General features: G+C 60.3%; 361 protein-coding genes and 5 tRNA genes (2 of these 366 running past the window's edge). 193 read left to right on the top strand and 173 right to left on the bottom strand.

Going from position 1 to position 461,373, the window contains the following annotated elements:
• From SH292x_RS18700 to SH292x_RS18680, 5 genes are all read right to left on the bottom strand, one after another.
• On the bottom strand, nt 1–668 hold the 5' end (the start) of the coding sequence (locus tag SH292x_RS18700; protein WP_442482541.1) for a hypothetical protein. The gene continues 823 nt to the left of window position 1, outside the view; only the first 668 of its 1,491 coding nucleotides appear in the window; it begins with the start codon at nt 666–668; the stop codon falls past the left edge of the window.
• 47 nt (nt 669–715) lie between these two features.
• Entirely contained in the window at nt 716–2,314 is a 1,599-nt protein-coding gene (locus SH292x_RS18695) for a dockerin type I domain-containing protein (RefSeq protein WP_442482540.1), read from the bottom strand.
• A gap of 21 nt (nt 2,315–2,335) precedes the next feature.
• Entirely contained in the window at nt 2,336–2,509 is a 174-nt protein-coding gene (locus SH292x_RS18690; RefSeq protein WP_442482539.1) for a hypothetical protein, read from the bottom strand.
• Between the two features lie 181 nt (nt 2,510–2,690).
• Complete coding sequence (locus SH292x_RS18685) at nt 2,691–3,779, bottom strand: substrate-binding domain-containing protein (protein ID WP_442482538.1); 1,089 nt, start codon at nt 3,777–3,779, stop codon at nt 2,691–2,693.
• 246 nt (nt 3,780–4,025) lie between these two features.
• Nucleotides 4,026–4,100: transfer RNA gene (locus SH292x_RS18680), tRNA-Pro, on the bottom strand.
• 264 nt (nt 4,101–4,364) lie between these two features.
• Between SH292x_RS18680 and SH292x_RS18675 the strand changes: the two genes are divergently transcribed.
• Nucleotides 4,365–4,438 (top strand) — tRNA-Pro (locus SH292x_RS18675).
• Between the two features lie 78 nt (nt 4,439–4,516).
• Here the strand turns inward: SH292x_RS18675 and SH292x_RS18670 are convergent.
• Entirely contained in the window at nt 4,517–6,238 is a 1,722-nt protein-coding gene (locus SH292x_RS18670) for a glycoside hydrolase family 172 protein (RefSeq protein ID WP_442482537.1), read from the bottom strand.
• 170 nt (nt 6,239–6,408) lie between these two features.
• On the opposite strand from SH292x_RS18670, the gene SH292x_RS18665 reads away from it, so the two are divergent.
• Nucleotides 6,409–7,290, top strand: a complete 882-nt coding sequence (locus tag SH292x_RS18665; RefSeq protein WP_442482536.1) for a glycerophosphodiester phosphodiesterase — start codon at nt 6,409–6,411, stop codon at nt 7,288–7,290.
• Here SH292x_RS18665 and SH292x_RS18660 read toward each other — a convergent pair.
• The 7 genes from SH292x_RS18660 to SH292x_RS18630 all read right to left on the bottom strand — a co-directional run bounded on the left by SH292x_RS18660 (nt 7,273) and on the right by SH292x_RS18630 (nt 20,491).
• A complete protein-coding gene (locus SH292x_RS18660) occupies nt 7,273–10,461 on the bottom strand; it encodes a GH116 family glycosyl hydrolase (protein WP_442482535.1) in 3,189 nt (1,062 codons plus the stop codon). The two genes, SH292x_RS18665 and SH292x_RS18660, sit on opposite strands and share 18 nt — an antisense overlap.
• A gap of 104 nt (nt 10,462–10,565) precedes the next feature.
• Entirely contained in the window at nt 10,566–13,379 is a 2,814-nt protein-coding gene (locus SH292x_RS18655; RefSeq protein WP_442482534.1) for an alpha/beta hydrolase-fold protein, read from the bottom strand.
• Nucleotide 13,380: 1 nt separating this feature from the next.
• Entirely contained in the window at nt 13,381–15,183 is a 1,803-nt protein-coding gene (locus SH292x_RS18650) for a M14 family metallopeptidase (protein ID WP_442482533.1), read from the bottom strand.
• Entirely contained in the window at nt 15,173–17,143 is a 1,971-nt protein-coding gene (locus SH292x_RS18645; protein WP_442482532.1) for a M14 family metallopeptidase, read from the bottom strand. The genes SH292x_RS18650 and SH292x_RS18645 overlap by 11 nt, the downstream gene beginning before the upstream one ends.
• Nucleotides 17,144–17,228: 85 nt before the next feature.
• Nucleotides 17,229–18,077 carry a sugar phosphate isomerase/epimerase family protein gene (locus tag SH292x_RS18640; protein ID WP_442482531.1) on the bottom strand — a complete coding sequence of 283 codons (849 nt, stop codon included), beginning with the start codon at nt 18,075–18,077 and terminating at the stop codon, nt 17,229–17,231.
• Between the two features lie 202 nt (nt 18,078–18,279).
• On the bottom strand, nt 18,280–19,971 hold the full coding sequence (locus SH292x_RS18635; RefSeq protein ID WP_442482530.1) for a DEAD/DEAH box helicase: 1,692 nt from the start codon (nt 19,969–19,971) through the stop codon (nt 18,280–18,282).
• On the bottom strand, nt 19,955–20,491 hold the full coding sequence (locus SH292x_RS18630) for a hypothetical protein (protein ID WP_442482529.1): 537 nt from the start codon (nt 20,489–20,491) through the stop codon (nt 19,955–19,957). The genes SH292x_RS18635 and SH292x_RS18630 overlap by 17 nt, the downstream gene beginning before the upstream one ends.
• Nucleotides 20,492–20,893: 402 nt before the next feature.
• On the opposite strand from SH292x_RS18630, the gene SH292x_RS18625 reads away from it, so the two are divergent.
• From SH292x_RS18625 to SH292x_RS18600, 6 genes are all read left to right on the top strand, one after another.
• The gene (locus SH292x_RS18625; RefSeq protein WP_442482528.1) at nt 20,894–21,364 is read left to right on the top strand and encodes a hypothetical protein; all 471 of its coding nucleotides are present in this window, start codon (nt 20,894–20,896) and stop codon (nt 21,362–21,364) included.
• A gap of 848 nt (nt 21,365–22,212) precedes the next feature.
• Nucleotides 22,213–23,325, top strand: coding sequence for a hypothetical protein (locus SH292x_RS18620; protein ID WP_442482527.1), 1,113 nt, complete (start codon nt 22,213–22,215; stop codon nt 23,323–23,325).
• 475 nt (nt 23,326–23,800) lie between these two features.
• Entirely contained in the window at nt 23,801–25,219 is a 1,419-nt protein-coding gene (locus tag SH292x_RS18615) for an aldehyde dehydrogenase family protein (RefSeq protein ID WP_442482526.1), read from the top strand.
• Between the two features lie 92 nt (nt 25,220–25,311).
• Complete coding sequence (locus SH292x_RS18610) at nt 25,312–26,427, top strand: iron-containing alcohol dehydrogenase (protein ID WP_442482525.1); 1,116 nt, start codon at nt 25,312–25,314, stop codon at nt 26,425–26,427.
• Nucleotides 26,420–27,541, top strand: a complete 1,122-nt coding sequence (locus SH292x_RS18605; RefSeq protein ID WP_442482524.1) for an outer membrane protein assembly factor BamB family protein — start codon at nt 26,420–26,422, stop codon at nt 27,539–27,541. The genes SH292x_RS18610 and SH292x_RS18605 overlap by 8 nt, the downstream gene beginning before the upstream one ends.
• Nucleotides 27,542–27,711: 170 nt before the next feature.
• The gene (locus tag SH292x_RS18600; RefSeq protein WP_442482523.1) at nt 27,712–29,019 is read left to right on the top strand and encodes a coproporphyrinogen-III oxidase family protein; all 1,308 of its coding nucleotides are present in this window, start codon (nt 27,712–27,714) and stop codon (nt 29,017–29,019) included.
• Nucleotides 29,020–29,108: 89 nt separating this feature from the next.
• Here SH292x_RS18600 and SH292x_RS18595 read toward each other — a convergent pair whose 3' ends face one another.
• Both SH292x_RS18595 and SH292x_RS18590 read right to left on the bottom strand, forming a co-directional pair.
• Nucleotides 29,109–30,674: an amidophosphoribosyltransferase gene (locus SH292x_RS18595; protein WP_442482522.1), complete on the bottom strand. Its 1,566-nt coding sequence runs from the start codon at nt 30,672–30,674 to the stop codon at nt 29,109–29,111.
• 223 nt (nt 30,675–30,897) lie between these two features.
• Complete coding sequence (locus tag SH292x_RS18590) at nt 30,898–31,266, bottom strand: hypothetical protein (RefSeq protein WP_442482521.1); 369 nt, start codon at nt 31,264–31,266, stop codon at nt 30,898–30,900.
• Between the two features lie 193 nt (nt 31,267–31,459).
• On the opposite strand from SH292x_RS18590, the gene SH292x_RS18585 reads away from it, so the two are divergent.
• On the top strand, nt 31,460–32,002 hold the full coding sequence (locus SH292x_RS18585) for a GNAT family N-acetyltransferase (protein ID WP_442482520.1): 543 nt from the start codon (nt 31,460–31,462) through the stop codon (nt 32,000–32,002).
• Nucleotides 32,003–32,197: 195 nt separating this feature from the next.
• Here SH292x_RS18585 and SH292x_RS18580 read toward each other — a convergent pair whose 3' ends face one another.
• Nucleotides 32,198–32,455, bottom strand: a complete 258-nt coding sequence (locus SH292x_RS18580; RefSeq protein ID WP_442482519.1) for a hypothetical protein — start codon at nt 32,453–32,455, stop codon at nt 32,198–32,200.
• Between the two features lie 144 nt (nt 32,456–32,599).
• Entirely contained in the window at nt 32,600–33,427 is an 828-nt protein-coding gene (locus SH292x_RS18575) for a tetratricopeptide repeat protein (protein WP_442482518.1), read from the bottom strand.
• 248 nt (nt 33,428–33,675) lie between these two features.
• Between SH292x_RS18575 and ilvN the strand changes: the two genes are divergently transcribed.
• The 6 genes from ilvN (at nt 33,676) to rph (ending at nt 39,674) form a co-directional block, all read left to right on the top strand.
• Nucleotides 33,676–34,209, top strand: coding sequence for an acetolactate synthase small subunit (ilvN, locus tag SH292x_RS18570; protein ID WP_442482517.1), 534 nt, complete (start codon nt 33,676–33,678; stop codon nt 34,207–34,209).
• 127 nt (nt 34,210–34,336) lie between these two features.
• On the top strand, nt 34,337–35,374 hold the full coding sequence (gene ilvC, locus SH292x_RS18565) for a ketol-acid reductoisomerase (RefSeq protein WP_442485869.1): 1,038 nt from the start codon (nt 34,337–34,339) through the stop codon (nt 35,372–35,374).
• 133 nt (nt 35,375–35,507) lie between these two features.
• On the top strand, nt 35,508–36,398 hold the full coding sequence (gene argB, locus SH292x_RS18560; RefSeq protein WP_442482516.1) for an acetylglutamate kinase: 891 nt from the start codon (nt 35,508–35,510) through the stop codon (nt 36,396–36,398).
• 138 nt (nt 36,399–36,536) lie between these two features.
• Nucleotides 36,537–37,736: an aspartate aminotransferase family protein gene (locus SH292x_RS18555; protein WP_442482515.1), complete on the top strand. Its 1,200-nt coding sequence runs from the start codon at nt 36,537–36,539 to the stop codon at nt 37,734–37,736.
• A gap of 173 nt (nt 37,737–37,909) precedes the next feature.
• Nucleotides 37,910–38,827, top strand: a complete 918-nt coding sequence (gene argF / locus SH292x_RS18550) for an ornithine carbamoyltransferase (protein WP_442482514.1) — start codon at nt 37,910–37,912, stop codon at nt 38,825–38,827.
• 127 nt (nt 38,828–38,954) lie between these two features.
• Nucleotides 38,955–39,674: a ribonuclease PH gene (gene rph, locus SH292x_RS18545; RefSeq protein ID WP_442482513.1), complete on the top strand. Its 720-nt coding sequence runs from the start codon at nt 38,955–38,957 to the stop codon at nt 39,672–39,674.
• Between the two features lie 78 nt (nt 39,675–39,752).
• On the opposite strand, the gene SH292x_RS18540 is transcribed toward rph, so the two are convergent.
• Both SH292x_RS18540 and SH292x_RS18535 read right to left on the bottom strand, forming a co-directional pair.
• Complete coding sequence (locus tag SH292x_RS18540; RefSeq protein ID WP_442482512.1) at nt 39,753–43,862, bottom strand: VWA domain-containing protein; 4,110 nt, start codon at nt 43,860–43,862, stop codon at nt 39,753–39,755.
• An 827-nt stretch (nt 43,863–44,689) separates the two neighbouring features.
• On the bottom strand, nt 44,690–45,628 hold the full coding sequence (locus tag SH292x_RS18535) for a PEP-CTERM sorting domain-containing protein (RefSeq protein ID WP_442482511.1): 939 nt from the start codon (nt 45,626–45,628) through the stop codon (nt 44,690–44,692).
• Nucleotides 45,629–45,899: 271 nt separating this feature from the next.
• On the opposite strand from SH292x_RS18535, the gene SH292x_RS18530 reads away from it, so the two are divergent.
• Entirely contained in the window at nt 45,900–47,264 is a 1,365-nt protein-coding gene (locus tag SH292x_RS18530) for a GDSL-type esterase/lipase family protein (protein WP_442482510.1), read from the top strand.
• A 159-nt stretch (nt 47,265–47,423) separates the two neighbouring features.
• On the opposite strand, the gene serS is transcribed toward SH292x_RS18530, so the two are convergent.
• Complete coding sequence (gene serS, locus SH292x_RS18525) at nt 47,424–48,725, bottom strand: serine--tRNA ligase (RefSeq protein ID WP_442482509.1); 1,302 nt, start codon at nt 48,723–48,725, stop codon at nt 47,424–47,426.
• A gap of 176 nt (nt 48,726–48,901) precedes the next feature.
• Between serS and SH292x_RS18520 the strand changes: the two genes are divergently transcribed.
• From SH292x_RS18520 to mtaB, 3 genes are all read left to right on the top strand, one after another.
• A complete protein-coding gene (locus SH292x_RS18520) occupies nt 48,902–49,270 on the top strand; it encodes an ATP-dependent Clp protease adaptor ClpS (RefSeq protein WP_442482508.1) in 369 nt (122 codons plus the stop codon).
• Nucleotides 49,243–49,662: a four helix bundle protein gene (locus SH292x_RS18515; RefSeq protein WP_442482507.1), complete on the top strand. Its 420-nt coding sequence runs from the start codon at nt 49,243–49,245 to the stop codon at nt 49,660–49,662. Before SH292x_RS18520 ends, SH292x_RS18515 begins: the two co-directional genes overlap by 28 nt.
• A gap of 74 nt (nt 49,663–49,736) precedes the next feature.
• Nucleotides 49,737–50,999: a tRNA (N(6)-L-threonylcarbamoyladenosine(37)-C(2))-methylthiotransferase MtaB gene (gene mtaB / locus SH292x_RS18510; RefSeq protein ID WP_442482506.1), complete on the top strand. Its 1,263-nt coding sequence runs from the start codon at nt 49,737–49,739 to the stop codon at nt 50,997–50,999.
• Nucleotides 51,000–51,107: 108 nt separating this feature from the next.
• Here the strand turns inward: mtaB and SH292x_RS18505 are convergent, their stop codons facing one another.
• Nucleotides 51,108–51,968 (bottom strand): DUF4349 domain-containing protein, encoded by an 861-nt coding sequence (locus SH292x_RS18505; RefSeq protein WP_442482505.1) that lies wholly within the window; start codon nt 51,966–51,968, stop codon nt 51,108–51,110.
• Between the two features lie 126 nt (nt 51,969–52,094).
• Entirely contained in the window at nt 52,095–52,595 is a 501-nt protein-coding gene (locus tag SH292x_RS18500) for a TrmH family RNA methyltransferase (protein WP_442482504.1), read from the bottom strand.
• Nucleotides 52,596–52,727: 132 nt separating this feature from the next.
• Between SH292x_RS18500 and SH292x_RS18495 the strand changes: the two genes are divergently transcribed.
• The 4 genes from SH292x_RS18495 to SH292x_RS18480 all read left to right on the top strand — a co-directional run bounded on the left by SH292x_RS18495 (nt 52,728) and on the right by SH292x_RS18480 (nt 57,408).
• Entirely contained in the window at nt 52,728–54,644 is a 1,917-nt protein-coding gene (locus SH292x_RS18495) for a peptide ABC transporter substrate-binding protein (RefSeq protein ID WP_442482503.1), read from the top strand.
• On the top strand, nt 54,641–55,564 hold the full coding sequence (locus SH292x_RS18490) for an ABC transporter permease (protein WP_442482502.1): 924 nt from the start codon (nt 54,641–54,643) through the stop codon (nt 55,562–55,564). The genes SH292x_RS18495 and SH292x_RS18490 overlap by 4 nt, the downstream gene beginning before the upstream one ends.
• 57 nt (nt 55,565–55,621) lie before the next feature.
• Nucleotides 55,622–56,809, top strand: coding sequence for an ABC transporter permease (locus SH292x_RS18485; protein WP_442482501.1), 1,188 nt, complete (start codon nt 55,622–55,624; stop codon nt 56,807–56,809).
• Between the two features lie 95 nt (nt 56,810–56,904).
• Entirely contained in the window at nt 56,905–57,408 is a 504-nt protein-coding gene (locus SH292x_RS18480) for a hypothetical protein (RefSeq protein ID WP_442482500.1), read from the top strand.
• Between the two features lie 142 nt (nt 57,409–57,550).
• Here the strand turns inward: SH292x_RS18480 and SH292x_RS18475 are convergent, their stop codons facing one another.
• The 3 genes from SH292x_RS18475 to SH292x_RS18465 form a co-directional block, all read right to left on the bottom strand.
• Nucleotides 57,551–58,867 (bottom strand): M20 metallopeptidase family protein, encoded by a 1,317-nt coding sequence (locus SH292x_RS18475; protein ID WP_442482499.1) that lies wholly within the window; start codon nt 58,865–58,867, stop codon nt 57,551–57,553.
• Between the two features lie 157 nt (nt 58,868–59,024).
• Complete coding sequence (locus SH292x_RS18470; RefSeq protein ID WP_442482498.1) at nt 59,025–59,630, bottom strand: non-canonical purine NTP pyrophosphatase; 606 nt, start codon at nt 59,628–59,630, stop codon at nt 59,025–59,027.
• Between the two features lie 46 nt (nt 59,631–59,676).
• Nucleotides 59,677–60,909 (bottom strand): hypothetical protein, encoded by a 1,233-nt coding sequence (locus SH292x_RS18465; protein WP_442482497.1) that lies wholly within the window; start codon nt 60,907–60,909, stop codon nt 59,677–59,679.
• 273 nt (nt 60,910–61,182) lie between these two features.
• Between SH292x_RS18465 and sppA the strand changes: the two genes are divergently transcribed.
• From sppA to SH292x_RS18435, 6 genes are all read left to right on the top strand, one after another.
• On the top strand, nt 61,183–63,129 hold the full coding sequence (gene sppA / locus SH292x_RS18460) for a signal peptide peptidase SppA (RefSeq protein WP_442482496.1): 1,947 nt from the start codon (nt 61,183–61,185) through the stop codon (nt 63,127–63,129).
• Nucleotides 63,130–63,152: 23 nt separating this feature from the next.
• The gene (locus SH292x_RS18455) at nt 63,153–63,413 is read left to right on the top strand and encodes a hypothetical protein (protein ID WP_442482495.1); all 261 of its coding nucleotides are present in this window, start codon (nt 63,153–63,155) and stop codon (nt 63,411–63,413) included.
• Nucleotides 63,414–63,418: 5 nt separating this feature from the next.
• Nucleotides 63,419–63,826 carry an HNH endonuclease gene (locus tag SH292x_RS18450; RefSeq protein WP_442482494.1) on the top strand — a complete coding sequence of 136 codons (408 nt, stop codon included), beginning with the start codon at nt 63,419–63,421 and terminating at the stop codon, nt 63,824–63,826.
• A gap of 92 nt (nt 63,827–63,918) precedes the next feature.
• Nucleotides 63,919–65,226 carry an adenylosuccinate synthase gene (locus SH292x_RS18445; protein WP_442482493.1) on the top strand — a complete coding sequence of 436 codons (1,308 nt, stop codon included), beginning with the start codon at nt 63,919–63,921 and terminating at the stop codon, nt 65,224–65,226.
• Between the two features lie 18 nt (nt 65,227–65,244).
• Nucleotides 65,245–66,000, top strand: a complete 756-nt coding sequence (locus SH292x_RS18440) for an isoprenyl transferase (protein ID WP_442482492.1) — start codon at nt 65,245–65,247, stop codon at nt 65,998–66,000.
• A 46-nt stretch (nt 66,001–66,046) separates the two neighbouring features.
• The gene (locus tag SH292x_RS18435; RefSeq protein WP_442482491.1) at nt 66,047–67,030 is read left to right on the top strand and encodes a phosphatidate cytidylyltransferase; all 984 of its coding nucleotides are present in this window, start codon (nt 66,047–66,049) and stop codon (nt 67,028–67,030) included.
• A 4-nt stretch (nt 67,031–67,034) separates the two neighbouring features.
• On the opposite strand, the gene SH292x_RS18430 is transcribed toward SH292x_RS18435, so the two are convergent.
• From SH292x_RS18430 to SH292x_RS18405, 6 genes are read right to left on the bottom strand one after another with little or no spacing between them, the layout of a single operon-like run.
• Nucleotides 67,035–67,250: a hypothetical protein gene (locus tag SH292x_RS18430; RefSeq protein ID WP_442482490.1), complete on the bottom strand. Its 216-nt coding sequence runs from the start codon at nt 67,248–67,250 to the stop codon at nt 67,035–67,037.
• A 50-nt stretch (nt 67,251–67,300) separates the two neighbouring features.
• Nucleotides 67,301–67,744 carry a phage holin family protein gene (locus SH292x_RS18425; RefSeq protein WP_442482489.1) on the bottom strand — a complete coding sequence of 148 codons (444 nt, stop codon included), beginning with the start codon at nt 67,742–67,744 and terminating at the stop codon, nt 67,301–67,303.
• Nucleotides 67,745–67,767: 23 nt separating this feature from the next.
• Nucleotides 67,768–67,983 carry a hypothetical protein gene (locus SH292x_RS18420; protein ID WP_442482488.1) on the bottom strand — a complete coding sequence of 72 codons (216 nt, stop codon included), beginning with the start codon at nt 67,981–67,983 and terminating at the stop codon, nt 67,768–67,770.
• Between the two features lie 13 nt (nt 67,984–67,996).
• Nucleotides 67,997–68,473, bottom strand: coding sequence for a hypothetical protein (locus SH292x_RS18415; RefSeq protein WP_442482487.1), 477 nt, complete (start codon nt 68,471–68,473; stop codon nt 67,997–67,999).
• Between the two features lie 5 nt (nt 68,474–68,478).
• A complete protein-coding gene (locus tag SH292x_RS18410) occupies nt 68,479–68,757 on the bottom strand; it encodes a hypothetical protein (RefSeq protein ID WP_442482486.1) in 279 nt (92 codons plus the stop codon).
• Nucleotides 68,758–68,804: 47 nt separating this feature from the next.
• Nucleotides 68,805–69,227 (bottom strand): CsbD family protein, encoded by a 423-nt coding sequence (locus SH292x_RS18405; protein ID WP_442482485.1) that lies wholly within the window; start codon nt 69,225–69,227, stop codon nt 68,805–68,807.
• A 328-nt stretch (nt 69,228–69,555) separates the two neighbouring features.
• Here SH292x_RS18405 and SH292x_RS18400 point away from each other — a divergent pair, with 328 nt between their 5' ends.
• On the top strand, nt 69,556–70,719 hold the full coding sequence (locus SH292x_RS18400; RefSeq protein WP_442482484.1) for an AI-2E family transporter: 1,164 nt from the start codon (nt 69,556–69,558) through the stop codon (nt 70,717–70,719).
• A gap of 48 nt (nt 70,720–70,767) precedes the next feature.
• Nucleotides 70,768–71,646 (top strand): YihY/virulence factor BrkB family protein, encoded by an 879-nt coding sequence (locus SH292x_RS18395; RefSeq protein WP_442482483.1) that lies wholly within the window; start codon nt 70,768–70,770, stop codon nt 71,644–71,646.
• 54 nt (nt 71,647–71,700) lie between these two features.
• On the opposite strand, the gene SH292x_RS18390 is transcribed toward SH292x_RS18395, so the two are convergent.
• From SH292x_RS18390 to SH292x_RS18380, 3 genes are all read right to left on the bottom strand, one after another.
• Nucleotides 71,701–72,183, bottom strand: a complete 483-nt coding sequence (locus SH292x_RS18390; protein WP_442482482.1) for a PA2169 family four-helix-bundle protein — start codon at nt 72,181–72,183, stop codon at nt 71,701–71,703.
• 158 nt (nt 72,184–72,341) lie between these two features.
• A complete protein-coding gene (locus SH292x_RS18385; RefSeq protein WP_442482481.1) occupies nt 72,342–72,512 on the bottom strand; it encodes a DUF1328 domain-containing protein in 171 nt (56 codons plus the stop codon).
• Between the two features lie 226 nt (nt 72,513–72,738).
• Nucleotides 72,739–72,921 carry a hypothetical protein gene (locus SH292x_RS18380; protein WP_442482480.1) on the bottom strand — a complete coding sequence of 61 codons (183 nt, stop codon included), beginning with the start codon at nt 72,919–72,921 and terminating at the stop codon, nt 72,739–72,741.
• Between the two features lie 325 nt (nt 72,922–73,246).
• Between SH292x_RS18380 and SH292x_RS18375 the strand changes: the two genes are divergently transcribed.
• Complete coding sequence (locus tag SH292x_RS18375) at nt 73,247–74,758, top strand: sigma-54-dependent transcriptional regulator (RefSeq protein ID WP_442482479.1); 1,512 nt, start codon at nt 73,247–73,249, stop codon at nt 74,756–74,758.
• A gap of 394 nt (nt 74,759–75,152) precedes the next feature.
• Here SH292x_RS18375 and SH292x_RS18370 read toward each other — a convergent pair whose 3' ends face one another.
• Together SH292x_RS18370 and SH292x_RS18365 are read right to left on the bottom strand one after the other, a co-directional pair.
• A complete protein-coding gene (locus SH292x_RS18370) occupies nt 75,153–77,996 on the bottom strand; it encodes a response regulator (RefSeq protein WP_442482478.1) in 2,844 nt (947 codons plus the stop codon).
• A gap of 11 nt (nt 77,997–78,007) precedes the next feature.
• Entirely contained in the window at nt 78,008–79,408 is a 1,401-nt protein-coding gene (locus SH292x_RS18365; protein ID WP_442482477.1) for a DUF2254 domain-containing protein, read from the bottom strand.
• Between the two features lie 329 nt (nt 79,409–79,737).
• Between SH292x_RS18365 and SH292x_RS18360 the strand changes: the two genes are divergently transcribed.
• The 11 genes from SH292x_RS18360 (at nt 79,738) to lptE (ending at nt 94,631) form a co-directional block, all read left to right on the top strand.
• Nucleotides 79,738–79,995 carry a BON domain-containing protein gene (locus SH292x_RS18360; RefSeq protein WP_442482476.1) on the top strand — a complete coding sequence of 86 codons (258 nt, stop codon included), beginning with the start codon at nt 79,738–79,740 and terminating at the stop codon, nt 79,993–79,995.
• 82 nt (nt 79,996–80,077) lie between these two features.
• On the top strand, nt 80,078–80,284 hold the full coding sequence (locus SH292x_RS18355) for a CsbD family protein (RefSeq protein WP_442482475.1): 207 nt from the start codon (nt 80,078–80,080) through the stop codon (nt 80,282–80,284).
• Between the two features lie 70 nt (nt 80,285–80,354).
• Nucleotides 80,355–80,933, top strand: a complete 579-nt coding sequence (locus SH292x_RS18350) for a PRC-barrel domain-containing protein (RefSeq protein ID WP_442482474.1) — start codon at nt 80,355–80,357, stop codon at nt 80,931–80,933.
• Between the two features lie 228 nt (nt 80,934–81,161).
• Nucleotides 81,162–86,378 carry a PAS domain S-box protein gene (locus SH292x_RS18345; protein ID WP_442482473.1) on the top strand — a complete coding sequence of 1,739 codons (5,217 nt, stop codon included), beginning with the start codon at nt 81,162–81,164 and terminating at the stop codon, nt 86,376–86,378.
• 248 nt (nt 86,379–86,626) lie between these two features.
• Entirely contained in the window at nt 86,627–87,565 is a 939-nt protein-coding gene (locus tag SH292x_RS18340) for a PhoH family protein (RefSeq protein ID WP_442482472.1), read from the top strand.
• A gap of 24 nt (nt 87,566–87,589) precedes the next feature.
• Nucleotides 87,590–89,860: an HD family phosphohydrolase gene (locus tag SH292x_RS18335; protein WP_442482471.1), complete on the top strand. Its 2,271-nt coding sequence runs from the start codon at nt 87,590–87,592 to the stop codon at nt 89,858–89,860.
• Nucleotides 89,861–89,975: 115 nt separating this feature from the next.
• A complete protein-coding gene (gene ybeY, locus SH292x_RS18330) occupies nt 89,976–90,467 on the top strand; it encodes an rRNA maturation RNase YbeY (RefSeq protein WP_442482470.1) in 492 nt (163 codons plus the stop codon).
• Entirely contained in the window at nt 90,464–91,762 is a 1,299-nt protein-coding gene (locus SH292x_RS18325; RefSeq protein ID WP_442482469.1) for a hemolysin family protein, read from the top strand. Before ybeY ends, SH292x_RS18325 begins: the two co-directional genes overlap by 4 nt.
• Nucleotides 91,763–91,951: 189 nt before the next feature.
• Nucleotides 91,952–92,554, top strand: a complete 603-nt coding sequence (locus SH292x_RS18320; protein ID WP_442482468.1) for a DUF456 domain-containing protein — start codon at nt 91,952–91,954, stop codon at nt 92,552–92,554.
• 122 nt (nt 92,555–92,676) lie between these two features.
• Nucleotides 92,677–94,062, top strand: coding sequence for an outer membrane protein assembly factor BamD (gene bamD, locus SH292x_RS18315; protein WP_442482467.1), 1,386 nt, complete (start codon nt 92,677–92,679; stop codon nt 94,060–94,062).
• A 47-nt stretch (nt 94,063–94,109) separates the two neighbouring features.
• Nucleotides 94,110–94,631, top strand: coding sequence for an LPS assembly lipoprotein LptE (gene lptE / locus SH292x_RS18310; RefSeq protein WP_442482466.1), 522 nt, complete (start codon nt 94,110–94,112; stop codon nt 94,629–94,631).
• A gap of 80 nt (nt 94,632–94,711) precedes the next feature.
• Here lptE and SH292x_RS18305 read toward each other — a convergent pair whose 3' ends face one another.
• Entirely contained in the window at nt 94,712–95,026 is a 315-nt protein-coding gene (locus SH292x_RS18305) for a hypothetical protein (protein WP_442482465.1), read from the bottom strand.
• Nucleotides 95,027–95,179: 153 nt separating this feature from the next.
• Here SH292x_RS18305 and folP point away from each other — a divergent pair, with 153 nt between their 5' ends.
• From folP to SH292x_RS18265, 8 genes are all read left to right on the top strand, one after another.
• A complete protein-coding gene (gene folP / locus SH292x_RS18300; protein WP_442482464.1) occupies nt 95,180–96,073 on the top strand; it encodes a dihydropteroate synthase in 894 nt (297 codons plus the stop codon).
• A gap of 105 nt (nt 96,074–96,178) precedes the next feature.
• The gene (locus SH292x_RS18295) at nt 96,179–97,453 is read left to right on the top strand and encodes a glutamate-5-semialdehyde dehydrogenase (protein ID WP_442482463.1); all 1,275 of its coding nucleotides are present in this window, start codon (nt 96,179–96,181) and stop codon (nt 97,451–97,453) included.
• Nucleotides 97,454–97,493: 40 nt separating this feature from the next.
• Entirely contained in the window at nt 97,494–98,558 is a 1,065-nt protein-coding gene (gene fliM / locus SH292x_RS18290) for a flagellar motor switch protein FliM (protein WP_442482462.1), read from the top strand.
• 267 nt (nt 98,559–98,825) lie between these two features.
• Nucleotides 98,826–99,875 carry an NAD(P)/FAD-dependent oxidoreductase gene (locus tag SH292x_RS18285; RefSeq protein ID WP_442482461.1) on the top strand — a complete coding sequence of 350 codons (1,050 nt, stop codon included), beginning with the start codon at nt 98,826–98,828 and terminating at the stop codon, nt 99,873–99,875.
• 39 nt (nt 99,876–99,914) lie between these two features.
• The gene (locus SH292x_RS18280; RefSeq protein ID WP_442482460.1) at nt 99,915–100,856 is read left to right on the top strand and encodes a sugar phosphate isomerase/epimerase family protein; all 942 of its coding nucleotides are present in this window, start codon (nt 99,915–99,917) and stop codon (nt 100,854–100,856) included.
• Between the two features lie 67 nt (nt 100,857–100,923).
• A complete protein-coding gene (locus SH292x_RS18275) occupies nt 100,924–102,432 on the top strand; it encodes a divalent metal cation transporter (protein WP_442482459.1) in 1,509 nt (502 codons plus the stop codon).
• A 29-nt stretch (nt 102,433–102,461) separates the two neighbouring features.
• Nucleotides 102,462–103,868: an asparagine--tRNA ligase gene (asnS, locus tag SH292x_RS18270; protein WP_442482458.1), complete on the top strand. Its 1,407-nt coding sequence runs from the start codon at nt 102,462–102,464 to the stop codon at nt 103,866–103,868.
• A 90-nt stretch (nt 103,869–103,958) separates the two neighbouring features.
• Nucleotides 103,959–104,621: a 3-keto-disaccharide hydrolase gene (locus SH292x_RS18265; protein ID WP_442482457.1), complete on the top strand. Its 663-nt coding sequence runs from the start codon at nt 103,959–103,961 to the stop codon at nt 104,619–104,621.
• 2 nt (nt 104,622–104,623) lie between these two features.
• Here SH292x_RS18265 and SH292x_RS18260 read toward each other — a convergent pair whose 3' ends face one another.
• The 4 genes from SH292x_RS18260 to SH292x_RS18245 form a co-directional block, all read right to left on the bottom strand.
• Complete coding sequence (locus SH292x_RS18260; RefSeq protein WP_442482456.1) at nt 104,624–105,781, bottom strand: S1C family serine protease; 1,158 nt, start codon at nt 105,779–105,781, stop codon at nt 104,624–104,626.
• Between the two features lie 868 nt (nt 105,782–106,649).
• Nucleotides 106,650–107,297, bottom strand: coding sequence for a lysophospholipid acyltransferase family protein (locus tag SH292x_RS18255; RefSeq protein WP_442482455.1), 648 nt, complete (start codon nt 107,295–107,297; stop codon nt 106,650–106,652).
• Between the two features lie 76 nt (nt 107,298–107,373).
• Nucleotides 107,374–108,021, bottom strand: a complete 648-nt coding sequence (cmk, locus tag SH292x_RS18250) for a (d)CMP kinase (RefSeq protein WP_442482454.1) — start codon at nt 108,019–108,021, stop codon at nt 107,374–107,376.
• Nucleotides 108,022–108,146: 125 nt separating this feature from the next.
• Nucleotides 108,147–110,696 (bottom strand): hypothetical protein, encoded by a 2,550-nt coding sequence (locus SH292x_RS18245; RefSeq protein WP_442482453.1) that lies wholly within the window; start codon nt 110,694–110,696, stop codon nt 108,147–108,149.
• Nucleotides 110,697–111,004: 308 nt separating this feature from the next.
• Here SH292x_RS18245 and pilM point away from each other — a divergent pair, with 308 nt between their 5' ends.
• From pilM to SH292x_RS18230, 3 genes are all read left to right on the top strand, one after another.
• Nucleotides 111,005–113,356, top strand: a complete 2,352-nt coding sequence (gene pilM, locus SH292x_RS18240; protein WP_442482452.1) for a pilus assembly protein PilM — start codon at nt 111,005–111,007, stop codon at nt 113,354–113,356.
• Between the two features lie 76 nt (nt 113,357–113,432).
• Nucleotides 113,433–114,956 (top strand): hypothetical protein, encoded by a 1,524-nt coding sequence (locus SH292x_RS18235; RefSeq protein ID WP_442482451.1) that lies wholly within the window; start codon nt 113,433–113,435, stop codon nt 114,954–114,956.
• A 74-nt stretch (nt 114,957–115,030) separates the two neighbouring features.
• A complete protein-coding gene (locus SH292x_RS18230) occupies nt 115,031–117,085 on the top strand; it encodes a hypothetical protein (protein ID WP_442482450.1) in 2,055 nt (684 codons plus the stop codon).
• 250 nt (nt 117,086–117,335) lie between these two features.
• Here the strand turns inward: SH292x_RS18230 and uvrA are convergent, their stop codons facing one another.
• Nucleotides 117,336–120,131: an excinuclease ABC subunit UvrA gene (gene uvrA, locus SH292x_RS18225; protein WP_442482449.1), complete on the bottom strand. Its 2,796-nt coding sequence runs from the start codon at nt 120,129–120,131 to the stop codon at nt 117,336–117,338.
• A gap of 422 nt (nt 120,132–120,553) precedes the next feature.
• Between uvrA and SH292x_RS18220 the strand changes: the two genes are divergently transcribed.
• From SH292x_RS18220 to SH292x_RS18175, 10 genes are all read left to right on the top strand, one after another.
• Nucleotides 120,554–122,251, top strand: coding sequence for a GspE/PulE family protein (locus tag SH292x_RS18220; RefSeq protein ID WP_442482448.1), 1,698 nt, complete (start codon nt 120,554–120,556; stop codon nt 122,249–122,251).
• Nucleotides 122,252–122,728: 477 nt separating this feature from the next.
• On the top strand, nt 122,729–123,838 hold the full coding sequence (locus SH292x_RS18215; RefSeq protein WP_442482447.1) for a type IV pilus twitching motility protein PilT: 1,110 nt from the start codon (nt 122,729–122,731) through the stop codon (nt 123,836–123,838).
• Nucleotides 123,839–124,028: 190 nt separating this feature from the next.
• The gene (locus SH292x_RS18210; protein ID WP_442482446.1) at nt 124,029–125,741 is read left to right on the top strand and encodes a GspE/PulE family protein; all 1,713 of its coding nucleotides are present in this window, start codon (nt 124,029–124,031) and stop codon (nt 125,739–125,741) included.
• A 263-nt stretch (nt 125,742–126,004) separates the two neighbouring features.
• On the top strand, nt 126,005–127,327 hold the full coding sequence (locus SH292x_RS18205; RefSeq protein WP_442482445.1) for a type II secretion system F family protein: 1,323 nt from the start codon (nt 126,005–126,007) through the stop codon (nt 127,325–127,327).
• Nucleotides 127,328–127,405: 78 nt separating this feature from the next.
• Nucleotides 127,406–128,413 carry a type II secretion system protein gene (locus SH292x_RS18200; protein ID WP_442482444.1) on the top strand — a complete coding sequence of 336 codons (1,008 nt, stop codon included), beginning with the start codon at nt 127,406–127,408 and terminating at the stop codon, nt 128,411–128,413.
• The gene (locus SH292x_RS18195; protein ID WP_442482443.1) at nt 128,410–129,513 is read left to right on the top strand and encodes a type II secretion system protein; all 1,104 of its coding nucleotides are present in this window, start codon (nt 128,410–128,412) and stop codon (nt 129,511–129,513) included. The genes SH292x_RS18200 and SH292x_RS18195 overlap by 4 nt, the downstream gene beginning before the upstream one ends.
• A 113-nt stretch (nt 129,514–129,626) precedes the next feature.
• Nucleotides 129,627–130,904, top strand: coding sequence for a pilus assembly FimT family protein (locus SH292x_RS18190; protein WP_442482442.1), 1,278 nt, complete (start codon nt 129,627–129,629; stop codon nt 130,902–130,904).
• 164 nt (nt 130,905–131,068) lie between these two features.
• A complete protein-coding gene (locus SH292x_RS18185) occupies nt 131,069–132,316 on the top strand; it encodes a type IV pilus modification PilV family protein (RefSeq protein ID WP_442482441.1) in 1,248 nt (415 codons plus the stop codon).
• A 142-nt stretch (nt 132,317–132,458) separates the two neighbouring features.
• A complete protein-coding gene (locus SH292x_RS18180; RefSeq protein ID WP_442482440.1) occupies nt 132,459–140,495 on the top strand; it encodes a hypothetical protein in 8,037 nt (2,678 codons plus the stop codon).
• A 32-nt stretch (nt 140,496–140,527) separates the two neighbouring features.
• A complete protein-coding gene (locus SH292x_RS18175) occupies nt 140,528–141,064 on the top strand; it encodes a TlpA family protein disulfide reductase (RefSeq protein ID WP_442482439.1) in 537 nt (178 codons plus the stop codon).
• A 72-nt stretch (nt 141,065–141,136) separates the two neighbouring features.
• Here SH292x_RS18175 and SH292x_RS18170 read toward each other — a convergent pair whose 3' ends face one another.
• Entirely contained in the window at nt 141,137–142,123 is a 987-nt protein-coding gene (locus tag SH292x_RS18170) for a transglutaminase-like domain-containing protein (RefSeq protein WP_442482438.1), read from the bottom strand.
• Nucleotides 142,124–142,391: 268 nt separating this feature from the next.
• The gene (locus SH292x_RS18165; RefSeq protein WP_442482437.1) at nt 142,392–142,949 is read right to left on the bottom strand and encodes a hypothetical protein; all 558 of its coding nucleotides are present in this window, start codon (nt 142,947–142,949) and stop codon (nt 142,392–142,394) included.
• 459 nt (nt 142,950–143,408) lie between these two features.
• Here SH292x_RS18165 and SH292x_RS18160 point away from each other — a divergent pair, with 459 nt between their 5' ends.
• The 4 genes from SH292x_RS18160 (at nt 143,409) to SH292x_RS18145 (ending at nt 147,092) form a co-directional block, all read left to right on the top strand.
• The gene (locus SH292x_RS18160; protein WP_442482436.1) at nt 143,409–144,377 is read left to right on the top strand and encodes a hypothetical protein; all 969 of its coding nucleotides are present in this window, start codon (nt 143,409–143,411) and stop codon (nt 144,375–144,377) included.
• A 122-nt stretch (nt 144,378–144,499) separates the two neighbouring features.
• Nucleotides 144,500–145,387: an aminotransferase class IV gene (locus SH292x_RS18155; RefSeq protein ID WP_442482435.1), complete on the top strand. Its 888-nt coding sequence runs from the start codon at nt 144,500–144,502 to the stop codon at nt 145,385–145,387.
• Nucleotides 145,384–146,280: an ABC transporter ATP-binding protein gene (locus tag SH292x_RS18150; RefSeq protein ID WP_442482434.1), complete on the top strand. Its 897-nt coding sequence runs from the start codon at nt 145,384–145,386 to the stop codon at nt 146,278–146,280. Before SH292x_RS18155 ends, SH292x_RS18150 begins: the two co-directional genes overlap by 4 nt.
• Before the next feature lie 11 nt (nt 146,281–146,291).
• The gene (locus SH292x_RS18145) at nt 146,292–147,092 is read left to right on the top strand and encodes an ABC transporter permease subunit (protein ID WP_442482433.1); all 801 of its coding nucleotides are present in this window, start codon (nt 146,292–146,294) and stop codon (nt 147,090–147,092) included.
• Between the two features lie 8 nt (nt 147,093–147,100).
• On the opposite strand, the gene SH292x_RS18140 is transcribed toward SH292x_RS18145, so the two are convergent.
• Together SH292x_RS18140 and SH292x_RS18135 are read right to left on the bottom strand one after the other, a co-directional pair.
• A complete protein-coding gene (locus SH292x_RS18140) occupies nt 147,101–148,441 on the bottom strand; it encodes an AAA family ATPase (protein WP_442482432.1) in 1,341 nt (446 codons plus the stop codon).
• Nucleotides 148,442–148,669: 228 nt separating this feature from the next.
• Nucleotides 148,670–149,536 carry a metallophosphoesterase gene (locus tag SH292x_RS18135; protein WP_442482431.1) on the bottom strand — a complete coding sequence of 289 codons (867 nt, stop codon included), beginning with the start codon at nt 149,534–149,536 and terminating at the stop codon, nt 148,670–148,672.
• Nucleotides 149,537–149,704: 168 nt separating this feature from the next.
• Between SH292x_RS18135 and SH292x_RS18130 the strand changes: the two genes are divergently transcribed.
• The 3 genes from SH292x_RS18130 (at nt 149,705) to SH292x_RS18120 (ending at nt 154,509) form a co-directional block, all read left to right on the top strand.
• Nucleotides 149,705–150,976: a hypothetical protein gene (locus SH292x_RS18130; protein ID WP_442482430.1), complete on the top strand. Its 1,272-nt coding sequence runs from the start codon at nt 149,705–149,707 to the stop codon at nt 150,974–150,976.
• A gap of 30 nt (nt 150,977–151,006) precedes the next feature.
• On the top strand, nt 151,007–152,647 hold the full coding sequence (gene lnt, locus SH292x_RS18125) for an apolipoprotein N-acyltransferase (RefSeq protein ID WP_442482429.1): 1,641 nt from the start codon (nt 151,007–151,009) through the stop codon (nt 152,645–152,647).
• 89 nt (nt 152,648–152,736) lie between these two features.
• Nucleotides 152,737–154,509 carry an ABC-F family ATP-binding cassette domain-containing protein gene (locus SH292x_RS18120; protein WP_442482428.1) on the top strand — a complete coding sequence of 591 codons (1,773 nt, stop codon included), beginning with the start codon at nt 152,737–152,739 and terminating at the stop codon, nt 154,507–154,509.
• A gap of 28 nt (nt 154,510–154,537) precedes the next feature.
• On the opposite strand, the gene SH292x_RS18115 is transcribed toward SH292x_RS18120, so the two are convergent.
• Nucleotides 154,538–154,610: transfer RNA gene (locus tag SH292x_RS18115), tRNA-Arg, on the bottom strand.
• A gap of 404 nt (nt 154,611–155,014) precedes the next feature.
• Here SH292x_RS18115 and SH292x_RS18110 point away from each other — a divergent pair.
• The 5 genes from SH292x_RS18110 to SH292x_RS18090 all read left to right on the top strand — a co-directional run bounded on the left by SH292x_RS18110 (nt 155,015) and on the right by SH292x_RS18090 (nt 162,023).
• Nucleotides 155,015–156,058: a DUF1559 family PulG-like putative transporter gene (locus SH292x_RS18110; RefSeq protein ID WP_442482427.1), complete on the top strand. Its 1,044-nt coding sequence runs from the start codon at nt 155,015–155,017 to the stop codon at nt 156,056–156,058.
• 56 nt (nt 156,059–156,114) lie between these two features.
• Nucleotides 156,115–156,549 (top strand): hypothetical protein, encoded by a 435-nt coding sequence (locus SH292x_RS18105; protein WP_442482426.1) that lies wholly within the window; start codon nt 156,115–156,117, stop codon nt 156,547–156,549.
• A 77-nt stretch (nt 156,550–156,626) separates the two neighbouring features.
• Nucleotides 156,627–157,676 carry a hypothetical protein gene (locus SH292x_RS18100; protein WP_442482425.1) on the top strand — a complete coding sequence of 350 codons (1,050 nt, stop codon included), beginning with the start codon at nt 156,627–156,629 and terminating at the stop codon, nt 157,674–157,676.
• 114 nt (nt 157,677–157,790) lie between these two features.
• A complete protein-coding gene (locus SH292x_RS18095) occupies nt 157,791–160,694 on the top strand; it encodes a LamG-like jellyroll fold domain-containing protein (RefSeq protein WP_442482424.1) in 2,904 nt (967 codons plus the stop codon).
• Nucleotides 160,695–160,943: 249 nt separating this feature from the next.
• On the top strand, nt 160,944–162,023 hold the full coding sequence (locus tag SH292x_RS18090) for a substrate-binding domain-containing protein (RefSeq protein WP_442482423.1): 1,080 nt from the start codon (nt 160,944–160,946) through the stop codon (nt 162,021–162,023).
• Between the two features lie 80 nt (nt 162,024–162,103).
• Here SH292x_RS18090 and SH292x_RS18085 read toward each other — a convergent pair whose 3' ends face one another.
• The 6 genes from SH292x_RS18085 to SH292x_RS18060 all read right to left on the bottom strand — a co-directional run bounded on the left by SH292x_RS18085 (nt 162,104) and on the right by SH292x_RS18060 (nt 166,009).
• A complete protein-coding gene (locus SH292x_RS18085) occupies nt 162,104–162,460 on the bottom strand; it encodes a YciI family protein (protein WP_442482422.1) in 357 nt (118 codons plus the stop codon).
• 48 nt (nt 162,461–162,508) lie between these two features.
• Entirely contained in the window at nt 162,509–163,006 is a 498-nt protein-coding gene (locus SH292x_RS18080) for a VOC family protein (protein WP_442482421.1), read from the bottom strand.
• Between the two features lie 119 nt (nt 163,007–163,125).
• Nucleotides 163,126–163,554, bottom strand: a complete 429-nt coding sequence (locus tag SH292x_RS18075) for a YciI family protein (RefSeq protein ID WP_442482420.1) — start codon at nt 163,552–163,554, stop codon at nt 163,126–163,128.
• A gap of 38 nt (nt 163,555–163,592) precedes the next feature.
• Nucleotides 163,593–163,982 carry a YciI family protein gene (locus tag SH292x_RS18070; RefSeq protein WP_442482419.1) on the bottom strand — a complete coding sequence of 130 codons (390 nt, stop codon included), beginning with the start codon at nt 163,980–163,982 and terminating at the stop codon, nt 163,593–163,595.
• A gap of 92 nt (nt 163,983–164,074) precedes the next feature.
• Nucleotides 164,075–164,566 carry a VOC family protein gene (locus SH292x_RS18065; RefSeq protein ID WP_442482418.1) on the bottom strand — a complete coding sequence of 164 codons (492 nt, stop codon included), beginning with the start codon at nt 164,564–164,566 and terminating at the stop codon, nt 164,075–164,077.
• A gap of 162 nt (nt 164,567–164,728) precedes the next feature.
• Nucleotides 164,729–166,009, bottom strand: coding sequence for an RNA polymerase sigma factor (locus SH292x_RS18060; protein WP_442482417.1), 1,281 nt, complete (start codon nt 166,007–166,009; stop codon nt 164,729–164,731).
• Between the two features lie 309 nt (nt 166,010–166,318).
• On the opposite strand from SH292x_RS18060, the gene SH292x_RS18055 reads away from it, so the two are divergent.
• From SH292x_RS18055 to SH292x_RS18020, 8 genes are all read left to right on the top strand, one after another.
• Nucleotides 166,319–168,766, top strand: a complete 2,448-nt coding sequence (locus tag SH292x_RS18055) for a PSD1 and planctomycete cytochrome C domain-containing protein (protein WP_442482416.1) — start codon at nt 166,319–166,321, stop codon at nt 168,764–168,766.
• 23 nt (nt 168,767–168,789) lie between these two features.
• Nucleotides 168,790–170,250, top strand: a complete 1,461-nt coding sequence (locus SH292x_RS18050; RefSeq protein ID WP_442482415.1) for a DUF1501 domain-containing protein — start codon at nt 168,790–168,792, stop codon at nt 170,248–170,250.
• Between the two features lie 57 nt (nt 170,251–170,307).
• Entirely contained in the window at nt 170,308–171,063 is a 756-nt protein-coding gene (locus SH292x_RS18045; protein ID WP_442482414.1) for an SDR family NAD(P)-dependent oxidoreductase, read from the top strand.
• Nucleotides 171,064–171,127: 64 nt separating this feature from the next.
• Complete coding sequence (locus SH292x_RS18040) at nt 171,128–171,862, top strand: hypothetical protein (RefSeq protein WP_442482413.1); 735 nt, start codon at nt 171,128–171,130, stop codon at nt 171,860–171,862.
• 179 nt (nt 171,863–172,041) lie between these two features.
• Nucleotides 172,042–172,659, top strand: a complete 618-nt coding sequence (locus SH292x_RS18035) for a DUF2513 domain-containing protein (RefSeq protein ID WP_442482412.1) — start codon at nt 172,042–172,044, stop codon at nt 172,657–172,659.
• Nucleotides 172,660–172,852: 193 nt separating this feature from the next.
• A complete protein-coding gene (locus SH292x_RS18030) occupies nt 172,853–173,965 on the top strand; it encodes an ATP-dependent Clp protease proteolytic subunit (protein ID WP_442482411.1) in 1,113 nt (370 codons plus the stop codon).
• Nucleotides 173,966–174,082: 117 nt separating this feature from the next.
• Entirely contained in the window at nt 174,083–174,862 is a 780-nt protein-coding gene (locus SH292x_RS18025) for a 3-keto-disaccharide hydrolase (RefSeq protein ID WP_442482410.1), read from the top strand.
• An 814-nt stretch (nt 174,863–175,676) separates the two neighbouring features.
• The gene (locus SH292x_RS18020; RefSeq protein WP_442482409.1) at nt 175,677–176,237 is read left to right on the top strand and encodes a dihydrofolate reductase family protein; all 561 of its coding nucleotides are present in this window, start codon (nt 175,677–175,679) and stop codon (nt 176,235–176,237) included.
• 27 nt (nt 176,238–176,264) lie between these two features.
• Here the strand turns inward: SH292x_RS18020 and SH292x_RS18015 are convergent, their stop codons facing one another.
• The 7 genes from SH292x_RS18015 to ppdK form a co-directional block, all read right to left on the bottom strand.
• The gene (locus SH292x_RS18015) at nt 176,265–176,723 is read right to left on the bottom strand and encodes a hypothetical protein (protein ID WP_442482408.1); all 459 of its coding nucleotides are present in this window, start codon (nt 176,721–176,723) and stop codon (nt 176,265–176,267) included.
• A gap of 38 nt (nt 176,724–176,761) precedes the next feature.
• Complete coding sequence (locus SH292x_RS18010; protein ID WP_442482407.1) at nt 176,762–177,187, bottom strand: hypothetical protein; 426 nt, start codon at nt 177,185–177,187, stop codon at nt 176,762–176,764.
• 92 nt (nt 177,188–177,279) lie between these two features.
• Nucleotides 177,280–177,564 carry a hypothetical protein gene (locus SH292x_RS18005; RefSeq protein WP_442482406.1) on the bottom strand — a complete coding sequence of 95 codons (285 nt, stop codon included), beginning with the start codon at nt 177,562–177,564 and terminating at the stop codon, nt 177,280–177,282.
• Nucleotides 177,565–178,537: 973 nt separating this feature from the next.
• The gene (locus SH292x_RS18000) at nt 178,538–179,710 is read right to left on the bottom strand and encodes a PEP-CTERM sorting domain-containing protein (protein ID WP_442482405.1); all 1,173 of its coding nucleotides are present in this window, start codon (nt 179,708–179,710) and stop codon (nt 178,538–178,540) included.
• Between the two features lie 322 nt (nt 179,711–180,032).
• Complete coding sequence (locus SH292x_RS17995; protein WP_442482404.1) at nt 180,033–180,707, bottom strand: response regulator; 675 nt, start codon at nt 180,705–180,707, stop codon at nt 180,033–180,035.
• On the bottom strand, nt 180,704–181,597 hold the full coding sequence (locus SH292x_RS17990) for a sensor histidine kinase (RefSeq protein WP_442482403.1): 894 nt from the start codon (nt 181,595–181,597) through the stop codon (nt 180,704–180,706). The genes SH292x_RS17995 and SH292x_RS17990 overlap by 4 nt, the downstream gene beginning before the upstream one ends.
• Before the next feature lie 227 nt (nt 181,598–181,824).
• Nucleotides 181,825–184,509: a pyruvate, phosphate dikinase gene (gene ppdK, locus SH292x_RS17985; RefSeq protein ID WP_442482402.1), complete on the bottom strand. Its 2,685-nt coding sequence runs from the start codon at nt 184,507–184,509 to the stop codon at nt 181,825–181,827.
• A gap of 201 nt (nt 184,510–184,710) precedes the next feature.
• Between ppdK and SH292x_RS17980 the strand changes: the two genes are divergently transcribed.
• A complete protein-coding gene (locus tag SH292x_RS17980) occupies nt 184,711–185,370 on the top strand; it encodes a CPBP family intramembrane glutamic endopeptidase (protein ID WP_442482401.1) in 660 nt (219 codons plus the stop codon).
• Here SH292x_RS17980 and SH292x_RS17975 read toward each other — a convergent pair.
• From SH292x_RS17975 to SH292x_RS17960, 4 genes are all read right to left on the bottom strand, one after another.
• Entirely contained in the window at nt 185,307–186,185 is an 879-nt protein-coding gene (locus SH292x_RS17975) for a glycoside hydrolase family 16 protein (RefSeq protein ID WP_442482400.1), read from the bottom strand. The genes SH292x_RS17980 and SH292x_RS17975 overlap by 64 nt on opposite strands.
• Nucleotides 186,186–186,323: 138 nt before the next feature.
• Complete coding sequence (locus SH292x_RS17970) at nt 186,324–187,034, bottom strand: DUF2461 domain-containing protein (RefSeq protein WP_442482399.1); 711 nt, start codon at nt 187,032–187,034, stop codon at nt 186,324–186,326.
• Between the two features lie 171 nt (nt 187,035–187,205).
• Nucleotides 187,206–191,726: a beta strand repeat-containing protein gene (locus SH292x_RS17965; protein WP_442482398.1), complete on the bottom strand. Its 4,521-nt coding sequence runs from the start codon at nt 191,724–191,726 to the stop codon at nt 187,206–187,208.
• A gap of 258 nt (nt 191,727–191,984) precedes the next feature.
• The gene (locus SH292x_RS17960; RefSeq protein WP_442482397.1) at nt 191,985–192,881 is read right to left on the bottom strand and encodes a DUF4394 domain-containing protein; all 897 of its coding nucleotides are present in this window, start codon (nt 192,879–192,881) and stop codon (nt 191,985–191,987) included.
• Between the two features lie 278 nt (nt 192,882–193,159).
• Here SH292x_RS17960 and SH292x_RS17955 point away from each other — a divergent pair, with 278 nt between their 5' ends.
• The 5 genes from SH292x_RS17955 to SH292x_RS17935 all read left to right on the top strand — a co-directional run bounded on the left by SH292x_RS17955 (nt 193,160) and on the right by SH292x_RS17935 (nt 197,081).
• Nucleotides 193,160–193,711, top strand: a complete 552-nt coding sequence (locus SH292x_RS17955; protein ID WP_442482396.1) for a hypothetical protein — start codon at nt 193,160–193,162, stop codon at nt 193,709–193,711.
• Nucleotides 193,712–193,727: 16 nt separating this feature from the next.
• Nucleotides 193,728–194,345, top strand: a complete 618-nt coding sequence (locus tag SH292x_RS17950) for a sigma-70 family RNA polymerase sigma factor (protein WP_442482395.1) — start codon at nt 193,728–193,730, stop codon at nt 194,343–194,345.
• Nucleotides 194,345–195,124 (top strand): anti-sigma factor domain-containing protein, encoded by a 780-nt coding sequence (locus SH292x_RS17945; RefSeq protein ID WP_442482394.1) that lies wholly within the window; start codon nt 194,345–194,347, stop codon nt 195,122–195,124. Before SH292x_RS17950 ends, SH292x_RS17945 begins: the two co-directional genes overlap by 1 nt.
• A 205-nt stretch (nt 195,125–195,329) precedes the next feature.
• Nucleotides 195,330–196,316, top strand: a complete 987-nt coding sequence (locus tag SH292x_RS17940) for a cupin-like domain-containing protein (RefSeq protein ID WP_442482393.1) — start codon at nt 195,330–195,332, stop codon at nt 196,314–196,316.
• Nucleotides 196,317–196,652: 336 nt separating this feature from the next.
• The gene (locus tag SH292x_RS17935) at nt 196,653–197,081 is read left to right on the top strand and encodes a TA system VapC family ribonuclease toxin (RefSeq protein ID WP_442482392.1); all 429 of its coding nucleotides are present in this window, start codon (nt 196,653–196,655) and stop codon (nt 197,079–197,081) included.
• Nucleotides 197,082–197,131: 50 nt separating this feature from the next.
• Here SH292x_RS17935 and SH292x_RS17930 read toward each other — a convergent pair whose 3' ends face one another.
• A complete protein-coding gene (locus tag SH292x_RS17930) occupies nt 197,132–197,818 on the bottom strand; it encodes a hypothetical protein (protein ID WP_442482391.1) in 687 nt (228 codons plus the stop codon).
• Nucleotides 197,819–198,270: 452 nt separating this feature from the next.
• Here SH292x_RS17930 and rpsB point away from each other — a divergent pair, with 452 nt between their 5' ends.
• The 8 genes from rpsB to SH292x_RS17890 all read left to right on the top strand — a co-directional run bounded on the left by rpsB (nt 198,271) and on the right by SH292x_RS17890 (nt 206,714).
• On the top strand, nt 198,271–199,026 hold the full coding sequence (gene rpsB / locus SH292x_RS17925; RefSeq protein WP_442482390.1) for a 30S ribosomal protein S2: 756 nt from the start codon (nt 198,271–198,273) through the stop codon (nt 199,024–199,026).
• 148 nt (nt 199,027–199,174) lie between these two features.
• Nucleotides 199,175–200,038 carry a translation elongation factor Ts gene (gene tsf / locus SH292x_RS17920; RefSeq protein WP_442482389.1) on the top strand — a complete coding sequence of 288 codons (864 nt, stop codon included), beginning with the start codon at nt 199,175–199,177 and terminating at the stop codon, nt 200,036–200,038.
• Nucleotides 200,039–200,119: 81 nt separating this feature from the next.
• Complete coding sequence (gene pyrH / locus SH292x_RS17915) at nt 200,120–200,842, top strand: UMP kinase (RefSeq protein WP_442482388.1); 723 nt, start codon at nt 200,120–200,122, stop codon at nt 200,840–200,842.
• A gap of 176 nt (nt 200,843–201,018) precedes the next feature.
• On the top strand, nt 201,019–201,576 hold the full coding sequence (gene frr, locus SH292x_RS17910) for a ribosome recycling factor (protein ID WP_442482387.1): 558 nt from the start codon (nt 201,019–201,021) through the stop codon (nt 201,574–201,576).
• 37 nt (nt 201,577–201,613) lie between these two features.
• Nucleotides 201,614–202,336, top strand: a complete 723-nt coding sequence (locus tag SH292x_RS17905; protein WP_442482386.1) for a hypothetical protein — start codon at nt 201,614–201,616, stop codon at nt 202,334–202,336.
• A 158-nt stretch (nt 202,337–202,494) separates the two neighbouring features.
• Nucleotides 202,495–204,414, top strand: a complete 1,920-nt coding sequence (locus SH292x_RS17900) for a peptidylprolyl isomerase (RefSeq protein WP_442482385.1) — start codon at nt 202,495–202,497, stop codon at nt 204,412–204,414.
• 215 nt (nt 204,415–204,629) lie between these two features.
• The gene (pgk, locus tag SH292x_RS17895) at nt 204,630–206,015 is read left to right on the top strand and encodes a phosphoglycerate kinase (protein ID WP_442482384.1); all 1,386 of its coding nucleotides are present in this window, start codon (nt 204,630–204,632) and stop codon (nt 206,013–206,015) included.
• 66 nt (nt 206,016–206,081) lie between these two features.
• Nucleotides 206,082–206,714 carry an exopolysaccharide biosynthesis protein gene (locus SH292x_RS17890; protein ID WP_442482383.1) on the top strand — a complete coding sequence of 211 codons (633 nt, stop codon included), beginning with the start codon at nt 206,082–206,084 and terminating at the stop codon, nt 206,712–206,714.
• A gap of 88 nt (nt 206,715–206,802) precedes the next feature.
• On the opposite strand, the gene glmM is transcribed toward SH292x_RS17890, so the two are convergent.
• A complete protein-coding gene (gene glmM, locus SH292x_RS17885; protein WP_442482382.1) occupies nt 206,803–208,143 on the bottom strand; it encodes a phosphoglucosamine mutase in 1,341 nt (446 codons plus the stop codon).
• 55 nt (nt 208,144–208,198) lie between these two features.
• On the opposite strand from glmM, the gene SH292x_RS17880 reads away from it, so the two are divergent.
• Nucleotides 208,199–209,305, top strand: coding sequence for an FAD:protein FMN transferase (locus SH292x_RS17880; protein ID WP_442482381.1), 1,107 nt, complete (start codon nt 208,199–208,201; stop codon nt 209,303–209,305).
• A gap of 81 nt (nt 209,306–209,386) precedes the next feature.
• Here SH292x_RS17880 and SH292x_RS17875 read toward each other — a convergent pair whose 3' ends face one another.
• Both SH292x_RS17875 and SH292x_RS17870 read right to left on the bottom strand, forming a co-directional pair.
• Entirely contained in the window at nt 209,387–209,794 is a 408-nt protein-coding gene (locus SH292x_RS17875; RefSeq protein ID WP_442482380.1) for a hypothetical protein, read from the bottom strand.
• A gap of 63 nt (nt 209,795–209,857) precedes the next feature.
• A complete protein-coding gene (locus tag SH292x_RS17870) occupies nt 209,858–211,453 on the bottom strand; it encodes a DUF1598 domain-containing protein (protein ID WP_442482379.1) in 1,596 nt (531 codons plus the stop codon).
• A 159-nt stretch (nt 211,454–211,612) separates the two neighbouring features.
• Here SH292x_RS17870 and msrB point away from each other — a divergent pair, with 159 nt between their 5' ends.
• From msrB to SH292x_RS17855, 3 genes are all read left to right on the top strand, one after another.
• Entirely contained in the window at nt 211,613–212,311 is a 699-nt protein-coding gene (gene msrB, locus SH292x_RS17865; RefSeq protein ID WP_442482378.1) for a peptide-methionine (R)-S-oxide reductase MsrB, read from the top strand.
• A 129-nt stretch (nt 212,312–212,440) separates the two neighbouring features.
• Nucleotides 212,441–213,637 (top strand): redoxin domain-containing protein, encoded by a 1,197-nt coding sequence (locus tag SH292x_RS17860; protein WP_442482377.1) that lies wholly within the window; start codon nt 212,441–212,443, stop codon nt 213,635–213,637.
• Nucleotides 213,638–214,863: 1,226 nt separating this feature from the next.
• Nucleotides 214,864–215,169 carry an Hpt domain-containing protein gene (locus tag SH292x_RS17855; protein ID WP_442482376.1) on the top strand — a complete coding sequence of 102 codons (306 nt, stop codon included), beginning with the start codon at nt 214,864–214,866 and terminating at the stop codon, nt 215,167–215,169.
• A 1,579-nt stretch (nt 215,170–216,748) separates the two neighbouring features.
• On the opposite strand, the gene SH292x_RS17850 is transcribed toward SH292x_RS17855, so the two are convergent.
• Together SH292x_RS17850 and SH292x_RS17845 are read right to left on the bottom strand one after the other, a co-directional pair.
• Nucleotides 216,749–219,919, bottom strand: a complete 3,171-nt coding sequence (locus SH292x_RS17850) for a hypothetical protein (RefSeq protein ID WP_442482375.1) — start codon at nt 219,917–219,919, stop codon at nt 216,749–216,751.
• Nucleotides 219,920–220,632: 713 nt separating this feature from the next.
• Nucleotides 220,633–221,514, bottom strand: a complete 882-nt coding sequence (locus SH292x_RS17845) for a ribonuclease H-like domain-containing protein (protein ID WP_442482374.1) — start codon at nt 221,512–221,514, stop codon at nt 220,633–220,635.
• A 99-nt stretch (nt 221,515–221,613) separates the two neighbouring features.
• Here SH292x_RS17845 and SH292x_RS17840 point away from each other — a divergent pair, with 99 nt between their 5' ends.
• A complete protein-coding gene (locus tag SH292x_RS17840; protein ID WP_442482373.1) occupies nt 221,614–222,270 on the top strand; it encodes a YcxB family protein in 657 nt (218 codons plus the stop codon).
• On the opposite strand, the gene SH292x_RS17835 is transcribed toward SH292x_RS17840, so the two are convergent.
• Complete coding sequence (locus SH292x_RS17835) at nt 222,260–222,718, bottom strand: hypothetical protein (RefSeq protein ID WP_442482372.1); 459 nt, start codon at nt 222,716–222,718, stop codon at nt 222,260–222,262. The two genes, SH292x_RS17840 and SH292x_RS17835, sit on opposite strands and share 11 nt — an antisense overlap.
• Nucleotides 222,719–222,776: 58 nt before the next feature.
• Nucleotides 222,777–225,203, bottom strand: a complete 2,427-nt coding sequence (locus SH292x_RS17830) for a DEAD/DEAH box helicase (RefSeq protein WP_442482371.1) — start codon at nt 225,201–225,203, stop codon at nt 222,777–222,779.
• A gap of 175 nt (nt 225,204–225,378) precedes the next feature.
• Here SH292x_RS17830 and SH292x_RS17825 point away from each other — a divergent pair, with 175 nt between their 5' ends.
• Nucleotides 225,379–225,777, top strand: a complete 399-nt coding sequence (locus SH292x_RS17825; RefSeq protein ID WP_442482370.1) for a GlsB/YeaQ/YmgE family stress response membrane protein — start codon at nt 225,379–225,381, stop codon at nt 225,775–225,777.
• Between the two features lie 188 nt (nt 225,778–225,965).
• Nucleotides 225,966–226,556, top strand: a complete 591-nt coding sequence (locus SH292x_RS17820) for a hypothetical protein (RefSeq protein WP_442482369.1) — start codon at nt 225,966–225,968, stop codon at nt 226,554–226,556.
• A 20-nt stretch (nt 226,557–226,576) separates the two neighbouring features.
• Here the strand turns inward: SH292x_RS17820 and SH292x_RS17815 are convergent, their stop codons facing one another.
• Complete coding sequence (locus SH292x_RS17815; RefSeq protein WP_442482368.1) at nt 226,577–227,311, bottom strand: FKBP-type peptidyl-prolyl cis-trans isomerase; 735 nt, start codon at nt 227,309–227,311, stop codon at nt 226,577–226,579.
• Between the two features lie 140 nt (nt 227,312–227,451).
• Nucleotides 227,452–228,051 (bottom strand): peroxiredoxin, encoded by a 600-nt coding sequence (locus SH292x_RS17810; RefSeq protein WP_442482367.1) that lies wholly within the window; start codon nt 228,049–228,051, stop codon nt 227,452–227,454.
• Between the two features lie 289 nt (nt 228,052–228,340).
• On the opposite strand from SH292x_RS17810, the gene ffh reads away from it, so the two are divergent.
• Nucleotides 228,341–229,804 (top strand): signal recognition particle protein, encoded by a 1,464-nt coding sequence (gene ffh / locus SH292x_RS17805; RefSeq protein WP_442482366.1) that lies wholly within the window; start codon nt 228,341–228,343, stop codon nt 229,802–229,804.
• Between the two features lie 20 nt (nt 229,805–229,824).
• Here the strand turns inward: ffh and SH292x_RS17800 are convergent, their stop codons facing one another.
• The 4 genes from SH292x_RS17800 to SH292x_RS17785 form a co-directional block, all read right to left on the bottom strand.
• The gene (locus SH292x_RS17800) at nt 229,825–231,180 is read right to left on the bottom strand and encodes a sulfatase family protein (RefSeq protein WP_442482365.1); all 1,356 of its coding nucleotides are present in this window, start codon (nt 231,178–231,180) and stop codon (nt 229,825–229,827) included.
• 88 nt (nt 231,181–231,268) lie between these two features.
• Nucleotides 231,269–232,258, bottom strand: a complete 990-nt coding sequence (locus SH292x_RS17795) for a 3'(2'),5'-bisphosphate nucleotidase (RefSeq protein ID WP_442482364.1) — start codon at nt 232,256–232,258, stop codon at nt 231,269–231,271.
• Between the two features lie 111 nt (nt 232,259–232,369).
• A tRNA-Gln gene (locus tag SH292x_RS17790) sits at nt 232,370–232,440 on the bottom strand.
• A 188-nt stretch (nt 232,441–232,628) separates the two neighbouring features.
• Nucleotides 232,629–233,309 (bottom strand): redox-sensing transcriptional repressor Rex, encoded by a 681-nt coding sequence (locus SH292x_RS17785; protein ID WP_442482363.1) that lies wholly within the window; start codon nt 233,307–233,309, stop codon nt 232,629–232,631.
• 427 nt (nt 233,310–233,736) lie between these two features.
• On the opposite strand from SH292x_RS17785, the gene SH292x_RS17780 reads away from it, so the two are divergent.
• From SH292x_RS17780 to SH292x_RS17765, 4 genes are all read left to right on the top strand, one after another.
• The gene (locus SH292x_RS17780; RefSeq protein WP_442482362.1) at nt 233,737–235,335 is read left to right on the top strand and encodes a hypothetical protein; all 1,599 of its coding nucleotides are present in this window, start codon (nt 233,737–233,739) and stop codon (nt 235,333–235,335) included.
• Between the two features lie 293 nt (nt 235,336–235,628).
• On the top strand, nt 235,629–236,363 hold the full coding sequence (locus SH292x_RS17775) for a hypothetical protein (RefSeq protein ID WP_442482361.1): 735 nt from the start codon (nt 235,629–235,631) through the stop codon (nt 236,361–236,363).
• A gap of 195 nt (nt 236,364–236,558) precedes the next feature.
• A complete protein-coding gene (locus SH292x_RS17770; protein WP_442482360.1) occupies nt 236,559–237,959 on the top strand; it encodes an excinuclease ABC subunit UvrC in 1,401 nt (466 codons plus the stop codon).
• A gap of 345 nt (nt 237,960–238,304) precedes the next feature.
• Nucleotides 238,305–238,799, top strand: a complete 495-nt coding sequence (locus tag SH292x_RS17765) for a division/cell wall cluster transcriptional repressor MraZ (protein WP_442482359.1) — start codon at nt 238,305–238,307, stop codon at nt 238,797–238,799.
• A gap of 344 nt (nt 238,800–239,143) precedes the next feature.
• Here SH292x_RS17765 and SH292x_RS17760 read toward each other — a convergent pair whose 3' ends face one another.
• From SH292x_RS17760 to SH292x_RS17750, 3 genes are read right to left on the bottom strand one after another with little or no spacing between them, the layout of a single operon-like run.
• Nucleotides 239,144–239,521 carry a DUF1844 domain-containing protein gene (locus SH292x_RS17760; RefSeq protein ID WP_442482358.1) on the bottom strand — a complete coding sequence of 126 codons (378 nt, stop codon included), beginning with the start codon at nt 239,519–239,521 and terminating at the stop codon, nt 239,144–239,146.
• Between the two features lie 11 nt (nt 239,522–239,532).
• Nucleotides 239,533–240,543 (bottom strand): alcohol dehydrogenase, encoded by a 1,011-nt coding sequence (locus SH292x_RS17755; RefSeq protein WP_442482357.1) that lies wholly within the window; start codon nt 240,541–240,543, stop codon nt 239,533–239,535.
• Nucleotides 240,544–240,576: 33 nt separating this feature from the next.
• The gene (locus tag SH292x_RS17750) at nt 240,577–242,265 is read right to left on the bottom strand and encodes a CTP synthase (protein WP_442482356.1); all 1,689 of its coding nucleotides are present in this window, start codon (nt 242,263–242,265) and stop codon (nt 240,577–240,579) included.
• Between the two features lie 186 nt (nt 242,266–242,451).
• On the opposite strand from SH292x_RS17750, the gene SH292x_RS17745 reads away from it, so the two are divergent.
• On the top strand, nt 242,452–243,330 hold the full coding sequence (locus tag SH292x_RS17745; protein ID WP_442482355.1) for a DUF3472 domain-containing protein: 879 nt from the start codon (nt 242,452–242,454) through the stop codon (nt 243,328–243,330).
• 87 nt (nt 243,331–243,417) lie between these two features.
• On the opposite strand, the gene SH292x_RS17740 is transcribed toward SH292x_RS17745, so the two are convergent.
• From SH292x_RS17740 to rpsP, 6 genes are all read right to left on the bottom strand, one after another.
• Entirely contained in the window at nt 243,418–244,641 is a 1,224-nt protein-coding gene (locus SH292x_RS17740) for a DUF1444 family protein (protein WP_442482354.1), read from the bottom strand.
• Between the two features lie 85 nt (nt 244,642–244,726).
• The gene (locus tag SH292x_RS17735) at nt 244,727–245,155 is read right to left on the bottom strand and encodes a YraN family protein (RefSeq protein WP_442482353.1); all 429 of its coding nucleotides are present in this window, start codon (nt 245,153–245,155) and stop codon (nt 244,727–244,729) included.
• 17 nt (nt 245,156–245,172) lie between these two features.
• Nucleotides 245,173–246,639, bottom strand: coding sequence for a Gfo/Idh/MocA family protein (locus tag SH292x_RS17730; protein WP_442482352.1), 1,467 nt, complete (start codon nt 246,637–246,639; stop codon nt 245,173–245,175).
• A 197-nt stretch (nt 246,640–246,836) separates the two neighbouring features.
• Nucleotides 246,837–247,199 (bottom strand): 50S ribosomal protein L19, encoded by a 363-nt coding sequence (gene rplS, locus SH292x_RS17725; protein WP_442482351.1) that lies wholly within the window; start codon nt 247,197–247,199, stop codon nt 246,837–246,839.
• A 21-nt stretch (nt 247,200–247,220) separates the two neighbouring features.
• Complete coding sequence (trmD, locus tag SH292x_RS17720; RefSeq protein ID WP_442482350.1) at nt 247,221–247,961, bottom strand: tRNA (guanosine(37)-N1)-methyltransferase TrmD; 741 nt, start codon at nt 247,959–247,961, stop codon at nt 247,221–247,223.
• A 48-nt stretch (nt 247,962–248,009) separates the two neighbouring features.
• Complete coding sequence (rpsP, locus tag SH292x_RS17715) at nt 248,010–248,456, bottom strand: 30S ribosomal protein S16 (protein ID WP_442482349.1); 447 nt, start codon at nt 248,454–248,456, stop codon at nt 248,010–248,012.
• Between the two features lie 494 nt (nt 248,457–248,950).
• On the opposite strand from rpsP, the gene SH292x_RS17710 reads away from it, so the two are divergent.
• Nucleotides 248,951–249,607 (top strand): PilZ domain-containing protein, encoded by a 657-nt coding sequence (locus SH292x_RS17710; RefSeq protein WP_442482348.1) that lies wholly within the window; start codon nt 248,951–248,953, stop codon nt 249,605–249,607.
• A gap of 54 nt (nt 249,608–249,661) precedes the next feature.
• Here SH292x_RS17710 and SH292x_RS17705 read toward each other — a convergent pair whose 3' ends face one another.
• The 7 genes from SH292x_RS17705 to SH292x_RS17675 form a co-directional block, all read right to left on the bottom strand.
• Nucleotides 249,662–250,021 (bottom strand): hypothetical protein, encoded by a 360-nt coding sequence (locus SH292x_RS17705; RefSeq protein ID WP_442482347.1) that lies wholly within the window; start codon nt 250,019–250,021, stop codon nt 249,662–249,664.
• 105 nt (nt 250,022–250,126) lie between these two features.
• Nucleotides 250,127–251,047 (bottom strand): TRAFAC clade GTPase domain-containing protein, encoded by a 921-nt coding sequence (locus SH292x_RS17700; protein ID WP_442482346.1) that lies wholly within the window; start codon nt 251,045–251,047, stop codon nt 250,127–250,129.
• Nucleotides 251,048–251,119: 72 nt separating this feature from the next.
• A complete protein-coding gene (locus SH292x_RS17695; RefSeq protein WP_442482345.1) occupies nt 251,120–252,454 on the bottom strand; it encodes a formylglycine-generating enzyme family protein in 1,335 nt (444 codons plus the stop codon).
• A 42-nt stretch (nt 252,455–252,496) separates the two neighbouring features.
• A complete protein-coding gene (locus tag SH292x_RS17690; RefSeq protein ID WP_442482344.1) occupies nt 252,497–253,036 on the bottom strand; it encodes a hypothetical protein in 540 nt (179 codons plus the stop codon).
• A gap of 249 nt (nt 253,037–253,285) precedes the next feature.
• A complete protein-coding gene (carA, locus tag SH292x_RS17685; RefSeq protein WP_442482343.1) occupies nt 253,286–254,407 on the bottom strand; it encodes a glutamine-hydrolyzing carbamoyl-phosphate synthase small subunit in 1,122 nt (373 codons plus the stop codon).
• A gap of 106 nt (nt 254,408–254,513) precedes the next feature.
• Nucleotides 254,514–255,104: a nucleotidyltransferase family protein gene (locus SH292x_RS17680; RefSeq protein WP_442482342.1), complete on the bottom strand. Its 591-nt coding sequence runs from the start codon at nt 255,102–255,104 to the stop codon at nt 254,514–254,516.
• Nucleotides 255,105–255,123: 19 nt separating this feature from the next.
• Nucleotides 255,124–256,356, bottom strand: a complete 1,233-nt coding sequence (locus tag SH292x_RS17675; protein WP_442482341.1) for an aminotransferase class I/II-fold pyridoxal phosphate-dependent enzyme — start codon at nt 256,354–256,356, stop codon at nt 255,124–255,126.
• Between the two features lie 473 nt (nt 256,357–256,829).
• Between SH292x_RS17675 and SH292x_RS17670 the strand changes: the two genes are divergently transcribed.
• Entirely contained in the window at nt 256,830–257,444 is a 615-nt protein-coding gene (locus SH292x_RS17670) for a Uma2 family endonuclease (protein WP_442482340.1), read from the top strand.
• A 50-nt stretch (nt 257,445–257,494) separates the two neighbouring features.
• Here SH292x_RS17670 and SH292x_RS17665 read toward each other — a convergent pair whose 3' ends face one another.
• The 15 genes from SH292x_RS17665 to SH292x_RS17595 all read right to left on the bottom strand — a co-directional run bounded on the left by SH292x_RS17665 (nt 257,495) and on the right by SH292x_RS17595 (nt 273,937).
• The gene (locus SH292x_RS17665) at nt 257,495–258,940 is read right to left on the bottom strand and encodes a DUF805 domain-containing protein (RefSeq protein WP_442482339.1); all 1,446 of its coding nucleotides are present in this window, start codon (nt 258,938–258,940) and stop codon (nt 257,495–257,497) included.
• A 17-nt stretch (nt 258,941–258,957) separates the two neighbouring features.
• Complete coding sequence (locus SH292x_RS17660; RefSeq protein WP_442482338.1) at nt 258,958–259,353, bottom strand: type II toxin-antitoxin system VapC family toxin; 396 nt, start codon at nt 259,351–259,353, stop codon at nt 258,958–258,960.
• Nucleotides 259,350–259,610 carry an antitoxin family protein gene (locus SH292x_RS17655; protein ID WP_442482337.1) on the bottom strand — a complete coding sequence of 87 codons (261 nt, stop codon included), beginning with the start codon at nt 259,608–259,610 and terminating at the stop codon, nt 259,350–259,352. The genes SH292x_RS17660 and SH292x_RS17655 overlap by 4 nt, the downstream gene beginning before the upstream one ends.
• A 39-nt stretch (nt 259,611–259,649) precedes the next feature.
• Nucleotides 259,650–261,422, bottom strand: a complete 1,773-nt coding sequence (gene aspS, locus SH292x_RS17650) for an aspartate--tRNA ligase (RefSeq protein WP_442482336.1) — start codon at nt 261,420–261,422, stop codon at nt 259,650–259,652.
• Nucleotides 261,423–261,536: 114 nt separating this feature from the next.
• Nucleotides 261,537–262,565: an NAD-dependent epimerase/dehydratase family protein gene (locus SH292x_RS17645; RefSeq protein ID WP_442482335.1), complete on the bottom strand. Its 1,029-nt coding sequence runs from the start codon at nt 262,563–262,565 to the stop codon at nt 261,537–261,539.
• Between the two features lie 167 nt (nt 262,566–262,732).
• Nucleotides 262,733–263,269: an REP-associated tyrosine transposase gene (locus tag SH292x_RS17640; RefSeq protein WP_442482334.1), complete on the bottom strand. Its 537-nt coding sequence runs from the start codon at nt 263,267–263,269 to the stop codon at nt 262,733–262,735.
• 152 nt (nt 263,270–263,421) lie between these two features.
• Complete coding sequence (locus SH292x_RS17635) at nt 263,422–265,179, bottom strand: fatty acid CoA ligase family protein (RefSeq protein WP_442482333.1); 1,758 nt, start codon at nt 265,177–265,179, stop codon at nt 263,422–263,424.
• 212 nt (nt 265,180–265,391) lie between these two features.
• The gene (locus SH292x_RS17630; RefSeq protein WP_442482332.1) at nt 265,392–267,158 is read right to left on the bottom strand and encodes a flotillin family protein; all 1,767 of its coding nucleotides are present in this window, start codon (nt 267,156–267,158) and stop codon (nt 265,392–265,394) included.
• 60 nt (nt 267,159–267,218) lie between these two features.
• A complete protein-coding gene (locus SH292x_RS17625; RefSeq protein WP_442482331.1) occupies nt 267,219–267,779 on the bottom strand; it encodes a hypothetical protein in 561 nt (186 codons plus the stop codon).
• Between the two features lie 221 nt (nt 267,780–268,000).
• On the bottom strand, nt 268,001–268,933 hold the full coding sequence (locus tag SH292x_RS17620; protein ID WP_442482330.1) for an ATP-grasp domain-containing protein: 933 nt from the start codon (nt 268,931–268,933) through the stop codon (nt 268,001–268,003).
• A gap of 9 nt (nt 268,934–268,942) precedes the next feature.
• Nucleotides 268,943–270,403, bottom strand: a complete 1,461-nt coding sequence (locus SH292x_RS17615; RefSeq protein ID WP_442482329.1) for a sulfatase family protein — start codon at nt 270,401–270,403, stop codon at nt 268,943–268,945.
• 79 nt (nt 270,404–270,482) lie between these two features.
• Nucleotides 270,483–271,034 (bottom strand): hypothetical protein, encoded by a 552-nt coding sequence (locus SH292x_RS17610; protein ID WP_442482328.1) that lies wholly within the window; start codon nt 271,032–271,034, stop codon nt 270,483–270,485.
• Nucleotides 271,035–271,151: 117 nt separating this feature from the next.
• Nucleotides 271,152–272,069: a hydroxymethylbilane synthase gene (hemC, locus tag SH292x_RS17605; protein WP_442482327.1), complete on the bottom strand. Its 918-nt coding sequence runs from the start codon at nt 272,067–272,069 to the stop codon at nt 271,152–271,154.
• 11 nt (nt 272,070–272,080) lie between these two features.
• A complete protein-coding gene (locus tag SH292x_RS17600; RefSeq protein WP_442482326.1) occupies nt 272,081–273,040 on the bottom strand; it encodes a DUF502 domain-containing protein in 960 nt (319 codons plus the stop codon).
• A gap of 81 nt (nt 273,041–273,121) precedes the next feature.
• Nucleotides 273,122–273,937, bottom strand: coding sequence for a ComF family protein (locus tag SH292x_RS17595; RefSeq protein ID WP_442482325.1), 816 nt, complete (start codon nt 273,935–273,937; stop codon nt 273,122–273,124).
• Between the two features lie 184 nt (nt 273,938–274,121).
• Here SH292x_RS17595 and SH292x_RS17590 point away from each other — a divergent pair, with 184 nt between their 5' ends.
• The 6 genes from SH292x_RS17590 to SH292x_RS17565 all read left to right on the top strand — a co-directional run bounded on the left by SH292x_RS17590 (nt 274,122) and on the right by SH292x_RS17565 (nt 282,702).
• On the top strand, nt 274,122–275,261 hold the full coding sequence (locus SH292x_RS17590) for an LptF/LptG family permease (protein WP_442482324.1): 1,140 nt from the start codon (nt 274,122–274,124) through the stop codon (nt 275,259–275,261).
• Between the two features lie 115 nt (nt 275,262–275,376).
• Entirely contained in the window at nt 275,377–276,573 is a 1,197-nt protein-coding gene (locus tag SH292x_RS17585; RefSeq protein ID WP_442482323.1) for a M20 metallopeptidase family protein, read from the top strand.
• Between the two features lie 29 nt (nt 276,574–276,602).
• Entirely contained in the window at nt 276,603–277,736 is a 1,134-nt protein-coding gene (locus tag SH292x_RS17580; protein WP_442482322.1) for a carboxylate-amine ligase, read from the top strand.
• Between the two features lie 71 nt (nt 277,737–277,807).
• Nucleotides 277,808–278,269 (top strand): MarR family winged helix-turn-helix transcriptional regulator, encoded by a 462-nt coding sequence (locus tag SH292x_RS17575; protein WP_442482321.1) that lies wholly within the window; start codon nt 277,808–277,810, stop codon nt 278,267–278,269.
• 22 nt (nt 278,270–278,291) lie between these two features.
• Nucleotides 278,292–278,687, top strand: coding sequence for a DUF1398 domain-containing protein (locus tag SH292x_RS17570; RefSeq protein WP_442482320.1), 396 nt, complete (start codon nt 278,292–278,294; stop codon nt 278,685–278,687).
• 868 nt (nt 278,688–279,555) lie between these two features.
• Nucleotides 279,556–282,702 (top strand): glycoside hydrolase family 2 TIM barrel-domain containing protein, encoded by a 3,147-nt coding sequence (locus tag SH292x_RS17565; RefSeq protein WP_442482319.1) that lies wholly within the window; start codon nt 279,556–279,558, stop codon nt 282,700–282,702.
• A 3-nt stretch (nt 282,703–282,705) separates the two neighbouring features.
• On the opposite strand, the gene SH292x_RS17560 is transcribed toward SH292x_RS17565, so the two are convergent.
• The gene (locus tag SH292x_RS17560; protein ID WP_442482318.1) at nt 282,706–283,377 is read right to left on the bottom strand and encodes a hypothetical protein; all 672 of its coding nucleotides are present in this window, start codon (nt 283,375–283,377) and stop codon (nt 282,706–282,708) included.
• A 41-nt stretch (nt 283,378–283,418) separates the two neighbouring features.
• Nucleotides 283,419–284,975 carry an OprO/OprP family phosphate-selective porin gene (locus SH292x_RS17555; RefSeq protein WP_442482317.1) on the bottom strand — a complete coding sequence of 519 codons (1,557 nt, stop codon included), beginning with the start codon at nt 284,973–284,975 and terminating at the stop codon, nt 283,419–283,421.
• Between the two features lie 517 nt (nt 284,976–285,492).
• On the opposite strand from SH292x_RS17555, the gene SH292x_RS17550 reads away from it, so the two are divergent.
• The 12 genes from SH292x_RS17550 (at nt 285,493) to SH292x_RS17495 (ending at nt 301,463) form a co-directional block, all read left to right on the top strand.
• On the top strand, nt 285,493–286,437 hold the full coding sequence (locus SH292x_RS17550) for a LysR family transcriptional regulator (RefSeq protein WP_442482316.1): 945 nt from the start codon (nt 285,493–285,495) through the stop codon (nt 286,435–286,437).
• Nucleotides 286,438–286,547: 110 nt separating this feature from the next.
• The gene (locus SH292x_RS17545; RefSeq protein ID WP_442482315.1) at nt 286,548–291,227 is read left to right on the top strand and encodes a glutamate synthase-related protein; all 4,680 of its coding nucleotides are present in this window, start codon (nt 286,548–286,550) and stop codon (nt 291,225–291,227) included.
• A 76-nt stretch (nt 291,228–291,303) separates the two neighbouring features.
• A complete protein-coding gene (locus SH292x_RS17540; protein WP_442482314.1) occupies nt 291,304–291,687 on the top strand; it encodes a GxxExxY protein in 384 nt (127 codons plus the stop codon).
• 66 nt (nt 291,688–291,753) lie between these two features.
• On the top strand, nt 291,754–293,325 hold the full coding sequence (locus tag SH292x_RS17535; protein ID WP_442482313.1) for a glutamate synthase subunit beta: 1,572 nt from the start codon (nt 291,754–291,756) through the stop codon (nt 293,323–293,325).
• A 53-nt stretch (nt 293,326–293,378) separates the two neighbouring features.
• Nucleotides 293,379–293,612: a hypothetical protein gene (locus tag SH292x_RS17530; RefSeq protein WP_442482312.1), complete on the top strand. Its 234-nt coding sequence runs from the start codon at nt 293,379–293,381 to the stop codon at nt 293,610–293,612.
• A gap of 253 nt (nt 293,613–293,865) precedes the next feature.
• Complete coding sequence (locus tag SH292x_RS17525; protein WP_442482311.1) at nt 293,866–294,081, top strand: SlyX family protein; 216 nt, start codon at nt 293,866–293,868, stop codon at nt 294,079–294,081.
• Nucleotides 294,082–294,276: 195 nt separating this feature from the next.
• Nucleotides 294,277–296,385: a DCC1-like thiol-disulfide oxidoreductase family protein gene (locus tag SH292x_RS17520; RefSeq protein WP_442482310.1), complete on the top strand. Its 2,109-nt coding sequence runs from the start codon at nt 294,277–294,279 to the stop codon at nt 296,383–296,385.
• 33 nt (nt 296,386–296,418) lie between these two features.
• Complete coding sequence (locus SH292x_RS17515) at nt 296,419–297,171, top strand: (Fe-S)-binding protein (RefSeq protein WP_442482309.1); 753 nt, start codon at nt 296,419–296,421, stop codon at nt 297,169–297,171.
• A gap of 106 nt (nt 297,172–297,277) precedes the next feature.
• Nucleotides 297,278–298,666 carry a lactate utilization protein B gene (locus SH292x_RS17510; protein WP_442482308.1) on the top strand — a complete coding sequence of 463 codons (1,389 nt, stop codon included), beginning with the start codon at nt 297,278–297,280 and terminating at the stop codon, nt 298,664–298,666.
• A 45-nt stretch (nt 298,667–298,711) separates the two neighbouring features.
• Nucleotides 298,712–299,320 carry a LutC/YkgG family protein gene (locus SH292x_RS17505; RefSeq protein WP_442482307.1) on the top strand — a complete coding sequence of 203 codons (609 nt, stop codon included), beginning with the start codon at nt 298,712–298,714 and terminating at the stop codon, nt 299,318–299,320.
• Nucleotides 299,321–299,444: 124 nt separating this feature from the next.
• Nucleotides 299,445–300,251: a DUF1338 domain-containing protein gene (locus SH292x_RS17500; protein ID WP_442482306.1), complete on the top strand. Its 807-nt coding sequence runs from the start codon at nt 299,445–299,447 to the stop codon at nt 300,249–300,251.
• 66 nt (nt 300,252–300,317) lie between these two features.
• Nucleotides 300,318–301,463 (top strand): saccharopine dehydrogenase C-terminal domain-containing protein, encoded by a 1,146-nt coding sequence (locus tag SH292x_RS17495; protein ID WP_442482305.1) that lies wholly within the window; start codon nt 300,318–300,320, stop codon nt 301,461–301,463.
• Between the two features lie 16 nt (nt 301,464–301,479).
• Here the strand turns inward: SH292x_RS17495 and hemP are convergent, their stop codons facing one another.
• The gene (gene hemP, locus SH292x_RS17490; RefSeq protein WP_442482304.1) at nt 301,480–301,611 is read right to left on the bottom strand and encodes a hemin uptake protein HemP; all 132 of its coding nucleotides are present in this window, start codon (nt 301,609–301,611) and stop codon (nt 301,480–301,482) included.
• A gap of 431 nt (nt 301,612–302,042) precedes the next feature.
• Here hemP and rpsD point away from each other — a divergent pair, with 431 nt between their 5' ends.
• The 17 genes from rpsD (at nt 302,043) to SH292x_RS17405 (ending at nt 322,309) form a co-directional block, all read left to right on the top strand.
• A complete protein-coding gene (gene rpsD, locus SH292x_RS17485; RefSeq protein WP_442482303.1) occupies nt 302,043–302,651 on the top strand; it encodes a 30S ribosomal protein S4 in 609 nt (202 codons plus the stop codon).
• An 81-nt stretch (nt 302,652–302,732) separates the two neighbouring features.
• The gene (locus SH292x_RS17480; protein WP_442482302.1) at nt 302,733–303,491 is read left to right on the top strand and encodes a PEP-CTERM sorting domain-containing protein; all 759 of its coding nucleotides are present in this window, start codon (nt 302,733–302,735) and stop codon (nt 303,489–303,491) included.
• Nucleotides 303,492–303,659: 168 nt separating this feature from the next.
• Nucleotides 303,660–304,991 carry a PEP-CTERM sorting domain-containing protein gene (locus SH292x_RS17475; RefSeq protein ID WP_442482301.1) on the top strand — a complete coding sequence of 444 codons (1,332 nt, stop codon included), beginning with the start codon at nt 303,660–303,662 and terminating at the stop codon, nt 304,989–304,991.
• Between the two features lie 2 nt (nt 304,992–304,993).
• On the top strand, nt 304,994–305,947 hold the full coding sequence (locus SH292x_RS17470) for a DUF1559 family PulG-like putative transporter (RefSeq protein ID WP_442482300.1): 954 nt from the start codon (nt 304,994–304,996) through the stop codon (nt 305,945–305,947).
• Between the two features lie 128 nt (nt 305,948–306,075).
• Complete coding sequence (locus tag SH292x_RS17465; protein ID WP_442482299.1) at nt 306,076–306,528, top strand: Fur family transcriptional regulator; 453 nt, start codon at nt 306,076–306,078, stop codon at nt 306,526–306,528.
• Between the two features lie 102 nt (nt 306,529–306,630).
• On the top strand, nt 306,631–307,032 hold the full coding sequence (locus tag SH292x_RS17460) for a hypothetical protein (protein WP_442482298.1): 402 nt from the start codon (nt 306,631–306,633) through the stop codon (nt 307,030–307,032).
• Between the two features lie 91 nt (nt 307,033–307,123).
• The gene (locus SH292x_RS17455; protein WP_442482297.1) at nt 307,124–308,203 is read left to right on the top strand and encodes a DUF1559 family PulG-like putative transporter; all 1,080 of its coding nucleotides are present in this window, start codon (nt 307,124–307,126) and stop codon (nt 308,201–308,203) included.
• On the top strand, nt 308,200–309,138 hold the full coding sequence (locus SH292x_RS17450; RefSeq protein WP_442482296.1) for a hypothetical protein: 939 nt from the start codon (nt 308,200–308,202) through the stop codon (nt 309,136–309,138). Before SH292x_RS17455 ends, SH292x_RS17450 begins: the two co-directional genes overlap by 4 nt.
• A gap of 64 nt (nt 309,139–309,202) precedes the next feature.
• Nucleotides 309,203–309,907 (top strand): PEP-CTERM sorting domain-containing protein, encoded by a 705-nt coding sequence (locus SH292x_RS17445; protein ID WP_442482295.1) that lies wholly within the window; start codon nt 309,203–309,205, stop codon nt 309,905–309,907.
• Between the two features lie 993 nt (nt 309,908–310,900).
• Nucleotides 310,901–311,713, top strand: coding sequence for an all3515 family Zur-repressed PEP-CTERM protein (locus tag SH292x_RS17440; protein WP_442482294.1), 813 nt, complete (start codon nt 310,901–310,903; stop codon nt 311,711–311,713).
• A gap of 80 nt (nt 311,714–311,793) precedes the next feature.
• Nucleotides 311,794–313,062 (top strand): GTP-binding protein, encoded by a 1,269-nt coding sequence (locus tag SH292x_RS17435; RefSeq protein ID WP_442482293.1) that lies wholly within the window; start codon nt 311,794–311,796, stop codon nt 313,060–313,062.
• A gap of 300 nt (nt 313,063–313,362) precedes the next feature.
• Nucleotides 313,363–313,914, top strand: coding sequence for a sigma-70 family RNA polymerase sigma factor (locus SH292x_RS17430; protein WP_442482292.1), 552 nt, complete (start codon nt 313,363–313,365; stop codon nt 313,912–313,914).
• Nucleotides 313,911–315,326, top strand: coding sequence for a FecR domain-containing protein (locus SH292x_RS17425; protein WP_442482291.1), 1,416 nt, complete (start codon nt 313,911–313,913; stop codon nt 315,324–315,326). Before SH292x_RS17430 ends, SH292x_RS17425 begins: the two co-directional genes overlap by 4 nt.
• A gap of 137 nt (nt 315,327–315,463) precedes the next feature.
• Nucleotides 315,464–319,579 (top strand): dockerin type I domain-containing protein, encoded by a 4,116-nt coding sequence (locus SH292x_RS17420; RefSeq protein ID WP_442482290.1) that lies wholly within the window; start codon nt 315,464–315,466, stop codon nt 319,577–319,579.
• 88 nt (nt 319,580–319,667) lie between these two features.
• Entirely contained in the window at nt 319,668–320,489 is an 822-nt protein-coding gene (locus SH292x_RS17415; RefSeq protein WP_442482289.1) for a hypothetical protein, read from the top strand.
• A 264-nt stretch (nt 320,490–320,753) separates the two neighbouring features.
• Nucleotides 320,754–321,776 carry a DUF1559 domain-containing protein gene (locus SH292x_RS17410; RefSeq protein ID WP_442482288.1) on the top strand — a complete coding sequence of 341 codons (1,023 nt, stop codon included), beginning with the start codon at nt 320,754–320,756 and terminating at the stop codon, nt 321,774–321,776.
• Between the two features lie 56 nt (nt 321,777–321,832).
• Entirely contained in the window at nt 321,833–322,309 is a 477-nt protein-coding gene (locus tag SH292x_RS17405; RefSeq protein ID WP_442482287.1) for a hypothetical protein, read from the top strand.
• On the opposite strand, the gene SH292x_RS17400 is transcribed toward SH292x_RS17405, so the two are convergent.
• On the bottom strand, nt 322,296–325,484 hold the full coding sequence (locus SH292x_RS17400) for an efflux RND transporter permease subunit (protein WP_442482286.1): 3,189 nt from the start codon (nt 325,482–325,484) through the stop codon (nt 322,296–322,298). The genes SH292x_RS17405 and SH292x_RS17400 overlap by 14 nt on opposite strands.
• 9 nt (nt 325,485–325,493) lie before the next feature.
• Nucleotides 325,494–326,738 carry an efflux RND transporter periplasmic adaptor subunit gene (locus SH292x_RS17395; RefSeq protein WP_442482285.1) on the bottom strand — a complete coding sequence of 415 codons (1,245 nt, stop codon included), beginning with the start codon at nt 326,736–326,738 and terminating at the stop codon, nt 325,494–325,496.
• A 325-nt stretch (nt 326,739–327,063) separates the two neighbouring features.
• On the opposite strand from SH292x_RS17395, the gene SH292x_RS17390 reads away from it, so the two are divergent.
• Nucleotides 327,064–328,665 carry an efflux transporter outer membrane subunit gene (locus SH292x_RS17390; RefSeq protein WP_442482284.1) on the top strand — a complete coding sequence of 534 codons (1,602 nt, stop codon included), beginning with the start codon at nt 327,064–327,066 and terminating at the stop codon, nt 328,663–328,665.
• A gap of 6 nt (nt 328,666–328,671) precedes the next feature.
• On the opposite strand, the gene SH292x_RS17385 is transcribed toward SH292x_RS17390, so the two are convergent.
• Complete coding sequence (locus SH292x_RS17385) at nt 328,672–329,094, bottom strand: RrF2 family transcriptional regulator (RefSeq protein ID WP_442482283.1); 423 nt, start codon at nt 329,092–329,094, stop codon at nt 328,672–328,674.
• Between the two features lie 157 nt (nt 329,095–329,251).
• On the opposite strand from SH292x_RS17385, the gene hmpA reads away from it, so the two are divergent.
• Nucleotides 329,252–330,499, top strand: a complete 1,248-nt coding sequence (gene hmpA, locus SH292x_RS17380; protein WP_442482282.1) for an NO-inducible flavohemoprotein — start codon at nt 329,252–329,254, stop codon at nt 330,497–330,499.
• A gap of 15 nt (nt 330,500–330,514) precedes the next feature.
• Here hmpA and SH292x_RS17375 read toward each other — a convergent pair whose 3' ends face one another.
• Entirely contained in the window at nt 330,515–332,095 is a 1,581-nt protein-coding gene (locus SH292x_RS17375; RefSeq protein WP_442482281.1) for an alkaline phosphatase D family protein, read from the bottom strand.
• Nucleotides 332,096–332,363: 268 nt separating this feature from the next.
• On the opposite strand from SH292x_RS17375, the gene SH292x_RS17370 reads away from it, so the two are divergent.
• The gene (locus SH292x_RS17370; protein WP_442482280.1) at nt 332,364–332,606 is read left to right on the top strand and encodes a hypothetical protein; all 243 of its coding nucleotides are present in this window, start codon (nt 332,364–332,366) and stop codon (nt 332,604–332,606) included.
• 3 nt (nt 332,607–332,609) lie between these two features.
• Here SH292x_RS17370 and SH292x_RS17365 read toward each other — a convergent pair whose 3' ends face one another.
• From SH292x_RS17365 to SH292x_RS17320, 10 genes are all read right to left on the bottom strand, one after another.
• Entirely contained in the window at nt 332,610–333,185 is a 576-nt protein-coding gene (locus tag SH292x_RS17365) for a methyltransferase family protein (protein ID WP_442482279.1), read from the bottom strand.
• 65 nt (nt 333,186–333,250) lie between these two features.
• Nucleotides 333,251–333,700: a hypothetical protein gene (locus SH292x_RS17360; RefSeq protein WP_442482278.1), complete on the bottom strand. Its 450-nt coding sequence runs from the start codon at nt 333,698–333,700 to the stop codon at nt 333,251–333,253.
• 83 nt (nt 333,701–333,783) lie between these two features.
• Nucleotides 333,784–333,865 (bottom strand) — tRNA-Leu (locus SH292x_RS17355).
• Nucleotides 333,866–333,961: 96 nt separating this feature from the next.
• Nucleotides 333,962–335,296: a Gfo/Idh/MocA family protein gene (locus SH292x_RS17350; RefSeq protein ID WP_442482277.1), complete on the bottom strand. Its 1,335-nt coding sequence runs from the start codon at nt 335,294–335,296 to the stop codon at nt 333,962–333,964.
• A gap of 235 nt (nt 335,297–335,531) precedes the next feature.
• Nucleotides 335,532–337,679: a vWA domain-containing protein gene (locus SH292x_RS17345; RefSeq protein ID WP_442482276.1), complete on the bottom strand. Its 2,148-nt coding sequence runs from the start codon at nt 337,677–337,679 to the stop codon at nt 335,532–335,534.
• Nucleotides 337,680–337,802: 123 nt separating this feature from the next.
• Entirely contained in the window at nt 337,803–338,696 is an 894-nt protein-coding gene (locus tag SH292x_RS17340; protein WP_442482275.1) for a DUF58 domain-containing protein, read from the bottom strand.
• 83 nt (nt 338,697–338,779) lie between these two features.
• Entirely contained in the window at nt 338,780–338,950 is a 171-nt protein-coding gene (locus tag SH292x_RS17335; RefSeq protein WP_442482274.1) for a hypothetical protein, read from the bottom strand.
• Between the two features lie 10 nt (nt 338,951–338,960).
• Nucleotides 338,961–339,440 (bottom strand): GYF domain-containing protein, encoded by a 480-nt coding sequence (locus SH292x_RS17330; RefSeq protein ID WP_442482273.1) that lies wholly within the window; start codon nt 339,438–339,440, stop codon nt 338,961–338,963.
• Between the two features lie 155 nt (nt 339,441–339,595).
• Nucleotides 339,596–339,748 (bottom strand): hypothetical protein, encoded by a 153-nt coding sequence (locus SH292x_RS17325; RefSeq protein WP_442482272.1) that lies wholly within the window; start codon nt 339,746–339,748, stop codon nt 339,596–339,598.
• Between the two features lie 290 nt (nt 339,749–340,038).
• Nucleotides 340,039–341,055 carry an AAA family ATPase gene (locus SH292x_RS17320; protein ID WP_442482271.1) on the bottom strand — a complete coding sequence of 339 codons (1,017 nt, stop codon included), beginning with the start codon at nt 341,053–341,055 and terminating at the stop codon, nt 340,039–340,041.
• A gap of 304 nt (nt 341,056–341,359) precedes the next feature.
• Here SH292x_RS17320 and SH292x_RS17315 point away from each other — a divergent pair, with 304 nt between their 5' ends.
• The 3 genes from SH292x_RS17315 to SH292x_RS17305 all read left to right on the top strand — a co-directional run bounded on the left by SH292x_RS17315 (nt 341,360) and on the right by SH292x_RS17305 (nt 344,539).
• Nucleotides 341,360–342,511 carry an L-threonylcarbamoyladenylate synthase gene (locus SH292x_RS17315; RefSeq protein WP_442482270.1) on the top strand — a complete coding sequence of 384 codons (1,152 nt, stop codon included), beginning with the start codon at nt 341,360–341,362 and terminating at the stop codon, nt 342,509–342,511.
• Nucleotides 342,512–342,690: 179 nt separating this feature from the next.
• Complete coding sequence (rpiB, locus tag SH292x_RS17310; protein WP_442482269.1) at nt 342,691–343,146, top strand: ribose 5-phosphate isomerase B; 456 nt, start codon at nt 342,691–342,693, stop codon at nt 343,144–343,146.
• A 28-nt stretch (nt 343,147–343,174) separates the two neighbouring features.
• Nucleotides 343,175–344,539 carry a glycerate kinase type-2 family protein gene (locus SH292x_RS17305; protein ID WP_442482268.1) on the top strand — a complete coding sequence of 455 codons (1,365 nt, stop codon included), beginning with the start codon at nt 343,175–343,177 and terminating at the stop codon, nt 344,537–344,539.
• A 221-nt stretch (nt 344,540–344,760) separates the two neighbouring features.
• Here SH292x_RS17305 and SH292x_RS17300 read toward each other — a convergent pair whose 3' ends face one another.
• The 3 genes from SH292x_RS17300 to SH292x_RS17290 form a co-directional block, all read right to left on the bottom strand.
• Complete coding sequence (locus SH292x_RS17300) at nt 344,761–345,555, bottom strand: hypothetical protein (protein ID WP_442482267.1); 795 nt, start codon at nt 345,553–345,555, stop codon at nt 344,761–344,763.
• On the bottom strand, nt 345,515–346,666 hold the full coding sequence (locus tag SH292x_RS17295) for a prenyltransferase/squalene oxidase repeat-containing protein (protein WP_442482266.1): 1,152 nt from the start codon (nt 346,664–346,666) through the stop codon (nt 345,515–345,517). The genes SH292x_RS17300 and SH292x_RS17295 overlap by 41 nt, the downstream gene beginning before the upstream one ends.
• Before the next feature lie 221 nt (nt 346,667–346,887).
• Entirely contained in the window at nt 346,888–347,259 is a 372-nt protein-coding gene (locus SH292x_RS17290) for a hypothetical protein (protein ID WP_442482265.1), read from the bottom strand.
• A gap of 175 nt (nt 347,260–347,434) precedes the next feature.
• Between SH292x_RS17290 and SH292x_RS17285 the strand changes: the two genes are divergently transcribed.
• Nucleotides 347,435–348,355 (top strand): cation diffusion facilitator family transporter, encoded by a 921-nt coding sequence (locus SH292x_RS17285; RefSeq protein WP_442482264.1) that lies wholly within the window; start codon nt 347,435–347,437, stop codon nt 348,353–348,355.
• A 322-nt stretch (nt 348,356–348,677) separates the two neighbouring features.
• Here SH292x_RS17285 and SH292x_RS17280 read toward each other — a convergent pair whose 3' ends face one another.
• Nucleotides 348,678–350,153 (bottom strand): DUF1598 domain-containing protein, encoded by a 1,476-nt coding sequence (locus SH292x_RS17280; RefSeq protein ID WP_442482263.1) that lies wholly within the window; start codon nt 350,151–350,153, stop codon nt 348,678–348,680.
• 383 nt (nt 350,154–350,536) lie between these two features.
• Between SH292x_RS17280 and SH292x_RS17275 the strand changes: the two genes are divergently transcribed.
• Both SH292x_RS17275 and SH292x_RS17270 read left to right on the top strand, forming a co-directional pair.
• A complete protein-coding gene (locus SH292x_RS17275; protein ID WP_442482262.1) occupies nt 350,537–353,032 on the top strand; it encodes a DUF7507 domain-containing protein in 2,496 nt (831 codons plus the stop codon).
• Nucleotides 353,033–353,042: 10 nt separating this feature from the next.
• Nucleotides 353,043–353,420, top strand: a complete 378-nt coding sequence (locus SH292x_RS17270) for a DNA polymerase ligase N-terminal domain-containing protein (protein WP_442482261.1) — start codon at nt 353,043–353,045, stop codon at nt 353,418–353,420.
• A gap of 8 nt (nt 353,421–353,428) precedes the next feature.
• On the opposite strand, the gene SH292x_RS17265 is transcribed toward SH292x_RS17270, so the two are convergent.
• Complete coding sequence (locus SH292x_RS17265; RefSeq protein ID WP_442482260.1) at nt 353,429–354,133, bottom strand: hypothetical protein; 705 nt, start codon at nt 354,131–354,133, stop codon at nt 353,429–353,431.
• Between the two features lie 291 nt (nt 354,134–354,424).
• Here SH292x_RS17265 and lysS point away from each other — a divergent pair, with 291 nt between their 5' ends.
• The 7 genes from lysS to SH292x_RS17230 all read left to right on the top strand — a co-directional run bounded on the left by lysS (nt 354,425) and on the right by SH292x_RS17230 (nt 361,624).
• A complete protein-coding gene (lysS, locus tag SH292x_RS17260; RefSeq protein WP_442482259.1) occupies nt 354,425–356,053 on the top strand; it encodes a lysine--tRNA ligase in 1,629 nt (542 codons plus the stop codon).
• A gap of 3 nt (nt 356,054–356,056) precedes the next feature.
• Nucleotides 356,057–356,392: a hypothetical protein gene (locus tag SH292x_RS17255; RefSeq protein ID WP_442482258.1), complete on the top strand. Its 336-nt coding sequence runs from the start codon at nt 356,057–356,059 to the stop codon at nt 356,390–356,392.
• A gap of 222 nt (nt 356,393–356,614) precedes the next feature.
• Nucleotides 356,615–357,013 (top strand): DoxX family protein, encoded by a 399-nt coding sequence (locus tag SH292x_RS17250; RefSeq protein ID WP_442482257.1) that lies wholly within the window; start codon nt 356,615–356,617, stop codon nt 357,011–357,013.
• Nucleotides 357,014–357,444: 431 nt separating this feature from the next.
• The gene (locus SH292x_RS17245; RefSeq protein WP_442482256.1) at nt 357,445–358,962 is read left to right on the top strand and encodes an ABC transporter permease; all 1,518 of its coding nucleotides are present in this window, start codon (nt 357,445–357,447) and stop codon (nt 358,960–358,962) included.
• Between the two features lie 25 nt (nt 358,963–358,987).
• Entirely contained in the window at nt 358,988–359,713 is a 726-nt protein-coding gene (locus tag SH292x_RS17240) for an ABC transporter ATP-binding protein (protein ID WP_442482255.1), read from the top strand.
• A 396-nt stretch (nt 359,714–360,109) separates the two neighbouring features.
• Nucleotides 360,110–360,967: a branched-chain-amino-acid transaminase gene (gene ilvE / locus SH292x_RS17235; protein ID WP_442482254.1), complete on the top strand. Its 858-nt coding sequence runs from the start codon at nt 360,110–360,112 to the stop codon at nt 360,965–360,967.
• A 132-nt stretch (nt 360,968–361,099) separates the two neighbouring features.
• Nucleotides 361,100–361,624: a hypothetical protein gene (locus SH292x_RS17230; RefSeq protein ID WP_442482253.1), complete on the top strand. Its 525-nt coding sequence runs from the start codon at nt 361,100–361,102 to the stop codon at nt 361,622–361,624.
• A gap of 65 nt (nt 361,625–361,689) precedes the next feature.
• On the opposite strand, the gene SH292x_RS17225 is transcribed toward SH292x_RS17230, so the two are convergent.
• Nucleotides 361,690–362,439 carry a hypothetical protein gene (locus tag SH292x_RS17225; protein ID WP_442482252.1) on the bottom strand — a complete coding sequence of 250 codons (750 nt, stop codon included), beginning with the start codon at nt 362,437–362,439 and terminating at the stop codon, nt 361,690–361,692.
• A gap of 161 nt (nt 362,440–362,600) precedes the next feature.
• Nucleotides 362,601–363,179 (bottom strand): thioredoxin family protein, encoded by a 579-nt coding sequence (locus SH292x_RS17220; RefSeq protein WP_442482251.1) that lies wholly within the window; start codon nt 363,177–363,179, stop codon nt 362,601–362,603.
• Nucleotides 363,180–363,427: 248 nt separating this feature from the next.
• Here SH292x_RS17220 and trxA point away from each other — a divergent pair, with 248 nt between their 5' ends.
• Together trxA and SH292x_RS17210 are read left to right on the top strand one after the other, a co-directional pair.
• A complete protein-coding gene (trxA, locus tag SH292x_RS17215) occupies nt 363,428–363,751 on the top strand; it encodes a thioredoxin (protein ID WP_442482250.1) in 324 nt (107 codons plus the stop codon).
• A gap of 188 nt (nt 363,752–363,939) precedes the next feature.
• Nucleotides 363,940–365,448 (top strand): hypothetical protein, encoded by a 1,509-nt coding sequence (locus SH292x_RS17210; RefSeq protein WP_442482249.1) that lies wholly within the window; start codon nt 363,940–363,942, stop codon nt 365,446–365,448.
• Between the two features lie 153 nt (nt 365,449–365,601).
• On the opposite strand, the gene SH292x_RS17205 is transcribed toward SH292x_RS17210, so the two are convergent.
• A complete protein-coding gene (locus SH292x_RS17205; RefSeq protein ID WP_442482248.1) occupies nt 365,602–366,513 on the bottom strand; it encodes a hypothetical protein in 912 nt (303 codons plus the stop codon).
• Between the two features lie 1,430 nt (nt 366,514–367,943).
• Between SH292x_RS17205 and SH292x_RS17200 the strand changes: the two genes are divergently transcribed.
• From SH292x_RS17200 to SH292x_RS17180, 5 genes are all read left to right on the top strand, one after another.
• Nucleotides 367,944–368,465, top strand: a complete 522-nt coding sequence (locus tag SH292x_RS17200) for a sigma-70 family RNA polymerase sigma factor (protein ID WP_442482247.1) — start codon at nt 367,944–367,946, stop codon at nt 368,463–368,465.
• The gene (locus tag SH292x_RS17195; protein ID WP_442482246.1) at nt 368,462–370,207 is read left to right on the top strand and encodes a LamG domain-containing protein; all 1,746 of its coding nucleotides are present in this window, start codon (nt 368,462–368,464) and stop codon (nt 370,205–370,207) included. The genes SH292x_RS17200 and SH292x_RS17195 overlap by 4 nt, the downstream gene beginning before the upstream one ends.
• An 89-nt stretch (nt 370,208–370,296) precedes the next feature.
• On the top strand, nt 370,297–371,415 hold the full coding sequence (locus tag SH292x_RS17190; protein ID WP_442482245.1) for a DUF1559 family PulG-like putative transporter: 1,119 nt from the start codon (nt 370,297–370,299) through the stop codon (nt 371,413–371,415).
• 71 nt (nt 371,416–371,486) lie between these two features.
• On the top strand, nt 371,487–371,957 hold the full coding sequence (locus SH292x_RS17185; RefSeq protein WP_442482244.1) for a hypothetical protein: 471 nt from the start codon (nt 371,487–371,489) through the stop codon (nt 371,955–371,957).
• Between the two features lie 83 nt (nt 371,958–372,040).
• Complete coding sequence (locus SH292x_RS17180; RefSeq protein WP_442482243.1) at nt 372,041–376,222, top strand: PEP-CTERM sorting domain-containing protein; 4,182 nt, start codon at nt 372,041–372,043, stop codon at nt 376,220–376,222.
• Nucleotides 376,223–376,323: 101 nt separating this feature from the next.
• On the opposite strand, the gene SH292x_RS17175 is transcribed toward SH292x_RS17180, so the two are convergent.
• Nucleotides 376,324–376,755 (bottom strand): OsmC family protein, encoded by a 432-nt coding sequence (locus SH292x_RS17175; RefSeq protein ID WP_442482242.1) that lies wholly within the window; start codon nt 376,753–376,755, stop codon nt 376,324–376,326.
• Nucleotides 376,756–376,954: 199 nt separating this feature from the next.
• Between SH292x_RS17175 and SH292x_RS17170 the strand changes: the two genes are divergently transcribed.
• Nucleotides 376,955–378,016 carry an SDR family NAD(P)-dependent oxidoreductase gene (locus tag SH292x_RS17170; RefSeq protein WP_442482241.1) on the top strand — a complete coding sequence of 354 codons (1,062 nt, stop codon included), beginning with the start codon at nt 376,955–376,957 and terminating at the stop codon, nt 378,014–378,016.
• Between the two features lie 4 nt (nt 378,017–378,020).
• On the opposite strand, the gene SH292x_RS17165 is transcribed toward SH292x_RS17170, so the two are convergent.
• From SH292x_RS17165 to SH292x_RS17155, 3 genes are all read right to left on the bottom strand, one after another.
• Entirely contained in the window at nt 378,021–379,385 is a 1,365-nt protein-coding gene (locus SH292x_RS17165; RefSeq protein ID WP_442482240.1) for a Gfo/Idh/MocA family protein, read from the bottom strand.
• A 102-nt stretch (nt 379,386–379,487) separates the two neighbouring features.
• Complete coding sequence (locus tag SH292x_RS17160) at nt 379,488–380,207, bottom strand: 4'-phosphopantetheinyl transferase family protein (protein WP_442482239.1); 720 nt, start codon at nt 380,205–380,207, stop codon at nt 379,488–379,490.
• A complete protein-coding gene (locus tag SH292x_RS17155; protein ID WP_442482238.1) occupies nt 380,204–380,989 on the bottom strand; it encodes a thioesterase II family protein in 786 nt (261 codons plus the stop codon). Before SH292x_RS17155 ends, SH292x_RS17160 begins: the two co-directional genes overlap by 4 nt.
• 573 nt (nt 380,990–381,562) lie before the next feature.
• Here SH292x_RS17155 and SH292x_RS17150 point away from each other — a divergent pair.
• Nucleotides 381,563–383,752 (top strand): AMP-binding protein, encoded by a 2,190-nt coding sequence (locus SH292x_RS17150; protein WP_442482237.1) that lies wholly within the window; start codon nt 381,563–381,565, stop codon nt 383,750–383,752.
• Between the two features lies 1 nt (nt 383,753).
• Here SH292x_RS17150 and SH292x_RS17145 read toward each other — a convergent pair whose 3' ends face one another.
• On the bottom strand, nt 383,754–384,224 hold the full coding sequence (locus tag SH292x_RS17145; protein ID WP_442482236.1) for a flagellar basal body L-ring protein FlgH: 471 nt from the start codon (nt 384,222–384,224) through the stop codon (nt 383,754–383,756).
• Between the two features lie 280 nt (nt 384,225–384,504).
• Here SH292x_RS17145 and SH292x_RS17140 point away from each other — a divergent pair, with 280 nt between their 5' ends.
• Both SH292x_RS17140 and SH292x_RS17135 read left to right on the top strand, forming a co-directional pair.
• A complete protein-coding gene (locus SH292x_RS17140) occupies nt 384,505–385,455 on the top strand; it encodes a ribose-phosphate diphosphokinase (RefSeq protein ID WP_442482235.1) in 951 nt (316 codons plus the stop codon).
• A gap of 214 nt (nt 385,456–385,669) precedes the next feature.
• The gene (locus SH292x_RS17135) at nt 385,670–387,034 is read left to right on the top strand and encodes a hemolysin family protein (protein ID WP_442482234.1); all 1,365 of its coding nucleotides are present in this window, start codon (nt 385,670–385,672) and stop codon (nt 387,032–387,034) included.
• Here SH292x_RS17135 and SH292x_RS17130 read toward each other — a convergent pair.
• From SH292x_RS17130 to SH292x_RS17035, 20 genes are all read right to left on the bottom strand, one after another.
• Nucleotides 386,958–388,304, bottom strand: coding sequence for a hypothetical protein (locus SH292x_RS17130; protein WP_442482233.1), 1,347 nt, complete (start codon nt 388,302–388,304; stop codon nt 386,958–386,960). The two genes, SH292x_RS17135 and SH292x_RS17130, sit on opposite strands and share 77 nt — an antisense overlap.
• Nucleotides 388,305–388,430: 126 nt before the next feature.
• Nucleotides 388,431–389,501, bottom strand: coding sequence for a hypothetical protein (locus tag SH292x_RS17125; RefSeq protein ID WP_442482232.1), 1,071 nt, complete (start codon nt 389,499–389,501; stop codon nt 388,431–388,433).
• Nucleotides 389,494–390,270 carry an NTP transferase domain-containing protein gene (locus SH292x_RS17120; RefSeq protein WP_442482231.1) on the bottom strand — a complete coding sequence of 259 codons (777 nt, stop codon included), beginning with the start codon at nt 390,268–390,270 and terminating at the stop codon, nt 389,494–389,496. The genes SH292x_RS17125 and SH292x_RS17120 overlap by 8 nt, the downstream gene beginning before the upstream one ends.
• A gap of 97 nt (nt 390,271–390,367) precedes the next feature.
• The gene (locus SH292x_RS17115) at nt 390,368–391,633 is read right to left on the bottom strand and encodes an MFS transporter (RefSeq protein WP_442482230.1); all 1,266 of its coding nucleotides are present in this window, start codon (nt 391,631–391,633) and stop codon (nt 390,368–390,370) included.
• 145 nt (nt 391,634–391,778) lie between these two features.
• Nucleotides 391,779–394,157 (bottom strand): metallophosphoesterase, encoded by a 2,379-nt coding sequence (locus tag SH292x_RS17110; RefSeq protein WP_442482229.1) that lies wholly within the window; start codon nt 394,155–394,157, stop codon nt 391,779–391,781.
• Nucleotides 394,158–394,250: 93 nt separating this feature from the next.
• Nucleotides 394,251–397,862: a PEP-CTERM sorting domain-containing protein gene (locus SH292x_RS17105; protein ID WP_442482228.1), complete on the bottom strand. Its 3,612-nt coding sequence runs from the start codon at nt 397,860–397,862 to the stop codon at nt 394,251–394,253.
• A gap of 65 nt (nt 397,863–397,927) precedes the next feature.
• Nucleotides 397,928–399,460 (bottom strand): PEP-CTERM sorting domain-containing protein, encoded by a 1,533-nt coding sequence (locus SH292x_RS17100; RefSeq protein WP_442482227.1) that lies wholly within the window; start codon nt 399,458–399,460, stop codon nt 397,928–397,930.
• 79 nt (nt 399,461–399,539) lie between these two features.
• Nucleotides 399,540–399,932 (bottom strand): hypothetical protein, encoded by a 393-nt coding sequence (locus tag SH292x_RS17095; RefSeq protein ID WP_442482226.1) that lies wholly within the window; start codon nt 399,930–399,932, stop codon nt 399,540–399,542.
• 81 nt (nt 399,933–400,013) lie between these two features.
• The gene (locus SH292x_RS17090) at nt 400,014–400,859 is read right to left on the bottom strand and encodes a DUF1559 domain-containing protein (protein ID WP_442485868.1); all 846 of its coding nucleotides are present in this window, start codon (nt 400,857–400,859) and stop codon (nt 400,014–400,016) included.
• A gap of 494 nt (nt 400,860–401,353) precedes the next feature.
• Entirely contained in the window at nt 401,354–402,226 is an 873-nt protein-coding gene (locus tag SH292x_RS17085) for a MurR/RpiR family transcriptional regulator (protein WP_442482225.1), read from the bottom strand.
• 524 nt (nt 402,227–402,750) lie between these two features.
• Nucleotides 402,751–403,353 carry a sigma-70 family RNA polymerase sigma factor gene (locus tag SH292x_RS17080; protein WP_442482224.1) on the bottom strand — a complete coding sequence of 201 codons (603 nt, stop codon included), beginning with the start codon at nt 403,351–403,353 and terminating at the stop codon, nt 402,751–402,753.
• A 22-nt stretch (nt 403,354–403,375) separates the two neighbouring features.
• Nucleotides 403,376–408,940 carry a protein kinase domain-containing protein gene (locus SH292x_RS17075; RefSeq protein WP_442482223.1) on the bottom strand — a complete coding sequence of 1,855 codons (5,565 nt, stop codon included), beginning with the start codon at nt 408,938–408,940 and terminating at the stop codon, nt 403,376–403,378.
• A 610-nt stretch (nt 408,941–409,550) separates the two neighbouring features.
• Nucleotides 409,551–410,336, bottom strand: a complete 786-nt coding sequence (gene eutC, locus SH292x_RS17070; RefSeq protein WP_442482222.1) for an ethanolamine ammonia-lyase subunit EutC — start codon at nt 410,334–410,336, stop codon at nt 409,551–409,553.
• A 21-nt stretch (nt 410,337–410,357) separates the two neighbouring features.
• On the bottom strand, nt 410,358–411,755 hold the full coding sequence (locus SH292x_RS17065; RefSeq protein WP_442482221.1) for an ethanolamine ammonia-lyase subunit EutB: 1,398 nt from the start codon (nt 411,753–411,755) through the stop codon (nt 410,358–410,360).
• Between the two features lie 7 nt (nt 411,756–411,762).
• Nucleotides 411,763–413,196, bottom strand: a complete 1,434-nt coding sequence (gene eat / locus SH292x_RS17060; RefSeq protein ID WP_442482220.1) for an ethanolamine permease — start codon at nt 413,194–413,196, stop codon at nt 411,763–411,765.
• Complete coding sequence (locus SH292x_RS17055; RefSeq protein WP_442482219.1) at nt 413,193–415,022, bottom strand: hypothetical protein; 1,830 nt, start codon at nt 415,020–415,022, stop codon at nt 413,193–413,195. The genes eat and SH292x_RS17055 overlap by 4 nt, the downstream gene beginning before the upstream one ends.
• 296 nt (nt 415,023–415,318) lie before the next feature.
• Entirely contained in the window at nt 415,319–415,951 is a 633-nt protein-coding gene (locus SH292x_RS17050; RefSeq protein WP_442482218.1) for a hypothetical protein, read from the bottom strand.
• A gap of 62 nt (nt 415,952–416,013) precedes the next feature.
• Complete coding sequence (locus tag SH292x_RS17045; protein WP_442482217.1) at nt 416,014–417,021, bottom strand: alpha/beta hydrolase family protein; 1,008 nt, start codon at nt 417,019–417,021, stop codon at nt 416,014–416,016.
• A 186-nt stretch (nt 417,022–417,207) separates the two neighbouring features.
• Nucleotides 417,208–419,499 (bottom strand): DUF1559 family PulG-like putative transporter, encoded by a 2,292-nt coding sequence (locus tag SH292x_RS17040; protein WP_442482216.1) that lies wholly within the window; start codon nt 419,497–419,499, stop codon nt 417,208–417,210.
• A gap of 96 nt (nt 419,500–419,595) precedes the next feature.
• Entirely contained in the window at nt 419,596–420,471 is an 876-nt protein-coding gene (locus tag SH292x_RS17035) for a hypothetical protein (protein ID WP_442482215.1), read from the bottom strand.
• A 332-nt stretch (nt 420,472–420,803) separates the two neighbouring features.
• Between SH292x_RS17035 and SH292x_RS17030 the strand changes: the two genes are divergently transcribed.
• Nucleotides 420,804–421,325 (top strand): sigma-70 family RNA polymerase sigma factor, encoded by a 522-nt coding sequence (locus SH292x_RS17030; RefSeq protein ID WP_442482214.1) that lies wholly within the window; start codon nt 420,804–420,806, stop codon nt 421,323–421,325.
• 18 nt (nt 421,326–421,343) lie between these two features.
• Nucleotides 421,344–422,789, top strand: coding sequence for a FecR domain-containing protein (locus tag SH292x_RS17025; protein ID WP_442482213.1), 1,446 nt, complete (start codon nt 421,344–421,346; stop codon nt 422,787–422,789).
• Between the two features lie 622 nt (nt 422,790–423,411).
• On the opposite strand, the gene SH292x_RS17020 is transcribed toward SH292x_RS17025, so the two are convergent.
• The 9 genes from SH292x_RS17020 to SH292x_RS16980 form a co-directional block, all read right to left on the bottom strand.
• Entirely contained in the window at nt 423,412–425,580 is a 2,169-nt protein-coding gene (locus SH292x_RS17020; protein ID WP_442482212.1) for an alpha-L-rhamnosidase-related protein, read from the bottom strand.
• Nucleotides 425,580–429,560 carry a BNR-4 repeat-containing protein gene (locus tag SH292x_RS17015; protein WP_442482211.1) on the bottom strand — a complete coding sequence of 1,327 codons (3,981 nt, stop codon included), beginning with the start codon at nt 429,558–429,560 and terminating at the stop codon, nt 425,580–425,582. The genes SH292x_RS17020 and SH292x_RS17015 overlap by 1 nt, the downstream gene beginning before the upstream one ends.
• A gap of 102 nt (nt 429,561–429,662) precedes the next feature.
• Nucleotides 429,663–430,103, bottom strand: coding sequence for a hypothetical protein (locus tag SH292x_RS17010; protein WP_442482210.1), 441 nt, complete (start codon nt 430,101–430,103; stop codon nt 429,663–429,665).
• Between the two features lie 35 nt (nt 430,104–430,138).
• Nucleotides 430,139–431,197, bottom strand: a complete 1,059-nt coding sequence (locus SH292x_RS17005) for a DUF1559 family PulG-like putative transporter (RefSeq protein WP_442482209.1) — start codon at nt 431,195–431,197, stop codon at nt 430,139–430,141.
• A 137-nt stretch (nt 431,198–431,334) separates the two neighbouring features.
• On the bottom strand, nt 431,335–432,225 hold the full coding sequence (locus SH292x_RS17000) for a hypothetical protein (RefSeq protein WP_442482208.1): 891 nt from the start codon (nt 432,223–432,225) through the stop codon (nt 431,335–431,337).
• A 69-nt stretch (nt 432,226–432,294) separates the two neighbouring features.
• Nucleotides 432,295–436,410 carry a beta strand repeat-containing protein gene (locus tag SH292x_RS16995; protein ID WP_442482207.1) on the bottom strand — a complete coding sequence of 1,372 codons (4,116 nt, stop codon included), beginning with the start codon at nt 436,408–436,410 and terminating at the stop codon, nt 432,295–432,297.
• A 139-nt stretch (nt 436,411–436,549) separates the two neighbouring features.
• Nucleotides 436,550–438,193, bottom strand: a complete 1,644-nt coding sequence (locus SH292x_RS16990; protein ID WP_442482206.1) for a hypothetical protein — start codon at nt 438,191–438,193, stop codon at nt 436,550–436,552.
• Complete coding sequence (locus SH292x_RS16985) at nt 438,186–438,707, bottom strand: sigma-70 family RNA polymerase sigma factor (RefSeq protein ID WP_442482205.1); 522 nt, start codon at nt 438,705–438,707, stop codon at nt 438,186–438,188. Before SH292x_RS16985 ends, SH292x_RS16990 begins: the two co-directional genes overlap by 8 nt.
• 290 nt (nt 438,708–438,997) lie before the next feature.
• On the bottom strand, nt 438,998–439,207 hold the full coding sequence (locus SH292x_RS16980) for a hypothetical protein (RefSeq protein WP_442482204.1): 210 nt from the start codon (nt 439,205–439,207) through the stop codon (nt 438,998–439,000).
• 198 nt (nt 439,208–439,405) lie between these two features.
• Here SH292x_RS16980 and SH292x_RS16975 point away from each other — a divergent pair, with 198 nt between their 5' ends.
• From SH292x_RS16975 to SH292x_RS16960, 4 genes are all read left to right on the top strand, one after another.
• Nucleotides 439,406–439,570, top strand: a complete 165-nt coding sequence (locus tag SH292x_RS16975) for a GTP-binding protein (protein WP_442482203.1) — start codon at nt 439,406–439,408, stop codon at nt 439,568–439,570.
• A gap of 161 nt (nt 439,571–439,731) precedes the next feature.
• Nucleotides 439,732–439,947, top strand: coding sequence for a hypothetical protein (locus SH292x_RS16970; RefSeq protein WP_442482202.1), 216 nt, complete (start codon nt 439,732–439,734; stop codon nt 439,945–439,947).
• A 63-nt stretch (nt 439,948–440,010) separates the two neighbouring features.
• On the top strand, nt 440,011–440,472 hold the full coding sequence (locus SH292x_RS16965; protein WP_442482201.1) for a hypothetical protein: 462 nt from the start codon (nt 440,011–440,013) through the stop codon (nt 440,470–440,472).
• A 41-nt stretch (nt 440,473–440,513) separates the two neighbouring features.
• On the top strand, nt 440,514–440,894 hold the full coding sequence (locus tag SH292x_RS16960) for an ImmA/IrrE family metallo-endopeptidase (RefSeq protein WP_442482200.1): 381 nt from the start codon (nt 440,514–440,516) through the stop codon (nt 440,892–440,894).
• Nucleotides 440,895–441,003: 109 nt separating this feature from the next.
• On the opposite strand, the gene SH292x_RS16955 is transcribed toward SH292x_RS16960, so the two are convergent.
• The 5 genes from SH292x_RS16955 to SH292x_RS16935 form a co-directional block, all read right to left on the bottom strand.
• Nucleotides 441,004–441,483 carry a YaiI/YqxD family protein gene (locus SH292x_RS16955; protein WP_442482199.1) on the bottom strand — a complete coding sequence of 160 codons (480 nt, stop codon included), beginning with the start codon at nt 441,481–441,483 and terminating at the stop codon, nt 441,004–441,006.
• Nucleotides 441,484–441,588: 105 nt separating this feature from the next.
• Nucleotides 441,589–441,849 carry a hypothetical protein gene (locus SH292x_RS16950; RefSeq protein WP_442482198.1) on the bottom strand — a complete coding sequence of 87 codons (261 nt, stop codon included), beginning with the start codon at nt 441,847–441,849 and terminating at the stop codon, nt 441,589–441,591.
• 6 nt (nt 441,850–441,855) lie between these two features.
• Nucleotides 441,856–442,350: a hypothetical protein gene (locus SH292x_RS16945; protein ID WP_442482197.1), complete on the bottom strand. Its 495-nt coding sequence runs from the start codon at nt 442,348–442,350 to the stop codon at nt 441,856–441,858.
• Nucleotides 442,347–444,092, bottom strand: a complete 1,746-nt coding sequence (locus SH292x_RS16940) for a hypothetical protein (protein ID WP_442482196.1) — start codon at nt 444,090–444,092, stop codon at nt 442,347–442,349. The genes SH292x_RS16945 and SH292x_RS16940 overlap by 4 nt, the downstream gene beginning before the upstream one ends.
• Nucleotides 444,093–444,282: 190 nt before the next feature.
• The gene (locus SH292x_RS16935; RefSeq protein WP_442482195.1) at nt 444,283–444,516 is read right to left on the bottom strand and encodes a hypothetical protein; all 234 of its coding nucleotides are present in this window, start codon (nt 444,514–444,516) and stop codon (nt 444,283–444,285) included.
• Nucleotides 444,517–445,267: 751 nt separating this feature from the next.
• On the opposite strand from SH292x_RS16935, the gene SH292x_RS16930 reads away from it, so the two are divergent.
• The 12 genes from SH292x_RS16930 to SH292x_RS16875 form a co-directional block, all read left to right on the top strand.
• Nucleotides 445,268–446,116, top strand: coding sequence for an integrase core domain-containing protein (locus tag SH292x_RS16930; RefSeq protein WP_442482194.1), 849 nt, complete (start codon nt 445,268–445,270; stop codon nt 446,114–446,116).
• A 423-nt stretch (nt 446,117–446,539) separates the two neighbouring features.
• Nucleotides 446,540–447,328: a GntR family transcriptional regulator gene (locus SH292x_RS16925; protein WP_442482193.1), complete on the top strand. Its 789-nt coding sequence runs from the start codon at nt 446,540–446,542 to the stop codon at nt 447,326–447,328.
• A 207-nt stretch (nt 447,329–447,535) separates the two neighbouring features.
• Entirely contained in the window at nt 447,536–448,369 is an 834-nt protein-coding gene (locus SH292x_RS16920; protein WP_442482192.1) for a LamG-like jellyroll fold domain-containing protein, read from the top strand.
• Between the two features lie 275 nt (nt 448,370–448,644).
• Nucleotides 448,645–450,201, top strand: a complete 1,557-nt coding sequence (locus SH292x_RS16915) for a hypothetical protein (RefSeq protein ID WP_442482191.1) — start codon at nt 448,645–448,647, stop codon at nt 450,199–450,201.
• 91 nt (nt 450,202–450,292) lie between these two features.
• Nucleotides 450,293–452,134 carry a LamG-like jellyroll fold domain-containing protein gene (locus SH292x_RS16910; protein ID WP_442482190.1) on the top strand — a complete coding sequence of 614 codons (1,842 nt, stop codon included), beginning with the start codon at nt 450,293–450,295 and terminating at the stop codon, nt 452,132–452,134.
• A 4-nt stretch (nt 452,135–452,138) separates the two neighbouring features.
• The gene (locus tag SH292x_RS16905; protein ID WP_442482189.1) at nt 452,139–455,090 is read left to right on the top strand and encodes a hypothetical protein; all 2,952 of its coding nucleotides are present in this window, start codon (nt 452,139–452,141) and stop codon (nt 455,088–455,090) included.
• Complete coding sequence (locus SH292x_RS16900; protein WP_442482188.1) at nt 455,087–456,073, top strand: DUF1559 family PulG-like putative transporter; 987 nt, start codon at nt 455,087–455,089, stop codon at nt 456,071–456,073. The genes SH292x_RS16905 and SH292x_RS16900 overlap by 4 nt, the downstream gene beginning before the upstream one ends.
• An 88-nt stretch (nt 456,074–456,161) precedes the next feature.
• Nucleotides 456,162–456,560 carry a hypothetical protein gene (locus tag SH292x_RS16895; RefSeq protein ID WP_442482187.1) on the top strand — a complete coding sequence of 133 codons (399 nt, stop codon included), beginning with the start codon at nt 456,162–456,164 and terminating at the stop codon, nt 456,558–456,560.
• Nucleotides 456,561–456,678: 118 nt separating this feature from the next.
• A complete protein-coding gene (locus tag SH292x_RS16890) occupies nt 456,679–457,593 on the top strand; it encodes a phytanoyl-CoA dioxygenase family protein (protein WP_442482186.1) in 915 nt (304 codons plus the stop codon).
• A 155-nt stretch (nt 457,594–457,748) separates the two neighbouring features.
• Complete coding sequence (locus SH292x_RS16885; RefSeq protein WP_442482185.1) at nt 457,749–459,077, top strand: DUF3748 domain-containing protein; 1,329 nt, start codon at nt 457,749–457,751, stop codon at nt 459,075–459,077.
• A 99-nt stretch (nt 459,078–459,176) separates the two neighbouring features.
• Nucleotides 459,177–460,706, top strand: a complete 1,530-nt coding sequence (locus SH292x_RS16880; protein WP_442482184.1) for a sodium:solute symporter — start codon at nt 459,177–459,179, stop codon at nt 460,704–460,706.
• A gap of 5 nt (nt 460,707–460,711) precedes the next feature.
• Nucleotides 460,712–461,373: the 5' portion of a dihydrodipicolinate synthase family protein gene (locus tag SH292x_RS16875; protein ID WP_442482183.1), read on the top strand. Its footprint extends 358 nt past the window's final position; only the first 662 of its 1,020 coding nucleotides appear in the window; it begins with the start codon at nt 460,712–460,714; its stop codon lies beyond the right edge, outside the window.

Here is a 461,373-nt window from a genome sequence, read left to right as displayed (position 1 = left end):
GCCGTATTGCTCACGGTTCCCGATTGGGTTTGTACGGAGAGGCTGGCGGTGCTGGCAGCTCCGTTCCACGCGTAGGTGGCCACGAACCACTCGTCGACCGGTAGATTCACCGCCGCATTGGTCGATTGATTGGCGAAGCCGAGCAACTGATTGGTGTCGTAGCTGTACTGGAGGCCGTACGCAAAATCGGCGAAGTCCGATACCATGTCGAAGAGGAACCGAGTCCCCGTGGCACCTGGTTGGATTCGTCCCGCCACAATGGTGGTGAGCGTATTCGTATCCAGCGCCCCTCCGAAGCCATCTTGGTTGCCAATCAAGGTGACGACGGTATCGTCGCGCCGGGCAATCAGGCGTTGCGACGTGCCATTGAAATTCCAAACGGCACCCTGCGTCGGGTGAGGAAGGATCACAGGGCTGTCGGCGTTGCCTTCGGCATCCACAAAGTCGTCGAAAGCCAAGCCACCCGGAGTTGTCGAGCGAACGTCGGTAATCCATCGACTGTTCTCGTACAGCGCGGCCGGCTCTTGCCCGAGCGGGCCATACTGCGAAGGGAGAATGTTGGGATCGAAGTGAATGGCGAGGTCAGCATTCGCACTGCTGCTCAGAAGCAACAGTGCTGCCAGGGTTAGGTATGCCGTTGCGGTATGAATGAGTCGGAGAGTAAACATTGGGTAGCTCCAAGTGTGCAGTCAGGAAGAGAGGAAACGAGATGTCGCTAGCGTGCCACTTGCGGACGCATTAGCCTTCGACTGCCAACCACGCCCACAGCTACGGCAAGGGCGAGTAGAGAAAACGACCCAGGCTCAGGCACCTGGTGTCCGTGGAACGTTAGGAGTGACACGTCTTCGGGGGTCGCCGCGATGATCGCGTTCTTGAGGCGGAAAAAGTCGGAGTACGTAATGGCTCCGTCTTCGTTCATGTCGCCGAGGACGTACCGTTCGGGGCCGAATTCGAGCGAAGACGTGTCGGCCCCGTAGTTCGTGCGAAAGACGTCCAGGAAATCCTGCGCGTTGACCAGCCCGTCAAAGTTCAAGTCGCCGTACTGGAAGGCCTGCCCGTTGTTCCCTTCGAATATCGCCTTCACGGTTCGCGAGCTACCGTTGTCGAACTGCAGTTCGATGGTGACATCTTCCTGGTAGTACGAAGTCCAAATGGTGCCGAAGTCGGTAGGGTCGTCGACAACGAACGTTGCGCCATTGGCCGCGCCGCCAAGGCTGGTGCTTGCTTCTTCCGAGAGTTCGGTGCGGCTGGTTGGGGCGGAAGTTGTCAGCCACACGTTGTTGGGATCCAACTGATCCGGGCCGGGGCTTTGAGAATCGTAGTTGTTGGCGATCGAGAGCCAACCGGTGGGGGTCAGAGTTCCTGATGGGGAATGGATGGTATAGCCAACCACGTTCGTCAGATCGCCGCCCGAGGGCCGCACGAACGACGCTGTGCCGGTATCGCGATTGATGACGAGCTGTGGGCCATGGATGTACTGCTCGGCGAGCTCAGTAGCAACGGCGGTGTGGTCGACCGCGTCGTTGTAGATCATCAAGTCGCCCAAGTTGCCGAGGAACCGCGTGGCGGTGGAGCCCGATAGGGTGCGGGTGCCTAATCGCATCTCGCTGACGGTAGCGAGTGCGGCGCTGCTCGCCGCGTTGTTGGTAACCGTATTGATGCCGGCCGCCGTGTCGACCGTCAGCGTAGCGGTGCTCGCGGCGCCGTTCCACACGTACCTAGCCACGAACCACTCGTTGACAGGCAGATCGATCGAGGTGTTCTCTGTCTGGTCGGCGTAACCTTGAAGCGTAAGGGTGTCGTGGTTGTAGCGCAGGCCGTACCCGTTGTTGAAGCCACCTTCCGCCATGTCGAATAGATAGTCGACGCCGGTTCCTCCGGTACCAATGCGCCCCACCACGATGGTAGTCAGCGTGTTCGTATCGTAAGCCGCACCAAAACCATCTTGCCGACCCTGGCTGCTCAGCAGGGTATCGTCGCGGCGCATCAGCATCCGCTGGGCTGAACCGTCGAGACTCCAGACGCTGCCCTGTGTTGGGTGGGCAACGAGAATCGGATTGTCGGCGTTTGCTTCCGCATCGATCCAGTCGTCGTACGCAAGTCCGCCCGGCGTGGTGGATCGCGCGTCGGTGATCCAGCGAACGCCCGATCCAATGCCGGCCACCGGCGTCTGTCCCAACGCACCGTATTGCGTAGAGAGCACGTTCGGATCGAGGTGGAGTACGAGATCGGCCGACGCCTCGCGGGTCACACCCGCGGTAGCTAGGAGGCCAAGTAGCGCCGCCGCTATCCTGCTAGTTCGTTGAGTTAACATGATTCTTCTCCAGAAGAGTTTTCAAGAAGAGTACCGCCACAAGCTGTATTCGTTGGTTGGTCGCTCGGATTCGCCTTCTTTGGAGTAGGGCGATTTTCGAGCGATGGCCGGGTTGCGGATCGTCAACACGTTCATGGCTCCAAACGTCCCGTGGATGGTTTGCAGCAGGCATTCGCGAGCTGCAACGGAGACCATCGTTGGCGATCTGCGTTTCGCCGAGTCACTACCGCAATGGACCGCCCTCCCACGCAGGTTGCGAGAGAAGAAACCGACATTTCAGACACACAAGCCGAGCATCGCTATTCCCCCGAGCGTCCGTATCCGCCGGGGACACATGCCGCGTCGACCCGCGCTCTGCGCGGGGGACACGGGAACGCTATCTGCAACCTTGTTGGGCCGCCCGTTCGTCCAGCTCAACGGGGATGATCTCGCTTTCGCAGTTCACTCCCATCGCCGCTCTCACCAACAGTCGGGCGATCCGCCTACCTTGTTCTTCCAGCGAAAATAAGGGGCGGGGGTAAACGTAGTCCGCCACTTGGGCGGCACCGAGGTAGTAGTCGCAAACGACGACATCCACATCCCGATAAATCCGCATCCCCCGTTTCGCGAGCGAGCGAACGACACCATCGGCCATCCGCTTCGCACGGCATACGATTGCCGTTGGTGGGTTATCGGAGTCGAGCAGCCGATCGACCACCGCTTCGCCGGCGGCATCCGCCGCTGGTACCAATCGTTCGCACAATGCATTCGCGAGCAGGCCTCGCTCGCTAAGTTTGGTTTGAATAGCGTCCAGGGTGTCGTGGTCGCCGGGCAGCGCCGACTGTCGCCCGAGCAGAACGAATCGCTCGTGGCCGCGTTTCAGCAGGAAGTCGGCAGCCAACTCGCCCACCGCTGCCATATCGCGATCGATCTTCAGCAGTCGTTCGATACCCGGGTAAATGCCACCGTACACAACGGCCGGCACACCACGATGGCTGGCCAATTCCTGCACTTCGTACGGCGCACGAACCAGGATGAACCCATCGGACGAGATCGCTGATGACGCTTGGTCGAACAACCCTTCGACGTACCGAACGACGTTCTCGCCCGGCAGAAAACTAATTTGGACGCGCACGCCTGGTAGCTCTTCCTGCATCCCCAGTAGCACAAGGTCGCTGCCAACTCCCTCGGCGGTGAGGTACATCGGATGAACTAGAAAATGCACTCGCTCTAGCGGCGGCGAAGGTGTGTCGCTTGGCAGGTTGGCGATGAACGCACCAAGTCGTTGTTGCCGGACGACAATGCTACGACGCTCCAGCAACTGCAGCGCGCGATTGGCAACCCCACTTCCCACCCCTAGCAGCTTCGAGGCCGCGGCGGTGGTGAGGTAGGGATCCCCCGGCTGAAGCTGTTTCGACTCAATGTCGGAAATCAGCCGATCTGCCAGATCGACAATCCTTAGCGTCTTGCTCTTTAAAGCGGGCATGCAAGAGAGCTCCACTGCAACGGAACCAGCAAGCCGAAAGGACATTCGGGCTACTTCGAAACATGCTAACTCTATTTAGTTCCGAAGTAAAGAGAATAATATTGTTAATAGGAGATTTTTATAAAGTGTCTGAAAATGAAGGGGTTTCGCACTGCCGAGGCAGGGAGGGGCAGGGCGTCGGGGCGCTTTCGCCCACGAAGCGGGCACAAAAAAAGGACACTCTACCAACGGTAGAATGTCCTTAAGTCGGGGCGACATGATTCGAACATGCGACCTCAGCGTCCCAAACGCCGCGCTCTAGCCAGGCTGAGCTACGCCCCGCAATCAGAATTCGTCATGGTAACCGCCCTCGGCGGAATCGGCAATTGGGAATGCCGCTATACAGCCTGAGGCCCGGTTAGCGAGTATGAAGGTGAAGACCGGCGAGCCCGTACCGAGGTTCGGCAAGCATGCAGAAATCACTCGAAACACCCTGTTTTCTGCGGCCAACTCCCGATTGCCACGCAGCAGCGAATATGCGATATTTAGGGGCTCGGCAGAGGGTGCCGCCACTTGGTTGGCGCGTCCCCGCTGCCCTCTCACCATCGGGCCGTGGCGCAGTCTGGTAGCGCGTTTGACTGGGGGTCAAAAGGTCGCAGGTTCGAATCCTGTCGGCCCGACTTGCTTGAGAAACTCAAAAACCCCGCGAAGCAATGCTCCGCGGGGTTTTGTTATTTCCAGGGCTCGGGCGTATCGAACTACTCGTAAAGCTTCGGCTCAGCCCGCCAGTCTTTGTCCTTGTCGTGCGCCCAGTCCACCACACGCGGGCGTCTCTCACGTAGACGAATCGATTCGATGCCGGCCCAGTAGTTGGACGACTTTGGATTCTTGCCGGTGCAGTCGAGACGCAGGACGTAGTCGCCCGGCTCGAGCCACGCGTCGAGCAGGTGGTATTCCCACTCGTCGGTGCCATCGTGGTAGAAGTCGAGCTTGCCGGGGAGCTCGACTCCGTTCAGCGACGCCTGGTAGGTGCCGAAGTCGTACGACCGGGTGGCGTTGAGCACCAGACGCACAGGTTCGTGCTTCTCGACCTTAAACGGAATCTCGATCCACGAGTTCTCGTCCGAATCCGCACGGTACAGCACGTGTCCCTTCGGGTAGTTGTTTACGTTCTGCTTGTCCGCCATCCCCTCGCCATGCTTGAGCTTATCGAGGGTGTCGGTCGCGTAGAACGTTTGGTCGAGGCTCGCCAGCTTTCGCTCGCGGGCGTGGGGCGCGCGGGCTTTGAACGTGGGAGTTCCGGTTTGGTACCAGAACGCGACGCTCGAGTAATCGTCTTGGCGTTCGTTCCAACTATCGCTTTTGTAGTTGGGGTTCTCGTCGGGCGAAATCCAGCCAAAGTGCTCGATGGTGAACTTGATCGACTTGTTGAACACGATGGGGTCCTGCACGTGCCAGCGGTAGGCGCTGGTGTGGCCACCAACGATGCCCCACTGGTCGAAGTACGCGGTACCAAAGTAGGGAGTATTGACGGTCTGCAGCCCCCAGGCAGAGAGGAAGTAATCTTCGGTGCCGGTGCCCCAGATCGAGGGCTTTGCCTCGCCATCGATGTAGATCTTCTCGTCCCCTTCGCCAAACCAGGACGGGCTTCGCGTGCGGACGCTCAGCACGGTGCCGATGTAGTGGCCCTTCCCCTCGGTTTCGAGGATCACGTAGTCCTCGCCTTGCTTGACCGGATACTCCTGCTTGTACTGGGCGTAGAAGTAGGGCATGTCCTCGGCGATCTTGTCCTTCTTGATCCAGTCGATGTTGTAGTACAGCAGCCCGACGGGCTTCTCGCTTTCGTTGACGATCTCGACGCGAATCGACTTGCGGAACGGCATGTGCCAGAAGCAGTTGTACGAGTCGGCATCCTCGACAACGACCGGAATGCTCACTACTTCCGATCGCTTGCCAAACGCATTGGCAAAGAAGTCGCCGACCGGTGCTTCGACAGCGGGGCGATCGCTGCCATCGTAGTAAATGCGGAGCAGCATTTCCTGGTGATTTGCCGCACCGTCCTTCGCCCACTGGTGGGGCTCGGGGCCGAGGAACGTCATCCAGATATGCGTAACCACCCCCGGCCCAGCGGCTTCGAGTAGCACCCGCGTCTCGCCCGGCGCGAGGTTCTTGTTGTCGTAGTTGCTGTTGGGGTCGAACTCACCGTTGGGATCAAATTCGCCCTTGTCGTTCACGCGGTGCGCCGATGTCGCCCGCATGCTTCGACCTTCCTGAGGCAACGCAAGCTGCCCCAGGGACTGGGCGTACGTCGTGGGTGCGTGAATCGCAATGAGTGCAAGTAGCACCCCATGGTAGAAACTGCGGGCGAGGCGAATCGGCATGTTGAGAACTTGGGGCAGGGGGGCAGAGATACGCCACTGGTCGGCGAGGCTCGACGACGGGCGAGGCCCCATCTTGCCACCGCGACGCAGGCCACTCAATACGGCGAGTTCGGTAATTTAGGCAGCGAAGTCCGTTTTTTCCCCATTCGACATGCGAGCAACCACGCGGCTACGAACGTCCACTCTTTTACAATCGAGCGCAGCAGAACTAGGCTATGGGGCACGAACCGCGGGCGGCAGTGGTTCCCCTTTCGAGACAAGGACTAGAAATGCCCATTCGCTTGACGTACGAAACCGTGGCTTTAGCAATCGCGCTGGGAGTGATTTCGATGAGCGCCTCTGGACAGATGATCGTGGCTCATCGCGGTGCTTCGTTCGATGCACCGGAAAATACCTTGGCGGCGTTTGACCTTGCTTGGCAGCAAGGTGCCGACGGCGCGGAGGGGGACTTTCATCTGTCGTCCGATGGCCACATCGTCTGCATTCACGACCACGACACGAAGCGTACCGCGGGCGAGAAGCTCGTGGTCGCCGAGACACCGCTCGCCGAGTTGCAGAAGCTCGACGTCGGTAGCTGGAAGGATCCCAAATACGCGGACGAGCGAATCGCGACGCTCGACCAAGTGCTCAAGTCGGTGCCTGAAGGTAAGCGATTCTTCATCGAGCTCAAGACTGGCCCCGAGATCGTCGCGCCGCTGAAGAAAGCCCTCGAAGACAGCCCGGTACCGCTCGATAACCTAGTGATCATTGCGTTCGACGAAGAAGCAGTCGCCGAGTGCAAACGCGAGATTCCCGATGTGAAAGTGCACTGGCTCACGGGTTACAAAGAATCGAAGGTGAAAATGCCCCGCTGGTCGCCCGTGCCCGCGAAGATCGCCAGCACGCTGAAGGCCACTAGTGCCGATGGACTTGGTAGCCAAGCGAATCGCCGGGCGTTCGATGCCGTGGCGATTGAGAAACTTCGCGAAGCGGGCCTCAAGGAGTTTCACGTCTGGACGGTCGACGATCCCGCGCTCGCCAAGTTCTACATCGAGCAAGGTGTGTGGTCGATTACCACCAACCGCCCCGCGTGGCTCCGCGAACAACTCGCCGGCGCGCTAGGCGATGCTTCCAAACCGGCAAGCGACGGCAACTCAACTGGTGGCAATTGAGGCCTTGCCGGCGACCACGAACTTCTTGACCGGAATCGTGCCGTGCTTGACCGTCAGCGAAACCTTGCCGTCCTTTAGCTCTACGGTGCCATAGCCAGTGGCGGTGGAGAGGAAGCTGCGGAAGTCGCCGATCTGTGAGTTGACGTAGAGCGTCTGGTCGACCGCGTCGTACCACACGCCGGTGAGTCCTTGTAGCAGAGCGTAGCTAGACATCGCGCGGGCGTACCAGTGGCCGCACTCGAACTCGTTGAATGGGTTGCGAACGCGACCGTCGTACCGATCGCGGCAGGCACGCACAATGTCGAGCCCTTCGTCGACCATCCCCTCGAGCATCATGTGCGAAGCCGCCTGGTACTCAATGCCGGTCCACACTTCGTCGCTGTAGACGAACGGGATGCTAAGCTGGCCACCCTTAGGCCAACTGCATAAGAGCAGACCACCTTCGGTGCCGAAGGCGTACGTGGGGCGCTGGGGGTTCGCGTGGTCGACCAGGCTCGGCTTGAAGTTGTACTTGTGGATCGCCTTGAGATTGCTGCGAACCTTCCCGCGATCTGCCACTTGGTCCACGCCGCACACCTGGGCCATCCAGAACCCGAGCACGCCGTCCGACAAACAGCCGGTGCCGTACTGGTATTTGGGACCTTGCTGGTTGAGATCCTCGATCAGCTCGGCGTAGCCCTCGCCATTGCCAGCGGTGGAAAGCGGCTCGAACTTCGCATTGAGCCCATCGACCTGAATACGGTGGAAAAAGTACTCGCCGTCGTACAGCTCGTCTTCTAGGTACCGAGTTCCCTTTTCGAGGAGCTCCTCGTACCGCGAGACGTCTTCATCTAAGTGCGTGCCCATCGCCGAAGCAGCCGCCAGCGCGCTCAGGTAGAAGCTCGTGCAATGGCCGTCGGGTCCCCAGTATTCGATGTCGTACGTGTTGTGGTGCGGCTCGTCGAGCACGCCTTGATGACGCGGGTCCCACGTTTCGATGCAGTAGTCGAGGCTCTGCTTCACCTTGGGCCACAGCTCGCGCATCCACTCGGTGTCGCCCGAGATCCGCCAGTCGCGATGGACCTTCAGGATGCCACCGAGTTGACCATCGGCCGCCGCGTGGAAGCCGTGGTCGACCGGGCGAATCGGAAGCGCCGACCGGAACGTCTGGTGCCCCTCCGGCGACTGGCTGTCGTTGAACTCGGTTTGACGCAGCGAGCGCTCCAGTTCAGGGAACAAATGGCACAGCGCCTGGGCGTAGTTCCAAACGTGTGTGCACGAACCAGCGCAGCAGCCGACGTTGTCGTTGCAGCCTTCCCAGCACCATAGCCGCCCATCGGTCTGACGTAGCACCGTGGGGCTCTTGAGAATCGTAAGGTTCGCCGCCGCCGCTTCGATCACTTCAGGAGGAAGCGTCGAGTCGTAAAACGCGTCGCTGAACGCCTTGCTTTCCGAGCGAAGTGTGTCGTAGTTGTCGTTCCAATGCTTGGCGACGGCGTCCACGCTATCGAACTTTCCGGCGTACCACGGCACGTGGTACTTGGCGACCGGTTTCGTTTCGGACTTCTTGGGGCCGGTAGCGACCCAATCGCCAAAGTCTTTCTGTTCGAAGTCGGCGATCACGATGGCATCGGCGAGTCCGTCTATGCTGTCCGCCACTTTGTCGGTTTGGACAATGTGATCAACGTTGATGTGCCCCCACCCGCTGGTGGCCTGGTCGACGATCTGAAGTTGTGCTTTCTTTCCCTTGAATTCCGACACGTCCCACGATTGCCAAGTGAGTTCTTCATTGTCCTTGCCCGTGCCGTTGCGGACCACCTTGCCATCGACCAGCAGGTTCAAACTCGCCAGGCGAGGATTTCGGCCGCCCCCGAGCAGGAACTGCAGATGCTTCCGCTCGATGGTGAACTCAGGCGAGGTCAGCGTACCAATCGCGCCATCGCCGTCGGGATCGAACGTGTTGATGAGCCCGTTGCCTTCGAACCCCGATACCCGTTGCTGCCCATCCGCCGTCCCCTGAGAAGGTCCCGCGGCGAACGCGGGCGAGGTTCCGGCAGCCGAATTGCCGGACTGCAGGTTGGTCGTCGGTACGTACCAGGCAAACTTCACCCGCACCGTTTCCGTCGCCCCGGGGGCGATCTTTAGTGGCACGGCGAGCGTCGCCCCGCGAGCCGCGCCGTCGACTACTGGATTGTCGATGATGCGGCCGCTCTTGATGTTCTCCCACACGATGGTCAGCGAATCGAACCACGCCCCTTTGAACCAGCCATGGTCCACTACCGTGTTGTCGTGGTCGGTGTAGATGGCACATGCCCCCTCGCGCTCGGGGTTCTCGTTCGTACCCGCTTGGGTCAGCAAGAATCCATTGTCGAATTCGTTGATCGCAGTACCTTTATCGCCGCGGGCCATGAAGTTCGGTGTGTTGTACGTAAACACCGCCTCCACCGCCGCGCTGGACGTATTGTGGAACGAGTACTCCAGCCCACCCACGGGGAGCGACGAACTATCGGCGTCGCCCGGCGCGAAAGGACTCCAGCCGGTGATCGTCACGTCGAGTGGCATCTCGGAGTCGGCAAGTTCGATCTCGGCGAATGGAAAACGGGTTGTGAACGCCGCCTCTTCGAACCGCGGGAAGCCATACGTGGTGCCGCCGCTTCCATTGCCATTGCCACCGCGTCCGAACACTTTCCACTCGGGCACCTGGCCTTCGAGCACCTTCGCGACGTTGCCCTCCTTGCCCTTCACGCAGATGGCCGCGAACGCGGCAGGGGCGTGGAACACTTCCATCGTGTTGCGCATCGAGACATGCGAGATGGCCCCCGTCGCTTCTAGGCAGAACATGCCCGCCCCGATGCCACCGATCGGAAACGCCACGCGGTCGAGGTACTTGCCCGTGTAGGGACCGTTGTACTCGCGCTCCTGCCGCTTCTGGTAACGTCCGTTCCCTTTCACCGCGACAGGCGTTGACGTTGGAGCCGAGATCGCCAGCCCGGCCGGTGCGAACGCCGCGGCACCGAGACCCAGCACCTGCACGAACTCTCGCCGCGCGAGCGGACCACATCCACAGGAAGAACTATCGCAGGTGCCAGTGTCCGCTTGCTTTGCCTTGTCGCCTGTCATGGTCTCTCCGTGGTCGAGCTTGGTGGTCGCCAGCCCGTCGGCGAATGCTCGCCGCCGCGCTGAACCAGCCATTATCCGCCGCTAGAGACCACGTTTGTCAACCAAAGTGGCATCGCCCCAAGGCCGACTTCGCAAAAGTCGGAACTGCCGTGCGCGTTCTTTGGGAACCAATCGCCTTACAGCGCCAAATCTCGCCACGCCATCTCGGCGTTGTCGACGTTCCAGTCGTCGCCGAAGTAACCTGCCGCACGAATCCCGCCATCGCCCGAGTTGAGGGCGTCGGGGCCGATCAAGAGCAGATCGGGGTAAGGCGTTCCCGCCCAGAAGTATCGCAGGCGATTGGTCAGCCGCATCCCCTCGATACCCGTGCCACCCACAGCGGCCACCAAGTAACGCGTGGTCCCCGTGCGCGGACGCACTACGACGTAACCAAGATCGTCGCCTGTCTCGGGACGCGTATCCACGCGGAATCGCCCACGCCCGGCTTGCACCGGCGACGACGACATCAGCTTGGCCCAAGCCTTGTTCGTGTCGACGCTGCCATAGAACACCACGTTGCGATCGCGTGGCAGGTTCTCGACGAACTCCGTGTCCGACAGCACTTCAATCGCCCCGCTTGCGCGGTAAGCAAACGTCTGCGCGTCGAAGTGAGCCTTGGCCCGCGACCAGGCGTTCTCTTCCTTGTTGCCCACCGTGCCATACACAAGTAGCACGTCGTGGTCGAACACCGCCTTCATGCCACCATAACGATGGGGGCCCTTATCGCTTCGCGGCGGCGTCGGCCGCTGCACCCATTGCTTGTTCACTTTCTCGAGCCACAAACCACTGCTCGGAATCCGCGGCACCACTACCGATGGCCCCCCATCCAGGCGAATCACAAACGGCTTCGCTTCGTCGAACACCGACCGGTCGATGCGCATCCGCTTGACGTTCTTCGTCGTGCCAACGATCGACAGCGGCGACTCTTTGATCTCGAGGTCCACTTCGCTGATTGCAAACTGCTCATTCTGTGCGCCGATGGTGAGCCACTGACTCGTCGCCAGTGTCCCCAGGTCCGACGTAGCGAGTCGCACTCGCTTAGCGGCCACCTCGGGATTGCGGCGGCGTGCGGAGAGGAACTGCATCAGCTCGTCCGAGTCCACCGTCTCCGCACCCCACCAGTTGCCCGCCTCGGGTTTCAGGTAGAGCGCGAAGTCGTTGTGCCACGCGGCGAGCTGCTCGGCGATTTGCCGGCTGAGCTTCGCGGGGATTTGCTCGTCGTCCACGCCATGCGTCAGGTACACACCCACGCTCGCCAGGTTCACCAGCTGCGCCACGGTGTCGCTGGGCCGCGCGGCGCGGATTAGGATCGATTCGAGTTTCGTCGGTTTGTCGTACTCCGGCATACCGCCGCCGTAGGTCCATAGGCTCGGCCACGCCGCAGCGGTGGCCACCGCCGCGAACCGGTCGGGAAGCGACGTCGCCAGCACAAGTGCTCCGTGCCCACCCATGCCGTGGCCGGTCACATAAATGCGATCGGCGTCGATCTCGAAATGGTCCTCGGCATCGGACAGTGCCTCTTGGGCATCCATCCGCGACCACTCCTCCCAGTCGAGCGGAAACTCGCCCCGTCCGCCCGGCACAATCAAGTGGGCCCAGGTTTTGGCTTTGTACTGCGCGGCGAAATCTCGCGGCGTCATCCCATCGGTGTGCAACGCGACAATCGCGCCGATCGTCGCGTCTTCTTCTTCGTCCGACTTCGCGACCAGATGCGTCGCCTCGCCACTCGCTTCCTTCGCCGCAGGCAGCACTACGTAAGGCTGCACGCTCCGATCAACTCGGCTCACGAACGTCCGCGTCTGTAGCGCCGACGCATCGACCGCTTCGAGTTCCAGTTCCAGCTCGCCGAGCACCTTGTCGTCTTGCACTAGCCGCAACGCGAGCTTCGCGACGTCACCCTTCAGTTCGTCGGGTACCTTGAACTCTACCGGGCAGCTTCGCACCGTGGCGGCGTCGAGCCACTCGACCGGCGTGCTGAGGGATTCGCCCCCTTCGAGTTCGGCTTCGATGGCAAGCTTCGCGAGTGGCTTCTCCGAGTAGTTCGCGACGGTTACCGACGCCCATCGCTCGCCGGCCTTCTCGCCACGCACCAGCGATGGCACAACCGCACGATCGGCCGACAGCAACACTTCGGCCGATGGCTTCACCAGCCGCGCGGTGAGTTCGCTCTGCGCGACGTGAAACACCAGCACGTTCTCGCCCTTCTCGACTCGCACTGGGAGCGCGTAGTTGCCATAGGCGTACGGATCGCCCGCGTAGGGCAAGCCGTTAACGTAGGCCATCGCGTGGCCAGTGGCTTCGAGCAGCAGGATGCCCGCCGCCGGCGAGTCGAACGACGCCACCGCGTAGCCACCGCGAATCGAGCGAGTCGACAGCACTCCTTCGTCGTTCACCTTCGCCGCACGCCACGCAACTTCGCGGCCGGCCCCGGTGTCGAACTTGTCGCCGGCCTTCGGCATCGCGAATTTCCCCGATGCCATCGCCGCGTCAATCGGATCGATATGCACACTCGCCCGGCCATAAATGCCGACGAGTGGAATCGTCACGAACTCTTTGAACACGACTTCTTTAGGAAGCTCGCCGACCTCTTCGTTCTCTGCATCGGCGTCCTCTTCCTTCGCCGTCTCGTCCTCACCTTCCTCATCCGCTGGCGTTTTCGCAGAGTCTTCGGAGTCGTCCTGCTCTTCAGAATCAGACTCTGCGTCGGATTCGTCGTCATCTTCGGGAGTTGCTGACTCTTCCGACCCTTCGTCTTCGGACTTCTCGTCCCCCGACTCCTCGCTCGAACCTTCCTCAGGGGTCTCCTGTTTCGGCGCGCTTTCGCCCTCGTCAGCAGATTCCTCCGTCGCGGGAGGCTCTTGTCCTTGCGCAAGCTTAGGCGCAGCGACAAAGTACCCTGCCATCGCCAGCACGGCGCACGCGATCAACCAGCGAAAACGTTCGAGCGACATCTTACTCCTTGCCTTCCTCAACTTGCTTGGCTTCATCGTCCTTCGCTGGCGTGGCTTCGAGCTTCACTTCCTTCGTCGCGTTGCCACCCTTCACGGTGTCGAGCGAAACCTTCGCATCCCCCGCGCCGGCTACTAACCACCGAACGTACTTCGGTCGCCACGAACCAATCGCGTCGAGCTGAACGTTCGCCGGGTCGCGCTCCACTTCGCGGGGCGAATCGAACAATAGGTCGTCCGACACCAGCGCTGTCACCACGCGAACATCGTCGCCTGTGAGCGACGCCACATCGGGTGCGGTTACCTTGTGCTCGACGTTGAACGCCGAACGCGTGGGCGTCAGCTTGCGGTTCATCAGCGTCGCGGTCACTTCGAGCAGTCCGCCATCCAGTTCGCGGACCGTCACGTCGTCGATTGCGACCTGCGGCATCTGGTCGGCGTGCCACAGCGTGAACGCCATGTTGCGATGGCATTCTTCTTCGAGCATGAACGATGGCGGCTGACGCCCCCAGTTCTTCTTCACGCCACCGACTTCTACTTTGCCGTAGGTCGGATGGTCGACCTCTTTCCACTCGGCAAAGCCATCGCTGAGCAGCAGCCACTCGTCGAACTTCCGCTGATCTTCCTCGCTTGGGAAGAAGCCTCCACCCTTCGACTCGCGGAACATGTTGAATGGCGTATTGAGCTCGTTCACGAACACGAACGCACCGATCATCGTGTGGAACCAATCGGTCTCGCCACCCCACACTTCGTACAGATCGTCTGCCGTGTTGATGTAGCGATAGCCGGGCAGCATCGCCTGGCCGCGCTGGCCGATGTGGTCGTAGACCTCGATGTCAGCACGCGGCCAGCGATCGTCCTTAGCACCGGGACCACGCAGCAGCATGCCACCCGTGTTGTGGTACGACTGGGCACCCGCGATGTTCGGATGGGCCATCACAAACTCGGCAACCATCCGGTTCTCGGCGATCGACAGAGGGTAGTTGTGGGCACCGTTCTGCACGTACTGCGGCTGCCAGAACCAGGGCCAGTCGCGGTTGGGGTCGTAGTACCCATCGCCGTCCTCGTTCACGCTGCCATCGTCGTCGTTGTCGATTCCTTCCGAGCCCAGCAGCGTGTAGGTGCCGGTCTCGTTGTGCTCGGCGCGAATCATCATGCCGGGATACTTGTCGTGTGGCTTGAATCGTCCGTGCGGATCGCGAACGCGCATCTGCGTGATGCTGCCGTCGCCATCGATGTCCTCGGCCGGGTCTTCGTCCACCAGGCCATCGCGATCGTCGTCCACCGGCCGCTGACCACCACGTGGCGAATGCGTCGTGTTCGGCTCGTGCAAATGAGCATCCCGCGAGTCGGGGCTCATAATCGGCATCAGGTAGAACACTCGCTCGTCGAGCAGCCGGGTGACCATCGGATTCCGGCCGTACATTTCGGTCAGGTACCACGCCGTGTAGAGCACCACTTCGGTCGCCTGGATTTCGTTGGCGTGAATGCTGCCATCGATCCAGAACGCGGGCTTCGCGAGCTCGGCCTTCTTGTCTTCGCCAATGTTGGCGGTGATGGTCATCACCCACATCTCGCGACCCTCGTGCGACTTGCCGAGGCTCTCGAGCCGAACCAAGTTCGGATGCGCCGCTGCAATCTCTTTCAGCAGCTTGGTGGTCTCTTCGTAGTCGCGGTAGTAGTTCCACCGCACCGAAACCTTCGGATCGGCCGGCGCACCCAGCGGCTGGTAAATAGGTTTCTCCTCAGCACGCACAACCGCAGCGGAAAGGAACAGCGCGAGGGCAATAGCAAGTTTAGTTTTCATCAGAGGCCTCCTCAGTGTTTGCTTCCTGCACGCTTGCGTTATCGCGAGCTGTCGCGTCGAGCGTCAACGTATATTCCGTAAATCCAATCGATGGTTCGCCCGCTCGCAGTTCGAGGGTCTTTGTCCCCTCGGGCAAGCGTACCAGCCACGTCACTTCTTTGTTGCCGCCACTCCCCGCGAGCACGCCCGCGTTGACGCGGCGATCGCCTACGAGCAGCTTCGAGCCTTCGGGCAGGTTCAGTTCGATGTCGAGCCGCTGCAGCTTGCGAGCCGTCCGGCCCATCGAACTCTGCGTTGGCAGGTAACCCAGATTGGCGAGCGTCGCCGAGACGCGATAAACGCCCTCGCCAAGAGGTTCGGACTTCACCGCAACAAACTCAGGCTTGGCACCGAGCTTGGAAAGTTCAATTAAGAACTCGCGGTGCTTAGCGGCAATGTCGTTCAGATCTTTCGCAGGCGGATGCTGCCGAACCAGTGGCTTGAACCCACCGACCTCGACCTTCTTGCCAGGGAAGTCGGGATGATCGACCTCCACCCAATCGACGAAGCCATCAATGTCGTTCGCCGCGAACCAGGCCAGCGCGTTCCGCTCCTCGGCGTTACGGCCGTCTTCTTTCTTCTCGTCCTTCTTCTCTTCCTTGCCTTCGGACTTGTCGTCGCTCTTTTTCGCGTCGTCCGTTTTCTCTTCGGCCTCGCCCTTTTCAGAGTCCTCCGCTTCGGAGTCTTCCTTTTTACCGTCCTCGTTGTCTTCCCCGTCGTTGTCCTTGGCTTCAGACTCTACGTTTTCGGTGTCTTCCTGCTTCGCCTCGTCCGTCTTGGCGTCGTCGTTCTTGGCGTCGTCTTTCTTTTCGCCTTCTTCCTTCTTCGCTTCTACCTTAGGAATCCACCACCCCGGCGTGGCGATCGACCACCGGCCGTAGTGGTAGTAGGCCCAAGGTGCGAAAGTGCCTTCCGGACCCGCGGCACCAGGGGCGTTCTCCTTGCCGACCTTTTCGCCGTAGAGATTCGACAGGAACTCGTAGCTCGGCCCGTCTTCCGGCAATACCTGCTTCTTGATGCGGGCGTTGTTATCGCGAGCCACGCCCCACGGCTTGGTCAGATTGTCCTGCGGGGCGAACGAAAACACCATGTAGATGTTCGGCCGCGTGAACATCCAGTCGGCGATGGCCCGTGTCTCGGGCTCCGACACCTGGTGCGGCCCCGCGTCGCCTGCGAAGTAGGGATACTCGAAGGTCCAGTTGCGATTGAAGTCGACGCCACCAGCGCCATCTTCGTTCCACAACTCGTCGTGATCATTGTCCACGCCCTCGGTGTAGAGCTGATACTGGCCGAGCTCTTTCTTGTTCGCTTCGGCTCGCACCAACAGGCGCGGGTCGCTCGGGTGTTCCATCCAGGGACCGGTCGGATCGGCGACACGCATCATCGTGATCACGCCGTCGCCATTCAGGTCCTCGTTCGGATCTTCGTCGAACTCGAAATCGCGATCGGCATCGGTGCTGCGCGAGTTGGTCGCGCGGCCGGTGGTCGGCGCATCGAATACATGGGCCGACGCATCGGGGCTGGGACGCGGGATGACATAAAGAGTCAGGTTGTCGAGCAGCTCCTTGACCGACTCGTCTCCCTTCGCGTGCGCGTCCGTCAGTTGCTGGACGATCCGCACCGCGACTTCCGAACCCACCAAGTTCGCGGCATCGACGCTCCCTACCAATAGAATGGCGGGCTTCGAATCGACGTCGCCCGTGCCGATGGTCAGTAGGTCGACCTTGCGACCCTCGGCCGTCTCGCCGAGCGTGGTCTTGGTCACCAGCTCACTGTCGGCGAGCACTTCGAGCATCGCCTCGAAGACTTCAGGCGACTGATAGCCGGGGAGTTTTACGGGGTCGGCCATGCCGCGCGAGGCGGCGAGGGCCAGGACAATGGCGAGACAGGCCTGCTTCCAGGTGCAAGGCGGTAGGGGCATGCGGGGTATCCGAGGCGGGTAGGATGGTGAAGGCGGGTAAACTGTAAGTCTACTACCCTCCCGGCCATTCCGCCACGCAGGCCGCCTATAACCCGTATGCCGATTTCAGCGACTTTAACAGGTCGAGCGCCCCGCCGATCTCCGCCTTCTGCCTAGCAGGTTCCTGGGGGATTTCTCGCTCAATCGTCAGCGGCCCCGTGTACCCAATGCGGTCGAGAACCGCCAGGAACTTCGCGAAATCGACATCTCCTTTGCCCAGGGCTGTCTCCGCCCCCCAGGTCACGCCCGGCTGGTCCGACCACGTGGCGTCCTTGCAGTGGACGCTGCGAACCCACTTGCCCAGGTACTCGACCGCCGGCAGGGGCTCGCCGCACCCGTAGAGGATCATGTTCGCGGGGTCGAAATTGATGAACAGATTCGGCCGGTCCACGGCGGTCAGGAACGCGTCCAGCACGTCCGCCGGCTCTTGGCCCGTCTCCAGGTGAACGTACTGCCCATCCGCCGCGCAGGCGTCGCACACACGCCGCGTGATTTCGAGGAGCTCTGTATAGTCGGGATCCGCCGGGTCGTGCGGCACAAACCCCAGGTGCAGCCCCACCGTGTCGACGCCCAGCGCCTTGGCGAACTTGGCGATCTCCATCAGCTCGGCAGTGCGGGCCGCCCGCACGTCCTTCGGCACGATACCCACCGTGCGCTCGACCGTGGGAATGTCGGCGTAGCTCTCCCCTTCAAAGCCCGCGAACACACAAGTCACGCGAATGCCCAGGTCGTCGAGCCGCTTGCGAAACTCGGCGATCCGCTCGGGCGTGCGGGACTCAGCATGCGGCGTATGCAAATGCACGGTCGTGACGCCAAGCTCCCGCGCGACGTCCAAATCGACGCCAAGCCCAGCGTCGATACTCGCAAAAACACCTAGAGGCCACTTCTCGCTCATCGAAAACTCCGCAGTCTGAATCTGGAACGCAATTACCTGTGTCGAAGGTAACCGCGTCCAGCATGAAGAGCAACTGCGTGGCCAGTTCCCTCGCTCTGCGTGGGAACACAATGGGCGACCGCTCCGCGGTCATGGTGCGAACGGCCGCGGAGCGGCTAGGCATGCGTTACCACGCGGAGCGTGGGAACGAGGTGATACTCTACTACGCAGCTCGCATGCGCCCTTCGGGCGTCGAGATGTTGAACAGCGAGAAGAGTTCCTCGCGCGACAGGCTCAGGTTCCTCGGCGAGCGGCCTTCGCTGAATACCGAGTCGAACAGCTCTCGTTTCTCGTTCAAGATCTGGTCGATGCGTTGTTCGATCGTGTTGGCGGCCAGGAATCGTGTTACCGTCACGGGGCCCGCGCAGCCGATGCGGTGAGCGCGGTTGATCGCTTGGTCTTCGATCGCCGGGTTCCACCAACGATCGAACAGGAACACGTAGCTCGCAAATTGCAGGTTCAGTCCCACGCTCCCCGCGCCGTAGCTCATCAGGATGACGCTACACTTCGGATCGTCCTTGAACTGCGCGAGCACGCCATCGCGTTTAGCGTGCGGGATTTTGCCGTGGTACTCGACGGGGTTGAACGCGGCGAGCGACGTCGAGAGTTTCTCGATGGTGTTAACCCACTGGCTGAAAACAATCGCCTTGCGACCACTCGCCGCGCACTCTTCGAGCTCGGCCATCAGTTGATCGCGCTTGGCGCTTGCGCCGGTGATGGGATCGAAATTGCAAATCTGCTTGAGCCGAAGCACCAACTGGAACACGTGCTGCAGCGTGATCGCTTCGCCCAGGTCGTCGAGATGGACGATGCCTTCGTTCTCGGCGAGCTGATAGGTTTCCCACTGCTCGGGCGTTAGTTCGATGTCGGTGTCGCGGATCAGCTTGGGCGGCATGTCCTGCATCACCATGTCCTTGGTGCGGCGGAGTACCGAGTCGGAGACAGCCCGTCCCATCTCGCGGGGTTTCATTCCAGGACGCAGGCTGCCTGGTGCTACGAAGTCGAAGATGCCAACCAAATCGTCGATGCTGTTCTCGATCGGCGTGCCGGTGAGCGCCCAGCTTCGTTCGCGCGTCAGGTTCTTCACCACGCGATTGGTTGCGCCCGTACGGTTCTTGATCCGCTGCGATTCGTCGAGCACCACCAAGTCGAAGTCGAGACCAAGCGATTCGATGATCGACTCGTCACGCACGAGCGTCTCGTAATTGACGAGCGACAACACGCACTGTTGCTGCCACAGGAACTCGCGACGAGCACTCGGCCCCGAGATCACGGTCACCGGAATCTCTGGCGCCCACAGCGCAAACTCCCGCTGCCAGTTGGTCACCAACGGCTTGGGGCACACCAGCAGCACCTTGCGGACCTGCTCGCTGCGAATCAGCAGCCGCACGGTGGTCACCGCCTGCATGGTCTTACCAAGACCCATCTCGTCGGCGAGCACCGCGTGTTGGCGTGGGAACAGAAACGCGATGCCATCGAGTTGATAGTCGAACGGCTTAAACGGCAGCTCGACCATTTCGTCCGCCAGCAGCGTTTCGAGCGGTGGCTGAAGGGCGTAGCTCAACCGGTCTTCGAGCCGCACCACATCGCGCGGCGCGCGAATGCGAGTGTGCGTGTTCGACTTGCGCTTGGTCTGCGGGCGACTGGGTCTGTCGCCCGCAGAGGGCGCATCACGTGGCGTGAATCGAAAACTCTTGACCGCGATCTTTTCCATCGCGAGCGGCAGTGACAGCGCGTCGAGTCCCTCGGCGGTGAATCGCTGCGAGCGAACCTCGGGGCGCACCATCGCACCCAAGTTCACCGCCGACAGCGCCACCGGCGCACGGGGAGTTTCGTCTTCACGCGGCCTCAGCATGTCCCGCCTCGCTAGAGTCCTCGATTGGCCCCGATCCGACGAGGCCCGCTTCGCGTACCGCGTCCACGATTCGCTCGAATGGCTCGGCGAGGTCGACGTATCGCGTCAGCTCGGCGAGCAGTTGCTCGACGTTCGCGCGCTCGGCTTCGTCGACGTGGTCGAGCAGCGGCGTGGCGTTCGTCTCCTCGCTGGTAGCGGCTTCTACCAGCACCACGGGCACCGATGTCTCCTCGGCCACCCCCCAGGCGTCGCGCTGGTGGACGAACACCACGGCCATCGCTGCCGACGCTTTGGCCAAGAGGGCTGCGCCGATCCGCTCGCTGAAGAAGTGCGGGCGGAGCGTGGGGCCGAACAGGATCTCTTCGGCCCGGCTGGGTGCGACCGGTGCGGTGCAGTGGAATTCGAGGGGACGCCCTCGGCGGTTGACGATGAGCAGGCCTCCGAGCATTCCCGCGGAGGCATCCTGAATGACGGTCAGGAACCCAAACACGGGTTCGGCTGGCGAGGGGTCGTGTTTCATGGGGGTCGGTCGACGGGGTCGATCCGCACAATGCGATTGCTTGCGATCGGGAGCGGCGGGGAAGGCTCCCACAACAGCAGAATCGGGAGAGTGCCCTGTAGCACTTGAATTCTCCAGAATCATTACAGTCCCCGCCACCTGCCAGCTTTGCCACGATAGCGGTCGATGGAGCCCCTATGGGGCCTAGAAATACGGTTCCAGATTCTGGATTACGTCGTGGCGAGTCGGTATACTGAGGGACTAGTGTGAGGGGCAAGGAAGCAGCATGCCCCTGCGCCGTGCTGGTGTTGCTAGCACGCGTGTATCTCCCAGGGAGGCGTCAGGTATCGGGAGGCACTGCCATCGCTGCATACCCAGCATGGTTCGAAACCCTTCAGAGGGTCCCCGAGGATAAAGGGCAATATGAGTAATCCGCATTCGTCGTTCCCGTTGATGTTCTCCCAGGTCGATGTGACCGCCGCATCGCAGCCCCGCTCCGTCTTGTCGCAAGGCGAAGAGCAGGTCGAGCTGCTTCGCGAAGTGCTCGCCGCGCAAGATCGCACCAACGAGCTGCTCGAAGAACTGGTCAGCACCATGGCCACCCGTGAGCGCCAGCGCAACCAGGAACTCCACCAGTGGAAGAAGGCCAACCCCGACCTGGCCGACGACTGCCGCACCGCGGCTGAGTTGTTGAGCAAGGTTCAGGTGGAATACCTCGACCGACTGACCGAAGAGATCAACGACACGCAAGACGACCTGGTCGACGGCGAGTTCATGCTCAACGAGTTCATCGACCGTTACGGACCACGCCTCGCGCACCTCAACGGCGTGATCCAAGTGCTCGCGCAACTCGGCACCAACCCGACCGCGAGCACCACCGAGTCGCAAGCCTAGTTGTCGCGCTCTACAAAACGATTTCACGTAGCCCCGAGCAAGCGTTTGCTCGGGGCTACTTTTGTTTAGGGAGAGTTTGTCGAATGTGTGGGGGCCTGGGCTGAGAAATCGACAAACCAATCGTCTTGAACTGTAGGAGGGCTCAGCCATCCCGAGGAGGCCGACCTGTGGGAGGGCTCTCCGAGCCCGATACGAAAACTGCGAAAATTGTTTCACGTGAAACAATTGGAAACGGCTACTGCAGATGGATGACTTGCAGACCAGGCAATCGGGCTCAGAGAGCCCTCCCACAAAAAGACTCGGACCTCGAAGTGTCGCGTGTGGACACACGTTCCCGTACCCCGATTGGAGCAGGGTGGTGAGTACTTTCAAGTCACTTTTTTGGAGAAAGTCGGGATTGTCGAACACCTTCTGGTAGCCGGACTCGCATGAGTTCGGGATGCGCAGAGCACGACTACCCAGGGCTACGCTATGGCTCGTACCTCGCCTCTGCTTCCCCTGGGCTGACATGTGCAACCCCTTCGGGGAAAGAACGGAGTACGGTGTCTTCCGTTCTTGCTCATCTCTGTTCCCTCCGTTTCCTCCTGTTCTTTTCCCCCGCTTTGTTCTCTTCGTTCCCTTCTGTTCCAACCTGTTGTCCAGGGCCCGAATTCTGGCGAATTCGGCTACGACGACGTTGCTGAGGAAGCCCGCAAACTTGCCTGTCGGTGCTCGGTTCGCTACAAACAGTGTGTTGGGAATGACCAATGACGAATTAACAAGGACCGATGCAACTGGCTTGGTCATTGGACATTCGTCATTGGTCATTTATCCCGTTTCCTTTCCAACCGACCAAGCGGTCCCCCAATATGTCCGATGCTCTGCAAGCGGCGGTTCAAAAGGCCCAGGACGAACTCGATGCCCACACCGTCGAGATGGTGCATTGGCATTTCAACGACGACACCGGGTGTCCCTTCTGGCTCGAAAAGAAATCGGAGTTGTCGTTCGATCCGCTGAAGGACATCCAGTGCTTTGCGGACCTCGATAAGTTTCCCGACTTCGAAGACGAGTGGCTGCGTGGTGGTCCTGTGCGGCGGTGGGTGCCGAAGGGTCTGGCGCATAAGCCGGTCTACGTGTTCGAGACCGGTGGCACGACGGGCATTCCGAAGAGCCGGATTGCGATGGAAGACTTTCGCACCGACTACTCGCTGTTCAGTGCAACGCTGCCCGACAAGTATTTTCCACCGGGCTCGAACTGGCTGATGCTGGGTCCCAGCGGTCCACGTCGGTTGCGGCTCGCGGTGGAGCACCTTGCCCAGTTTCGCGGCGGCATTTGCTTCTGCGTCGACCTCGATCCGCGGTGGGTCATCAAGCTCATCAAAAAAGGCTGGATGGATCATCTCGAAGAGTACAAGAAGCACTGCATCGATCAAGCGATCACCATCCTGACTTCGGGTCACGACGTGAAGTGCATGTTCGCCACGCCCAAGCTGATCGAGGCGCTCTGCATCGAACTGGAGAATCGCGGCACGTCGCTCGCCGAGACCGGCATCACCGGCATCTTCTCCGGCGGCACTGAGTTCACGCCGCAGTGGACGAAGTTCTGCGTCGAGGAGTTCTTCGGCGGCCCGCCCGAGGTGAGCGGCATCTACATGACCCCCACCTATGGCAACACGCTGATGGGCCTGGCGTGCAGCGAACCGGTCACGGCCGCCAACAAGTACAAGATCACCTACCATGCCCCGCAGCCCCGCGCCGTGGTGCAAGTGGTCGACTTCGACGACACCGACCGCTTGGTGGGCTACGGCGAAACGGGCCGCACGAAACTCACGACGTTAACCCAAGAATTCTTCGTCCCCGGCTTCCTGGAACGCGACGAAGGCGAACGCGAACCCCCCCACGAAATGTACCCCTGGGACGGCGTAAGCGGCGTGAGGCCGTACAGCCGACTCGAAGGAGGCACGACCGTTGGCGTTTATTAACCACAGAGAGCACGGAGGACGCAGAGACTTCTTTGTGTCATCCTGAAGGAGCCTCAGCGACTGAAGGATCTCGTCCCTGGTGCTGCGTTGATTACTTAGCCACGGATGGACACGGATTTCCACGGATGAAGCAAGGCATGCCCAGGCTTGCCTTAGCCCCGAAGGGGCGCAATAAGATAGCCCAGGGTAAGCTGAGGCGAGGAACGAGCCGATGCGCCACCCTGGGTTCGTTCGCCAACAAAATTCGCGGTCGAGGAGTAAGCTTGCCACCAGCCGGAGTGTGACCGAGACCGCAACCAAGCCGCGTGATGACATGTAGAGAAGCTGCGACGAGTCATTGGACATCTCTGGCACCGCGAAGAGGCAAGCCGTTGGATTGTTGTTACAAGAGTTCAGTTTATCCATGAAAATCCGTGCCCATCCGTGGCTAAACTACACCCGCCCACCAATCCCACCCCTCACCCCCGCCTGAAACATGATTGAACTCCAAGCTATTCGTTGGGGCGAGCCGTACGAGTCGCTCGAAGTCGATGAAGTGAAGCACTTCTATACGGGCGAGCCGGTGGCGAAGGTGCATACCGTCGGCGCGGGGATCGTGCAGCGCGATGCCAAGAAGGCGAAGTTCGCGCGGCGGTCGCTGCAGGCGATGTCGCCAGCCGATTTGATTGCGGCGTGCAAGAAGGCGGGGGAGCTGTTCGAGACGGGAACGCTCACCGTCGGCGATCAAAAGCAGACGCCCGAAGATTTTATTCAGCAGCAGTCCGCGACCACCGGCATGCCGATCGCCATGTGCCAGGCGAACGTCACGAAGAACGCGTTCGTGCTGAAGAACATGGAGCAGATTCTCGACGCTCTCACCCGCGGGCTCGATCTGAATATCTTGGCTCGCGGTTATGGCGAAGAGGGGCGTGGCGTGATCGTCAGCTACCAGGCGCAGTGCGACGCGCTGGGTGCTGTGCTGCCATCGAACTCGCCCGGCGTGCACACGTTGTGGCTACCGGTGATCGCGCTGCAAATGGGGCTGGTCCTGAAGCCAGGTTCGAGCGAGCCTTGGACACCGTATCGCGTTTACTCGGCGATGGTCGAGGCGGGGATTCCCAAGGAAACGTTCTGCATCTATCCGGGTGCCGGCGCGGACATTGGCGGGGCGATCCTGTCGAGTTGCCGGCGTGCGATGATCTTTGGCGGACCGCAAACGGTTCAGCAGTACTCGGGCAATCCGAAGGTGCAGGTGCACGGGCCGGGCTTCTCGAAGATCCTCTTGGGCGACGACTGCGTCGACGACTGGGAGCAGTACATCGACATGATGGCCGACAGCGTCTACCGCAACGGCGGGCGAAGTTGCCTGAACGCGTCGAGCATCTACGCCTCGCGTCACACCAAGGAAATCGCCGAGGCGCTGGCCGCCAAGCTCGGTCCGATTGAAGTGCTGCCACCCGACAATCCCCAGGCGGGTCTCGCCGCGTTTACGATTCCCGGTGCCGCCAAGTCGATCTGGGGCGCGATTGAAAACGACGCCAAGGCTTCGCTGGTAACCGACATGACGAGTAAGTACGGCGAGCGGCTCGTAGAGCGCGACCCCGTGGCGTACCTCCGTCCCGTGGTGCTGCACCACGCTTCGATCGAGAGCGACTCGCGGAATAAAGAATACATGTTCCCGATGGTCAATGTCGTCGAGTGCCCACAGGCGAAGATGCTCGACGCGATTGATTACTCGCTGATCTGCACCGGCGTGACAAACGACGAAGAATTCCGCCGCGACCTGATCGCGTGTACCGACATCGACCGCCTCAACCTCGGCCCCATCCCCACCAGCCAAGTCGACTGGCTCCAACCCCACGAAGGCAACTTGATCGAGTTCTTGTTTAAGAACAGGGCTTTGCAGGTTGCTTAGGTTTTTTGTTAGCCACTGATGAACACGGATGGGCACGGATAAGACCGAAGGCCCATCCGTGTTTATCAGTGTTCATCCGTGGCTAAAAGCTTATGTCCTTTGATTTCCACTGCCCGACGCAGATTATCTTTGGCCCTGGCCGGGTTAGGGAGCTGGGTGCGCTCGTCGCGGGGTTAGGGGCTTCGCGGGTGCTGGTGGTTTCGGATCCGGGGATTGAGAAGGCGGGGCATACGGGGCGGGGGGTCGATTCACTGCATGCTGCGGGGATGGCGACGCGGGTGTTCGATGGCTTCGAAGAGAATCCTTCGACCGATCATGTCGATGCGGGGCTCGCCGTGGCGCGGGAGTTCTTGCCCGATGCGATTGTTGCCATCGGTGGTGGCAGCAGCATGGACTGTGCGAAGGGGATCAACTTCGTCTATTCGTGCGGCGGGCAGATGCGGGACTATTGGGGCGTGGGCAAAGCGACGGCCGACATGCTGCCGATGGTGGCGGTGCCGACTACTTCGGGGACCGGGAGTGAGACGCAGTCGTTCGCGCTGATCTCCGACGCCGTGACGCACGTGAAAATGGCGTGTGGCGACAAGCGGGCCGCGTTTCGTGTGGCGCTGCTCGATCCCGAACTCACGGTGACGCAGCCACCACGCGTGACGGCGCTCACCGGTATCGATGCCCTCGCGCACACGCTCGAGACGTTTGTCACCAGACGTCGCAACGCGATGTCTTTGGCGTTCAGTCGCGAGGCGTGGTCGCTACTCTCCGAGGCGTTCCCACGAGTGCTGTCGGAGCCCGAGAATCTTGAGGCTCGCAGCGACATGCAGCTGGGGGCGATGTTTGCGGGGCTGGCGATTGAGAATTCGATGCTCGGTTCGGCGCACGCTTCGGCAAACCCGCTCACCGCCGAGTTTGGTGTGGTGCATGGCGAGGCAGTGGGGCTGATGTTGCCGCACGTGATTCGGCACAACGGCCAAAGTGTCGGGGCTTGGTACGAAGAACTTTCGTCGCGCCCGGCCGCAGAGTTGGCCGATTTGGTGTCGGAGCTCGCCCACCGCGCGGGCCTAGCTGGTACACTGAAGGAGTGCGGCGTCGAGCGCGATCGGCTCCCCCACCTGGCCGCCGCCGCGATGCAGCAGTGGACCGGCACGTTCAATCCGGTGGAGATGACCCAGGATGATTACTTGCGGATGTACGAGACAGCGTATGAATAAGGGCAAGCTCGTCGTCGCTCTTGCTCTACTCTCGCTCTGCGCTTCGAGTTGTTACGCCGACGACTGGCTTCTTGCGCGGGGCGATCTTGAGTCGTCCGGCGTCGCGACCAGCGAGCTGCCCGCTTCGCCAACCGAGCTGTGGCGTTACTCTACGGGCTCGGCGGGGTTGGAAGGTAGCGTTGTGGTGAAGGACGCCATTGCGTACGTCGGCGATGTCGAAGGAACCATCCACGCCATCGACCTCAAGACGGGCAAAGCGGTTTGGACCAAGAAGTACGGCGACGCGGGCTTTTTGTCGTCCGCGGCGATTGATGGCGACCGGCTGTTCATTGGCGACTTCGACGGGGCGCTGCGATGCGTCGCCTTGGCGGATGGCGACGAGCGCTGGAACGTGCCGATCGAAGCCGAGGCGATGGCGGGCCCGATGATTTACGAAGGCAAAGTGCTCGTAACCACCGAGGCGGGAACCTTTACTATCCACAGCGCCGATACGGGCGAGGAAGTGGGCAAGTTCGTGATCGACGCACCGCTCCGATGCACGCCCACAATCATTAATGGCCGGGCGATGCTCGCGGGTTGCGACAGCAAGCTGCACGCCATTGACGTCAGCACGGCGAAGGAGGTCGACAGCGTGGCGATTGACGGCCCCACCGGCAGCACGCCAGCCGCGCGGGGCAAGATGATTTACTTCGGCACCGAGCAAGGAACGTTTTACGCCATTGATACCTCAACATCGCCACCGACGATCGTGTGGAACTACGCCGACCGCCGGCGCAAGCAAGGCATTCGCACCGCGGCGGCCGTGAACGACAAACTGGCCGTGTACGGCAGCCAGGGCAAAGCGGTGTTCGGCGTGGACATTGAAACGGGCGAATCCAAGTGGACCTTCCCAACGCGGACGCGGGTGGAGAGCTCGCCCTTGATCGCGGGAAACGTCGCGATCGCCGCCACGCAGCGCGGAACCTTGCACGCGATTGACCTCGAGTCGGGCGAAGAGACGTGGAGCTTCGACGCGGGTGGCAACTTCGTAGCATCGCCCGTGGTGGTCGATGGCATGCTGCTGATTGGCAACACCGACGGGACGTTGTACGCGTTTGGAGAGAAAGAGAAGTAATACGGACAACGACTCATGTCATTCTGAGGGGAGTGGAGCGACCCGAAGAATCTCAAGTACCAAGAACTGTCAAGCAAATAGAGAGTTTGCTCCTCCGCAAGATCCTTCGGTCGCTTAGGCTCCCTCAGGATGACAAGTTCGACTAACATCTAACACCTAACTACTTCCTTATGGCCGAATCGACGAAAACCGAAGTTGGCTCGTACTTCATCAGCAACTATCCGCCGTTCTCGCAGTGGTCGCGGGACAACGTGGGGGATGCGATTGAAGCGCTGAATTCGCCTCCGGCGGAAGTGCCTTTGGGGCTGTACCTGCACATTCCGTTTTGCCGGAAGCGGTGCAAGTTCTGCTATTTCAAGGTGTTCACCGACAAGAACGGTGGCGAGGTCGAAGAGTACCTGGCCGCGCTGTCGCGCGAGATCGAGCTAGTGAGCAAGTTGCCGGCGATGGGTGGGCGGCCCTTCCGCTTCGTGTACTTCGGCGGCGGGACCCCTTCGTTCCTATCGAGCCGTCAGTTGCACCGCTTGGTCGATCGGCTGCGCGAGAACATCGACTGGAGCCTCGCCGAGGAAGTGACCTTCGAATGCGAGCCCGGCACGCTCAGTGAGGCGAAGGTCGCGACGCTCAAGGAGATAGGCGTCACGCGATTGAGCCTGGGCGTCGAGCATTTCGACGACGCCATTCTCGAAGCCAACGGCCGCGCGCATCAGTCGCCCGAGATTTTGAAGGCGTGGCCATGGATCGAAGCCGCGGGGTTCGACAGCGTGAACATCGACCTGATCAGCGGCATGGTTGGCGATACCACCGAGAAGTGGCAGGACGCCGTGCGGCGAGTGATCGACATGGACCCCGACAGCGTGACGATTTACCAGATGGAGCTGCCCTTCAACACGGTCTACTCGAAGGACATTCTCGGCGGCGTGATCGAAACGCCGGTCGCCGACTGGGAGACCAAACGCGAGTGGCTCACGTGGGCGTTCGATCAACTGCTGGACGCTGGCTACGTGACATCGAGCGCTTACACGATGGTCAAGCCCGGCGTGAACTTCAGCTACCGCGACAACTTGTGGCAGGGGAGCGATTTGCTCGCCACTGGCATCGCGAGCTTCGGCCATATCTCCGGCGTTCATTATCAGAACGAACCGGAATGGAGCCAGTACATCGGCCGGCTCGACGCCGCGGGCGACAACAGCGAACTACCGATCAGCCGCGCTCTCAAGATCACGCCGCATCAAGCTTTAGTGCGCGAGATGGTGCTGCAACTCAAAAAGGGTTGGCTGGATCCCGCGTACTTCGAGCGAAAGTTCGGCGTCGACATCGTGGACCACTGGAACGAAGTGTGGCAGGGTTACGTCAGCGAGGGCTACGCGATCTTGGACGACGACCGCATTCGGCTCACCCGCGACGGACTGATGCGAGCGGATAGCCTGCTGCCGGCGTTCTTTGAGGAGGAGCATCAGGGGGTTCGGTATACTTGAGGGCGGGAGTCTTGAAGTGCCCTAACGGGCTAAGCCGCAAGCGGCCGCTCGTGACTTAGCCTATCGGAGAGAGCTTCATTCAACGTACCCTACACACTCTCATACGCCCGCACATTCATCCCGCTCGCGTCGTTCGCTAGCGCGATGTCGTACAGCTTCTGGCCAGCGGGGGTGGGGTAGTCGCCGGTGATGCAGGCTTGGCAGAGGTCTTCTTGCGGGCGGGCGACCGCGCGGGCGATCGACTCTACCGGTAGGAAACGCAGCGAGTCGGCACCAAGTTCGCGAGCCATCTCGGCGAACGTTTCCTCTGATTCGCGGCCTGGCATCATGAATTCCGGCGCGAACAGCTCGCTGATGCTCGACATGTCGATGCCGTAGAAGCACGGCGCGATGATCGGCGGGCAGGCGACGCGGACGTGGATCTCTTTCGCCCGGCCCACTTCGCGGATCTTGTCGAGGAGCACCCGCATGGTGGTCGAGCGGACGATTGAGTCTTCGACCAATAGCACCCGCTTGCCCTCGAGCACTTCGCGGAGCGGCGTGTACTTAGTGGCCGCTTTGTCCTTGCGACCGGCACCACTTTCGATGAACGTCCGGCCCGTGTAGCGATTGCGGATCAGGCCTTCGACGCTTGGCACGCCAAGCTGATAGGCCATCGCGTCGGCGGCACCTTTGCTGGTGTCGGGAACGGGGACGACGATCGTATCCTTGTCGATTGGCAGCGTCTCGAGCCGCGCGAGTTCTTCCCCCAGAGTCTTTCGCGATAGGTACACGCTGCGGTCGTCGATGTTGCTCGCGACGTTGGCGAAGTAGATCCATTCGAAAAAGCAGTGCGCCCGGCGGGGGCTCTCGGCGAAACGCTCGACTTTGATCTCGTTGTCGACGATGGTGACCATCGTGCCGGGTTCGAGCGACTTGATGTTCTCGGGCTCGAAGCCAAGGTTCAGCAGCGCCACACTCTCGCTCGCCGCGGCGAAGAGCGGGCCCTGGATGGCGTAGCTCACCGGCTTGATGCCCATGGGGTCGCGAGCGACGAACATCTCTCCTAGGGCATTCACGAGCGCGACGCTATACGCCCCGTCAAACTTCTTCGCCACGTTGTGCATGATCTCGACCAGCGACGGATGTCGGTCGCCCGACATCTCGCGGCTGATCTCGTGCATCATGATTTCGGTGTCGGTGGTCCGCGCCAGGTGATGATCGTCGTCGGCGAGCAGGGCCTCGCGGAGTTCGTTGTAGTTGGCGAGCTGGCCGTTGAAGCCAAAGCTGAACCACTTGCGCTTCTGCAAGTGATGCCGTTCGAAAGGCTGGGCGTAGCTGCGATCCTCGGCACCGCACGTGGCGTAGCGGACGTGGCCAATCGCGGCGCGTCCTTCGTACTGACGCATGAGGGCGTCGGCCTTCGCGCGGTGGCTCAAGCGAAACACCTCGGCGACGCTACCGAGTTCGCGGTAGGTATCGATGATCTGCGCACGGTCGGGCGAGTAGCTGGTCATGCCCGCCGACAACTGCCCGCGGTTCTGGATGTCGAGCAGCATCCGCGGCATGAGTCGCGAGATGGCATCGGGACCCTGCACCGGGCAAAGCGGGCTGGGTTCGGATGAGGGAAGGTGATAGATCGCGGCAATGCCGCATTCGTGGTGCAGTTCGCTCATCGCGTGCCGTTGCGTTCCGTTCGGGAGGGGGGCGAAGCGCGGGGCCCGACGTGGCCACCTAATCGGCGACGGTCGCCCCGCCCTGGCAACCTCGGCGTCTTCGCAGTTCCTTCATTGTAGGAGTCGCCGGGCAACCACTCAACCGACTAGTTCTCGGCCGTATTATCCGAACGCCGCCGGTGCCTGCACCTTTCCGCTTAAAAGCGTAGAGATTCGCCAGACGCTACCAACCGCGGCCGCGGGCATGCACCAGGTCGAAACGTTCTTGCTCCAGGCACTGGAGGTCCAGCTTGGCTTCGAGAATCTGAAACCTCGCCCGCTCGACATCGAGCATCACGGGCCGGCCGGTGCGGAATTGATCGAGCGGTCGCCACTCGGCGAGCTGGCGTTCGAGCATTTTGATCTCGGCCTTGCGAAGCATCACCAGGTTGTCGAGCCGCTGAATCTCTCGGTGATAGCCAACATCTTGGTGCCAGTAATAAGCCGCCGGCGAAGGACCGGCAACGTAAGGGGGATACGCCAAAGTGGTGGACGGGGCGAGTGTCAACGCGAACAGAGTCGCGGCGAACGAGCAGAGAAGGAGGCGGGACATGGCGAGGACCGTAGTGGCGAAAAGGCATTGCGGCGAGGAGGGTAGGGGAGGAGCGCTTGGCTCAAGTTCCATCCTAATTACGCCCCTCGAAACCTCCAAATTGCGAACCAGCCTCGCGGGAAACCGGTCCCTGCGGGCGTCACTATTCACAGGGAACCCATTCACCCGAATGGAATGCCCAGGGAGGGAAACGATGTTCCCCAGTCCGCTAGAAACCCCAAGGCTCACGCTCCGCCGCCCCACACTGGGTGATGCTGAGGCGATGTACGCCAATTACGCGCGCAATCCTCGCGTCACGCGATACCTTTGTTGGCCTGCGCACCGGTCGGCGAGCGACGCCGCGTCGTTCCTGCGTGAACTCGAACAGCGAACCGAACGCGAAGAAGAGTTCGCCTGGGTCATCGTGCTCCGCGAGCGCAACTGGCTGTGCGGCTCGATCGGCATTCGCCTCAAGGGTGCGGTGGCCGAGTTCGGCTATTGCCTGGCGGAAGAAGCCTGGGGACAAGGGATCGCCACCGAAGCAGCGAGGGCGATTGTGCCACTCGCGTGGTCACGACCCGAAGTCACTCGGCTCGAAGCCTTCGTGCACGTCCAGCACATGCGCTCGACGCGAGTGCTGGAAAAAGCAGGGCTCCGCTACGCGCGACTCGACCGAGCCCATACCGTGCTACCAGCCCTCGGCCGGCAGAAACAGGACATGCTGCGGTACGAACTCGCACGTCCAAGAGGGATCTGAGAAGGAATCAGTCGCGGATGAACGCGGATTTTGGCGGATAATCGCGGATGTTTTCACCGTCGATAGCGATAGTGCCCGGCGCGGTTCACTACGCTTCCGTTGGAGACGAAATGCATCCGCGAAGATCTGCTGAATCCGCGCCCATCCGCGACGAATTCTTCGAAGCGTAAGGACGCTCACAAACGCGAGCGAATGCTACTTCGAATACCCCAAACCCTTCACGATCTCCAGCACTTCTTCGTAATTGATGAAGCGGCGGCGATGGCGGGCTTTGTACTCGTCGATGGCGCGGGCCAACTCGCCGGCGTCGTCCGAGAGTTCCGAGTGGCTGTTGGTAAACTGCCGACGCTCGCGGATGGGAGCATCGCCACGCGGGGCACTGCTGCGGCGATCGACGAACGGGGCCGGATTCTCTTGCTCAATGTCGGGAGCGGGGATGGTCGAGCTGTTCATGGTCGCGCGCGGTGTTCGGGTTCGTGGACGGGGGCAGTTCTCAAAACCACTGAACTCTACATCACGGCTTAACCGCGGACGGGCTAACCGCAGACCCGGCGTGGCAAATCATCCTCGCCATGCCGGTCGTAACAATAGTAGCGGTTAACGCAGCGTGGTATCGTCAGCCACGGGCTGCTGGGCGACATTGAGCCCCAACTGCCGATCCGATTGAGCCTTGAGGGCTACCAGCGTGGGCGTCGATCCCGACAGGGCGATTGCCTCGTTGATTCGCTCGGAAGCGAGCTGAGGCCGGTTGAGTGCCAAGTACGTCTCGGCTTCGAGCTGCAGGATGGCCGGCAGCTTCTCCTGCGGCGGCGCGGCGTCACGCAAGCGGTGGAGCGTCGCCAGGCAGCGCTGCTCCTGCTTCCGCTCGTGGTAAAGCTGGGCCGACTCCATCAGCACGTCGGCGTCGTTCGGCGACAGCCACAGTGCCCGCTGCAAGTCGGCCAGTCCGCGATCGAGGTCCCCTTGCGCGGCGTAAGCCCGTCCGCGAAGGGTCCAAGCCGCAGCCAAAGATTTGTCGAGCCGCACCGCACGGTCGGCCTGCGAGATCGCCGAACGGGCGTCGCCCGTGGCCAGCAGCATTTCGCCCGCCCGCACCGCCGTGGTCGCGTCGTGCCGGTCGAACTTCGAGGCGATCGCCATATGCTGCATCGCTTCGGACTGCATGCCCCGCCGCCACAGGGCTTCGGCCAGGTATTTTTGGGCTTCGGGGTCCTCGGGCGACTTCTCCACCGCTTCGCGAAGCAGCTCCTCCGCCTCGTCCCAGCGGTCGACTTCCATGGCCGCCACGCCCTGCCGGGTGAGCCGCCGACCGGCCGCCACCGAGGGGGGGACCGGCTGCAGCGAACGCCAACTGACGCACCCCGTCGCGAGCACCGCGGCGAGCAGGCCGGTTACGAGCAGGAGTTGGGTGGGTCGATTTCGCATATACGGCTGGAAAAGCCACGGGGAAAAGGGTGGTGGAGGGTAGCAGGCGGGCTCCCGCCGGGCAACGTCGCCCCCCGCATTCTTAGGTCGGCACGGCGAACCTCGGCGGGTGAGCCGCGTCATGCCAGCATTCCAAGACGAATGGCCCCCACTATCGGGGCCCCGCCGGCTGGCGGTTGCGGGCCGCCCGGGGGGCGGCTAAACTCGTAGATTCGCTAGTTTTTTCCCTAGAAAGCATAGAGACTTCCATGCGTCACGTCCTGTCCGCCGTGGTCCAAAACGTGCCCGGAGTGCTGTCCAATGTGGCCGGCATGCTGGCATCGCGGGGCTACAACATCGACAGCCTCGCGGTGGGTGAAACCGAAGACCCCCAGCTCTCGCGGATGACCTTCGTCGTCGTCGGCGACGATAGCGTCCTGGAACAGGTACGGAAGCAACTCGAAAAAATCGTAACCGTGGTCCGTGTGACCGACGTCAGCGCCAAGGACTTCGTCGAGCGCGACCTGATGCTCATCAAGGTCCAGGCCAAGGGGAACGACCGGACCGAAATCCGCGAACTCACCAACATTTTCCGCGGCCGCATCGTCGACATTTCGCCCGACGAAATGATCGTCGAAGTCTCGGGCCAGGAACGCAAAGTCGAGGCCTTCATCGACCTCATGCGTCCTTTCGGCATCGTCGAACTTGTCCGCACCGGCCGGATCGCGATGGTCCGCTCGATCGATCGCCCCGTACGCGGTGGCAACATCACCCCCGCCGTCGGCGCGATGAAGAAGAGCTAGCGCGGAAGACGGGTAGGTTAGTAAAGTGAGTAGGTAATCGCCTGCACCACGCTAACCAACCACCCCGCCGATCCCGTTACCTAACAACATAACTTACTCACCTACTAACCTACTCACCCCCAATTCCATCATGGCAAAAGTTTACTACGACGCCGACGCCGATCTCGCGAACCTCAAAGGCAAGACCGTGGCGATTATCGGCTATGGCTCGCAAGGCCACGCCCACGCTCAAAATCTTCGTGACAGCGGGGTGAAAGTCGTCGTAGGCCAGCGTCCTGGTGGTGCCAACTACGACCTCGCCAAGTCGCACGGTTTCGAGCCCGTCTCGGCCGCCGAAGCCGCCAAGCAGGGCGACGTCGTCAACATGCTGCTCCCCGACGAAGTGCAGGCCGACATCTACAAGGCCGAGGTTCGCGACAACCTGAAGCCGGGCAATATCCTGATGTGCTCGCACGGGTTCAACATCCACTTCGGCCTGATCGAACCCCCCAAGGGTGTCGATCTGTTGCTGGTTGCCCCCAAGGGCCCAGGCCACTTGGTGCGTAGCGAATTCGTCGCCGGCGGCGGTGTCCCGTCGCTCATCGCCACTCGAGTTGCCGGCAGCACCGCCAGCGACGACGACATGTCCGACGAATCCTCGACCGTGTTCAAGGTCGGCATGGCCTACGCCAAGGCCAACGGCGGTACTCGCGGCGGTGTTATTCGTACCACGTTCGCCGAAGAGACCGAGACCGACCTGTTCGGCGAGCAAGCCGTGTTGTGCGGGGGCCTCAGCGCACTGATCAAGGCTGGTTTCGAAACGCTGGTCGAAGCGGGTTACCAGCCCGAAATGGCCTACTTCGAGTGCATGCACGAAGTGAAGCTGATCGTCGACCTGTTCTACCAGGGCGGTCTGAATTACATGCGTTACAGCGTGAGCAACACCGCCGAGTATGGCGATTACTCCACCGGCCCGCGGATCGTGACCGAAGAGACCAAGAAGGAAATGAAGAAGGTCCTCGAGGAAATCCAGAACGGCACCTTTGCCCGCAACTGGATGCTCGAGAACAAAGCAGGCGCCCCTGGCTTCAAGGCGACCCGTCGCCGCGAACGCAACCATCCCGTCGAGCAAGTCGGCCGCGAACTCCGCCGCATGATGAGCTGGATCGACGAGAAGGAAGTTTGATGTAAAGGCGAAAGACGAAAGGGGAAAGCGGTAATGCTTAGCCGGCTATCTCCCCATTCCCCTTTCCCCATTCCCCTTTTTGAGCGAGGGCGAGCAATCCATTCGCTGCCCGGCTCGTGTGCGGAGCAGCGCTGTGCAAGAAGCGATTGAGAAAGCCGATACGCTCATCGAAGCGATGGGGTGGATTCGTCGCTTCCGCGACAGCATCACCGTCATCAAACTCGGTGGCAGTGTGATGGAAGACCCCGATGCCCTCCGGCATCTGCTGGTCGACATTGTCTTCATGGAAACGGTCGGCATGCGGCCGATCGTTGTCCATGGCGGCGGCGCGGCCATCTCGCGGGCCATGGCCGAGGCCAATCTCGAACCACGCTTCATTCAAGGCCGTCGGTACACGGACGAAGCCACGCTCGACATTGTCCGTCGGATCCTCGCCGGTGAAGTGAATGAGATGATCGCCCAGCTCATCGAAGATTTCGGCGGCCGGGCCATGCCGCTCAATCCCAACGGCGAGACCGACAACAACGTCCTCTACGGCGAGAAGCTCACCCTCCCCGGTGAGAATGGCGAAGAGATCGACCTCGGCCTCGTGGGGCACGTGACCCGCGTCGACCGCGACGCCCTCGACAACCTTTGCTACGCCGGCCAAGTCCCTGTGATTCCATCCGTCTGCAAGACGGCCGACGGGCAGCTCTTAAACGTCAACGCCGACACCGCGGCGATGGCGGTCGCCCAGGCGATGGGTGCCGAGAAGCTGATTTTCTTGAGCGACGTCAACGGCGTGCGACTGAACAAGGACGACCCCGAGTCGCTCATTCATACGCTGACCGCCGAAGCCGCCCGCGAACTCATTCGCCAGGGCGTGATCGAAGCCGGCATGATCCCGAAGGTCGAAGCCTGTCTCGATACGCTCACCAAGGGCGTCAAGAAGGTTCACATCATCGACGGTCGCGTCCGCCATTCCCTGCTCCTCGAAATCTACACCAACAGCGGCATCGGCACCGAGATCGTCAACGAGATTTAAGAGTATTAACCAAGCTAACAGAAGTGTTCTCTAACTTAGCCGTTTTGGCGCTAGCCACGGTTTTCTTAGAACCAACCGTGGCTAGCGCCAAAACGGCTAATCCAATTGGTTAGCAGCCCTGCAAAAGGAGTTCCTCACGTGTCCACCACTTCCACCACCATGTCCCCTGCGACCGCTGAGTTGTTCGACCGCTACGTGGTGCCGAACTACCGCCGTTTTCCGGTGTCGCTGGAGCGTGGCGAGGGTTCGTGGGTGTGGGACGATCAGGGCAAGCGTTACCTCGACTTCTTCCCCGGCTGGGGCTGTAATCTCTTGGGGCACTGTCCGCCGTCGGTCGTCGAAGCGGTGCAGGACCAAGTCGCCAAGCTGATTCACGTCCCCAACACCTGGCACTTCGAGTCGCAGGGCGAGTGGGCCAAGCTGCTGAGCGAGCGAAGCTTTGGCGGCAAGGCCTTCTTCTGTAACTCGGGTGCCGAGGCGAACGAAGCCGCGATCAAGCTCGTGCGGCTCCACTCCGATCCGCACCGCTACAAGATCATCACGTTCGACGGTGGCTTTCACGGCCGGACGTTCGGCGCGGTGACCGCCACCGCCCAGCCCAAGTACCACGAAGGCCTGGGACCGATGTTGCCGGGCTTCGTGTACGCCCCGTTTGGCGACCTTGATGCGGTTCGCGATTTGATCGACGAGGAGACCGCCGGCATCTTAATCGAGCCGATTCAGGGCGAAGGAGGCATCCGGATCCCGCCGCCCGAATTCCTCCAAGGCCTGCGAGCGCTCGCCGACGAGTTTGGACTATTGCTCGTGTTCGACGAAGTCCAAGCGGGTTGCGGCCGCACCGGCGAGTGGTTCGCCTACCAGCACTACGGCGTCACCCCCGACATCATGACGCTCGCCAAGAGCCTGTGCGGCGGCATTGCGGGTGCCGCGATGCTCACCACCGCCGAAATTGCTCCGAGCCTCCGTCCCGGCATGCACGCCGCAACGTTCGGCGGCAACCCCATCGCCGCCCGGGCTGGTATCGCGACGATCGAAACCATCGAGCGCGATGGTTTGCTCGCCCGTGCGAAAGAGCTTGGCGAAAGATTCCGCACGCGACTTGCTCCACTGGTCGACGAACTCGAAGTGGCGAAGGAGCTTCGTGTTCAAGGCTTGATGATTGGCCTCGAACTCACCGTCGATGGTACCCCAGTCGTAGGCGACTGCATGGAGAAGGGCCTGCTGGTGAACTGCACCCAAGGCAACGTCATCCGCTTGCTACCCGCCATGACCCTGACCGACGACCAAGTCGACGAAGGCTGCGACATCCTCGCCGACGTAGTGCGAAAGCTGTCCTAACTCCGAGGTTTTATTCTTGGCCACGGATGGACACGGATGAAACACGGATTGTTAACGGAGGCGATGGAGCCATCCGGCAAAATCTTCGTTTACTTTGTTTCCTCCCGTTCCGAATCGGTGTTTCATCCGTGTCGATCCGTGGCTAAAGAAGACTCGCTTAGCGAAAGAATACCATGCGTCACCTGATTACCCTCGAAGACGTCAGCTCCGCTGAGATCGAACGGATCTACGCGATCACCGAAGACCTGAAGACCAAGTTTCAGGCGGGCATTCGCGAGCCGCTGCTCCCGGGCCGAATGATGGCGCTATTGTTCGAGAAGCAGTCGCTGCGTACCCGCGTGAGCTTCGAGGCGTGCATGACGCACCTCGGTGGCGGGAGCATCCTGCTGGGCGAGGACGCTGGCTTTGGTAAGCGCGAAAGCATCGCCGACTTCACCCGCGTGCTGAGCGAGATGGTCGATGTGATCGTCGTTCGGTCCAAGAAGCATTCAACGGTGGAGGAAGTCGCCAAGTATTCGAAGGCCGCGGTCGTGAACGGCCTGACCGACGAGTCGCACCCCTGCCAGGCGCTCGCCGATCTCTACACGCTTCGCGAACACTTCGGCAGCCTCAAAGGCTTGAAGCTCGCGTGGGTGGGCGATGGCAACAACGTGGCGGTGAGCCTCGCTCGCGGATGTGCCAAGGTCGGCATGTCGATGAGCGTCTGTGCTCCCGAGGGTTACCAGTTGCCGAAGAGTTTTGTCGACAAGCTGAAGCAGCAAGTCCCGGGCGCCGACATCACCCTGACGGACGATACCACCGAAGCCGTTGCCGGAGCCGATGCCATCTACACCGATGTCTGGACCAGCATGGGACAAGAGGCCGAGCGTGACCAGCGGCTCAAGGACTTCGCCAATTATCAGGTAAATGGAAAGCTAATGGCCGCCGCGCCGAAGACCGCCGTCTTCATGCACTGCCTGCCTGCAAAACGCGGCGAAGAAGTGACCGACGAAGTGATGGACAGCCCCCAAAGCATCATCGTCCCTCAAGCAGGCAATCGCATGCACGTCCAAAAGGGTATCCTGGTGTGGCTGCTCGGCAGCCAGGCTTAGGGAGTCGAATACGATCCCACCACCGGATGCTCCTTCGTCTCCCAGGCGAGCCGGGCCCGTCAGGGCCAGGGTTTCGTAGCGGAAGAACAAGTCACCCCACGTCCAACACCTGAACCCTCTACACACTATGCCCACTCGTAACGATGGCCGCTCGGCCGACCAGCTGCGTCCCGTCACCTTCACGCGAGGATTCGCCTCGAATGCCGCGGGCAGCGTGCTCATCAGCGCGGGGAACACCATCGTGCTATGCACCGCGAGCGTCTCGCCGGACGTTCCGCCATGGATGGTCGGCCGCGGCAAAGGTTGGGTGACCGCCGAGTACAACATGCTGCCCGGCAGCACTTCCCCTCGCAAGCAGCGCGATCGACAGAAGGTCGATGGTCGGACCACCGAGATTCAAAGGCTCATCGGTCGCAGCCTCCGCGCCGTGATCGATCCCGTGCTGCTCGGCGAGCGAACCGTTTCGGTAGACTGCGATGTTTTAAAGGCCGACGGTGGCACCCGGACCGCCAGCATCACGGGGGCGTACGTCGCGCTCTACGAAGCGCTATTGTCGTGCGACGATCTCTCGCCTAGCGCACGCTGGCCGCTCCGCGAGAGCGTGGCAGCCGTGAGCGCCGGAATCGTTGGCGGCGAGGTGCTCTTGGATCTCGATTACTCCGAAGACTCTACTGCCGAAGTCGACATGAACGTCATCATGACCGGCAGCGGGCAGTTCATCGAAGTGCAGGGCACCGGCGAAGGCCACACGTTTACTGCCACCCAGTTGCAGCAACTGCTTGCTGTGGGACAGCAGGGTATCGAGCAACTCACCAAGCTCCAGCAGTCGGCGCTTGGTCTCGGGTAATTTGGGGATCGCGCAAAAAAGAACCTCCGCCAAACTGACGGAGGTTCTGGATGTAGTCAGCTAATCGCCGAGCGAAAGCTAGTTGGCAGCGCCGTTGTCTCCACCATTGTCACCATTGTCACCATTATCTCCATCGTCCACATCTTGGCTTGCACCGGCGAAGGTGAACGTCGCCACTTCGCCAATGGTCGAGAAGAACGGAACCGACGTGATGCGGACATAGCGGCGGTCGGCCGAAACCACGCCCGTCGCCATGAAGTTAGTACCTTCGGGCAATGCAATAACGACTGGCTGGAAACCAACCGCACCGCCACCTCCATTTAGAAGTTGGCGACGAAGCCGGGCTTCGCGAGGATCGAGCATGCGATTCGGAATCGATCCCGGATCGGACACGCCGGCGAGTTGCTGGGCGAGCACCGCACGGCTTACAGCAGCCTGACGCTCGATGGCGCGGGCGACGTGCTGCATTTCGAGCGGCTCGGTGCGGCGTCCTTCGGCTAACTGGAACTCAACCTGAGCACCGTCTTCCTTGAGATCCAGCACTTGAGACTGCTGCTCGACCTTGTCGCTATTGAGGTGCTGGAATACTTCGACCTTTACCTTGTTCGCAGTAACCTTGCCCCATTGCGGGGTGACCTTCAAGCGATAGGTGCCGGCAAAGCCTCGGGGGCAGACGTACGTTTCGCTCATGACGCCGTTCTCTTGGCCCTTCACGCCCGTGAAAACATCGCCCATGTTCACACCGCCGCCAGCGGCACGGGGATCCATGGCCGAGCAGACCGAACCACCGGGCTCTTCTACGGTGAGGTCGACGTCGGCGTCGCCGGTCCACGAAACGCGGACCACGCAGTCACGTTCGATCGCCTTTTGAATTTCTTCCTTGTAGGCCTTGGCTTCTTCGGTGTTACCCGCTTTGACCAATTCTTCGATCTTTGCCTTCGCCACGCGCCACGCGGTCTCGGCGACCACTTCCTGGTTAGCGGGCCAGGCTTGTTCGAGCACACCGACGGTCGCCCAGCGGATGCCAGCGGCATCGTTCGCACGCTCGGCAGCACGCAGGCCCAGGGCATAGGCTTCGCTTCGCAGCGGGTCGACCTTCACCACTTGCTGGTAAAGCTGGAGCGCCCGAGCATCGTGTCCGAGACGCGACAGGTACTGAGCAATGTAGGTCAGCTCGTCGGGCGTGCGACTGAAATCGGCCGCCGACATGATGACTCGCTCGATGTCGGCCTTGTCGCGACCGTCCATCTGCATGGCAATGCCAAGGGCTTCGTACATCCACGGTTGAGGCTGGCCATGACGCAGGGCTGCTTGGATCAACGCGGTGACGTGATCGTAACGACCTTCGTTCATCAGCTTGCGAACCATGCCGCGAACTTCCGCGGTGTCGCGAATCGAACCACCGAAGTGACCGTCCCAAAACACCTCGGGCGAAACGCTCTCGTCGATGGTGAACTTGGGCGAGGCCTTCGCGGGCTCGGTTGCTGCAGGCTCGGTTGCGGGGGCAGCTTCGACAGCAGGTGCAGCAGGCTTGTCGGCGGGTTCGGCGACGGGTGTTTCGGTGTCGGGCACGCTAAACATGCCGCCACCGCCACCCATGCCACCCATACCGCCACCCATTCCACCGCCCATGCCGCCGCCCATACCACCACCCATACCGCCACCGCCACCCATCATGCCGCCACCGCCACCCATGCCGCCCATGCCACCCATCATGCCGCCACCTGCGGGGGTCTCGATGGGGAGGACGAGGTCGGCGACCGGGTAGACTTTGACTTGCAGGCGCGTCAGGGCTTCTTCTTCGGAGGTAATCAGCAGCACTTCGTCGCTGATGACGTAGGTCAGGTCGAGCTGCTTGAGCATGATGCGAAGCGCCGAACGCAGCGAGATGTTGCGCAAGTTCACCGAAATCGGGTCGTCAGGCGACAAGCCGAGATCGTCGAGAGCCTTGAGGTCGAGTTGGACTTCGATGTTGTAATCGGTCCGCAGGAAGTCAACGACTTCCGACAGCGGGGTGTCCTGGAATTCGAGGCCCAGGTTGTTCAGCGGATCGGAAAGCGCCTTGTTGATACGCTGCTCGGCACCATCCTGACCAGCGAGGTCGACCGCCTTGTACTTCTCGCGGCGGTTGGTGAGCTCTTCCCACACCTCGGCCGAAGGATAAACAATCGGTGGCTCGTCCGGCTGAGGAACGCCCGACAGTTCGACCTGGAACCAAGTTTCCCACGAGGCACGGTGACGACGCTCGCGGGTGATTTCTTGCATGTAGTGAGCATTCTCCATGCGGCTATGCAGTTCGGCGACCACGGGCGTAACACCGTTGGGGTCGACTTCGTAAATAATCTGAGCCAGCTCCTGAGCTTCCTGGTAGCGATGTTCGTCCATCAGAGCGTTCATGCGGGCGACCAACTGCTTCTCCTGCTCCACCTTGCGGGCGAGGCGATCGTTGAGCAGTTGTAGCTCGCGGGCCGCGGCGGCGCGCTCTTCGGCCTCGAGACGAAGCTCGGCGTCGACGGTTGCTGCACGGGCTGTTTCTTGCAGTACGGTTTGCAGGCGGTCGAGCAACTGGGCACGCACTTCAGGAATCAGTTGAGGAGCACGACGAACGTTCTCCATCATCAACTTGAGGTCTTGCGAAGCGCGATCGGGGTTCGATCGCATGTTGTCGCGGGCTTGCGACAATGCGACTTCGACTTCCTTCTCCAGCATCTCGGAGAAGACGCGATTCTGACGTTCGACTTCGGTGAGGAACGAACCATCCACCACTGCATCGCGGGCCGGAGCGCCCTCGATGAAGTCGCCCGACTCAGGGCCGACGACCCGTACGCCAGGAGCAGCGGGTGCCGGAACCGCTTCGCCAGCTTGGGCGACGCGGACCAAGTTCAAATCGCCCTCGGCTGCCGGAGCAGCAGGGGCAGCGTTGGATTCGGCAGCGGCTGCTTCATCAGCAGCAGCAGGGGCGGGCATGTCGCCGCGCTCCACCAAGGTCTGCACGGTCTTCGCACGCAGGTTACCCGGGTCACGGCGAAGCACGGCTTCGACGATACGCCCAGCACCTTCGCGATCGCCAATCGAAACCGCACGCTCGGCAAGGTCAGTGAGTTCGTCGACGCTCGCGAGCATCATGCGGCCGGTTTCTTGCAGGCCACGCGTGCCGAGGGTCGTCAGGGCAACCCCGTTATCCTTTTGAGAGACTTTGACCAACTCGGGCAGGAACGAAAGATCGGATTGCGGCTCGGCGGCAACCACGGTCCAGGTCATCGGCTTGCCGGCCACGGTGGCGGTCATGTTGGCGTTGGCGACTTCGGCATCGCCAGCAAGTTCGCCGATTACCACCGATTCGCGATCGCTGCGCATCGGCAGCAACTGCCCGGGGTAAGCAACGGCGATCTCAGCGGGGAACTCGGTGTCGCTTGGCTGTACAACGTCAGCGTGGACCCATTCGGCGAGCGACTTGCCCACCGATGCGCCGCGGCGTTGATTCTCTTCCATCGCACGAGCGGCAGTGATCCCTTCTTCTTCGTTGGGCCAAGTCATCTCTGTGTCGACGTAAAGATTGCCACCGGTTTGATTCGAGAGGGCAATCAGCAGTTCGAGATCTCGCTGCGGACCCACTGCAAAGCTATTCACCGAAACGCCAGCCGCACGGAGGTCGGCGACGAGCTTGCTGAAAGCCTTGGTTTGCATCAGGTTCGCTGGGCTCATGCCATCGCCGATGTAGACGATGGTTCGCTCGCGGTCCGAGTTAGTGTCGAACATCTTGGTCGCGCTGGTGAGCGCGAGCTCCATGTCGGTCGAACCCAATGGTGGTTCGCGACGCACGGCAGTCACGGCATCGGCGACCGACTTGTCTTTCGGCGAGGCGAGCGACTCGTTCATTGCACGCGCTTCGAGGTCGACGGCAACCACTTGCACGCGATCGTCCGCGCTCAAGCCGGCGATGCACGCTTCTACGGCGGCGATAGCCGTGTCGCGGAAGTAACCCGCCTGGCTGGCCGAGGTGTCGACGAGCACCACCACGTCGCGAGGACCTTGGTTCTGCGCTTCGACCGGCGGCACGGTCATGGCAAAGTACGACCGGCCATCTTCGGCCTTGTAAGTCTCCAGCCGTGCCTCGTCGGCTAGCGCGGAGAGCGAGGTCATGGAGGTGACCAGCGCCGCTGCGAGTAGAAATTTTTGAGTGTGCATCGACATCGTCATCAGGGGTACTCCGAGTAGGTACCTATTCCGGGCGCGGCCGCCTGTTCCGGCTCCCAAGCACGGGAGGAAACGGCCACGCAGATTGCGTAAGTTGTTGCGGCTCCTGCACAAGGTGCGCGGGAGCGGCGTTCTCTTTCAGTTTATTCGCCCGACTCCCCGACTGCTACAAGTTTCGGGGTAAAAAGGATGGGCAGCCGGGGCCGATTCTGCCGGTAAGGGGGGCAAACGACCTGGGGTTGTCGCTCCAAGGAATCGCTCGCGGGCCTCCGTTTTATTGCCAGCCGGGGTTTCGAGGTCCGCCCCAATCGAGGGCGTGTAAAGTCGCGGTTTCGCCAAAATCTTCATGGGTGCGACTTTATTCTCACGGCCGTTGAGGTTCGGTGTGTTGTAAGTGACGGTGTGGTAATGGTTTAGGTCGTTTGCGCGGCGGCCTGGATCGGGAGTAATGTCGCAGGGGTTAACCGCAGGTGCGACTTTACTCCGAGTGCGGCACCGTAGGCCGGATCAAGCGGAGCGCCGACCCGGCACTTTCCGCCTCACCCCAGCACCACACTCCGCCGCCCCCGACGAGGCTCCAAAGGCTCCTCCTCATAAAAAGTTTTCCAGATGCCCCTCCTCACTTCCATCCCGTTGATGAAGTCTGTTCATTGGAACACGGGCGCGAGTACTTTCTAGTCACATTCTGAAAGAAAGTGGAAATAGTTTGGGGGCCGGAATCCCGCTTCGGAGCGCTTTGCGCAAGAAAAGGCCCCACTAGCTCGGGACGGAGGTCACGGACTAGTGGGGCGTGCAATGGTAGGTTGTCCGCACGATGGCTAGCCGCGAACTCGACGAAGCGCCGCGACGGCCACGAGGCCACCGAGAAGCAGCAAGCTACTGGGCTCAGGAATGGGGGTAATGAATCCCGATGCGTAGACGATGCGATTCCCGCCGCCGAACGTACTGAAGTAAAAATCGCCGGTCACGGGATCGATGGCCGCCCCTTCGGCTCCACTGAGGCCAGTGATGAACGCGCGGCCCGTGGAAATGATGGGGTCGCCCTCGGCGTCAATCTCGTACGCAACTACGCGGCCGAGTGAGTATTCGCTGATCAGCACCGAATCGACCCCAAAGGCGGCGTTTGCACCGTCGATGTAGACGATGCCTTCCGGGCCTCCGCTAACGGGGAGCGCGGCAGACAGGCCAGCGATATCGTACGTTCCCAACCCATCAGGTGAGAGCGTTGCCGTATACCACGTGTTCGCATTGTAGCTGGCGAGCTTTAGCTGACCCGCTCCCGGGAAACCCGATGGGACGAAGGCTAGGGCCCCAACGCTGCTCGCTACACCTTCTGCGGTCAGTCCAACGGTTTTGGCGGGGTCTGTTTCGCCAGGCAGGATTTGGGCCAAGCCATTGACGGGATACGCTGTGTAAAAGAGTACTCCTCCAGGGCCAAATTGCAGGCCGCCGTCGATGTTCGGTGCGTTTGCATAGAGGGTTGCGGGGCCAGCGAATCCGGTCACCGAGTTGCTCACCGGATCTCGTAATACATCAACGGCGTAGATAGCGCCGGCAGCTCCGTTGGCAGCACCGCCGACGAGTATCGTGTCGGCGTCAAGAAAGGTAATTCCGCCGAGGTTGGCGGGTACGTCTGGCGGTCCTCCCAGGTCAACCACGGAATAGTCGGCCGCGAAATCGACCCCAAGGGTCTGGGCCACGACCTGGGGACAGCTAGCCACAGCGATGGCTACGACCAGTAGGATGATGAGTCTCATGAGCGGTGTCCTTCTGCAAGTTTAAGCGGCAAATCTAGCGTCGCGGTTATCCGTATTCGCCCCATAGTGTCGCGCGGAGTCCTCCCCTTGTCAACCAGACTGTTGATCATCAACCAGAGATCTCGCCCGTGGCGAAGGAGGGCCGCTCAGCGATTGCTATGTCGATTCTGCTGCGTTTTTCCATAATCCGTCATTGCTTCTGACGTTGCTCTAAAGAGGACGTGGGCCACAGGCGGCTCTAATCTGGGTTCTGGTGATCGAGGTTCATGCGATGTGGTTTCGGGCGAATGGGTTCGTTGCGCTGGCGGTAGCCGGGCTCCTGGTGGGGTCGGGCGGGCCGGCGGTGGGGCAGGGGGGATCGCTGATTGCGAACCTCGAACGAGGCGAGAACCAGACCGTCGTGATCTACGGGACCAGCCTCACGGCGGGCGGGGCGTGGGGGTCGCAGGTCCGATCGTTTCTCGACACCCAGTACCCAGGCAAGGTCACTTGGGTGAACTCGGGAATGAGTGGCCGAGCTTCGAACAGTGGAGTGGCGAATCTCAACGACCGCGTGCTCGCCCACCAGCCGGACGCCGTGTTCATCGAGTTCGGCATGAACGACGCCTTCACCGACTACGCGGTGGGGGACATCGATAAGGATATTTCGCTCACCGAGGCGCGGACGAATCTGGAGTCGATGATCGCGAGCATCCAATCGCAAAACGAGAATGCCCAAATCGTGCTGCAGACGATGAACCCTGCTTGGAACGCGCCGAATGGCAATGGCTCGGCGACCAAGCGGCCACAGCTCGCCGACTACTACCAAGTCTATCGCGACGTGGCAGGCGAGCAGTCCCTCGCGCTGGTGGATAACAACCGCGTGTGGCTGAAGGTTCAGAGCAACGACTCCGCGGAGTTCCAGGCCCGCGTGTCCGATGGTACGCATCCCGATGCGACCGGTTACAAACGCTACGTTAGCTCGGCCGTGCTGTACGAACTCGGTGCGCCCACGGGTCCGACGCTGGTGGTCGACCTCGAATCGGGCGAGACTTATTTACACAACCAGTCGAAGGCGAGCGTCGAGTTGATCTCGTACAGCATCACGTCGACCACAGGTGCGCTGCTCGATGATTGGAGTGGTCTCGCCGCGCTCGAGGCGGGGACTTGGGAGAAGGCCAACCCGACGAGCAATGCTCTCAGCGAACTCGCAGGAAGTTCGTCGATGACCATCGCGGCTGGCCAGGTACTCGACTTGGGCGTGGCGTGGGACGCCGCGAAGAGTCCGAACCTTGCGTTTCGCTACCAGACGGTCAATGGCGTGCTCCGCGACGGGCACTTGGTATTTCTCGAAGACACGAGCCGATTGACCGCGGTCGCCGGCGACTTCAATGGCGATGGCGTGGTGAACCTGGCCGACTACACGGTGTGGCGCGACAACCTCGGCACGGCCAGCGAGTCGGCGATCAACCACGCCGGCGACGGTGTGGCGGGAGTCGACGCGAGCGATTATCAGATTTGGAAGTCGAACTTCGGCGCGGGAGGTGCGGCGACAGTGAGTTCGGTGAACGTTCCGGAACCGACGAGCGCGGTGCTGATGGTCGGACTACTCGGAATGGTGCTGCATTTCATGCACTCGACGAAGAGTGTCGAATAGCCCATGACGGGAGTCTTGGGTTTTTGTGCACCTTCGAGGGTATGAAAAAACCCACGACTTCTGTCGTGGGCTATTGGGTGTGCAAGTATTGCACTTTGCAACGCGGTCTCTTTGGTCTTTCGGGCTCGGAGAGCCCTCCCACAGTTACATCTCACAACTCTATTCGTCGTCGCTGTCCGAGTCGCTGGCGCCGATGCGGTCTTTGCCGACCCATTTGCGGAGCACTTCGGGGACCAGGATCGAGCCATCGGGTTGTTGGCAGTTTTCGAGAATCGCGATCATCGCGCGGCTCACGGCGATGGCGGTGCCGTTGAGGGTGTGGACGAAGTGGGTCCCCTTTTCGCCCTTTTTCTTGTAGCGAATGTCGAGGCGGCGGGCTTGGTAGTCGGTGCAGTTCGACGTGCTGGTCACTTCGCCATACTCGCCGCCGTTGCCGCGGCCGGGCATCCAGGCTTCGAGGTCGAACTTGCGATACGCGGGGCCACCGAGGTCGCCCGACGCGATGTCGATCACCTTGTAAGGAATGCCGAGCTCGTCGAACAACCCGCACTCGAGGTCGAGGAAGTAGTTGTGCATGTCTTCACTTTGCTCGGGCGTGGTGAAGGCAAACATCTCGATCTTCGTGAACTGGTGCACGCGATAAAGACCGCGCGACGCACGACCGGCAGCACCCGCTTCGGTGCGGTAGCAATGGCTGATGCCACAGAGCTTGATGGGGAGCTGCTCTTCTTCGATGGTCTGCCCGGCGTACAGACCACCCAGCGTGATCTCGGCAGTGGCCACGAGGTTCAGGTCGAAGTTCTCGATGCTGTAGATCTGGGTCTCGGGGCCACGGGGCACGAAGCCAACGCCTTGGACGATTTCGCCGCGGGCCAGGTCGGGAGTGATGGTCGGGATGAAGCCTTCCTTCATCAGGTACTCAACCGCGAACTGCTGCAGGGCGAGTTCGAGGAGCACCGCTTCGTTCTGCAGGAAGTAGAAGCCGTGGCCGGCGATGCGGGCTCCGCCTTCGAGATCGATCAGCTTGTGCTGCTCGCCAAGCTGGACGTGGTCGAGGATCGGGAACCGCATGGGCCGCACCTCGACTTCGCCGCGGCGCAGCTCGCGGCCATCCGCTTCGCCGCCGCGGGGGGTGTCGGGGTGGGTCAGGTTCGGGATGTGGCTGTAGATACCGTTGGCTTCCGCGGCAATCCGCTCGATCTCGTTTTGCTTGGCGTCCTTCTGTTCTCGGAGGAGCCGGCCTTCTTCCTTACGGGCTTCGCGCTCGGCGTCGTCCTTGGCTTTGCCGATCGACTTGCTAACTTCGTTCGCCTGGCGCGAGAGTTCTTCCACCTCTTGCTGGAGCGCACGCCGCTGGTTTTCGAGGACTGCGAACCGCGCGACGTCGGCTTTGACGCCACGAATGTTGCAGTTCTCCTGAACCAGTTCTACGTTTTCGATAATGAACCGACGGTCTAGCATGGCAGCTTGCTATCAACAGGAGGCGTTGGGACTTCGAGGCTTGGCTACGCACCACGGGCGGATGGCCGCCGGGCGAGCGAACTAATATACTCGGGGTTTCGGTATTTCACCACTGCGGGTAGGCACCCGCTGGCGGCTTAAAACGGACAGCCCACCAGGCACCAGGCAGACAAAACATGGACGAAATGCACTTCGATGGCCCCGACGATCCTGACGACGGCGGCACGTCGACCGTCGTTGCCCCTAAGAAGCAGCAAAAGGCAGAGTCGACCGGCCGCGAGGTGCCCAAGTACCACGTGATCCTGTGGGATTCCGACGACCACACGTTCGATTACGTCGAGAAGATGCTCCGCGAGCTGTTCGGCCACACGAAGAAGGACTGCGAAGAGATCGCCAAGAACGTCGACAAAGACGGCCGCGCGATCGTGCTGACCACCACCAAGGAGCACGCCGAGCTCAAGCGAGACCAAATTCACGCCTACGGCAAGGACAACCTCGAGGCGAGCAAAGGGAGTATGTGGGCCACGATCGAGAGTGCGGACTAATTTCAAAGGGGGAAGGAGGAGGGGGGAAGGTGGAATTCAAGAATCAAGAATTAAGAGATCGGACCAAGGCGTTTGCCCTCCGGATAATTCGACTTACGGGTAAGTTACCCAGAACGCGTGAACCTGATGTGATCGCGAGGCAGCTACTTCGGTCCGGAACTTCCGTTGCAGCGAACTATCGCGAGGCAAGTCGTGCTCGAAGTGACGCCGAGTTGATTTCGAAGCTCGGGATTGTCGAGCAAGAGCTGGATGAGTCGCTGCTGTGGATGGAGCTGCTAGTGGAAGCGGAGTTCGTGAAGCAGGTACTGCTCGCCGACCTTATGGATGAAGCGGATCAACTGCTGAGGATTACAGTGGCATCCATCGTGAAAGTGAAGAAACGCAAAGCGTAAGAACATCCCCTTCCGCCTTCCGCCTTCCCCTTTCGGCCTTTGCGCATAGCGATACCCCCATTCCGTTGTACGACATGAAGCTCAAAACCCACACGCTTGGTTGCAAAGTCAATCAGTACGAGACCGAGTACCTGCGCGAGGGTTTGGCTTCGATTGGTTATTCGGACGCCGTCGATGGCGAAGGTGCCGACCTGTGCATCGTTAACACTTGCACCGTAACGGGCGAAGGGGATGCCAAGAGTCGGCAGGTGATTCGGCGGATGGCGCGGGAGAATCCCGCGGCGAAGATCGTCGTGATGGGTTGCTACGCCACGCGGGCGCCGGAGGAAGTGAAGCTGCTGCCGGGCGTCACCGAGGTGCTGACCGACAAACGCGAGCTGCCCGATTTGCTCGGGCGGTTTGGCGTGACCGACGTACCGACGGGGATTAGCGGGTTTGGCTCTCGCCATCGCGCGTACGTGAAGGTGCAGGATGGTTGCCTGCTGCGGTGCAGCTTCTGCATCATTCCTCACGTCCGCCCCGACCTCGCCAGCCGGCCGATGCAGCACGTGATCGACGAAGTCGCGCGGCTGGTCGATCGAGGCTATCGCGAGGTGGTGCTCACCGGCATTCACTTGGGGCACTACGGGGTGGACTTCAATCGCCTGAAGCCGAAGAGCGAGTGGACGCGGCTGGCACACTTGGTCGAAGCCCTCGCCAACTTGCCGGGCGACTTTCGCATTCGGCTGTCGAGCATCGAGGCCACCGAAGTTACTCGCGAGCTGATGGACGTGATGGCCGCGCATCCCGAGAAGGTCTGCCCCCATCTGCACATCAGCATGCAATCGGGGAGCGATGGCGTGCTGCGTAGAATGCGTCGCCGCTGGGGCGCGCAGCGGTTTGTCGATCGATGTGCGATGCTCAAGGAGCGCCTCGACCGCCCCGCGATCACGACCGACATCATCGTCGGCTTCCCCGGCGAGACCGAAGAGGAGTTTCTGGAGACGGTCGAGGTTTCGCGAGCCGTCGGGTTCTCGAAGATCCATATTTTCCCGTTCAGTGCCCGCCGCGGAACGCCCGCCGCGTCGTTCGACGATCAGTTGCCGAAGCCCTTGAAGCAAGAACGCGTGCATCGCCTGGCCGAGGTCGAAGCCGAACTGCGGGACGAGTATTTCCGATCGCTGGAAGGCATGCAGCTGAGAGTGCTGGTAGAGAGCAAGCTCGACAACGGCCGGTACATTGGCACCGCGTGTCGTTACGCGCCGGTGGAAGTGGAAGTGCCGGCGGAGCTTGAGGGGAAGTTCGTCGACGTGGTGGCGGGAGGCCTAGTGGACGGCAAGATTCAGGGCGTCCAATAGTACAACCCTACTCCGTATGGTTAAGCCATTGGGAACGGAATCTCATTGGTGAAACGTCACCGTTTGGCCCAGCGTTGCCCCCCGCTTCTCCATACGGGTATGGAGGTACTATTCCGACCGCTTACGCCAGGCCCATACCGGCCCAACGACAACTCCGACGAGCAGTAGCCAAGGAAGCGCGGCGACCGCGACGAGCACGATGCCCTTGCCGAGCGACCAGATGCCGGTGGTGGAGTTGTTCCACGTGGCGGCGATTTGGCTGCCGAGGCCGGGGGCTTGGGGTGGTTGGTATTCCTTCTCTTCGCGAACCATCAGGGTGACGGTGGTCAGCTCGGTACGGTCGGCCAGGTAACGAAGGCGGCCTTCCATTTGTTCGATCTCGGTCCGCACGCGGGAGAGCTCGCGCTCGACTTCGATCACGTCCTTGATCTCGCCTTTGTTGTCGGCAAGCAGTTCGAGGATCCGCTCTTCGAGTTGTTTCTTGCTGCGAATGCGGGCTTCGAGGTCGACGTACTCTTCGGTCACGTCCTGACCGTTCTGTTCGCGACGTTCGGGGACGCCCAGGTTCCCAGAGGCGTTGAGGAAGTCTTCGAAAGTTGCCACCGGCACGCGAAGTACCCAAGTGCCGGAACGCTCGCTTCCTTGATTCAGCGAGACGTTCGCACTGGCGACGAACCCACCGTACTTTTTGACGAGCTCGTTGATGGACTGCTCGACGCCACTGAAGTCCTCGACCACCACCGCCAGCGAGGCGGTGTAGATGATCTTTCGGTTATCGGCCACCGGGGGCGTCTCGGACGCGGCTTGGCCTGCGGAGTTCTCACTCTTGAGGGCATAGACATAGTTCATGTCACTGGCAGGCGATGCTGGGGCAGGAGCTGGCATGACTGTGGCGGCCTCGTACTCGGATTCGACGCCGCAGCCGACGACGAGTAGGAGAGCCAGGAGAAGAGAGAGCGCGCGATTCATTGGAGATCCTGGAGTTGGTTGAGCATCATTGGTTCGCGGCCCGCGTGGCGGGCCCGCTATGGATTTCCTATTGAGACGAGGTTGGATGGGGGAAAGTTCCATCACTTTTTACCCTGGGAGATATTGCTAACCCTCCGGATACTGCCGGCAGTATTCGTACATGGCCATCACCGTCGCCGTGGCGACGTTGTAGCTGTAGGGCATGCCCCAGACGGGGATTTCGATCACGGCGTCGAGCTCCGCCAGCAGATCTTCGGTCAGGCCTTGGCGTTCGTTGCCGATGACCAGCACCGTGCGGCGGTCGAATTGGTAGTGGTGCAGGTCGGACGAGTTGGTGGTTTGTTCGAGCCCCACCAGCGTGTAGCCCTCGGCCTTGAGTTTCTTCAGCACGGGGGCGAGCGACCGGTGCGATTCGAGCTGGATGCTCTCGCAGGCGTCGCGCGCGATCTTGGGGTCAAGCTTTGCCTTGCCCGCACAAACGATCCGCTCCACCCCACAGCACCCGGCGGCCCTTGCGATGCGCGACAGATTGACGTTCGACCGCAGCGGTGCGCAGGCCAGCAGCAGACCGCGTGGTTGGGTGAGCTGGCGGGGGGCTTTGTGACGCAGGTGTTCGAACTTGGGCATCGCGGTTGTTGCGGACCACAGCAGTTGTCGTGAAAATGGGCAGGGCTTCCTGCGAAACCGGTTGGAATCGGCGGAGCAACCGCTTAAGCTATCAGGTACAGGTGCCATCCGCCATTCATCCCGCGCGTGTCGATGAGCTTTCGTAGAATCCTTCCCGCCGCCGTAGTCCTCTTGCTACTGGTGGGTGGCGTGGTGTGGTCGATGTCCGCGGGGCGACTCCCCCCGGCCGACTTCACGTTCAACAACCAGACCGAAATCAAAACGGTCGACCCTGCGCTGGTGAGCGGCCAGCCCGAGGGACGGGTGATCAACTCGCTGTTCGAAGGGCTCGTCTCGCTCTCGGCGGACGATCGCATGCCGATCACCGGTGGACCCGAAGCGTGGCCTGGCGCGGCGGAAAGCTGGGACATCTCGGACGACGAGAAGACCTACACGTTCCACATCCGCAAAGACGCCAAGTGGTCGAATGGCGATCCGGTGACCGCTGAAGACTACCACTACTCGATGCGGCGATTCTTGAGCCCCATCACCGCGGCCGAGTACGCCAAGCAGGGGTGGTACCTGGTGAATGGTAAGAAGTTCAATGCCGCGGGGACGTACTTGGAGCCGGGCGACTCGGTGGAGGTCGAGCTGAATCTCGAACCGGGCGAGCACGAGACGAAGATCGGCAAGCTGATCAAGGGCAAACTGATCCGCAAGGATCCCGAGAAGATGCCCAAGGATCCAAAAGAGCGCGACAAGATCACGCAGCGGTACTACGTCGACGTGGATGGTAAGGAAGAATGCTACGTCGTCGGCCGGCCGGGGATCGACAAGATTCCTGAGGGGACCAAACCATGCCGGCTCGTGACGTTTGACTTCGACGAAGTCGGCATCCGCGTGGTGGACGATCACACGCTGGAGATGGAACTCGAAAACCCCACGCCGTTTTGGTTGCAACTGATGGGGTTCTACCCGTTGTTCCCGGTGCATCGCGGTTGCCTCGAAAAGTACGGGGCACCCGATTGGACCCGGCCCGAGAACATCGTGACCAACGGCCCGTACCGTATTGGCTTCCGCCGGCCCCGCGATCGCGTGCGGCTGGTGAAGAACGAAAACTACTGGAACAAAGACAACATCGCGCTCGAGACGATCGACGCCCTGTGCGTTGAGAAGGGTACCACGTCGCTCAACATGTACATGCTGGGGGATGTGGATTGGATTCCCGAGCCGCCGACGAATCTAATCCGCGAGCTGATGGAGAGCGATCCGCCACGCGACGATTTCATGCCCGCCCCGCAGCTTGGTACCTATTACTACAAGCTGAACGTCAAGCGAGGACCGCTGGCGGACAATCGGGTACGGCAAGCCTTGTCACTCGCGCTGGACCGCGACGAGATCATTCGCACGGCGGTTCGCGGACCACAGGAGCCCGCGAACAGCTTGGTCCCGCCGGGCGTGATTGGCTACACTCCGGCGACGCAGCCGCCCGCCGATCCGGAGAAAGCTCGAAAGCTGCTGGCCGAGGCGGGCTATCCGGGGGGGAGTGGATTTCCGTCGCTGGAGATTCTGTACAACACCCACGAGGCACACACCGCGGTTGCTGAACTCGTTCGCAAGCAGTGGCAGCGCGAGCTGGGCATTGCGGTAACGCTGCGAAACGAAGCGTGGCCCGCCTATCAGGATCGCTTGCGGATGTCGAAGTACGACGTCGGCCGGCAAGCGTGGATTGCCGACTACAACGACGCCAACACGTTTCTCGATCTCTACGTCAGCGATAACGAGAACAACCAAACCAACTGGGCGAACGCCGAGTACGACAAGCTGATCAAGGAAGCCGAGAGCGAAGCCGACGAGCAGAAACGCTCGGAACTGCTCCATCGTGCCGAGGTGATTCTGATGGCCGAGGGGCCGATTGTGCCAATCTATTACTACTACTCTCGCAACATGGTGAAGCCACACGTCCGCGGGTTCTACAACAACCTGCAAGACATCCATCCGCTGCACATGTTGTCGATCGATCGCGACTCCGACTCGCCGAATGAGTTCATGCAGGAGGCGACCCCGTGATCGCCTATTTTGCGAAGCGATTTCTCTGGCTGATTTTCACCGTGTGGCTGGTGTTCACCGTCACGTGGATCCTGGCGAACGCATCGCCTGGCTCGCCCTTCACGCGCGAACGGAGCTTGCCCCCTGAGATCGAGGCGAACCTTCGCCGCCACTACAACCTCGATAAGCCGGCGTACGTGCGGTATTGGCTCGATCTGTCGAACCTACTACGCGGCGACCTGGGCGTGTCGACCAAGCAGGTGGACTTCACGGTCAACGAGCTGGTATCGCTGTGCTGGCCTGTGTCAGCGGCGCTCGGACTTGCGGCGCTCGCTTGGGCGTCGGTCGTCGGTTTATTGGCGGGCGTGGTATCGGCGGCACGGCGTGGTTCGGTGGCCGACTTCGGTTTGATGTCGCTGGCGACGGTCGGCATTGCGCTGCCGAACTTCGTGATCGCGGGCTTTGCGATTCTGTTGTTCTCGTTCCTCATACCGCTCTTGCCGCCGGCGGGTTGGGGGAGTCCGAAGTACCTGATTCTGCCCGCGTTTTGCCTGGGGGCGCCGTATGCCGGCTACATCGCCCGCATCGCCCGTACCGGCATGCTGGACGTGTTGTCGCAGGACTACATTCGCACCGCGCGAGCCAAGGGACTTTCGCGCGTCGCCGTGATCATGAAGCACGCCCTGCCGACGGCGATCATCCCCGTGGTGTCGTTCCTCGGCCCCGCGGTCGCCGGCATCATCACCGGTTCGCTGGTGATCGAGAAAGTCTTCGCCATTCCCGGTATCGGCTACTCGTTCGTCCAATCGGCAATCGATAACGATACCCCGATGGCGATGGGCATCGTTGTCCTCTACACCATCTTGCTCTTCACCATGAACACCCTGGTCGACGCGGCGTACACGTGGCTCGATCCGCGGGTGAGCTGGAAAGACGTTTGATGGGAGCTATGAGCTATGAGCTGTGAAGATTGAACCTTGACCATTGATAATTGAACCTTGATCCCATCCACCGGTCCTAAACCTGAAACCCCCCGCATTGGAAAGTCGCTGTGGAGCGATGCGTGGGACAAGCTGCGCCGGAATCGATTGGCGGTGACTTGCCTGTCGGTGCTGGTGCTGGTGGCCTTGGGGGCGTTTCTGACGCCGCTGTTGCCATTGCAGCCATCCGACAAAACGGTAACGACTCGCGACTTCGCGCCGCCACAATTCACGCACGATCCGACCGACGATTTGACCCTGACGCTCGACCAAATTCGCGAGGCGAACGAGAAAGCCGCCTCGCTCGCCGCCACGCGGAAGGATATCCCCGCCGAAGACGCCGACGCGCTCAAGCAACTGAACGACTCGATCCACGACGTCCGTCAGCGTCCGTATCGTGCGGCGGGCTTCACCGACATGGGTCCCTTGAGTCGCTGGATGACCCGCGTGCGGATTAGCCTGTTTGGCGAATGGTCGATCCCCTCCATTTGTGGCCGCGATAGTTTGGGGCGGGACGTGCTCGCTCGCATTTTCTGGGGGGCGCGGGTTTCGATCATCGTCAGCATCGTCGCGACGCTCGTGTCATTGGTGATTGGTGTGAGCTACGGTGCGATCTCGGGCTACTTTGGCGGCACCGTTGACGCGGTGATGATGCGATTCGTCGACGTGCTGTACTCGGTTCCGTTTATCTTTGTCGTGATCTTCCTGCTGACGATCCTCGGCGAGGAGCAAACCAAAAAGCAGCTCGCCGAGTACGGCATCGATCGCATCACCATTTTCTATCTGGTCGTGGGAGCCATCTACTGGCTCACCATGGCCCGCGTGGTGCGGGGGCAGGTGCTGTCGCTCAAGAAAGAACTGTTCGTCGAGGCGGCCCGCGCCCAAGGGGCCAGCCAGTGGCGGATCATCAAATGGCACGTGGTTCCCAACGTGATGAGCGTGGTGATCGTGTACCTGACGCTGACGATCCCCCGCGTGATGCTGTTCGAAGCGTTCCTGTCGTTCCTGGGGCTTGGCGTCGAGTCGCCCGACGTTTCGTGGGGTATGCTGGCGAGCGAGGGACTCGACGTGATCAACCCCGTGCGAACCTACTGGTGGCTGGTGGTGTTTCCGAGCATCGCGATTGGCATGACGCTCTTTGCCCTCAACTTCTTCGGCGATAGCCTCCGCGACGCCCTCGACCCGAAGCTCCGCGAAGGCCGGTAAACCGCTTGCCTTGGCGACTCTGGCGGACGACAATCGAGCGATACCGATCGCCCGCGTTCTCATCGTTCGCTCCATTCCCGTCGCCGAGGTGTTCCATGCGTTCCCTGTTTGCCGCCGCAGCAATAGCCACCCTCGTCCCGCTGGTGGGTTGCCAGACCGAACAGTCGGGCCCGTCGTACGCCGACCTCGTGGTGATCTACAACGCCGAGGCCGAATCGCTGGACCGATTGCAGCGTAAGCGAGCCGAACGCGTGGCGGAGTACGAAGGGACCCTCGCCCCTAGTGGCGACGCAGCCGTTGCGGCGCTCGGCCAGTTGCTTGGTGACGTGAAAGCGAACCCACCCGCCGACTTGAACACGGCCGACCCCGATGAGTTGCTCGACAACGCCATCGCCAACGCCGAGAACCTCGACGCCAAGGCAGAAGAAATGCTCGCCGCCGCCTCTCAAAGTGCCGGCAAGCCGATGGATCGCAGTGCGATCGAGGCGATGTATAGCGACGAGTTCAAAGCCGAGCTAGCCACGCTCGATGCGGAGATCGCTAAGCAACAAGCCCGCGTCGACAAAGCGCTAGCGGATCGCGACGCGGCGGAGAAGTAAGGGGCCCTCTACTTCCGGAGCGAGCCGGGTCGTCCCCGACCCCGGATGTTTGAACTGCTCGAAATCCTTCCACTGCTCGAAGGTCAGAACGTCCGGGGTCGGGGACGACCCGGCTCACATGCCCTCTTGAAGGATAGGTGCTTCACGGCTTACTGAGTAGCTCCAGCGCCACTGCCCCCGTCGTGCTTAGCGATGTCTCCAGCGTCTTCTCGGGTTCCGGGTAGAACAAGGGTGAGTGGAGTGACGGGGCTGGGGTGTTTGCGTCTTTGAACTCCTTCATCCGTTCCGCGCTCACGGTGCCGACTTTGAACATCGAGATCGGCAGGCCGACGAGGCCGTAGCGGCTGAAGTCCTCGCCACCCATCGTGGGGTCGGTTTTTTCGACTCGCTCGGCCCCAACCACGCGCGTAGCGATCGCGGCCACTCGCTGGGTGAGCTCAGGATCGTTGTACATCGAGGGGGTTCCCTCGGAGATATCGATCTCGGGCTCGGGGGCACCGGCGCTCATCGCGGCTGCCTTCGCCTTGCGAATGATCGCTTCGGCGAGCTTCGCCCGCACTTCGGGCGAGTAGCTGCGGACGGTGAGTTGCAGCTTGCACTCGTCGCCGATCACGTTGTGCTTAGTGCCACCTTGGATGGCGCCCACCGTGATCACGGCGGGGTCGTTGGGCCGAATCTCGCGGCTCACGATGGTTTGCAAGTCGAGCACCAACTTGGCGGCGATCACCACGGGGTCGACGGTCGTCTCGGGATACGCCCCGTGCCCGCCGCGGCCTTTGACCAGGATGTCCACGCTATCGACGTTGGCACACGCGTAGCCGGGGCAGTAGCCGACCTTGCCCGCTTCGAGGTCGGCCGCCACGTGAACGGCCACCGCGTAGTCGGGACGGGGAAACATGGTGAGCAGCCCGTCGTCGAGCATCGCCTTGGCTCCGGCCCCGCGTTCCTCGGCGGGCTGCATCAGGAAGATCGCGGTGCCTTGCCAGGCATCCTTGTTCTCGGCAAGCATCCGCGCGACGCCAACCATGTTCGACATGTGAATGTCGTGCCCACAGGCGTGCATCACGCCGACCGATTGGCCACGCTCGTTGGTGGTGACGACCTTTGACGCGTACGGCACCCCGGTTTCCTCGGCGACGGGCAGGGCGTCCATGTCGGCTCGGAGCATCAAGGTGTTCCCCTCGCCATTGCGCAAGATGCCAATCACGCCATGCCCGCCAATGTCGGTTCGCACCTCGGCCCCCAGCGCGCGAAGTTCCTTGGCCATCCGCGCGGCGGTTTCCTTTTCTTCGAATGAGAGTTCTGGAGCTTGGTGCAATTCTTTGTAGAGTTCGACGATCTCAGCCGTGTGCTGCGCGGCCCAAGCCTTCGCGATTTCGTCGCCCCGCTTGGTGGAGTCGTCGGCCATCGCGGTGGCAACACAGAAGAGTAGCGGAGCACAGCAGGCGAGCAGCTTCATGATGGTTCTCGATGGCGGGGACAGTGGAAGCTCACGCCACCATTCTAGCGCACGGGCGGGCGCTTCGCGAGATATCGAATCAGCCGTTTTGGCGCTCGCCACGGTTCTTTTGATGCAACCGTGGCTAGCGCCAAAACGGCTAAAGCATGAGGAGACTCTAGCTTGAGACCAGCGCCACGAGTTGCGGGACAATCGCTCGCATCGCCCTCGAGCGATGGCTCAAGGCTCGCTTCACCGCGGGACCGAGTTCGCCGAAGGTTCGGTGGTACTCGCGGACTTCGAACAACGGGTCGTAGCCAAAGCCGTTTGAACCCGACGGAGCCCGGCGGATCACTCCGCGGCAAGTCGCGTGGCTTTCGGCTCGAATCTCGCCCGTTGGATCGGCGAGCGTCACGTGGCAGTAGTAGCCGGCTCCGCGGCGCTCGGGGGGCAGATCGCCTAGCTTCGCGAGCAACAGGCGATTGTTGTCCTCGTCCGTGGCGTTCTCGCCCGCGAAGCGTGCCGAATAGATGCCCGGCTCGCCATCGAGGGCGTCGATCTCGATGCCGCTGTCGTCCGCCAGCACCCATTCGCCGAGGTGCAGCGCCTGCTGCGTGGCTTTGAGCCTCGCGTTGGCGGCGAAGCTGTCGCCATCCTCTACCACTTCGATGGCCGTGGGGAAGTCGGCGAGCGTCGCGACCAGCACGTCGTAAGGCGCGAGCATCTCGGCTAGCTCGATGCCCTTCTTCTTGTTGTGCGTACCAATAACGACTCGCTTGCTCATGCTCGAAGTTTAAGCGAGCCGCAGGCGTTCGTTAAGCGGGCACGAGTTACCGGCCCCACACGTAGGCGGTGGTCACCGACTTCTTGGGGGCTTCGATCACTTCGGGGTTGATGTCGAGCGGCACGAATTTGCCTTGGTCGTACTCGATGTACTTCGGCTCGAGGCCCGTCGCGATCTGGCCGTGGTCGTTCGAGAACAGGTTGTTGAACTTCTGCTTGACCTCTTCGGCTCGCATGCGATCTTCCATCGGCACGTTCATGCCGACGTTCAGGGCGGCAGGCGTTTTGTAGGCAGCACCAAACGTTTGCAGGATGATGCCAACGTCGCGTGTCGGCCGGAGTTCGCCGGAGGCGGTTTGGTCGGCTACCTTGTCGAACGATCCGACCGTCACGTAGCTTTCGGTGCGATCGTGGAACTCGTAGGCTTCCCAGCCCTTGGCACGCAGGAACACCGCGATGCCATGGGCGTTTTCCGCCGCTTGGACCAGCGGGTCGACTTCTTCCTTCTTCTTACGCATCTTCGTCTTCGACGAGCTTTGGAACGCCCCTTGAAGCACCGCCTCGCCTTCGAACGTCGCGATCTTCACGGTGTAACGCTTGGGGCAGGTGAGCAGCGAGTACTCGGCACCGCTGTTCATCTTGGCGACAAACGGATCCACGCCCTTCGGCTTGAAGTACTCTTCGGGAAGCATCGGGTTGCGGGTGAGAAATGCCTTGCTCATCGGCGGGGCGTCGCGCTTGCCGCGGAGTCGCGTGAGGTACTCGCGTTCGATGGCCAGGTTCTGAGCGGTTTCGTCGTAGTCGCGTTCGAGCGCCTTGGGTTCGAGAGCCTTGACGTTGTCGAGCAGCTTTTGGGCCCCCGGGTCGTCGATGGTGGGGAAGCCGCCGACCAGCACGGCGTACTCGTGATTCTGGTCGCCGCTTTGGTACCGCATCCGAATGGGGGCACCGTAGCGATCGAGCCCACGCCCGAGCCGCTCGTCGGTTGCGTGGTTGAACGTCATCGAGTGGTGATAGGCTTCGAGGTTGTATTCTTTGCGGAGTTCGAGCACGAGCTCGCGAGCTTGGTCCTCGGCACCCTCGCCGCTAAACGTCGCGGCCATCACCATCCAGGGGCCATTCTCCTCGCGGAGGGTGTAGTCGTTATCGACTCGCGCCTCGACGCGGTTCACCGGGGCAAACATTCGCCACGCGGGGTCGGCCTGAGCGACGCTGGTTGCCGTGACCACGCCGATCGCCATGAAGACGGGCAGCAGTGCACTGGAAACGCGAATACGCATAGGGATTCCTCAAGCTTGGTACGAGCAGTACGCCGGGGCCCGGCGAGCGCGATAGACGCGCGGCTGCCACGGGCTTTGGCAGACAAGGTGGGGGAAAGTACCAAAGCCCCGGCGGCCCGACCAGACGAAATTGGGCCCGAAAACCACCGCATTCCGCCAAAAACCAGGTGCTGGCACGCAATTCGGCTGGTAAACCTGAAACCAACCGGCGAAAATTGCGGTAGTCTTAGTAGTACCCCTCCTCCCAACCGCTAGAACACCACAGGGAAGACGATGAAGTCGCTCGATCTTAAGCCTTGGACCAACTTGCTCGCTCTCGCCCTGGTTGCCGTCCTGGCAACCTCCACCGCCACGTTCGCCGACGACACGAAGGGCGCTGACAAAGACGCCAAGGCCAAAGAGCCCGCTAGCGCCTCGGACGACAAAGAAAAGGAGTCGGAGAAGCAAGAGAAAGAAAAGGCCAAAGACGCCAAGTTGGCTAAGGAGAAAGTCGAAGCCAAGGCCGACAAGCCCGCCAAGAAGGCAGCCAAGGTCCGCCTCGCCCAGCTCAACATCACCAGCAGCCTGCCCGAGGGCCCTGGCGGGGCGGGACTGTTTGGCGAGTTGCAGGTCGACCTCCGCAGCCTGCTCGACCGTATTGAGCGTGCGTCGAAGGACGACACGATCCAAGGCCTGGTGCTCAAAATCGAAAATCCCTCGATCGGCCGAGGCACGATGAACGAAGTCCGCGAGGCGATCAAGCGTTTCCGCGCCGGTGGTAAGAAGGTGTACGCCGAACTCGACATGGCGATGCCGACCGACTACCTGATCGCCACCGCGTGCGACGAAATCGTGATGCCCGAATCCGGCACGCTGGTTCTTCCAGGCGTGAGCATGGAGGGCATGTTCTACAAGGGCTTGCTCGACAAGCTCGGCGTTGAGGCCGACTTCGTCCACATGGGCGAAGCCAAGGGTGCCGCGGAGCCGTACACTCGCGAGAGCTTCAGCAAGGCGGTGAAGGCGAACCTGTCGGCGATGACCGACGACATGTACGAGCAGATGGTCGAGACGGTCGCCTTCGAGCGGCCCATCACGCGCAAAGAAGCTATCGCCGCGATCGACGAAGGCCTGATGACCGCGACCAAGGCCAAGGAGTTGGGCCTGATCGACCGCGTTGCCTATTCGACCGAGCTCAAGCAGACGCTCGGAAAGGCGTACAACACCGACAAGCTGGTGTACGTGCAGAACTACGGCAAGAAAGCAATCGACACCGATTTCTCGGGTCCGACGGGCCTGTTGAAGTTCATCAAGCTGATGTCGACCGGCAGCAAGACCAGCACCGCCAGCGGCAAGAAAATCGCCGTGGTCTACGCCGTGGGAGCCATTACCACTGGCAAGAGCGAGCCCGATCTGTTCGGCGAAACGAGCGTCATGGGCTCCACGACCATCATCGAGGCCCTGCGTGACGCGGCGGCCGACGACGACGTGGCCGCCATCGTGCTGCGGATCAATAGCCCCGGTGGTTCGGCGATCGCCAGCGACCTGATGTGGAACGAGATCGAAGCGATCGACAAGCCCATTGTCGCCAGCATGGGCGACGTGGCCGCCAGCGGTGGTTACTACATCGCGATGGGTACCGACAAGATCTTCGCCGAACCCACCACCATCACCGGCTCCATCGGCGTCGTCGGTGGCAAGATGGCCCTTCGCGGTTTGTACGACAAGCTGGGCATCTCCATCGACACCATCAGCCGCGGGGCGAACGCCGGAGTGTTCAGCTCCACCAACAAGTTCACGGCTGGCGAGCGCAAGGTAATCCAGGGCACTATGGAAGAGACTTACGAGCAGTTTACTTCCAAGGCCGCCGAAGGTCGCGACATGCCGGTCGAGCAGCTCAAGAAGCTAGCCGGAGGCAAGGTCTACTCGGGCCGTCAAGCGAAGGCCAACGGTCTGATTGACGAGCTCGGCACGCTGGACGACGCGATTGCCGAAGCCAAGAAACTCGCCGGCATCGATGCCGACGCCGACGTGAAGCTCAAGACGCTCCCCAAAACCCCCGACCTGATGGAGTCGCTGTTCGGCGACAACAGCTCGGAGCAGGAAGTGGAAGTGAAGGTCGACCTCGGCCTCGGCAACCTGCACCCCGAGCTCAAGAAGCTGATGAGCCGCGCCCAAATCCTCCAGCGGGTGTTCCAGGAGCCCGTGGTGCTGATGATGCCGTTCCATTTGGAAGTGAAATAAGGTCCCGCGAAGGCGAGAATCCGATGAACGATGGCGATAGTTTTCTGAATCGCTACTTCGACCCGTTGGCGAATACGCTGACTGCGGAAAGTGCTCGGTCCATCCTTGCGCTCGAAGCAGATGAATCGGTTCGCCAGCGGGTGGCCGAGCTGGGCGAGAAAAGTAACGCCGGGCAATTAAGCGAGGATGAGCGAGAAGAATACCGGGCACTAGCTAGCGCGGGTACTCTAATCTCCATCCTCAAGGCGAAGGCCCGGCGGATACTGGCGAATCGACCTGCGTAATGGCCATGGACGCTACCAAAAGGCAACTCGTTCGCGAGCGAGCGGGAGATCGGTGCGAGTATTGCCACCTACCGGCGTTTGCTGACGAGTGGCCCTTTCACGTGGACCACATCGTCTCGCAAGTTCACGGTGGCGAGAGCGAGCTGGCCAACTTGGCATGGTGCTGTACCCAGTGCAACCTTCACAAAGGGCCGAATTTGGTTTCGATCGATCCCGTGACCAAAGAGCAGGTCAATCTCTTCTCGCCTCGAAGTGATGCATGGCGGGAACATTTCTCGCTCGACTCCACCGGCATTCTGCTGGGAAAGACGGCTAAAGGTCGGGCGACGGTCCGCCTGCTCGACATGAACGGAAGCCCGCAGCTCGATTTGCGCCGCGAATTATTGGACCAAGGCACGTTTCCCTACACCTAGGCGTCCGCGCCGCAGCTTGACCACTCCGCCCCGTAGGGCCTAGAATCCGGGGTTTGTACGGATTCTGTGCATTTCTAACGAGGGCGACCAGCGTGCCGGGTACTTGTGTTATTGGCCTCCAGTGGGGCGACGAAGCCAAAGGGAAAATCGTCGATTTGCTGACGGCGGGGCGGCGGTACGTGGTTCGCTATCAAGGTGGGGCCAACGCTGGCCACACCGTGAAGGTGGGCAACGAAGTCTACAAACTATCGCTGCTCCCCAGCGGTGTGCTCACGCCCGGCGTCACCTGCCTGATCACCGGCGGCGTTGTGCTCAATCCCGCCAAGGCCCTCGAAGAAGTCGACGAACTGGCGGGCCGCGGCATTCAGCTCGATGGCGATAGCCTGAAGATCAGCGACCGCGTGCACGTGATCCTGCCTTGGCATTTTGCCGAGGACAAGGTGCTCGACTCCAGCACCGGCGGCGAGAACATTGGCACCACGCAGCGCGGCATCGGTCCCTGCTATCGCGACAAAGTGGCCCGCAGCCACGCCATCCGCCTGGGCGACATGTACCGCCCCGACTTTGCCGAGCGTATCAAGCACATCACCGAAGCGAAGAACCGCGTGCTCGCCGCGATGGTCACGGACGGCGACTTCGAACCGCTCGACGCCGATGCCATCTACAAGCAATACAGCGACTACGCCGAGCGGCTGAAGCCCTACGTCGATGACACGACCGAGATCCTGCTCTCCTCGCTGGAGAAAGGCGAGCACGTCATCTTCGAGGGTGCCCAAGGTTCGCTATTGGACGTTGATCATGGCACCTACCCCTACGTTACGAGCAGCAACAGCTCGGGCGTCGGCATTTCGAACGGTTCGGGCGTTCCCGGCAAGTACCTCGATCGCGTGCTGGGTGTTGTGAAGGCGTACTCCACGCGCGTCGGCGGTGGGCCGTTCCCGACCGAACTCGACAACGAAACCGGACAGTACCTCCGCGACCGTGGCAACGAGTACGGCACCGTCACTCGCCGTCCGCGACGTTGCGGATGGCTCGATGCGGTGGCGATTCGCTACACCGCGCGGCTTGGCGGCGTCGATGGCTTGTGCGTCATGCTGATGGACGTGCTCAGCGGCCTCGACGAAATCAAGATCTGCACGGCCTACGAAATCGATGGCAAGCGGACCACCGTCTACCCCAGCCACGTCGACGACCTCCGCCGCGTGACGCCCGTGTACGAGTCGGTGCCGGGCTGGAAGGAAGAGATCGACCAGGTGAAGTCGTACGACGAACTTCCCGCCGCCGCCCACGCCTACCTCGACCGCATCGCCGAGCTCATTGGCTGCCCGGTCGACGTGGTTTCGGTCGGCCCCGGTCGCGAGCAGACCATTGTGATCAACGAGTCGCTCACCCGTTGCTAAGCGAAGCGCGAGGCTAGCATGTCGAACGCCGAAGCCCCTGCGCCGCTTGCCGATGTTCCACCCGAACGCCGGCCCGCCCACATCGCCATGATCATGGATGGCAACGGCCGCTGGGCGCAGCGGCAGGGTTTGCCCCGTGTCGAAGGACATCGCCGCGGTGCCGCGGTGGTTCGGGAGATTACGGAACTCTGCTCGGACCTTGGCATCGGCCAGCTCACGCTCTATTGCCTGAGCAGCGAGAACTGGAAACGCCCCGCCGACGAGATTGCGTTTCTGATGCTCCTGTTGAAGGAGTACATTATCGAAGAGCGCGGGCCGATCATGCGGAACAATCTCCGCGTCCGCATGCTGGGCCGACGCGAGGCGATCCCCGATCACGTGCTCGAAGAGCTCGACAGGACCATCGAGATGAGCCGCGGCAATACCGGCATGTGGCTCAACCTGGCGATCAACTACGGCGGCCGCGGCGAGATCGTCGATGCCGTGCGAGCACTCGCCCGGCGGGTTCGCGAAGGTTCGCTCGAACCCGAAGACATCACCGAAGACTCGGTGTCGGGCCACCTCTACACGGCTGGCCTTGCGGATCCCGATCTGCTAGTTCGCACCGCGGGGGAAATGCGGGTGAGCAATTTCCTGCTGTGGCAAATCAGTTATGCTGAGATCTGGGTGACCGACCGCTGCTGGCCCGAGTTCGACGAGCAGCAGTTGCACCAAGCGATTCGGGCATACGCGGCTCGCGATCGCCGATTTGGTGGTTTACCCGACTTAGCCTAGTCCCTACCCACGCCCGCAGACACCACTCACCCCGAGCCCACCGCCCATGCTTTACTGGCGACTCATTCTGGCGGCGGTCGCGATTTCGCTGGTGCTCGGCCTCGCGTGGCTCGATCAATTTGGCCCCCGCCCCGGCATCTTCATGCTGCCGCTGGCACTCGTCTGTGCCTGGATGTGCGCGGGCGAGATCATGGGGCTCTACGAAAAGGCCGCGGCGAAGCGGCTTAACCTCACCGTGCGTGAAGTCCGTCTCGAACGCACCGAAAGCCTCCCTTGGCGGCCACTTGTTTACGCGGGCACGATGCTGACAGTGCTACTCGCCACGGCACCGATGACGCTCTACTACCCCGATGGCGGAGTGAGCGGTCGAACGGGCTGGATCGCGTGGGGCCTCATCGCCGGACTGATTCTCGCGCTCATCTACGAGATGTGTACCTACGATGGCCCCGATCAGCCGCCAGGCACCATTGCCACCCGCATCGCACGGTCGCTGCTAGCCATCACTTACGCGGGCGGGCTCACTGGGTTTCTCGTGCAGCTTCGCATTATTTCCGGGGGCGTTTGGGAGAGCGCCGAGCATTGCAGTTGGGGAATGCTCGCGCTGCTAACAACCATCGCTACCGTAAAGATGAACGACAGTGGAGCTTACTTCGCCGGCCACGCGTTCGGAAGGCACAAGATGGTGCCCAAGCTCAGCCCCGGAAAAACCTGGGAGGGCATCATCGGCGGGTTCATCGGCTCCATCGCCGGAGCGATGTTCTTTCTAGGGCCCGTGGCCCACTGGCTGGGCTGCGAGTACGAGCAGCCCATGCGCCAGTGGATCACGAGCGTTGTCATCTACGCCATCATCGTCGGCATCGCCGGCGTGCTGGGCGATCTAGCGATCAGCCTGCTGAAGCGCGACGCCGGGGTGAAAGACTCCAGCACATGGATGCCAGGTTTTGGAGGTTTTCTCGACCTCCTCGACTCCATCCTGCTGGCGGCCCCGGTGAGCTACGCCCTCTGGATGGGCCACGTGGTTGGACCGTGAGGCACTACCAAGGCTTCAGCTTCCAACCGACAACAAACCCGATGCCGAAGCACCACATCGCCGCGACCTCGGGCTTCTGCCGAGCGTACTCGCGGACGTAATCAATCAAGTCGGGCATCGGCTGCATTGACTGCGCTTGAGCATTCCCTCTGCTGGCTGACGACATTGTTGCCGTGGTGGCGGGCTTCGGGGGTGTTTTCGCAGCTGCGTTATTGGCCATGATCAGATCCTTCGTTGCGGAGACTGAGTTATGGAAATGTAGAAAACAATCTAACGTGGGTAGTTGGGGCGAGCTTCGTGACTCTCGGTCTCCGAGTCCGTGCTCAACGTGGTTTTGAACCACTCGAGGTTGCGAAGAAACTCTTCGCGAGATCGGTTGAGATAGCAGGTGGCGTGTTTGCAAGTGCTATAGGCGACCGACAGCAGCACGCCCGCAATGACAACGGTTACCGCGCCGACCACCGCTAGGCTCGCCGCGTGAGGCAACTCGAACGCCATCACAATCCATTCGGCGAACGCCAATAGCAGCACCGGCGTCGCCGCGAGCAACAAGCACGCGGACACGAGGCCGATCACAATGCCGCGGCCACTCGTCTTGGCCGCACCACGCATGTCGGTTCGCAATAGCTCCACTTGCAACTCGGCGAGCTGCAGCGTATCGACCGCGAACTGACGGGCCGGACTGCGCGACCCTGTCTTGGGAGAAACTTTCATCGGGGCGGCTCCTGGCCGGCGGTTTAGGTCTTTCGTTTCAATAACCATCCAACAATGCCTCCAAGTAGCAGTCCCGAGCACAAGAGCAATCGAGGATGCTCACCGGCCCAGCTACTCGCCTTTTCGCCGAGTTGCTTGAGCTGGTCCATCGCCGCTTGCGCCTGTTCGCTTGGGACTTCGCCGCTATAGGTTTGTGTCTCTGTTCTCATGCCGTTCATCACCGCACCTTGGTGTTTCATAGGTCGAGCCTTCTCATTCGTCGGGCACGGGTTGGCCCTGATCGGTGGACATGAGCTCGCCCACTCGCTTGCCGGCGTAGGCCATTAGCGCGCGGGCCGCCACCGTACCAACCGCCAGTACCGCCTGTTTGGCCATCGAAGGCCTTCCGGGTGGCGTAGGTCCCGCGTTAATATTCAGCTTGCCTTCTCTAGCAAGTTGCTTCACCACTTCGGGCGAGGCGACGTACTGACGCTCGCGTCGAGGTGGCACTAGGCAATACCCCACCACCGCCGCGATGCCGATCGCGGCGACCGGAAACTTCTTCACGTAGGACTCCCAGTTCGTCGCTTGATGCGCTTGCCGCGAAATACCTCGCACGTCGCGGTCAAGGTCACGCCGAAGCTGCGCCATAGCGGCGGTAATGTCTTCGGCGTGCTTGCCGTTAGTCGACGTGCCATTCGCGGAGCGATCGGCGAGATCGTTGAGGCGGTTGTGGGGTTGATGTGCCATGGAGCTTACCGGCTAAAGACTTTCGACAAAGCATCGGGGACCAACGAATCGGCGAGGTTCGACATCTGACGGCCGAGCTTGGCCATCTCGTCCGACATCCGATCGCCCATTCCGCGGCTGGCCGACTTCGGCTCGTAAAGCGACGTGGCGAGCGTCGCACCAATCGCAAGCCCGATCACTGCGCCCGTAACGAACGCCGCTACCATCGTCTCCTTGGGATGGTCTTGCACCATCTCGCGCGCTCGATCGGAAGTGGTTTCGCAACATTCCATCGTGGCAGACATGACTCTTCTCCTTAGCTAAAAGTTAGCGGGGCGAGAGCGAACGCACTCTAACGCGAGCGTCCACTCAACAGGCCAATCACTAGACCTGCGAGCAAGCCTGCACCAAGGGCCACGACAACCGATTCGACCGGACGACGACGGACCATTTCTTCGGCTTGTTCTTGACGATCGGCGAGTTGCTGACGAATCCGCTCGGCCGCCTCGGTGGTGGCGTCCACAGCGGTGTCGTAGTACTCGCGAGCCGTGCCCGCTACTTGCTGCATCATGGGCTGGAAGTTGGCGTCGAGTTCGCCCAGCTTCTGTTCGATCTTCGCCCGAGCTTCGCCGGTCGATCGTTGAATGATGCCAACCAGTTGTTGGAAGTCCCCTTCGAACTGGCGGAGTTCGTCGCCGCTGACCTGGCCCCAAGCTTCTTTGACTTTACCCTTGAGCTCGTTCCAGCCCCCTTCAATATGCGATTGCGTAACCATCGTAGTCTCCTTAAACGACTAGCAGGTGTGGTTCGTTGTCGAGGCACCACCAAAACGGGGTGGTTGCCGTCGGGCTAAGGAGAATGCAACTGGCGCGCCATGTTTCACTTAAGCGAAAACTTGCTGTTTTCGACGAGGCCTGCGGGGCACCATGCGCTTCGAGAGCTCACGATGGTTGCCCGGCGACCAGATTTTGGCGTTGGCGGCCGCCTCAAGCCCCCTTTTAGCGCAGGCACACCATTCGCTCTAGCGCCGCCAACGCTTTTCGCACCCACTCCATTTACCCAAAGCCTCCATGGCAACTCCATCGCAGCCCTTTTCGTCTTCCATGTCCGCAGGCAGCGCCGTGGAGCACCTGCGAATTGATGTGCACCCCGCCCAAGTGGTGGCCAATTCGGCACAGTCGGACGAGAGTGCAGTGCTTCCGCCGCTCGTCCCTTCTCGCAACGTGGAGAAGGCATGCCTGGTGATCCTGGCCGCCCTGGGTATTTTCTACACGCTCTACTTCGCCCGCTCGATCTTGCTGCCGATCACGATGGCATTCGTGATTAGCCTCGTCCTCAAGCCGATCACCAAGCGGCTGAGCCGACTCGGAATACCCAACGTCCTCAGCACGATCCTCGTGATGCTGCTATTCTCGGTCTTGGTCGTACTGGGGATTCGTATGGTGTGGGAGCCCGCCAATCGTTGGATTGAGCAAACTCCCAGAAGCATTCAGAAGGTCCGCGCGCAGCTTGCATCGACCCCTGGGCCCTGGGCACACTTGATGAAGGCGAAGTCGGAGGTCGAGAAGCTGACTTCGCTGCCGGAGGGAGAGGGCGTGGAAAAGGAGCCCGTCTCGGTACAAGTCGAACAACCTCCGCTCACCAATCGCCTGCTCAGCTCCACCGGCAGTTTTGCCACTTCGGCGAGTATCACGCTGACGCTGCTGTTCTTCGTGCTGGCCGCCGGCGATCGCTTTCTCGAAAAGGCCGTGCAGATCAAAAAGACATGGCGCGAGAAACGCGACATTGTGCTGCTGGTCAAAGAGGTCGAGCATAAAATGTCCACCTACTTGGGTGCCATTACCATCATCAACATTGGACTCGGCGCCGCGATTGGTACCGGCCTGTGGCTCATCGGCATGCCCAACCCCCTGCTATGGGGCGTGCTGGCGGCGCTGCTGAATTACATCCCGTTCGCCGGTCTGGTGATTGGCAGCCTGATCGTGTCGATCGTCGCGATTGGCGAGTTTTCTACGATGGGCCACGCCATGCTGGCACCCGCGATTTACCTGCTCTGCAACGGTATCGAGGCCAACGTCGTCACGCCCACCGTGCTGGGTCGCTCCATTAGCTTGAACCCGGTGGTGATCCTGCTCGCCGTGTTCTTAGGGGGCTGGATCTGGGGGATGGGTGGCATCTTTCTCGCTGTCCCCTTACTGTTACTAGCGAAGATTGCCTGTGACAGCAACGAGTCGCTGCAGCCCATCGGTGTGTTCCTTGCCGAGTAGCGTTCGCGGGGCTGTTGCGTGTGAACGCGACCCCAAGCCGCCCCCCGTATGTTTGCTATCCTCCGCTCGACCGTCGTCAATTTCATGACGCATCAATGCAGCCAGCTGGCCGCTGCGATTGCGTATTACATGATCTTCTCGCTACCGGGACTAATCCTGATCTCCACAAACTTCGTCGCCCAAGTCGCCCGCATCAGTGCGTTTGGTGGGACCGATGAAGTCGAGGAGCGGATGATCAACGAGATCGAAGACGTTGTCGGCCCGATCAGTTCCAAGCAGATCGCCGATCTAATCGAACATGCCCAGCGGATACCCACCTCCGGTTGGGGCATGATCGCGGGCATCGTGCTGGTGCTGTTGAGCGCCTCGGGCGTTGTGAGTCAGGTCCAGGCGTCGCTCAACACTATCTGGCACGCCGAGGAAGAGTCGACCCGACTGCGGAATCGCAACTTCCTGGTAAAGCGACTGTTGTCCATCGCGTCGGTGGTAGTGATCGCGATCGTGCTGCTGCTTTCGTTAATCCTGGGGATGGCGTTCGCGAGCCTCGGAGAACTCGCCGCCCCCATGGTCCCCGCTTCGATTGCCCCTTTTACCGGCTACCTGACCAGCGCCACGACGAACCTGCTCGTCAGTTGGCTGCTGTTCACGATAGTCTACAAGTACCTGCCCGACGTCCGCGTGACTTGGCGGGACGCTTGGCGTGGCGGACTGCTAACGGCCGTACTGTTTTGGGTGGGAAAGACCGTGCTAACTGGCTTCATTTCGCAGTTAGGCATTGGTTCGGCGTACGGCGCGGCGGGATCGCTCGCCGTACTTCTGGCGTGGCTCTACTACAGCGCACTGGTCTTTTTGTTCGGGGCGGAACTCACTCAGAGTCTCGAGGCCCACTTCCTCAGGGTCCGCGCAAAAAGAAGGCACGCCGACTGACTAGCAGTCGGCGTGCCTGGGCTTCTTTGGGGGGGAAAAGAAGCCGCTTAGGGGTCACTTACGACTCTTGCGGGCGTCGCGAAGGTCGCGAACCCGGTCGTGAACGCCTTTGACGTGGCTGTACTGGTGTTGAATGACTTCGGTCACCGCCGAGCCAGCAACGTCCTTCAGCACGTCTTCGTATTTCTCTTTGATCACATCCTCGCCACGTTCGGCTTCAGCGAGCACCGTGTAGGCGTCGCCATCGCTAATCGCTGCGCGGAACTTCAACCACGTTTGATGCAGAGCGGCCGACCAGCTTCGGTCGTCCGTCGGGTCGCCTTCGTTCATCTCGACAATTGCGTCGAGTTCGTCGGCCTGTCGTGTGCGATCCACCGCCCATACCCGAAACTCGGAGGCCAGCGTTTTGTCCTCAATGGCGTCCGCGGCTTCTTGAAAGCCCGAGGCGCTATCGCGATTCACCTGCGCGAGTTGTGAGACTTTGGTCACAACTTCTTCCGGTAGGTGAAGGGTGGTTTCTTGGGACAGAATACTCATTGCAGAAGCTCCTTCCCGCACCGTTTCCAAATTGTAGTGATAAGTCAAAAGGTGCACCGAGGACCGAAGGTTTGGCCTCGCCCCGAGAGGTCCGACCAAACCCTCGACCTTGGTGCATTGCTACCAAGCACAGGCCGAAGCCTGAGTTGGGAGTACGGTTACACCGTCGGACGGATCCGGGGGAAGATCAGGCTGATCACGAAGACCACCAAGAACACGAAGAAGCAGATCTTCGCAGCGGTCATCGCAACGCCCGTCACGGCACCTCCGAAGCCAAGTACGCCAGCGATCAAAGCAATAATCAGAAATGTGATAGCCCAACCTAACATCGGATGCCTTCCTTTCGCGAAGGGTGTCTGTCGCCAATGTCGTTGTTGCATTGGCGACTTGATTTGTTGTTGAAGGGAGTGAATTGCAATCGCTATGCCAAAGTTCAAATAGTTCGAAAAGCAGTGGTAATGATTGAGTTTTGCTGTCACTTTTCGCAAAATTTGGCGTCGCGCGGACCAGAGTGAAAGCCCGACGAGCAGATGGCCGGTCCCTCCAACGTGGCGTTTAAGGGTTCTCCGAGACATCCACTTCGACGTCACCATTGTCGACGTCACGCAGAACCTCGACTTCGCCCGCGGGGGTTTCGATGTCGACGACCTTCTCCTTCCGCTCGCAGCCGGTCGAGGCTAGACCGAGGACGGCAATCAGGCTGAGCGAGGCGAGAGGGCAGTAGTGAGAGCGGAGCATAGTTGAGTTCCTACAAAGGATGTTGGCGGAGTTCCTGGAGCGGTCTCCTACGACGACGGCCAAATGCACGTGGCATGCCGGGGGTGGTGGGAAGGATGGCAGCAGTTTCGCCGCCCAAAGTTAGGGTGAAACCACGCTCAGCCTGGCTGCTCGTCTGCCGAGCTGGTCGCCGGGCGACCAGATTTTGACCCACCGCGGCTTCCGACTCGGCCCCAAGACGCCTAGGATAGAAATGTTGGTAGGGAAATGTCCCTAAATTGCATTTGCTGGCGGTGTTGGTCGGAACTCGCGCGACTGGCCCCGCTTTTGCTACACAGGGCGTCCTATGGCAAAACTACTCTTAATCGACGACGATCGCTCGGTTCATCTGCTGGTGAAGCGAGCGCTGGAAAACACCGACCTCGAAGTTCTCACCGCGACCAACAGCAAGGACGCGTTCGAGATGATGCGGGCTTCGCATCCCGACGCCGTGCTGCTCGACATCGTGCTGCCGGACTGCTCGGGCCTCGAAGCTTATGCCCAGATACGGGAGTTCGATCAGCACCTGCCAGTGATCTTCATCACCGGCAGCGGCACCAGCGATACCGCGATCGAAGCGATGAAGCTGGGGGCGTTTGACTACGTTCACAAACCGATCGACCTCGACAAGCTCGAACCGCTGGTTGAGCGTGCCGTCGCCTCGCGACGGATGGCAAGCGTGCCGGTCGGCATGCGGAATATCCTCGAGCCCGACGAAAAAGGGGACGCCTTCGTTGGTCGTTGCTCGGCGATGCAAGAGGTATTCAAGGCTATCGGTCGCGTCGCCCCGCAAAACATCCCCGTGTTGGTACGTGGCGAGAGTGGTACCGGTAAAGAACTAGTCGCCCGCGCGGTGTTCCAACATGGCTCCCGATCCAAAGGCCCGTTCCTCGCCGTGAACTGCGCGGCACTTTCCGAAACTTTGCTCGAAAGCGAACTGTTCGGTCACGAGAAGGGCTCGTTCACCGGGGCCCACGAACGCCGCATAGGTAAGTTCGAACAATGCTCGGGCGGGACGATCTTCCTCGACGAAGTCGGCGACATGACGCCCCTGGTGCAAAGCAAAGTGCTACGTCTGCTCCAGGAACAAAAGTTCGAGCGTGTCGGCGGCAACGAAACGATCAGCACCGACGTTCGCATCATCTCCGCGACAAATCGCGACCTCGAAAAGATGTGCGAAGAGGGCGAGTTCCGCTCCGACCTGTTCTATCGCCTCAACGGTTTCACCATCAACATCCCGCCGCTCCGCGAACGGGCCGACGATCGCGTGATGCTGTTCCAGCACTTCCTCGCCCGGCTCAACCGCGAGCTCAATCGCGAGGTCGAGGGCATCGCCCCCGACGCGCTCCAAATTTTCATGGAGTACGAGTGGCCCGGTAACGTCCGCGAACTGCAAAGCGTCCTAAAGCAAGCGATGCTCCAAGCGTCCGGATCGGTGCTGATGGCCCTGCACATCCCTGACTACATTCACGACTCGCTCAACGGCAAGTCGCGTGGTGGTTCGGCGTCCGGCGAACAGAGCGGCGGCAAGGGTTGGTCGATCACCAAGCTCATCGACGAGCGCCTGGCGGCGAACCCCGACAACCTGTACGCCGACATGTTGAACTGGATGGAGACGAACCTGCTGAGCCGCGTCCTGCAAAAGACCGACGGCAATCAATCCGAGGCCGCCCGCCTACTCGGCATCACCCGCGGCAGTCTGCGTAACAAGATTCGTACACACAACATCTCCATCTCGCAGGTCGTCACGCTCGACGAAAACGACGACATGGACGCGGAGAGCGACGAAGCCACCGAGCCCGTCGCCGCCGCCCAGTAGTAAAAACTGTGCGGCAAATCAGACTCTGGTGCAACTCAGACGGTGCTGCATATCAGACTGTGGGAGGGCTCTCCGAGCCCGATGCGCTGGGTGAGAACTCCGAGTGGGGCGTAACAAAATTGGCGTCCCGAACTCTTGCGAGTTCGGCCACCAACCCTCGTTGCTTATTACGACTTTCTCAAAAAAAGTGACTTGAAAGTACTCGCGCCCATGTTCCAATGAGGGTGCGGGAACGTCTGTTCACAATGCGGAAGGGGCGTAAAAACGGATCGAATTGTTTCACGTGAAACAATTTCTCAGTTTCAAAACCGGACTGTCAGAGCCTTCCTACAACCAATCACGAAATGCCAGCCGAATTCTCCGCCCGGGGCTCGGCTAGATCGACAAGCCCACACTATTCCAGCGGCCCGTCTACCACCGTATACGGCTTCAGCAAATCGGCGAGCACCTCGCACGCCTGTTCCAGTTCGGGGACACGCGCCGCGACTGCAGGCAGGTTGTTATCCCGCGCGTCCTGCTCCATCGCCGCGGCAATCTGGGCGGTGAGGCGTGCGTCGAAATTCAGTGCCAAGCCTTTGATGCTGTGCGAGTTGCGACGTGCTTCGGAGTAGTTGCCCGCTTCGAGGGCCTGCTTCAAAGCTTCTAACAGGTCCGGATAGTCTTCGATGTAGCACTGCGCAAGATCGGCCAGCAGCCCACGATCGCCCCGCAGACGCGCCATGACGGACCCTAGATCGAAGCTCTCCGTTTGAGGGCGAAATGCACGCGCCGTAGCGCTCGAAGAATCGGAACTGGCGGGCGAATCGCCGCTCCCCACGCTGTACGCTCCGTGCCGCTCGATGACTTGGGCGAGCTCGAGAATGTCGAGCGGTTTGGCGATGTAGTCGGTCATGCCGGCGGCGAGGCAACGGTCGCGGTCGCCCTGCATGGCGTGGGCCGTGATGGCAATGATGGGAGTAGGAAGCACGCCCGATTTCGCTTCCCAAGCGCGGATCGCCGCGGTAGCCTGGAAGCCGTCCATGATGGGCATCTGCACGTCCATCAAGATGACGTCGTACTTCTCGTTGCGAACGAGTTCAAACGCCTCGCGGCCGTTATCGGCGAGCGTGCACGCGTGCCCTCGCTTCTCTAAAACTCGCTGTACCACTTTGCGATTGGCCTGAGTGTCCTCGACCACCAGCACCGACAACGACTTGCCTGACACCGCCAGATCTCCCAACGTGTTCGACTCGTGCTCCACAATCTCCCCGGCGGTCACGATGCCGGCGATGGCGTTGAACAGGCTCGACTGGCTAACTGGCTTTTCCAGGTAGGCGTCGGAGTGTGCTTGTTCGCACCGCTCGCGCAGGATCATTCGATCGCTCGAGGAAATCATTAGGATACACGCGGGACGCTCGCCGCCAAGCTCTTGAATGTCCGCCAGCAGCGAGAAACCGTCTTTTTCGGGCATCAGAGCATCGACAATCGCCAGCTCGTACGGCTCGCCCGATTCCATTGCGCGCTTGATTTCGGATAGGGCTTCACGGGCCGTCGCAAACGACCGGGAGCGGATGCCCCAATTGTTGAGCAGTTCGCGAACGATTTCGCGATTGGTGTCGTGATCGTCGACCACCACGGCACGCAGCTGCTGCATCAGCCGTGCCGGCCCTGTCGGTGCGTGAGGTGCCGAGGGATCGCCGGCTATGCGGAAGTGACCCACGAAACTAAACACGCTGCCGTCGCCCAGTTTGCTGTCGACCACCAGGTTACCGCCAAGGCAGGCGACGAGGTGCGACGCGATCGACAGCCCCAGCCCCGTGCCGCCGAACTGCCGGGTGGACGAGGCGTCGGCTTGCGCGAAGGGTGCGAAGATGCGTTCTTTATCGCTATCGGCGATGCCGATGCCAGTGTCGCTGACGCGGAAGGCAATGGCACACTCCTCAGCCTCGGCGTCGACCAGGCCAACTTCCACCAGCACCTCGCCTTGCTCGGTGAACTTCACGGCGTTGCTCACTAGGTTGTTCAGGATTTGCTGCAACCGTAAGGCGTCACCGATCAGCGCGTCCGGCACATCGTTATCGATGTGGCAGGCGATTTCGATCCCTTTTTGGTATGCCCGCAAGCTTGCCTGGCGCATGGTATCTTCCAGGGAACGCCGCAGACTGAAGGGGCCGTCTTCGAGCGTGAACTTGCCCGCTTCGAGCTTCGACACGTCGAGCAAATCGTCGACCAATTGATTGAGTTGCGTCACCGCTTCGCGGGCCGTCAGCAAACTATCGCGAACTCCAGGCGTGAGCTCTTCGTCGAGCGCCAGCGAGGTCATACCGAGGATCGCATTCATCGGCGAGCGAAGCTCGTGGCTAACGTTGGCCAGGAACTGGTTCTTGGTTCGGCTGGCCGCTTCGGCCGCTTCGAGGGCACGCTTGAGCGCGTCGGCGGCGCGGACGCGATCGGAGATATCGTGAGCTATCGACGAACAACCCACCACGTCGCCGGCGCGATTGCGAATGGGGGAAGCCGAAACAGCGAGCGCCACCCGCTCGCCCTTCTTGGTGACCCGCTCGGTGTCGGTGGATTGGATAGAACCTCCCTCGCGGATCGTCTCGAGCAGCGTGTCGAACTCGTGCCTAAGGTCTGGCGGGTAAACGATGCTGCCGGACTGACCGATCGCTTCCTCGACCGAATAGCCGTAAATCTTCTCAGCGGCATGGTTCCAGCTTTGAATCGTGCCGTCGACGTTCATGCTGATGATGGCATCGGCCGACGACGAGATGATCGCAGCGAACTCCGACGCCGTGCGGTACGAGGCGTTCTCGACGTTCTCTTGGAATTCGACAAAGCTCCGTACCGAGTCGACGATCGACTCGTCAATGAGACTGGCAATACGAGCCTGAATTGCCGGGGTCATATCGATGTCGGCGTTCGACAGCAGGTACTCCATAATGACGGGCCGGAGGGTTTGGTAGTCGCGGACGACGTCTTGCAGGCTCCAGCCGAGTTGCCACCGCTGCCGGCCGTGCTTTTCGGCCATTTCCTCCGAGGCTTCGCTGGTCACCGTCTGACCCTGCATGAGGTCGGTACCGATGCGATCGAGCAACTGGGGCAGATGGTCGCGCAAGTGATGCCGATGGTCGCTCGCCCCCAATGGCGTACGCTCCACGCGGTCGAGCCATCGTTCGACGATGGCGTACGAGTGGTCGCGAATCGCGCGGCCGGCAACGACGAGTGCCGGATCGTTCTGTTCCGCGGGGTCGGGCATGGTGTCACTTGTTAGAGGGTTAGAGTGGCAGAATGGTTGGTGTCGGATCTCTCTAAAGGTGTTCTTGGGGGCTCGTTACTCGCGAGTTGCGTCGCATCGACAACTCGCAGGTACCGTTCGCGGATGTCATCGAGGTCGGCTTGGCAACTGACCTGTTTTTCACAACCTTCCACGATCATTTCGGCGTGATGACGAATCGCTCGTAAAGTCTCTTCATCGGGGCCAGCCTTTGCGATTCGTGCGAGCGATTCCAAAAGTCGGATGGAAACGGCAACGCTTCCCGCCCCGTATTGTCGTATCTGGTCAAATCCCGCGTGAAGCAGGCTGTCGAACGACGTCGAAGGGCCAGCGATTCTCAGTTGTTCTTGTTCGCCTTTGATAAGCGGAATGGCACAGCTCACATCCCGATCGGCCAAGCGGCAATACGCAGCCGTCAGGCGGTCGACGCTGGCCATTGCGGTGAACGGATCGTTAATGCCCGGCGATAGTGCTCGCACGGCAAGTTCCGCGAGTTCGTTGATGGCGCATTCCACGTCCTGGCGTGGGGTGCGGATGTTACCAATCAGAAACAGCGTGGAGAGCCGTTTGGCAAAGTCGTCGTCGTGTTTCGCATCGCCCTCACCGCTTTTAACGAACTTGGCAAGCGGCAGACCGCGTACCACGAAGTCGCCAGGACGCGCGACGAGCAGGACATAGAGCCCATGTTGTTCGGCAATCTCTGAGAGAGGCTGAATGCTAACGGCCTGGAGGTAGCCGTCCTTCGTAGCGGGGATCGAGTCACACTCGAGGTTCTCGAATCGGTTGCGAATCGATTCCAATTCCTCCGGCCCGATCGCGCAGGCCGCATCCTCTTTTGCTGGAAAGATGCGTTCGATGGCAGAGTCGAGGTCTTTGGCCACGTCGGTTACCACGTTCATGGATTGTACGGAGTGGGCAACACGGTGGATGAAGTAGACCACCGCAAAAAGGGTAGTCATCGCAAACACAGTCGCCAACAGCACGCCGATGTGAGGGACCACCGTTTCGCCGTCGACTTCCGCCACTTGCCACAGCAAAAGCAAGCAGTAAAGGCTCGCTGCGAGGCAAACACCCAGGGTGACTTGCGTTACGCTTTGCTCCAAAAAATTTCGCAGCAGGCGGGGACCGAACTGCGAAGAGGTGAGCGAGAACGTGACGACCGTCACCGAGAACACAACTCCAGCTACGGTGAACATGGCACTGGCGAGCGACGCCAAAGTGCTGCGTGCCGAGGTGCCCGTCGATTTCATCCAATCGGGAATCGAGTCCGACAGATGCTGGTCGGCAATGGGAACCATCACTGCCAACATGACCGCAGCCAGGATCAATAGGGAAGGAAAGAACCAGAATCCGGTTCGGAACGTGTCCCAAAGGGTGACTAGCCGGGTGCGCATTGGTGGATGGGCGGTTTTCCTGAGGCGGGTACAGGGGAATCAATAGCAGGATGCAACTTGTGTGCCGCCCCTAGTTCGGCCGTAGAGCTCCCCTCGTTGGCGGGACCTTCGCGTCTGGTTGCACGGCGGACATCCGAGATGGTTCCTAAACTACCACAGTTGCCCGGACGCCCGAGGTTGTTTCTCCGGTTTACGTAGCTTCTACGCCACAAATTGCTAGTCAGCGATTGTCGGCACGCTGTTTGCAATTCCCATTCTCTCGGTGCAACAGGGAACTCCGCCCCGCTGCTCCCTGCCGATGTGTAACCCCTCGCTGAATTGCATATTCCATGTCTCGCCAAACGATGATCGAATCGCTCGTCAGGTCGGCCTACCGACGTTATGGCTACACGCAACTCGACAAAGTCGATTGTCATGTGGACCGTAGTACGTTGGTGCTAACCGGCGAATTGCCAACGTATCATCTGAAGCAAGTGGCGCAGACCATTGCAATGTCGTTGCCGCAGGTTGCCTACGTCGACAATCGGATCACGGTGCCGGCACCCATGTCGAATAGCGCTGTCCAAGCGCTGCCCCAAGGTGGCTGAACGAACTCGCCACCCCACAACTTTTCTTATCGCCCCGCAGAGGAATGTAAGGCTGAGAATTAAACGGAAGGATGTTGATGCCATGAACTGGGATCAAATCGAAGGCAAATGGAAGCAATTTCGCGGCAAGGCCCAACAGCAGTGGGGCAAGCTGACTGACGACGACCTCGACGTGATCGATGGTCACCGCGAACAACTCGCCGGCAAGCTCCAGGAGCGTTACGGCTACGCGAAGGAAGAGGCGGAGAAGGAAGTCGAGAAGTTCGCCGGTAGCTGCAGCAGTTGCTGACGCCGCCGTTTAATTTCCTTCGCACAACACGCCGTTTCTCACAACTCATTCCATAGGTAGGAACCCAATCATGTTACGATCCAAATTCACCACTTTCGTTTGTGCTACTGTTGCCGCTGGACTATTCAGTGTCGCGAGCGCGCAAGTCAATCCTGTGCTTCCGCCCGCCGGTCCGGTAGAGCGTGAAGTCCAGAAGCCGAATACCGGTAACCTGGGTCAGATCGACTCGGTGACCTCGGGTGCAACCGTCCGTGCCAGCCAAATGATTGGCATGGCGGTGCATGACGCTCAGGGCGAATCGGTCGCCGAGATCAATGATCTGGTGCTCGATCCTCGCACTGGCAAGATTCGCTATGCTGCTGTGACCTACGGTGGTTTCCTGGGTATGGGCGACAAGCTGTTCGCCGTTCCGTTCGAAGCCTTCACTACCCAGTCGGACCCGGACGATGCCGATGAGGTCATCTTGGTGCTGAACGTCAACGAGCAGACGCTCGAGAACGCCCAGGGCTTCGACGAGGACAACTGGCCCAACTTCGGCGACAAGTCGTTTACCGACCAGCTCGATAAGCGTTATGGAGTCGACCGCCAGTCGCGGATGAACAACCCTGAGGGTCGTCCGCGAGTGAACGTAAACATCAACCGCCAATAAGGGGTTGGTTCTTGGTGCACACAATTTGGTAAAGCCCGCCGTCGCGAACCCACCCTGCGTGTTCGCGGCGGCTGCTTTTTTAAACGTCCGACGTAGCGGATCGCCCGGGGCTATCGATGCCCCTGTAATGAGGAAATCCGTCGCCGCAGCACGGGTAGCTGGCTACAATATCGGGCGGTGCACCAGTTGAAAAACAAGTCCTATTGCTTTTCCCGTCGTTGAACTTCAATGGCCGATACTGCGACACCAACTTCTGAAAATTCCGCCGATGCCGCGCCCCCGCGCGAGTTGCATGTGGTCGCTGTGGGCGCATCCGCTGGGGGTCTCGAGGCGCTGGAGGAGTTCTTCGGTGCATTGCCTAGCGACACCGGCATGGCCTTCGTGGTCATCCAGCACCTGTCGCCGGACTTCAAGAGCCACATGGAAGAGCTTCTCGCCCGCCACACACGGATGGCGATTCACCGTGTTGAGAACGACATGGTGGTGGCTCCGAACTCGGTCTATTTGATCCCACCGAAGATGGAAATGGTGATGGCCGATGGGCGATTGCTCATTACCGAGAAAGGGAAAGATCGCGCCTTCTTCCATCCGATCGACCAGTTCTTCCGTTCGCTAGCCGATGATGCTGGTCCGCGAGCGGTCGGTGTGGTGCTGTCGGGGACGGGGAGCGATGGTTCGCGCGGCGTGCGAGCGATTCACGAGGCAGGAGGTTTGGTACTGGTGCAGGACGACCGAAGCGCCAAGTTCGATGGCATGCCGCTCAACGCGCAGGCCACCGGCGTAGCGAGTGCCGTGCTGCCTCCCAAGGCGATCGCCGAGTCGCTGGTGAACTGCGCACGCCAAGGTTTCAACGCGAGTTCGCTGGAAAAGCAATTTGTGCCGGCCGCCGAGGTGGGGCTCGAGCGTATCTTTCAGCTCCTCCACCAGCAGCATGGAATCGATTTCTCGCACTACAAGTCGACCACCGTTGGGCGGCGGCTTCAGCGGCGCATCGACTTGCTGAAGCTTCCCAGCATGGAAGCGTACCTGGAACTCGTCGAAACTGACTCGGCTGAGCTCAACGATCTGTATAAGGACCTGTTGATTGGCGTGACGAAGTTCTTCCGCGATCCCGAGGCGTTCGAGGTCCTGGAGCGGCAGGTGATTCCCGCGTTGCTCGAAAAGCACGACATCAAGCAGCCTATACGGGTGTGGGTTGCCGGATGCGCGTCGGGGGAGGAGGCCTACTCGCTCGCCATCTTGATGGACGAAGCCGTTCGCAAGCGAGGTGTCCAGCGGGAATTCAAGATCTTCGCGACCGACGCCCACCATGTGTCGCTGCACGCCGCGGCCCGTGGCGTGTTTCCTGAGGAGACGCTCAACGAACTATCGGACGAGCGTCGCGAACGATATTTCCGCAAACAGCGCGATGGTTACCATGTGACCCGCGAGCTACGGCAAATGATCGTGTTTGCGCCGCACAACGTTATTAGCGACGCCCCGTTCACGCAAATGGACTTGGTGACTTGTCGCAATCTGCTCATCTACTTGCAGCCCAGCGCTCAGAAGAAGGCGCTGGCACTGTTTCACTTTGCCCTAAAACCTGGTGCGACGTTGTTTTTGGGTCCCAGCGAGTCGCCTGGCGATTGGAGCGACGAGTTCGACACGCTCGATAAGCGGTGGCGAGTGTACCGCAAGCGACGTGATGTTCGTTTGCCGATCGATGTCCGCATGCCGCTGCTTGGCTCGACGGAAACGTTGCCCCGTGCTTCGATCAATCCGGCGCTCGCGCGGACGCCACGCATCGATGCATCGTTGCTGGGGACCTACGACCGGCTGCTCGACCGGAAGATGCCTCCGAGCTTCTTGGTGAGCAGCGAGTTTGAAATCCTGCACATTTTCGGCGGAGCCGAGCGATTCATGCAGCTTCGCGGAGGCCGGCCAAGCACTCAACTGTTGCAGTCGGTGGTCGAACCGTTGAAGCTTGCCCTCACGGGGGCGCTACAGCACGCTTTGCAGAAGCACGACGTCGTGAAGTACACGGGCTTGCAGATACCCAACGACGACGGGGTCGAAAAGTTCAACATTAGCATCGAGCCCATTACCGACCCGGCGACCAAGGCCGTAAGTTTATTGGTGGAGCTAGAATCCGTCGGGCAAGCGAAGCCGCACACTGCCGAAGTGTCCGAAGTCAGCGTCGATCCCTCGTCCCGCGAGCGCGTTTCGACCCTGGAGTCGGAACTGCGATACACCCAGGAGAATTTGCAGGCGACCATCGAGGAGATGGAAACCTCGAACGAAGAACTACACGCCACGAACGAGGAGCTCGTAGCTTCGAACGAAGAACTCCAAAGCACCAATGAAGAGCTGCATTCGGTCAACGAGGAACTCTACACCGTCAACGCCGAGCATCAGCGTCGAGTCGAAGAGCTCGCCGAGGCGAACGACGACATGGACAACCTGCTCGCGACGACGCGTGTGGGTGTGGTGTTTCTCGACGACGAGATGTTCATTCGCCGCTACACGCCGGAGGTAGCGAAGATTTTCCACCTGGGTCCGCAAGACGTGGGAAGGTCGATCGAGGGCTTCCTGCATTATCTTGCCGATGAGGGTGTGATTGACGTACTGCGGACGGTGCTCCAAGAGCAGGAGGAGCGCGAGCTGAACGTCGAAGATCGGACGGGTACGCCGTTCTTGCTGCGTGTGCTTCCCTACCGATCGGGGAGCAACGTGCATGGCGTCGTGATGACGTTGATCGACATCAGCTCGTTGATGAAGGCACAGTCGGAACTCGAACGCTTTCGCTTCATGGCCGAAGAGGCGTTTGATGCCCAGGCGCTGGTCGACCCGACGGGCCGGCTGGCGTACGTGAACCCTTCGATGTGCAAATGGCTTGGCTACTCAAGCCGCGACCTCAAGGGCAAACCGGTTGCCGACATCGAGGCGGGTGGCGACGGCGGCGTGCTTCAGTACTTCGCACGTACCGATACACCGCTCCGCCAGCCGCTGTTCGAGTCGGAGTGGCGGCGAGCCGATGGCACGCTGCTGCCGGTGGAGATCAGCGCGTCGGTCGTGAAGTTCCGTGGCTCGCGGTTCGTCTATCTCAATGCCCGCGACGTTACCTCGCGCCGCGATGCCGAGCAGGAGATGCGAGTGCAGCAGCTGGCCATCGAGTCGGCGCAGAACGGCATTCTCATCTCGGATGCAACCCAGGAAGATAACCCCGTTACGTTCGTAAATCCGGGCTTCGAAACGCTGTCGGGTTACACAGCCGACGAGATCATGGGGAAGAACTGCCGGATGCTGCAGGGCCCGAGTACGGACGAGGCATGCATTCGCCGGATCCGCGAGGCGATCGCCGGGGGTAAGCCCATTCGCGAGACCATCTTGAACTATCGCAAGGATGGCACGCCGTTCTGGAACGACCTGCAGATCACGCCGGTGCAGGACCGGCAAGGCCGGTTGATTGCGTTCGTGGGTATCCAGCACGACGTGACCAATCGTGTCGAATCCGAGGCGAACGCACGGTACGATTCGGAGCGGACGCAGGCGATCCTCAATACCGCAGCCGAAGGCATTTTTGGCATCGACCACGAAGGCAACTGCACGTTCTGCAACGCCTCGGCTGCCAAACTGTTGGGCTACGGTTCCACCGAAGGCCTGGTGGGTCGCAACATGCACGAAGTGATCCACTATGCGAATGGCGTGCGGATGTGTGGCGACGACTGCGACCTTTCCAGCGCAGCCAATCGTCATCAAGCCACGTTCGATGCGAGTGAAACATTCTGGCGGAAAGATGGCAAGCCGGTCCGCGTCGAGTACTGGAGCAGCCCGCTGGTGAATCGCGGGCAGTTCGAAGGAGCCGTGATTTCGTTCCAGGACATTACGGAGCGAATCGCGCTTACCAGCCGGCTCGAACACATGGGGCAGATGATCAATGCCTCGCACGACGCGATCATCGTGTGGGAGCTCGATGGCGACATCGTGTCGTGGAACGCCGGGGCGACGAAGCTCTATGGGTTCTCGGCCGAGGAGGCGATTGGGCAGCCGGTGAATACCTTGCTCTCGACCATCCACCTGACTGAGTGGGACGAGATTGCCAAGGCATTGTCGGAGCGGGGGGAGTGGATCGGCAACCTGGAGCACACCACGCGAGCGGGCAAGCACGTGGTAGTCTCGTCGCGGCATCAATTGTTGAGGCTGCCCGACGGACGCCGGCACGTCTTGGAGATTAACCGCGATGTCACCGCACAGATCGAAGGCCGCAAGCAACTAGAACAGGCCAATCGCATCGCCGAGCAGGCGAGTGAGGCAAAGTCGGCGTTCCTGGCGAATATGAGCCACGAGCTCCGCACGCCGATCACCGCCATGCTGGGCTTCGCGGATATTTTGCAGCTCGAACTCGAAGACCCCAAGATCCTAGAGAAAGTCGCCACGATCAAACGCAATGGCGAGTTCTTGCTCGCTTTGCTGAGCGATATTCTCGACCTGTCGAAGATCGAGGCTGGCAAGCTTCGTGTTGAGCGCGAGCAAGTGGACGTGGTCGAACTGCTTGGCGACATCAAGACGCTGATGGGCATGCGAGCGCGGGCCGAGGGCATTCCGCTTTATTTTCACTACCCCAGTGAGCTCCCGCGTCAGATCACGGGCGACAAGATTCGGATTCGCCAAGTGCTGGTGAACCTGATCAGCAACGCGATCAAGTTCACCGATCACGGCGAAGTGCGTGTGACCACTTCGGTCGTTCGCCACGACAATGGAACTGGTCCTCGACTCGAGTTCGCCGTGTCGGACACGGGTATCGGTATGACGGAAGAGCAACAGTCGAAGCTGTTCGAGCCGTTTACACAAGCCTCGCAGAACACGTCCAATCGCTATGGTGGCACAGGCCTGGGCCTGAGCATCAGCAAACGGCTTGCCGACTCCATGGGAGGAGAGATCCGTGTCGAGAGTACGGAGGGCAAGGGAAGTTGCTTTACGCTGTCGCTTCCGATCGAAGACCGTCAGCTTCGCACATTAACGCATCCGAAGTCGGGCGCGACGAATGGCGAAGTGACTAACGGCAACAAGTCGCTACCGCAACTCGATGGCAATATTCTGCTGGCCGACGACCGCCGGGATGTGTGGCGGTTTGTGAAGTACTTCCTGGAGTCGGCGGGTGCGAAAGTGACCATTGCCGAAGATGGTCGCCAAGCGGTGGACGCCGCGATGCGGCGTCGGCAGGAGGGCGAGACGTTCGACCTGATTCTAATGGACATGCAAATGCCCATCATGACCGGGCACGAAGCCGTGAGGGCACTCCGCCAGGAAGGCTTCCAAACGCCGATCATCGCCCTCACGGCCGACGCGATGGAGGGCGAGCGGCAGGCGTGCCTGAGTTCGGGCTGCAACGAGTACGTCACCAAACCAATCGACGGCGAGGACTTAGTGCAGTTGGTGGCCCGGTTCCTGGACGGCGAAGGTTAGCCTCAGGTGCCTCGTTTGCCCAGTCTGCCATTTTTCGCCGTCGTCGCCATACTAACTCTCCAGTTCCGGCTCTACCGTTATATTCGTCCTAATCCGCTGCCCATAAACAACTTGCGCCCTGGGAATTGCCCGCGACTAGCTGCGACGCCCTGCGATTAGGTATAGTTGTGCGATGAGCCTCTGCGTTGTGCGGGGGCTCGAATGATTTCAGACCCACGCGCGGCAGCCAGTGTGCTGACGCGATCTAGATGATAGAAGCATCCATCCCGGTCGGCAGCCCCGAGCAGCTCATCCTCCTATTCGGAACGTCGGACCAGCATCTCCGCCGCATTCGCGAGTCGACCGAGGCTAAGATTTCCACGCGCGGTGGCAAAATCCACCTCAGCGGTCCCGAGAGCGCTGTATTGCACGCCACGGCCATCTTCGAGCAGATGCGCTCGGCGATTGCGAGCGAGGGCGCGCTGATGCCCCACCGCGTCGACGAGATCATCGGCAACGTCGTGGGCAAGTCGCACAAACTCAACTCCCGCCCCGTCGACGTGAAGCACGCCGGCCGAACCGTCCGTCCAAGGACGCCGGGCCAGGAAGCGTACGTCGAGGCGATTCGCAACCACGACCTCGTGTTCTGCATCGGCCCGGCCGGTACCGGTAAGACGTATCTCGCTGTCGCCACGGCGATCGAAGCGTTCAAGGCGCAGCAGATTCGCAAGATCGTGCTGGTCCGCCCCGCGGTTGAAGCCGGCGAGAGCCTGGGCTTCTTGCCCGGTGACTTGCTGTCGAAGATCAACCCGTACCTTCGCCCGCTGCTCGATGCGCTGGGCGAGATGATCGACTACGATCAAGTGAAGCGGTACATGGCCGACGACATCATCGAAGTGGTGCCGCTTGCCTACATGCGTGGTCGTACGCTGAATAATGCCTTCATCATTATGGATGAGGCTCAGAACACGACCGTCTCGCAGATGAAGATGTTCCTCACCCGCATGGGTCAGAACAGCAAAGTCGTGGTGTCGGGCGATACGTCGCAAGTCGACTTGCCGTCGCATACTCGCAGCGGTCTGACCGACGCCATCGCGCGGCTCAAGCACATTTCGGGCTGCGCTCAAGTGATCCTCTCGCGAGAAGACATCGTGCGGCATCGGCTGGTTGCGGAGATTGTCCGCGCGTACGAGGAAGGAACCGGTTAACGGCGACGAACGCCAGGCTAGTCCATGTCATCCCCCACACCCAGAAAAACACGTAGCGAACGCGTCGCCGCGGTGGAATTACCGCCGGGCCGATTGGCTGCGCTGTTACACAATCTGCGGCGTGGGCCGGTGCTGTTGCGATTGGCGATCTGCGCGCTGGTGGCCGTGTTCTTGTGGGTCATTACCGCGAGCTGGGCCCCGCCACTCGACTATCACCTGGGCGAGATTCCCCACCGCAACGTGGTCGCCCGGACTAACTTCTCGGTAGTCAACGAGGAAGAGACCGCCCGCGCCGTACAGCGAGCCGCCGACACCGCGACGGCCGTCTACACACAGAATCCCAAGCCGATCATCGAGCTGAAGAATCGCGTGCTGAACGAGCTCGCTCAGCTAGCGGGTGCGGCATCGCTCGACGCGGCGGACGCCGCGATTTGGAAGAGTTACCAACCGGTGCTCGCCGAAGGAACGCCTGCCCCCACCGAGGCCGAGCAGGTCGAGCAGTTCGTGGCGTTCAAGAAGCAACTGAACGACGACACGGGCAAAAAGATCGACGCGGCGCTCAACACGGTGTTCAAGCCACTCGAGCAATGGGGAATTCTCAAGGAGCTGCCGCGCGAGGACCTGGCGACCAGCACCAACATCCTGATCCAGCAGCCCGATAGCAAGGAGTTCCCCGATCAAAAGCAGATCAACGACGTGCTGCTGGTCAACGTGCGGGACCAGTTGCAGCGGCGGTTGCAGCAGGAGCTGCCTTCGCTGGACCTTGCGACCAAGGTGTTTGCGCGACTTTCGGACCTCCCCGCGACGCTGACGCTCAACGAAGAGGCCACTCGCATTGAACGCGAGAAGGCAGCGCAAGAGGTGCTCGCCAGCCCCGTGATGCGCGAGATCGTAGCGGGGGACACGCTGGCCAGGGCCGGCCGACCGATTTCGGATGCCGACTTCGCGCTCATCGAAGCCGGGTACAAGCAGGAGATGAACAACCTGACGTGGCAGACGCGGGTATCGCACTCGGCCGCTACGTTCGGCATGTACCTCGCGCTCTATACGTTGTGCGGCTTCTATATTTACAAGCTGGACCCTCGCATTCTTCGTGAACTCGGTCGATTTGTGGGCGTCCTGGCGACGGTGGCAATGGCCGTCGCGCTGATGACGCTGACGTTCCGCTATCACCGCCAGGCGGAGGTCATTCCGCTGTTGCTCTTTGGCATGACGATGGCCGTGGCGTATTCGCAGCCACTCGCACTGCTACTTTCGAGCGCGGTGACGCTGATCGCCGTGATGTCCACGGGCACCGATCTGCACGAGGCGCTCGTGCTGATCGCGACCACTGCGGGCGCGATCATCGTGCTCGACTCGGTGCGGACGCGGAGCAAGCTGTTGAGCGTTGGTTTCGTCGCCGCCGGGGTGGCGTTCTTTACGAACATTGGCGTTGGTACGCTCGCCGGCGATCCGTTCCTGCCGACGCTGCATGTCGCGCTATGGCTCGCGCTGTGGGCAGTGATTGCCGGCTCGCTGATGACGTGCATCCTGCCGCTCGTCGAGAAGCTGTACAACGTCCAAACCGATCTCAGTTTGCTGGAGCTTGGCGACCCCGCTCACCCGCTGCTGCAAGAACTCGTTCGCCGGGCGCCGGGCACCTACAACCATTCGATCAACGTCGCCTCGCTCGCCGAAGCGGCGGCCGAGTCCATTGGCGCACGCGGCCTGTTGGTTCGCGTCGGTGCGTACTTCCACGACATCGGCAAGATGCTCAAGCCGGGGTATTTCATCGAGAACCAAAGCTCGGGCGGCAACCGCCACGACTCGCTGGTTCCCGCGATGAGCACGCTGGTGATCATTGCGCACGTGAAAGACGGTGCCGACCTTGCCCGGCAGAATCGTCTGCCCGAGCCAATCATCGATTTCATCCAGCAGCACCACGGCACCACGCTGGTGGAGTACTTCTACCGTCAGGCGACCGATCGCCGCGAGAACAATCCCGACGCGGGCGAAGTGGACGAAAGTTCGTTCCGCTATCCGGGCCCCAAGCCGCAAACGAAAGAAGCCGGCGTGTTGATGCTGGCCGACGCGGTGGAAAGCGCTAGCCGGGTGCTGGTGGAACCGACGCCGTCACGCATCGAGAACCTGGTGGAAGAACTCACTCGCAAGCGTCTGCTGGATGGGCAGTTCGACGAGTGTGGACTAACGCTCGAAGAAGTGCGTAAAATAGGCGACAGCTTGGTCAAATCGCTCACCGCCGTCTACCACGGCCGCGTTCGCTACCCTGCGGAGAAGAGCGCGAAGACAGGTTGAGAAGACAACTCCAAACCCTCGACCAGGCTTGGTCGGGGCTATGTGAGAATCGCCAATTATTCGACAGCTGCCTCCTAGCCACTGCGATAAACTGTAACGTTAACAACACGGAACGATGATCGACATCGCGATCACCAGTCGCCAAGACCTCTTAGAAATCGACACCGACCTCGTCACCGAGGCGTGTCGCAAGATCGCCGAAGGCGCGGGGCACACGGCGGCGGCCATCAGCATCACGCTAGTGGACGACGACGAGATGCAGGTGCTCAATCGCGAGCATCTCGACCATGATTACCCAACGGACGTGCTCAGCTTTCCGCTTTCGGCTCCGGGGGGAATGCTCGAAGGCGAGATCATCGTCAGCACAGCCACGGCGATCGCCAACGCCCAGGAGTATGGCAATCGGGCCGTCGACGAACTGCTGTTGTACGTGGTGCACGGCATGCTCCATCTCGTCGGACTCGACGACAAGACCGAAGCTAAAGCCCAAAAGATGCGACAGGCCGAGGCCTACTGGCTCGCCGAGCTCGAAATAGATCACGCCCGAATTGAGTCGCTGGTCTATCCCACCGAGCTTCCCCCCTGTGAAGGAGAACCCACGCGGTGACGCTCGATCCGCTACTGACGGTGGCCATCGTCAGTGCCGCCCTGGTGTGTTTCCTTTCCATCGGCACCCGCGTGCTGCGCGGCTTCTCACGCCACGAACTCCGCGAACTGTGCGAAAAGCACAACGACGTCGATCTGTTTGGCGAAGTGCTTCGCTCGCACGACCGCGTGGCCCTGGCGCTCGACGTGCTGGTGGTGCTCGCGACTACGACTTTTACGGTCGGGTCCGTGGCGTGGGCATGGGCGAAGGAGGGACTCGAGCTGCCACTCGCGTGGACCACCGTGGTCGGACACGCGCTGGTGCTGGGGCTGATCCTGATGTTCATCCGCGTCGCGGTGCCATGGACCACGTCGCGGTTGTTCTCGGCCCACGTGCTGTATTACTGCTGGCCGCTGTTCTCGGTGCTGTCGGTCCTGGCGAGCCCCATCGTTGGTTTCGCCCAGCTGCTGGACACGGTGTTGCACCGCGTGATTGGCCGCGACGCCCCGCAGCTCGACGAAGAATCGCTGGAAGAAGAAATTCGCACCGTGATCACCGAGGGCCAGCGCGAAGGCCTGCTGGAAATCGAAGCCCGCGAGATGATCGAGGGGGTGATCGAACTCGCCGACGCCGACGTGGTCGAAATCATGACACCGCGAACCGACATGCACACGGTGCACGTCGAGATGTCGTGGGACGAACTGATGGCCGACGTGATCGAGGCGGGGCACACGCGCATCCCCGTGTACGATACCAACCGCGACGACATCATCGGCGTGCTGTACATCAAGGACCTGATCCCAGAGTTGATTCGCGACCCCAGCGAACCCCGCACGCCGATCCGCGACTTGGTTCGCAAGCCACTGTTCGTGCCGAAGACCAAGGCGGTGGACGATCTGCTGTCGATGTTCCAGCAAGAACGAACCCACATCGCCATCGTGCTCGACGAGTACGGCGGCGTGACGGGCCTCGTGACCATCGAAGACGTGCTCGAAGAAATTGTAGGCGAGATTGTCGACGAGTACGACGAGGACGTCGAAGAGGTCATCGAGCAGAAGGAACCGGACGTGTTCGAAGCCGCCGGCCGGGCACCGGTGGACGAAGTCAATGCGGCGATGAACATCGAACTGCCCGACGATGGCGACTTCGACACCATTGGTGGGTTCGTCTTCAGTGAGTTCGGCCGCGTCCCGGCGGTGGGCGAGTCGCTCGTGTGGAACGATCTTCTGAAGATCACCGTCATCGAAGCCACCCGCCGCCGCATCGACCGAGTGCGCCTGGAGCGCCTCTCCGCCGGCACGCGTGAAAGTGCGTAGGACAAATCACCAACGCAGCTCAGGCCTTCGTTTGGCGAGCCGGGAGCGTAAGCGACCGGAGGAAAGTCCCGTCACTCGCCTAACTCCGGTCGCTTACGCTCCCGGCTCGCCTTATTCCGTGGTGAGCTCTCGCGTGGTATGAAGCTCTCTATCCGATTCCCATCTTCCAACTGAAGTTACCCGTCTCCTATGTACTGGCTCATCCTGTTCTACTACCTGCTGCTCATCGTCATCGCCGCAGCGGGGCTGGTGATCAGCGTGTTTGGCTTGCCGGGGCTCTGGCTCATGGTCGCGGCTGCGGTCGGCTACACGCTGGCGGCGGGCGACGCGGTGCTTGGTTGGCAGGTGGTTGCCGTGCTAGCGGTCCTTGCGCTCGCTTCGGAGATATTCGAGTTTCTAGCCGGTGCGGCGGGTAGCTCGAGCGCGGGAGGTAGTTGGCGGGGAATCGTCGGTGCCGCCGTGGGTGGCATTGCGGGTGGCATCGTCGGAGTTCCTATTCCTGTCGTTGGTCCCATTCTGGGGGCGATCCTCGGCGCGGCGATCGGGGCTGGCGTGCTGGAGCTCACCAGCGGTAAGACCTCGATGGAGCAGGCCGGCCACATCGCCGTTGGTGCCGCGAAGGGACGCTTCTGGGGGGCGCTCAGCAAGCTGGTATTTGGTACCATCATGCTGGTGGTGCTCGTGATTTATGCGTTCCCCGTTCCAAGCGATTTGGAAGCCGTTCCGGCAATCGAAAGTGCGCCTGCGAACCCCGACCAGGCTTGGTCGGGGCTATTCGAGAACCAAGTATGATAGCACTCGCGACGGTTTGCACTTGACGCTCCTGCGACCTGTGGCCTACCCTCCGCCGCCTCGTCTTGTGGCCGGCGGTGTCGGCCGCGCTTCGGTCCTTCAACCGATGGTTCGCAGAATACATGACTCGCCTCGAAAAAATCTTCCTCAGTGTCCTTGGGTGCGTACTAGCCACGACGATCGGCTGCGCATCGCTTCCTGCGCAGATGCCGAGCATGCCAAGCATGCCGTCGTTCGCGAGCACCGCGGAGCCGGGCACCGCGGAATGGTGGAAGAAGAACCAGAAAAAAGCGACCTACGTGCAGGGCATGGGCTATCAGGTCGAAGGCGTGCCGGGCTACTTCGATAAGCGTGGCCAGCCAATGGACGCGCCGATGGCCGAAGAGGCGCTGGTGCACAACGAGGACGACAAGGCACCCGAAGGCCTGCTGCCGGGCCTCGATCCCAAGCTCCAGTACGAGAAGGCGAAGTCCGTTGTGGGCCTGGGCCCCAACCAGCAGAAGGCCCGCGACGCCTACACCGAAGCCGACAAGCTGTACGCCGAGGGCAAGTACTCTCGCGCGGCGAAGAAGTACAAGGAAGCCGCAGAGCGGTGGCCCAACTCGACCGTCGAGCAGCAGGCCATGTACCAGGAGGCCAACTGCTACTTCTACGACGACCGCTACATCGACGCCCGCGACAAGTACGTCGAGCTGATGGAGAAACATCCCAACTCGGGCCAAGTCGACAACATCATCGAGCGGATGTGGGCGATGGGGCAGTACTGGGAAAACTACGAAACCAAGCACCCCGACACGCCGATGACCCCCAATGGCATCGACAAGACCCGGCCTTGGTTCGACACGCTCGGTCACTCGATCAAGACCTACGAGAACATCCAGCTCTACGACCCCACGGGTCCACGAGCGGACGATGCGATCATGGCGATCGCGGGGATCTACTTCCGCACGAATCGCTACAACGACGCCGACCACTACTACGAACTCCTGCGTCAGCAATACCCACGCAGCGACTTCCAGTTCGAGGCCCATCTGCTCGGCTTGCAAGCGAAACTTCGCAAGTACCAGGGTCCCGAATACGATGGCAAGCCGCTCGAGGAAGCCAAGAAGCTCGCCTCGCAGCTAGGCTCGCAGTTCGGCCGCCGCCTGAGCGCCGAGGAACGCGAGCGACTGCAAGAAACCCAGAACCAAGTCGCCCGCGCTATCGTCGATCGCGACATGACCATGGCGAGTCACTACGAGAACACGGGCCACTATGGTGCCGCGAAGATTCACCTGGCCGAAGTGATCAAAAAGAATCCGGACACAGAGCTCGCCGCCGAGGCTCGTGAAAAGCTCACCGCCATCGCCGAAGAACCGAACGTGCCGACCGAACCCGCGAAGTGGCTGATCGACATGTTCCCCGAGAACCCCGAACGGACCCGTGTCGCCCGCGTCCCCGAACTCCGCGATTCGCGTGGCGACAACGACGCGCCGAAGGAAGAGGGCGAAGGGACAATCCTTCGCTAATCGATTCTCCAATGTGGGAGGGGTCTCCGAACCCGATTCGTTATTCCATGCTACGTGCGACGGCATTCCTGATCCTGGCAATCGCCGTGCAATCGGCGGGCTGCTCCGCTTATCGCATGGGGAGCGAGTCGCTCTACGCGCCGGACGTGCAGACCGTGTACGTGCCGATGATCGAGTCGGATAGCTACCGCCGCGATTTGGGCGAACGTCTGACCGAAGCGGTGGTCAACGAGATCGAGACGAAGACGCCTTATAAGGTGATCGCCTCGCCGGCGGCCGACGCGGTGCTCACCGTTCGGCTGCACGACGACATCCGCCGCGTGGTGGCCGAGGATCCGTTCGACGCGGTCCGCGCCAGCCAGAACCAGTTGACGGCCGAAGTGGTGTACGTCAACCACCGCCGCTCGGGCTTCGCGGCCGCCCCCCAGTTCATCGAGATCCCGCCCGAGTTTCTAAGCCAGACCTCGATCATGGTCCCCGCGGTGGGCCAGACTGTCTCGTCGAGCCAACAAATCGCCATCGAACGCATGGCCCAGCAGATCGTGGGCTCGATGGAAGAAGCTTGGTGAGAGGCGAGCCGGAAGCGCCTCTTCCAGGAAAGCAGCGCCCGGAGCTTGATCCTGCTCGGTCTTCGTGGCTCACGCAGGCCTTACTCGTCTGCGACGACAATGTACGCTTCGTACTTCTTGAACAGCTCTTCCGTCTCCCGTATAAGCTCACCCGCCCCGCTATCGTCACCGTCTTGCAAGAACTTAAAGGCGGTGTGCAGGTTGCGAATGCACTCCTCTAGCTTCCCCTTGCCAACTTCCGACGGCGTCAGCTCGATAAAGTGTTCGAGCGCATCGTAGGCCTCGGCAAACGCACTCTCGGTTGTTGTGCCAAACTCGTCCTTGAAGTCGGCGTCGATCATGCCGAGGAACAACAGGTGGTTGGCGAGTTCGCTGGGTTTGGTGTAATTCGACATGGATTGTGCTCTGCGATTCGGTCCGATCTCAAGCGAATTCACGCATATCTGAGTGGTGCTCACGTGCCGACATTTTACCGCGAGTGTCGTTGAAACGACAGGAAGTGCCCCGAACGTTGCCATCTTCGCCCGTCGCGCGATATCCTAAACCCCATGCAAAACCCCTTCGCCCCCTCGTCGTTTCCCATCCGCCCCGTCGCGCCCCGCGCGAACGAGTGGCGGCTGCGTACGCGGACGCTTGCGCTTCCGCCGCTGCCGTTGTGGATGGGCATTGTGAACGTCACGCCCGATAGTTTTTCGGATGGCGGGCGGTACTTTGAGCCGGGGCCGGCGATTGAACAGGCCCTCGCGCTCGTCGAAGGAGGTGCCGACATCCTCGACATTGGGGGCGAGAGCACTCGGCCTTACTCCGACGAGGTCGATGCAGAAGAAGAGCTTCGCCGTGTGCTGCCGGTGATCGAGCACCTGGCGCGCGAGGTCTCGATTCCCATTTCCATCGACACCCGCAAAGCCTCGGTGGCCCGCGCGGCGATCGATGCGGGGGCGGAGATCGTCAACGATGTCACCGGCCTGGAAGGCGACCCGGCGATGCTGCCGCTGGTCGTGGCGACCGGCGTTGGTGTCTGTGCGATGCACATGCAGGGCACCCCGCAGACCATGCAGGACAACCCGCAATACGACGACATCGTGGGCGAGATCCACCACTACCTGCGAATCCGCCGCGACGTGCTGATGGCTGCGGACGTTGATTTGTCGCGGATTTGTCTCGATCCCGGCATCGGGTTCGGGAAGACGCACGAGCACAATCTGACGCTGATGACCGAGTGCCGGCAGTTTCACGATTTGGGCTGTCCGCTCCTGGTGGGGCACTCGCGGAAGGGATTTCTGAGTAAAATCGTAGGAGACGCCGAGTCCAACCGCGACGCCGCGACGATCGGAGCGGCCCTGTCGCTCGCTCGCCAGGGCGTGCAGGTCATCCGCGTCCACGATGTCTGCCCGGCCCGCGAGGCGGTGCTAGCGTTTGCCGCGACCGGCGGGCTGGCGTGAACCTCGCCCGCCGCGAGGGGCACTATTGCTAGCACAAGTTCGGTTGACCGGCCGCCGGAAACTCACGATACTCCCCGCCCCTCTCTCTATCGATTGAAAAGTCGAATGCCGACCACCCAAGAACCCGACCTCGCCACCTACACCCTCACCGTCGCCGAACAGGCGCGGGATGCGTCGCGCGCGATGGCGTCGCTCGATGGTGCCACGAAGATCGCTTGGCTACGCGGTGCCGCGGCTTTACTGCGCGAGAACGCCCAACAAGTGATCGACGCCAATGCCGAGGACATCGCCGCCGCGCCGGGCTACGGACTCTCCGCCGCCGCGATTGATCGCCTGCGACTAACGCCCGATCGCATCGAGGACATCGCCAGCGCGCTCGAAGACGTAGCCGCGCTCCCCGATCCCATTGGCAGCGTGATCCATTCCACCGTGCGGCCGAACGGCCTGAAGATCGACAAGGTTCGCTGCCCGCTCGGCGTGGTGTTCTTCATTTACGAGTCGCGCCCGAACGTCACGGCCGACGCCGCCGCGATTTGTGCGAAGGCCGGCAACGCGGTGATCCTTCGCGGTGGCAAAGAAGCCATGCATTCGAGCCGCGCGATCGTTGATCTCTTGGCTCAAGCTGCCACCGAACATGGCGTACCCGAACACGCCGTGCAGCTCGTCAGCACCACCGACCGCGAAGCCGTTGGTCACTTCCTGAAGATGAACGACCTGATCGACGTCGCGATTCCCCGCGGCGGCGAGGGACTCATCCGCCGGGTCGTAGCCGAAGCGACAATGCCGGTGATCAAGCACTTCGATGGCAACTGCCACGTGTACGTCGACGCGGACGCCGACCACGACATGGCCGAGGCGATCATCGTCAACAGCAAGTGCCAGCGGATGGGCGTGTGCAACGCGTGCGAGTCGCTGCTGGTGCACGCCGACATCGCGAGCGAATTCCTCCCCCGCATTGGCAAAGCACTCACCGAGCACGGCATCGAGATGCGAGCCTGTCCCAAGTCTCGCGCGCTGATCGCCGGGGCGCAACCAGCGACCGAGGCCGACTACGCCGCGGAGTTTCTCGGCCCGCTGATTTCGGTGAAGGTCGTCGGCTCGCTCGACGAAGCCATCGCCCACATCAACAAATATGGCTCGCACCACACCGACGCCATCGTCACCCGCAGTCTCGAATCGGCTCGGCGGTTCACTGGCGAAGTCGACAGCGCGGCGGTGATGGTCAACGCCAGCACGCGGTTCAACGATGGTGGCGAGTTTGGCCTGGGTGCCGAGATTGGCATCAGCACCGACAAGTTCCACGCCCGCGGTCCCTGCGGCATCGAAGAGCTGACCACTTACAAATACATTGTCCAAGGCACCGGACAGGTCCGCGGATAACCAAGTTCCAGTTTTCCCCTAGCGCTAATGGATTAGCAACATGGGCGACATGCTGAGTCAAGAAGAAGTCGAAAGCCTGCTGAGCGAGGCGAAGGTCACCGCTGCCGCCACGGCTACCGCCACCGCCACGGCACCAGCCCCGCGTGCTGCTGCGCCCGCACCGATGCGGCCTCGCGAAAAGATTACTCCGTACGACTTCAAACGCCCCGAGCGCGTCGGCAAGGAGCAGATGCGGGCGTTGCAAACCATGCACGAGGGTTTCGGCCGTAACTTCGGCGCGGGTCTATCGGCGCTATTGCGTTCGATCGTCGAAGTGAAGCTTACCAGCGTCGACCAGTTGACCTACAGCGAGTTCGTGTTCAGCCTCGAGAACCCGACCTGCTTCAACTTGATCACGGCCAATCCGCTCGAAGGCCAGTTGATTCTCGACATCAACCCGTCGTTGTTGTTTCCAATCATCGATCGGCTGTTGGGAGGTGGCAACACTCCCACACCAGCCGCCCGCCGTCCGCTGACGGAAATCGAACTCCGCTTGGTCCGCCGCATCACCGACCTGTTTCTCAAGGAGATGCACCGGGCTTGGGAGAACGTCCTGGAGCTCGAACTGAGCGTCGACCGCGTGGAGAGCAACCCGCAGCTCGTGCAGATCGTCCCGCCGAACGAAGTGGTGGTGCTCATCAGCTTCGAGCTGACCGTCGGCAGCGTCCGCGGCATGATGAATCTGTGCATTCCATTCAACTCCATCGAACGCATCGGCAACAAGCTGAGTGCCAATAGCTGGGTTGCCATCAGCAAACGCCCGGCCACACGCGAATCGATCCAGCAACTATCCGACCAGATTGGCCAAGCCGTGGTCGAGCTGGTGGTCGACCTCGCCGACACGAACATCTCGACCGCCGACCTGTTGAACCTCCGCGTCGGCGACATCGTTACCACCGAGAAGGACGTCCACACGCCGCTCGTGCTCCGGGTCGAAGGCCAACCAAAGTTCACTACCACGGTCGGAGCGTTCAAAGGCCGCAAGGCGATCCGCGTGATGGACGAGATCGAAGAGTACCACGTCGCGATCGGAGACGATTACCCGGCGGTGGCGAAGGGGAAGTAGGCCACATACTTCAATAGCCGGAGGCACACCTGCCACCGCGAAGCATTGGGGCAAGCGGCACCCTCAGCGAGTGTGTGGACGGTTGACGGAATCCGCGATTCTCCAGATCAACCCATCTTTGCGGTCTCCGCACCCCAAATTCCCCGACCGCCGATTCCGCAAACTCTGACAGGCGGTCGATCGATGCGCCCATTGTTTACCCCGCGACTTTCCGCTCCTATAATACGGGCTTATCTATCCCGCCGCCTCCCGTAGAGGATTGTTATAGTGCCTGAGAAAGTTGTGATCGTGGGCAGTGGCCCTGCTGGTTGGGCTGCCGCCATTTACACCGCTCGTGCGAGCCTCGAGCCGTTGGTGTTCGAAGGGGCCATCACCGAATCGAACCGCATTGATGGCACGTTGCCGCTGGGACAGCTCAACCTGACCACCGAGGTCGAGAACTATCCGGGCTTCCCCGCCGGCGACATGAGCCACTACCTGCGCGACGCCCTCGACGAGGACAACGCCTGGCTCGCCGACATGCATCAGAAAGAAGGGTGCAGCGGGCCCGAGCTCATGAACCTGATGCGCAAGCAGGCGAAGAACTTCGGCACTCGCATCGTGACCGACGACATCGTCGAGGTCGACTTCTCGAAGCGTCCATTCCGCCTCAAGCCCTCCGAGGGCGACTGGATCGAAACCCAAGCCGTGATCATTGCGACCGGTGCTCGGGCGAATTACCTGGGTCTCGAATCCGAGAACAAGTACAAGAACCACGGTGTCAGTGCGTGTGCCGTGTGCGATGGCGCACTCCCCCGGTTCCGCAACAAGCCGCTCGTCGTAGTGGGTGGTGGTGACACCGCCGTCGAAGAAGCCGATTACCTGTCGAAGTTCGCGAGCACCGTCTACTTGGTCCATCGCCGCGATGAGCTTCGCGCCTCGCAGATCATGGCCGAGCGTGCGAAGAACAATCCCAAGATCGACATCCTCTGGAACACCGAAGTCGGCGAAGTGCTCGGCGACGACACCGCCGGCGTTACCGGCGTGCGACTCAAGTCCACGGTTGGCGAGCCCGACCGCGAGGTCGAAGTCGGAGGCATGTTCGTCGCGATTGGTCATACGCCGAACACCCGGTTCCTCGAGGGCAAACTCGAGATGACCGACAAGAAGTACCTAAAGTGGACGGTGCCGTTCCGCACCAATACTAGCGTCGAAGGCGTATTCGCCGCGGGCGACGTGGCCGACGACTACTACCGTCAAGCGATTACCGCCGCGGGCACGGGCTGCATGTCGGCACTCGACGCCGAGCGTTGGCTCGCGGCACTGGGGCTCCACTAAGCACGGGGCGTGAGGGCAATTTTTCACAGGGGGTTCGAGATGGTTCCAGCAACGCGACGCGATTTCTTGAAGGGTGCCGCGGCTTTGGCGGCGGCAACGGTAACGCTGCCTCGATCGGCACCGGCGGAACAGGCCAAGGGGGGGAGCGCGATGAAGTTCGCCATTTGCAACGAGACCTTCTTCGACCTCAAGTGGCCGCAAGAGAAGATTTTCGATTTCGCCGCCGAATGCGGTTACCAGGGTGTCGAGGTCGCGCCGTTTACGCTCAACACGGACGTGACCAAGATCCCTGCGGCTGAGCGGACACGACTCCGCAAAGCGGCAGACGCCGCGGGCATCGAGGTGTGTGGCCTGCACTGGATCCTGTCGAAGACCGAGGGGTTCAATCTGACGACGGACGATAAGGACGTGCGAAAGAAAACGTCGGTGTACCTTGGCGAGCTGGCACGACTGTGCCGCGAACTTGGTGGCGGCGTCATGATCTTCGGCTCGCCCATGCAGCGAAGTCGGCCTCAGTCGATGAGTCTGGTCCAGGCGTACGAAAACGCCGCGGCCACGCTGACGGATGCCATTCCGGTGCTCGAAGAGACGAAGGTGAAGATCTTGATGGAGCCGCTCTCCCCATGGGAAACAAACTTCCTGCTCGATGCGCACAGTGGAGTTCACCTAGCCAAGATGGTCGACTCGCCGCAGGTCGGCATGATGATCGACTGCAAGGCGATGTGGGCGATGGAGCCCGAGCCGATTCCCGACGTGATCCGTCGCTATAAAGATTGGTTCGGCCACTTCCATGCCAACGACCCGAATCTTCAGGGCCCCGGCTTCGGCGAACTCGACTTCGTGCCGATCTTCGAGGCGCTTCGCGAGGTGAACTACGACAAGTGGGTGTCGGTCGAAGTGTTCGACTACACACCGGGACCGGAGAAGCTGGCGATCGACAGCATCAATTACATGAAAGAGTGCTTGGCAAAGGTCAGCTAGCCTGCCAAGCCTAACATTCGCGACGCAATCAACTTCTCACCAACACGTTACAGAGGGAATATCGGCCATGGCGGACGAATCCAAAGGCTTGCCGATGACGGCAAAGTGGGACCCAGCGCGAGTCCAAGCCGAAATCGCCGAACTCGACGCCCTCGATCGACGCCCTTTCTTCTCCCGGGTTGGAGGCTACATCAAGCGTACCGGCCCGGGCTTGCTGCAAAGCGCGATGACCCTGGGCGCGGGTAGTGCTGCGGCGAGTGTCGTGGCTGGTGCCTCATTTGGTTACAAGCTGCTGTGGATACAACCGGTCGCCATGTTTCTCGGCGTCTGCATGATGGCGGCCCTAAGCAACGTCGTGCTGACAACTCAAGAACGTCCCTATGGGGCATTTGGCCGCGAGACAAGCCGGATACTTGTCTTCTTGTGGGCGCTCGGAACGATTGTCGCCTCGGTGGTCTGGCACTTTCCACAGTATGGTCTGGTCGCGGGCGCTGCGCGCGACCTCGCCGATCTTGCGGGCGTGCAGTCGTACGCCGCCGAAGGCACAGCGAGTTGGCTTAGTTTGGGCTACACAAATGCGGGACTCCTTGTCGGCTTGGTCGCTGGTATTACGATCCTGCTGGTGAATATGGCCACCACTTTTAGCTACGGCGGGAGCGCGTGGGGCGTGAAACTTTACGAATGGTTTCTTCGCTGCATGATTGGGTTGGTAATCCTGGCCTTTGGTGTTGTTGTGGTCGCCAACTTCAACAAGATTGAATGGCTGGAAGTCTTTCGCGGATTCACCGGCTACTATGGCATTCCCGAAGCGGAGGGGTCCACAACACTGGTACTGGGCATGCTGGGTGCCGCCGTCGGTATCAATATGACGTTCCTCTACCCCTACTCACTGCTTGCCAAGGGCTGGGGACCGCACCATAAGAAGCTCGCGCGCTGGGACCTCGGGATGTCCATGTTCCTGCCGTTCGTGCTGGTGACTTCGCTGATCATGCTCGCCATGACCGTCAGCGGCGTTCACATCCCTGGAAGCGAGTTGGTTCGTTCCGATCTAAAGCCTCTGGATGCAGCTGCCTCGTTGCAAGGAGTAATGGGCGAACGCATGGGGCGTATCGTGTTCGACCTAGGTCTCATCGGAATGGCTTGTGGTGCCATTAGCGCTCACATGGTGGTGTGCGGTTTCACTTGGTGCGAGATGCTCGGTCTCGAGTACACCAAATGGCGTTTCCGGCTGTCCGCGATGACCCCGGCTATTGGCATTATCGGTGTTTTCACGGCCTTGCCGATTTGGTTCCCCATTTTCGCCTCGGCGATTTGCTTTAGCATGCTCCCGGTCGCGTACTTGCTGTTCTTGATCATGAACAACAAGCGGAGTTACATTGGCGATGCGGTGGGGCATGGCGTTGGACGGCTGGTGTTCAACTTGATCCTCGTGGCCGCCCTGACCATGGCGACGATCGGAGCGGTGATCCAAGTGAAGTCCCGCGTCATCGATCCACTGATGAAGGACACTAGCGCCGCACCAACGGCTCCCGTCGAACCCGAGCCTTCCGCCGTCGACGAAGACGCAACTGAGTAAACCCACCTGACCCGATGGAACCCCCACTGATGGACCGACTTTCTGTTAACGATGCTCGCAAGCCGGACACCATTGGTAAGCAGGTGCGACTGTCGGGGTGGATTCGAACGCGGCGGGATTCGAAGGGTGGGTTTAGCTTCCTGGAGCTGAACGATGGCTCGTCGCTCGGCAACATTCAGGTGATCGCCGATGGCTCGCTCGCCAATTACGAGAACGAGATCAAGCACCTGTCGGCGGGGTCGAGTGTCACCGTCGAAGGCGAAGTGAAAGCCTCGGGAGGGCAAGGGCAAGCGACCGAGATCCACGCCGCGAGCGTCGTGGTCCACGGACTCGCCGACCCCGAGAAGTACCCGCTTCAGAAGAAGCGGCACACCATGGAGAAGCTCCGCGAGTGGGCGCACCTTCGCCCGCGGACCAACACGTTCGGCGCGGTAATGCGAGTTCGCAATCGCATCTGCCGCTCGATTCACGAGTTCTTCCAGGGGGAAGGCTTTCTCTGGATCCACACTCCCATCATCACCGCGAGCGACTGCGAAGGGGCGGGCGAGATGTTCCGCGTCTCTACGCTCGATCCTGATAAGCCTCCGCGCACGCCGGCGGGCGGTGTGGACCACGCGAAAGACTTCTTCGGACGCGCCGCGTATCTCACCGTTTCGGGACAGCTCGAGGGAGAGATCTACGCCACAGCGCTGGGAAAAATCTATACGTTTGGCCCCACCTTCCGTGCCGAGAATAGCAACACCTCGCGGCACCTCGCCGAGTTCTGGATGGTGGAACCCGAGGTCGCATTCTACGAACTCACCGACAACATGGACCTGGCCGAGCGATTCCTTAAGCGGATCGTCTCCGACGTGCTCGCCGATTGTGGCGAAGACATGGAGTTCTTCCAGGAGCGAATCGACAACACCACGCTCGCCCGGCTTGAGAAGGTCACGGCGGGCGAGTTCCACCGTGTTACTTATACCGAAGCAATCGAGCTGCTCACTACGTCGGGGCAGAAGTTCGAGTTCCCCGTCCAGTGGGGCAGCGACCTCCAAGCCGAACACGAACGATGGCTTACCGAACAGCACTTCGGCGCGCCGGTGATTCTGTACAACTACCCGGCAGCGATTAAGCCGTTCTACATGAAGGTCAACGACGACTGCGAGCCCGGTCGGCAGACGGTGCGGGCGATGGATGTCCTGACGCCGGGCGTCGGCGAGATCATCGGCGGAAGCCAGCGCGAAGATCGACTCGACGTTCTCGAAGCCCGTATGCGTGACCAGGACCTCAACCTCGACGACTATTGGTGGTATCGCGAACTCCGCGAGTTTGGCACGGTGCCCCACGCTGGTTTTGGTTTGGGGCTGGAGCGAATGGTACAGTTCGTCACCGGCATGGCGAACATCCGCGACGTAATTCCATTCCCCCGAACTCCCGGAAACGCGGAGTTCTAGCACCTGCCGATACCATTTTTTCGGACAGTCGCTCGCGAAACGTCGGACGCTCCACCGCGAGGAAGCAATCCGCTTGCGCGTCGTGTTACAATGTCCGCGACGATCTTGCCACAAGCCGTGACGAGTTCTTCGCAAGACTTTCTGCTCTCGGGAGAAACACGAATGAATCTGCGTGGTACCTTGCTGCTGTCCCTTGTTTGCGTTTCGGCTCTTGCCCCGGCGGAAGAACTTCCGCTTGCTTTCAACGGCAAGGACTTCACGGGTTGGGTAGTGCCGGAGAACAACGAGTGGTGGGCGGTTAGAGACGGCTTGCTCGAAGTTCGCAGCGATCCTGGGCGCAAGGGTTCCAACCTGTTCACGGATAGAGAGTATGGCAACTTCGTCATGCAGTTCGAGTTCAAGATGGGCGAAGGGACCGTCGACTCGGGCATCTTCATGCGGGGTAAGCACGATCAGATTCAGATCGGCGAGTCGGGGTCGCTCAAGCGTGATCTAACGGGTTCTCCTTACATTCCGGGAAAAGGCTACCCGAAGGAAGCCGAGGGAGTCGCCGAGCTGTTGAAGCTCGACGACTGGAACTCGATGACCATCGTCGCGATGGGCCCTACGTACACCGTTTGGCTCAATGGCAAATTGGTCCTCAACTACACTTCCAAGACCGCCAAACAGCGCGGGCCTATTGGCATCCAGCTCCACCCCGATCGCGACATGGCGATGGAGTACCGCGATATTCGGATCGCGGAGCTGGACTAACCTCAGCTCGCGCCAAGCGTTAGGGGCACGCGGAGCTCCTCGCCCGCGCGGACGATGGTCAGCGTGATCTGGTCGCCCGGTTTGTAGCCGTCCATCGTTGCGAGGAAGTCGCTGGCGGTTTTGATCCGTTGGTCGTCAACGGCTACGATCCAGTCGCCTCGCGAGACGTCGGAGGTTCGGGTTTGGTAGGCGATGCCACCCTTGCGTCGGACTTCGACCTGGACGATCGCTTGCAATCCAGCTTTCTCGGCGGGACCGTCGGGTTGCATGATTTCGATCTTCACGCCGCGGCCCGCAAACTCGCGTAAACGCAGGATGCCGTGGTCGGGGCGGACGATGCGGCCGTGGGCGATCAGCTCGGGGACGATCGCGGCGATGCGGTTCACGGGAATCGCAAAGCCAACGCCCGCGCTCTGACCGGTGCGTGTGGCGATGGCGACGTTCATGCCAACCATTCGCGCTGCCGAATCGAGCAGCGGTCCGCCTGAGTTACCAGGATTCATCGCGGCGTCGGTCTGAACGAGCGACTTCATCTCGCCACCCGTACGTCCTTCGATCGAGCGGTTGAGGCTCGAGATGATTCCTTTGGTCAGCGAACCTTCAAGACCAAACGGATTACCAAGCGCGTAGACGTGTTGGCCCACGCGCAGCCCATCGCTGCGGCCCAGTTCGAGCGGGTAGAGTTCGTCGCTAGGGGCGTCGATCTTTAGCACCGCGATGTCGTGCTCGCGATCCTGCCCGATGAGCTCGGCGTGGTAGCTCTCGCCGGTTGCCAGGGTCACTTCGATGGCCTTGGCGTTCTCAATGACGTGGGCGTTGGTCAGGATGTGACCTTCCTTATCGAGTACCGAGCCCGAGCCCGAACCCGCTCCGGGGACACGTCGCATGAAGAAGGGGTCGATCTGTTCGGTTTGCGTATCGATGTTCACGACGCTGCGGTTGGCGATTTCGTAAACGTGGATGTTCGACTGCTCTTCGGGCGTGTACTCGGCGGGAGCCTGTTCGCCGGTGTTCGACGGAAACTCCACCGCGGCGGGCATGACCAGCGAGGCGGCTTGCGGAAGCACGGCAGGTGAGCCTTGGTGCTGCTGGAAGTAAAGCGTGGTGGCGAGGACTCCCGTGAGAATCCAGCCGGCGGGCATCAGAATATGGCGGGACATGGCAGTGTGGATGGGTTGGTGGAACGAATGAATCTAGGCAGCCTCCTGGCTGCGGAATGCTAATAATACGTCGCCATCGGAAAAATCGTTCGCGCGGGCGAGCGGGGCCCGTTAGGGCCGTGGCGATTTCCCAAGTGGGTTAAAGTCGCACATCACGATTATTTCAATGGGTGCGACTTTACTCAGGCAGTCGGGGCCTGGGTGTGCGTTGTAAGTGGTTGTGTGTGAATGGTTTATGGCAAGTCGTCTGAGAGTTTGTTTCAGGATAATGTCGCAGGGGTAACCCGCAGGTGCGACTTTACTGGGGGGCATGTAGGCCGGATCGAGCGGAGCGCCGATCGGGCGCTTGGCGTGTTGGATTTGTGGTCGTCCACCAAGTCGCTCACGCGAAGCGCGTAGCATGTCCGCCCTCGGCCGTGTGATGGGATCGAGTACCACGTGAGACACGGCCGGGGCGGCCATGCTACGGGGCTCACTCAGGGGCGAGATTCTTCGGTCGCCTAAGGTTCCCTCTGAATGACAAGTGCTGCTTGGTCTATGGAGGCGAGTTTTTCCTTTGTTTTCAGCGTTCATTGCCGGATCGGCGCTCCGCTTGATCCGGCCTACATGGTCTCAACCTACCATGGGCGCGAGTACTTTCTAGTCCCTTTTTGGAACATTTGTACATTTTGTTGGAAATAGCTTTCGGACCGAGGATTCTGAGGAAAATGGGGGGAAAGTTGCCCCGTGTCTACACTCGTTCCCACGCTCTGCGTGGGAACACATGGGCGACCGCTCCGCGGTCCTTCCTCGCAACGGCCGCAGAGCGGCCAAGCATGCATTCCCACGCAGAGCGTGGGAACGAGGCTGAGTAGAACTCCACGCACAACTACGCCAGGCTGTAGCCCGCGACGCGGCGGGCGTCGGCTAGGCAGGTGGCTAGGCGTTCGGAGACGAGGTCCAGAAGGGCGTCGTCGTCGAGGTTCTCGAGTTCGGCGGGCGTGAGAGCTTTGCCGCAGACCAGGCCGATCGGTTTGGGGGAGGGGAGGCTCTTGCCGCGGGGCATCGCCTCGTAGCTACCCGCGATGCCGATAGGGACCACGGTCGCGTGGCCACGGCGGACGAGGGCGATGAAGCCTGGTTTCAGGGGTTGAAGCTGTCCGTCTTCGCTCCGGGTCCCTTCGGGGAATAGGAGAATGGCATCGCCTTGCTTCAGACGTTTGAGCGTCGCGCGCAAGCCTGCGAGGCCGCTGCCGTCGCGGTCGATCGGAATCGCATCGATCGCCCGAATCAGGGGGCCGAGCACGCCGGTGAACAGGGTGTCGCGGGCCAGGTAGCCGATGGGTCGGGGGAGAAAGCTCCCTACGATCACGGGGTCGAGATGGCTTTGGTGGTTGGCGAGCAGCACGACCGGGCCGGTGGCGGGGACGTGCTCGACGCCGCGAACTTTGACGCGGAAGTACAAACGCGAGAAGCCTCCCAGGGCCCATTGGGCCGCTCGGTAGTACAGGAGCTTGGGAAGCGAGCGTTTATACATGCGATGCGAATGACCAATTACGAATTAACAATGACCAATGAAAAGCACTGATAAGAAGCACTGCCGAGGCGATGGATCACTTATGCTGCTGGACGATCTCGTAGAGGCGGTCGACCACTTCGTCGGGCGACATGCCATCGGTGTTGAGCACCACGGCGTCGGGGGCTTGGATGAGGGCGCCGATGGGGCGGGTGGCGTCGCGCTCGTCGCGCTCGTGCTGTTTCTCCAAAACTTCTTCGAGGGTCACCGTTTCGCCGCGAGCCATCAGGTCGTGGTACCGCCGCTCGGCACGGACTCGCTCGCTGGCGGTGAGGAAGATCTTGCACTCGGCGTCGGGGAACACGATGGAACCTTGATCGCGTCCCTCGGTCACGAAGTCCTGGCCCTCGGCCGCCGCGCGCTGGAGTTCAACGAGCCGAGCGCGAATGTTCGGATGGTCGGCCGCGTAGCGAGTGGCAGAGGTGATGGCGACGGTTCGAATCGCGCGGGTAACATCGCGGCCATCGACCAGCACGGCGTCATCACTCAACTCGATGTCGAGTCCCGCAGCGACGCGTTCGAGGGCGTCGGAGTCGTCGAGCTCCACGCCTTGCTCCAAAGCCATGAACACCACGGCACGGTACATCGCGCCGGTATCCAGGAAGTGAAACCCCAATCGCCTCGCGAGCGCGCGGGCAGCGCTACTCTTACCAGCTCCGGCAGGTCCATCGATGGTGACGATCATGGGGGAGGGGGGAGGGAACCGGGGGGCTGAGGGGCTGGGGACTAGAGGCTGGGGGTTCTACTTACTCACTTACTCACTTACTCACTTACTCACTTACTCACGAACCGTGGCTAGCGCCAAAACGGCTAATTGCTCACTAGTAACATCACTTCTAGGAACTCGTAGGGGGCCATGGCGACTCGTGCGTCTCCAGATTCGATGGCCAGTTGTTGGTCGGGTTCGCCTCGGAAATTTACAAGTTGTGCTTCGACGATCGGTCGCCACGCGGCAAGCAAGGTCGAGACGGGTCGACCGGCGGTTTCCAACAGTCTCACGCGCAGGACTTGGCCGACCTCGGTTTGTTCGGTGGCCAAGTGCGTTGCCGTGACGTTGGCGGCCCCGATGCGAAGCCACCAGCCCGTGGTTTGGGTGGGAGCGGCTGCGGGCAAACTTGCCAAAAGGGCCGGGTTTTGCCACGCCGCGAACGCCTCGGCCGGGTACCGGCAATCGACCTCGTAGCTTAGGCGAGCGCGGGTGTTTTCGCCAGCGGCCTCGACGAGCGTCGTGTCGAGCATCCGGTCGCTATGCCAACGGTGCGACCGCACGCGATCGCACAGCACGGCGACCGGCGAGCGAGCACTCAGGATGCCAACCCACTCGGCACGAGGACGTGTCCGCTGGGTCTCGAGATCGACTCCGCCAAGCCCGCGTGTGAGGAGCGAGTCTTTGTCGGGCACCGCGATGCGACTAGCGACGGCGCAATGCCTTGCGCGGTCGGAGGTCGGTTCGAAGTCGACTTCGATACTCAGAGTGTGCGACTCGCGGGCGAGGGTGGTCCGCTGTTCGACTTTCGCGAGTGTCTTGCCATCGCGATCGACCACGCGGTAAGTGCTGGCGAGGGTTCCACGCTCGTCGCCCGACTCGACCACCCGCCAGCCATCCACGGCGAGTTGCAGGCCCGCGGCGATTCCTTGCGGACCGATCGGCGCGACAGCCAAGTACTGCGACATGCGATTGCCGCGCTTGGCGTGCAGTCGCGTTGCCGAGATGCCGCCAGTGCTTGGATCGAACACCACGTCCATCACTTCGTTGTGCAGGGCACCGTCTTCGCAGCGGGGCAATGCCGCCACCATGCGTGGGAGCCACAACCAACCGAATGCTGGGAGCTCGCCACCGGAAAGCACGCGAGGCACGGATGAGGCGTTGAGCCACAGCGCGCCGGCGGCCGGCTCGTCGGATGAATTCGAGACATCGCTCGTGCCAAGCAGGTTGGCGAGAGATTCGAACGTGGTTCCGTCCGCGCCGGCGAACTGGGCGAGGGGGGCGACGAAGTCCGTTGCGTCTGGCGTTTGGGGCAGAGTTTCCGGCTGGCCCTTCGCAGCCGCCGGGGCAGGGTAGTCGTCGGCGGGCATCGTGCCGGCGTAGTCGTGCGACGAGGTAATTTCGAAATAATCTTCGAGCGTGATCGGCCGGCCGAGGAGCGGGCTTCGCTTGGTGACTTGGCGGAGGTCGTCGTACCACTCGGTGCGATGACCGGGCCAACCGACCACTAATAAGGACGCCGCGAGGTCGTAATTCATCGACTGCTGCATCACCTGCGACAGTCCGAGCATGGCCGAGTCGCTGCCGGCGTCGATCGGCTGGGCGGCGAGGCCTTCGATGGTCTGGTTGTCGAGCGCGGTCCAGGTGGTGCGGCAACTGGAGCCCGGCGGCATCGGTCCCCCCGCGAAGTTGCTCAGCACCGCCGCGTGGTAGCCAAGCCGATAAAGCATGCCCGGCGCGAGCGGGGCGAAGGGACCGGAATGGCTCGCGAACACACGCATTGGCTCGCCCAGGTGTTCCTTGGCGTTGTCTTGGGCGCCGCGGAGTTCGGCGAGGAGCTGTTCGGGCAAGAGTTCGGCGAGCGAGCCGCCCGCCGTGGTTCCGCCGCATAGGCCGACCCGCCCCTCGTCGATCGCCTCGCGAAGGGCTTGGAGCGAGTCCGGGTGCTGGTTCCCCAGGGTGTCGAGCACCTCGGCGGTCACCAGGACATTCAGCTTGTCGGCCGTGCGGCACTCTTGGGCGAACGCCTCGCCCAGCGTCGACGGGGCGGTGAGCGAGAGGTCGATCAGGTGGAAATCGATGGGGTAGTAGTGATTGCGGTTCTGCATCAACTGGTCGTACGCCGCGACCAGCCGGTCGGTGGCGGTGGCTTCGTCCCCAGCCAGGCGGGCGTCGGCCGCCTCCACGACGGCGGTCCGGAGCGAGTCGAGCGAGGTCATCCGGTCGTAGCGCATCGACCGGGTGAGGAGTTCCATCTGCAGGTAGGCGAAACCCAGGGCGTAGAAGTCGGCGGTGACCGCGGGATCGGTCGGGAGGTCGATTTCCACGGCCTCGGCGATGCGGGAAATAACCTCGCTCCGCCGGCCGAACTGTTGGAGGCGAGGTATCCACGGGTCGTCGGGCTCCCAGGGATCGGTGAGGTGCGACTGGGCGACCGCGGGGACCAGCAACAATTGGTCGGGCTCGCGGCCCACGTCGACCAGGGTGTCCACCGCCGCGGTACCCGGTAATTGGCGGGTTTCAACGAGCAGCCTGGGGTGCCAGAGCGAGGTCCACAGGGCCAATAAATTGGCGGCCTGCGGGCCGGCGAGCTGGGGCGACAGGTCGGCCAGCGACTCGCCGGGAAGGGCTAGGGTGGTTTGAACGAGGGGCATGGCACTCGGAAGGGTGGAAAACTCGTCAAAGTCGGAACCGTTCGGGCCAACCGGCAGGTGGGTGCCCTGAACCCCCAAATTAACTGGTACACACTTCGTAACGAACGATTACAATGGAAGTTACAGCCTAGGGGCAATTTGGCGACCACGGTCGCACCGGCCTCGTCGTGCGCCATGGACGCACGGCGGTCGGCACTTATCCCCCGTTGTACCCGCGTAGACTACGGAACGTCGACCGCCCACCCTGCGTACAAAGTAAGTAGGCTGGTGTGTGGGGTTCGAAAATCGGAATAGAGGAACGAGATAGCATGGCCAAGAGTGGTGCTGTTTGGGGTATCGATATCGGCAACTGCGCGCTCAAAGCGCTGCGGTGTCGCCGTCATGAGAAAGATACCAATCGCATCGTCGTCGAGGCATTCGACTTCGTCGAATACTCGAAGATCCTGACGCAGCCCGAAGCCGATCGCGAGGCGCTGATCTCCGAGGCGGTGGCGACGTTCGTCTCGCGCAACGACCTCAAAGGCGACCGCGTTGCCGTGTCGGTGCCGGGTCAGAGCGGTTTGTCGCGGTTCATCAAGCTGCCGCCGGTCGAGGCGAAGAAGATCCCCGACATCGTCAAGTACGAGGCGAAGCAGCAGATTCCCTTCGCGCTCGAAGACGTGGTGTGGGACTACCAGCAACTCGCGAGCGCCGGCCAGGAAGAAGGCTACGCTCTGGATCCCGAAGTCGGTCTGTTCGCGATGAAGCGCGATCAAGTGCACCGCGCGATCCGTCCGCTGACCGAGGCGGGCATCGAGGTCGACTACATCCAGCTCGCGCCGCTGGCGATTTACAACTACTCGGTGTTCGACCGGATGAACAATCTGGAAGACGCCCCGCCCTACGATCCCGAGCACCCCCCGAAGAGCCTGCTGGTGCTGTCGTTCGGCACCGAGACCACCGACCTAGTGGTGACCAATGGCTTCCGCGTGTGGCAGCGTAACATCCCAATCGGTGGCAGCCACTTCACGCGTGCCCTGACCAAGGAGATGCAGCTCACCTTCACGAAGGCCGAGCACCTGAAGCGCAACGCGACGAAGGCCGAGGACCCGAAGGCGCTGTTCCAGGCGATGCGGCCCGTGTTCAGCGATCTGGTGGCCGAAATCCAGCGGTCGATCGGGTTCTTCATGAACAACAACAAGAACGCCGAGATTGGCGATATTGTTGCCTTGGGTAACCCCATGCGACTGCCGGGCCTTCAGCGCTATTTGTCGCAGAATCTCGAGCAGAAAGTGGTGATGCTCGAAGAGTATCCCGGCCTGATCGGTGGCAGCGTCACGGCTGCCCCGCAGTTCCAGGCCAACCACCTGAGCTTCGCCGAGGCGTATGGCCTGTGCGTGCAAGGTTTGGGGCTGGGCAAGCTCAACACGAACTTGCTGCCGCAAGAAATCGTCACCCAGCGGCTGGTGCTCGGCAAGAAGCCGTGGACGGTGGCCGCCGCGGCGGTGCTGATGCTGGGGCTCACCGTGAACTACGTCAGCCACGCCAGCAGCTACCGCAGTACCGAAGTGGTCGGCAGCGAAATGGAAGTGGCGCTCAAGCAGGCCGCGAGCACCAAGAGCCAAGCGGATGGGTACGCCTCGACCCATTCGGCGCTCACCGCGAAGTTCGACGAGCTGCTGACTATTCGCAAGAACCTGCGGAGCAACGACGACGGTCGGCTGTTGTGGCTTGAGCTGGTGAAGGCGATCGACACGGCACTGCCGAAGGATCCTCGCCCGATTGCCGAGCGCGAGATGACGGCCGAAGACGTGCGGAACCGGACAGAGCTGCACATCGATTCGATCGACTGCGAGTACTTCCCCGAAGTTTCCACTTGGTACACCGAAGTGGGTACGGCGCTGAAGGAAGCGGCGAATATCAAGACTGCTGACGCCTCGGCCCCGGCTGCCGAAGCCGACGCTGCCGCTACTGCGGAGGGCGATGCCGCCGCGGAAGACGAAGGCGAAGCCGAAGCTCCTGTCGATGCGGCCGCGCAGGCGGGTAGCGAAGAGCTGGCCGAATCGGACGCCGCGGCTGCCGACCAATTGGCCGAGCAAGCGCTGGCCGAGGACCTCGGTGCCGAAGCGGGTGTGGATGGCGAGATGGTCGAGGCCGGTCCCTCGGGCCCGGGCTGGGTCGTTCAGCTCACCGGCTACCACTATCACAACAGCGATATCGAAAACCCCGGCGAGTTCAACCTCGAAGACGAAGCGGGGCAGTTTGTCCGCCGGACGTTGATCAAGAACCTTCGCGAAGGGACGGTCACGCTTCCCGACAGTAAGGGCCAGCCCAAAGAGTACGCGATGAAGGATTTGGGGATCGTCTACCCGGTGATGATAAGCAGCTATCGCCCTGTCGCCGTGTTGTACGACCCCAACGCGTCGACCCCCGAAGAGGCTTCGAAAGCGTGGAGCGACTGGGTGGCGTCGCAGGACCCCGCGAACGCAGCAGGTGGACCCCGGCCAGGCTTCGGCGCGCAGCCCGCACGGAACGCCCCCGTTGCCGAGGTGCCCAAGCCCGAGCACTGGAAGCTGCGGCGTTACCCGTTCAAGGTGCAGTTCGTCTGGCAACCCAAGCCGCGGACCGAGCGCGACAATCCGACCAACGTGGCAGCGGATGGTGCAGAGTCGTTCGAGTAACCGGATCGTTTAAGCAACGGGCTTCACGCAATACTTTCAATAGCAACCCGCGTAACGTGGTTGGAGAGATAATCGGATGGAACAAGTAAGAGTAATCCTGGCCTGGATGACCAAGCACCACTTCTGGTTGCTTTCGGGTCTTGCCGTGCTCATCAGCTCGGTGGTTTGGTTCCTGGCCGCCGGAGATTTGGCCAAGCGGAAGCAAACGAACCTCGGCACCATCAACACGGCCTTCTCGGCACAGGACACGATCGCGAACCGCGCGCTGCATCCCAACGACACGGTGAACCAGCAGCAGCAAGCCGAGATCGCCGAGCTGTCGGAAGAGACCAAGAAGATTTGGCAGGAGCTGTACGACCGCCAGCGAAAGGAGGTGCTGAAGTGGCCGCCGCAGTTGCCGCAGTCGTTCCGTAGCTTCGTCGAAGGTAAGCAGTTCGGCGACGACATCGATCAGCTCCGCCGCGAACAGTACACCGACTACATCCGCGGTCGCTTTAAGGACCTGCCGAAACTGATCGACGCGAACGAATTGGTCGAAGAAGGCCCCGCGGCACTCAACCGCGGTACCGGCACCGGGTTTGGCGGCGGCGCTGGCCGCAGTGGATTTGGTGGCGGTGCGGGTGGGGGTGGATTCAGCAACACCTCGGAGGTGCAGTACGACGAGAACGGTAACCCCATCGAAGTCGAGTACACGGTCTACTGGTCGCCCGAGGATCAGGAGCGGATTCGCAAGGACCTGGACTGGGCCACCACGCAGTCGCACTGGCGCATCTGGGTGACGCAGGAAGACCTGTGGGTCTACGAGACGATGCTTCGCGCCGTCGCTGCGACCAACGAATCGGTGAACGCCGATCGTCAGAGCAACGCCTTGATCACCGACATCGCCGCGATGCAAGTCGGCCGCGAAGCCGCTAAAGAAAGCCGCACAAAGGGCCGCATCGAGCGGCTGCAGAGCACGACCGCCGGAACGGGTGAAGAAGGCGGGGACATGCTGACGGAAGATCCCATGGCCGCCGAAGGTGGCATGGAAGAGGGAATGGACGGCGAGATGCTGGGCCGGGGCGACACGGGCTCGGCTGGTGGCGATGCCCCGCTGAGCAACGCCGAAGAGAAAGCGGTGCGGTTGTCGCGTCGTTACATCGACGCCGAGGGCGCGCCGATCTCGGTCATGGCCGAAGACGCCCCGCTCGACCCCGCGACGTTTGGCCAGGAACTGAAGCGTCTGCCGGTTCGCATGGTGCTAAGGATGGACATCACGGCCATTCCCAAGCTGATGAGCGAACTGGCGAACGCCGACCTGCAAATCCAAGTGACCGAGGTTCGCGTCGGAGTCGACCCCGCCAACGCCTCGGGTGGCAGTAGCGGAGGTGGAGGTCGCGGCGGTGAATTTGGCGGCGGCGGTGGCGCATTCGGCGGTGGTGGTGCCTTTGGTGGCGGCATAGCTGCCGAGCAAATCAACGTGTTCGACCGCAAGGCCAACATGAAGCCCGTGATCATCCAGGGCGTGGTGTTGATCTTTAACCCGCCCAATCCGGCGGTGCTCGAAAGTGGCGATGGGGGCGAGGGAGAAGCCGACGCCAGCATGTCCGTTTCGCTTTAGTCGCAGCACAATATCCAGAAGTATTACACGGTTAGCATTTAAGTCGAACAAGCGTTCGCAAGGGAGAAGAGAACATGAAAGGCAAAGGACTCGATGCCGTTAAAGGTCTGGCACTGCGTCATGGCGAAAAAGTCGTGATGGCGCTGGTCGTCGCAATTGCCGCTTGGCTCGTGTATGGCACGATGAGCCACGAGGCCCTCCCCGAGAACCGAAGCGCGCAGAACCTCAAGACCAAGTCGCAGCAGGTCAGCAGCACGGTCAGCCAGTTCACGTGGCCCGAAGCTCTGGAAAGCGCGCCCGAGGAAGTTCGCGAGTTCGAGCCGGTGAAGTCGGTAGCGTCTGTCGAAATCCCCAGCGATCCTTATCTGCTAAGTGAGAACCTTGACGCGCCCGTTGTTCCGAAGTTGGAGCTGCGGAAGGATCCAAAGCTGCTGGCCGTGACGGAGTTCGAAGGGAGCGCGGTGACGGGATTGTTTGCGTTTCTCGATGCGGAGACAGCCGCAAAAAAAGAACGGGAACGTCAGCGGGAGGCTGCTGAGTTAGAGCGAGATCGAGCGCTTCAGGCAGAAGAACAGCGGCGTGAAGAAGAACGTCGTGCGGGCCGCCCGGGACAGCCCGGTGCAATGGATCGCGGTTTCGAAGATCCGTTAGCCAATCCGAACCAACGCCCCGTGGCCACCACGCTTCCGCGAGCTGGCGTCGACGTGACTGAAGACGATCTTATCCGCAAGTTGTCTTGTGCCGTGGTGATGGCGAAGGTGCCGCTGCCCGAGCAGCTCAAGGAGTACAAGAAGGTGCTCAAGGAGACGCGGTTCTACGATCCCGGTAAGGATTTTCCGCAGTACCTTGGCTACTTAGTCGAACGGGCGGAAGTGACGGGCGATGGTGAGCTCAAGTGGACGAAGCTGGCATTCCCCAACGGGCACTACAACATCGAAGGCGACACGGCGCGGAGCCTGCCGGCGGTGACCTCGGCCAACGACATGATCAATCGCATGACCTTCAACTGGGCGCAAGGCATGGAGGACGAATTCGACCCACGCTACGCCCATGAGTCGCTCACGGTACCACTGGCTCCGCTGGTCGCCCGCAATTGGGGCGAGATGGCCTACATGTCTGCCGTTCCGCTGGCCATCGATGTCGAGCGGGAGATGATGAACGAACAGCCCGTCGAGGCCGAAGGTGCGGCACCCGGCGGCGAAGAGGATCTCGACTTCGGCAACGCGTTCGGTGGCGCTGCGGGTGGAGCCGGTCCGGCGGGCCGTGGTGGCGCTGGCTTCGCCGGCGGCGGTCGCGGTCGCCCCATGGGGGGCGGCGCTGAGTTTGGCGGCCGTGGCGGTGGTCGCCCCATGGGTGGAGGCGGACGCGCGATGGGTGGGGGTGGTCGTGGCGCAGCGATGGGCGCGGGTAGCGCGCAGTTCGATGAGAATGGCGAAATGATCGTCGATGTCCCCTTCCTGATGCTTCGGTTCTTCGACCTCACCGTGCAGCCCGGCAAACGATATAAGTACCGCGTGAAGATGATTCTGAGTGATCCCAACTACCAGGTACCGCTCGACCAGCTCGACCAAACCGTACAGAGCCGCAAACGCGGCCCTGCGATCTACACCGAGTGGAGCGAGCCGAGCATGACGATTGCCGTGCCGCAGGCCGGTATCGTTCGCGTCGCCGAGTCGAAGCCACCACGTACGGGCTACTACACCGAGCCCGAGGCGACGATGCTCGTCGAGTCGTTTAGCGTCGACCCCAAGGGCAATGCCATGCAGGGTTCGATCGAAATGCCTGCGACGCGCCGCGGCGCGGTGATGAACTACCAAGGCCCCGTCGAAGTGCTCGTCCAGCAGGGGCGAATGATTGAGAAGGTCGAGAACTTCCCGATCGACACCGGCGTCGTGGTGCTCGACCTCGATGGTGGCGACAGCTACACCCGCGAACTCAAAGAGCCGACGCATGCCCTGCTAATGGACGCGTCGGGCCGAATGTTCCTTCGCGACGAACTCGATGACGAGATCGACGTCGCCATCCACCGCGCGGTGTTCGCCGAGACGGAACCTGGCGAGGCGGGAGCCGGCGGATTCGACCCCGGACGTGGTGGTGGTCGTGGCGGCGGTGGTGAGTTTGATTTCTAAGGGCGATGAATATTCGTCCCTATCCGAGCCTCCGCGCGTGTCATTTCGAAGCAAGTAGGCCGGATCAAGCTCCGCGCCGATCCGGCTATTGGCAGTTTGCCGGCGGTTTCGCTTTGCTAGTGTCATTCGAAAGCGCGAATCCCGGCATCAGGTCGCTGGACACGATTGATGTCGTCTCCAGCACCTGAACGTGAAGCGCCGGATCGGCGCGGAGCTTGATCCGGCCTACTGGCCTACGACTACGTGCTCCCTACCCGTTATCGCGTAGCCACTGGCCCGTGTGACTTGCCGTGCAGTCGACGATCTCACAGGGGGGGCCCGCGAAGACGACTTCGCCACCGCCTGAGCCTCCTTCAGGACCAAGATCGATCAGCCAGTCGGCGGATCGCATGACCGAGGTCTGGTGTTCGATCACGACGACCGTGTTCCCTGCGTCGACCAGTTGGTGGAGCACCCCCAGAAGTTGCTCGACGTTGTGCGGATGCAGTCCCGTGGTGGGTTCGTCGAGAATGTAGAGCGTATGTCCGGCAACTGGCCGGCCCAGCTCGGTGGCGAGCTTGATGCGCTGCGCTTCCCCTCCGGAGAGCGTGGTCGAAGGTTGACCCAGCGGTAAGTAGTCGAGTCCCACGTCGACGAGCGCTTGGAGTAAACGTTTGACGCTGCCGAAGTTTTCGAAGAACTCAACCGCTTCGCCAATCGAGAGGTCCAGCACCTCGGCGATCGACTTGCCGCGGTAGGTGACACGCAGAGTCTCGCGATTGAACCGCGCACCGTGGCAGGTGGGGCACTCAATGAATAGGTCGGGCAGGAAGTTCATCTCGATTTTCTTGAGCCCCTGTCCCTGACAGTCGTCGCATCGCCCGCCACTGACGTTGAAGCTGAACCGGCCGATCTGCCAGCCACGCTGCCGGGCGAGTTTGGTGCCGGCGAAGATTTTGCGAATGTCGTCGAAGATGCCGGTGTACGTCGCCGCGTTGCTGCGGGGCGTCCGGCCGATAGGGGATTGGTCGACCAGCACCGCCCGATCGATGGCCGACGTGCCGCGAAGCGAACGGAACGGCCCCGGCTTGGCGATCGCGCCGTGAAGCTGCCTTGCGAGTTGGCGGGCAAGCGTCTCGATCACCAGCGAGCTCTTCCCACTTCCGCTCACGCCCGTTACGCAGGTCATGAGGCCCAGCGGGATGTCGAGCGTGGCGTCCTTGAGGTTATGGAGCGTTGCCCCTTCGAGCACTAATCGTTTGGTCTTGAGTGCCTTGCGGGCCGGACGGAAATGGCCGTTCTCGTCGTGGGCGAGGTACTTACCGGTGAGCGACTCGGGATGCTGGGCCACTTCGTTCGGGGTGCCGGTAGCCACGACATGCCCACCATCACGCCCCGCACCAGGACCACAGTCGATCAGGTAATCGGCGGCCCGCATGAAGGCCTCTTCGTGCTCGACCACGATCACCGAGTTCCCCTGCTGCTGCAGTTCGCGGAGCGTCTCGATCAATCGGCCATTGTCTCGCGGATGCAGCCCAATCGAGGGTTCGTCGAGCAGGTACATCACGCCCACGAGACCCGAGCCGATGGCCGTTGCTAGCCGGACGCGCTGTAGCTCGCCTCCGCTGAGCGTGTCCGCGCGGCGATTGAGTGCGAGGTAACCAACGCCGGCTTTTTCGAGATACGCCAGTCGATGCTGGATCTCGCGCACTAGTGGCTTCGCGATGGGCTGGCGGTCGGCATCGAAGGCGACTTCGTCGAAGAACTTCTTGGTGGCGGAGATGGTGAGGGCGGTGAGTTCGTCGATGGTGAGCCCACCCACACGGCTCGTCCGCGCGGCACGACCGAGTCGAGTTCCGCGGCAGTCGGCACAGGTGACTTCGCCACGGAAGGTGCCGAGATGCTCGCGAAGTTTGTCGCTCTTCGCGCCCGCCCATTCGATTTCTAGTTCAAGTAGCAACCCGCGGAACTTCTTGCCATCGCCGGTCAGTAGTTCTTGCAGTCGCTTCTCGGTCCAGGTCTCGAGCTTTGCGTCTTGGTCGAACCCAGCGAGCAGGGTGGCGTGCTTGTCGGCCCGCGACTTGGCTTCGCCCCGCCAGGGTGCAATCGCCCCGCCCGCTAGCGATCGTGTGAGATCGGGGAGCACCAGTTCGGGATCGAAACCCTCGCTAACGCCAAGCCCACTGCACTCGGGGCACGCGCCGTAGGGACTGTTGAAGCTGAACGTGCGTGGTTCGACTTCGGCGACGCTGGTGCCGCAGCGGGGGCAGGCGAACTGCGTGCTGAACACTCGCTCGTGCCACTCGTCCTCGCGCTCGCCGTTTTCGCGAAGCTGATAGACAATCTCCAGCACCCCATCGCCATGCTTCAGCGCAAGCCGCACCGACTCGGCGAGTCGCTTCTCGATTCCTTCGCGGATGACAATCCGATCGACCACGGCGGAGATGTCGTGCGTCTTTCGCGCGCCGAGTTCGGGGATCTCGTCGATGGGATAGGTGGCCCCGTCGATGCGCACCCTCGCGAAGCCAGCCTTTCGCGCGGCGTCGAGCACCTCACTGTGCATGCCCTTGCGACCCCGGACCAGCGGCGCGACGATCATCACCCGCGAGTCGGTCGGCATCGCGGCGATGGACGCCTCGATCTCGGCGGGCGATTGCTGCTCGATCACCGTGTTGCACTCGGGGCAGGCGAGCGACCCCGCGCGGCTGAACAGCACTCGCAGGTGGTCGTAGACCTCGGTTACGGTGCCCACCGTGCTGCGAGCGTTGTGGCTCCCGGCGCTCTGGTCCACCGCGACTGCCGGCTGAAGACCCTCGATCGAGTCGACGTCGGGCCTTTCCAGCTGGTCGAAGAATTGCCGGGTGTAGACGCTCAGCGAGTCGATGTACTGCCGCTGCCCCTCGGCCAACAGGGTGTCAAACGCCAGGGAGCTCTTACCGCTGCCCGAAACGCCGGTGATGACCACCAGCTGGTTACGGGGGATGTCGACGTCGACGTTGGCCAGGTTGTGCGTCCGCGCCCCGCGAATGCGGATGTGACCGTTCGAGCTGGTAGCCGACTCGGGCATAAGGAATTGCTGTCACACGGTGGACGATGGGAGCCTGTGGCGCAATCCGGCAGTATAACCCAACCCCGTGGCGGCTATAAGGGTTAAAGCATGCCCGAGCCCCGGCTGCCGCCGAATGCGAGCCGGTCCGACACCAGCCTCGGAGCCCTGTAATGCGCCTACCCCCGCCCCCCAAATCCCCCATTAGTTGACACCGGCTCCAATCGACATTAGTCTATATAGGATAGGGAGTTAGCGTCGATTCCGGAACGTCGTCGCTACCAGGCTTCTCGCTCCCTCGGACCTATAGGCGGCGAATGCAGGCGGCTGGCAATAGGTAGCGCCCCGGCTACCGAACACGCCTTAGGCGAAACCTGTTACATTATCCTCGCTGCCCACGCTCGTTTCTCGCTCCCGACACCTTCGAACCCCGATAGCAATACATGGACCTGGGCCAATACCTCGTCAAGCAGGGACTTATCAGCGGCGAACAGTGGGCTGAAGCGAAGAGCCACTCGATTTCGCAGCGCATCAAGCCTCAGGATGCCCTGGTGCAGTTGGGCTACGCCTCGAGCGAGCAGATCATGCAGGCCCTGGCGGCCCGCGATGGCTACGACTACTACGACCTCCGCGACGTGGCGATCCCGCCGGCAGTGGTGGAACTGGTCCCGGAGTCGGTCGCCCGCGAAAACGCGGTGATTCCGCTGTCGGAAGAGAACGGCGTGCTGCGGGTGCTGGTGAGCGACCCGCAGGATTTCGACACCATCGACAAGCTGCAGTTCATCCTGAACCGCAAAATCGAAATCGCGCTGGCGACCCGCGAAAGCATCCTCGAGGCCATTAACCGCAACTACGGCCAGATTGGCGACGAGTCGGCGGACTCGATGCTGCAGGAGTTCACCGATACGGCCATCGACTTCACCGAGACCGAAGAGGGGGACGGCGGAGACGACGACGACACCGTGGACGAGGCAAGCGCCCCGATCGTCCGTTTGGTACAGCTCATGATCGGCGAGGCGGTGCAGCTCCGGGCAAGCGACATCCACGTCGAACCGTTCGAAGACCGGGTCCGCATCCGTTACCGCATCGACGGCGTGCTGGTCGAACGCGACAGCCCGCCCCGCCGGTTGTTGGGGGCACTGCTCTCCCGCATCAAGATTTTGGCCCGGATGGATATTGCGGAACGCCGCAGGACCCAGGACGGCCGCATTAAGATCACCGCCGGCGGCAAGGAGCTCGACCTCCGCGTCAGCATGCTCCCGACCAACCACGGGCAGTCGTGCGTGATGCGGCTGTTGGACAAGGACAACATCAAGGTCGGTGTCCGCCAGCTTGGATTGTCGGAGCGAGACTTCAAGGTATTCCGCAACCTGATCCGCCGGCCGAACGGTATCCTTTTGGTGACAGGTCCGACGGGCTCCGGAAAGACGACCACGCTGTACGCGGCGCTCAACGAACTCAACCGGCCCGACCGCAAAATCATCACGGCCGAGGATCCGGTGGAGTACTACCTGCCTGGCATCAATCAGGTGGAGGTCAGGCACTCGATCGGGCTCGACTTCGCCCTGATCATTCGGGCAATGCTACGTCAGGCACCGAACGTGATCCTGGTGGGCGAGATGCGGGATTACGAGACTGCCAGCATGGGAATTCAGGCGTCTTTAACTGGACACCTTGTATTCAGTACGCTACACACGAACGATGCGCCCGGTGCCATTACACGTATGGTCGATATGGGTGTCCCCTCCTACCTGGTCGCGGGAAGTGTCGTGGGCATTTTGGCCCAGCGTCTGGTACGCGTGATTTGCGCAAAATGTAAGCAACCTCACACCTATCGCGACGCTGAACTGCAGGCCGCTGGATTCACTCCCGAGCTGCTCGAAGGGGCCACGTTCATGAAGGGCAGGGGGTGTAGTCACTGTGGCGGAAGCGGCTACCGGGGACGGCTTGGTGTGTTCGAATTGATGACAATGAGTTCCCGCATTCGCGAGCTCACCTTCCAGGGGGCATCGACTCAGGAACTCCGCAAAGAAGCCATAAAGCTGGGGATGACAACGCTTTACGACGACGCCCTGCTGAAGGTTTCCAAAGGCATCACGACCATCGACGAAGTGTTCCGCGTCGCCAAGAAGACCACCTAGCCGCGGCGGATCCCCGCCGACGGAGTCCAAGCTTCGCCCCGCCAGGGCAAACGACACACCTCCGCCGATGCCGGCTGGGTCCCTCTCGACCGGGGCAAGCTGGAGCCCCCATCGGCGAGCCAACTGGTGACCAGGATAGCGCGAAACGCATTAACTTGAAGTAAAATCGAGACTTGAGTCGCCTCGCGAGGAGGCGAATAATCCATTACCGGCCGCTCGTCACAGGCGCGTGGTCGGCTGCCAGGCGCCGACTGCTACTCGCCCAAGCCAGGGGTGAACAGCGGGGTGAACGTGCCCTCGGCAGTCGACGTCGTCAGGTCGGCTTTCATCGCCATCGTCTTTCCGCGCAGGGGTGCAGGAGAGCGCTGGGGCTGAGAGAGAAACGGAACAGGAAACTTCCTCGCAGTAGCCGGCTCGCTCGACGACCGCCGTGGTCGTGGTACGTCTTTTGTTCGCACGCCGAGGAAGCTATCGGATATGGGCACCATTCTAATCGACAAACTGCTCTCCGCTGCTATCAAGCAGGGGGCCAGCGACTTGCACATCACGGTGGGCCAGCCGCCGGTGGTGCGTTTGCATGGTCGGATGCAGAAACTCAAGACCAAGGTGCTCGAACCCGAGGACACCATGGGCCTGATGAAAAGCATCACGCCCGAACGCTGCCAGCAGGAGTTCCAGGAAACCGGTAGTACCGACTTCGGTTTTGCCTTCGGCGACCAAGCCCGCTTCCGCGTGTCGATCTTTCGGCAGCGCGGCAAAGTGGCGATGGTGCTGCGGCAGATTCCCGTCGACCTGTGGACGATGGATCAGCTGAAGATCCCCGAAGTGTTCAAGAAGATGATCACGCGGCCGCGTGGACTGGTGCTGGTCACCGGGCCGACGGGCTCGGGTAAATCGACGTCGCTGGCGGCGATGGTCGACTACCTGAACGAGAACGTCGACCACCACATCATCACGATCGAAGACCCGATCGAGTTTCAGCACAACCACAAGAAGTCGACCATCAATCAGCGCGAAGTGGGCGTGGACGTCACGAGCTTTGCCGAGGCGATTCGCCGGGCACTGCGTCAGGACCCTGACGTGATCCTGGTGGGCGAAATGCGCGACCTCGAGACCATCGAGGCGGCCATCACGGCGGCCGAAACGGGCCACATCGTGTTTGGCACGCTCCACACTTCGAGCGCCGCCGGCACGATCAACCGCATCATCGACGTGTTCCCAACGCACCAGCAGGATCAGATTCGGACGCAGCTCGCGAGCTCGATCATTGGCATCTTGTCGCAGCAACTGCTCAAGAAGATCGGTGGTGGCCGTGTCGCCGCGCACGAGGTGCTGGTGGTGACGCCCGGTATCGCCAACCTGATTCGCGAGAACAAGATTTTCCGCATCACGTCGCAGATTCAAACGGGTGCGAAGTTCGGCATGAAGCTGCTGGACGATCACATCTTCCAGTTGTGGAAAGACGGCATCGTCAGCAAAGAAGACTGCATCGCCAAATGCAACAACCCCGAAGAACTGGCCGCACGGTTCGCAGCCGCCGAGCGCGGAATGTTCGACGACATGCCAACCGAAGAGATGGCGCAGTAACAAACAAAGTAACCGGTACCTGTCATTCTGAAGGAGTTTCAACGACGGAAGAATCTCGCCGAAGGCAAAGTAGATCCTTCAGTCGCTTAGGCTCGCTCAGGATGACACGAGGGGCTGCTCCCTCAGAGTGACACAGTTCGCAGGCTTTACAAACTACATAGAACTCATCGCGTAAGACTCGACTATGGCAATGCGGCGTATTGGACAGATTCTGGTCGACATGGGCTACTTGTCCGACGAGCAGCTTGAACTGCTGATCGACGAGCAAAAGCAGCAGCCTGGGCAGTTGTTCGGCCGCGTCGCGATGGACATGGGTCTGGTGAACGACGAGCAGGTCGCTCAGGCGCTCGGCGAGCAGATGGGCCTTCGCGTCGTCACGGTCTCGGACCTGACGATCGACAAGAAGGTGCTGGCCATGGTCACCGAGCCAATGGCCCAGATGTACCGCATCATTCCGACCGAGTTCGACGGCAACACGCTCACCGTCGCCATGAGCAATCCGCAGAATTTGGCGGTGCAGGACGAGTTGCGGACGTTCCTGGGTTACAACATCCGCGTCGCGGTGACGACCGACGCCAGCTTGAACGCCGCGCTCGAGCGCTACTACGGCGAGAACACCGAGAGCGTCGAGAGCCTGGTGGGTGACCTCGAAGCCGATACAGACTTGGCTCGCGCGGCGGCCGAGATCAACAAAGACGGGCCGATCGACCTGACGAGCGTCGAAGCCCTCGCCGATAGCGCGCCGGTTCGCAAGCTGCTGAACATGGTGCTGCTGCTGGCGATTAAGGATCACGCGAGCGACTTGCACTTCGAGCCGTTCGAAGACGAGTTCCGCATCCGCATCAAGGCCGATGGCGTGCTTTACGAAATGGTGCCGCCCCCGCGTCACCTGGCGTTCGCGATTACGACGCGTATCAAAGTGATGGCGAACCTCGACATCGCCGAGCGACGCATGCCGCAGGACGGACGCATCGAGTTGACCGTCGGTGGCCACCCGGTCGACTTGCGTGTGAGCGTGCTGCCGACGATGTTCGGCGAGAGCGTGGTTATGCGGGTGCTTGATCGTTCGGTGGTGTCGCTCGACCTGGCGAAGGTCGGCCTCAACGCCGATACGATGGCCAAGTTCCGCGACGCCATCAAGAAACCCAACGGCATCGTGCTGGTCACCGGGCCGACCGGTTCGGGCAAGACCACCACGCTCTATTCGGCGCTCAACGAACTGAACAGCATCGAGGACAAGCTGATCACCACCGAGGACCCGGTGGAGTACGACATGGATGGCATCATCCAGGTGCCGATCGATGCGTCGATTGGCAATACGTTCGCACAGTGCCTGCGTGCCATCCTGCGGCAAGACCCCGACAAGATCCTGGTGGGTGAGATTCGCGATCTGGAGACGGCGGAAATCGCCGTGCAGGCGTCGCTCACCGGCCACTTGGTGTTCAGCACGCTGCACACGAACGACGCCCCCAGCACCATTACGCGACTCAAAGATATGGGCGTCCCAACGTTCCTTATCACGGCGACGGTCGAGGCCATTTTGGCCCAGCGACTGGTCCGCCGGGTCTGCAAGAACTGCCGCGAAGAGTACCACCCTTCGCAAGAAGTGCTCGACGACATGGAGATCACCCCCGAGCAGATGAAGGGCAAGAAGTTCTATCGTGGTAGCGGCTGCGAAGTCTGCAACAACACGGGCTACAAAGGCCGCGTTGGTTTGTTCGAGCTGATGATCATGAACAACGATCTCCGCGACATGATCATGGAGAACTGCCAAACGGAAGAACTTCGTAAGGCAGCCGAGAAACATGGAATGGTCACCCTCCGCACCGCCGGCCTGCAAGCCGCGCTCGAAGGAACCACCACGCCGGAAGAAGTGATTCGCGAGACGATTTTGGAGGCGTAACGTACAACGGCAAGCGGTTGTGTCATCCTGAGGGAGTCTCGGCATCCTATGTCATCCTGATGGAGCCTAAGCGACTGAAGGATCTCCGCTGCCATTAAGAACGCGTGAACGAGATCGAGCAGTAGTAAGCGAGATTAACTGCGACGCGACCACGGCCCTTACGGTCCCCGCTCGCCTTAGGAATGCTCGCCTGAGAGAGTTTGAGATAGAGAGCGACCTGTAACACTTAACCCCCGAACGGAATGAGTTCCGTTCTACGAGCCATGCCTACTTTCCAATTCGAAGCGATGGACGCCACGGGTGCCGAGATCAAAGACGTGATCGAGGCGGGGACCGAGGAAGAAGCGCAGGCGACTATTCGCCAAATGGGCTACTTCGTGACGAAGATTTCCGTCAAGAAGAGCCGCAAGAAGGAAGACACCGGCCCGGCGAAGAAGAAGCGGGGCTTCGTGTTCGGCAGCGTGAAGAGCAAAGACCTCACCACGTTCACCCGCCAGCTCTCGATTCTCCAGGACGCCGGCCTGCCGATTCTGCGCTCGCTCCGCATTTTGGCCACGCAGGCCAAGCCAGGCCGACTGAAGTACTCGCTCGAAGACACCTGCGACGAAATCGAAGCCGGTTCGACGCTGTCCGAAGCGATGGCGAAGAGCCCCAAGTGCTTCAATCGGTTGTACGTCAACATGATCAAAGCCGGCGAGGCCGGCGGTGCGCTCGAACTCATCCTTCAGCGTCTAGCCGACTTCCAGGAACGGGCCGAGTCGCTTAAGCGGAAGGTCAAAGGCGCGATGATCTACCCGGTGTTCGTGGTGGGCATCGCCGTGTTGATCTTGACGATGATCTTGATCTTCATCGTGCCGAGCTTCGAGCAGATCTTCACCGAGTTCGACCTCGAACTCCCCGACATGACCAAGCTGCTGGTGAACATGTCGAAGTGGACCGTGCAGTTCTGGTACTTGATCCCGTTGATTCCGACCAGCATCTGGTTGTTCATCAAACTGGTCCGCAAGTTCAAGCAGGGCCGCATGGGTTGGGACCAGTACATCATCAAGGTGCCGATCTTCGGCGGCCTGTTCGAGAAGAACACGATGGCCCGCACCGCGCGAACGCTCGGCACGCTGGTCGCCTCGGGCGTGCCGATTCTCGAAGCCCTGAACATCACCCGCGACACGGCGGGCAACGCCGTGTTCGAGCGAATGTATACCCGCATCAGCGAGGCGATTCGCGAGGGCGAGTCGATCGCCAAGCCCATGAAGGAGAACAGCACGCCCGGCTTCCATCCGGTGGCGCTATTCTTCTGGATCACGTCGATTCCGGTGCTTGGCGCGCTGATTTACCTGATGAAGTACAAGCAGCGCATCGTCGACGACATCGTGGTGAACATGGTGGACGTCGGTGAGGAAACGGGCGAGCTCGACACGATGCTTTACAAGGTGGCCGACGTGTACGACGAAGAAGTCGCCGTGCTGACGGACAGCCTGACGAAGCTGATGGAACCGATCCTGATCATCATCCTGGGCGGCATGGTCGGCTTCATCGTCATCGCCCTGTTCATCCCGCTAGTGAAGCTGATCGAAGGTTTGAGCTAGTCGTTCAACCCCCATGCCGACTGCCGTCGGACCCAATATAACCACCAGAACCCATCCTGCTCATTGAGGGGCGCTAACATGAAACGATCTCCATCCGGCTTCACCCTGGTCGAACTCTTGGTAGTGATCGGCATCATCGCGGCGCTCGCCTCGCTGCTGCTGGTGGCAGGTAGCGCGGCGATGCGTGCATCGCGCGAGGCGGCGATTAAGGTCGAAGCTGGGCAGATCGCTGATGCGTTCACCGCCTACACAAACGATGTTTCGGCGGGATCGTATCCACCCAATCTGACGTACTTACCACAGAATAACACGACCAATGCTGAGGCCTTCAACAGCTTCAAGCGACACTTCAACAAAGCGTTTCCGCAGCATAGGGAGTCCCCGAAGTTAATCGAGTTGCTCGCTACTGGCATCGCGGACGGTGACTACCGGCTTGGTCAGGCTAGTGGCACACCCGAGGCGATCGGCCTCACCCCTTTCGAGGCGATTCCCTTCTGGTTGGGGGGATTCAGTTCTGACCCCAAGTATCCGATTAGCGGGCCGGGCGGACCTTCGTTTAATAAGTTGCAAGGCGAGGATCTGGCCTCTCGGAAGGGCATTGGCTTGTTCGACGTTACTAGAATGGGCCCACGTGATTCCGGTGGTAATGCTTATGGTGGCCGCTACATCGAGTATCCCGATCCTGCCGACAGCAGTATTACGAGACAAATTAATCTCTGGGTCTACTTTCCTCGGAATCTCACCCAGCCCTACGCGTACTTCGATGCGTCGAGCAAACCAAAGTACAAGGTCGCCTACGGCAGCCAGGAGCTTTCGCCGCTGGCCATTTTGAAGGCCAATGCCACGGGTGGCACCACCATCGGAAACCTTCGCCTAGCCAACGACGGAAAGTGCCAGATTCTGTCGTGCGGACTAGACGACGCATGGGGTAACTTCGCGGCCGAGGGCCTTCCCGTCGATTGGACCCAAGCTGGCACCACTTCCTACGGCGGCATCCTCTACCCCGATGGTCCTTGGACGGGCGAGCTTGCCGACACGATTACGAACTTCTCCACCGGTCGTACCCTCGAGGATTCGCAGCCATGATCTGGAATTTGGAAGGCGGAAGGCGGAAGGCGGAAAGACGCGCAAGCGTTGGGATGAAGGTGCGCGCTTCGAATTCCCCCTTCACCCTTCCTCATTCCCCCTTGGCCCGAGGACCTGCTGCCAACTCGCGATCCGGCTTCACCCTCGTGGAACTGCTCATCGTCATCTCCATCATCGCCATCCTGTCGGCGATGCTCTTGGGCGTGGCGGCCACGTCGGCCGAGCAGGCCCGCGGCTCGCGGAGCAAGAGCATGGTCGCCAAGATCAACAGCTTGGTGATGCAGCAGTACGACACGTATAAAGATCGACGGGCGCCGGTGAAGTCCTCGTTGCAAGGCAAGCGCAGCATCGACCAAGCCAAGTACCGCCTTTCGGCACTTCGGGAGTTGATGAAAATGGAGATGCCAGATCGTTGGAGCGATGTGTTGCTCGGCCAAGTCCCAAGTGATCCTAAGAATGCAACTTTCCGCGACCCAGATTTTTTGGCTCCCAATGAGGGATCCACTTTCAAGGGTCCAACACCAATAATTGAGACGTACCGCCGGCAGTATTTTGCGATGGCAAATGCCAATGTCTCTAGAGACGACATTCTGGCGAACGAAAGCGCCGAGTGCCTGTACTTATTCGTCATGCATGCCACTTCGGACGGCGAAGCACGCGGCTTATTCAATGAGAGCAGCATCGGCGACACCGATGGCGATGGGGCGTACGAGTTTCTCGATGGTTGGGGAAACCCCATCAGTTTCATCCGGTGGCCGGCTGGATTCGATTCGAGCAAGCAAAACAATGTTCCCGCATTGAACAAATTGGTAAGTGCCGGCGAAACCAACAAAGTAGTTGAGGCCATTGCCGTCGATCACGACCCATTTGATATGTTTCGAGTGGATAGTTATCCCAATCCGAGCAACACAGGTCCGCGCGGATTTCGATTGATGCCGCTGATCTACTCTCTTGGATCGGATGAGGCTTCTGGCCTGCAAGAGGCACCCAATTATGTAGCCATCGCGGATCCTTACGCCTCACCAAGTGGCTACCTCGGTGAATCGATCAGCGACGAATCCGTCGACAACATCACCAATCACAACTTGACGGGCGAATGATCATGAATTCGGAACGGCGAAAGGTGAACGCGGAACGAAGCCAAGGCGAGCTCCATGGTCGCTCTGCGCTTGTTCCTCCTTCCCCCTTCCGCATTCCCCATTCGAGTCATCCAATGCCGCAGCTATTCCGCCGTGGCATGACCTTGATCGAACTCCTGATCGTCATCGTCATCCTCGCCACGCTCACGGCGGCGGCGCTGCCGCTCTTAACGCCGTCGACCATGGAGCGGCGGCTCCGCGAAGCATCGCGGGGGCTCAACATGTACATCGCCCAGGCCCAGGCCAAGGCGGTTAGCACGCAAAGGCCCTATGGTGTGGCGCTCAAGCGTCTGTCGGCCGAAACGGGCAACGCTGGCGACGCGGGCGTGTGTCTCGAAGTGATCTCGGTCGAACAGCCAGTGCCGTACGCGGGGTTCGATGAGAACTCGCGAGTTCGCGTGGCGATCAATTCGAGTACCTTCGGGACCTACGCTGCCTACCAGACAGTGCGAATCGAGTTCGTTGCTCGTGATTCGACCGCCGCTAATAGTAGCGTCCTCCCGCCGGGATGGCGGGCCGACCTTCTGCCCAATTTGCTACTTCGCGAAGGCGACGTCGTAGAAGTGATGGGGACCCGGTATCAGCTTTCGGGCGAAGCTGGGAGAGTGGATGCAGCGACCGGCTACCTCATCGGTAACACGGGGTCACCAACCAACATCGTTCAGCTAATCGGCATCCCCCTGAACTCTACCGGCCAAGCGTTGAAGCCGGTGTACGCCAACGACGGAACCCGATTGACGCCGGCGCTTCTCCAGATGGGGAACGCCGCCCCTTACTGGACGGAGCCCGCCCCGTACAAGATTTACCGCCAGCCGGTGCCGGCTTCGGGCGACCCGTACCAGATGCCCGAGGGGAGCGCGATTGACCTGGAAGTCTCCGGAATCATGGGCGAATTGCCGTTCCAAGCCGGTGCAAACGTTATATCCCCGGTCTACATCATGTTCAGCCCCGAGGGGAGCATCGAACGAGTTCAGTACAGCCGCGTACTAAATGCAGAGAACCTTAGTCTCGGCGTGGACAATACGCCTGTCACCCCGTCGTCCAGCGTGTCGCTACTGGTGGGCCGTCGAGAACTTATCCCGGCCGACCAGACATTGAACTTGGAAGGCGGCAGCGAAACCGAGAACGAATTAGAGAAGGCAAAGCTCAACCACTTAAATCTTGAGAGTCGCTGGGTATCGATCGGCGCTTCGACCGGTGCTGTAGTGACGACAGAAAATGCACGAGTGCGTCTACCGGTGACGACGGTTAATTTCGATGGCAATGGTGACACAGAGATGAATCGGCGACGCACCCAGATCACCGCGGCCCAGGAGTTCGCCCGCGGCATGCGGCGGATCGGCGGCGGCTGATAGTACCCATAGAACCTCCACACTACGTGTGGAGAAGCGGATCGCGACGCTTACAAACTTTGATAACGGAACCGAACTACGAACTGATCTAAGTGGCCTCTCCCTACGGAGTAGGGAGGTACAAAAAACTTCTCAGGGGCAAAGCTGAGAACCGAGACAACCAAATGCAACTCTTCATCCCCAGTCCCCAGACCCTAGCCTCCAGCCCCTCGCCGCGCCACGGCGTGACGCTGACCGAGGTGCTGATTTCGATCGGCATCCTCGCCGTCGGGCTATTGGGCGCGGCGGCCATGTTTCCGGTGGGGAGCTACTTCATGCAAAAGGGCGAAGTCGCCGACCGCGGCGCCGCCATCGCCCAAGCCGCCTTCGCCGACTTGGTGGCGCGGGGAGATTTGAACCCCGAGAACTGGCGGGCGTGGGATGCACCCAATGGCGTCTACCAGCCGATGGGGCAGGCAATGCGAAACTGGATGTCGGCCAACGCCGCCGTGCGAATCAACAGCGGTGAAGCCGACTACCAGACCCAGATGAACGCGGCCGCGGGATTCGTGTACATCATCGATCCGCTAGGAACGGCGGGAGCATTTCGGGCTGGCGATAGCACCCTGACGCAACTGACGATGGCACCCATGCGCCTCGCGACCCCGATGGATTTCAGCGCGAATGAATTCGATGGGACATGGCCGGTGCGTCGGCTTTGCACGAAGTCGATGGTCATGGGCAACGTCCTTCCCTCGGAGCCCGTCGCGCGAAGCCTCTACATGAGCGGTGACGACATTGCGTTCGATCTGCCGGAAGAAGGGGACAACCCCTCGCAGCAGCAAGTGATCAAAGGACAGAACTCGAGCGGCGACACTGTCGCCGTCGCCCGTCAAAATCGTGGCGACTATTCGTGGATGGCGATGGTCGCCCCCACGCAGAGCGATGCCCGCGAAGCGATTGGGCTCAATCCGTCGGCGTACTACTTCGACGTGTCGGTCATCGTGTTCTACAAGCGGCCGATCGCGAGCATCTCGACCACCGAGTCGCTGGTGAAGGGCTACATCGTTTCGACCGGCACCGGCGGCGGCGAGATCTTGCTCGACTCCGACCCGCTGACCGACGCCTACGACGACTTCAAGGTCGGCCAGTGGGTGATGGTCAGCGCACCGCACCCATCGAGCAGCGAGATCGAACCCCTGTTCTTCTCGCAGTGGTACCGCGTGCTGTCGATCAACGACACACCGGATAACCAAGGCAACGGCCCGGCTCAGTTCACAAACGAGACCACGCAGCGCCGCATCGGCCTTCGCGGTCCTGATTGGCCGTGGAAGACGGCTGGCACACCGGTTCGCGTGGGCATTTTCCCCGGCGCGGTGGCCGTGCATACCAAGACGATGCGGCTAGAGTCGCAGGGACCCTATTCGCGCTGAAGCGAGTGGGCGGTGGGCAGTGAGCAGTCTTGATCACTTCCCCTTTACCGCCCGCCGCTCACCGCCAACCGCCCACTACTTACACCTACCGCCTACAGCGCCGGCAAGTCGCTGAGGGCACTTTAAAAACGGGACACGAGAGATGAGTCGTAACCAACTCCGCAAGCTGCATGCTCGCCGCACTCGGTGGATGCTCCGCGCCCAGCGTCGCGATCGTCGCGGCGTGCTGCTGATGGTGGTGCTGAGCATGCTCGCGCTGTTCTTGCTGCTGGGCACCGCGTTTTTGGTGTCGAGCCGCTTCTACGCCACGACGGGCAAAGAAGCCGGCAAGCTGAATCGCACGACCAACAACCCCGCCGACCTGATGGAGCGGGCCATGCTGCAAGTGCTCCGCGACACGAACAACCCCAGCTCGTCGATTAGGTATCACAGCTTGCTGCGCGATGTGTATGGGAGCGATGGGTTTATTGCGGAAGTGATGGTTCCGGAGAACGCGCGTCGCGACTTGATGGCCCAGTATTCGGGTGCCTCGCTACCGAGCGCTGGGTCGCTCACAACTCCCCCGCTGCTAGGACATACCCAGGGGCAATTCATTGACCTCTATGTGGTAGATCCGCTTGCGCTTCCTGGTGAGCTTCCGGACTCGCAGCACGTCATCAAGTTAGAGCGGTCGCCCACGGGGTTCACCGTGGACCACGATTTGGAGACCGCCAAGAATTACCACGCGGGTTGCATCCTCACGATGCTCGCGGGTCCAGCGGCGGGGCAATCGACCCGAATCATTAGCTCGCAGGTGGTCGACTATGTCCAGCAGCCCACGCCCAATGGGAACAGCCCCCGTCCGATTGTGCGATTGCGAGTGATGGCATTTCCGGCATCAAACGGCGCGGCGATGACTCCTGGCAAGAGTTCTGTGGCTGCAAGAGACGTCGAACTTCTCGACGTCGCTGGCTACGCCTTTATGGTCAATGGCCGCGCGAATAGCGGTACCGGCGCTGGTCTCAATCGACTGGCGCAGCGTGGCGCGGCGAAGTTGAGCACTGTTGAGGTGCAGCTCGATCAAGGCGGCAACCCTCTGGACATGCACGAGGTCGCCCTGACGCCCAACTACCGATTCTTTCCGAGCGGGCTGTCGCAGTATCACCCGACAACTGGTGTTTCGATGATCGGGTCGAACCATCCGACTGCGGGGTTTCAACCCTTCGGTAATTTCGGCCAGGGGCAAAATCTCTACCCCACTGCCGAAGGTCCTGGCGGTAGCAACGAGTCGTACGACGCGGTCGACTACCAAAACATGTTCCTCGCCCACATGCCCGTGTCGCCGCGAGCGACGGCGAGCTTGATTGATGCGAATGGGGTGCAGGTAGAACTGGGAGATACTAATGGCGTTCAGTTGATGATAAATAACGCTCAGGTGGCGATGCGGCCCGACATGGAGAACACCATTGTCCCGTCTTTCCACCAACCAGCGCTCATCAATTACTGGTACCAGCGGCTGCACGATGCCCCGTGGCTAGCCAATCAGCTGACAGATGAGAACGTTCGGGCTGCGACGATCCTAGCACCGTATGGAGCGAATGGACTTACAGGTGTTGGTACACCGATCAACGATCAGATCGCTGGCATCAAGCGGAAGATCTCGCTTAGGCCAATTCGCGAAGATCACCCCAGTTTTGACGGAGGAAATGCTGCCTCAACTTACAGCGGCACTTTATCTCCCACCGGAACAAGACAGCGTCTTTCCGTGAACAACGACATCCGCTTCCCCGCGTGGGAAGTCGTCGGGCCGTGGGACGTCGACAACGACAACGACGGCATCAACGACAGCGTGTGGGTCGACCTGGGCGACCCCGTGCAAGAGACCGAGAACGGCACGCTCTACAAACCACTCTACGCCTTCCTGATCGTCGACCTCGACAACCGCTTGAACGTGAACGCGCACGGGTCGCCGGATCACTTTGCTGCGGCACAGTTGGATGCGTTGAATCGTGCAAGCGACAACAACAACATCTTCGGAGATGGAAATCAGGAACTCGGAAATCTGGCTGCCGGTGATCAACGCCGACTTGGAGTTCCCACTATGCTTTGGTCCTCGGAGGTAATGCCTCACGGAATGGGTTGGGGGCCAGGTGATATCAACTTGCGGTCAATACTCTCGCCTCTGACACAGCCTTACAGCCCGGCGTTCTTATCGAACTATGGTGATCCGCGGATTGCCCCTGGGAGCCCAGTCTACGACGACTACGCGCGATTGTTTTTTGGGCGTCTCGCGGCGGACCCAGGCTCCGATGCAAACTGGGGTCGCATGGGCAGCATTAATGCTGCTCCCACATTGGGCCCGGGAAGGAACTTGAACAGTGCCGATGTTAATTCGGTCAACGCCTCCCGTGAGCCCAGCCTCGCCTTTGAGTTCGTGGGATTTCCAGTTGTGGATCACTTGCGCGCACAACAACAGTATAACTCGACGGGCGACCCAAATCTTATCCCTTACCTGGCACCCTCTGCGTTTGCCACTACTCCCGACCTTCGTGGACGCTATGCGCTAGGCGTCGACTACACGGGGCAGCCTGTGTTCGAGTCGTCTTACGATGGTTATGGCAACTACATAGGTCGGTCGCTTACTCCGCTCGTCGACGAATCGCCCTACGAAACTTACCTTTCGAAGGACGGCCGCCGCGGCGTGCCCGACGAGCAGACGACGCGTGCTGCCCTGGCTAGTTTCGGAACTACTGGTATCGCCGTGAACGACGATGCCCTGTTCGCCACTAGCGAGCTTGAGCGCCTGCTCCGTCGTTACGATCCGGAGACCGGCACGGCGCCGAGTCGTTTGCTCGACATCGTCGACGCGTTCGATCCGGTGAAGTACGCCTCGACCATTAACATCGGGTCGGCCGAGCAGAACCTTGCGTACGCCCAAACCGTCACCGGCATCAACAGCCGGCAAGTGACGACCGACAGCTACGAGATTCCGACCCCCTCGGACGTGGTGCCGAGCTACATCACCGAGCTTGGCCCGGACGGAGCTCCGGGTATCGTGGGACAAGATGATGATGGGCAGGACTCGGACGGGAATGGCGAACCGATCGACGACGCGGTTCCTTTCAACCCACAAACTGGGATGGGCGAGATCGGGTTCTTCCGCGTCGATTCGAACAACCCGCTATTCATGTCGGCGTGGTCTGACGACTTCGCTTCGTACACCGGCAAAAGCGTCGCGGAGGCCCGGTTCGTCGATGTCGTGTGGTATCGCATTCAGCGGGCGAGAGAGAAGCGACAACTTCCTATTTACAATTGGAACAATCCCGATGCCGTCGCGATCCTAAACAACATCTGCGACCAACTGCTGCCGCCGGAGGTGCTCGCCGGCTACAAGATGGACATCAATCGGCCGTTCGGCGACGGGCGGGACAACAACGGCAATGGAATTGTGGATGAACCGTTGGAAGGTGGCGAGCCGTGGCTCGACACTGACGGTAATGGGATTTGGGAAAATGAGCCGTTTATAGACCTCGATGGCGACGGACGTTTCTACGCAGATGCCAATGGCGATGATGTATGGAATCCAATCGATCCGAACGACAAATCGGATTACGTTGATGTCAACAATGATGGGGTGCTAGAACCACTCGTAGATAATCTCTGGGCCTCGCAACTCGGCGGCACCGCAGCCCTACTCAATAGCACAATGGGCAAAGACGTAACCGGCCGTACCGTTACGCCGGATGGAATCCTCCGCGACGATGCCCACCTCGCTCGCCAGCTCTACGCTCGGCATCTCTACATGCTGATGATGGTGCTGATGGACGAGGACTACCTCGCGCCGTACGATCCGGCCGACCCTTCGGGTCGGGCCTATCTGCGTGTGAAGTCAATTCTACTGAGAGTCAACACGCAACCGCCGATTAACGCGTATCAGGCCAAGCTAGAGGCTCACCGTCGCTACACCTGCCGCCAGATTGCCCAATGGGCGATCAATTGCGTCGACTTCCGCGACAGCGACTCGACCAACACACCGTTCGAGTACGACGAGTACCCGTGGGATGGCTGGGGCACCGTGACCGACGGCGGCACGCTCGACGATCTTACGGACGACACGTACTTTCCGCTGGACGGCGACCCCGCGACCGACGAGAACCACGCCCAGTACATCGATTGGGCGAACATGGGAGTCAACGGCGCCAAGGTCATCACCAATCCTACGCCGCGGTATGGTGCCGGCGGCAACCAAATTCGTGACGACAACGCCACACGGGGCCTAGTCTGGGGTGCCGAGCGGCCGGAGCTGTTGATTAGCGAGACGCTCGCGTTCCACGACATGCGGCAAGAAGACCGTGCGACCACGGCCGATGAAGGGGACAATACTACGGCTCCCACTCAAGATACGAATCGTCCGCAAGACGATGACCTCGACCAGCGCCTGGAGCCTCGCGGGTCCCTGTACGTCGAAGTCTACAACCCTAACTCCGGCGACGCACCCAAGCCGGTGGAGCTATACCGTCACGCGGATTATCGACTGTTTCCAGTTGATCGAAATGGCGATGGTGATATCAACGAGCTCGATTCGTTTAGCTTTGCCGACATCAACAACAATGGCCGGTACGATCAAGGTACCGACCAGATCGTCGAAGGGGTACTTCTCGATCGACTTTCCGACCGCGCGCACACCGATGAACTCGGCATTGTTCGCCGCTCGCCCGTGTGGCGGATCATCGTGGTCGAAGAGCATCCCGCCTACCATCCTTACGAAAGTGGGACGGATACTGTCGACGTGCCAGGTATTACGTCGCGGGACCCAGCGACATCGCATGTGGGCAATCTGGTCCCGCCTCCTACCGCAGAAGATGGAACGCCTACACCGTTAATGGACTACCACCGGGCGATCATGGGCGTGGCGCAAGTGGCCCAGCGGCCATGGCTCGCGCCGATGAACATGGACTGGGACGAGATGTTCTTCATCCCGCCTTGGACGACCGCTGACTTCTCTAACGTCCAGCAGCCATGGAAGATGTCGACATGGCAGCAGCGAAAGACGGGTAGCGAAACCAGACCCGCGAATAGCCCAAAAAATGAACAAGTGCGCGATCTGACGCGGGAGATGTTCTCGAAGCCGTATCCTTATATCGAACGCGAGATGTATTTCACCTCGGGTGATACGCCCTTCTTCAGTCACACGCGCGAATTGGAGAGTGGCAATTCGAGAGCGACCCCAGGTAGCGTACAAAGATCATACCACGACCTCGATAAAGGGCCTCTGTTACGCAAGTATTACGAAGACTTGCGAGTTCGGATTCCGCTTAATTACATCGACTTAGGGACACAGACCCTCGTCAGCGGGTCGGGCACAGTTGATTTGGTTTCAATGCCCCACCGCTTCGTCGCCACGCAGCAGGCTGTCGGCCGCCGAGACGTACGTATTGCTCCTATCATGCCAGGTCGGTACGGCGTGATTGGCGAAGCGGGTACGGTCTACCCGACTGATCGAGTCCCGGCCGCCAGTGGTGGTCGGACTCGGTACATTACGACCATTGGCCGCAATCTGCTGACTGCCAACGGCGGAGCTGAACCACAGAACGAGACCACCGACGCCGATCACCTGGGTGCCATTCTGGGAACGCGCCGGATCGAGTTGCAGCCTTCGACCAATCCGTTTGTGCAACAGTTGCTCGTAGGTGCCAACGGTGGCATTCCCGGCGCAACGGACGGTGATCGTGCAGGCGAGCTGATGACGCTTCGTAATCTTGCCAATCGAAATCAGCAGAGCCAGAGTGATGTCGTGAACATCACGGCCGAGACAGCCGATCCACCTACCGCCAGCGCAGGATCCCAAATCCTGGCACCGGTGGTGGCGATCCCCGTGGACGACATGAACATTTCGGAGCCAGCATATGGTTATGGCGTCCGCGCCCGCGAATTGTTCTACCTCGAAAGTGGGTCGGGCGACGAAGGACAAGAATGGAAGCCCGAAGCGGCGAATGGTGAAGGCGCGTTCGTCAATGTGATCGATGGAACGGAAAGTCCCGCCCACTTCGACACGCCATTTGATGTGGATCCCGAGTTCGACGAAGCTGAGAAAACTCCTAAGTTCTTGCCCAAATTCCGCGTAGTGCATTTGCAGCGGCTCGCCGATCCGACGCTTCCTTGGAATCCGCCTCCTGGTTACTTAGCGGCCTCAGACGATCCGACGAAGAAGAATTTCACGCATCACGACGCAAGGTGGCCGGTGAATCCGTACTTGACCGTCGATTCGACGGCCGTGGACCTCACGGTGTTCAATGGCGCGAGCAGCAGCCAAGCACAGGCTGGGAGCTACGATGGATTCTACTCTCGCGAGCGGACGAGCCAGCTTCGCCGCACGGTGGGTAATGCAGCAGAGTTCCCGCAACGATGGACGTTGAACCAGGACACGTTCCTCGCCTTGCGAGCCGCTGGACTTCCGAACGAAGGTCGGGCTCCGACCATGCGGTCGCGCATCTTCCCGAACGCAGTGCAGACGGATCATGCCATTTCGGAAAACCATTTCGACTACTTCTTCGGGCACTCGCTGGGATTGCCGAACCAGTCCCTCGGAGCCACCTACCTGCGTCCGGAGACGGGCTTGGCTGCCAATATGATCGACCCCACGGATGTGGTCGGCGACGATTTGGGCAACCAGCAGCAAGCACAGACCATGGGTCCGGCGCTTGGTGCGCCGCGGCCGGATCAAGCAACGGGAGTGACTTCAACGGCTCCGTGGATGACTTGGAACAATCGCCCGTTTGTGAGTGAGAGCGAATTGTTGCAGGTGCCGGCGTGGAGTTCGATGGAACTCTTGCGGAAGTTCTCGGGACTTGATTCCGCCAAGGCGGGCCAAACCGCCGCGATGAACGACTATAATCCCGGCCCCGCCTTCCGAACCGGCAATGCGAGTAGTCCCATCGACGGCGAACGCACGAATGCGGAACGCTACAAGCGAATGACCGCGGGTTTTGGACACCTCATCAACTTGAAGCAGGTGAGCCGCGATCCTGCGTACATCGAGCCCGACTCGAATGGGAACCCGGCGTGCGTAGGGGCGGCGAACTTCCATCGCATTCTCGACTACGTGCACACGCCAAGCCGCTTCGTGGCGACCGATACGCTACTAAATCCGGTCGCCTTCAGCGCGGCCGGCGTGACATCGCCTGACGATCCAAGGTCGGGTATGGCCGCGCCCTTCAACCGAGTGCCCGACTATCGCGAGCCGGGCAAGGTGAATTTGAATACGGTAGTGAGCCAGCGCGGGCCGAGCATGGCCCCCGCGAATCCCGCGGGTATCGCCGTTTGGTCGGATGTGTTCGACGGATTGATGCATCGAGTTCGCGATCAAGATCCGATCGCCTACAACCAGCCCGGATATGGACACATGGGTCCGGCGTGGAAGGACATTGTCTGGAGTCGCCGTGGTTACACCGACCCGGTTCTCGCGCATCACGCAAGTGGCGTGGATCGCGTCGACCTAGTACTTAATAACAATGTACCTTCGTTCTTTGGCAATCCGTTTCGCTCGTCGGAAGCAGGCGACTTAGTCCCGCTTGCCAGCATGGTGGACGACGGTGTGGCAGCCTCTATGCTTCGAGCCCACCCGGTGCGGCCTGGTGCCAACTTCCAATGGGGAGCGCCCGGAGTCGATAACAACGGCAATGGCTTAGTGAGCGATACGCGAGAAGCGGGTTGGCCGACTAGCGACGACGTTCCGCTGGTGACGGGAACGCCCACTCCTGAAGTTGCTGTCCCGCTCTTTAGCGAACTCACCTCCACCCCCGGCGTCGACGCCCCTCGCAACTCCGCGATGCATTACATGCCGCTGACTCGCATCGATAACCTGACCACCACGCGGAGCGGGGTGTTTGCGGTGTGGGTGACGGTGGGGTACTTTGAAGTCCTGCCGGCACCGAACTGGGATGCCGACGAGAACAACGTCCAGCAGAAGTTCCGGAACCAGACTGGCGACACGGCCGATCCTCCGCTGCGTGCTCGGGCCTTGTATGATAAGGTTTATCCGCAGGGCTATCAGCTTGGTAAGGAGCTGAAGAGCGAGACGGGCGACGTCGATCGGCATCGGTCGTTCTACATCATCGACCGCACGCGGCCGGTGGCGTTCAAGCCGGGCGAGGACGTGAACGTCGAGGACGCGATCTTGCTCCGTCGCCGGATCGATTAAAGGCAACAGGTTCCAAGGTAAAGAACAGCAGCATGGCTCAGAAGTCGACGCCCGGGATGGCCCTGTTTGTGCTTGTGCTGGTGTTCGCCTCGGCGGTGCTGATTGGGCAGTGGCGGGGTCGCCCGCAGCTGCCGCTCCCCGCGCCGCTGCCGAAGGCCAACGTTGGTGGGTGGCTGAATACCTCCGAGCCGCTCACGGCCGATGCGCTCAAGGGCAAGTGGGTGGTGGTCGACGCATGGGCCACCTGGTGTGGGCCCTGCATGGCATCGATGCCCGAGCTGGCTGAGTTCCGCAGTCGCTGGCCTGGCGACGAGGTGATCGTGATCGGAATTGCCGAAGATGCAGTGAAGAGTTTGGTGCAAGAATCGATCGACACAGTGCCCGGCTTCGATTGGCCTGTCGCTTACGGCGGCGGGAATGCCCAGATGGCCCTCGGCGTCCGCGGCCTCCCCACGCTGATCTTGTTCGACCCCGCCGGCAAAGAAGTCGCCCGCGTTGAAGGCATGAGCCGAGAAGAAGGCGGCAGCATCGGGCAGCTCGAGAAGATCATTGCCGACAGTGGGCAGTGAAAAGAGTGGGCGGTAACCCACCCACCCGCCAGGCATTGGTCATTGCCAATTCGTCATTGGTCATTTCAGCCGCTACTCCACCACTTCCCGAATGTACTTCACCGTCGGCTTGCCACTGTTGCCTACCGGTAACGCAAGCAGGTAATCCGAGGCGTAGAACAATCGCTCGCCGCGTCGCTCGGGGACCTGGAAGTTGTCGCCCTTCTGCAAGATGGTTCGCGCAAGTGGCATGCCGCCAAACGCCCGCGTGCCGGCGGACTCGATGGGGTACCAGGAGCCATTGCCCTCGGCGTCTTCGAGGTAGAACTCGGCGTACGCATGTTGGTCGACCCACACCACGCGGGCCGGCACTTTGTTCGCGCGGCACAGCGCGATAAAGACGGCGCTACGACCAAAACAATCGGCCTTGCCGTCGCGGAGCGTATCGACGGCGCTCTTATCGACTCCTTCGGAGTAGCTGACGTTCTCCAGCATGTAATCGTACAAGTACTCGACGCGCTGCCAGTCGTTGGGATCTTCGAGCTCCTCGTCCGCCTTCCTCCACAAGTCGCGGGCCAGCGTTCGAATCTGACTGTCCCGAACTTGAATCATCGGGCTTTCGGTTAGGTACTTGCGAACGGTCCGCTCGGGCTTCTTGGGAAGCACTAGGTCGGCGGTCGCTTCGTCCTCGGGGGGATCGACCGTGTTGGTGGTGACTTCGAACGTCACCACCGCGGTGGCCGTCTCGCCACTGGCGAGGGAGGGGACCGTGATGAGCATTTGCTTGGCGCCGCCATCCAGGTCGCGGTAGGTCACCTTGTCGACGTGGCGGCTGAAGTCTTCGCTCATCCGCACCACGTGCTGCTCGTCGCACTCCAGCGGGATGGCCACCATCGCGCGAATGTCGCGGCAAGCTCCCCGCGCGGCGGTGATCTCGGCGCCGACGCGGAACTGGACGGTTTCTTTTTTGCCGAACCGCTCGGGATCGGTGGTGCCGGTCGTGGGGGCTTCGAGCAATTGGGCGTTCGCCGTGCTGACGAGAAGCAGCAGGGCGAAGGAGAGCAGGAGCAGATGTCGCATGATTCTTGGCGGGGATGGCGGAAAGCGGGGCAGGGGGCGAGTGGTCGCCCAAGTTGAGCCATTCCTCCTATTTTACCCCGCCCGCATGAAGAAGGCAGAATAAAAAAACCGCCCCGTGCGGCCCCAAACGTTCAGGATGGCGTTTGGAGGACGGGGCGGCTTGTTCGGCGGAACGCATCGCGGGGAGGCGAGCGTTCCGCATAGGCCGCCATGGGGTTGGGGAGAGGCGGCGGCCCGGACTGTTTCGGTTTTTGCTGTTTACGTTCGCTCAGATACCGGGGCTGGGGTCATTCGCGGTATCGGCATCGGTCGGCTGGCGGGTGTCTTGCTGCCAGTTGCCGCTGGGTTGCGATTCGCCGGAGATGACCGGCCCGCTGTAAGTTCCGCTGCAACCGCAATCGCCGCCATAACCGGCCGAAGTCATCTCGCCGCCACAACAACTTCCGTAGCTGCTAAACCCATCGCATGGCGAGCAGCACGGGTCGCACATTACAGGTGGGCAAGGGCAGGGGCAGCATGGCACGCACTGCGGCGCGACCATCTGCATCTGTGGCTGCACCACTTGCGGCTGCATGACCTGTGGCTGAATGATTTGTTGAGGCTGCACGTACTGCGGCTGGATGCACTGCTGCTGCGGCACAATCTGCGGCGTCGCCACGACGGGCGTTGCCACGATGGGGGCCATCATAGGAGCAGCCGCCGGGGCACGCGAGCCGCACCAAGCTCCGGGGCAAATCGTGCTGCGAACGCGTCGGCAGCAACTGGTACAACCGCTGAAGCTGGAGACCAGCAAGCAAGCGGCCAAAAGCACGAGAGCGCGTTTCATGGATCGGGTATCTCCTTGCCTGCTGGGGGGAGGCCCTGGGGATGGCAGGGCAACGCCGGTGGTCGGCTGGCAGTAGGCGGAAGGTGGGTGTTCGCACGTCGGCGAACGAGTGGGGAGGGACTCTGGGGCGGGGCGACCACTGCGGGCAATTGGCACTCCATCGGGGAGCGACAACCAGCCTGATGTGGCGTCAGGGAAACGTACCCCACGCCCCGCGTGGTGCAAACGCAACAGATGATTTTTTTCAACATCTTGAGAAGCCCCTGCCAGCACCCTCGGCAAACCTCCCGCGATCGGTACAATCTTTGCAATCGCTAGGGTCGATTGTTCGCTAGCAGAATCTATACAGGCCGAAGTTCCCGTTCGATTGCACCTCCCCCGACTTGGTGTGGTGCTAAAGGGTAAGGAAATCCGATGCTTACAGGGTCCGTTTTTGCCGCCTTGCACTGCCTGCCCACCATGCGTGCCCCCGCCCTCCACCGCCATATTGCACTGGCTGTTGCCACGTGCGCCTTGCTCGCCTTTGCTCCGGCTCTGTACGCAGAGTCGATTTCGGGCGTGCGCGTCCAGGACGAAGTGTGGGAGGTGAATGTTCGGCCCGTCGCCTGCTCGACGAGCGAGAACGTGATCGCCGAGCGTCTGGAAGTTCGCCAGTACGCGGTCGACGAAAGCGGCAACTGCCGTCGCTGGGTGAATACCGACCTCGCGCAATTGTCCGCAGCGGCTGGCGATGGCATGGTGACCGTGTTCTACGTGCACGGCAATAAGGTCGATCCCTCGATGGCCCGCGATCGATCGCTTCGCGTGTACCGCACGCTGACTGGCTACGCGACGGACGACCGCCCCGTGCGGTACGTAATCTTCTCCTGGCCCGCTTCGGAAGTGAATGGCCTGCTCCGCGACTTCCGCGTGAAAGCCGTTCGCACTCGGCCCGTGGGCTGGGAGCTCGCGTGGGTGCTGAACCAAATGCCCGTTGACGCGAAGATCAGTCTGATTGGTTACAGCTACGGCGCGCGGATCATTGGCGGTGCGATGCACGTGCTCGCCGGTGGTGATCTGAGCGGTGCTTCGCTATCGAGCACCGGGCAGCACGCTCCGATGCGAGTGGCATTCATCGCCGCCGCGACGCACTCTAATTGGTTTGGCCCCAACGGCTATCACGACCTGGCGATGCATCAGATCGACCGCGTGATGATGCTCAACAATCAACTCGACCCTGCGATGCGGCACTACGATCTGGTCGAGACCAATTGTAGCCCACAGGCGATGGGCCTCTGCGGTCCGACCTCGCTCATCCCCGGCGCTCGCGAGCAGGTGCAGTGCTTCGACTGCACGAACTGCGTGGGAAAGTCGCACGACCTGTTCGACTACATGTCGACCGGTTCGACGATTGCCACCATGTGGCAGCACGTAATGTTCATGAATTGATAGCGAGATTGTGGGAGGGGTCTCCGACCCCGAGTATCGGGCTCGGAGAGCCCTCTACAGATGTCCCTGCTGGCAGCACCGAACGTGGACGGCACGGCTCCGTTGTGCTACGCTCGGCCAGCATGACCGAACGACTTGCTTACTTCAACGGCCAATGGATCCCTGAGCCCCAAGTGTCGATTCCTTTGGGCGACTTGGGGTTCACCATGGGCATCACCGTCACCGAACGTCTGCGTACGTTTGGTGGCGAGCTGTTTCGCAAGGAATCGCACCTCGCCCGGATGCACGCTTCGCTCGCTATCATCGGCCTCGATGCGGTTGCTATCACCCGTGAGCTTGATTCAGCGATCGATCAGTATCTCGACCTCCATCGCTCGCAGATCGGGCCCGATGACGACTGGGCAGTCGTGGTGTTCGTAACGCCGGGCAGTGGCGCGGGGCCGACGATTTGCGTGCATGGCTTGCCGCTACACTTTGCCGAGTGGGCCGATCAGTTTGACGACGGCGTGCACGCCTACTTGAGCGAGCATCGCCAAGTGCCGCCGAACTGCTGGCCGGCGGAGCTCAAATGCCGCAGCCGTATGCACTACTACTTGGCCGATCACGAAGCCCGCGCGCGAAGGCCACGGGCTCGGGCGATTCTGCTCGACCAGGAAGGATTCGTCGGCGAGGGTTCGACCGCGAACCTGGTGACGTACGACCGCGAGTCGGGCCTCGCCACGCCGCGAAGCACCAAGGTGCTGCCTGGTGTGAGTGTTGCCGTCATCGCCGAGCTCGCCGCCCAGCTAGGCGTCCCATTCGCCGAACGGGACATCACCATCGACGAACTCCGCTCGGCTGACGAAGTCTGGTTCACCAGCACGTCGATTTGCGCGCTGCCTGTCGTCTCGATCGAGGACCGTCCGGTAGGGTCTGGCAGTCCGGGGACGGAGTACTTGCGATTCCTTGCGGCGTGGTCGTCGCTCGTAGGCATCGACATTCGTGGCCAAGCTCAGCGTGCTCGTTCATGAATGTCCTGCGAGCCACCGATCTGACTCGGCGCTACGGTACGCGTGTAGCCGTTGACCAATTGAACCTTGAAGTGGCGCGAGGCGAGATCTTCGGCTTTCTTGGCCCCAACGGTGCCGGGAAGACAACCACCATTCGAATGCTCATGGGCCTAATGCGGCCCGATGGCGGACGGGCGGAGATCTCGGGCCGCGATTGCTGGACCGAAAGTGCCGCGGTGAAACGCGAGGTCGGCTACGTCCCCGGCGATCTGAGGCTCTATCCCTGGATGACGCTCCGCAATGGCCTCAAGATCGTGTCGCAGGTACGCGGCAAAGATCTAACGACCGCCGGCCATGACTTAGCTGAGCAGTTCGAACTGGAGCCAACGCTCCCCGTTCGCAAAATGTCGCGAGGCACTCGACAGAAGCTGGGCCTCATTCTGGCGATGGCCCACCAGCCGCAGCTATTGATTCTGGACGAACCAACTTCGGGGCTCGATCCCTTGATGCAATCGGTGCTTGGGAGTCTGATCCGCAAAGGCGCGGAACATGGGCAGACCATTTTCTTTAGCAGCCACACGCTCAGCGAAGTCGACAGCCTATGCCACCGAGTGGCCATCATTCGGCGGGGAAAGATCATTGTCGACGAACCCCTCTTGGCGATCCGTGATCGTGCGCCGCGAATCGTAGAGCTGATCTATCGAGATGCACAAACTGCAACGGGCGTGACGCTCCCCGCGTTCCTCACCGAACGGGAGCAGTTTGATGCAACCATCACCTGCAGGCTCGAAGGGCCGGCGAAGCCATTGCTCCAGTGGGCCTTCGAACAACCGCTCGTCGACTTGCGAGTAGGCCGGCCCGATTTGGACGCCTTGTTCCATTCGCTCTATCACCAGGTGGAAGGAACCGCGTAGTGCGAGGGCTATTGGGAAAAATTTGGCGCGAGGTGTGGGTGGCGACGCTCCTCGTTGGCCTCGGACTACTTGGCGTCAACATGATGCTGACGTTTCTGCTACCCAAAGTGCAGGAAGGAATCGGCGACATGCTCGATCGACTTCCGATTACCAAGGCGATGCTCGGCGCGCTGCTGGGTACCGACGTCGGCGAACAGATTGCGGCCCAAACCATGACCGCTGTGCTGTGGGTGCATCCGATTGTGCTCGCCCTCGTCTTCTTCCAAGCGATCAACCTATCGACCCGCCTCCCCGCTGGCGAAGTCGACCGAGGTACCATCGACTTCCTGCTGGGCCTACCCGTGTCGCGCCGGCAAGTGTTTTGGGCCGAGGTGTTGGTGATGATGGCGACCGGCGTGCTGCTGATCGTGATGGGTTTCGTCGGGCATCGACTAATGGTGCCCGCTATGCCAGCGGAGATGCGGCCTTCGCTACGCGCGGCGGCGATCATCTTGGTGAACCTCTACTGTGTCTACCTGGCCGTTGGCAGCGTCGGGTTTCTGATTTCGTCGCTGAGCAACTACCGCAACCGAGCGATGGCGGTGATCTTCGCGCTTGTCGCGGGGTCGTTCCTGTTGAACTTCGTGGCCCAGCTTTGGCCGGCCGCCAAGCCGTTCGCGCCGCTGGGCATTCTCGAGTACTACCGGCCGGCGCTCACGCTTCAGTCGAACGTATTCCCGTGGAGCGACCTCGTGGTGCTGCTGGCGATATCGGCGGTCTCGCTACTTGCGGCCAGCGAGATCATGGCCCGCCGAAGCCTGTGCACCACTTAACCGGCGATCTAAAGCGCTGAGAAGTAGTTCTCGACCGCCATGTCGAGGCAATCGTTGGTCACCTCGGCAGGCAGTTCGTGGACGTCGCAGTAGTTGCGAATCTGCCTTAGAAGGTCTCGCGGGTGGCAGAATCGCATCGGGCGGCTGGCGCGGTGATAGTGGGCTTCGATTAAGTAGTCGATTGCCTGGGGCGTACACGCAAACCGGGCCTTCGCCGCGAGCATGGCGAACAGCGCACGAAACTCCTCTTCGGTCGGATCGGCCACTTCGATCTTATACGGAATTCGTCGCAAGAATGCCTCGTCGACCAAATCGCGGGGTTCGAGGTTGGTGGACAACACGAAGAGCATGTCGAAGGGGACTTGGATCTGCCGCCCGCTTGCGAGGTTCAGGAAATCAAAGCCTTTCTCCAGCGGCACAATCAAGCGATTCAAAATGTCCGTGCTGCTGACGCGCTGACGCCCGAAGTCGTCGATCACGAGCGCCCCGCCATTCGCTTTCATGTGCACTGGCGCTTCGCTGATTCCGGTTGCCGCGTTGTAACTAGTGTCGAGCTGCGCAAGAGTAAGCTCTCCACCCACCACAACGGTTGGTCGGCGAATTAGAATCCAGCGTCGATCGAATGCCTGCCCATCCAGCGGCGATAGGTCCACTGGTTCGTGGCAACTCGGATCGTACAAACGAATCAGGTCGCCGCCGACGTGAACCATCCGCGGAATCCACAGGTATTCGCCGAACGCGTCGCAAATTCGCTCGGCAATGGTGGTCTTTCCATTCCCCGGATTGCCGAACAGAAACATGCCACGCCCGTCAGCAATCGCCTGGGCCAGACGGCTGAGCATTCTCGCTTGGAGCTTCAGGTCGGCGAATGCTGCGGCAAGTTGGTCGAGGCGAAGCTTGGTGTTTTGAATCGATTGGTGCCGGATCGCTGCTTGGTAAGCCGCCAGCGGTACCGGGGCGGCGCCGACGTAGTTCGATCGAGCCGCATACTGTCGGGCACGATTGAATCCGGCTTCGGTCAGTTGGTAGAGGTAGTCACCCACGCCAACCGACTGCTTGATGCCAACCAGTAGCTCCTGGCGCAAGTGCTCTAGCGAGGCGGAGACCAAGCCGCGAGGCAAACAAAGCTGCGCGGCGGTTTGCCCGCCCGACTGATTGCCATGCTGAAGCAGTTGTTTCAGCACGAGCGCTTCGACGTCCGACTCACTAAGCCCTGCCTCGGCCAGCGAGCGGGGTTCACGCGGGGGCGCGGGAAGGCGAGTGGGAGATGCGACTGCGGGTGCCGGAGCGACGACGACCGTATCGCCGTTGAACGTAGCGGTGGAACTTAAGGACGATAGCGCGCTCATGGCATCTTCGCTGCTGGCAATCCGACAATGGCGAGCCCACCTCCTGGCGGGCTTCTCACTAGTGATAGAGTGCGAGCGCCACGCGAGTAGTCCACCAGGGGGGTACAATTTCAGCCACAAATGCTTCGGCTTTCCGTCGCGATACCAGTCCGGCAGGGATGGAAGGACGTGGGCGGGTCGTGACGGCGGTGTGGAGAATGCCGACTGGAGCCGAAGGGACGAGCGAGTTTAGGCCATCTGCGTCAGGCGAAACACCGTTATTTCCGGTGAACACAGGAATCGCACTCTCCGCGTGTAGCCCAGGCCGCGACCGACATACAGGGTACGTCGATCGTCGAGCTTCACCTCGCCCGCCGTATAGAGGCGATTGCGGATCGGGATGATGGGTGCCCCGAAGTAGGGCAGGCGACACTGCCCGCCGTGCGTGTGGCCCGCGAGGATCCATCCGCGATAATCTTCCCAGCCCGCGTAGTCGACTGTGTCGGGATTGTGCGTCATGGCAATCGCCGGGCGCGAAGGGTCGTACTCGTCGAGCGCAACCCGAATGTTGAACCGCCCCGCCATCCATTCGTCGCAGCCAACGATCTGCAAACCGTCGTATTCCATCCGTTGGTTTCGCAATCCATGAACACCCATTCGGCCGAGCTGTTCAAAAAGACTGCTCACGACGCCGTGCTGACTGACGAACCGGCAATAGTCGTGATTGCCCGGCGTAACGACGATGCATCGCTGGTCCGGATCAAGACGGTTGAACAAGGAAAGAACGGATGGAATCTGTTCGGTTGCTTTCGCCGTCATCAGGTCGCCGGTGACAAGCACCACGTCGGGATCGAGCTCAGCCACCTGGTCAAAGGCTCGCTCCAGGTAGGCTTGGTCAACGACGCGGCTCACGTGGATGTCAGTAAGATGCACCACTCGTTTGCCAGCAAGGTTTGCCGGCAGGTTTGCTAGCGGCATGTCGCGCTCGACGATTTCGAGCCAGTGCGGTTCAATCCGCCACGCGTATAGGCCCGCCACGCCCGCAACGGCCGCTGTCCACCGGCCGGCGGAGCGGAGGAACCGCCTGCGGTTGACTTTCCTTGGGTCGGGCGACATGGTGGACGTCTTGCGGGTAGAATGCCTGCGACAGCGAGTGCTTTGCCGGCCACACCCAGCGTTAAGCCGCTAAAGCAGCAGTAGATTATCGGTTACACAGACTCGAGGGGCAACAACCCGGTGGAAACAACTCCCGTTCTACGTGGCATGGCGGCCAGGGTTCGATCGATGGGGACAATCCGCTCGATTCTGGTGGCGCTGGTCGTCGGAATTATGCCGACCGCCGGCTGCATGAAAGACATCCCCTACGACGCAACGGCTGAGAATTCGGCCTCCGAGTCACCGGCGGCAGAAGGCCAACCTGCTGGCTCGAATGTCCCCATTCCCGAAGCCGAACCAGGCGAGGTCGACCTATTCGCCAACGTGCCGACGAAGGAGGAGACGCCACCGGCTGCCCCACCTGAGACGGAGCCAGCCAACGAATCGGACCCAGCGCCCGAGCCGATAGCCCCTCCTAGCGAGAGTCCCAAGCAAACCGAAGAGGAATTCTTCGACAGCGTGTTCGGCCCCCGGTCCACGGACAAGCCAGCAGAAACTACTCCGGAGCCTGAACCGAAGCCCGAGCCAGAAGCAGAAACGCCGCGAACACCAGAGCCACTGCCAGCGACCGGATTGCCCCCAGGCACGCCGGTGCTCGAAGTGAAGCCGATGGAATTGCCGTCCGTAGCGCCCGCGAAGGAGAAAACAGAAGAGCCGCTGCTGCCGTGGCTCGTGACCGAAGAGGAGAAGCCCGTAGAGACCCCCGCGGCCTCGCCAGCGAATCCACCCGTTGAGACGCCCGCCACGGACACCGAACCGCTGCCCGTGGCGGAACCGGAAACACGCGAGGAGCTTCCGGCGGTAGCTTCGGCCGCGCCGCTCCCTTTTGAAGCCGAGCCGCCGAAGACGGCACCCATAGAGACCAAGCCCATCGAGCCCAAACCGATCGACTCCCGCGACCTGACTTGGCGGTTGGCTTCGCGGCTCAGTTACTTGTTGCTTGCGCCCGACAGCGATGTCGCTTCGGTCCGACAGGAGTTGGAGCCCGTTGCGGCAGTGCTTGCCCTCGAAGTGCCCAACTTCACGGTGACCGAGGTAGGTTCGCCCGAGCAGCTCAAACAGTTACTCGCCGTTGGTCGCGCGATGGGCGAAGAAGCTTCTGAGAAATACGGACCCAAACATGCAGCGCTCGTCGAGATCGCCTTCAAGAGCAACTTGCTACTCGCCGTCGCCGAAGAGCGACCGCAGTTGCGTCACGGCATCAATGGCTCGGTGTCCGCCGCGGCCGTGCGAGCCGGTTTGCCAGAAGTCGTGTGGAAGCCATTTCAAGATGAAGTGGCAGCGCACGACGACGCAGCAAGTTTGACCGAGGCGGTGTTGCGACTGCACAACGACGTGGGGAAGTACTTCGAAGATTTGCCCGTCGCCGATCCCCAATCCGAGCCTCCCGTGCTCCGCTAGTTCTCGTCAACGAACCCCACGAGGGACAGGATGTCCGACGCCACCGTTGAGCCAACCGCGACACTTTCGAGCGAACCCTGGTACCGGGGCCCGCTTGCACTCGGACTACTAGGCTCGGCTCTATTGGTCTTTGCTCAGCCGCTGTGGAGCTGGGGGTTTCTAGCGTGGGTCGCGCCGCTGCCGTGGATTTACTTGGCCACGCAATCGCCGCTCGACGGCCGGCGACCCTACCTCAAGCTATGGCTCGCGGGCTTCGCGTACTGGTTCTTCGCGATCCACTGGATTCGGCTCGCCCATCCCGCCACGTTCTTCGGCCTGCTGTTACTGGCAGGTTATTTAGGCATTTACGTTCCGCTGTTCGTGTACGCGACGCGGGCAGGCGTCCGCAAGCTGGGAGCCCCCGTTTGGCTCGTTGCACCCATTGTGTGGGTCGCGATCGAGTGGCTCGAGGCGCATTTGCTTGGCGGTTTTTTGATGGCGGCGCTCGGGCATACTCAGATCGAGCAAACCAAGCTCATTCAAATCGCCGACCTCGCCGGAGCTTACTTAGTCTCCGGCTTGGTGATGCTCGTATCTTCCGCGGCGAGCGAGCTCCTGTTCCTCAACAGGCGGCGCGAGCGCACCGCGGCGTGGCGGCAACCGATCGCGGTTATCGTTGCGACGGCGGCGATCCTGGGCGCCGATTGGTACGGCGACCAACGACTGCGAGAGCTCGAACTCCCGGCCGACGCACCGACTCGAAGGATTGCGTTGATCCAGGGCAATGAGCGAGCCGTCTGGACTGCCGACCCCGATCGCGATCAACGAGTGATGGAGCACTACATCGAGCTCACGCGCAAAGCTCGCACGCAAATCGATGCGGAAGGAGTGCCGGTTGATCTCTTTGTGTGGCCTGAGGGGGCGTTTCGCACGCCGATGGTGACCTTTGCCCCAGGCATCTACGAAGAGGAAGCCAAGCAAGCCGACGAAACCATTCGCAGCGACCTCGCGCAACTTCAGAAAATCGCCGGCGCGCCGCTCCTCTTGGGCTTCGATCGCGTTCATTTCGGCTCGGAAGACCAACCAGGGAGTGTCTACAACTCGGCGGTAGCGGTCGATGGCGAAGGCGTGGTCCTCGAAACTTACGCCAAGACGCACCTTGTCATGTTTGGCGAGTACGTCCCCTTCGGAACTTGGTTTCCAGCCATCTACAGTCTGTTTCCGATTGGCGGCGTGACGGCCGGCGAGGGCCCCGCGGCGTTCGTCATCGACGACGTCTGCTACATGCCGACAATCTGCTACGAGACCGTGATTCCCCACGTCGTACGGTCGCAAGTGGTTGAGCTGGCTCGCGAGGGGAAACGCCCCGACGTATTGGTGAACGTCACCAACGACTCGTGGTTCTATGATTCCAGCGAGCTGACGATGCACCTGGTGTGCAGCCGATTGCGGGCCATCGAGTGCCGGACGCCGCTGGTGGCGGCCGCCAACGGCGGGCTATCGGCCAACGTCGACCGATGTGGCCGGTTGCTAGCGGTCAGCCAGCCGATGACCCCCCAGGTGCTGCTGGTCGACGTAGTGCCTGGCGGGGCAGAATCGACCTACCTGGCCCATGGCGACACCTTCGCCATTGCGTGCTTGGTTGTTACGTTATGTCTAGTCGCGACGGGGTGGTTCGTCCGTCCCAAATAGCCCCCGGGGCTATCGAACACGTCGCCTACAAGCCCGCCCACCAGACGCCTTACGGCGTCCGCTCGCCACAAGTCCCTCGATACTTCGCCATGCCCGTCGTTCTCTCGCTCCAAGATGCCTACAAACGCTACGGTGGCCAACAACTGCTCCGCGGGGCAAGCTGCGCCCTGACCGATGACCAGAAAATTGGCCTTATCGGCCGCAACGGCGCCGGCAAGTCCACGCTCTGCCGCATCTTGCTTGGTGAGGAAGAACTCGACGCGGGCGAAGTGATTCGCAGCAAGAAGCTCCGCCTTGGCTACCTCCGCCAGCACGATCCGTTTCTCGAGGGCGAGACCGTCATGGGCTTCCTCACCCGCGACAGCGGCCAGCCCGACTGGCGGTGTGGCGAAATCGCGTGGCAGTTCGCGCTGGCCGACTCGATGCTCGACAAACCGGTCCGCGAGCTCTCCGGCGGTTGGCAGACACGCGTGAAGCTCGCCGCCCTGTTGCTGCACGATCCGAACCTGCTGATTCTGGACGAACCGACGAACTTCCTCGACCTGCGGACGCAGATGCTCCTTGAGCACTTCCTGCGCGCGTTTCGCGGTGGGTGCTTGATCGTATCGCACGATCGCTCGTTCCTGATGAAGACCTGCACCCACACGCTCGAAGCGTCGCGGGGCGAACTCACCATGTATCCCGGCAACGTCGAGTCGTACCTCGCCAACGTCGACGAACGCCGCGAGCACGACATGCGCGTCAACGCGGCCACGCTGGCCAAGCGGAAGCAACTCGAGACGTTCATCGCGAAGAACCGCGCCAACGCCAATACCGCGAGCCAGGCTCGCAACAAGGCCAAGCAATTGGAGCGGTTGGAACTGGTCGAAGTGACCGGCGACGAAGCCCGCGTCGCGTTCAGCTTCCCCAACATCGAACCCCGGCGCGGTCCTGCGGTGCGGACCGAGAACGTCGCGATTGGTTATCCCGACCGGCAAGTGGCCGAAGATATTCGCATCGAAATCGAGCACGGCTCACGCGTCGGCATCGTGGGCGACAACGGACAGGGGAAAACGACGTTCCTGCGGACGCTTTGCGGATCGCTCGAACCAGTGGCCGGCGAGATCAAATGGGGCTTCGGCTGTGAAATGGGCGTCTACGCCCAGCACGTCTACACCTCGCTCAACGCCGACAAGACGGTGATGGAGTACCTGGAGTACGAAGCGGCGGTCGATCGCACCACGCAGCAAATCAAGGACATCGCCGGAAGCTTTCTCTTCAGTGGCGATGCCATCAACAAGAAGATCAAAGTACTAAGCGGCGGCGAGCGGGCCCGTCTGGTAATGGCTGGCCTGCTGCTGCAAAAGCACAACGTCCTGATGCTCGACGAACCGGGCAACCACTTGGACGTCGAAACCGTCGAAGCCTTGGCCGACGCGCTGGAGCGTTACAAGGGCACCGTGATCTTCACCAGTCACGATCGTCACTTCATGCAGCGAGTCGCTACCGACGTAATCGAAGTCCGCGAAGGTCGCGTGGTGATCTATCCGGCTAGCTACGACGACTACGTCTACCGCGTGCAGCGAGAAATTGACGAAGGCCTGCGGAGCGAAGCGGCCGCCCATGGCGTGGCCGACAACAACGCCGCCGACCGCAAGGCGAACGCCCGCGCGGACCGCGATGCGCAGAAGCGTCTCAAGAACGTGGAACGCAAAATCGCGAAGCTCGATGGCGATCGTAAAGAAGCGAACGAGCAACTGCTAAAAGTCACCGACGCCAAAGAAGCGCAGAAACTCCACGCGCGAGTTGCCGAGATCACGACCGAACTCGAATCGCTCGAACACGAATGGCTCGAGCTTTACGAAGCGAGCGAAGGGGCTTAATCGCACCGCTCTGCTAGTCCGTTAAAAATGCCCCAGGCAGGATTCGAACCTGCGACCTGCGGTTTAGGAAACCGTCGCTCTATCCCCTGAGCTACAAGGGCCAATTGTCGGGCTGTCCGCCTCGCGGCCCCCTCGCCGGAGGGCATTCTCTCACGCAGCATCTCGTCCGGCTGGTCATTCTAGCTTAGTGCGTTACGGCGGTCGAAGGGTAATCGACTAGCCCTTGTAGGCGGACGGAAGCTCCTACAGCCCCCCGCCCCAGCGGGCAGGTGGACCAGCAGTTCCAGAGAATAGATTCCGGTTGATCAGAATTTTTTACGGGAATTACATTGACATAACAGTACTGGCCGGCTACAAATAATTTTGTTAATTCAGTACTTTATGTTGGGTCGGCAGCTGGGTGATTCGACGGGACCGGATGGTCCGTAAGGTCGACCGCTCTTCTCTCTCGATCCTCTCCACTTTTCCTCGTCGTTATCTGATCGCTGGTGCAAGGAGCTTACCTATGGGCCATTCCTTCGAGGGTAGGTCCGCGAAGTCCGCAGGGCGCAGTCGGCCTCAGTGGTACCGTAGCCGTGCCTTCACTTTGGTGGAGCTGTTGGTGGTGATCGCCATCATCGGCATCCTGGTGGCGCTGCTGTTGCCAGCCGTTCAGGCTGCCCGCGAGGCGGCGCGACGAACGCAGTGCTCCAATCAACTCAAGCAGCTCGCCCTGGGCACCCTGAACTACGAATCGGCTCGCAAGCAATTTCCGCCGGGAGCCAAGTCGTCGAACAACCTCTCGTGGCGTTGCTACATCTTGCCGTACATCGAGCAGCAGGCCATCTACGACGAACTCGATGGCTACGGTGGCTTCGAAGATGGTGGCACGGCCCGCGACCCCGGTGGTACTGGCACCAACTACGGGAGTAAGCGAGCCAATTTCGTAGCCCGACACAAGATCGACAGCTTCTTTTGTCCCTCGTCGCAAGAGACCGCGGTGAAACAATCGTTCTGGATCGACAATCGTACGGTGCCTACTCAAACCTGTCATTATCTGGGCGTCGCAGGCCCAGTCGGTAAGAATCCCGCGGATGGTCAGCTCTACCCACAGGCCTTCACGACGGACACCAACGGCTCTAGTGCCCTCAACTACGGCGGATACGGTCTGAGCGGTGTGCTTGGAATGAACTACAAGGTGCGATTCAAAGATATCACCGATGGTTCTTCCAACACTTTGATGATGGGTGAACTCAAGAGCGGTTCGCAAAACCCCTGGACCGCAGGGTGCATGATCAACGGCAATCTCGACCCCATCAAGAACAACAACGTGAAAGCCACAACAACGCGTGCCTATGGCGGAATCAAGAACATCCGGCTTGCCATCAATACGGAATGGGCGGATCAGGATAACGACAACGAGATGGCGTTTAGCAGCGAACATCCCGGCGGCGCGCTGTTCGCGTTGGCGGATGGCAGCGTTCGGTTGATCACCGATGACATCGCCATGGTTACCTATCTGGCGGCTGCGTCACGAAACAATGGCGAGCCTTTTCCACTCGGCGAATAGAGCACCGGCAACAACTAATCTAACCATCCACATCGGCTGTTATTGCAAGGGCGGCAATGCAACGAGAGCTTCGGCGGTTCCACTACCACGGCATTTGCTACTGGCACATCGCGTTGGTGGCGCTCGCGTTGACTGTTGGGTGTGAGAAGAACGATGGCCGTGTCCATCTTTCTGGCCCCGTGACATGGAAGGGGCAGCCTGTCCCTGAGGGCTACGTGCTCTTCAATCCCGATGTGGCCGCCGGCAACATCGGGCCGCAGGGCATGGCGCCCATTAGTAATGGACGCTACGACACACGCGCCGAAGGGGGTCGCCCGATCCCCCCGGGGGCGCTCGTTGTCAGTATTGCGGGCTTTGATGGACAGAACCGAAGCGAGGATCAATCGCGCGGAAATCGGATGTTTATGCCGGCGGAGGTTAAGGTCAACGCGCCCGCCGAAGGGGGCGAACTGGAACTGGTCGTTCCCGAAACGGCCGAAGCCTTGAAGTAGGCCAGGGGAGGCGTAGCGAACAGAACGCCGGCGGTAGATGTGCAACTTGTCTTTTAACTTCTTTTGGGAGGCGTCTAATGAGAAAACTACACTTCCTGCTGGTCGCATTGGCAATTCTCCACATTCCATGCGGCGTCGGCAAAGCTGCCACGCTGACGGTCACTAGCGATCTGTTAATTCAGCTCGATGGAACCAATACAACTCTCGTCTCCGGCGGGGTGCAGGAGTGGAACAACCAAGTCTCCGTCGCCGGATCTCCGGCATCTTTCACGGCTCCCGCCTCTGGGAACCGGCCGGCTCTCCTCACAGCCGAAACCATGCCGAACGGTTCGCAGCACAATGTGCTCAGTTTCTCCAAAGGCGGGAGTGGCACCAGTGCACCAAGCATCAGCACGGGCGATCACCTAGCCGCTGGCCCGAGTGTTGCGTTCAATGATCTCAAAACGCTGACAGTCTTCACCGTCTTCAAAACCAACTCGCTTGCTCCGGCTGGTAACTCGGTAGGTCAGAAAGAGCAGGTCGTATTCGGGTCCAACCATTTCGTACCCTCAACTGCTAGTAGCACCATTGGCTGGAGCCATACGATCGAAGACGACTTCGATAGTGCCGCCACCGGCGATCAGCCCGCCCTCATGCCGCAGTTTCGGCAATCGGGAGCTCTCAACGAGCCATTCACGGACCCCGACTTGGCACCCGCTTCGGTTTCTCCGGCAACGTGGTACGTCGTTGCGTCGCGTTTCAACGGCTCAGAAGTTGACGTGAACGGGCTGTCGGCGTTCTCAACGACCTCCATGGTGCTTACGCCAGGTACGTCGCCAAACTCCTTAATTACTGCCGTGAAGTCGAGGACGGCCATGGGCGAACATGAATGGACGGACCACGTTCGTTTCACCATCGGCAAGAATCCGGCAACGTCCGGCGGAAGCAGCACTCGTGGCTTCCTCGATGGGCAGATCGCCGAAATCTTAGTGTACGGCGATACGCTCAGCGAAGCCGATTTCAACGCCGTTTCAGGCTATCTGGCGCAGAAGTATCTCATCCCCGAACCGGCCACCAACCTCTTGCTCCTAGCGAGTTGCCTACTAGGAGCGGCCTTTGCGTGCCGTCGGGGAGTACGGCCAAGTTAATCGCCGAGCCCTCGCGGTCGTTTACGGGGCCAATTCATTCCTAGAAAACCCTCGATTCGAAACTACTCAGCTTTGCTGCCCAAGAAGAGGAAGAACCTACCTATGAGATTCTCGATGTCACGTCTGGCACTCGCGCTGATGCTGCAGTGTCTATGGGTGTCCGTTAGCATGGCCTCGCTGACGGATGGATTGCAATTATATAGCTCGTTCGACGCTGTCGACGTCAGTGGAGGCAACCCAACCGCAGGCGCGACTGTCCGCGACCAGGGAGGTACGACGCTTCAGTATGGAACTGTGCTCAACACCAACCCTGCGGCCCCGTTGTCGCCGGCTCCCATCACCTTGGTGGATTCCCCTATCGGCCAGGCGATTAGTTTCCCCGGGCTTTCCGGTGCGACTAGCACCGATCGCAGCGTTAACTACGGCAGTGTGTTCGGCATCGGGACCGGCGATCAATCCGTTTCCTTCTGGTTTAATGTCGATACCAGCGCCCCGCACGACCAAATCCTAATTAGCCACGGCGCCAACGGGTCCACGGCAGCAGGCTGGTCGATCACCGCCATGGGCTTGGACCGAATTCGCATGGTCATCGGCCCCGGCGGCACCTCCGGCGAGAATGTGCAACGCAACACGGCGGACGGCTCGCTGCTCTCCAACACCTGGTACCACGTCGCCCTTACGCTAGGGAAAGACGAGAACGGCGTCGGAATGGTCACCGGCTACTTGAATGGGGACAGCAGTGTCTTCACCGGTTCGGGTGGCGATGCGAATAACAACCTGGCTGCTGGGTACAACATCGTCCCCAGTGCCAGCAATCCGTTATTCGTCGGGCGGCGCGGCACAACGAATACGCCCACACAAGGTATGATTGACGACCTGGCGATCTGGGACCGTGCACTGACGGCGAGTGAAGTTCAGCAGATCTACCAAAATGGATTGATGGGCATTGGGCTCGATTCGACTTCCTACAGCGACTGGATTTCCACTGCCAGCTCAGACTGGGGGGTAGCCGAGCATTGGTCATCAGGAATGGTTGCCTCGTCGCAAAGCAACTTGCGTTTCAGCGGCAACGCCGGTGCCGTTCAAAGTGTGAGCATTGCGGGTGCACCGCGTACCGCCCAAGTTCTCTCCTTCACCGGACCGCAGAGTAGCTTCTCGATCGACAATTTGGATAGCACCAATACTTTGACCGTCTCACCCCAGTTCGTGAGTACTACCGACGTCGATCTATCGGTAGCTTCTGGCATGGAGGTCAGCATCAACGGCACCGGGTACCGTGCTTCGAACGGAACCGAAGGCGACTTCAGGCTGGCCGGACATTCGTCGTCCAATTTTTACGTGATGGACATCGAGGAGAATAGCACTCTCAACATGAATGCGACCATGTCGCAATCGTCAGCAAGTGGCACGACTCGATCTACGAGAATCGTGAAGACGGGGCAGGGCACCTTGGTATTTAGCCAGCCTCAGAATCTCGATCTCCGCCCAAGTGGAACTCATCACGGCGGGTACGTTGTTGACGAGGGAACTTTGCAGTACGCGGTCGACGGGGCACGCGGAAACGCGGCCGCTCCGGTCACCGTGAACTCCGGGGCTACCCTCGAATTCCACAACGCAGGGTTCTGGGCGAGTGTCGCTACTCCCGGCGTCTTTGACGCCGCTTCAGGCAATCGCAGCCTGCTGACGATTAATGGGCACGGCGTCGATGGCAAAGGCGCTATTTACAACAGCGCCGGCCACAACACCCTTGCCTCGGGTGGCAATACATCGACAGCCGCGTTTGGAGTCGGAATTGGTGCCGGTCTGATGTTCGTTGCTTCGGATTCCTCGATTGGCGTGGCGGAGGATACCAGTCTCACGCTGAGCCACGGGATCTCGGCCCATCTGGGTCTGGGCAATGATGGTAACTACATCGAGGGTACGCCGGGCTCGCTCACGAAAGTGGGGGCCGGAACTCTTGTCTTCGATGCCAACAACAATTCTGCACGCAATGGATACAGTGGCAACATCATCGTCAACGAAGGAACGTTCCTCGTAACTTCCCCGACGACCGCCACGACAGGCGTTACTGCCGTGCGAACATCGGGCACCGCCCAGTTCAATCTGGATGACGTCTCTGTTGCCGCCAATTTGCGTGTAGGTCAGCCTGTCACCATCACCGCGACAAACGGCGATTCGACCCTCGTGGATACCGCCGTGATCGCCGGCGTCGTTGCAGGTAGTCCTACCATTCGTCTTTCGGAAGCCATCGTGGGTGGCAACGCCGGCGCGTCGCAAGACCCACCGGTCTACGATACGGTTACCTTGACGTTCGGCGCGGTTCCTTCAGCCCTGAATGCCAGTCCCGTGACCGTCAACAGCAACGGAACGTTCGGCGGCACCGGTTCGGTGCTCGGTTCCACGGTCACGGTCAACGGAGGCACGATCGCCCCGGGAACCAGCATCGGCGAACTCACCGTGGGGGCAATGAACCTCGGCGGTACGCTCAGCGTCGAGTTCGGCAACAACGATATCGATAGCCTCGTGGTTGCTGGTAACTTGGATGTGACGGGAGCGACGTTCGACTTCTCGGCGGTAGGTGCGCTCGCCAATGGGACTTACGAGTTCCTGAGCTATGGCTCGCTCAGCGGCAACCCGGCATCGATCGTTTTCCAAGGTCTTCCCGCAACTTTGTCGGTGATCCACAATGCCGCGCTGGGGACTTTCTCGCTCGTTGGTTCGAGCGGTGGCGAACTCATTGGCGACTACAACGGCGATGGCTTTGTAAACTTGGCCGACTACACGGTCTGGCGCGACACCCTCGGCGCGACTGGTGCGGGTTTGGCCGCCGACGCCAATGGCGACCAGATCGTTGATGGGCTGGATTACGGGCTCTGGAAGTCCAATTTTGGCCGAAGCTCGGGAAGCGTTTCCGCGCTGGCTGGCAACGCCGTTCCCGAGCCATCGACGATGCTAATGACCGGGCTTGTTCTTCTCACCGCTGTGGCAGCAAGTGGTGCGTTACGTCGCCGCTGCTAGAAGCACCCTTCTAGCGCGGCGGAAGTGCAGGGAGCGATCTCCAGCCTCGACTGAGGTTGGAGACGCGACCTGCGGTGCAAATCGCGGAGGTATCAGGGTTGTTTCCGGGCTTCAGATCGGTGCATCAGGCGTTCGGTCGGCAGAGGCGTTGATTGACGGCGGTCCGCAATGTCGTTAAATTCGGCCGTATTCCTTACGGCCAGGCGACGGACAGACTCCATCGGCATCGCAGCGAGAACGCACCCGCAAATGTCAGAGTTCAAGACAAGGACGCCCCAGATCGTCGATCTGGCCGAGCGACTTATTTCTGACATTGAAGCCCGCAAGCTCAAGCCAGGCGATCGCTATCTGACGACCGTTGCTGCATCTCGAATGCTCGGCGTTGGCAACGGCGCGGCCAATCGCGCTCTTCAGTTACTTGAACGTCGGCAGATCATCGTCCGGCAGCAACGTCTTGGGGCCTTCATTGCTTCGCTCCCTAGCGAGAGTCCCACACCGCTGCTGCAGCGCGTTCACTTCTTGGTACATCAAAACTACTTGGCGACCGAAGGGGTCGGTAGCGATTTGGTGCTACTCGGGATGCAAGAAGAGTTGCCCGGTGTGCCGGTGCAGTTTAGCTTTCTGCCCGAAGACAATGCCCATGGGCATGTGCAAAATCTTGTGGACCGAGCACTCACCGGCAAGTCCAAAGATGGTTTCGTACTCGTCCGCGCCCCGTACGAAGTGCAACATTTGATTTCGAACTTGGGAGTTCCCTGCGTCGTCTACGGCGGGCTCTATCCGGGCATCGAGGGCCTCTGCCGCATCGATCGCGATATGGGTGGAATCGGAACGCTTGCAACTGACTACCTGCTCAAGCGGGGGCACAAGCGAATCGCCTTCTTGTCGCGGCAGATGGCACTGCCCGGTGACCACGACACCATGGACGCGATACGCGAACGAATGACCGCGCGCAAACTGCTTGCGAACGCCATCGTCGAGCGATTCTTGCCGACCGCCGAGAGTGCCTGCGAAGCCGAGGTCGGACGCCTGCTGGACGCCAAGAATCCTCCCACGGGATTCATCTGCCGTGCCAAGCGGATGGCCGATGGTGCGATGGCCGCTTTGGAGAAGCGAGGGCTTCACTTAACCGAGGGCTACGACATCGTCCTGTGCGACTATCACTTGGGCGTGGGACAGAGCCCCGAGTACGTTTATCCCCGCCCGCTTTACTCGCTCGAAGAGCAGGGTCGGCACATCGCGCGAATGCTCGCCGAACGGGCACGCGGCGAAGAGTGTCAGAACGAGGTGATCCCCGTCATCATCGACGATTCGGCCGTGAAGGGCTGAGTGCTGCTCGCTTTTGGAGTCCGGCCGCCAGCGAGACGTTCGAGTTCTTTCCTGCAATTTCCGACCGAGTTTAGGAAGCTTCAGGACGTCGGCAGGTTATCAAGTTCGAACACAGGGCGGATCTCGACCGTTCCCTTTTTCGCCGGCGGAATGCGGCTGGCGAACGCAATCGCGTCGTCCAGGTTCGGCACGTCAATCACGTAGTACCCACCCAGTTGCTCGGTGGTCTCCGCGAATGGCCCATCGGTTACGTAGCGTTTCCCTTCGCGCACGCGGATGCTCGTCGCCGTGGCCACGGGATGCAGCGGCGACGACGCCAAGTACTGCCCACGTGCCGCCAGTTCATGACACAATGCGGCCGACTCGGCCATGCACGCGGCACGTTCTTCCTCGGTGTAACTGTCTTCAACGCCGTAAACAAGGAGCATGTATTTCATCGTGGATCTCTCTGTTAGTTGTGGGAACGTTGTCGATTCGAAAGAGGACTAGCGACCTTGGTACGCTGCTTCCAGCACGGCCATATCCAGTTTGTGCATCGTGAACATGGCACCCATCGTCCGCTCGGTCGCCTCGCTGCTACCGGTCATCCATTCGGCCATCTTCGTGGGGCAGACTTGCCAGGATAATCCGAAGCGGTCCTTCAGCCAACCACACTGACTGGGCGAGCCACCACCGTCCATCAGGCGATCCCAGTAGTAGTCGATCTCCTCCTGCGAATCGCACATCACTTGCAGCGATATCGCCTCGGTGAACTTAAAGATCGGACCGCCATTGAGTGCCGTAAACGCGACGCCATCGAGTTCGAACTCGATGGTCAGCACCGAGCTCGGCTCCTTGCCGTGAAACTCCCGCCCCGCCTCGCCGTACCGCGACGCACGGCCAATCTTCGAGTTAGGGAAGATCGAGGTGTAAAACGTCGCCGCCTCTTCGGCCTCGCTGTCGAACCACAGGCAGGGCACAATGCGGCTGGTGGTAATGGACATTGTTAAGTTCTCTCAGAACGATCACGTTGATTGCAGCCACGGATGAACACCGATGAGACACGGATGTATGAAAGGCAAGTCCCTCGTGCAGCGATCCGTGTCTATCCGTGGCTGAAAACTTATTTCGCCAACTTCTCAGCCGCGGCACGGATTCGATCTTCCTGCTCCTGGAGTTCTGACGTGAACTCCGCGCCAAAATCCTCGGCTTCGAACACCTGGCGGATCTCGATGTCGGAATCTTCCATCATCGGGTTCGGGCACTTCTTCACCCACTCGATCGCTTGCTCCATGGAGTCAACCTTCCACATCCAGAAGCCGGCAATCAGTTCCTTCGTTTCTGCGAACGGTCCATCGATCACCGTGCGGTTCTTGCCCGAGAAGCGAACTCGGTAGCCTTTCGACGAAGGATGCAGCCCTTCGCCAGCGAGCATGATGCCGGCGTTTACGAGCTCTTCGTTGTAGTTACCCATCGCGGTGAGCAGTTCGTGACTGGGCATTTCGCCCGCTTCGCTACTGGCCGACGCCTTGACGATTACCATGACTTTCATTGCTCTTCCCTTTCTAAAACACAAGCTGTGGTTGCTATTTATTCGTGGAATGCCAGGCTGCGATTGGCAACCAGTTCGTTGATCGAGTCGTCAGCGGGGCGAATCTCCCAGTGCCCGAATCGCACGCCAGGATGCTTCGACATCAGGGCGATGGCGTGATTCAGGTCGCGAGCTTCAAGGTACAGAATGCCGCCGACGTGTTCCTTGGTTTCAGCAAAGGGACCATCCGTGACCGCCACTTTGCCGTCACGCCATTCCAGCGCGATGCTGTTCTTGATGCTCTGTAGCGCTTCGCCACCCAGGAAGTGCCCGCCGCGACGGAGCTCGTCGTCGTACTCGAAGCACTCGTTCATCATCTTCTCAAGCTGATCCGGCCGCAGCGCGTCGAACTTCGCCTCGTCGGCGTAACCCATGCAGATGAATCTCATCGTCGTTGTCTCCTAGCCCGTGGCCTTCATCGACTCAGTGTGGGAGGGCTCTCCGAGCCCGATCTTCGAACTCGGAGAGAGCGAACGCAGGATTACGACGCATGCTCGGCGTCGGCTTGCGCGAACGCCTCGACCATTTCCTGCTGCATCTCTTCGGGTGTCATGTCGCGGATGTGCGTGGCGAGCGACCAGCAATGACCAAACGGGTCGGTGACTTGGCTATAGCGATCGCCCCAAAACATGTCCATCGGCGGCATCTTTGGCGTTGCGCCGGCAGCCACGGCCTTGTTGAACGCGGCGTCGCAATCTTCGACGTACATGTGAATCGTGACCGGTGTGCCACCCAGCGCGATCGGTGTTTGCGAAGCGCCACCGCAGTACTCGGGGAAGTCGTCCGCCAGGAAGAACACCTTGTTGCCGATTTTCACTTCGGCGTGCATCACACGCTGGCCATCGGGCGACATCATCGCGCAATCCGACTCGGCCCCAAACGCCTTCTTGTAGTACTCGATGGCCTCGGTGCAGGGGCTGCAAACCAGGTGCGGGATAAGTACGTCGTAACCTTCGGGGATGGCGAACGACATCGTGAGTCTCCTTGAGTAGAAGTAGAACGGATAAGCGTGTAATTGCTCGTTGTACCCAGTAACCGAACGACCCCGCCACCATTCGACAGGGCACCCGAGAAAAAACGAGAAATCCCAAACGACCACCGGAGTACTTGTCGCAACATCCCATGCGGCAGGGACTTACCTCGATGTATCTGGGTTTTTACCGGATAGTTCCGCGAGTCGCCGGGCGAGAAAACGCCGCTCGGGCTCCTGCTGCGCGAGCTCAAAAGCACGCTGGAATCCAGTTCGGGCCTCCTCTACCCGGCCCATCCGCCGGCAGAGATCTCCTCGAGCGGCATGCGCCAGATGGTAATTGGCGAGTTCACCCCGCTCGAAGATCGCGTCGATTGCGGCGACTCCCGCCTCGTACCCGTCCCGCATGGCGATCGCGACCGCTCGGTTGAGTTCGACGATCGGCGAGGGCGAAGCGCGGAGCAGCAGATCGTATAGCCCGACGATCTGATTCCAGTCCGTCGCGTCGGGAGTCGCCGCCACGGCGTGCACGGCAGAGATCGCTGCTTGAAGCGTGTAGGTTCCAATCGGCCCGGTGGCCATGGCCCGCGCCACCCACTCGCGACCTTCGCGAATTGCCGTTTGATTCCATTTCGAGCGATCTTGATCCTCCAGCAACACGAGGTCACCGGCCGCGTCCATTCGCGCGGTACGTCGCGACTCGTGCAGCAGCATGAGTGCGAGTAGTCCCATCGCCTCGGCATCGGGCAGCAGTTCGACCAAGAGTCGCCCCAGGCGAATCGCTTCGCCGGATAATTCGCCTCGCACCACCGAGTCGCCGGACGATGCCGAGTAACCTTCGTTGAACACCAAGTACACCACGGCGAGTACCGAATCCAAGCGGTCGGGTAGCTCTTCTACGGGCGGCACGACGAAGGGAATGTTCGTATCGCGAATCTTCGCTTTGCCGCGGACGATCCGCTGAGCAATGGTTGGAGCGGTCGAGAGGAATGCCGAAGCGACTTCTTCGGTCTTCAGGCCACACACTTCGCGGAGCGTGAGCGCGACCTGAACGTCGGGCGAGATCGCCGGGTGGCAGCAAGTGAAGATGAGCCGCAATTGGTCGTCGTTGAAACGTGCTTCGTCCAGGTCGTCGATCGCCGGTTGGCTCGGCTCGAATCGGTGCGATAGTTCCTCCATGTGGGCATCGAACCGGGCCCGGCGGCGCATGGCGTCGATCGCCTTGAACCGCCCGGCCGATACTAGCCACGCCCGCGGGTTGGCGGGCACCCCTTCGACGGGCCACTTGGTCACGGCCGAGGCGAACGCTTCGTGCATGGCGTCTTCCGCCAAGTCGAAGTCGCCTAGCAGCCGAACCAGCGTTGCGAACACCCGCCGCGACTCGCTCTCGTACAATTGGGAAATACGCTGTTCGATGTCCGTGGCATTCGGGGGGGTGTTTCCCATTGGGGACTCTCAACTCGTGTTTCCGTGGAATAACCGCCAGTTTAGTGAATTGAGACTGCCGGGAAGTGCGGTTTTTCCAAGCGGCGGCGGAATTCTGAGAGTCAGAAACCTAAAAGATTTCGGGATATATAGTTGCCGTCTTCGATGCGTTTATGCGAAAATCCCGGATTATCAGCTCCGATTTTACGTCGCGAGCCGTATAGCAAGCGGGTGGCTAACCACTGCTGGCGGCGGTGTCCCACTGCAGGCCAAAAGCGGCGGCTTCCCGTTCCCCCCCTCCGGCCTTCCCTCCCGCCACCCAGGCGTTCAATGCTTGTGAATACTCGCATCCGATATTCGGCTCTCTGGTTGCTCGGACTCTCCATTGCGGGATGGCCGATGGCCGCCGATAGCTCGGCCGCCGAAGAGCCTGTGAGCTACGCCCGGCAGATTCAGCCGCTCTTGGCCGCGAAGTGCTTTTCGTGCCACGGTCCCGACGTTGCCGAAAGCAGCCTAGGCCTGCATCTCGAAGAATCCGCCCATGGTGAGCCCGATTCTGGCATGCCTGCGATCATCGCGGGGAACCCTGACGAGAGCGAACTCATTCGCCGGGTGCTGAGCCATGAAGAGGGCGAGCGGATGCCCCCCGAAGGCAAGCCGCTCAAGGACTCCGAAGTCGAACTGCTCCGCCAATGGATCGCCCAAGGTGGCACGTACGAGAAGCATTGGGCGTTCGTCCCGCCAAAGCGTTCCGAGCCGCCGACGGTGAAAGCCAACGAGTGGGTAGCGAATCCGGTCGACGCGTTCGTGCTTGCCAAGCTAGAAGCCAAAGGCCTGAAGCCTTCTCTGCCGGCCGATCGCCGCACGCTCGCTCGACGCGTGTACTACGACATCACGGGCCTGCCTCCCACGCAGGACGAGCTCAACGAGTTCCTCGCTGACGAATCGCCAGATGCTTACGAGCGGCTGGTCGACAAACTGCTCGCCTCGCCGCGCTATGGCGAAAAATGGGCGCGGCACTGGTTGGACCTCGTCCGCTATGCCGAGTCGAACAGCTTCGAGCGCGACGCCACGAAGCCCTACATCTGGAAGTACCGCGACTACGTCATTCGCTCGCTGAACGACGACAAACCTTACGATCAATTTGTCCGCGAGCAACTCGCCGGCGACGAACTCGACGAAGTCACCACGGAGACGATCACCGCCACCGGTTACTACCGTCTCGGCACCTGGGACGACGAGCCGGCTGACCCCGTGCAGTCGCAGGCCGACGACATCGACAATATCGTCTCCACCACGGGGCAGGCGTTTCTTGGGCTAACGGTCGGTTGTGCTCGGTGCCACGATCACAAGATCGACCCCATGCCACAGACCGACTATTACAGCATGGTGTCGTTCTTCGCCGACGTGACACCTTACGCGTTGCCTCATCATCGCGATCCGAAGCTCCACAGCCTCAAGGACTGCTCGCCCCCCGAACTCGCGAAGCGTCGCCAGCAGATCGCGGCTCGCCAGCTCGAAGTGGCAGCTCGCGCCCACGAGATCGAAGAGGCCGGCATCAAGCGAATGTCCTCCACCGATCAGCATCGCTCGGAAACGCACGACCGCCGCGCATTGCTCCGCGAGAAGCTCGCCGAGTACCTTACCGAGCCCGAAGCCGAAGAGTACGCCGGTTTGCAGCGCGAACGTCGCGAGCTCCGGCGCGACGATCGGGAGTTGCCTGACGCCGAGTGGGTAATGTCGCTCGCCGTGTGCGAGCCACGCCCCGAGCCGACCACCGTGATGATGCGCGGCAATCCCCACGTGCCGGGTGATGTTGTGCAGCCAGCGTTCCCTGAGTTATTTGGCACCCCGGCGCCGAAGATTCCCGAGGCGGCCCCCGATGCGCATTCTGCGGGGCGTCGCCGCGTGCTCGCCGATTGGATCACGAGCCCCGACAACATGCTCACCGGCCGCGTGATGGCCAACCGCGTCTGGCAGCACCATTTCGGTCGTGGCATCGTTCGAAGCTCCAGCAACTTCGGCTTGCTCGGTACCCCGCCAACGCACCCCGAGTTGCTTGATTGGCTCTCGTTCTACTTGATCGACAACGACTGGAAGCTAAAGCCACTGCATCGACTGATCCTGCTGTCGAACACTTACCAGATGGCAAGCACCGCCACGCCCGAAGGCTTGGCCGCCGATCCGGCGAATGATCTGTTCTGGCGGTTCGACATGCGACGCCTCACTGCCGAGGAGCTCCGCGACAGCGTGCTGTACGTCTCGGGCAAGTTGAACGAGCAGCTTTATGGACCGAGCGTCTACCCCAAGCTATCCGACGAAGTGCTCGCCACTCAAAGTCAGCCCGGCAAGGACTGGGATACTTCTACCCCGCGCTCGGCCGCGCGGCGTAGCATCTACGTGCACGTGAAACGTAGTCTCGTGATGCCCGAGCTCTCGGTGTTCGATTTCCCCGAAACCGATACCAGTTGCGAGGCACGCTTCAACACCACGCAAGCCGCGCAGGCACTCAATCTTTTGCACGGCGAGTTCATGCAAACCGAGGCCCGCAATTTGTCTCGCCGTGTGCAAGATGAAACCCAAAGCGGTTCTGCCGAAGCGCAAGTCCGCCACGCACTGCTGCTCGCCCTCGGCCACGAAGCCGACGACGAGACGGTCGCTGACAGCCTAGCACTTATTGACAAGTACCAAACCGAACATGGCCTGCCCGCGGACAAGGCGATGCAGCAGTTCTGCCTGATGGTGCTGAACCTGAACGAATTCGTATTCCTTGATTAAGGCATGCCGCGGAGGCATTCGATATGAGCACTCGCAATTTCTGCAACCGCACGCGGCGCGAATTCCTTTGGGAAACCGGAGCCGGCTTTGGTGCGACGGCGCTCGCCGGCATGCTCGCTACGGACGGCTTCTTTGGCAAGTCGGCGAACGCGTCGTCGATCGCCGTCCCCGAGTCGAATCCGCTCGCTCCAAAGCCGCCCGCTGCGATTGGTAAGGCGAAAAGCGTAATCTTCCTGTTCATGTACGGCGGCCCCAGCCACATCGACACGTTCGACTACAAGCCGGGCATGGTCGGCATGGACAACAAAACCATTGCCGTCAGCACCTTTGGACGCGGCGGAAAGCGCAACGAAGGTCGCATCGTCGAGCCACGTTGGAAGTTCAAACAATATGGCGAGTGCGGCAAGTGGGTGAGCGATTTATTCCCCCACACGGCCCAGTGCGTCGACGACATCGCCTTCCTGCATTCGATGACCGCCGACTCGCCGATTCATGGCTCGGCGATGCTGATGATGAACTCCGGCAAACTGATCTCGGGTAGCCCCGCGATGGGATCGTGGGTCAACTACGGCCTCGGTACCGTCAATCAAAATCTGCCCGGCTTCGTGGTGATGCTCGATCCCACGGGTGGTCCGATCTCCGGCGCGAAGAACTGGTCGAGTGGCTACATGCCAGCGACCTACCAGGGTGCGACTTTTAAGCACCAGGGCGCTCCCGTGCTGAATCTCGCTCGCCCCGAAGGAACCACTCGCGAGCAACAACGCGACACCCTCGATGCGCTCGCCACCATCAATCGTCGGCACATGGCAACGCGAGCCGACAACTCGGACCTCGCCGCACGCATCGCCAGCTACGAGCTTGCGTACAAGATGCAGGTCTCGGCTCCCGAGGCGGTCGACTTCGCTCAAGAATCACAAGGCACGCTCGACATGTATGGCGTAGGTCGTGAACCGACGCATCACTTTGGTTCGCAGTGCCTGCTCGCCCGCCGACTGGTGGAGCGCGGCGTGCGATTCATTCAGGTTTACTCTGGCGGTAACCATATCGACCACAACTGGGACGCCCACGGCGACCTCGAATTCAACCACAACAAGCACGCCGCCGAAACCGACCAACCAATCGCCGCCTTACTTCGCGACCTCAAGCAGCGGGGCATGCTCGACGAGACGCTCATCGTCTGGGGCGGTGAGTTTGGCCGCCAACCTACCGCGGAGTACGAAAATGGTACGGGCCGCGACCACAACAGTTATGGCTTCACCATGTGGATGGCGGGCGGTGGCATCAAAGGTGGCATGAGCCTCGGCAGCACCGACGAACTCGGCAGCCGCGCCGCCGATCGTCCAATCGCCGTCAAAGAGCTGCACGCCACGATGCTTCAGCAGTTGGGGCTTGACCCGAACCACCTGAGCTACTTCTATAATGGCTTGGATCAAAAGTTGGTCGGCGTTGAATCTGTCCAGCCGATCCACGAGATCATCGCCTAACAAGGTCGTGCGAACGAAGCATTACCGAATCGTCCCTACTTCAACTGCGCTCAAAGTATGCCTTTTACGATCAACAATCGCGTCGCCCTCGTCACTGGTAGTACTCGTGGCCTCGGCAAGCAGATGGCCTTGAAGCTGGCCGCCAATGGTGCCCGCGTCGCGATGAACTACTACGGCAACGCCGAACTCGCCGAGAAGTCGTTCGCCGAACTCAAGGCCATCGGTGGCGAGCATTGCCTGGTGCGTGCCGACGTGACCGACAAGGCCGAGATCGCCCGCATGCTCGGCGAAATCGAATCGCAAATCGGAGCCGTGGACATCCTGGTCCCCAACGCGACTTGCGAGCAGCCACTCAAGAAGATCGAAGACTACGACTGGGACTTCTTCCAGCGGATGGTCGACTTTTTCCAGAAGAGTCCGTTCTTGCTCACACAAGCCTGCCTGCCTCACATGCGCGAGCAAGGTTGGGGGCGTATCGTCCACCTGACCAGCGAAGTCTTCCCTGGCTCGTGGGCCGACTTTTGCCCCTACGCCTCCGCCAAGGGTGGCCAGACGGGCCTCGCCCGCAGCAACGCCCGGGAGTTCGCTCCCTACGGTGTGACGGTAAACATCATTGCCCCCGGCTGGATTCCGGTCGAACGTCACGAGGGAGCCACCGAAGAGGATCGTGCCGGCTACCTCGCCACTTCGCCCATTGGCCACTTCGGCAAACCGGACGATATCGCTAACGCCCTGCTCTACCTGGTGAGCGAAGAGGCGGGCTTCGTCACCGGGGCGACCCTGGACGTTAACGGGGGACGCACTATCTATTAGTAGGTAGTTCTCGCGGGCAACGAGCCCGTCGTCTTCACGTTTCACCGACCCCCCGCACCATGCCATGAACCCAACGGTCGCAAAAGCTGGCCAGATGGAGTCAGTGGAACGTCGGTACCATGGTTGGTCGGGCAAACTCGGCGTGGTGCTGCTGCTCGGTGGGCTGGCTCTAGCGTTCGGTTTGGTGTCGACAATAGTTTTCACCACTCCGCTCTCGCGAAACGATCTGGGGCTTCTGGGTGGACTCAAGTTGCACTCCAGTCGCGACATTGTGGTCTTCGTCGGCGATCGGCGAATTGGCACCGGTGCCAATGAGGTGAAGTGGAACGACCTTTTGGGTGCGACTAATCTCCCGCCACTCGCCGTACCCGTGACCGCCAACCCGAATCTTGCGGGCGAGGGTGCCGAACTCATCTGGTCGCAGCAAGGACCCACCGGTGTCCATCGGGGCGAGCAGGACTGCAACTACTCGTTCCGCGAAGAACTCTATCGCCGCGCCGATGGTTCGCTCGATCATCTGTTCGTCATCGACTGCGAATTCCCCAACCACGACGGTGAGTGGCATCATCTGCTCCTGCCGATTCGCGCCCGTTCCACCAGCGAGAACGCCGTTGACTTCTTTCCCCAGGCGGGCACCGAAGGTGGCGGGCAGCCGAGTCGTGGCATGATCCCGAGTCGCCGAGATAACTCGACGTTCCAGCTCAATCTCGAAGCTCGCCAAGGCGCATGGCCCACGTCCGTCGATCGCGGCGAGTCGCCCACCCCGCTCTGGCAGCCCGCACCTCCCGCCGCACCCTAGTGCTAGCACTCTCGTGCGTAGCGAAACGCTATTGACCCTCATCGGCGATTGCGAGGAAGATGCCCCCCGGACCCGCGCGTGGAAGCTGCGCGGACCGCGACAATCCACTTGCTAGCGACCGCTCCGCAGCGGACGCATGGCGACCCAACTATCCTGCGTGCATATGGAGGTGCACCCCGATGAAACGCGATATCGATCTCTGCCGGCAACTGCTCTTGGACCTCGAAGCCCACGGCCCCGAGTGCGCCATCAATACCCTGCGTAGCGGCCTGGCGACCGAAGCCGACGACCGCCTGCGTTACCACGTTCGCCTGCTGGTGGACGCTGGCTTCGTGAAGGAGCTGGAGCGTCACGCGACCAACGTCACCTACGTCCGCCTGACGAACTCTGGGGTTGAGTTTCTCGAGCTCTGCCGCAGCGACGCCCGCTGGCGTGACGCGAAGGCCGTGGTGCTCGATCGCACCGGCGGTCAGTCGCTCACCGTCATCCGCACGCTGCTCACCAAGTGGGCCGTCGAAGCCGTGAATCACGGCTACGCCCGCGTCCCTCGCCGTGCGTATCGCCCCCTGTTCCGCCGCGAAGAAGCCCGCCGCCAGTTCAATGGCGTTCGCTACGATCGCGACCTCGTCGAAGTTGAAGACGAGCTGCAACTTGTTCGCACCGCTCCCGACTACCGTGAGCGTGGCGAAGTCCGCGATCGCCTGTACGATTCCGACTACTACTACAACGGCGCCGTGGTCGAACCCGAATCTCTCGAGCCGAACGTCGGCGTGCAGCTTCCGATCTACCTCGTGTAGTGCTCGGACCGCGACCTTAAATCTGCAAACGGGGAATCGTCCTGATCGGGGCGGTTCCCCGTTCTGCTGCGCGAGTTGAACTTCGCCCAACAATCGGCGAGAATCACAGCTCGCGCGGCCTGCACGCTCTTTCCATGAGGCGGGGCCACGCTGTTTTCACGAACCTCGCCCACCTTTTGGCCCTCCCTTCAGCATGACGCAACCCTCGCAAAGTGGATGGTCCGACTGGCTGGATCGACTCGCCGGTGGCTCGAAGCAGCCCGCTGGCGGATCGCCCTATAGAACCGAATCTCCGATGACCGACGACAAGCCAAGCCCCCAGATCAAGCAGCCACCGGTGCTGCTCCGCGAAACGCAGGCGATTCTTCGGCAGATCGAAACCCTGCTCGGCAGCAAAGTCGTCAGCTACTGGAACAACGCCCGCGGCTCGGTCTGTCACAACGATGTGGTCGCGCTGTGGGAAGTGCTCGAAAAGGTCGGCACGCACGAGACGCTCTACTTGTTCATCAAGTCCGACGGCGGCAACGGTCAGGCTTCGCTGCGGATGATGAACCTGCTGCGCAAGCACGCCAAACGCGTGGTTGCATTGCTTCCTCTCGAAGCGGCGTCCGCGGCGACGATGCTAGCCCTCGGTGCCGACGAGATCCAGATGGGTCCGATGGCGTTCCTCACGGCAGTCGACACGTCGCTGATCCACGACCTCTCGCCCATCGATCGCGACAACGATCGCGTGAGCGTTAGTCTCGACGAACTCAACCGCGTTGTGCGGCTGTGGAAGCAAGAGCACGCCGCGGCCGAGATCAATCCGTACCAGGCGTTGTTCCAGCATGTCCATCCGCTGGTCATTGGGGCGGTCGATCGTGCCGAGTCGCTGTCGATCATGATCTGCAAGGAGATGCTCAACTACCACATTGGCTCCGAAGCACGTTCGCTCGAAATCGCCGAAACGCTCAACGCCAAGTACCCGAGTCACAGCTATCCGATCCTGCTCGACGAGGCAAAGAAGATCGGCCTGCCGGCGACGGGCATGGATAGTAAGGTCAACGCCCTGCTCCTCGAACTCAATCAGCTCTATAGCGAGATGGGTCAGAAGGCGACCACCGACTTCGACGAAACCCGTGCCCACGGCAACGAGATCATCAACATCCACGAAGCGGACGGCGTGCAAGTGTTCTTCCAGCAGGACAAGGACTGGTTCTACCGCGCCGAGGAACGCCGTTGGATCACGATGAACGACTCCAGCGGCTGGCGGAAGGCCGAACTCGTCGATGGCGAAGTCCGCCAGTCGATGCTCCACATCGCGTAAATAGCCGGTTTCGGCGAGCCGGGAGCGTCAGCGACCGGAGGATTGCACAACGGGCTTCCAACTTGTGTAAAATGGGAGCGACCTCGCTTTCCAAAATCCAATCACAGGGAGTTTCTCATGCGCCGCTGCTTGTGCCCGTCGCTCGTTCTCGTTGCCATGTTGTTTTCGGCGGTATCGTTCGCTGAGGAAAAGTGGCGGCCGCTGTTCAATGGCAAGGACCTCCAAGGTTGGACTCCGAAGATCCGCTACCAAGAGGCGGGCGACAACTTTGCGAATACGTTCCGTGTCGAGGATGGCGTGCTGAAGGTCGGCTACGACGAGTACGAGGAGTTCGGCGCTCGCTTTGGTCATTTGTTCTTCGACGAGGAGTTCTCCAACTACCGCCTGAGGGCCCAGTACCGGATCGTGGGCGATCAAGTGAAGGGCGGCGCAGGTTGGGCTCAGAAGAATAGTGGCATCATGATCCATGGTCAAAAGCCGGAGACGATGGCGATTGATCAGGAGTTCCCCGTGTCGATCGAGGTGCAACTCCTCAGCGGCCTCGGCGGTGGAATTCGCCCCACGGCGAACCTCTGCACCCCCGGCACACACGTCGTGATGAACGGCAAGCTGCACACCGACCACTGCACCAACTCGAAGTCGCAGACGTTTGGAGACGAGTGGGTCGAGGTCGAGCTCGAAGTCCACGGCAGCGGCAAGATCAAGCACTTCGTCAACGGAGAGCTAGTGATGGAGTACGAGCAGCCCCAGTACGACCCCCGCGACGCAACCGCCAAGCCACTGGTGGAAGCTCGCAAGGACGGCAACCTCTTGATCGATCGTGGCACGATTTCGATTCAGTCGGAAAGCCATCCCGTCGAGTTCCGAAAGATCGAAATCTTGGAGCTTGAGGAGTAAACCAAGCGGCGAGCGTTTTGTCGCACCCCGTGGATATTTCATTGGGTGCGACATTACTCTTTTTTCACCCGGCGGGAGTTGTGGCGTAAGTGCTTGCCGCCCAGTAAGTTGCGAATCGCATCGTGAGTCGGTTCAAAAAGTAAAGTCGCAGCGCGAATCCGCAGGTGCGACATTAGGAGGGGTTAGGGGTTGGAGGTTAGGGACTAGGGCGCCGTAGGCCGGGTCAAGCTCCGCGCGGACCCGGCGCTTTACGCCATGCCCTAACGCGCGCACCGCGATCGCCCGCCAAGCTCCTCACCCGCCGTTTTTCTCTAGTGTTTTAGGTTGTCAAAGAACATGCGTCCACCATTCCGGTGAATATGCACATCAGAACACACCCGAAGCGCGCTTTCTAGTCGCTTTCTGGAAAAAGGTGGAAATAATCGTACAACGGAATTCATTCCGTTTTTCCCGTCATCCCCGCGCAGGCGGGGACCCAGAGGCAAAGCTCGAACCTGGTTTCCCGCCTGCGCGGGAATGACGTGCGTCACGGCACGCTGAACCAGGGTAGCCCCCGCGCTCGTGGAACTCGCGTGGTGGCAACCATGGGCTGACATCCGAAACCCCTTCGGGAGAGCAAGGTAGGCCGGATCAAGCGGAGCGCCGATCCGGCGCTTGGTGTGTTGAAGCTGGATAATGCTTCCATTTTTCACACTACATCCGGTCCCTGAAGATGGTTTATAACGTGATCGGATGGCTACGCGACTGCGATAGGTAACGCGGCATTTGCCGGATCGGCGCGGAGCTTGATCGCGGCCTACTTAAGGACTTTGCTATGCGACCGCTTCGTTATTCGATCAACGTGACGCTCGATGGGTGCGTGGACCACATGGCGGGGGAGCCGGATGCGGAGTTACATCAGTACCATGCCGACAACATTGCGCAGTCGGACGCCCTGCTGCTCGGGCGGGTGACTTACCAGATGATGGAAGAGGCGTGGCGGCCGGTGGCGGAGACGGGCGTGCGGCCCGACTGGATGGACGAGTGGATGGTGCCTTTCGCCCACACGATCCACGCGGCGAAGAAGTACGTCGTGTCGAGCACGCTCGAGCGAGTCGATTGGAACGCAGAGCTGATCCGCGGCGATCTGGAGGGCGCGGTTCGAGCACTCAAGGAACAGCCGGGCGGGACGATTTCGGTGGGTGGCGTGACGCTGCCACTCGCGCTCGCCGAGTTAGGACTGATCGACGAACTCGAACTCGTCGTGATGCCAACCATCGCAGGGCGCGGACCGTCGCTGCTGGCGGGGTTATCGAAGCCGATGAATCTGAAATTGGAGCGACGGAGGGAGTTTGCTTCGGGGGCGGTGGTGTTGGGGTATGCGGTGGTGGGGTAGAGGGAAGGCGTGGGCAGCGAGTTCGCATTAGAAGTTGTCGTACTCGCCGTAGACGTCATCGAACCAGTCGAGCAATTTCCAGCGGCACACGCCTTCTTCGCTCGAATCGAGCACGTATTCGGCAAATTCCTTTCCCCCTCTTCCGTCCATTCCGCCTTCCCCCAATTTTGCAACTAATCGCTTGTCGCCGCTGTAGAAGAACACGGTTAAGCTTACGTGGAGCTTGCCGTCCACGGTCGTCGCCCCCAAGATTCCCTTCCAGCTCATTGGTGTATTCGGAGATTCGTTGGCGTTCGAAATGTATAAGCAGAATCCAATGCCGCCCATCCACGCATTCTCAAGAGACTCTGTGACGATTCTCCCACCGAAGTGGGTTTGCAAGAGATCCACGAGGTAGAGAATCAGCCCCCGCCACTCGTCGTCGCTAAACGCTTCCAGCTCAGGCTCGCTCGCGCTTAGCATCTTCAGGGCTGACACATCCTCCATCTGATCTCCTCGGCTGAGCCGTTCACTTCTTTGTTAGCTCAAGGAAACTGGGAAACGACGAATGCAGCTCGGCCCGCCTTGCGATCGAAAATACCTCTCCCGTCCTCCAGTTCGAATCGGTAGCCATCGTCCACCGACCGAGGGATGTCGGCCAATGCCACCGGCTGGAAGTAAGGTTCGGGCGCCGCTAAGGGCTCGACTGGCCAGTTGTTCTTTTTGCACCACGCCAAGAATTCCGTCTCGGGAATTGCGAACTCCGCTTCGCAACCGTAGGAATCGGCATGATACGTCACGTCCGTGGCTTCGTCGGGTAATCTGAACTGGCTCCACATCGCTCGGTTCGCCATCGAAGCTGGCACGTTCGCACCGTTTGATGGAAAATTGCGATAGTAAGCGGCGATTGCGGCGACAGCTAACGCGGCGCTGGCAATGACGCCAATGAAGGAACGTAGGCTATATCTCATCGTTGTCAAACTGATCCCACCAGGAGTCAATTGGTCCTTGTCGTTCTAAGGCATGAGGGGACCGTTTCCATCTTGTACGTTGGAAGTTCGTATCAGGCATCATTCTCGACATAGTCGAGCAGTAGTTGTACCTTCGTAGAGACATCTGGCTTTTCAAGTCCAGCGAGCTTGCACTTCCCATGGATCACCTCGCGGATGTGCCATACATCCATGAACTCTCTCAAGCCTGCGGGAGGGTTCCCTTCCTCGTCGAGGTCTGTGAGAAAGCATTTGGACTCAGCACCAAGGACTTGATCGAAGTACCGAAGAACCGAGAGTTTGCCATCGAAGCCATCGATTTTCTCGACGAGATCCCGCAAGCTAACTGGGCCGATCATTTTTGAATATCTCCCTTGCCGGGTGCCCCTGCTGGCTTGTCGTGGATTGCCTGAGTGGCCGACTTTCACGGTTTGGAAACTTCGTTCATAGTTCGCCGGTTTGACGTGGACCAGCAGTGCTTTTCAGGGAGGCATGCTGGTTGAGACTTTGGTTAAGTGTAACGCCGCCGCCGTGGGCAAGCCAACTTTTAGGTTTGTTGGAGGTGATTAGTCACTCTTAGGGCACTGCTGGTGGGATTCCGGCTGGCGATCGATTGAGACGGGTTTGTGAGGCTTCGACTTGCATCCTGTTGGTAATGCTCGACAAGCCAGCAGTGGCACCCTGGCGGTGTCCAATAATTTAGTCCGCTAGGCCAGTACAGATTCGATCTTCCACTTGGAAGGGTGTTGAGGATGCATAAGTATCGGGGCCATGTCTTCCCGTCCAGTTGTAATGTAGCACTGGCCCCCTATCGTTTTCGGTGATTCTATCCGGCGTCCCAAGTACTTGCTTAATGTCATCGACGGTGACAGCCCGTTCGCTTGCCGCAATTAGCAACGCTTGGATGGCATCTCCGAAAAGCTCATGGTCCCCTCGCGCGGCCCTCCCTAACGCAGCGATGTCTTTGGCCGCCTTGTGAAGGTCAAGACTACGAAAGTACTCCTTGTCTTTGATCATGTGTGGCACTACCCGTTTCTGCCCGACCTATGGCTTGGTGAGAGTCGTACTCGACCCCCGTGTAGTCTCGTCAGCATGCAGCTTCTAAGCATCAATTCGATCACCGAGCGGACTTATCAATCTATCTCATGGATCAATCCAAAGCACGAAAAAACCTCCGCCACAACATTTGGTCGTGGCGGAGGTTTTTGGTTTCTGACAGCTGCCCTCTCCGCGCTAACAGCTTCACCCTCCCGCAAGCGGGAGGGTGAAGGTTTCCGGCACGTCACCCGGCTGTTCCCTAGGAGCAAGTCACCGTTGGTTCGTGAGAACGTCTCACCTTATCGCGTGACAGCTTCTGGCTCTGCGTCGCACTAGGAGAATTGCTCCGAAACCCGCAACTCCAAGGACGATGGTGGATGGCTCGGGGACCCTGGCGCCCAATACGGCCGCTACCATGTTCGCCGAGATGAAGTCGCCACGCTCGGCGGCAAACAGGAGGTTGCCTTCGTCGTCGAACACGTCCAGGCCTGGGTCGTCCGGATTGCCGATGTCTTCCCATGCCGAGATCGGCTCGTTGTCTTCGTTCACGGGGCCGATGTACTTGTAGAATTCGTACCGACGAATGACGACCTTGTCACTTTCTCCGACTTCGTCCTCGACCATCTTCTCCTTTGGGTTCTTGCCCCCTTCGAGCAGTTCCCACTCCGACTCGATTTCGATGGGATCCTCACCCTGCGGAACCAAGTTGGCATAGTTAGGGTCGTTGGGGTCCCCAGAGATTAGTTGCTCCAGTAGATTCTGCATCTCCGCATCGCTGAACGGGGACAAGTCGACTTTGGTTTTGAAGACTTTCATCCAGGTGGAGTCGGGTCGGAAATTGGGTGCGTCTTCTTCGTCGGGCTCGGGGACCTTGATCACAGCTTGCAGCACCGCGGGCTCCCCGGGTGCAGGAGCCACGTAGGTCCAAGTGGGGCCAGGTACTGTTTCGGGCACGCTCCCGATTCTCTCGTAGGCGCCGTTGTTGTCGTTTAGCCAAAAGAAGCGCGTCGCTGTGGGCTGCGCCCCGTTGAGCCAAAAGCCGAAGTGTTCGCCGCCGGCCGAGTAGGTGAGTTCATGTCCGTTCGTCGAAGGTGGATTGACGGTGGGCATGAGCGATCCCGGGTTGGGAGCGCCGGCAAAGTTGTATCCCGTGTAGGTGATGCGAGTCCCAGCGAACTGGCCCAGATCGTCGTTGTACTCCAAGATGCTTCTGCTGCTGTAATGCGCTGGAAAGTCTCCACCGATGCTTGACGAATGAACTCCCTCGAGTTCAATTTCTGCCCCCTCGCATGGTTCGGGAGTGGTGTTGTAGATGTCGAAGTTGGAGAGGGTGCCGTAGATGCCACTTCCGCTAGCCGATGGCGAGCCTAGGGCTGTAATGAGTGCCAAGGACAATAGAAATCCAAATCCCCTTTTTATGGCTTTGGTCTCTTGGGTCCGTAGGTCGTTATGAAACTTACGTATCATGAGTCGACTCCTCTTCTAATGCTCCACCGAAGCCTTACACGGAGCACGAAGGAGCATTTCGTGTCGCGTTCTACGATCAACCGTTGCCTAAGGAGTGTCCCGTTGTCCGTGAACCCTTCAGTCCCGTGCAACGCAGATGCTCACCTCGCACTCAGGCATCCGGCCGCCCTACTGCGGCTTAGATAGAGAGTACTGACGGCCGAGACAGCTGCGTATCGGGGATCGCGGCAAAGTGGCCGCGAGCTGACAGGTAAATCCTGACAGACGACTTGCGCTGCCGGGGAAAGCCCGGCATGGTCGAAGCTGGCCCAGCAGAACGCTGTTAAAGAAGGGGTTCGCGGGGCCCGCTGCTCAGCAGACCCTGTTCCACTGCGAACCGGGTTAAGTCCGCACGATTTTGAAGCCCGAGTTTCTCCATTAGTCGACTGCGATACGATTCGATCGTTTTCACGCTTACGTCGAGCTGATCCGCCACGGCTTGGTTGGTATGACCTTGCGCAATCAAACCCAGCACCTCTTTTTCGCGCGCACTTAGTTTGTTGAACGGCGAATCCGCTGGCGTTGCCGTTGAAGAATGCGAAGTCGTGCCAATGGTTGCCGTACTACTACGGGCGTCTACGAATATTCTTCCCTGAGAAACGGCTCGGATCGCGCTCAAGAGCTCCGAGTCGGCTGCACTCTTCACGACGTACCCAGACACTCCCATGGCCAAAGCCGTGCGCAAGTAAGCAGGATCGTCGTGCATCGTGAGCACGATCACTCGCAGTCCGGGAACCCTTTGGCAGATCTTTTCAATCCCCTTGAGCCCAAGTCCTCCCGGCATTGAAAGGTCGAGGGTCAAAATATCGGGCCGTACTTCGGGCAATTGGGAAAGTGCCTCGGCAAAGTCACCTGCTTCTCCGACAACCTCCATGTCGTTTTGCGATTCCATCAGAAGGCGCAATCCACTACGAAGCACGGCGTGATCATCGGCGATGAAAATGCGGATCTTCTTCATACGGATTCCGACAATGGGATTGTCACTTGGATCATGGTTCCTCCGCTATCTGCGGAGCGGATGATGCAATCGCCTCGCAGCATTTCGGCCCGCTCGCGAATGCTCTTCAATCCCAGGCCGACAGAGCTCCGTGCTAATGCTTGGTTAGTGTCTGCTGGCAAACCACGTCCATCGTCGACAACGGACAATTCTACCATGTCGCCAACCCTCGCGAGCTTCACTTCGACGGATTTCGCCTGGGCATGTCGCGCGATGTTGGTCAGCGATTCCTGCAAAATTCTGTATAGCGAGGTTTCCGCTGGCAACGACAAGGACCCCGATACTGTAGCGGATGCTTCGAGGCGGACGGGTACGCCATGAAATACCTCAAAGTCTTCGCATAGCCGCTCGACGGCTGCGATTAGTCCCAACTCCTCGAGCACGCCGGGGCGCAGGCCGCTGGCCAGACGGCGCACCTCCTGGTGGGCAGTCGCGCCCACTTGGCGAAGGTCGCGCGCCAATCTTTGGGCCGATGGAAGATCCGGGGCTGCCTCTACCGTACCGAGTCCGACCAGCAGGGCGGTCAGTTGCTGGCCGATCTCGTCGTGCAAATCACGGGCGATGCGCGATCGCTCTTCTTCCTGAGCTTGCAAGAAACCATGAAGCAATTCTCCACGATACTCCGCCAAGTGTCGGAGCGGCTTCACCACCAACCACCAAATGACCGGGGCCATAATTAGTGTCAGAATGGTGGCATCGATGAGTCCCTGCACCTGGCGCGTTGTCGCCCATGGCGGCAAGAAGGGCAGCATCAACATGATGGTGCCTTCCGCGGCAAACGTGAGCACGAGCACCAACACGAATGTTCGTAGTGGAGCAATCGGTCTCCACGCATGGATTTGGTTTTTCATGCCTGCAGCTATATAAGGGGATTGCCGACGGAGAAGATTGCGTAGAGTGGCACCCAGATTGGCCGCTTGAAACTGATAATCGCACGAAAAAACCTCCGCCACAACACTTGGTCGTGGCGGAGGTTCTTGGTTGTTAACAGTTAGCCCTCCCCGGGCCCCAGTATTCTCGAAGAAATGGGCCCGACCCTCCCGGAGGGAGGGTGCAGTACTCGGGGGTGGGCTTTCTACTACTTGCCGTGCTTCAGCGTGGCTTGGGCGGCGGCTAGGCGGGCGATGGGCACGCGGAAGGGGCTGCAGCTCACGTAGTCGAGGCCGACCGTGTGGCAGAAGAAGATCGAGGCGGGGTCGCCGCCGTGCTCGCCGCAGATGCCGAGCTTGATCTTGGGCTTCGTCTTGCGACCCTTCTCGACGGCCATCGCCACGAGCTGACCGACACCGGTGGTGTCGAGCGATTGGAACGGGTCGCGCTCCAGGATCTCTTCGCTCAGGTAGTCGGGCAGGAACGAGTTGATGTCGTCGCGGCTGTAGCCGAACGTCATCTGCGTCAGGTCGTTGGTGCCGAAGCTGAAGAAGTCGGCCTCGGTGGCTACTTCGTCGGCGGTCAGGGCGGCACGCGGGATCTCGATCATTGTACCAATCAGGATCGGCAGGTTGCCCTTGAAACCCTTCTTGGTCTTCACGTCTTCGATGGTCTCTTCCGTGATCCGGCGAAGCATCGCCAGTTCCTTCACGGTGCCGACCAGCGGGATCATGATCTCCGGCTTGGCGTCGATCTTCTTGCCGAGGCAGTTGATCGTTGCTTCGGTGATCGCGGTGACCTGCATCACGAGGATTTCGGGATAGGTCACGCTGAGACGGCAACCACGATGGCCGAGCATCGGGTTGTGCTCGTGCAGCTGAGCCACGCGAGTCTTGATCTTGGCAACCGGAATGCCGGTGGCCTTGCTCACTTCTTCCTGGCTCTTGGCGTCGTGGGGCAGGAATTCGTGCAGCGGGGGATCTAAGAGGCGGATCGTGACGGGTAGACCGGCCATCGCCTTGAAAATGCCCTCGAAGTCCTTCCGCTGGTAAGGGAGCAGCTTCTTGAGGGCCGCTTCGCGAGCCGGCTTCTCTTCGGCGAGGATCATCTCACGCATGTGGATGATGCGCTCGGGCTCGAAGAACATGTGCTCGGTGCGGCACAGGCCAATGCCCTCGGCACCGAAGTCGCGAGCACGCTTGGCGTCCTCGGGCGAGTCGGCGTTGGTGCGAATGCCCAGCTTGCGGTGCTTGTCGGCCCACTTCATGACGGTCTCGAAGTCGCCCGACATCTTGGGGGAAACGGTGGCCATTTCGCCAGCGAACACTTCGCCCGTCGAGCCGTCGATAGAGATGACGTCCTTGTGGGTGAAGGTCTTTCCGTTGACCTTGATCTTCTTGCCCTTCTCGTCGATCTCGATGGCACCAGCGCCAGCGACGCAGCACTTGCCCCAACCACGAGCCACCACGGCAGCGTGGCTGGTCATGCCACCGGTGCTGGTGAGAATGCCGGCGGCGGAGTGCATGCCGTCGACGTCTTCGGGGGAGGTTTCCTTGCGGACGAGGATGACCTTCTCGCCATCGTGAGCACGGTCGACGGCTTCGTCGGCCGAGAAGGCGAGCTTACCGAACGCGGCGCCAGGCGAAGCAGGAAGGCCGATCGTGAGCGGCTTTTCCTTCTTCTTGGCCGCGGGGTCGAACGACGGAAGCAGCAGCTGAGTGAGGTCGCCGGCCGGAATGCGGAGGATGGCGGTCTTCTCGTCGATCAGCTTCTCCTTGGCCATCTCGCAGGCGATACGCACGGCGGCGGCACCAGTCCGCTTGCCATTGCGAGTCTGCAGCATGTACAGCTTGCCCTTCTCGATGGTGAACTCGATGTCCTGCACGTCCTTGTAGTGCTTCTCGAGCTTCGTCTTGATCTTCATGAGCTCATCGTGCATTTTCTTGCCGATGGTCTTGTCGGTCGGTGCCTTCCACTTGGGCATTTCGTCCACCGGCTGCGGCGTGCGAATGCCGGCGACCACGTCTTCGCCCTGGGCGTTGATCAGGAACTCGCCGTAGAACTTGTTCTCGCCGGTCGACGGATTGCGAGTGAACGCAACGCCGGTGCCCGAGTCGTCGCCCATGTTGCCGAACACCATCGACTGGACATTGACCGCGGTGCCCTTGAGGCCGGTGATGCCCTCAATGCGGCGGTAGCTGATGGCCTTGTCGCTGTTCCAGCTCTTGAACACCGCTTCGATGGCGAGCTCGAGTTGCTCCATCGGCTTCTGGGGGAAGTCTTGCTTGGTGTGCTTCTTGTAGACTTCCTTGTAGGCGTGAACCAGTTCGATAAGGCCTTCGGTCGGAACGTCGTTGTCGTCCTTGGCGTTGTACTTCTTCTTGATCTTGGCGAACGCTTCTTCGAAGTACTCGTGGTGAACTTCCATCACGACGTCGCCATACATGTTGATGAGGCGGCGGTAGGCATCATAAGCGAAACGCTCGTTGCCCGTGGCGTTCACGAGGCCAACGACCGATTCGTCGTTGAGGCCCAGGTTCAGGATGGTGTTCATCATGCCGGGCATCGACAGGGCGGCACCCGAACGAACCGAAACCAACAGCGGGTTCGAGTTGTCACCGAACTTCTTGCCGGTTTCCTTCTCGAGGGTCTTCACCGCCTCGGCGACGTCGTCCATCAGTCCCTTGGGGAACTTTTGCTTGTTCTGGTAGTACTGGTCGCAGCACTCGGTGGTGATGGTGAAGCCGGGAGGGACGGGCAGGCCAATCGAAGTCATGTCCGCCAAGTTGGCGCCCTTGCCGCCGATGAGTTGCTTCATGGTGGTGTCGCCGTCGGTGCGGGTCTTACCGAAGTAGTACACCATCTGCGAGCCGGCTGGTTTCTTCTTGGCCATGCCTGAGTTGTCCTTGGTTTCGAACGGAGGATACTGGTATAGAATGACGAGCCGCGAGAGGTGAGCACTGCCGCAAGGGCTGCGCAGACCCTCCACGGGCCCCAAACGTTTGTGACGAATCGGCCAATGTAGTCGGGCATTTGCGGGTCCGTCAAGCCGCCACGGTTTGCGCAACCGGTTCCGAAACCCCCCTCCGAATGCATGGCAACCTTTGAAAAACGCCGCCGTTTTCGCCGCTCGCTGGTGTGGCCCGTCGTGGCGTTCGAGCTGGCCCTGGCCGTGGTGGGGGCGGGTATCGCGTGGGTGGGGGGCGTGCGACTGGCGAGCTGGCTGCCGGCCTCTGGGGATGCTTGGCTGGCGGCGATGGCCTGGGGCCTCGTGGCGACGGTGCCGATGGCCCTGGTGCTGGTGTTTCTGCTGGTGAGCCCCTGGCGGCCGCTGGTCAGGTTGCGACGGATCGTGAACCGCTTTGTGCGGATGATCTTCTACACCGCGCCGTGGTGGCAACTGGCAGCGGTGTCGATCGCGGCAGGAGTGGGCGAAGAGGTGCTGTTCCGTGGCGCGATCCAGCCCGTGGCGGCGAGCTTCACGACGCCCGTGATTGGACTGGTGATTGCGAGCCTGCTGTTCGGACTCGTTCACGCGGCGAGCTGGAGTTACTTCTTGCTCGCCACCGGCGTGGGGTTCTACCTCGGTGGCCTCGCCATGTGGCGGGGCGAGATCGTCAGCGCGGTGATTGCCCATGCGCTGTACGACTACATCGCGCTGACGGCCGTGTCGAAGGGCTGGATGGTGCGTCAGCGGCCGCTGTTTGCGTTCTCCAAATCCTCGGCAGTGTCATCCACTGCTTCATCGCGTTGATAAACGCGGACGTAGTCGACTTCGTAGCGGCCGGGGAACTCGGTGGCCGAGGGATCGCCGCCGTTCATGCCGCCGATGGCCAAGTTGAGCAGAAGGAAGTGTGGTTGGCGGAAGGGATTGCGGCGGGTGCTCATCGTGCGATCGACTTCGGCGAGGTCGAGGGTGTTGAGCACGCGGTCGTCGACGGAAAGTTCGATGCGGTCGGAGTTCCAGTCCATCTTCCAAGTGTGGAACTCTTTGGCCCAGTCCTTGCCGAGCTCGTCCATCGGAACGATCACGGTGTCCCACTTCGGCCCGCGCTGATTGCGCGCGGCCCAGCAGGCGTTGGCGAGGATCGAGTCTTTGTAGTACTCCATCACATCGACCTCACCACCGCCCGGCCAACCGCCACGGCGGCCTAGCGTCCAGATCGCGGGCCAGAGTCCGGGGCGGGCATCGACGCGGGCGCGGACTTCTAGGATGCCGTACTGCCATTCGTAGAGGCCCGAGGTTTGGATGCTGCTAGACGTATACTCGGCCTGCTTTCGATTGCGCCGCCAGTCGCGCGACGCGGGGTCGTGCTTGGGATTCGGCACCGCTTCGCGACGGGCTTCGATCAGCAGGATGCCATCTTTGCAGTTCGCGTTGTCGGGCTGGTACCACTGGAGTTCGTCGTTGCGAACGAACCCTCGCTCGTGCCGCCACCGCTCGGCGCTCGGTGGGCCGTCGACGTCGAACTCGTCGGACCAGACGAGGCGGTAACCTTCGGGTGTTTCGGCGAACGCGGGCGTGGCGAGGAGTAATGCGAGAACGGCGAAGGCGGGGCGAAGAATCATGGCGGAGCGGGGTAGGGGGGAGGCGAGGTGGGAGCCACCATTGTAGCCGGACTCGCAAGAGTTCGGGCGCCCTAAAATGCTGCCCGAACTCTTGCGAGTCCGGCTACGGGTCTACGGTGCGGCTACGGAGAAACGCGTCTAGTAATCAACCCCGACGGCCTCGCAGAGGAACCGCATGTATTTGCTCGCGGCGCGGAAATTGTCGGTGGTGGTATTCACCAGCGTGCCGTCGAACAGCACGTCGTGATCGAGCTTGGCGACGGCGATGTGGTCCTTGCGTTTCAGGTCCTCGACATCGGGGTGGTCGATGCCGTAGCCGCGCGGTGGCCGCTGGAGGGTGTCGCCGGCGAGTTCGAATCGCTGCCTGAACGGTTTGGCGTCGCGGGCCTTACGCCAGTCGCCCGGGTATTCGTCGATGGTCTCGCGGATCGCGCGGAGGGTGTCGCCATCTGGGTGCCAGATGCCGACGGCGATGAACACTTCGTCGGGGGCGATGTGAAAGTACAAGCCGGGCGAGTGGATGTCCTTGCCGGCTTCGTGCCGGAACTGAATGCCAACGTTGGTCTTGTAGGGAAGCTTGTTGTTGCTGAACCGGACGTCGCGGTGCAGTCGCATCAACGAGCCACCGACCTTCTTGGGGACCGCCGTGAAGTGGGGCGAGATCTTCTTGAGCGGGGCTTCCATTGCCGCGATGTAGGCAAGCGCGGGCTCGCGGACATCACGCTCGTAGCGATCGCGATTCGCCTCGAACCACTTGCGGTTGTTGTACCGCGAGAGCTCTTCGAGGAAGTGCAGCAGGCCTAACGGAAAGCCCGTGAAGCGGGGTGAGCCGCTGTTGCGCGTGGACATCGACACCATTCCCGAGCAGACCGGTTCCTGAGTAGACAAGCAATGCGAGACTACGCATTGTCGGCTCGGGACGCGGCGGCGGCAACCGGGTGCGACCTGTCAGCGTTACATTCCTGTAAGCTTAACAGCGAGTCACCACGGCCCTTACGGGCCCCGCTCGGTGGTGGAGTGTTACGGGATGATGACGGCTCCGTTGATCGACAGACCGAATCCAGCGTTGCCGGTGACGGTGGTGCCGGACTGGACGCCACCGAGGGTGCCAACGACTTCGATGCCGTTCTCGAGGTTCTCGATGGCGGTGTTGTTGACGAGGCTACCGTTGATGTTGAGGGCGAAGGTCATACCGTTGCCATCGTTCTTGGTAGCCGAGTTGTCATTGACCGAGCCGGCAACGTTGCCACCGACGAACAAGCCATCGCCGTCGGAGGTCAGTCCGTCGAGGTTCAGGTTGGTGGTGTTATTCGAGACGTTACCCTGCACACCACCCACGATGTTGATACCGCGACCACCTTCGAGGAGGCTTTGACCGTTCTGGTTCGAGACGTTCTCGAGGACGCTGCCGACGATGTTGCCGCCGATCAGGATGCCGTCGGTGCCGTTCTGCGTGGTCTGGTTGCCCGAGACCGAGCTGACGCCGAAGGCGATGCCCTCGACGTTGCCCGCGACATGGATACCGCGGTCGCCGTTGTTGCGAGCCTGGTTATTATTCACCGAGCCTTGGACGTTGCCATCGACCCGCAGGCCGGTGCCATCGTTGAGGTCGGTGATGTTGTTGTTCACGGCGATGGTGTTGGCTGCGGCCGGGTTGAGTTTCACGACGCTGCCGGTGACGTGGATACCGTTGCCATCGAACGAGGCACCGGCGTTGTTGTTGCCCGCGCTGTTGAGGGTGACGTCGCCGCGAATGTTGCCATCGACGAACAAGCCGTTACCACCCGCCGCGCTCTGACCGTTGTTGTTGGTCTGGTTGCCGCGGACTTCGGCGGCCACGTCGCCGTCGACGTGGATACCGTGCGAGCCGTTGTTGCTGGTGATGTTGTTGATCATCGCCGTGTAGTTGATGCCACCGCTGGCGGCCGACAGGCTGTCGACGGCGATACCCGCGCCGCCGTTGCCGTTGGCGGTGTTGCTGGAGATGCCGGCGTTGGTGGCGATGTTCGAGGCGAAGACATCTTCGACGTCGATGCCGTTGGCGACGTTGTTGTTGGTGACGTTGCCGATCAAATTGCCGTTCAGGTCGCCATCGACGAAGATACCGTGGCGGCCGTTGGACGAGGAGACGTTGGTGCTGATGTTGCCCGTGTGGGTGTTGGCGACGTGGATACCGTCGCCGTCGCTTGCCGAGCCGGCGATATTGCCGGTGGTGGTGTTGCCGGTGATGTTGCCGGATACCGCGCCATTGAGCGTTAGACCGTTACCACCTTCGCCACCAGCCGATTGGCCGTTGCTGTTCGAGGTGTTGCCGGAGACGTTGCCACCGACGGTGCCGTTGATCGCGAGGCCATCGAAGCCGTTGGACGAGGTGATGTTGCCGTTGACGGTGGTGCCCACGCTGTTGAAGTTGATGCCGAACTCGCCGTTGCTGCTGGCGGTGTTGGTCGACAGGCTGCCGGTGATGGCTTGGCCTTGGATGCCGTTGCCGCCGTTGCTGCTGGTGGTGTTGCCGGAGACGTTGCCGGTAACGTTGCCAGCCAGGGCGATACCATCGCCATCGTCGGCGGTGCCGGCGGCGTTCGCCGAAGCGATGTTGTTGGCGACGTTGCCGCCAACGTTGCCGCCGAGGATCATACCGCTACCACCTTCGCCGCCGGGCGAGAGGCCGTTGCCGGAGGTAGTGTTGCCCGACACGTCGCCGGCGATGTTGCCGGTGACTTCGAGGCCGGCGAAGTGATTTTGGCCCGCCGTATTGTTGGCCACCGAAGCCGCGGTGCCATTGACGGCGATACCAAAGGCGTCGTTCGAGTTCGCGGTGTTGCTGGTGACCGAGCCGGTAACGTTGTTGACTTGGATACCGCCGAGCACGTTGTCGCTCGCGGTGTTGTTGGTGATCGAGCCACCAACGGTCGCGCCGTTGACTCGCAGGCCCATGCCATCGTTCTGCGTGGCGCTATTGGTCATGATGCTGCCACCGACGGTGCCGGCGAGCAGCACGCCGTTGCCATCGGCCGTGGTGCCGCCAATATTACCGGTTGCGACGTTGCTGCTCACGCTACCCGCGACGTTGCCGCCGATCTGGATACCGTCGCCACCTTCGCCGCCGGCGGATTGACCGTTGGCGTTGGCCGTGTTGCCAGTGACACCGCCACCGACATTGCCGGTGGTTTGCAGGCCCGTGAATCCGTTATTGCTAGTGGTGTTGCCCGAGACGCTCCCCGCGACGGTGTTGGCGAGGATACCTTCGGCGTCGTTGGTGCTGGCGGTGTTGCTCGACAAGTCGCCCGCGATGTTACCGAGTGCGAGCAAACCGACATCGTCGTTGGCGAGCGCCGTGTTGGTGGAGACGCTGCCCGCGACGTTGCCCATGAGCGAGATACCGGTACCGCCGGCCGAGGTGAAGACGTTGCTGCTCGCGGCGTTGTTGTTCACGCTGCCACCGACGTTGCCAGTGACCATGATGCCATGGCCGCCAACCGCTCCTTGGCCATTGCTCGAGGCGGTGTTGAAGCTGATGCTGCCGGTCACCGTGTTGAGCAATAGACCGGTGCCGTCGTTGTTGCTAGTCGTGTTGCCACTCACGGCTTGGCCGACGTTGCCGGTGACTTGAATACCATTGCCATCGAACGAGGCGCCATCGCCGTTGCCCGCAGCGGTGTTACCCGACAGATTGGCACCGACGTTGCCGTCGATCAGGATACCGCCACCACCCGCGGCACCTGCACCATTGCCTGAGGTGATATTGCTGACCACGTTGCCCGTGACGCCATCGCCGACGGCACCGGAGCCAACTTGAATACCGAACTCGTTGTTGAGGCTGGCGGTGTTGCCCTGCACGTTGCCGGTGACTTGCCGGGCAACGATGATGCCCGAGGTTCCGTTGGACGAGGTGGTGTTGCCAGTGACGTTGCCGGTGACATTGTTAGACACCAGGATGCCCGCATCCGCGTTGGACGCCGCGGTATTATCCGCGAGGTTACCGGTCAGGTTTCCACCCACTTCGATACCGATGGCCGTGTTGAGCGAGGCGGTATTGCCGGTGATGTTGCCGGTCATGTTGCCGTTGACCACCAAGCCCTCGGCACCGTTGGCGGTGAGTTGGTTGCCCGTGATTTCGCCGGCAAAGTCACCAAAGATGTCGATGCCCGCTTGGCCGCTAGTGGCGATGGTGTTGTTCGCGATGGTGTTGACGCCCGTGGCATTTACGAGCTGGATGCCATTCGTCGTGGCACCGGTGATTGTGTTCTCGTGAATGTTAAATCCACCTTGGCCCGTGGCGGTCACACCCGCGGCACCTGGCGACTGAATGTTGAAGCCGGCCAGTTCGATGTTGTCGGCCGTGAACGTGAAGGCACTTCCCGGAGCACCATTCACTTGCGGCAGCGGTCCGCCGTTGACGGTGGGCAGAACGACCGAGCCAATCTGCTGGGTGATCACGCGGTTGACGATGCCTTCGCCGAGCACTTGCTGGCCCTCGGTGCTGCCGACAAACGCTTGGCCCGCGAACACGCTGCCACCGTGAACGTACACAACGTTCTCCGGTTGGTTCGACGCCAGCGAGATTTGATTGAGCGGTGCCTCGAACGAACCATCGCCACCACCGGCGGCGTTGGAATCGACGTGCAGGATGGTCATCACGGTGCCATCGGTATTGTTGGCAACGATCACTTCGTCGCTGCTGGTTTGGGCGATGACGACGTGCTGCAGACGCTCGACAGGGTCACCCAATCGCGCGGCAACGCTGTAGGCCGAGTTCTCGCATGCACCACGGCCCGTCACGCCGAACCGCCACAGCAGGGTAACGCCCGCAGTGGTGTCGAACTCCTGGTCGTGCTGGACGTAACCCGACACCCAGAACTCGTCGCCACCCCGGAATTCGAGGCGAGCTCGCGGACCCGTGGCATCGACGTCCATGTCGTCGTCGCGGAAGTGGTAGCCACCGAGGGCCGCGCGGACCTGATAGTTTTCTTCCGCCCAGATGACGGTGGCCGCTTCGGCGTGGAAGCCGGTCATCGCGTTTTGCGTGGTCAGGTTCGACAGCAGCAGGTTGTAACCTTGGAACTCGGTCTCGATGTCACCCGTGAGCAGCGTGACGGGGCTATTGCCGAACGGCACGTGACCATTGGCGCGGAAGTCCCAGAACTGGCCGAGGCTCTCGGCACCGAACGTGATTTGATCGTAGTCGGTTGGACCCGTGTCGCGCATGTCGTAGTACGCGTAGGCACCCCAAATGCGGTTTTGGTAGGGGTCGTACACACGGCCGCCACCACCCAGGTTAAAGCCGAGGGCGTCGCTCTGGTCGTTGTACAACAGGAACCGCAAGTCGGCGAACAGCACCGAGTTCTCGCTCGGCTGGTAGAGCGGCAACCACGTTTCGAAACGGGTGAAGCCGTCGTCGAGGCCCACGGAGTCGCCCGAGTCGTAACCCACGCCCAATTGGTAGTCGACGCCCTGCGCGCTCGCCTGCTGGCAGTACGCCAAAGCAGTGATGGCCAACAGACTTGCAGCGACGCGATGGATTCTCGTTTGCAGCTTCACAGCTAGCTCTCCGATGCAGAATATGCCAACAGACCGGTAGACCGGTGGTGGTGTCTCTAGCTACTTCGGATCGCTACAGGCGTTAAAGTTAACCAAATCGATACAATCGCTACAAATGGTAAGCTGGGTAGCAGAGGTAAGTGCCCGCTCTGCCTGGCCGCGCATGAAAAAGCGGGGGCGATCGGTCAGGGGGGACTGCGATCGCCCCCGCGGGGGCACTTCGACTAAGTAGGGGTTCAAGCAGGATCGTCGGAGTGGCTACCTGCGATGCCGGCAGACGGCGAGGGCAGCCATCGCCACTGCTAGCACCGCAATCGTCGAAGGCTCCGGAACGGGAACCGCAGCCAAGCCCGATACGCCTATGGGCAAGGTGCCGAGGAACGTCGCAGCACCGGAGCTGAGGTTGATCGAGTACAAGCTAGAACTCAGGTCGTCCACCTTGAACGCCGCGTAGGCGTTTCCGGTGGTCGAGATGTCGAAGCCACCCTCGTCGGACAGGCCAGCGACACCCAGCGAACCAATGGTCATCAGCACGCCGCCATTGTTATTTTGCGTTACTAGCACACCGAGGTTGGTGTCGATGGCGTGCAGCAACGTCGGCGGCGTAATGTCGGCCATGCCGAGCTCGTTGTTGTTGTAGGCGTGATGGACCACGTTCGGATTGGCACCAGCATTGATATCACCCGGTGCGTAAGCGATGGCGGTTGTCACCGCAATGTTCGCGTTGCCCGTGGTCGGGTGGGCGACAAAGTTCGAATCCGCGTCCCCGACAATGCGGATGCGATCGATGTCGGGATTGAAGTCAAAACCGAACTGCGTTCCCACCAGCGGGTTGGTGAAACCGGTGCCCACCTTGCTGGCAGCACCGGTAAGTGGATTCACCGTGTACAGCGCGCTCATCGCTCCCAGGCCATACAACTCCCCAGTTGCAGGTCGGTAGTCGAGGCTCAGCAGGCGATCGCCCGCGTCGAGCCCCGAGATTGGCACCGTGCCAGGAGCGGCCGGCAGCGGAAGTGCATTCGTGTTGAACGTGTAGATTGCTTGCGACTGCGTCAGTGGTACGTCCACCAGCACGGTCAGGTCGTCACCGCGAGTTACGCCAGCCACCATCAGCAATGCTGGCAGCGCGCAGCTCCATCCAAGTTGTTTCATCATCGTTTGGCCTTTCATAAGCACCGTAGTTTTCGGTTCGCGGAGTTTCCGCTGATTGGGTGAGTTCGAGTTGGTTCGTACGGTTCACTAGCATTCCCCCATGGGGCCACAGAGGCCTCAGAACTCTTGCCAAGTGCTAGGGGTACGACCACCGCCGGACCGTAGATTTGAGATTCCTGAAGAAATCGAAAGTTTTCTTCTGCCAGTGGATTGCTACCCACGGGGCGGCCCGTCTTTAATGGAATGGCTGCTCCCTTCGCTCTCCACGCATTCGCCCGTTTATGATCCGTTGGTCGATTCAAGTCGCGATTCTCCTGATGCTGCTAAGCGTTGGCTTCAACGCCGGGCTGGTATCAAGGCAGCCGCGTGACCTCGGCGAGCCGGCGGTGGAACCGAATGTGCCGAGCGGCGCCGATTTGACCGTCCCGTCGCCCAAGCTCGAGCCCCGCGAGGTCGTAAGAATTCAGGTGGCGAGCCTAGCGGACTGCCAAGTAAGCCCCGATGCGCTACAGCAGGTCTACGCCTTCGCGTCGCCCGACAATCGCGAAGTCACCGGTCCTTTAGATCGCTTCGCTGCGATGCTTTTAACTCCCCCGTACAAACCGCTTGTCGAGCAGCAGCAGGTGATCGTTGGCAGCCAGGTGGTACACGACAATTTGGCAAGCGTCATGGTCACCGCCATGGACCAGCGGCAGGGACTGCGGATGTTTCACTTCTATCTCGCCAAAGAAACCGAAGCCCCTTACGCCGGTTGCTGGATGACCTATGGTGTGGTGGCGGATCCGGCGATGAAATCCATCGAGCCCGCCTCGCCGGCGACTACCTGCATTTAAGTTCCCCTCGGATTTTATGTCGCAGCCTTCTTCCACCACCGCCGACTCGTCGCAGCCGCCCCCCAGCGACGAAGGGCTGATGGCGGCCATTCAGCAGGGCGACACCCGGGCATTCGAGGAACTTTACGACCGGTACTCCCCACTGCTCTATCCGGTCTGCCTGAGTATTCTTCACAATGCGTGCGATGCGCAGGGGGTTTTGCTGGATCTGTTTTGGGAGCTGTGGCGAAGTCGCGAAAGGTTTAATCCAGAACGAGGTTCGGTTCGTAGTTACTTGATGACGCTGGCCCGCAGCCGCGCGATCGACCACCTGCGGGCTGGCAAACGATACGCCGAGCACCAGCAGGAGCTTTACGAAGCTCGCCAAAACTACTTCCATCAGCCCTACCCCGACGGCCAGCCCGCCGCCGAGGCGATGGCTGCCGAAGAGGGCGAGCTGGTTCGCGAAGCATTGGAAACCCTGACGCACGCCCAGCGCGAGTCGCTGCAGCTTGCCTACTTCGACGGACTCACTCACCAACAAATCGCTGAAAGAACCGGCACCCCTTTGGGAAGCGTCAAGTCGCATATCCGGCAAGGCCTGATTAAGCTCCGCGCCATCCTCCGCCGTCATCGCCCTGGAGGAACCGAGTGATGCCCTGTAACCATATTCAAAACTTGCTCCCCGAATACGTTCTCCAGCTGCTCGACCCCGACGAATTGCAGCAAGTAGAACAACACTTGGCTACCGATTGCCCGGAATGCCTGGAGGCTGTCCGCGAGTTTCGCGAGACCACGGCCATGATCCCCGCCATCACTAGCGCCGACACGCCCCTCGCACCCCCTGCCGAGCTGAAGCAGGAACTAATGCGCCGAGTTCGCGAAGTGTCGACCGCTGTGCCGCCCGCCCGCGTGCCGCAACGCCGCTGGATGTACGCCGCTTACGTAGCGGCGGCATGTGTCGCATTCGTTGTCGGGGTGTATTGGCAACAAGCCCCGCAGCCGATCACGCTGACCCACGCCGAGCGCGAAGCTCTCTATCAACAGCGGATGGCCGAGATCCAGCGTTCGTTCGATGCGCAGGCCATCCGGCTCGCCACCGCGGCGCGGAACTCCGCCAGCACCGACAAGCAAGGCGCCGTGGTGTGGGATCCGGAACCTCACGAAGTGCATCTCTACGCGTTCGGGCTCACAGCGCCGAGCGATGACGTGCTGCAAGTCTGGCTCGTCGACGCCGACAACCAGTACACGCCCGCCGGCGTGATCGAAGTCGACGCGCGCGGCGACGTGGCCCAAGTGCTCGCGGTCCCTCCGTCTGTTGGTGAAGTTTCCAGTTTGGTCGTGACACGCGAGACGAGCGAACTTTCCAAGCCGCTTTCAGAAGGCCAGTCTCCCGCGGGCGAAGTGGTGCTGGTCGCGCCGTTTTCGCCATGATTCCGGCGACACGTAGGTCGTCGGCTAGGCGATTATGTTGCACTCTTGCATCACATGTTGCATCCGAGCACGCCCGCGAGTTCCGGCTGTAAGGCTTGCCCGGATCGCCCGCCCCGGTGCGCGTTTTCTGCCGCATTGGCCCCGAGGTTGCACTAGAGTTGAGCATCGTTTGAATTTCGCTCTGCACTCTAGGACGCCCGCCATCATGGCCCAACCTCTTCTCGACAACTGGACTTCGCAAGACTTCGACACCGTGGAGCAAGGCGTGCTCGTCGCGCGGCATCGGCTGGCGGACACCGGGCTGTTCGACGACGATGCGCTGGCCGAGATCATCGACAACCATCCGGCTGCCGACCTGAGCATCAACACCATGGGGGTCGACCCTGGGAAGTTCGACTGGCGCGAAGGCGAGCGCAACGGAGTGAGCGGTCGTGAACTGCTGCAACTGGTGCGCGATGGTCAGCTCTGGATCAACTGCCGCAAGATGCTGGTGCATCAGCCCGAGTACGCCCGCGCGATCAATCAGGTATACGACGAAATCGAAGCCGGCAAGCATGGCTTCAAGGCCGAGCAGCGCTCGGCGAATCTGCTGATCTCGTCCCCCACCGCATGGGTTCCTTACCACGTCGACATGCCCATCAACATGCTGTGGCACATTCGGGGTGCGAAACGCGTGTGGATCTATCCGCACTTCGACCAGCGATTCGCGCCGGCTCAGGTGCTCGAAAAGGTTTGCAGTGGCGAGTGGTCCGAAGAGATTCCGTACAACAACAGCTTCGACCGCTACGCCCTGGTGTTCGACGCCCAGCCCGGCCAGGTCATCACGTGGCCGCAACTCGCGCCGCATCGCGTGCGTAACCTCGAAGGACTGAACGTGTCGCTGAGCACCGAGCACAAGAACGCCCGCGCCCGCCGCCGATTGAACGTCCACAACGCCAACCACCTGCTGCGCACCAAGTTCGGCCTCGCCTGCAAGAGCATCGAAGCCGACGGCCCCGTAGCCCACGCCAAGCAAGCCCTAGCCCGCGCGTACCGCCTCGCCGGCAAGTTCGTCGGCAAAGAGAAAGAACAGTTCGTCTATCCTAAGACGTTCATCGTCGACCCCGACGCCCCGCACGGCTATCGATTGAAGGAGGGCGTTGAATCGGAAGTCGTCGCGCCGCATGAAGAGCTGGAACTGGCGGGAGTGTAGAGGCGTTGTCCCCTTAGCCGGACCACCACGCGGTCCGCGAAATTCCCGGAGGCAAGTGTGCTTCTGGCTAGGGGGGTAAGAGCGTTCCTTTGCTTGCTTCCTCGCTCTTAATGGGTAAGACTACCAGTATGGAAATACCAGGTCGCGTACAGAATGGCGTTGTCGTCTTTGACCAGGGCACCCCGCTTCCGGAAGGTGCGTCGGTAGCGATCGTGTTTCCAGCCACCCAACCAGTGCGCAACGGCGGAACCAAGCACCGCATTCAACTCCCCTTGGTCCACTGCCAGGAGCCCGGGAAGACCGAATTGACCAACGCTCGCATAGCGGAGCTCTTGGATGACGAAGATCTGGCTTCCTGACGTAAACGTATGGCTGGCGATGGCCTTTGATGGTCATGCTCATCACGAAGTCGCTCGATCGTGGTTCAACTCACTGTCCGACGACGTTTGTCTATTCTGTCGGGCGTCGCAGCAGGGATTTCTGAGAATTGCCACAAACCCTAGGGTGTTCCGCGGTAGCACCTTGACGATGGCCGAGGCTTGGGGAGCATACGACCTCTTCCTCTCAGACGAGAGAGTGCAATTTGCCCCTGAAACGTACAACGTGGAGCTCGAGTGGCGTAAGCTCACTGTCAGCGACAGTTTCTCTCCTCAAGTTTGGACGGATGCCTACCTAGTCGCCTTTGCGATCACCTTAGATGCCAGCGTTGTGACATTCGACCAAGCGCTCTCGCGCTTATCTGCCGCGACGTTCCAGCTTCGATAGTAGCTAGGCTTGCGAGAACTGCAGGACCCGGTGAAGTCTGCGGTACTTAACTACTTTAAATCTAGCGAGCTTAGGTACGACCGATAGGATCTAAAATCGGAGCCACTTGCCAAGTAATCGGCGTAGGCTTGGAAATGGAAGCGGCAATCTCTGATTAGCTCCACGTCGCCCTTCTCAAACCCAGTTTGAGAAACTAGTTCCTGGAACTCAGCTAACTCGGACTTCAACTTGACGCACTGTTCAATGCTGGCGCCATTTGCTTCGTACAAAACACCATGTGGGACCTCGTGGATGGAGTACTCAAGCCAGGCTCTAAGAAGATTCGCAAGTCGTTTTCGCGAAGCTGCATCCTCCGGATCCACATCAAGAGCCTCATGGAGCAATCCGTAACTCGACTGAAGTTGCTCGGGCAACTGAGATTGGCACTCCGGCGATTGTGCGAGCAGCACATCGAAATGCGCCAGCCACCTCGCGCATCCTTGCTGCCTATCTTGGATTCCAGCTTTCAATGCCGGAAACAAGACTTCACGAAATAGCGGGAAGCGAACTGGGGTACGACAACCATCGTCCACCACAGATTTGGCGAAGCTCAATGCCCAATCATGCTGAGCATCGACCGGCAACTCTAATAGGGAGGAAACAAAGTCCCTAAGTCGGGTCTTCATCTCGGCGCGAACCCGATTGTTCTCTGCGATCACGTAAGCATCCCAGGCTTCGTATACCTCTCTCGAAATCATGCTGCCGTGCCTAGAAGTCTCGTTCGGCGAGTAGCGAAGTTGGTGCGGTGATCGTATTCGTCCATGCGATCAATTTACCCCCATTTCACCTTCGGGCCAACTTTCACGCTCAATACAATCCGCTGATGGAGGTTACTTCGAACGGTCCCCTGAACTCTGGCGAGTCCAGCTACAGAAACGCTCCCGACCCTCCCGAATTCCCCGAGCCAGCCGTCCCCCGCGGCCATTTTTCGAGGTTCCTCCCCCTTCCGACGCCGATTGACCAAAAACCCCCGCTCGGATACCTTACAGGGCTCCCCACGGCGATCGGCCCGCACGGGGAAGCTATGCAAACCCTGGCCGCATTACGACCTAACGCCGGACGCCCGGATGGCTGCGATGGGACCCCACAGTGGGGGTGCCAAGCCGCCCGCGGGACTTAGCCGGTGTGCCCCCAAGTTTGGAGTCCCTACGTGTCGACCCTTGTTACCGAGTTGGTGGAAGCCGGCGTTCATTACGGCCATCGTGCCAGTCGCTGGAACCCCAAGATGCGGCCGTACATTTACGCCCGCAAGAACCTGATTCACATCATCGACGTCCGCGAAACCATTCGCGGTCTGCTGCGTGCCAAGAAGTACCTGGCGCAGGTTTCGAGCCGCAATGGCCTGATCCTGTTCGTCGGCACCAAGCGTCAAGCCGCTGAGTCGATTGAGCGCGAAGCCAATCGCTGTGGCATGCCTTACATCAACGACCGTTGGCTCGGTGGCACGCTGACCAACTTCCGCACGATTCGCAATCGGCTAGCGCGTCTGGAAGAACTCGAAGCACTGCGTGCGAGCGACGCCTACAACGCGTACTCGAAGAAGATGCAGTCGTCGCTCAATCGCGAGTATCGCAAGATGTTCCGCAACCTGAACGGCATGCGTACCATGAGCCGCCTTCCCGAGTGCTTGGTGATCGTCGATCCCAAGAAGGAAAAGAACGCGGTTCGCGAAGCCCAAGCTTTGGGTATTGCCACGGTGGCCCTGATCGACACCGACTGCGATCCCGACAAGGTCGACTTGCCGATTCCCGGCAACGACGACAGCATGCGTTCGATCGAGCTGATCACCAAGATCATCGCCGACGCGATTGTCGCAGGTAAGTCGCAAGCCGCGATTGCCTCGCAGCAGCAGCGCGAAGGCAGCGATGTCCCCGCCGCTGTGATCGAGGACAAGGACGCTGAATAATCGACGCTGAATAATCGACGCCGAATAAGCTCCGAGGCGTTCATTCAACAATTCACTAGTCGGAGGCGAGAGTGCCTCCGACTAGTTTCAATTCAAGTAAGTTTAGTTCGCTCACAGAGCGAACGTTTTACAGGAGGCAACGGGACCAATGGCTGAGATTACCGCCGCCATGGTGAAGGAACTGCGCGAGCAAACGCAGCTTCCGATGATGAAGTGCAAGAAGGCCCTGCAGGACTCGGGTGGCGACATGGCCGCTGCGATGGAAGCCCTGCGTAAAGAAGGCGAAACGTTCATTGATGGTCGCGGCGATCGCACCACCGAAGAAGGCCGCATCGCGATTTACACCGACGCCGCCAAGGGCCCCGGTGCCATGATCGAACTGCAGGTCGAGTCGGCTCCGGTTGCGAACAACGAGGAAGTGATCGCCCTGGCGAACGACCTCGCCAAGCAGCTGGCGACCGGCCCGGGAGCCAAGACCCCCGACGAACTGTGGGATCAGCCCGCACCGAGCAAGCCGGGCACCACGCTCAAGGCTTGGCGTGACGAGATCGTGAACAAGATTCGCGAAGTCTTCCGCATGCCTCGCATCCTGCGAATCGACTCGCCGTGCGGTGGCTACGTGCATCACGACGCCAAGACCGGCGTTCTTCTCGCCATCGAAGGTGGTGAGTCGGCTGTCGCCAAGGACATCAGCATGCACATCGCGGCGATGAAGCCCAAGTCGACGACCAAGGAAGAGCTCGACCCCTCGATCGTCGAGGCCGAGAAGAAGATTCAGATCGACCGCGCCCGCGCCGAAGGCAAGCCCGAGAACATTCTCGAGAAGATGATCGAAGGCCGTATGCGTAACTTCTACGCCGAGATCGTGCTGGAAGAGCAGCCGTTCGTCAAAGACGACAAGCAGACCGTCGGCGCCGTGGCTAAGGCCGCGGGTATGAAGGTCAAGAGCTTCGCGCTCTGGAAGGTTGGCGAAACGTCCGCCGCCGAAGCCGAACCGGCAGCCGCAAGCTAACCGACGCAAAACAAAAGCCCCTGCCAAGTTCGGCGGGGGCTTTTTTGTGCGACGACCTCACTTTATTCGGTGCAATCGAACATGTCAGAACCCAAGTACAAGCGACTGATCCTCAAGCTGTCGGGCGAGAGCTTTGCTCCGCCAGGCGAGCGGGGCATCAACATGGCCGAAGTGGTCCATATCGCCCGCCAGACCATCAAGGCCAAGGAGCAGGGGGTTCAGATCGCCATCGTCATCGGCGGCGGCAACATCCTCCGCGGCGCCCAGTTCACGGCGGGCAACAGCACCATCCACGAAGCCACGGCCCATTACATGGGCATGCTGGCGACGGTGATCAATGGCCTCGCGCTGCAAGACGCGCTGGAGTCGCTCGGAGCTCCGACGCGGCTCATGAGCGCCATCAAGATGGATGGCGTCGCTGAACCATTCATTCGCCGGCGTGCGAAGCGTCACCTCGAGAAGGGACGCATCGTGATCCTCGCCGCGGGGACGGGGGCACCGTTCGTGACCACCGACACCGCAGCGGCACAGAAGGCCCTGGAACTCGACGCCGACATCCTGATGAAGGCCACGCGAGTCGATGGCGTTTACACCGCTGATCCCGAGAAAGACCCGAACGCCCAACTCTACCACGAGCTGACGTACACCCAGGTGCAAGAGCAAGGCCTCCGCGTGATGGACCCGACGGCCATCGCCCACTGCATGGAGCACAAGCTGCCGATCCTGGTGTTCAATTACCGCACCGAGGGCAACATCGAGCGTGCCGTCCGCGGCGAAACGCTGGGTACGCGAGTAGGCTGTTAGTTGTACAATAACGTCGTTTAACGCCCAGCCGCAGGCGCCGGCTACGTTGGACGAAGCGGATAATTTCTACGGGAGTGAAGCACAGGCGCGGTCCGAATCGCTCTCCCAAGTTTGTAATGCCAAGCCGGCGCCTACGGCTGGGCGTTAAACGACTGGCGTCCCCAAGGAGCACCATCATGAACGTTGAAGAAGTCACCATGGACGCGGAAGAGCGGATGGAGAAGGCCGTTACCAAGCTCAAGAGCGACCTCACCGGCATTCGCACCGGTCGGGCAACGCCGGGGTTGGTCGATTCGCTCCGCATCGACGCTTATGGGTCGCCCACGCCGCTCAAGCAGATCGCGAGCGTCAGCGCCCCCGAACCGCAACAGTTGGTCATTCGACCGTTCGATCCTTCGGTGATGAAGGACATCGAAAAGGGCATCATCGCCAGCGATCTGGGCCTCGCACCGCAGAACGACGGCAAAGTGATCCGCCTGAACATCCCGCCGCTGTCGGGCGACGTCCGCAAGAAGATGGTCGCGCGCACTAAGGAATTGGCCGAAGACGCGAAGATCGCCATCCGCAACGTCCGCCGCGACGCCAACAAGGCCCTCGACACGGCTGCCAAGGACAAGACGATCGGCGAAGACATCCGCGACGCCGTGAAGGACGAAGTGCAGGAACTCACGAAGAAGTACGAAACCGAAGTCGACGCCGCGGCGAAGGCGAAGGAAACGGAAGTGATGGAGTAAGCCAAGCTCTTAACTCAAACGCCGGGGGGGCGACGTGATGAAGTCTCTATTAGTCGGGCTATTGTTGCTGCTAGTGCTTGGTACCCTCGGGTACGGCGTGTATGTGGCGTCACGGCCGAAGGTCGCCACCGCAAAGGCGGTGTTCTGTGTAGAGAGCGCGCCCTCGTCCTGGAATCTTGACGGCAAGACGCAGCCTCCAACGGAACGCGAAATTCGCAGCTTTCGTGAGTCGATGTCGAGCATGATGGTGACCCCCACGGTATTTACCGCCGCGCTGCAAAATGCCGATTTGCAGGGCACCTTCCTTTCCGAGAAGGAGAAACCGCTCGAGTGGCTTGAAGCGAACATGGTCGCAGAGTTCGAGGGAGATTCGGACCTGCTGGTTCTTCGGTTGGAAGGCCCTGAGGAGCAGGCAAATGACCTAAGGGCGATAGTACAAGCCGTTTCGCGGGCTTTCATGGACGAAGTGGTGATGAAGGCTCGGTTCGAAGGTGCTAAGGGCCTTGAGAGACTAAAAAGTAGTTACGCTGAGTACCAGATTCAACTCCGTGAAAAGCTGACGGATCTCGCCACGGTGCGAGAGGAATCCGGCGAATCGGCGGCTGGCAGCGCGGACGTTCGACTTCGAGAACTAGAAATCGAATCGCTGGAGCGAACCTTCACGCTAATGGCGGATAGGATTCAGCAAATGGAATTGGACCTGGATCGCCCCTCGCAAATCAGGATCCTCGAGGCTGCTTACGTCACCGAAGACGAGTGAATGCTAGCACTTGCTTCGAACTCGTCTTGCTGGGGTATGGGGGCTTTGGTACTTTTCGCGCCCCCAATTAAAAACGTGCGCGCGAAATGTAGGGCCACGATGGCCTGAAACTCGCGTTGCCACGCCCGCCGTCACTCTTGGTTTACGGAGAAACCAGCATGACCCGCCAGAAGACCCCCTCGCCGAAGAATTCCCGCCGCTGGGTGTGGATGGTAGCCAGTGCCTTTGTGGTGCTGGGCGTTGCTTTTGCCAGCCGCCAGTTCGGTAGCACTGCCGAGGCCGACGCCAATCCGCCGGTGACCGATCCTGATGTTCGCCAAGCCAGTGCGAAGCAGGCTTACAAGGAGCCCGAGCACGACGTGATGGCCATCGTCAATGGCGAGGACATCAATCGTCGCCAACTCGAACAGGCGTGTGCCGAGCGTTTTGGTGAGAGTGTGCTGGAAAGCATCTGCAATAAGAAGCTAATCATGCACCATTGCCAGAAGCGTGGCGTGACCGTCACGCAGCAGGAAGTGGAAGAAGAACTCGAGCGGATGGCCAAGCGATTCAAGCTGACCCGCGAGAGCTGGCTGGAACTTCTTGCCAACGAGCGTGGCGTGACCGAAGCCGAATACAAGCGCGACATCCTGTGGCCCACCATCGCCCTGCGTAAGCTGGTGGCTACGGAACTGACTGTCACCGACGAAGAGCTCAAGAAAGAGTACGAAAGCCAGTTTGGCCCCAGCGTTCGCACGCGAATCATCGTGGTGGCCGACGGCGCGAAGGCCGAGAAGCTGCACCAGATGCTGATGGCGAATCCCGACGACTTCGCCCGTTTCGCGATGAACGAGTCGATCGACGTCAACAGCGCGAGCATTGGTGGTTTGATCCAGCCGATCCGTATGCACGTTGGCGATCCAGGTCTGGAGCGTGTGGCTTTCAGCCTAAAGCAGGGCCAGATTTCGCAGATCATTCCCATTGGCGAGCAGTTCGCCATTCTCAAGTGCGAGGGTCACAATCTGCCCCGCGACATGCCGTTCGCTTCGGTGAAGGATTCTCTGACCGAAACGATTCGCGATGGCAAGCTGCGTGACGAAGCGGCGAAGAAGTTTGCCGAGTTCCAAAACACGGCCGTCATCCAGAACGTGCTGAACGACGAGAAGCTCAGCCAGCAGATGCCCGGTGTGGCGGCGCTGGTGAATGGTGACAAGGTGACGATGGAAGAGCTTGGCAAAGAAGCCTTCGCTCGCCATGGCCAGGACGTACTGAACATCGAGATCGGCCACAAGCTACTCGAACAAGCCCTGCGTGCCGCGAACCTCACCGTTACCCAAGACGACATCAATGCCGAAATCGCCCACGCCGCGAAGCTCGCCGGCGTGGTGAACGATGCCGGCCAGCCCGATGTCCAGCAGTGGATCAAGCTGACGACCGAAGAGCAGGGTGTGAACTACAAGATGTACGTCCGCGACTCGGTATGGCCCTCCGCAGCACTCAAGAAGCTGACCGACGGTCAGGTGCAAGTGACTCAAGAAGACTTGCAGAAGGGTTACGAAGCCAACTATGGCCCGCGCATTCGTTGCCGCGCCGTGGTGCTGGGCAACATGCGTCAGGCTCAAGACATTTGGGAAAAGGCTCGCACCAATCCCTCGATGGAGTTCTTTGGCCAACTTGCTGAAGAGTACTCGATTGAACCCACGAGCAAGGCGCTGCAAGGCGAAGTGCCCCCGATCCGCCGTCATGGTGGTCAGCCTCAGCTCGAAGAAGTGGCGTTCGACATGAACGAAAACGATCCGCCGCGAATCGTGCAGCTTGGCGACAAGTACGTCGTGCTCAAGTACGAAGGCCGCACGAATCCCGAGAACATCGAGATGGCGGCGGTGCAGGACATCCTGATGCAGGACATCTTGGAGAAGAAGCTCCGCTTGGCGATGGGCCAGCGTTACGACGACATCCATCGCAACGCCCGCATCGACAACTACCTGGCAGGCACCACGCAGGCTCCTGCTCCTCCCAAGGCCGCACAGCAACAACGTGCCGGTGCCGCGGTCCGCGACACGGCCGTTCAGCCCGCCTCGGCTCAGCAGCAGCGGTAGTCGAATCTTTCGAACTCGAAACTCACGAAGCCGCGACCAGAGCTCTGGTCGCGGCTTTTTTCGTGCGCACGGCGGAAAACTGCGGCACCTTTGCGCAACCGCGACAGGCGCGATACAATCCGTCCTAGCTATTTGCAGGCACCGCCCGAGCTACTACTAGCACGGGCGAGGTCGCCTAAACCAATACACGCCCAGGCTTTTGAGGAGTTTTACCGATGGCTGTCAGTCCCGCCGAAATGCAAGCATGGTGTGAGAAGTTGCTCGCCGGTCGCGCCGCCGCGCCCGACCTGACGCTCAACGACTACCTGGACGCCGTGCCGCGGCTCAGCTCGCTGTCGGACCTGCCTAGCGGAACCGTGGTGCTCGTGCGTGGCGACGTCGACGCCAAGCCAGGCGACGCCGTAGGCAAGGGCGACATTCGCCTGCGATCCATGGCCGACACCTTGAAGTTCGGTCAGCAGCACGGTTGGAAGCAAGTGATCTTTGGCCACGTTGGCCGCGAGCCCGAGAAAAGCCTCGACAAAGTGGCGAAGCGTATCGGCGAGATCCTTGGCTGCGACGTGCCCTTCATCAGCGACTGGCTCGACGAAGAGACGATGACCATCAAGCCCGAGGTCAAGCAGACCATCGACGCCGCGATGCCCGGCGCGGTGATCGTGCTGGAGAACACTCGCAAGTACAACATCGAGCGCGTGCTGTGGAAAGCCAAGCCGGAAGAGCTCGCAAAGCTTGCACCGAATCTGGCGAAGTTCGCCAACGAGCTCGCCGAGAAGGTCGGCAAGGTCTACGTCAACGAAGCGTTCAGCGCTGGCTCGCTCGATGCTTCGAGCGTCGCCGTCCCGGCGGCGATGGACCGCGTGGCCCTAGGCGACTACGCCGCTGGTGAGTTCGATGGCCCGATGCAGAAGTGCTTGAAGACGACGCTCGCGGTGTTCAGCGGCATCAAGATCGACAAGCTCGACGACATGGAAGCGATGATCTCCCGCGGTTCGATCAAGCAGATCTTCGCGTCCGGCAGCCTGGCGATGGCGATTCGCAAGGCGATTGGTCAGCTCGACGGCAAGCCCGTTTGCCTGGGTGCCGCCGAAGACCCGGCGAACAAGAGCGAGCCGTGGTACATCCCCGATGCCCGCGTGGCGCAGGCCAAGGAGATCGTCGCCGACGGTCGCCAGAAAGGCATCACCTTCACGGTGCCTTGCGATTCGGTGGTGGAAGATGGCTCGTCGAAGGACGAACTGTCGCCTAGCGATCAGCAGTTTGACATTGGCCCTAAGAGCGTGGCGAAGTTCCACGAGGGCGTGACCGAGTTCATCAAGAAACACGGAGCCGGAGCCGTGGCGTTCCACAACGGCGTGTTCGGCATGTTCGAAGACCCCCGCTTCGAAGCCGGTACCAAGGCCTGGATGCCCGAGCTCAAGCGGATGAAAGAAGCAGGTGTCGAGGTCTACGTCGGTGGCGGCGAGGGTGGCAAGGCCCTCGAAAAGTACGGTGAAGAAGACTGGGTCACCCACACCTTCACCGCCGGCGGCACCGTGCTTAACGCCCTCGGCAGCGAGCCCGTTCCGTACTTGGTGGCGCTTCGCCTTGCGGCGACGAAATAGTATCGCTTCGCGGCACACCAATTGCTTCAGGGGAAGTATTCGTTTCCCCACCCCTGGAGTACCGCGATGCCCGCCGCCGATGGATCGCCTGAAGGTCTGGAAGAAGTTGTCGACCAGCTGGAAGAAAAGGCCGAAGCCGAGGACGATACCGTCACCGTCCGCGAAGCCCTCGACGCCTTCGAGGGCCGCACGTTCGGTCCACTCCTGGTACTGCCAGCGCTGGTCGCGCTCACACCACCCGTTGGCATGATTCCGACCGTCCCCACCATCATGGGGGTGATCGTCGTGCTTATTGCTGGGCAGTATCTGGTCGGCCGCACCCACCCGTGGGTCCCCGATTTCATCGGCGAGCGAAGCGTTGAGCGCGAGAAGGTGCTCAAGGCGGTCGACAAAAGCCGACCATGGGCGAAGTGGGTGGATGGTTTCATCGGCAGGCGGCTTCAGGTGCTGGTGGAAGGACCCATGGAGTACGTCATCGCCGGGCTATGCGTCGTACTCGCATTCACATTGCCACCCGCCGAACTGCTTCCGGGGCTGGCGGCCGTGCCCGCTGCAGCGATCTTGTTCCTGGGCCTCGCCGTCACCTCACGCGATGGGCTGGTGGGGCTGGTTGGCATGATCGTCACGGCCGTGGGCGTGGGGTACTTGCTCTACAACTTGCCAACGCTGGCGTCGAAGGTTGCGGGGTTCTTCGGGTAAGCTTCTCACTTGTAGCAGGATTCGCAAGAATTCGGGCCGCCCTCCATCGCCGCCTGTACTCTTGCGAGCCCAGCAACTGGAAACCCTTTTACGCACTCATTACCCGCGCCGCCTCTTCACACAACTCCCGAGCCGCCACTTCCGTCGGTGCCTCGGCAATAATCCGAACAATCGGCTCCGTGTTACTCGCGCGAATTAGCATCCAGCAGTCGGACCAATCGAGCCGCAATCCATCGAGTCGATCCGCGGTTGCCGCCGAGAAGTGAGCCTCTAGTTTCTCGAGCGCCGCCGATACGGCTTCGTTCGGCACAACGACTTTCGACTTATGTATCGAGTAGCGGGGCAGGGCGTCGACGATCGTGCTCAGTGGCTTCTCTTGTTTCGCCATCGCGTCAAGCACCAGGGCCATACTCACCATGCTGTCCCGCACGCCGACCACCAGCGGGTGAATCACCCCGCCGTTGCCTTCGCCACCAATCACCGCGGCATGCGCGTTCATTGCGTCAACGACGTTCGCTTCACCCACTGCCGAGCGATAGAACGGCACGCCGTGCTTCTCGGCAAGATCCTCGGTCATGCGGCTCGTCGAGCAGTTGGTGACTACCGGCCCAGGAGTTTGCGCGAGGACATGATCGACCGCAATCGCCAGCGTGTATTCTTCGCCAACATAACGACCTCGCTCGTCGATCACCGCCAAGCGGTCGGCGTCGGGATCCTGGCAGAAGCCAACCGCGACGCCTTCTTTCGTGACTCGCTTGGAAACGTCGACTAGATTCTCAGCCGTGGGTTCGGGAGTGTGGACAAACTTACCACTTGGTTCCGCGCCCAGATGAACGACTTCGCAGCCAAGCTTGTCGAGCACGTAACGCCCCACCACCCCGCCAGCACCGTGGTTCGAGTCGAGCAGCACCTTGTACTGCTGCTTGCGAATGGTAGCAACATCCACCAGTGGCTCGATCAACTTCCAGTGCAGCTCCGCTGCGTCGGCGATCGCCTCGACGCAACCGATTTCGTTGTGCTTGGCCCATTGGATGTCGTTTGCCAGATAGCGCTCTTTGACGGCCTGCCCTCTCGCGGCGGGGATCACGCGGCCATCCTCGCCAAATAGTTTGATGCCGTTGTACTCGGCCGGATTGTGGCTCGCCGAGATCTGCACGCCGCCGACCGCGCCGTAGTGCTTCACCAAAATGCCCGTCGTCGGCGTGGCCTGCGGGCCGGCATGGAGTACGGTATGCCCCGTCGCAACCAGCGCCGCCCGCGCCGCCTCGCACAGCATCGGTCCGGTGGCGCGGCCATCGTACGACAGCACAATGGGTCCGCGTGGGAGACCCGACGCAAACGCCCCCAGGTACCGTGCCACGAGTTCGGGCGAAAGCGACTCGCCGATAATTCCACGCAGGCCGGAAACGCTGATGATCGGTTCGGACATGTCGACTTTCGAGAGGCGTGAGGACTTGTAGCGAGCGCGAGCTTATAATCGAAGCATGGAAGAACCCAGCACCTCGCACCGCCGCGATTTTCTCACGGGACGCTCCGCAGGCCAAGTGGCGGGGGACGCGCTCGTGCGAGCTGCTGGTCACTTGGCCGAGTTCGCCGACGCCCTGGCCCCCGCCGAGATAACGACCGGCGGCGAGAAGTCCGCAGGTTATGTCCTGACGCTTCGTCGCCGAGCGATGGCGTGCGACTTCGAAATCCGACTAAATGCCGATCGCGAGAACGAAAACACCCACACGGCCGCCGCGATGCGGGCACTCGATCTGGTGGAAGACCTCGAAGAGCAATTGACCGTTTATCGCGACACCAGCGAAGTGATGGACCTCAATCGGTCGGCTGCGGACGATTGGTTCGAAGTCGAATCGCGACTGTTCCAGATGCTCGAGCTCGGCGACAAAATCTACCGCGACACGGGCGCCGCGTTCGACATGACCGGCGGCCCACTATCGCGACTTTGGGGATTTGATCGGCGGCAGGGTCGCGTGCCGAGCGACGAGGAGATTGAACAAACCCTTGCGCACGTTGGCTGGAAGCACGTCGAGCTCGATCCCACACGCAATGCCGTTCGTTTCGCCAAGCGTGGCGTCGACATCAACCTCAACAGCATTGGCAAGGGCTACGCCATTGATCGCGAAGCGGAACTGCTGGTGGAAGAAGGAGTGACCGACTTTCTGCTGCACGGCGGACGCAGCACGCTGGTGGCCCGTGGCCGACGTACCGGCGAAGAGGGCTGGATCGTTCGATTGCGCCATCCTCTTAGGCCACAGCAAGTGATCGCCGAGTTTGTGTTGCATAACGAAGCGCTCTCGACATCAGGTTCCGCCACGCAGTCGTTCATGCTCGGCGGTCGGCGGTACGGCCACTTAATCGACCCCCGCACTGGCTGGCCCGCCGATGCGATGCACTCCGCCACAGTGCTCGCCCCCAGCGGTGCACTCGCCGACGCCCTGTCTACGGCCTTCTACGTGATGGGCGAAGAGGCCACCGCCAAGTACTGCGAAGCCCACCCCGACATCCGCGCCGTCTTGGTCCTCCCCGCCGAACAACCGGGTGAAGTACGACTGCGGACGTTCAACCTTGTGGAAGCATCTCCATAGCCCCGCCCAGCATGTGGGGTAAGCATCCTGCTTGCCACCCTACGCCCATCAAAAAACCGCAAGCTGGAAGCATACGCCACATTACGGCGTAGTGGCGCCACCGTGATAACGACGCAGCGTATCAATCAAGTACATCAGTTGATTGTCGTACGCCCTGAAGCAAGGTTCTCGTGGCACAATCCCGGAAAACTCTTCCCACGATTCATTGGCCAACGCGGCTGGATCCGCCTTGAAATCATAAGTCAAATGATCGAGCACCCCGTCCATGTCATCCCCAGGTCGAGCGTGGGACGCTAGGTCTTTCGGAGTTGGAGGCCACGCCCCATGATGCTGCTCGACGTAGGACTGCGTCGCGACAATGGCTTGAAGCATCGCATGCAGATGATACTCAGCGATAAGTGCCGTTCTAGCAGCACGGACGCCATACGAGACGGGCACCATGATCACACTGAAGACGGCGATAACGATCAGCCAATTGCGAGTAGACATGGTACGTATCTTGCCCCATAGCCCCGCCCAAGCCTGGGCGGGGTTCGGCTCCCATCCAGCCGTCTATTCCAAATCCCACCACCACTCCCCCGCCTCGATCTCCTCCGGCATTCGCTCGCGGTGGTAGTCGAGTTTCTCGCTCGGCTCGACTCGCTTTTGCAGCACGCCGGCGCTGTCGATCCACACGCCGCCACTCACGGCTGCGAGGATCTTTGTCTTGTCGACGAGCCGGTGATTCATGATCGTGTCGACTTCTTTCGGGGCGTGGTACTTTGGCAGCGGCAAGTGCTTGGCGTCAAGGAACAGCACGGGCTGCCAATTCGCGGTTGCATAGACATCGCCCGAATCGAGCAGCGCCGCCACGATCGCGAGGTCAAACAAATTGCGAAGCTCGCCATACACCGGGTACTTCGCCGCAAGAGCTTCGAATTCGCTCGTAAACTGGTGGGCGAACCCCTGCGTCGCGTCGTCCGATTTGCCCGTGTGGACTCGCTCGCCACGCTTGGTGAGAAGTTCGTTCTCGCTTAGCACGGCAACGCCCTGGCCGACGAGTTCGAACGCCGTCCCCGCTTCGTTCTGCGAAACGCCGGTGTAGTTGGTCGAAAACCACCAGCGGAGCACGTTGAGCGCGGGCTGCTGCTTCGCACGGGCAGCAGTATCGAGGTAGCTCTCGACTCCCACCACTCCATCGGCGAGGCCAATACCAACTTGCTTCATATGATGATCGGCCTTCACCAACACATGGGCAGCGTGCGTCTGCGGATCAAGCCCGAAGACTTCGATGTCTTGCCTACCGAGCGTACCGCGAAGTTCGTCGAGCCACACCTCGCGGGCTTTTCTGCCGGGCTTCAGTGGTGTTGTTGAAGTGCGGCCAAGGAATTCCTGCGTGGCAGCGAGATTGTCTTGCCGTGGTGTGATCGAGCAACCGAACGGCTTGTGGTTCTCTGCTCGCTCGCGGCGGAGCAGCGTGAGTAGATCATCGAGCCGAACGACAGGCGTCCCGTGCTCGACCGACACCAATCGATTCTCCGCATCGAGCTGCCAATCGCCAGCCGGACCCGCGATCACCACGTCGCCGAGTTCAGGATAAACGAACACGTACTCAATTCGCTCGAGTCCTGCGAGCACTAACATCGATTCGTCGAGCGGCTTGCGATCGACCATGCGTTGGTAGATCGTGGCCTCGAGTCGCGGCAGCGAAATGCAGCGAAGCTTGGCCGCGGTGCGTGGGTTCGTCGATTCGATTTTCTGAGGAACCGCTGGGGTGGAGAGCGAAGCTAGTTCGACCTTCGCCGTGGCGCGACTCTCGCGAAGCACTCCGGCCGGATCGACCCACACGCCGTTGGGGAAGGGGCGAATGTCAGCTTCAGGACCACCATTCTCCACCCATGTGTCGGGCTCGACGGTCGAAATGATGAGATCCATCAGCGAGTCGAAGTCGGCCTGGGCCGCGCCCCCTTGGAACCCCTGATTGACCCCCTGCTGTCCCTGACCGGCGACCTGTCCCGGTCCCCGCTGCCCGCCCGGTGGTAAGAAGTTGCCGCCCGGGTCATTGAGCATCGGAATGAACGCGTTGCCCTGACCAAACACGGGAGCTACGAGCAGCGCTGAAACCGCCATCAACGAGAACAGGCCGACTACCCATTGGCTGCGTGCCATGGTTGGACTCCAGTTCGGAGGAGAGGAACGACCGCCGAGAATTGCAATGCGACTGTTTCGCAGGGGGCAGCCCGTATTATTCCCGGTTGCTTGCCTCGGTGCCATCCGTGCCTAAGATAAAGGAGGATTCCGGCCACAATTCTGTTACAATCAAACGCCATGAACGTCACCCTATTCCTGCTGCCCGTGCTGGTCGCGCTCGCCGGTTGCGAAGTGAGCGCCGACCAGCCTGACAACTCCAAGACTCCCGTTGCCGCCAGCGAGGATGCTGCCATGCCCGACTCCAAAAACGACACTACTGCGCAGGCCAAGGACGAATCTGCGGAAAAGGAAATTCCCAAAGTCGAGAAGACAGAAGCCGAGTGGCGGAAGGAGCTGACCCGCGAGGAGTACCAAATCCTTCGCGAGAAAGGGACCGAGCGAGCGTTTACGGGCAAGTACGACCACACGTTCAAGCCCGGCGCCTACGCTTGCGCGGGTTGCGGCATGCTGCTGTTTGAGTCGGACACCAAGTTCAACAGCGGTTGCGGTTGGCCGGCATTCTACGCTGCCAAGGCGGGTAATCGCGTGGTCCAAACCCCTGATTATTCGCTAGGTATGGTCCGCGTCGAAGTCACCTGCGCTCGCTGCGGCGGGCACCTGGGTCACGTATTCGACGATGCTCCTGGCACGCCTACAGGCCAGCGGTACTGCATTAACAGTGTTTCGCTGAAGTTCATCCCCGAAGCCAAACTGCCCGAGGAAGAGAAGCTCGACGCCAAGCGGGTCGCCGGCGAACCGGAAGAGGAGACGCCCGCCAAGCCGGAAGTCGATGCGAAGCCTGCCGCCAAGGCCGAGGCGGTATCAGAGAAGGAGTAGGCCGAACCGGGCGAAAACGGGGGAAATCGAAGGAAGAAGGTCGCGGAAGTAGTTTGACTCGCCATTCCGGGGCGCGTTAAGATATCCATCCCTCCCAACCCTCCCCTTCCTTGTTTTCCGGAGCCTCTCGTGGTTCGATCCCCACTCACGTTGCTGCTGTTGTCGGGCGTGCTCGCCCTTTCGCCCTTCGCTCACGCCGCCGACGCTGCGAAGGAAGCGCCCGCTGAAGAAGCCAAGGAAATGACCATCGGCTCGGTGGCTCCTCCCATCGACATCGAACACTGGATGAGCACCGGCGACGGCAAGTTCCAAGCGTTCAACGAGTTCGAACCTGGCAAGGTCTATGTCGTTGAGTTCTGGGCCACTTGGTGCGGTCCGTGCATCATGAGCATGCCCCACTTGGTGGATTTGCAAAAGCGTTTTGGAGATCAGGGTGTCACCATCGTCAGCGTGAGCGACGAGCCGCTCGAAACCGTCGAAGGTTTCCTGAAGCGTGACGTCATGCAGCAGGGTGGCGAGGCGGAGGCCGCCGAAGGCGAAGCCAAACCGACCTACGCCGAACTCACCAGCGCCTACTGCCTGACCACCGACCCCGACGAGTCGGTGAAGAAGGACTACTTCCAAGCAGCTGGCCAGAGCGGTATTCCCTGTGCCTTCGTCGTCGGTAAGGACGGCAAGATCGAGTGGATCGGCCACCCCATGGGAATGGACGAGGCTCTCGAAGCCGTAGTCGCCGGCACCTGGGACCGTGAGGCATTCGCCACGGAGTTCAAGCAAACTCAGATGGTCGGCAAGCTTGCCAACAACGCCGTCCGTGCGGCACGCGATGGCGACTACGCAAAGTTCGATGAGCTCGTTAAAGAGCTTGAGAGCCTCGAAGTCAACGAAGAGATGGCCGAGCAGATCAAGCGCAATGTGGCTCAACTCAAGAACATGGCGCTCGCTTCCATGTTCACCAATGATCCCGAGCGTGCCATTGCCGAGCTAAAGGCCCGTGGGTCGGATTTAGGCCCGCAGGAACTGGTTAGCTTGGGACTTCAGATCGCTCAGATGAAGAGTCGCGGAGCAGAAATTAGCCCCGAACTAACGGCTACCGTCACCAAGATGCTCGAAGACGCGGCTGGCGAGACACCCGATGCCATTTCGCAGTTCGCGCTCGGCCAGCTCGCTTATGCTGGCGGTGACGTGGACAAGGCCATCACCTACTTGCAGGCGGCTAGCGCCAGCGAAGGTATCGATCCGCGCATGAAGCCGATGATCGAGCAGACTATCAAGAAGTGGGAAGAAGAAAAGGCCAGCGCCGCTGAGGCACCTGCCGAGAATTAAGCACCCGCTTCGAAGTGTTGAACTACATCGCTTCCGATGAAGTTCAAGGCCGAAACAGAAAACCACCGCCGGACCTTGGCAGGGGCCGACGGTGGTTTTTCTATTTTAATCTCATCGAGCACTTGGCTCGGCGAGCATCTTACAACTAGTTGCAACCGCAGCCAGCAGCTTCAATGCCGCAGCTCGGCTCGCAACCGCAGCTCACTTCGCAACCACAACCGTGGTGACGGTGAAACAGGCCACGGAGCTTGCCAAGAACGCAGCAGCGGGGCTTGGCGCAAGGATCGCAGCACGAGGCTTCGCAACCGCAGGTCGGCTCAGCACAGCAGCTGGGCTCGGCAGCGCAGGTCGGCTCAGCAGCGCAGCAAGTGGGCTCAGCGGCACAGCAGGTCGGCTCGCAGCAGCTCACTTCGCAACCACAACCACAGCCGTGGTTACGGAACTTCGAGAACAGACGGCTCAAGCAGCAGCCACGACGGGCGCTGCAGCAGTCCATCTCGCATCCGCAAGTGGGCTCAGCAACACAGCACGAAGGCTCACAACCACAGGTCGGCTCGCAACACCCACGACCGAACCGCCCAAAGGCGTCGGCGTTCGGGGCGCTGGAGAGCACGAGGGCAACGCCGAACAACAGCGAAGCCAAAACGGCACGGCTCTTCATCTTAAACACTCCTCAAAAATACACGGGGGAGGGGGATACACTCGCTTCTGGGGCGAGCGACGATTCCGCCAGCCTGGCTCGGAGCAGCGAACCACAGTGCACCGCATATGCGTCTGGTGCCAACTCGGTCGCCGTATTGCTCGGCCTCTAGGGGGCGTGGACCGTCACTCAGTCCACCAGCGATATCGACTACCCAAGCTGTCATCCCTAGCTAGTCCGCATAAATTCCGCCGATTACCCAATCCGTGCTAGCAACTTTGTCGGTTAGTGGGGTCGTGCGCTCGCCTGGTTCCGGTGGTGACGGTTGCGGGATGGGGATAGGAGTTCCCCTGACTCCCGCTGCTGTCCCAAGTTGCTCAGCCTGCCCCGATCAGATTCCATATTTAACCAAACTCCTTACCCAAGCTTCCATAAAAGTGAACTTCCCGCTGGCGAGTGAATTTTCTACTCTCGCCGCACGATCGAATTAACAGGGGCAGCTTCGATCGAGCGGAGTCGCACACGGCTTCGCACAGATGCTAGCCTGCCCAACACTAACTTCAGAGTTACGAGATACGAGGACGTGATGATTCAGGAACCTGTCCATTCGAGCCTGCGTCGCAACGAGTTCGCCGATCTGGTGGACCTGTTCGTCAGCGAACTTCCCTTGCGGATGTCGGTGATCGAGCAGCTGATGTCGACCGGAGATCGCGAAGGACTGTGCCGTGCTGCCCACCAGCTGAAGAGCTCGGCGGGAGGCTATGGCTACGGCGACCTGTGCCTGTACGCGGGCCGCGTCGAAGCCCTCTGCCGCGATCGTCGCACTAGCGACGAGCAACTCGAAGGAGCCGTGGACGAACTGAGCGACCAAGCCAGCCGCGTCCGCGCCTAAGCCACTGCCCGCCGGGCAGTCATGAAATTTCGCGACCAATGACCAATGGCTTGTGTTGGTCATTGGTCGCGTCGTTTTCACTCGTCCGCCCCGCGAATAAAGTCCCACTTTCGTGACTTTTTCATTGGGTGCGACTTTACTCTTTGGCGGCATTTGGCCGGGCATCCAAAAGTGTCGTGTTTTCTTGCGTGAAATCATCGTCGGCTCGTCCGGTGAGTTGGAGTAATGTCGCAGGGGTAACCCGCAGGTGCGACTTTACTAAAGGGGAAGGCGCGTAGGCCGTATCAAGCTCTGCACCGCGTGCGGCGCTTAACGAGTTGGGGCGTCGATACCTCTCCATGGTGCGCCTAGTTGGCAAAGCGGTTTTCCTTTCTCACGCCAAGGCGCAAAGACGCGAATCGGTTAGCTCCGAAGGAGCGCGCTTGGATAGGCCAGGGCGCAGCCCTGGTTAGGGTGTTGATATAGGTTGGTAGCTCCGAAAGAGCGCGCTAACTCACGCAGGCGCGCTAAGGTAGCGCGTCCCTTCGGGACTAAGGTCGTTATTGGCCACGAGTTCCCAGGACTTCGTCCTGGGCTGTCGAAGCGCGCCACTTCGTGGCTACGGGATTAGAGGTGCGAGTGGTTGAGTATTCGCGATTGGATTCAGCGTGAAGCGCCGCACGCGGCGCAGGCTTGATACGGCCTACGGCCAATGGCTTATAGCCCACAGCACTTTAAAAAAGTGACGGGATCCCGTCGGGCGGCTGGGTATTCGCTAGTTGCTTGCTCAGTTTCACGTGTGTCAGTCTGGGCAACGAGTTCCTACACAGCGGGCGCGCAATTCGAGACAGCCTTACATGAACTGGTAAGGTCCAAGGTGCTGATCGGCCAAACCATCCCGCCCGCGATACGTATCGCGTCCGGTTGGGTCCCCTCGACGAAGGTGGTCCGCTGTCTCGAAGCACAACTGCCTCTCCCCGCACGCCCAGCGCGTACAACGAACGGGGTGTATTGTAACGTATGTACACGCACTTGTCAATGGCCAATGTGTACGCGTGGACATTTTGTGGGAAATAGTTGTTGGCCGGGACAGCTGCGAGCTACAGGCCCCTGTGTCATCCTGAAGGAGCCTTAGCGACTGAAGGATCTCATCCGCCATTGGGAAAGTATTCACAGGGGCGAGATTCTTCGGGTCGTGCTACTCCCCTCAGAATGACATGCGCTTAAAGCTCCCTCGCTCTTTGGGTTCGCTGTCGCCCCTCCGGGGCTTTTGATGCGCGTTGGCGCGTGGTCCTGTGGCTTGCGCCACAGGCTATGCGCTGTCGCCGCTCCGCGGCTGAGTTCAGGTTCGCCGCCTGCAGTGGGGCCGGTGCTAGAACGCGGCGCGACCTCTTGTGCTGCGCACACGGACACGCGGCCGTGCTGAATTAGCGAAATGGTTGCGTCTGTCGCGGCCGAGTGTCCGTGCCACCCCATGAGTGCCTTGTTCCAACGCTCCTGCGTGGGAACACCAGGGGCGACCGCTCTGCGGTCCTTCGTCGGCGAAGGCCGCGGAGCGGCCGGGCATGCATTCCCACGCCGAGCGTGCGAACGAGAGTAATTAACGCTTCGCGCGGCGAGCGAGTAGGGGCAAGAAGGCGAGAGCTAAGAGCACTGCGGTGGGTTCGGGGACAGCGGCGGGCCCATTCGCTTCCGGGGCGGGATCGTTCGCCGAGCGGCCGAAGTTTTGTTTCCACAGGTCGTAGTCGCTGGCCGAGTGGGTGTCGCCGAGGCCGTCTCGCCAGACGGTGTAGTCGGCGAGGTTCACGAATCCATCGCCATTGAAGTCGCCGGCGAGATTGGGCGGCGTGAGTCCAATGACGGTGGCCATGACCATGGTCGGCAGGTAATCGATCTGCCAGTCGAGCCCGGCGGCGAGCGCTGGCAAGCCCTCGATCGTGTCGAACACTCCGGTAATCTCTTTAGCAGTGAGCACCACGAGTTCGTCGCCGAGCGCGGGGATGAGTTCGGGGGCGAAGTTGAAATCAAGCGTGCCGGCGAGCGAGGCGAAGCCGCCGGAGGTGCTCCTGATCTGCTCGATCTTCAGTTGGTCGAATTCTCCGGCTGCAAATCCGGTGACGTCGATTTCGAGAATGCCGGTTGCCGACTGTATGTAGTTGCCACGGATTTCAAGGTCGCCAATCGTGGTGCCGGGAGCGACGAGGCCTTGGTTGGTGAGGATGGATTGGTTGGAAGTGGTGGTGCCGTTGCCTTCAATGCGTCCCCCACCGCGGATCGTCGCCCCTGAGTTATTCACGAGATTCGCTTGAGCAAGAGTGAGCATACCTTCGGCAAGTATACTACTTCCCACTCGATTCTCGATCTGCTGGACGCCGGTGATGGCGAGAATACCAGTAGGACTGATGTCGAACTTACCGTCGTTCTCAAAGCTGGGCTGAGAAAGTGTTAGATTAAGCCTATTGGCGCCCACGGTGCGGAGGATTCCCTGCTGCCGGAGGTATCCAGAGTTGGAGCCAGATGTCTGGACATCAAGGGTCCCGGTGTCGGCTTGAATGGTGCCTTGATTGATGATAGTGCTGGATGGGGAATAGATCCTTCCGTGAGTGCGTATGGTGTGTCCCGATCCATTTATGAGCGTCGGCTGCGCGACGAGATTGGGGAGCTGCAAGGATTGACCGTTGAGGCGAAGTTCACCAGTACCAGACAATTGGAGTAGCGCGCCGAACTGCTGGACCGTGTAAGCTCCGAACGACACAACTCCGTCATTTCGGATGGTTCCCCCCATCGATGCACTTCCGAGAGCAATGTGGCCTTGGTTATGGACGTTTTCCAGCGCTGCCGGTCCTCCAGGGCCCAAGCCACGGACGGAGACTGTTCCACTAAAAGGCTCGGTGCCGGACCCCACTGCTGATACTACTTTACCGCCAGAGAGTCGGAACGTGGACACGGTAGCATTCGAGTCTACTCGCACCTCCGCGAGGCCGTTAAGCCCGCTCGAAACGATCGAGTTAAAACTGAGAGTGGAATTGGGTTCCGCGTGGATGAGGCCTGCATTCGAAACCCAATAGCCAAGATTGGAGGTCTTTCCCGTGGACGCGATGATCTCGCCCTGATTCTCTATGTTGATTGACGAAGACGCGCCGCCGACGGTATGCAATCGTAGGGTAGTGTCGACCAGAGTGAGAGTGCAATGAGTGTTGGTCGACGCCCCGTTTTCCAGTGCAATACTACCGCCATTTTCTCCGAGGTGAACTTCTCCACCGACGAATTCAACACTGGAATCCATGTATAACTTTTGCAGTCGTAACAGCCCGTCGATCTCGAAGCGACCACTAAGTGACGCCTCGGAAGCTAACGACCCAATTTCGCCTTCCATCCTCAGGTTAGATAGAGCAGCCCTTGTGACGAGGGTTATAGTTGCGTCGGGAATACTAGAGCCGGCTTCTGACGCGTGTGCCCGAAGTATACCACCAGTAATGCTCCCAGCCACCAGGTGAATTGTTCCTCCGGGCAGTGCTTCGATCACTCCTGACGTGGGCCCCTGATCATTGACGATTTGCGCCTGGTTTAACTTTAGTATGTTTCCCTTAGTTGAACGAAGCGTCCCGGCGTTAAGCACTTTGCCCCGTTCTAGCACGAGAGTCCGCTCGATTGGCGACGTCGATTCGTCCTCACCGTAGCCGACTTCAATACTAGCGCGATTGTCGAGAGTTCGGTTAAGTAGACTCAGTGTGCCACTGCCGCGGATGGTATTGTCCAGATTTCGAAGAACCGCGGACGCCGGTGCCTGGTTGTTCAAAAAGGACAGGAGAGGGGCGCTTGCACCGCCTGTCGGAAGCCCAAGTTGCAGAACGCCACCGCCCGAAAGCTCGACGGATTCATCCGCTATGATGAAGTCCGACGAAGAAGATAGTTTGCCATCGTTCTTGATGCTCCCCGACAGAAAGATCGATTGGCCTGATACTGTGCCCAGTAATTGGACGTTCTTCAGGCCTGCGTTCAGCAAAGAGATGGTTCCGCTTCCAGAGTCATCGGATAATGCGGCAATCGTTCCGCCCTCCACGAGGACTCTCTCAAGCGTTACAAAGGATAGCGGAGCCGCCTCGATGCGGGCATTGGCAGTTGGCTGATAGACGGTGAAGGTCGGACTTGTCGCTTTGAGATAGAGGTGACCACCGTCGATCGCTCGCAATTGCCCCTCGTTGGTGATCTGACTGATTTCGGTGGAGATTATTTGATTAATTTCCAGCGTTCTGGAGGGGGTGTCGGCTACGATCGACCCTTGATTGAGAAACGGGCCTCGTTGGCGCATGGTGCCTGCGCCATGAATCACTCCTTGGTTCCACCAATACGAAGGGATGGTGAGGTTCGATTCTATTCTCGCACTTGATTCGAGCTTGAGCTCTCCCGTGCTTGCTACCTGCATGACTCCGTTGGTGTAGAGGACAGATTGCGGAACAACATTTACCCTCCCACCTAACTCGAAGTTGCGCGTTTGGAAGGTTGAGTTCGAAATTGTCAGGAAATCGCCATCTTGAACTTGTAGCGAGGCAACGCTCCTCCCTCCGCCAACACTAGTCGAACTCGACTTCTCGGAATCGTTATCAATGATCACCACGTCCGAATACGTCGGCACCGCCCCCGTCGACCAGTTCGCCGGGTCCGACCAACTGCCGTTCTCCGGTCCGATCCAAATAGCGGTGGCGGCGTGCGTCGCGGTGGGGGCGAGCGCGAGCGTGGCGACGAGCAGGGCGAGGGGGAGTCGGTTCACTTGGCGGGGCACCTTGGGGGTGTTTTCGCAGAGGTTCGGGGTAAGGGGTTTATTGTAGTCGGGGGCTCGAATTGGGGGTATTAGTGGTTTTGGGGAAGGGAGGGCGAGCCGGGGCGTCCTCGCCCCCGGAAAGCGTGTAGATGGCGGAGCGGGGCCATTCAGTTAGTTTCCGGGGGCGGGGACGCCCCGGCTCGCCTTTCGGGTCGTTCCGACAGGAGTGGAGCGACTGAGGGAATCTGGTGTGCGGAGGAGGGGTAGGTGGCGACTTTGGGGAGATCGAAGTTCGAGGCTTGAGAAGTGGCTAAGTGTTTTGAGCTCCGGGCTAGAATTCTCGGTCGCGGCTTTAATCTGGAGACGGGGCCGGTCGGAATGACACAACGAGCAAGCGTAGCGATCGGCTTGAGTTTCCGGGGGCGAGGACGCCCCGGCTCGCCTAAGAAGAAAAGCGCTGAGTCCACTCGCGGGGCTGGCCCCCTCACCCTAGCCCTCTCCCCCAAATCGTTCGCGGGTGATGTGTGAGAGGATGGGGAGTGGGATGCGCGAACGAAGTGGGGGAGAGGGGACGAAGAGGACGTAGCATGGCCGCCCTCGGCTGTGTTTCGCCGTGCCAACCAGGATCCACACGGCCGGGGCGGCCATGCTACAGGTGTGGATGAGATGGCAACGCGTGAAGCGCCGGGTCGGCGCGGAGCTTGACCCGGCCTACTACGCGCTCAGCCTGCCAGGCGCATGGCGATGTCTAGTAGGGTCACCAAGTCCACGGCGTTGTGGTAGAGGACTTGTTCCATTTCGCGCGGGGTGCCGGTTTGGACGTAGTGGTCGTAGGCGCCGGGGATCAGGTGGCCGGCGATGTCGCCGGTGCGAGTGCGGCGGCAGATCATGCGTTCGATGGTTTGCAATTTGCAATCGGGGAGCGTTCCTCGCCACCGTCGTCGCGCGTGGTGCAACACGTCGTAGTGCGAGAGCGTCGGAAGGGGCGCCGTGCGGTGGAGCAAGTGGCGGTGCCAGCGGTCGGTGACCATCGGCCAGTCGAAGCTCTTGCCGTTGAAGGTGACGAGCGTCTGGGCGGTGGCGAGGCGCGTGCCGAGCGAGTGGAGCACGGCGGCTTCCTCGGCGTAGTTGCGAGCGAACAGCAGCTCGACCACCGGGGCCTCGTCCGCATAGCGCACAAGGCCAACAAGGAACAATGCCGAGCCGCTGAGTCCGCACGTCTCGAGATCGAGTCCGACGAACTGCGTGGGGAAGGCACGGACGAAGTGCTGGCGAACGTCGAGTTCGTCGTCTGTGCTTTCTCTTCCGACCAAGCACGCTACGAGCTCGGCGTAACGGGCGTGGAGCAGGTCGGAGGCGGCGGGCCAGATTTCGGCGACGGGGAGCGTGATGGTGAGGTGCTCGCCACGGTCGGTGGTGGTGACGACGCCCCGATCGAGCAGGCCGGCGAGCTTGGCGGGACGCGGCCGCGGTTCGATCGTTGCCTTCATGGACGCGGGCGTGGCGGCCTTGGCGCGCGGCACGCCATTTGCGCGTGGAAAGGTGGGGGCGGGGAGTTCGCCGCGGTTGAGGGCTTCGAGTCGGCGGTAGAGGGATTCGTCCATGGGGGAGATTATTCTACCGCGAGCGAGTCGGCGAGGAAAACGGCTTTCGGGCGAGTGCACCGCGAGGTTAAGCTATCGCAACGCCAACCCGGAGAATGGATGAGTACCGACAATCCCTATGCCTCGCCCAGCGGCGAACGTACCGCCCCGATTATCGCGCCGCATCTGGAGCCGCCGCAGTCGGTGAGTTTTCAACCTTCGTTGCAGGACCAGATGGAGGTGTTCGACCACATCGCGCGTGTGCATGAAACCTGGCGTCAGTATTTTCGTCACCGCCAGAAAACGACCTTCGCTGTGGCAGCCGGCGCGGCTGGCGTGAGCATAGTTATTGCTATTGCAGATACCGTCTGGAATCCTTTCTGCGGTGTTGCTGCTCTTGGAGCCGTCGCGATTGGCATCGCTGCACTTTGGCTTCCAGCCCACCTCATGCGGAGACATCGTGAAAAGTATCGAGTGCAACTAGCACCTTTGAGCGACACCTATCTGAGCTTTGTACTCACAACGGCTCTCTTGCCCGAGGGATTTCAAGCGTCCGATGAGCGAGGCCACAGTTTTCGCAAATGGAAGTTTGTGCCCAAGGTCGAAAAAATCGAAGGTTTATTACTGGTCTACTTTGAAGACGCCAGCCCCTATGCCATCCCCGAACGTGCGTTCTTTAATGAGGCAGCGTTCGAAGGCTACGCCGCGCTCGCCAAGCGACTATGGTCGGCAGCACACATCGAACCGGTGGGGGAGAGCGGCGAGCTCAACGTTTGAACGCCTCGATCTCGCGGGCGTGGCGTTCGCGCGAGGCGATCCAATCTTCCACCCGGCCTTGCGTGGGAAAGAGCATCAGGATGAACACGACCATCAGGCCGGCGAAGGCGAGGGAAACCGGAAAGCCTTCGAGGATGTAGCTGGTGAGGTTGAAGAAGGCGGCTCCCTCGTAGACCGCGGCGCCGATGATGAACGCGGTCATGTACGTGCTGACGGTGGGGGGAGCGTGAGCAGTGAGAATGCGAGGAGCTAGCACGCCGACGAATGCTGCGATGGTTGCGACGGCGATGGCGATGTAGGAAATGAGGGGCTGCTCGCCTCCTTCGGGTGGCTCGGGCTTCAGGACCAGAACAACGATGACGCCCAACGTCACGATGCTCATGACCATCGCTAGGGCGATGATTTGCATGACGCGGACTTGTTGGGGGAGTTGCGGGGTGGGGGGCATGGGGTGTGTTTGTTGGGGTGACGGTTTGCTTAGGGTTTTCGTACCCTCTCCCAGACCCTCACCCGGGTCGGGGAGAGGGTACTACGTCGGCGACTAATTCTCGTGTGCTTGGTTCGCGGTTGAGGAGGAGTTCGAGTAGTCGCTGGGTCGCTTGTTTATTGGGGATGGGGTGGCCGCGGGTCAGGTCGGGATCGCTGTGGATGGCGGGGCGGAGGTTGGGGAGGCCGACGCAGCTAGGGCAGCCGTCGTCGCAGGGGCAGTCGGCGACCATCTCGAGGCAGATTTCGAGCAGCTTCGCCATGTGCTCGAAACCCTTCTGGCAATAGCCCAGTCCGCCGGGGTAGCGGTCGTAGAGGATCATTGTCGAGCGGCCGAGGTTCTTGGCGTCGACGACGCCGCCGAGGTCGCGACTGTCGCACATCGCCACGAATGGCAGGGCGACGACCGCTAGGTTTCGCATGCCGCAGACGCCCTCGCTGCTGCGAAGCCCTTCGGCCTTGAGCTGCTTGCGAACTTCGTCGGTGGGGGCGAGCCAGACGCCGGTCGTGGCGAGGTTCTGTGCCGGGATGTCGACGGGGCCGAGGCCGATGTTCTCGCGGGTGTCGAACTTGATCTTCTTGAACGCCACGGTCTGCCACGAGACATCGACTTCGCCATACCCAAGCTCGGCGGTGGGGAGGGCGGTGCTGGTGTCGCGAGTCTTGGTGATGAGGACATTGCTTTCGAGCACCGCCTGCGTGTAGTAGTCGGTCTCGCGGCGCTCGACGTAGGCGACTTTGCCATTGAGGTCGAGCTCGCGCACCAGGTAGGTCTCACCCGCGTGCAGGTAAACGGCCTCGGGGTAGACAAGCTCGGGGGCGCTGATCGAGTCGACGTTCGCGATCACTTCGTGCGAGTCGTCGACCAGCGGCGGCGAGCCGGAGGTGTAGAGGTCGCGCGAGATGCGCGTGTGTTTGAGCAGCACGATGCTGAAGGTGTTGTCGCTCATGTGGCGAAGGCTGACACCGACGGTGGGGTTCTGCCCGCCGGGGCAGAAGTAGGCGTCGTCGACTTTGGTGAGCTGGCGTTCGTCGGCCAGTACGCCGGCGATTGGTTCGGCGAGCGGGCCGAAGAGTTCGAGGTCCGCAGCGTCGAGCGGCAGTTCGAACGCGGCGGCCTTCAGGTGCTTGGCGAGCACGTAGGGATTGTTAGGGTCGACCACCGCGTGCTCGGGCGACTGGGCGAAGAAGTACTCGGGGTGGCGGAGCAGGTACTGATCGACCGGTTCGTTGCCCGCGAGCATCACGGCGAGGCTTTCGTCCGCACGGCGACCGCTACGGCCGGCTTGCTGCCACGAGCTGGCGATGGTGCCGGGATAGCCAACGAGGATCGCCACGTCGAGCGAGCCAATGTCGATGCCGAGCTCCAGGGCGTTTGTGGTCGCCACGCCGCGGAGCTTGCCCGCGAACAGGTCTTGCTCCATCTGGCGGCGTTCGTTGGGCAGGTAGCCACCGCGATACGCGCGGACGCTGTCGGCGAGCGGCGAATGGCGCTCGGCCAGGGTTTGGCGGGCGTAGCGATGCACGAGCTCCGCGGCTTGACGTGTTCGCGTGAACGCGAGGGCTTGCCCGCCAGCTTCCATCGCTTCGGTGAGCCAGGTCACGGCGTCGTCGTTCGCGCTGCGGCGGGCGAGGGAATCGCTGCCGAGCGGGCTGGGGTTCCAGAGCGCGAAGAACTTGCGACCGCGCGGCGAGCCATCTTGGTCGACCACTTGGACATCGCGACCGAGCAGGCTGGAGACGAGCTCGCCGGGATTCGCGATCGTCGCGCTGGTGGCGAGGTAGATGGGGTTCGAGCCGTAGTGGCGACAGACGCGTTCGAGCCGCCGCAGTACCGCCGACACGTGGGCGCCGAGGATGCCGCGGTAGGTGTGCACTTCGTCGATGACGATGTAGCGAAGGTCGGCGAACAGCGTGGCCCACTTGGGGTGGTAGGGGAGGATGCCGGCGTGCAGCATGTCGGGGTTGGTGAGGACGAGGTTGGCCTCGTTGCGAATGCGTCGTCGCTGAGCGGTGGGGGTGTCCCCATCGTACACGCCGGGGCGGATGAGGCGTTGCATCTCCGCGTCACCTTCGACGAGCGCTAGCATGCCCTTGAGTTGGTCCTGTGCCAGTGCCTTGGTGGGGAAGAAGTAGAGCGCGCGGGCACCGGGCTCGTTCACCACGGTTTCGAGGATCGGCAGGTTATAGCACAGCGTCTTACCACTCGCCGTACCGGTGACGACGACGGTGTCGCGGCCCGCGCGGGCCGATTCGAGCGCTTCGACTTGGTGCGTGTAGAGCTGCTCGATGCCACGTGACTTTAGAAGCCGGGTGACAGCGGGGGGCAGGGGAGTGGCGGGCGCGGCAAACTGGGCGGGTCGCTCGGCGAGCTCTTCGATGTGCTCAAGCTGGTTGTTGTAGTCGGGCCGCGAAGTGATGCGATTGAGTAGTTTAGCAACGTCCATGACGATTCCCTTCCACAGCTAAGCCCTCCCTTGACTGCACAGGCGTTTACTTTAACGCGTGCCGCGGGGTGCTGGCAAGCTCTACTAGGCTGGAAGAACCGTATTGCGGTGGATCCAGCTGGGCTTGTACAAGTGTCCGGCTCAAATCCCCCAAACCACCGTGGTAGGCCAATCGATGTCCGAATTGCAGCTTTCCCCCGAAGTTCAGCAGCTTTTCAACGACATCCTCGTTTGGATTGGCTTCGGCACCGTGGTGGGTCTCGTCGCCCGCGGACTGATGCCAGGCCGGGATCCTGCGGGAGCGATCACCACGCTGGTGCTTGGCATTGCCGGATCGGTGATTGGCTGCGGTTGCGTGGGGTTCTTCATCGAGGCCGGACGGCTGAAGCCTACGAGTCCCCTCGGCATGGTGGTGGCGGTGGTGGGGGCGTTCGTCCTGTTAGGGTTCTACCGGCTATACGGCGACCTGCTGCCCTGGAAGCTCCCCGATCCGCACGCCCGGGCCACGGGGGCCAGCAACTCGACGTACGAGGCGTACCGCAAGCGCTACGGGTCGGCGAACTACGAAGACTGAGCCTGCGTAGGAATAGTACCCCCGCGGCGGAGTTGTGCCGACTAGCGCGTTCGCAACGCGCTACTGGGTAGGAAGTTGCGCGGGCAAGTCTCGAAACTGCTTGATTTGCCGCGTCACTCCGATCTTACTAAAATGGAGTGAAACACCTCGCCCCGCCTGCTTACCCCGACCTTCGGAGGTACCTTCGCATGAAACTTTCGCCCCTCGCCTTACTTGTCGCTTTCACGCTATCGAGTTCTTGCTTTGCTCAGGTGCAAAACCTCGGCTTCGGAAATCGAAGCGAAGCAAGCCGCCAGGCCAATGCCATTAAGGCAAGCGTGTCTGCATCGACTCAGGCAAGCCAGCTGATCGCGCAAGACAAAGGGGTGAACAACGGGTATGGGGTCGGTTTGTTCCAAGGTAGCGGAACTCCATCTGCGATGCCCCGCCGAGCGCAAGCCGCGAACTTTGGAGCCCCAGTTGGAGCTCCGGCTTCGAAGCCCTTCTCAGGCATTACCAACTCGCCGACGGTCAGCCCCTACATGAACTTGTTCAACGACTCGATTACGGGCGACAACGACTTCAACTATCAAACCCTGGTTCGACCACAGCTTCAGCAGCAGCAGTTCAATCAGCAGGTGCAGCGGCAAGCCGCGCAGCTCAACCAGCGGATGTCGGCCCTATCGGCCCGCAACGACTACAACGTCACCGGTAACCAAGAGGTGATGCCCACAGGGCATTCGGCCACGTTCCGTTACCACTCTCGCTTCTACCCGGCATTGGGTGGCGGTCGACGCTAGTCGACGCGTCGTGTCCTCATTTACTGTTGCGGGCGAGCTTGCGGCTCGGCGATCTGCAGCAGCTCGATGTCGAACAGTAGCGCCTCGTTGGGGCCGATGCGTTCTTGTCCCCCTTCGCCGTAGGCGAGTTCCGAGGGGATGAAGAGCTGCCACTTGTCGCCGACCTTCATCATCTTGAGGGCCTCGGTCCAGCCGTCGATCACGCCCCGCACCGGGAACTGAGCAGGCTGGCCGCGACGGTACGAGCTGTCAAACTCTTGGCCGTTAATGAACGTTCCCTTGTAGTGGCACACCACGACGTCTGAGTCGGTGGGCGTTGCGCCAGTGCCTTGCTTGATGACCTTGTACTGCAGGCCGCTCGGGGTGACTTTCACGCCTTCCTTCTTCGCGTTGGCAGCTAGATAGTCGTCGCCGGCCTTTTTGTTGTTCGCGGCGACCTGCTGCTGGATCTTCATGGCGAACATCTGCATCGCCTGGCTCAGCTGCTGCTCAGTCCATTGCGGCGGGCGGTTTCCTTGCACCTCGTTGATGCCGGTCTGCATCGCCCGAGCATCAAGCGTTACGCCACCCATCTTGCAATCCTCGGCAATCGAGCGACCCAGGGCGTAACTGACCATCTGGTTGAACTCTTCGGGGCTCAACTGCGGCGGCTGGGCCGGCTGGCCACCGGGAGCACCGGCGGGGAGCGTGTCTTGGGCACGAGTGGCCGCGGGGACGACGAGCAACAGCAATGCGATGGCAAGCAAACGACGCATGATCGACCTCCAGGTCGGGCGGGGTATGGGTAAAGGCCATGGCGTGCGACGGGGTCTGCGACGCCATGGCCTTGAACGAACTCATCATCCCTCTCCCAGCAGCGGGGAGAGGCTAGGAGAGGGGGGCAAGGTAAGCTGAACTAGGCACCAGCGCCGTAGGTCGAGTTGAAGAACTCCTTGCTACCTTCGGGATCGGCCTTCATGCTCTTCGAGCCGGCTTTCCAGTTTGCGGGGCACACTTCGCCATTCGCCTCGTGGAACTGCAGGGCATCGACCACGCGGATCGCTTCGTCCACGTTGCGGCCCAGCGGCAGGTCGTTGATCAGCTCGTGACGGACGATGCCGTCCTTGTCGATCAAGAACAAGCCACGCAGCGCGACGCCACCTGGCAGCAGCACGCCGTACGAATCGCTGATGCTCTTGTTGAGGTCGGCGACCAGCGGGTACTGAATTGCGCCAATGCCGCCTTGGTTGCGGGGGGTGTTCCGCCAAGCGAAGTGCGAGTAGTGGCTGTCGACGCTTGCGCCGAGCACCTGCACGTCACGCTTTTCGAATTCGGCGATCGCGTCGCTGAACGCGATGATCTCGGTCGGACAGACGAACGTGAAGTCGAGCGGGTAGAAGAACAGCAGCACGTACTTGCCGCGGTAGTCCGACAACTTGATTTGCTTAAACGACCCGTCCGGCATCACGGCCTGCGCGGTGAAGTCGGGGGCCTCGGTTTGAACCAGGTGCGCCATGGCAATATCTCGCTTAGAAACACGAATAGGTGGGAAAGTTTTCGGGGGAAGCTATTCTACGCCTCCGCCGGACCCCCCTCAAGACTCGGTTTCCCGGGGCGAATGGCTGCGAGAAGCTTCAGTAGCCGACGACCTACGTGTCGTCGGAGCTGCATCTTTGAATGAACTACCCCATCTTTCCACCGCTCGCCCCTCACTCCCCTGTCCGCTAGAATACGGGTTTTCGCGTCTGTTATCCGGTCTGTCGACCGACGCCACTACGCCTCCAACCTCCGCCCCGTCAGCCGCCATGTTCGAATCGCTTCAGGATGGACTCTCCAGTGCCCTCAAATCGCTCAGCGGGCAGGGCAAGTTGACCGAGGCGAACATGCGCGAGGGGCTCAAGCTCGTCGAGCGGTCGCTGCTCGAGGCCGACGTCAGCTTCGATGTCGCTCGCCACTTCATGAAGAACGTCACCGAGAAGGCGGTCGGCGAGAAGGTTTTGAAGGCCCTCAAGCCGCAGCAGATGGTGGTGGGCATCGTCTACGAGGAACTCCAAGCCCTGATGGGGCCTGTCGATCACTCGATGCACCTCAAGGGCAAGGGCGAAGTTACCGTCCTCATGATGTGCGGTCTGCAAGGTGCCGGCAAGACGACCACCTGCGGCAAGCTCGGCAAGTTGCTGAAAGACGGCCAGCGTAAACCGCTGCTCGTGGCGGCCGACCTTCAGCGCCCCGCGGCCATCGATCAGCTGCACGTGCTCGGCGATCAGCTCGGTATCCCGGTCTACAGCGATCGCCAGGAGAAGGACCCCGTCAAGGTTTGTAACGCGGCGGTTGCGCAGGCGAAGAAGCTCGGCGCGGACGTCGTGATCCTCGACACCGCCGGCCGACTGCACATCGACGAAGAATTGATGGGGCAGCTCGAGCGAATCGACAAGCAGGTGAACCCGCAGCAGATCTACCTGGTGGTCGACGCCATGACCGGCCAGGACGCCGTGAACAGCGCCAAGGTGTTCAACGATGCCCTGGAAATCGACGGCGTGATCATGACCAAGCTCGACGGCGATGCCCGCGGTGGTGCGGCGCTATCCGTCAAGCACGTGACCGGTGTACCCATCAAGTTCATGGGCACCGGCGAAAAGCTCGATGCCCTTGAGCCGTTCCACCCAGACCGCATGGCCCAGCGCATCCTGGGGCAGGGCGACATCCTCACGCTGTTCGAAACCGCGCAGAAGGAATTCGACCAGGAGCAGATGCTCGCCCAGGAAGAGAAGCTGAAGCGGGGCGAGTTCACGCTCGACGACTTCCGCAAACAAATGGCGATGATCGCCAAGCCGGGACTGATGCAGAAGATGCTCGGCATGATGCCCGGCATGGGGCAAATGCGCGACGCGATGAATCAGTTCGACGAAGGCGAAATGAAAGGCCTGTTCGGCATCATCGACTCGATGACCGCCGCCGAGAAGTCGAACACCAAACTAATCGACCAAAGCCGTCGCCGCCGCATCGCCGCGGGTGCGGGCTGCGAACCCCATCAAGTCGGCGAGCTCATCAAGCAGTACGAAGCGATGGCCGGCGTGATGACCGCCATGGCCGGCAAAGGAATCCGCGAGCGAATGAAAATGATGGGCGACCTCCAAAGCGGCCTCGCCCAAGGCGGCACCCTCGGCAAGCAGAAGCAAAACACCGGCAAGCGGCTTTCGACTTCGGATAAGAAGAATGCCCGGAAAGCTCGCGAGGCGGCGCTGAGGAAGCGGAAGCGGAAGGGGTAGAGCTGGGCCCATGCGGCCGGCTACGGCACATTCTCTTCACGTTGCACGGAATGCCACGCTTCGATCTTGCGATTCAGTTCTTCCACAATTTGAGGATGGCTCTCGGCTAAGTCTCTTTGTTCGAGGGGATCGCTTTCCAGATCATAGAGCTGTAGTTCAGTCGTGTCCCACGAGTGGAGATTGCGATACGAAGACGTATCCGCGCCGTGATATCGTCGAAGAAGTTTCCAGTGTCCTTGGATGCACCATTGGTACTGCAGAGTGTCATCCGTATTCGCCACTGTTATGTTGTGCGTTGAGTGGCAGGCACCAAAGAGATTATTGCGACTAGCGGTCGCCTGAGGATCGAGCAAGTCCACACCGGGTAGGGTTTCCGGTGGCGTCAAACCAGCAGCCTTGATAACGGTGGGATATACATCAATGGCGTGAGCCAATTCTTCGCAGAGGCCAGCGGAATGATGCTTCGGCCATGAAACCAAAATCGGTGTGCGAATTCCATTCTCGTAAGGCGAGCCTTTGGACCGAATAGCGAATGCGTGGTCCCAGTCTTGTTGGTGAGGATGTTCGGCTCCCGCACTGCGAGCGGCCCAGCCATTGTCGCACAAGTAGAGCACGATCGTGTTGTCGCGGACTTGGTGCCGCTCGAGCATCGCTATTAGTTCGCCACAAGTCTCGTCGAACCATTCGCAGGTGGCGTAGTAGCGAGCAACGTCCTCAGCGCGTCCCGGCCTGGTGTACTTTTCAACGAGTCGCTGAGGAGGATTGTGCGGCGTGTGTGGCAGCAGCGGGGCGTACCACAGGAAGAACGGTTTGTCTTGGAAGGTGGCTAATCGAAGGAAGTCGTCGATTGGTTGCATTGTCTCGCGGCCAATTGTGAGCCCTTCGTCGCCGTGCCGACCGCCCCGTGCGGCGTTGCCGTGGGTCATACCGTGGGTGAAGCCGCCATCCCGGAAAGAGCCTTCCCACCACTTGCCGACCTGCATCGCCAAGTAGCCTGCGGAGGCAAGTTGCTTCACGAAGCTGGGGTGCTGGTGAAAACTCTGTCGCAAGGCAATGTCTTCCGTGGCCCGGCGATCATCGCGGACTACGTCGTTGCCGGTTATGCCATGCACGTGCGGGTACTGCCCGGTCACCATCGAGGCGAGCGATGGCCGGCAGAGAGGTGAAGCCACGTAGCCTCGTGGGAACACCAAGCTCTCAGCCGCTAGGCGATCAAGGTTGGGCGTTGCGATGTCTGGATGCCCCATGAACCCATAGTCGGTCCAGGCTTGATCGTCGCTCAGAATGAGTACGATGTTGGGCCGTTCCGCGGCGACCGCGATGTTCGCAAGCCCGACGGCCAGCAGAAACGTTCGTAAAAAGAGTGAGCCAAGCATTCTCCAAATATACTTCGGCACGGTGCGATCGTGGGATTCGCAACGGCGGCGAATGGAGAATCTGATTCCGAAATTAGGTAAACGTTCCTTACGCCCCAATCGCCCGCAGCGCCTCAATCGCCGCCTGATGCACCTTGCCATTCGTCGCCAGGACGCCGCGGTTTTCGGTGAGCGAGGTGCCGTGCGAGAAGTCGAGGGGTTTACCGTCGAGGTCGGTGACGCGGCCGCCGGCTTCTTCGACGACGATCGAGCCAGCCGCCTGGTCCCAGATCTTCTCGCGATAGTCGGGGCGGTCGTGCGAGAGGAGTCGCACGAGCATCTCGCCACCACCGGCGGCGAGCACCGCGTACTTCGCCTGGCTGTCCATCGGAATGGGTGTGGCTTCGACACCCATCGCGCCAGAGAGTTGGCCAAGCTGTCCCGTATTGGTGTGGGCGGTTTCGACCGAGCGGAAGATCCTCGTGTCTTTCACGTCTTCGCACTCCGAGACGGTGAGCTTCCGCCACTCGCCTTCGCCCGTGAGACTGGTGACGTAAGTGCCCTGGCCCCGCACGGCGATGAGCAGCGAACCGGTGCCGCCGATGTCGGTAGCCAGCGTGGCGTTGAGTTCGGGGCAGCCCAAGACGCCGAGCTTCACTTGGCCATTCTCGATGAGCGCGAGCGCCACGGCGTACTGCTCGCCGCGCAAGAAACCCTTGGTGCCATCGACGGGGTCGAGCGTCCAGAACGTCCCTTCGGCTGCCGCGTTGCCGCGATCGATCCACTGGCAGACTTCGTCGTTGGTCACCCCTGGTACCGCGGCGGAGAGGAAGTGGCGGATCTGCGCGAGCGTCGCGCGGCCTTCGTCCGTGGCGTTCAGGTCGCCGGCGTCCTCTTCACCCACGAGTCGCGCCTCGGGCAGGGCGTCGCCGAGCCGCTTGGCGACAATCGCCTGGGCGGTGTAGTCGGCCACGGTGACGGGCGACTTGTCGCCCTTGGTCAGGGCCCCTGTAACCATCTCCTGCTGCACGCGACGGGTGAGATGAGCCGCTTCGCGAACCGCGGAAATGGCAAACTGGGCTTCGGGAGTGTCGAACATGGGAGTTTGGTGCTGAGGGCCTGGGCTCGAAAGAATCGATTGCAGAGGCAGATGCGGCAGCCAGCGGCCCGCCCTAGCCTCCAGTCCCTAAACCCCACCCCCACAAGAAAACTACCCCGCCAGGGCTCGAACCTGGAATGAGGGAATCAAAATCCCTAGTGTTACCATTACACCACGGGGTAACGTGGTCGCGAATCGGTAGTTTAACCGAGCAAGGCCTTCTATCGAAAGTGGCCCCGATTTCCCAGCCCAATTTCTCCAAGAGCTCTCTGGATTAAGCCGGGGGCGCAAGTCCCCGGAGTTTTTCTCAGGGCCCGCTCCGGGGACTAACGCCCCCGGCTCGAAACTAGTCGCATGCCTCATACGCAGTTTAGGGCTCTGGTCTGCGGTTGGCGACCGAAAAACAGAGCTGTTCGAGCTCGGTCGCCAGGTCTACACCTACGTGGCTCACGCGGTCGGGAAGGTTCAGGGTGACGGGGGCAAAGTTCAAAATTCCTGACACTCCGGCGGCCACCAGCCGATCCGCGGCGTGCTGGGCGGCCGTGGCGGGGACGGCCACCAGGCCGAGCTCGATCTGCTGGTCGCGGACCATTTGCGGCAAGTCGTCGAGCGGGAACACGGGGACCCCCTCGATCTTCTGACCCGTCTTGGCGAGGTCGACGTCGAACGCGGCGACGATGCGGAATCCCTGCGAGCCAAAGCCTTTGTAGCCCAAGAGCGCTCGGCCCAAGTTACCCACCCCAATCATCGCGACCCGCCATTCGCGGTCGGTCCCCAGGATCTTGCGGATGGCGGCGACCAGTTCGTCGCAGCGGTACCCCACGCCGGGCTGGCCAAAGTGGCCAAAGTAGGCCAAATCGCGGCGAACTTGGGCATCGCGAAAGCCGAGTTGCTGGCCAAGCTGGCCCGAGCTGGTGGTGGCGTGGCCCGCGGCGATCAAGTGATGGAGCTCGCGCAAGTAGAGACTCAGCCGGCTGACGACGGCTTTGGGGACCACCTTTGGGGTGTCCTTGGAAGTGGCGGAGTCGGGCTTATGGCGGCCGCTACTCATGGGGCAGGATTCGGACTCGGGGGATCGGGGGCGGCGCACCTGATAGCTGTTAAAGGTTGGCCCACAGAACGGTCCAGCGTCAAGACGTATTGGCACGGCCGGAGGAAAACAGGCGCTTTTGCTAGCACCAACCGGACGCTCGGCACGGGGAGGAATGACGCTACGCCAGGTGCAATCGTTACCACCGACCTGCCCAATTTGCCATGGTGGCGGGCTGGGTAGGTTGTAAGTGCCGGTTTGGTAAAGGTTTGCGGCTAGGTTGAGTCCTCCTGGGCCGTTAAGTGGGGTGAGTGGGAAGAGTGCGAAAAATAGGTGGATCAGTTAAGGGATGCCGCCCTCACTTCCCGAATCTATTAGGGACGGAAGTTAGCCGTTTTGACCAACCCATCTATTTCCCCACGATCTGTTGTTTTGGAGGCGAGAAACCATGAAGCGCGCATTGGGTGCATTGCTGGTTGCAATGCTGCTGGTGGCCTCGGCGACACAAGCTGTTGCCGGCCACAGTGGAGCGGTGAGCTACGACGGGTGTGATCCCTGTTGTGTGCCTCACTACCACACCGTATACCGTACGAAAAAGTCGACGGTTATGGACAAAGTTGAGGAAACCAGATTCCGCACGTGCTACGACCGCGTGCCAGAGCAAAAGGTCGTGAACTACACCAAGTACGTGACTGAGCAACGCCAAAAGCAAGTCAATTACACGGTGATGGTTCCAGTGTACGAGACGAAGACCCGCAGCTACACGGTGTGCAAGCCGGTGTGGGAAACTCGTCAACGGGAAGTTAGCTACACGGTGTGCAAGCCAGTGTGGGAAACCAAGACCCGTACTTACACTGTCCACAAGCCGGTGTACGAGACTCGTCAACGCGAAATCAACTACACGGTGATGGTTCCTGTTTGGGAAACCAAGACCCGTAACTACACTGTTTGCAAGCCAGTGTGGGAAACCAAGACTCGGACCTACACTGTCCACAAGCCAGTTTGGGAAACCCGTACCCGTGAGATCAACTACACCGTGTGCACGCCGGTTTGGGAAACCAAGACCCGCAGCTACACCGTGATGAAGCCGGTGTGGGAAGATCGTACCCGTGAGGTTAACTACACCGTTGCTGTTCAAGTACCGTACACCAAGACGGTGTCGTACATGAGCGGTCACTGGGAAACCCAGCAGTACGAAGTTGCCGGTCCGGTCCGTTCGAAGACCGTCCGCACCCCAGGCCGTTGGGTCTGGAACCCCGCCACCTGCTGCTGCTGCTGGTGCCCGGGCAAGTGCGAGAAGATCTGCGTTCAGTGCCCCCCTGTGACTTGCTGCAAGAAGGTTTGGGTTCCTGAGTGCAAGACCAAGGAAATCTGCTGCACCAAGACTGTTTGCGAAACCCGCACCAAGACTTGCTGCTACAAGGTTTGCAAGATGGTTCCCGAATGCAAGACCTGCTGCTACAAGGTCTGCAAGATGGTTCCCGAATGCCGCACCAAGACTTGCTGCTACAAGGTTTGCAAGATGGTTCCGGAATGCAAGACTTGCACCTACCAAGTTTGCCACATGGTTCCCGAGTGCCGTACTTGCACCTACAAGGTCTGCAAGATGGTTCCCGAGTGCCGCACCAAGACTTGCTGCTACCAAGTTTGCAAGATGGTTCCTGAATGCAAGACCTGCTGCTACAAGGTCTGCCGTATGGTTCCCGAGTGCCACACCAAGACCGTGTGCTACAAGGTTTGCAAGATGGTTCCTGAATGCAAGACCTGCACCTACCAGGTTTGCAAGATGGTTCCCGAGTGCCGCACCAAGACTTGCTGCTACAGCGTGTGCGTGCCAGTGTGCTGCGAGAAGACCGTAACTTGCTACAAGACGGTTGCCCGTCAGGTTCCTTATACCGTCACCAAGTGCGTCCCCCGTGTTGTGTGCGAACAGATTCCTTGCAAGGTTCTGTGCACCAACCCCGCTTGTGCCGGTCAGGAATGTGCCGTCCCCGCTGGCGACAACGCCCCGGTGAGCGGTGGTTGCAGCTGCGGCTGTGGCAAGTAAGTGAGTGAATCGATAGAAAACGCCTCTCTTCTGTGGTAAAGAAGGAAGGTTGGTCAAAGACTTGACGGCGGCCCGGATCCCTGTGATCCGGGCCGCTTTTTTCGTTGATGGCCGCGAACTTCGGAGCTCCTCGACTAGCCCGACCGCCACGCCGTCCGCGACCTTTTCCCAACATTCGACGGTATCTAGCGAATGACAAGACTGAGCTACCACCGAGCTAGCACTTGCGCTACATTACACGCACAGAGCGACACCTCGGTTTACCCCAGTCACCCCTTCGCACGAGTCGATTCATGGCCACCGACACCTACGGACACGAAACGCAACCCCAGCGCCGCGGCATGTCGGGGTGCCTCAAGGGGTGTTTAATTGCCTTTGTGGTCTTGGTGATTATCAGCTTGCTCGCTGCGTGGTGGATTTCGCGGAATCTGCGTAGCTGGATGAGTGCAGGGGCGGAGCAGGGCATCAATGAACTCATTGATCAGTCCGATCTGCCTGAGGCGGAGAAGGCCGAGCTGAAGGCCGAGAGCAAACGGGTAACCGCCGGTATCGCCGATGGCAGTATCAGTTGGGATCAATTTGGACAGATCACCATTGGCGTGATGGAGTCGCCGCTGGTGCCGATGTTCATGGTTAAGTCCATTGAGTCACAATACCTAAACCCTTCGGGACTTTCCGAGGAGGAGAAGGTGGAGGGCCGGAAGACGCTGGAACGCTATGCCAGCGGGTTGATGACCAAAGCAATTCCTGTTGAATCAGCTGACCAAGTGCTATCGCATGTCGCCGACAAGGACTCCAACGGCACGTGGGAGATGCGTGCGCAGGTGTCTGACGAGGAGTTGCGTGAGGCGCTCGCTACCGCGAAACAACAGGCGGACGACGCCGGAGTTCCCGAAGAGGTGCCCCCGGTCGACCCCTCGGCTGAGCTCAAAAAGATCCTCGATGGCATCATCGGTCCAGCGCCAGGCGAGCTTCCTGCCCTCGAGGAAGTGCCGGCGGAAGAAGAACTCGAGCCCGCGGCTCCGTAGTAGAGAGCTCAGCTTCTTCCCCTCCTTCACTAGCCGCACTCGCCACGCGGGCCGCGAAGTCTTACCGGGTGCCATGGTCTCCGCTTCGGAATTCCCGGAGGGAGGTGTGCTTCCGGCTTCGGTTGCGCGCTCCCCTAGCCGCCGACGCCCCCGCCGCCTAAGGTTGATGGGGGCGCACGGGCTGGACACAGGAACATGGCGGAACATCCGGAAAACGAAGCAATCGAGTCGACCCCTGCCGGCGATACTGGCGAGGGACCGCTCGAATTGCCTAAATCGCAGGCCGAGTTCTTCGCCCGCGCGGCGGATAAGGTCCGCGGCAAGTTCCCCACCACGCCGGGCGTGTACCTGTTCCAGGATCAGCAGGGCCGGGTGATTTATATCGGCAAGGCGAAGAACCTGCGTGCCCGCGCGGGTAGTTACTTCCTCGCCGCCGCGGCCGACGACCGCCGCACCGCCCAGCTCGTTCGCGAAGCCCACGACATCGACTTTCTGGAAGCCGAGAGCGAAGTCGACGCCCTGTTGATGGAAGCCCGACTGGTCAAAGACATCCAGCCGAAGTTCAACCAGGAGCTTCGCGACGATAAGACATTCCCGTACCTGCAGGTGACCACTCACGAGGATTTCCCCCGCGTGGAGATCACGCGCGAGCCACGGTCGTCAGGCGTCAAGCTCTACGGACCGTTCACCAGCGTCAGCAGCCTGCGCGGTGCCTTGCAAGTGCTTCAGCGGGTGTTCAAGTTCCGCACTTGCTCGCTCGACATCGAAGAGGGCGACGAGCGATGGCGCTGGTTCCGGCCCTGCCTGTTGGCGTCGATCAATCAATGCACGGCTCCCTGCAACCTCAGGATCTCGAAAGAAGAGTATCGCAAGGATATCAAGCGTCTGCGGATGTTCCTCGACGGCAATCGCCAGTCGCTGGTCAAAGAGATGCAGAAAGAAATGCAGGAGGCGTCGTCGGCGTTGCGGTTTGAAAAGGCCGCGCGCTTGCGAGACGAGATCAACTTGCTCGAACGCATCAAAGAGCGCGGCGACCTCGAACAGCACGAACAGCCCGAGGTGTTTTACATTGATCCGAAGAAGGGACTGGCGGGCCTGAAGAAAGTGCTCGGCCTCGAAAAGATGCCGCGAACCATCGAGGGGGTCGACATCGCCCACCTCGGCGGCAGCGACACCGTGGCGAGCCTCGTGCAGTTTATCGACGGCCTGCCGTTCAAGCCGGGCTATCGACGGTTTCGCATTCGCGAGGTCGAAGGCATCGACGACTTCGCCAGCATTCGCGAGGTCGTCGCACGTAGGTTCCGTGGGCTGGCCGAAGACGACCAGATGTTCCCCGACATCCTGCTGATCGACGGCGGCAAGGGGCAACTGGGCCGCGGCATGGAAGCTTTTGAGATGCTGGGGATCAAGCCGCCAATCGTCTTGTCGATCGCCAAGAAGGAAGAACTGATCTACGTCGCCGGTCGCGATAAACCCTTGAGACTGAGCCGCCATTCGTTCGCATTGCGCCTACTGCAATACGTCCGCGACGAATCCCACCGCTTCGCCCAGCACTACCACCATCTGCTCCGGCGAAAGCGAACGCTCGGGGATTGAAGAGCCACTTAGGGCTCTCCTTTCTCAGCAGTGATAATCCCGGCGAGCGGGGCCCGTTAGGGCTGTGGTACGCCAGCACTTCCGGCACACTCCGCCTGCCTTTCCCAGCTTATGTGGGAGCGTTTCCCCAGTTCGTATTTCCGATGGCCATTTCTGTGGGTTTTCAGCCCACGTAGCTTGCAATCGCGCTTTGAATCGTTAGGATGTGGTGAAGCCGGTGGGAAATGGACCCAATTCGGCCGCAAAACAAACCAAAACGCGGGTTTCAGCCCAAGTGAACTAGCGAAGGGAGTCCGATTCAGCCCAGCGCGGCGGCCGAACGGCGGACGCGCGGAACTACTAACTATGCCGTCGGTCGAAGGTCTCTTACTCGGTGAAGTCGCTCGCACGCTCGACGACCGTTATCGGTTGTCGCTGCCCGCCGAGCTGGCGAGCGGCTTAGCCGACCTCGAGTCCAAAGACGCGACCTGCCTGATTGCGAAGGAACGCCCCGGCTGCCTGAGCCTGTGGAACCTCGCACGCTGGCAGAAGCATCTCGACGATGGCGTGGCGCTGGTGAAGAGCAAAATTGAGGCGGGCAAGCTCGATGGTCGGGTGTCCGAGGTCCAGCGACTAGGACGCTTGCTATCGACGCGACATCGCGAGGTGCCGCTCGCCGGCCGAGGTCGACTGGTGATCCCCGAGGGCTTTCGCGAGTTTCTCGGCGTTGAACCTGGCGGCGACGTGATGCTGGTAGGCGCGGCGGTGTGTGTTGAGATTTGGAATCCAGCCCAATGGGCCGGAGCGATCGGGGAACAGATGCCAACCTTCCGCGAGTTGTTTGATCAATTGTCGAGTTAGAGAAGAAACAAAACGTAGCCAGACTCGCAAGAGTTCGGGCTGCAGCAAGTGGCTCCCGAATTCTGGCGAATCCGGCTACAGCCCAAACAGAAGAACCACCCTGGCCGAGTTTGCACTCGGTCTTGCCACGCCCAGTTATTCTTTGTGCACGCGTTGGACCCCGTCCGTTGTCACCCGGCGCGGGATGCAAGTCACCGTGAACGTGAGCACGAAGAGAGCTGGGCGTGGCTTTTTCATGCGCGCGGACGCGTAGTTAAATAAGTAGCTGGACTCGCAAGAGTCCGGGCTGCCTCTGAGTTTGCCCGAACTCTTGCGAGTCCGGCTACCTGCAATGTGGAGACCCTTTACTTCGGCAACTGCAAGAACGCCATGCGCAGCGAGTGCAGCAGTTCCTCGACCCCCGCGGTTTCTTCGGCAGGGACATTTCCTTTGGTCGTTTCGGCGAGCATCGCGATGGTATCGATCAGGTACTTCGCCTGATTGCGACGCGGGGTGACTTCGCCCGTCATCGGATGGGCCATCATGCCCAGTGCGATGAACGATTCGGTTGCCAGCGTCGAAACCAGCATTGCGAACGACGCGGGAGGCATTACCGGGTCGTCGTCACTCGCTGCCGGAGTCTCCTCGGCGGGCTGCTCATTCACGGCCTTGGCGGCCTCTTTCTCGGCCTCGACCTGAGCCTTCCAGTCTTCGTCGATGTAAAGTTTCTTTTCTTCGTCCATCGTCCTCTCGCCTAGTCGTGCATGGTCATTACGATACGAAAGCGTGCCTTGCCGGTCAGCATGTAGGCGTACGCTTCAGGGGCTTTGGAAAAGGGCATGATCTCGTTCATCGAGCTGATACCGCATCGCGAGCTGAACTGCAGCGTGTCCTCGGAGTCGATCGCGGTGCCCGAGTACCAACCTGCCACCGAGCGATTGCCCATGATCAGTGGTAGCGGTGGAACCTGAAGGGCACCACCGACCCCGATCACCAGCAGCTTGCCACCGATACCGAGCCCGCCGACCATCGCCGACATGGCGTCGCCGGTGGTGACGGTCGACAAGATTGCGGCTGCGCCACCCATTTGCTGGAGGGCGTCCGCGGCGTCGGTAGCGGTGCTGTCGATGTAGACGTCGGCGCCGAGTTCTTTGGCCAGCTTTTCTTTATCGGTGCCGCGATTGATAGCCACGGTGTGGTAGCCCATCCGCTTGGCGTACTGAATGCCCAAGTGCCCGAGTCCGCCGACGCCCTGAACCGCCACCACGTCGCCCGGCCTCGCGCCCGAGTTGCGTAGTGCGTTGAATGTTGTCACGCCGGCGCACATCAGCGGCGCGGCGGCAACGGGGTCGAGATCGTCCGGCATCCGCGCGACGGCCGACGCTGGTGCGACCAAGTACTCGGCGTAGCCTCCATCGTAGGTTACGCCCGTCGCTTGGTGCGTGACGCACGCGAACAGATTGCCACGACGGCATGGCTCGCACTTGCCGCAGTAACCGCCATTCCAACCGACGCCAACAACGTCGCCAACCTTCCACTGCGTGACGTCCGATGCCACGGCATCAATCACCCCTGCCACTTCGTGACCGGGAATGCGCGGGTACTCGATACCGGGTGCTCCCTCGATGGTCATCGCGTCGCTGTGGCAAATGCCACACGCGGTGACTTTGATGCGCACCGTGCCAGCCGTTGGCTCGGGGATATCACGTTCGACCAGTTCCAACTTACCCGGCGCAGTCGCCTGCGCGGCACGCATGGTTGCCATGGCCTCATGCTCCTCGATCGCCTTTGGAGAGAACTACGAACCGGTGTGGTGCGCCACGTCGCTGGACGAGCTCTGCGATTGCTCGTTCTTTTTCTTCTCGCGACGCGCGATGCGATGCTCGACCGCCGCACCGATGAACCCGGCGAACAACGGCTGGGCGGCGGTTGGCTTGCTCTTGAATTCGGGGTGGTACTGCACGGCGACAAACCACGGATGATCGGGAATCTCAATCACTTCCACCAACTCGCCATCGGGACTGGTGCCTGGGAACTGGAACCCATGATGCGTGAACTGGCCACGGTAGACGTTGTTGAACTCGTAACGATGGCGATGCCGCTCGGAGATATCGAGCTGGCCGTAGCAATTGGCCGCCTTCGAACCCTCGACCAGCACGGTGGGCTGCGCCCCAAGACGCATGGTGCCACCTTTGTCGGTGACGCTGCGTTGTTCGTCCAAGAGGCAAATCACGGGATGATTGGTGTCCTTGTCGAACTCCGTGCTGTGGGCCTTTTCGAGGCCGCATACGTTGCGGGCGAACTCGACCACCGCGCACTGCATGCCAAGGCAGATGCCAAAGAACGGGATGCCCCGCTCGCGGGCGTAGCGAATCGCTTCGACCTTGCCTTCGATGCCGCGTTCGCCAAAACCACCCGGCACCAGCAGGGCGTCGCAACCACTCAGTAGTCGCTCGGGACCTTCGGCTTCGACTTCCTCGCTGCGAATGCGCGAGATGCGGACGCGAGCTTTATTCGCAATGCCGGCGTGGTCGAGCGCTTCGTAAATCGACTTGTAGGCGTCGGCGTGCTCGGCGTACTTACCCACCACGGCGACGTGAATCTCATGATCTGGATGACGCAGCCGATGCAAAAGTTCGCGCCAGTCGTCGAGGTTCGGCTCGCGGGTCTTCAGGTCGAGCCGGTCGCAAATCAGGCTATCGAGCTTGTTGTCGACCAGGCTGAGCGGAACTTCGTAAATCGAAAAGTCCTTGTCACGCTCTTCAATCACCGCGCTGGGTGGGACGTTACAGAACAGCGAAATCTTGTCGCAGTCCTCGCGGCTGATGGGTTGTTCCGTACGGCAGATCAGCACGTCGGGTTGAATGCCGATTTCGCGGAGCTGGGTGACTGAGTGCTGCGTCGGCTTGGTCTTCAGTTCCTTCGCGGCCTTCAGGTAGGGCACCAGCGTCAAATGGATGTAGAGGCAATTCTCTTTGCCAACATCGATCGAGAACTGGCGAATCGCTTCGAGGAACGGCAGGCTCTCGATGTCGCCCACCGTGCCGCCGATTTCGGTAATCACCACGTCGGCGGCTGGCTCGTCCTTGGTCGGCTGGCCAACGCGGGCGATGACGCTCTTGATCTCGTTGGTGATGTGCGGGATGACCTGCACGGTCTTGCCGAGGAACTCGCCGCGGCGCTCCTTGTTGATCACCTCCAGATAAATCTGGCCGGTGGTGTAGTTCGAGTTGCGGTTGAGTAGGCTGTTGGTGAACCGCTCGTAGTGGCCCAGGTCGAGGTCGGTCTCGCTGCCATCGTCCAGCACGTAGACTTCGCCATGCTGGTAGGGGCTCATCGTGCCGGGGTCGACGTTGATGTACGGATCGAGCTTCTGCATCCGGACCCGCAGGCCGCGTTTTTCGAGCAGCATGCCAATCGACGCACTCGTCAGGCCCTTGCCGAGCGAGCTGACAACACCACCGGTTACGAAAATATGCTTGGTCATCGGCAAACGAAGTTCCTGGCCGGGGAGATGGGGGGCGCCTACAGCTCTAGATTCTAAACCGAATCGCCCCGCTTGCGGAGGGGTTTGGTTTTCGCTTCGTGCAAAGCCCGCAAAAGCCGCAAATTAGGCACATTTTCGCGTGGCCAGGAGTTAGAATCGACGAACCTCGTCCTCCAGGAGTCTCCCATGCGAATCACCACTACGCTTCTCGCTCTCTCCTTCACGCTCACGGCGATCGCGGCGATCACGGCTTCGGCTAGCGAGCAACTCACCGGCATCGCGTGCCGGTCGGTGCACTTGGCCTACTCGATCCCCGAGTCGTCCGAGTTCTACCTGGAGATGAAGGTCGAAGAGTCGGCACCGGGCACCTACTTCATGGCCGCGGGATTTGGCGGCGGTTACTTCGGCATCCAGCAACTCGCCAACGACAAGCGTGTGGTGCTGTTCAGCGTCTGGGAGCCCGGTGACCAGAACGATCCCAGCATCACCCCCGAAGATCGACGGGTGAAGTTAGTCAGCCAGGGCGAAGGAGTCCGTGTCAAACGCTTCGGCGGCGAGGGGACGGGCGGGCAGTCGTTCTACGATTACGATTGGAAGAACGGCGAAACCTACCGCTTCCTGGTCCGCGCCCGCCATGAAGGAAATCGCACCATCTACGTCGGCTACTTCTACCTGCCCGACGAGAAACGCTGGCAGCAGATGGCCGAGTTCTCGACGCTGAACGAAGGGCAGCTGATCGGCGGTTGTTATTCGTTCGTCGAAGACTTCCTTCGCAACCGCGAATCGACCAAGCAACTGCGCCGTGCCGAGTTCGGCAACGTGTGGGCACGATCCACCAAGGGCGAGTGGCAGTCGATCCGCGAGGCACGTTTCACTGCCGATGGAAACAAGGCCGTGAACATCGACGCGGGGCCATCCGACGCCGGAGCAGGGGAGCAAATGTTCTACTTGGCCACCGGCGGAGACATCGAGAACGCGGGCACGCCGCTGAGGGAGAAAATGTCGCTCCAACCCAGCGAGCAAAAGCCACCAATGGATCTACCTGAAACCACCAAGCCAGAATGAACGTTGAGTGACCCCCCGTGGCGTAAGCTTCCAGCTTGCGAGATGCAGACTCGAGGGCCGTGGCAAGCAGGATGCTTACCCCACGAACTACTTCTTCCCAACCCACTCCGCGATGCCTAACGACGCGAGCACCTCGTCGTCAGGGAAGTCGTGCACCCGGTACCGCGCTGGGTAACAGTCTTCCGCCGTCATTAGATCGCCGGCGAGTTGTTCCACTTCGTCCCACGCCGCCACCGCGGCCAGATGGCTCGGCATGCCATCGGGGCCAGAGGCCATGAACATCACGTAGTCGACGCGAGGCAACGACGCCGTGCCGCTGCCGGGCCAGATGGCATAAGTGCGGATCGCGCCGTCTTCTCCCTGCATGGCCGAGAATCGCGAGTAGAACATGCTGCCCCCGCTCGCCGCGTCGCGCTTGCGAAGTAGCTCTTCCTGCCGCTCGTAGTCTCCCATCTGTCCCTGCACGCGCATCAGGTGAAACGCAATGCGGAGTGGATGCCCTTCGGGTGGCAGCCACGGCGACCAGTTGCCCGACTCCAATCGGAACGCGGTGCTACTGATCCGCCGCTCGTGGTCGAGCCCTTCTTGGGCCATCGCGACCATCGCCTGTAGGCCTTCGTCGTTATCTTCGCCCGTCACCAATAGCATTTCGCGATTGGGGACCATGGCGATCGGCGCGCCGCTGACTTCAAGCCGCTCCATTACATCGACGAGCAGCATGCGGGCCGCGTCGTGGCTGTCGCCAGACGAAAAGACAAACAGCTCGCCGAGCTGCGCGCACTCCTCGGTCATCTCGCGAAGGTTTTCCTTCGCCAGCTCGATCACCTCGTACAGCGTGACGTCCCACGCCTCGAGGTCCTCGGAACTCAGCGAGCGAATCGACGTCGGCATATCGTACACCGGCGCAATCGCCAAGCATTCGGCGAACTCGCTGTAAATCAACCCGTCGGCGAGGGCTAGCTTTTCGCTGCACAGCGGGATGTCGACTTCGAAGTAACTGCGATCGCGGACCGTCACCAATACGTCGGTCCGCGCGTCTTCGAGCGTCGCGGGCAGGGTGAACTGCGATGTGAACCACGTGCTGAGGAACACGCGAATCACATTCTCGCGGTCCTCTTCGCTCGCCCGTTCGTACTCGGCCATCGCGTTGCCAAGGTAGAACGTCTGGTCGTCCTCGGCGCGGCACAGGGTGAACGACTCGCGGTCGTACTCCACTTCATGGGTCTCGCCACCTTGCTTCAGCCGCTCCAGCAGCAGCTTGGCGAACTGATCTTGAGGCGAATCGCCGCGAAAGGCGTCGAACAAACCCATTGGGCGAACTCCGGCTGAGGTACGTACGCGTGAAACCCCAGCTTACCCGAAGACGACCCTTGCGTCTTGTTGCCTTAGGAACGGGCTAGCTAAAGAACTGGCCGAAGCCTGAAGGTTCGAACGCATTGGGCAGGTGCAGCAGTTCGGGTGTCCGTGCATCCGCAGGCCAGACGATCGCGATGACGTCGAATCGCACGGGGTATTCGAGAAGCCCATGCTCTTTCAGGAAACCGAGTGCTGCCCGGGCGAACCGGCGCTGCTTCTGGGCATCGACCGCCTCGGCGGCGTCGCCCAGTTCGCGCGAAGCCCGCGTCTTCACCTCGACGAACACAACGGTCTCGCCGAGCACCGCAACGAGGTCGATTTCGCCGTAACGCGTGCGGTGCCCGCCGGCGACGATCTTGTAACCCCGCTTCTTGAGCCAGCGGGCCGCGTACCGCTCGCCACGCTGCCCGAGTAGTAGCGGCGTGGGCCGCAACCACTCGAGCCAGGTGTTGAGCGAAGTGGAGAGCATCCGAGACACGCAGGGCCTCAGACGTTGTCGACGGTGGGGACTTCGAAGCCAGCGTTGTTGGGGTCCTTCACCAGCACGTTGGCTTGGTCGGCGTGCTCGCCGGTGAACACTTCCTTCGTGGCATCGAATTCCAGCCACGGGCCCACGGTGTAGTTCGCCGAGTCCTTGACGCCCGCGTCCTTCTGCATGATGTCGTGCAGCTTCTGGAAGTTCTCGGCGGCAAGTTTGTTGTCGCCGAACTTACCAGCCTTGGCGTTGAACGGCACTTCTTCGCCCAGCCGGTAGCTGTTGTTGATGATGTGCCCCACCACGCAGCCGTAGTGAGCATCTTCGACGTTGCCATTTACCAAGGTGGGGTCGTTCGCCTTCACTGCCGTGATGAACGCCCGCCAGTTGCCACCGGGGGTGACTTTTCCCTTCGCGAGAGGCAGCGGCTCGAACTTGTCACTGCCGGGACGCTTGATCTGGTAGCGACCTTCGCCCGTGATCACGCTGCCATCTTCCAGGTAGTACTCGTTGTAAACCTGCTCTTTATAGTTGGGGTGATCGACGTTGCGAACGTTGAACATCAGGTACTGACCATTCGGGTACTCGGCCACGCCGAACATGGTGTTCGGAGTCTCACCCTGATCGTCCCAGTTGAAGCGGCCACCGATGGCCATTGCCCGCGCGGGGTGTGTCTGGTCGGGGTCGAGCGCCCAACGAGCGACGTCGAGTTGATGCGTGCCTTGGTTGTTGAGCTCGCCGTTGCCAGTCTTCCAGAACCAGTGCCAGTTGTAGTGCACCAGGTTTTCGTGGTAGTCGTCGATCACCGCCGGCCCCTTCCACAGGTCCCAGTGAAGGTTGCTCGGCGGCGACTTGGGATCCTTGTGGCCGATGCCCTTACGCTTCTTGCAGGCGTAGCCGTAGGCGATCTTCAGGCGTGGCAGACGACCTTCATGCAGGGCTTCGTGCAGACCTGCGATCCCCGCGTCGCTACGACGCTGCGTTCCGTGTTGAATCACGACGCCGTGCTTCTTCTGAGCTTCCACGGCCACGCGGCCTTCGGCGATGTCGTGGCTCAGGGGCTTCTCGACGTACACGTGCTTGCCGTGCTGCGCCGCCCAAATGGTCATCAGCGAGTGCCAGTGATTGGGGGTCGCGATGCTCACCGCGTCGATCGACTTGTCCTCAAGCACCTTGCGGAGATCGGTCTCCATCCGGCACTTGTGATTGCCACCGGTGGCCTTGTCGACCGCCTTCATCCGCTCGGCAAGCACCTTCTCGTCCACGTCGACGATCGCGGCGATTTCGACGTCCTTCATCCCACCAAAGCCATCGAGGTGGGCCACGCCACGACTATTGACACCAATCACCGCTAGTCGAACTCGGTCGTTGGCTCCCTTCACCTGACCCGAAGCACGGGTGCCAGTAATGAGCAGCGAGGCCCCCACTGCGGAACTGGTTTGCAAGAACTGACGGCGTGAGGTCGAACGCTTGGTCATCGGATATTGCCTGTAGAGAAATGGGAGGGTCGAGGGAGGCGGGAAGGCCTCAGTATAACGCCAGCAGCACGGGAAACCAAATTTCCCGTGCTGCTAGAGCTAATCCCATTAGACGCGAAATGGCCGAAAAACGGCAAGAAAATCGCGTCGAAAATGTGCATCCGAATAAAGCGAGTTTACGCTCGCCAATTTCGGAGCTATTTCTTGATGTCCCGACGGCGTTCCTTCAGGCGGACTGCCTTACCCACGCGATCGCGGAGGAAGTACAGCTTGGCCCGGCGAACCACGCCCGAACGCTTGACCTCGACCTTCGCAATCCGGGGCGAGTGCAGCGGGAACTTACGCTCCACGCCTTCGTTGTTCACGATCCGGCGGACGGTGAACATCTCGCGGCTGCCAGAGCCGCTGCTGGCGATCACCACCCCGGTGAAGATCTGGATGCGTTCTTTGTCGCCTTCCAGAATCTTGGTGTGAACGTCGACGGTATCGCCGATTTCGAACTGAGGCACGTCGCTCTTCAGGCTCGACTTTTCGACAAGAGCAAGGATTTGTTGGCTCATGACTTTAGACCTTCGCTGGTTCTAGTCCACTGCGGACGATTCGTTCGTTTCGTCCGCACTCGTTTTCGTAGGATCACCTTGGTCGAGCAGGTCGCCCCGCCGCTGGCGGGTCCGCTCAAGGCTGTTCTGTTTTCGCCACTCGGCAATCGCCGGGTGATTGCCACCCAGCAGCACTTCGGGCACTTCGTGACCTCGGTACTCTCGCGGGCGGGTGTACTGGGCGAACTCGAGCAAGCGATTTCCGCTGCTGAACGAGTCCTGCTTGTTGCTCTGCTCGTCGCCGAGCACGCCGGGCACCAGTCGCACCACCGCGTCGATCACCACCATCGCGGCCACCTCGCCCCCGTTGAGGACAAAGTCGCCAATCGACAACTCATCCGGCTGAAGGATGTCGATCACGCGCTGATCGAACCCTTCGTACCGGCCGCACAGCAGCACTAGCCGCTGCGCGTCGCTGAACTCTTCCGCCACCCGTTGGTTGAAAGTTCGCCCGCCGGGGGTCAGTAGTACCACTCGGCCTGGCGAATCGCCCAACTGCTGGACGGCCTCGACGCATTCGACCACCGGTTCGGGGGACAGCACCATTCCGGGGCCACCGCCAAAGGGTCGATCGTCGACGTTCTTATGTTTCCCTTTCGCCCAGTCGCGGATGTTGTGAAGGTTTACCTCCACCAGTCCGCGCTGGATTGCCAAGTTCAACAGGCTTTGGCCGAGGTACCCCGGAAACATTTCCGGGAACAGCGTCAGCACATCGAACCGCATGGCATGTATGTTTCTCGTCCCGCTCGCCTTGCGAGCTGCCAGCGAAAGCTACTCCGCGGCTTGCTCTTCGGGGGCGGCCTGCGTCGCACCTTCTTCGGGCGCGGCTTCGGCGGTTTCTTCCGCTGCAGCTTCTTCGGCAACGGGCTCGGCTACGGGTTCCGGCTTGAACTTCGGCTCGCCACGCTCGGGCACTGCCTTCGGTTGGGCCAACTTCTCGACCGCCGACTTGTTAATGTCGACGTGCGTGCCGTTGGTACCGTACTTTTTAATCAGGATGGCGACCTTCTCGGAGGGCTGTGCGCCAACGCCGAGCCAGTAGTCCACCCGCTCGCCATTCAGCCGCACGCGGGCATCGGTGTCGGGAACCATGGGATCGTAGATACCCAGTTCTTCCAGCACCTTACCGTCGCGCGGGGCACGCTTGTCCATGGCGCAAATGCGGTAAAACGGGCGATGGGCGCGTCCCATCTGTTTCATGCGAATACGAACTGCCACCTTCGGCTCTCCAGCTAGGAAATCTCGCGTATCAGGGAATCGCACATTATGGGGGTGATTCGGCTGTTTTGGCAAGGGGCTTCGGCCCAGCTTTTAATCACCCCCTTTCCGCACTTTTTTTGCCCCGTACGAGCAGGGTTTCACCCGCCAAAGGCCGCTAGAAGACCATGATGTCCTCTATCGTCGACTGTGGAGGGCCACAGCGATGGCTAGTTCGAAGTGCCTTCGTGGCTCGATTTTGTAGTAGCAAAGTCGTTAGCGTCGATACCCGCGGCCCCCTTGGTTCGGCTGTCCGCGAAGCGGGCCCAAAAAGAATCGTTAAGCTAGCTAACGAATGGGTGCCGCCGGCTTGAGAACGTAACCCCCGATTCCTAGGAGTGGTCGTTCCGGAATCTGGACAACCCGCATCTCCGACCTAGGGTATACCTTAGACCGCAACACCGCGGCGAGGGTGCTACAGCAATGTCAGTCCAGGGGACAATCGGGGGTGCGCCGTGTCCGTGTTTCTGTCCGACGAAGTGATTGCCTCGCTATTGTTTCGAGATTCTGATCAAGAGGATTTTCGATCGCTACTCATTAACCGCTGCGATGGCTGCCTGCGTCCGCTGGAGTGGCCAACGCCCCGCGCGATGTCGTGGGTGTCGGCAGTGGCATGCCCCCAGTGTGGGCGCCACTACTTTACCGAGGGCCGCCGCGAAGGAGGGCCATGCTTGAACCTTCCAGGCCAGACCACCAGGGCCCTCGAAGAGTCGCTGGTCGATATCGGAAGTCGCCCCCTTGTTCACTTCGAACGGCCGGCGACAACCCGACTGGTCAAACAACTGGTCGGCAACGCTCAGCAAACCAACGAACGCCGTCGCCACGTGCGATTTCGTATCGACAAGCAAGTGGTTGCCGCACCGCTCGACGACCGCGCACAACCACTTAGCCACGCCATCGAATGCACGCTGTGCGACATCTCGGTGTCAGGACTGTCGCTGATCGTCGAAGGAAGCTGGGACGCCCCCTACGTGCTGGTCGACTTCAGCGAACTAGGCCAACCCGGCACGCAGTTCATCGCCCGCGTCCAGTGGCAGAACCACAACTTCAAGACAACGCACCTGGGCTGTAAGTTCGTATTGCAACCCGATGGCGCGCTACCCTTAGGTTAAAGTAGTTCGCTATTGAGGAGGTTGAAAGCGACGCGAGCGAGTAGCGCTCCCCGCTCAGTCCTCCGCGACCATCTCCAGCACTTCGAGCGCCGCGTAGGCTTTCGTAAGCGACTCGTCGGGGTCGTGCCGGGTGGCGTCCCACACCATCAGGGCCTGTTTAGCGTACTGGGCGAGCGACTCGTCGAGCAGCGGACCCGATATCACCAGGCGGACTTCGCTCCACATCTCCCGCGAGCGATCGAGCGCGTCGGCATCTCCCATGAGCGCCGCAAAAATCACGTCGTCGAGGGCTTCGAGCCGTTCCAATGCCGCCGGTCCGATCTCCGTCCCCGTAGCGCACGACACGACCACCCCTGGCGAAGCAGAAGTCGGAGGTCTGTCGAGGTACTGGGACGGAGCATGCGGTCGGTTCATTTCGGGAGGGGGTTGAGAGTTGAATGAGGGTGGAAGTGGAAAGTGGAAAGGATCGGAGCAGGGCGCTACTACTTACAGCCAACGGCCCGCTGCACACCGCCCACATCAGGGCATCTGCTCGACGATCCAGCGGAACGGCTCGACAATGCCTTGGGGCTCCACACGCAGTGGTACTCGGCAGCGGCGGCCACCGACGAGCTTGAAGCCCGTAGCACCAGTGACCGAGGCGGCGAAGACCTTGGTCTTTGGGAATCGCCGGCGGCAGTCTTGCCACAGGCTGCTGGCGTGGTTCTCGGCGAAGGTTACCGGATCGTCGGCGCAAGCAGGCGTGGTGTCGGCTTTTGCGAACACCAGCGCCACCGGCACGTTCTTACGCGCGGTGGACCACAACTTCTTCTTGTCTTTCTGGTTCTGTTCATCGATCAGCGAAAGAAGTTTGAGAGAGAGATAGTCGTCGTCGTGTTCGCCCGATTGCAGCCGCTGGGCGTCGGTCATCACGATCACCGCCGAGCATTTGCCGAGCATCGCCCGGGCCGCCGGGAAACTGCCCGGATGCTCGAGTTCCTCGGCAAACGCATCGCCCGCGAAGTCGGCAAACACGATGTCGCTTCGCCGCCGTCGTCGGCCACACTCCACACGACAATGGACCCAGCACGTATGTTCGGGGTCGCGAAGCGTTTTGTCGGGGTACCACCCCGCAGCCAGGGCCGTGGTGGTCGCCTGCTGCAGCGAAATCGAGTGCGGCCCGAGCAGCGTGGTACGCAGCGAACCGGTTTGCCGCATCAGCATGTCCATCAACATGCCAAGGTAGGTCGTTTTCCCTGTACCCGGTGCCCCGATGCAGGCGACGAGCTGCGCGGGACGGCGAACCTCGGCGTTGATCCGCGCGATCGACAGTGGTGCCGAGCAGATGTGGCACGACTCGGCCGACACACGGTTTTCGTGCTGGCAAATCGCACACTCCAGCGGCGCTGCCTGCCCCGCGAGCAGGTAGGTCTCGAGCGGTAGTCGTGTGAGTGTCGGCATGGAGTCGTTTGGAGTTTGTAGGTGGAAGGTCGAAGTTGGAGGTTCGCAATTACATCCTTCATAGCCGACGACCTACGCGTCGTCGGACAATCCGGGCTCAGCCTCTTCCTCGGGAGCCATCTCGACATCGCGACCCTCCTGATCCGCGATCACATCGAACGACAGCGCGAGGCGGAAGCCAATGTTGCTACGCCGCGAGAGGGGGCGCTCGCCGCTACGGAAGTGACACGTGGCTTGGTTCTCGAAGTAGGTGTTGAACGCACCGCCGTGTAGCACCTTCATCGATGCGCCATCGCTCGAACCACCAGCAACGCGTGACGTGGCGTCGAGTGCCGAACTGGTCCACTCCCACACGTTGCCAATGAGTTGGTAAACGCTGCCGAGCGAGGCACCCGCTTCGAACGCATCGACCGGCGCGGGGCCACGCTGGCCACTCGACCACAAGGCGGCACGACGAGCTTCGAACGTATCGCCCCACGGGTAGCGACGCTGCGTCACCCGGCCGGGCGAGACTTCGACGGGCCAGGCACCTGCCTTCGTCCATTCGGCATCGGTGGGGAGTCGGCGACCAACCCACTTCGCGTAAGCGGCGGCTTCAAACCAACTAATGCCAACCACGGGCAAATTCTCTTCACCTTCGGGGAACTGCCCGTCGCACCAACCAGCAGGGGCTGGCGTGCCGGTGCGATCGATGAACTCGAACAGCGCGGGCAACGCTTCCTCGGGCCACAGTTGGAACTGTTCGTAGCCGCAATCGTCGACGAAGCATTGGTACTGCTCGTTGGTTACGCAGAACCGGTCAAGGTAGCATCCCTCGACGTACTCAAGTCCGGCGCAGTCCTCGCCAACGGGGGTGCTGCCCCAAGTCGCTCGTTCGGCGTACTCGCCGACAAGTACGCGACCCGCGGGAACAACCGACATGCGCTCGTCCATCTCGGCGAGCACCGCGGCAAGTTCCTCGTTGGCAAGCTGCGAGGCGGTCTCGCGGCGTAAGAGCAACGCGTACCGGCCTTGCGTGATCATCTTCTGCACGAGTTCCGAAGTCGGACTCGCACTTGTCGGAGGAGTTTTCGCGCGATGCTCGCTAGGAGTTTCTCGTTTCGGTTCTACGGGCGGCTTCTCGCCGGGGGCGGAAGGCCTGCCGAGTTTCGTGCGAGTCATCTCCGCACGCTGTTGCGACGGAAGTCGCAGACCTCGCTGCGCAACGAGGCGATGGACGTTGGCGGCCGCACGCACGCCAACGTCCCGCCAAACAGTGCAGATCGCGACCGCACCGATCGCCATCAACGCCATGTGACCCAAGACCACGCCCACCGCGAACGTCCCAATGGCGGCCACGGGAAGCGCGATCGACATCCAACGCCGCAGACGCGGTGCGTAAGGAACGTGTTGAAGGGTGGCTTGCATGGTGGACTTCGCCGTGGGGGGAGGTGGCTGAATGGAACCTCGCTAGCGGCCGGCGGAACGACGGGCCGCTTGTTGCTGTCGCAGCTTTTGGAACTGCTTGGCAACGGCGCTGACCGACGGGTCGAGCAACTCGACCCCCGCGTTCGACTTACCACTGCGGTTGGTGTATCCGGTGTCGCCCGTTGCCGCGGCACTCGCCGCGACAATCGGATCGACCATCTCGGCCAGGCGCTGACGAAGGTCTTCCACCTCCGCCCGTGCTTGATCCAACTCGGCAGTCATCGCCAAGTCAGAGGCCTGCTGTTGGGCGAATTGTTTGCGACGCTCTTCCAGGTCGCGGTTCTGTTGATCTAGTTGTTCGGACTTGGTGACGAGTTCGCTGTGCCACTCTCCTAATCGAGCTTCGTACGATTCCAGCGCGGCGAGCGATTGTTCCAGCTCCGCGGTGTAATCCTGCTGTTCAGCAGACCATGCCTCAACGGATTGACGGATGATTTCGTCTGGCTCGGGCACAGGCGACTCACGGGGCGGGCTCGGTGGGGCCTCGGTGTTCATCAGGAACACGGAGGTGCGAGCGGCCATTCAAGGGACAAGCAAAACTGCCGTCAGTCCGGCGTGGGGAGTCAAGGGCGACTCAGCCGGCGGCGACAGAGGAAAACAAGCCGACAGGTGGGAACAGGCAGGTGGGATAAGGTGGTCGCCGCCACGCACTCAATTCGCGCAGAACGGACAACATCAGAAGACTAGGTTATGGTTTGAAGTAGGGCAAATCGCTGAGTCTAATTTGACCGAAACTCGGAATCGAAGGCAGCTTTCCGAGTCGTGCTCAGCCTAGTCCACCATCGAACGATAAAACCGCTCGAACAGGTAATGACTGTCGTGCGGGCCGCTGGACGCTTCGGGGTGGTACTGTACCGAGAATGCCGGATACTCGCGGTGCTGAACGCCTTCAATCGTTTGATCGTTCAGGCTGCGGTGCGTTACTTCCAGCGAGCTAGGCATGGACGATTCGTCGACGGCAAACCCGTGGTTCTGCGAAGTAATCTCCACCTTGTCGGTGATCAAATCGTGCACGGGTTGATTCGCGCCGCGATGGCCGAACTTCATCTTGAACGTCTTCGCCCCGCACGCCAGCGACAACAGCTGATGACCGAGGCAAATGCCGAACACAGGCTTCTTGCCCAAGAGGTCGCGGATCGTAGTGATCGCGTACTCAATCGGCTCGGGATCGCCGGGGCCGTTGGAGAGGAACACGCCATCCGGCGCGAGCTCTAGGATCTGCTCGGCGTTGTAACCACCAGGCACCACTGTTACGCGGCAACCCATGTCGACCAAGTGGCGGGGGATGTTCCACTTCATGCCGAAGTCCATCGCCACGACGTGGGGCACCGATGCACCTGACGTATCCTCGTCGCGCGGATGGAGCAGCGTCCAGGTGTTGAGCGGTTCGGTCCACTCTCGTGCTTCGGTCGCGGCGACTTCCTGCACGAGGTCACGTCCAACGAGCCCGGGGCTCGCCTTGGCCTTGGCCACTAGGCTGGCGTCGTCGAGATCCACGGTCGACAACACGCCCCGCATCGCACCCTGCGAACGCAACTTACGGACCAGAGAGCGCGTGTCGATCGATTCAATCGCCACGACGTTGTGCTGCTCCAGATACTCGCTCAAACTTTGCTCGCAGCGGAAGTTGCTCTGCCGACGGCTGTGTTCGCGAACGATGAATCCAGCGAGGTGAGGCTTCGCGCTCTCGACATCCTCGGCGTTGACGCCGTAGTTGCCGATCTGCGGGTAGGTCATCGTGACGATCTGCCCGCGGTAGCTGGGATCGGTCAGGATCTCCTGATACCCGGTCATCGAGGTGTTGAAGCAAACCTCGCCATCCACTTCCCCCGCCGCACCAATAGCGGTTCCCGTGTACACAGTTCCATCTTCGAGGGCGAGTTTAGCAATCATTGGGGGCGAGCGGACGCCGTGAGGCGTCTGGTAGGTTCTGGTTGTCGAAGGTTATCGCAATGGTAAGGGAGGAAGGGTTGGCTCTTCAAGCGGCCGGAATTCCGAGTTATGCCTCTGGGTTCTCCAATATCTTTCGCAGGCGATCGGCTAATTCGCCGTCGAAGCGGATTGGCCAGGAGTCGTCGACTAACTCGACTTCCACCATGTCTTGGAGGTGAACTTGGTCCTTCAGGCGGAAGCTTGTCAGCTTCATCCGCACCAGAGCTTCCAAATCCACCACCGCGAAGTCGCCCTGCGTATCGACTTGGTCCAAGCTCGGAGTCAGCGAAAGGTCATCCGATTTGATCCGCTCCTCGGCAAACAGCACGTGCACGGCATCCCGTGCCTTGGCACCCTCGCCGTCGAGAAACATGTCGATGCTCTTCACGTGCCGGTAGACGAATCCGGCTTTCGCAAAGGCTTCCTTTGCCCGCTCCAGGTCTTCGCGTCGGAGCAAGATGTCGACATCCTGAGTGTTACGCACCGCGGCAGCGTCCACGCGAGTCACCCACGCCGCCACTGCATTCCCACCAGCCACGGCGTAAGGAATGCCGGCACCCTCCAACACCTTGACCGCCCGGGCCAAGCGATCGCGGACGCGCTCCACGGCTTGGACCATCCTTTCGAGGCTAACAGGTTGGAGTTTGATGGGGGGCATCGGTCCTACACTTCGGAGCCTAAGCTTCCGCCACAACGACTGCGGGTTTGTTACTCCACTCTTCTTCCGCTTCCTTCAGGCACTGCTTAATCTGCCGCACGGCTTGGCGGAGGCGGTTTTCGTTCTCCACCAGGCTCATCCGCAGGTAGCCTTCGCCCGCGGGGCCGAAACCGCTGCCGGGGCTAACGGCGACGTTGCCCTTGTCGAGCAGCATCATCGCGAAGTCCATGGTGCTCATGCGGCTCTTCCACGGCTCGGGGATCGCTTGCCAGACGAACATGCCGGCCTTCGGGGGATTGATCTCCCAGCCCAATCGCGCGAGGCCATCGCACAGCACGTCGCGGCGGCCTTGGTAGATCTTCGACTGCTCCTCGACCGCGGCGTCGGTGTGACGCAGGGCCACGATCGCGGCGATCTGGATCGCTTGGAACATGCCGTAATCGTAGTAGCCCTTGATGGTGCCAAGAGCCTGAATCATCTCGCGATTGCCACAGCAGAAGCCAACACGCCAGCCGGCCATGTTGTAGCCTTTGCTCATGGTGGTGAACTCGACACCAACGTCGATCGCACCCTTCGATGCTAGGAAGCTCGGCGGTTTGTAACCATCGAACGCCACGTCGGCGTAGGCGAAGTCGCTGATTACCATCAGCCCGTACTTCTTCGCGAGCTTCACCACCTCGTCGTAGAAACCTTGCTCGACCACCACGCTCGATGGATTGTGAGGGTAGCAGAGGATCAGCAGCTTCGGCTTGGGGTAAAGCGTTTCGCAAGTGTAAGCGATGTCGGAGAGGAACTTCTCGCTGTTCGCCACCGGCAGCGTGATCGCGTTGCCCGACGCGAGGGCGACCGCGTAGACGTGCACCGGGAAGTACGGCGCGGGGACGATGGCGGTGTCGCCCGGTCCCATCATCGCCAGGCACATGTGGCTGAAGCCTTCCTTCGAGCCCAGACACACCATCACCTCGTCCGCCGGATCGAGCCGCACGCCGTACTTCTTGAGGTACTTGGTGCCAACCTCGCGGCGGAGATTCGCAATGCCGTTCGACTTGCTGTAGCGATGGTTCCGCGGATCGCGGGCTGCCTCGGTCAGCTTCTCGATCACAATGTCCTGCGGCGGGTCGCTGGGGTTGCCCATGCCGAGCTCGATGACATCGTCGCCGGCGGTCCGCTTGTCGTAGATCATCTTATTGATCCGACCAAACAGGTACGGCGGCAGGCGAGTGACACGCTGGGCAACTTGGATATGCGACATCGAATATGGCGAGGGAGTGAGGAGCAGGTCGGTCGAAGGTTTCTAACAGACTATCAAAATACCCGAAGACCTACGTGTCTTCGGAGGGGTCGGCGGCTGAGGTGGTTTTGTCGCGAAAGGGTCGAAAATCGATTGACTGCGACTTTATCCATTTCGCGGGCCCATTGGCTGTCGCTGTAAGTTGTTTCCTAGCGGTTGTTTGCGTCAATAATCCCCGTCGTGTCAACAAGAGTAATGTCGCAGGGGGTGCGACATTACTCTCGAAGTCCCCCACCAAGGGGGACAATCCGCCGCCCCCCAGGTTCACCCTGGCGGATGGCGTCCATACGCAGTGGTGAATGTACCTGATCGGGCGTGCGCTTACTAGTGGGTGGGGCGAAGAAAGTGGGAAATAGTTGGGGGGATCATGGGGCTCGGAATTCGCCGGAAAATGGAGCTGGGGCGGAGAATGGGCAGTTGGGTATACTTACAGCATGAGCACTGCCAATTTCTCTACCTCGGCCTATCTCCCTGACTTTCCAGCAATCGGGGGTAGTAGTGGCATCGGACCCTATCGGGCAGCCGACTACTGGAAGCTGCCCGAAGGGGAACCGATCGAGCTGATTCGAGGCCATTACGTCATGTCGCCTGCGCCAAATTTTCTCCACCAAGCCATATCGCTGCTTCTATCCGAAATGGTGTTGCGAGCGTCGCGAAAGGGTGGCGGTTCCGGCGTCGCCTCGCCAATTGATGTGCACTTGTCGGACGATACCGTGGTGCAGCCCGATTTGGTTTACGTCGCGAAGGGTCGCCGGACGATCATTGGCCGCCACGTCACCGGCCCGCCGGACTTAGTGGTCGAGATCGTTAGCGAGTCGCGTGCCTCGCGCGACCGTCGCCACAAGCTGGCTATCTACGCCGAGCATGGCGTGCCCGAGTACTGGATCGTCGACCCTGCCGAGCAACACATCGAGTTCCTGCTACTGGCAGGCGATCGCTATCAAGTGGAACCCATGACTGGCGATGCCTACACTTCGCCGCGGCTTCCAGAGGTGACGCTTGAGCTTGCGGTGTTTTGGGGGGAAGTTCGACGGTTGGTCGAGGGGTGAGGGGGAGTTCCACTTCGAGCAACTCTTTCCGGGGTCGGGGACGACCCGCCTCACTGGAGAGCTAGTGGCTTCTGCTCTGCCACCACCTTGATGTGCTCCAGAACCCGGCGGTGAATCTGGTGGACGATCCAGTCGGTCCACCATTGCCAGTAGGTGTGGGGGGCGATGTCGAGTTCGTACCAGGTGGTGCCAATCAGTCGTGTGCCACCGTCGGGCAACGCTTCGAGACGAAACTCTCCCTTGGTGCTGCGGAACGAGATGTCGAGGTGGGGAGGGTGGAGATGGCCATAGGGCGACAGCTCGAACATCGGTGCGGGTTGTTCGGTAACGTCGAACGCCAGTCGCCGGGGCTCGTCCCACACGGTGATGGGCTCGACGAACGAACCGGTGGTGAACTCGCAGTGCCGCACCGCTCCTACGCCGTGGCCTTCGATGCGAGCCCGCTCGGGCGCAGCGATTCCCCAGCGGAAGTACCAGGCGGGCGGTGCTTCGATGTCGGGGAATGCGACGACCACATCCCACACTTCCTGGGGACTAGCCTGGATGTCGATCGCGGTTGTGACAACCAGCGGAGCCGGCCCCGCCACGAAGGGCTCGACCGTCGCCACCAACGGGAGTAGCAACAAAGCGCCGAGCATTCCACGATCGTCTCGTCTCTGGTCGACCCCACTGTTCCTTGTAATTTCTCGTCCAACAACCGCACCAAGCATCGACAGTGGAGCTAGCAGCGGAAATGCCATCAGAATGCAAAACGCGCCTTCGAGCCCGACCAGAAGCATCGTGGCCATCGTGCAGAGTACAAGCGTGGCCGCTAGGTTCAGCGTTTGCCCCAGCGTCTGCCGTCGACGGCTATTAAATACATATCCGCAGGCGGCACCGGAGATGATGGGAGCCCCAAAGAATAGAGCGGCCCCGTAGCTCTGAAGAACTAACGTCATCAGCCCGGCGACTACCAAGGTATAAAGTACTCCGACGGCAAGACCCGCAGCGGCCGCCTTGAACGAGGCTTGTTCGGGTATGCTCTGCTTTGGTGCTAGATGGCTAGGGCGGGAGTCGACGGCCTGTCCCTCTTTGTGGATTGGCCTGTTAGCTGATTGTTCACGCGAAGGCTTCGCCGATGAAGGTGCGAGCGACATCATCAGCATGGTTGCAAAATTTACCAGGGGAACCAGTATGGCCATCGCCGTCCAAGGTGATAAGTCGGCGTCCTTCGCGCGGCGAAACGTCATGGCGATCGCAATCCACACGAACGGAATGGTCCACATCAGCCACGCCCAACCGAGCCATGCCCCGCCTGCCTCGACAAATCGAACACGCGACGACATCAGTGGGCTGAAGAATTCGATCGGCGTGTAGGCCATGCCGGTAGTGAGGTAGACCGTGCCTGCCTCGACCGCGTATTTAACCAGCATGAGCACCACGCCCACCCCCAAGTACTCGCGACGATCGACCGAACCCTGGAGGGTGAAGAGGTTGGCTCGGGAGAGGAGGGGCATGGGTAGCTCCTGGTCGCCTACGGCTTCACCGTCGCAATACCAAACTGCCGGAAGTGGTCATCAAGTGCGAGCGTTTCAGTGATGCCGAGGCGTTGCATCACTGCGTAGCTGGTACAGTCCGTGAAGCTCCAGTCCTTGTCCGTGAACCGACTGTAAATGCTCCAAGCACTCAGGAAATCTTCCTCGGTAACCCAGTGAAGGCGGCAGATAGCCTCCGATAAGAGGTCTGGGCAAAAGCGATTGGCAATCTCTCGGCAGCCACGAGCTCGAAACAAAGTACATAGCTCGTCAAACACAAAATTGGTCGTGAGCAGGTGGTCGCTGTGGGCCGCGAACAGCGAGCGACACGCGTCGTGGGCTGGGTCTTCCTGAACGAAGGTTGCAAACCAAAATCCGGTGTCGACGAAGATCATTTCTTCCAACCGTAGAGTACTTCGTCGTGGTTTTTGGCTGACCAGCCGTCCTTGTTTTCAGGCTGCGGAAGTTTATCGATGTCGTCGAATAACTTCCTAATTGCTAACCGTTTTGCCTCGATCTCAGACGCTGAATCAGCTTGACCCGCGGCATCGACATCGACGGTGACAGTCACCCTCGACTGGTCGGGTAACGATAACGGCGTTAAAGGCCGCAGTACTCCGTTATCATAGATGGCGTCGATTTGAACGTTCATAGCTGTATTGTACCTCGGTGGTTGCCGACGTGCCAACTTCTACGAATCCAGCTTAATCCCCAGCTCCTTCAGCTGCTTCTTGTCCACCGTGCCGGGGGCTTCAGTCATCATGTCGGTTGCCTTCTGCGTCTTGGGGAAGGCGATGACGTCGCGGATGTTGTCGAGGCCGCCGAAGAGCATGACCACGCGGTCGAGGCCGAGGGCGAGGCCACCGTGCGGGGGCGCGCCGTAGGCCAGTGCGTCTAAGAGGAAGCCGAAGCGGTCGCGGGCGGTTTCGGTGTCGATGCCCAAGAGGCCGAACACTTTGCTTTGCGTTTCGGAGTCGTGGATACGGATGGTACCGCCGCCCGCTTCGTAGCCGTTGATCACCAGGTCGTACGCCTTCGCGCGGCACTTACCGGGGTCCGTGTCCAACAGCGGGACGTGATCTTCAAGCGGCGCGGTGAATGGGTGGTGCATCGCGTTCCAACGCTTCTCTTCGGTGTCGTACTCGAACATCGGGAACTCGACGATCCAGCTGAAATTCATCTCGGCGGGGTCGTAGAGCTTCATCTCTTCGCCCACCTTCTTCCGCAGGGCGTATAGCACCTTGCAGGTGGTGGCCCAATCGGCGGCGGAGAACAGGATGAGGTCGCCCGGTTCGGCGTTCAGACGCTTGGCGAACTTTTCGAGCAGCTCGTCGCTGAAGAACTTGGCGATCGTCGAGCCGAGCTTGCCATCGTCTTCGCAGCGGAACCACGCGAGGCCCTTTGCGCCGTAGTTCTTCACGTACTCGGTCAGACCGTCGATACCACGGCGGCTGTAGGTGTCGGTACCCTTCTTGGCGTTGACCGCGCGGACGAAACCACCCTCGGCCGTCACCGACTTGAACACGCCAAAGTCGCTCTCGGCGGCGAGGTCGGTGCAGTCGACGATCTCCATGTCGAACCGCAAGTCGGGGGCGTCATGGCCGTAGCGTGTCATCGCTTCGTCGTACGTCATGCGCGGAAGTGGCAACTTCAGATCGATGCCGAGCACTTCCTTGGCGAGCTTCTGCATGCAGCCGTCGATCATGCCGATCACGTCGTCGGCGTCGACGAAGCTCATTTCAAGGTCGACTTGCGTGAACTCGGGCTGGCGATCGGCGCGAAGGTCCTCGTCGCGGAAACAGCGGGCGATCTGCACGTAACGGTCGTAGCCCGCAATCATCAGGATCTGCTTGTAGAGCTGCGGCGACTGGGGCAGGGCGTAGAAGTTGCCATTGTGCACGCGGCTTGGCACCAAGTAGTCGCGAGCTCCTTCGGGCGTGCTGCGGCCGAGGATGGGCGTTTCGACGTCGAGGAAGCCATTCTCCTCGAAGTAGTCACGCATCCCTTTGGTGATGCGATCGCGGAGGATCATCGCCTTCTGCATCTGTGGACGACGCAGGTCGAGATAGCGGTACTTGAGCCGGGTGTCTTCGCCAGGAAGCTCGGTGACTTTCTCTGAAGGCGAGACCGGCGGGGTCTTCGCCTTGTTGAGCAGCGTCAGACCGGTGGCGCGGAGTTCGATGTCGCCGGTCGAGAGTCGAGGGTTGTGCTGACCCTCGGGACGCTCGGCTACTTTGCCCGTGATCTGCACCACGTACTCAGCGCGGAGTTCTTTGCTCGCTTCGATCAGGTCGGCCGGCGTGTCGGGGGGGCTGAACGCGATTTGCGTAATGCCATAACGGTCGCGAAGGTCGACGAACAGACCGCCGCCGTGATCGCGGTAGCTATCGACCCATCCGCAGAGGGTGACTTCCTGGCCAGCGTGAGAAGAGCGGAGTTCGCCACAAGTATGGGTGCGTAACATTTGGGAATAGCTGAGTGCGGAGTGCGAAATGGCCAGGCAATACGGACCGCTGGCAAGGTTAGCCGAACCGGCGATTGTAGTTGGCGCGGGAAAAACGGGCTAGGCGACCACGTTTCAGCCTGTTTTCAGGCCACCTTCGGCGATCCATTGGCCCAGCCGCTGCATTCCCGCTTCGGTGGAAATGCGGGGCGAGTAGCCCAGGTCGCGGCGGGCGGCACCGATGTCGAACCAGTGATCGGTCGCGAGCTGCAGGGCGACGAACCGCGTCATGCGTGGCTCGTCGTCCCACTTTCGTGAGGCCCAGTAGGCGAACTCCAGCACCGCGCCGACCGAGTAGGCAGCACGTTTGGAGATGGATTTCTGGACCGGAGGCAAGTCGGCGAGTGCCAGGATGTCGTCGATCCATTGCCAGCACTCGACGGGGTCGCCCTGACTTAGGAAGTACGCCTTGCCCGCCGCCGGCGAGTCGGCGGACGCGAGCGCGTCGGCCGCCAGCAGGTGGGCCTCGGCTGCGTTCTCGACATAAATATTGTCGACGAGGTTCGCCCCGCCACCGACACGTCGGAGCTGACCGGTGCGACCGCGCTCGATGAGCCGCGCAACTAAATGATGATCGCGTGGTCCCCACACCAAGTGAGGGCGGAGCGAGCAAGTTCGAAGCGTGCCACCACCTTCGACAGTCTCGCCACTCGATGCGAGAACCATCTGTTCGGCGATCGCTTTGGAGTGCGGGTAGTGCGACAACCAGCGGGCAGGGTAGGGGGCCCCTTCGTCGATGCCGCGCTGGTCGGTGCCGGCGAACGTCACGCTGGGGCTGCTGGTGAACACGAGCCGCTCGATGCCCAGCTGCTTGCAGGCGGCGAGGATGTTCATCGTGCCTTGGATGTTCGCGCGAAAGTAGTCGATCCACTTCCCCCACACGCCCACCTTGCCCGCCACGTGCATCACGCAGTCGACCCCTTCGCAAGCGCGGAGCACGTCAGGCAGGTTCGCAAGATCGCCCTGAACCATCTCGACGCCGATGGCCGAGAGCTCGGGGTAGTCACCACGCGCAAGCCCCCGCACCGAGTCGCCCCGGGCAAGGAGTTGTTCGACGATGTACCGACCAAGAAAACCGGCGGGGCCGGTGACGAGGACTTGCATTTAGGATTTATGATTTGGGATGGATGATTTAGTACATCTTGTTCCCACGCTCCGCGTGGGAACACACTGGTGGACCGCTCTGCGGTCATTCCTCACAACATTTCCGTACCGGCCGCGGAGCGGCCACCCATGCGTTCCCACGCAGAGCGTGGGAACGAGGGTGGTGGTTATCTCCAATCTGTGGTGACATTGATCAGACCTCCGTGTCCGAGGTAGTTGCGAGCACTCGAATAACGCCAATGCTCGGGTAGATCGACGTAGCCCCGCTTCACGGGATTGTTGTGAATGTACTCGATCTTCTGCTCCATCATCTCGTTATTCGAAATCTGCTTAGGTTTACTGCCCTCTTCCCAGAACTGAAAGTCGCGATCTGTTTTGTGGGCTGGTTTGCTGTAGGAGAATTGATCCAACAATGTCTTCGCATTGGCCTGCTTGAGCAAGTCAATTAGTTTCCGAGCGGTGAACGACTTGAAGTCTCCTACTTCCTTCACCAAATTCTCACTGGCTCCTATGAAGTGTACGTGATTCTCCAATATCACGAAGGCGAAGAGCTCTAAACGGTTGTTGTCTTGAAGGTAAGTCCATGAATCGAGGACGATCTGAACTGCCTCGGGGCGGGTGAATACCGGGAGCCAATCAACTACGGTGCAGGTGAGGAAGTGTGGATAGGCGGTGTCGTAGATTTTATAACGCGTACGTGCCATGCTTGCCCCAACATTCATCTTGTTCCCACGCTCTGCGTGGGAACACACTGCCCGACCGCTCCGCGGTCATTCACTACGACACTAATTGTTAATTCTAGTACGGGCCGCGGAGCGGCCACCTATGCGTTCCCACGCGGAGCGTGGGAACGAGGTTATTGTTTCTTCAGCTTCTTCGCCGCCCACTCGGCTAGTTGCTCGCGATTGATTTTGGCGTTGTGGCGGATGTCGGTGGGGAGCTTGGAGTGGATGAGAACTGTCGGGAAATCGGTGAAACTTGACTCGCCGTACCACATGTTGGGTAGCCGCGGTTCGATTGCGCACCAGCGGTCCCAAAGGTCGCTGGGTTTCGTGATCAGTCCGGGGTGCTTTCTAAGTTCAACGACCAGTACCGGCTGAATTTTGCCGTCCCGCTCGCAACCCACTAATGCGGATTTGCTTACCTCGGGGAATGTGTTGACGACTTCCTCAATCGAGGCGGTATACAAGTCGCCATCGCGATGCCGCACCCGCTGACTCTTCCGTCCGCAGTACCAGAAGCGGCCTTGTTCGTCGAGGTAACCGACGTCGCCCATGCGGTGCCAGACCGTTAGGTCGTCTCTGATTTTTGAGAGGTGATTGTGGTCCGTGGCGGGAGTAGTAGCTTCCGAAACCCCCGACTTCCGTCGGGGGCTGGGGGTTAGGTATTCGCGACTAACTTGCGGGCCGCGGACGATCAGTTCGCCGATTTCGCCTTGAGGGAGCTCTTCGGTTTCTTCAATCGTCGCGATGGGGTCGTCGGTGATGCGGATCACCCGCCATTCGACGCTCGCGACTTTGTGACCCACGCAGACGCCGGCGCCTTCGCGGGTTTTCTCGGCGGTTTCGGTGAGGATCTCGGTGGCGTCGATCGACGAGACCGGCAGGCACTCGGTCGCTCCGTACGGCGTGTGCATGTCGGCACCGGGGGCGATGTACTTGAGCGTCCGCTGGATGATTTCGGCACTCACCGGCGCGCCGCAACTGTAAACGTGCCGAAGCGATGGAATCTGCTCGGCCGACTGTTGGCAGTGTCGGCTCAGCTTGTCCCACACCGCGGGCGAGGCGAACGACTGCGTGACTTCGAAATCGTTTGCGGCGGCGAGCAGCTTCTTGGGGTCGGCGCTCGCCGGGCGGCTGAAGTCCATGTCGGGGAAGACGGTGGTGATGCCGAGCGCGACGTTGAAGAGACCAAAGAGTGGGAAGCAAGCGAGGTCGACGCTGCCGGCTTCGAGTCCGTACATCCGATGAATCTCGGCAAGCTGCGTGGCGAACGTCTCGTGGCGATACACCACACCCTTGGGAGGCCCCGTGCTGCCCGAGGTGAAGACGATGGCGGCGGGGTCGTCGGCGGTGGTGTGGGGGAGCGTGGCGTGAGAGTTCCTTCCGAGCTTGGCTAAACCGAGAAGCGTTAGGCCGAGCGGGAGGATGGAGCTGCCGACGGTGACGTTGAGTTTGGCGTTTGGGAACTCTTTCCGTTTCGCGATGCGAAGTAGCTGGCCGATGGGGATCGCGACGAAGCCTTCGGGTTCGGTCGCCGCGAGACATCGCACGATATTCTTCCGCCCCATGCCTGAGTCAACAAGCACCATCGTCGCGCCGCTGCGCAATAGCGCGAACACCAGCGTGACGAACTCGATGCTCGGTTTCACCAGCAGCGCGATGCGAGTACCAGGACGCACGCCGAGTTCCATGAGGCCCTTGGCGTAGGTGTCGGCATCGTGGTGGAGACGCTCGTACGTGATGGCCGGGTGAGATGCCCCGTGTGCGAGCTTGATCCTCTCCTGCGGACTCGCGTGCCGTGATCTCCCCGCATCAATGACGGCCCAGGAATCGGGGCGCTCGGCGGCTTGCTGCGTGAGGCTGTCGGCGACGTTGACGCGTGGCTTTTCCATCGAGCCATTTTGCAACGAGGGCCGCGCCGGGGAAAGGTGGAGATGGATTGCCGCGAAAAGGCACGAAAGAACACAAAAATTGAAAGTGCGCGAATACGTTCTCTTAGTGCGTTATCGTGCCTCTTTGTGGCTATCTAAACTCCACAACGAAAATAGCCCCGACCAAGCTTGGTCGGGGCTATTGGGGAGTTGGGATCTATAAGCGTCGCGAACTAGCGGGGTTTTCCCTTGGGGCCGTCGCCTTCGAGGTCGATCGTGGCGACCGAGCCATTCGTGGTGGCGGCGGCCTTCACCGGTTCGTCGCGGCCGCTGGCGCTTTCGCCGGCGAGCTTCGCCAGGGCGTCGGGGATTTCGACGCCGCCGATGTCCTTCATCACTTGCAGCATTGGGGGGAGCGTGCCCGCCATGCTGTGTAGGAAGTCGGCGGTGCTGCTGCGGCCGTTCGAGCCCTTGCCGTTTTCCCAGACCACGATCTTGTCGAACTTGATGTTCGAGATCGCCTTGGCGCTGGCCTCGGCCAGGTTGTCGAGGTGTTCGAGCATCATGAGCTGGAACGCTTCCTTCGCGCCACCGCACGCCTCGACGATCAGCTTGAGGCCTTCGCCCTTCTTGGCGAGGATCTCGTACTGGCCGCGGGCCTCGGCTTCGAGCTTGGCGTAAATCGCGGACGCTTCGCCCATTGCTTCGAGTCGACGCTTCTCGGCCTCGGCTTCGGCCTCGACCACGATGCGGGCCTTCTCGGCTTTCGCCGGAGCTTCGAGCTCGGCACGCTTCTCGGCTTCGACGCGCTCGGCCTCGGCCATCGCGGCCTTGGCCATCGCGCGGTTCTGGATCTCGATAACCGCGGCCTCGGCTTCTCGCTTGCGCGATTCACCCTTCTCGTAGGCTTCGGCTTTCTCGACCAAGAGCGTGGCTTGCGACTTGGCGACCTTCGCCTCGGCGACGTTTTCGCCGTCAACCGCCGCGGCGTTGGCTTCGGCCACCGCGATACGCTTGTTCTGCTCGGCCTGCTTCACTTGCACTTCGCGCTGGAACTCGGCAGTGCGTTCGCCAACCGTCTGTTCTTTAAGCATGTTGGCCACTTGAACGGCCCGGTCGCGCTCGGCGGCCTTCTCGCCGATCACTTGTTCCTTTTCGAGCTCGGCGATGCGAACCGACTGCTCACGCAGGGCTTCGCGGGTACCGATTTCACGGAGCTTCTGGGCGTTAGCGACTTCGACGTCTTTCTCCCGCTCGGCGTTGGCGACGCGAATTTCACCCTTGCGATGCTCGTCGGCGACGTCACCGCGGGCTTGCTGGATGGCTTCGCTCGCGGCCTTTTGGCCGATGGCGTCGATGTAGCCCGACTCGTCGGTGATGTCGGTGATATTCACGTTGATTAGGACGAGGCCGATCTTCTTGAGCTCGGGTTCGACCGAGTTTTGAATGTGCGTGAGGAACGAATCGCGATCGCGGTTGATGTCTTCGATGCCCATCGACGCGATGACTTGGCGAAGCTGACCGAAGATGATTTCCTCGGCCATCTTGCGAATGTCGCCGGTGGATTTCTTCAGCAGGCGAATGGCCGCTTGTTGCATGATCTCGGGCTCTTTGCCGATGGCGACCGTGAACACGCTGGGGACGTTCACACGGATGTTCTCGATCGAGAGAGCACCGCGGAGCGGGATTTCGATCAGGATCGGGTCGAGGCTTAGGTAGGCGTACTCCTGGACGGCCGGCAAGACATAAGTGCCGCCACCGTGGATCGTCGTGGCGCTGGTGCCACTGGGGGTGAACATACCCCACTTCACGAGCACCTCGTTGCTGCTGCACTTCTTATAGAGTGCCTTGATCAGCATGATGGGGACCATCACGAACACGAAGATGCCAACCGCGAACACGATGGCCCAGCTTATCAGTGTGCCAATCCATCCGTCTGTGGGAATCGAGAATTCGGCCTGCGCCACGAGCGGCGTGAAAGCGTCTAAAAAGGTGTTCATGGTAGTGCCCCTATTGGTACGTGATGTCGAAAGTGGTGTGCGATAATGGGTGGTGCTAAGTTACTCGCAGCGCATGACGCGGACGGTTTCGCTGTCGACGATGTCGGTCACCAGGACCGATTCGCCCGTGGTGAGTTTCTCTTCCTCGTCGGTGAGGGCGAGGTACTCCACGATGCGGCCTTGCATGGCGAACTGAATTTTGCCGCGTCCGGTGTTGCCGCCCGGAATGGGAATGTAAACGGTAGCGGTGAGGCCCACCGAGTTGTGGATGTCTTGCGTGCCGCTCGATTGCAGGCGGTAGATTTGTTTGTAGATCCAGTAGACGCCGTACAGCGAAGCGAGGCCGGCGATCACCCCCACGGTGGTAGCGGTGGTTTCGCTGGAGCCCGACTTGAGCATTGCCATGCCCACGAGGCCAAAGAACGTCACAGCCGCGGCGATGGTGCGTAGCGAAAAGAGCTCGTAGAACAACGAGCCCCCCGACTCGCCCTGCAAGCCGCTATCGTCGACGCCCGGGTCGGCTTCACCGGTGTCAACGCCGTCGTCTCCAGCCACGAGCATCATCACCAACTGAATGGCGAAGAACACGCCACCCAGGACGGCGGAGTAGATAAAAATCATGGGTAGCATTCGAGTTGCCCCGTAGTAAGGCGGAATACAGAACTATGCGTTGCGTTGAGAGAAGTTCGCCGGTCTTGGGGCGATCTTGGCAAAAATCGTCCCCACCGATTGTGCCGCCAGGGACGATTCTACCGCGTTTGCAGAACCGGGGGGAGCTAGCGGGGACGCGCCACCGGCGGACACGGAGGGCATGGCCCTCCGGCTAGTAAGTAATAATGGAGTTAACGCACCGCTTTTTCGATCCAATGGAGCACGCGCTGCGAAACGTCGACCCGTGTCGCGCCAGCTAGCGCTCGCCATCCTGGGACGGCGTTTACCTCGATCGCGAATAGTCGGCCGTCGCGCGCGGGGAGCAAGTCGACGCCCGCAAGTGGTGCTCCGACGGCGGCGGCCGCGCGGTGGGCCATGTCGAGTTCGGTACTGGTGGGCTCGTACGCCTCGGCCTTCGCGCCGCGGCTGACGTTGGTCCGCCAGTCAAGCGGGTTGCGACGCCGCATCGAGAGTGGCTCGTCACCGATTAGAAGAACACGGACGTCGTATCCTTCGTGTTCAACGAACTCCTGGAGATAGAGCACGCCACCTAGCTGCTCGACGAGCTTGAACGCGCGGAGTGCGAGCGCCTCGTCGGCCAGCCGCGTGATGCCACGGCCCTCGCCTCCAAATATCGGTTTCATTACCACGTCGCCATCCAGCTTGTGAAAAGCCTCCATCGCGGCGTCGGCTGTCTGGCAGACGATGGTTCGCGGTACGAGCAGGCCCGCGCGGGCGAGTCGGCTGGTGGTCAGGTACTTATCGACCGCCGCTTCAATGGCCTTCGGCGGATTGATGACCAGCGCGCCGGCGGCCTCGAGGCTCGCGAGCGCGTCCATTCGAAACACGACTTGCTCGAGCGACCCCGCCGGCATCGTGCGGACGAGAATGCAGTCGGCGGTGGAAAGTGGGCGGTGGGCAGTGTGCAGTGCGTACGGTTCGTGTGAGCCGGGCCGTCCCCGGCCCCGGATGCTCAACCCTGTCTCGACCTCGATTCCATCGCTCGTCACGCTCGACTGCAAACGACTGAAAGGCATCGGCTCGATCGTGTGTCGATCGCCCGCGGCGCGACGCAAGTCGCGGAGGTACCAGGTGTCGGCGGAACCGAGAAAGGCGATGTGCATGTCGAGCTTTTACTGAGCTGCCGCTCGCTGGATTCGGCCGGGTGGCCGCTTGTTCGTGCCCTTGGTCTTGGTAAGCGTGTCGCCAAGGTCACGGCGTGCAGTGGCAGCCATCTCGCGAAGGCGCTCAACGATCTCGGGGTGCTTCTCTGCGACGTTGGCCGTTTCGCCAGGATCGTTCTTCAAGTCGAACAGCTCCTCACCGATTCGAGCCTGCGAGTACTCGACCGTCGCGCCGCCCGTTCCACCCGCCCTGCCATCCAGCGTGCGGTACTGGTGCGGCAAGTGGAGCTTCCACTGACGGTCGCGGACGGCGCGGAGTTCGCCATCGTAGTAGCAATAGAACGACTCGTGCGGGCTTTGGGCATCGGCCTCGCCAGTGAGTAGCGGCCAGAGGTTCTTCCCGTCAATCGTGCGGTCGCTCGGCACCTCGGCGCCGATCAGCGCCGCGACCGTGGGCAGTACGTCAATCGTTGAGGTCAGCTCGTCGCACTTGGTCCCCGCGGGGATCTTGCCAGGCCACCGCGCCACGCACGGCACGCGATAGCCCCCTTCGAACATCGTCCCTTTGCCCTCGCGAAATAGCCCGGCTGATCCGGCGTGCTCGCCATAGCTCAGCCACGGACCATTGTCGGAGGTGAAGATCACGAGCGTATTGTCGTCGATGCCGCACTCTTTGAGCGTGTCGAGCACCTGACCCACCGACCAATCCAGCTCCATGACTACATCGCCAAACAGGCCGGCACCGCTCTTGTCTTTGAACTTTTCCGATACAAACAGAGGCACGTGGACCATCGTGTGCGGCAGGTAAAGGAAGAATGGCTTCTCACGATTCTTGCGAATGAACTCCACCGCCCGCTCGGTGTAGTCGGTTGTTAATTCTGCTTGATCTTTCCCGGTCACTTCGGCATTGACGATCTGTTCGTTCTCATACAGCGGTAGCGCTGGAAAGCCCCGCTTGCGCCCCGCGGCGTCGGGTGGAAGGTCGACATAGTCAGGATGCTGCGGCCACATATCGTTGGAGTAGGGCAGGCCATACCACTCGTCGAACCCTTGCCGCGTGGGAAGGAACTTGGGCGCATCGCCCAGGTGCCACTTGCCATAGATGGCGGTGGCGTAACCTTTCGTTTTACAGACTTCGGCCAGCGTGATTTCGTCGGGATTCAGTCCTTGGCGAGCACGCGGCCCAAACGCACCACGGATACCCACTCGCTCCGGATAGCAACCGGTCATCAGCGCGGCTCGCGAAGCACTGCACACGGCGGTCGCCGCGTGAAAGTCCGTGAGCACCATCCCCTCGGCCGCCATCCGGTCCAAATTCGGCGTCGAATAATCCTTGGCACCAAACGGCCCGATGTCGGCGTAACCCATGTCGTCGATAAAAATGACAACGATGTTGGGAAGCTTCGGTTCGGCCGCCGATGTGAGGGCGGTGGTGACAAAGGCAGCTGCGAGTAGAAGGAGAGTTCGCATAATCTAATCGTTGACGTCGAGTATTGGTGCTGCAGGCGAACAGGCGAAGCGTCCATTAGACCACATCGAGCCCCCGGCGTTAGTCGGGGGAGCCAGATTCGACACTCCATCGGGCTAGCGGCTTGGGCTGTCGATGCAGCACGTAATGGACGGCGGCTCTAACCGCCCTTTCGTCCGGCAGCGTCCGTTTCGAGCCGTTCTGGGTCCACCAATTCTGCTTGCGGCCGGCATTCCGAGTCAGCGCGCGGCTAGCATATGCCTTCAAGTCTTCGAGCACCCGATCAAAACATGTCGGTTCTCTAAACCCCAGCACCGCGTGAAAGTGATTGTGCATGACGCTGCACGCGATTAGATTCCAACCACGGTACGCACAGGTCTCTTGAAACTGCCGAATAACGACCGTTGCTTCGGTGGAAGTGAAACTCACGGCCGACTGTTTCAGCAAGGTCGCCGCACTTTGGTGCAGGCCAGAAATCGGAGGCTCCCACGGTTCGCCGACTTCGTCGTGTTCGAGCCGGCTGGTGGTGAGAGGGTCGGTCGGGCGATGGTCGCGGACGCTCGTGACCGATCCGCGAGGGTCGCCCGGGAGCCAGGTGCCGTACGTCGTGCTGGTGAAGAGGCCGTGGATCATGCGTGCACCTTAAATGCCCGAGATGGTGGACGCAAGTGTACTTCTGAAAAAGGGAGGAAAATGGGTGCGAAGGGCTGCTCCGCCGACTTACGTCGGCGGCTCGATGGTGGAAATTGCTTACTCTCGCTCTTGAACGAGCGCCGCGGCTCCTTGTGCCAGCAAATCGTCTCCCACGCGCAGCCCAAGTTCCTCGGCAGCTTCTGGTTGGTCGCGGGACTGCGAAAACAAAGCGTCGGTGCCGTCGGCGCTGAGGATGATGGCGGTAAGTTCGAGTTCGCCTTCGTCCAGCTTCGCGTAGGCACCGATTGCGGCGAGGCAACCTCCTTCGACGCGGGCCAGCATCGTTCGCTCCGCAACTACCGCGGCGTGTGTGACAGGGTCGTTGATCGCGGCCAGCGCGTCGCGAACCTCGGTGTCGTCCACGCGGCATTCGAGGCCGAGTGCTCCTTGGCCCGGAGCCGGCAGCATTTCATCGAGAGGAATCGCCAATAGCATCCGGCCTTCGAGCCCCAGTCGCTTGAGCCCCGCGGCAGCGAGCACCACCGCGTCGTACTCCCCGGCGTCGAGTTTCTTGAGCCGCGTGTCGACGTTGCCGCGAATATCGAGCATCACGAGGTCGGGGCGATGCCGTAGCAACTGCGCGCGCCGTCGAAGGCTACCGGTTCCCACGCGAGCACCGAATGGCAGGCCCCCGATCGTATCGGACAGTGGAGAGATGATCGTGTCGTTGGGCATCTCGCGCTCGGGGACCGCAGCCAGTACCAATCCGGGAACCGGTGTGGTGGGCAGGTCCTTGAGACTGTGCACTGCAAAATCAACACGCTCGTCGACGAGTGCCCGCTGGATTTCTTTGGTGAAGAGCCCCAGGCCGCCGATCTCGCCCAGGCTGTGTGTTTGGTCGATGTCGCCGGAGGTAGTGATCTCAACGAGCTCGACGTCGTGGCCAAGTTGTACCAGCCGCGCGGCGGTCCACTCCGCTTGCCAGCGGGCGAGCTTGCTGCCTCGTGTTCCTAGTCGCAGCACGCGCTTCGCCACGGTTGGTACCTCTATTCACTCACCGGTTTGCGATTGGGGCCGGCAACCGGGTGGGCGGCGTCGGCAGAAAGTTGGCGGTCGCGGGCTTCCATGAGCGACGGACTTTGGTGCGGCGGCACGACCACGCCGCAACTGACGATAAACTGGATCGCTTGGTCCATCGTGATGTTTAGGTCAACCGTCTCGCTCTTGCGCACCGTCATCGTGAACCCCGTGAACGGCATCGGCGATGTCGGCACCAGCACACTCAGCACCGGTTCGTTGGCCGCGGCGCTGATGTCCATCATACCCTCACCGGTGACCATGGCCAGCGACCAAATGCCACGCCGCGGGTACTCGATCGCCACGACGCGAGTCGCCTTGACCTGCGTGTCGGTGGTCAGCATGAAGTCGGTCACTTGTTTGACCGAGGAGTAGACGTTGCTTACCAGAGGCAATCGAACAATTAGCCGCTCGAATTGCGCCCAGATGAACCTTCCAATGCCGGCCGCCAGGAACTTGCCCAGCAGATAGAGCACTAGAATCAGTACGCCCAAGAAGACAGGAATGATGTACTGCCGCTGCAGATATTCCTGATTGATGTACTCGCGGTAAATGACTTCCGCATCTTTCGACGTGCTCCGGCCCACTTTCTTGGCGACCGCTTCGTAAACATGTAGCGGTACGTACCGTTCGTCGGCGGTGCGGACGTAGAGGCCATCGTCGATGACAAACTGATTCGGTTGGCCCTCGACCGGCTCGGCGTCAACTCGGTCGGGCTGGATATCGGTGGTGTATTCTTCCAGTGCCCAACGAGCCGTCTGCTCCATCGGCACCAGCATGTAGGTGATAACCGTGTTGAACACCCACACGAAGATGACAATCGTCAACAACGGGGGCAGCAACACCGCAGCACCGCGCAGCACCGCACGGCGAAACGGATCGAGCGGCCGCTTAGGAGGATTTAAGGTGATCGGCGGCGAATTGGCCATGGGCACCACGCGGGCGGATAGGCGGAGGGAATGCGCGGGGCAGTTTCTTTCCTGATCGTCAGGCCTTGCCACCCGCGAGCACTATTGTCCCGACATTTCCTCGGCGGGCAAGCGCGGGGCCTGGGCGCTATGCGAATCCTCGGCAGAACTGCGCGCGATCGCCACCACCGTCACCCGATCGGCCCCACCAGCGAGCAACGCGCGAGTGGCTTCGGTGACGGTCGAACCGGTTGTAAGGATGTCGTCTACCAGCAGCACGTTCGCCCCCGACAGCCGATAACCTCGCGCCAAAGCGAACGCGTTGCGGACGTTCTTCGCCCGCTCGGTATTCGACAGCGTGAACTGGGGCAGGGTGTTCCGCCGTCGCGCGAGCAGCCCACTGGCTAGCGGAACCTCAAGCTCTTGGGCGACCACGCTTGCCATCGTCGCCGGCGAGTTCGTCATCCTCCGCAGCCGACGCCACCAGTGCATCGGCACGGGGCAGACCACATCAAACGCCGCTTGTCGAAGTGCGTCGCCGTGGACTTCGACCAGCCGGTGGGCGAGCGCGATGGCCGACAGCTCCCCGTGGGGTTTCTTGGCCCTGAGCAATTGTTCGCGAAGCAGGTGCTCGTAGGGCCCCAGCGTGATGGCCCGCTCATAGCGCGTACGCTCACCGCCGCAGTGGCCACACGTTTTTCCAGTTGGCAGCAGGTAAGGAACGGATCGCCCGCAGCCTCCGCAGCAGGGCGGCGTGAACTCAGAAAACTCCTCAATGCACGCCGAGCAGTACGCCGCGGGGCCGCCATCCACCAGCGCCTCGCCACACGCCACGCAGGCGGGCGGGAACAATAGCTCCAGCAGTCGCAAGCGACTGCCACCGAGTTGGCGGCGAACTGATAGCAGGCGAGGCATCATGGGTGCAAATCCGTGGGAGTGCTAGCAGTTTACTTGGAGCCACCTGCCTTTGCACGCAGTTCGCCGAAAAGCAGGATGTGGCAAACTCGGGCTGCTTGCGCGGCGAGGGCAATCGCCTTGACGGTGCTTGCAGGGTTTCGCTACTGTCCCGCGTTTCCCCGTCTCCATTCGGCGAGCGCCCGACATGCTGCGAATCATCGACCGTTACATGCTGACGCAGTTCGTGCAGATCTTCGTGATTTGCTACCTCAGCCTGACGGGCCTGTTCGTGGTCATCGATGCGTTCACGAACATCGACCACATCATCACGTTCGCCAAGTCCCAGGGCCAAGGACTGTTGCGCGTGGTGGCCGAGTACTACTCGTACCGCGCCATCGCGATCTTCGATCAAACGAGTGGTATCCTCGCCCTCGTGTCGGCGATGTTCACCGTCACCTGGATCGAACGCCACAACGAACTCACCGCACTGATGGCCGCCGGCGTGTCCCGGTTGCGCGTGCTTCGGCCCGTGATCATCGCGGCGCTACTCATTGGCATCGCCGCCGCGGCAAATCGCGAAATCGTGATTCCCCAAATCCGCGAGCACCTGGCCGTCGACACACGAAACCTCGGCGGCAACCGCGGTGAGGACATTTACTCTCGCTACGACAGCAAGTCCGACATCCTCATCAATGGCGACCAAGCCATTGTCGCCACCCAAACCATCGCGCGGCCAAGTTTCATCCTGCCGTCGCACCTCTCGAAGTACGGCAAGCAAATCGCGGCCTTCGAAGCTCAGTTCGTCCCCGCCGAAGGCAACCGCCCGAGCGGCTATTTGATGTCGGGCGTCCGCGTGCCCACCGACCTCAAAGACAAGCCATCGTTGTCGATGGGCGATCAAGTGGTCATCGTCACGCCGCACGACGCTAGTTGGCTGCGGACCGATCAGGTGTTCGTCGTGAGCGAGGTCGACTTCGAACTGCTCACCGGCGGCGCGGCGTGGCGGCAGTTCGCGTCGACATCGGAACTCGTCACCGAACTACGTAGCCCCAGCGTCGACCTGGGTAACGATGTTCGCGTCGCGATTCATTCGCGATTGCTCCAGCCATTCCTTGACGGGACACTGCTGTTCCTCGGCCTGCCACTGATTGTTTCGCGGAGCAACCGCAACCCATTCGTGGCCATCGGCATGGCGACGGCCGTGGTCGCGCTGTTCTTCACGGTATCGCTTGGTTGCCAGTCGCTCGGCAACTCGGGTTGGCTACGGCCCACGATGGCCGCATGGTTGCCACTCATCGTTTTCTGCCCCATCGCGGTTTATCTGGCCGATTCGCTCCGTAAATAGCGAGCACGTTTGGCACTCCGTTTGCTGCCATGGGTTATGATAACAGTAGCGGGTGCGCGCTATCGCTCGTGCCGCGCGCTGCCATCGACCTTGAACTTGGCGCAATCGGAACGGCATGAACGACTGGCATCAAACGCTCTGGGAAGCCGTAGATCGCCGCGCGGACGAACTGATCGCTGTTCGTCGTCACCTGCATGCGCACCCCGAACCAAGCGGCGAGGAGTTCGCTACCACCGAGTACCTCCGCGATCGCCTCATTGAGTCCGGCATCACGGCCACCGTACCAACGCACGGACGTGGGCTGGTGGTGGACAGTCGCGATCAATCGGCCAAGCGGCGGGTAGCAATGCGCGGCGACATCGACGCCTTGCTGCTCACCGACCAAAAGCAAGTCGACTACCGCAGTCGGACTGCCGGCGTGATGCACGCCTGTGGTCACGATGCCCACGCCACCTGCGCCTACGGTGCAATAGTCGCACTGCACGATTTGGCGATCGCGGGAAAACTTCCGGGGCCAGTCACATGGCGAGGGTTGTTGCAGCCAGCCGAAGAAACCGCGACCGGCGCGGCGGAGATGATCGCCGCCGGGGCACTCGAGGGCGTGCACAGTATATTCAGCTTGCACGTCGATCCATCGCGGCCGGTGGGTACGGTGGGAGTTCGCCCCCGCACGTTCACGGCCCACTGCGACGCATTCCGCGTGGAAGTCGAAGGAGTCGCGAGCCACGCCGCAAGGCCTCACTTAGCCAAAGATCCCATCGCCGCCGCCGCGCAGTTCGTCAACCTATTGTACCAGCAAGTGCCGCGTGGCCTCGACAGTCAGGACGCCGCGGTGATCGCCATCACGCAGATCCATGGTGGCAGCGCGTCGAACGTGATCCCCGATCGCGTCACCATGGCAGGCATGATCCGCGCGCTCGGGAGCGATGTCCGCAACCACGTGGTGGGCCACGTCGCGCAGCTCGCCGAGTCCGTGGGACTGATTACTGGCACCAAGATCCAAACTGACTTCGGAGTTCACATCCCAGGCGTCGAAAACGACCCCCGCCTCACCGATTTGATGGCCAACGTCGCGGGGTGTCTCCTGGGGACCGACCGCGTTCAGTGGATCGAACGGCCCAGCATGGGCGGGGAAGATTTCGCGTTTTTCCTTGAGCAAGTCCCGGGTGTCATGTTCCGCCTGGGGTCAGCACGCGACAATATATTGGCAAGCGGTTTGCATACTCCTCTGTTCGATATCGACGAGCGTTGCCTCGCCATTGGTGCCAAACTACTTGCAACCGCTGTCGTTGAGGCTTCGATCGACAGCTAACCGCCATCACCCCAGCGGGAACCTTATCCATGGCGAAGATTGAATTCACCAGCAACGATCGTCCTACCGTTGGTATCGAGCTCGAACTCGGCTTGGTCGACGCCGAAACCATGGCGCTCACCAGTGCGTACCAACGCGTCGAGCAAGCCCTGCCCGCTGGAACGACCGGCGTCAAGCACGAACTGATGCAGTGCGTGCTCGAAGTCAACACCGACGTCTGCGAAACGATCGACGATGCCCAGGCCGATCTTTCCGCAAAGTTGCGTGCCGTGGAGTCGGCCTGCGAACGGAGCGGAGTCTCGCTGTGGTGGGGAGCCAGTCATCCCTTCTCGCTGTGGGGCGAACAACAAGTAACCAACAACGAGCGGTACCTGGGCCTCGTCGAGATGCTCCAAGAAATGGCACGCCGGCTCATCACGTTCGGCATGCACGTCCACGTCGGCGTCGACTCGGGCGACAAGGCCGTCATGATCTGCGACCGATTGATGAGGCATCTCCCCACGCTGCTCGCCATCAGCACCAGCAGTCCCTTCTGGGAAGGCCGGCCGACAGGCTTGCAATCGTTTCGCTCCAAGGTGATGGAAGGGCTGCCAACCGCTGGCCTGCCGACGCTCATGCGGAACTGGAGCGAATACGTCTGGCTCGTAAACCACATGGTCGACACCGGGTTCATTAACACCATTCGCGAAATCTGGTGGGACGTCCGTCCGCACCACAACTTTGGCACCGTCGAGGTCCGCGTGTGCGACATGCCCGGCAACCTCGACCACTCGCTCGCCATCGCGGCGCTGATTCAGTGCCTCGTTCAGTCGCTCTCGGACGACATCGACGACGGGGCGTACCAGCACGATTGCCATCCTATGATGGTCCGGCAGAACAAGTGGCGTGCCGCGCGGTTCGGCATCAGCGCCGAGCTGGTGGACTCGTTCACCTACGAGCCCGAGCCCGTGGTAGAAATCGTCCCCAGGTTAGTCGAGATGCTCGGCCCCACCGCCGACCGACTTGGCTGCGCGCCCTGGCTGGAACGCTGCGAGCGGTACACGCGCGAAACGAGCTGGTCGCGGCGGCAGCTCAATCTGTACGAAGAAACCAGCGACCTCTCCGAAGTCGTCCGGCGAATGACGGCCGAGTCGCGCGTGACCGAGCCCGTCAGGCTTGGGTAAGTGTTCCACAAAGCTATTGACACTTCCCTGCCGTTGTCGTATGGTTTCCTAGGAAACTATCGGAGGCGGGGATGGCCAAGAAACGAACCACTAGTGATCTCGACACCCATCTCGGGTACTGGATGCGGTACGTCTCGAACCACGTATCGCACGCCTTCGCCCAGAAGGTCGAGGCTAAGGGCGTCACGGTCGCCGAGTGGGTGGTGCTCCGCCAGCTCTACGGCGCTGATGGCCAAAACCCAAGCGAACTCGCCGAGCAACTGGGCATGACCCGCGGGGCGATCTCGAAGTTGGTCGAACGTTTGCACCAAAAACAGCTAGTCGTCCGCAAGTCGGTCGTTGGCGACGGGCGTTATCAAACCATCGAGCTCACGCCAGCGGGACGGCGACTCGTGCCAACGCTCGCCAAACTCGCCGACGCGAACGACCAAGCCTTCTTCGGTCATCTCAGCGAACGCGACAAGAAACTACTCACCACCGTGCTGCAAGACATCGTCCGCCGCAACGGCTGGAAGCAGTCACCGATCGAATAACAACATCCCACTTGGAGAACCGATGAGCCCTGAACTCACCACCGTGATGCAATCGTGCGCCGACGGATCGCTTGCCGGAACGCTCAACTTCCCCCAGATCGTCGGGCAACTGATGGCCATCGGCGTCGAACGCTACCACGCCGACTACAGCCGCCAGGAGATCACCTACTACATGCCCACCGGCGACTCGCTGGTCGTGCCCATTCTGCATCTACCGCACGAAACAGGCGACGCGTTCGATACCGCGGCAATCGCCTCAGCCGTCCGCCAATCGCAAGCCGGCGAACACACCTACCTCGACTTCATCCGCAAAACCATGACCGCCGGCTGCGTCGGTTACTTCGTCTTACTAACCGGCCGCCGAGTCGACTACCTAGGCCGCCGCGGCGAAACCCACACGGAACACTTTCCTCAATAGTGGAACGAGCCTCGTGGGGTAAGCATCCTGCTTGCCATCTTCGGCGAGCCGGAAGCGTCAGCGCCCGGAGTGAAGCAAGTGAAATCGGGTGGCACGGACTTTCGGCCGATTAGCGCCCCGTCACTTCGAAGATCCACCCCGGCCGATTGTCCGTGTGCGCAGCACAAGAGGCCTCGCCGTGTTCTATCATCGGCCCCGCTGCAGGCAGCGAACTTGAACTCAGCCGCGGAGCGGCGACAGCGCATAGCCAGGGGCGCGAGCCCCTGGTGGGATGTGCAACGCGTGATCGTTAGCCGCGGAGCGGCGACATCGAACCAAAACATGCAGGGAGCTTTAAGCGCGTGTCATTTTGAGGGGAGTAGCACGACCCGAAGAATCTCCCCCCGTGCCAAGCCTAAAGAATGGCAAACGAGATCCTTCAGTCGCTAAGGCTCCCTCAGGATGACACTGGGGGCAATGTGCTCCGTTCGGAAGGACACAGAGACTCCGTACCATGGCCGCCCCGGCCGTGGCCAACATTACACTCGCGTCAATACACGGCCGAGGGGGCCATACTACCTGCATGCGCATCGCGTCTTCGCGCCTTGGCGTGATAAATAAAAACCGCTTTGCCAACCAATCACACCATGGAGAGGTATCGACGCCCCAACTCGTTAATCGCCGCACGCGGCGCGGAGCTTGACCCGACCTACTTCGCCACCAATTTGCTAGAATGCGCTGCAGGCCCCGACCTTCGGGGGACCGAGCTGCCCTAAAAATCTTGGAAATTCCCTGCCCCGTGGCGGCCTATTTCTGTGTAAAATTTATCTTTTCACGCTTGTTGTTATATGAACTCCCCCAGCGGAGTGGCTCTGAGGATTTAGCTCCCATGATTCGTGCATTCGAGCGTTCGATTCTTATGGTGTTCGTTGCCATGTTTAGTAGCGCCGTCGCCAGCGGCCAGGTCGATTGGGAGAACGAACGTGTCTTCCGCATTGGCAAGGAGCGTCCACGTGCGACGGGTTACCCCGCGCCGTCGGTCGAGGATGCCGTGAAACGCGACCCCGCGGCCAATCCGTGGGTGCAGTCGCTCAATGGCAAGTGGAAGTTCCATTGGTCGCCCGATCCCGCGAGCAGGCCGCTGCGATTCTTTGAACCCGACTTCGACGCTTCGGAGTGGGACGAAATCCCTGTGCCGAGCAATTGGCAAATGCAGGGCTACGGCATTCCGGTCTACACCAACATGGTCTACCCGTTTAAGGTCGACCCACCTCGCGTGATGGGCGAACCGCCTAAGGATTACACCAGCTACAAAGATCGCAACCCCATCGGCAGCTACATCACCACGTTCAAGGTGCCCGCCGATTGGAAGGACAAGCAGATTTTCATCCAGTTCGAAGGGGTCGACTCGGCGTTCTACGTTTGGATCAATGGCGAGAAGATCGGCTACAGCGAGGACAGTCGCACGCCCGCCATCTTCGATCTCACCAAGTACCTGCTCGCCGGCGAGAACACCTTAGCGGTCGAAGTCTATTGCTACAGCGACGGCAGCTATCTGGAAGACCAGGACATGTTCCGCATGAGCGGCATTTTCCGCGATGTGAACTTGTACGCCACCGGCAAGACGCACCAGCGCGACGTGACGCTCCACCCGCGACTCGATAGCAAATACGAAGATGGTTCGCTCTACGCCGAAGTCGAGCTGATCAACTACGCGAACGACATCTGGCACGTTGACTTGCACGTCGAACTTCAAGACGACGCCGGCAACATGCTGGGAAAGACCGTCAAGCGGAACGTGGCCGTCGGGAGCGATCCGGTTCTCGTCCGAACCGACGAAATCCTCATCGAAAATCCCAAGAAGTGGACGGCCGAGACGCCGAATCTCTACCGCGTCGTCACCAAGCTCGTTGGCCGGCAGGGCGAGACCATCGAGGCCAACGCCTATCGAGTTGGTTTCCGCACCGTCGAGATCAAGGACGGCCAGTTGATGGTCAATGGCAAGCCGATCCTCGTGAAGGGCGTGAATCGCCATGAGCACGATCCGGAGACCGGCCACTACGTCAGCCGCGAGTCGATGCTCAAGGACGTGCAGTTGATGAAGCAGTTCAACATCAACACCGTGCGGACGTGCCACTACCCGGACCATCCCTACTGGTACGAACTGTGCGACGAGCTTGGACTCTACGTCATTGACGAGGCGAACATCGAATCGCACGGCATGGGTTACGACGGGGCATCGCTCGCCAAGCAGCCGAGTTGGGGCCCCGCGCACATGGACCGCACCATGAATCTGTACGGCCGTGATAAGAACCACCCATCGATCATCATCTGGTCGCTCGGCAACGAGGCGGGCAACGGCTCGAACTTCGAGGCGACTTACGCGTGGCTGAAGAGAACCGATCCTTCGCGTCCGGTGCAGTACGAGCAAGCCTACAACGGCCGCGACACCAACACCGACATCTTCTGCCCGATGTACGCCGAGATGCCGACGATGAAAGAGTATGCCAGCAAGCCGCAGACGAAGCCACTGATTCAATGCGAGTACGCACACGCGATGGGCAACAGCGTTGGCAACTTGCAGGACTACTGGGACCTCATTGAATCCTCGCCGTCGCTGCAGGGTGGCTGCATCTGGGACTGGGTCGATCAAAGCCTGTGGAAGAAAGCTCCCGAGGGCATGGAAGGCGTAGACCGAGTGATGGTCTACGGCGGCGACTTCGGCGACCGGCCGACCGACTACAACTTCAGTTGCAACGGCCTTATCAGCAGCCTCCGCACGCCCCATCCCCACGCGTGGGAAGTGAAGAAGGTCTACCAGAACATCAAGGTCGAGCCGGTAGACATGGCCAGTGGCACCGTGAAGTTGACGAACAAGCACACGTTCGCGAATCTTGATCGTTTCGCAGCGAAGTGGATTTTGCGTGTCGATGGCAAGGAAGTCGCGACCGGCGATTTGGGCCGACTCGATCTCCCCGCCGGCGAGAGCAAAGAGATCAAGCTCGATTTACCGAAGGTCGACGCGGGCGAAGCCATGGTCACCGTCAGTTTTCACCTGCCCGAAGACACCGACTGGGCGGAAGCCGGGCACACCGTGGCGTGGGATCAACTCGCGGTGGGTAGCGCTAGCGAGCCCAGCTCGGAGACGCCCGCGGGTACCGTAAATGCCACGGAATCGGACGACGCGGTGGTAGTGACTGGTAAAAACTTCGAGCTGACGATCAGCAAAGAGAGTGGCGGGCTCACCTCGTACAAGATCGATGGCCGCGAGCAACTCACTTCGCCACTCGTTCCGAACTTCTTCAAGGTACCGAACGACAACCAGCGCGCGGTCGACATTTACAAGAAGGACTTCCGCGGCTGGATGAACGCCGCTCAGCGGGCGAAGCTCGAGAGTGTCGAAGTCGATGACGAATCGGCCACCGTGAAGGTCATAAGCAAGTGGACGCTTCGTTCGGCGAGCGACACGCCTCTCACCGTGGTCTACGAAGTTGTCGGCGATGGATCGGTTGCCGTGGACATGAGCATGGAACCCAAGCAGCAAGACGAGTACCCGCTGCTCCCGCGCTTCGGCATGATGCTCGCCGTGCCCAAGGAGGTCGATCAAGTCGCTTGGTACGGCCGCGGTCCGCATGAGACGTACTGGGATCGCAAAACGGGTGGCGAGATCGCGCTTTACGAGTCGACCGCCGAGGCGATGCCGTACAACTACGCCCGCACGCAGGATACCGGCAATCGTGCTGACACGCGTTGGTTCAGCATTGAAGACAAGTCGGGAACCGGCCTCAAGTTCGAATCCGGTGACGAGCCGGTGAGCTTCAGCGTCCTGCCGTACACGCTGGACGACTTGATGAAAGCCCCCCACGCGTACGAGCTGCCCCGCCGTGACTTCAACATGGTATTCGTCGACTCAAAGGTCCACGGCGTCGGCGGCGATAACTCATGGGGCGCACGAACGCACCGCGAGTACACGCTGCCAGGCAACGAGCCGCATCAACTGCGATTCGTGATCAAGCCAGTGCGGGCCGAGAAGTAGCCGTCACTTCCAAAACTCGTAGAACTTCTTGGCGGCCCGCGGCACCGGCAACTCGGCTGGCGCGGGCTGAAGGGGAGTTTCTATGGCTTCGATACTGGCGCCGGTTGCGCAGTTGTTGCAATCGCACGCGCATCCGCAGCTACGCCGAGGTCCGTAGCGATAGCAGTTCTGCTTGATATCCCACTCGGCAACGCAGCGGCGTGTCTCGTAGTCCTCGCTCTCGAGCGTGCGAATGCAGCGGACATCGCCGCATCGGGGCTGCTCACAGTAGACGCAGTCGGTCGGAAGATTCTCGAGGCACTCGGGATCATTGCACCCGCCCGTGCTGATGGTGTTTTTCATAAAGTTGAAGGTCGTGATGCCCGAACCCCCCGGAGCCCAGGGGCAAACAACCCGCGGAACGCAGATTTCCTCGCAGCCCACGTTCCACCGCGACTTCTCTTCAGTGATTTCTTCGATCTTGGCTTGGCAAACTTTGCCGCACGGTTCGTGGAGGCGAATGTTACACAGCGGCCCCCCGTCGCGGCCGCAAGCCTTGGGAGCGTTCTTGTCGCCACAACCGGTCTCTTCTTGCTCGGTTGGGTCACTGGCGCGAAGCTCGTCGCAAAGGACAATCGGGACCAGTAGCGTGATGAGGGTTACGATGATGGGAAGCAAGATTTTATGGGCGGGCATGGAGAGGCTCCATTATCAATTTTTTGGGGGGTAGCAATGGCTTAGTAATCCATCCGGAATCGAACCCCGACGATTTGATAGTCGCCGTAGTCGATACCATTCACCGCGTTGACTTCGTTGTCGTAGATATTGCCGTAGATGTAGTTGAACTGCATGCCGGCGTAGGCGTTCCAGTACCAGTTGACGCCAAGCGTGACGCTATCGCCGATGCCGCCCTGGATGTTGTCGTCGGATAAGTCGAGCGTCGAATAGCGGGCCGCAACCTGCCAGGCACCCCAGCCACCCTGAACCCCGTCCCGCGCCGTATCCACTAGGAAGAAGTTCTCGAAAGGTTCGACGCGATCGAGTTGCCCCATCTCGCGATCCCAGGTCATGTGCTCGCCGGTGAAGAAGTACGAGACGTAGCAGTAGCCACCGTGAAAATGCAGTTGCCCCGCGTCTTCCCGGTCGAGCCACAGCGACTGGTACTCGCCACAGAACTGGAAGGCTCCAAAGTTCACAACGTTTTCGAGGCCGACGAGCGAATAGTACTTGGCATCGTCGATCACTCCTGTGTCGAGCCAGCGAGATTGGGTTCTGGCTTCGGGGCGGGTGCGAAACCGAGCCTCGTTCGCCCCCGAGTCGGCGAAGTTGTCGTCCTCTTCGTTGCCATTTGGCTCAGCCCACGTTCCGGAGACAGCCCAATGAGCGTAGCCTCGCCCGTCGGAAAGTTCGTCCCACCACATGGTGTTGGCGAGTCGTCCCGCAACCTGGCCTTGCCAGTGATTGCTCGCATAGAACCCTTCGTCCTGGATCAACCGCTGGTTGAAGATGCCGTATCGCCAGTTCCATGCTAGATCTTCCGAGAACCCATACGACTGAATGCCAAGTCGCCGCGAGTCTTGGTTGAAGGCCTCGATGACAAAGGGCCGTTCGATGAAAATGTTGTAGCGACTGCTATTAATATGATCCAAACCGTAGGGTCGTTTCTGGTTGCCAATCAGAACCGTTTGCAAGTAAGGCAAATCGGTGAAGCCCATGTAAACGTCGCGGAACTCGACGTCGTTGCCGCCGGCAAACTCCATCTCGAGCTTGTAAACCATGTTCTCCCACAAGCGGCCATCGACACCCATGCGGACGCGGCGGAAGCCGATGCGGTCCTGGGGCGGAATGTCGTTGTTGCCCGATTCGAAACCGTCCACACCGGGCGAACTGGCCGGGAAGGTCCAAATGTCGGCATGGATGCGCCCCGAGAGTCGCAGCGTTTCATCCCCGTGGCCCATGCTGACCAGGCCATCGATGCTTGACACCACGTCTTCCTGCTCGCCTTGAAGTTCTTCGTACTTCTTCTCAAGCTCTGCGAGACGCTTTTCCAGCGATCCACCCGCGTCGTCTTCGCCACTGTCTGCTTCGGTGTCCGGAGTGGTCAGCGGCAGTACTTCGCGAGCCAACGACTCCGAAGGGTACGACTCCAACCACGGGATGCCATCGAACATATCGGGTGAGATGTCGTAGGTGGCGTGCCGGTACTCAAATGGCTGCTCGCCTTGTGCCAGCGGTGGGTACAGTAAGCCGCAGGTGAGCGACAGCAGGCAGGCTAGTTTTGCCTGAAAGGTCATACGAGATCCGGGCATCAAAGGTGGTAAAAGGCGCGGCTGGCGTGAGCGGCTGAATGGTTTAGGAGCGTAGCGCGCATGCTCCGTGCGCAACGGTCGTGCCTAAAGAATCGGTCGTTCCCGTGACGCCGGTGCTGCCGATACGGCCGGTTGTAGCGAGAGAATTAGCTCTAATTCCCGCAAAAGCGTTACAGCCGTCACAGCTTGCCAGTGCCGCGCTAGCAGTGATCGGCTCCTCGCCAGGTGACGCCATTAAATGCGGTTGCCCGCTTGTTTTGATGTCGAGTAAGTCGATCGAGTAGGCGCAGATTGACATCGATAGCACTCCTCACTACTATTCGCTTTTGGAATTCTAGCAATCGTCATTATTAATTGTGTAGATTGTCCGATGGTTGCTCCCTCCAAATGCGGCTTTTCTGGAGGCGGAATTCCTACAAATGCACCGGTCGTACGTGGCGGTCCACGGCCGTTTTGGGCCTGGTGCTGAACCTTCCTAGATGACTAAAGCTCTCAACATTCGATGCAACTCCGTTCGCTCAAGGTCTTTTGCGATGTCGTGAAGATGCGCAGCTTTTCCAAAGCTGCGGATGCTAACGGTGTGTCGCAATCGAACGCGAGCTTGATGGTGCAGCATATCGAGGAAAACCTGGGCACCCAGTTGCTCGATCGCTCGCGACGGCCTTTTGTGCTGACCAGCGAGGGAGAGCGATACTTCGAGGGATGCCTCGACCTGCTCCAGCGGTACGCCGCTTTGGAACGCGAAGTCCGCTCGTTGCACGAAGCGGAAGAGTCGCGGGTGAACGTGGCGTCTATATACTCCGTGGGCCTCGCCCACATGAGCCAGCACCTGCGGGGTTTCTCGGCCCAGCACCCGCAGTGCGACATCCGCTTGGAATACCTCCACCCCGACCGGGTGATCGAGGTGGTCGAATCCGACCAGGCCGACTTTGGCATCACCAGCTACCCCCAGGAAACCCGGCTGCTGACGGCGGTGCCGTGGCGGTCGGAGCGGATGGTGATCGTCGCTCCGCCGACCCACCCCTTGGCGTCGCGCGACCGCGTGCCTTTGGAAGCGGTGCGGGGGCAATCGTTCGTGGCGTTTCAGGAAGGACTTCGGATTCGCGACGAGCTCGACCACGAGTTCTCCCTGCGGGGGATCGAAGTGGTCATCGAGTTTGAATTCGACAACATCGAGACCATCAAGCGAGCCGTGGAAGTTGGCTCGAGCCTCAGTATCCTTCCCGAGCCGACCGTGGCGCGGGAAGTGGCCATGGGTTCGCTCGTGGCTATCCCCCTAAGTGGGCTGCAACTATCGCGGCCGCTTGGGTTTGTGTATCGTCGCGACCGGGAGATGAACGGCACCACCAGGCGTTTTCTCGAATACCTCCAGTTGCATGCCGACGACGAGCTCGCCTCGCCAACGCCGGCCTTGTCCAGTTTGAAAACAGAAGCAGTCATTGCGTAAGAGGTCGCTTCCAGCAAGCGGCCTCGGACGCGGAGACGACTCACGGTGAGTCGCCCCGCTCCCGCTGACCGCCGCCGGTGGCACCCGCGATCCGAAAAAGGACCGAAGTCATGGACACCCGACATCAACTCACACATCTGCCCGAAGCCTACGGCCTGTACGATCCCGCGAACGAGCACGACGCGTGCGGCGTGGGTTTCGTTGCGCACATCAAAGGCCAACGCAGCCACCAGATTCTCGTCGACGCCGAAACGGTGCTTCGCAACATGGACCACCGTGGTGCTTGTGGTTGCGAACCGAACACGGGGGACGGTGCTGGCATTCTGACGGCGCTGCCACACGACTTCCTCGCCGCGGTGGTGAAGAAGGACCTCGGCGTCGAACTGCCGGGAGCCGGCAAGTTCGCCGCGGGTAACGTATTTCTGCCCCGCGACGCCAAAGAGCGCGAGCACTGCAAGAAGCTCGTTAACGAGTTGATCGTAGCGCAAGGCCAGCGGCTGGTGGGTTGGCGCGCCGTGCCCGTGGATACCGAAGGTGCCGACCTGGGCCCGACGGCTCGCGCGGGCGAACCTCGCGTTGAGCAGCTGGTGATCGCGGCGGGCGAAGGGTTCAGCGGCGACGAGTTCGAGCGACAGCTGTACCTGATTCGCAAGCAGGCGAGCAACACCCTGCGTAGCGATCGCTCGCTGAACGAGCGGCGGATGTTCTACATCTGCTCGCTGTCGACCAAGGTGATCATCTACAAGGGCATGCTCACCACCGAGCAGCTGTTCAAGTACTACCCGGACCTCAAGGACGAGACTTTCACCAGCCACTTGGCGATGGTCCACTCGCGGTTCGCGACCAACACGTTCCCCTCGTGGGACCGCGCCCAGCCGCTGCGGTTCATGAGTCACAACGGCGAGATCAACACTGTCCGCGGCAACGCCAACTGGATGCGTGCCCGCGAAGGCGTGGTTGAGAGCAAACTGTTCGGCGACGAACTGTCCAAGCTGTTCCCAATCGTCGAGCCTGACTGCAGCGACTCGGGTACGTTCGACAATACGCTCGAGTTTCTGCTGATGAACGGCCGCACTCTGCAAGAGGCCGTCATGATGATGATCCCCGAGGCGTGGCAGAATCACGCCACGATGCCCGAGGATAAGCGTGCGTTCTACGAGTTCCACTCGGCTTTAATGGAGCCGTGGGACGGTCCCGCTTCGGTGGTGTTCACCGATGGCAAGTACATCGGCGCGACGCTCGACCGCAATGGTTTGCGTCCGAGCCGGTACTACGTCACGCACGACGATCGCGTGATCATGGCGAGCGAAGCCGGCGTGCTGCCGACCATCACGCCTGACAACATCAAGATGAAGGGCCGTTTGCAGCCAGGGCGTATGTTCCTGGTCGACTTCGAGCAAGGCCGTCTGATTCCCGACGACGAACTGAAGCACGAAATTGCGAGCCGCCGTCCGTACGCCGAGTGGCTTCGCAACCAGCGGATCGATCTGAACGAACTGAAGCCGCAGCAGGAGCCGCACGGGTTCTATCCCGACACGCTGCTAGAGCGGATGCAGGCGTTTGGCTACACGCTCGAGACCATGCACTTCATGCTGCTGCCGCTGGTGAAGGTCGAGAAGGACCCGATCGGCTCGATGGGCAACGACTCGTGCCTGGCGTGCTTGTCGGACAAGCCGCGAATGATCTACGACTACTTCAAGCAGCTGTTCGCCCAGGTCACTAACCCCGCGATCGATTCGATTCGTGAGGAAGTGATCATGACGCTGGAGTGCTACATCGGCCCCGAGCAAAACCTGCTGGAGTCGACCGAACGCCACGCCCACCGTTTGCGGCTCGCTCACCCGTTCCTCTCGAACGAGCAACTCGCGTCGCTGTTGCACCTCGACGACAACCCCGACGCCGTTGGCAATTGGAAGACCCGCTCGATCGACATCACCTGGGCTCGCTCGGCGGGTACCGAAGGGATGGTGCAGGCGCTTGATCGCATTTGTGCCGAGGCCGAGCTGGCAATTGACGATGGTTACTCGCTGGTCGTCTTGTCCGATCGCGCGGTAAGCGCCGAACGCGTACCGCTCAGCTCGCTGCTGGCAGTGGGTGCGGTGCATCATCACCTGACGAAGGTGGCGAAGCGGACCCGCGTGGGTCTGATCGTCGAAACGGGCGAAGCCCGCGAGGTGCATCATCACTGCCTGCTGATTGGCTACGGCGCCGACGCGATCAATCCGTACCTGGCGTTCGAATCGCTGTGGGCGGCTCGCCGCGAGGGACTGCTTGACACTGGCGACTGGCAACCGAGCGAGGGAGAGTCGGGCGAGAACTTAGTGCATCCGGCCATTGGTCTGGACGACGAGGTGTTCGATCCCGTCACTGCCGAAGACCACGACATTGCCGCGCGCTATCGCAAGGGCATCACCAAGGGCATGCTCAAGGTGATGGCCAAGATGGGCATCTCGACGCTGCAAAGCTACAAGGGCGCGCAGATCTTCGAGGCGCTCGGTCTGCGTGACGAGGTGATCAATCGCTCGTTCGTCGGTACCGCGAGTCGCATTCAGGGCGTCGGCTTTGAAGTGCTGGCCGAAGAAGCCCTGCGTCGTCACGCCCTGGGTTATCCTCAGCCAGGTACGCCCAAGCTGCCCGTGCTCACCAATCCTGGCGAGTACCACTGGCGGGCTGAAGGCGAACGCCATATGTGGGACCCGCAGTCGATCGCCGACATTCAAATCGCCGCCCGCGCTGGCGACCCCAACGCTTACGAGCGCTTCGCCAAGCACGTCGACACCGACGCCCGCACGCGGTGTCAGTTGCGTGGTTTGTTGAAGTTCAAAGAAGGCGCGAATGGTGGACCGATTCCGATCGAAGAGGTCGAGTCCGCCAAGGACATCGTCAAGCGATTCTGCACCGGTGCGATGTCGTTCGGATCGATCTCGGCCGAGGCGCACGAGTCGCTCGCCATCGCCATGAATCGACTGGGCGGAAAGAGCAACACGGGCGAAGGGGGCGAAGACCCGTCGCGCTGGATTCCCGAGGCCAACGGCGATTCGCGCCGCAGTGCGATCAAGCAGGTGGCGTCAGGCCGATTTGGCGTGACGATCAACTACCTGACCAACGCCGATGAGTTGCAGATCAAGATCTCGCAAGGCGCGAAGCCGGGCGAAGGTGGTGAGCTGCCGGGCCGCAAGGTGGACGACTACATTGCTCGCCTGCGCTATTCGACGCCGGGCGTGGGTCTGATTTCGCCTCCGCCGCACCACGATATTTATTCGATCGAGGATCTCAAGCAATTGATCCACGACCTGAAGAACGCCAACCGCGAGGCTCGTGTGAGCGTCAAGTTGGTTTCGGAAGTGGGTGTCGGTACGGTGGCCGCGGGTGTGGCGAAGGGCTACGCCGACCATGTCCTCATTGCCGGCGACGGTGGTGGTACGGGCGCTTCGCCTCTCACCAGCATCAAGCACGCCGGCTTGCCATGGGAACTTGGTATCGCCGAGACGCACCAGACACTGGTGATGAACGACCTGCGTAGTCGCGTGACCTTGCAAACCGACGGTGGCTTGAAGACCGGCCGCGACGTAGTGATCGCCGCGATGCTAGGTGCCGAGGAGTTCGGCTTCGCCACCGCGCCACTCATCACGCTGGGCTGCATCATGATGCGTAAGTGTCATCTCAACACGTGCCCCGTGGGCGTGGCGACGCAGGACCCCGAGCTTCGTAAGAAGTTCATGGGTAAGCCCGAGCATGTCGTGAATTACCTGTTCATGGTGGCCGAAGATACGAGAAAGTGGATGGCCCAACTCGGCTTCCGCAGCATTCTCGAGATGGTGGGCCGCGTCGACTGCCTGGACGGCAACGATGCGATTAAGCACTGGAAGGCCGATGGACTCGACCTGACCAACATGCTGAAGCCCGCGAAGGGCCCACGCCCCGACGTCGGCATGTACTGCACCATCCCTCAGGACCACGGACTGGAGCAGTCTCTCGACCTGCGGAAGCTGGTGCCACTGGCCAAGCCGGCTTTGGAAGATGGCAAGCAGGTGCGTGCCGAGCTCGACATCATCAACACCGACCGCACGGTCGGCACGATCCTGTCGAACGAGATCGCCAAGAAGTGGGGCCTCGACCTGCTGCCGGACGACACCATTCGCTTCAAGTTCAATGGCTCGGCTGGTCAGAGTTTCGGAGCGTTCCTGGCGAAGGGCGTGACGCTCGAACTCGAAGGCGACGGCAATGACTATATCGGCAAGGGACTGTCGGGCGGACGGGTGATTGTGTACCCGCCGAAGAACTCGAAGTTCGTTGCCGAGGAGAACATCATCGTTGGTAACGTCTGCCTGTACGGCGCAACCAGCGGCGAGGCGTTCTTCCGCGGACGTGCAGCCGAGCGATTCGGCGTGCGTAACTCGGGTGCGACGACGGTCATCGAAGGAGTGGGCGACCACGGCTGCGAGTACATGACCGGCGGCCGGGTAGTGATCCTTGGTCCGACGGGCCGCAACTTTGCCGCAGGCATGAGCGGCGGCATCGCCTACGTGTGGGCGCCGGATCGCGATGCGTTCCGTGTGCAGTGCAACCTGGGCATGGTCGAGCTGGAAGACGTGGTGGACGAAGAGGACATCGCCGAACTTCGCGGCCTCATCGAAGCCCACGCCAACCACACCGGCTCGACCGTCGCCATCGACGTGCTCGATCGCTGGGACGACGTGCTCGGCGAGTTCGTGAAAGTCATGCCGACGGATTACAAGCGAGTGCTGGAAGAACGGAAAGATCGGTCGACGGTCGGGGTTTCTGCGTAGGCTAATTTGTTTATCTCTCACGCAGAGACGCAAAGACGCAAAGGTCGGAACGCCAACAGTGTCGGATTCCAATCGAATGCACGAAAATGAAATTGCAAGATTGATTGTCGACGCGGCGTTTCGGATTCACTCGAAACTAGGGCCGGGATTGCTGGAGAGTGTGTATCAAGTGGTGCTTGCCTACGAGTTGCGGAAGCTTGGGCTGAAGGTTGAACGAGAAGTTCCTGTTGTGATTGAGTGGGATAACCTGACTTTCGACAAAGGTTTTGAATTGGACCTGTTGGTGGAAGACAAGGTAATCGTCGAGGTGAAATCCGTCGAGAAAGTGCACCCAGTACATAAGAAACAGTTGCTGACTCACCTGCGCCTCAAGAACCGCAGGCTTGGCTTACTAATAAATTTTAATGAAGTACTCATCAAAGACGGCATAACTAGAGTCGTGAACGGACTGGAAGACTAAACAATCTCCTTCGCGTCTTTGCGCCTTTGCGTGAGAAATCATTTTTGCTGAGAGTTGAGAAACATTATGGGAAAACCAACCGGATTTAAAGAGTTCAAGCGCGAGGCGGTGCCTTATCGGGATCCGCTAGAACGGGCGAAGGACTACCTCGAGATTTTCACGCATGCCCCCGAGCCGCAGTTGCAGACTCAGGGTGCGCGGTGCATGGACTGTGGGGTGCCATTCTGCCAGTCGAACAACGGCTGTCCCATCGACAACCTGATTCCCGAGTGGAACGACCTGGTGTACCAAGGCCGGTGGCAAGACGCGCTCGTGCGGTTGCACAAGACTAACAACTTCCCGGAGTTTACTGGCCGGGCCTGCCCCGCGCCGTGCGAAGGGGCGTGCGTTCTCGGCATCACCGAGCCACCGGTGACCATCAAAAACATTGAGAACGCCATCATCGACCGCGGTTGGGAAAAAGGTTGGGTGGTGCCGCAACCGCCCGAGCAAGAAACCGGCATGCGCGTCGCCATCGTTGGCTCGGGCCCGGCTGGTCTCGCCGCTGCCCAGCAGCTTCGTCGCCGCGGGCATGCGGTAACGGTGTTCGAGCGTGCGGATCGCATTGGTGGTCTGTTGATGTACGGCATTCCCTTCATGAAGCTTGGCAAGGATGTTGTCGAGCGGCGCATCAACCAGTTGCGTGAAGAGGGAGTGGAGTTTCGCACGTGCGTTCATGTTGGTAGTCGCACCGATTTCGAATCGGGACACATGACCGGCATCATGAAGGAACGTGGGCTCGACATCACGGTGATCGATCCTAACGAACTGCGTGAGGAATACGACGCTTTGCTGCTCGCCACCGGTGCGACGAAGTCGTTCGACCCGACGGGGCGTTGCCCCGGGCGCGACCTCGCCGGCATTCACAACGCGATGGACTTCCTCACCCGCAACACGAAGAGCCTGCTCGATTCGCAGCTCAAGGACGGTGCGTACATCTCGGCGAAGGGCAAGAACGTCGTCGTGATTGGTGGTGGTGACACGGGTGCCGACTGCATTGGTACTTCGCTCCGCCACGGCGCAACGAGCATCGTGAACTTCGAACTGCTGGACAAGCCGCCGGCTACTCGCGGACCGAAGAACCCCTGGCCCGAGTGGCCGCGCGTGTTCCGCGTCGATTACTCGCACGCCGAAGTCGAAGCGAAGACCGGCACCGACCCTCGCATCTATCAGGTGCTGACCAAGGAGTTCATCGGCGAGAATGGCCGCATCACCGGCGTGAAGACCGTTCAGGTCGACTGGTCGAAGCCAACGGAGAACGCGCCGTTTGCCGAAGTGGTGGACAGCGAGAAGATTTGGCCCGCCGACTTGGTGCTGCTGGCCACCGGCTTTGTTGGTCCCGAGCTGGAAGTCAGCGAGATGCTGGGCATCGAAACCCAAGAACCTCGCCGCGGCTGGCTGACGATCAAAGCCGAGCACGGCAAGTTCGCCACGAGCGCCGAGGGCGTGTTTGCCGCCGGTGACTGCCGCCGTGGTCAAAGTCTGGTGGTGTGGGCGATCAACGAAGGCCGCGGCGCGGCCCGCGCGATCGACGAATACCTGATGGGCTTCACGACGATGAGCGCCCCGGGCATTAATTTGCCGCAGCAGGTGGTGTGAGATAGGATGGAGGGAGGAAATGTTATCCTCAAATGTCGTTTAGGAGACGAACGATGGTGTCCATCAATGTCGACAACTTGACCGAGCTACAGCTCGCAAGCAATCCTGTAGCGACCATTTGTAGTCAAACGGGCGTGCCTATCGGGCGTTTCCTCTCGGAAACAGCATTTCACCGGTTGGTTTACGATTGGGCCGCTGCAACTATGTCGGATGAAGAGCTTGATCGGCGTCGCGCAGAAGGTGGGGGTCGCGAGCTCGCAGAGTTCTGGCAGGAGATGGGGCGCTGATGCCCTACAGCGTACTATGGATGCCATCGGCTCTTGCCGAGTTAGCCGATATCTGGACAGATTCAACAGACCGACGCGCCGTCGGGGAAGCGGTCGACGAGTTAGATCGCTTGCTGAAGTTTTCGCCGCTAGAGTTAGGCGAGGCTCGTGACCGCGCTAGGCGGATGTTATTTTTGCCTCCGGTCGTGGTGACATTCGACGTTTCCACTTCTCACAAACTTGTCTACGTACTTCGGGTAAGTGACATCACGCGATGAGTAGTCACGATCGTCAAACTCGCCTCGAAGAAATCCTCGCCCATCAGCAGCACACGATCGACGCGCTGCATGAAGTCGTAACAGGGCAGGGGCGCGAGATCATGCAGCTCACGCTATTGGTCACGAAACTGGAGGCGAAGGTCAAAATGCTTGGCGAGCACGTCCAGCAGTCGGGAGACGATTTGCCCCACGAGCGACCGCCACATTACTAGGCCAATTGGTTCGCCACCAATAGCCCATGACGGAAGTCTTGGGCTTTTCTTCGCGACATTCTCGAAAAGCCCTCGACTTCCGTCGAGGGCTAGGGCTTTAACGGAGGTAGAGAGCACCTCCTTCCTGGACTCGCGTAAGGGGTGAACTACAATCGGTATATTCCCTGCCCCCGCCCTCCGTTCCCCGCCCGCCCCATGTCCGAGCCTCGACCAAGTCTCTGGCAACAAGGGGGTCCCTGGCGACGATGGGTGCTTGTGGCGCTCGCCGTAATGTGGCTCGGGGCGATGGCGGTGAGCTTTGTCGCCGTCCCTAAGTTGATTCTGGACGGTTACGACGGCACGAGCTTCGCCGCGGTGAACCAAAAGATCGATTCGCATCGTCGATTTGGCGAAGCGATGGGCGAGGACCGCAGTCGCGCGTTTTATGAAGCATGGGCGTCGGGCTACTCGTGGAAGGCTGCCGCGCTGGCAACGCTGCTGTTCGGAGCCACCGGAGCGTTTGTCGGCATTGCCGCGCTTCGCAATCAGTTCTGGCGGTTCTTGTTTGCACCGGTAGCGCCGATCAATCTTGCCATCTTTCGCATCGTGGTTTTCGCGATGCTGTTGTTGTGCTTGCTCAACGAGCCGATCCTCGAGTATGCCGCGTGGCCGCGCGAGAATTTTGACTGGCCGAGTTTCTCGGGCCCACTGTTCGAGCGACTGCCGATCAGCGTCGAGGTCGTCGAATGGCTACTGCCCATTGCGATCGCAACCACGGTGATGACGATCGCCGGCGTGTTCACGCGAACCTCGGCGTGGGCGAGCGTGATCCTGGCGATCTACCTGCTGGGTATTCCTCAGTGCTCGGGCAAGGTGAATCACACGCTCCACCACGTGGTGCTGTTCGGTATCCTCATCGCTTGCTCGCGGTGTGGAGATGCACTCTCTATTGATTCGATTTGGCAAGCCATTCGGCGAGCCGATCGAGGTCAGGTCGCGCGCGTCGTCCGCTCCGTGCGCTACGGCATGCCAATTCGCTTTGCGATGCTGGTGCTCGCGCTCACTTATTTCTTTCCAGGATTCTGGAAGGTCGCGCGGAATGGACTCACCTGGATCTTCAGCGGCAACTTGAACAACCAACTGCTGCAGAAGTGGTTCGAACTCGAAACTTTCGAGCCCGTACTGCCGCTCTACGACATCCCCGGCTTTACGGCCATGGGGGCTCTGACCGCCGTCGTGATGGAACTCGGCTGGCCACTCGCGGTGCTGTGGCGACCGACGCGGCTTATCTGGGCCGGGCTGGGACTGCTGTTCCATAACATGACCCGCCTGCTGATGAACATCAGCTTCTACACGATGCAAGCCATGTACGTGATGTTCGTCGACTGGGATCGCGTATTCGCTTGGATCGGACGCCGCATGTACCGCGAACCGATGGTCGTACTCTACGATGGCAACTGCAAGATGTGCCGGCGGACGATGTCGATCTTGCTGACGCTTGATTGGCTGCGTTTGATGAAGGGCGTTAGTGCGTTCGACCGCCAACGAATTGATAGCCTTGGATTAGGACATTTGGGCGACGATGCCTTGATGCGAGACATGCATGCGGGCGAGCGCCAGGCCAATGGCGAGTGGCGCGTTACCAAAGGTTACGATGCCTATCAGCGAATCGCTTGGCGAGTTCCGATTTTGTGGTTGACGCTTCCGTTTGTCTATTTGCCACCCGTCGCCGCAATTGGTCGCCGTATTTACCGGCATGTCGCTGATACGCGGGCGTGCAGTGTGCCAATTGGCCCCAAGAAGGGCGAGAAAACGTCGGCAGCCGTCCGTTGGTCCGCGGTTCCGCTGGTCGTATTCGCAATCGCCATCCTCGCCGGTCAGATTGTGCTGGGTTTCGGTCGCCTCTCGGCGGCCTGGCCGATTGCTTGCTACCCGCTGTTCGACACCATGAGCACGTCTACAATACTTTGGCCCGAGTTCGAGGCGGTTTCGGCCGATGGTCAGGCGGTGCCGCTGGACGACGATCCACTCCGCGACCACTTCACCGAGTCTCGTTACGTGCCGACGTTCAAGAAGTTCGTCAGCTACAAACCGGCGAATAGCAAACAATCCGGACAGAACGATGGTGCCGAACAGGAAGAACTGGTAAGCATCGTCCGGGCGTTCGTTCCGGTCTGGCTGGATGCGGGGTACCTGGAAGGCTCGCCACCGGAGAAGGTGTCGGTGTATATTGCAACCTACGAATTGACGGGCCCTCGCCGGCCCGCGAAACCCACCGAGCGGAAGCATCTGCTCGACCTGCCGTGGAGCGACGTCGCCCCGTGACGCGCTGCCCCGGCTCCCCCTGATGGACGCAGCGTGAACGTCGGACTTTTCATCCCTTGTTACATCGACCAATTCTTCCCACGCGTCGGCATGGCGACGGTGGAAGTGCTCGAACGCTATGGAGCGACCGTCGATTATCCGGCGAACCAAACCTGCTGTGGCCAGCCGATGGCAAACACGGGATGCACCGACGACGCCCGGCCCGTAGCCCAGCGGTTCCTCGATCTCTTCAGCAAGTACGAATACGTCGTCGCGCCGAGCGGAAGCTGTGTGGCGATGGTTCGTCATCACTACCACGATCTGTTGCCCAACGACCCGCGCGTCGAACGTGTGGCGGAGCGAACGTTTGAGCTCTGCGAGTTCCTAACCGATGTTGTTGGCGTCGAACGTGTTGAAGGAGAGTTTCCTCACCGCGTCGGTCTGCACAACGCGTGTCATGGACTTCGAGAACTGCGGCTCGGAAAGCCCAGCGAGGTTATGTCCACGCCGTTCAACAAGGTCGCCCGATTGCTCGCCGGCATGCAGGGTATTCGCTTGGTAGACCTCGAGCGGCCCGACGAGTGTTGCGGGTTTGGCGGCACATTCGCCGTGGCCGAAGAAGCGGTGAGCTGCCGGATGGGGCTCGACCGTTTGGCCGATCATCATTCGGCGGGAGCCGAAGTCATCGCCGCCGCGGACATGTCGTGCCTGATGCACCTCGGTGGGCTTGCCCGCCGCCAGCGGATGCCGATGTCGACGATGCACGTTGCGGAGATCTTCGCGGGATATCCGATTCCGGAGAGATGAGTTGATGGCTGAATTTGTGTTGTGAGGAACGGATTGTTACCACGGCCCTTACGGGCCCCGCTCGCTAAGTACTGCCCACCGCCCACCGCCCCCGCCCACTACTCTTATGTCGCACGCCACCGAAGCCACTAAGTTTGTCGCCGACGCCGAGCGGACTCGCTGGCATGACGAGACCATTTGGTTCGTGCGCAAGAAACGCGATCTCGCCGCGGCAAGCGTCCCCGAGTGGGAAATGCTCCGCGACAAGGCATCGGAGATCAAACGGCATACCCTTTCCAAGCTCGACGAGTACCTCGAACAGTTCGAGTCCAACGCCCAGCGCCATGGAGTTCACGTCCATTGGGCTCGCGATGGCGAGGAGCACAATCGCATCATCCTCGACCTGCTCCAAAAGCGCGGCGTCAAGCTGATGGTCAAAAGCAAGTCGATGCTCACCGAAGAGTGCGTGCTTAACCCATATCTGGAGGCCGCCGGCATCGAAGTGATCGATACCGACCTGGGTGAGCGAATCGTTCAGATGCGGGGCGAACACCCCAGTCACATCGTCCTCCCCGCCATCCACATGAAGCGGCAAGAAGTGGGCGAACTCTTCCACAAAGAACTTGGCACCGAGGCGGGCGTCAGCGAACCCAACTACCTCGCCGACGCCGCCAGACATCACCTTCGCGAAAAGCTGCTCGCCGGCGGTGCGGCGCTCACCGGTGTGAATTTTGGCATCGCCGAAACGGGTGGCATCGTCGTCTGCACCAACGAGGGCAACGCCGACCTTGGCACCTCGCTCGCCCCGATTCACATCGCGTCGATGGGCATCGAGAAGCTCATCCCACGCCTGGAACACCTCGGCGTGTTCCTGCGATTACTTGCTCGGTCTGCAACCGGTCAACCGATCACGGCTTACTCGTCGCACTTCCACTCGCCCCGCCCGGGGCAGGAGATGCACATAATCCTGGTGGACAACGGCCGCAGCGGTCTCATGGGGCAGAGCGAGTTCAATCGCTCGCTCAACTGCATTCGCTGCGGTGCATGCCTCAACACGTGCCCCGTGTATCGACGCAGCGGCGGACATAGTTACCACGCAACCGTCGCCGGGCCAATCGGGTCAATCATCAATCCGGCACGCGACCCAGCACGCTACGAGAGCTTGCCGTTCGCCTGCAGCCTGTGCGGATCGTGTACTGAAGTTTGCCCGGTGAAGATTCCGCTCCACCACCAGTTGCTGGCGATGCGAGGCGAACTCGCTAAGCGAAAGCTCGTACCGCTGAGCAAGCGGGCCCCGATGTCGATGGCGAAGATTCTGTTCATGAGGCCAAGGCTGTACCGACTCTTCGGACGGCTCGCGCGATGGTCGCTCAGGTGGACGCCCCGCGTACTCATTTACAACCCGCTCAACGGTTGGGGACGCCAGCGCGAGTTGCCCCCCGCACCGCTCGAATCGTTCAGCGAAGCCTACGCTCGCCGCAAAGCCGAGACGCCGAAGCCGACAGAGAAGCGTTAAACCCAGCCAGCCTATCCTCATTCCAACGCCACGAACCGAACTGCCATGAGCGCTCGCGACGAAATCCTGAAAGCGGTCCGCGCGAATCGCGCAGCGCCGATGGAACTGCCTTCGATGAGCGAGGCGTGGCAGACGTTCGAGCATCCCTTGGAACATTTTCGCCACGTTCTGACCGGCATTGGCGGCACGAGCGAGGTACTTCGCGACCGAGCGGCAGCCGATGCTTGGCTTAACGGTCGTGACGATTACAACAACTCCGCCAGCGCCATCTCGCTTGTTACCGGCGTGGGCAAGTCCACGATGGACTTAAACGAGCTGGCCGAGCCGCACGGCCTATCGCAACTTGATTGGGCCGTACTGCCTGGGGAATTTGGAGTGGCGGAGAATGGCGCGATCTGGGTGACCAGTGAGCCGACGCGCCACCGCGCGGTATACTTCCTCTGCGAACACTTGGTGCTGGTCCTGCCGGCGAGTCAGGTGCTGCACAACATGCCTCAGGCTTACGAGCGAATTGCGGGCCTCGGCATGGGCGATCAACTTCACTTCGGAACCTTCATCGCCGGGCCCTCGAAAACCGCCGACATCGAGCAGTCGCTAGTCATCGGCGCCCAGGGCCCGCGGTCGTTGGACGTGCTGCTGCTTGAAGCGGAGTAACACCTGCGCATAAGGGATGGAAAACGCGATAGCGGACGCGGCGGCGTGCGAGTAATTTATTACTTATCGCTGGTCGCACTCACAAACACTTACTAAACCCACCCACTCACTAACCACACCCAACATGACCCGCGACGACTTCTTCAGCGCCTTGTGGACCGACTATGTGGCAATGGCTCCCCAGGCCCAGCGTATTCGCGATGCGTTCGTGTCACGTGGCGAGCGTGTGGTGAACGATCACGTGGCCTTCCGCACGTTGGGCCTTGAGCCGATTGGCATTGCCCGCCTCGAACCACACGTCCTCGCGCTCGGCTATCGTCAGTTGGAGCCGTACGAGTTTCCGGACAAGAAGCTTCGCGCGTTCGGCTACGTATGCGACGACCCCGAGGCACCCCGGATCTTCCTGTCGGAGCTGAAAGTCGAGGAACTCTCGCCCCGCTCGGCGGCGATCTTGAAAGAGTGCGCGGCATGGGTCGACTCGGCAGAACTCTCCGAGCCCGAAGTGCTCTGGAGCGGCCGGTTGTGGGACCCCATTTCGTGGGAAGACTACCAAACGCTTGTCGCCGAGAGCGAGTACGCAGCATGGGTCGCCACGCTCGGCCTGCGTCCCAATCACTTTACGATTGCCATCAATTATCTGCAGAAGACCACCAGCGTCGAGGAAGTGCTCGGCGTCGTCGAGTCGTTGGGCTACAAGGTGAACGACTCGGGCGGACGTGTTAAAGGCACGCCCGAACAACTGCTCGAGCAAGGTTCCACGCTTGCCGACCGCATGGAAGTCGAGTTCGCCGACGGCCAAGTGCACGCGGTGCCGACTTGTTACTACGAGTTCGCAAAGCGGTATCCCGACGCAAGCGGCAACTTGTTCCAAGGTTTCGTCGCCACGAGCGCCGACAAAATTTTCGAATCCACCGATACCAAGAAGAACTAACGCACGACCAACCAGGCGACTTACCGACGGGGGTGCAAGTTTCGCAGGCCAACAAGGACGAACACCGTGGCAAAACAGACTAACATTGGCATTCTCGGCGCCGGCAAGATCGGCCGCGCCATCGCACGTATTCTGCACTATTCGGGCGACTATTTAGTTCGCGTGGGCGACCAATCGGACGCCGCACTGAACGCGATGGTCACCGAAACCCCGGTGGAAACGCAGGTTCTCGATGTCTCTGACACCCAGGCCGTTGGCGAGTTTCTAAAGGGTCTCGATGCGGTTGTTTCCGCGTGCTCGTTCGACGTGAACGAAGGCATCGCCCGTGCCGCCCACAAGGCAGGCATCAGCTACTTCGATCTAACCGAAGACGTCGCGACCACCGCCGCCGTTCGGTCCATCGGCGAGCAAGCCGGCAGCGGGCAAATCTTTATGCCACAGTGCGGCCTCGCTCCTGGGTTCATCGGAATCCTGGCGTTCGATCTCTGCAAACACTTCGAACGACTCGATCGCGTGAAGATGCGCGTCGGCGCGCTGCCACTCTATCCCGACAACATGCTCAAGTACAACTTGACTTGGTCGACCGATGGCCTGATCAACGAGTACTGCAATCCGTGCGAAGCCATTCGCGAAGGGCAACGTGTTTCGCTACAGCCCCTCGAAGGCCTTGAGCAGTTCGCGCTCGATGGCGTCGACTACGAGGCGTTCAATACCTCCGGTGGACTTGGCACGTTGTGCGAGACACTGGAAGGGCAGGTAAAGGATCTCGATTACAAGACGGTCCGCTACGTTGGTCACCGCTACTTGATGAGCTTTCTGCTATCCGGCTTAAGGTTCCACGATGAGCGGGCCCTGCTGAAGAAGCTGCTCGAAGGTGCCGTGCCTTGCACCCATCAGGACGTCGTGCTCGTATTCAGCACCGTCACGGGCTGGGTGAATGGCGAGTACCAACAGCTGTCCGATGCTCGCAAAATCTACCATGGCGATATTCACGGCCTGCAAGCGAGCAGCATCCAAATTACTACCGCCACTTCCATGTGCGCGGTGGTCGATCTGTGGCGAGAAGGGAAGCTTCCTGAGCGAGGATTCGTTCGTCAAGAGGACGTGAAGCTGTCGGAGTTTCTCGCCAATCGCTTTGGTGCGCCTTACGCCAAGGCGACTCAAGTTCGCGCACCGATCGCCAGCGACTCGCGACCCGAGCTCCAGCCTTAGCGCTCGGCGGCGTTCCTCACTTCTGCAGAATGAGCTTGCCATTCTTCGTGGCAATGAGCCGGTACGCTTGGTTCGCGTGCAGGATGATCACCACTTTGTCTCCGCGCAGCAGTTCCTCGGAAGTGACTTTCCGAGGCTCTGGCGGCATGGGCGTGGGGGGGCGCGTACTCTGGTCCATGGGCTCGCGTTATTCCTTGCTCTTCACCCGCCAGCGGATCATCTCTGGCGGCGGGAAAAACTTGCCGAATTAATTTTGACAGGGCTTGTTGTGTAAAAGGCGAGTTGCTATCTTATTGCTATTGAGACTGATTATCAATAACACCCAGAGGCTTTTCTCGGGGGTTTTTGAAAAATCACCTCCCTGAGTTCCCTCCCAGGCCGCTCGCCACCAGGCATCCAACGCCTCCCGCCAGCAACTCCGGTCGCCCACCCCGCGTGCGGCGCGTGCCCTCCCCCGGCACTCTCTCAGGCCCGTTCACGGCTATCCGTTCACGGCTATCCGTTCACGGCTATCCGTTTACGCCACAACTGTGCGCAGGCTCTATGGCGCTCGTGCGCGCTTAGTTCAGGAGTACTTCGATGTCCCGCTACACCGGTCCCAAGGCACGCATCAATCGTCGACTGGGTGCCATTATTTTCGAAAGTGCAGGTGCCGCGCGAGCCTCCGAGCGACGGAACTCGCCCCCAGGCATGCACCCCGCTCCGCGCAAGCTCTCGAAGTACGGCGAAGCCATGCGGGAGAAGCAGAAGATTAAGTACTACTACGGCCTTGGCGAGAAGCAACTGCGGCGGCTCTACGACAAAGCCCAGCGGATGCCCGGCAACACGGGCGAGAACCTGCTGATCCTTTGCGAACGCCGCATCGACAGCGTAATTCGTCTCGCCGGTCTTACGAAGACTCGCCCGCAAGCCAGGCAGGGTGTGGCCCACGGGCACTTCCTGCTCAATGGTCGCCGGCACAACGTCGCCTCGGCACAACTCGGCCCTGGCGACGTGGTCGACGTGCTTGGCCGCACCGGTCTGTTCAATCTCTACCGCAGCTGCATGGCCGAGAACGATGGCCGATCGGCTGATTGGCTCAGCGTGGACGAGCAAGCGATGCGCGTGACCGTTCTGCGGGTGCCAACGATCGACGACGTCACGCTGCCTGTGGACGTCGGCAAAGTCGTCGAGTTGCTCTCGCGGTAGTGAATGGATTGTTGGAATTGTTTCTGTTCCCGAAGTAGCGACGGGTTCTTATCGCTGCAAAACAACTTTGAGGATCGACTAATGTCCAGCGTTTCTTTCCATTTCAATCGTGTGCTCGTCGCGGCCGCCCTGTTGGGCCTGACCGTTTCTGCCGCTTCGTCGCACGCCGCGTTTGTCAGCAATGGGCTGACCGGCAACACCGACTACGATGGTTGGGTCGACCTGCGGGCGGGAACTCCCGGCCTTAGCAGCGCCACTTTAGCATCTGGTTTTGGTTCCAACGAAGTTGGTTCGGGCGACGCGGTTCTCACCCGCACCGGTGGCGCTCATTTCCCCGCCAGCTCCAGTCTTTATTCGTTCAGCGTCGATTCGACCTTCCAGGTTGCAGAGGCAGTACCTCTGGCGGACGTGAAGACCATCGTTTTCTCGATCCTCACTTGGCCGAGCGTTGGCGATGGCAGCACCGCAGCTGATGCGCTGAGCGGTCTCCCTGTGCTCAATCTCAATGGCGGTGCGCAAGCGATTGCCGCCGACTACACGGGCGTGGAGTTCTTCGGCGCTGGCAGCCTTGGTGGTTTCGATGTGGATACCTATGCCTACACGTTTCAGTGGGACGTGACCTCGCTGGGTGCTGTTAGCTCCTTCGATGTCGATTGGGGACAGCGCGTTCACGCCGGCGTTGTGGGAGTTCAGCTTGAGCAGAGCGATGTGTTCACCGTGAGCACCGCTACCGCTCAGGTACCCGAGCCCACCACCATCGCGATTGTTGGTCTCGCCGGATGCGGACTTCTGGCTGGCCGACTGCGTCGTCGTTTCGATCGCCAAGTTCGGTTGTCCTAAGGGTAGCGGACAACCGGCCGCGGGTGCTGGAGGTTCAGTAGGCGTTGGCCAATTGGCTCACCGCATCTCACCTCGGCATCCGCTGTTCTCCGCCAGTGGTCAAGCTACTTGGCCCTGGCGGAGATTTTACTTTCGCATTCCTCCTTTATTTCGCGAGATCAATTTGCCATGGACTGCAAGATCTACATCCTAGCCAGTGTGTTGCTGCTCACAGGCATTGCGCTCACTCCCGCCAGTGCCGTTACGACAACCCACAACAACCCGCACCCCGACATCCAGATGTGGTCGTACCCCGCAGGGTCGGCGAACGGTGCGGGGGCTGTTCGTGATCGCGGAGCCATCTTCTCTTCGTTCTCCGCTACCGATCTCGAAACGGGCGAGCCCGTCTTCTACCAGGGCGACGGCCTCTCCCCCTCGCGACGCGGCACGTTCCTCATCGCGAGCAACACCTCGATGGATATCCAGCCAGGCCTCGCCCCGCAACGTTATCAGGTCGAGTCGCTTCGCATTACCACCACGCTGCTGGGAAGTCTGATCTACGCCGATGGCGGCATGGTGCTTCCTTACGACAATACACTCGATTCGGCAGAGTCCATCACCATCGGCTCGGACGACGATGCTGGTCATCCGATTGAGATGTACGGCATTGGGCTGCAAGGCGACTACGAGACGATTGGTTTCGATACGACACCCGTCGACAACGCGTTTCAACTCGGCGATGTTCGCTGGCGGCGTTATCGTGAAGGGGAGGCGGGCTACGATCCCGAAGTTCCGCCAGCGTCGCAGGCGACTGCTCCCTATCAGTTTTTCGCGATCGACGCGGAAGGTCGAGACGTCGAAAACTCGATCAACGGTGGCTACAGTGCCACCGAGCCGAGTGGCGAGACGGATCGGTTCACTCCCACGCCCTTCGGCATTGGCAAGCTCTACGATTCGGAAGGAGTGGAGCGAGCACCGGGCTCTCTCACCGACACCGGCGATCAGTTCGTGTTCGAGCCGGACCTCACCAACCCGGGAATCCTTGCTTACGTTCAAAATAGTTTGGCAGCAGGGCATCTTGGTTTCAGCTTCTCATCGATGGATCAACCCGCTGGGCACGATGGAACCATCGCGTATCCTGACTTCTATCTGGACGACCTCGACATCGGCTACAACTCCGACGGCGCGGCTCCGCGGATTGAGCTCAATGTTTCGATTCTCGATCCACTGCAACCTGGCGACTTTGATGGCAACAACCTCGTCGACGCCGACGACTACTCGCTGTGGAAACAGCAGTTCGGCACCGCGGGGCCCGAAGCCGATGGCAATGGCGACGGCGTCGTGAATCTAGCCGACTACACGGTGTGGCGAGACAACTTGAGCGCTCCGGCGCTGACGGTGTCGCACTCTTCGGTAGTTCCTGAACCATCTAGCGTCTTTATCCTTTCGTTGGGTGTGGTAGTGGGCTTCTGTGGCTGGGTGCGTTGGTACTTGGGCGGAAATCTGGCCACGGAGGACTAACTATGAAACGCACGATTGTCCGCGGTGGTTTTACATTGGTCGAACTGCTGGTGGTGATTGCCATCATTGGAAACTTGGTCGCTATCTTGCTGCCCGCGATTCAGTCGGCTCGCGAAGCCGCTCGTCGATGCCAGTGTCGCAACAACCTGAAGCAAATTGGATTGGCGAGTCTCAACTTCGAGAGCACACACAAAACTTTCCCGCCCCCTCAGGTTCTTCCCGAAGGAGGCGGGCTGGTCGGTGGCAATGGTGGCAACTATGGACACCTCGGAAGTGTGTTTGTCATGCTGCTGCCCTATCTCGAAGCGGGGAACCTGTACGACGCCTACAGTATTGAAGAGGCACCCTCGTCGGCCACCAATCGGCAGTTCACCTCCGGGCCACTTGCTGCGTACATGTGCCCGAGCATGCATCTGCCACGACACGTTCCCGACCCATGCGGCGAGTCGCTGGGGCCGGGGAGTTACATGCCGAGTACGCGCGTTGCTTACGGAACGCCCGGCGTACTCGATGGCGCGTTCGATAACCCTCCGGGAGCGAACGAGCGGTACAAGCTCGGTGCCCAGCGAATCACCGACGGCCTGTCGAACACGCTGCTCGTCGGCGAGACGAACTACGGATTGGAAAACTACCGCTGGAGCGAGCACTCGTCGTCCGGGTGCCACGCGAATGGCGGGCCGTGCTATGGCGACTTCACCTGGGCGCAAGGCTACTGGCACTACGCGTTCGGCCACACCGGCTGGAATAAGGGACAGCCCTCGCGGTTCCACTTCAATGACACCACCGCTGGGTTCGATGCACGGCAGCGAACCACGTTCCGCAGCGATCATTCGGGAGGCGTTCATTTCGTGCTCCTTGATGGCTCGGTGCAGTGGGTGAGTGGCGACATTGATCGCGACGCCCTGTTCGCCCTCATTACGCGAGCAGGTGGCGACAACGTGGCTGGCTTCGAGTGATTGGTAGGCGTGAGCCAACCGCGGTGGACTTCACACTGCCCGGCCTTGCATTTGCAATGCAGTTGCAATGGCGGTAGAATTCCGACTGGAGTGCACAAGTCGTCGCACTCGCGCCGCCGGAGCTTGTGATGAAGTCCACCGCCAACGAATACACGGTCGCCTGGGCCAAGGGAGTGCTGAAAAATGCCGGGCTGCGAAGCACCGCGGCCCGCGTCGCCGTGATGCAGCAGCTCGCGGCCGCGCATCGACCGGTGACGCACGCCGAAGTGGTCGATTTCCTGAAGGATTTCGGCTTCGACCAGTCCACCGTATTTCGTTGCTTGCAGGAACTGTCCGAGTCGGGGCTGGTAAACCGGCTTGATTTGGGCGACCAGACAAGGCGGTTCGAGCTTCGCACGGGCACTGGCCACGACGAACTCGAGCACCCGCACTTCATGTGCGTCGACTGCGGCAAAGTCTCGTGCCTCGAAGACTTTACGTTCAATCTGAACCCGAGCCGCGGCCCCCGTCGGACCCAGCTCGGCGAGATCACCGAAGTGCTGCTCAAAGGGCATTGCGGCAATTGCGTCGCGGGACGCTAGCACCGCACGGACAATTCTATTGCAATCGAATTGCAAATAGGCAATAATGCCATCTGTCCCAATTGTCGGGGCGAGTGCAACGCCGTTTTTCGAAGGACCAGCGTGAATTCCTGGCTCTCCAAATCGATCACCCTTAGCTTGGCCGTATTCTACGCGCTGCTGGTGTCGTTTGGTCACGCGCTCCACTCTCACGGCGATTGCGAAGTGGTTTGCGACACCGCCGAGCAAGTTTGCTCCTGCGGCCACCATCACGAGCCCGCTGACACTTCTGACGACTCCGCCGACACTTCCGGCTGGCGTGCGGCATCGAACGACGATTGCTGCGACGACTGCGCCGCTTGTGAGTTGATGAGTCATCTGAAGGCTGCTCATCACTCGATAGAGCTGTTGTCGGTTACCAGCACGCTCGCGTGCGAGTGCACCACCGAGTACCAAGCACCTCTCTGTTCTTCTAGTCATGAAGCCTGGGCCCCGCGTGGTCCACCGCTGGCGTTCTCTGCCTAGCCGTGCTTTGTGTTGAGTGCATCCATACTTGCGGACGCGCTCCCCATCGATCTGAATTCCTTGCGCACGTTGCGCAGTCACGAGGATTCTCATGCGCCATTCCCGCGCGTTTACGCTCGTCGAGCTGTTGGTGGTGATTGCCATCATCGGTATCCTGGTTGCTCTATTGCTTCCGGCTGTTCAAGCAGCTCGGGAGGCGGCGCGGCGTATTCAGTGCACGAATCACTTGAAGCAGCTCACCCTCGCGCTGCAAAACTATCACGGTGCTCGCGGTGCGTTTCCGGTGAATCAAACGGGCAGCGGACGTGCGAGTGGCAGCAACTGCGAGCCTGGCTTTTATAGCTGGAAGGTGCAGTTGCTCCCCTACATCGAACAAACGCCGCTCTACGACTCCATCGATCTCAAGGCCAATATGTCGGGGGCGTGTGGCAGCGGCGCACCGATTGACGCCACGCATCGCAACGCAGCGGCGGCGGCTACCGTGGTTGACGCGTTCCTCTGTCCGTCGGATGTCACTGCGGCAATACCCGCCAACGTCATGGGCACGGCAAATCCCGCTTCCGATAGTTACGCCGGCAACGCGGGCTGGCCAAGTTCCGCCACGGGTTACAACGGCGAACGCGCGGCTCCGGGTCCTCACAATGGGGTGATCTCGCTCGCCAATCCTGGTAGTCCCGCCGCGTGGCATCCCAAGGGCAAGGTCAGCATTCGCCGGATCACCGACGGCACCTCGCACACCGCGGCCGTCTCCGAGCGGCTCGTGCAGGCGGGCACGACGCTCAACGAACTTCGCAACGGTCCCGAGAATCTCAAGTCGTACCACGTCACCGGCTCCGCTCGCACGCTGTCGATGCTGCGAGATCGCTGCGACGCTGGATCGACGCACTCCGATCCCGTCGCCTCGGCTTACTTGGGCCGGGCGTGGATTTCCGGTTGGTCGCCGACCGCTCCGACTTATATGCATCTCAATACTCCGAATACGCATCACTGTCATTTTCAAAACGCGGATCCCCATGGCGATTTCGCCGTCACTCCCACCAGCCATCACTCGGGGGGCGTGAACGTGGCGATGGTGGATGGGCACGTCGATTTCGTGAACGACGATATCGAGCCCGCCGCGTGGTGGGCCCTCGGTAGTCGCGATGGTGGCGAAAGCGAGCACCACGAATGATGAATTCGATTCGATACTCCATCGCTCTGTTGGCGATGATCGCGATTGCTAGAACCTCCATGGCTCAGAGTGGCCACGCCGACATTGTGTTCTGGTACGAGGGCGACAAGATCGTGACCGAGACCAGCAACGGCCTCAACGTCGGCACGGGCGTGTTTGCTACTTCGGGATTCACTCAGCAGTACGACACGAATCCAGGATTTATCTCTGAGACCGATACGGGGCAGGGCATCGGATCGGGAGACGGCATTGCGTACAACGTGCTGGAGCCCCTGAAGTTTTGGAATGGGACCACTTTTGCTCCCGCGGGGGACGGAGTGCAACTTCGGATCGACAACTTCCTCGGTCCCGACACCATTGTGGATGACAACAGTGGTTTGCAGCCCGGCAGTCCGGGCTCTCCGAACGTCAACTTCATCAAGCAGGCGGATGGCGCTGGATACTTTCATGGGCATCCCGAGTACTTTCTCGAGCCGCTCGATGGTCCGACGCCCCCGTTTGGCGCTTATGGTGTGAAGCTCAGTTTGACGACAACTGCCGTCGGTGTGGCGAATTCGGATCCGTTCTTTGTGGTGTTCAACTTCGGACTCGATACCACGTCGTTCAATGCAGCAGTGCAGGTGTTCGCCGACTTGCTCCAGGGCCCTCTTCAGCCGGGCGACTTCAACGGCGATGGGCAAGTGAATCTCGCCGACTACACGGTGTGGCGTGACCACCTCGGTGGCGACGAAGAACTCGGCGTGCTCAGCGGCAATGGCGATGGCGGAATGGTTACAGGGACTGATTACGACCTTTGGAAAACTCACTTCGGCACAGGTGCCGGTGGCTCGTTGCAAAGCTCCACTCGGGTGGTTCCTGAGCCGACTTCGATGTGGCTGGCGATTCTGGCAGCAACCGGCATCGTTATCGCTCGTCGATTTGCAAGACAGCGCTAGCGATCCAATCGCGCAGGCATTCTGTATCAACTTGATTCTCATAATTCTGTAGGAGAACGATCTCATGTTAAGAACTCACTCTCGCATCTCGGCAATCGCATCAATTGGCTTTGCTTCGCTGCTCGCGGCGAGCACCGCCTCTGCTCAGCACGATCACGGCGATGTCGACTTCAGCTACGATTCGGGGAAAATCGCCATCGAGTTTGGAGACGAAGGTCGGGTGTTTGAGGGTGAGTTCGTTGGTCCTGATTCTGGGTTCTACAAATCGGAGGATCCTGGCTTTGGTTCGGAAGTCGACGAAGGCCTTGGTATCGATCCGCTCGATTACATCGGTTTTAATGTCCTGGGTCCGCTTGTGTTCCACGATGGAAACTCCTTCGTTCCGACGTCAGCGACCCTGACCATCGAAGGTGCCGCCAACACCGATGTCGAGGTAAGCAGTTCAACGATGAGCGGAAGTGGGTTGGTCGGGCGTGCGGATGCCGGAGGGACGATTCACTCGCACATCGACTTCGTGCTTGCTGATTCTGCACCGATTGGCGCTTACGGCTTGCTCCTTTCGCTGAGTGCCTTTGATGAGTTCGGCCAGCCTAAGCTGGGCGTTGCTGACTCCGATCCTTTCTACTTAGTGCTCAACCGCGGACTCGAAGAAGAAGTCTTCGAAGGTGCCGTGGGTGCGTTTGCTGCCCAGGTTCCCGAGCCGACTTCGCTTGCCCTCCTTGGCGTAGGCCTGGCGGTTTGGGCCGTGCGTCGTAAGCGTGCTGCCTAGCCCGCGGCTTCTGCCGGAACTACCGGCCGATCGTCATTGAGTTTTGTCGCACCTTGTGGAGTATTTCATTGGGTGCGACAAAACTCTTTTTCTTGCGCCCGGGAGTTCGGTCGTAAGATGCTTGCCTGCTTCGAGTTGCATTGTTGAGTGCAAGGTGCCTCGACGGAGTAAAGTCGCAGGGGTAAACCGCAGGTGCGACATTACGAATTCGGGAGGCGGAATTCGGAGTACGGAATCCACCAGAAGTAGGCCGTATCAAGCCTGCGCCGCGTGCGGCAATTCACGCTTTACCCCATCGCCCCCAAGACCCCCGGGTGCCTGGGGTCGAGCTCCGCGAGCCCCCAGTTTCTAGCTTTTTGTTTCCTCCTCTAAAGTCGCTGTAAATGCACATAAACCCACCAATCGGTGGACATGTGCATCAGAACACAGGTCGAGCGCGCTTTCTAGTCACTTTTCTGAAAAAAGTGAAAATAGTTCTACAGCGGAATTCATTCCGTTTTTCTCGCGTTTCTTCGAGGCCAACGAGGCCTCTCTTGCTAGAGCACTAGGTCTGGGTTCCCTCCTGCGCGGGAAGGATGAACGTGGCTGTTGCTCCTCCCCAAAGCGAAAGAATGCGACGCGGATTGGGCAGGATGAACGCGGATCGTTACAGGCCTTGATCCCAGTCATTGGCTCTACGTGCGTCTACTAAGAAAAGGTTAGAGGACAGTGTGCACTCCCACCGCGTGACTCACCTTTTCTTTAATTCTCCGTGGATGCACTTGCAACGCCATTGCAGGAGTGTATATTGTGCAAAGTGGGTTGAAGAGCGTTCTGTCAAAGTGTGGACGCACGCTTTGGATGGAGCGAATACCATCAGCCCCAACGCCGTCGCTACGGCGTGCCAAGGATCCGCGTGGTCATGCAAGGGCCCGCTTGCATTGCGGATCGGTTTGGCACTCGATGTTCGCGACGTGCGTCTTTCTCGTTTTAACTTCAACTAGGAGTGTGCTCATGTGTCTTAAAGTTCTGTCCGCGGCGCTACTGCTCGCTCTGGGCGTCGGGTCCACGGCGTCGAGTGCGGTGCTGGAGTACTACGTTGGTATCGATAGCCGCACGACCCCGTTCACCGCGCCGGTCGGTGTGGGTGGCGGTGCCTATCCCGACAATCCCAACTTCGGCCGTTTGACGATGCTGTACGCCCACGGCAATCACTATCACGGCTTGGGTACCTACAACTACAGCGGCCCCTCGGCCACGCCGACGCTCAATTCGACGAATGCGAACAATCGTTTTCCAGAGATCTCCTCGTTGCAGGATCCGCTGCCACTGACTCCTGGAAGTGGCGTTTACGTGGGGAAGAACGTGACCAAGGCGCTGCCAGGTGTCGACTTCTCGAACCTCGAAATCCAAAGCGTCCACTCGCTGGCGAATTCGGGCGTGCCGGAGATCGAGACGCTGTACCGCAGCAGCACGAACCGTTGGGACGGCGCGTTTGACACCGCTCATATCCATATGGAACTCGTGAGCGTCAGCTCTCCTTGGCTCAACGTCGGTACGCCGACCGATCCGCTGGCGTTCGCGGGTGGCGATGCTCACCTGGGCGATGGCAACGAGCTGTTTAGCTTCACCCCCGTGCTGTGGGTAGATGGCGACGCTCCTGGCGGCGATTACTGGGCCGAGTTCCGGTTAGTGGACGAGTCGGGCACGTTCGCCGACTCGGGAACGTTCTTCATCGACGTGAACCAGGTGCCCGAACCCTCCACGCTGGCCATTGTTGGCATGTCGCTCGCCGGCGTGCTGGTCCTGCGTAAGCGGTTTGTGTAGTCCGTGAACTCGAACGGGCCCCGCGGCAGGCGTGTCCCGCCGCGGGGCATTGTTTTTGACCCAACAAACTGGAGATTGCAATGACAAGTCGCCTTCCGGTGACGGTGCTTTCTGGCTTCCTCGGCGCTGGCAAGACCACGGTGCTCAATCATGTGTTATCGAATCGAGCCAATCTGCGCGTCGCGGTGATTGTGAACGACATGAGCGAGGTGAACATCGACGCCGCGCTGGTGCGAAGCGGTACGGCCTCGCTCAGCCGCACCGAAGAGCGAATTGTCGAGATGACCAACGGATGTATCTGCTGCACGCTACGGGAAGACTTACTTCTAGAGGTGGCAGAGTTGGCCAGGGATGGCCGTTTTGACTATCTGTTGATCGAGTCGACGGGTATCAGCGAGCCGATGCCAGTGGCCGAGACGTTTACGTTTGCCGACGAAGAGGGCCAAAGCCTGTCGGATATCGCCCGGTTGGATACGATGGTGACGGTTGTCGACGCCGGCAACTTTCTGCTCGACTTCGGCTCGGAAGAAGACCTCGTAGATCGCGAGATCGGACTCGGCGAAGAGGACCGCCGGAACGTGGTCGATCTTCTCACCGATCAAATTGAGTTCGCCAATATCCTGCTTCTGAACAAGTGCGATTCGCTGAGCGAGGATCAGCGGCGGACGGTGGTTGGCGTGTTACGCAATTTGAATCCGAAGGCGCCGATCATCGAAACCGTTCGAGGCGCTATCGACCCGCGGGCCATCTTGGCAACCGAGCTATTTTCGATGGACGAGGCGAGTGCCCAGCCTGGTTGGCTCGAAGTGCCGCGTGGTAGCGAGCAACCCGAGACCGACGAGTACGGCATCACGAGCTTCGTATACCGCGCTCGACGTCCGTTTCACGCAGGACGAGTCTGGAACATCCTCGACTTCGAAGAGGGTGCCCTCGCTGGTGTGCTGCGTTCGAAAGGCTTCCTGTGGCTCGCTTCGCAGCACGATCAAGCGATGACTTGGTCCCAGGCAGGGGTGTCGGTGCAGATCAATCCTGTCGGCAAGTGGTGGGGCGCGGTGCCCGAGGAGGAGTGGCCCGAAGACGTGCCGGAGAACGCCGAATTGTTGCGGGATATTCGGCAAGACTTCGACGGTCCCTACGGCGACCGTCGGCAGGAGCTGGTGTTCATCGGCATGGAGCTCGACCGGACTCGCATCGAGACGCTACTCGATTCGTGCCTGCTCAGCGACGAGGAAATGGCGGCGGGTCCTGAGGCTTGGGCGCGGTTCGACGATCCGATTGCCGAGCTGACGTCACTGGTTCCCGAGATGGAAGTGACGCCGGCTGAGGCGAACACGCCAAACATGACCTAAGCATCCGCGATGGCTGCGGTCGCTCAGTGGTGACTCACTTTGGCGGTGTGATGCGGAAATGCGCACCCCACCGCCTTCTCGTTTGCGCGGTGGATAGAATGGAACCTCGGCCCAAGGCGGTTTGGGTCGGCGAATTCCGTTTTCTGGCCTCTTGGTCCAGCGATTCGCATTTTTCTTGTAAGGTTCCCTTCCCGTTCTGGAAGACGGCGTACGTACAGTTTGCGAAGCGTGGCGCAGCCGCCCCGGCGTGCTAGTCGTCGCGTCACCAAGTTGGTGCTGGCTTGTCGCTCTGGTGGTCTTATGCGCCCCGACTTTCTCCAATCGTATGGCGAACAGCGTGTCGAGGAGTTCGCGCGGCTGCTGGTGGAGAACAAGCGCAGGTTGCATTCCTATATCCTGACCCTAGTGCCCAACTGGGCCGACGCGGAGGAGCTGGAGCAGAAGACAGCGATCATCCTGTGGCAGAAGTTTGATAGCTACGAAAGCGGGACGAGCTTCGGGGCGTGGGCGTGCCGAATCGCTCGACTGGAGATCAATAACTTTCGCCGCGTGCAGGGTCGCTCGAAGGTGAGCTTTAGCGACGACCTAGTGGCCGACTTGGCAGCGGTCAGGGCTTCGCGCGAAGACGAGTACGATGCCCGGCGGGACGCGTTGCGGCAGTGCATCGAGCGACTGCCGGCAAACGACGGCGAACTGATTAAGCATTGTTACGGCAGTCGGGTGCGGACCGCGACGGAAGTCGCGCGAGGCTTGGGCAAGCCCGCTAACACGGTGAGTAAGTCGCTGGCTCGCATCCGCCGGCGACTGTTCGAATGCATTCAGCGACGTCTAGAAGCGGAGGGGGGCTTATGAATCCAACCAAAGAACACGAGCTGCACCGCTTGGCGTCGGCCGTCTGTGGGGGCACGGCGACGGACGGGGAGCTGCGCGACCTTCAGGAGTTGCTCGAAGGGGATCAAACCGCACAAGAAATTTACGTCGGCTACTTGGAGATGCATAACGCGCTGGCCGACATTTTGTCGGAGCAGCCGCAGACCGAACTGGCTTCGCGGAGTCGGCGGCGAGCGCCATCGAGTGGTCGCACGCTAGGCTCTGGGAAGTGGGCGCGGTATCGCGAAGCGCTGGCGTGGGGCGTCGCCGTGGCGGCTTGCGTGCTCTTGCTGTTCGCGTACTCGGGCCGCGACGTTGACAAGAAGCAGCCGATGCTCGCGAAGATCGAAGAGCCGGGTGGGCTGGCGGCCATTGAGCTGGGCCCCATTCGTATTGGTCCAGGCACCATGGAAGTGAAGCTACCGAAGGTCGGCACGATGGTCGTCGACGGCCCGGCGGAGATGGAATGGCTGTCCCCCAAGCACCTGAAGCTCGACAGCGGCAAGATCAAGATGCACGTGACCGAGAAGGCCGGCTACGGCCTGCTGGTGACGACGCCGCACGGTGTCGTGAAGGACTTGGGGACCGAATTTGGTTTGGACGCCACGCAAATGGAGGCAACAAACCTGGTGGTCTTCAATGGCGAAGTCGACCTCTCGATGCCGCGGATGAGCGATATTCCACTTGTCCAGCGGTTGAAGCAGGGGGATGGTGTTCGCTTCTCGGGCAATGGCAAGTACGACCGCCTGATGTCGATTATCACTCGCAAGGTGGGAACGTTTAGCGCTCCCGAAAGCATCGGCGACGATTCGTTGCCGACCATCGTCAACGTGACGGACGACTTATCGACCAGCAGCACAAAACACTACTTCGAGATCGTGGCCGGTGGGTTTGGCGAAGACATGCGGGCGTACGTCGATCGCATTTACGAATGGAACGGTATGAACCACCAGGGACTGCCAGACTTTTTGCTCGGTGCCGACTACGTGAAGACGTTCAACGATTGTAAACAGCAGGACTTTGAGATTAACGTCGAGGTGTCGCGACCGTGCCAGCTCTACGTGCTGTGGGACGAACGCGTGCAGTACACCGAGTGGCTTACTGCCGACTACGAGCGAATGGAGTACCTTGTCGGGCTCGACGAATCGCATCGGCCCGACAAAGCTGGCCTGCGAGACACGACGCTGGGTGTCGGACCCGGTGAAAGCATCACCAATACGTTTTCGGTTTGGCGACGTGAAGTCAAAGAGCCGGGAACGATCGTCATGGGTTCGCTAGAATCCACGACCGATCACTGCAACCTCTACGGCATCGTGGCGGTTCCGCTGCCACAAGGTCGTCCCGAGCTGGGGACCTCCCACACGCAAGTGATTCCACTGGCGGTACTGCCCTAGCTCTCCAGTATTTCCCACCAATTCCCTCTTGTTGAAGCGGCATGCCGCTTCGCTCCGAGGAGGGTACGCACTCACGGTACCCAAGAATTAGATCGAACAACAACGTGATTCCAATGGCATTGAAGGAGGCGTTTCTAATGAGGCTGGTATTTTCAGGCGCGACGGCCCTGCTGATTGCGTGTAGCGTGCCGGCGGTGGCCGCTACTTTTCTCGATAACTTCGATACCGATACCACGGCGAACTACACCAGCACCGACCTGCTGTCGAACAACGCGGGAACCGGGGCCGTGGTGCGTGTGATCGATGGCGGGGACTCGGACAACCTCGTCATCACCAATCCAACTCACACGGCGGGGGCGCTGCAGACCTCGTTTATGCACAACACCGCGGCACTGGCGATCGGCGAAACCGTCCTGCTCGACGTGAACGACGCCACGCACGGCAGCCTCGAGGTGACTGGCCTGATCGTGTCGCGGCTCAATCCCATTACGACGAGTGTTGCGCCCGGAGGGGGCGATGGTCGCACGACGGCCGATTTTGTGACCGCCAGCTTGCGCTTCGGGACCTCCTCGTTTCAGTCCGAGCGTTTCGTCGCCGGACCATCAACGCAGGTAACCGTGACTCCCCCCGACTTCACGCAGGTGAACGGCGTCTACGTGCAGCGCATTACGGAAGACAATTTCGCATTCGGCTACGTCAACGCGGACGCCTCGCTGACCATGGCGGGGCAGTACGACAACGCGGCCTTCGGTCCTGGCGGGGCGTTCGTCGGTGTGTACTCGGACATTCGATCGAATACTTACTCGGGGACGGTTGATAACTTGCGGATCAACTCGGTCGCGGCGCCTTTTGTGTCGATCGATCGGCAGACCGGTCAGGTGACGCTGTCCAATGCGAGTGCTACGGGGGCTGGCATTCTGGGATACGAGCTCAAGTCGCTTACGAATGGCTCGTTCACGCAAACCGGTTGGACCTCGGTGAGCGACAACTATGACAAGACTAGCGCGGGCGGGGCAGGGCCGCTCGACTTGAACGACGATTGGATCAAGCTCACCACCACGGGCGATGCCCACGATCTGTCGGAGTACAACTTCAGCGTCACCCCTGGCGACGCAGCGACGCTTACGAACGCCAACGCGGTGAATCTTGGTAACGTCTGGTTGCGGACGCCGCTGGAAGACGTGACAGCAAAAATCAGCCTAGCGGACCGTGTGATCAGTGTCCCCGTGGTCTACACCGGCACGAAGATTCTGAGTGGCGACTTCAACGGCGACGGGCTCCTTACCCCGGCCGACTACACACTGTTCTTGGGGGGACTCGGTTCGAATTTCACGGGACTGTCGCTGGCCGAAGCGTACCTAAAGGGGGACCTGAACGGCGATCTGAAGCGTGACTTACTGGATTTCTCCCTCTTTGAAGTCGCCTACGACACCGCCAATGGTGCCGGTGCGTTTGGGCTGATTGGCACGGTGAGCGTGCCCGAGCCGAGCAGCGCCGTGCTGCTGGTTCTGGGTGCCATCGGCTTGGCGACTCGACGCCGAAAAGCTCTCCGCTCGCTGACGCGACGCGCTGCAATGCTGCTGGGCGCAATGGTCCTAGTCGCGGGGACCGCGAGCGCGGCTCCGTTCCTCGACGACTTCAGCATCGACTCGACCGCCGACTACAGCAGCCGCGCGGTATTGGGGCGTCAGGGGAGCGTTCTTCCCACTACCACTGTCGTGGGGGGCAAACTACAGGTAACCAGTGCGGGGTCGGGCAACTTTGTCACGCAGTCGCTCATCTTGCACGACACCGCGACGCTCGGTGCAGGCGAGCGACTGACGGTCGACATCGACATGCTCGGTGGCGCGTTTGGTGGTAGTGGCTCGGAGATGTTTGGACTCGCGTTGTCCGCGGGTTTCCAAGTCGGTGTGCCACTACCAAGCAGCTCCACCACTAACGTGGACGTGCGTGACGATGAGTTCTCATTCTTGTTTGGTGGCTTTCGCAACTCCGGCGGGCGTGACGTGTTTCGTTCGGGAGGCTATGTGGCGGTTGATGGAACGAGCCCTGCGGAAGAGAGCATCGACCAAGGCGTTTCGGCCAGCAATACCGATGCGGCGCTTGCGAACATTCGCAAGCTGTTCATCGCTCGTTCGGCGACCGCAGCGAACGAATACAGCCTGGGCTGGATTGACAACCTTTCGGCTCCACACGTTGTACGCACGCTGACCATGGATCTCGGAGCGAACCCGCACATCGGTTTCTTCACCGACACTCGCAATGCCTCCTTGAATCAGTTGGTCGACAACTTGCAGGTGGCAGCGTCGCCCGCATTGCAACTGGGCCTGCTTGTTGATCCGACGACTGGCCAGATGCGTATCGAAAATAACACCGAAGCGGGGGTTTCGATGGACTCCTACCAGATCACCAGTGCCCTCGGAAATCTCGACAAGAATGGTTGGACGAGCTTGTTCGATCAGAACCTAGCGGGCTTCCCGGCGGGCGCGACGCCCACCGATCCCAACGGCTGGGTCGAAGCCCCCAACGCCGGCACCGGGGAGCTCGCAGAGTACTACCTGAACGACGAGGCCAGTCCGTCGACCATTGCCGTCGCCGGAGGGCTCAACCTGGGCAGTGCCTACAACGGAACGGGGCAGGCCGACGACCTCGTGTTCTTCTACCACAACTCGGCGACGGGCCAAGTGGTTCAAGGGACCGTCGCGTTTGGCACCATCGAAGGACCGTCGGTCCCTGGCGACTACGACGGCAATGGCCTTGTGAATGCGGCCGACTACTCGATTTGGAAGTCGGCGTTTGGATCGAACGTTCCCGTTGCGGGTGATGGAGCGGATGGCAACGGCGACGGCGTTGTGAACTTGGCGGACTACACGGTGTGGCGTGACAACCTGGGGGCAGGCAGCCTCGGGGCGTTGCAATCGACCACGAGTGTCGTCCCCGAGCCGACCACGGCGCTGCTGCTGGTCGGAGGGCTTGCCGTGGCCATGATGGTCCGCGCCGGGGGGCGACGGACCCATGGCCCGCTGGCCTGCGTACTGCTGCTACTCGCTGCTGCAAGTACAGCAAGCGCTGCGCGTCACCTCGATCGCGACTATCGCCTTGGCGACGATGCGGCCGAAGGCGCGTCGGCTGGCACCAACGTCGATCTCGATGGTTTTGGCTTGGCGACCTACGACTCGAACGGTGTCCCAGACGAAGGCAACTACCAGGACATCGACTCTATCGGTGGCGATCCGGCTTACGTCAATGTGGCAGGTCGCCCGTTTGCAAACGGCTCGGTGCTGGGCATCGAGTTCGACGGCAACGATTACTTGGCCCGCAACAACGACGCCAGCCTCAGCCACTTCGGCGGGCTAGGCAATCCTCGCAACAACCCGCCACAGAATCCTTACGACAACTTCGCCAACATTACCACGCGCGGCCTTCAGCTCTGGGCTCGCCCCGCGAGCAGCACCGGGGCACGGCAAGATTTAGTGAACGACACCTATCAGTTCGGCGTCCACATCACGGCGACCAACACTTGGGGCATGACGTGGGGATCGCTCTCCAATGCCACGGCTGGCAACGTGACCGATTCGACGACGGCTGTGGCCTTTGGTCAGTGGACCCACTTGATGCAGCATTCGTTCGGCACCGACGGTGCGGTGCTCTACGTCAATGGCGTGGCCGTCGCACAGTCAGGATTAGATAGCGGGCGTACCTACACGTCGCACGCCGCGGGGGCGAATCTGGATCTGACGCTCGGCGTTGGGTTGGACAAAGCGTCGAACTTCTTCACCGGCACGCTCGATGACGTCGAAGTGTACGTCGCCGGAAACAACACGGGCGTCAGTCCCGTGAACGCCAACATCACGCAGCCCGGCCAAGATTGGGGCACGTTTAATATCGCCACCGACAACGAGTTTATCGCGGCCACCTTGGCTGGCAAGGATGCGGGCGACGTGAACCTCGATGGCTTGGTGAACTCGGCGGACGTGACCGCGTTTGTTTCGAACTGGAACTACGTCAACGACCTGGTCGGCGCTCAGGTTGGCGACTTGGTATCGCGCATGAAGGGCGATTTGAACTTCAATGGCCGCGTCGACATCGACGACGCCCTCGTGCTGCATCGCCGGTTGTTGGGTCTCGGCCTCGGTGGGCTTGAGCTCGGGGCACTGCAGACGTCAACCGTTCCCGAACCCTCATCCGCGGTCGCCCTCGCCTTGTTTGGTATCGTCGCCCTGGGCGTACGAACCAAATGGTGGTGCGTTTAGTGTCTGTGTGCTTGGCCGTGGATTCTTTTATGGAAGTCCCATCTCTTCGCAACTAATTCTCTTCAACTTGGAAAAGGAGCTAATGATCATGAGATTTTTGAGGGTTACCGCCAGCATCTTTATGCTGATCGCGACTGGTACTGTAGGGGCCGCGACGATCTTTCTTGATGATTTTGGCACGGATACAAGCGCGAATTACACTCGTAGAGTCGTGCTAGGAAGATCAGGCAGCGTTCTACCGACCTTAACGGTTGCTGCAGGGGAATTGCAGGTAAGTAGCGTGGGGTCTGGCGGTGTCGCGACCCAAACGCTTTCGCTGCATAACACGGCCACCCTAGGCGTAGGGCTAACCCTGCTTGTCGATGTCGACATTCGCGGGGCCACCTATGGCTCCAATAGCTCCGAGATGTTGGGCTTAGTGGTGTCGGCGGGCCTGATGAATGGCCTTTCCTTGCCCAGTTCGGCAACGTCGAACCAGGACTTGCGAGATGACGAGTATTCGTTCCTGTTCGGCGGGTTCCGCAACTCGGGTGGTCGAGATGTCTTTCGGACGGATGGGTATACAGCGGTGGGTGGCGGTACCATCACGGAGCAGAACGTCGACCAAATGCTCACCACGTCCAGTACGAGTACCGAGCTGGACAAAATCGCTAGCCTCTTCATCCATCGCTCGGCCGCGAGCACCTACCAATTGGGATGGGTCGATAATCTGGATGTTCCGCACCTTGTTCGGACGGTCAGCATGGACCTTGGTGCAAGTCCGATGATTGGGCTCTTCACCGACACTCGAAACGCGGCATTCAGTATCAGCGTGGACAACCTGCGTATCATTCCCGAGCCGAGCTCGGCATTGCTCGCGTGCCTTGGCGGAGTGGGGCTGCTGGGATGGTGCCACGTCAGAAAGAAATAACGTCGTGCCTTACATGGAAGACTGCTTTCAGCTCCGGGTGCGTCGCCTGGCGATGAACGCAGCGAGGTCCCACTTGTGATGTGTAACCAAGTGCACCTAAGTGCAAAGAATTTGATACCGAAGCAGGGGTTCGGCAAAAGGATCGTACAGGCAGCAACGGTCCTTTTGCTTCCCCTTGCGACGACGTGATAGACGTGAATCGATACGTTACTAAGGCACGCGTGCTGAGTGTTCGCGGGCAGATTGAAGAGAAAAGGAAGTTGTATGGTCCGTTTAAGGGATTCGCAGAAGGGCTTCACCCTCGTCGAGCTTCTGGTGGTGATCGCCATTATTGGCATTCTGGTGGCGCTGCTGCTGCCCGCCGTCCAGGCGGCCCGCGAGGCCGCGCGGCGCGCGCAGTGCACGAACCAGATCAAGCAGCTGGCGCTGGCCATGCACAACTACCACTCCGCGCATAACATCCTGCCAGCTGGCGCTCGTTGCAACGAAGCAACGGGTGGCGGATACGGCGAGAGCATTTACAACTGCCACAATTGGTTCATCTCGTTGTTGCCCTACGTGGAAGAGTCGGCGGCTTACGACCGGTTGGACTTCAAGAAGCGGACACGAGTGAGCCCCAACGCCGAGGTGCTGCTGAACTGGGAAATTCCCTCGATGAAGTGCCCTTCGGATGGGCACGCGGGGTTAATGACGCACGAGCGGTTCAAGGTTAGCAGTCTTCCCGAAACCAGCCACATCGCGGGCCCCTTCACCTCGCGTTCGATGGGGGCGTCGTACCTTCCCAGTGGCGGGCCGCTGGCGACTTGCGACAACCCTCCTTGCAACGTGGGCATCCCATTGTGGGACGATCGGATGAACGAGCAGAGCAAACGTGGTGGAACCGGCACTTATGGTGCCCCGGGCATGTTCGCCGGTGGCTGGGTAGCGTACCGATTCAAGCACTGTACGGACGGGCTCAGCAACACCTACTTGGTGGGCGAAGTGCTGCCCAACTTGTACATCCACCATATGCTGTTCAACAGCACGTACATCACCGGAACCACGCAGTTTCCGCCGAACCATCATCGCGCACTCGGCATCGCCAACGATGCTTACCGCGACAACGTATCCGGCCAAGGTGGTTTCAAGAGCGAACACCCCGGCGGTGTGCTGATGGGCATGGCGGACGGCAGCGTGCAGTTCGTGACCGACGACATCGACTACGCCACTTGGGTGCGAACCGGCGACAAGGCCGATGGCAAGCTTCCTGGTGCGCCCCCTGGCAGCGGCTCGGTGCCAGTTCGGTAGTAAGCCGGTGGATCGCGTATTTCTTGCTGCCACTACGAGTGCTTTGGAGTTTCTCGATGCCCCGATTAGTGAGTCGTATACTCAACCGTCGCGCCATGCTGCCAGTCGCCGCTTCGCTCGTAGGGCTGCATTTCGTTCTGCTTACCGGGTGCGGCAAGTCGGGTCCACAGACCATCGACGTGCGTGGTACGGTGACTTCGAATGGCAAGCCACTCGAAGGGGGAACCATCGCGTTCCAACCGACGAAAGTCCTGGAGGGTGCCCCCATGCGTCCGGCAATCGGGCAGATTGAACCCGATGGGACGTACTCGCTCACCACGTTCACCAAGGGCGACGGCATTCAGCCGGGAGAGTATCAGGTGGCGGTTACCAGTCTGATCGGAGCACCGCCACTGACCCAGTGGGAGGAGAGCCCACCACCACGCAAGTCGCGCATTCCTGCGAAGTACAACCAGACCACCACCAGCGGTCTCACTGCCAGTGTACCGGCTGACGCGGACGAGCCACTGACGATCGACTTTAGGTGTGACTAACGAGATCCGGTGCTTCGACCGAAGTCTTGTTGGCGGGAGCGAAGGGGCGGAAATACCACTCCTTGGCGTGGGCCAAAACGCCGTAGATATCGTCCGCCGCGATCATCGCGCACGGGATCAGATACAGCGTGACGATCGTGGCGAACATCACGCCGAAGGCGAGTGACGTGGCCATCGGAATCAGGAACTGCGCCTGTAGCGATCGATCCATCAGCAGCGGCACAAGTCCCGCAAAGGTGGTGACGGATGTCAGCATGATGGGACGGAATCGGCGAGCGCCTGCTTGCAAGGCCGCGTCGCGTAGGGTCTCGCCCGCCGCGCGGCGGTTATTCACGTAGTCGACCATCACCAGCGAGTCGTTGACCGCGACGCCCGCGAGGGCAAGCAGTCCGAAGAGTGAAAGGTACGACGGCGTGATGCCAAGGGCGATATGCCCTAGCAGCGCTCCAATGATCGAAAAGGGGACTGCTAGCAACACGAAGAAGGGTTGTCCCAGTGATTTGAGCGCAATCGATAGCAAGGCGAAGAGAGCAAACGCCAACAGGCACGATCCGACGATCGTCCGAAACTGGGTGTCAGCCGCCTCGGCGACGTAGCCCACGAACTCGAAGCTGAGATTGTTCTGCGACACTAGGCGGTCGATGCGAGGCATCAACTCGCGAGCGATGCCCAGGATGTCGACCGTCTCGTCCACTGCGCGAGCGCCGATTCGAAGGATCTCGGCACCGTCCTTCCGATCGACGTGAGAAGGGGCTTTGACGAACGTAGTTTCGGCCACGGCCGACAACGGCACACTCGCACCGCGTGGCGTCCGCACTCGCATTTGATCGAGCGTATGGAGCGACTCCCGTTGGAGGCGGGGGAGCCGAACCATCACGCGAATGTCGTCGATGCCGCGTTGGAGCCGCTGTGCTTCCTCGCCAAAGAAGGCTTGGCGAATTTGCTGGGCCAAAAGCTGCTGCGTGAGTCCCAACTCGGCGGCCAAGGGTTTGAGCCGAAGCTCCAATTCGTCTTGGCCGTAGTTGATATTGGCCCAAGTAGAAGCAAAACCATCGTACTCTTGCAGCATCGCCCGAATCTGTCGCGCTACCTCGGCCTTCTCCGGCGACATCGGGCCGCGGAGTTCGATGTTCAGGTTCTCGTTATCGACGTTACGGTCTTGATTGACACTGGAGTCGGCGCTGATCTGAAACTCGGTCGCCTCGGGAATGGGCCCGACGAGTTCGGTCCACCGCGCGGACAGTTCGCTGTTCTTGGGCCCCGGCACACTTCGCAGCGTGGGGGACAGCACTTCGAAGGTGATGGCACCGCGTGACTTATCGAAGTCGCGGTGGATGCGTGGTGCGCCGACTAGCTTGGAAATGTCCTGAACGTATGACTCACCCGTTTCTGGATCTTTCCATTCCTGCTGCATTTGTAGCAGCGCTTTTTCAATGCGATCCATGTACTGCGTCGTCACTTCCAGAGAAGTGTCGTCGGGCATGTCGAGTTCGGCGGCGATGCGCTTGTCGTCGATGGACGGGTAAGCGATGAACTCCATGCGACCACTTAAACAGTAGCCGGCCATCAGCAGAGCCACCGTCGCGAACCCGGCGAGTACCGACGCACGATGGCGGACGGCGAACTCGAGGCTGGGTTGGTAGACTCGATCGATGAAGGTCTCGAGTCCCGCGGCAACGGAAGTTTGAAGGCGTGTGAAGATATTGTCACGCGGTACGGCGCGGAGGTGCTTGAGATGGGCGGGGAGAATCAGTTTGGATTCAACCAGCGAGAAAAACAGCACGGGAATCACTACCGGCGGCACCTGAGACGCGAAGTCGCCCCAGCTTCCTTCGAAGAACAGGAGTGGCAAGAAGGCCACCATGGTCGTGACAGCGCCGAAAGTCACCGGTAACGCGACTTCTTTGGTTCCTTCAACGGCCGCTTCAAGTGGAGGGAGCCCCTCTTTAAGTTTCAAGTAAACGTTCTCACCCGTCACGATGGCGTCGTCGACCACGATGCCCACCGCCAGAATGAAACCGAAGAGGCTCATTACATTCGCGGTCACCCCGAACCAGGGCATCATCATGACCGCCCCCGCGAAGGAGATGGGGATGCCGATCACGATCCAGAACGCCAGCATGGGGCGAAGGAACAGGCCAAGCAGCAGAAGCACTAGGATGCCACCCTGGATCATCGATCCGACGAGTGTCGACAACCGTCCGCGAATTTCGACGGACTCGTCGTCCCATACAAACAGTTCGATACCTTCTGGGAATCGATTGCGAGCCGTGCGGACGTACTCGTGAACCCTATCGGAAATGTCGATGGCATTCTCGTTGCCCGTTCGCATCACCTCGACGAACAGCGCCGACTTGCCATTGAACTCGACCGTTTTATCCCCTTCTTCGAAGCCATCGGTAATGCGGGCGACTTCGCCCAGCAAGATGTCAGAGCCATTCGCGGCTCGGATAGGGACTTGGGCGAACTCCTGTTCGGAAAACGCTTGGCCGCGCGTACGGATGACGAATGTTCCGCTCGCGGCGTCGATGGATCCGGCGGGAAGGTCGATCGAGAACTGCTGAATCGCGTCGGACAGGTCTTGGAAACTCAAACCGTAGGCGAGCAACTTCGACGTGTTGACCTCGATGCCAATCTCGTAGCGGCGATCGCCCTGCACCTGTGCCCGGCTGATTCCGGGTAGCGCGATGATGTCGGCTTCGACCTTGCGGGCGACTTCGCGCAATTCGTGCGGGCTTAGCTTGCCGGTCACCGCGATGCTCAGCACCTCCCACCAATTCGAAGAGTCGGGAATGGTGATGCGAGGACGCTCGGTCTCGTCCGGGAACGTTGTGATCGTATCGACGCGGGCCTTCACGTCGTCCATGAGCGCCCGCAGATCGGCACCGGGCACGGCGTCGACGAACATCCGGCACCCGCCCTGGTGGCCCTCGGCGATGATATCGCGAATGCCTTCGACACCCTCCAGAGACTCTTCAATCGGAATGAGAATCGCCCGCTCGACGTCCTTCGCGGTACCACCGCGGTAGTCCATCTCGATCATCACCGTCTCGAAATTCCGCGCGGGCGAAACTTCCAGCGGCATGTTCGAAATCGCGGTGTAGACGCCCCCAACAATGATGGCAACCATCAAGAAGTTGGCGGCGATTCCGTTTGTGGCAAACCAGCGAATCATGGGGCAACGTCAGTTGGTCGCTTTCTTGTCGGACTCGGCCGAGTGCGACTCGGCGATCGAAGTTTCCGATTTGGCGTCGGGGATGATCTCGACTTTCGCTCCTTCGGGAGTGTAGGCGAGCGCCGTGGTCGACAGCCACATGTTCTTGGGAATCATCGACGCGGGCACCACCACGTGCTCGGCGTCGGACCACATGGCTTCGACTTCGATGGGGAGCAGCGTCTGCTCGGTGCGATCGACCAGAATGACTTGATCGAGTTGGCGTACCGCTCCGCGAGGCAACGCGATCACGTTGTTGAGTGTAATGCCCTCGATCGACGCCACGACCGGCTGGCCGATTCGCAGCGGCGTGCGATCGGTGTTGCGGCCGAACGGATCGTCGATGCGGGCGATGGCAAACACGTCGCGCGAATCGGGATCGAGCACGCCCTCGGTGCGGATGATCTTGCCTCGCCACACGCTTTGGTTCGCATCGCGAATGCCATCGCGCAGGGTGACTTCGAGGGTGGGATCGTCGGCGAACTCGGGCAGATTGAGGAACTGCCGCTGTGCGCCGGAAATTGGCAGGCGGACTTCGACGAAGTCGATGGCGAACACCGCGCCGATGGGATTGTTCGCCCCCGCCATTTGACCCAGGCCTATGAGCTTGGTCATCACCCGGCCATCGAACGGAGCAACCACCTTAGTTCGCTCCAGCGCTAACTTGGCTTGTTCCACTTGGCTGGCCGCGAGAGCCACGTTGGCCTCGGCTTGCTCGCGGGTGGCGAGCGCGGCGTCGACTTCGCCTTGCGATACGGCATTCGACTCGATCAGTCGAAGCTTGCGATCTTCGACCACTTGCGCGAGCTTGAGTTCGGACTTGGCTGACGTCAACTGTGACTCGGCCATCGCCAGCGCGGTCTGGTAGTCGCGAGGGTCGATCTCGACCAGCAACTCGCCCTTCTCGAAGAACGCCCCAACTTCGAACGACGGACTCACGTTGACGACGGTTCCCGACACTTGCGCGGCGAGCGTCACTTGGTTGTGAGGTTGCACCACGGCGTTTGTTTCGATGAGCACCGGGTAGTTGACCACCGGCATGTCTTCGACGCGGGTGCGGAGCAGTGGCTTCTCGGCCTCGGGTTCCGGGGCGGGCTCCTCGTAGCTCATCAAGTACTGATAGCCGAACCAACCGGCGGCAAGGATGGCGCAGGGAAACGCCAAACGCACGAGCACGCCAAGCAGATTCGGAGAGGAAGAATTTTGCGTCGTCATGAATTGGGGGATCGCTGGCCGGGCCGTGCTAGCGGTGATTCGTGCGGTGAACCGAGATGGGGCTGGGCGGCACCGCGGTGCATTTCCCCTCCGTAAGGGAAACCCCGACGCTTTGCCAGGAGGTCGCCAGATCCGTGGCGGGTTGCGGTAAACGCCAGTCCGACCGTGCCGGTTGTGCGGGTAGGGGAAGCTGAGGTGTGGGGATTAGTCGCCGAATGTGAAGCCTTGCAGGCCCACCAAAACAGATTATACGCCGGAATCCGAAAACAACGATGACAGGGGAAATACGGAATGTTCCCGACTTGCAGCAAGCAGCAATTATCCGATGCAAATCGTTCAAAAACCCTCTGCCATCGGCCGCTCGCGTGTGGGGCGGGTCATGCTCGCCGTCGTGGTGGCGGCCAGCAGCGTGGTCGGGCAGGGATGCACCAGTCCCCGCCAGTGGGTGGCCAACGGCTTTAAGGTGGGTCCCAATTATTGTACTCCGGCCGCACCTGTCGCCCAAGACTGGATCGACGCCAATGACAAAAGAGTGCTTAAGGACCCGGTCGAGGCGACCGCCTGGTGGACCACGTTCAACGACCCGGTGCTGAACGATTTGGTCACCGAGGCCTACAACCAAAACCTGACCGTGCGGCAAGCCGGTGCCCGGATCCTGCAGGCTCGGGCTCTGCGAGCGATCGTCGTGGGCGAGATCTTCCCGCAGCAGCAGAGTTTCAACGCCGACTACTCACACAACCTGCGGACCGGCGTCGGCGACCGCCACTTCAGCGTCTGGAACGGTTCGTTTGCACTAGCGTGGGAAATCGACTTCTGGGGCCGGTACCGCCGGGCCATCGAAGCCGCCGACGCGGATCTCGACGCCGCGGTGTTCGACTACGGCGACGTGGTGGTGACCTTGGTCGCCGACGTCGCGGCGACCTACATCGACATTCGCACGCTGCAAACGCGTCTAGAGTTGGTGAAGCTGAACGTTGAGAACCAGCGGAAGACGTACGACCTCACGGTCAAGCGGCTAGAAGCAGGCGAGTCGAGCGATGTCGACGTGCAACAGGCGCTATCAAGTCTGGTGCAGACAGAGACCCTCGTTCCCGAAACAGAAACCTTCCTGCGGCAGTCGCAGAATCAACTGTGCGTTCTGCTGGGCATGCCACCGGAGGAGTTGGACGATCGGCTGGGCAAGGGAGAGATTCCCACCGTGGCACCCGAAGTAGCGCTTGGAATCCCTGCCGCCACGCTGTTGCAACGTCCCGACGTGCGACGTGCCGAACGCGAAATGGCGGCGCAAAGCGCACTGATCGGAGTGGCGGAAGCAGAGCTCTATCCGCATATTTCGATCACGGGCAACGTGGGGCGAAGCGCGAATCAATTCAAGGATCTGTTTCGCAGCGGATCGGGTTTTGGATCCGTCGGGCCCTCGATGGACTGGAACTTCTTGAACTACGGCCGCATTTTGAACAACGTGCGTCTGCAGGATGCAAGATTTCAGGAACTGCTAGCCGCGTACCGTGAGTCGGTGCTGCAAGCGAACCTTGAAGCGGAGAATGCAATTGTGCTGTTTCTCAAATCTCAAGAACAGTTGCGGCTGCAACTGCAGGCTGCCGAGGCAGCAGACAAAACGAACGAGCTGATCTCAGCGCAGTTCCGTGAAGGCGAACCCATCGACTTCAACCGCGTGTTCAGCGTTCAGAACTTCAAGACGCAGCAGGACCTCTCGGCGGCGCAGGTGAAAGGCGACGTGGCGCAGGGCCTGATCGCCATCTATCGTTCGCTCGGCGGTGGTTGGCCGTCGCCGTATCTGTCAGGAGCAGTCGTTCCCCCAGCCGTGCCCGCCGCGGACGTGGACAACGCCGAAGAGATCGCCCCGCCGCCTGCCGACGAAGAGCAGGAGGTTGACGAAGTGCTCGACAACCCCGTTGGTCCGTAGCTTGAGTTACCTCGACTCGCAGAGCGGAATGATGGGGCTGGTGGACTCCAGCAGTTGCTGGATCGTTACCGCGCGGAAAGCCTCTTCGGTAGCCGCGTAGGCGCGGTCGAGTTCGGCGTGCAGCGGGCAGAGTGCGGTGTGCGTCTCCAGGCCGAGCGGGCAGGAGCGAATCCGCTCCAGCGGCGAGACGGCATTTACGATGTCGAGGATCGTTAGCTCCGCCGGCGACTGGGCGAGCACGTAACCGCCCCCAGGCCCACTCCTCGAGGTCACCACCTCGCCGGCTGCTAGGTCCTGCATCACCCGCGTCAGGTAGCGACGCGGCACCTTCGTTTTCTCGGCCAGCACATCGGCGGACTGGGCTGTCTCGGGGTCGGAGGCCAGGCAGGCGATGGCCCTCAGGGCGTACTCGGCGGTCTTGGAAATCACGGCAGAACTCAGCGAAGCTAGAAAATTCTAAATCTACACATTGACGTGCAGAATTATATGCTATACCTTTTGGTGATCAATTCAGTTGCCAGGTTTTTCGAGGCGACGCCTCACTAACCGGCAATTATCGCAGGCCCTTTTTCGTAGGAACCTCTCAATGCTTAGCGAACAGACCATTCGGATCGTCAAGCAAATCACCCCCGCCGTGGCCGCCAACGCCGAGGTGATCACCCGCCGGTTCTACGAACGGATGTTCGCCGGGAATCCTGAGGTTCAAGCCTACTTCAATCAGGCCCATCAGCACAGCGGCGGGCAGCAGCGGGCGCTGGCCGGGGCCATCTGTGCCTACTTCACGCACATCGACCAACTTGACGCCTTGGGGCCGGCCGTGGAGCTCATCGCCCAGAAGCACTGCTCCCTCGGCATCCAGCCCGAGCACTACCCGATCGTCGGCAAACACCTGCTTGCCGCGATCAAGGACGTGATGGGCGACGCCGCGACCGACGAGATCATCGCCGCCGTGGCCGAGGCGTATGGCCTGCTGGCCGATGTCTGCATTGGGCGTGAGGCACAGATTTACGCCGAACAACAGGCGAAGCCGGGTGGCTGGAACGGTTATCGCAAGTTGCGTGTCGCACGGAAGGTTCGCGAAAGCGATATCGTGACGTCGTTCTACCTGGCACCGACGAATGGCGACCCACTGCCCGATTACCTGCCGGGGCAGTACATCACGGTAAGAATCGACCACCCGACGACTCCCACGTCGCCGCGCAATTACAGTTTGTCTGACCGTCCCGGCGCGGGGCATTTCCGCATCAGCGTTAAGCGCGAGCCTTGTTTGGTCGACGGTGCACCGGACGGATTGATCTCCAACTTCCTGCACGACCACATTTGCGAAGGGGACGAAATCGACGTCGGCCCACCCTGTGGCGAGTTCACGCTCGACGCTTCGGACCCGACACAGCGGCCAGTGGTCTTAATCGCTGGAGGCATTGGCGTCACGCCGCTATTGGCAATGGCCAAGACGCTTGATCAAGCCGCCGGCACCAGACCGGTGTACTTTCTACAAGCCGCACGCAACAGCCGCGTCCACGCACTTGCGAGCGAAGTCCGCGCGCTCGCTGATGCGAGTCCCAACGTCCAGACGCATTTCGTGTACGACCAGCCATTGCCCCACGACACGGCGGAAGGTCACTGCGATAGCGTAGGCGTTGTGACGACGGACCTGCTGCGCGAGTGGACTCCCACGGCCGAGGCCGAGTACTACGTTTGTGGTCCAAGCGCGTTCATGACGTGCGTGCTCGCGAGCCTCGACGAACTTGGTGTTCCGAGCGAACGCGTGCGGCACGAGTTCTTCGGGCCCAAGCAAACGCTCGCAGCACCGACGATGGCAGCGGCTGTTTAGGTTACGAATGCGGCGCTAGTGAATCACGGCCCCGGGTCTGCCGGACTCGACCAGGAAGCTGGCGAGGCGAGAAACTTCGCTGTCGGGCTTTGTGACGTCGTCGACGATGTAGTAGTGGCTGTTCCACTCGTCGGCGGTCACGTCGCAAGCGACGTAGCCCCGCTGGCGGTCGAGGAACTTCACGCCAGGATTCTCGGCGAGTACCGATTCGGCATCGGGTGCCACGGAGGGCCCGTTGCCACCGCTTGAAATCGAGGTACCAACGAATTCGGTGGCGACGACCGGCGACTCGGGTTTCAGGTCGTCCGCCCGCAGGTCATTCACCCAGTTGGCGTGAATATCACCGGTCAACACCACGGGGTTCGACACGCGTCGATCGCCGAGGAAGTTCACCAGATGGTCGCGCTCGTGCAGGTAGCCGGGCCATTGATCCATCGAGTACCGCTGCTTCTCGCCCCGCTTGAGATCGACGGTGGCCATCATCACTTGCTGGGCGAGGATGTTCCACTTCGCGGGCGAAGCCAGCAGCGACGACTCCAGCCAACCACGCTGCTCCGCACCCAACATGCTTTGCGATACCGAGCGAGCGGCATCATTTAGGTCGTGCTTACCGTCACCTTGTGGTTGATCGCTGCGATACTGGCGGGTGTCGAGCACCATCATCTCTGCCAGGTTGCCGAACGACACCTTGCGATAGAGCCGCATGTGCGGGCCCTGGGGTAGCGACCGTCGCCGTAGCGGCATGGATTCGTAGTAGGCCTGGTAAGAGTTCGCGCGACGCGCAAGGAAGTCGATCGGATCGATGTCGGCTTGCTCGGAAATCTCGGCCGCGTAGTTGTTGTCGAACTCGTGGTCGTCCCAGGTCACCATCCAAGGGCACGCCGCGTGCATCGCCTGAAGTTGCGGGTCCGTTTTGTAGAGCGCGTGACGGATGCGATAGTCGTCGAGCGATTGAATTTCTTTGCCGACGTGCTTGCGAACGCCGCCCTCCTTACCCGGGCCTTCGTAGATGTAGTCGCCCAGGTGCACGACCATGTCGAGGTCTTGCTCGGCCATGTGGCGATACGCGGCGTAATAGCCACTCTCGAAATGCTGGCACGACGCGAAGGCAAACTTAAATCGTTCGCTAGGGTGTCGATCGTTCGGCATCGTGCGGGTGCGACCGACGGGGCTCGTCGCGTCACCCGATAGGAAACGGTAGTGGTACCAGCGGTTGGGGTTCAGCTCGTCGACCGCGACGTGCACCGAATGCCCGAGTTGCGGCGTGGCGACAGTTTGCCCGCTTTTCACAATGCGCTTGAACTGGTCGTCCTCGGCCACTTCCCAGCGAACCGGCACCGCGAGCGTTGGCATTCCACCGCCGGGCTCCAGCGGCTCGGGGGCGAGGCGCGTCCAAAGCAGCACGCTTCGCACGGCCGGATCGCCGGAGGCCACGCCGAGCGTGAACGGGTTGTTTCCAAGGTCCTTGGGGGCGTTCAGCACGTCTGCTGCACGCAGGGCAGGGGCCGCAGTTAGGCTGGCCACGTAGGCCATGAACAGGCGGCGGTCGACGCCGCCCGCGCGGCGGGCATAGCTGCGAAATTCGTCCTTGGTCATTTTCCAGGTACTCTCCACTCAGGTTGACTTCAGTTCGCCTCGCCGTACGGATTTTACCGTCGTTCTGTGAAGGGTGTGAGAAGGTTGGTGCGAAATCAGCAAGCGGATTTGCGCGGGGGAGAGCGGTGCTGGGAAACGTGCGGACAAACGCTACAACAGTTGCATTTGGTGCCGGTTGAGTCACGCGAGGCGGTAGCACTTCACACGTCAAGCCGAGCTAATCCCGCCGACGGCATAGACTCTCTATAGGGCCGTCGCGGTGGCGGTAATGGCCTGTCTCTGCGAGTTAGCGATGATGGTCCGGGGCATCTTCTTGTATCTGCTGCAATTCGTCGTTTTGGCTGGGCTGTTGTTGCTTGGCTTTCACGTGGCGGAGATGAACGTTCCTTGGCCGGTTGAGGCACCATGGCTATGGGGGTTGGTGGCGCTCGCACCGCTCTTGCCGGGGCAATGGAGTGGGTGGGACGGCTCTCCCCAGTTTTGGCCCAGCGACTACGACCCGGGCGACTAGCGGCTACCACACCCCGGGAAGGATGCCCCATGTGCGTTGTTGGTAGCCCCTGTAGCCATCAACACCCGCAGTGAGCTTTTGCTCTTCATGGCGTACGCGGGCGATAATCCCGAGCGTTGCTAGGCTGGTCATCGCAGCGGACCACCAAGTGGGTGTCACTAGTGACAACCCCGCGAGGATCATCAAGGTTCCCAAGTACATCGGATGGCGCACCCATCGATAGGGCCCTGTATCAATCAGTTGATGGTTGGCACGAAGCTCCACGAAGGGAGAGAACTGCCCTCGCAGTAGGAAATGGCACCATGTTCGTAACCCGATCCCAAGGATTCCCAGCAGCGCCCCTGCAAGCAGCAGGCTCCAGTTGGTAGAGAGGCCCGTTGACCTAGTGGAGTAGAGCCCTCCGCGGATAAGCAGCCAGTAAGGGACGTTGACCGCAAAGAACGTCCATTCGGGCCGTCGACGCTGGCCCATGGTACCGGTGAAGTACATCGCCACACCTTCGGCCGTACCCTGCACGATGGGGATCGCCAAGGTCAAGAGCGTCGAGGGATCTTCAGGCAGGTACACGGCAGAAAACACCACGAGCCTCGGTCGTGACGACCGAGGCTCGTGCGTAGATTTAGAGTTTCGCTTCCGAAGTCGAATTACTTCTTCTCTTCCGACTCGGGTTTCTTTTCTTCGGTCTCGGGTTCCTTCTCGAGGTCCTCGAGTTCGCCGCCGGGGAACTTCTTTTCCTTAATCAAGTCGCCGTAGGTCTTGGAGTTCTCATCGCTGGGGTCGACCTTCTTCTCGGCCACTTCCTTCAGCGTGGCGATGATCTTGTCGGTGTCCTTCTTGTCGTCCTTGGTGAGAACGCCGACGAAGTGCATGCCGTAGGGGTTGTGGTTGGTCTTCTTCTTGCCTTGATGGCAGGTGAAGCAGCGGTACTTGCCCTTCGCAACCAGCTTCTCGTATTCCTTCGCTTCTTCCGATTTGTCGGTGGCGTCGACGTGCAGCTTCACCCACTCCTTGTGAAACTCGACAAAGCCCAGCGCGCTCTGGCCGGAGAGCGAGGCGACGAACATCAGCAGCAAGATCACAAACGATTGTCGCATGTTAAGGAAAACCTCAAACGTTTTGGGGGCAGTGGCCGCCCAAGGGCGGCGCGGGGTAGTCTCAATGTTAAGTCTGCAGAAAGTAGGGATGACAGGAGTTGAACCTGCACGGGTTGCCCCACTGGAACCTAAATCCAGCGCGTCTGCCAATTCCGCCACATCCCCATCTTCTGCAAATTGCAACTGTACTATCCTAGCCCGCGAACGCCGTAACGCAATCGCCCGCCGGGTAGGACAAGCGGCCGGGGCCGCCGGTTCGGGTTATACGGGCTTGAATTTGCCCGGAACGGCAATGGCGTAATTGCCGTTGCTGTCGGGGACCACCGGCGGGGTGGCCTCGAACGAGTATTCGGCCGGCGAAAGGTCGATGTTCGAGGCCAGGGCTTCGTCCCAGCCAACCACCTGGCCCGAGTAGGTCGCCAGGCGGCCCAGGATGGAGGTCATGGTCGAGTGGGCACCAATTTCCGCTTCGTTGATGGGGCTCCCCTCGCGGATGCTTCTAAACAGGTCGTCGTGTTCCTGCTGGTACGGATTCACTCGACGGCCGCGGTAACGCCACAGGTTCTTGCCGTCGTTGCTGGTGAACTGACCACCGCCGACGTTCGCATGGCCCTTGGTGCCATGGGCGAACTCGTCGACGATGCTCCAGCAGCCTTCGATGTGGCGGCAGTTGCTGAGCATGGTCGAGCCATCCGGATAGGTGAACTCGACCATGTGATGGTCAAAGATCTCGCCGTGCTGGTTGCTGGTACGCACCTCGCGACCACCCTGACCCTGGGCCTTGGTCGGAACCATGTCCTTGAGCCAGTTGCTGACGTCGATGTTGTGGATGTGTTGCTCCACAATGTGATCGCCGCAGAGCCAGTTGAAGTAATACCAGTTGCGCATCTGGTAGGTCATCTCGCTCCAGTCGGACTCGCGGGGGATAGTCCACACTCCGCCGCCGTTCCAGTAGACGCGAGTAAGGCCGATGTCGCCTAGTTCGCCATCCTGAATTCGCTTAATCGCTTCGATGTAAAGCGGGTCGTGACGACGTTGCAAACCAACGCCAACGCCGAGGCCCTTCTCCTTCGCTACTTCCGCAGCCGCAAGGACCTTACGAATGCCAGGGGCGTCGACCGCCACGGGCTTCTCCATGAACACGTGCTTGCCCGCGTTGGTCGCCGCTTCGAAGTGAATGGGGCGGAAGCCAGGAGGCGTGCACAACAGCACCATGTCGACACCCGAGTCGATCACCTTTTGGTAGGCATCGAATCCGGTGAACTTGCGCTCTTCGGGCAAGTCGATCTTCTTGGTATGTTGCTGCACCCCACGATCGTTCAAGCAACTATCAATACGATCGCGGAAAGCATCACCAATCGCGACGAGCTTCACGTTGTCCGAGGTGTTCAGCGCCTGGGCAACGGCTTGCGTGCCACGGCCACCGGCACCAATCAGACCAATCTTGATCGTGTCGTCCCCAAACGGATGCGCCGCACGTGCGATGCTGCTCGTGCCAAGCGCGATGCCAGCGGCGGCGAGCGTTGTTCCGGCGAGGAACGTACGACGGTCGGAGCCCTTGGAGGAAGTCGCTTCGCTGATATCCTTCGGATTCATGGTAAGGCCTGCAACTAAAAGAATGGGGGCAGTGGCCCGACGTTGTCGTCGGGCAGCACAGTTGGCGTGCGGCTTTGGGGGGCCGTGCACGCCAAGAAGGGGGCAGCTTCGAAGGCGGGAAGTCGCGGACGCGTAGCCCCGGATGGCTACCCCGCCGGACGCCTGGATTGTAGCCAAACGCTAGCGGCGACGCAAATATTCGGCAGGAGACCGCAAACCCTGCAGAGTCGGTGGCTTACAAATACACCCGGCGGTTGTAGATGTACCATTCAAATAGTAGTACGCCGGCGACCAAAAGAAGGATCGGCCGCCACAGCTCTTGGCGAGCCGGGCGAGCTCCTTGAGCCTCGACTTCCACGTGCCCAATCTTCAGGCTAGCCGGAGATTCGATTTTGTCGTCCGAATTTTCGTCACCTTGCGTTTCTATCTGGACAGCGCTTTCCTGAGGATCGAACAGGTTTACCACAAACCGGCCCTGGACTTCATCGCCGTCCAGGATCTCGTAGTACCCAGGTTCATCGGTCTCTTGGAACAGGTACGAACCATCTTCGTTACGAGCTACGGTCCGGCGAAGCCCATTGGGCCCGGTCACCACCAGCTCTTTGGCGAGCGACTTAGTACGCAGTGCGAGAGGCTTACCGGGTAGGTGCGTCCGCTCGATGCCTTCCTGTCCTTCGCCAACAAAATACGAGATGACGTTCAGCAGGAACGTCGGGAAACTGTATCGACGGTACCAGTTGGTATTGGCGTACTCACCGCCATCTTTGTTGATCGAAATCTCGAACCCCAGCACGGCGTCCTCGAAGCCTTCGCGGGGGGCGATCGAGAGCACCGGTCCATCGGTCGACTCGGCAAGCACCTGCCCACCTACGGAGGGAGGCACCAAGTTGCTGGCCGTGATGAAGATGTCGCTGAGGTCCACGTAGGCCATCAGCGGATGCTCGCGGGCCTGATCTATGATTTGTGGGTTGTTGACGCGATCGATTGCGGGTTTCGTGTCGGGTTTTTCGGCTGGTTTCTCGGTTTCCGTTTTTTCGGTTTTATCGTCGGCTTTGTCGACAGCAGCGCTTTCTACCACGGTCGGCGATTTATCGCTTAGCCAAGTCGGTGGCACCGTCCCAATAAACAACGTATTCGCCCGGGGCATCCGCTCGGCGGGAGCGCATTGATCGTAGATGATCAAGTCGTATGCGCCGCTGTCGGCGAGCTCCTGGTGTTCCTTGGTCGCGAGCGTTGCGGGCGTGACGATCTCGATATCGCCGTAGCGCTTGATCCGGCCCGTCGCGAGGGCCGTCGTAAGCAGCTTGTTGCCGGGCGTGGCGAGCAGGATTCGTCCAGCCGCCGAATCATTCACTGCCGCTGTGGCGCGATTATCAAGGGCCAACGTGTCCTTCGCCTCGGTGAGCGAACTGCTGGCGAGCTTCGCCTCGAGCTTCCCCGCTGGCACATCGGACAGAGCGAACGTTACACCGCGCGACTCGCCCGCGGGAACTTCCAGTTCCTCGGCGTCGAGAAAGTTTCCGTCGTGCGAAATCTCCAGCACCACCTTCTGCGGTTCGCTGGAGTAGTTGCTTACCTGCGCGAACGCTTGCCGAGCATCCGGGCGAGATTCGCTCTGGCGAGTGCTGAACGCCGTGATGGCAAGATTGCTGGCGTCGCTCTTCCCAATCGGCACGTAAATCTGCGGCTCCAGATTGTCGAGCGTGAACTCTTCGATTCCAGCGAAACGGCCATCGCTGAAAATGTAGAGCGTCGATTTGTCGGCCTTGGTTTGCTCGGACGTTTCGGGTGTCTCGACCCCCTCGGCGTTCTGCCCCGGGCTTGCCAGCCCGTCGGCGAGTTCCAGCGCGCTGCGAAGGTCCGTGGTGTGCGACGTGAGCGTGATCTTCTCGACCGCTTCGCGAAGCTTGCCACGATTGCCCGTAAAACCCTGCACAACACGAGCCTCGTCGTTGAAGCTAATCACCAAGGCCTGCATGCCCGACTCCATCTGGTCCACGAGGCCAATGACATGCTTCTTGGCGGCATCCAGGCGACTCTCGGCATCTTCGATATCCTTCGAGCCCATGCTGGCCGAGTTGTCGATGACAAAGATAAACCGCTGCCCTTCGAGTCGATCGCCCTCCCACCCAGGCCTAAGCAGCGCGAGAATCGCGAGCGCGAGTAACAAAAGTTGCAAGAACAGGAGCAAACTTTGCCTTAGCTTCTGCCACAGGCTGTTGACGTGCAGGTCCTCGATCGACTTCTTCCAGAGATAGGTACTCGGCACCTCCACCGGCTCGCGCTTGAGCTTCAGGAAGTACAGCGCAAGCACCGCCAGTGGCAACAAGGCCATCAGGCCCCAAAGCCAAGGGGATTCAAGTGCGCTGCGGAAGAGGGACATGGTGGTAAGTGCTTAGCCGTAGGCCGTATCAAGCTCCGCGCCGATACGGCAATTGTCAGTCAACACGGTACTGTGGTCGTGAATGCCGTAACTGCGCGGAGCTTGTTACGGCCTACTCATCTCCTACCTCACCAATCCACGTCGTCTTAAGTAGTTACTCATCAAGTCCTTCACCGGCAACTGGTTGTTGGCCAGTAAATAGTTCATACCGCGGCGGCTGCAAAACTCTTGAGCGCCACGGGTGAACGAGTCGAGCGTCTTCTTGTAGCGGGCTAGCAGCGGGGCACTCACCGTGATTTCGGCGATGTCGTCGTCTTCGCAGTCGACGAGTTTCAGGTCGCCTTTGACGTCGGGGTCGATCTCTTCCTGGCTCAGCACCTGCATCACGTAAACATCTACGCGACGGGCCACCAAGTACCGTAGCGCTGCCTCGTAGCCTTCCTTGTCCATCAGGTCCGTAATCAGTACGACGATTCCCTTGCCCTGGTTCCGCAAGCAGAATCGTTTCACTCCCTCGGCGAGCGACACCGTTTCGTTGGGCTCGATCGAGTTGAGCACGTCGAGCATCCGCCACACGCTCCGCCGACCACGCAGGACGGGGCCGCGCTGATGAACGCCTTGGCCGAGCGATTCGATCACGACACGATCGCTGCGAATGAGGCCAATGAAGCCGAGTGCCGCGGCGAGCTGCTTGGCGTACTGTAGCTTCGTCGGGCTACCAAAACCCATCGACGGGCTGGCGTCGATCAGCGTGTAGAAGTGCAAGTCTTCTTCTTCGAGGAACAGCTTGACGATCAGTTTGTCGAGCCGGGCGTACAGATTCCAGTCAAGCGAACGCAGGTCGTCGCCGGCGACGTAGTTGCGATAATCGGCGAACTCGACGCTTTGGCCTTTTTTCTTACTACGCCGTTCGCCCTTCATCCGCCCGCGAAAGATCTTGCGCGACACAAGCTCCATCCGCTCCAGCTGACTCATGAGCGGGGGATCGAGCAGGGCAGATAGGTCGGCGGTGGGCATGAAGAAGTGAGTGAGTAGGTGAGTAGGTGAGTAGGTGAGTAGGTGAGTAGGTGAGTAGGTGAGTAGGTGAGTAGGTGAGTAGGTCAGCCAACGAGCCACACGATTGCCACGAGCACCACCATCAACCACCCAGCCCACAGGATCAATCCCAGCGCATTGGCACGCTGCACCGCCAGCGGATTATCGGCCGCCAGCGGTCGGACGTCGTCCTCCGCTTCGGGAGACTGAAAGGCATTGGTGGTGTGTTCGTCCATCGTTATACGGTTAGAACCAGGGTTTCTTATCAATCATATACGTCTGCTCAAACTCAGCGTCGGATTTCGTGAGGTAGATGATCCCTTCGATGATGCCGATCGTGCCCATGATAAGACCGCCCCAGCCGCAAGTCAGCAGCGTCACCAGCAGCATGATGATCCCGGGGGTTGTGGCTCCGTAGATGAATTTATGAATGCCAAGTGAGCCCAGCAAAATGCCACACACCCCGGCGGCGATTCGATAAACGGGGTCTGGTCTCGCACTCCCCGTCGCCGGCGGCATGGTCGTCGTACGAGTGGGCGGCACCGGCAGTTCGAACGACAGGCCGTCGATATCCACCGCCTCGATCCAGTCGGACATCCCCTCGTGCCACACCATGTCGTCGGGCTGCAGCCGGCCATCGTCGGCAAGCTGCCGAAGCTTAGCGTCGTTATACGGCCCAAACCGCCGCCCATCGCCAGGGCGAATCACGTACCAATCCGTCGTCATGCTGAGTCCGTCCCCCCAAGTCGTGCAACGGAATTCATTCCGTTAGTTAGGCGTTGTAATTTTTGGAACCGCTGATCGACGCTAATCTTCGCTGATAGGAATTGATTAGCGTAGATCAGCGTCGATTAGCGGTCCTAAATTCTTATTTTATTTAGTCACGGAATTGCCATCCACCAGCCCGTCAGCAATGCAACCGCACACAGTGTTAACGCAATGGCCACGTCCGCGCGATTGATAGCCCAGATGTCCTTGATCCGCTGCTTTGGTTTGTTCGGAGGAGGCGATTCAGGTGATTCGTACGGATTCATTCTCTGAACTCCTCCGTTCTCTCAGTTCCATCCTGTTCAAGGGGCAGCGGTATTCTACGAGGATGGCCGCGTGATACTACTGGAGGGAGGAGGAGCAGGCACACTATTATGGCTGTCCCCGCAATGATGACCCATTCTAAAGCAGTAAAGTGCCACCATCGCTTGGTCTCTTGAGTCTCCGATTCATTCACTTCGCTGGGCGACTCATACGGATTCACTCTTTGAACTCCTCCGTTCCCTCTGTTTCCTCCTGTTCACCACGTCTAGGAAACGGAATGAACCGCGTTGTACTAGGCGGCCGCCATGTCGTCGGCTTTCTCGGGGACTTTTTGCAGTAGCTCCAAAAGCACGTCGTCGGGGTTGATGTTCTCGGCCTCGGCCTCGAAGTTCAGGATCACGCGGTGACGCAGTGCCGGCAGGAACACTCGGCGGATGTCTTCGAAGCTAACGTTGTACCGACCAGCGAGTAGAGCCCGCACTTTGGCCGCGAGTGCCACGCTCTGCGCGCCGCGGGGGCTCGAACCCCAGCGGAGGTACTGGTTGGTGATCGGCTGGGCGAAGGGCCCTTCGGGGTGGGTCGCAAGGATGAGCCGGGTGATGTAGTCCTGAACGTGCGGGGCGATGATCACTTCGCGGACCAGCTTTTGCCACTCGACAATCTCGCGGCCGTCCATCACCTTCTCGGGCACGATCACCTCTCCGCGGGTGGTGCGGTCGAGGATCATGTTCAGGTCGGCGCGGCTGGAGTAGCCGACCATCAGCTTGAAGAAGAAGCGGTCGAGCTGCGCCTCGGGCAGCGGGTAGGTTCCTTCTTGCTCCAGCGGGTTCTGCGTCGCCATGACGAAGAACGGGGCGTCGAGCTTGTAGTGGTTGCCGCCCGCCGTGATCGACTTCTCCTGCATCGCCTCGAGCATCGCCGACTGCGTCTTGGGTGTCGCGCGGTTGATTTCGTCCGCCAGGCAAATCTGAGTGAACACGGGTCCCTTCTGAAACTCGAACCGCCGGCGCCCGTCCGGGTCCTCGACGATCATGTTTGTTCCCAGGATGTCGGCGGGCATTAGGTCGGGGGTGAATTGAATACGCGAGAAGTCGAGGCTCAGCGTCTCGGCGAGCGTCCGCACCAGTAAGGTTTTCCCCAGCCCCGGCACACCCTCAAGCAGACAGTGTCCGCCGACGAACAGGCAGGTCAGCACCCCGTGGACGATGTCGTCGTGGCCCACGATGACGCGGGAAATCTGATCGTGAACGGACTTGTATCGTGCCGCGAACTCCTGGGCACGCTTTTCAATCGAATCGGCAAGGCTCATCGTGAGGATTCAGCTTTCAGGGGTCCGAGGGGGCAGGGACATCGATCAGCGGTGCCTCATTGTAGCGCAAAGTGACTCGCGGGTGCTAGTTTTGCCAATCGCGTAGGTCCCGCTTCAGCCTCTAGGGGGTATTCGCTACGCCGAGTGGGAGCTTGGGGCCGATCTTGATGATTTTGAGCGTGCGGCCGGCTTCGAAACCGCGACAAAGCAGCCAGCCCTGCTGCAGCGGCGTAGTTGCCCAGGTCCCTGGCGGGGCTTATAACTTGGAATTCGAACCTTTACTGCCCCGTCTCCCCTGCCAGCCATGCCGCCGCTCCGCATCGATCTCAACCGGACCGACGACCTGCGTGACGTGGTCCACCGAGCGGTTCAGGCCTTGGTCGAAGGCAAACTGGTGGCGTTTCCCACCGAGACGGTCTATGGCGTGGCGGCGAGTGCTTGCAGCCCCGAGGCGGTCGGCCGACTGCTGGCAATCAAAGATCGCACACCAGGGATGCCGTTCGCCCTAGCGATCAAGAGCGCCATCGAGGCCCGCGACTACGCCCCCGACATGAGCCCGCTGGCTTGGCGGCTAGCCCGCCGATGCTGGCCTGGGCCCGTGACGCTGGTGCTGGACTGCGACGATAGCCGCGGTTTGACCGGGCAGCTCGATCCCGTGGTCCGCGAGGCGGTGTGTGTAAATGGCACGGTTGGCCTTCGGGTGCCTGCCAACCAGGTGGTGCTCGATGTACTATGCATGATGAACGGCCCGCTCGCGCTGACCAGTGCGAACCTGCAGGGCAAGCCCGAGGCGGTGACAGCGGACGAAGTGATTGCCGCTCTTGGCGATCAGGTGGACCTGGTGCTGGACGATGGCCCGGCGCGGTACGGGCGGCCGAGTTCGGTGGTCCGCGTCGAAGACAATCACTTTTCGATTTTACGCGAGGGCGTCGTGGGAGCTTCCACACTCGAGAGACTATCGCGGTTCATGGTCATCACGGTCTGCACGGGCAACACCTGCCGCAGCCCGATGGCCGAGGCCCTGCTGCGCAAGGCGATCGCGGACGAGCTCGACCTGACGCCTGAAGAAATGGACCAGCGGGGCGTTTTAGTGCTTTCGGCGGGGCTCGCGGCGTCGCCGGGTTCGCCCCCGGCCAGCGAAGCTGTGACGCTGATGGCCGAACGGGGCCTGGCGATTGAGGACCACCGTGCCCAGCCGCTTACCGACCAGTTGCTCCGCCACGCCGACTTGGTGCTCACCATGACTCGCAGCCACCTGCACGCCATTGTGCAGTCGAGCCCCGACGGTGCCAGCAAGACCGCCCCCCTGATGCCCGAAGGGGACGATGTGGCCGACCCCATTGGCGGGCCGCTGGAGGTCTACCGAACCTGTGCCGAGCAGATTTCCGAGGGGGTGGCCTACCACGCCAAGCGGATCGCCGAGACCGTCCGCCAGACGGGCGAATCGAGCGGTTAGGCGGTAAATGCCGGTACTTTCCTTCGAGTTGGCCCCCGCGGGCCTGGGGATGGGGGTAATTCGTTGTAACCCCACGTAAACAACCGGCGGGCCATCTGATATAATGCCGGAACTAATTTTACCCGGCCCACAGCTTGCCGGGGGGTCACATCCAGGGCGGTGCCACGGGGCTCTACCGAATGCGTATTTCAGTTGCGAGCGACCATCGCGGCTTTCAAATCAAGGAGCAGATTTGCGATCTGCTCCGGATGCGGGGCCATGAAGTGGACGACGCCGGGACGTGTGGCCCTGAGAGCGTCGATTACCCCGACTTCGCGGCCATCGTTGCGAAGAAAATCAGCAACGGCTCGGCCGATCGCGGCATCCTGATTTGCGGCACCGGCATCGGCATGGCGATCGCCGCCAATAAATTCAAAGGAGTCCGCGCGGCTCCCTGCACCGACGAAGTGACGGCCGAAGTCAGCCGTCGCCACAACGACCTCAACGTCCTGTGCCTCTCGGCCGACCTCATCTCGCCCCGCACCGTCGAGCGAATGATCGAGACCTGGGTGAACACCGAGTTCGAAGGGGGGCGCCACTCGCGTCGCCTCGAAAAGATTCGCGATCTCGAAGATCAGAATTACGGACCTCAGTAGCCGTCTCTCTGTAGGCTTGATAACTCGGATGCTGCAAGGACGCCCCCTGCTTGCCGACGCACAGCGGATCTGGCGAGCCGGCGTCGATGCCTGCTTGCCCGATCGATTGCTTCAGCGCGAAGTGATCGTCGAAGAGGGATGGCTCGCGATCGGCGACTGGCAGATTGAGCTCGACGCCGTCGGCCGCATCGCTGTGGTTGGTGCTGGAAAGGCGGGAGCGGCGATGGTTCGTGGACTCGAAGCAGCATTCGGTCCCGATCTGCTCGCCGCGAAACGCGTAAGTGGCTGGGTGAATGTCCCGGCCGGGACGATCGAACCCACCGAGGCGATACATCTTCATGCCGGTCGCCCCGCGGGTGTCAACGAGCCCCGTCCAGAAGGCGTGGAGGGGACTCGGCAAATCCTCCGCGAAGTGGCGTCGCTCGCGCCGAATGATCTTTGCCTTTGCTTGATCTCAGGGGGTGGCTCCGCGCTGTTGCCCGCTCCGGTCGCTGGGGTGTCGCTCGATCAGAAGATCGCAATTACGCGTTTGCTTTCGGCCTCGGGGGCAACGATCGAGCAGTTGAACTGTGTCCGTCGCCAGTTAAGTGAAGTGAAAGGAGGTGGGCTTGCTCGGGCCTGTACGGCAGGGACACTGGTAACGCTTGTCGTGTCCGACGTGCTGGGCGATCCGCTCGATACGATTGCGTCGGGCCCAACTCTTGCGACAGGCGACACGGCTGCCGACGCCATCGCAGTGCTTAATTCCCTCGGGATTTCTGATCACCCTGATGCGCAGCCGATCGTAGAGTTCCTTAGGCGGCGCGCTTCATCGGCGACGAGCAACCGGCCACCGGGACCGGCCGCGGTGCACCACCTGATACTCGCCAACAACGCAACCGCCGTGGACGCGGCCGGCATCGAAGCCGAGCGACTCGGCTACAACCACGCGATGCTCTGCGCTACGAAGTCTGAAGGCTCCGCCGAAGAGATTGGCCGTCACCTCGCCCAGATGGCCATTGAGATGCGCGATCACTCTGGGCCCAACTGTCTGATCACCGGTGGCGAGCCCACCGTAACGCTACCTCCGGCGGATCGCTGTGGACTTGGGGGGCGCAATCAACAGTTGGTGCTCGCCGCCATGGACGAACTGGGCGACTGCCATGGCATCGCGCTGTTATCCGGTGGAACCGATGGCGAAGATGGCCCCACCGACGCCGCTGGTGCAATGGTCGATCACTGCATCGCCCGCGCCGCCAAGTCGCAAGGTCTCGACGCGGCAGCGTACCTTACTCGCTGCGATGCCTACCACTACTTTAAAAGCATCGACGGACTACTGAAGACCGGACCCACCGGCACCAACGTCTGCGATATCCGCGTGGTGGTCGTCGACCAGAAGTCAATTGCGGGATGATTCTTTGTAGCCGGACTCGCAAGAGTTCGGGCCACTTCTTCGGCTACGCAAGAGAGCTAGGATGGTCGCAAGTACCGCACACAACTCCGGTCGCTAACGCTCCCGGCTCGCCATGGCGTTCGCCGGTCACAAAGCCTATTCGCGGCTATTCGCGTGATTCGCGGGCGCTTTTCTACCTAAGTACAGCAACCCGAACTCTTACGAGTCCGGCTACACGGAAACTACGATCCCGTTGCGCGGCCGGTGTCGTAGCGGACTAGGTACCAGTCCGGCGCGAGGCGGGCTCGTTGGCGGACGCTGTAGGCGGTTTCGAGGCCGCTGACGAAGCTGCTGGGTTCGTCGCCTGCAGGGCGCCATTCGATCCAGCCGCCATGTTCTTCGCCCCCGAGCTCTAAACGAATCGCCCCATCGGCTGTTTTCTCAATGGCATTGAGTAGCAGGTTGGTTCCGGGTAGTGGTTGCACGCCGGCGAGCAGCAGCGTGGTCGGTTTAGCCCGTGGGTAGGCGAGGAACGGACCGAGTAGCTCCGAGTCCCCATCGGTCGTGGGCCAGTGGTTGGATAGCGAGGCGAGAAACGGCTCGATGCGCTTCAGATCGCTGGCGATGCGGTGCTGTTGACCGCGCCAACTCAGTTCGTGCCGACCCACGCCGAGCGTCAGCCACGCCGCCACGACCAGCACCAACAGCAACCACTGTCGCATCGAACGCAGTCCGCCCGGCCCGACTAGGACGCTCAGCAACATCAACGCACCCGAAACCACCACGAGACCCGCCGAGGTAGCAAGCGAGATTGAAAAACCCTTCCAAGGTTCTCTAGTTGGCGCGCAGGCCAAGGCTTCGAGACGCGAGCAGCCGGCGTCGATTTGCCGCACCGCGTCGGGAGTCGCCGCGATCCACCAAACGGCGGCCACGAGCAGCGCGCCGTTTACTAGCCACGCCGCGACGAAACCCCAGCGAGCGAGCCGCGCGAGGCGACTACTCAACGGGTTGGTCGTTGGTGGCTGAGAATTCTTCATCGCAGTAGGAGAGTGCTAAGAGGGCGAAGGAAGTGGCAAGGTTGGGATCGTTCTCGAACCATTGCTGATTCGTGTTCACCCACGATCCATCTTCCTTCTGGATCTTGGCGAGCTCGGCGAGTAGGTCGTCCTGCCACTCGTGGTTTGCGCCGTCGGCTGTCTCCAGAATCGGCGACCCCGCGGCAGCCAAACCACTGCCAAACGTGTTGTAATAGTAGAACAGGCCGGCATCGCCTTGGCCTGGGTTCTCTTCAACCGAGTAGTTCTTGCTGATCCACTCCAGCGCGGCCTTTGCGCGGGGATCGTTCTTCGTGAGGCCTGCGTACACGAGGCTCTTGAAGCCCGAGTAACTCATCGAACCATAGCTCCGCAGGCCACCGTTGGCCGTTGCACGCTCGGAGCCCGACTCGACGGCATCTTCGGTGGGGATGACGTAGTAGAAACCACCATCGTTCACCTTGCCGGCGAACGGCGTGTCGTTGAACTTACTGTCGAGATTCTGGCAACGCGACACGAACACGAGCGCCCGCTGAATCGTGGGATCGTCGGCCGGCGTGTCCATCGCGTGCAGGGCTTCGAGGAGGTAGGAAGTGTTGGACAGATCGGGACGTTCCTTGCCGCTGTAGCCCACACCGCCAAACTCGCGGTCCCCTTCGCCCACTTCACCATCGGCACCAACTTGCAGGCCAGTGACGAACGCTTTAGCGTTCTTCAAGGTTTCGTCATAGCGACCGTCGCCGGCCTTCTTGTTGGCCTCGGCTAAACACATGATGCCGACACAGGTCTCGTAATTACGCAGTCGGTCGCTTGCGTAGATGCCACCATCGGGTTTCACGACGCCCTCAATCGCCTTGAGACCCTTCGCCACCAGCGGATCGTCGAGCGCGACCCCGTGACGCAGCGCGGCGGTGACGGCGAGCGATGTGACGCCCGAGCCAACGCGTGGCGAGAGCATACCGTTGTCGCCCTGGCCCGTTTCACGAAGGTAGGCGAGACCTTTGGTGACCACGCCGTCGAACTTTTCCTTATCCACGGCACTCGCCAGTTGGGGCGACGTAACGCCGAAGAGCAACGTGAGCAGCAAGAAACAGGTCAGGCGACTGGCGGGCATAGGGGCAATCCTCGGGCGATCCGATTGGAGAGGTGGGAGTTGGTTCTACGGAGAGAATCCCGCCAAAGGTCGCAAGTCTCGCGCCGGACGCGGGAAATTGCAGTGCTAGAATGGCCTGCCCACGATAAACCCGGTCCTTCGATGCGATCGCACTTGATGCGCACATACCGCCTGTCGAAGCCGTCGACACCGGTGGCGATCGAATCGACACTCTGGATGGGTTAGGCGAGCCACATTAACAGCAGCCCACCAATCAATAGCACCCACTCGCCGATCGCCAGTTGCTGGGTGGAGGAGGGGAGGGGCCCGAACATAAAGAAGCTCACCGTGCGGAATATCACCAGCACGGCGTGAATGATCACGAAGATCCACAGTCCCTGCCGGTCGCCCAGCAGATTGGTCCAGGGCAGGAGAAACAGGATCGCCATGGCCAGCTCGAGCCCGCCGTAGATCACCAGGAACTCGCTGTAACCGCCCGGACCTTGCCTTTCCAGATGGACGATCTCACTCGCCCGCTGCGGGGCGAACGTGCAGTAAATCGCCAGCCACAGGTAAAGCAGGGCGGCGGCAGTGAGGTACAGTCTTATCAACATGACGGGCGATCTCGGAATGAGCAAACTATTTGACATTCTAGGAACAACCCTTAAATCGACCACCCTCGAAGCCAACTAGCGATGCAATCCGCTCTTGGACGTTCGCACGCCCCGCGTTAGGGTGCTCCCTTTCACTTCCTTCGCAGCTAGCACACCACCCGGGCGGCAACAATCCATGGGACACTCGCACAGCCACGCCGTCCGGAACCTGTCGGTCGCGTTCTTCGTGAATCTGGTGTTCGTCGGCATTGAAGTCGCCGGTGGCTTGTGGACCAATAGCATCGCGATCCTCACCGACGCGCTGCACGACGCGGGCGACTGCTTGGCCCTCGGGCTTGCGTGGTACCTCCAGTACCTGTCGCAGCGCGAGAGCAACGCCCGCTTCACCTACGGATACCGCCGATTCTCGAGCCTAGGCGCTCTGACTACCGGCGTCGTGCTCATCGTGGGCCTGGGGGCAGTCGCGTGGGGGGCCTCGCAACGTCTCGCCGATCCTCAGCCCGTGCGCGCTGGTGGCATGTTGGTGCTCGCGATCCTTGGGATGGCGATGAACGGCGGTGCTGCTTGGTTGCTGCGAGGAGGTTCGTCGCTGAACGAGAAAGTCGCCAGCTGGCATTTGCTTGAAGACATGCTTGGCTGGATGGCGGTGCTCGTTGGCAGCATCGTGATGATGGCGACCGACTTCTACTTGATCGACCCGTTGCTGGCGATCTGCATTGCGCTGTTTGTCTTGTGGAACGTGGTTCGCAATCTGTTCTACGTGGGGCATGTGTTTCTGCAAGGCTCGCCGCATGGATTCGACGCCGCGGAGTTCGACAAGAAAATGCTCGAGATCCCCGGCGTGATCAGCGCCCACCACACGCATACTTGGAGCCTCGACGGCGAACGTCACGTCTTCTCGACTCACGTTGTCATGAACGAGGGAAGCACTCGCGGCGAGATCGTCGCCGCCAAGCAGGCCGTGCACACGCTACTTCGCAGCCAGCAATTCGCCCACGTGACGATCGAAGTCGAACTCGTCGGCGAACCCTGTATGGGCCACGACGATCACGATGACGAACACGATCATGATCACGCCGACGGTCACAAACACTAAGCAATGGTTGTAGCCGGACTCGCCAGAGTTCGGGGGAGTCCGCGAGGCGAAAGAATGGGACGCGGATGAACGCGGATCGGGCAGGATTTCCGCCGATTGCGATAACAATCGCTTGCCGCCCTCTAGAAGGTGGACCCTGTCGCTCTGATCCGCGACCATCCTGTCAAATCCGCGTTCATCCGCGTCCTATTCTTAATTCCTAGCCGAACGAAGGGCAGCCCGAACTCTTGCGAGTTCAGCTACGAACGAATCAACAAAAAAAGCCGGCGGGCTTTGGGGCTCACCGGCTTTCGTGTTTCTTCGGAGTCACGCTGGTCGCGGCTCAGTCCCACCACCACTGACCTTCGGTCAGGTCCTTGGGGGCAAGCTGTGTCCGCTCGCTGGCCACTTTGCCTTCTTCGTCCTTCAGCAGGTTTTCGGGGGCGAGGGCCTTGTTGGGCTCGATGTGGACGCCGCCGCCGATGGGGGTCATCAGCGTGCGACCCTTCCAAATGGCGTTCACCGCGGTGGCGACTTGCTCGGGGGCGTTGTACGTTTCGACGGGGAACTTCTCCTCGCTGCCGAACGTGTCCATCGCCCAGTCCACTTGGCCGTACAGATCGTGCTCTTGAATGAACGCGGCTACCACGGCCATGTCGATGCAGTTGCGAAGCTGAGCGTACACCGGCGACTTCTCGGCCAGCTCGGGGTAAACCTTGGTAAACGCACTGGTGAAGTGCTGGCTCGCACGGTTCACGGCACCCGACACTTGGCGACCACCTTGCGAGGTGATGGCTTCGGCTTCGCCGACCAGCTTCACGCCCTCACCAACGATTTGCATCGCCATGGCGTCGTCCGCCACGCGGACGCATTGGTAGTCAGGAACAAAGTACCAACGCTCCAGGGCATTGCGGGAGACAGCGGCAGGGTTCGCACGATCGACGTAGCTCGTCAGGCGAACCGGAGGTTGTTCGAGATTGATGCCGATGAGCTTCATGCGATAGTCGGCTTCGACCAGCACCTGGGCGAAGTGCGTGGTAGCGGGGACGCCACCAACGGTGATCACTTGCTTGCCCATTGTCTCTTGCAGCTTGTCGACGATGAACTGCGTATCGTTCGGCGTGGCCGAGCGACCGAACTGCATCAGGAACTGCTGCATCCGCTGCAGGCCTTCCTCGGTCGGGTCGATCGAGCAGTAAACAACGGGCGTCTTCTTCTTTGCTTGCGGCGGGAAGGCACGCAGGGCCGTTACCACGTCTTGCAGCTCAACCACCGGACGGCCGGTCGCGATGCCACGCATGCGGCCAGCGAGGTCTTCGGCGAAGGGCTCAGCGGGACCGGCGATTACAATGTCGCCCGTCTCGGGGTAGCAGAACACGTACTCAATGCGGGTGATGCCCGCCAGATTTTTCATGATCTCGTCGGGACCGCTGCCAGCCGCGATCTTCTCGGCAACCGCCCGTTCCAAGCGAGTGAGCGACACCTTGCGCATTTCGCTGATCTTGGCGAGATCGCCTTCGAGGCCGGCCATCGCATTCTCGACGCGGGCCTTAGTCAGCTGACCGGTTGGGTCCGGAACTTCCTGACGGCTTAGAACGCCGTTGGCATCCACCACCACGCCCGAGCCGGGGCCAGTACCTTGGGTGCCGCCGCCAAAGCCACCCTGGCCGCCACCGCCGAATCCGCCGCCACCAAAACCGCCACCACCTTGGCCGCCACCAAATTGGGCGCTAGCCGGATGGCCGACGACGCCGGCCACAGCCAGCGCGAGGGCGAAAACAAAGAAACGGGAGAGCTGTCGGGGGAATCGCAAGTCCATGGAGGGACCTCTACTGTCGGGAATGCCATCTTCGGTTCACGGAGGGCAAATGCGGACGAGACCGCTTTCCGGAGTGCGTAAACACCGCTGGCGCAGCGGGAATTTGCCCTAATCTGATCCTAGTCGGGCGCTAGGGGCAAAGCAAGCAAACAGCCCGCAGAAACGCCAAACCGCGAACAGTTTGCCGAGATCGTCCGCCCAGCCTGGCCGCGCCAGCCTGCCGGATGCCCGCAGAACCGGCACACCCCGGACACCCCGCACGGAATGTTGCCAAATGTCACCGTGGCGTGTTGGAAATTGGCCTCATGGTGCCCCACAGGCGGCATATTTTATCACGCCTCGCCGCGCGCACCTTGCCGCGCGACCATGCCCCCACCTAAACAATGTCCACCCAACATCGCCCCACCCGCCGACTCTCCCTCGCATTGGTCGCCCTCGCGATCCTTGCCGCGGGTGGCTGCGCGATGAACTCACTGCCGCGGATCGATCCGACCGGCCAGCGGCTATTGCTCTGGCCCGACGAGCCGACCCCCACTTGGACCCCACCGGTTCAGACAACCGCCCCTACGCTGGTCCCGGGCTCCACGGCCGCACTGCCCGCCGCCCCTGGCAATGTCACCGCACCCCCCGTGCTCACCGATCCGTTCCTCCCGGGTGGTCCGAGCAACGTCACGACCGACTGGCTCGGTCAGCCTGTGGTGGTGAGCCAACCAGTTCCGATGACACCTGGCGGCCAAATGTTGGGAGGTGCCATCGCGGTGCCGACCGTTCCGGGCGAACGCATCAGCATCACGCCGTCGAGGATCCTCGCGCCCGTCGGTAGCGAAGTTGTCCTCGTGGCCGGCGTGTGTGGTGAGAACGATCGCTTGATGGCCAACGAGCGCGTCGAGTGGATGATGGACCGTGCGGGGACCGGACAGATCGTGACCGTCGGGCAGCGGGGCGAGATCGACTTGTTCCGCATGCCACAGAACACACCGCGCAAGGTCGACAACTTCTTCGCCATCGGTTCGACATCGCCTTACAGCGAGATGCTCGATCGCGGCACGCCAGACCCCAACGACGACATCGAAATCCGCCGCGGCGACGCGTGGATCACCATTTCCTCGCCCACCGAAGGAACCAGCTACGTCTCGGCTTACGCCCCGAACGTGCCGAACTGGGCGGGCCGCACTGCGACGGCGACCGTGTACTGGCTCGACGCCCAGTGGGTGTTCCCCTCGTCGGTCGTGCTCGCCCCCGGACAAAGCCACACGCTCACCACGACCGTCACGCGTCAAACCGATGGCGCTCCGGTCGCGGGGTGGATCGTACGCTATCGCGTTTCGGGCGGCACCGCTGGGCTTGGGTACGATGGCGGCCAAACTTCCGAAGTCGCCACGAACAACCAAGGCCGCGCGAGCGTCGAGATCAGCCCGACCGACGACCGCCCCGGCACGACCAACATCGCCATCGAAATCATCCGCCCCGAGCAAGCCGGCGTGGCGGCGAGCCCTCGCGTCACGCTGGGCCAAGGCCTCGCCAGCATCAACTGGGCAGCCGGCGGCATGAGCGGCACGCCGATGCCGGCGACACCTCCCCCCGTCCTCGACTCCACTCCCGGTGCCGGGTCTTGGCAGCCGCCGAATACCAATCCGCCACCGACGCTCCCGCCGACCGTTCCGACAACTCCCACCACTCCGCCGACGACACCCACGCCAGCCGCGGGTCGTCCTGACCTATTGCTGCGGGTCGAGCGCAAAGGCACCGGGCCGCTGAAGGTTGGCGACCAGGTCGAGTACACGGTGACCGTCACCAATCAAGGCGATGGCGAAGCGACCAACGTCAAGATCGTCGACGACTTCGATATCGGACTCACCAACGCCGCCGCCGCGGCAGGCGATCAGTTCATCAAAACCGACAAACCATTCACCCTCAAGCCGGGCGAATCGCAAACATTGCCGCTCACCTTCGGCATCACCCAGCCGGGGCGATTGTCGCACAACGTAACGGTGACCGCCGACAACGCGCTAACGGCCAACGAGCGGGCATTCCTCACGGTCGAGGGTGGCCCGAGCGGGGCGGCGGCACCAACCTTGCGAGTCACGTTGATGGGCCCCGAACGCCATACGGTGGGCGAGACGGCGGTGTTCCGAGTAGTGGTTCGCAATATGGGTGCGAATGCCGCCAACAACCTCATGATCACCACCGAGTTTGATGCCGAGCTCAAGCCCGAGAACGCCAGCCAAGGATTTGACGCTCAACACTACAGTCGCATGGGGCAGATTCGCTGGCCCGTCGCGACGCTGGCTGCCGGTGCGGAAATCGTTCAAGAAGTGAACTGCAAGTGCGTTGCCCCGTCGCAAAGTACGTGTGGCCGAGTGGAAGTGATGGCCGATGGTCTTGAGCGGGCCGCGTTCGGACAGAAGTGCATTGAGATCCGGCAGCAGCTTGGTGCCGACGCTACACTTCCTCCCGCGCCGCCGCTCGGCGGCTCGATCACGCCTCCGCCGACCACGCAATCCGGACTAGGGATCAGCTTAGATCAGATGCAAACGACCTCGCGCGTGGGCGAGCGATTCATGATTATGATTACGCTGCGGAACAATACGCAGGTTGCTCAGCAGAACGTCCAACTCAAAGTGCTGGTCCCCCCGGTGCTGCAAGGCGACTGGCAGCAAGTTCAGTCGGTGCAACCGACGCGGACCGAGTCGTGGGGCAACCTTGGCACCACGCTATTCGTCAACGCCATTCCTGAGCTAGCCCCCGGTGCCAGCTACCGACTGGCCATCCCGGTTGACCCCATCGTGGCGGGGACCGGCAAGCTTTTTATCGGAACGAGCTCCTCGGCTCTTCCCGAGACTAGCGCCGAGCAGACCGTTCAAGTGATTTCGCGGTAAACTAGCAGTCATGCCACTGCGACTCGTACTCCTGCGCCACGACGTGCCCGGCGACTTCGGTCGGCCCAGACATTGGGATTTGCTACTAGAGCGCGCGGACGACTGCTGGACGTGGGCTATTGAGATACTCCCCGCAGCGTTTGGGGGCGACAGCAATTCGACGAGCGTCTCCGCCATCCGCCTCGCGAACCACCGCAAGCACTACCTCGACTACGAAGGCCCCGTGTCCGATGGTCGCGGGCAAGTGGCTCGCGTGCTCACGGGGACGTATGAGCTTGCGTCGCAGTCGGAGGCGCATCTCGACATAGAGGCGTTGATCGAACGAGAACGAATGCGAATATTGCTAGAGCAAGGCAACCAACAGTCGTGGAACCTGAGCATCCCCTAGCCGACGACCTACGTGTCGTCGGACGGATTCTGAGTTCGCTCCTCGACTTCTACCTCTTCCGTCTTTCCTGACAAGAACATCTCTCCATCGGCCAGTTCAAGAGCTTCCAGCACGCGGTGCTGTGTGTCCTCGGTGTCCCACATCTCCCGGCCTATAATCATTACAGTGTTGCCACCGTTTTGAGTCCAGCGAAGCTTCAGCCCGGCCCGTGCGGTTGCTCGACGCAAGCGGTCGATGATGTCTTTCGTCGGCACTGGCAACGCTCCAGCAAGCACTTGCCGCAGTTCGATGGCGAGATCGCCTTCTTCGGTGACGTAGGGTTCGACGATCACACTGACGACGGTGTCGATGCCGGCGACTTCCGACCGCGCGGCAAGAACCACTTCGCTGGGCGTGATGACAACGCGGGGGTCGCGAATTTCTTTAGGGAGCAACTCGGGGAACGACTCGGGCAGCTTGTACGCCAGCCAGCCGTTGAGCTCGTCGGCCGAAACCACGGTCTGCCAGTTGCCCTCGCTCTGCAAATCGCTCGACAACGTCGTGATGCGACTCTCCAGCTGCCGGCTGCTCTCTTCGAGCATCTCGGGCGGTTGCTCGAGTGCCGCGACATAGCGCGGCTCGGCACTCGACACGGCCCAGTACGCCCCACCCGTTCCGAGTAGCAGCACCGTGATCGCCACCAGCAGCACCAGAAGTACGATTCGCTTGATCATAGAAATGGGCCTTCACGCGTCGCACCAGGGTTTCATGGCTCGAATCGTAGGAGCCCCGCCGCCGCCGGTCAACGCAAAACGTGATAGCAAGCCGTTTCCTTCCAACCAGGTGAGCCGGGTCGTCCCCGACCCCGGAAATGCTGAAGTAGAGAGTTCTACCCATTTCGGAAACTCCGGGGTCGAGGACGACCCGGCTCACTTGGCCAAACGCCCGTCCTTTCTCGAACTGCTTGCCCCCACTAGAATTACGGTCTTTCCCATCCCGCCCCTACTCGCACACCCGAATTGGTCATGGCCGACGAATCTACCCCCAGCAACGAGCCCTCGGACGAGAACCTGACCGACCCCCGTGTGGCACGCCGCAAGAAGCTCGAGGCGATTCGCGCCCTGGGCCACGATCCCTGGGGTGGCCGGTTTGCCGGGCACGAGTCGATTGGGTCGGTTCGCCGGCGAATCTGCGAAGTGGTTTACGAAACAGAAGCCGGCGAGCGGCACTCGCTTCCTGATTTCGCCGCTCAGCCCGAGGGGTTCAACTTCCGCCAGTGGAAGGCCGACCAGGGCAAAGGCACCCTCGTGGGCCCACAGGTCCGCATCGCGGGGCGGATCATGCTGCATCGCGATAAGGGCAAGCTGCACTTCATTGACATCAAGGACATGACCGGCACCATCCAGTTGATGGTCGGCCAGCAACAAGTGGGCGACGACTGGAGCGTGGTGGAGCAGATTGACCTGGGCGACATCATCGGCGTCGATGGCACGCTCACGGTTTCGAACACCGGCGAGCTCTCTATTAGCGCCGAGCGAGTGCACTTCCTGACCAAGGCACTGGATCCCCCGCCCGAGAAGCACCACGGGCTAAGCGACCCCGAGCTCCGCCAGCGGATGCGTTACGTCGACCTGATCCACACCGATGGCGTGTTGGACACTTTCCTCGCCCGCACGCGGATTGTCCGCAGCATTCGCGACACGCTGGCCGCGCGAGGCTTTGTCGAAGTCGAAGGCCCGACGCTTCACTCCATCGCCGGCGGCGCAGCGGCACGTCCGTTCAACACGCACCACAACGCCCTCGACATCCCACTGTTCTTGCGGATCGCGCTCGAGCTGCACCTCAAGCGACTACTGGTGGGTGGTATCGAACGCGTGTTTGAGCTAGGCCGCGTCTATCGCAACGAAGGCATCAGCCCCAAGCACAACCCCGAGTTCACCATGCTCGAAGTGTACGAAGCCTACGGCGACTACACGACCATGATGGACCTGACCGAAGCCTGCATCTGCGACGCCATCAAAGCGATGCGAGCCGGGTCGTCCCCGACCCCGGACAGCCATAAGTGCAGCGCTTCCAGCCTCGTTCTCCCCTGGAAAGATGGCACTATCGACTTCACCCCGCCCTTCGAGCGCCGCACTTACGATGAGTTGTTCTTAGAGTGCACCGGCGTCGATCCCAACGATCAGAAGGGTGTCGCCGCGCTCGCCGCGAAGATCGGCTTCGACACCGCTGGCCGTCATCCCGACGTGATCAAGAGCGACGTGTTCGAAGAGAAGGTCGAGGACGCGCTGAAGGGCCCCATCTTCGTGACCGACTACCCGGCGAGCATCTGCCCGCTCACTAAGCGGAAGCGAGACAATCCCAACGTCGCCGAGCGGTTCGAGCTGTTCATCGATGGCATGGAAGTCGCCAATGCCTACACCGAACTGAACGATCCCGACCTACAAGAGACGCTATTCAAAACGCAGCTTGATGGTCTGAGCGAAGAGGACTCGATGGCCAAGATGGACACCGACTTCATCCGCGCCCTGCGCAATGGCATGCCCCCCGCTGGTGGTCTGGGCATCGGCATCGACCGTTTGGTGATGCTGCTGACCAACTCGCAAACCATTCGCGACGTGATCCTGTTCCCGCTGCTCCGCCCCGAGGCTTAGCGAATGGCCACGCTGCCGCGATTCAGCCTGCGAGAGATCATCTTGCTGACCACCATCGTTGCGCTCGCGCTTGCACTGTGGATCACAATGCGGAAAGTCCCGCAGGCGAACGTGCCCGGCACGTTCGTCGGCGGTGCCCCGACGCAGACTATCGCGGGTCCGTTGGTGGTAAGTTACCGCGAGCAGATTGACCCCTCGACGACTTCGTTCCAGAGCAGTGTCCCGATGGTGCAACTTCACTTTGTCGAAGGAGCCGTGATTTTCGAATTCGAGGGCCATCGTTGCCATCGTGTGGAGTCGTCGCGGTTGCTGGAACTCAGCTGGCGGCCTGCCCCGTAAAGACGAGTGCGTCCGAGTGAGCCGGGTCGTCCCCGACCCCGGAAATGTCGAAGGCCAAGTCGCGTTCTACTTCAAACGGTCCGGGGTAGAGGACGACCCGGCTCGCGCCGTTCGGCAAACCTCCATAGCTCGACTTGGCAGCGTTCAGGTAGACTTCGTCCGAACATCTAGAGCCCGACGTCTGTCGACATCGGCTACGAACCTACACAGAGACGCACTTTCATGGACGATATCGGTAAACTTATTCTGCGTATTACCGTCGGCGGGCTGATGCTGCCCCACGGCATGGCGAAGATGAGTGCCGCGGCACTCGGCGGCCTTCAATCGATGCTAGCCAGCCAGGGAATCCCGGGCTTCGTTGCCTACGGCGTCTACGTGGGCGAAGTGCTAGCACCGATCCTGATTATTATCGGGTTCCTCACGCGCCCCGCCGCTGCTGTGTTTGCGTTCAACATGGTGGTGGCCATTTACCTGGCACACGCCTCGCAGCTCGTACAGCTCAGCGACAAAGGTGGCCTCGCCCTCGAACTCCAGTACCTCTACCTGTTCGGCGCGATCGCCATAGCGTTCCTGGGTGCCGGCAAATACTCCATCAGCGGCGGCACGAGCAAGTGGGACTGAGCTCTAACGTCCCCTCTCCCCGTCGACCTCGCTTGTTGAACCTAGGAACCCTGAGCCCCATCTTCGCGAGGTCGTGGGGGAGAGGGTTAGGGTGAGGGGGACGAGTTTGCTAGCAAGCTCTCCACGTCTCAAGCCGTGTGAGCCGGGTCGTCCCCGACCCCGGAAATGCCGAAGGCTAAGCGGCGCTCCACTGCAAAGGTTTCCGGGGTCGGGGACGACCCGGCTCGCTGCTCCATTGATCACAAAGGGAGCGAGCAAACTCCGCGCGCGAATTCGTTCGGATCACGGGACTCTTGTTGCTAGCACTCCCCAAACCGCTATGGGCGCATCGCGGCGGGGGCCGGTATGCTGCGTGGCCGCTCTTGCTTGCACGGGATGACGCGCTTGCATGGGCTTACGGATAGCCTTCGACTACTAGCCATGGATCGGCGATGTATAAACTTCTGCTTTGCTGGCGGTATCTGCGGACGCGGTACATCGCGCTGGCTTCGATTGTCAGCGTGACGCTTGGCGTGGCCACCATGATTGTGGTCAACAGCGTCATGGACGGCTTTGCCAATGAAATGCAAAGCCGCATGAACGACGTTCTGTCCGACGTCATTGTCACGAGCCGCAGCCTCGAAGGCATGCCGAATCCCGAGTGGCACATGGACGAGATCCGCCGTGTCGCAGGAGACGATGTCGTTGGCATGACTCCTACGTCCCAAGTTCCAGCGGCGCTCGCCTACTACTTCCGCGGTCAGTACTTCACCCGGCAAGTTACCGTCATTGGCATCGATCCGAAGACCTACGCCAGCGTCAGCAAGTTTGGCTACTACTTGCAGCACCCTGAAAACCGCGAGCACCTTGACTTCAAGCTCAAAGAAAACGGCTACGACGTCATCGACCACCAAGCGGAGAATCCGGCCAAGGCAATGCCACGTAGCGACATGGAGCGAGCGGGCTGGGTCTATCGCCGAGCGAATGCGGCGTTCGAGAAACGCATCGCGGTACAGCCCCCCATCGAATCCGCACCGCCGCTCGAGGACGACTCCGATAGTGTCTTTGGTGGCACGGCTCCGCCCGTTCAAGAGACTTTCGATCCGGCCACCGAACAGCACACCGGCACCGTGCTCGGCATTGGTCTCTGCAGTCATCGCATTCCCGACGGGACCGACGTGTTCCAGGTCCTGCCGGGCGATGACGTAGAGATCCACTTCCCTTCGTGCGGACGTCCTCCCGAGTTTCGTAGCTCGAAGCTCACCATCACCGATGTCTACGAGAGCAAGATGGCGCAGTACGACATGCAGTACATGTTCGTGCCGCTCGACAAGTTCCAAGAGATGCGAGGCATGATCGACCCCCAAAGCGGCGTGCGATTCGTCAACGCGATTCAGATTCGCTTGAAGGAAGGTGCCGACGCCAACGTCGTCCGCGACAAACTGCGGGCGCACTTCCAGTTGCACCTGTACGATGTCAGCACCTGGCGTGACATGGAAGGCCCGCTTTTGGCAGCGGTGCAGACCGAAACGCTGGTGCTGAACGTGCTCTTGTTCCTGATCATCGCCGTCGCCGGCTTCGGTATCCTCGCGATCTTCTTCATGATCGTCGTCGAGAAAACCCGCGACATTGGCATTCTCAAGAGCCTCGGGGCGTCGAGCAATGGAGTGATGGGCATCTTCCTCACCTACGGCTTCAGCCTTGGCATCGTTGGTGCCGGACTCGGCATCGTTGGGGGCCTGCTATTCGTCGAGTACATCAACGAGATAGCCGACTTCTTAGGGCGACTCACCGGCACACCCGTGTTCGATCCAGCCGTCTACTACTTGTACAAGATTCCGACGATCGTCGAAGCCTTTACGGTCACTTGGATTGCAATCGGCGCGATGCTTATCGCCGTGCTGGCCAGCGTGCTACCCGCGCTGCGAGCAGCCAGGATGCACCCCGTCGAAGCCCTACGATTCGAATAAGCTCTTCACCTACCCCGCACGTATCATGTCGACCAAGCCCTTTCAGCCACTCGTAGTGGCGACCAACATCGAGAAGACCTATCGCAAAGGCCCGGTTGCCGTGCCGGTTCTCAAGGGGGTCGATATGTCGGTCGCCAAGGGCGAGCTCGTCTCCATCATCGGGCAGAGTGGAAGTGGAAAGAGCACACTGTTGCATCTACTGGGAACACTTGATCGACCCGATGCAGGCGAGATTCACTTCGAAGGCAACCGCATCGACAACCTGGCCGCTGCGGGTCGCGATGTGCTTCGCAATCGTTACATCGGACTGATCTTTCAGTTCTACCACCTGCTCCCCGAACTCACGGCCATCGAGAACGTGCTCGCCCCCGTGATGATCCGCCACTCAGTGCTCGGCTACTGGGCCAAGCGTCGCGAGTATCGTGAACGTGCTAAGGAACTGCTCGACACCGTTGGCTTGGGCCATCGCCTGAACCACAAGCCCCGCGAGCTCTCCGGCGGTGAAATGCAGCGAACAGCCATTGCCCGCGCACTGATCGCCGACCCTAAACTTCTGCTGGCCGACGAACCGACCGGCAACCTCGACCGCGAGACCGGCGAGGGCATTCTCGAAGTCCTCCGCCGGCTCAACACCGAGCGAGGCCTCTCCATCATCATGGTCACGCACGACCCCGCCATTGCGGCTGGTGCCGATCGTACGGTCAATCTGGTGGGCGGCCGCGTCCACACCGCGAACCAAGCCGCGGCGTAAACGGTCTCTGGTGGCAAACTTGTCGACTATTCGTAGCCGGACTCGCAAGAGTTCGGGCCGACGCTAGCGCTATGCTCGTAGCCAAGTGAGCCGGGTCGTCCCCGACCCCGGACCGCTTCAACTTGCAAAACGCTCGCTGCTCGCAACCCGATTGTCCGGGGCCGAGGACGGCCCGGTTCACGAATCCTTTTCGAAACGTCGTTACCTGCTCGCTAGGTTCTCTCGGCCAGGGCCACCCACTTTCCCCCGCATTCCACCGAGTCATCCGTGAACTTCCGAAAAACCACTTTGGACACTAGACTGGGGTCTACAGCTTGTGGGCCAGCGACCCTTTCGCCGGCCGAAACGCATTCGATGCATTCCCTACACACACCTTGGCGCGCGAGCGCTAGCTCGATGGCAAAACAGATTTACATTGGCGGTACGTTCTATCCCGAGGCCGACGCGAAGATCAGCGTCTTCGATCACGGGCTGCTCTACGGCGACGGCGTGTTCGAGGGCCTGCGCATCTACTCGGGCAAAGTGTTCCGCCTTGGCGAGCACGTCCAGCGTCTGTTCGAGTCGGCGAAGGCCATCTGGCTCGAAATCGGCATGACCCACGACGAGATGGCCGAGGCCATCAACACAACGGTCGCCAAGAACGGCTTGTCCGATGGTTACGTCCGTGCCATTGTCACTCGCGGTGCCGGTTCGTTGGGCCTCGATCCTCGTAGGTGTAGCAATCCTCAAGTCATCATCATCGCCGACACCATCACGCTGTATCCGCAGGAGTACTACACGAACGGACTGGAGATCGTGACGGTCAGTGTCATTCGCAACCATCCCGCCGCGCTGAGTCCTCGTGTTAAGTCGCTCAATTATCTGAACAACATCCTCGCCAAGATCGAAGGCATTCAGGCCGGCTGCATCGAAGCCCTAATGCTCAATCACAAGGGCGAAGTCGCCGAATGCACGGGCGACAACATCTTCGTCGTCAAAGATGGCAAGCTGATCACCCCGCCCCTCGACGCCGGCATCCTCGCGGGCGTCACACGCGAGGCCGTGATGGACTTGGCTCAGGAACTCGCGATCCCGTGCGTCGAGCAAGTGATGACCAAGCACGACGTCTACATCTGCGACGAATGCTTCCTCACCGGTAGCGCCGCGGAAGTAATCCCCGTCGTGAAACTCGACAGCCGCGTACTAGGCGACGGCAAACCCGGCCCCATCACCAAACGCCTCACCAGCGCGTTCCACGAAATGGTGCGGAGTTAGAATCCAGTCGCGGATCAGCTGGGAGCTGTGTCATCCTGATGGAGCCTAAGCGACTGAAGGATCTCGTTCGCCACGGGACTGGTGTTCCAAGAAGAATTCCCGCCGACCTTGCAAGCGAGGCTTGAAGCCCAGATGAAGTGCACCATCTTGCCGGGATTGCCTGCGAGTGGTGATCCTTCGCACCACTTCTGCTTTGAGCAGCCTTCACCATGGGCTGAAGGACTGGTGGTATCCTTCACGGCTTCCCAGGGCAATACATGGGTTGGCAATTTTCAGCAGGGCCATGGTTACGCAACGAAACTCATCGAATGGCCCGCAGCCAATGCGGTCATAGTAGTCGCAAGTGGTGCCGTGTACTTTGTCTCCCTCGATCACTCGAAGCCATGGCAATGCTACCATGCACTGGGAATTGACTGCATTCTTACCCCAAATCAAGGCGACGCTGTCATCTCAACGTACGACCATCTGCTAATGATCGGCCAGTCTGGTCAGGTTGTATGGCGAAGGCTACTTGCTATCGACGGAATCGATCTGGAAGTGAAATCGGTCCAGAATGAAGAGATTTCAGGCATGTATTGCTGGGATCCGCCAGAAGGCTGGTCGCCCTTCCGCGTATCACGCGTCAATGGAACTGATCTAGTTCCCAACTCAGATTGATCAATCCGCGAGCATCCGCCTCAATCCGCGCCCATCCGCGACGAATTCTTCCAGAACTCCAACCGCTACTTCGCCGCCACGCGTTGAGCCTGGAACTCTTTGTTCGAGATGTCCTTGAAGCTCACCAATTGCTCCTGGACCAGTGTGATGCGGGCGCGGTCGTCTTTCGAGAGCATCCAGGTAAACAGGTGCTCGGCGCGAAGGTTTGGCGATCCGATCATCGTCAGGTTCACTTCCACTGGCACGACGTTGTGCAGTTCGAGCGTCTCGTTCACCTGCAGACGGGGCATCGGCGGCAAGCTCGACGCCAGGATGCAGTTGAGCTTCGCGTAACCGTTGAAGTAATTCCGTAGGTCCCGCCACGTTTCGCGGTGCGGCACCGAAATCGTTGCCATGCGATAGGTCATCGAAGTGGCTTCCATCGTCAGGACGCCGGTGTCTTTGATGTACAGCGGGTCGAACTCGGGCTCGGCCGAGAATTTCACCAACGGATCGGTGCTCGTTTTGGCCCAGGTGCACAGGTTCTTGATCGCGGCGTCCAATCGTTCGATGCTAATCTCGGTCTTCACACTTCGCGAAGGATCGATCAGCACGAACCGTCCGTCTTTGTCTCCTTGACCTTCACGGAAGATCGCCACGCGGCCCGTGTTCTCGGCGAAGTCGTAAATCACGCCATTCGCCACGAGCGTGGTGTTCTGCGTGATCGGAGTTTCTTCCTTGCCGGTGTAGACCCTGGTCTCGATCCGAAAGTCGACCGCAGCGGCCAAAGGAGTGATGGCGGCGGCGAGGGCGAAGGCGGCGAGGCGACGATACATGGCAAGACTCCGTTCGATCGAGCGGTTGGGTAGGTTCCGCGCGAAGCGTAGGAGCTTTGGGACTTCGTGTAAACAGCGAACAACCGTAGCCGGACTCGCAAGAGTTCGGGTGATGTCCATCGCGGTCCGCACTCTTGCGAGTCCAGCTACAGAAAGAGTTCTTACCCGAAGTAGCTCGGGGCATTCCCCTCTTTCCACTTGATATTGCAGCCGAGACTTGCGCGTTGCTCCGTTGAGGGCTCTTTGCCTGCTAGCACTGCATCCACCGCCGCGCGAAGGTCCTCGCCCGTCACGGGGATTCCACTCTCGGGCCGGCTGGCATCGAACTGGCCGCGGTAGACGAGCTTCCGATTCTTGTCGAACACGTAGAAGTCGGGCGTGCAGGCCGCGGCGTACGCCTTGGCGACCTCCTGAGTCTCGTCGTAAAGGTACGGGAACTGGTAGCCACGAGCCTCGGCCTCGGCGACCATTTGCTCGGGCGAGTCGGCCGGGTAGTTGGCCACGTCGTTCGAGCTGATCGCCACCACCGCTGCACCCCGCTGCGTGTACTCGTTGCCAAAGGCCGCAAACTCGTCCCCCAGGTGTTTCACGAAGGGGCAATGATTGCAGATGAACGCTACGACCAGCGCCGGGGCACCATCGAAGTCGCCGAGCGAGACCACCTGGCCGTCGACGTTCACCAGCGAAAAGTCGAGTGCCGGGGTGCCCAAGGGGAGCATGGTGCTGGGGGTGCGTGCCATTTTCGAGAACCTCGCGAAACGGGGAGTGTCTATGTGATCGTTCTGCTGGCAGTATTGCGGAACGTGCGGGGGCGGGCAACCGCGCGGCTGGCCGTGCGTTGACACTCACCCCCAACGCCCTATAATCTGGCGGCGTAAGACTTTGCAACAAATGGCGAAGCTGCGGGCCCCTGGGAAGCGAACCGTTCGAGGCCTGTCAGCGTAATGCTGATACGACATTTTCCACCGCGTGGCTAGGAGCGAAACACATGGCACTTCTTGAACTTGATAACACGAACTTCGAAGCCGAAGTGCTCAAATCCAGCGAGCCAGTGCTGGTGGACTTCTGGGCTCCTTGGTGCGGTCCTTGCCGCATGATCGCTCCGCTGGTCGAAGAACTCGCCGGCGACAACGTTGGCAAGGCAAAGGTCGCCAAGCTGAACATTGACGACTCGCAAAACTTGGCCGAGCAGTACCGCGTCAGCAGCATCCCCACCTTGATGGTGTTCAAGGATGGCCAACCAGTCGAGACCTTCGTTGGTCCGCAGCCTAAGGCCAAGCTGCAGCGTGCGATCGACGCCGCCCAGGCGTAATCTGGAAGCCGTGATAGCAACGCATTCATTTCAAGGCCGCTCCCACAAGGAGCGGCCTTGTTTGCTGGGTCGCCGTAGATTTGTGGAGGCAAAGTTAAAGTCCGCCCCGTGTTTTGGTCGATGCGCACCCTGGGGGGAATGTATGGATTATCGCGATCAGCGAAACTTTGCGGCGAAAGGACTCGCGCATGAGCGAAGCCCCTCACAACTCGGCCAACGAAATCACCGCGCGTATCGACGCGCCTCACTCCGTGCGCCCTGCACTGGCTGAGGCCGCTAGTCGACCTGTCGCCGTCGCTGCGGGAGCCTCGCTTTTTGGAACTGTCGAGCCTGCGGAGACTCGCGAGCCCAAGCCGCTGAACCCGCCACCCATTGACCGCCACGCCGCGGAACTCGCCGAGCAGTTGCAGCGTCGCCAGAGCGATCTCGACCGCCGTGCCGCGATGCTCGGGGCACAGGAAGCGGAAATCGAGAACAAGATCCGTCACGCACGATTGTGGATCGAAGAGCGCCAACGCGAGCTCGATGCCCGCGAAGAAGCGATGTCGGCCGATCGCCCCGCAGTCACCATGACCGCCCCCGATCTCACTGCCGAGGCGAAAGCCCTGGAAGCTCGCCAGCGAGAGCTCGACGCTCGCCAGGCGGACATCTACCGGCAGATTGAAGAGCTCACGCAGCAGAGCGCGGACGTTCACGAGAAAACTGAACGCTTGGCGAATCGCGAAGCGCAACTCAAAGACCTTGAGCAGTCGATCGATCGACGCCACATGTCGATTGTCGACGAGCGGGAAGACCTTGCCCTGCAATCGCGGGAACTCGACGAGCGGCGTGGCAAACTGATTCGTCGCAACGAAGAGCTCGAGACTCGCGACGCCGAGCTTCGAAGCCGCGAATCGCAGATGGCGTTTCGCCGGCACGAGATCGAGACGGCAATCGCCCGGTTCGAGAAGCTTGGCGTCACGCATCAGCGAATGGAAGAACTCGACGCAAGGTCGGCCGAGTTCGAGACGCGGTCGCGTTACCTCGACAAAGCCGAGGAACTGCTCAAGGAGGACACCGCGCGGCTTGCGAAGCGGCGGCAAGAACTTGACGACGAATTTCGAAGTGGTACAGAACATCTGCGTGCGGAACGGCAAAAGTTTATTGGAGAACAGGAAACGTTTCGTCAGTTGGTGGCTCGTCGAACCAAGGAACTCGATCAGCGCGAGGGCGAGCTCGACCAGCGCGAGGAGTCGCTCGGCAACTTACGTCTGGAGCTCGAAAGCTCGCAGCGCGAGGTGCTCGAAATGCGCCTCGCAACCGAGGAGACCTGGGCGCAGCTCACAGGCGTTTTAGCTCCCGCGAGCCTCACGCGTTCGATTGCCCAGATGCGAGGTCGACTCGCCGATCACTACGAGCACCAGATCACGGAACTCGCACAGCGTCGCGACGAACTCGAGCAATTGCGCACGGCTCTTGCCGGTGAGCACACGGGTCTCGAAACTCGTCGCACGCAGTTCCAGGAATGGCAACGGCGGCGCGAGCAGGAAGTCGAGCAGCAAGCCGGGCGACTGATCGCCCGCGAGCAAGAGCTCGACCGCCAGCAGATGCATTACGAAGCGCTAGAGTCGAAGTGGCGGCTGGAGCGCGACGACTATCGCGCCGAAATCCGCCAATTGCTCACGCAACTGCGTAAGGGCATCCTCGATGCGGCGTAAAGATGCATGAACTGTTACTCACGCTCGCGTGAGCACCGTTCATTACTGTAGAGGTTGTTGGAACAGCGTCCAGCAACACAATTCAACTCAGTAGCCGGACCTCCACGAGGTCCGCGAATACGCGAGGAGCGAAGACGCTCCCCTGGTCTTCGGTTACTCTTTCTCTTCGCTAACTTCCACCTCAGCGGTGTCGTCGGCCTTTTCGTTGACTTCGGACTCTTCGGTGGCCTTCGCTTCTTCGCTGGCTTCCAGCGAATCAGTTTCGCTCTCACTGGCTTTGCTCACTTCCGGCTTCTGAGCTGCGAGTTCGGCACCGCGGCGCGAAGCTTCCGAAGCGTAGGCGAGGGCGGACTGGAGCTCGAACCGATTGAAGTAAGGCGAGCGGTTGAGATTGCGCGCGGTACCGGTGAGCTTCGTGGCGAGTTCTTCCCAGCTTACGTCGCTGTTGAGGTGCCACACGGCAGCTTGAGCAGCGTTGTGCTGGAGATCGCCGTTGCCGAAAGCTTTGAGCAGTTCGATCACTTCGGGACGATCGGTCGAGGGATCCACGGGACGAAGCTTGTAGGGATTGCTGCTGGTGGGATCGGCCTTGCCGTGGTCGAGGCACAGCAGAGGAACGTCGATCTTGGTGACGCGATCGGGCGGAATGCTAAACATACCGCCGCCACCGCCCATCATACCGCCACCACCCATTCCGCCGCCGCCGCCCATCGATTGCTGTCCGCCACCGCCACCACCGAAGCCGCCACCGCCACCGCCGCCGAAGTTACCGCCACCGCCACCACCGCCGCCGAACTGAGCAACAATGGGGTCGCCGATGAAGGCTTCGGGCAGGCGGACTTTCACGCCGTTTGGCAGTTTGTTGGTGATTAGGATTCGACCCTTATGGGAGTTCTTGGCGATGAACTTCACTTCGATCTGCCCCGCTTCTTCAGCGGCGAACAGGTCCATCACCTCGGTCGATTCCTTACTCGGAGTCTCGGCAGCATCGTCCGCAAACGCACCGGGCGCTGCGAACAACAGGAGGGCGAGCAAAGTGGCAAAACGGGCGAGCGTGGCTGGCATGGATTCCGCTCCGGCGGGAGTCTCGTGGTCTGAAGCTATAAGTTCCGTAGAAAACGCCCCGCAGCCCTGCTCAGTTGGCAGGGGGCGCGGCATCCCTTTCAGCATAATCGCTCGCGGGTCGACTGCCAAACTATTCCCGACCGCAAGCGGAGGATTGGATGGCGAGAAGCGAGCAGGTGGCAGCAATACCTCAAGCGTAGGGGGCTCTAAGTGCTGAATTCATAAGGGGTTACTAGGCGAGAGGGTGAGCGTCAGGGCCGTGGTGTTTCGAGTAGCTCATCCGGCTCCCCGCCTCCCACGAATAATGTCCCGACTCTGCGACTTTTTCATTGGGTGCGACTTTATTCTTTTGGGTCAATCGGGCGGGCGGGAAAAAGTGTCGTGTTTTTTCGAGTGAAATCATGGTTCGTGAGATCGGGCGAAAAGAGTAATGTCGCAGGGGTTCACCGCAGGTGCGACTTTACTCGATTCTTGCTCCCTCCCCCAAGTCGCGTAGGCCGGATCAAGCGGAGCGCCGATCCGGCGCTTGGCGTGTTGGATTTGTGGTCGCGCACGCGAAGCGCGTAGCATGGCCGCCTCGGCCGTGTAAGGGGAGCGAGTGCGAAGTAGGACACGGCCGGGGCGGCCATGCTACGGGGGGGTACTCAGGGGCGAGATTCTTCGGTCGCTTAGGCTCCCTCAGAATGACACGTGCTGCTTGGTCTTTGGTGGCTTTGTTTCTCCTTAGTTTTACGCGTCCATTGCCGGGTCGGCGCTCCGCTTGATCCGGCCTACTTCAGAATTAGAACATGGGCGCGAGTACTTTCTAGTCCCTTTTTGGAACATCTGTACATTTTCTCGAAATTTCTAAAAGGGTGCAGAAATCCGGGAAGAAGGTCGAGATTTTCGTACCCTGTGTCATCCTGAGGGAGCCTAGGCGACTGAAGGATCTCCTTTGCCATTTTTGCAGTGCGCTCAGGGGCGAGATTCTTCGGTCGCTGAGGCTCCCTCAGAATGCCATGGCGCGGGGCTTGGGACCGCGAGCTCCGAGGGCTCAACTACTCTTTTCGCGCAGGCGACCTTCTCGCTCCCCCTCTCGTGGGTTACCTCCGGCAAGTTCGCACGTTGAATCTTGTGCGGTGTTGCGCCTGTTTGCGCTAAAGCGTATGCGCGCTTGGTTGGGGGGGCGGTAGAACCTGAAAAAGGGACGGGGAACTCTGAATCTGCGCACGGGGCGTTCGCAAAACTACCTAACGAAGAGTTTTGGAGTTTTTTCGCGCCAAACCTGTCCCGTCCGTTAGGTAAAGGGTTGCAAGAAGAGGTTGCAGGCGAACTTTCGTTTCTCATTTCGTTGGTTCACATCGTTCTCCGGGGCAACCGCTTCGCAGGGTCAAAGGGCAGCATCCTGCGAAGCGGCGGTTCCAGATCGTACAAACAAGACCTCCGATCGCATGGACAGACAACCCGAATTCGTGCGGCTACTCAGCCGACATTCGAGCCATATATACGGCTTCATTTTGATGCTGTCGGTAACGCACTCGGACGCTGACGACGTGTTTCAAGACACAAGTGTCGTGTTGTGGGAGAAGTTCGACTCGTACGAGCCGGGGACGAGCTTCCGTGCGTGGGCGTGCAAGATTGCTTACTACGAAGTGCTGGAACTGCGGCGCAAGAACAACTTGATGAAGTACCTGTCGAACAGCACGCTGACGCTCCTGGCACAGGACGCTTTGACCCTCATGCAACAAGAAGACGAACGCAAGGATAGCCTTGCCGACTGTCTGGGCAAGCTGGCTTCGCAGGATCGGCAACTCATCGAACAGAAGTACTTCGTCCGCTTGAGCACCGAAGAAATCGCCACCCGTTCGAGCAAGTCGACTTATTCCATCTACCGAGCGTTGACTCGCGTGCACAACAATCTTCTCAATTGCGTCAAGCGAAACCTGCGTACGTCGGAAGGAGGGGCACGATGAACGATGCCCAACGACGATTCGAGTGCATTCGCATCTGGCTGGAAGCCAAAGAAGGGCGAGCCACGGAGCAAGAACTGCGGCAGCTCAACGACATCCTGGAGACAGATCCGGGAGCTCGACGGGCCATTGTCGAGTTGACGCAGCAGCAGGGCTGGTTTGCCTGGCACGGCATGTCGTCCCCCGGGCTGGCGCTTTCGGCCATCGACGAGGCGATGTTGCCTCCCGCCGAGGTTCAAGCGGGCGGCCGCGATGTGGCGTATGCTCGTGGCAGTGGTGGATCTCCGGGGTGGGATTCGAACGCCTTGCAATTCTCATCGCTTCGCAAGCTGAACGTACCGCTCGTCTCATGGCAGATGGCGGCGATTGCATTGGCGGTGTTTGTTTTGGCAAGCCTTCCGGGCTGGATGAAAACGGGGAAGGGAGTCGACCCTCGGGTGGCTGTTGCCCCCACGGACAATCCTGTCGAGGCCTTGGTCACCACCGCCACGCCCTGCCTATGGAGCGATTCGAATCAGCAGAGTACTTCGCAACCGCGGCAGTTTCTCGAAGGCGATGCCATCAAGCTGCTCGAGGGGGTTGCCGATCTGCACATCGCTCTGAAGGTCGGAAGCGTAAAGCTTCAGATCGAGGGTCCGGTGGCCTTTGTGTTGGGGCATGAGGGGATCACGAATCTTAGCTACGGAAAAATCGCGATCGACAACAGCGATCCCTACGCGAGTAGCTTCGGAGTCGAAACCGCGTTCGGGCGAGTCGTCGCCCAGCCAGGAAGCCAGATCGGGGTCTCGGCATTTGCAAATCAGATTGAAGTTCACGCGTTCCGGGGCAAAGCGTCGCTCGAATCGCCCTGGCTGGTCTCCGATGCAGGCGAGCTGACGTCGATGTGGATCGAGCCACAGCGTGCCGTTCGACTATCGCAGGAGTCGGGTAGCGCCATCGAGTTCACGCACATGTCGGCGGATCGCGCCCACTTCACGCCGTATCGATCGCTGCAAGCGAGCTATCTAGAGGTAAGCCCGACGTACGTCGAAGCGGTGATGGCCGCTAAGCCCGCGGCGTACTGGAGGTTTGAAGGGGAAACCGATGGCATGGTTCGCAACGAGATGGGGGAGTCGTTCAAGGGAACGCTGGTAGGCGACTACCGGTGGATTGGCCCGCCTCATTCGCAGTCAATCGAGTTTGGAGTGTTTCCTCGGCCCGGCATTATGCGGGTGATGGAAGATTTCGACGAAATCTTGTTGTCCGACTTCTCGTGCGAACTGTGGATTCGTCCGAGTCATTTCCACCACGGCACGGTGCTTAGTTTTGCGGGGCCGTTTGATGAGGAGTTGCGAAAGAACCCACTAGGTATCTGTGTCGAGACGATCGGCGGCTGGGGCGATAGCGCTATCACCAACCGAGTGCGAATGCTCGTTCGTTCTCCGGCGGGTTACATCATCAACAGCTCGATCTACTCCGATTGCCACTATCAACCACGCCACTGGCAGTACGTCGTGGCGCAACGAGTGAATGGCATACTCCAAATCTACTTGGATGGCGAGCTGGTGAAAGAGGCGCCTGGGAAGCCAGACACGCCGCCCGGCCTGCAACTGGTGGTGGGGCAGCTTTACACCAATCAATTGTTCCGTCCGTTCAACGGCTGCGTCGACGAGATGGCCGTTTATGGCCGGGCGCTGTCGCCGGAAGAGATTAAGGAGCATTACGAAGCCAACCACGCCAAGGTACCTGGTCTTCCCAGTAGCTAAACAGGCTGCACAGGGAGGAATTGAGTGTGGCACTGTTGAACAGCGATCAGGCGCGATCCATTAAAATTTCGTATCGGAGAGACCTTTTCATGGCAGAGTTCCAACTGCGTGCGGCACGTCGCGGATACCGAGGTTTTACGCTGGTCGAGCTGCTGGTGGTGATTGCCATCATCGGAATTTTGGTGGCGCTATTGTTGCCGGCCGTGCAAGCGGCGCGGGAAGCGGCTCGGCGGTCGCAGTGCGTCAACAATCTCAAGCAAATTGGCCTAGCGATTATGAACTACGAATCGAGCCAAAAGAAATTGCCGCCCGGTTCGATGGGTTGCGACGGTACGGGTACTGCGGAGTGCGGACAGGTCGAGCGGACGTCGGCCAGCATGTTCTTGGCCATTCTACCTTACATGGAAATGCAGCCATTATACGATTCGTTCAATATCGAGACGGGGAATGTCTGGACGACGACACCAAGTGGAAGTTGGGACACCCCGTGGCTGACCTACCCCAACAAGGTACAAGGTGTGGCAACGGTGGTGGAAGGCTATCGTTGTCCCAGCACGACCGGCCAAGCCGTGATGGAGCACAGTTTCATTAGGCGGGGGAGCAACTACGTTCAGGCTGCGCAGGGTAACTACGCTGCGGTGCATGGCGCGATGGGAACCACGGGGTGTGATTTCTCCGGCGCCGGCCCCGGGAATGCGATTCACGTTGATGTGAAACACCACAATACAGGACCGTTTGTTTACCTAAAATCCCGCAAAATTCGCCAGATTAGCGATGGGATGAGCAACACCATGTTCGTCGGAGAAGTGGACACCCGACCTGTTGATCGCGGAACTGCTCGTGCTTCGCTGCAGGGCGTTGCCGATCGCACACTTCAGATGCTGTCGGCCAATGCGTGGTCGTTTGCTCTTCGCCACTGCGACAGCCTGCGGACCACCTACAATCCGCTCAACACCTTGCAGGGTCAGGGAGTGATCCTTGCGGCGACTTTACCCGGCGGGGGAAATAATGGTGCGTTCGGCAGCGAGCATCCTGGTGGTGCAAGCTTCGTGTACGGCGATGGTCGCGTCGAGTTCCTTACTGACGACATCGACTCCGCCGCCTACTGGGTCCAATCGACGATTGCCTACAACGACCTGCCTGGGTCGCTTCCCGTGAATTCGGGGGCTTGCTCTGGCGGTGGCGGCACGGGTGGGCCCGTGCGATAGATCACGCGGACCTAGCCACAGCTCTTGTTCTTGCTATTCCCTTCAGTTAAGCCGTCGTGCGCGCATTGCCAATGTCACTTGCCTCTCAGATTATTTTTGTTCGCGTCGCAGCACTCAGTGCCCTGGTGCTCTCGCTGATCACCACGAGCGGATGCGCACCTAGCGGGCCGACCGTTGTGCCGGTGTCGGGCAAAGTGCTGATCAACGGTCAGCCACTCACTTATGGCTACGTTCGATTTGTTCCCACCAGCGGTCGCGCTTCGGATGGTGAAGTCCGTTCCGATGGCACGTTCAAGTTGCGTTACTCAGCCTCCCAAGAGGGCGCCCTGCTCGGCGAGCACCGCGTAGAGATCGCGGCGAATGAAACGCTCGGCCCCACGAAGGTGAAGTGGCACGCGCCGAAGCGCTACGCATCGATGGTCAGCTCCGGACTCACTCACAAGGTCGATGGTCCCGACGACACCGTCGTGTTCGACCTGAAATGGGAAGGACGCGAGACCGGTCCTTACGAAGAGACTTATTCGTCGAAAGATTCATTCTGACGACCTTCGCTTAAATTAAAGACACTACTAACATTGCTGCCCCCTTCCTCCTTCGCTGAGGCTAGCTCCTTATGAAATGCACGATGTCGAAGTTTTCTGTTCTGACGGCTACGCTGCTGGGGCTGTACGCCGCGGCAATGCCGCGCGACTGCCAGGCGGTGATTACCTACGTGGACGCGACGAACGGGGTCGGCGGGAACACCACGCTTCTGGATGGCAGTACATGGGAGACGACTCTCACCGTAACGGGGCCGCTCGACAACGTGTGGAGCAAGCGGGCGTTCGCCAATGGAGCTACGATCTTCGAGGCCAGCATTGTCACTCCGTTCACGGCGGGCAATCCCACGGAGAACGCCCACATGGTGCGGACGACCATCTCGGGTTTGACTCCGGGTCAGTCGTACGACATCTACGGGTATTTTTGGAGCACGCTGACGGGTGATTGGCAGCTCGAAGCGACGCTCGATTCGGCCAACATCAACGACGGCGGAACGGCCGGTGATCCACTCGATGACTTCCTGCCGCAGAGCTCGGACTGGACGTTTACGCGACTGGCGGGTGTGGCGAATAAGGCGCAGGCGCTTCCGGCCGTTGCAACTCGCTTCGACTCAACGGTTCTCGTGCTTGAAGCCGATCGTGGAATGTGGGAAGCAACGCTTGGATCGGCGGTAGCCAATGGTAGTGGTGAGATCCAGGTGTTTATCGACGACTGGGAGAATTCGGGAAATTTCCGCGCCTGGTACGACGGCGTTGGCTTTGAACCTTCCGGTTCGCCGCGGCTAACCATCAACCGCGACACCGGCGAGATGGTTTATACCTCGACCACTTCGCGCAACATCGTGGGCTACTCGATTCAGTCGGCAGCCGGCACTTTGACGCAAGATGGCTGGACCTCCATCGCCGACAACTACGACTCGAACGCCGTGGGCCCTGGTGCCGACCTGATTGATGCCGACGATCCATGGGTGAAGCTGTCGCAGGCTGGGAGCTTCACGGACTTGAGCGAGGCCGAGTTGAATCTGTTCGGCCCCCAAAACGGTGGTACGCTCCCCGCCAACACGCCGATCAGCTTCGGCAACGCGTGGCTTCAGTACTTCACCGAAGACGTGACGATGGACATCCTGCTCAACGATGCCGAGGGGACGATCGAGAACGTGCGGGTGGTGTTCGAGGGGAACAGCAACAGCCAGTTCGTTGAGGGCGACTTCGACTTTAACGGCAGCGTTGGACCGGAAGACTACGCGATCTTCATCGATTCGCTATTCGCCCCGATCTCGGGTTCGCCTGTCGAGACCTATGCCTTTGGCGATCTCGATGGGGACGCTGACGTAGACTACACGGACTTGGTGACCTATCGCTCGGTCTACGATGCAGCGAACGGCGCGGGGGCGTTTCAACTGATGCTTTCGGGCGCGTCAGTGCCGGAGCCATCTTCGGTATTTACGCTGATAAGTGCGATTGGTGGAGCACTGGTGGTTGCTCGTCGTCGCGGACGTTCGCTAGCCATGTCCCGCACCGCGGGCAAACTCGGTGCCGCCGCAATCACGATGGTGCTGCTGTGCGGTTCGGCTGTGGCACAGATTACGTACGTGGATGCCAAGCCCAACTCGAACAACGGCGGTGTAACCCCGCTGGTTGGAACGAACACGACGCTCATTGACGGATCACCTTGGAATGCAGTGGCCTCGGCGACCGCTGATGGCCAGTACAACTTCCGCACCAACGCGGCGTGGGGCAACGCTGGTATTTACGAGACCAATGCCAACGGTGCCGAGAACGCGCCGATGCTCCGCACGACCGTCACCGGCCTGGACCCGAGCGCACGCTATTTCACCTACGGGTTCTTCTGGTCGAATCCATCGCAGAACTGGCGACTGAAGATTACCCACGATCCGGCAGATATCGATGACAACGGGACGCCTGGGGATCAGCTCGACGACTTCTTGCCGGACACGCCTGGAATCTCGTTCAGCGCTGCTGGATCAGCGACTTCTACCGACGCGCCGACAATCGCGGCATCGGCCTTCACCGCGCCTGTTGTGGTTGGCACCAACCCCGCGCTCTACGCCGCGGAGCTGGGCATGCACTCCCCCACTCCGGGCGGCGAGCTTATCTTCTACGTCGACGACCTTGCGAACCAGTCCGCGGCCTCGAACCGTACATGGTACGACGGCGTGGGTTATTCGAAGGTCCTCGACCTCACGCTGGTCGTAAATACGGCCGATGGATCGGCCCGAATTAAGAACGAATCGGGTGGCGCGGTAGACCTGAGCTACTACAAGATCACCAGTGCGACCAACCAGTTGAACCCCGCAGGTTGGAACACCCTCGATATGCAGAATGTGGGAGCGGTGGATGGGGCCGATCCCGGCGACACTGCTGGCGATGCGCTGCTCGAAGGCTGGGACGTCGCCGGTGGTAGCAGCAGTAGCCTGCTGTCGGAGGTGAACTTCCTGAGCACAACGGCTCTTGCCGATGCGTCCAGCTTCAACCTGGGCAATGCGTTCCTTCCGGGAATCGCAAGCGGCGTGACGTTTGAATTCCAAGGACAGCAAGGTTTGCTGACCGGGATTGTGGAGTTCATCAATGAGATCTTGTTGCCCGGCGACTACAACAACAGTGGCACCGTCGAGGCTGGCGACTACACCGTTTGGAAGAGCAGCTTCGGCCAATCGGGGGTTGATCTCGATGCCGATGGCAATGGCGACGGCACGGTGAACCTTGCCGACTACACGGTGTGGCGAGATAACCTGGGTGCCACGTCGATAGGTCCGCTCTCGAGCACCACGGTCCCCGAGCCGGCCGCCTTGAGCGTTGTATTGCTCGCGGCGATGGTGCTGGGTGGCAAGCGATTGCTCTCGGCAACTTTCCGTGCGGCGAGCGTGCTAGTGGTGTTAATGGTCGCAATGGTGGGCACGGCGCAGGTCGCTTCGGCTGCCTACACGCTCGATCGACAGTACCTGTTGGGCGACGACTCACTCGAAGGGGGCGCCAACGGGGCGACCGTCGGTAGTGCGAACTCGGGCGCTCTAAGCCCTGGCAACTCGGCCGATTCGGCGGGGCCATCGGGGGCTTACCTCGACTTGGTCGCCACGGGCACGCCTCAGTACGTGGGCGTGAGCACGGTCGGCGGTGGTCGCCCACTCGCATCCCCCGGGACGCAAGGCGTGCGGTTCAACGGGACGACGGACTTTCTCGATGGCATCCCGCTTAATCGCCCCGACGAACTGGCATTGATCCTCGCCACCTCTCCCAGTCCGACGGAGTATCCGCTGAACTACAACGAGATTCGTGGTCGCGGCATGCAGATGTGGGTCTATCCCGAGCAGGCCGGCATCGATGCCGGTAATTTTCAATCGATCGTGTCTGACTCGATCCATGCCGGCGGACCGGCGATCGATGCTGAGGGTCGTTGGACTCAGATGAACAGCCGGCACTTCGCCAACATTACGACTGGTCCCGAGGCAACCGTGGCGGTGCAAGGGAACACCTGGCACCACGTGATGCAACATATCTACATCCACGGTACGCCAGGCGCGCCCACTGTCATTGCAGGTAGCGGTGCCGTGAATGCCTTCGACGCCGTGCTCTACGTCAACGGCATGGCCGTGTCGGCGAACAACGACTCGATGGATTTCACCCGCGCGTACGACACGGGGGTTAGCCCACCGGTGATCACGAGCAATCCGCAGCCGACCTACGACCATCGTCTGGTGGTCGGTGGCTCCGAACTTGCCAACGCCGACACCGCAGGGCCGACGCTTTATGGCAACTTCTTCAATGGCGTGATCGACGACCTGGAGATGTACGTCTATGGCAATAACTCGAACGTCGGTGGACAGGACTGGGGCTCGTTCGAGTTATTCGAAGACAACGAATGGATTCGCAATACCATCGACAACGATCCGATCTTGAACGGCACGCTGGACTATGGCGATCTCGATCGAGATGGTGACGTGGATATGGACGACGTCGACGACTTCATCGCCGGCTGGCTGAGCCGCAAAGAGTTTCAAGGTGCTCACAGTCGCAGCACCGCGGGCGACTGGGAAACTTGGACCTGGGGCGACATGGACCACGACGGCGTGGTGTATCTTCGCGATTTGCATCTGATGCACCAGGCGCTCGTCGACGCGGAGCTCGGCGGCTTTAATCTCGCCTGGCTCAGTGGGGGCCGAACGGTGCCTGAACCATCGACCGTAGTGATGACACTGCTCGCTGGGGCGTCGCTGTGCGTGATTCGCCGAGCGCGTAAGGCCGGGTAAAGGTCAACGATTGCGGCTATCAAGTACAAAGCACCCAGGCATCGCAATGCCTGGGTGCTTTTTGCGTTGCCTGCGTTTGAAAGCCGATCTTCCGGTTGCGATTAATCGACGAGCGTCGCGTCGAGCGAGATGTTGCAGTTCAGCACCTTCGACACGGGGCAGCCGGCTTTGGCCATGGCGGTGAGCTCTTCGAACACCGCGGGGTCAGCTCCGGGGATGGTAGCGGTGAGCGTCAGGTGGCTCGCGGTGATCGCGAATCCTTGGTCCACCTGCTCAAGCGTCACTTCGGCCGACGTCTCCATCTTGTCGGCGGTCAATCCCGCTTCGCCCAGAATCTTCGAGAGCGCCATGGTGAAACAGCCCGCGTGGGCGGCGGCGATCAGCTCTTCGGGATTGATGCCGCGTTGGCCCTCGAACCGTGCCGCGAAGCCGTAGGGGTAACCATCAAGGGCACCGCTCTCGGTCTTCAGTTCGCCTTTGCCGTCTTTTAGTCCACCGGTCCACACGACGGAGCCGCGTCGTTTGATCTTCATTGTATTACTCGCTTTGAGAGGGAGATGACCACCTTACTGTTCCGCCTGGAGCACAAATTGTACCGACCGCTTGCCCGGTTGTCGCCGAGTCTCTCGTGGCACTGAACTTGCTTTAACACTGAAGTTGCTTTGACATAGTCATGCTCGGCAGGCTCGTACTTGGGGCCTGCTGTCCTCGCTTACGAAATAAGGTAGTTCGATGAAGATCCCGAACAAATTACTCGCGCTTGCCATTGGTGGCGTAGCGACCAGCCTGCTTGTCCGCCGTGCGGTTCGCGCCTCGCGTCGTTTCGAGTGGCGCGGACTTACGGCGATTGTGACGGGTGGTTCGCGCGGCTTGGGGTTGGTGCTCGCGCGTAAGCTAGTGGACCAGGGCGTTCGCGTGGCGATTGTTGCCCGAACCGAGGAAGACCTCGCGGTGGCCGAGCAAGAGCTGCGTGGACGCGGTGGCGATGTGCTGGCCGTGCCGTGCGATGTCCGCGACCCGCAGTCCGTTGACGCGATGGCCAAGAAAGTCCGCGAGCATTTCGGCGCGGTGCATCTTTTGTTCAACGTTGCAGGAATTATTCAGGTAGGCCCACTCGATGCGATGAAGCAGTCGGACTTCGAAGACGCCATGCGCACCAATTGCTGGGGGACGCTGCACACGGTGCTCGCGGTGCTCCCTGAAATGCGGCGGCGCGGCTGGGGGCGGATTGTGAACGTGGCCTCGCTCGGCGGTAAGCGAGCCGTGCCTCACATGCTGCCCTACTCGGTGAGTAAGTTCGCCGTGGTGGGCCTTTCGAATGGCCTGCGAGCCGAGCTCATGAAAGACGGTATCTTCGTCACCACGGCGTGCCCCAGCTTGATGCGGACCGGCAGTCCCCGGAACGCCATCTTTAAGGGACGGCATCGCGAGGAGTACGCGTGGTTCAGCATCGGCGATTCGCTACCGGGCGCGAGCATGTCGGCCGAGACCGCGGCTGACCAGTTGCTCGCGGCGTGTCAAAACGGCTCGGGCGAAATACTCCTTCACGGCTGGGCGAACGTCGGTGTTGTCGCGCAATCGTGGATGCCGGGCGTGACGCGGTCGGCGCTCGCGGTGATGGATCGTCTGCTCCCCAAAATGGGAGGCATCGGCGGTCGAGCCGCACGAGGGTACGAAAGCCAGAGCGAATGGTCGCCATCGTGGCTCACTCAATTGAGCGACGAGGCAGCCATGCGCAACAACGAGATGCGGCCGCATCCCGTTGGCTCGAACTCCGCGCCTCACTCGTCGTGAGCTGCTACTTGGACTGGGCCGTTTGCGTTTCGGCTTCAGGCCCGACGCGAAGGATCTCGAATCCCGGGCGAGGGGTGCGAGCGAAGAACGTGGCGGCTTGGTCGTCGCCCACGATCTGCTCCTTCACCGGATCCCACTGGATCTTGCGACCAAGTCGCCCCGCAATTGCCGACAAGTGGCACGTGTTCATCGCTTGCACGTGCGTGAAGACGTCGGACACCGGCAGGCCACCTTCGCGAATGCAGCGGTAGAAGTTCTGCTTGTGATCTTCGTGGGGCTTGCCGTGGAAGAGCGCGGCGAGGTCTTCGTCGGTGAACTTCCCTTCGTCCCACTTCTCTTCGATCGGCTTGCCAGTGATCTTGCCGCGATTGACGAACAGGCGTCCCTTGCTTCCTTCGAACAGGATGCCATTCTCGCCACGGCTGGTGACATGCATCTCGAGGCCGTTCTCAAACTTGCAGACCACGTCGAAATCGTCCGACGTGTTGTAGCTATTGTCGACCGTGGCGTAGCCATCCTTGTACGGCACGGGGTGATGGACATCGGTGCCATCGATCTCGATGGGACCTTTGCCCTCTTTGTCCATCCCGATCGCCCAGGTCGCAATGTCGACGTGGTGGGCACCCCAGTCGGTGAACTTGCCGCCGGAGTACTCGTACCACCAGCGGAACTCGTAGTGACAACGCCGCGTCATGTAGTCGGTGAGCGGCGCGGGGCCTAGCCACATGTACCAGTCGAGCTCGGCCGGTGGGACTTCGGGCTGGAAGGGTCCACCGGTCGGGCTGCCATTGATGGCGCAAGTTACTTTGGTGACGTCGCCCAATAGACCCTTTTGCACCATGTTCACAGCGCGAAGGAATAGTCCGCGGTCGCTTCGCTGTTGCGTACCAACGGTGAACACGAGGTCCTTGTGTTTCTTGCAGGCGTTGCGAATCAGTTGATTCTCTTCGAGCGTCAGCGTGAGTGGCTTCTGGCAGAAGACGTGCTTGCCGGCCTCGAGGGCCTCGATGGCGATCTTCACGTGCCAATGGTCGGGCGTGACGATGCTCACTACGTCGATGTCGTCGCGATCGAGCACTCGGCGATAGTCTTCGAAAGCGTCGGCTTTGCCCTTGCCGATCCCCTCGTCGTTCTTCGCTCGCTCGGCGTGTCGCATATCGACATCGCACACCGCGACGATATCACCAAAGTGAGCGTGCCCTCGCGCGTCGCCCGTCCCCATGTCGCCTACGCCAATGCAACCGATCTGTGGTCGGTCGTTCTTCTCGTCGTTCGCGAACGCTTTGGGCGACCAAGCGAAATACGGAATCGTCGTTGCAGCGGTGACGGCAGCAGAGTTGGCGAGAAACTGGCGACGGCTTTGAGGCATGATGGATCCACCTGGAGGGAAAGGAGCGAGCGATGCCGTGAGTATAATGGAGTGGTGCGGGGCGTACCAAACATAAATTTCCCGAAGCGATCCTCGGGCTGGTTACTCACCCCGGAACAGGCGAACCGTATGCGGCTTATCGCCGCTCGCCACGGCAGCGACGTGGTCCAAATCTGTCGCTAAATCTGCCAGCCAGCAGCAATTTTTCTGAAATTTCCACGCCGCGGGGACGCTGATGGGGTCGCCCTGGGGTGAAGTGTCGAGATCCTGCAAGCTAGTCGCCAGCCCGAGGCCGACAAGTTTAATGACCGCCTCCTTGCGGGTCCACGTTTGAAAAAACGAGTGCAGGGGATCGTCGGAGTTTCGCATTGCCTCGAGCTCGAGCCCGGCAAAGTGCCTCGCTGCAAGCGATGCCAGACTAGTCACAGGCCGAGCGCGCTCGATGTCTGCACCGACTTCCGCCGTGGCAACAGCCAGCAAATTGACATCGGCGGAGTGCGACAAGTTGAACCGAAGCGTCCCGTCGCCGAGGTGGGGTTTGCCTGCGGGTGTTTGGTGAAACGCCAAGTCGTTCGCTGCGCCGTTCAAGTAGCCGGCCAGCACTTGGCGAAGTCCTGCGTGCGAAGCAATGAATCGTCGCCGGAGTTCGGGTGTTGCCAACCGGCTACATCGATCGCGTTCTTCTGCATTCAAAATCGTCGTCGAATCGTCACCCACCGACGACGCGGTCCATAACCAGACATGCAACTCGCCATCAATCGGTGGCGATTGATTATGGGTGAGTGAAGTCGCGCAGGCTTGGGCGAAGGTGTACTCGTTCATATTTCGCTCGCTCCCCCGCCGGGAAGCGAGTCGATGATAAGAGCCAGTGCCGCCGGAATCTGCTCGCGTGCGGTCGCTTCACGCCGTGCGGGGGGATGCAGGAAAAAGTGACCGCCAGGCAAGAGTCGCATTTGAAACTTCGCAGAGGTTAGCCCGCGCCATTCGTTGAGGCGATGCGCGGGAACCCCCACGTCGTCCGTACCCCCGAGCGCCAGAATGTCGATGGCGAGAGGCAGGGCAGGGCGGTAGTCGTACGACTCGATCATTTGGATGTCTGCACGCAGTGGCGGGAGGACCATCTTCAGCAGTTCGACGTTCTCACGCACCGCTGCCGGGATGCCATCGTAACGCCGCGCGACTTCCTCGACGAAGTCGGCATCGGGCAAATGTCCAATCGAGGACTTGGCGGTTCCTTCGCGCGGCGCGCCGCAGGCCGCGACGATCAGTTTGTGCGGGGCGTGGGCCGTCTCCAATAGCCGGCGGGTGACTTCCAGTGCCACGTACCCGCCGAGGCTGTGACCAACGAAAAGCGATGGCTGGGGCTCAAGCGATGCAATCGCCGCCGCCGCTTCGTCTGCGAGCGTCGCAAGATCGGTGTACGGCGGTTCGCTCCAGCGATCGTCGCGGCCAGGAAGTCGTAGGGGTACCAGCGCCACGTCATCGGGTAGGTGCCGCCCCCACCGATAGAACATGGCCGCCCCACCCCCAGCATGCGGGAAACAGTACACCCGGCGGCTGGAATCGGGGCGAAGCGTGGTCGGCAGCAGTGGGTGAGGGGGCACGCAGAGACTAAACTATAAGGAAGGGATGATGTCCGGTGTAACAGTCGCCATGCTTCATCGTACCAGTACTAGCGGACGGTGGCGCTCGCCTGACGTTGGACGTCGCTGTCCATTGGCAGCACCGCCAGCGGCCCCGTCGGGCGTCTCCGCCGTAACCATTGATACAATCACTACTTAGGCGCAAACAATGTCCGCCATTTCGGAAGCCTGGGGACCAGGTAATTTGCACTGATTTTGACGACTGTGACTATTTTGCGAGGGTCTTACGCCCCCTGTTTTTTGTACCTAAAATGGGGCGTTGCTAGGAGGGCGGCAGAGGAGAGGGGAAGTTGCGCGCCGCGGGCGTGCGACTCGGGAGACACTGGTAGGATCACGCGGCTGGTGCTTTGTGGTGCGGACGAGGCGCTTGCGAGGGCGCGGATAAGTTAGGTGGCACGCCACGCTGAACGCGGCGATACCTGGGAAAAGGCCCCCAGATTCGACGCAAAGTGGCCAACGTCACTCCGTTACGCGGCACAACAATTGCGATTTACTCCGCCCGCCGCGGCAAAATTGGCTCCAAACGAATCATTTATGGCATCGGTCATTCTGCAACGCGCTCGTACCCTCGACACCATGGTCGACCTGCTCCGTCAGCAGGCGGCTCGGTTCGGCGACCGCACTGCGTACATCTACCTGGACGAACAGTCGGGCCACGAGAGCATCAGCTTCCGGGAACTCGACCAGCGGGCGCGAGCGATCGCGGCCAACCTGCGGGAAGAGCTCGATCCGGGCGACCGCGTGCTGCTCATGTATCCCGCGGGGCTGGAGTTCATTTCGGCGTTCTTCGGCTGCCTGTATGCGGGCGTGGTCGCAGTGCCTGCCACGTACCCCAAGCCACGCCGGCCGCTGCCGCGCATGGCAAGCATCGCCCGCGACAGCGGTGCCCGCGTTGCCCTCACCACGCGGCAGACGATCGACACGGTGGACATGTCGCAGCAGGACGAGGTGCTCGCCGCGATGCACTGGCTGGCGACCGACGAATTGGCACTCGACGACGCCAACCGGTGGACTCCGCCGGCGCTCGACGCTTCACAGCTTGCGTTTCTCCAATACACCTCAGGCTCGACGAGCGATCCGAAGGGAGTCATGGTTTCTCATGGCAACCTACTCGCGAACCTCGAAGCGATTCGTCAATCATTCCGCATTGAGTTCGACGAGTCGGGACACGAGCAAATCGCCACCGGCGTGTTCTGGCTCCCTGCCTACCACGACATGGGGCTTATCGGTGGCATCCTGACGCCGCTGTACGTGGGTGGCCAAAGTGTGCTGATGTCGCCGGCGGCGTTCCTGCAAAAACCAATGCGGTGGCTCGAAGCCATTGATGAGTACGGTGCCACGGTTAGCGGCGCACCGAACTTCGCCTACGAGTACTGCGTCAAACGAACCACGCCCGAAGAGCGAGCGAAGCTCGACTTTTCGCACTGGCAACTGGCGTTTTGCGGCGCCGAGCCGATTCGTGCCGAAACGGTGCGGCACTTCACCGAGGCGTTCGCCGTTAGCAAGTTCCGTCCCGACGCGTTCTACCCCTGCTACGGACTTGCCGAAAACACGCTGTTGGCTGCCGGCAGCGAAGTTCGCCGCGCCCCGACCATCTTGCGAGTCGACCGCACTGCTCTGGCAGCAGGAACGGTTCGTGTTTGCTACAACGGCGGTAATGAGAGCGTGCAGGAACTGGTGGGGTGCGGCTCGGCGGCACCGCGGCATCGCGTAGAGATCGTGCATCCACTGACCGGCGAGATTTGCCCCGAGGGCGTTGTCGGTGAAATCGTGTTGCAAGGACCGAGCGTCGCGCAGGGTTACTTTGGCCGCGCGGAAGAGATCAACCGCAACTTCCACACGCACGTCCGCGGGGCCGAGGGCGAGTTCCTCAGCACCGGGGACCTGGGCTTCTTCCACAACGGCGAGCTGTTTGTCACCGGGCGACTCAAGGACGTGATCATCATTCGCGGCCGCAACCATTACCCACAGGACATCGAAGCCACCGCCGAAAACGCCCACCCAGCACTGATGCCAGGTGCCGCGTTCAGTTTGGCGGTCGGGGACGAAGAGCGGCTGGTGGTGGTCAATCAAATTGACCGCCAACTGGATGAGAGCGAATACGCCGGCGTGATTAGCGCCGTCCGCCAAGCAATCGCCGAACAGCACGAACTCGACGCCCACGCGGTAGTGCTCATTCGCCAGTCATCGCTACCGATCACCTCGAGCGGTAAGGTCCAGCGATCGCTCACCCGCGATCAGTACCTCGCCGGTAAGCTGCGTATGGTGCACGAGTGGAAAGCACCCGTTCGCGAGCCGAGCACCAAGCGCGCGGAACCCAAGCGTGCAGTCGTTCGCAACAATCAGATCCAGGGCGACGTGTTCGGTGTCGAGCAAACGGCCGAGCGCATTGAGGGTTGGCTCGAAGCGTGGCTGGTCGATCGCGTGGGTCTCGACCCCGCCGACATCCACCGCGACAAGCCGTTCGCCGAGTTCGGCGTCGACTCGCTGACCGCCGTGGAGTTGAGCCACGAACTCGAAGAAGAGTTTGGCGTGCCTCTGCCACCGATCGTGGCCTGGAACTACCCCACGCCCGCAGCGCTCTCGCGGTATTTGGCCGAGCAGTCCATTGGTAAGACCGAGGCCCCCGAAGAAGTTCCCGCAGCCGACGAGGACCTCGAAGCCCTGCTCGCTGAGATCGAAGGGATGAGCGACGAGGAAGCGCAGCGGATGCTGGAGGGGTAGACTACTTACCGAGGCCGACGGCCCGCCTGCTCATCGTCAGGTCCCGAACGGCCGCTACCGGGACGCGGCGGCTGGCATCTACGCAGTCTCGCGGGACGACTCCCGAGATCGTTTCGCTGTAGCGAATTTGTTTGTGCGTGATGTCGCGATGGCCCGACAGCACGAGGTCGCCATTGGGTTGAATGTCCTCGATCGTGGCTAAAAAATGGCGATTGAGCGAGGCTTTATCCGTAGGTTGTCCAGCGGTCGTGGGTAGTTCCTTGCCTTGCTCGTTAACGGCGACCTCTACAATGACGATGTCGTGAATTCGCGGTTCGCGTCCCTCAGACTTGGGCTTCAACTTCTTTTCGATTGCAGCAATTCGCGTCTGCAACTCCTTCGCCATCGTCTTCAGTTCCGCGAGTTCCTTGCGGAGCCCATCGCGGTCGGCTTCGTCAGCATTAACGTATGGACCGCCTGCAAGAAGTACCACGGAAACTAGAAATCCGAGTCTAAATCGAGTCATGGCGATAGCACTCCATTCCGGTAGCGTCAGCGAAAGGAAGAGGGCCAGGAGCTTACAGAACGGTTTTCGCGGAGGCAATGCGAATCCGCCATTATCAAAATCCTGCCGTAACGGCGCCTCGCTCGTTACGGCTACTAGGAAATTGGCCCTGCGCGTGTCAAAATAAAGTGCCCTGGGGGCATGCCGGTTTGCCCTCCGTTTCGACCTCGCCGAACTCCGGTTGGACTCTCTCCTGGGCAATTCCTCGATGCTGGACATCAAACTCTTTAGTGGTACCGCCAATCGTGGGCTCAGCGAGCAAATTGCCAGCTACCTGGGCGTGCCGCTGGGCAAAGTGGCTCTCGGGCGGTTTCCCGACGGCGAGATCTCCTGCAAGATTGAAGAGGACATTCGCGGTCGCGACGTGTTTCTCATCCAGCCGACTTGCCCGCCGGTGAACGAGAATCTGATGGAACTGTTGATCATGATCGACAGTTGCCTTCGCGCGAGTGCCGAGCGAATCACGGCGGTGATTCCTTACTATGGCTACGCTCGGCAGGACCGTAAGGACGAAGGCCGTGTGCCAATCACGGCGAAGCTCGTGGCGAACATCATCACCCGCGCGGGTGCCGACCGCGTGCTGACGATGGACCTGCACGCCGCGCAGATTCAAGGCTTCTTCGACGTGCCGGTGGATCACTTGTACGCCGCGCCGGTGCTGAACAACCACTTCCTCAATGCCGGGCTCGACATGGAGAACGTCGTGATCGTCAGCCCCGACGAGGGAAGCATCAAGCGAGCCCTCGGCCACGCCAAGCGGCTCGGCGGCGAAGTAGCGATCATCGACAAGCGTCGTACCGGCCCCGACACCACCGTGCAAGCGAACCTTTTGGGCGGCACAGTGAAGGGCAAAGTCGCCCTGATGTTCGACGACATGATTTCGACCGCGGGCTCGATCAGCGGCGCGGCAAAAGTGCTGCATGATTTTGGTGCCAAGGAAATTCACGTTGGGTGCACCCACGCCGTATTCTGCGGCCCAGCGATAGAACGTCTGCAAAAGGCGAACCTCACGAGCCTCGTCTGCACCAACAGTATTCCGATGGGCCCCGAGGTCCAAGAGAAACTGCCGCAAATGAAGGTGCTCTCGGTCGACCAACTGGTGGGCGACGCCATCAAGGCGATCCATCGCAACGAATCTGTTAGTAAGTTGTTCCGGTAGTGGCCACTTTTGGGGCAGGTTCTCCCACCGCGTCTATTTCTGAGGATCGCGGTACGCCGTAGTGGAAGGCCGGTCGACGGCAAACGCACTCAGCAATGGCCTGACTGCGAACGAAGTCTCCCAAGGTGGTGCCTCTCACGTGCTGCCATCGCCTACCAACTGCGATATACTGCACCGAAACGGAATTCACGGAACCTCGGAGGTATCGACCCCTATGTGGTCCATCGAACTGATCGTCGTTGGATTGATGATCGTACTGAATAGTGTTTTTGCCGCCTACGAAATCGCGCTAGCGTCGGTCAGTGAAGGCCGACTTCATACTCTGGAGAAAGAGAAGCAGGGCGGAGCAAAGGCCGCGCTGCGGATGAAGAAGAAGATGGAGGCGAGCCTCGCCGTGGTGCAAATTGGCATCACGCTGGTCGGAGCCATTGCGGCCGCCACGAGCGGAGCCGGTGCCGAGGAGGCGATCGAACCCACCCTGCGCGAGTGGGGCTTCTCGGCCAAGGTCGCGCAGTTCCTCGCCATCGCGCTAGTCGTTGCGCCGCTAGTGGTGGTGACCATTCTCTTTGGCGAGCTGGTCCCAAAAGTTTTCGCGCTGCGAAACAAGGAATGGATCTGCCTGACTTTGTCGCCGATCATGCAGTGGTTTTCTTACTGCGTGTGGCCAGCAGTGTGGTTCCTCGAGACAAGTGTTCGCGGGATCGTGTGGCTGTTCGAGTCGCGAAAGAAGATCGACGAAGACGAAGACGACCCGGCCATTCAGGAGCTTCACAGCGCCGCGTCGCTGGCGCGCGTGATGCGGCTGATTGGTCACCGGCAGGAAGGGATCATTCTAAGCGCCACCCGCCTCGCCGAGTCGAGTTTGCGAGAAGTGATGTTGCCTGCCCAGTACATTGGCATGCTATCGCTTGGGCAGTCGTTGGGCGAAGCCCTGATCACCGCCCATCAGGAGATGCACACGCGTTTTCCGATCACCGAGGAACCTGGCAATCCCCAGAAAATCGTGGGCTACGTCAACTTCAAGGACATCGTCGTCGCCCTGAGACTCTCGGACAAGAAGCCGACGCTTGCCGACCTCGTCCGGCGGCTTCCTTCGTACAACGTTGATACTCCGGTAGCGGATTGTTTAGAGCACCTAATCCGCGAGCGCAATCACATCGCTCTAGTTCGGGACGCGAGCGAGCGCGTTGTTGGCTTGATAACGCTCGAAGATATTATTGAGGAACTCGTCGGCGAGATTCACGACGAGTACGACCGCATCCCAGCCCATCTCACGCCCGTGGGGCAAGGCTGGATCTCGGGCGGGTTTGTGTCGCTCCTGCAGTTGCAGAATGTGACCGGCATCAAGCTGCCCTCGCTTGGCGAGAAGCCGATCTACACGGTGAGCGACTGGATCGTCCAAAAACTTGGCCGCCCGCCGCAAGGTGGCGACGAGCTAATCGAAGACGGCTTTCGGATCGTTGTCCGCAAAACCCGTCACATATTTGTGCAAGAGGCCTTTGTCACGCGGACGGTTGCCGACGAAACATCCGTGGAGAACGACGACGCAGATATGGCCGCGGTGGCGGACAATCGATAACGCGCAGGGTAACAGCCGTGTATTGGCTGATATCGATCAAGTAGAGTTGCCTGCCGCCATCGTGAGGCGAATCAATGCATACCGCCCTCCCATCGCGGCTCGACCTTGGGTGGGTGTCGCAACGCCATTCGCCGGTGTACTTCTCGGCAGTTGGAAAGTGACCCAGCGCCACTCGCCGGGTCGACGGGATGTGGTAAAGGTAGGGATGTTGCAGGCGTTCGCTATCGGGATAGGTGTCGTTAAGCACCCATTCGGAGTTGGTGCACGGGACGTAGGTGTTGTGACCATTCTCGGTCATTATTCCGAGGCCTACCGGCTCGACGATATCCGACTTGTCTTTGTAGAGGTAGAAGTTGCTACCGTGTGACGGATGCCACGACCAGGCCATCACGTGCTCCGGATCTCGCCAGACGAAATGCGAAGTGGCGCCGTGCGGATCAAGAATGTGCGGGTCGCTGCCATCGAGATTGATCGTGAATGCACGCGTACCGAAGCCACGCCCGAGCGACCATCGGTGTAAGAACCAAAGCCGCGTGCCATTGGTATTCAGCAACAAGTGATTAAACCAGTGCTTTGATTCGGGCCGAAATCGAAGGTCGTCTCGCCCCGTGTAGGGAATTGCCGCGGCGTCCTCCAGGCTCAGGATTAGACGGCGGGAACCGGTCGCGAGATCCACCCTCCAAATACCTGTGTCGTCAGGCGTGGCAATTTCGCGATTGGGATCGACAATTCCTGCATATCCGTAGCCGGGGCGACGATCGTTGAGTCGTGCGAAGTCGGTGGTGACGGCGAACGATCCATCGGGGCTGATGTTGTAGATAGGCGTGGGGAGTGTACGTTGGCAACTCGAGTCGAGATTGAGGATGTGCGACACGAACTGGTCGCCATCCCGATCGTTCCAAATCACTTCTCTCTTTGCGCCGGGTAACCACTGGAGCATGCACCCCTGCTGCCACCCCCAAGCCTTCGAAGTGCCGAGTTCCGTCCAGCGGTCGCCGTCGTGGGTGTCGACCACTCCTACAGCGATCGAGTCGTCCTTGGTAGGCGAACGGTGTTCGAAGTCGACTTGGTTACTAAGTATGAGTTGGTTGCAAGGACAGAATTGTAGTTTGTCGTAGTACCCAAACCAGTGGTGCTTCGGCCCGCTAGTAATTCGACGGACGGGGGGGAAGTCGACCTCGCTTGAACTGGCCAACGCTTGGGGAAGTCTCGCCCCAAAGATCGACGCCGAAAGTACGGCGTTCCCGAGAAAGCTGCGACGAGATAGCATGGCGAAGGCAAATCAAGTTGTAGTTAAGGACCCGTCTCCCTACGGTGAGGCGTGCCAGCAAGACAAAGGTGCACGAGGTTCGCGCCGTATCCGACTGCAGGGTTATCAGAGAAAGGAAATAGGACCTTACTTGCCGTACCGGTCGCGTAGTCGTCGCCCCGCTTCCACTTCATTGCAAAGTTTCGTGTAAACTTCGTCGAGGCTGACGTTCGCTGCAGAGCCAGGGGCGAAGCCGCAGTCGGGGTTCAGCGTGATCCGTTCGGGTGCCAAGTACTTAAGCGCCTGCTCCACACGGGCGACGATGGTGTCGACCGAGTCGATCTGTCCCGGCTGGCAACTGACACAGCCGAGGCCGATTTCGACATGCTCGGGAAGTTTCCGAAACACGTCCATTTCGCCTGATCCGGGCGTGATGAACTCCATCGTGAGATGATCGGCCTTGAGGCGGCAGAGTTGGTCCATGATGGGCTCGAACCCGCCGCGATGATCGGCCTCGCCACGGGCCCTCGCGCCGGCGCGACGACAGAGGTGCACCGCCTTCTTGATGCCGTGGATACCTTCAATGACTTGATTGTTCATCTCCACTGCGAAGTCGGCCGCGCGGTCGGGGTTGTCGTACTGCGAACGAACCTGGGCGTCGACAAACAAGCAGAGGTGCGGATCGTCCACCTGGACGATGGACACCCCTTCGTCACGGAGTAGCTCAATCTCACGGCGAATGATGGGGACGCAATCTTGCACGAAGTCGTCACGGTTTGGATAGGCTTTCGACGACTTCTGTTTGTCCCACATCCGTTCGCCCAATAGAGCCGGGGCGGGCACCGTGGCTTTGATGTTTCGACCTGTGAGCTTTTTTAGATAAGCGACTTCCTGAGCGATGAAGCCTGGATTCTTGGGCGAAAGTTTATCGACCACGATGGTCCACGGCCGCCCGTCGGCAGGATTGGTGCTGAGCTCAAAGCCATGCGCCAGTTCGGCGATAACCCCGATGTACGACTTCCGCCACCATTCGCCGTCCGACACCACGTCGAGCCCCGCCGCCTCCTGCATGGCAAGGCTGGCGTGGATGGCGTAGCCCATCAAGCGTTCGTACTCGTCGTCGCTGTAGGGGGCGTCATCGCTAATCAGGTGCTTGACGAACTCGGGGCGAGGAAGCGATCCGATGACCGATGTCGGGAATAGCAGTTGCTTAGCCATGGTTGACCACCAGATGCTTTGTTGTCCAATTCTGACGCGCGTAGTCGAAGTCTTCCTGAGTATCGATCTCGATGTACTCTCCTTCGGTATCGACGTGGGCCATGTCGACACCTGCCTCGATCATCTCCTGCAACAACAGGATCTTGTAGGCCTTCTCGAAAAGCACCGCTTCCCGGAACGGACCACCGCTGTAGGCTTGTCGGCACTGGTGGTAATAGTCGCGCAGGAGCAGGGCACCGGCGCGGGAGAACTTGGCCACGCCGATGTACTCGCCATAGGCTTCGTCGACTTCGATCTCGCGATGAACTCGGGTCACCGAGCCATTCGATACGGTGACTTTCTCCGCGTCGTCGGGAGGGTGTTGCGTGCGGAACTGATACCGGTCTGCCCACTTGGTATCGACCGCTAGTGCGATGTCGTCTTCATTTTCCAGCATCGAGGCCACGACGCTCGGCGAGAACAAAATGTCGGAGTAGCAGCAGATGAACGGTTCGTCCATCAGGTCCTCAGCGTAGAAAAGCGAGGCCAGGATATTGTTGTGTTGCCAGTTAGTGTTGTGACGAAACTCGAGCTCGGGGTACTTCGCTTCGACCTTATCGATGCGATAGCCGCCGATGAAACAAATATCGTGGACGCCGTTGCTGCGGAATGCTTCGAGCGTCCAGTCGAGAATGCTCTGACCGCCCACCTCCGCAAAGCATTTGGGCGAGTCAGCAGTGGTCGGCATCAAACGGCTTCCACGGCCGGCTCCAATGATAATCGCACGCACGATGAGGGGCTCCAGAAGGGATTGGTTGCAAAGCGGTGTGATCGCTCTGCGAAGGTTGAGTGGGTCGTTAATTCAAGTACTGTTGGTCGTGTGCACTCTATTCGCGCTTTGACGGATTCGCTGTCGTATTCCAAAGCAGGGCAACAAGGGCCGCGGCCAAGAACGCCCAACCGGCCCACGCCATGATGGCCACGTTCCACCCGTAATGCTCGGCAAGATGCCCCGTCAGCAAGTCGCCACAGATGGCGGCACCGAAATACCCCATGCAGTTGACGAAGCCTGCAGCCGCGGCTGCGGTGCCGTTTTTCGCCAAATCAGCAGGTGCCGTTCCCACCATGATGACCTGTGGACCAAAAACTGCAAAGCCAATCGCGATGAGCAGCACGATCGTTCCCGCGAACGATGCTCGAGCGACGGGCTCGTAGATCAGAGTGAGGACCCCCAACAGGAGGAGTAATCCACAAGTAACCGGTGCGCGACGACTGCCAAAGTACCGATCGCTTGCCCATCCCGCCCAATAGGAACCAAGGATCCCCCCCAACGGAAGGACTGCGTACTGCACGGCCGCCGATAAAACTGCCGCGTCGAGCGCGGCGGCGCTGACATCGGACGCTCCTTGCTCGAGCCGCGACTTCTCGATGGAGTACAAATGGGTGACGCCCCAGTCGATGAATCCGTACCTGCACGCATTGAGCAAGCCCAACGACAGCGCGAGCAGCCATAGGGCTGGGTTTGTGAGTGTCACCTTTAGGTTCTGGAGGAAGGAGCCTTTTGGCAGGATCTTCCCGCGATTCTTTATGTGGCCACTTCTCTGCCGGGTGTCGTCGGGGGAATCTCTGAGGAAGATCAACGTAGCAATCGCCGCGAGTACTAGGATGGAGGGGGGAACCCACAATGCTCCTCGCCATCCAAACACGCTGACCGAAAATCCTGCAACCAGGAAGGTAAGCCCCGCGGTTAGTTGATAGCCGGTGCCAACGATGCCCATGGCTTTGCCTCGCCGCGCGACGGGCACCCAATTTCCAAGCACGCGAACGCAGGGGGGCCAGCCCAACGACTGGCAATACCCGTTCATCGCCCAGACGAACAGGAAAAAGTAGAGGGCGGTGCCGAAGCCAAATAGCAGATTGAGGGCGGCCGAAGCGAGCATGCCCACGGCGATCATCTTGCGGGGAGAGATTTGTTCGGCAAGTTGCCCATTGATGAACTGTCCGATGCCATAGGTGAACTTGGTGGCGAGCAACACGATGCTCATCTGCACCTTGTCGTATCCAAATTCTTCCTCAATGCCCGGCAGCGCAACCGCCAGATTCATTCTGCCGAAGTAGAATGCCCCGTACGCCATCCAGATGGTCCATACCATCTGGTTCTCGCCGCAAGATTCTTGCGGTGATGTTGCGTACGTGCGACTGGCTGAAGACATCAAGCGAATCTATTGCGTGAGAAGATGTGAGGCGGATGTTTGCGAATTGCTCAACCCGTGAAGGAGGAGTGGACTATCGAAGTGACTATTGGTTAGCGGGGGAATTGGCTTCTTGAGAACTTGCTTCCTCGGCAACAGGGGAATGCTGGTCAAACCGGGCTTCAGTGGAATGCATCCTGTGGGACGCGAACATAGCAACTCCCGCAATCAAGCCGGCTAAGACGATGGATCGAGGTTCGGGCACGGCCGATGAAAGGCCCAAGTTGTTCGCCTGAGCTGCACTCAAGTTGTCGCGCCACAAGGTGTAGTCGGCCAAGTTTACCACGCCATCGCCATTGCCATCGGCAGTTTGAAAACCGGTCGAGCCGAACTGGGTTTTCCACCGGCTGTAGTCGCTAAGGTCGACGTCGCCATCCCGGTCGTAGTCGCCCGCCACAACCAACGGAGCCAGTGGAGCGTCGAACTTCACGAAGGCCCAGGCGAACGTTGTATCTTGCAACGAGCCTGCCGGAAGGTCGGTCGACTCGATCAGGAAACTTCCCGTGCCTGTGGGAGCGTAGCTGAGAGTATTGTCGTCGGGGGCGATAACGCCCGCCTTCTCCGCCAGCCCGGCGACGGTTAGTAGCAACATGCCTGTCGACGGAGTTTCGCCGGGGATCGTTAGCTCGTACCGTCCTGCGGCTAAGCGTGTTATCGAGAAGTTGCCGGCGGAACTAAGGCTGGAACTCGAAGATCCTTCGAAACGTCCGCCGACGAGTCCCTCGGTGGCGAGCGGCACATAAACAAAACTGAAGTCTTTGTTGTCTCCACCGGCACGGAAGTCGGTGGCGTTGTCATGCACGCGGACGTCCCAGCCGGCCCCCCGAGGTAGCACGCCAGTGGTCACAAGAATATTGTCGTTGTTGTTGCCTACGGTAAAGAGCAAGCCATCGCTTTCCGAATCGTGCCCCAAATCAAGCGTGTATCGCCCGGTGGTTTGTTTCGTGAGCATCGACTGCGAGACTTGGTTGGAAGCCCCGGGGGCGATCGTGCCATCGGCGTTCACGTGGGCTGCTTGCCAACCCGAGGCGAACTGAAACCACGCGACAGCCGTGTTCATGTTCAGTTCGTTGTCTCCCGTGTTACCTGTTTGCATGACCGACAGGGAAAGGTTCTGTGTGTTAAAGCTATTGCGTCCGACTTCCACAGTCCCGCGGATTCCATCTCGCACGTTCTCGCGAACTGTTGCAAGCATCACGCCGTGATAGTAACTCAATCCCTGCCCGCCTATCGCCATCTCGTAGTCTCCGCGGTTGGCTTGCAGGTTGCCGATTGCTGGCGATGAGTTTTGCGGAAAGCTAATCGAGTCGACCGTATTCGCCGCCGGGTCTGCCGGGCCAGTCACGAGAATGTTGGCAGCGAGTGCCGTAGGATACACTTGCGGCACGGGCGGGGTGAGCGGGCCGTGGAGCTGGTTCATGTTCAGCGTGAACTGCTGGTCGAACGTCGTGTCGAGTCGATCCAGCACGGGAGAGTACGTGCGAACTTCTACCGTCTCGCCATCCGCCTTGAACTCGAGGACGCGCATGTCGCCCATGCCACCTTCGGCTTTAAACTGGTAATTCGCGAGCATCTGGTGAACGGGGTTTCCGTGGATGCCCTCGGTGCTGCGAAATCCCGTGCCGTCGCCTAGCACGTGTCCGTTGAACGTCATCCGGAAGTTATCGTGCTGCGAGACGAGCTTGTCCCATAGCTCCTGTCCGTCGTTCACGGTGCTGACGTTATCCAAACCGTACGCGTGAGGGTTCCAGCTTTGACTCGAGCCTTTGGTATTCCAGTCGTAGATGGTCTCGTCGTTGTACATGTAAGCATGGGTGACGAGCATCGCGTTGTGGTCGGGATGATCGGCGACTACTTGGTTGGCCCAAGCGATTACTTCATCGCGGGGGCCCCATTCGATGGCAAGCACCAACCAATCCTTGCCACCCGCATTGAACGTATGCCAAGAGTTGTCGGTTTTGCTGGGCTCGTAGAAACCGCCGATCGAATCTTGCTGGCCATAGAACGAGGTAGGCCCAAAGTAGCCATTGGTGTTGAACAAACTATCGCGCGTCGCCCCGTTGCCACCTGGCCCATAGTCATGATTGCCCGGTGCCATGGCGTAGGGAACGACGCCATTGAGAATGTTCATGGACGCGAAGGCATTATTCCACTGCGTCACCGAGTTGTTGTCGGTGATGTCTCCTTCGTGCAGCACGTATTGAATGTTGAGCTCTTCGGCGTGATCGACAATCCATTGTGTCTGAGCATTGAAGTGCTGCGGGTACGACGCGGCGTACTTCTGCGTATCGGGAAGCACTACCATCGTCCACGAACCGGGCGAAATGGTGGGTCCAGCCGCCATTGTGGTGCACGACTGGCCGCCTCCAACCATAACGGAGATGAACGCAAGGCAGCAAAGGGCGCGAGGGTGGTAAAGATTCATCGTCAGTTAGATTCGGGCGTAGGTTCTCTCGCGCCGGGCAGACCGCATGCGATCGCAGCGCAGGCAAGTTCACAAGTGAGGGTGATAAGGACTCTAAACTGCGCGGCGAGTCCATCGCCCGGCCATGAGCACCAAGCCGATCGCAAGGCAAGCGATCGACGACGGCTCGGGAACTTGGGAAGCGCCCGTGGTCAAACTGCCGGGCGACCCCGCTCCGAAATTGCCCTTCCACGCCGAGTAATCCGAGGCATCGACGATGGCGGGTGTGGGATCGTTGGGCAAGTTCGCCGTGGTCGAGCCAAGGTTGTCGCGCCACACGGTGTAGTCGGCTAGATTCACCATGCCATCACCGTTGAAGTCGCCGGCGAGGCCCGGTGCGGTGCCGATGTAGCTGACGTTGCCCTGCATAATGAGACCCGAGTCAGCCAAGCGGAAGCGGAACACTAGGTCCTCGGCGTTGATCAACTCGTTGTACGCCTGGCCCAGATTAATCGTGGCCCCGGCTCCGACCGTGGCCCCCGTAAGGTTTAGCTCGCCGATTGCGCCGGAATTGGCACCACCCGCTTCGACCCACCCCACGCCTTCAGCTCCTCCTTCAACGGAGTCGAGACTACGCCACTGGTTGGTGCCGTTTCCGATAGCAGAGTAAAGTGAATTGCCGACGCTGGTAAGCTCGTAGTAATCGATGTTCACCGCACTACCCGAAGCATTCTGCAGAGTGACCGCTCCGTTCGAGCGGTCGACGGTCGCGGTGAGTCCCGTGAAGTTTAGGGGCACCTCTTCGAAGTTGCTGAAGACAGCAACCGATTGGTTGAAGGTGTACATTCCCAGGCGGCCGTCCGGAAACGATCCGTTTTGGTTGAACTGCTCGACGCCATCGATGCTTACCTTGATGTTGGTGGGCGTGTAGGTAATGTCGATCAGGAACGAAGTGTTATTGCGCGGGTACGCCGATGAACCGAGCGTGGCCCCTCGCGCGAGTTGGGTTACTCCGCCGATTGAATTGTCGACGCTGTCAACGTGCTGCCACAACTCGTCTGCAGTCGGCAGATCGGTCACTCGCGATAGCGCTAAACCAATTGGGGCGACGCCACCTAGGGTGAACTGATGATGGGGTTCGAAGGTATCCACTGGATCCTGGAAGTCCACTGCAGCCTGATCGGCACCTTTCCAGTCAATCAGCATGTAGTCCGCATCCGGTGCGAAGCTGTAGAGGGCGTTGCCGGGCTGATAGCCGAGCACGACCCCAACGAAGTCATCATCGGTGCCCGGCGTGATGCGACCCACGAATCGCTTATTGAGTGCGCTAGTCGTGCCATAGAGAACGCTAGGGCTTGCATTGCCGGCAACACGGGCCGTGGTTGGCGTCAGTTGCCAATCGGCGAGGGGCTCCCCTGCGGTTTTCGGGAACCGATCCACCTGGAACTCTGTGAAATCAATCGCAACCGCTGACGCAGTGTGTGCTGCTAATAGTCCAACCGCTCCCGCCGCCGCAATAACTAGTGCTGACGCCCGTCGACGAAACCGAGCCGAGGTGGAGGCTAGCCCAACGAGGGCAAGTAAGCTCGTCACGATGCCGGTCGGCTCGGGAACTTGTGCGCCACTAAGCATAGCGGCAAAGGAGCCTGCCCCGTTGGCGTCCTCGAAGTCGAGCTTGAACAGTCCGAAATCATTGATATCGTTATCGCCGTCCAGATCGAGATCTCCCAGCAGTGCTGCCTGCACTTCCGTAAGGCTCGACATATCGGAGAACGTGTTCGGATAGAACAACAGCCAGTCGGCTTGGGTCACGGTGCCATCGGTATTGAGGTCGCTGCGGCTGAAGGCAGCGCCACCGGGACCGCCGGTATAGGCGAGGCTTGCCGGCACGGTGGTGCCGTCCGCGAGATGAATGATCACCGAAAGGTCTTCAATACTAGACTTGGTCCAGGCGAGTCCCAGATCGACCGTCTCGCCTGCCGTCAATGTGCTGCCATCATCGAAAGGCTGCTCTTCCTCTTCGAGCTTGAAGACGGTCGATTCCAGGATCGCCCACGCGTCGTTGGGATCCACCGAGCCATTTCCCGGGGGAGCATCGTAGTTATTGGTTACCGAACTCCAACTACCAGGCTTCAGTGAGCCCGCGTCCGAACTGATGCTGTAGCCAGCAATGGCGACGGAGTCGAGCGTGTTGTTGGTAAGCGTTAGACTCCCAGTGTTGCGATCCACTCCCAGTTCGAACTCAATCACAGCGGTGGCAGCCGTTAGTAAAGGGAAGCTGTCGCCTCCGTAGGCGGAAAAATGTACGCGATCGGCCACACTGCCACTGCCCCAATTCGTAAATCCCACCGATCCAGCCAAGATCGGGTTAAACGTGTCGACCACCGGGGCGTAGCTAATGGCGTTTGCAGCTCCATCGGGATCGTTCACGACGTCGACCTTGATCGTGTCGCCGATCACGGTCACCGATAGGTCGAAGGGAACATCGTCCCCGAAGAGGAACTTCGGACTTGCCTGGTCATCGCGAAACAGCTCACTCCAGGAGCCATTGTCGTTCTTCTGAATCGACATGCCGCGCGGAGCCCGTTCGTGATCGGCACCAATCACCTCTCTCGAAAAGTTGACGCGGTAGAACGTGTTGTCATTCGCTACGCGAAAGACCACACCAACGCCGTCGTCGTCGCCGTTCTGCACACGGGTCGTCATACGGTAGTCGGACCAACTGGTGCTACCCGGCTCGTCGATCACTACGGCCGGGCCAATGAAGTCGACGTTCGGTGCGGAGGTAGTCGCGTAGGTAAAGCCATTCGAATCGTCGGTGATGGTGCCGTTGCGGAAATCCTGCCGGAAATTGCCGAAGTCATCAACGCTCACGCCTTGCGCACCGGCTGCGTTGGTCATGGTCATAAAACGCCAATTGTTCGTGATGGCGTCGGAGAACGTGGTGGTCTTGTTAAGAGTGGTCGAAGCAACGGAAACGGACTCTACCGACGTTCCCCAGTAGCGATCGCCTGCACCCGCTTCGCGCTGAGCCCAAGAGTGGACGCCGTACTTCCCAGGTGCAAGGTCGGCATCCGTTCCATTCAAGATCGGAGCGCCATTAAGGCGAACCGCCCAATTGGTGCCGTCTACGTCGACTTCAACGTTACTGAGCACGCCTGTCGCGTCTGGAAAAGTGGCGGCTGGATTGGTGGCTAGCTGCGTAATCGTTCCGTTGACAACCTTCTGTACCGAAGTACCCACCCCGAAGCCCAGGTTGCTATTGGTTTGATTGCGAAATCCAACCCGGAAGTAGTTCAAATTATCCTGGTAACCGAACACCAAGCCGAAGCCATCGTCATCGTACGTTCCCAGCTGGGAGGAAAGTACGTACGTGGCGGGGGTCGTGTCCGTAGAGTTGACCATGATGTACGGCGTATAGGCACCATTGGCGACGCCCGAGGTCGTGGTTCCTGAGTCTGCAATTCCGTCGGAACTCTCGATGAGTGTTCGGGGCCCAGTGAGTAGCACACCCCAGTTCGGGGCAGCACCCGACTCGGGGGGACCAGTGAAGGTGTCCGTCCATCCCTCGAAGCCCGTCACGTAGGGATCCGCGACAAGCACCTGCGAGCGGACGTCGCCACAGGTTGCCAGTGCGGAAAGTCCGACAAGTATCCCAGCACCACAAAGGCGAACGAGTGATGTCGGGCGGAAAGGAAGTTGACGGCAGGAGTCGGATCGAACCATTGAAGCGATCTCTCTAATTGGAAGCTATGTTGCTTGCAGTACGGCTAGTGGTGTTACAGAAGTGATTAAGCAGCGATGTTCGGCCGACGATTGCACCGTACCATCAAGGCGGCGAATGCGAGTGCGGCGAGAACGATCGTCGAAGGCTCGGGTACCGCAATCAGGAACGCGGTACCCCCGCCACCGAAGGCGGAGTAAATCACTCCAGAATCCGCGGGTCCACTCCCCCAATTCGTAAGCCCTACGGATCCTGCAAGGATTGGGTCCGTTCCATCAATCACGGGCGCGTAGCTGATCAAGGTCGCGAGTCCATCGGGATCGTCGATCACGCTCACGGCAATACTGTTGCCAATCACATCGACGCTGACGTCGAACGGCTGGTTTTCGGTGAACAGGAAGGCGGGGGTGTCTTGATTGTCTCGGAACAGTTCCGTCCAGTCGCCGTTGGCGTACTTTTGGATCGACATACCACGGGGAGCACGTTGATGCGCGGTGGCAGCCGTGCCGAGGACTTGCCTTGCGAAATTAATGCGATAGAACGTACCGTCGTCGGCAACGCGAACAAGCAGTCCGATGCCGTCGTCATCGCCATTCTGCATGCGAACATTCAGCTGGTAGTCGGACAACGAAGCCATGTTCGGCTCGTTGAGCACGACCGCCGGACCAATGAAGTCGACGTTCGGGGTCTCGGTGGTGGCCCATTCAAAACCATCCGAGTCATCAAGAATACTTCCATTCCGGAAGTCTTGCCGGAAGTTGCCGTAATCGTCGAATGCAATTCCTTGGATATTGGCCGAGTTCGTCATCCGAAGGGGGCGCCATTCGAATGGAAGTACATCGGCAAACGAAGTGGTCTGATTAACGGTGTCGGAAGTGACAGAAATGGATTCGAAAGACGAACCATAGGCTCGGGCACCCGGTGCATCGCGGCGTTGTCCCCACGAGAACACGCCGTAACTTCCCGGCTGCAAGTCGGCATCGGCCCCATTGAGACGCGATTCACCGTTGACCAAGACATCCCATGCGGTGCCATTGACACGGACCGTGAGGTTATCTTGTCCGCTGCCGATGGTGGGAGTGAATCCAGGGAAAACGCCCAACTGAGTAATCACACCGCCGACAACCTTCTGTACCGACACACCCGTGGGGGTGCCAAAGGTGCTGCCTGCTTGCTGTCGAAGCGTCGCCCGAAAATAGTTGTTGTTGTCGGTGTAGCCGAATACGACGCCATAACCATCGTCGCCGTAAGTGCCCAGCAATGCATTGATCTCGTACGTCGCGGGTGTGGCTACCGAGGTGTCGACCATGACAAACGGCGTAAACCGTCCGTTGGCTACCCCCGAAGTGGTGGTGCCGTCTCCGGCTCTTCCATCCGAAGACTCAATGAGAGTCTGGTCTTCAGTAAGCAGTACTCCCCAGTTGGGCTTTGCTCCGGCAGAAGGGGTACCGGTGAAGGTATCGGTCCATCCACCAAACCCGTTGACGAAAGGGCTGTCGATGACCACCGTCGACGCGGAAGCGGTGACGGCTCCGGATAGCAGCGCGAGGAATAGAACCTGCGAAAGCGAGCCGTACGTGCGATTCAAGGTGTCTCTCATGAGGCTTACTCCGGATATCTGAGGTAGTGATTCACAGGATGCAGTAACAGAGTTCCGCCAACGTCGCGACGAAGTGGTGTTAGGGCTCAAGCGTGAAGTCGATCGTTTGCGTCCCCGGCTTCACGCTGGCGGTGAGTTTGGATTCTTTGGGAGTGTGGTATTTGGTTGGGATGACGACCGTCCCAGGTTTGGGCTTCGTACCCACCTCCGTCGCTTTGTCGGTGATCGCGACTTCGTACTCTCCCGGATCGAGGCCTTTCTCCGTACGGCTGACAAGAACCTCGTAGTGCCCATCCTTGCTGATTGATCCGACCGGAGTTCGAGCGAACTCGTCAGTGGAATTCGCGGGGTAAAACCGAATCGTGCCTGGTCCCGCTGGTTTCCCGTCCATCGTCACAGTCCCAGAGACGTAGCCCTTGTCGGATTGGCTACATCCACTGCTCGCCAGCGAGAGCAGCACGACAGCAAGCAAGGACGCTGATATTCGAAACAGAGGCACGAGCTAAACTCAAAACGGGAGATTGAGGGTGGGTCAGTAGTAGTTAGACGGTCGTTAGAACTGTTCGGGAAGAAGTTCGCCGCCGGTCCTAGTAGCAAGAAGGTCAATGATCTTGATGGGAGTGTCCTCGTTCATGAAACGAACGGAACCGTCTGCCAGTGTAATATTCACGCCCGCAGGGTGATCACTGTATAGTTCGTTGTTTTGCTCAGCCGGATTGTTGATGAAAGTATGATGAGCGAACGAGTTATCTCCATTGCCCCAGTAACGCCCGGCATCTGTCCGACCCGCGCACTCGCCCATGGAGAGGGAATTCGTTGTTCCGTCCGTGATGTCCTTGAACCGGACCCCGCGCCGCATGGCTTTGGGGCCAATCGGTGGGAAAGTAGCCAATTGGTAGGCTGCAAGCTCGCCAGCTCTCTTCCGCGCCGGATCCGTTTCCCACGAGTTGTAGAGCTTCCAACCCGTGCCGGTGTAGGTATTGTAGGTCGTCGCGTTCGGGCCGTTGATCGCGGCGTAATCTAACTCGGCATTGCCCATGTGTTCGGAAGAAGGGCACAAGAGCGTCGGGATGTTTCCATTCTCACTGAGGGTCACCAATCGGCCGTTGTCACCTTGGTTCCATCGCTTGGTGAGATCCATCATGTCGTAAAGCGCGGGTTGCTCGATGTACGGCAGGATATAAGTGACGTAGCCGTGATTGGTGTGTGTAGCGGCGTCCGATGGGTTGTAGTAGTTGTGTGCGCCGGGAAGCTCGTTCTTGCTGTCGTGGTGCAGATGCACACCGATCATCAACTGCTTTAAGTTGTTGGTGCACTGTGAGCGTCGTGCCGCCTCTCGGGCGGCTTGCACGGCAGGTAGCAACAGCGCGACAAGAATCCCAATGATCGCGATCACCACCAGCAGCTCAACGAGCGTAAATGCTCGAAGATTGTTCCGCCGCAGTGAGGGATCACGGGAAGAAACTAGTGAGAAAGCTGGAAACCTGTGTGCACCACGGTATACCAAGTGCGACGGCTGGTCCTTGAACATCGCACTAGAGGTGCACTCGAGCGAAGCAACTCGCGAAGTCGTTACGCGCATTCGACCGTCCATTTTCTATGGGCTACAAAAGTGATTCGAGGCCTGCTTCCGAAGCAAGTGCTTCGAAAGAAGGCCAGTTACCCGTTCCGCCCGGAAAAGTGATGCGACGACTTTGGATATCCAAGAATATCCAAAATGGCCGCGTCTGTGGATACTATATCCAGTTGGGGGAACCGCACAAGAGTTTTTGGAAAAAGTGTGCAAAAACGTTGTGCACCTGCGCAGTTAATGCGATGGGCTTTTGCGTGAAGACCGCGTTAAGAATTCGCTAGGCCGGCGAAGGCTGGATAGTCCATCCGACGCTCGGATATTCACAGCTTTCGGTCTGCGATCGCTTGGAAGGCCTCGACAATCACACGTTCAACACGGGGATCGAGGCGGCGGATGTGCTCGGTGAGCAGGGCGAGAACGAACTCGCCATCCACCAGCGAGGGGATTTCCGCCGCGAGAGGATCGCGCGGCGAGGAAGTAATCAGGCAGATATGGGATGCCTCGATCAGGGGGGTCTTCGCAAAGTTCGTGATGGCAATGACCGTCGCGCCAGCACCCCGCGCAAGTTGCGCAGCCGTGACAATGTCCTTCGTGGTTCCCGACGAGCTCACCGCGACCAGCACGCTACCTTCGTTGAGCAGTGAGGCCTCGAGGGCCATCACGTAGCCGTCCGAAAGGAACGAACTCTTAATGCCCAGGCGCTTGATCTTCCACTCCAGACTTAGCGCCAGCGGGGCCGAGCTTGCAACACCAATCGAAAGCACGCGGTCGGCCTTCTGCATGGCCTCCGCCGCCTTCATCACCTCATTGCGGTCCAAGTTGGTCAGCGTGCGACTTAGGTCGTCGGTGATTCGGTCGTGAACTGCGCGGAACAAATCGGGGTCACTAGCCGTACGCGATGCGGGCGTAATAGCGTCCCGGGCCATCAGCACCTTGAACTCCTGGAAACCGCGGCAGCCAAGCTTCTGGCAGAAGCGGATTACAGTGCCGTATCCGAGTCCCGAAGTCTCAATCAGTTCGGTAATAGAAATCTGTAGGGTCTCGGGGTGTTCGAGAAAGTAGGCCCCGACCTTCTTCTCGCTTTCGGTTAGCTCGTGAAATAGCCGCTGGTATCGTACCGCCCAAGGCGTGGGATCGCTCAGCGGCAACGGATTTACCGGAGAAGAAGTATCGGAGTTAGCTTGCCGTGGCATAGAGCGGGGCGCAGGTGGGCCTGGTTCAATGGGTTCTCGAATCGTACCTATTATGCCCCAATTTATCGCCAGACGGAGCGCGGGCAGTCTCTAAAATACATCGCTAGTTCCGTTTTTTGGCCCTGTGTAGGGAGAGAATGTTACACAACGACCCCTAGAACAGGGGAGCGGCGACTTAAGTAGCCTGGTAGGCAATGAAACTGTGGAGGCAGGCGATCATCGCGCCCTGCTATTCAAAATCGAGTCCAATCACATTCGATGGGGGACGCATTCCTCCCTGTGTTGGGTCCAAAGTCGACCTTCATCGAGGGCCTGCACTACTTTCTCTTCTCTCCGACTCTGGCGGCATCCTAACCGTTTTTAGGGTGCCTCCCGTGAGCGCATGGTTAACGAACGTGTGTCGCCCGTGGTGGAAGGTAAGCCATCCGATTCGATCGGTGACGGGTGATGAGTGCGCAGGTGCAACGTCCTTACAGCTGCTGCTTACCGGATGGGGCCTCCATGGGACTTCGATGATTGATTTCTCATTCTGAGCCGCCGAGCTCTCGCGACAGCGCTTGAATGGCCCGCAGCCATAGCATCCGCACCGCCGCCGGCGATCGCCCCATTTGCTGCGCCACTTCGTCGTGCGATAGCTCTTCGATGTTACGCAGCAGAATCACTTGGCGATAATCTTCCGGCAAGCGTTCGAGGACCTCAGCGAGCCTTGCCTGCTGTTCGAGCGAAGCGGCCGCCGCGCTCGGTGACGGGTCGCGTGCCGGGACCATCGCATCGAGTCGCATCGTCGATTGGACGAGCGAGCGCTCGATGGAGATTTCCCGGGCAAGCGAACGCTTCTGCGTCCCCTCGTAGTGCCGAACGTGGTGCGCCAGTTGATGGGCGAGAATTTGTCGCAGCCACGCCATTCGCTGTGCGGGGTCGGTCGCAGTGAGTTGATCCCATCCCTGCCACGCCTCCATTAGGGTTTGTTGCACGACATCGGAAGGGTCGAACTTGGCCGCGAACCGCTGATTCACTTCGTGCCGGGCGATGAGTCGTAGCCAGGCTTCATGCTTAAGAAGCCAGCGAGTGCGCTCGCTGTCGGGCAAATCGCCTGAGTGCAAAGTGGTTAGGTCGGTGTGCGACATGGGGCGGCGGCAGACGAGAAGTCTAACCTGCGGTTTTTGGCAGACTGGAAGGTTGGCCCGCAGCCTTCGGCAGACCGGTAGTCTGCCCCACGCTGGTGGACGTCTTGGCATAAGCTGCCGTATCCGGGTCGCCTGTGGGTAGTGGGGCTTTGCGCGTGCGACGGCGTCGCCACTTGCGGCGGAGAGCGCCAAACATCCACGCCACGGCGACCCAGAACATCATCAGCCACGACGTAAGATACGCCCCCGGCGGGAGGATTTCGTACCAGGTCGACCAGTCGTAGCCCTCTTCGGGCAGCATCGGGGTCATCTGCTGCTCCGACGCAATGCCCACCGCAGCGAGCAGCACGCTCACCACGAGCGCCGCTAGCAGCCACGCTGCCGCGCGGCGCCACTGGCCCACGGTGAACCACCACCCCAGGAGCATGAGCGCCAGGACGGCGGGGCTCGCGAAAAGGGCAATGCTCAACCGGTTGATAAAAGACCCGAATTCGTAATCGGAGGTCGGCTGGATCATGGCAACCGTGAGGACGATCAGGGTCATCACTGGCAGCCACAGGAGTGTTTGCAAACTGAACCGACGACGGACGATCATCCAGGCCATCATCCCCATTGGCAGGATGACTAGGGTCATGGCGTACAGCCCGCTCCACGCCATGAACGTCAGCAACCGTGGCCAGGCCTCGTCAAGTCCGACGTGCCAGGGAAGATCGCGCAGCATCCGCGGATCGTAGTCGGCTGCCGCAGTGACGAGAGCCACGGGAACGATGCCGCGGGTGCTTTGTCCATCACTGACTGCCAACGTGGCCTGGCGGCAATCTCCGACAAACTCGTAGGCGTAGTACACTAGTGGCGTTTGGTTCTCGGGCGCACCGAGTAGCGACACGATGTTGGGCTTCATGTAGACCCCCGGTTCTTCGGCGCGGGGGATCGGCCCCGGACAGGTCCACACGGTGTTTCCCGTGGCTGCGTCAATTCCGAACACGCGATTGTCGGAGCCGGGAGTCGCCACCGCCAGCAACGGGGTCTCGGCCGTCCCTCGCGATTGAATGTCGAGCAATTCGAAGTAGCCCGCATCTCCAAACTTTCTCGACCAGATCGGTTTGTCCAGCCGCTCGGGATCGATCACTTCGATGGTTGTCAGTCGCCAGCAAACCAGCTCGTCGCTGCCGTTGCCATCAGTGTCGCAAGCGGCGGGGGGGATGAACTGCGACTGCTGCGGCAGCGCTCGCCCGGTTGGTTCCCCCTCGCCATCAATCACCATGAGCCGCGCCTCGCCCTGAAGCGTGGGGAGCAGGATGGCGACACATTCGCGACCCGCTGCGCGTCGCACCCGTACCGGGTGAAGTAGCTCTGCCTTGTGAGCGTACGAGAAACCTTGAAACTGCAGGAAGCGAAACGGGGTGGGGTAAGTTGACCGCAACTTGCCATCTGTGCCTTGGAGTGTGGTGACGGCGATTTTGAGGTGCTGGTCGTCACTGTCCGGCGACGGGCCGACGGGCTCGACCACTACGACTTCCATCGCACCGTCTCCCTCGAAGTCACACACGGTGGGCGAGGTCCAGTTCTGCAGCGATTGATGCGAGAGCTCATCGTCGATTCGCAGTCGGCTCCACAAGGTCTTGCCGGTCGCGCCATCGACCGCGCGGAGTTCCAAGAGATCGCTGTTGGTGGCGGCTGGTGACAGGATGTCGCGTATGCCATCGCCATTCACGTCGATGGTGACCACCCGTAGATCGATCTGCTGAAACCCAAAGGGGGGGAGGCTGGTGGGAGTAAGCCCATAGGCGGGGCTCAGGGGATGGGCCCATTGAAGTGCCCCGGTCTGGGCCGAGATGACGAACATCCAGAGTTGCAGATCGCCACTGGAAAAGCTCAGTCGCTCGGGGTACCCATAGTCGAGTGCCGCCACCCAGAGCACTTCCGGCGTGCCATCTCCTTCGAGGTCGCAGGAAGAGAGCGAGAGCGTGGAATTCATCATGCGCGCCGTAACTTCGTCGGCCGTCCAGAGTCGACTCCCTGTTCTCCCAGAAATCGCGTGGAGCAGCGGGCCGGGGTAAGCGCCGGTCGATTGCTCGCAGACGATCAGATCGATGATGCCGTCGCCATCGAAGTCGTTCTCTGGAGTAGCGCGGCGACGATCGGCCCCGGGGACTCCTGCAGCGCGAACAATAAGCTCGCTCGTTGCCCGAATAGCACGCTGCTGCCAAAGCTGTTTGCCGGTTGCGCCACTGGTGGCTACCAACGTTCCATCGCCCCAACTTCGCACTAAATCGATCACCCCATCGGCATCCAGATCGGCCATGGGGTCCCCGAGTGCGCCAAGTCGCCGCCACGGAGCCTTTCCCACGCCCCGCACCGCGTGCAGCTTTCCTCCCAGGTCGGGCTGCGAGGGGGAACTTGCGGAATAGACGAGCAAGTCTTCTACCCGATCGCCGTCGAGGTCGGCTGGCGTAAGAGAATGGATGCCGCTCGCGGTGTGCGTTAGGTAACCTGTCCCCGCCGACAACAAGAGTACTCGCGATTCGGGCGAACCGGGATGACCCTCCAGTAGTCGCACCATGAGTTGAGGCCATCCATCGCGCCCGGCCTGCCACCATTCGAGCGGTTGGATTTGAAATTCGCTGAAATCACCGTTCTTCGGTTGAAGATTGCGGTGGTTTGTCCAAAGCGTTTTCCCCGTTGCTCCCGATAGGGCGTCGGCGTAGATTTCGGGACCCAACCCGCTCAAGGTCGCTGTGAACAACTCGCTCGACCCGTCCCCATCAATGTCGGGACCAACGGTGAAATGGTCGACCTGCACATCAATATTGACCAGCTTACGCGTCCACAGGGGCTCGCCGGTGTCACCCGCTAAGACGGCGATTTCGCCCCAAGGAGTCTGGTAGAAGTTCGTCAGTCCGCTTGCCCCCGCCCCGGGATGAGACTGCCCATCCGGAACGATCACTTCGCATTGGCCGTCGCCATCTAGATCGGCCACCAGTGGCCACGAAGGGGATTCAACTCCCCAGGTTCGCTGCGCCGGCCACAGCGCTACCAACGGTCGCGACCAGAGTCGTTTGCGTCGTGCTTGTGACCACGTGGTGAGTTTGGGATCGAAGGTTCCCGGTACGGTGGCGCTCGCGATTTCCTCCATCCACATAAGGTCTTCGACGCCGTCCCCATCAAGGTCCCCCCAGTTCACCTCTTTGCCGGGCCACCCTACCAACGCAATTGGCTCTTCGAGCGGTTTACCTGTTGCCGGGTCGAGCATCAGTAAATTAGCTCCCGCCACAATCGCCAGCCGCCGCAGTTTGCCGACATTCAGCATGTGAGGCGCATCGGGAATCCAAACATGCGCTCCGGTCCGCTCAGCCTTCGATGGTTGACGCAGATAGTGCCGACCGATGTTAAGGCGACCTCCTCCGCCACTCATCCGCCCCCCTTCGATCTCGGGAAACCAGCGCATGGCATAGGGGGCTTCCACACCCTGCGGCAGCGCAAACAAGTCCTTCGCGAGTTCGTGGCTCCAGATCGTCTCTCCCGACTTCCCCGAAATGGCTTCAACCCAGCGGCGGCCGACATATTGGTTTTGCTCGATCTTCGCCTCAGAACCGATGTCGACCATTGTCGCCACCAAGTCGTCCACTCCATCGCCATCGAGGTCCTCGGTAATCAGCGGCTCGCGGACCACGGCGCTCCGCAATAGCCGCGGCCCATCGTCGACCTTTGTCTTAATATCTTTGCCGCGCCCGGCGAACCAGACGATTCTGTCGAGCTTCCCCGAGATGGCCATTACCCAGCCCTGATGCCGACCGGCGCAGATAATTTCGTTGACCCCGTCGCCATCGACATCTATCCCGTTCCTGAGCGTCCAGGGTCGCAAGTCGTAGTTACCGATTCCTGAAACCTCGGCGACGACGGAACTTGACCATGGCCACGCGAAGCCGGGCGCACCGGCCAGCGCAGGATTGGATTCAGGCGAGAATGTCAGGAATTGGCGGAAGTCAGGCCCATCGTAATTACGTAGGCTGACCCCTTCGCGAGTCCAGATTAGCACCCCATGCGTGGCTCCCCCTTCCGCGGTTCTTAAGGCGACTGGTGCAAAGCTGTGCTCGACTGACTCGGGTGAGAATAACAGCTCGTTCTCCAATCCTATGGTGTAGCGTGTGTCGCTATAGCCTCGGCGGAGTTGCAGGTCAAACGACTGACTCAGCCGGCCCTCGCCAGACGCCCGCAAGTGAAAGTCACCGCTCGGCAAGTTCACGGCTTTTTGCATCGGAAGGGTCTCTGCATGGAGCATCTCTCCCGACTCGTCGAAGAACTCGGCCACCAGAGGTGGATTCACCGCGTCGAGCAGGATGCCCGACTGATTCCAAGCCTTGTACGCCGAGCCGCCGAACACCCCGAGCAATGTGATCCCTAAGGTGACCGCGGCCGCGATGCCAATGTGGCTTACACTCCGCCGATGCTGCTTGATCCAGCGGACGACGCGTTCGTGACGCGGCGGGCGTCGCGCTCGGATCGGCCGCCCCTCGAGGAAGGCTCGCACATCCTGCCCAAGTTCGTCCGCCGTGGGGTAGCGACCTGCCGGGTCCTTGGCCAGGCATTTCATGACGATCGTCTCAAGGTCGCGGGGCACTTCGGGATTGAGTGCGCGTATCGGCGTCGGCACGCTGTCGATGATCTCGCGAATTACCTCGTGCGGAGTTTCGCCGCCGAAGGCAGGCACCCCCGTGAGTAGTTCGTAAAGCGTGGCCCCCAAACTGAACAGATCGCTTCGGTGGTCGATTCCCCGTGATGTCGCAGCCGTCTGCTCGGGACTCATGTAGCGCGGCGTCCCTAATAGCATGCCGGTCAGGCTCAGGGTCACTCCGCCCAACTGGAGCGCAAGGCCAAAGTCGGTGAGCCATAGCCGCCCGTCGGGATCGAGCAGCAAGTTCGATGGTTTCACGTCGCGGTGGACCACGCCGCGCTGGTGGGCATGCGCCAGCGCTTCGGCCGCCTGAAGTCCCCACCGTGCCACTTCAGCACCATCAATCGGACCCTGGCGCTCGGCGAGCACCTCGGCTAGGTTCCGTCCCTCAATGAATTGCATTGCATAGTAGTTCACCCCCTGCTCGGTGCCGACGGCAAAGATCGGGACGATATTTGTATGGTGGAGTTGCGCCACCGTCTCCGCCTCGCGCTGAAACCGCCCGATCGCCTCCTTGTCCGACACACCGGCGAAACGAAGCACCTTGAGCGCCACCCGGCGTCCGAGGGAGACCTGCGTCGCCTCGTACACCGCCCCCATTCCCCCCTCGCCGACTTGCCGGATCAAGCGAAAGTCGCCCAACTGATGCCGGGCAAGCGGCGCCGCATCGACCCCCTGCAAAAACTCAACCCCTTCGAGGCATGCCCGAAGCTGCCCCGCCATCTCGGGGTACACGGCGAGCAGCTCGTCTCGGGAAACGGCAGTCCCCTGTTTCAGAGCTTCTAGATACTCGTCTAGTACGCGTACCACCTCCAGGACCGACCGGTTGGAATCGGGGTCGGCCGACAAATAGGGCTCGGTGGGAATATCCCGCTGGCCTTGCTCGGGCTGAAGAGGGTCGTCGCTGTGCATGGCGGTTCCATTATACTGCCCACACGGCCGAATCGTCGCAGTGGGAGTTGAGTTTCTAGGCACCCCTTGAGAGGTCGCCCAAGATACCAGGGCCGAAAGTCGGGGGCCGCGCAACGCGAAAAGTGCAACTAAAGCCAAGAAACGCGAGGGTCCCACCTCAGTCGCCGCCTCCTCGACTTGCTTTCGCCGCCGATCCCCCTACTATGGGCCGCCCCGATGGGAGGGGCGTCCCGCCCTTCTGATCCGGAAGGTAGGGGCACGTCGTCAGCCAAACACCTTCCTAATTCCCCTCCCCGCAAGGTACCGTCTTCGTACCAATACTCGCGCGAGCGCGGAGACGGAACGTACTGAGAGGAATGGACTTAGCAATTCCGAGTCTCTTCGGAATCGTACGTCGGTCCCAACGTTCTTCGGAACAAATCTCTATTAGTTTACAGCCTGCGCGAGTTTGGCACGCTAAGCGCTGGGCATTTGTCCCTTTGAGCCAGCAAATGTCGATGCACAAGTGACTGAACTAAATATCGCGGGACCACTACTGTGGCCTTCGCTGACGCGAAGGCAGTAGAGAGCGAAATCCATTCGCGTGCAGTTTGGCGAGCATAGGCAAGCCTCAGTGTGGCCGCTCGGTGCTGACGTGAGTTTGTTGGTTCGACGTGACTTGAGACGACACTCCACTGAACCGTCTTCGGCGCAACTCCGTCAGCGATAGATGGATATCCTCGGCAGCCTGCTCGGGGGCTAAACCGTGGCCGTGGATGTTGGAGATGCAGGAGCGATTCGCGTCGGTATTGCCGGGTTTGGGATCATAGACCATGTAGGCACCCAAACTGTCGGAGACCGCGAGGCCGGGACGCTCGCCAATCAAGATTAGCGCCATTTGCGCATTTAGCACACTTCCAATCTCATCCTGCAAAGCCACTCGCCCCAACCTCGCCACACAAATGGGACCGATCTTCCAGCTATCGGCGTGAAGGAGTGGCAGCAGCGCAGAGAGTACGGACACCGCATTGGTGTGAGCTGCCGACGCGGAGAGGCCATCGGTGACGATGATTGCTAGATCGATCTGATTGGTGTTGGCACTTGCTTCAGCTAGACGAGTGCGTGATGCGCGATCGAGCTGCCGACCCAGCTCTGGTGCCCGAAGGTAAGCATGCCGATCGGGTGCCGACGAGTCGCAGGCAAGTACCTCGTATCCTAAACTAGTGATGGCTTCGCACATGCACTCGACTTCGAGTGTGACATGTACTGCATCCTTCGCAGCAGCATGGGCAGCCTTAAAGTCGAGCCATGCCCGGGTAGGTAAGCTCGCACCGGCCCGTCCCAGCGCAATTCTGGCGTTGGTGCAGCCGCGTAGAGCTGCGCTTGCATCGGGCGTTGTGAGGGGCTGGGGATTCATGGAGTCTGGTGTGAACTCAGCCTAGCGAATGGCGGCTTGTTCGAGCATCAATTTGAGCTGCGGATGTTGTGGTGCGGAACTCGATAGGCGATTGGAGGAGTCGGTGATGCCCATCACGCCGAGCCACTTCTCGAACTCCGGTGCTGGCCTTAAGCCAAATAGCTGCCTTAGATACTGGCTATCGTGGAACGAAGTCGACTGGTAGTTGAGCATGATATCGTCCGCTCCCGGAACGCCCATAAAGTAATTGCAACCCGCGGCGCCTAGCAGCGTCAGCAGGTTGTCCATGTCGTCCTGATCCGCTTCCGCGTGATTGGTGTAGCAAACATCGCATCCCATTGGCAGGCCAAGAAGTTTGCCGCAGAAATGGTCTTCCAGCCCCGCTCGGATGATTTGCTTGCCATCGTAGAGGTATTCTGGGCCAATGAATCCTACAACGGTGTTGACTAGAAGCGGCTCGAATCGTCGAGCAACTGCGTAGGCGCGAGCCTCAAGCGTTTGTTGATCGCAGCCATGATGGGCGTTGGCGGATAGGCAAGAGCCCTGCCCCGTTTCGAAATACATGACGTTGGTACCCACTGTCCCACGCCCCAACTCTTGGGCAGCACGGTGAGCTTCGTCAAGGATACTCAAGGAAACGCCAAAGCTCTGGTTAGCCTGTTCGGTACCGGCGATGGACTGGAAAACGAGGTCGACCGGAGCCCTCACCTCCATTGCCGCGAGCTGCGTAGTGACATGGGCGAGAATACAGGCTTGAGTCGGTATTCGGTAGCGGTCGATAAGCTCCGCCAAACTATCGGTCAACCGGCGGAATGAATCCAACGAGTCGCTCACCGGATTGATGCCAATGACGGCGTCGCCGCAACCATACAGAAGTCCGTCCATGATCGACGCACCAATGCCCGCAGGCGAATCGGTCGGATGATTGGGTTGCAAGCGAATCGCTAGCCTGCCTGGAAGCCCCAGCGTGTTGCGAAAGCGTGTTACCACTCGGCATTTGCTGGCCACCAGGATCAAGTCCTGATTTCGCATGAGCTTGCTAACCGCTGCTGCCATCTCGGGGGTAATTCCTCGTGAAACGGCGGTTAGGATGTCTTCGGTCGTCTCGTACCGCAGCAGCCAGTCACGAAACTCCGCCACCGTTAGCGATGCGATCGGTGCAAAAGCGTCCGCGTCGTGCGAATCGACGATGAGCCGCGTGACTTCATCGTCTTCGTAGGGAACGAGTTGATCTTGCAAGAACCGCTTAAGTGGAACGTCCGCCAGGGCCTTCTGCGCAGCTACGCGCTCCCGTTCCGAATGAGCTGCCACGCCCGCGAGGACATCGCCGCTCCGTAAAGAAGAGGCCTTCGCCAGCAGCTCCTTCAAATCGTTGAAGCTGTAAGTGGTATGCAGCAGTGTTGTTGAGTACTGAGGCACGGCAATCTCAACTTTGTTCGGCCAGAGAGATAACGGCGAACTCTTCTTCGGGTGCCTGGGCAACCAATCGATGTCGGCTGTAGAAGCCGAAGTAGGCTACCATGGTAGCATAGAATAGCGCGCTCCATAGAGCTGCCTCGCCTCCCATCGCGAAGGTCGATGCGAACGCAACCAGCGAAAGCGCGCAAGCGACGCCCGATGTCACGACTCCCCCAGGGGTTCTGAAGGGCCGATGAAGCTTAGGTTCTTTGAGACGCAGGACAATGTGCGAAAGTGTCATAAGAAAATAGGAAATGGTGGCGCCAAACACCGCCATCGTGATCATCATGTCCCCCTTGCCGGTCAAGGATAGCAGAAAGCCGATCACCCCGGGGACGATGAGAGCCCAGGTTGGAACCTTGCGTTCCCCAGTAATCGACAACACCCGCGGCAGGTAGCCCGCTCGCGAAAGGGCAAACACTTGGCGGGAGTAGGCGTAGATAATCGAGAAGAAGGACGCAATCAGGCCACACAACCCGACTACATTCACGAAGCCAGCAATCAGCGACTCGTGGCCGTAAAGGTGCCGAAGCGCTCCGACCAGCGGAGCACCGTGAGCCTTCATTTGATCCGCTCCGGCAACACCTGGTACTAGCACCAATACCAAGGCACCAATGACCACTAGCGCCAACATGGCTGTTACCATGCCGCGCGAGAGGTCGGTGGTGGGGTTCTTCGCTTCCTCGGCAGCGAGTGGAACGCCCTCGACTGCCAGGAACAGCCACATCGCGAACGGAATGGCGGACCAGATGCCGTAGTAACCAAAAGGCAAGAACCACGTGCCAGTACCACCATCAGTAGAGTCTGGCGGAATGTTGAAAAGCAGGCTGGCATTGAAGTAAGGCAAAGCTGCGACGACAAACACCACAATCGCCAGCACGGCCAGAGTGGTGATGCCCATCATGATCTTCAGGGCCTCACCAGCGCCCCATAGATGAATCCCGACAAACACGAAGTAGAACAGCGCGTACACTGCCGGTCCGTCGACTCCTATTAGTTCCTTCGTGTAGCTGCCAATGAAGATGACAATGGCGGCGGGGGCAATCGCATATTCGAGAAGAATGGCGGTACCCGTCAGATAGCCACCCCAGGGCCCCAACGCCCGGCGAGCGAAGCTGTATCCTCCACCGGCCGTTGGAAGCGATGTGGAAAGTTCCGCCAAGGTGAAGACCAAGCACAGGTACATGATCGCCATCACGATCACGGCGATCAACATGCCGCCGAACCCGCCGTGCGCCAGACCGAAGTTCCAGCCAGCAAAGTCGCCGGAGATAACGTACGAAACTCCAAGACTAGCAAGCAGTATCCAGCCGGCGGCCCCAGACTTCAGCTCGCGCTGGCTTAGATAGTCGGCATCCACCTGTTCGTACTGCACCGCCTGTGAAGTACTACTGCTGCTCATGATTGGTTTCTCATCTTCCCGCGCGGCCAACCGGCTTCATTTTGTCTCTGCTTCCCATTGCGAGTTAGGGCCATCAAGGTCAGTAGAGCCAAGCCGAACATGGCGAACGCGGGAGATTCAGGAATCGGATTGGGGAATCGCGAGGACAAAGACGTGGAAGAACCGAAACTTGATCGCCAGTACAAATAATCCTCGGCGTCGACCTCTCCAGGTGTGGCAGCCAGGGGGTTGGAGCCGGGCAAAGCGACCGATGCACCCAGATTGTCTCGCCAGACGGTGTAATCCGCAAGATTAACAACACCATCGCTGTTGTAGTCGCCTGGCGTGGCACCAGCAATCACTTGGATCGAATCAACGATCAACGTAGCCGGTGTGGACTCGTTCAAATCGAAACTCTGCACGAACAACTGCGTGTAGTTGCCTAGAGAAGCCGTATCGAATCCTTGAGGAAACGACGACCAGGGAATGAAAGGCGAGGAAAAGCCTCCCCCCGCGGTGCCGCCGACTTCGACTTGAATTCCCTCTTGTGAGAACGTAAAGGACAGTTCGGCGGCGCCTCCACTGTACCCCGCGAGTGTTCCGACAACCAGTCGATCCGTGGCCGCGTTAAATCCTCCGCCATCGTCGGCATTAATGAGCAGTTCGTTGGTGGCAACGTTGACCAGAAGGCCAAGATGGGCCCCGCGACTGGCAATGTCGCTCGTTAGGAACACTCCAAAAGCGTTGTCTGAGGAAGCTTGTCGGACTGCCATCGTCACCGTTGTGGAGGCCGATGCCTGTGCGTTAAAGGGTTGGTTGTAGTAAATAGATGCAATGGCCGGGCCTTGAATTACCACCGCGCCGTTGTACTCGGCGGCAACGGCCCCCGCCCCGTTGGCTGGATCCGCGTTCCAGCCAGCCGGAAAACTTCCAGACTGATTGTTAAATAGGTCTTCAATCGGAAGCGAGGCTCGCGGAGGTGGGCTGATCCCCAATACGGGGCTTATCGTATTCGCCAGCAGGTTAGTCGAGATTTGGTGTCCTCGATGCGACGAATCGAGCACATGCTCCCACTCGCCCGCACCTAAGGATGCCACGCGATTGGAAACAATATCCTTATAGGAACTCGAGTGCGTGCCACTGAAGCAACAGTTGTCGAACTCGTTGCTCACCATAATCTGTTGTCGCCCCGGTCCGTAACCACCGAGGGCGTAGATCTCCAGCCAGGTGGCGACACCACCCCCGCTGCCGTTAGGCAGGATGTTTTCGTTGAAGAGTGGGGAGTAGTTCTGTTCGGCATCCCCAATGTCCGAACCTCCGCCGAGGGCGTTGCGAACATACAGCGGCGAACTGCCCGCTACCGGGATACTGAGGTCGATCCGCTCGTCCACCGCGGCCATCATGCTGGTAGTCCAACCTCCTCCCGACAACCCCATCATGCTGATCTGTTCGAGGTCTGGATTGGTTGCCGTCACGTAATTAATAGCCTGGACCACTGGCTCAAGAAAAAGACGAAACCCCCATCCACCGTTCGCGGGACCCGTGTTCACAATCATCTGGTCGTGCGAGCCAAAAGTTAGAGCGCCCTGCCCGGGGAGGTTGGCAGTGGTGTCGGTGTTCCAGCCGTAAAGGGGCATCTCCATGGTCAGGACGGTGAAGCCTTCGGCCAGAAGATGATTGGCTGTCGCACCCACTCCACCAAGCAGAGTGTTGGCGTGTCCCTGATAGACGATCGCCAAGCGATTGCTATTGGCGAGGTTCTTCGGATGCATCAGGTAAGAAGACTGGTGAAAATCCCACCCCGACACGTTAGCGCTCAAGCGGTCGATACGCGCAATGTTGGACATCGAAATGTCGATTGCTTGCGTGGGTAACGGCACGTTCTGAATCACTGCAGGCAATGTGCCCGTCGGTAGTGGCGCATCCCAGATGAAGTCGATAAGCAAATCGCGGCGCCCGTCCGCCTCTTCGGCCGTCGTGAATCGAATCTGATTGGCAGGATTGTTATTGGTGGGAAGTTGAGCGTCGGCTCGTTGTCCAGTGAAAAAAGCTACCAATAACGCAACCAACAAGATTGCAGGTCGAGACGTGCAGTGTGAATAAATAGTAGCGTACGACATCGCCTGCATAGTACCAGTGGACCTTAGGGTGCCAGATCAAAATTTGCGTCACGCGACTCGGGCGAGTTTGGCTCGACTTCCATTCCGAGTTGGGTGTCGGTGTTGTACCGAGCGGGAACGGCACCTGGGGATCCAGCCTTTGATATCTCGATTCGATAGAAACCCGATTGCACGCCGCGCTCGTCACGCTCATTCGAGATCTGCATCACGGCGACGCCATGCTTATTGGTCGTTCCCACCGCCGGCTTGAGGTTGGGACCAAGGAACTCCTCTGGCACAAGTCGCACAGTTGCATCGGCAAGAGGTTTTCCTGCGAGCTTGATACGAAGAGTAACGGGCATCAACCCGACTCGCGACTCTTGCCACGCAGCCAATCGCTGGTTGAGTTCGTCTTTTGAAATGCGGCGATCTTCATTGGTATCAATTCTCGGAAGGGCGGCTCGCAAGGGTGGCGACTGATCGAGTTCGGTCTCTTCCAGCTCCCCATCGCCATTGGAATCGAACGCGGTAATGGCGGCTGCCGCCGCGTTCGCATCGACAGCTGGCGGCGCAATCCGTTGGGGCGAATCGGAGCACCCGGGGCTGCAAAGAGCCCCGAGTGCCCACGATGATGCCAAAATAAGTGAGGGCAACGGTATTCGAGATCGGTTGAGCATAACGTCACTGCTTCCAAGCGAAGCTTTGTAAGAGGAGAGTCCACCATAGAATCGTTGACGCACTAGTCTTGAAGATGCTTGTCGAAAAATGCCGCACCCTCGGCGCTCTGATAGACATGGCCATCGGAATGAATGCTAAGCGTCGCCAAGTGTCCGTTGGAGCCGACAGCATACGCTTGCTGGATGTCGTCCATCGCGCGATAGGCGAGGTTCGGCGGGAAGCCACCAGGCTCGCGCTCCTTCGCCCCAATCTGACACAGCAATGCACGCGGAGCGATGAGCGCGTATATGTCGCTGAAAGTGAAGTTGTCCGAGAAGCCAGGGAAATCCCAGCACATGCAGTGACCATCTTGCATATTCTCAACGGTAGTTAGAAAGCCAGAGCTTACCGTTCCCTTCATGCGTGGGTCCATGGCACCCAGCCACATCGCCATCTCGCCTCCAAGTGAAAGTCCGCCACAACCCAAACGGTCGGCGTCGACCTGGTCAAGCGTGGTGAGGTAGTCGGTGCAACGAATGAGGTCCCACAATCGCTCGCCCATCAGAGTGCGACCTTCTTCATAGACTTCATGCTGACCGACATCGGTGGAAATGGTGACGTAGCCTCGCTCCGCCAAGTCCTTGGCAAATCCCCGATAAAGCGAAGCCGGATCGTGAACCACCTGGCGAGTTCCACCGTGGCCGTGAATGCAGACTACGGCGGCCGATTTGCCTTCTGTTTTAGGTCGAGTCAGAATCGCCTTGATGCGACGGTCGGGAGTGGAGTTGAGTTCGATCTCCTCCAAAACGTAGGTGCCTTTGTCTTCACTTGAAAGCACTTTGGCTTCGAAAGGAATTGAGTCTAGATCCTTCGACCTGTCATCCATCAGATCGGTAAGGTGCATGCGATCGAACAGGAACTTCCGCGTCCCGTCTTGCCACGCCCTGAGCGCCTCGGGTGAATCGCCCATGAACTTGCGGCGGTGAGTTTCGCCGGCAGAGTCTGCACTGCTCGAGGGAATTGTCGACCCAAACGCTAGGGCGGCTAGCAGCACGGCACCTAGACTCAGACAACGTTGACTCAATCGCATTTATCTACTCCACGTAACAAGAAGGGAAGCTGAACAAAGTGGGGAGGGGGTTGCGGAGAGGTCTTTAGGCGAGTGAGAAGGCCACTCGCTTAGGACACCGCCGCAAACTATTCGTGCACACCTTAAGCGAGAACGTGCTGCCGGAAGCACCCGCTGTGGCTAAAGCATCGAGCTGGAACGTTCATGCTAGAAGGCGGACGATACGACGGATTCGCCGTCATTTCGACCCGAGAGGCGTTCATGGGTGGAGAGGTCGAGGTCGTAGGAGAGCGCCTGTACGCTCCCGTCGCACATGCTCATATTCAGCACGCCCGGATGTGCGCTGCCGAAAATGTAGTAGTTGCTAAAGCCGGCCTGATCTTGTCGCGGCGGCCCATCGGCGGACCAACGAATGGTGTCCCAGTCGAGGCCTGTGAATGTAGTTTCGTTATCGCCTAGATCTTGTCCTGTTTGATAGTGATCGGGATCGAGGTACTTTTCGCCAATTAGGTAGGTGTTTGTGGTGCCATCGGTGATCCGGCGAAGTTCCAGGCTCGAGGCGAAGCAAAACACCCCATCGCAGTTCTTATTGTCGGGCCAGCGAAAGCTGGTACCTCGGTCGAGGGCTTTGGCTGCGATGGCCGCACTGTTGCTAGTAGAAGGTGCCCAGCTAAATTCGCCCGCACTCGAGTTCGGGCGATAGGTCCCTCCGTTGCCGGCGTAATCGTTCTTACCAACAGGCGTGCCTGCCTCCAATGGTGCATTGCGAAAGCCGCCGCCGCAGGGATACGGCAATACGGGGCGACGAGACGGACAGTAATAGTTGGGGACGGCGTAGGTCAACAGTTCCTTGGTTGCCTGAATCTTAGCCGTGGTGTCGAGCCCTGCGCCGAGCGATCGCAGTTGTGAGTCTTCGATGAAGGGAGCGATGCCATACGGCCAGCTTCCCGGCTGGTACTTGTCGTAACCCGCGTCCGGGTCCCCAACCCAGTAGTACACCCACCCCCCGGCTGGCATGGCCTTGTGAGCACTTTCGTAGTTCAGAGAAGCCAGCGCCATTTGCTTGAGTTGATTCATGCACTGGGCGCGCCGCGCGGCCTCGCGAGCTGCTTGAACGGCGGGAAGTAAAAGGGCCACCAAGATGCCAATGATGGCGATTACAACAAGCAACTCAACCAACGTGAATCCGCGTTGGCCGCGTGATAGTGAGACAATGCCACCGGTGGAACTGTGCTTGGACAGCCGATCAGCATGCAGCGACCTTCGCGGCTTGCTTACGTGATTCGACGCGCCCTGCCTCATGCGATGCAAGGAGATTCCTACGCATGCAAGTCCTAGAATGACGAAGGCTGCGGGCTCGGGGACATTGGTGGAACCCAAGACGCTTCCCGGTTCGCCCTGCCCAAAGTTCGACTTCCATAGCCCATAATCTTCCGTATCAATGACGCCGTTATTATCCCCGTCGGCCGGCAGATCGCTGCCCACGGCACCCAGCGAGTCTCGCCACACGGTGTAATCAGCAAGATTGACAACCCCGTCCGCATTGTAGTCGCCCACCACTTCAGGATTCTCAACGGCTTCGTAGTTGATTACGACCCCGGCAAGGGTTGTCCGAGCAAATGCACCTTCGTCATCAAGGTACTCGTTGAAACCGGAAAGTGTGATAGTGAGTGTGTCGCCTGTGAAGCTGGTGGTTGTAGTCCCTTGGCCGGCAATGGAGATGTAGGGGCTCGCAGGATCCGCGTCGAAAGGTGACCACCAACTGGGACGATCGGGGAGGAGATCAAAGCCTACTGTTTCCGATCCACCAGCGTTATCTGTGATCGTTGCGGGTGTGAACGCCTCGACGACTGCGCCATTTTGGGCCGAAGCAAGTACTGTAACCCCGTAAGAACTGGCGATACCTGATAGACCCGATATTGTCACGACAATGTCGTTCTTACCCCATCCGGTGTATTCACCCTCCCCCGAGGCAAACATGAACCCCGCCAAAACCGCGTGGTCGCCGGATACCGGCACTCCATTATCAGGTGCCAATTGCGGTGGATCCAGTTGAATGTAATGCCCTTCCGCATCGAGTAACCGCTCGCCGAATTCGTCGGTCTGAAAAATGTAACGATTGGCGTTCGCGAATCCATAGGCTGAGAAGGTGTAGGCGTCGGCGGCCCCAGTCTCCGGCATCGCCGAGGAATAGGCGATGTTCACCGCCCCCCCACCCATCGAAGCAGGGCTGAAGCTTACACTCGACGGAGACCCCGGGATCTGGCTTGTGTTCGCGTAGGGACCAGGTTCATACCAGTCGGCTCCTACGACTCCGAAGGCCGACTCATAGGCCCCCGCTCCATGAGCGCCAACTTGATTGACGTAGTACGGGCCCCAACCGCCGGTGCCGGCTGAGAAGTTAATCCCGAAGCTCTTCGCATGACAGTCTGACAATGGGGGTAACAGCAGCGACGAAATTATTCCCGCGACAAGAGTAAACGCGTGAGCGGATCGCATAAGATTCTCCATAACATTTCGCCTGAAAAGATTGAGTCTTAAACCTTCCCCCCTGCCGCCGAGCTGCCACTTGGGCGGCAAGGAGGAAGGCAGGTGTTAGCAACTCATTTGCGACCCAGTCCGCCGGACCGCCAACAAAACAGTCACCGCCAGAAGGGATAGATAAGCGAAGGCACTCGGCTCCGGCACTGGCGTGAAATCGATGATCACTCCAGCAAGCGAGGTGCGCTGGTAGGGTCGGTTAGAATTGCTTCCGAGCTCGTTGAATCCGTGGAGTTCGATGGTGACCGAGTCCCCATCGAACATCAGTAGCGACGAGCTGGCCAAGGCACCACTCGATTGCCATGGGGCCCCAGTCCACCACAGCGGAGTCTCCGGCATCAGCGTGAAGGAGAGTATCTCCTCATTCCCCTGACTGTCCGACACTTCGGCATCCGTAAAGGAATCCACGGTCCATTCCGACGACGCCATCAATCTGACCGTATAGCCCTTCGTTAGATCGGCAATGCCTGACAATCCACTGACCGTAACGATGATCGGATGGGCCGGCGCATCGCTGGCGTATTCTCCGGGGCCAGTTGCAAAAAGAAATCCGCTCAGCACCGCATCTTCGCCGCTTGCTGGGTCTCCACCGGCAGGGACGCCCGGTTGATTCGCATGTGCCCAGCCGTAGGCGACTCCCGGAGGACCATCCGGAAACGACTGCCATGCAATCGTAACATCCGCGCCGTGGGATCCATGAACACCGCTGCCTACCTGGACCGCTCCTGGCTCGAACCAGTGCTCGGCCGGCACACCAAAAGCACTTGCTGGAGTTTCTGCAGCCACCGACGCGGGGCCATAACCGCCTCGGTCCGTTTGAAAATTGATGCCAAGGGAAGCACCAATCGCCGGGGCGACAGAGCTCACTACGGCCAGCAACGAAAAGAAGAACACATTCCAGCCAGACGTTCCGCAACCGAATCTACTCATGAGATCAGCCCTTCCAGAGATGCCTACGGATTGCCGCACCAAGAATTGGACGAAACTTGGTCGGACCTCGCCTGTGTTCAGGAAGATTTAGACATCGCGTGAAATAAAGTGGCGCGTGTTTCTTTCAGATTTTTGAAATCTTGAGAAAACGATCGTCAAATCTCAGTTGTTCACGAGGAAATATAGGCAGGGGATGGCGGCCTGCTACAAAGGGGGGCCGATATCGGTAGACACGGTCGACAAACCATGCGGACATCGGCACCCAAGAAGAGTTAAGGCGGTTGGATTATGGAACGTTGCTAGCCCACTTCACCACGCCACGGAAACCCACGATGGATGACAGAATTCAGTACACGTCCTTCGTCGAGCAACTCACAGCCAACCAGCATTTGCTGTATTCCTACATTAACACGTTGCTTGCGGGCGACGCGAATGTCCGCGATGTTTTGCAAGAAACAAACATGGAGCTCTGGCGCAAGGCTGATCTCTATGATCCCGGTCGGCCCTTCTTAGCCTGGGCTTACCGATTCGCCTATTACAGAGTGCTGGAATACCGACGCAGCCAACGCACGTCTAAAGTTGTGTTCTCTGACGATCTCCTCAGTCGTGTCGAACAAGCCTGTCAGCAATTCACCACCGATACGAACGATCGGCTCTTGGCGCTGCGGGTATGCCTTGGCGAGCTGCAGCCACACCAACAAGACTTAGTACGCCTGAAATATGAGGAACGATGCTCGTCAACGGACATCTCTCGGCGATTAGGTATCACCGAAGCCCAAATCGGGGGTCGGCTCTATCGATTGCGGCGACTTCTCCACCAATGTGTAAGTCGCCGAGTTCAAGCGGTCATTTAGTAATAAGCCTATCTATTCATGCCTAAGACATTACAGCAGGTCATTGCCGAACTCATTGAGAGACCCAACGATGACGAAGCTCGTGAGCAGTTATCGCAGTTAATTACCGCGCAGCCAGAGCTGATTAACGAGTATGCCGAGCAGTGGCATGCTCACAGCCTACTGGAATGGACGCACAGCCATTCAGGGAATGTCGTCGATCTGCAGCCGGTCTCGCCGGCTGCGCCAATTTGGCATGACCCTGAAAGACAAGTGTTGCTCAGGACCACCGAGTTCTCGCCCACTCTCTTGCGTCGCACATCCTTCGTCATCGTGGCATCTTTGCTTGGCGTCGCGATTGGCATTTGGTCACTCCACTACTGGAACACCTCGGGGCAACTTATCTCGGCAAGAAACATCGTGTGGGAGCACGAGTCTCAGTCGCCGACGGCCGGCGGAAGGTTTCGCAAGGGAGTTCTCGCAGCTACCTCGGGTTCGTGCGAGTTGCAATTGAACTCAGGCGTGGAGCTGAGCCTTGAAGGAGCGTTTCGACTAGATATCGTCAACGACATGCTCGTTGAGCTCCGCTATGGACAAGTGAGAGCTCAAGTCCCGCCGAACGCGAAAGGCTTCTCGATCGACACTCCCGATTCCTTGCTAGTCGATCAGGGTACCGAGTTTGGTGTGAATGCCGAAACAGGGAAAGGCACGAAAGTGGTGGTCTTCCGTGGCGAGGTCGATGTACGCGGGAAGGAAGTGACTCAGCAAGAACCTTTGCGGCGTTTAACCCAGGGCGAAGCGGCTCAAGTGCGCGTCGGTCGAGACTATCTCAATCGTATCACGCAGGTGACTTCGGGAGTTAAGGATCACAGGTGGTCGGCTAACACGAGCCCCAGCACGCTGTTGTCGGTCCGTGACAACATCCGCGGCAGCGATAGCCTCAAGTACTACAATGTAGTCGTCAATGGACTCCACGAAGATGTCCCTGCGTGGGTCGACCGCGTACATCAATGGAACGGAGTAACGACCGATGGCATACCGAAGATCGTGCGAGGTGCCGAATACGTGATGACGTTCAACGAGGATCGATACATCCCGTCATTCGAGATGTGTGTAACGGTCCACCGTCCAGCAATCCTATATGTGTTTGTCGACAATCGTGTCCAGACGATGCCCAGTTGGTTGCTCGCAGATTTCGAGGACACCGGAGAGGAAATCGGATTGGACGAAGGATGGCACGTGTACCACCAACGACAGGCCGCGCTGGGGGCTGGCCAGAGTATCGACCAGTATTTCTCGATCTGGCGCAAGATCGTCGATGAACCTCAGGATATTGTGCTGGGAGGACTTGGCGGTCACCCTAACTTCGGCATGTATGGTTTGGCTGCCACGCCCTATGAAGCTCCGATGGATCCCGCACGGAAAGAGATCGAATCTACCACGTTCACATGCAGCGACCGTCAATACGACAGTGGTGATCAGTAGAGGATCCAGGTGATTGAGAAACGGATGGATATTATGCTTCAACGCATGACTTTGAGGAGCCTATTGCCCACCGAGCATGAGTGCGGTTCGTGTTGATGAAAGGGGCAGTGAACAAGAGCGGGGCCTCCCCCGCAAACGACCCTCGGTAACGATGCACGCGCGAATGCAATTGCAGGACTCGCTAAAAGGAAGGGATTAGCGATTCCGAATTCCACTCCGCCGGGGCAGGTTCCGCGGTGCCACGCAATCAACTCTCCCACCCCCTCATCCTCCACCGCCACATGCAGGTACCCACTGGTAATACTCACGTTCGCATGCCCCGCCGCATCGCGGACGTCGGCTAGCGTCAAAACGGAACATATGGAGAGCAAGGGACTACGCGATTTCGAGTTCCTTACAGCGCCTGTTTTCGGGCCGAGCGCTTTTCGGAATAGAATGCTGTTGGCTAACAGTCTGCGCGAGTTGAGATCGCTCACGCGAGCGCAGCAGGATGGCTAGCGGATTCAACTTGAGCCACTATCGTGGCTTTGATCTCATCCATGATCACAGACTTCTTCGCTTTGATAATACGATCTTCGATGCACAAGGGACTGAACTAGGTTTTACTGGACCACTACACCCGCTAGCGGCAAGTTACGGTCATTTCGCTCTTCCGCTTCACCTGGAACACGTGGCTCCCGGAGCCAATCGATGTAACCCGCCAGTGGCTTCCGTTGATGGGGGCCTCGATTGGAGAGCCGTCGCAGACCACTTCGCCAGGCAGTTCATCGCCGAGCATTGGTAGTTCGACCTGCGCCGTCGTATTCCCCGGAACAGACACCTTCAAGGTGTACCCTGCTGCGGTACGGCGGTAATGGACGTGTACCGCGCCGCGAATCGTCGGCACCTTTGCCTCGAACCATTCCAGGTAGCCGGGGCGAGGCTGGATGTCGATGGCCTCGAAGCCTGGCTTTGCCGGGCGAACGCCCACCAAGTAGCGTGGGATGATGTTCGCCGGTGCGGCACCCCAGGCGTGGTTCCAGTCGAGGTTGGGTTTGAACTCTTGGTCCCACGCCTCGAGCGCGATGGTCGAACCAACGCGAATCATGTTCATCCAGCTCCGCTGGCTGTCGGAGGTCATCAAGTCGAGCGCATGCTGGTCTTGATCGTTGGCATACAGACCCTCAAGTAGAAACTGCGCGGGGTAGACGCTACACGCCATTCCCCGCTGTGCGAGAAGTTGCGTGACGGGGGGCACTCGTTCTTCCGGCACCAATCCAAACGCTAGTGGAAATAGACTCGCGTGCATTGCCGAGTGATCGCTGCCGAGTCCATCAACATATCGAAGTTCCGCGGCGTCCCAGAGTTGGCGGTTAAACTGCGTTGCAAACTTGTCAGCACGCTCGCCGAACTCTTTGGCCTCGGTATTTTTGCCAAGGGCTCGGGCGATGTCCGCCATTCGTCTTAGCGTGATGTAGTGAAACGAATTGACGACGGTATTCACGGGCCGAAAATCGTACCCGTCACGCTCGCCGGCAGGCCAATCGACAATGTCTCGGTAGGGAGGTTGCGAAGTATCGAGAAGCCCGTCAGGTCGCTCGGCGTCGGAGAGCAGCTTCTGGTGCTTAAGCACGTCGTAACTGCTCTCAAGCGACTCGGTGTCGCCCGTGTACTGGTAGTCTTCCCACGCCATTAACACGGAGTGTTGCTTCCACTCGGTGGGCCAGGTGGGATTCTCCAGCAGGTATTCATGCGAGTGGCGCGCTAATGCATATTCCCGATCAACGCAGTAATGCGACAACTGATTGATGTAGGCGTCAGCCTCATAGGGGATACGCTCGCGGTCCCCATCGACATAGATGCCGCAGAACGTCGTGGCCCTAATTGAGTACTTGCAAAGGTCCCAAACAGCGTTCAACCGTGAGTCGGAACATTGAAAGTCGGCCGCGTTGTCGTCGAAGGGATACTCGACGCGTTGTTGAACGAAACATCGGCGACTGAGGCCTTGCGGCAAACCTTCGGCTTCGACGTAACGGAACGGGGCGATCACGCCGATGGACTCGGGCAGAAGGATGGCTTGCCCACTAGTGTTCTGCTTCTGCTGCGGTGGGCGGACATCCATGCTCTTGGTGCCTGCGGGGACTTCGACCTCAACGCGGTAGTAGCGAATGGTCCCGCCGGGCGCGCGATCGATTCTGCCGCCATCGAGTCGTTCGCCGAAGTGAACGCCGAGCTTCGCGTCCCGTTGTGTCGGTCTCGGGAATTGAAGCGTCAGATGCCCGAACGCCGCCTGACCGAAGTCGACGAAGTACGTGTTGTCCTTGCGTTTCTCGGCAGCCACCGCTCGCTTCGGCTGAACGGCCACGGGGTAGACGGAAGTCTTGTAGCTCTCCAACTCCGATGCCATGCGGAATACTTGTGGCTTGGACCAATCCGACTCTTGGCCGTTCTTGCCCCAGTACCGCACCCGCCATTCGTACGTTCCGCCGGGCTCCAGCGTTTCGCCTGCATACTCGATGTTGATGGACTGGCCGCTTGCCACTCGCCCCGAATCCCACACCAACGGTGATTCACTAGTCTTCGGCTCCTCGGCGGAGCGGACTTCGATGTGGTACGCAGACTGCGCTGCCACCGATTCTTCCACCACCCAAGCGAAATCGGGCTGCGGGTCGTAGATCTGGGTGAGGCTTGGCTGAGTAAGGAACTCGCACGAGAGTTCCGTCGGCGCGGCGCTGGCTACGGCGGCCGCGATGCAGCCGACCCACAACGCGAACGATCGGAGAATGTTCAGTGAGATTGTTGTCGTCGGCATCAGTTCGAGGCTCCCTTCGCGGCATTCGTTCGCGCGGCGATCAAGGCGGGCTGCAATCGCTGGCCGAATTGCAGTCGGCCCAGCATAAAAGCGGCCAACAGGCCCATGATCCAAGCCGTGGGTTCGGGGACGCGTGCGGAGACCATATTGGAACCGCTATTACCGGTACCAAAGTTCTGCTTCCAGATCTGGTACTCACCCGCGTCGACGACTCCCGTGCCATCGTTCGTGCTTCCGACTGGCAGCATCGATTCGTCGCCGCCGAGGTTGTCTCGCCAGACCGAGTAGTCGGCGAGGTTCACCATGCCATCACCGTTGAAGTCGCCAAGAATAGTTCCGGCGACATCGGTAATCGACAGGACACCATCCACCAGCAAACTGCTGGTGTCCCAGTACAGGCCGGCGGCGAGCGCCGGTAGCTCCAGCGAGCCGAATGCTCCGGCAGAGGAGGAAAAATCGAGCAGGTCCCAGCTTTGTCCAGCGGCGAGGTCGAGCAGCGGATCCAGCGAGCTGTCCAGAATCACCTGCAGCACGCCCCCCGCCGCAAGCGAGCCGGTGATGTTTAGCTTGTCGTTGGCTCCCGCCGTGGCGATATCGAGTTGCACCAGCGCGCCCGCTTCGAGCAATAAATCGCCATCGACCGTGAACGTGTCCCCTTCCCAGACGGTGATGGGGTTTAGTTTGGCGAAGTTGTCGAACGAGCCCAGCATGCCGCCGGCACTCACGTCGGCGTACAGACCAACCACCGTGCCGTTGTTCGGCGTGCTCGGGGATCGCGTGACGACCACTTGGCGGAGGTTACCAACGTAGTAGCCCGCTTCGTAGGAATTGTCAGACGTGCGAGCAATGAAAAGCCGGTCGTACTCGGGTACCGTTCCCCCGGCGCGGGCGAACTCCGCAGTGCCGTCGAATCCCCGCGAGAGCACTTCGCCGTTATCTCGGGCGTAGATGGAGATGAAGTTGTTGCGGACTAGGTGGGTGGGCGTGCTACCACCGACGTACAAACCGATGTCGCGTTTGCCACCATTGTGTTCGGCGTCGATGGCAATTTCTTCGCCGATGTCGAGGGTGGTGTCATCGCGGACGAGCACGCTTTGCTCGATGCTCTGATAGCTGGTCGTCTCGTAATTCAGCTTCCCACCTGCGATCTGCCAATTCGCCGTGTTGGACCCTCCGGCAACGTTGTCATCGAGAATCACCGTGTGAGTATACTGAGACAACGAGATGCTACTGAAGTCGTCGATTACATCACTCGCCATCACAACGGACGATCGTAGCTTCGTACCGCCGATTTGAAGGGTTGCGCCTGACTCAACGATTACCTGGCCCTCGATTATGCCCGTGACGCCTGCGATCCTCGACTCATTCGAGGCCGTCACGTTGCCCATGACTTTTGACGAACCACCCACGTGCAAGGTTTGTCCAGAGGCGAGGTTAAGGCCACCGTTGAGTTCGGTCGCATCGAGCGTGGCGCTCCCCGATAGACGCACGTTGGTCGACGCCGCGATCGTGGCTTGACCTTCGAGGGCAAGCGTCCCGGCCTCGACGGTGGTGTCGCCGGTGTAGGTGTTTGCTGCACCGGCAAGGGTCACTCGACCGCCACCAGCTACGCGTAGGTTCCCGGAGCCACCAATGCTGCCGCCGGTAAGGGTGTAGTTTTGCGTGGCGTTCCGGAATGTCGTCGAACTGGGTGTGACTACCCCCGCGATCTCCACCTCGTACGTCGCGGCGTCATCGTCGAAATCGACTCGCTCGCCAACGGTGTTACTGAAGTTAGTGTTCGATGCGTTATTGCCAAGGCGGTCCCAGTTCTCCGGGCCACCCGTGCCGTCCCACACTTCGCTTGATGCGCCGTGCCAAGCGATCTTGTTGGTTAGCTTGTTGTACTCAAGCAGATGCAGCGCCGTTCCGATGGGTCCACTGACGCTGTCGCCGTTCTCTTGAACAAAGATTGACACCACGCCGTTCTCGCGTAACCGTGCGTGGTCAAGCCGAGGTTCGCCGACGAAGTCGCGGCCGTCGACATGGACGATCTCCCAGTCCTGCCAGCGCGTGGCCTTCGACGCCGTCGCAATCACCACGTCGCCATTGGTGTAGATGGGGATCACGCCATCGCCATCGCCGGGACCCGGCGATACGTACACGGCGTACAGGTTGCCATCGGCGTCCACGCCGACATCGGGCCGCGATCCAACGGCCCGCTCGGTGGGAAGTTCGTTCCGCAGCCACTGGCCGACCGTTTCGCCTTCGCGAAGCGAGAAGTTGCTGAGTGTCGCGCCGCTGTTGGGCGTCGCGCTACGTTCGTGACTGAAACCAATGCCGCCGATGCCAGGGTTGCCCGGCGTTGCGTAGGGAACCGGCTCGCCTTGCGACTCGCCGTTCAGAAACCACTCGACGGTCCAATGCTCGTCGCGCGTGTCGAGGACCACTTTCATGTCCACTGGCTGCGTAGGGTCGACGAGGTCGCCACTCCAAGTCTGTTTACTCGCCGTTCCCACGCCGAGAAACGCTTCTTGATCGGCATCGGCTTTGTTTCTAGTCAGCATCCAGCCGTAGCCGCGCCCGTTAGAATGCCGCACACCATCCCACGTCTGCGTCCAGTCGCCGGTCGTGGGGTCGGCCGTCATGAACCCGAAACCAACCCAGTTCGACTGGTTGTTGGCGATCGTGGCCTCTGCCGTGTAGACCCTGCCCGCTTCAGGGGCGAAGTCGAGATGGGCCGCTTGGCCGGTCACGCTGCCGCTCACCGTCGTCTCGGCGGCACCGTTGTCGAGAAACGTACTGCCCGTTTGCCACACGCTGTCTCCCAACGATGCGTCCGGCGTTACGCCGTTGAGTGCTGCGCCGCCGCCATCGAAGTACTCGGCGAGTACCTGCGTTCCTGGATCGCGAAAGTAATGGAAGTACGACGACTGTGCGGGGGAGTAACCTTGCACCGAGTTGGCGTTCGCGTCGTTCGCGTGCCACATCAGGGCGTGAACTCCACCGTCGGCATCAACGATTTGCGTCTGCTGGTTCATCACCGAGTTGGTGCGATTCAGCTCTGCAATGGTAATGCCGGGCGAGTTGAGCGTGATCGGACTCCCCGGCGTGCCGACCACTTGGCCGGCGTTGTTCTTCCAGGTGTTGCCACCGTCGTCGCTGTAGGCGTACGCGATGTCGTGGTTGCTTCCACCCGCCGCTTCACGCCAAGTCCAAGTGGTGTGCATGCGGCCGCTGGGGTCGACGTTCAGGCCATTGAGGTACGCGTTGCGGGTGTTCGACGAACCGAGTACGTCGGTGTAAACACCGGTCTGGCCGTTGATGAACTCGTGCGGTGCGTTCCAGGTTGCGGTGGTGCTATCGTACGTGGCAATGTGCAAGTTGCCGTTCCCACTTTTGCCGGTGCGGTACGTCATCAGCGAATCGCCACTCGTTGGATCCTCAATAAAACGCGGATAAGTAACGGGAGTGATCGCAGGCGATACGCCATCGAGCGAACTCTGGACCGGCAGGAAGATACTACTATTCCACGTTCCGCCGGTCGCCGCGCCGGGGTTCGTGCGCATGTACTGCAGTGAGTGGTTGTGGTGATCGAACGAAAGGTGAATCGAGCCATCCCCCGAGACGCCCAGCACCGTCACGTTGTGATTGTCCCACCAAGGAGCGTCACCTCGTTCGAAGTTCTGACCCGTGTCCATCACCTCCCACGTGGTACTGCCCAGTTGTCGCCGGCCGAGATACAGGTCTTCGTTGTTCGGCCCCAGATGATACCAAGTGGCGTACTGGTAGTTGCCAATGGTGACGGTGGCCTCGCTCTGGTGGGCGATGCCATTGATGGCCGGGCCGAACTGCACGCCGCGAGGCTGGAGGAGCGCACCGCTATCGAGGATCATGTCCGCCGACAGCGGTAGTTGGTCCTGCGCGCGGGCCGCTTCGGCTAGGAAGAGCGGCAACGCCAGCGGCGTAACCAACACCAAACTAAGGAAAGTACAACGCATCGATTTCGATTCTCTGGCTCTGTTCCGGGGGGGCGTTTCAAGGGGCGCAGTGGGAGCATCCGCCTTCAGGCAGCTTCTAGCCACCGCGGTGCCGAGCCTCAATCAAAACTTGTCGACGTACGGGGCCGATTGGCCGCTGCCGTTCCAAGTGAGCTCAATGTTCAGATCGTCGGTAGGGCCATCGATGGTCACCCACAGCTCCGAGCTCGTCTCGCTGGCGTACTTCTTGGGGGCGTGCCAGCGGTTCGTTCGGTCGTCGACGCCTTCGACGGCCGAGACCGTGGCGAGGTGCGTACCCGTAGGTGCACCGTCGTTGAAAGCAAAACTCGAAAGTTGAAACGTGCCGTCCTGTTGGATTTTCCCGGTCGCCGGACGTTGGCCTTCGGCGTACACGTACACCTGACCGGTGGTCACGGGCTTACCATCGATCGTCACTTTTCCCTTGACGGGCACGATCCCAGGGTGACTACCACCGCAGCCGGTGAAACCTATCAGCATCAACGCGGCTGTAAACACCGCGGGAACAAACGCACTTCGAACCATGACGAAACTCAGCGTAGAAGTTAGGAAGGGCAAGTTTAGCGAGGGCCAGGACCACTGGGCACCGAGCTGGCGTAGTCGTCGGCGCTAGCCGAACGAGTGGACTGAGCGCGGTACAACTTCGGATCGACATCGTCGGTCAAATAGTCGACGCTGCCATCGCCCTTGGCGAAATTCGCACCGCCGGGGTGCCGGCTGTTGAACCCGCCGTGGGTCCGCTGGCCCCCGTTGTTTTCTTTGAGCGATTCGGCGACTTCGGGAATAGAGTTAAGCGGATTTTTGGTAGTCCGCATCGACGAATTGCAGCGGTTTCCGTTCGTCCAGATGTTACTGGCCAGAAGATCGCTAGTGCCGTCTTCGGCTGGCCGAGCGTGACCATCGATAGTTTCGCCAAAGAACAGCGTATTGCTGGTACCGTCCGTGATCTCTCGCAGCTTGATGTTGCGGTGGTAGAAGAACACGCCCGTGTTGTTGTATTTGAGATCGTAGATCTTGCCGCGAGGATCGAGTCGACCCAGCACGTCGTTGCCGTTTGGTGGTCCCACGTCGCCCGCCACCCCCGCGTAGCTGCTGGTCGCGGCCCTCAGGGCGTCGGTGGTTGCGTGGGCATGAACGAACTGCGAGTAGGGTAGCATGGTGCCGTCACTCGGGCATTTCAGGGCATCAATCGGCGTGGCGACCGCCGCCATCACTCTTGGATCCGACAACCAGTAGTTGTCGAAACCCCAAAGCGTCACGTTCTCGACATTCAGTGCGTCGTACAAAGCTTGTTGCTCCATGAAAGGCAGCAACTGCACGAACACGCTCGCTCCTTGCGAACGTAGCTTGGTGTTCGCGGCGATGCTGCCCGTGTTAGGCATGTCGGCACAGGCCGCTTCGCTGTCGCAACCCAATCGCGCGGCGGGTAGTTCCTTCTTGGTACTCTCGTAATTGAGCGCCGCGAGCGAAAGCTGCTTGAGGTGGTTGGTGCACTGCATACGCCGCGCTGCCTCGCGGGCCGCTTGCACGGCAGGCAGCAGCAGCGCGACCAAGATTCCGATGATGGCGATCACCACCAACAGTTCGACCAACGTGAATGCGGTAGGGCGCGATTTCATGGCGAAAACTCCTAATGCGTAACAACCGGCCAAACGATCCTTCGCGGGCGGGGCCTGCGACTCTGGGGGCTGCGTTGGGGTAGGGAAGGGGGGCGGCGGGTTCGACCCACCGCCGCCCAACAAGCAAACAAGTAAAGTTAGGGTTGTTGAGACTGCTCGCGCGTGACGCGCGGTCGACGGCAGCGGATCCATCCCACAGCCGTGGCACTCGCGAGTCCTAGCAGCCAGGTTGCCGGTTCGGGCACCCCGACGGCGTTGATGGCAAAGTTGTCGATAAAGTTCGAACCGTTGCGGTTCTCCAGTTCCAAATGGATCGCACCCACCGGTACGACGCCGTTCGACTCCCAGTTGAAACCAGTCACCGGCGAGTCCAGAACTTCAGTCGCTCCGATCTTGATCGATTGGAGCGTGATGTTGCCTCCTTCGAGCAAGCTGTCGTAGGAAATCCGAATTGCAACGGGGACTGCCGTTCCGGTCTCCGCGTGGGCAGCGGCTAACGTTGTCGCTACGCCGTTGTTGAAGTACTGCACATCGCCCGCGGCTTTGATAATGATGCCGAGGTCGGTGTTCACATCGTTGATTCGTGTATTGGGCTCGCCCGAGACGTTGTCATCCGTGCCGAACGAAAAACCCATCCAACGGTCGCCGCCGAGTGCCGCGGTGATGTTGTAGTCGAAGCTCACCGTCATCGAGCCTGCACTCCCGAGCGCCGCGAGTGCCGGCGCGAAGTTGTAGCGGCTGCCAAGAATTGCCTGATCGTGAAAGCGTCCTCGGGCGTGAGTCGAGGTGGTTCCGCCCGTGACCATCGACAGTTGATTACCAGCGATGGCGAGGGCTCGCTTGGACGAGCGGAATTCAATCGCACTCGCCAGCGATCCACCTTGCGATGCGTCCTGAGGGTTTGTCGTATCGTAGTTCGTAGTGTTCGCATGATCGAAGCTGTCGCTGAACAAAAGAGCCGCGTTCGCCGACAGGGCGAAGCAACTTGTGACCACCGTGGCCACCATCGTCTTCATGAGTCTTTTCATTAGTCCGTACTCCCATAGAGGCTAAACAAGAGAAGTCGAAGAGAAACGCACTGACAACATCTGGCTGCGTCAAGCCGTGGGACGCTGCCCCATCCCACGGCGACGCAGCACACAAACCCCACCGACCGCGAGGCCGGCGAGAAGAATCATCGAGCCCGGCTCGGGTACGTTCGAACTTCCGGCGGCAATCGTGCCTGCACCCGATGTGGCACCGAAGTTGGACTTCCACAGTTGATAGTCGCTGGCGTCGATCACACCGCCGTTGCCATTTCCGGCGAGCAACTCGCCCTCGGTGGCACCCAGGTTGTCACGCCATACCGTGTAGTCGGCGAGGTTCACCATCCCATCGCCATTGAAGTCGCCATCGAGACCCAGGGCGTAGGTAAGCACCAAACTCGTCGCGTTGACAATCGAGGCCGAGAACCGGCTGGGCAAGTCGAGCGAAGAGAACTCGCCGGTGATGCCACCCGTCGCCGTGAGCAGCGTAAACTGCTGGCCATCGAACGGCGTGAACCCGGCACCCAAAGAGACATCCAGCAAACCACTAAGCGTTGCTGCTCCCGTGACCGCCAGCGGCGTGAAGCCTGCGGTCGTCAGGCTAAGCTCAAGCGTTCCGGTCGCCGACATCGTAAAGTCGCCATTCACGTTCACCGGACCGGCACCACCAACATCGGCCAAACGCAGATTGTCGAGACCCGTCCAACCGCCGCCGTCGTTACGCAGGTCGGCGTAGACACCCAGGTTGTTGTAGAGGTTAAGTTCCGAGGCGGGAACCGTCACCGTACGCAGCACGGTCCGAGCGCCGTTGTTGTAGAAGCCCAGCTCCATGTTGTTATTGTCGAGTCGCTTGATGAACAGCGTGTCGAACGTGCGACCCGTGTAGTTGCCTGTGGCGATTTCGGTTCCACCAACGAAGCCGCGGCTGTTGATGATGCCGGTGCCGTTGATCGAGATGAACACGTGGTCGGCCTGATTGCGAACATCGCCGGCGACGTTCCCGAGCCCAACCTGGGTTTCACCGACGACAATACCCATCTCGCGGCCGTTATTGATTCGCGTCGCGGAGGCCACGTCGATCAGAAGCTCGATTCCTTGATTGAGCGCCACGGGACGCAGGCCCATCATCTGCTCGGCACCCGTCGTTCCCGTCGAGGTTGCAGCGATAGTACCCGAGACGTCGGAGAACGAAATGTTCGTCGTCCCCGCTCCTTGGTCGAGGCCCTTAGTAAAGGTGTACTCACCAAGACCCGGCGTGTTGAAGTCGTCGACGATCGTGACACTCGCGCCCGAAGCCAGGGATAACGTGCCATTCAGCACCACGCTGCCGACCGTCGCGGGCACCATCTCTAGGCGAGCACCGCTGGCGACCGTCGTGGTGCCGGCGTAGAAATTGCCCTTGTTGCGAAGCTGGACAGTACCCGAGGTCACGTCCACTGGACCGAAACCCGTGAGGCCACCGCTGCCCGTCAGTGTGTAGGTGCTACCGGCCCCGCCATTGAAGGCCACGCTGCCGGGTGCCACGTTGGAACTCACGGTAACGCTCTTGTTCGCGACGTTACCAAACGTCACGTTGTCGAGGTGGCTGAACTGCGTTGCGCCGCCGGTCCAGTTATTGGTGGCCTCGACGTCCCAAGCATTTCCGGCAGTGCCGGCCCAATTTAGATTGCGGGTCGCGCCCGCGACATTCAGCCGCACGGCGTTGCCCGTGGTGTTCACGGAGAACGTCTGGCTCGCACCCGCGGTGATGTCGTTCCCCATGGCGTCGCGGAGCGTTGCGGTGAACGCGGTCGATGCCGCACCGCCGGTGGCACTTCCACTCACGCCGCCGGTAGCTTGTACCAGCGTGTAGTCGCCCGCTGCGAGTGTGCCCTCTACCGGCGAAACGTTCACATGAATGCGATCGCTTGCGGTTCCTTGATTGAACGCCGCGGTGCCCGAGACACTTAGCAGATCGCTGTCTCCTCCCGCAGTTGTGTTGCCGAGCTGGAAGTTGAGGCGGCCCGTTCCGACGGCGGTGAAGCTGCTATACGAGAGGTTGCCATTGATGGTGAGCGTGCCCCGACCGTTGTCGCCAGGAGAGATGCTCGAATCGTCGTACGCAGCGATCGTCTTCCCCGCACCAATTTGTAGTGTGCCCGCTCCGGCGAGTTCCTGCCCTGTTTCATCGCCCGTCGAGAGCGTTCCGTCGGGGTCATTGATCACTTGGAGTGAGTAAGTCGATTGGAAGTCGCTGACGTTGAACGTTGCACCCTGACGAACTTCGATCGTCCGGCTCCAAAGCTCGCCCGCATTGTTGGTCGACGATTCGTCGAGGCTCGCCTCGACGGCTAGCGTACCCTGCTCGACGATCGTGCGGCCTTGGTGGTACGCGTCGCGGGGCGAGGTCGGTGGCTCGGTGCTCGATCCGGGCGGCACCGTGGCGATAGTCCAGGTCCCGGTGCCACTTTTCACGAGATTGACGTTGGCCGCCTCCGAACCATCGGCGGGGGCGAGCGTGCGGTCTACGATCGCACCGGTCAGGCGACCATTGCCGGCACCGCTGAGATTAAGGTTCCGGTCGCCGGAGTCTGGCAGTGTGATATTTCCCGAGAGCGTCAAGTTGCTGCCGGCTTGCGACTCGATGCTGAACTCTGATCCGCCAGTGATGCCGACGATGGGGCCACCCCATGTGCTGTTGCCGGTGCTCGAAACGTGCGGATCCAAGTTGCTCGGCTGGCGACCCGCAAGTTCCAGTCGCTCGCTGGCCACGTTGATGCCGCTCAAAACCATGGTGCCGGTGAGCTGACCACCTTCCACGCGGGTGTCACGTTGGTCGGTAAGGTCGGACGTGCCAAAGAACTGCGGGTTGGTCACCACGATGGTGCCACCACCGATGTCAATGTTTCCAGTGAATCCGCCGTTGTCACCGCTCGCAGTAATCACTTCAGTCGTCAGCCCGAGCGAGCCGGCGACGGTCGGATCGGCTCCCGTGAACCGCACGGCTCCGTTGCCCGTGATCACTTCGGTCAGGTTGCCACTTGCCCCCGCCCCCAGGCCGTTGCCCGTGAACTGCATCACCGCCCCCGTCGCAACATCAATGGTGCCAGACGCTTGGTTGAGCGCGCCCAGCGCCGTGACAGCGAGCGTCCCGCGGCGGATGTTCGTGTTGCCAGTGTAATTGTTGGCTGCGTTGGTCAGCAGCAGCGTCCCCGCCCCGGTCTTAGTCAGCCCATTCGTGCCGGCGACCTGAGTGCTAAGGGCTTGCGTACCAACGGTCGCTTCGATCTCGGCACCGCCAGTCATGGTGAGAGTCGATGGCCCACTAAGCGTGTAGCCATCCGAGTCGCGGAACGTGAGGTAATTGAGCGACTTGGGCGTATCCAGCGTCACCGTCGCGGCCGCTGTGATCGAGGGACCAAATACTGCGCTATTCGTCGGCACCGTGTTGAGCAGCCAACTCGAAGCCGTGTCGAAGCTGCCACCTCCCGTCGCGGTCCAGCGCGGCGAGGGGGTCCCGCCTTCGACTTGGAAGTTCGTAATCTGGGCGATGCCGGCAGTGTCGGTCGACGAGAAGCCGACAAAGTTGATGTTCGGACGCTGGGCCACGGTGATCGTCTCGGTGCGATCGACGCCATCGCCATTGAAATCCCACGTCACGTTCCAATCGGGGTTCGTCGTATCAAGCGTAATAACTACCGACGTAGCGGCCGCCGTGCTCGAATCGATAGCGCCGGCCACGCCACTCGCGCCACCAGCGAAGCCTGTGAAAGTTTGGTCCTTTTGCGAACTTCCCGTCGTGCGTGCAAGCGCCCACAGTGCGGCCCGCGAGGCATTGCTGTCATCCAGCCAACGGTTGTCGAGCCCCGTGTTCGCGGGTGCGAGCAACTCCGTAAACCCAACGCCCAGCCAGTTGTTCGTGGTACCAGCGGGCACACTGAAGGTCGACGAAAGGGTGTAGACATTCCCCGGCTCGGGCGTGAAGGGCAACAGCGCCGTGAACCGGCCCGTACCATCTTGCACACCGTTGTCCAGCAGATGCACGCCCGACGCCCAGTTTGCCCCGCCCAGCGACACGTCCGGCGCGGCACCATTTAGGCTTGCCCCGCCGCTGCCGTTGAAGCTGTCTTGATAAAGAGTCACCGCATCCGCGTGGCTTGCGAGAAGCAGCAGCAAAGTGATCGATCCAACCGCCAGCAATCGAGACATCAGTTGTTCTCCCAAAGTGCGCGCCCCAACCCGTGGGGCGGCTTGAATAGGTCGACCTAGGCGCGCATCTCTAGCCGCGCCAGAAAACAAGCTTTTTGTTGATACGGAGAGTCGCAGTGCCGCGAGCCGTTGAACCGGTCTAGTTATTGGGCTCGAGCCTGTTTTCCACCGCTACGAAAGAATTACCGCTGTCATGCGCTTCACGCGCTTTCGTCGAGGACTTATCCTCGACACTCTGTTCCGTTTGCCGACCAAACGCATACCACTCCACGCGGAGGGCCATCGGGTTCGGCACCCCTTCCAAGGCGCGATTCGCTGCCATGAAGGTACCGTTGAAGACGTCAATCTCAATGGTGTTCCAGCGTTGCTTCAGCCCATTCGTCACGTTGACGTAGCGAAACTCCTGGTCGCCGAACAACTGGTGCAGTTCATTGTCACGCCACGATTTCACTTCCACCGAAACACCGTTTACCCGCACGTCCTGAATGCCGTTGTCGGCCAGGAAGCGCCCAAACAATTGGATCGTCGACAGGTCGTAGCCATCCAAGTCGAACGTCGTCTGAAACGTGTAGACGCTCGTCGCCTCGCACTCCATCCAATCAGCAATCGAAATCCATTGCGACATCTCGCGGTCGTTCGGCAGGTACTGCACGTGCGCCGGGCAGACCGAGGCGTACACCGGCCACTGCGTCTCTTTCTCGGGACCAGCGATCACTCGCCAGTGCGGGTCTTCGTCCCCTTCCGACAAATCGAACCCGCTGTTGTGCAGCGCCACTGGCTTGTAAGGGGGCGTCGTCGGGAAGTTGAACGACTTGGCCAACTGCTCGGCCGTCACCGGAATCGCACGAACGTGCCCCTCGCGGTCCACGGCCATCGATTCGCCTTCCTTCACCAGCAGCCCACGCCGCGAACTCTTCGCCGCTTGCTTCGGATGTACTCGCACCAGGCCGCTGATCACTCGCGTTTGGTCGTCGCCGTTTGACTGGGCGCTCACGGTGAAGGTTGTCCCCAGATCCACCACTTCCATCGAGTCGGTCACCACCGTAAACCCTCGAGCCCACTTCGCCACTTGCACGGCGACGTCTCCCTCAATCAACTGCACCCGGTCGAGCGTCAGGAACTTCAGCGAGCTCGGCCCGTGCAGCACCATCTCGGCGCCGTAGCCCATGCTCACGTTCGCCTCGCCACTCTTGAGTGTGATCGTCTGTCCTTCGTTCATCGCCTGCCCATCGGCGAGCGGCTTGCCGCTCCACACGGCGTTGCGCGTGGAGGCCAACGTCGCCACCGGCGCGGGACGCTTCGAACGCGAACCAGCCATGCTCGCCGGCTCTTCGGTCTCTTGTGCCCGTTGAGCGATCGGTGTGTTTACTGCCGGCTCGGGGTCAATCGGCCCGCGATTTACCATCACCAGCACCGCCGCCGCCAACCCCGCCGCGATGATCGCCGGCAACCAAGTCACCCGCGAGCCACGCGATGGCCGCGGCATCGACACGGGTTCTTGCATAGGCGAATCGATACGCGAGGTATCACTCGAAGTGTCGTTAGAAACAACGCTCGCCCGCTCGCGAATCTCGTCGTAAATATTCTGTCGCGCCCGCTCCAGCCGCACCGCACCCGCGAGCTCCACGTGCAGGCTCATGTACTGCCGAAACTCCGCGCGGGCTGCGGGCGACTCCTTCAGCAGCTTGGCAAGCTTTGCTTGCTCGCTGGGCGTGAGTTCGCCCACCACCACTTTTTCGAACAGGTGCAGGCGATCGTCGGGCGTCAGTCGAGGGTCAGGCATTACCGTGTTCCTCCTGCGCGAGCTTCGACTGCACGCAGCGGTGCAGCGTCTTGCGAATCCGTGCCAAGGCCTGATAAACGCTCTTGGCCGTCCGCCCAATCTCGGCGGCCGCCTGATTGATCGTCTGGTCGCCCTGGTAACACGACTGCACTAGGTCCTGGTCCTTGCTGCGCAACAGCCGCAGGCAATTCACTAACTCCCGCCGCCGCGCCAGCCGCAGCTCGTTCTCTTCCGACCCGTACTCGTCCGCGAGCTGCGCGACGATGTCGTTATCAAACAGAAGCCGCCGCCGATTGCGGGCATACTCTAGACTTTTGAGCCGCGCGATCGAACACGCCCACGCCGGGAAGTTGCTCCCCGCTTCGAACGTATCGATCTTCTGCCACATCGTCAGAACCGTCTGCTGGAAAAGATCCTCGGCAACGTCGCTGCTAGGCGAAATCGCCCACAAGAGCGCCATAATTTGCGACTCGTGCTGCGCAAGCAGATCCAGGAATTCCTCGGAATTCAACATGACGACAAGCTAAAGACGAGCCACCTAAAAGACTAATTTGTACCACCTGTTACCTACACATGACGCATCCCGCGAGAATTCCCCTCACGAAACTCCGAAATTCTCAATAATTTCTCGCCACCCCCTATAAAAGCGGAAGGACGCAGGCCCTCCGGCCGTTGCTGGGCGCACTGATGGCTCTTAGTCGTTACCACTCGCCCACGGTGCAACCGAACGAATACCCCCCTTTACTCGCCGTCGCCCCGCCCCTGGACCAGTAGCGTTTTAGACCCCCAGCCCCCGGCTTCCTTTTACCAAATAGTAAGTGAACCCTGGCGGTTTGTCTGAAGGTGAGAGTTCGGATCCCGGTGGTCGAGTTGCTCGGCCGCATGAACGGCGGACATCGCGTAGAGGATCATCTCCGGCCAACGAACGTCGGGTATCGGCAGGAAGATCCACGGAGAAGTGTCCTCGACGGTGGTAATCTCCTGGACGTCGTCTTTCTGACGGGCGGCCAGCAATCGCTTGAACCGATCGAGCTTGGGGGTGGACGAATGCTGGTTCTTTTTTCCTCCTTCTTGCCTATCCGATCACGGGCCTCGTGGTGATGTGATGGACCAGTACAAAAAGCACAATCGCAATCGCGAAGATCAACCAAAACAGTTCGGATTCGGCGATGTCCGTACTTGTTCTTGCTTAGCGTTGTTCACGAGATTTACATGCTGCTCCTGCTTCTTAGTCCGTTCTCCCGGTATACCGGTGCCGTGCAATACTTTCGAAAAGTCTGTATTATCGCCCATATTGACCATGCTAAGTCAACTCTGGCGGGCCCGCTTATCCAAAGATGCGGAGACATTGCACACCGAGATCTGCATTACGATTAAATAGCATGGAAGCAATCACGCCTCTGGATAGATTAAGGGTAGGTATGAATACGCAATCGAGTTCGCGGAACTCCCAATCGGACAGCCCAAATCCACTAGGAATCACTGGTAACTCAAAACCCAATGTGCCCGTGTTTGCCTGCATCGTGTACGTTTGCAAAATGGCAGACGGTACCATTAGCGGCAGAGTGGCCAACCTCGCGGGCGAGATCACGGCCACCAGCAGTTCAGAGCGGGACGTGTTGATGAAGGTGACGCGTGAATTCAAGTCGCGTGTTCTCAAACTACATGGGGAGAACCAAGCCATTCCGCTGCTCGATCCGCCGCCTGCTCCGTTGGAGAACGAGCAAATGCGTACGGTTCCCGTCCATCTTTGAGCATTCACTAGTTCGTTACTTCCCTTACCTGAAAGCCACTTCATTTGGAAAATAGGGTTGCAGATGGGACAGCTTGAAGACATAGGCGAAGCCGATGGCTGGCGTTGCTGGCTTTGCGACCAGCCAGTCGACCGCAATATCCCGCCTCATGATCCACGCAGCGCGAGCGTCGATACACGGCTTACCAAGGCTCGGGCGAAGAGCATGAAGAAGCAAGGCAAGGCAGATCTCCTGCCGCCGCGACTGGCCCACAAGGGCTGCAACACGGGTAAAGGGGCCAACGATCCTGTAGTCGCGTGGCCAGATCATTTGATTGTCGTCGACCCAGCCCCGCTCATTGCAACGGCCGAGCGGTTGGAGCGCAAGGGTGGCCGCGAAGCGATGGCTCGTTGTCCGACAAAACAAGATGCCGAAGAGACCGCCGCCTGGCTGGTCGACCGTATGTCGCGCCTGGCCCCGAACTTGAACTTGCACAGCCAAATTACTTCCACTGGCGGGCAGTTTCTCGTCAGCTTGCATACGTAACTCCGCCACTTCGCTCTCCCTACGACTCGATCGCGTACCCAATGTTCTCCTCCTACCTTGAAGCATTCGAGCATCTCCAGCCGCTGAGGCAACGAGTATTGCATGTGCTCCGTGCATTGCCGGCAGAAGTTCAGCAGGATTTCTTGACCGATACTTGTTTCAACGTCTTGCTAGACAACTACGCGCCGGGTGAGGGCTCAATGGTATTCATGGCCGTTTCAGGAGAGGGTGGTATTAGTAGTCGCAGCGTGGTGCTGAGACCACGACTCTCCGACTGCGACGAAGCATTTGCTTACTACGTCATCGCGCACGAATTCGCCCACGCATACCTACGGAATGGGCCATGGGGTGACATCGCCGATTGCGAAGAGGCCGCTGATGCGCTGGCAGCCCATTGGGGATTCCTAATGCCAGTCTCTTGATACCAACGGCGAATTCATGGATCGTTGGGCAGCGAATAAACTGTGGGAGGGCTCTCCGAGCCCGATTTTCGGCGCTCATGAATCCCGACCGCTTAGCGTGAACCCGGCTCTAACTTTGCTTAAGGCGTCGCGTCAGCGTTCGATCCAACTGATTGGCGAACGCTTGAATGTCCTTCTGCGTCAGCGGACTGGGGCCACGGGTATCGACACCTGCCGAGCGGAATTGCTCCATCAAGTCGCGTGATGCCAGTCGGTCATGCACGCTGTTCTCGTCGAGCAGCTCACCGCGAACGCCGATGGCAATCGCAGACTTGTCCACGACGCGAGCCGCAAGCGGAATGTCGCCCGTAATCACCACGTCTCCCGGTGCAAGCATCTCCACGATTCGGTCGTCAGCGACATCCGCCCCTTCGGGCACCGTAATCAGCCGGATCCGTTTACTGCGAGGAACATACATCGACTGATTGGCAACCAGCGTCACCTGCAACTGAAGCCGGCGGGCCGTTCGATAGATAATCTCCTTAATCGCCGCCGGGCAAGCATCGGCATCCACCCAGATTTGGAAGGAACTTGTCTCAGCACTGTCCATAAGGCACTTTGCGAATCGCAAACGTCACGGCGAATATTAGACTGGAAGTCACATGCGATGCACCGCATTCCCAGTCAACGACGTGAAAGCGAACGACGTTCGCACTCACTCCTGCGAGCATCCTACTAGATCGGAGGTCCGTCGTGCTATGGCTGCTCCTACGAAGCTCCGCTGTGCCCAGACTTCCTGACAGAGTAACCGCTGCGGCCCTGCGTGCCGTTCACCGCACCAGCGTGACGTTACTCCGCTTCCACCTCCACTGGCACCGGCACCATGCAGTCGCAGGCGAACTTCGATGCCGTCCTGGATCATCTGAATGGAGATCATGATCAGCAAGATTCCCACCGGCCGCTGCGGGGCGGCCATTGCGAATCACCCAGTAGTCCGCATCCCTGCGAACCTCTCATTAGCGGTACGTGCGTCGGCCTGTGCGCTCGCGAGGCCGCCGGCTTGCGATACAATCCACTCCTGCAAGTCTGCGTAGACAATCAACTGCACGTTACGCACGCGACGCAACGTGTACTGAACGGATTTGATCAGGTACCAACGCCTTGGCTCACATTGGCAGTCGCGAAACGGGATCAGAAGCGGCGGGTGAAAAATAGAAAAGGGGCGCATCACTCGTAGCAAAATACCCGCTGGTGTCACGCCGACGGTCACGATTCCCTTGTACGAGTTCCACCCGCTATCGCCACCAACCAGAATCACCGTCTGCATTGTCCGCGTGCCAAAACACTCGGCGGCATCGGCGGCGGGGTACGCCTGGGCCAAGCGGGTCCACCGCCGGGCGTTGAGCTTCATCATCACGCCCACCAATGCGATAGGCAGGCTGGAGCTAACCAGAAAGAAGAGCAAATTGCCGATCATATTCCTTCTTTCGGGGCGTGGTTGAGGTCATACCGCCGAAGCTGGGCGGCTACTCGGCGTTGGTTCTCTTCCACAGTGCGAGGCGATTGACTGGGGAAGACGGGCATGTCCTCGAGCGCGACACCCATCCTGGCGAGTGCAAAACGCCACGCATCGGCGTCGCCGGCGTTATCCATGATTGGCGATGGGCGACGTAGAAACAGTTCGCGTATCCGCGGCACCGCGGCCGACGCCTGCGGACCCAAACGAACGAGTGCCGCTCGGATGCCTTTCATCATCGGGCGTCGATCCCTCCAATGTGGCTGCTCAATCGCCGTATCAAGCATCTCATCGAGCAGTGGCATCGCACGCTCGGGACCAAGGTCAGCCAAGGTTGCGATCAGTGGTGCCGATTGCTGATAGATCTCAGGAGAGTTCCAAATCGCGAGGTACTTCGAGTCTGGATTGGCAAACGTCCCAGGTGGCATACTCGCCAGGCGCTCACCCAAACTATGACGCAGGCTCGGCGAAGTGTGGTCCATGCCAATCCGCGTCACAAAGGCACCCACCATCGCGACCGGCGTGTTGTCCTTTGCGAAGATGTTTTCGAGCTGTGCATCAATGTCCCTAACGCGATCATCCGCCACGATCCGCGCGATCAACTCATAATCATCTGCTTTTGCATCGAAGAAAAACAAACCAAGGTATCCGCGTGCCAGTTCTAGACGGGCGGTCGTCGCTGTGGGGTCGTCAAGCGCTTGCACGGTTTGCTCTCGCAGCAGTTCAACGACCTCTGCCTGACAGGGTGGAACCGGAAACTTGATCGCTTGTAGCAACGCGGATTCCGGCTCCAGCCAGCGCTCGCCCGATTCCAAGATCTGCCGACCAACATGGAACGACGCCGAGACGGTTCCGCCCCCCATGTAGGCCTGAAAGCCAATATAAAGCATGCGAGCCGGGACGGCCTGCTTACGATAACTCTGGCGAAACTGAACGATTCCGTTCGAGTCGAGAATCGTGACCCGTCGCAAAGTGGAAGTACCGGTATTCGATGGGCTTTCAACGCGGATGATCCAGTCGGCCCCCTCCGCTTCCACGGGATTCACCCCTCGCAGTTGCTCCGGTCCGGCCAGCCGCAGGATCCAACTCGCTTCCACTGCTTTGGCTGCAGCGAACAGCATCTGTCCACGGTTCGCCTTGATCAGCGGCAGGTACTCGCGAACGATCTCCCCCGGCTCACTCGGGAACATGCTTGGTGCTGGATCGGCCTTAGCGGAAACTAGCGCGTAGGCTGCGCTGGGCTGGACTTCAGGTGGCGTGCGGCGCCCAGCGGTGACCGTGGTCAAGCTTTTCACACGAGGCGAATCGAGCACCGCGAGGCACAAGTAGTCGCATTCAGGATCTCTCCGTTCATCGGGCCTTTCCAAACGGACATGCCCGTCAAGTTCGATGGCCTGACCCGGTAGCACATCGGGCAGCTCGCTGGCGTGGTACTCGGCCATTGCCGACCATCGAAACGGCTGCATGACAGCCCATCCCAGTAGCAGCGCGATAGCGAATGCCGCCCCAGTGGCTCGCATCGGGGAGGAGATGGGAAGCAGCCGCCGTATAATCGCCGTCAGCGCCAGGTAGACAAAAACGGTAGGGGCGACTGTGAGGATTAATCCCGGCACGATCAGCAGGACATACCCAAGCACCACCAGATCGGGAACCGCGAGCGCTAGCCCGGCCAGAACGCCAGTGATGAGAAGCGCGTACTTCATCCGCAAAGTCGCTACAAAAAGGAGCTTAGGCGCGGCGCAACCGATGTAAAGGTCAACGGCTCGGCGCAATACCGAGTGCGAGCCACTCACAAATCTAGCACGCTGCGAGCCACCCTGACCGAACGTTCGACATGCGATTCCGGGGACATGCCTGAGGGTTTGGGTGTCCTGCCCGTGTGCCACTGCTGGTTTATCGACCGAGACTATCACCGGCACCTTGGAAGCAAGCTACGGCGTCGTCACCGTCCGCCACGATGAAGCAAGCCAGCAGTGTCTTAGCCCCACCAAGCTCCCGATGTGCTTCGAGGCCGGCACTGCTGGTCCACTTCGGGCCGGCGATGAATAACGAGCGGATGCGAGCCTCGACACCCATGAAATGGCTCCGCTCGATAAACCAGCAGTGGCACCCGAGCGAGCCGCTCACAATTCTAGCTTGCTATGAGCCACCCTGACTGAACGTTCGACGTGCGATTGTAGGGACTTGCCTTAGGGTTTACGTGTCCTGCACGGGTGCCACTGCTGGTTTATCGACCGCGACTGTTAGCGGCACCTTGGAAGCAAGCGACGGCGTCGTCACTGCCCGCCACCATGAAGCAAGCCAGCAGTGTCTTAGCCATACCAAGCTCCCTCCCCGTAAAGGACCCTCTTCGTAACAATACTCGCGCGAGCGCAAACACGGAACTCTTGTAGAGCAAGGGACTTAGCGATTCCGAGTCCCTTTCGGTGTCCCTTCTCGATCCGAACGCTCTTCGGAATAAATCGCTGTTGGTTAACAGCTTGCGCGAGTTTTCAGCGCTCGCGCGCCCTTCGCGCGCGAGCGCAAGAAGCTAGGCAAGCGTTGCCGGTTGTGGCGCTTGAGGCCTCACCGAAATCGAATCGGCTGCCCCGAATTGCGTTCCAACTGGGCGTTCGGCGGGGTACAAAAAGTCTCGCACCTCTTCTAAATGCTCGGAAACCAGCCGGATTCTATCGTCATGTCGCGAATCTTCCAGCCCCTCCTGTTTGTGTTGGCCAAGTGCGCCAGAAATGAACTCATACGCCACATTGAGTTCCTAAAGGCGGAGAACCAGATCTTGCGGAGCCGTTTGGCCAAACAGCAGCTAAGATTAAAGCCCTGCGAGCGGAAACTGCTACTCAAGCTGGGCGCCGCCATCGGGAGCAAGGTGAAGCATCTCATGACGATCGTCAGGTACGACACGTACCTGCAGTGGAAACGCGATGCTAAGCGGCAGGTACCGGTTAAGAAGATGGGACGACCCAAGACCAGCGAAGAGATTCGAGAGCTGATCCTGAAAATAGCCCGTGAAACGGGCTGGGGCTACACAAGGATCATGGGGGAACTCAAGAAGTTAGGGCTCACCCCACCGTCGAAGACCACGGTGCAGAACATCTTAAGGGCCAACGGTCACGATCCAGGCCCTAAACGGGGCGAGGGAAGCTGGGATCGGTTCCTCAAGGCCCACGCCGAAACCCTTTGGCAGTGCGACTTTTTCAGTAAGAAGATTCTCACCCGAACGGGGTTTCGGCAGGTGTTTGTATTGGCGTTTATCAACGTCGCGACACGAAGGGTCATTGTCTCCCCGTGCACGTCTCGGTTACGAGGCGGCTGGATGAAGGTGCAAACCGAGGCGTTCTTCGAGCATGTCAAAGCCGAAGGCCTTGAATGCAAGTTAGTCATGCGTGACAACGATACGAACTACAAGATAGGGTTGGACAACGTCGTAAGGAAACATGGAGCCATAGTCCGGCCCACGGCAATCCGCGCCCCCAACGAAAACGCCTACATCGAGCGGTTCGTTCAGACCATCAAGCAGGAGTGCCTCGACCACTTCTTGGTGTTCGAGGAGAAGCACTTCAATTATCTAGTGCGGGAGGTCGTGCGGTACTACCACGAGTGCCGGCCGCATCAGGGGCTGGAGAATCAGGTGATCGCCAAAGTGGAGCCGCCACCGATGGTGGCGGGCAAGGTAGAATGCGAGTCCCGCTTGGGCGGGTTGCTGAAGCATTACTATCGCGCTGCGTGAGTCGATCGTGTGGGCTACCGTGTGGCACGCTGCAAGACTTCGTCTCGCTTCAGCGCGTGGCGTGACGCATACAGCGGAGGGCATCTGCCGATCATCGCGCTAAAGCGCGTTGCCTAAATCTATCCGTTGGGTGAGGTTGCGCTATCGCTGCGCGCGGATAGCGTGTTTTATGCGAATGCTCACGCGGCAAGGCCGCGGTCGTGGCTGTGATCTAGCCCGTGGCCACGGATTTCGTCAAGTTGAGCCTCCGATTTCCGATGCACAAGACACTGAACTAAATATCGCTGGGCCAATACACCGGGGAACAATTAAAGCGATTTTTCACTTTTTAGGGTGAAATCGATTGACTTGGTGTCTCCTAGCCTTTAAGCTGCATGTCGCTGGAATTCCAGTGGCTTTTCAAACCATCGGGATGTCGACCCTATGTCCGCTGCCGCCTCCAATCTGACCGCACAGGCTTATCGTCATCTGCATCAGCAGCTTGTCACAGGCAAGTTGGCCGCTGGCGCTGTGCTTTCAGAAAAGAAGCTGGCTGAAGAATTGGGGATTAGTCGTACTCCCGTAGCAGATGCGGTGCGACAACTGGCGTTGGAGGGGTTGCTAGAGCAGGTGCCGCGATACGGGACCATCGTACGTGAGATTACTCGACAAGACATTGTGGAGATCTACGGTCTGCGCGAAGCGATCGAACCTTATGCAGCTCGGGAGGCGGCTGGTCGTATCACGACTTCTCAGATTGAGCAGTTGCGAGTGCTGTGCCATGCCACTCGCGAGCTGGCCGTCAAGTGCGAGGGCAGCGACCAGCAGTTGATTGATGGTCAGCTTCTGCGTGAGTTCCTCGCGGCCGATATGGCGTTTCATACACTTGTGGTTCGCGCAGCAGCCAATTCGCGAATACTCAAGGTAGTACAGGACTCGCGAGCGGTATCTCAAATATTTCGAATTCGCCGACGACGTCATGATTCCACCGTAGTTCACGGAGCTTGCGATTATCACGAGAAAATCGTCGCGGCCCTTGAATCGGGCGATGGCGACGTTGCTGCTGATTGGATGCTCAAGCACATTACGCAATCCAAGGTGGAAACCTTGGCGTACATAGATCAAGTTCAAGATCATCGTTTGCGCCCGGAGGCGGGCTTTTCCTTAGAGCTCAGTGAATCTGTACGCGCGGCACTTGAGCAGCTGGAGCGTCAAGATCCTTCGTCTACCTGAAGGTTAAGTTCATCGTGGCCGTTTCGAGTCACTGCTTCGTGGAATGATCTACGGCATCGCTTATTCATGCGATGCAATGTGACAGTTCGCGCGCCAAGGATGCTGCGCGCTTAGGTGGTGTGTTGTTGTATCGCAGCTCTTGTCGGTTGTTGGTGCTGCGCTACGGTATTGACAGCTTGTGCTCTCATCTATAGCGGAGTGGTTCTAATGAATATTGAACGTGTGGGTTCTTGTGTGCAGAGGATCGGCAGTACGTACTGTTTCGCATTGCTCGTGTTGGTGTGCATCACCGACGGGGCATGCGAAGCCGCACTAATTCGCCACTGGGCTCTCGATGAGCTTTCATTGCCCGTTGACATCAGTGGATCGGCCGGAGAGGTAGTCGATTCCACTGGGAACTCAACCGGAGGGCGTCTATTTGGAGCGGTAGCAGGTGCCGACTTGACCGGAGTTGTGGGTGCCCCCGGACCGGCGGGGTTCGGCACGGCGTACGACCTGACGGAGGCGACGGGCATCACCGGCGTCTTTACCAATAGCAACGACGCGATTCCGGCAACGGGTGACTTCTCGCTGCAGATTGTCATGAAGACTACCTCGGCGGTTAACAATTCTAACATCTTCTCGAATAACAACGCGCAAGCGGGTCGAGCTGGACTTCAGGTGAACGCCTCAGGCGATTTGATGTGGTTTCATAACGGTGGCGCAGTGTTGGCCCCTGTGTTGGGTGCGGATCTGTTTGTCGCGGATGGTCAGTGGCATACCGTGGGTATCGCTCGCGAAGGCGCGCGGTTCGACATGTTCATTAATGGAGAGATTGTCAGCACTGGCGTGTCCACCGGTTCCTTCTCGACCACGCAAAGCTGGATGATTGGTCGCCAGCGAAGCTTTGGCGGCGACTTCGATGGAGTCATCGCCGACGTCAAGATTTACGACACCTATCAGATTCCTGTTCCAGAGCCGTCCAGTGTGGTGCTCGGCTGCATTGCCACTTGCGGATGCATTGTGGCGAGTCGCCGGCAACTGGGTCGGCGAGACATGTGATTGCGTGCTCTAGCCGGAACGCTCGTCGGCGACTCGGGCAGCAGTCGCCGACGGGCGCTGGCTGATGCCAGAGTATCGAGCGAAGGGTTCGGAGAGTGGGTCACTAATCAATCCTCTATTTCATACCGGATGCCCACTGAATGGGCTACCAAGGAGTACGGCAAATGTTGGGCAGGCGAAGTCGCAGATTGTTGTTTTCGGCTCGAACGCTAGTGTGCCTAGGTGAAAGATGGCGATTGGCCTCAGTACCGGCGTTCGCTTGGACGCTTTGCGTAGTGTTGGCAAGCGTTAACGCCAGCGCGAATAACACCGTGCTCGTCGCAGACGGCGGCAATAGCCGCGTGCTTAGTTACAACGTCGACTCGAATAACGACTGGTCATTCAACGGTGTATTCGCGCAACCGAGTGATGGCTCTGGGCTCAGTGCTCCTGGCCCTATCCTCTATGACGGTGCGAGTACCGTGTACGTCGGGGAGACGAACAATTCGGGGTCTGCGCGTATTCTGAAATACAGCCTGTCGGGCGCGTTCCAGGGCGTACTCACCACGTTCTCTGGAGAGGTGCCGGACCAACTGGCGCTGGCACCCGATGGTAATCTGCTAGCTTCTAATCCGTTCGGTAACAACGGTTTCGAGCAAGACAACATCTACAAGATTGATGTAGCCACTGGCAGTTACTCTCAATTTATCGCTCAGCCTGATCCGTTGTTCTTTCCCAGCTCGCCCTACACACTCGCCAATCCTCGTGGAATGGCGATTAAGGGCAACACGCTATACGTCGCCAATCGCGATGGCATGGGATCCAGCGGTGGCTCCATCCTGCGATTCGATGCGACGACGGGAGCCTACCTCGACGCGGGAATCGGAGCTAATCCTGCGAGCATCAACGACGATGTGTTTGGCGACTTCGACAATGCTCAAGCTCTGTACTACGACGCCCCTAGTGATACTTTGTATGCGAGTGTGTTTGGAGGGGGACAAGATATTTTCGCCATTGAGTTGGCGGGCTCGGCCGCGATGGCCCCACCACTTTCGGGCACCAATACACCCGAACAGGGCGTGACGAAAGTTTACAATCCCAGCGATACCGGTTTCATTCTCGACATTGCCGTTGTGAATGGCGTCACGTACTGGAGCAGCTTCAATGGTTCGGTGGAACGGTTGGATGCTGTGGACACGCGAACGCGCGTCGTCAGCGGTTTAGCGAATGGCCAAGGACTGCAAGAGATTCCATTCCAAGGAATTGGAACTGGTGAGATTGAATGGGTTGCTGGTGGACTTGGAGACTGGAGCGTCGGAGCGAACTGGGTTGGAGGAATTCCTGACGGAACTCTTGATCGTGTGCTCCTCGGAGCAACGATTCAAACGGACTCATCCATCTACTCGGACGTAGATCGCACCGTCCAGTCGTTGAGGTTCGACAGCCCCAATACGTACGCAATTGTCGGTGCAGGCGAACTTACTCTTCAATCTGCCGTGGGCGATGCGACCATCGTTGTGGACGATGGGGATCATGAATTGCAGCTGGTCATGAACTTGGCTAGCGACACGAATGTAACCGTGGCCGCTGGATCGACCCTGGCATTCAACAATTTGTTGAATCTGAATGGCTTCACTCTAAGCATCCTTGGCGCTGGAACTGTGGACTTCAACAACGCCCTGGTCACCGGGGGAGGAAGTATTAGTGCGTCCGGATCGGTCAGTCTTCTTGGAGCCGAAGGTCTGGGTGTGGTCTACGCCGTACCTGAGCCCTCAGGCGTCTTCCTTCTTCTCGTTGGCAGCTTAGTCGCTGGTGCTTCGTATCGCTCACGTCAGCAAACCGATGCACCCTAGCTTGCTGGGCTGCGGCGTCGGTTGCCGTTCTCTAAACGTTCGACATCTACTAACCATTTCATACCGGCTTGCCGGGCGGGAGTCAGCATTCATGATACGTAACCTTCAACTGGCAGTAGGGACTAGCGTGTTCGCTATCGCCTTAGCTGCGACGAGTGCCGGTCAGGACATCACCACTGGTCTTGTTGGACACTGGAAACTCGATGAGGGCTTCGGGGCCACGGCGGCGATCGATTCTATTGCCGCCAACAACGGAACGGTACAGGGCGCGGTGACGACGGGACTATCGGGGCGGGTCGATAACGGTTACACGTTCGCTGGAACGGGCGGAAACCGCGTTCTGACAACGGCCACTGCGACGGGCCTAGGGGTCGCGACAGGCCCCATGAGTATGTTTGCCTTCGTCAAGACATCCGACCTTGGAACCGTCCAGCAGCATATCTTCTCCGGGAACAACGGTGCGGCCGGGCGATGGAATCTGGGTATCGTTGCGGATACAGACAATCCCGGTTTCAGTGAGCTGTTCTGGTTCCACAACGGCGGCTTAGGAGCCGTAAACTCGAACGTCCATGTGAGTGACAATGAGTTTCGTCTAGTGGGTGTCTCTCGCGATGCGGCCGATGCATGGAATCTCTACGTTGACAACACGGTCATCCCAATTGGAACAAGTTCTGCGGCGCTGAATGCGAGCGCGATCTCGTTTGGTGAGCGTCCGAATGCCAGCCAGTTCCCATTCGAAGGCATTTTGGACGACATGCGGATCTACAACCGCGTTCTCTCTCCTGCCGATATTTCCGCCTTGCTGGCCCAGCCTACACCTCCACCTACTCCCAATCAGTGGCTGAGGAATGGCAGTGGCAGTTGGTTCACCGAAGCGAATTGGCTCGACGGAGCACCCAATGGCAATACGGAAACCGCTCGTTTTGGAGTGTCTCCAACGGTCGCCAATGCCACGGTGATCGTCGATTCGCCGGTGACCATGAAGGGCATCACATTTGATAACAGCGTTACCCACTACATCGTCGCTGGAACGCAGACGGTCACCATGCAGTCCAACGCCGGCCCAAGCACGCTGAACGTGGAGCAATCGGGGTCGCACGAATTCCAAGCAGCGGTTGCTCTGGGCAACGCGCTGACTGCCCAGATTGCGGAAGGTGGCCAGCTGGACTTCAACAACGCCCTCTCACTGAATGGCAACACCCTCACGAAATCGGGTGCTGGCGTCCTTAACATCAATAACCAAGTGAATAGCGGAACCGGCGTGGTGAACGTGACTGCCGGCACTCTTGGTGGAAGTGGGGAAGTAGGCGGCAATTTGAGCGTGCAGTCTGGTGCGACAGTCGCTCCTGGTCGCGGAACCGGAACCCTCGCAGTGGCCGGCAATTACAGCCAGTTAGCTGGAGGCCGTCTCGCGATCGAACTAGGTGGTGCCAATGTCGAAGACTACGACTCCATTGATGTCCAAGGTTCCGCCACCGTTGCAGGCCTTATCGACATTTCGTTAGTTGAGGGATTTGTGCCGCAGAACGGTGCAAGCTTCGAAATCTTGAGCGCGTTTTCTAGTCTCACTATGGGAACCCTCGCATTACAGGGGGACACGGCAGGATTCTCTCTGATGAAAGCAGGGAACAGTCTGGTACTCAACTACGCGGGCTCCGCAGGAACCCCTGGCGATTTCAATGGCGATGGTGCGGTTAACCTCGCTGACTACACGGTTTGGAGAGACAACTTGGGTTCTTCGACCGCGCTTCCCAACGACAACAATTTGGGAACCCCAGTTGCCGCCGCCCACTATCAGTTGTGGAAGTCGAACTTCGGTCTCGGCGGCAATGGCACACTTTCCTCGTCCGTCGCAGTACCAGAAGCCTCCAGCCTGTGGTCGGTAGTGTTGCTTGGCTTCGTGGCGTTGGTAGCGTCGAGAAAGGTGGCCTAAGCAGATGCGTAGGGAATACATGAACTTATTGGTTCGCTGGTGCCCGAAGTGGAAGGTCGTGTTTGCGTACGCGACGTGTGTGCTGTCATGGATTGGAGGCCTGGCTACCAACGCTCAGGACTTCTCGCAGGTGCCTGGCGTAGTCATCGACCACTCGCCGAAGTCATCGGGCAGTTATATCGGTTCGCCCTCCATCGCTATCCTGCCAAATGGCGACTACGTCGCGACGCATGATGTATTCGGCAATGGTTCGAACAAAAGCTCCACGCTGGTGTTCCATTCGTCGGACAAAGGAGATACCTGGACCAGGGGAACAACTCTGCAGGGACAGTACTGGTCGAACTTATTCGTTCAAGACGACGAGCTCTACATCATGGGTACGTCGCGCGAGTACGGCCAGATCGTCATTCGAAAGTCGACTGATGGGGGGCTGAATTGGACAACCCCTTCCACTGCAAGCAGTGGGCTGCTTAAGTCGGGCAACATCTACCACACCGCGCCGATGCCAGTCATCGAGCATGATGGTCGACTGTGGCGCGGATTCGAAGATATTTCCGCCGGTGGTGGATGGGGCCGTCACTTTCGTTCGTTTGTGATGTCTGCGCCCATCGGCGCGGATTTGCTAGATGCCGATAGCTGGACCTACACCAATGCACTGGCCAGCGATACGACTTGGCTAGATGGTAAGGTGCGAGGTTGGCTGGAAGGTGGCGTGGTTGTCGATCGCGATGATCGACTTGTGAACATGCTACGAGTCGATAACGTTCCAGCCGCGGCGATGGTGAAGGTTGAGGATGAGAACACGATCTCCTTCGACCAAGAAACAGGCTTTGTTGATTTTCCCGGCGGAGCGAAGAAATTCACCATTCGCTACGACGCGATTTCGGATAAGTACTGGACTCTTTCCAATCCCGTGCTTCCGCAGCATCAAGGTAGTCCCGACGCCAGTACTCGCAACGCACTAGCCCTCATGTCGTCCGACGATCTCCATCGGTGGGAGGTGCAGTCGGTTTTGCTCTACCATCCCGATGTCGCCAAACATGGCTTTCAGTACGTCGATTGGCACTTCGAAGGCAACGACATCGTCGCCGCGTCGCGTACTGCCTACGACGATGGTCTTGGAGGCGCGAATAACAATCACGACGCAAACTTCATGACGTTCCATCGTTTTGAAGAATTCCGCGAGCTTGCGCCATCGCAAGCCTTGGTGGCCGATACCAACAACAACCGAATCCTCCGCTATCAGGCAAACACTGAGGGCGAGTGGATTCCTTTAGGCAACTTCGTAAGTGGTACCATACCCGGCGGGGCGCTAGAAAGCCCAATGGGCTTGGTGCAGGACGCCAACGGCTTCGTGTACGTCGGCGAGCAGAAAGACGGCGGCCGAATCCTCCGATTCGATGGCGTTGGGAACTTTGTAGAAGTGGTCGCGACGTCGGGTGTAGACTTCCAGGGTCGGCCGGAAGGCCTCGTGCTCGGGTCCAACGGCCAGCTGTTGCTATCCACTGCGTTCGGATCCAACTCGGATCGTGTGATCAGCATCGACCCCGAATCCCGCAGCACCCAAGTGCTGGTCGACACCACTTTTGCGGGCGGCACGCTGAACAACCCACGAGGTTTAGCCGTGGACGGGCAAGGGGGCCTGTATGTTGCCAATCGCAATGGCAATAACGTGCTAAAGTTCGATGAATCCACCGGCAACTTGATCGAGGAGCTTTGGCAAGTCGATACTCCCCAAGCGCTAGCGTGGGACACGGCAGCAGGTGAGTTGAAGGTGTCAGCGTTGGCTAACACCGATCTCTTCCGGGTTGCCCCCAACGGCGAGGCGAGCACGCTCTACGATCCTAACGATATCGGCACGGTCCTAGGCATGCAGGTCATTGATGGCCAGTTGTTCTGGACAGACTATTCGAACGGAACCATTTCGCGCCTGACGGGCTTGGATGCAAAGGCGACAGTCGCCGCCGGACTTAGTGGTCCGGGCCACCTGATTGGCGTGTCTGCGCCCCGTGAGCGAGTGTTTGTTTTGAAGGGAGTCGGACTGTGGAGCGACCCAACAAACTGGCAAACGTACTGGGGAGTTGCCAACACGGCGGAAGAGATCGCGGTTGTTGGGCCGGGATTGGTAGCCGACCAAACTGTCATTCTTGAACGCGATCAAGAGATTGGTGGACTTCGGCTAATGAGCGAGCATCGCGTAGCTCTCGCGGGCCCCGGTGCCCTGACGCTGGCTGCCGGCGAGGTGCAAGTCTTCGCCGGAAGTCACGAGCTTCAAGTCCCGGTGCGACTTGCCTCCGATATCACGTTCGATCTCGCGGCGAGTACCCAGCTGACGCTGAACAATACCGTGTCGCTCGATGGACATACCTTGTTAAAGACAGGGGCCGGCGAATTGACTCTTAACGGACAAGTTCGCACGCAAGGAGGTGCCATTGTCCTGGAAGAAGGAACCATTAACGGTAGCGGGCAGATTGAAGGCTCCCTTTCCAACATGGCTGCGATCGTAGCGCCGGGCAACAGTCCGGGGACGCTCACTATCCGCGGTGACTACTTACAAGCGGAAGAGGGTGCTCTGGAGATTGAACTAGCAGGCACCTCCATGAACCAGTACGACCACTTGGTCGTCGAGGGTGCGTTAGTAGCAAGCGGGCAGCTGTCGGTGCAACTGCTGGACAGTTTCATGCCCAACGCGGGCGATACCTTTGATATCGTCAGCTACGGTTCTCTTCAGTCGGACTTCACACGCGTGTCGCTACCGACTCTGCGAGACGGCCTGTCGTGGCAAGTGTCGCATTTGAATACTTCGGGCACCCTGCGGCTTACGGTGGTTCCCGAGCCAAGTGCGTTGGGAATAGCCGGAGCGCTGCTCGGCATCGCCCAGTTGCGATACGCACCCGCCCTTAGCTCTCGCATGCTCTTCGTAGGTAACCAAAGTGTAAAGGATTCAAGGCGATGAGAAGAAAAGCATTTACGTTGGTTGAACTGCTGGTGGTGATTGCCATCATCGGTATTCTAGTGGCTCTGTTGTTGCCTGCCGTGCAGGCTGCTCGAGAGGCGGCGCGGAGGAGTCAATGCGCGAACAATCTGAAGCAGATTGCGCTGGCAACGCTGAATTACGAAAGCACCTATAAGCAGCTACCAATTGGCGCAAAAATCCCCGTCCCGGGCGAACCGCGAAACTCTCCGGCTAACCAAGGGGCGCTGATGAGCTGGCACGCTCGCATTCTTCCGTTCATGGAACGGCAGCAGATCTACGACCTGATTGATTGGACGAAGTCGTACGAAGACAACAAGGCTGTCGGCCTCACGCCGATTGATGGCTTCTTCTGCCCCACTTCACCGATTGAGTTCCAGCGAGGCGTGTTTGCCACTTCGAAAGTCAATCTGCCTGGCGGTGGGAACATCGCAGCTTACACGCAGCACTACAACGGCGTGTCCGGTCCTCTGTACAACCCCGCCGTGGGCATTCGGGAGTACAGCGACCAAAAGACCGGTATGATCCTCGATAGCAAGCTCAGTTCGAGCTGCGCGAACTCTGGCCGGCGGCACTTTGCGAAATTGGGCGTCTTGTTTCCCGGCGGTGATGTGCGTACTTCGCGAATCACCGACGGGCTTTCGAACACCCTGATGATTGCAGAACGGAATATGGGTGAAACGAGCTGGCTCGCCGGACTGAGCGCCGACTTCACTTGGCCCTGTGATAGTGCAGCCTTCAAGAACGTTGAATTTGGTATCAATCTGTGTCGCGAGAACGAGTACTCGGAAACATCTCACTGCCAAGAGTACGGTAACTCACGACCCTTCAGCAGCTTCCATCCCGGCGGCGTGCAAGGTGCCCGTTGCGATGGATCGGTGTTCTTTCTCAACGAAGCTACCGACCTTGCAACTCTTCAGGCCATGGCTAGCCGAGGATTCGGAGAAAACTATGTCATTGAATGAGATACGGTCGATAGACGGCGAAAATCCAATCCGTCCTAAATTAGCGTGCCAGAAGCTTCGCCAGCAAGTTTTGCTGGTCTGTGCTTCTGTGGTAGTGCTTGCTCTGTGTGCTGGATGTGATCGCGGCCCGCAGCGTTACGAAGTTAGCGGTCGCATCACCTACGATGGCAAGGAAGTCCCCGCCGGTCGGATCGTTCTCACGCCTGACCACACGAAGGGCAACAGCGGTCCCCAAGGGGTCGCAAGAGTCAATGCAGGAGTGTTGAAGACGGAGCCTGAACGCCAAGTGGTGGGTGGGCCGCATTGGATTCAATTGCTCGCGTATGATGGGGTAGCTTACGAAGATCGCGAGGGCGTGATGCCACAAGGCCGAGCGCTGTTTCCCCTTACCCAGGTAGCGGTGGATCTTCCGCTTGCCGATGCGAAGCTTGACATTCGCGTTAGCCCCGGCACACCGGAGCCTCAAGTGGAGGTGGTTGTCGAGTGATGTGATGGGGTGCTTCACCTTGGGTGAACGGATATCGCGAACACTCCCGCGAGTGGCCCTCAATTTCCGTACGATGACTAGTAGTGCACTAAATAGCGCTGGAGAATACGAGCAGAAGATGAAGAGTTCCTATCATATTGGTGAGACGCGTCTAGAACCAAACTCTAGATACCTCACACTCCATCTGCCCGATAGTAGCTCGCTGCTGGGGGACGCTGATGGCCTCCGGCGTCGCTTAGCCGAAGATGGCTTTCTCTACCTACGTAGATTTCACGACCCCGAAGCCGTGCTTACAGCTAGGCGAGAAATGCTCGGCAAGCTGCAGGAGCGTGGTTTAATCGACTCGTCCAGGCCGCTCGATGAAGGAATCGTCGATCCCCAGCACGTGAAGGTGGCAACGTCGTCCGTGCGAGGAAATGACTATCTCAAGACGGCAGGCGTCCGGGAGGTGCTGTTTGGCGAGCGCACCACGCGGTTCTTCGATACGCTTTTTGGCGAGCCGTCACTTCATCTGCAATTCGAGTGGCTTCGAGCGGCTCCCCCCGGTGCTAGTTCGCCCATTCATTGCGACCGCGTCTACATGGGCCGAGGGTCGCAGCGGCTGTTAACGCTTTGGACACCCTTTGGGCGTATCACGCCGGAGATGGGTCCATTGGCGCTGTGCCTTGGATCTCATGAATGGTCACAGGTCGTCAACACTTATGGACAGGACGACGTCGATCGCGACCGTACCAGGGGTGTGTTCACGGACGATCCTTTGGAACTCGTCGAGACTTACGGAGGCCGTTGGGCAACCACGACGTTTGAGCCCGGCGACGCCGTGATACTCACCATGTACAACCTGCACGCTTCGCTCCGTAACGATTCCGATGCTTTTCGCCTTTCTTGCGATACCCGCTATCAGCCGGCGAGCGATCCAGTCGACGAGCGATGGGCCGGGAGCACACCTCCAGGGCATGACGTGTTATGGAAAGAAGGCGCGGAGCTGGAGTCGGTATCCGACTCCCGGAAGCGGTGGGGATTGTCGGTCTAGTGGCAAAGCCAGCGATGACGGTGTCCGAGTGAGTCTGGTGTTGAGTTGCTATGCACGGGTATTCTAGAAACATGATGCGGGTGTGCCTGCTTACCAAGGTAAGTGGCTGGCTGCTCCTTTGTTCGCAGATGCCAATTGCAATGAGTGCAGAGCCGATGAGCCCAGAACGGCAGATCACCACTCGCCAGCAAAATCATGTGCTAACTAACATCGGAGTATGGTCGAGCGATGGCAAGTGGATTTACTACGACGTCCGAAGCGACCTCGCCGGGTCGGTGTTCGACAGCCCGCGAATCGAACGTGTGGCGGTAGACACGGGCAAAATCGAAGTTGTGTACGAGTCCCCCAATGGTGCCTCTTGCGGTGTCGTGACGGCAAGTCCCGTGGATAGCCGTATTGTGTTCATTGGTGGTCCTGAGAATCCCACCGCCGACTGGCAATACGCAGCTTGGCATCGCCAGGGAATCGTGGTTGATACGGGAGACGCAACTCAGGCCACGGTCCTCGACGCACGGGATCTAGTGCCGCCCTACACGCCGGGTGCTCTCCGCGGCGGCACTCACGTGCATGTGTTTAGCGGGGATGGCAAATGGGTTAGTTTTACCTATGAGGATCATGTACTTGCTACCTCCAGTGACCCGACGCACCAAAAGAACCAGCGCAATGTGGGGGTCGCCGCGCCCTGCGGACCTGTGATGGTTCCCAAAACGCATCCCCGAAATCACGATGGCACCCATTTCTGCACCTTGGTCACCGCGACGACTGACGCTCCGGCGCCTGGCAGTGACGAGATCAACCGAGCCTACAGCGATGCGTGGATCGGAACACACGGTTATCTGCGAAGCGATGGGAAGCAACAGCAACGCGCCATTGCATTTCTTGGCGACGCGGTTGCTCGTGATGGTTCAATCGTGACTGAACTGTATGTTGTGGACATTCCCGACGACATTCGGCAGGTCGGCGATCACCCGTTGTGCGGTACCGCTAGCACCCGTCCCGGCGTGCCACTGGGCACAGTGCAACGCCGCTTAACGCACACCGACACTCGGCCATTTCCAGGCGTTGGTGGTGTCCGCCACTGGCCGCGGAGCTCGCCGAACGGGGAAAGGATCGCCTTCCTGATGCGCGACGATAGCGGAATTCTCCAACTGTGGACGATCTCGCCACGAGGCGATCAGCTACGGCAACTCACAACCAACCATGTGGCGGTCGAATCGGCTTTCTCTTGGAGTCCGGACGGCGCGAACGTCGCCTGCGTCGTGGGTGGGCGAGTGTGTGAGATCGATAGCGAGACCGGCCGCACTCGATATCTGACCGACACCGCAGTGGAGCAGGGTCTCCTGAGACCCGAAGCCTGCGTTTACTCGCCCGATGGTTCTCAGATAGCCTACCTACGCGCCGTCCCATGCGAGTCCGGCCTCTGCAACCAGATCTTCGTTGTTGCATCTAGCCGCGGTGACGAACAGGAGGAGCTAGGCCGGTGAAAATTGGAATCAACCTAGCAAGCCTGCCTGCGTTACGATGGCTTTCGGCGCGACGTCACACTGATGTGCAGTTGGTGCTGCTCCGTGAAGGGGCTGTCCATGGATAGTGCATCGGCATCGGTCGGACTCCACACTTTAGACTTACTCGTACTGGCCGCGTATTTGGGCGGGTGTCTGCTGATCGGCTACGCGCTTTCCAAGAAGAGCGGGAACACCTCGGAGTTCATGGCGGCGGGAGGTTCTCTGCCCGGTTGGGCAGTGGGACTATCCATCTTTGGGACTTATGTCAGCAGCATTAGTTTTCTTGCCAATCCAGGGAAGAGCTACGCAGACAACTGGAGCCCTTTTGTCTTCAGTCTCTCATTGCCATTGGCTGCATGGATCGCTGTTCGGTACTTCGTGCAGGCATTTCGTCGAAGCGAGGATATCTCCGCCTACACTCAGCTCGAACGGCGCTTCGGAGGATGGGCACGAACCTACGCCGTGTTCTGCTTCTTGGCCCTACAGTTAGCCCGCGTTGCAACCATTCTTTACTTGGTGGCGCTGGCCATCGGGCCGCTTACGAATTGGAGCATCGCGTCGATCATCATCGTGACCGGCGTGTTAGTAACGATTTACACGCTGATGGGTGGAATCGAAGCGGTTATCTGGACCGACGTTCTACAAAGCTTGGTTTTGTCACTAGGCATCCTAGTCGCCATTGGTTTTGTCGCCTGGCACGTCCCCGGTGGAATTAGCGAAGTGATTTCTACCGCCTGGACGGCCGACAAGTTCAGCTTAGGTGATAGCGTGACATCACTGGCCGAGCCATCCATGTTTGTGGTTCTCGTCTACGGGCTCTTCATCAATCTCCAGAACTTTGCCGTCGATCAGACCTACGTTCAGCGCTACGCCACCGCCAAGACCGATAGCGAAGCGAATTACAGCGTATGGCTGGGAGCCCTACTTTACATCCCCATTTCAGCGCTACTACTGTTGGTTGGCACGAGCTTGTATGTTTACTACTTGAACCGTCCGCCCTTACTTCAGGCGAACGGTGAACCCATGGCGGCAGATGCTGTCTTCCCGCATTTTATCGTTGCTGACCTGCCCGCTGGTTTGACAGGACTACTGATAGCAGCGATTCTTGCGGCAGCCATGAGTAGCGTTAGCTCCAGTTTGAACTCCGCCGCGACGCTCTTGCTATGCGATGTTTATAAACGTTACTCCAACCCCGCCGCGACTGAGCGCGAATCGATGTTCGTCCTGTACTCGGCTACCTTCCTATGCGGAGTTGCCGGCACCGCCGCTGGACTTGCGATGATGCAGGCGGAGAGCGTGCTTGACGTATGGTGGCAACTAGCAGGCGTGGCGGGGGGCGGGCTCCTTGGATTATTCTTACTTGGGAGATTCTGCGGTAGCGTGCAAAGCGCTCACGCCGCCATCGGCGTGATGTGTGGAATCATCGTGATTACTTGGATGTTTTGTTCTCGAATGAGTTGGTGGCCCGAGCAACTGTCGTTTCTCGTATCGCCATTTCATGAGTTTTTGACCATTGTGTTTGGGACCCTAACCGTGATTGTTGTTGGCGTTATTGCCTCGAGAGTCTTACCAAGGTTCCGCCAAGCGACCCCGGAAGCAGGAGCCTGATTGTTATGACCCGTTTAGATAAAGCGCACCTGCCTAATCTTCCGCTCCGCTTGGACCCGGCAGGCCAGATCCAGGCTAGTCAGTTCATCCGGGGGATTGTCCCGCCACTCGTTACTCCGTTGACAACCGATGCGAAGATTGATGTCGCTGGGTTAGAACGACTCGTCGAACACGTGATTACTGGAGGTGTCCACGGGGTATTTCTACTCGGCACCACCGGCGAGGCAGCGGCTATTTCGCTTGAGGAGCGACACAGTCTTATCACCCACGCCGCGCGTTGTATTCGAGGCAGGGTGACATTGCTGGTTGGCGTGACAAGCGACTGCCAAAACGACGCGATTTCAATGGCTCAGTACGCTGCGAAGGAGGGGGCCGATGGCGTAGTAGTTGCCTCGCCATGCTACCTTCCGCTCGAGCAAGCGGAGTTGATGGCCTACGTACACTCCATTGTGTCCCGATCGCCTGTTCCCGTGGTACTCTATAACATGCCGCGACTGATGCGGTCTTCCTACGAGAGTGAGACCCTCCAGCGGTTGATCCAGCATGACCGAATCGTGGGCATCAAGGATAGCTCAGGCGATCTGGAGTATCTTGAGCAAGTCTGCGAAGTTGCGAAACAGCGCCCCGAGTGGTCGGTGCTAGTCGGCTCCGAAGACTTGATGATCGA

Source organism: Aeoliella fuhlenseeensis (assembly GCF_052161615.1).
GTDB lineage: Bacteria > Planctomycetota > Planctomycetia > Pirellulales > Lacipirellulaceae > Aeoliella.
Note: the sequence above shows the minus strand (reverse complement) of the source record. Positions and strands in the feature narration are given on the sequence as shown.

Bases quoted from the DNA above. Each gene is read 5' to 3' on its own strand.
- SH292x_RS16900 (WP_442482188.1), top strand. From the start codon at position 455,087: ATGAGAAGAAAAGCATTTACGTTGGTTGAACTGCTGGTGGTGATTGCC.
- SH292x_RS17540 (WP_442482314.1), top strand. From the start codon at position 291,304: ATGCACGAAAATGAAATTGCAAGATTGATTGTCGACGCGGCGTTTCGG.
- aspS (WP_442482336.1), bottom strand. From the start codon at position 261,422: ATGTTACGCACCCATACTTGTGGCGAACTCCGCTCTTCTCACGCTGGC.
- SH292x_RS17405 (WP_442482287.1), top strand. From the start codon at position 321,833: ATGCCCCGATTAGTGAGTCGTATACTCAACCGTCGCGCCATGCTGCCA.
- ffh (WP_442482366.1), top strand. From the start codon at position 228,341: ATGTTCGAATCGCTTCAGGATGGACTCTCCAGTGCCCTCAAATCGCTC.
- SH292x_RS17825 (WP_442482370.1), top strand. From the start codon at position 225,379: ATGTCCGAATTGCAGCTTTCCCCCGAAGTTCAGCAGCTTTTCAACGAC.
- SH292x_RS18475 (WP_442482499.1), bottom strand. From the start codon at position 58,867: ATGAAGCTGCTCGCCTGCTGTGCTCCGCTACTCTTCTGTGTTGCCACC.
- SH292x_RS16950 (WP_442482198.1), bottom strand. From the start codon at position 441,849: ATGGCCGCCCCGCAGCGGCCGGTGGGAATCTTGCTGATCATGATCTCC.
- SH292x_RS17785 (WP_442482363.1), bottom strand. From the start codon at position 233,309: ATGAGTAGCGGCCGCCATAAGCCCGACTCCGCCACTTCCAAGGACACC.
- tsf (WP_442482389.1), top strand. From the start codon at position 199,175: ATGGCTGAGATTACCGCCGCCATGGTGAAGGAACTGCGCGAGCAAACG.
- SH292x_RS18500 (WP_442482504.1), bottom strand. From the start codon at position 52,595: ATGCCCAAGTTCGAACACCTGCGTCACAAAGCCCCCCGCCAGCTCACC.
- SH292x_RS18110 (WP_442482427.1), top strand. From the start codon at position 155,015: ATGGGCCATTCCTTCGAGGGTAGGTCCGCGAAGTCCGCAGGGCGCAGT.
- SH292x_RS18165 (WP_442482437.1), bottom strand. From the start codon at position 142,949: ATGAAACGCGCTCTCGTGCTTTTGGCCGCTTGCTTGCTGGTCTCCAGC.
- SH292x_RS18350 (WP_442482474.1), top strand. From the start codon at position 80,355: ATGTTACGATCCAAATTCACCACTTTCGTTTGTGCTACTGTTGCCGCT.
- SH292x_RS18010 (WP_442482407.1), bottom strand. From the start codon at position 177,187: ATGAGATATAGCCTACGTTCCTTCATTGGCGTCATTGCCAGCGCCGCG.
- SH292x_RS18430 (WP_442482490.1), bottom strand. From the start codon at position 67,250: ATGGCCAATAACGCAGCTGCGAAAACACCCCCGAAGCCCGCCACCACG.
- SH292x_RS17305 (WP_442482268.1), top strand. From the start codon at position 343,175: ATGCTGCAAGGACGCCCCCTGCTTGCCGACGCACAGCGGATCTGGCGA.
- SH292x_RS18130 (WP_442482430.1), top strand. From the start codon at position 149,705: ATGGGGACAATCCGCTCGATTCTGGTGGCGCTGGTCGTCGGAATTATG.
- SH292x_RS17455 (WP_442482297.1), top strand. From the start codon at position 307,124: ATGCGCCATTCCCGCGCGTTTACGCTCGTCGAGCTGTTGGTGGTGATT.
- SH292x_RS17320 (WP_442482271.1), bottom strand. From the start codon at position 341,055: ATGAGCCTTGCCGATTCGATTGAAAAGCGTGCCCAGGAGTTCGCGGCA.
- SH292x_RS18185 (WP_442482441.1), top strand. From the start codon at position 131,069: ATGCAACTCTTCATCCCCAGTCCCCAGACCCTAGCCTCCAGCCCCTCG.
- SH292x_RS17640 (WP_442482334.1), bottom strand. From the start codon at position 263,269: ATGGCACGTACGCGTTATAAAATCTACGACACCGCCTATCCACACTTC.
- SH292x_RS17330 (WP_442482273.1), bottom strand. From the start codon at position 339,440: ATGACGACGGATTGGTACGTGATTCGCCCTGGCGATGGGCGGCGGTTT.
- rph (WP_442482513.1), top strand. From the start codon at position 38,955: ATGCCCACTCGTAACGATGGCCGCTCGGCCGACCAGCTGCGTCCCGTC.
- argF (WP_442482514.1), top strand. From the start codon at position 37,910: ATGCGTCACCTGATTACCCTCGAAGACGTCAGCTCCGCTGAGATCGAA.
- SH292x_RS17530 (WP_442482312.1), top strand. From the start codon at position 293,379: ATGGTGTCCATCAATGTCGACAACTTGACCGAGCTACAGCTCGCAAGC.
- SH292x_RS17980 (WP_442482401.1), top strand. From the start codon at position 184,711: ATGGCAACCTTTGAAAAACGCCGCCGTTTTCGCCGCTCGCTGGTGTGG.
- pgk (WP_442482384.1), top strand. From the start codon at position 204,630: ATGGCTGTCAGTCCCGCCGAAATGCAAGCATGGTGTGAGAAGTTGCTC.
- SH292x_RS18695 (WP_442482540.1), bottom strand. From the start codon at position 2,314: ATGTTAACTCAACGAACTAGCAGGATAGCGGCGGCGCTACTTGGCCTC.
- SH292x_RS18505 (WP_442482505.1), bottom strand. From the start codon at position 51,968: ATGAATCGCGCGCTCTCTCTTCTCCTGGCTCTCCTACTCGTCGTCGGC.
- SH292x_RS18280 (WP_442482460.1), top strand. From the start codon at position 99,915: ATGGTTCCAGCAACGCGACGCGATTTCTTGAAGGGTGCCGCGGCTTTG.
- SH292x_RS17975 (WP_442482400.1), bottom strand. From the start codon at position 186,185: ATGATTCTTCGCCCCGCCTTCGCCGTTCTCGCATTACTCCTCGCCACG.
- SH292x_RS17600 (WP_442482326.1), bottom strand. From the start codon at position 273,040: ATGGCCAATTCGCCGCCGATCACCTTAAATCCTCCTAAGCGGCCGCTC.
- SH292x_RS18265 (WP_442482457.1), top strand. From the start codon at position 103,959: ATGTCCGCGACGATCTTGCCACAAGCCGTGACGAGTTCTTCGCAAGAC.
- SH292x_RS18050 (WP_442482415.1), top strand. From the start codon at position 168,790: ATGAGCACTCGCAATTTCTGCAACCGCACGCGGCGCGAATTCCTTTGG.
- SH292x_RS17870 (WP_442482379.1), bottom strand. From the start codon at position 211,453: ATGGCACGCAGCCAATGGGTAGTCGGCCTGTTCTCGTTGATGGCGGTT.
- SH292x_RS17075 (WP_442482223.1), bottom strand. From the start codon at position 408,940: ATGCACAGCGACGACCCTCTTCAGCCCGAGCAAGGCCAGCGGGATATT.
- SH292x_RS17040 (WP_442482216.1), bottom strand. From the start codon at position 419,499: ATGCGATCCGCTCACGCGTTTACTCTTGTCGCGGGAATAATTTCGTCG.
- SH292x_RS17415 (WP_442482289.1), top strand. From the start codon at position 319,668: ATGAGATTTTTGAGGGTTACCGCCAGCATCTTTATGCTGATCGCGACT.
- SH292x_RS17240 (WP_442482255.1), top strand. From the start codon at position 358,988: ATGTCGACCAAGCCCTTTCAGCCACTCGTAGTGGCGACCAACATCGAG.
- SH292x_RS17810 (WP_442482367.1), bottom strand. From the start codon at position 228,051: ATGGCGCACCTGGTTCAAACCGAGGCCCCCGACTTCACCGCGCAGGCC.
- SH292x_RS18015 (WP_442482408.1), bottom strand. From the start codon at position 176,723: ATGGAGGATGTGTCAGCCCTGAAGATGCTAAGCGCGAGCGAGCCTGAG.
- SH292x_RS16880 (WP_442482184.1), top strand. From the start codon at position 459,177: ATGGATAGTGCATCGGCATCGGTCGGACTCCACACTTTAGACTTACTC.
- lnt (WP_442482429.1), top strand. From the start codon at position 151,007: ATGTCCGACGCCACCGTTGAGCCAACCGCGACACTTTCGAGCGAACCC.
- mtaB (WP_442482506.1), top strand. From the start codon at position 49,737: ATGAAGCTCAAAACCCACACGCTTGGTTGCAAAGTCAATCAGTACGAG.
- eat (WP_442482220.1), bottom strand. From the start codon at position 413,196: ATGAGCAGCAGTAGTACTTCACAGGCGGTGCAGTACGAACAGGTGGAT.
- SH292x_RS17780 (WP_442482362.1), top strand. From the start codon at position 233,737: ATGAAGCGCGCATTGGGTGCATTGCTGGTTGCAATGCTGCTGGTGGCC.
- SH292x_RS17265 (WP_442482260.1), bottom strand. From the start codon at position 354,133: ATGATCAAGCGAATCGTACTTCTGGTGCTGCTGGTGGCGATCACGGTG.
- SH292x_RS16910 (WP_442482190.1), top strand. From the start codon at position 450,293: ATGATACGTAACCTTCAACTGGCAGTAGGGACTAGCGTGTTCGCTATC.
- SH292x_RS17445 (WP_442482295.1), top strand. From the start codon at position 309,203: ATGTTAAGAACTCACTCTCGCATCTCGGCAATCGCATCAATTGGCTTT.
- SH292x_RS18470 (WP_442482498.1), bottom strand. From the start codon at position 59,630: ATGAGCAAGCGAGTCGTTATTGGTACGCACAACAAGAAGAAGGGCATC.
- SH292x_RS18190 (WP_442482442.1), top strand. From the start codon at position 129,627: ATGCCGCAGCTATTCCGCCGTGGCATGACCTTGATCGAACTCCTGATC.
- pyrH (WP_442482388.1), top strand. From the start codon at position 200,120: ATGTCAGAACCCAAGTACAAGCGACTGATCCTCAAGCTGTCGGGCGAG.
- SH292x_RS17595 (WP_442482325.1), bottom strand. From the start codon at position 273,937: ATGATGCCTCGCCTGCTATCAGTTCGCCGCCAACTCGGTGGCAGTCGC.
- SH292x_RS16995 (WP_442482207.1), bottom strand. From the start codon at position 436,410: ATGTCTCGATTGCTGGCGGTTGGATCGATCACTTTGCTGCTGCTTCTC.
- SH292x_RS17550 (WP_442482316.1), top strand. From the start codon at position 285,493: ATGCAACTCCGTTCGCTCAAGGTCTTTTGCGATGTCGTGAAGATGCGC.
- lysS (WP_442482259.1), top strand. From the start codon at position 354,425: ATGGCCGACGAATCTACCCCCAGCAACGAGCCCTCGGACGAGAACCTG.
- SH292x_RS17570 (WP_442482320.1), top strand. From the start codon at position 278,292: ATGAGCCCTGAACTCACCACCGTGATGCAATCGTGCGCCGACGGATCG.
- rpsD (WP_442482303.1), top strand. From the start codon at position 302,043: ATGTCCCGCTACACCGGTCCCAAGGCACGCATCAATCGTCGACTGGGT.
- SH292x_RS18635 (WP_442482530.1), bottom strand. From the start codon at position 19,971: ATGCTGAGGCCGCGTGAAGACGAAACTCCCCGTGCGCCGGTGGCGCTG.
- SH292x_RS17115 (WP_442482230.1), bottom strand. From the start codon at position 391,633: ATGGTATGGACCATCTGGATGGCGTACGGGGCATTCTACTTCGGCAGA.
- SH292x_RS17800 (WP_442482365.1), bottom strand. From the start codon at position 231,180: ATGCTTGGCTCACTCTTTTTACGAACGTTTCTGCTGGCCGTCGGGCTT.
- SH292x_RS17960 (WP_442482397.1), bottom strand. From the start codon at position 192,881: ATGATGAAACAACTTGGATGGAGCTGCGCGCTGCCAGCATTGCTGATG.
- SH292x_RS18595 (WP_442482522.1), bottom strand. From the start codon at position 30,674: ATGAGCGAACTGCACCACGAATGCGGCATTGCCGCGATCTATCACCTT.
- SH292x_RS17450 (WP_442482296.1), top strand. From the start codon at position 308,200: ATGATGAATTCGATTCGATACTCCATCGCTCTGTTGGCGATGATCGCG.
- SH292x_RS18450 (WP_442482494.1), top strand. From the start codon at position 63,419: ATGGACGCTACCAAAAGGCAACTCGTTCGCGAGCGAGCGGGAGATCGG.
- SH292x_RS18640 (WP_442482531.1), bottom strand. From the start codon at position 18,077: ATGAGCGAGAAGTGGCCTCTAGGTGTTTTTGCGAGTATCGACGCTGGG.
- SH292x_RS18440 (WP_442482492.1), top strand. From the start codon at position 65,245: ATGTCGAACGCCGAAGCCCCTGCGCCGCTTGCCGATGTTCCACCCGAA.
- SH292x_RS18090 (WP_442482423.1), top strand. From the start codon at position 160,944: ATGTCAGAGTTCAAGACAAGGACGCCCCAGATCGTCGATCTGGCCGAG.
- SH292x_RS18215 (WP_442482447.1), top strand. From the start codon at position 122,729: ATGGGCACCATTCTAATCGACAAACTGCTCTCCGCTGCTATCAAGCAG.
- SH292x_RS18175 (WP_442482439.1), top strand. From the start codon at position 140,528: ATGGCTCAGAAGTCGACGCCCGGGATGGCCCTGTTTGTGCTTGTGCTG.
- SH292x_RS16885 (WP_442482185.1), top strand. From the start codon at position 457,749: ATGAGCCCAGAACGGCAGATCACCACTCGCCAGCAAAATCATGTGCTA.
- SH292x_RS17110 (WP_442482229.1), bottom strand. From the start codon at position 394,157: ATGAATCTTTACCACCCTCGCGCCCTTTGCTGCCTTGCGTTCATCTCC.
- SH292x_RS18060 (WP_442482417.1), bottom strand. From the start codon at position 166,009: ATGGGAAACACCCCCCCGAATGCCACGGACATCGAACAGCGTATTTCC.
- SH292x_RS18305 (WP_442482465.1), bottom strand. From the start codon at position 95,026: ATGTCGAATTACACCAAACCCAGCGAACTCGCCAACCACCTGTTGTTC.
- SH292x_RS18395 (WP_442482483.1), top strand. From the start codon at position 70,768: ATGTTTGCTATCCTCCGCTCGACCGTCGTCAATTTCATGACGCATCAA.
- SH292x_RS17045 (WP_442482217.1), bottom strand. From the start codon at position 417,021: ATGCGATTGAGTCAACGTTGTCTGAGTCTAGGTGCCGTGCTGCTAGCC.
- SH292x_RS17610 (WP_442482328.1), bottom strand. From the start codon at position 271,034: ATGATCCACGGCCTCTTCACCAGCACGACGTACGGCACCTGGCTCCCG.
- SH292x_RS18575 (WP_442482518.1), bottom strand. From the start codon at position 33,427: ATGCGAAATCGACCCACCCAACTCCTGCTCGTAACCGGCCTGCTCGCC.
- SH292x_RS17165 (WP_442482240.1), bottom strand. From the start codon at position 379,385: ATGCCTCAAAGCCGTCGCCAGTTTCTCGCCAACTCTGCTGCCGTCACC.
- SH292x_RS17740 (WP_442482354.1), bottom strand. From the start codon at position 244,641: ATGGGTTTGTTCGACGCCTTTCGCGGCGATTCGCCTCAAGATCAGTTC.
- SH292x_RS17325 (WP_442482272.1), bottom strand. From the start codon at position 339,748: ATGAATCCGTACGAATCACCTGAATCGCCTCCTCCGAACAAACCAAAG.
- SH292x_RS17100 (WP_442482227.1), bottom strand. From the start codon at position 399,460: ATGAGAGACACCTTGAATCGCACGTACGGCTCGCTTTCGCAGGTTCTA.
- SH292x_RS17840 (WP_442482373.1), top strand. From the start codon at position 221,614: ATGAGTACCGACAATCCCTATGCCTCGCCCAGCGGCGAACGTACCGCC.
- SH292x_RS18170 (WP_442482438.1), bottom strand. From the start codon at position 142,123: ATGCGACATCTGCTCCTGCTCTCCTTCGCCCTGCTGCTTCTCGTCAGC.
- SH292x_RS17630 (WP_442482332.1), bottom strand. From the start codon at position 267,158: ATGAACACCTTTTTAGACGCTTTCACGCCGCTCGTGGCGCAGGCCGAA.
- SH292x_RS17360 (WP_442482278.1), bottom strand. From the start codon at position 333,700: ATGCGACAATCGTTTGTGATCTTGCTGCTGATGTTCGTCGCCTCGCTC.
- SH292x_RS17105 (WP_442482228.1), bottom strand. From the start codon at position 397,862: ATGGTTCGATCCGACTCCTGCCGTCAACTTCCTTTCCGCCCGACATCA.
- SH292x_RS17020 (WP_442482212.1), bottom strand. From the start codon at position 425,580: ATGCCGACGACAACAATCTCACTGAACATTCTCCGATCGTTCGCGTTG.
- SH292x_RS17345 (WP_442482276.1), bottom strand. From the start codon at position 337,679: ATGTCCCTCTTCCGCAGCGCACTTGAATCCCCTTGGCTTTGGGGCCTG.
- SH292x_RS18520 (WP_442482508.1), top strand. From the start codon at position 48,902: ATGGACGAAATGCACTTCGATGGCCCCGACGATCCTGACGACGGCGGC.
- SH292x_RS18355 (WP_442482475.1), top strand. From the start codon at position 80,078: ATGAACTGGGATCAAATCGAAGGCAAATGGAAGCAATTTCGCGGCAAG.
- folP (WP_442482464.1), top strand. From the start codon at position 95,180: ATGCAAAACCCCTTCGCCCCCTCGTCGTTTCCCATCCGCCCCGTCGCG.
- SH292x_RS17225 (WP_442482252.1), bottom strand. From the start codon at position 362,439: ATGTATCGTCGCCTCGCCGCCTTCGCCCTCGCCGCCGCCATCACTCCT.
- SH292x_RS18370 (WP_442482478.1), bottom strand. From the start codon at position 77,996: ATGCCCGACCCCGCGGAACAGAACGATCCGGCACTCGTCGTTGCCGGC.
- SH292x_RS16920 (WP_442482192.1), top strand. From the start codon at position 447,536: ATGAATATTGAACGTGTGGGTTCTTGTGTGCAGAGGATCGGCAGTACG.
- SH292x_RS17855 (WP_442482376.1), top strand. From the start codon at position 214,864: ATGATTCAGGAACCTGTCCATTCGAGCCTGCGTCGCAACGAGTTCGCC.
- SH292x_RS18600 (WP_442482523.1), top strand. From the start codon at position 27,712: ATGGCCGAATCGACGAAAACCGAAGTTGGCTCGTACTTCATCAGCAAC.
- SH292x_RS18340 (WP_442482472.1), top strand. From the start codon at position 86,627: ATGATAGAAGCATCCATCCCGGTCGGCAGCCCCGAGCAGCTCATCCTC.
- SH292x_RS18625 (WP_442482528.1), top strand. From the start codon at position 20,894: ATGAGTAATCCGCATTCGTCGTTCCCGTTGATGTTCTCCCAGGTCGAT.
- SH292x_RS17420 (WP_442482290.1), top strand. From the start codon at position 315,464: ATGAGGCTGGTATTTTCAGGCGCGACGGCCCTGCTGATTGCGTGTAGC.
- SH292x_RS16940 (WP_442482196.1), bottom strand. From the start codon at position 444,092: ATGAAGTACGCGCTTCTCATCACTGGCGTTCTGGCCGGGCTAGCGCTC.
- SH292x_RS17275 (WP_442482262.1), top strand. From the start codon at position 350,537: ATGTCCACCCAACATCGCCCCACCCGCCGACTCTCCCTCGCATTGGTC.
- SH292x_RS17585 (WP_442482323.1), top strand. From the start codon at position 275,377: ATGAACGACTGGCATCAAACGCTCTGGGAAGCCGTAGATCGCCGCGCG.
- eutC (WP_442482222.1), bottom strand. From the start codon at position 410,336: ATGAATCCCCAGCCCCTCACAACGCCCGATGCAAGCGCAGCTCTACGC.
- SH292x_RS17615 (WP_442482329.1), bottom strand. From the start codon at position 270,403: ATGCGAACTCTCCTTCTACTCGCAGCTGCCTTTGTCACCACCGCCCTC.
- SH292x_RS16925 (WP_442482193.1), top strand. From the start codon at position 446,540: ATGTCCGCTGCCGCCTCCAATCTGACCGCACAGGCTTATCGTCATCTG.
- SH292x_RS17410 (WP_442482288.1), top strand. From the start codon at position 320,754: ATGGTCCGTTTAAGGGATTCGCAGAAGGGCTTCACCCTCGTCGAGCTT.
- SH292x_RS18645 (WP_442482532.1), bottom strand. From the start codon at position 17,143: ATGCCCCTACCGCCTTGCACCTGGAAGCAGGCCTGTCTCGCCATTGTC.
- glmM (WP_442482382.1), bottom strand. From the start codon at position 208,143: ATGTCCGAACCGATCATCAGCGTTTCCGGCCTGCGTGGAATTATCGGC.
- SH292x_RS17210 (WP_442482249.1), top strand. From the start codon at position 363,940: ATGAGCGAAGCCCCTCACAACTCGGCCAACGAAATCACCGCGCGTATC.
- SH292x_RS16985 (WP_442482205.1), bottom strand. From the start codon at position 438,707: ATGTTGAATTCCGAGGAATTCCTGGATCTGCTTGCGCAGCACGAGTCG.
- serS (WP_442482509.1), bottom strand. From the start codon at position 48,725: ATGCTAGACCGTCGGTTCATTATCGAAAACGTAGAACTGGTTCAGGAG.
- SH292x_RS17645 (WP_442482335.1), bottom strand. From the start codon at position 262,565: ATGCAAGTCCTCGTCACCGGCCCCGCCGGTTTTCTTGGTCGGTACATC.
- SH292x_RS17220 (WP_442482251.1), bottom strand. From the start codon at position 363,179: ATGGCACGCACCCCCAGCACCATGCTCCCCTTGGGCACCCCGGCACTC.
- SH292x_RS18425 (WP_442482489.1), bottom strand. From the start codon at position 67,744: ATGAAAGTTTCTCCCAAGACAGGGTCGCGCAGTCCGGCCCGTCAGTTC.
- SH292x_RS17035 (WP_442482215.1), bottom strand. From the start codon at position 420,471: ATGAGTAGATTCGGTTGCGGAACGTCTGGCTGGAATGTGTTCTTCTTT.
- SH292x_RS17995 (WP_442482404.1), bottom strand. From the start codon at position 180,707: ATGAAGAAGATCCGCATTTTCATCGCCGATGATCACGCCGTGCTTCGT.
- lptE (WP_442482466.1), top strand. From the start codon at position 94,110: ATGCTACGTGCGACGGCATTCCTGATCCTGGCAATCGCCGTGCAATCG.
- SH292x_RS18255 (WP_442482455.1), bottom strand. From the start codon at position 107,297: ATGTATAAACGCTCGCTTCCCAAGCTCCTGTACTACCGAGCGGCCCAA.
- SH292x_RS18415 (WP_442482487.1), bottom strand. From the start codon at position 68,473: ATGGCACATCAACCCCACAACCGCCTCAACGATCTCGCCGATCGCTCC.
- SH292x_RS17775 (WP_442482361.1), top strand. From the start codon at position 235,629: ATGGCCACCGACACCTACGGACACGAAACGCAACCCCAGCGCCGCGGC.
- SH292x_RS18535 (WP_442482511.1), bottom strand. From the start codon at position 45,628: ATGAGACTCATCATCCTACTGGTCGTAGCCATCGCTGTGGCTAGCTGT.
- SH292x_RS18345 (WP_442482473.1), top strand. From the start codon at position 81,162: ATGGCCGATACTGCGACACCAACTTCTGAAAATTCCGCCGATGCCGCG.
- SH292x_RS17755 (WP_442482357.1), bottom strand. From the start codon at position 240,543: ATGGCAACCATGCGTGCCGCGCAGGCGACTGCGCCGGGTAAGTTGGAA.
- SH292x_RS18465 (WP_442482497.1), bottom strand. From the start codon at position 60,909: ATGCGTATTCGCGTTTCCAGTGCACTGCTGCCCGTCTTCATGGCGATC.
- SH292x_RS16945 (WP_442482197.1), bottom strand. From the start codon at position 442,350: ATGATCGGCAATTTGCTCTTCTTTCTGGTTAGCTCCAGCCTGCCTATC.
- SH292x_RS18360 (WP_442482476.1), top strand. From the start codon at position 79,738: ATGTCTCGCCAAACGATGATCGAATCGCTCGTCAGGTCGGCCTACCGA.
- SH292x_RS17820 (WP_442482369.1), top strand. From the start codon at position 225,966: ATGAAACTTTCGCCCCTCGCCTTACTTGTCGCTTTCACGCTATCGAGT.
- SH292x_RS17475 (WP_442482301.1), top strand. From the start codon at position 303,660: ATGGACTGCAAGATCTACATCCTAGCCAGTGTGTTGCTGCTCACAGGC.
- bamD (WP_442482467.1), top strand. From the start codon at position 92,677: ATGACTCGCCTCGAAAAAATCTTCCTCAGTGTCCTTGGGTGCGTACTA.
- SH292x_RS17470 (WP_442482300.1), top strand. From the start codon at position 304,994: ATGAAACGCACGATTGTCCGCGGTGGTTTTACATTGGTCGAACTGCTG.
- SH292x_RS17465 (WP_442482299.1), top strand. From the start codon at position 306,076: ATGAAGTCCACCGCCAACGAATACACGGTCGCCTGGGCCAAGGGAGTG.
- hmpA (WP_442482282.1), top strand. From the start codon at position 329,252: ATGCTTAGCGAACAGACCATTCGGATCGTCAAGCAAATCACCCCCGCC.
- SH292x_RS18055 (WP_442482416.1), top strand. From the start codon at position 166,319: ATGCTTGTGAATACTCGCATCCGATATTCGGCTCTCTGGTTGCTCGGA.
- SH292x_RS16970 (WP_442482202.1), top strand. From the start codon at position 439,732: ATGGCAGACGGTACCATTAGCGGCAGAGTGGCCAACCTCGCGGGCGAG.
- SH292x_RS17390 (WP_442482284.1), top strand. From the start codon at position 327,064: ATGCAAATCGTTCAAAAACCCTCTGCCATCGGCCGCTCGCGTGTGGGG.
- SH292x_RS18295 (WP_442482463.1), top strand. From the start codon at position 96,179: ATGCCGACCACCCAAGAACCCGACCTCGCCACCTACACCCTCACCGTC.
- SH292x_RS18155 (WP_442482435.1), top strand. From the start codon at position 144,500: ATGACCGAACGACTTGCTTACTTCAACGGCCAATGGATCCCTGAGCCC.
- SH292x_RS18410 (WP_442482486.1), bottom strand. From the start codon at position 68,757: ATGTCTGCCACGATGGAATGTTGCGAAACCACTTCCGATCGAGCGCGC.
- SH292x_RS17425 (WP_442482291.1), top strand. From the start codon at position 313,911: ATGAATCCAACCAAAGAACACGAGCTGCACCGCTTGGCGTCGGCCGTC.
- SH292x_RS17695 (WP_442482345.1), bottom strand. From the start codon at position 252,454: ATGCAAGCCACCCTTCAACACGTTCCTTACGCACCGCGTCTGCGGCGT.
- SH292x_RS17255 (WP_442482258.1), top strand. From the start codon at position 356,057: ATGGCCACGCTGCCGCGATTCAGCCTGCGAGAGATCATCTTGCTGACC.
- SH292x_RS17510 (WP_442482308.1), top strand. From the start codon at position 297,278: ATGTCGCACGCCACCGAAGCCACTAAGTTTGTCGCCGACGCCGAGCGG.
- SH292x_RS18530 (WP_442482510.1), top strand. From the start codon at position 45,900: ATGTGGTTTCGGGCGAATGGGTTCGTTGCGCTGGCGGTAGCCGGGCTC.
- SH292x_RS16955 (WP_442482199.1), bottom strand. From the start codon at position 441,483: ATGGACAGTGCTGAGACAAGTTCCTTCCAAATCTGGGTGGATGCCGAT.
- SH292x_RS17005 (WP_442482209.1), bottom strand. From the start codon at position 431,197: ATGAAATCGCGCCCTACCGCATTCACGTTGGTCGAACTGTTGGTGGTG.
- SH292x_RS17400 (WP_442482286.1), bottom strand. From the start codon at position 325,484: ATGATTCGCTGGTTTGCCACAAACGGAATCGCCGCCAACTTCTTGATG.
- SH292x_RS17525 (WP_442482311.1), top strand. From the start codon at position 293,866: ATGAGTAGTCACGATCGTCAAACTCGCCTCGAAGAAATCCTCGCCCAT.
- SH292x_RS17905 (WP_442482386.1), top strand. From the start codon at position 201,614: ATGAAGTCTCTATTAGTCGGGCTATTGTTGCTGCTAGTGCTTGGTACC.
- SH292x_RS17765 (WP_442482359.1), top strand. From the start codon at position 238,305: ATGCCGTCGGTCGAAGGTCTCTTACTCGGTGAAGTCGCTCGCACGCTC.
- SH292x_RS17670 (WP_442482340.1), top strand. From the start codon at position 256,830: ATGAGCACTGCCAATTTCTCTACCTCGGCCTATCTCCCTGACTTTCCA.
- SH292x_RS18040 (WP_442482413.1), top strand. From the start codon at position 171,128: ATGAACCCAACGGTCGCAAAAGCTGGCCAGATGGAGTCAGTGGAACGT.
- ilvE (WP_442482254.1), top strand. From the start codon at position 360,110: ATGGCAAAACAGATTTACATTGGCGGTACGTTCTATCCCGAGGCCGAC.
- SH292x_RS17375 (WP_442482281.1), bottom strand. From the start codon at position 332,095: ATGACCAAGGACGAATTTCGCAGCTATGCCCGCCGCGCGGGCGGCGTC.
- hemP (WP_442482304.1), bottom strand. From the start codon at position 301,611: ATGCCGCCAGAGCCTCGGAAAGTCACTTCCGAGGAACTGCTGCGCGGA.
- SH292x_RS18140 (WP_442482432.1), bottom strand. From the start codon at position 148,441: ATGAGCGCGCTATCGTCCTTAAGTTCCACCGCTACGTTCAACGGCGAT.
- SH292x_RS17555 (WP_442482317.1), bottom strand. From the start codon at position 284,975: ATGACCTTTCAGGCAAAACTAGCCTGCCTGCTGTCGCTCACCTGCGGC.
- trmD (WP_442482350.1), bottom strand. From the start codon at position 247,961: ATGCGGTTCGATGTGCTGACGCTGTTCCCGGAAATGTTTCCGGGGTAC.
- SH292x_RS18020 (WP_442482409.1), top strand. From the start codon at position 175,677: ATGCGACCGCTTCGTTATTCGATCAACGTGACGCTCGATGGGTGCGTG.
- SH292x_RS18065 (WP_442482418.1), bottom strand. From the start codon at position 164,566: ATGTCGTTCGCCATCCCCGAAGGTTACGACGTACTTATCCCGCACCTG.
- SH292x_RS17250 (WP_442482257.1), top strand. From the start codon at position 356,615: ATGGACGATATCGGTAAACTTATTCTGCGTATTACCGTCGGCGGGCTG.
- SH292x_RS17545 (WP_442482315.1), top strand. From the start codon at position 286,548: ATGGACACCCGACATCAACTCACACATCTGCCCGAAGCCTACGGCCTG.
- pilM (WP_442482452.1), top strand. From the start codon at position 111,005: ATGGCCAAGAGTGGTGCTGTTTGGGGTATCGATATCGGCAACTGCGCG.
- SH292x_RS18690 (WP_442482539.1), bottom strand. From the start codon at position 2,509: ATGGTCTCCGTTGCAGCTCGCGAATGCCTGCTGCAAACCATCCACGGG.
- fliM (WP_442482462.1), top strand. From the start codon at position 97,494: ATGGGCGACATGCTGAGTCAAGAAGAAGTCGAAAGCCTGCTGAGCGAG.
- SH292x_RS17340 (WP_442482275.1), bottom strand. From the start codon at position 338,696: ATGCCCACCGCCGACCTATCTGCCCTGCTCGATCCCCCGCTCATGAGT.
- SH292x_RS17590 (WP_442482324.1), top strand. From the start codon at position 274,122: ATGCTGCGAATCATCGACCGTTACATGCTGACGCAGTTCGTGCAGATC.
- SH292x_RS17945 (WP_442482394.1), top strand. From the start codon at position 194,345: ATGCCCTGTAACCATATTCAAAACTTGCTCCCCGAATACGTTCTCCAG.
- SH292x_RS18380 (WP_442482480.1), bottom strand. From the start codon at position 72,921: ATGCTCCGCTCTCACTACTGCCCTCTCGCCTCGCTCAGCCTGATTGCC.
- SH292x_RS17030 (WP_442482214.1), top strand. From the start codon at position 420,804: ATGGATGACAGAATTCAGTACACGTCCTTCGTCGAGCAACTCACAGCC.
- SH292x_RS17535 (WP_442482313.1), top strand. From the start codon at position 291,754: ATGGGAAAACCAACCGGATTTAAAGAGTTCAAGCGCGAGGCGGTGCCT.
- SH292x_RS18365 (WP_442482477.1), bottom strand. From the start codon at position 79,408: ATGCGCACCCGGCTAGTCACCCTTTGGGACACGTTCCGAACCGGATTC.
- SH292x_RS17735 (WP_442482353.1), bottom strand. From the start codon at position 245,155: ATGCTCTCCACTTCGCTCAACACCTGGCTCGAGTGGTTGCGGCCCACG.
- SH292x_RS17940 (WP_442482393.1), top strand. From the start codon at position 195,330: ATGGCCCAACCTCTTCTCGACAACTGGACTTCGCAAGACTTCGACACC.
- SH292x_RS17875 (WP_442482380.1), bottom strand. From the start codon at position 209,794: ATGTCTACTCGCAATTGGCTGATCGTTATCGCCGTCTTCAGTGTGATC.
- SH292x_RS18245 (WP_442482453.1), bottom strand. From the start codon at position 110,696: ATGCCCCTCGTTCAAACCACCCTAGCCCTTCCCGGCGAGTCGCTGGCC.
- SH292x_RS17655 (WP_442482337.1), bottom strand. From the start codon at position 259,610: ATGAACGTTCAAATCGACGCCATCTATGATAACGGAGTACTGCGGCCT.
- SH292x_RS17990 (WP_442482403.1), bottom strand. From the start codon at position 181,597: ATGAAAAACCAAATCCATGCGTGGAGACCGATTGCTCCACTACGAACA.
- SH292x_RS17190 (WP_442482245.1), top strand. From the start codon at position 370,297: ATGGCAGAGTTCCAACTGCGTGCGGCACGTCGCGGATACCGAGGTTTT.
- SH292x_RS18235 (WP_442482451.1), top strand. From the start codon at position 113,433: ATGGAACAAGTAAGAGTAATCCTGGCCTGGATGACCAAGCACCACTTC.
- SH292x_RS18035 (WP_442482412.1), top strand. From the start codon at position 172,042: ATGAAACGCGATATCGATCTCTGCCGGCAACTGCTCTTGGACCTCGAA.
- SH292x_RS18590 (WP_442482521.1), bottom strand. From the start codon at position 31,266: ATGTCCCGCCTCCTTCTCTGCTCGTTCGCCGCGACTCTGTTCGCGTTG.
- SH292x_RS18585 (WP_442482520.1), top strand. From the start codon at position 31,460: ATGTTCCCCAGTCCGCTAGAAACCCCAAGGCTCACGCTCCGCCGCCCC.
- SH292x_RS17660 (WP_442482338.1), bottom strand. From the start codon at position 259,353: ATGATCTTCGTCGACACCGGATTTTGGTTTGCAACCTTCGTTCAGGAA.
- SH292x_RS18210 (WP_442482446.1), top strand. From the start codon at position 124,029: ATGCGGCGTATTGGACAGATTCTGGTCGACATGGGCTACTTGTCCGAC.
- SH292x_RS17520 (WP_442482310.1), top strand. From the start codon at position 294,277: ATGTCCGAGCCTCGACCAAGTCTCTGGCAACAAGGGGGTCCCTGGCGA.
- SH292x_RS16960 (WP_442482200.1), top strand. From the start codon at position 440,514: ATGTTCTCCTCCTACCTTGAAGCATTCGAGCATCTCCAGCCGCTGAGG.
- SH292x_RS18160 (WP_442482436.1), top strand. From the start codon at position 143,409: ATGCGTGCCCCCGCCCTCCACCGCCATATTGCACTGGCTGTTGCCACG.
- SH292x_RS18000 (WP_442482405.1), bottom strand. From the start codon at position 179,710: ATGATACGTAAGTTTCATAACGACCTACGGACCCAAGAGACCAAAGCC.
- SH292x_RS18195 (WP_442482443.1), top strand. From the start codon at position 128,410: ATGATCTGGAATTTGGAAGGCGGAAGGCGGAAGGCGGAAAGACGCGCA.
- SH292x_RS17700 (WP_442482346.1), bottom strand. From the start codon at position 251,047: ATGCCGACACTCACACGACTACCGCTCGAGACCTACCTGCTCGCGGGG.
- SH292x_RS18655 (WP_442482534.1), bottom strand. From the start codon at position 13,379: ATGTCGCTCGAACGTTTTCGCTGGTTGATCGCGTGCGCCGTGCTGGCG.
- SH292x_RS17315 (WP_442482270.1), top strand. From the start codon at position 341,360: ATGCCGCCGCTCCGCATCGATCTCAACCGGACCGACGACCTGCGTGAC.
- SH292x_RS17635 (WP_442482333.1), bottom strand. From the start codon at position 265,179: ATGGAAAAGCCACGCGTCAACGTCGCCGACAGCCTCACGCAGCAAGCC.
- SH292x_RS17665 (WP_442482339.1), bottom strand. From the start codon at position 258,940: ATGCCCCTCCTCTCCCGAGCCAACCTCTTCACCCTCCAGGGTTCGGTC.
- SH292x_RS18605 (WP_442482524.1), top strand. From the start codon at position 26,420: ATGAATAAGGGCAAGCTCGTCGTCGCTCTTGCTCTACTCTCGCTCTGC.
- SH292x_RS17830 (WP_442482371.1), bottom strand. From the start codon at position 225,203: ATGGACGTTGCTAAACTACTCAATCGCATCACTTCGCGGCCCGACTAC.
- SH292x_RS18005 (WP_442482406.1), bottom strand. From the start codon at position 177,564: ATGATCGGCCCAGTTAGCTTGCGGGATCTCGTCGAGAAAATCGATGGC.
- SH292x_RS17705 (WP_442482347.1), bottom strand. From the start codon at position 250,021: ATGAACCGACCGCATGCTCCGTCCCAGTACCTCGACAGACCTCCGACT.
- SH292x_RS17015 (WP_442482211.1), bottom strand. From the start codon at position 429,560: ATGCGTTGTACTTTCCTTAGTTTGGTGTTGGTTACGCCGCTGGCGTTG.
- SH292x_RS18100 (WP_442482425.1), top strand. From the start codon at position 156,627: ATGAGAAAACTACACTTCCTGCTGGTCGCATTGGCAATTCTCCACATT.
- sppA (WP_442482496.1), top strand. From the start codon at position 61,183: ATGAAGTCGCTCGATCTTAAGCCTTGGACCAACTTGCTCGCTCTCGCC.
- SH292x_RS17085 (WP_442482225.1), bottom strand. From the start codon at position 402,226: ATGCCACGGCAAGCTAACTCCGATACTTCTTCTCCGGTAAATCCGTTG.
- SH292x_RS17130 (WP_442482233.1), bottom strand. From the start codon at position 388,304: ATGCTATCTCGTCGCAGCTTTCTCGGGAACGCCGTACTTTCGGCGTCG.
- SH292x_RS17230 (WP_442482253.1), top strand. From the start codon at position 361,100: ATGAAGTGCACCATCTTGCCGGGATTGCCTGCGAGTGGTGATCCTTCG.
- SH292x_RS17680 (WP_442482342.1), bottom strand. From the start codon at position 255,104: ATGCCCCCCATCAAACTCCAACCTGTTAGCCTCGAAAGGATGGTCCAA.
- SH292x_RS18420 (WP_442482488.1), bottom strand. From the start codon at position 67,983: ATGAAACACCAAGGTGCGGTGATGAACGGCATGAGAACAGAGACACAA.
- SH292x_RS17560 (WP_442482318.1), bottom strand. From the start codon at position 283,377: ATGCCCGCCCATAAAATCTTGCTTCCCATCATCGTAACCCTCATCACG.
- SH292x_RS17440 (WP_442482294.1), top strand. From the start codon at position 310,901: ATGTGTCTTAAAGTTCTGTCCGCGGCGCTACTGCTCGCTCTGGGCGTC.
- uvrA (WP_442482449.1), bottom strand. From the start codon at position 120,131: ATGCCCGAGTCGGCTACCAGCTCGAACGGTCACATCCGCATTCGCGGG.
- ilvN (WP_442482517.1), top strand. From the start codon at position 33,676: ATGCGTCACGTCCTGTCCGCCGTGGTCCAAAACGTGCCCGGAGTGCTG.
- SH292x_RS17505 (WP_442482307.1), top strand. From the start codon at position 298,712: ATGAGCGCTCGCGACGAAATCCTGAAAGCGGTCCGCGCGAATCGCGCA.
- SH292x_RS18220 (WP_442482448.1), top strand. From the start codon at position 120,554: ATGGACCTGGGCCAATACCTCGTCAAGCAGGGACTTATCAGCGGCGAA.
- SH292x_RS18045 (WP_442482414.1), top strand. From the start codon at position 170,308: ATGCCTTTTACGATCAACAATCGCGTCGCCCTCGTCACTGGTAGTACT.
- SH292x_RS17795 (WP_442482364.1), bottom strand. From the start codon at position 232,258: ATGTTCGACACTCCCGAAGCCCAGTTTGCCATTTCCGCGGTTCGCGAA.
- SH292x_RS18385 (WP_442482481.1), bottom strand. From the start codon at position 72,512: ATGTTAGGTTGGGCTATCACATTTCTGATTATTGCTTTGATCGCTGGC.
- SH292x_RS17350 (WP_442482277.1), bottom strand. From the start codon at position 335,296: ATGAATCCGAAGGATATCAGCGAAGCGACTTCCTCCAAGGGCTCCGAC.
- SH292x_RS18400 (WP_442482484.1), top strand. From the start codon at position 69,556: ATGTCCGCAGGCAGCGCCGTGGAGCACCTGCGAATTGATGTGCACCCC.
- SH292x_RS18085 (WP_442482422.1), bottom strand. From the start codon at position 162,460: ATGAAATACATGCTCCTTGTTTACGGCGTTGAAGACAGTTACACCGAG.
- SH292x_RS17175 (WP_442482242.1), bottom strand. From the start codon at position 376,755: ATGAAGATCAAACGACGCGGCTCCGTCGTGTGGACCGGTGGACTAAAA.
- SH292x_RS17055 (WP_442482219.1), bottom strand. From the start codon at position 415,022: ATGTCCAACATTGCGCGTATCGACCGCTTGAGCGCTAACGTGTCGGGG.
- SH292x_RS17180 (WP_442482243.1), top strand. From the start codon at position 372,041: ATGTCGAAGTTTTCTGTTCTGACGGCTACGCTGCTGGGGCTGTACGCC.
- SH292x_RS18580 (WP_442482519.1), bottom strand. From the start codon at position 32,455: ATGAACAGCTCGACCATCCCCGCTCCCGACATTGAGCAAGAGAATCCG.
- SH292x_RS18200 (WP_442482444.1), top strand. From the start codon at position 127,406: ATGAAACGATCTCCATCCGGCTTCACCCTGGTCGAACTCTTGGTAGTG.
- trxA (WP_442482250.1), top strand. From the start codon at position 363,428: ATGGCACTTCTTGAACTTGATAACACGAACTTCGAAGCCGAAGTGCTC.
- SH292x_RS16905 (WP_442482189.1), top strand. From the start codon at position 452,139: ATGCGTAGGGAATACATGAACTTATTGGTTCGCTGGTGCCCGAAGTGG.
- SH292x_RS18030 (WP_442482411.1), top strand. From the start codon at position 172,853: ATGACGCAACCCTCGCAAAGTGGATGGTCCGACTGGCTGGATCGACTC.
- SH292x_RS17730 (WP_442482352.1), bottom strand. From the start codon at position 246,639: ATGACCAAGCGTTCGACCTCACGCCGTCAGTTCTTGCAAACCAGTTCC.
- SH292x_RS18275 (WP_442482459.1), top strand. From the start codon at position 100,924: ATGGCGGACGAATCCAAAGGCTTGCCGATGACGGCAAAGTGGGACCCA.
- SH292x_RS17625 (WP_442482331.1), bottom strand. From the start codon at position 267,779: ATGATTTTTATCTACTCCGCCGTCCTGGGTGGCGTGTTCTTCGCCATT.
- SH292x_RS17435 (WP_442482293.1), top strand. From the start codon at position 311,794: ATGACAAGTCGCCTTCCGGTGACGGTGCTTTCTGGCTTCCTCGGCGCT.
- SH292x_RS17950 (WP_442482395.1), top strand. From the start codon at position 193,728: ATGTCGCAGCCTTCTTCCACCACCGCCGACTCGTCGCAGCCGCCCCCC.
- SH292x_RS18375 (WP_442482479.1), top strand. From the start codon at position 73,247: ATGGCAAAACTACTCTTAATCGACGACGATCGCTCGGTTCATCTGCTG.
- SH292x_RS17480 (WP_442482302.1), top strand. From the start codon at position 302,733: ATGTCCAGCGTTTCTTTCCATTTCAATCGTGTGCTCGTCGCGGCCGCC.
- msrB (WP_442482378.1), top strand. From the start codon at position 211,613: ATGAACGTCACCCTATTCCTGCTGCCCGTGCTGGTCGCGCTCGCCGGT.
- SH292x_RS18620 (WP_442482527.1), top strand. From the start codon at position 22,213: ATGTCCGATGCTCTGCAAGCGGCGGTTCAAAAGGCCCAGGACGAACTC.
- SH292x_RS17295 (WP_442482266.1), bottom strand. From the start codon at position 346,666: ATGCCCGCCAGTCGCCTGACCTGTTTCTTGCTGCTCACGTTGCTCTTC.
- SH292x_RS18495 (WP_442482503.1), top strand. From the start codon at position 52,728: ATGAGCTTTCGTAGAATCCTTCCCGCCGCCGTAGTCCTCTTGCTACTG.
- SH292x_RS17370 (WP_442482280.1), top strand. From the start codon at position 332,364: ATGGCCTGTCTCTGCGAGTTAGCGATGATGGTCCGGGGCATCTTCTTG.
- rpiB (WP_442482269.1), top strand. From the start codon at position 342,691: ATGCGTATTTCAGTTGCGAGCGACCATCGCGGCTTTCAAATCAAGGAG.
- SH292x_RS17575 (WP_442482321.1), top strand. From the start codon at position 277,808: ATGGCCAAGAAACGAACCACTAGTGATCTCGACACCCATCTCGGGTAC.
- SH292x_RS18610 (WP_442482525.1), top strand. From the start codon at position 25,312: ATGTCCTTTGATTTCCACTGCCCGACGCAGATTATCTTTGGCCCTGGC.
- SH292x_RS17690 (WP_442482344.1), bottom strand. From the start codon at position 253,036: ATGGCCGCTCGCACCTCCGTGTTCCTGATGAACACCGAGGCCCCACCG.
- SH292x_RS18650 (WP_442482533.1), bottom strand. From the start codon at position 15,183: ATGAAAACTAAACTTGCTATTGCCCTCGCGCTGTTCCTTTCCGCTGCG.
- SH292x_RS17500 (WP_442482306.1), top strand. From the start codon at position 299,445: ATGACCCGCGACGACTTCTTCAGCGCCTTGTGGACCGACTATGTGGCA.
- ybeY (WP_442482470.1), top strand. From the start codon at position 89,976: ATGATCGACATCGCGATCACCAGTCGCCAAGACCTCTTAGAAATCGAC.
- SH292x_RS17195 (WP_442482246.1), top strand. From the start codon at position 368,462: ATGAACGATGCCCAACGACGATTCGAGTGCATTCGCATCTGGCTGGAA.
- SH292x_RS16975 (WP_442482203.1), top strand. From the start codon at position 439,406: ATGCTGCTCCTGCTTCTTAGTCCGTTCTCCCGGTATACCGGTGCCGTG.
- SH292x_RS18095 (WP_442482424.1), top strand. From the start codon at position 157,791: ATGTCACGTCTGGCACTCGCGCTGATGCTGCAGTGTCTATGGGTGTCC.
- SH292x_RS17300 (WP_442482267.1), bottom strand. From the start codon at position 345,555: ATGAAGAATTCTCAGCCACCAACGACCAACCCGTTGAGTAGTCGCCTC.
- SH292x_RS17430 (WP_442482292.1), top strand. From the start codon at position 313,363: ATGCGCCCCGACTTTCTCCAATCGTATGGCGAACAGCGTGTCGAGGAG.
- SH292x_RS17620 (WP_442482330.1), bottom strand. From the start codon at position 268,933: ATGCACATCGCCTTTCTCGGTTCCGCCGACACCTGGTACCTCCGCGAC.
- SH292x_RS17000 (WP_442482208.1), bottom strand. From the start codon at position 432,225: ATGAAAAGACTCATGAAGACGATGGTGGCCACGGTGGTCACAAGTTGC.
- SH292x_RS18205 (WP_442482445.1), top strand. From the start codon at position 126,005: ATGCCTACTTTCCAATTCGAAGCGATGGACGCCACGGGTGCCGAGATC.
- SH292x_RS18120 (WP_442482428.1), top strand. From the start codon at position 152,737: ATGCCCGTCGTTCTCTCGCTCCAAGATGCCTACAAACGCTACGGTGGC.
- SH292x_RS17565 (WP_442482319.1), top strand. From the start codon at position 279,556: ATGATTCGTGCATTCGAGCGTTCGATTCTTATGGTGTTCGTTGCCATG.
- SH292x_RS17750 (WP_442482356.1), bottom strand. From the start codon at position 242,265: ATGACCAAGCATATTTTCGTAACCGGTGGTGTTGTCAGCTCGCTCGGC.
- SH292x_RS18105 (WP_442482426.1), top strand. From the start codon at position 156,115: ATGCAACGAGAGCTTCGGCGGTTCCACTACCACGGCATTTGCTACTGG.
- SH292x_RS18480 (WP_442482500.1), top strand. From the start codon at position 56,905: ATGCGTTCCCTGTTTGCCGCCGCAGCAATAGCCACCCTCGTCCCGCTG.
- SH292x_RS18230 (WP_442482450.1), top strand. From the start codon at position 115,031: ATGAAAGGCAAAGGACTCGATGCCGTTAAAGGTCTGGCACTGCGTCAT.
- SH292x_RS18665 (WP_442482536.1), top strand. From the start codon at position 6,409: ATGCCCATTCGCTTGACGTACGAAACCGTGGCTTTAGCAATCGCGCTG.
- SH292x_RS17835 (WP_442482372.1), bottom strand. From the start codon at position 222,718: ATGCCCCCCACCCCGCAACTCCCCCAACAAGTCCGCGTCATGCAAATC.
- frr (WP_442482387.1), top strand. From the start codon at position 201,019: ATGAACGTTGAAGAAGTCACCATGGACGCGGAAGAGCGGATGGAGAAG.
- SH292x_RS18335 (WP_442482471.1), top strand. From the start codon at position 87,590: ATGTCATCCCCCACACCCAGAAAAACACGTAGCGAACGCGTCGCCGCG.
- SH292x_RS18075 (WP_442482420.1), bottom strand. From the start codon at position 163,554: ATGAAAGTCATGGTAATCGTCAAGGCGTCGGCCAGTAGCGAAGCGGGC.
- rplS (WP_442482351.1), bottom strand. From the start codon at position 247,199: ATGAGCCAACAAATCCTTGCTCTTGTCGAAAAGTCGAGCCTGAAGAGC.
- SH292x_RS17290 (WP_442482265.1), bottom strand. From the start codon at position 347,259: ATGTTGATAAGACTGTACCTCACTGCCGCCGCCCTGCTTTACCTGTGG.
- SH292x_RS18150 (WP_442482434.1), top strand. From the start codon at position 145,384: ATGAATGTCCTGCGAGCCACCGATCTGACTCGGCGCTACGGTACGCGT.
- SH292x_RS18540 (WP_442482512.1), bottom strand. From the start codon at position 43,862: ATGCACACTCAAAAATTTCTACTCGCAGCGGCGCTGGTCACCTCCATG.
- SH292x_RS17135 (WP_442482234.1), top strand. From the start codon at position 385,670: ATGTGGTCCATCGAACTGATCGTCGTTGGATTGATGATCGTACTGAAT.
- SH292x_RS18390 (WP_442482482.1), bottom strand. From the start codon at position 72,183: ATGAGTATTCTGTCCCAAGAAACCACCCTTCACCTACCGGAAGAAGTT.
- SH292x_RS16890 (WP_442482186.1), top strand. From the start codon at position 456,679: ATGAAGAGTTCCTATCATATTGGTGAGACGCGTCTAGAACCAAACTCT.
- SH292x_RS17270 (WP_442482261.1), top strand. From the start codon at position 353,043: ATGCCACTGCGACTCGTACTCCTGCGCCACGACGTGCCCGGCGACTTC.
- SH292x_RS17245 (WP_442482256.1), top strand. From the start codon at position 357,445: ATGTATAAACTTCTGCTTTGCTGGCGGTATCTGCGGACGCGGTACATC.
- SH292x_RS18405 (WP_442482485.1), bottom strand. From the start codon at position 69,227: ATGGTTACGCAATCGCATATTGAAGGGGGCTGGAACGAGCTCAAGGGT.
- carA (WP_442482343.1), bottom strand. From the start codon at position 254,407: ATGATTGCTAAACTCGCCCTCGAAGATGGAACTGTGTACACGGGAACC.
- SH292x_RS17900 (WP_442482385.1), top strand. From the start codon at position 202,495: ATGACCCGCCAGAAGACCCCCTCGCCGAAGAATTCCCGCCGCTGGGTG.
- SH292x_RS17395 (WP_442482285.1), bottom strand. From the start codon at position 326,738: ATGACGACGCAAAATTCTTCCTCTCCGAATCTGCTTGGCGTGCTCGTG.
- SH292x_RS17125 (WP_442482232.1), bottom strand. From the start codon at position 389,501: ATGGCTAAGCAACTGCTATTCCCGACATCGGTCATCGGATCGCTTCCT.
- SH292x_RS17050 (WP_442482218.1), bottom strand. From the start codon at position 415,951: ATGCTCAACCGATCTCGAATACCGTTGCCCTCACTTATTTTGGCATCA.
- SH292x_RS18025 (WP_442482410.1), top strand. From the start codon at position 174,083: ATGCGCCGCTGCTTGTGCCCGTCGCTCGTTCTCGTTGCCATGTTGTTT.
- SH292x_RS17675 (WP_442482341.1), bottom strand. From the start codon at position 256,356: ATGTCGCATATCCAAGTTGCCCAGCGTGTCACTCGCCTGCCGCCGTAC.
- SH292x_RS17760 (WP_442482358.1), bottom strand. From the start codon at position 239,521: ATGGACGAAGAAAAGAAACTTTACATCGACGAAGACTGGAAGGCTCAG.
- SH292x_RS17160 (WP_442482239.1), bottom strand. From the start codon at position 380,207: ATGAACGAGTACACCTTCGCCCAAGCCTGCGCGACTTCACTCACCCAT.
- SH292x_RS17935 (WP_442482392.1), top strand. From the start codon at position 196,653: ATGACGAAGATCTGGCTTCCTGACGTAAACGTATGGCTGGCGATGGCC.
- SH292x_RS17745 (WP_442482355.1), top strand. From the start codon at position 242,452: ATGCGAATCACCACTACGCTTCTCGCTCTCTCCTTCACGCTCACGGCG.
- SH292x_RS17200 (WP_442482247.1), top strand. From the start codon at position 367,944: ATGGACAGACAACCCGAATTCGTGCGGCTACTCAGCCGACATTCGAGC.
- cmk (WP_442482454.1), bottom strand. From the start codon at position 108,021: ATGATCGTCACCATCGATGGACCTGCCGGAGCTGGTAAGAGTAGCGCT.
- SH292x_RS17970 (WP_442482399.1), bottom strand. From the start codon at position 187,034: ATGTCCACGCGCAACAGCGGCTCACCCCGCTTCACGGGCTTTCCGTTA.
- SH292x_RS16990 (WP_442482206.1), bottom strand. From the start codon at position 438,193: ATGCCTGACCCTCGACTGACGCCCGACGATCGCCTGCACCTGTTCGAA.
- SH292x_RS17150 (WP_442482237.1), top strand. From the start codon at position 381,563: ATGGCATCGGTCATTCTGCAACGCGCTCGTACCCTCGACACCATGGTC.
- SH292x_RS17285 (WP_442482264.1), top strand. From the start codon at position 347,435: ATGGGACACTCGCACAGCCACGCCGTCCGGAACCTGTCGGTCGCGTTC.
- SH292x_RS18685 (WP_442482538.1), bottom strand. From the start codon at position 3,779: ATGCCCGCTTTAAAGAGCAAGACGCTAAGGATTGTCGATCTGGCAGAT.
- SH292x_RS17335 (WP_442482274.1), bottom strand. From the start codon at position 338,950: ATGGACGAACACACCACCAATGCCTTTCAGTCTCCCGAAGCGGAGGAC.
- SH292x_RS18435 (WP_442482491.1), top strand. From the start codon at position 66,047: ATGCTTTACTGGCGACTCATTCTGGCGGCGGTCGCGATTTCGCTGGTG.
- SH292x_RS17845 (WP_442482374.1), bottom strand. From the start codon at position 221,514: ATGGACGAATCCCTCTACCGCCGACTCGAAGCCCTCAACCGCGGCGAA.
- SH292x_RS17580 (WP_442482322.1), top strand. From the start codon at position 276,603: ATGGCGAAGATTGAATTCACCAGCAACGATCGTCCTACCGTTGGTATC.
- ppdK (WP_442482402.1), bottom strand. From the start codon at position 184,509: ATGGCCAAGAAGAAACCAGCCGGCTCGCAGATGGTGTACTACTTCGGT.
- SH292x_RS18260 (WP_442482456.1), bottom strand. From the start codon at position 105,781: ATGTCCCGCCATATTCTGATGCCCGCCGGCTGGATTCTCACGGGAGTC.
- SH292x_RS17890 (WP_442482383.1), top strand. From the start codon at position 206,082: ATGCCCGCCGCCGATGGATCGCCTGAAGGTCTGGAAGAAGTTGTCGAC.
- SH292x_RS16930 (WP_442482194.1), top strand. From the start codon at position 445,268: ATGACGATCGTCAGGTACGACACGTACCTGCAGTGGAAACGCGATGCT.
- SH292x_RS18630 (WP_442482529.1), bottom strand. From the start codon at position 20,491: ATGAAACACGACCCCTCGCCAGCCGAACCCGTGTTTGGGTTCCTGACC.
- SH292x_RS17010 (WP_442482210.1), bottom strand. From the start codon at position 430,103: ATGGTTCGAAGTGCGTTTGTTCCCGCGGTGTTTACAGCCGCGTTGATG.
- SH292x_RS17880 (WP_442482381.1), top strand. From the start codon at position 208,199: ATGGAAGAACCCAGCACCTCGCACCGCCGCGATTTTCTCACGGGACGC.
- SH292x_RS18070 (WP_442482419.1), bottom strand. From the start codon at position 163,982: ATGAGATTCATCTGCATGGGTTACGCCGACGAGGCGAAGTTCGACGCG.
- SH292x_RS18455 (WP_442482495.1), top strand. From the start codon at position 63,153: ATGAACGATGGCGATAGTTTTCTGAATCGCTACTTCGACCCGTTGGCG.
- SH292x_RS17770 (WP_442482360.1), top strand. From the start codon at position 236,559: ATGGCGGAACATCCGGAAAACGAAGCAATCGAGTCGACCCCTGCCGGC.
- SH292x_RS17185 (WP_442482244.1), top strand. From the start codon at position 371,487: ATGTCACTTGCCTCTCAGATTATTTTTGTTCGCGTCGCAGCACTCAGT.
- SH292x_RS17955 (WP_442482396.1), top strand. From the start codon at position 193,160: ATGATCCGTTGGTCGATTCAAGTCGCGATTCTCCTGATGCTGCTAAGC.
- SH292x_RS18660 (WP_442482535.1), bottom strand. From the start codon at position 10,461: ATGGCTGGTTCAGCGCGGCGGCGAGCATTCGCCGACGGGCTGGCGACC.
- SH292x_RS17815 (WP_442482368.1), bottom strand. From the start codon at position 227,311: ATGCGTCGTTTGCTTGCCATCGCATTGCTGTTGCTCGTCGTCCCCGCG.
- SH292x_RS16965 (WP_442482201.1), top strand. From the start codon at position 440,011: ATGGGACAGCTTGAAGACATAGGCGAAGCCGATGGCTGGCGTTGCTGG.
- SH292x_RS18320 (WP_442482468.1), top strand. From the start codon at position 91,952: ATGTACTGGCTCATCCTGTTCTACTACCTGCTGCTCATCGTCATCGCC.
- SH292x_RS17280 (WP_442482263.1), bottom strand. From the start codon at position 350,153: ATGGACTTGCGATTCCCCCGACAGCTCTCCCGTTTCTTTGTTTTCGCC.
- SH292x_RS17080 (WP_442482224.1), bottom strand. From the start codon at position 403,353: ATGTCGCACACCGACCTAACCACTTTGCACTCAGGCGATTTGCCCGAC.
- SH292x_RS18135 (WP_442482431.1), bottom strand. From the start codon at position 149,536: ATGTCGCCCGACCCAAGGAAAGTCAACCGCAGGCGGTTCCTCCGCTCC.
- SH292x_RS17930 (WP_442482391.1), bottom strand. From the start codon at position 197,818: ATGATTTCGAGAGAGGTATACGAAGCCTGGGATGCTTACGTGATCGCA.
- SH292x_RS17140 (WP_442482235.1), top strand. From the start codon at position 384,505: ATGCTGGACATCAAACTCTTTAGTGGTACCGCCAATCGTGGGCTCAGC.
- SH292x_RS18180 (WP_442482440.1), top strand. From the start codon at position 132,459: ATGAGTCGTAACCAACTCCGCAAGCTGCATGCTCGCCGCACTCGGTGG.
- SH292x_RS18615 (WP_442482526.1), top strand. From the start codon at position 23,801: ATGATTGAACTCCAAGCTATTCGTTGGGGCGAGCCGTACGAGTCGCTC.
- SH292x_RS17205 (WP_442482248.1), bottom strand. From the start codon at position 366,513: ATGCCAGCCACGCTCGCCCGTTTTGCCACTTTGCTCGCCCTCCTGTTG.
- SH292x_RS18080 (WP_442482421.1), bottom strand. From the start codon at position 163,006: ATGTCCATTACCACCAGCCGCATTGTGCCCTGCCTGTGGTTCGACAGC.
- asnS (WP_442482458.1), top strand. From the start codon at position 102,462: ATGGACCGACTTTCTGTTAACGATGCTCGCAAGCCGGACACCATTGGT.
- SH292x_RS17025 (WP_442482213.1), top strand. From the start codon at position 421,344: ATGCCTAAGACATTACAGCAGGTCATTGCCGAACTCATTGAGAGACCC.
- SH292x_RS17170 (WP_442482241.1), top strand. From the start codon at position 376,955: ATGAAGATCCCGAACAAATTACTCGCGCTTGCCATTGGTGGCGTAGCG.